This window comes from Amycolatopsis sp. FBCC-B4732, assembly GCF_023008405.1.
Classification (GTDB): Bacteria; Actinomycetota; Actinomycetes; order Mycobacteriales; family Pseudonocardiaceae; genus Amycolatopsis; species Amycolatopsis pretoriensis_A.
Map to the genome: position 1 here is coordinate 8582542 of NZ_CP095376.1, position 452073 is coordinate 9034614.

The window sequence follows — 452073 nt, forward strand, 5'->3', positions numbered from 1 at the left end:
CGCGCCCGGCAGCGGGCCGGGCCAGCTGAAGTACTCGAGCGAGTTCTCGCCGCGGCAGCCGTCGCGGGCGAGCCTGAGCTTCGACGGCGGCCGCGACCCGAGCCGGGGCGCGTACCTGCGCACCGTCGACCGGGCGCCGATGAACAAGCTGAAGTTCGAACGCGGCTACACCGTCGAGGCGTTCTTCCGGCTGCCGGCGGACTTCAAGGACGGCCACCACGGCTGGTGCGGCCTGTTCGCCCGCCAGGGCAGCGGCGCGGCGGCCGGCAAGACCGGCGACGACCCGAAGGAATCGGCCGCCACACTGTCCCTTTCGGACGGTGGGGAGCTGCAGTGGGCGGTGTACCCGCTCAACCAGGACCGGACCGCGACGAACTGGGGCCATGAACTGGCGGTGGAGAAGTGGTGGCACGTCGCCGTGGTCAACGACGGCCGCCGCACGGTCGTGTACGTCGACGGCTGCCCGGTGGTGCGGAACCCCTCGACGCCGGCGATCGGGCTCGCCGACCCGGGCGGCTCGTGGCTGGTCGGCGCCTCGTCCTACGACGGGAAGGTCGACCGGAGTTTCGCCGGGCTACTGGGCGACGTGCGGGTGGTCGACCGGCCGCTGAACCCGCGCGAATTCATGCTGGGCTGAACCCCTTGACAGCGGGTGGACAATAAAAAATCGGCGTGCTCTCCGAAACAACAAGGAGAACCCGCCGAACCTGGAGCCAGTCTAACCGCTGTGAGGGGAAATTGTCAAATCAGGGGTACGACGAGGAATTGCGGGACGAGCGCGCGTACATCGCCGGGCTGTACGCGCGGCTCGACCGCGAACGCGAGCAGGCGCGGGCCCGTTACCGGACCGCGCTGGGGGAAACCGGGATCGCACTGGTGGAACGGGACGCCGATGTGCGCGTCCGGGCCCGGGAAGCCGCCCGGCTGGACGTCGTCGACAACGGCCTTTGCTTCGGCCGGCTGGACGCCCTTTCGGGCGAACGCGGGTACATCGGCCGGATCGGTCTTTTCGACGGCGAAAACGACTACGAACCCCTTCTCCTGGATTGGCGGGCGCCGGCCGCGCGCCCGTTCTACGTCGCCACCGCGGCGTCGCCGGAAAAGATGCACCGCCGCCGCCAGTTCCATTCCCTCGGCCGCCGGGTGACCGGGTTCACCGACGAGGTGTTCGGCCGTCCCGGTGCCGGCGAACGCGGCGACGCGGCGCTCTTGGCCGCCGTCACCGCACCCCGCGGCGAGGGCATGCGGGACATCGTCGCGACGATCCAGGCCGAGCAGGACGAGATCATCCGGCTCGGCCACGCCGGCGTCCTGGTGGTCGAAGGCGGCCCGGGCACCGGGAAGACCGCCGTCGCGCTGCACCGCGTCGCCTACCTGCTCTACACCCGGCGCGAGCGGATGTCGCGCACCGGCGTGCTGGTCGTCGGGCCCAGCCCGCTGTTCCTCGACCACATCGGCCGCGTGCTGCCGTCGCTCGGCGAATCGGACGTCGTCTTCATGACCACCGGCGACCTCGTCCCCGGCTTGCGCGTCACCGCCGAAGACGCGCCGGAGGTGGCGCGGCTCAAGGGATCTTCGAAGATGGCCGGCGTCCTCGCGGCGGCGGTCGCCGACCGGCAGCGGGTGCCGGACGAACCGGTGCCGGTCGAGCTGGCCGACGTCACCGTCGACCTCGACGCGGACGTCGCGGCCGAGGCCCGGCTCGAAGCGCGCCGGTCGGGGCTGCCGCACAACGAAGCCCGCGCGGTGTTCCGCGAGCACGTCGTCACGATCCTCGCCGAGCGTGCGGTCGCGAAGATCGGCGAAGGCTGGCTGACCCCGGAGGACCGCGGGGCGTGGGCCGATCTCCGCGCCGACGTCCGCGAAGAGCTGGCCGGGCACGAAGAGCTCGACGCCACGCTCGGCGCGCTGTGGCCGGAGCTGACGCCGGAGACGCTGCTGGCACCGCTGTACCTGTCGCCGCGGCGGCTCGCGGCCGCCGGTGCCGATCCCGCGTTGTTCCGCGCGGACGGCAGCGCCTGGACGGTGTCGGACGTGCCGCTGCTGGACGAGCTCGTCGACCTGCTCGGCCACGACGAGGCCGCCGACCGCGCGGCCCGGCGGAAGCAGGCGGCGGAGGAGGCCGAGTACTCCGCCGGCGTGCTGGACGTCCTCAAGCTGGACCGCGAGGAAATGGACGAAGACGTCCTGCTGAGCGCCGAGAACCTGCTATTCGGCGAGGACCTGGCCGAGCGGTTCGTCGAGCGCGACACCCGCGACCTCGCCGAACGCGCGGCGGCGGACCGGGACTGGACGTACGGGCACGTCGTCGTCGACGAGGCCCAGGAACTGTCCGAAATGGACTGGCGGGTGCTGATGCGGCGCTGCCCGAGCCGCTCGTTCACGATCGTCGGCGACCTCGCCCAGCGCCGGTCGGCGGCCGGGGCGACGGCGTGGGGCCCGGTGCTCGCGCCCTACGTCGGCGACCGCTGGCAGTACCGCGAACTGACCGTGAACTACCGCACGCCGGCGGAGATCATGACCGTCGCCGGTGCCCTGCTCGCGCGGTTCGCCCCGGACGCGCGGCCGCCGGAATCGGTGCGGGCGAGCGGGGTCCGGCCCTGGTCCAGACAAGTTGCGGACGGCGAACTGCCGGCCGCCATCGGCGAATTCGCCCGCGACGAGGACGGCCGTGCGGGCACGGCCGTGGTGATCGGGCCGCCGGGCGTGCCCGGCGCGGTGACGCCGTCGGCCACCAAGGGCCTGGAGTTCGACGCCGTCCTCGTCGTCGAACCGGAGCGGATCCTCGCCGAAGGCCCGCGCGGCGCGGCCGAGTTGTACGTCGCGCTCACGCGCGCCACGCAGCGCCTCGGCGTGCTGCACCGGGAACCGCTGCCGGCGGTGCTGAGCGGGCTCGCCGAAGCCGGGGCTCCCGCCCGGGCCGGGCACCGGCGGTTCGTCTAGTGCCTCGTGAGTGAGAAACAGTGTTCTGACCCTGTTTCTCACTCACGACCGCTACGCCGTGAGCCGGCCCCACGAGTAGTTCTGCTTGGCCAGCTTGAGGTACACGAACAGTTCGGTCCCGGAAACGCCCGGGATCTGCCGGATCTCCTCGCCGAGCACCTCGAGCATGTGGTCGTCGTCGCGGCAGACGAGCTCGGCCAGCAGGTCGTACCGCCCGGCGCACAACACGACGTAGTGCACGTTCGGCAGTTCGGCGAGTTTGTTCGCCACCTCGCGCGGATCGGCGCCGTCGACGCTGATCCCGACCATCGCCTGCCTCGTCAGATCGACGTTGACCGGATCGGTCACCGCCACGATCTGCATGAGGTCGTCGCGCAACAGCCGCTGCACGCGCTGGCGGACGGCCCCCTCCGAAAGCCCGACCGCCTTCGCGAGCGCGGTGAACGACGCGCGGCCGTCCTGCTGGAGCAGGGCGATCAATGATCTGTCCGTGTTGTCCAGTCCGCGCGCACGTGAATCTTCACCCATGCCGTCCCTCCCTGTGTTTCGGCATGTGATTTGTCAAGTGCGCAGCGTATCGAGACCTGACCAGAAAGCGAGACCCCCGCGCCAGCTTCGCGTGATCCGGCGTGCACGTCGCCGTCTGCCGAGGAATCGGTGGCGGGGGACGAAAATCACGAGGCTTTCCGAGGCGGTTTTGTGCGCCCGCGCACAGCCGCACGCGCTCGGCGCGTCCCGCCGGGTACCGTCTGGCGGCTCTGTCGTCTCGCATTGCCCCAGGAGGACCAACGCATGTCGGAGGCCGTGGCGCTCGGCGTCGCTCCCGCCGTCCCCGGAAAGGGGCTGCGCGGCGGCGCCCTGGGCATGGTGTCGTCGATGGTCATCGGGATGTCGTCGACCGCTCCGGCGTACTCGATCGCGGCGACGCTCGGACTGATCGTCTTGGCCGGTACCGGGTTCAAGGCGGCCGCGTTCGTCCTGCTGTCCTTCGTGCCGGTGCTCTTCGTGGCGCTCGCGTTCCGCGAGCTGAACACCGCGGAACCCGACTGCGGGACCAACTTCACGTGGGCGGCGCGCGCGTTCGGCCCGCACGCGGGGTGGTTCACCGGCTGGGTCGTCACGGTCGCGCAGCTGCTGGTGATGAGCAGCCAGTCCGCGCTCACCGGCCGGTACACGCTGCTGCTGTTCGGCGCGTCCGGCGCGGCGGACAACCGGTGGCTCACGACGGCGATCGGCGCCGGGTGGCTGCTGGCGCTGTGCTGGCTCTGCTACCGCGGGATCGAGGTCTCCGCGCGGGCGCAGTGGATCCTGCTGGGCGTGGAGCTCGTCGTCCTCGTGCTCTTCTCGGTCGTGGCGCTGGTCCGCGTCTTCGCGGGCACGGCCGGACCGCAGGCGTCGGTGCCGCGCCTCGACTGGCTGTGGCCGGGCGGGGTGGGCGCCGGCACGGCGGTTTCGGCGGTGCTGCTCGCCGTGTTCATCTACTGGGGCTGGGAAAGCTCGCTGTCGGTCAACGAAGAGTCGGCGGACCCGCGGCACGCGCCGGGCCGCGCGGCGGTGCTCTCGACGGTGCTGCTGGTGCTGAACTACCTGCTCGTCACGGTCGCCGCGCTGGCCTTCGCGGGCGTCGGGAGCGAGGGCGTCGGGCTGGGCAACGAAGCGAACTCCGAAGACGTCCTCGCGGGGCTCGGCGGCGCGGTGTTCGGCGACGGCACCGCGGGCAAGGTGCTGGGCGTGCTCCTGATCGTCTCGGTGCTGACCAGCGGCGCCGCCACCAGCCAGGCGACGATCATGCCGGCGGCGCGCACGACGTTGTCGATGGCCAGCCACGGCGCGCTGCCCCGCGTCTTCGGGCGCGTGCACCCGCGGTTCCGGACGCCGTCGGTGGCGACCTGGACGTTCGGGCTGGTCTCGCTCGCGGTGTACGTGCTCCTGGCGCTGGTCAGCGACAACGTGCTGGCGGACTCGGTCGACGCGGTCGGGCTGACCATCGCGATCGAGTACACGATGACGGCGCTCGCCTGCGTCTGGGTGTTCCGCCGGACGCTCTTCGCGAGTGCCCGCAACTTCCTGCTGCGCGGGCTGCTGCCGTTCCTCGGCGGGGTGTTCTTCCTGGCCGTGCTGGGGTTCGCGCTGGTCGAGTACGCGCGGCCGGACGCGGGCGAGACGACGGTGTTCGGCATCGGCGGTGTGGCGGTGATCGGCGTGGTGTCGATCACGCTGGGGGTACCGCTGATGTTCGCGGTGCACCGCGCCTGCCGCGACTTCTTCGCCGGGCGCCGCCTGCCACGCGGGGTGGTGCGGCGCGGCGGCGACGTCATCGAACCGGGCTAGAACCAGGTGTCGAGGGCGGTGGCCGGTGAACCTTCGCCGGCCCACGCGATGACCCCGTCCGGCCGGAGCAGCAGCGGCCCGGTGTTCGTGGCGGACACGACGTCCACGCGCGGTTCGGTGACGTGGTCGCTGGTCAGCAGGAGGCCGCGGCCGGTGCGGGTGTGCTCGTGCAGTCTCGATTCGCGGCCGTCGGCATCGACGATTTCGACGTCCGGGCAGTGCTCGCCGGCCGGCTTCGGGGCGGGGTAAGGGAAGTCGTACCGGTCGCGGACGCGACGATCTCCCGCAGCGCGTCGACGTGCGGACCGGGCGCCAGCAACGCCGATTGCGCGTGCGTGTTGCGCAGCACCGCTTCGCCGGCCGGGTGCCGTTCGCGCGTGTACGTGTCGAGGAACGTCTCGGGCTTTTCGCCGCGCAGGACGGCGCCGAGCTTCCAGCCGAGGTTGGCCGCGTCGAGCAGGCCGAGGTTGAGGCCCTGGCCGCCGCTCGGCGAGTGCACGTGGGCGGCGTCGCCGGCGAGGAAGACGCGGTCGCGGCGGTAGCCGGGCACCTGGCGGGCCTGGTCGCCGAACCGCCGTTCCTCGCGGAACTCCTCGACGACGACGTCCGCGCCGGTGATCCGCCGGACGCTCGCGGCGAAGTCGGCCGCGGTGACGGGCTCCGGGTTCGCCGCGGGCTCGGTGATCCCGACCATGCTGCCGCCGTGCAGGAACGCCCCGCCGGGGTAGCGCCCGGCCGGTGGGACTTCGCCGGCGAAGCGCACCTGCCCGGCGATCGTGCGCAGCAGTGCGGGCGTGCCGGGGAACTCGAAGCCGGCCAGCTTGCGGACGGTGCTGCGGCCGACGACGTACTTCGCGCGCCAGGCCTTTTCCGCGGTGCCCGTGACGCCGTCCACATCGGACTCGACCGCGGTGACCCCGTGCCCGCGCAGCACCCGGACACCCGCGGCGTGGCCGGCGAGGACGCGTTCCAGCTCCGGCTGCCAGATGTTGGTCCGCGGGCGGTCTTCGCGCGGGACGATCTTGAAGATGTTCGCGAAGTGGCCGCGGGTGCTGCCGTGGTCGCGGGCGAGGTCCTTGGTGCCTTCGGTTCTTCGGACGGGGTCTTCAGGCGCTCGAGGACCAGGGGCTCGACGCCCGCCAGCTTGAGCTCCGCCGCGAGGAACAGGCTCACCGGACCCGCGCCCACGACGATCACGTCGGCATCCATGCTTTCTCCTTAAGTAGTTAAGGCGTCAAGGAGGAGCATGCAGCTGGAGGTCGCCGACGCCGTCCGCGTCGCGCTGAAGCTGCTGGAAGACGAGGGCCTGGACAAGCTGACCGTGCGGCGGCTGGCCACCGAGCTCGGCGTCAAGGCACCCGCGTTGTACTGGCACTTCAGCGGCAAACGCGCACTGCTCGACCACATGGCGGACGCGATCGTCGCGCCGGTCGTCGCCGGGCTGCCGGCGTCCGGGCCGTGGCTCGCGTGGCTCGAAGAAGCGGGCTTCGCGCTGCACACGGCGTTGCTCGCGCACCGCGACGGCGCCCGCGTCGCGCTCGGCGCGGACCTCCGGGCGGCCCGCGCGCTCGGTGAACTCGCCGAGCGCGCGACCGGTGTCCTGCACGACGCGGGCTTCCCGCTCGGCGAGGCGACCCGCGCGTCCGGGGTGCTGGTGCACTTCGTGCTCGGCCGGGCCGTCGAGGACCAGACGCGGTTGCCGCCGGCGGAGGAGGCCGCGGTGATCGCGTCCGCGGCGTTCCCGTTCCCGCTGATGGCCCGCGGCCTGCGCGAACGGGCCGGGTCGACGGTCGAGGATGACTTCCGGTACGCGCTCGGCGTGCTGCTCGCCGGGCTCGAAGCGGCTAACCGAGGTCGCGGCGGCTGAGGTCCTCCTCGGTCTCGCGGCGCACCAGCAGCGTCGCGACGCCGTTCTTCACCCCGACCAGCGGCGGGCGGCCGACCTGGTTGTAGTTCGACGCCAGCGAGTGGTGGTAGGCGCCGGTGCACGGCACGGCCAGCAGATCGCCCGCGCGCAGGTCGGCGGGCAGCGCGATGCCGTCAGCCAGGACGTCGCCGGCCTCGCAGTGCCGTCCGACGACGGTCATCGGGACGCGCTTCGCGGTGGAGCGCCGGCCGACCAGGCGCGTCGTGTACCGGGCGCCGTAGAGCGACGGGCGCGCGTTGTCGCTCATGCCGCCGTCGACCGCGACGAACGTGCGGCTGCCGCGCTTGACCGCGCACACGCGGTACACCGTGATCCCGGCCGGCCCGACGATCGCCCGGCCCGGCTCGATCGTCAAGCGGGGCAAGGGGAAGTCGTGCGCCGCGCACTCGTAGGCGAGCGCCACGCGCAGGCGCCGCGAGTAGCCGCCGAGGTCGAACGCGGGCTCGCCGCCGACGTACGGGACCGCGTGCCCGCCGCCGAGGTCGAGCTCCCGCAGCGTGACGCCGTGGGCGTCGCGGAACCGGACGAGCACCTCGGCCATCCGCCGCGCGGCGGCTTCGTACCGGTCGACCCGCGAGACCTGCGAACCGATGTGGCAGTGCAGCCCGGCCAGCCGCAACCCGGGCTGCGCCCGCAGTGCTGCCGCGGCGGCGTCGACGTTGTCGGGAACGCCGTCGAGCAGCGAAAACCCGAACTTCTGCCCTTCGGTGCCGGTGCTGATGGCCGCGTGCGCCCCGGCCGCGACGCCCGGCGTCACCCGGATCATCACCTGCTGCCCGCTGTGGGCGAGCGCGCCGAGCTGCTCGATCTCGTCGAGCGAGTCGACCACGATCCGCCGCACGCCGTAGCCGAGCGCGGCCTTCAGGTCTTCGGGCGTCTTCGCGTTGCCGTGCAGCAGCATCCGCTCGGCGGGGAAGCCGACGGACCGGGCGACGGCGATCTCCCCGGCGGAGCAGGTGTCGAGCGACAGCCCCGCTTCGGCGACCCAGCGCAGCACGGCACGCGTGCAGAGCGCCTTGCTCGCGTACGCGACTTCGACGTCCGGGAGCGCTTCGCGGTACTCGCGGGCGGTGTCGCGGACCTGCTGCTCGTCGAGGAGGTAGGCGGGCGTCCCGAAGCGGGCGGCGAGGTGGCTGACTCGCGCGCCGGCGAAGAGGAGCTCGCCGTCTTCGCCGAGTCGGGTGCTTCGCGGCCAGACTCCTGGCTCGAGGTGATCGGCGGCTTCGCAGCCGAGGCTGGGAAGGAGCTCGCTGAGCGTCACGGGTGCCTCCGGGCATCGCGGCGGATCGGACCCCGTCAGGACACCGCCGGCCGCGCCCCCGGGCGTCCCCCGTGAATGCGGTCCTGACGGGTTCCGGTCGCTCGCTTACTCGTCTTTAACGCGCGGGTAACTTCGGCCACAGTGCGCGTGACCTGCGAAGAGGTGATTTTCCGTGCTGGGCGCCGTCACACCGGGCATGGTTACCGACACGATGGACGAGACCGAGTTCGCCGCACTGACCGAGCAGCACCGGCGTGAGCTGCGGGCGCACTGCTACCGGTTCCTGGGCTCCCTGGACGAGGCCGAGGACCTGGTGCAGGAGACGTTCCTGCGCGCGTGGCGCGGCCGTGAGCAGTACGCGGGCCGCGCGAGCGTGCGCGCCTGGCTGTACAGGATCGCCACGAACGCGTGCCTCGACTTCCTCGACCGCACACCGCGCGTGGTTCCTTCGGTGGACCTGCCGGTGGCTTCCGGCTCGCACCTGGCGCCCCGGCCGGCGGCGGCCGTCCCGTGGCTGCAGCCGGCGCCGGACGACCTCCTGGACGTGGCGATCGCGCGGGAGACGGTCGAGCTGGCGTTCCTCGCCGCCGTCCAGTACCTCTCGCCGCGGCAGCGCGCGGTGCTGATCCTCCGCGACGTCGTCGGCTGGTCGGCGAAGGAGACGGCGACCGCGTTGGAGACGACCCCCGCTTCGGTGAACAGCTCGCTTCAGCGGGCGCGGGCCGAGCTGAAGGAGCAACTGCCTTCGCGGCGCACGGAGTGGCGCGTCGAGTCGAGCGGCGAAGAGCGGGCGGTCGTTTCCCGCTACATCGCGGCGATCACGGCGGCGGACGACACGGCCATCGCGGCCGTGCTGAGCGACGACGTCCGGTGCAGCCACCAGCCGGGCGCCGGCGGCCACCCCGGCCCGGACCCGACCTGGTACGGCGGGCTGGCGACGGTCCTCGAGGGCTGGGCCCCGGTGCTGCACGGCACCGCGACGATGGAGCTGCGCATGCTGCCCACCCGCGCGAACGGCGGCCCGGCCGTCGCGACGTACCTGCGTCACGACGGCCGGTTCCGCGCGTTCGGCCTCAACGCGCTGTCGATCGGCGGCGACCGGGTCACCGAGGTGACGACGTTCGTGCCGTCGGTGTTCCCGGCGTTCGGGCTGCCGGACGCGCTCTAGCGGGTCGGCTCTTCGACGTGGTCCTGCGCCGAGCCGCACACGCAGCCGCGGTCGGTTCCCTGACCGGCCGTGGTCGCGGCGCAGTAGCGGCGGGCGATCGCGTCGTGCGTGCCGAGCAGGTGCGGGCAGCTCGGGCACCGGACACCGGCGCGGGGCACCTCGGGTGCCGTCTCCGGGGCGGTCACGCCGCCACCTTCGCCGGCCGCCGCAGCGGCTCACCCGCCTCGTGCAGGTGCTGCAACACGTACCAGTAGGAGCGGGCCCAGCCGCACTGGGCGTAGGAAATCCCTTGCCGGGCGCAGAAGTCCCGGACGATCACCTGCGCGTGCTTGAGGTTCGGCCGGGCCATGCTCGGGAACAGGTGGTGCTCGATCTGGTAGTTCAGCCCGCCGAGGGCGAAGTCCACCACCGGGCCGCCGCGGACGTTGCGCGAGGTCAGCACCTGCTTGCGCAGGAAGTCCAGCTTGTGCCCGGCCGAAACCATCTCCATGCCCTTGTGGTTGGGCGCGAACGAGCAGCCCATGTACAGCCCCCACAGGAACTGGTGCACCAGGATGAAGATGATCCCGGTCAGCGGCGAGAGCACGATGAACACCGCGGCGAGGTAGGCCACCAGGTGCGCGATCAGCAGCGCGGATTCGAGCTTGTGCTGGCGGACGTCCCTGCGCCACACGGCTTTCACGCTCGACACGTGCAGGTTGAGGCCTTCGAGCAGCAGCAGCGGGAAGAACAGGAACGCCTGGTACTTCGCCATCCAGCGCAGGAAGCCGCGCTTGCGGGAGCTCTGCGCCTTGCTGAACGCGAGCGCGGCGATGTCGACGTCCGGGTCTTCGTCTTCGTTGTTGGGGTTGGCGTGGTGGCGCGAGTGCGTCCCGATCCACCAGCCGTAGCTCAGCCCGGTCAGTCCGCCGTGGACGAGCCCGGTCGCGTCGTTCGCCTTGCGGCTGCGGAAGATCTGCTTGTGCCCGGCGTCGTGGCCGATGAACGACAGCTGCGCGAACATCATCGCGAAGAACGCGGCGAGGAAGAGCTGCCACCACGAGTCGCCGAGGAAGGCGAAGGCGACCCAGCCGCCGCCGAACGCGGCGAGGTTGAGCCCGATCCGCACCGCGTAGTACCGCCGCCGCCGTCGGAGCAGCCCGGCGTCCTTGATGAGCCGGGACAGCTCGGCGAAGTCGCTTCCGGCTGTGGCCGGAAGCTCCGGATTTCGGGTGGAAGTCATCGGGATCACCGCTCTGGGTAAGTCGTAAAGGCTTGTCCAGCAACGGTTTCCGGCCCCGACGGGGTCCGGGTCCGGTCCGGGAAAAGGGCACTGGGGCCTCGACACGGTGGATACCGCGTCCTGCCCCCAGCCTCCCACTCCGGCGCCCTGGTGGCAATTCCCCGAAACCTGCCGGATCGGTGTACAGTCAGCCACATCGGGATGAAGGTGACCCACCACACACCCGAGAACTTCCCGCCCGGATCGCTCCGGCCGGGGACAGGAGCCGAGTCCGGGTCGGAAACCCGCTCGTACGCAACCGTGCCGGCTGATCAGCCGGCGAGCAGCCGCCCGTAGCCGCCAAAAGCGACACTCGAGGCGCCCAGATGGGTTGCTACAGCTTGTTTTCTTCCGTCGCGGTTCCGGTCATCAGGTGGCTCGTCGGCGAGCCGGGTTCGGTGTCATCGTGCTCCGGCGCGCCGATGGGCCGCCACCCTTCACGAAAGCCCCCACGACGAGAGCATGCCGAAGAGCTGCTCGCGTTCACCCGCGGTCAGCAACCGGCTCGGCGGCCGGACGTCGGGGCGGCACAGGCCCAGCTGGGCGAGCGCGTCCTTGACCACGCTGACGTTGTTGGCGTTCCCGTTCGCGGCGCGGAGCTCTTCGAAGGGCCGGATCCGTTCCCAGACGGTCATCGCCGCCGGGTAGTCCCCTGTGGACAGTGCGCGGAACATCGCCAGCGACGTCGCCGGGTCGACGTTCACCAGCCCGGACGTGAAGCCGGTGGCCCCGACGGCGAAGTAGCCGGGCGCGGACAGCTCCGCCAGTCCGGCGATCCAAACGAACCGGTCGAACCCCGCGTCGCGCGCCACCGAGCCGAACCGGACCGGGTCCGGCACCGCGTACTTGACGCCGATGACGTTCGGTGCCGTCTCGCCCAGCGCGCGCAGCTGCTCGCCGGCGATCGCGGGGTTGCGGACGTAGAGCACGACGCCGAGTTCCGGCACCGCGCCGGCGATCGCCGCGTGGTAGTCGACCCAGCCGTCACCGGAGATGTACGGGTGCACCGGCTGGTGGATCATGATCATGTCGGCCCCGGCGTCCCGCGCGTGCGCGGCGGCCCGCGTCGCCGAAGCGACGTCGTGGCCGATCCCGGCGAGCACGCTCGCCCGCCCGGCCGTGGCCTCGACGGTCACTTCCAGGCATCGCCGGGCTTCGGCGGCGTCGAGCGCGTAGAACTCGCCGGTGTTCCCGTTCGGCGTCACGACCTCGATGCCGCCGGTGATCAGCCGGTCCACCAGCTTCGCGTACGTCCCGTCGTCGACGGCGCCTTCGGTGTCGAACGGCGTGACCGGGATGGCCACCACGCCCGAGAGTCGTCGCTTCTGCTCCTCGAACGCACTCGCCACTGACATGTCCTATCTGATATACGATGCGGCGTACAACATTAACACGGACCCAGGGAGCAGCCATGCACCGTCGCACCGGCTTCCGATTCCGACGAGTGGTGCTGGCAGCGGGCGTTGCGGCCGCGCTGGCGGCCTGTGGCGCCCCCGGCGGCGACGGCGGCGGCCAGGCCGCGGACCCCCAGGCCGTGCCGGACAAACCGAGCAAGCCGGTCGAGCTGAACATCCTCGACGTCGCGGGGAACCTGCAGCTCACCAAGCAGATGATCGAGAACTTCAAGGCCGCCCACCCCGAAGTGCTCGCGAAGGTCACGTACTCGACCGCGCCCGCCCCGAGCATGGCGGGCAAGCTGAAGGCCGAACAGGACGGCGGCGTCGCTCAGACCCACCTCGTTCTCAGCGGTACCGACGGCCTCTCCGCCGGCATCGCGAACGGCACCCTGGCCAAGGTCCTCCCGGACTTCTCCGGCCGCTTCCCGAACCTGATGCAGAACTACCTCGAGCCGGCGGCCAAGATGCAGGAGCTGGCCAACGGCTACGGCGTCGAGGTCGTCTACTACCCCTCGGGCCCGCTCCTGGAGTTCAACCCCGGCGCGGTGCCCGCCGCTCCGGCGTCCCCGCAGCAGCTGCTCGACTGGGCCAAGGCGCACCCCGAGAAGTTCCAGTACGCGCAGCCGGCCAACTCCGGCCCGGGCCGGACGTTCCTGATGGGCCTGCCCTACCTGCTCGGCGACAAGGACCCGAAGGACCCGGACAAGGGCTGGGACAAGACCTGGGCGTTCCTGCAGGAGCTGGGCAAGTACGTGAAGTACTACCCCTCGGGCACGACCGAGACGATGAAGAACCTCGCCTCGGGCTCGGTCGACATGATCACGTCCACCACCGGCTGGGACATCAACCCGCGCAAGCTCGGCACAGTGCCCAACACGGTCAAGACCGCGATCATGCAGCCGATGCACTGGGTCACCGACGCCCAGTACGCCCTGATGCCGAAGGGCCTTTCGCCCGACCAGGAGTCGGCGATCCTGCAGCTGATCGCGTGGATGCTCAAGCCGGACCAGCAGGCGATCGCCTACGACGACGGCTACTTCTTTCCCGGCCCGGCCGTCAAGGACGTCACCCTCCGGATGGCGCCGCAGAAGAGCCAGGACACGATCAAGCAGTTCGGGCGCCCGGAGTACGAGCAGTGGATCGCGCAGTACCCCAAAGAGACGTCGCTGCCCGCCGACCAGCAGGTCAAGGCGTTCGACAAGTGGAACCAGCTGATCGGCGGCTCGAAGGTCGGCAAGAAGTGACGTTCGAGCAGCTGCGCCTCGACGGGGTCTCCCGCAGCTTCGGCACGGCGAACGCCCTGCGCGACCTCGACCTCGCCATCACCTGCGGCGAGTTCGTGGCCCTGCTCGGCCCGTCCGGCTGCGGCAAGTCGACGGCCCTCAACTGCCTGGCCGGCCTGCTCCCGCTCACCGGCGGCAGCATCTGGCTCGACGACGCCCGCATCGACGGCCGCCCGCCCGAGCAGCGCGGGTTCGGGATGGTGTTCCAGAACTACGCGCTGTTCCCGCACCTGTCCGTCCGCGCCAACGTCGGCTTCGGCCTCAAGATGCGCAAGGTCGCCCGCGCCGAAGCCCGCCGCCGGGTCGACGACGCCCTCCGCCTCGTCCAGCTCACCGAGCACGCGGCGAAGTTCCCGGCGCAGCTTTCCGGCGGTCAGCAACAGCGCGTCGCCATCGCCCGCGCCGTCGTGCTGGAGCCCCCGGTGGTCCTGATGGACGAACCGCTGTCCAACCTGGACGCCAAGCTCCGCCTCGAGATGCGGATGGAGATCCGCCGCCTCCACCAGACGCTCGGGCTGACCACCGTCTACGTCACCCACGACCAGGAGGAGGCCCTGTCGCTGGCCGACCGCCTGGTGGTGCTGCGCGAGGGCACGGTCCAGCAGATCGGCACCCCCGAGGAGGTCTACGCGCAGCCGGTGAACAGCTACGTCGCCTCCTTCATGGGCTACCGCAACCTCCTGGACGTGACGGTCACCGCCGCCGCCGGCCCCTCGGTCACCGTCGAAGGCGACGGCGTCCGCCTGACCGGCGCGAACCGCGATTCGCTCGCGGAAGGCCCCGCGAAGGTCGCGATCCGCCCCGAGGACTTCGTCGTCGGCGACGGCGCGGAGAACGCCCTCGACGTCACGATCGAGATCGTCGAGTACCACGGCCGTGAGCTCTCGGTCTCCGCCCGGCTGCCGACCGGCACGCCGGTCTACTTCCGCACGGACAAGCGCCTCGCCCCCGGCGACACCGCGAAGATCGGCGTCCCGGCCGAGCGGGTCCTGGTGTTCGCACCGTGACCGCCGCGACGGCGGCCCGCCCGGCCTTGCGCCACCGCCTGGCCGAACGCGGCATCGACCGCACCCTGCTCCTGCTGGTGCCCGGCCTGCTCGTCATCGCCTGCCTGTTCCTGTACCCCTTCCTCTACGGCCTCCAGCTGTCCTTCGCCCCACGCCGGGGCGGCGTCTTCGCGAACTACGCCCGGTTCTTCGGCGACCCCTACCTGCGCGACACCATCTGGACGACGCTCGGCATCGCGCTGCCCGCGACGTTCATCAACGTCCTCGCCAGCATCCCGATCGCGTACGTGCTGCGCGGCCGCGTCCGCGGCAAGCGCCTCCTGACGACGATCCTGGTCGTGCCGATCACGCTCGGCACGGTGCTCACCGCGCAGGGCTTGATCATGTACGGCGGCCCGGCGGGCTGGCTGAACAAGGTGCTCACCGTCCTGGGCATCACCGACCAGCCGCTGCCGCTGATCCACAACTACACCGGCGTGCTGCTGTCGCTCGTGATCACCGGCTTCCCGTTCTCCTTCCTGCTGACGTTGTCGTACCTCTCCGGCATCGACCCTTCCCTGGAGAAGGCGGCCGCGACGCTGGGCGCGAACGGCGTCCAGCGCTTCCGGCGCATCACGCTGCCCCTGCTGGCTCCCGGCCTGGCGATCACCTTCTGCTTGTCGTTCGTCATGGCGTTCTCGGTGTTCCCCTCGGCGCAGCTGGCCGGCGACCCGGCGAACGAGACCCGCGTCATCTCGATCGCCGCCTACCACGCCGCGTTCGAGGAGTACGACTACTCGATGGGCTCGGCCGTCGCGATGCTCATGGCGGTGGTCATGCTGATCGTGATCGGCCTGGTCATGGCGTGGCGCGCCACGCTCTACCGCGGAGCGACCGGAGGCAAGGGATGACCGGTTGGGTCGCGCGTCCCGGACGTTGGGTCGTCTGGGCCGTCGTCGCGTTCTTCTTCGTCAACCTCGCCGGCCTGGTGCTCTCGGTGGTCGTCGACTCGTTCGGCACGCAGTGGTTCGGCAGCTGGCTCCCGGCCGGCTTCACCACTCATTGGTACGCCGACGCGTGGCGCGAGTTCGGCCTCTCGGACGTCCTCCTGACGACGGCGGTCGTCGCGCTCGTGGTGATCGCCGTGTCGGTGGCTGTCGGCGTCCCGGCCGCCTACGCGCTGGCCCGCCGGTCGTTCCCCGGCAAGCGCCTGGTGATGCTGCTGTTCGTGCTGCCGATCCTCATCCCGCCGATCACCTACGGCATCCCGCTGGCCACGGTGCTGTACAAGGTCCACCTCGCCGGCACGACCACCGGCGTCATCCTGGCGAACCTGGTGCCGTCCGTGCCGTTCGTCGTGCTGACCATGACGCCGTTCATCGAACAGATCGACCCGAAGATCGAAGCTGCGGCGCGCATGTCCGGCGCGCGGACGACGTCGGTGTTCACCCGCATCCTGGGCCCGCTGCTGCTGCCGGGCATCCTGGCCGCGTCGATCCTGGTGCTGGTGCGCACCGTCGGGATGTTCGAGCTGACGTTCCTCACCGCCGGCCCGGACTCGACGACCCTCGTGGTCGCGCTGTACAACTCCGTGTTCGCCGCGGGCATCCGCGCCAACCAGTCCGTGGACGCGATGGCGACCATCTACACGGCTTCCATGCTCCTGCTCCTCCTCGTCGCGTTGCGGTTCGTGAACCCGACCCAGCTGGTCACCCGGATCCGGGAAGAGACCTGACGGCCGGCGGTGCTCGTTCGCTCATGTGATCCACGTTACCGCGGATAGTCGAACACGTGATCGACACGATGGGGTGAAACAAGGCTTGCGGCTCCCCCGAGGGGAGCTGCCAGGCTGAGGGCATGCGGTATTCGATCGGCGAGCTGGCCAGGCGGACGGGACTGACGATCAAGGCCGTCCGGTTCTATTCGGATCGCGGCCTCGTGCCGCCGTCCGGGCGCAACGCCGCAGGTCAGCGCCGGTACGACGATGCCGCCCTCGCCCGGCTCGGCCTCGTCCGCACCCTGCGCGAGCTGGGCCTCGACCTCGCCACGATCCGCCGGATCGCCGACGGGGAAGTCGCGGTCGCCGACATCGCGGCCCGGCACGCGGCGGCGCTGGACGCGGAGATCCGCGTGCTGCGGCTGCGCCAAGCGGTGCTGACGGCGATCGCCGGCCGCGGATCGACTACGGAGGAGACGAGACTCTTGCACGAACTGGCCCGACTGTCCGAAGTGGAGCGCCGGCACCTGGTCGGCGACTTCCTCGCCGAGGCGCTGGGCGACCGTCCCGAACTGGCCGGGATCGCCAGGACGCTGACCCCGGAACTGCCGGAAGACCCGAGCCCCGAACAGCTCGACGCGTGGATCGCGCTGGCCGAGCTGATGCGGGACGCGGAGTTCCGCGCGGCTCTGCGCCGGCTCGCAGACCGGTACGAAGTCGGCCTGCGCCGCGACCTGGCCGCCGAGGTGCGCGCCGCCGTCACGCCGGCACTGGAAGCGGGGATCGCCCCGCACGCGCCGGAAGCGACGTTGATCGTCGACGGCCTCGGCCGTGACCCGCGTGAGCTGCGGGAGTGGCTCGAAACCGTCAACGATCCACGCCGCGAGCGCTACCTGGAACTGCTCGCCGTGATCAACGGCTGGGCGGCACCGGAAAGCCTGACCCCGGCCCTCGATTGGCTGACGGCGGCGAGCTCTCGCCCCTGAGCCAGGCCAGCGCGTCCCCGGCCGGCTGCGCGTCGAGCCGGCTTCCGTCGCGCATCCGCAGGGACAGCCGTCCGGCGGCCACCTCGTCCGGACCGAGCACGGCCTGGAACGGCACCAGCCGGCCGTCCCGGATGCGCGCGCCGAGGCTGCCTTCGGCCGCGATCTCGGCCCGCAGGTCGCCGCAGCGATCGAGGACTTCCCGCGCGTACGGCACTTCGGCTTCGGACAGCGGGAGCAGCCGCAGCTGGACCGGTGCGAGCCAGGCCGGGAACGCGCCGCCGTGCACTTCGATCAGCTGCGCCACCGCGCGTTCGACACTGCCGATGATGCTCCGGTGCACCATGACCGGCCGGTGTTTCGCCGCGTCCGCGCCGACGTATTCGAGGCCGAACCGCGCGGGCTGGTGGAAATCGACCTGAACGGTGGAGAGGGTCGATTCGCGGCCCGCGCTGTCGGCGATCTGGACGTCGATCTTGGGCCCGTAGAAGGCCGCTTCGCCTTCGGCCTCGTCGTACGCGAGCCCGCTCCGCTCGAGCACGGAACGCAGGATCTCCGAGGCGCGGTCCCAGTTCCCGGCCACGTACTTGCCGCCCTCGCCGGGCAGCGAAAGCCGGTAACGCGCCGGGCTGATGCCGAGCGCGTCGTAGGCCTGCCGGATCAGCGCCAGCGCTGCGCCCGCCTCGGCTTCGACCTGGTCGAGAGCGCAGAAGATGTGCGCGTCGTTGAGCTGGATCGCGCGCACGCGCCCCAGCCCGCCGAGCACACCGGACAGTTCGCTGCGGTACATCCCGCCGAGCTCGGCGATCCGCAGCGGCAGTTCGCGGTAGCTGCGGCCGCGCGAACGGTAGATCAGCGCGTGGTGCGGGCACAGGCTCGGCCGCAGCACGAGCTGCTCGCCGCCGACGTCCATCGGCGGGTACATGTCGTCGCGGTAGTGGTCCCAGTGCCCGGAAATCTCGTACAGCTCGCGTTTGCCGAGCACCGGCGAATGGACATGCCGGTAACCCGCGTGCCGTTCGAGGTCGCGGACGTATTCCTCCAGGCTGTGGCGGATTTCGGCGCCGTCGGGCAGCCAATAGGGCAGGCCCGCGCCGATCAGCGGATCGGAACCGAACAGGCCGAGTTCGCGGCCGAGCTTGCGGTGGTCGTGCATCGTGGACTCCTCGTGAACGGCGAGGCGGAGCACCACAAGACGAAGCCCGGGGCGACCGCCCCGGGCTGGCATGCGTGGATCAGCGCGCCGGGACACTCTCCGGCGTCGTCGTCAAGGCGCGCTTCATGGGATCGACGGTAGCAAGCGGGAGTGCTCCGGGCCTGTTCTTTTCGGTGCACCGTCGCCTCGCGGCCCCGGCCTCAGGAACCGTCGAGGAACAGCGCCAGCTGCTCGACGACGAACGCGTGGTCCTCGGCCTGCGGAAGCCCCGACACGCCCACCGTCCCGACCGGGCCGACGCCACGGACCAGCACCGGGAACACCCCGCCGTGGGCCGCGTACACGTCCGGGTCCAGGCGGCTGTCCTCCTCGAACGAGCCGCCCTTCGCGCGGAACTGGGTGCCGATCAGGAAGGAGCTGTGGCCGTAGCGGTCGACCACCCGGCTCTTGCGGTCGATCCACGCGTCGTTGTCGGCCGACGTGCCCGGGAGTGCCGCGTGGAAGAGGCGCTGGCCGTTGCGGCGGACGGAGATCGTCACCGGCAGGCCGCGGTCGCGCGCGGCCGTCAGCAGCTGCTGGCCGAGGGCGAGCGCGGTCTCGTTGTCGAACTTCGTGAACTGGAGGCGTTCCTCCTGCTCGGCGAGCTGGGCGAGGGCGTCGGCGTCGGTCATGCCGCCATTAAAGCAACACTGTTGTTTAATTGCCAGTGAACTCTGTCAGCGACAGCACGTTTCCGTCGGGATCGCGGAACCACGCGATCCGGCCGCCCGGCGTGGTCCAGATTTTGTCGGTGTCCTGTGGCAGCGTGTCGAACGTCAGGAACTCGACACCGCGGCCACGCAGCTCGGCCACGGTCGCCCGGATGTCGGCGACCGCCCAGCCGGGCACCGTGAACGGCTGCGGCGTGAACTCGGCCACGGCGGTGACGCGCACCATCGTCCGGCCACTCCGGAACACGCACGCGAAGGGGGTTTGCTCGATGAACTCGAGCCCGGCGACATCCGTGTAGAAGGCGCGCGAGCGCTCGAGGTCGCTCGACGGTGCGAAGGCGACCAAATCCGCTGAGTTGAGCATGGCTTCACCTCTCTCGGCGCGAAAGGTACTCCGGTCAGGCCGCTGACCAGGGGACGAGGAGGTGGACATGGGCCGGATCCGGCGGCGCACGGTGCTGGGCGGCGCGGCCGCGGTCACCGTGGCCGGCGCGCTGTCCGCCGCGTGCGCGCCCGCGTCGCGGAAAGGCACGATCGACGACGTCCGCCACGTCGTGGTGCTGATGCAGGAGAACCGGTCGTTCGACCACTACTACGGCACCATGGCGGGCGTACGCGGCTTCGGCGACCGCGCGGCGCTTCGCGACGTCTTCCGCCAGCGGGGTGCCGGCGACCCGGTGCTGCCGTTCCGGATCGACACGTCCGTTGTGGACGGTCAGGACCTCGGCGAGCTGCCGCACGACTGGAACAGCACGCACCGCGCGTGGAACGGCGGCGCGTACGACGGCTGGATCACCGCGAAGAGCCCCATGACGATGGGGTACTTCACGCGTGACGACATCCCGTTCCAGCACGCCTTGGCGAGCGCGTTCACGCTGTGCGACAACTACTTCTGCTCGCTCCAGGGCCCGACGCACCCGAACCGGCTGTTCCACTGGACCGGCACGATCGACCCGGACGGCGTCGCCGGCGGCCCCGCGACGCGCAACGCGCCGGACTACGAGCCCTCGTTCCGCTGGACGACCTACCCCGAACGGCTGGAGTCGGCGGGCGTCTCGTGGCGGATCTACGCGAACGACGAGGAGCGCGGCGTCCCCGAGCACTTCGTCGGCGACTACGGCGACAACCCGCTGTGGCTGTTCCAGAACTACCACGACGCGCTGTACTCGATGGACCCCGTGAAGCGGCGGCTGGCCGAGCGCGCGAACCTGCGCAAGAAGCTCAAGCCCGACTCGGGCCGGGGCCGGGACGTCGACCACGTGCTGGCCGAGTTCCTCGCCGACTGCGCGGCCGGCACGCTGCCCGCGGTGTCCTGGGTCGTGGCGCCGTACGGCTACTGCGAGCACCCCGCCGCCCGGCCGGTCGACGGCGCCGCCTACATCCAGCGGATGCTGAAAGGGTTGTGGGACAAGCCGGACCTCTGGGAATCCACCGTGGTCTTCATCAACTACGACGAAAACGACGGCTTCTTCGACCACGTCGTCCCGCCGGCGCCGCCTCCCGGCACCCCCGGCGAGTACCTGCCGGGAAACCGGCCGGAGCGGGGCGCCGCGTCCGGGGCGCCCGCGCCGATCGGACTGGGGCCGCGGGTGCCGATGACCGTTATCTCACCCTGGAGCCGCGGTGGCTGGGTGAACTCGCAGGTCTTCGACCACACGTCGGTGCTGCGCTTCCTCGAGACGTGGACGGGCGTGCGCGAGCCGAACATCTCGGCGTGGCGTCGCGCCATCTGCGGTGACCTGACCAGCTGTTTCGACTTCCGCACGCACGACACGACGATCCCGCTGCTGCCGGACGCCAGCGCGTTGCGCGCCGAAGCCGACCGGACGCAGGCACGGCTGCCGAAGCCCCGGGTCCGGCCGGGCGCGCTCGTGCAGGAGCCCGGCACGGCCAAGGCGCGCCCGCTGCCGTACCAGCCGGTCGCCTGGGCCGACGTCGAGCCGAGCGCGCTGAAGCTGCACCTGGCCAACCACGGCACGCAGGCGCTGCAGCTGGCCGCGTACGCCTACCACGTGGGCGGCCCGCCGCAGCGTTTCGACGTCCCCCCGAACGGGGAGGTCACCGGCCGGATCCCGCACTCCGGGTCGTACGACATCGCGATCCACGGCCCGAACGGCTTCGTCGTCGAGGCCTCGGGCGGGCCCGGTCTCGATGCCGCCGTCACCTTCGTGAGCACGCCGGCGCTGCGCGTGACGGTGACCAACAGCGGGCCGGCGCCGGTCACGCTGAACGACGTCGTGGTCCCGCCGGGTGCCTCGCGCGACTTCCCCGTGCCGACGCGCGACGGCTGGTACGACGTCGCTTTCGAGGTCCCGGGGTGGCGTCGCCGCTTCGCCGGCCATCTGGAAGACGGCCGCCCGTCGCGGACCGGGCCTTAGCGGAGGGAGTCCAGCGCGAAAGCAGCCAGCATCGCGACGCCGCTCGGCATGGCGTCCTCGTCGAAGACGACGCGGTTGGAGTGGTTCGCCGCCGCTTCGGCCGGGTCGACGCCGGGCGGGCACGCGCCGAGGAACGCGTACGCGCCGGGAACGCGCTGCAGGACGTAGGAAAAGTCCTCGGCGCCCATCAGCGGGTCGGCGAGCAGCTCGACGTTCTCCGGGCCCAGCACGGTCGCGCCGAGCCGCAGCACCTCGGCCGCGATCCGGTCGTCGTTGACGGTCACCGGGTAGCCCGGCTCGACGTCGGCGAGCACGCGGCAGCCGTACGCGGCGCCGACCTGCTCGCACACCTTGGGCAGCTCGGCGCGGACCAGCGCGCGCGTCTGCTCGGACAGCGTGCGGATGGTGCCTTCGAGCTCGGCGGTCTCCGGGATGATGTTCGACGTCGTGCCGGCCTGGATCCGGGTCACCGAGAGCACCGCGGGGTCGAACACGCTCACCCGGCGCGTGATCATCGTGTGCAGCGCGCCGACCATCGCCGCGGCCGCCGGCACCGGGTCGATCGTGTGCTGCGGTGCGGAGCCGTGGCCGCCCTTGCCGGTGACGCGCACGGTGAACGAGTCCGCCGACGCCATCAGCGGGCCGGGCCGCAGCTGCAGCCGCCCGCTGGGCGCGTTGGCGAGAATGTGCACGCCGAACGCGCGCTCGGCCCGCTTCCCGGCGGCGTCCAGCACGCCCTCGTGGATCATGAAGCGGGCGCCGTGGTGGCCCTCCTCGCCCGGCTGGAACATGAACACGACCGAGCCGGCCAGCTGATCCTTCCGCCCGGCGAGCAGCCGCGCCGCGGACGCGAGCATCGCGACGTGCGTGTCGTGCCCGCACGCGTGCATCGACTCGTCGTCCTCCGAGGCGAAGTCGAGCCCGGTCTCCTCGGTCAGCGGCAGCGCGTCCATGTCGCCGCGCAGCAGCACCGCCGGACCGGGCCGCCCGCCCCGCAGGACGGCCGTCAGCGACGTCGTGGCCTTGCCCTCGGTGATCTCCAGCGGCAGGTCGGCCAGCGCGTCCCGGATCGCCGCCTGCGTGTGCGGGAGGTGGAGGCCCTGTTCCGGCCTGCGGTGCACGGCGCGGCGGAGCGCGACCGTGCGGTCTTGCAACGCGCGCGCGTCGTCGAGGAGGCCGGCGAACGGCGTGCCGGGCAGGGTGGGCAGGTCAGTGGGGCCGGTCATGGTCCCGATAGTGCCCCATGCGGCGCTTCGGGCGCACCGTGCGTGCGTTCGGTCGAGCAGCGGAATACGGTGTGCGCATGGCGGTGGAAGAGCCGGTCACGGGGTTCGCGGTGGCCGTGGTCCGGGAAGACGGTCGGTGGCGGTGCAGCGCGCTCGACCCGGGGGCCCTGACCGAACTGGACGCGGCGATCACTGAACTGGGCAAACTACGTTCCACCGGTGCGGCCTTCGGGCTGCTGGCGGTCGATGACGAGTTCTTCGTGATCGTCCGGCCGAGCCCGCGTGGACCGTCGTTGCTGCTTTCGGACGCGGCGGCGGCATTGGACTACGACATCGCGGCGGACGTCCTCGACGTCCTGCGCGTCGATCCACCGGACGAGGAGGACGACTCCGTCTGGCCCGAGGGCGACCTGGGGGTGTTGGCGGACCTCGGGCTGCCGGGGCCGGAGCTGGAGGTCATCGTCGGCGAGGTCGACCTCTACCCGGACGAGCAGCTGCAGATGGTCGCGCAGCGCTGCGGGTTCGGCAGTGAGTTCGCCAAGCTCCTGGACGAGCTCTGAGACGCCCGTCCGACACCGAGGCCGTGGAGGCGGCGCTGGAGGCCGCGCGCGCCCCCGGCGCGGACGTCCCGATCGGGGCGGTCGTGTTCGGCCCCGACGGCCTCCCGTTGGCGGCGGCCCGCAACGCGCGCACGGAGCTCGGCGACCCGACGGCCCACGCGGAGATCCTGGCCCTGCGCGCGGCGGCCGGCGTGGTGGGCGACGGCTGGCGCCTCGAGGGCTGCACCCTGGCGGTGACGCTGGAGCCGTGCACGATGTGCGCGGGCGCCCTGGTGCTGGCGCGCATCTCCCGGCTGGTGTTCGGCGCGTGGGAGCCCAAGACCGGCGCGGTGGGGTCGCTGTGGGACGTCGTCCGTGACCGACGTCTCAACCACCGCCCGGAAGTCCACGGCGGCGTGCTGGTCGACGAGTGCGCGGGTCTGCTGGAGACGTACTTCGCGATGCGGCGCTGACGTTTCTGGGTACTCAGGTTCCATGACGGTGAAGCACAAGATCCAGCAGGCGGTCGGCAGCGCACGTCAGAAGTTCGGCTCGGCGACGGGCAACCGCAAGCTCCAGGCCCAGGGCAGGGCCCAACGCCGCGGCGCCCAGGCCCGCGAGGCGGCCCACGACCTGCGCGCGCGAGCTCGCGGCGCGCTCCGGGAAGCCCAGGTCAGGTGGCGTGCGGGCAATCCGGGCGACCCCTCGTGAGCCGAGGCCGGACCCTCCGGTATTGTTCTCGGCGGTGGCGTGTCCGAGCGGCCGAAGGAGCACGACTCGAAATCGTGTGACGGCTAATCCCCGTCCGTGGGTTCAAATCCCACCGCCACCGCTCTCATCCGGACCCCCGGTCAGCCCAGCTGGCCGGGGGTCTGTCTGTCTCCAGGTGATCGCCCAGGTGAACGGTTTTCAGGCCGTCATCCACGCGTGGTGGCGTAGAGTAGCCGGATCGTCAACGTCAGAACTGGAGCAAGATGAGGATCCTGGAGCTTGATGGAGCCTGGAATGTGCGGGACCTGGGGGGCTTGCCGACCGAATCCGGCGGTCGTACCCGCGAAGGGCTCGTCTGGCGAGGCGACGCTCTGCACAGACTGTCATCGAAGGACCGTGATCTGCTTTTCGGGGAGCTCGGGATCCGTCTGGTGATTGACCTGCGGACGCAGGAAGAACAACTCATTCATCCGCCCGTGGACATTCCCGGGGTCCAGACGGTGAATTTTTCAATTCTACCTGAAGGCAAGATCGGCCGGGAGCCATTTCCCGTTGCTTTTCCGAGTGATCTCGCGCGAGTTTACGTGAAGAACCTCACCGAAGGAACTGCTGCCGTGGCGCGGACCTTCGAGGCGATCGCGGACGAGGTCGCCGCTGGGGCCGGTGCGCTGTTCCACTGCGCGGCCGGTCGTGACCGCACCGGGATCACCGCAGCAATCCTGCTCGACGCCGTCGACGTGGACCGGCGTGAAATCGCTGCCGACTACGTCGCCAGCAACCACCACCTCAGTCAGGTCTCGAAGCGGCTTGCCGAGAATCCGATCTACCACAACGACACACATACTGCCGAGGACGTTCCACCACTGCAGGCTGCGGCCATCGAAAGCTTCCTGGAACTGGTTGACATGGAACTGGGTGGGTCCGTCAACTTCTTGCAGAGTGCCGGCGTTCCGGTCGAAGCGATCAGAAAGTTCACGGCAGACTTCGTTCTCCCAGCCGGTTAGTCCCGGTAGCATCCGGTACTGCAACGCTGGGGTTCAGATGGGTTCAGGGAGGATTTCACAGTGGCTTCCGAGGTTGTGTCGTACGGCGTAGACGGTGAAACGGTGGTCAAGGTCGAGATCGAGCCCACCGCAGGTTTCCGGCCTGCGTCGCCAGGGCAGATCGTCGGTCAAGTTGCACGAGCCGCCGAGCCTGCTATCGAAGCAGCTCGGGTCATCATCGAGAAAATCAAAAAAGCGAAGCCGACCGAGGCGAAGGTAAAATTCGGCGTCAAGGTCAGTGGCGGTTCCGATTGGTTTGTCGCCAAGACGTCGGCCGAGGCGAACTTCGAAATCACGGTGACCTGGAAAGCTGATCCGAATTCCGCGGCATAGGTGCCGTCTAGCTATCGGAAGTCGGGCTTGGTCGGCGACGGCGCATATAGATGCAAGATCATCGCCGATTAGGCCGGATGAGTGTTGTCGGGAGGGGTGGCTGATCGAGAGGTAGCCAACCGGGGATCCCGTGACTACCCTCGAGGTGATCGTCGGCGCATCCTGCTGCTTCACCTAGGCCGAGGGGAACTGATATCGATGATCGACGGCTATTACCTCTCCTCGTACTTCGATGTCGGGCCTTTGAAGAACATGCTCGACGTGAGGCTGCGACATGATCACAGTGTGGCCTTGTGGAGACTCGATGCCGGACAGCTCAGTCTTCAGCGTTACTGGGAATTCGAGCGGATCAGCGGGATCAAGCAGCACCAGCTGGCGATCTACGACAAGGCTGCTTTCGAGAAGCTTATTCGTGACTTGTTGGCTGAAGAGGGGTTGAATCCGAATGATGTCGTCGAAATCTGGGGAACCCCGGGAATCGAGACGAGCAGGGACTACCTAGCGCATTTTGATCAACGCTATTCTTTCCATGGAATCGCGCACGTCATGACGGCCATCTTCCTGCGAGGTTCGACCCTGTGGAATGAGCCGACGGTGGTGATGTCGTTGGATGGTGGCCCGGATACGCTCTTCGAGTCCGACGCCAGGAGGCGTCATTATTATCCTGGTTGCCTGATTGACGGTACCGGAGAAATGCATCTCTTCGATTGCGCTTCGCCCGGGCGGCTCTGGTCATTCGCGAAGACGAAATTTGGTCTACGCGAAGGGACCTTGATGGCGTTGGCGTCGGCGAGTGCTGCGGAGATCGATTTCGACCTCGCGCGATTCGACGGGTTGGACTTCCGCGACATGGCGGCTCGGATCTCCGTACCGCAAGTGCTCAAGCTTTTGATCGAACACGCCGAGGCTGCTGAGCGGCGGGGTGACTGGTTGTCGCTGCCGGACGCCGGTCGTCTCACGATGGTCGAGCACCGGGTCAGTGCGGTGATGAAGCAAGTGGCGGAGCTGTCGCTGCGAATAGTCCGGCGAAACTTGCATGATGTCGAGCGAAATTTCGGCGTCGACCTCAGTGGATTTCGGCTCGGTCTGGCCGGAGGGTTTGCGCTCAACTGCCCTACCAACTCGAGCCTGATCAACGAGTTCTCGTTTTCAGGACATCAGATTCCGCCATGTGCCAGCGATAGTGGCATTGCGCTTGGCGTGGGCTTGGGGGCATTTTTCCCTGGTTTGAAGAGTGGTCAAATAACTGTCGAGCTGGATTCCGCATACTACGGCCAGGGGCCTGGAGATGTGGATGAAGAAATTGCTCTGGTTGCGCCGCTCGTCGATAGCGTCTCGACGCTATCCCCCGACGAGGTCGTTTCGCTGATCGAGGCGGAAGGGGTTATCGCCTGGGTCAATGGTGCTGCTGAGATTGGGCCGCGTGCCCTAGGTAACCGGTCGCTGTTGGCGGATCCGAGATCGAGTGAGGTCAAGGACCGGTTGAATGCCATCAAGAAACGACAGTGGTGGCGCCCTGTGGCGCCCATCGTGCTCGACAGTGAAGGGGCAAAGTATTTCGAGGAGTATCGGTACTCTCCTTTTATGCTGCTGAACTTCGCGGCGACCGAAGTCGCCAAGCGGGAGGTTCCCGGCGTGCTCCACCTCGACGGTACGGCGCGAGTGCAGTCTGTGTCGGAACGTGCTAACCCAGCGCTTTTCACGCTGCTGACCAGGTTTGCGCGGGCTACCGGGGTACCGGTTCTCGGAAATACGTCGCTCAACGACGCGGGAGAGCCGATTGTCAACCGCCTTTCTGAAGCCATTTATTTCGCCGCTGGAAAGGGAATCAGTTCCCTCGTCGTCAACGCCTCCACGGTTGTGCGGTTGCGGGATGCCCGAGCTGGTTACCGCGGTCCGATGAAGCGAGCCGGACGCGACTACTTCACGCCTCCGACTGGTGTCGACCGAGACCACTTGGTGCGGCAAAACAATCCGCATGAGCTCAGTCGGGTCGAGCTTGCGCACTACTACGACAACACCGAAATCTTCGGTGGGTTGAATGTGCGCGACGCCGAACATGCCGACGAAATCAGGCGTAATACAGCAGAATACATGGCAAGGTATCCCGGTGCCTATGACCGAGGGTGAAGGAGGCTGTTGATAATTGAAAGTCTTTCTGGTCAGGCATGCGCAGACCCAGTCGAACCGAGAAGGAAGGTTCTCCGGCCGCACCGATGAGCCGATCGCCGCAGGACAGGCCGCTTCGGCCGAGGCCGCGGCGAAATTCCTGGCAAGTAGAGGCGTTGTGCAGGTCTTCTGCAGTCCTCTTCGCCGGGCACGCGACACCGCCGAACCGCTCATCCGGATCACCGGGAGAAGACTGCAAGTGGTCGAAGGGTTCAACGAAATCCGCATGAGCCCGCTCTGGGACGGCCGGCTGAAAGCAGAAGTGGAAGAGGTCACCCCCGACGCCTACAAGCTGTGGCGTTCGGCGCCGCACCTGGTCGAGTTGTCCGGTCAGGAAACTCTGCACGAGGTGCAGGCGCGTGCTGTCGAAGCGGTCGAGGCTCTTGCCGAGGACCCATCCGGTCCGACTTGTGCGGTGTATACCCACGATGCGGTCATCCGACTCCTGTTGCTGAGAGCTCTTGGTCTCGGAGCCGAGCGCTATCGATCCCTGAAGATCGTCAACTGCGGGATTTCGTCCCTTGAAGTCGAGGGTGGCAGGTGGGCCATCTCGATGGTCAATGCGGAGGCGGGCGGGTGAACCGACAGCCTGCCTTCTACGGCGAGTTCCTCGTGGACGTCCTGCTGGGGAGAGCGCAGACAGCGTCGTACCACCCGGGGGGCGCACCTGCGAATTCGGCGGCGAGCGCGGCGGGTTCGGGAGCGCGGCCGTTGCTGTTTTCGTCGGTCGGTGCCGATCGGCTGGGAAGCTGGCTGCTTTCTTGCGCGGAGGCCGAGGGGATCGATACTCAGGCAATCAAGGTGATGGAGAATGCCGCTACCTCGATCGCTTTTGGCTACCCAGAGCGTGGAACCACCGAAAGGTTCGAATTCATTCGGGATGCTGACCTGCGAATAACTGATGAACAGGTGCTCGCGGTCGATCCTGCGGAAATCGGTGTGCTGGTGTTCGGCTCCCTTTCGCTTGCCGGCGAATCACCGATGGTGTCATCGCTTGCGCTGGTCCAAGACCGTGTCCGTAGTTCCGGCGGGTTGGTGATGTGCGACCTCAACTACCGGAAGTCGCTTTGGGGAAGCGAGCACCAGTTCACCAAGCTTCTCAAGCCCGAAGTTGCGCGCGCCGACATCGTGAAAGCGAACATCGTCGAAGCGGAGCTGATCGTCGGATCGGCGGATTCGGCCGCCGGGCTGGCTGCACGGCTCAGTGATCTCGGGCCGAGGCTGGCCGTGGTCACCGCTGGTTCCGCCGGTTTGGTGGCTTGCGCCGGCGACGTCACCGTCGATTTGAAGGTCACCCGGCAGCTCTCCGGTGATGGTCTGGTCGGCACCGGGGACGCGTTGGTCGGCGTGTTGGCCAGCGCGGTGAGCCGTGATGGCCTCGAGGCGATTACGGCGACCGCCGAGCGACTCACCGCCGTCCTGCGCGAAGGGATGCTCAAAGCGGAGGCGGGAGCGTCGGTCGAAGGGGCGGACTGGCGGCATGTCGCCGACCTTTGAACCGGCGGGCACTTCCGCCCGCGAACACTTCAGCTGAGCTGGACGGCGGGAGTCGTCAGCGGCTCCAGTTCCTCCGCCAGCGAGGACAGCGACGCCACCTTCGCGGAAACCGTCCGCAGCACCGCCGTGCACGCGGTGCTGACGTCGCTCACCACCTCGGCCGAGCGGTCGCCCGTCAGCACCGCGTGCACCGAAGGCGAGACGGCCGTGGCGATCGACGAAACCTCCGACGCCGCCGACTCCGCCAGTTCGTCCAAGCGGGACGCGATCCGGGCGCCCAGTGCGGCCGTCTCGGCGGCCGCGCGGGCGGCGGCGCCGTACTGACCGTCCACTGTGTCCGCCCACGTGCCGAACGTCTCGGCGCTGCCGCCGGTTTCCGCGCGGTCGACGCCGGCGCGGAACTCCTCCTGGGCCGCGGTCACCACCAGCGAACCCTCGTCGACCGTCGACGCCGACGTGCGGATCGCGGCCGGGGCGCAGTCCAGGTGGCGCAGGGCCGCGACCGGGTCCGGGACGCCGATGCGGCCCGCCGCCAGCCGTAGCGAGGACAGCGCTGACGCCGCCGTCGTCAGGGCCGGGTGTTCGAAGACCTCGTTGAGGGAGGTCACGGGGCCACCGCGATCCGCCCCCGGAAGCCGGTGCTCCGGGTGCTCTCCGCCGCCATGCGCAGGCGGCCGGCCAGGTCGGACGTCGCGTCGCCGAGGACGCGGGCGTCGGCCTCGCGCGCGGCCAGCGCGGTCGCCCAGCGGGCTGCCAGCTCGCGGGCCTGGGGCGAAATGCCGAACGGCGTCGAGTCGACGCGGGCTTCGGCGAACCGGCCCGCCGCCTTGTCGTCGGCGGCCGTGGCCTGGTCCAGCCGGTCGGCCGCGTCGCGCAGCCGGTCCGGCCGCTTCGAGGTGAAGGCCCCGGTCACGGAGCGGAGCTCCAGGGTCTCACTGCCGATCCGCGAGCCTCTGCCTTCCGGCATGGGGACCTCCGTCGTCAAGGGCGCTCACCCGATCGTGGAAGATCTTGCCTCATGCGCCCGCGCGGCCCGCATCGCGGTGACCTGCGCCGTTCGGCACGTTCCAACAAGTGGACGTCTTGACCGCGGGGCGGGACGGCGCGGACCATGAGGACATGCCCGCCACCTCGGAACGCAAGACCGTCCGGTGGCCCGACCGCGCCTCGAAGCGGTCGATCGGAGAGGGCGTCGCGGAGCTCCTGCTGCGCCGCGGCCGCCTGGGCTCGCCTCCGGCCTGACGCGAGCCCGGCGTCCGAACACTCCCGAAACCCTTGGAGCACAACCATGTCCGTAGACATTCCTGCCCGGATTCAGCTGCGCGAGGCCGTCACGCCCGACGGCGGCATCGTCGAAGGCCCGCGCGTCCTGCACCGCGTCGAAAGCGAACCGTGCGAACTCTTCCGGATCCGGCCGCTGGGCCGGGTGATCGGCGCGGAGATCGACGGCATCGACCTGCGCGAGCCGGTCACCCCCCAGCTGCGCGAAGAGCTCAACCGCGCCTTGCTCGAGTGGAAGGTGCTCTTCTTCCGCGACCAGGACATCACGTCGGCGCAGCAGCGTGCGTTCGCCGCGAACTGGGGCGAGCTGGAGACCAACCCGTTCATCCCGAAGGGCGACGACGACGCCGTCACGCGCTTCGAGCGCACCGCGGCCATGCCCGGCTACGAGAACATCTGGCACGTCGACGTCACCTGGCGGCCCAGCCCGGCGCTCGGCTCGGTGCTGCGGCTGATCGAGGTGCCGCCGGTCGGCGGGGACACGCTGTGGGCCGACATGGCCGCCGCCTACGACAACCTGCCCGCGGACGTCCGCGCCCGCATCGACGGGCTCACCGCCGTCCACGACTACCTCCCCGGCTTCGACCGGTTCTCCGATCCGGCGCTCCTCGCCCGCTGGCAGGACGAGTTCCCGCCGGTCGAGCACCCGGTGGTCCGGACGCACCCGGAGACCGGGCGGCGCACCCTGTTCGTCAACCAGGCGTTCACCACGCACATCGTCGGCATGGACCGCGACGAGAGCGACCGGCTGCTGCGGTACCTGTTCTTGCAGGCCCACACGCCCGAGTTCCAGGTCCGGTTCAGCTGGCGGCCGAACTCCGTGGCGTTCTGGGACAACCGCGCCACGCAGCACTACGCGGTCAACGACTACCACCCGCACGTCCGGATCGCGGAGCGCGTCGCCATCGCGGGCGACCGGCCGATGGCGACCCTTAGCCTGGGGACATGACCGATGAACCCCAGGCAGTGGTGACCGGTTTCCTGAAGGCCCTGGAAGACCTCGACGTGGACCGTGCGCTGACGTTCGCGGCGAGCGACATCGTGTACCAGAACGTGCCGTTGCCGCCCGCCCGCGGCATCGCGGCGGTCGAGAAACAGCTGCGGCTCATGGCCCGGTTCGGTTCCGGGTTCGAGGCGCGCACGCACCACATCGCCGCGGACGGCAACGTCGTGCTCACCGAACGCACCGACGTGCTGCGCCGCGGCGCGTGGGAAGCGGAGTTCTGGGTGTGCGGCACGTTCGAGGTCGAAGGCGGCCGGATCGTGCTGTGGCGCGACTACTTCGACTGGACGACGGTGCTGGCCGCGAGCGCGAAAGGAGCCGGACGGGTCGCGTTGGCCGGCGCTCGCACGCTCCTCGGCCGCTACAAGGCGAGGCAGGCGATGCGCTAGACCCGGTGCTCGCCGCGGTCGTGGTCCCGAAGGTCCACGACCGCGGCTATCCCCAGCACCAGCACGAACACGCAGCTGAGAACAACCAGCCCCCACATGATCGTTCTCCCTCCCCCACGTTTCCGTGCCGATCGCGAGCTGTCGGGGAGTGGTCTTTGCCACTTTTCCGGCGGCTCACGCAGACCGTACCGCCGCTTCACGCAGGTTGTTCCGGCCCTTGAGCTTCATTTAAGGCAGATGCGCCGGATGGGTGACAGCTGTGCGCCGCGCTGTAACAGACCGCGCGCGATCCGTTACGCACCAACACCCAATCCGGACACCGAGGCGATTCCATCCCGGACGGACACCTTGGTCGAACGCAACGCCGAGACGTCCGCGAAGTACCGCAGCACCTTGCCGGCGTCGTCCCCGGAAAGCGGTTCGCACTCGTTGTCCGCGTTCCGCCGGACCGGGATGAGCTCGAGCCGCGCTTCTTCGCCGAACATGCAACCGGCCAGCAGCCCGTCGACGTGCCGCCCGCGCATCGCCGGCCAGTCGAAGACGAGGGTGCCGAGGCTGTAGAGGATCGGCCGGCCGCGGTGGACCTCGACGGCCTGGATGGTGTGCGGCCCGTGGCCCACGACCAGGTCGGCACCGGCGTCGACGGCGGCGCGCCCGTACGCGACCTGGTACTCGGTCAGCTCGGGCCCCGGCAGGCCCCAGTGCATCGAGACGACGACGTGGGCACTGTCCGCTTTGGCCCGTTCGACGTCGGCGACGAGCCGCTCCAGGTGCTCGGGCACCGGCGTCGTGCGGACGAGCGGCGGGCGGCCCGGGATCTCGGCAACGCGTGGATCGGGCTGGTAGGCCGTGGTCGCAAACGCTTGCGCGCATCCCGGGAAGTCCGGCAGCGCGCTCTGCCCGCGGGAGCGGAGCGAGGTGTACGCGAGGAACGCGACCTTCTCGCCCGGCCGGTCGAGCACCGCGGGCGCGTGCGCGGCGTCGATGCTCGCGCCGGCGCCGCAGTGCGCGATCCCGGCTCGGTCGAGGACCGGGAGGCTCGCCATCGCGGTGAGGTCGTTGGCGCACGAGACGACGTCGATACCGGCCGAAGTCAGCGCTTCGACGGCCTGCGCGTCGACGGGCCCTTCGAGGTTCACGAACCGGAGGTCCGCGCCCTGGAGCAGCGGGCTCAGCCGCTCGAACGCCGTCGCCGGGGTGGCCCGGCCCTGGATGTTGACGTCTCCGCCGAGTACCAGCGTGATCACGAAACCTGCTCTGCCGAACGAGTGACGACGAAAGTAGTTGTTACGAATCGTTGCATCTTTGTCTTCCTCCTCCTCACTTGCCCGGGGGACTATGCCACGACTGTTCAAGCACAAAGGGGACTCAGGGTGACCAAGACCCACAGATCCAAGGCCGCCTGCACGGTGGCCGTCGCGTCGGGCCTGGTGCTCGGCGGCGTGGCCGCGCCGGCCGCGCTCGCCGCACCCAGCGCGGACGCGGTCATCGCCGAGGTCTACGGCGGTGGTGGCAACTCCGGCGCCACGTTGACCAACGACTTCGTCGAGCTCGCCAACCGCGGTGCGGCGGCCACGAGCGTCGACGGCTTCAGCGTCCAGTACCTGCCCGCTTCGGCCAGCCCGTCGAGCACGTGGCAGGTCACGCCGCTGACCGGCAGCGTCGCCCCGGGCGGGCGCTACCTCGTGGCCGAGGGCAAGGGCACCGGCGGCACCGTCGCGCTGCCCACGCCGGACGCGACCGGCACGATCGCGATGTCCGCGACGGCGGGCACGATCGCCCTCGTCTCCGGCACCACCGCGCTGACCTGCAAGACCGCCGCGGACTGCGCGGCCGACGCCCGGGTCAAGGACGTCGTCGGCTTCGGCGCGGCGACCGTGCGCGAAGGCAACCCGACGGCGGCGCCGGCCAACTCGACGTCCGTCGCGCGCGGCGCGTCCCTCGTGGACACCGACGACAACGCCGCCGACTTCACCGTCGGCGACCCGTCCCCGACGAACACCAAGGGCGAAACGACCGGCGGCGGCAACCCGGGCGAACCGGGCACCCCGGCCAAGATCCACGACATCCAGGGCACCACGCGCCTTTCGCCGCTCAAGGACCAGAAGGTCAGCGGCGTCACCGGCGTGGTCACCGCGACCCGGACGTTCGGTTCGTCGCGCGGTTTCTGGCTCACCGACCCGAACCCGGACAGCGACCCGCGCACCAGCGAGGGCCTGTTCGTCTTCACCGGCTCGACCAGCCCGGCCGTCGCGGTCGGCGACGCGGTCACCGCGACCGGCACCGTCCGCGAGTTCTACCCGGACGCGCCGGCGACGTCGAACTACCAGTCGCTCACCGAGCTCGGCAGTGCACAGTGGACGGTCGACTCGCACGGGAACGCCCTGCCGGCGCCGACCGTGCTGAACCCGGACACCGTGCCGACGGCGTACGCGCCGTCGCCCGGCGGGAACATCGAGCCGCTTCCCCTGGAGCCGGCGAAGTACGCGCTCGACTTCTGGGAGTCGCACGAGAGCGAGGTCGTTTCGGTCAGCGACGCCCGCGTCGTCGGCCCGTCGAACTCCTTCAACGAGCTGTACGTGACGTCCAAGCCGGACCAGCACCGGTCCGTCCGCGGCGGCAGCGTCTACCTGGGCTACGACCAGCTCAACAGCGGCGTCCTGAAGGTGTCGTCGCTGATCCCGTTCGACCAGCGGCCGTTCCCGAAGCTCAACGTCGGCGACGTGCTGACCGGCACGACGTCGGGTCCCGTCGAGTACAGCAACTTCGGCGGCTACACGCTGTTCGCCAGTGTGCTCGGGACCGAAAAGGACAACGGGCTGCAGGGCGAGACCACGCGCAAGCAGCGGACGGGCGAGCTCGCGGTCGCGACGTACAACGTCGAGAACCTGGCCCCGGGTGACCCGCAGGCGAAGTACGACCGGCTCGGCGAGGCGATCGTGACGCACCTGGCGACGCCGGACATCGTGAACCTGGAAGAGATCCAGGACAACACGGGCGCGACCGACGACGGCACCGTCGCGGCGGACCAGACGCTCCAGAAGTTCACCGACGCCATCGTCGCCAAGGGCGGCCCGCGCTACCAGTGGCGCTCGATCGACCCGGTGAACGACCAGGACGGCGGCCAGCCGGGCGGCAACATCCGCGTGGCGTTCCTGTTCAACCCGGCGCGCGTGTCCTTTGTGGACCGTCCGGGTGGGACACCGACGACCGCGGTGGGCGTCGTCCGCGAGCACGGGAAGACGCACCTGACGGCGTCGCCGGGCCGCGTCGACCCGGCGAACGAAGCCTGGACGACCAGCCGCAAGCCGCTGGCGGGCGAGTTCGTCTTCAAGGGCCGCACGGTCTTCGTCATCGCCAACCACTTCAACTCCAAGGGCGGCGACCAGCCGACGCACGGCCGCTTCCAGCCGCCGGTGCGCAGTTCCGAGGTGCAGCGCGCGAAGCAGGCGACGGTGCTGCGCGGGTTCGTCGATTCGTTGCTGGCGGCCGATCGCAACGCGAACATCGTGGTGGCGGGCGACCTGAACGACTACCCGTTCTCGCCGGCGGTCCAGACGCTCACCGCCGGTGGCGCGCTGAAGGACCTGATCGCTTCCGTGCCGGAAGCCGAGCGGTACAGCTACGTGTTCGAGGGTCAGTCGCAGGTGCTGGACCACATCCTGGCGTCGAAGGCGCCGCGCGGGGTGGACTACGACGTCGTCCACATCAACGCGGAGTTCGCCGACCAGGCCAGCGACCACGACCCGCAGGTGATCCGGTTCCGGCCGGGCGCGGGCAACGCGGTCCTGGACGCGCTGAACGACCTGCTCGACTACCTGGATCAGATCTTCGCCAAGTAGTTCTCCTTGCAGGAGGCCACCTTCGGGCGCATCGCCCGGAGGTGGCCTTTTGCGTTTTGACACCTTCGGGTGACGAGGAAACCGCATAGGGTTGACCGCCGTCCTAGGTTGGACAGGACCACAGGGGAGGGGTGGCGTGGACGGGTATGCGGTGAAGGCCGACGAGCTGGGCAAGCTCATCGACGACCTCGGCACGGCGGCGGACCGGATGGCCGACGCGAACAAGAAGCTCGGCGGCGGTGGGGCGTTCGGATCGTTGGGGAACGCCGATCTGGGCAAAGCGGGCGTCGATTTCGAAGAGGCATGGGGTTACGGGATCGGTCGGCTCGGCGACGCGGCTTCGGAGATCACTGAACGGCTGAAGCGGGCGAAGCAGAAGTACGAGCAGGTCGAGGCGCAGTTCGGCGGCGAGCTGGCGAAGTTGGGCACGGCGGTGCTGGGTGACGAACCCGGCGGCGGGCCCGGCACCGGGACCCGCGGGCACTACTCCCGGGTCGGGCAGCCATCCGGCGAGGCGCCGATGGGCGACGGCATGGTGGGCGGCGGCGTCACCGGTGGGGTGCCGGGCATCAACGAGCTCGCCGACCGGAAGGACCCTGGCGGGGTGCCTGACGACGGTGTGGTGGGCGGCGGCGCGACCGGCGGCATCACCGGCATCCTGGACGGACTCGACCGATGAGCACGCGTGACTTCCCGGCTCTGGGCTTCGACCCGGCGCCCGGCGACTTCGACGGCGTCACCGACCTGGCGGGCAAGTACCGGGCGGTGAGCGAGGACCTGACCGAGGCCGACGACGCGTTGCGTCAGATCGTCCGGAAGCAGGGCATCTGGCAAGGCGAGGCGAGCGACGCGTTCGCCCGGCGCATCGGTCCGCTGCCGCGGTACCTAGAGGGTGCGGCCCGTTCGATGGGCGACGCCGGCTCCGCGCTCGAAGCCTGGGCCCAGCAGCTGGGTGACCTGCAGAAACGCGCATCGGATCTGGAGGCCCGAGCAGAGACGGCGGCGCAGGCAGCGGAGGCGGCGCGGGCGAACCCGGACCTCGCGCTGGCGAACCGGACGTTCCCCGACCAGCCGTCCTTGCAGATCGCGCAGAAGCTGCTCGACAACGCGGGTCGGCAGCTCCAGTCGGCGATCGACGGCTGCCAGAACATCCAGGACGCGGCGAAGCAGCTCCAGCAGGAGCACACGGAGGCGGCAGGCCGGGTAGCGGAGGCGTTGCGGAAGGCGAAGGAACTGGCTCCGGACGAGCCGGGATTGCTCGACAAGCTGGGTGACGCGGCGGGCGGCGCCCTGTCCGACTTGGCGAACACCATCGCGGACGGCGTGGACGACGCGTGGGACTTCGTGCAGGACCACGCGGAACTGCTGTCGAAGCTCTCGGACGTGATGGGCGACATCGGCAATGGCCTCGGAGTGCTGAGCGACTGGATCCCCGATCCGGCCGGCGAGGTCGTCGGCGCGATCGCCACCGGCGTGGGCTTGGGCGCTCTGGGCGGACATGCGCTTGCGAAGACCGCCGGGGCGGATGTTGCCACCGAGACCCTGACCTTCGATGCCCTCGGAGCGGTCACGTCGCTCGCGGGCATGGTGCCAGGCGTGCCGACTTGGGCCCTCAAGCTGAGTACCTACGGCCTGCCGGCGGAGCAACTCACGGGCGAGGTGGTCGCGGGAGCGACCGGCAAGAGCTTCGAGGGCCCGTGGGGTGACTTCAAGAGCTACTGGGTTCCCAAGGACGCCGGCGAGTGGGCCGTGGCAGGAACGTCGATCGTTGCCGGGCCTGCTCCGTGGGCGGCGGTGGCGTTGGGCAACGCGACCGAGGCCGGTATCCAAGCCGACAACGCGCCCGGGCGGCGCCGCGAGCGCGCGGAAGACGAGGTGTGGAACTGATGCCTCTGCAAATCGACCTGCCGCCCGGCTTCGCCGGGATGCCGGTGGGAACCGACGACAAGATGAATCGCGGCCACGCCTGGACGGTGGCCGAGAACCTGGCGGCCGGCGCCGGAACGAGCATCGAGCAGTTCGGCAGCTACCTGATGGCGCTGGTGCCGACCATGCAGGCCAATGGCATCCGCGTGTTCGGCAAGTTCGCGGTCGGCCGGCGAAAGGGTGATGTCGCTACCCTGACGCTGGGGGTGGTCCAGTGGCCGGAGACCTCGCCGGGCAACCGGGACGCCCTCGTCGCGGCGATGGCCGCCGAGTACCGCACGAGCCACCCGCGGTCAGTCGTTCAACCGGTGCGCCTGCCGATCGGGCCGGCGATCGTCGCGTTCAGCGGGGGCGAGTTCCGCTTTCCCGAAGCGGACGTGCGCACCCAGACCAAGGCCGAGTACCAGATCCCGCTGCCGGACGGCCGGTCCGTGGTGATCCTCTCGGTGGTCGCGGAGTCGGAGGACGCCTGGCCCGCGGTGGCCGAGGCGACGGCGAAGGTCGCGTGGAGTCTCCGCAGCGAGCAGGAGAACGGATGACGGGCGTGGTGGCCGCCGCGGCGACGGACTCTCCGACGTCGCCGGCGGCCTACGTACTCGGCTTCATCGTGCTCGGCGGCCTCTTGGCCGTGGGCGTCACGGTCAACGTCATCCGGTTCAGGAAATCCCGGAAACCCCGGGAACACCAGATGGCGATCCTGGCCGCACGACTCGACGGCCGTCGACAGGTCTACGTCCGGTTCGACGAAGTCGGCTTGGACCAGGGTGATCTCCTTCGGGTGGGGTACAGCCGGGGGTATGGTCTGATCGAACACAAGGTCGGGAAGTACTACGAGTTCGTCTACGCGCCGAACCAGGCTCAGCCGGGGAGGCCGGGGCCGTGGGCGATCTGAATCTCGCGGCACGGTGGGAGACCTGCTCCAGGTCACGTCAGCCGGGGCAGGTGGCATGAGCGGCAATCCGCAGTTGATCGAAGAAATGCGCTGGCAGCTCAGGCAGATCGAAGAGCGCAAAGCCGACAACCAGCGTCTCCTCGCCGGGATCGCGGGGAGCGAGCACACCACCGTCACCTCACCGGATCGGTCCGTCACCGTTCTCGCTGGGCCCGGTGGTGTCGTCAGCGAAGTCCGGCTCGCGCCCGAAGCCATGCGGTTCGACGCAATCACGTTGAGCCGGACCATCACCGCCGCCATCCGGGAAGCGGTCTCCGCCGGGAGGCCGCTCGCCCAGCCACCGGCACCGCAAGCGCCACCGGCGCCGCCACAACGGCCGCGCAGGCAAAACCCGGCTGACGACGACGAGCCCTACGACACCGTCTTCGACGTCTAGGCCGGCGGGGGCTGCTCTCCCCGCTGTTTCGACGCCGCCCGCTTGGCGCGCCAGCCCAACGCCAGGACCGCCTGCACCAGCTCCTGGTAGCTCGGCTTGACCTCCTCGAGGTACCGCTCCAGGTACGCCGCCCGTGCGGTCGTGACCGGACGTGGTTCGTCGCCCGGGTCGAGCCACATCAGGCCCTGGATGTTGTGCAGGGCCATCTTCCACCAGCGGGTCGCGCGTTCGGCCGCGCGGTTCTCGCGCTCGGTGGCCACCTCGATGGCCGTCCGGGCTTCCTCGATCTCCGCGGTCAGGGCCGCTTCGCGGGCGAGTTCCCACTCGCGCAGGTTCTCCGCCGAGCCCCGGGAGAGGGCGATGATCTCCTTGTACCGCATGGCCGCGGTGGCGCCGTCGTCGGTCATTGGGCGTTCTCCGGACGCTGGAACGGGATGATCACTTCAGGGGCGCCGTGGGTCGTGCGGTCGAAGAACAACGCGCGGCCCGGGCGCGGTGACCAGTGCACCACCTGGCCCGCCGCGAACGGGGACAGCTCGTTGCCCTGGACGTCGAGAGCCGCCCACGTGCCGATGTCGTCGGTGCCGCCGAAGCCCAGCGTGTCCTTGAGCCGGGCGATGCTGCGCCACCAGCCGATCGTGTGGATGCCGTGGCCGGGGCCCTGCTTCAGGATCACGCGCAGGTGGTCCAGCCCGCTCTTCAGCTGGCCGACCGCCTTCGTCTCCAGCGCCGGCAGCGCCGCGTCCACCCCGTACAGGAGCAGCACCTTCGCGCCACCGGAGATCGAGCCCGTCATCGATTCCAGGACGCCGGTCAGGTCGTCCACCAGCGAAGCCGCGTGGCCGTCTTCGCGCAGTCGCTCGGTCAGCTCCCACGCGGCCGGGGCGCACGCCTCGATCGGGCAGCTCAGCACGAACTCGACCTCGCCGTTTTCGTACTGCCGGGACAGCGAACGCGCGGACGAGTCCATGATGGACAGTGCCTCCGCGGTGGCCGAGCCGAGCACCGCGACGTTGCGGCCCGGCGCGCGCGGGAGGTCCACGCCGCACGCCGTTTCGGTCACGTCGATCGACTGGCCGAGCAGGGCGCGCGGCTTCGAGTTCGGCTTGAGGTCCAGGTACGCCGGGAACTGTTCCAGGATCGGCTGGTGCGCGCCGTCGAACAGGCGGGGGCGCGGGAAGTGGCCCGCGTACTGCTCCCACAACCGGTGCTGGAGCCGGACGAACACGTTCTTGCTGCTCGCGTCCGGCACGTGGGCCAGCTGGTTGCCGTGTGCGACGCCGGAGTCGTGGTTGATCACCGCGTGCCACTTCGGCGCCGACACCGCCGCGTTGTTCGTCTCGGCGAGCACGCGCCGCGCCTTCGGCATCGCGATCCGCAGCGTGCACTGCTCGAACACCGCCGGCTTGCCCCAGAACGCTTCGATGCCGGCGACGTCCTGGCTGGCCAGCACCAGGTGGATGCCCTGGGACCGGCCGCGCCGTGCGATGTCCTCCAGCAGCTGCGTCGCCGTCGCGGTCACCTGGTCGCGGCCCGCGAACAGGTACTGGAACTCGTCGATCACCGCGACGATCCGCGGCCAGTGCCCGCCGGGGTCGGCTTCGCGGAGGTCGGCGAGGTTCGTGACCTCGTGCTCCTTCGCGGCCGCGGACCGGCGGCGCAGCTCGTCGGCCAGGAAGCGCAGCAGCGCCAGGCCGAACTCGCGGTCGGTGTTGACGTTGACGCCGACGAGCCGCGCGTGCGGCAGCCAGCTCGCGTCCTTGCGCCCCGGCGCCAGCCCGGCGAACGAGACGCCTTCCTTGAAGTCCAGCAGGTACAGCGCCAGCTCGTCCGGGGTGTACCGCGCGGCCATGCCGCCGAGCAGCGCGTACAGGAAGTTGGTCTTGCCCGAGCCGGACGGGCCGCCGATCAGGACGTGCGGGCTCGCGTCGCCGATCACGACCTCGACCGGCTCGCCTTCGAAGAACCCGACCGGGGCACGGAGTTCTCGCGCGGAGCTCTCGTGGCCCAGCTCCGCCGGCAGCAGGTCGTCGAACGAACGCGGGCCGCCCTGCTTGGCGATCAGCGCCTTCGCGATCTTGTCGATGGCGCGGATGACCTGCCCGGACGGCATCGGCGGATCGAGGTCGACGAGGAGGTCGGTGCCGGTCATGCTGCTGATCGCGTGCCGGTCGTCGGTGAGGCTCAGCGTCTCGACCGGCGCGCTCACGGCGGTCGGCACGTCGACCATGATCAGGCAGATCCCGGCGGCCAGCGCGCCGCTCGCGACGCGCTTGAGGTCGCGCGCGCGTTCGGGTTCGAGGGTTTCGCCGTTGCCGTAAAGCACGACGATCCGGAACGGCTCGCCCCGCTGCTCCGTCTTCTGCCGCATCTCCCGCAACGACGTGTACCCGGCGGACATGCTGTTGGCGTGGATCCGGCGGATGTGGCCGGCCAGCTCGTCGAGGAGGTCCTCGAGGCGCCCGGGGTCGTACAGCGAAAGCGCGCTGGTGTGGCTGAGCGGGTAGAGGTCGGGCAGGATCGCGGTCAGCTGCCCGATGTCCCACAGGTGCACGCGCACCGAGCCGGGCTCGAACGTCGAGAGCACGCGGACCAGCAGGTTCTGCACGATCCCGTCGATCGCCGGCCGCGTCTTGGGCGCCGACGAGATCGCCAGGTGCGACTCGTCGAGCAACGGGACGGCGACGTCGAAGGTGCGGGTCGGGTCGTTGCCGGCGGCCGTGGCCGAACCGACGCGCCACAACCCCGGCGACGTCAGGCCGGGGTTGTGCCCGACGGTGCCGAGCCAGTCGCCCGGCGGCAGCCCGGCCGCACCGGGTGCGTTGTGCGCGACCAGGTCCCGCAGCGTCGCGGGCCCCTGGCTCCAGTCGGTGTAGAAAGCGCTTCGCACACTGCCGAGCGCACCGAACACTTCGTGCGCGGCGGGGTGGCGGGACCATTCGTTCTGCTGCTCGGCGCCGGCGTGGTTCATGCCGACGTGGACGATGTCCCGTTCCAGTTCGAGCTTGGCGAGGTCGGCTTCGGCGGCTTGACGCGCCCCGGCCGCCGCGCCCAGCACCAACCCGATCTGATGGCGGACCCGGTCGAGTGCGGTTTCGACGCGGTTGCGTTGCTCGGCTGACTTGTTGGCCATCTGCGTCCCCAAGAAAAAGTGTCCCTAGCAGGATTACAGGCGCGACCGGTATCCGCTCACCAGGTCTTCGGCAGCGGCCAGCCGGACGAGGAGCTGATCCAGCCCCTCGCCCGCCTGGGCGTACTGCGAAGGGAGCCAGGGATCGGCCTTGGCCTGGGCGTCCACGAGCGCCTGCCGGGCTTCCCCGAGCAGGCTCGTGGCCCGCTCGGAGTGGGCGCGCGCATCGGCGAGCCCAGCCACGACCGAGGTCAGCAGCTGGTGGAGTTCGGCGAGCGTCATCCGGCTAGAGACGCGCCGAGTAGGAGTCAGCTGAGGAAATGCTTGCTTGGACGGTGCTCTGCAGACCGTTGATGCCTTGCAGGGCTTCCGCCAGCAGTCCGTGCGCCTGGCTCACTTCGTGCTGGCTGCTGCCCTGCGTCGCTTGTGCGAGCGACTGCTGGGCTTCTTCGAGAGACTGCGCTGCCTGTTGCAGAGCGGCGATGCTCGCGGACGCCTTTTCGTTGGCGAGCGCGATGCCAGCGCGGATCTCTTCGACTCCGGCCATCGGGCCTCTACTCCTCGAAAATCTCTGGTGAAGTGCGGGACGGTTCCATTGAAACAGATCCAACGACTCAGCGTGATCATCTGACTTTGCCGAGTGATCGCGGGTCCGGAATCAGCAAGGCCCCGGACGTGGGACGTCCGGGGCTGGGCCGATCACGGTCTGTGCGGGGGTCGTCCCGGCACCAGTACCGCGCACTGAAGTCGCTGGCCAGCGTCACCCCAGGTCAGAGCGGTTTTCGTACCACTGCTGGCCTTTCTCGACAGGGGGCGGGCGAGGTGGGGCTGAGACTAGCGCGAGCGGAGTAACCCGTTTCGCCCAGCCCTGCCCGTGACTCCACGTGCCCGAGCGGAAAAGCGCAGCACCGAAGAGGTTTCACATTTCGGGCGGCCGAAAATCTCCGGTGAGCAGCGTTGACGGCGCTACGCGGCCAGGGACGGCGGCTGCGGACACCGGCTGCGGACACCGGCGGCCGATCATTTTGACGGCGCGTGCATCGCCGTGGTCGGGCCGCTCGGGCTCAAGTGGAACGGCCCGAAGTCGACGTGAACGCCGAGTAGCCCGACCGCCAAGAGGACGGAAGCGGCGTAGCGCGGTCCGGCTCCCGGTTGGGGGTCGGGGCGGGCTGTGTGGTCATGACTGGTTCACCCTTCTCGCTCGTTCGGTAATCCCGTCGGTCGAGCTGTGCGAGATGGAGGTCGGCGCCGTTGAGCTGCGTGGTGAGTCTCGGCGCATCGGGGATCTTTCGACTGCGGTCACGGTCTCTAGTCCTCGATCTCCGGTCTCCTACGGGCGTGGTTCCAATGAAACGGATCCAACTACCCAGCGTGATCATCCGACTGCGCCTTGACGCCGATCGGAGAGTTACCTGTCGCGCAGCCGGAAATCCCAGACGAGCAGTGCCGGCACGTCCCGCGCCGCCGCGCGGGCCGCGTCCGGCACCAGGGCGGCGAGGCTCCACGGCCAGAGCTCCCACGGGCCCGGCTCGGTCGTCGCGGGGGCCGGGTCTTTCGCCGGCAGGCGAGGTTCTTCGCACCGAAGCGGGGTGAACCCGGCCGCGAGTGCGGCGCGCAGGTAGTCGCCGACGAGGTGGCGGTGCGAGGTGAGGCGGCCGGGCCGGCCGTCGGGGCCGCGCAGCGACGGGATCGAGCCGCGGGCGACGGACTCGGGGTGGACGTCGCACAGGATGGCGTGCCCGCCCGGCCGCAGGACGCGGGCGAACTCCGCGAGCACGGGACCGAGGTCGGCGACGTGGGTCAGCGCGAGGCCGCAGGTGACGAGATCGACCGAGGCGTCGTCGACGGGAAGATCGGTGAGGTCGCCGAGCCGGAAGTCGGCGCCGGGCACCCGTTCCCGGGCACGCGCGAGCATGCCGGGCGAACTGTCCACGCCGACCACCCGATGCCCGCGCGCGGCGAGGATGGCCGAGTAGCGCCCGGTTCCGCAGGCTGCGTCGAGGGCGTCGCCGGGGTGGCCCGCGAGTTCTTCGAGCCACGGCTCGTCGAGGGCGAACGCGGCGTTCGCCGGGTCGTCGTAGGTCGGTGCCCAGAGGTCGTAGCCCGGCACCGTGCCGATCTGTTCGACGTCGACGCCGTTGGCGAGGGATTCGTCGTCGAGGAGGCGGTGGACTTCGGCGAGGCGGGCTTCCGTGAACTCGCGGTCGAACTCGCCGGTGAAGCCGCGCAGCAGGGCGAGGCCTTCGATGCCGATCAAGTAGGCCAGCGGGTGCTCGTACGTCACGAACCCGGACGTTGGGGGTGCGGATCCGGGGCGGGCCACCGGTTTTCGGGGCACCGGGGGCGGAAACGACGAAACGCCGGGCGCGCGGCCCGGCGTTTCGCCTGATCAAACGGCGGAGGATACAGGATTCGAACCTGCGAGGGCGTGAACCCAACACGCTTTCCAAGCGTGCGCCTTAGGCCGCTCGGCCAATCCTCCGCAGGAGACGATACCGGATGCCCTTCCCGCGTCTCGAAGGTGGGTCAGCGCGTGACGTCGGCCACCACGCACGTGATGTTGTCCGGTCCGCCGCCCTCGTTGGCCAGGCGGATCAGCTCCGGGATCGCTTCCGCCGGGTCGGTCGGCGCCGACAGGACTTCTCGCAGCTTCGGTTCGCTGACCGGGCCGCTCAGGCCGTCCGAACAGAGCAGGTAGCGGTCGCCCTCGGCGGCGGGGAACGTCCAGATGTCCGGGTCGCCGGAACCCGCTGTCTGCAACGCCTTCATCAGCAACGAACGCCGGGGGTGGGAGTCCGCGTCCTCGGCCGCGACCCGGCCGTCTTCGACCAATGCCTGCACGAGGGTGTGGTCGCGGGTCAGGCGGCGCAGCTCGCCGTCGCGCAGCAGATACCCCCGGGAGTCGCCGATGTGGGCCGCCGCGAACTCGATGCCGTCGAACATCAGCGCCGTCAACGTCGTGCCCATGCCGGTGGTTTCCGGCTCCTGCGCCGCCACTTCGTGCAGGCGGTCGTCGATCGACTTGACCACGCCGGTCAGCGTCGCGGCCAGGTCGACCCCGGTGAGGTCCACCCGCCGGAGGTCGACGTCGAGCTCGCGCAGCACGTCCACCGCCGTCGCGCTGGCGACCTCGCCGTGCGGCTGACCGCCGATGCCGTCGGCGACGGCGAGCAGGCGGGAACTCGCGTACACCGCGTCTTCGTTGATCCGGCGACGCTGCCCGACGTCCGACCCCGCGGCGTACCGCAGGACGTACCGATCGTGTGTCATGTTCCCCATGTAAGCATTGGTTGACTGAGTTCACAACCATGTCGGCTGAATGGAGCATCCTCCGATAGAGTCCTCGCCATGGACGACGACGCCACGGTCAGCGCGGCCGACATCGCGCGGCTCGCCGGGGTCGGCCGGGCCGCGGTGAGCAACTGGCGCCGCCGGTACCCGGACTTCCCGCAGCCGGTCGGCGGCACGGCGTCGAGCCCGTTGTTCGGCCTGTCCGCCGTCGCCGCCTGGTTCGCCGCCCGCGGCAAGCCGTTCGAGCTGAGCGAGGGCGAACGCGCCTGGCAGCGCCTGCGGGCCCTCGGCGACGACCTCGACCTCGCCGAACGCGTGAGCCGTGCCGGCGTCTTCTTCGCCTTCCAGGCCGGTCTCGTCGACACCTTCGACCGCGAGCTCGACGACCCCGAGCTGCTCACGCTGCTCAGCGAGATGACGCACCGCGCGGGCCCGGTCGAAGCGTTCGAACTGCTGTGCCGCCGGTACTTCGAGGCGCATTCGCGGCGGCTGTCGGCCACGCCGGAGCCGATCGCCGAACTGATGGCGCGGCTCGTCGGCCCGGTCTCGACGATCCTCGACCCCGCCTGCGGCTTCGGCGCGCTCGCGCTGGCCAGCGGCGCGAAAGCCGTGCTGGGGCAGGACAGCGACCCGATGACGGCGTCGATCGCGGGGCTGCGGCTGAAGCTGCGCGGCATCGAGGCCGAGGTCCACCCGGTCGACGCGCTGCGCGAAGACGCCTTCGCCGGCCGGACCGCGGAAGCCGTGCTGTGCGACCCGCCGTTCAACGAACGCGCCTGGGGCCACGACGAACTCGTCGGCGACGAGCGCTGGGAGTACGGCCTCCCGCCGCGCGGCGAACCCGAGCTCGCCTGGGTCCAGCACTGCCTCGCCCACGTCGAACCCGGTGGCGCGGTGGCGATCCTGATGCCGGGCGCGGCGGCCGGGCGGCGCAGCGGCAAGCGCATCCGCGGCAACCTCCTGCGCGCGGGCGCGGTCCGCGCGGTCGTCACGCTGCCGCCGGCCGGGCCCGACCTCTGGCTGCTGCGGCGCCCGGTCCCCGGCGAACGCCCGCCGTCCACCGTGCTGCTCGGCGAGGCGGGCGACGAGCTGTCCACAGTGGACGAAATGTGGCGGGAGTTCCGCGCGCACCCGGAAGCCGGCGTCCGGATCATCGACCTGCTCGACGACGACGTCGACCTGACGCCGGCCCACCGCCGCACCAGCGACGAGGATCCCGGCCAGGCCTTCGAGGCCGTCCGCGGCCGGTTCGCCGAGCTCGTCCCCGAGCTGCCGCCGCTCGAAGCGGCCGACGGTGAGCCCGCGTTCACGACGATCGGCGAGCTGGTCAAGGCCGGGATCGTCGAGGTCCGGCACGCGGCGGCCCGCGCGGACGCCGAGCACCCGCTCGCCGAAGCGGGCGACGTCGTGGCGTCGGTGACCGGGATCGCATACGTCCACAGTGGACCGACCGGACCGGTGGGCGCCGGGCTCACCGTGTACCGCGTCGACCCCGGGCGGCTGGACGCGGACTTCCTGGCCGGCTGCCTGCGCGCGGCCGACCTGCCCGCCGCGTCCGCGTCGACCCGGATCGACAGCAGGCGCGTGCGGGTCCCGCGGGTCCCGATCGCGGTCCAGCGCGAATACGGCCGGGTCTTCCGCGACCTCGCCGCGTTCGACGCCGTTCTGCGGCAGGCGGCCGAAACGGGTCGTGAGCTGGTCCGGCTAGGCTTCGCGGGACTTGTCGAAGGACGGCTCAGGCCGGGCCGTTAGGGGAACGGATGCTGATCGCCGACCGCTACGAGCTCGACGAGCTGCCGCTCGGCCGCGGCGGGATGGGCGCGGTGCACGGCGGGTTCGACCGCAGGCTGGGCCGGCGCGTGGCGATCAAGCTGCTCCGGCTGCCGGGCCGCGACGAAGAGCTGGAAGCCCGGTTCGCGCGCGAGGCGCGGATCCTGGCGACGCTCGACCACCCCGGCGTGCCGACGCTCTACGACTACGGCACCCACGACGACCGGTTGTTCCAGGTCATGCAGTTCGTCGAAGGCGTGACCGTGGCCGACCTGCTCGCCGAGCACGGGCCGCTGCCGGTGCCCTGGGCCGCGGCGATCGCGGCGCAGGCGTGCGCGGTGCTGACCGCCGCCCACGCGCTCGCGGTGTGCCACCGCGACCTCAAGCCGTCCAACCTGATGCTCGGGCCCGACGGCGGCGTGAAGGTGATGGACTTCGGGCTCGCCGTGCTGCGGGAAGCGGACGCGGCGCAGTTCACGCGGGCCGGGCAGCTGCTCGGGACGCCGTCGTACATGGCGCCCGAGCAGATCCAGCGGGGTGGCGCCGAACCGCGCAGCGACCTCTACGCGCTCGGCTGCGTGCTGCACGAGATGCTCACCGGGCGGCGGCTGTTCGACGGGCCCACGGCGTACGCGGTGTTCGAGCGGCAGGTCAAGGAGCTGCCGCCGCCGGTCCGCGGGGTGCCGAAGCAGCTCAACACCCTGCTCGCCGAAGTGCTGGCGAAGGAGCCCGAGGCCCGGCCGTCCGGCGCGGCCGAGCTGTACGAGCGGCTCGGCGGGTTCGTCGGCGGGCTGCCGCCGCTGCCCGGGTTCCTGGTGCCGGCGTCGGTGCCCAGTCCGGGCCGGATGTACGCGCGGATGCTGGGGCGCGTCAGCGGTTGAGGGCCGCCGGGCGCCGGTCGGCCAGCGGCAGGCCGCGGCGCTGGACGCGCAGGTAGGTCGTCGCGTTCTGCACCGCGATGCTGACGCCGAGGGTGAGCGCGATCGACGCAGTGGTCAGCGGGCCCGCGACGCCGAGCGCGGTCCCGAGCGCCACCAGCCCGATCCGGGCCGCGACGGTCAGCGCCCACAGCCCGACCGTGACCAGCGAGCCCCTCTGGAACGTCGTGCCGGCGCGCTCGGTGAGCGTCGTGGTCGTGCTGCGCAGGACGCCCAGCCCGGCGAGCACCACCAGGTCGGCGGCGAGCAGGCCGAACTCGCCGGCGGACGCGCCCGGCAGCGCTTTCAGCGTCAGGTAGGCACCCACCGCCGTGAGGACGAGCGGCAGCGTGACCAGCGACTTGCGGTCGAGCAGCGTGCCGCGGACCTGCCGGTAGACGACCCGGTAGAAGACGAGCACGGCGATGGCGGCGTAGAGCAGGACGTTCGCTGCGGTGGGCATGGCTGGCGGCTCCTCGGTTCGTCGGGTGCTCCCAGCGTCGGCGAACGGCGGCCCGGTTTCGTCGGCGTGGGGGCCGGTCCCGGGTGGATTCCGGCCTCAACCCCCGGGTTGACCCAAATCGTGACCTTCACCGACGAACCTCGACCGGGTGAGCACCGTCTTTACCGATGTCCCAACGCGATGATCGAGACACTGGGGGTACCGGACGTGAAGAGGCTTCTGGCGGGAGCGGCCGCGCTGGCCACCGCCTTCGTGCTGGCTGCCTGTTCCGGTGGCGGGGGTGCGGCCGGCGGGCCGAACGCCGGCGGCGGGGCCGTCGCGGCCGCGGGCACCGGCGGCGGGACGCCGACGACGTCGAGCGCCACCCCGACCCCGACGCCCACCCCGGCGACGTCGAGCGCGACCCCGGCGCCGGCGCCCACGACGTCGAAGCCGGCTCCCGTCACGACCAAGCCGAAGCCCAAGCCGAAGCCGGCGCCCGCGGCGAACCCGGGCGTCCCGTGCGCGGCGGCGGCCGCGGCGCCGGGCACCGCGGCCTGCGTCGACATCTCGGCGCACCAGGCGTGGCTGCTGCAGGGCGGCAAGGTCGTCTACGGGCCGGTGAAGATGCTGCCGGGCCGCAAGGGCAACCCGACCCCGACCGGCACGTTCCACGTGCTGTCGAAGGAAAAGATGCACCTGTCGAAGGAATTCGACAACGCGGAGATGCCGAACTCGGTGTTCTTCTACCCGGGCGACGCCTTCCACACCGGCAGCCTCTCGGTGTACTCGCACGGCTGCATCCACCTGTCGGCCGCCGCGTCCCTGAAGTTCTTCAACACCTTGCACGTCGGTGACGTCGTGCAGGTGGTCCCGTAACGCGTTACTGACCAATACGGACAGTAGGTCACAGTCCGATAAATTCACTCTGACGAGTGCAACTGGCCCCCCTGCTCAGGCGATAAGTGATCGTTTGGGAAGGGGGGCCAAATGGCCTTGCGAAAACTTCGCGCACTCCGTCACGCCTTCGTGGCGGCAGTATTGACCGGGGCGATGCTGCCCGTCGTGGCCACGGGGGTGGCGACGGCGGCGACTGCGCTCCCGCAGGGGTTCGTGCTGCGGGACACCAGCGCCGGACTGGGGCAAGAACCACTCACCGACTTCGGGTACCTGCCGGACAACTCGATGCTGGTCACCGGCAAGAACGGCACGGTCCGCTGGCTGTCGGCCGACGGCTCGGCGGGCCAGTTGCTGGCGAAGCTGCCGGTCCGCACCAACGAGGACCTGGGCCTCGTCGGGCTGGCCGTCGCACCGGACTACGCCACGTCGCACACCATCTACCTGACGCGGTCGATCAACCAGACCAGCGGCTTCGTGATGCGGATGGCGCGGTTCACGGTCACCGTGGACGCGGCGGGCGTGCCGAGCGGGCTGACCGGCGAGCAGACGCTGTTCGAGGTGCCGGGCATCTTCAACGTGCACGGCCTCGACGAGGTCGTCGCCGCCACCGACGGGACGCTCTGGCTGTCCATCGGCGACAACGGTGACTTCCGGCAGGCCGACCCGGGTTCGCTGCGAGCCCAGGACATCAACCAGCCGTACGGGAAGATCCTCCACCTCGCCGCCGACGGCAGCGGGGTGCCGACCAACCCGTACTACGACGCCGCCAACCCGGGCTCCACCGCGAGCAAGGTGTTCGCGCGCGGGTTCCGCAACCCGTTCCGGTTCAGCATCGACCAGAACCTCGGGCTGCCGGTCGCCGGGGACGTCGGCTGGAACGCGTGGGAAGAGGTCGACGTCGTCCAGCGCGGCGCCAACCAGGGCTGGCCGTGCTGGGAAGGCAACCACCCGACGCCGGGCTTCAGCGGCCTCGCGGGCTGCGCCGGCGTGGCGAACCAGCCGCCGATCTTCGAGTACCAGCACGGCAACGGCATCATGCAGGGCAACAGCGTCAGCGGCGGGATCGTCTACAACGGATCCAGCTACCCGGCGGCGTACCGCGGTTCGTACTTCTTCGGCGACTACGTGACGCACAAGATCTGGACGATGCGCTACGACAAGCAGGGCCAGCTCACGCAGGCCCCGGAGAACCCGCCGGTCTTCACCGACATCGGCGGCCCGGTGAAGTTCGCCGCGGCGCCGAACGGCGACATCGTCTACGCGGACATCCTGACCGGCAACCTGCGTCGCCTGAGCTACTCGGCCAGCAACACCGCGCCGGTCGCCAAGGCCACGTCGGTGACCGACCCCGACACCCGCACGGTGACGTTCGACGGCTCCGCTTCGGTCGACTACGACAACGACACGCTGAAGTACGACTGGGCCTTCGGCGACGGCAGCACCCTCACCGACGGTGGCCCGAAGGTGTCGCACCCCTACGCGGCGGGCACCGAGTCGTTCACCGCGAAGCTGACCGTCCGGGACCCGCTGGGTGCCACCGACACGACCAGCATCGCGGTCGCGCCGGGCAACCACACCCCGGTGATCACCCTGACCACGCCGGGTGATTCCGCGACCTTCGCGGTCGACCAGCAGGTTTCGCTGGGCGCCACCGCGACCGACGCCGAAGACGGCACGCTGCCGATCACCTGGACCACGGCGGTGCGGCACTGCCCCAGTGAGGCGACCTGCCACTCGCACCCGGGCGACGGCGGCACCGGGGCGAGCTTCGCGGCGCCGTTCACCGAGCACCCGGACTCCCGCATGGAGTTCACCGCGACGGTGACCGACAGCGCGGGCGTCACCACGTCCAAGACGTACACGGCGTGGCCGCGCCGGCACCGCGTCACGCTGGTCGGCACGCAGCCCGCGGTGCTGAAGATCTCGGTCGCGAACAACGCCAACACGGCGCTCGTCACCGAAGGGGCGTCGTTCGACGTCGTGGCCGAGTCGCTGGCCATCGACGGCGTTTCGACGTTCACCGGCTGGCAGGGCGGCCCGGCCGACAACAAGTGGATCATCACCGTCGGCACGAGCGACATGACGCTGACGGCGAACTACGCCACGCCGATCGACCAGCGCTACAACGCCGACCCGGCGCTGCAGGCGAAGCTCGGCGCGCCGACGGCGCCCGAGGTCACCGACGGCCCGGTCCACTACCGGGTCTACGCGAACGGGCGGCTGTACTGGAGCGCGGTGGGCGGCACGAAGTACGTGACCGGCCCGGTGCTCGACAAGTACGTCGCGTTCGGCGGCCACAGCGTCCTCGGCCCGCCGACGTCGGACACCGCGACCACGCCGGACGGGGTGGCGCAGTACAGCCACTTCGTCAACAACGGCAACGTGGGTTCGATCTACTACACGGCGGCGACGGGCGCGCACGCGCTCTACGGTGAGATCCGCAAGAAGTGGGCGGCGCTGGACTACGAGCGCGGGCTCGGGTACCCGACCACCGACGAGGCCGGGACGCCGGACGGCGTCGGCCGGTACAACCACTTCGTCAAGGGTGGCAACGTCGGCTCGATCTACTACACGGCGGCGGACGGCGCGCACGCGATCTTCGGCGAGATCCGCAAGAAGTGGGCGGAGCTGGGGTACGAGCGCGGGCTCGGGTTCCCGATCACCGACGAAGGCGCGACGCCGGACGGGGTCGGGCGGTACAACCACTTCAGCCTCGGGCACTCGATCTACTACTCGGTGGCGACCGGTGCGCACGCCGTGAAGGGCGAGATCCGGAAGAAGTGGGCGGCGCTCGGGTGGGAGCGGTCCTACCTGCGCTACCCGACGACCGACGAGTACGTGACGAACGGGTTGTACCGCAGCGACTTCCAGGGCGGCTACATCACGTTCACGCTCGCGGGCGGAGCGGTCGACCGTCCTTGGTGAACTGATCGGTGAAAGGCGGGCCGTCCCCGGAACTCCGGGGGCGGCCCGCCTTTTCGGTGTCGCTAGCCGAGCAGCTCCGCGGGCGTGGTTCCGGTCGAGGTCAGGGGAAGGCCGAGTGCGACGCGCTCGGTGAGCCACGGGCTCGGGCGGTAGCGCGGGTCGCCCGTCGTCGAGGCGAGGCCGCGCAGGATGCGCAGCACGACGTCGCCGCCGACGAGGTCGCCCCAGGCCAGGGGGCCGCGGGGGTAGCCGAGGCCGAGGCGGACCGCCGTGTCGATGTCCGCCGGGGTCGCGAGGTGCTGGCCCGCGATGAAGCACGCCGTGTTGACGATCGAGGCCAGCAGGCGCTGGGCGATCGGGGCGGGCCCGTCGCGCACGACGGTCACCGGGTGACCGGTCGCCGCCAGCGCGCCCCAGGCGGCGCGGCCCGCCGCCGGGTCGAGGCCGGGGTGGACCGACATCGTCAGCCGGCGTTCGTAGCCGCCGAGCGGGTCGACGCCGGTGGTCCGGTCCAGCGGCAGCCCGGCGCGGGTGGCAGCGTCCACTGTGGACTCGCCGTAGAGCGGCACGAGCAGGACGGCGTCCGGGTAGGCGTCGGACACCACGTGCACGCCCGCCGTGGAAAGCGTGCGGGCGAGGTGCTCGTCCGCGGTGAACACCGGGCTCGCCGGCTTCGGCGGCGCGGCCGGCTCGTCGGCGACCCGCTGCTTGCCGTCGTCGTAGGAGTAGAAGCCTTCGCCGTTCTTCCGCCCGAACAGCCCGGCGGCGACGCGCGGCCGGGTCAGCCACGACGGCCGCAGCCGCGGGTCGCCGTGGAAGCCGCTCCAGATGCTTTCCAGGACGGCGTGGGAGACGTCGAGGCCGGTGAGGTCGAGCAGCTCGAACGGGCCGAGCTTCAGGCCGAGCACGTCACGGGCGACGCGGTCGACGTCGGCGGGCTCGGCCAGTGCTTCGGCCAGGATCTGCAGCGCCTCGGTGTTCAGGCCGCGGCCGGCGTGGTTGACCAGGAAGCCGGGCGCGTCCTTCGCCAGCACCGGCTCGTGGCCCCAGCCGCGCACCAGCTCGAGCGCCTGGCCGGGCAGCCAGTCGAACGTGCGCGCGCCGGGCACCACCTCGACCAGGCGCATCAGCGGCACCGGGTTGAAGAAGTGCAGCCCGACGAGCCGCCCGGGCTCGGCCAGCCCGGCGGCGATCTCGGTGACCGACAGCGAACTGGTGTTGGTCGCGAACACCGTCTCCTGTGGACAGACGCGCTCGAGGTCGGCGAACAGCGCCCGCTTGGTCTCGAGGTCCTCCCGCACGGCTTCGACGACGAGATCGACCCCGTCGGCCGGGGCGGCGGGCGCGTCGACCGCGACGAGCCGGTCCTTCACCGCCTGCGGGTCTTCGGTCAGCTTGCCCTTGGCGGCCAGCTTGTCGATCATCCCGCCGACGAACTCGATCGCCTGCGCGACGGCCTCGGGCCGGACGTCGGCGAGCTCGACGGTCACCCCCGCGGTCGCGGCGAGCTGGCCGATCCCGCGGCCCATCACCCCGGTCCCGATCACCCGGATCCTGCCGACCTTCCCGGCCCACCCCGTCACGTCGCCCCGCCTTTCCGTTGACCTCTGCGTGACGGTACCGCCTGGAGGCCGGCGAACCCGGCTGCGCGGAGCGCGGATCGTGTCGGCTGGTGGTGGGTGAGCGGAGCCGGGCTAGAGGCCGACGAACTCCGCCATGCGCAGCGCCGAGTGGGCGAAGAAGGCGTCCGCCGGGTCGACGCTGCCGACGTACTGGCCGAACAGGTCGAAGCTGATCGCGCCGAACAGCTGGGTCCAGGCCATCAGCAGCCGGGCCACCGTCTCCGGGCCGGCGACGATCCCGAGGACCTCCGTGAGTGCTTCCGCCTGGGCGCGCAGCTCGGGCGGGACCTCGCCGACCGCCCGCAGTTCGGTGTGCGTGAGCACCTTGACCAGCGCGAGCGCGACGCGGGCCGCCGGGGCGACGGTGTCCTGCGGCGCTTGGTAACCGGGGATCGGCGAGCCGTAGATCAGCGCGTACTCGTGCGGGTGCGCGCGGGCCCACTCGCGGGTCGCGTGCCAGATCGCCAGCCAGCGCTCCCGGGGCTCGCCCTTGCCGGGGTCCGCCTGCTCCGCGGCCTCGCCGATGGCGTTGTAGGCGTCGATGATCAGGTCCGTCAGCAGCCGGTCCCGGCTCGGGAAGTACCGGTACAACGCGGACGACACCATCCCCAGCTCACGCGCCACCGCGCGCAGCGACAGCCCGTGCGCGCCGACGTCGGCGAGCTGGCGGCGGGCTTCGTCCTTGATCTCCTGGGTCAGTTCGGCGCGGGCGCGTTCGCGGGCGGTCCGGGTCGCGGTCATGCGATCAGTGTGCCACGACGAGAGCGGCGCACAAAATCGAGAGCAGTGCTCTTGACAGTGAGCAGTGCTCGGGTGTTCACTGCTCTTAGTCGAGAGCAGTGCTCTCCCAAACTTCCGGAGGACGCCATGACCGCCGCCCGCTACATCGAGCCGAAGAAGTCCACCAACGCCTTCAACGAACTGGTCGCGAAGCTGACCAGGATGGGCGTGAGCGTCTGGGGCAGCCGGGTGCTGACCGTCGTCGGCCGCAAGAGCGGCGAGCCGCGGTCGGTGCCGGTCAACCTGCTGACCGTCGACGGCGTCCGCTACCTCGTCGCCCCGCGCGGCGAGACGCAGTGGGTGCGGAACCTGCGCTTCGCCGGCGAAGGCACGCTGCGCGTCGGGAAGCGCGTCGAGGCGTTCACGTTCCGCGAGCTGGCCGACGACGAGAAGCCGGGCATCCTCCGCGCGTACCTCAAGCGCTGGAAGTTCGAGGTCGGCGTGTTCTTCGACGGCGTCGACGCCAAGGCCTCGGACGAAAAGCTGCGCGAGATCGCGCCGGGCTACCCGATCTTCGAGATCTTCACGAAGTAGGTTTGCGCCGCCGCGTCAGGTTGGCCGCGACCAGGACCACGCCGACCAGGAACGCGGCGAGCCCGATCAGGAACCACAGCTTCTGGCCGGTCATGAAACTGCCGGTGATCACGCCGATGCCCTGCAGCACCCAGACGGCGCCGACCAGCACGAGCACGACCCCGATCGCGAAGGTGATCCAGCGCCTCATCGGCTCAGCTTAGGCCGGTCGCCCGTCCGGCACGAGTTTGTTGCGGTAGGCGTAGACCACGGCGTGCACGCGGTCGGGCAGCCCGAGCTTGCTCAGCACGCGCGACACGTGGGTCTTCACCGTCTCCTCGCCGACGTGCAGCCGCCGCGCGATCTCGGCGTTGCTGCAGGCGTTGGCGAGCAGGAGCAGCACTTCGCGTTCGCGGGACGTCAGCCGGGCCAGCTCGGGTGGTTCGGCGGCCGCGGGTTCGAGCACCGACGTGAACTTCGCGACCAGCCGCCGCGTCACCGACGGGTCGATCAGCGCGTCCCCGCGCGCGGCCACCCGCATCGCCGCGACCAGCTCTTCCGGCGCCAGGCTCTTCAGCAGGAACCCGCTCGCCCCGGCGCGCAGCGCGCGGTAGACGTACTCGTCGGCGTCGTACGTGGTGAGCACCAGGACGCGGGTGTCGTTGCCCGGCGCGGCGAGGATCGCTTCGGTCGCGGCGAGGCCGTCGAGGCGGGGCATCCGGACGTCGAGGACCGCGACGTCCGGGCGCAGGCGCGCGGTTTCGGCGACGGCTTCGCGGCCGTCGGACGCCTCGCCGACGCAGGTGAAGTCGGGCTGGGTGTCGAGCAGCGCGCGCATCCCCGAGCGGAACATCGCGTGGTCGTCGGCCAGCAGGACGCGGATCATGTGCTCTCCACCGGGAAGGTCGTGCGCAGCTGCCAGTGCCCGCCGGCTTCGCCGTAGGAGACCTGGCCGCCGAACAGGGTGACGCGCTGGCGGATTCCCGCCAGGCCGCGGTGCGCGTGCTCGTCGTGCGTGCCGCGGTCCGGGCGCAGGCCGTTCGTCACCGTGAGCACGACTTCGGTGCGGCCGTGGTTCAGCTCCACCTCGACCGGGCCTTCGCCGTGGCGCAGCGCGTTGGTCAGGGCCTCTTGGACGATCCGGTACAGGGCGACGTCGAGCGAGCCCGGCAGTTCGCGGGGCTCGCCGCGCAGGGTCAGCCGGGTGGGGAGGCCGGCCGCGCGGACGGTCTCGACCAGCTCGTCCAGGTTGTCCAGGCCGGGTTGTCCGGCGTGGGTTTCCGCGTGCAGGAGGTCGAGGAGCCGGCGCAGGTCGGCCATCGCCGAACGGCTGGCGGATTCGACGGCGCCGAGGGACTTGCGCACCGGTTCGGCGCCCTCGGGGAGGCCGAGCCGGGCCGCGCCGGCGTGCACGCCGATGGCGCTGACGTGGTGGGAGATGACGTCGTGGAGGTCGCGCGCGATCGTCGTGCGCTCCTCGAGGACGGCCCGCTTGACGGCCTCTTCCTCGTGCTGGCGGCGTTCGTCGGCTTCGCGTTCGAGGTCGGCGATGTAGGCGCGGCGGGCGGTCGTGTACCGGCCGACGAGCCACGGCAGGAGCCCGCTGACGCTGACGCTGATGGCGGTCAGCCGCCAGTCGGCCGCGGTCCGGCCGCCGCCTTCGATGCAGCCGGCGGTGACGCCGAGGAGCAGGGCGAGGAGGGCGAGGACGGCGGGTTTCGGCCGGAGCCAGGCCCCGGCGCGGTAGCCGGCGATGAGGATCCCGGCGTTGTTGCCGACGACGTACCCCTGACAGGTGCAGAGCAGCAGCGGCGCGCCGGCGAACAGGAGCGCGTGCGCGAGCGCGACCCAGCCGGAGTGGCGGGCGGCGCCGGCGAGCGCGGCGTTGACGGCGATGCCGCCGAGCAGCACCGCCCAGCCGCGCCAGCCCGATTCGCCGAGCGAGCCGCGCAGGGTGAACAGGGCGGCGTCGCAGACCACGCAGACGAGCGCGACCAGCAGCGACTGGCGCCTCAGCGACCCCCGGATGTCCGGCACACCCGCCACTTTGCCGCAAGCGGCGGGCGAGTGGGCGGGAACGCCCCGATGCGACGGGAGGGGTACGCGGCATCGGGGCGGACCCTGGCAGGAGGGCCGTCGGCGCCGAAACGCCCCAATGTGGCGTTCGGTGCGTCCAGCGCACCCGATGTGGCGTTCGGTGCGTTGAGCGCACCCAACGCCACATCGGGGCGCTCGGGGTGAGCTGGGCCGGTCAGTTCGTGGGGCGGCCCGAGTACTCGCCGCCGCGGCGCTGGCCAGGCTGGCGCTGGCCTTCGAAGCCCTGGCCCAGCGTTGTCGCCGTCGCCGTCTGGCCCTCGACCTTCGCCACCACCGTCACGTTCGTCGCGCCCTGCTTCACGTCGCCCGTCTTCCGCGTCGACGAGCCGATCGTGTACGTCTGCTTGTAGCCGTCCTTGCTGGTCAGCGTCACCGAAGTCGCGCTCAGCTCGGTGACGTCGCCGGTCTGCAGGCGCTCGGTCGTGTAGCCGCCGTTCGGGTCGGCCACGACGAAGTCGCCGTGCAGGGCGTCGCGCATCGCGGCCGGCCCGCCGCCGAAACCGCCGCCCGGCATGCCCTGGCCGCGGAACTGGCCGTTGCCGCCCGGACCGCCGAAGCCGCCGGGGCCCTGCGCGGTGTTGTCGGCGCTGCTGGTGCCCGCCCAGATCGCCGCGCCGCCGCCGGCCGCGATGACCACCGCGATGCCGGCCGCGATCGCCGTCTTCTTGCCGGACCAGCCCTTCTTCGGCGCGGCGGGGGCCGGGTCGCCCCAGTTGGCGGGGGCCGGTTCGCCCTGGGGTGGCGTGTTCGGCGTCGGCTCGGTCGTCATCGTGTCCTCCGGTGGTGCCCACACTGGTCGGAGACCAGGTTCGCCGCCGAGGCTGTGTTTGAGCTGTGCGGGGCGTCAGCGGGTGCTGTGCCTCGACCGGGCGAACTCTCACAGGGAACGCACAGCGGCCGCACAGCGAACACTGACGGCGAGCCGGGAAGGTGGCACCATGACCGCTATGAACGCCACGTCACCCGGCCCTGGCAAGGCCGACCTGCGCCGGGCCGACGGCAGTCCGGTGCGGGTGCTCGTGGTCGACGACGAATCGACGCTGGCCGAGCTCGTGTCGATGGCCCTGCGGATGGAGGGCTGGGAGGTGCGCAGCGCGGGCGACGGCACGGAGGCCGTCCGGATCGCGCGCGACTTCCGCCCCGACGCCGTCGTCCTCGACGTCATGCTCCCCGACTTCAGCGGGCTGGAAGTGCTGCGGCGCATGCGGTCCGAGGCGCCGAACCTGCCGGTGCTGTTCCTGACGGCGAAGGACGCGGTCGAGGACCGCATCGCCGGGCTCACCGCGGGCGGCGACGACTACGTCACCAAGCCCTTCAGCCTCGAAGAGGTCGCATTGCGGCTGCGCGCGTTGCTGCGCCGCGCGGGTGGCGTCACCGGCGCGAGCGGGTCGCAGCTGGTCGTCGGCGACCTCACCCTCGACGAGGACAGCCGCGAGGTGCACCGCGGCGGCGACCTGGTGCCGCTGACCGCGACCGAGTTCGAGCTGCTGCGCTACCTCATGCGCAACCCCAAGCGCGTGCTGTCGAAGGCCCAGATCCTGGACCGCGTCTGGAGCTACGACTTCGGCGGGCAGGCCAACATCGTCGAGCTCTACATCTCCTACCTGCGCAAGAAGATCGACGCCGACCGCGAGCCGATGATCCACACCATGCGGGGCGCCGGGTATGTCCTCAAGCCAGCGGGCTGAGCGGCGGCGGTTCCGGACGCGGCGGCCGTGGTCGCTGCGGCGGCGGCTGATCGTCCAGCTCGCCGCGCTGCTCGCGCTGGTGTGCCTGGTCGTCGGCGTGGTCACGGAGTTCGCGCTGAGCGAGTTCCTCGTCGGCCAGCAGGACAAGCGGCTGGCCGCGACGAACGACCGCGGCAAGCACAACGGCGAGCCCCCGCCCTGGGTGTACGGCGACACGCCACCGCCCGACCCGCTGCGGGTGCTCGGGCAGGGCGACGGCACCCTCGCGGTCACGGTGAGCGCCGGGCTGGTCCGGGCGAGCGTCCTGGACTTCACCGCCGGCGCGGTCCCCACCGCCACCGGGCAGGGCAAGCGACGGCCACCGCTCAAGCCGATCAGCCGCGACCAGGTGACGACGCTGCTCACGCTGGCGGCCGACGGCAAGCCACACACCGTCGACCTCGGCGGCAGCCTCGGCGAATACCGCGTCCTGTCGACCGCGTCGCCCGGCGGCGAGCGCACGGTCATCGGCCTGCCGCTGAGGGACGTCAACGAAACGCTGTGGCGGCTCGGGTTCATCCTCGGCGGCGTCGCGCTCGCCGGGATCCTGGTCGCGGGCGCGGTCGGCGCGGCGACGATCCGGCGCACGATGAAGCCGCTCGACCGGCTGGCCGCGACCGCGACGCGCGTGTCCGAGCTGCCGCTGGACCGCGGTGAAGTCGCGCTGTCGGAACGGGTCCCGGAACCCGACACCGACCCGAACACCGAGGTCGGCAAGGTCGGCTCGGCGCTGAACCGGATGCTGCAGCACGTCGCGAACGCGCTCACCGCGCGGCACGCGAGCGAGAACCGCGTCCGCCAGTTCGTCGCGGACGCGAGCCACGAGCTCCGCACGCCGCTGGCGGCGATCCGCGGGTACGCCGAGCTCACGCGCCGCAGCGGCGAGCAGGTGCCGCCGGACGTCGCGTTCGCGATGAGCCGCGTCGAGTCGGAGTCGCGCCGGATGACGACGCTGGTCGAGGACCTGCTGCTGCTCGCGCGCCTGGACTCCGGCCGCCAGGTGGTGCACGAGTGGGTGGACCTGTGCCGGCTGGTGGCCGACGCGGTCGCGGACGCGCACGTCGCGGGCCCGGACCACAAGTGGCTGATGGACGTCCCCGGCGAGCCGATCGGCGTGCGCGGCGACGCGGGCCAGCTGCACCAGGTGGTGATCAACGTGCTGGCCAACGCGCGCACGCACACCCCGGCGGGCACGACGGTGACGACCACTTTGTCCACTTCGGACGAGACGGTCCGCCTCCGCGTCGCCGACGACGGCCCCGGCATCCCCCCGGACATCCTCCCGGACGTCTTCGAGCGCTTCGCCCGCGGCGACAATTCGCGATCGCGCGCGGCGGGGAGCACGGGCCTCGGGCTGGCGATCGTGGCCGCGGTGGTCAGCGCGCACGACGGCCGGGTGGCGGTGCAGAGCCGGCCGGGCCGCACGGAGTTCGAGATCACGTTCCCGGCGGCGCCGACGCCCGCGTGACGGGTTTCGTCTCGAACGCATTGAAGGGCGTACCGGTGTCCGAGCGTGTTCTACGAAACACCTCGAGCGAGCCATTCTTCAATGTTGTGGTCTTCCCTGTTCATCCAAGGCGCGGCGCCTCGTGCGGGTGATGGTGGGAAATCGTCGTGAACGTCGACAGTCGGGGCGGATGCACAGCGTACGCACAGCTTCGGCACATCTTCACCACATGCGGCGCCGACACGGTGAAGCCCATGACGACCACGCTGTCGGCGCCCGCGCTCGCCCAGCCCGCTCCCGAAGCCGCGCGTGAAGCCCGGTGGGTCAAGCCGGCCGTGGCCGTGCTGCTGCTCGGCACCGGGGTGCTCTACCTGTGGGACCTGGCGAAAACGGGCTGGGCCAACGACTTCTACGCGATGGCCGCGCAGGCCGGGACGTGGAGCTGGAAGGCCCTGTTCTTCGGCTCGCTCGACCCCGGCAACGTCGTCACCGTCGACAAGCCGCCGTTCTCGCTGTGGGTGATGGGGTTGTCCGGGCGGCTCTTCGGCTTCTCCAGCTGGAGCCTGCTCGTGCCGAACGCGCTCGCCGGCGTCGCCTCGGTCGGCCTGGTCTACCTCGCCGTGCGGCGGCTGTCCGGGCCGGGAGCCGGGTTGCTGGCCGGGGCCGGGCTCGCGCTGACGCCGGTTGCCGCGCTGATGTTCCGCTACGACAACCCCGATGCCTTCCTCGTGCTGCTGCTCGTCGCCGGCGCGTACTGCGTCGTGCGCGCGCTCGAACGCGGGAGCACGGTGTGGCTGCTGCTCGCCGGGGTCGCGATCGGGTTCGGCTTCCTCGACAAGATGCTGCAGGCGTTCCTCGTGCTGCCCGCGTTCGTGCTCGCCTACGCCGTCGCGGCGCCGACGTCGCTGGGCCGCCGGATCTGGCAGCTGGCTGCCGCGGCCGGTGCCGTGCTCGTCTCCGCGGGCTGGTGGATCGCGGTCGTCGCGGTGTGGCCGGCCGCCGACCGGCCCTACATCAGCGGCTCGACCGACAACACCGTGCTGGAACTCGCGTTCGGCTACAACGGCCTCGGCCGGATCTTCGGCGAAGGCCGCGGTGGCGGCGGTGGCGGGGCGGTCACGCCACCCGCCGGGCTGGAACTGCCCGCGGGCGGGCGCGGCTTCGGCGGTGGCTTCGGCGGTGAAACCGGGCTGACGCGGCTGTTCAGCGGCGAGTTCGGCGGCGAAGCGTCGTGGCTGCTGCCCGCCGCGCTCATCGGGCTGGTCGCCGGCCTGTGGTTCACCCGCCGCGCGCCGCGCACCGACCGGACGCGGGCGGCGCTGCTGCTGTGGGGTGGCTGGCTGGTCGTCACCGCGCTGGTGTTCAGCTACATGAGCGGGATCATCCACCCGTACTACACGGTCGCGCTGGCGCCCGGGATCGCCGCCACGTTGGGGATTTCCGCACGGGAGCTGTGGCGCGGCCGGGCGAACTTCGCCGCCCGCGCGGTGCTCGCCGTCCTGCTCGCCGTGACCGCGGTGTGGGGTTTCCTGCTCCTCGCGCGGACGCCGGACTGGCAGCCGTGGGTGCGCTACGCGCTGCTCGTGCTGAGCGCGGCCGCCGTGCTCGCGCTGCTGTTCGGCGCCGACCGGCTCCGGCGGCTCGGCCCGGTCGTGGCCGTGCTCGGCCTGTGCGGCGCGCTGCTCGGGACGTCGGCCTTCACACTGGCCACGGCGGCGACCGCGCACTCGGGCGGGACGCCGTCGTCCGGGCCGGCCGTCGCGAGTGGACGCGGCTTCGGTGGCGGTGCCCGCGGTTTCGGCGGCGGGCAGACCGACACCGCGGTGATCGACCTGCTCAAGGGCACGACGACGAAGTGGGCCGCGGCGCAGAGCGGCGCGATGGAGTCGGCCGGGCTGGCGCTCGCCAGTGGACGGCCGGTGCTCGCGATCGGCGGCTTCAGCGGCAGCGACCCGGCACCGACGCTCGAGCAGTTCCAGCGGTACGTCGCGAGCGGCGACGTCCACTACTACGTCGCGGGCGGGCGCGGTGGCTTCGGGGGCGGCCGGGGGACCGCCGGCGAAATCCAGACCTGGGTCGAGCAGAACTTCGCACCGGTCACCGCCGAGAGCACGACGGTTTACGACCTGACAAAATCTATCAATTGATCGAAATGCGCCACCGTGTTTCGATCGTGTTAACGACCGGGGAATCATTCGCGGATCCGAGATCGATGCGGTATCGGCGTGATCGTACACCTGTTCGGCTCCCGTTCCGGTGGCCGGAAAACGCTGGACGATTGTTCAACGAGGCGAGGTAGCGCTCGGTGATCAACGTCCTGCGGTGTAACGCCGGAGGACTACTGCCCGTGCAACTGCACGCGGCCGACGCCGGTCCACGACCCGATCTTGGCCGGGCGGCCGACAGAAACCTCTCCGAAGGTGATCTTCAACCGGGCTGATGTTGCTGGTTGACAAGGTTGATGGTCACTCGTTCGGATGCACTGTTGGGGCGTTGTGGTGATCGTGTGTCACTCGCTAGGGTGTCCGCCGGGAGAGGGACAAGGGGTGGGCAGGCTTGGCACGCTCAGTGCCGCGTTTCACATCGTGGTGGGTAATCCTTGTCTCGCGTTCTCTCGCTATGACCCGATCAGGTGCGGCTGGAAGAGAGCAGCGATGACCGTGCGCGGTGGCGCAGCTCTGCCCTGTCCGCCCCCGCTTCGTCACGACCTGTAGCCCCGAGCACCGCAATTCCCCCGATAGGTACGGCACCACTCCACTTCCCCCGCACTCTGGAGTTCGTTGTGATTTCCCGTCCTCGACCCCGTCTGCTGACGGTGCTCCTCACCTTGCTCACCCTCGCGGGCGTCACCGCGCTCTCCGGGTGCAGTGACAGTTCCGCTTCGGGCAGCGGCGGCAAGATCACGCTCGGGTTCAGCGCCTGGCCGGGGTGGTTCCCCTGGCAGGTGGCGCAGGAACAGGGCCTGTTCGCCAAGAACGGCGTGAACGTCGACCTCAAGTACTTCGACAACTACACCGACAGCATCAACGCCCTTTCCAGTGGTGCCATCGACGCCAACAGCCAGACCCTCAACGACACGCTGTCCTCGGCGTCCGGCGGCGCCAAGCTGTCGATCGTGCTGGTGAACGACAACTCCACCGGCAACGACAAGATCATCGCGCGGGACGGGATCAACGCGATCGCCGACCTGAAGGGCAAGAAGGTCGCGGTCGAGCAGGGAACGGTGGACCACTACCTGCTGCTGCTCGCGCTGCAGGCGGCGAAGCTGTCCGAAAAGGACATCCAGCTCGTCAACCTGCCGACCGACGCCGCCGCGGCCGCGTTCGTCGCCGGCCAGGTCGACGCGGTGGGTGCGTTCGCGCCGTTCACCTCGAAGGCGCTGGAGCGCCCCGGCAGCCGCGCGATCTCGACGTCGGCGGAGTTCCCCGGCGCCATCCCGGACCACCTCGTCACGTCGCAGAAGCTGGTCAAGGAGCACCCGAAGGACGTCCAGGCGCTGGTCAACACCTGGTTCGAGACGCTGACCTGGATCAAGAACAACAAGGACGCGGCCGTCGGGATCATGGCCAAGCGCGGTGGTGTCTCCGACGCCGACTACAAGTCCTACGACGCCGGCACCACGATCTTCACGCGCCAGCAGAACCTCGACGCGTTCACCCCTGGCGTCACCGCGCAGCACCTCGACTTCCAGGCGAACAAGATCATCGACTTCATCGTGAACACCGGGCTCGCCCAGCAGCGGCCGTCGCTCGACGGGTTGTTCGACGACCAGTTCGTCAAGGCCGCGCCGCAGTGACCGGTCCGACCCAGCGCACCACCTCGGCGAGCCCGGCCGACGAACGGGCCGCCGAGGCACTGGAAGCCGAGCAGCGGCTCGCCGAACAGCAGGAGTCCGGGCGGGGCCGTCCCGACTGGGCGCCGCTGCCCCGCCGGACGGCGCCGAAGCCCGGCTCGGCGCTGTTCTCCTTGCGCAAGCCCATTTCCGCGACCGCCCGCTGGACACTGGCGGTGCTGTCGTTCGCGATCCCGTTCCTCGCGTGGGTCGTGCTCAGCGTCAGCGGCGCCGTCGACTCGACGTTCCTGCCGTCCCCGGCCGCGGTGCTCAAGGCCGGGCTCGACATGGCGGGCAGCGGCGAGCTCTTCGACGACCTCTGGGCGACCACCCAGCGCGTCCTCGAAGGCTTCGGCCTCGCCGTGCTGGTCTCGGTGCCGCTCGGCATCCTGATGGGCACCTTCGCCGCGGGGCAGGCGTTCTTCGAACCGCTGATCGGCCTGCTGCGCTACCTGCCGGCGAGCGCGTTCATCCCGCTGCTGATCATCTGGCTCGGTCTCGGCGAGCCGTCGAAGATCGCCATCCTCTTCATCGGGACGGTCTTCTTCAACACGCTGATGACCGCCGACGTCGTCCGCGGCGTGCCGGCTTCGCTGCTCGACGTCTCCTACACGCTCGGCGCGCGCCGGGGCGAGGTGCTGCGCAAGGTCGTCGTGCCGCACTCGCTGCCGGGCATGATCGACGCGATCCGGGTCAACGCCGCCGCGGCGTGGAACTTCGTGGTCGTCGCCGAGCTGATCAACTCCTCGGCGGGCCTCGGCTACCGGATCGTCCGCGCGCAGCGGTTCCTGCAGACGGACAAGATCTTCGCGGTCCTGGTGGTCATCGGGGTCGCCGGGCTCGTCATCGACGTCCTGCTGCGCCTGCTGCGCACGCAGGTGGGGAAGTGGGCGGCATGACGCTGGAACTGCGGAACGTCGCCAAGGACTACCACGCCGGTGGCCGGGTGACTCGCGCGCTCGACGGCGTGGACCTCGAGGTGCTGCGCGGCGAGTTCGTCTGCGTCGTCGGCGCGAGCGGCTCCGGCAAGTCGACCCTGCTGTCGCTGGTGGCCGGGCTCGACCGGCCGACCGACGGCGAGATCGTGCTCGACGGCGTCCCCGTGACCGGCCCCGGGCCGGACCGCGGGCTCGTCTTCCAGTCCGGCGCGCTCTACCCGTGGCGCAACGTCGAGAAGAACGTCGCGTTCGGACTGGAGCTGCTCGCGCTCGACGCGGCCGAGCGCGCCGAGCGCGTCGACTGGTACCTCGCCGAAACCGGCCTGGCCACCGTGCGCAAGTCGCTGCCGAAACAGCTGTCCGGCGGCCAGAAGCAGCGCGTCGCGATCGCGCGCGCCCTCGCGTGCGAGCCGGATGTGCTGCTGCTGGACGAACCCTTCGGCGCCTTGGACGTCCAGACCAAGGAGGACATGCAGGTGCTGATCCGCCAGGTGTGGGCCGACACGGGCACGACGGTGCTGATGGTCACCCACGACGTCGAGGAAGCGGTGTTCCTCGGCGGCCGGGTGGTCGTGCTCGCCTCCGACCCGGGGCGGATCGCCGCCGACGTCGAGGTGGAGCTGCCCGCCGAGCGCGACCTGGCGGTGAAGCGCGAACCGCGGTTCCTCGCGCTGCGCGCCCGGATCGAGGACCTGGTCCGGGAGCAGCACCGGAGCCACGTGAGCCGGGTGGCCGCGGTCGAGTGAGAACGCAAGACGGGAAGGTGGCGGGATGAAGCACGGCGGGGCGACCGCGGAACGCACGGGCGGCGGGGGTTTTCTCACCCGGCTCGGCATTCGCGGCAAGCTGAACCTGCTGCTCCTGCCACCGCTGGTCGCGGTGGTGCTGGTGTCGGTGCCGTTCGTGCTGACGCAGGCGAGCAGCGCCGTGGCCGCGACGCAGTCGGCGACGGTGGCGCGGCACACCCAGCAGCTCGGCGGCCTGGTCTGGCAGCTGCAGCGCGAGCGGCTGCTGACCGGCGCTTTCGTCGCCACGCCGTCGATGCCCGCCGACCAGATGCTGCAGCAGCAGAAGGCGGTGAACGCGGCCGTCGAGAACGTGCGGTCGTCACTGGGTTCCGACGCGCCGGACGAGCTGGCCGCCGCGCTGACCCGGGTCGGCTCGCTGAACGAGCTCCGGCAGAACGCGCAGCGCCGCGGCGTCGCGCTCGACAGCGTCGCCCGCACCTACCACGCGGTGATCGGCGCGGTGATCGACTCGCTGCGGCTCGTCCCGCAGCTGACCAGTGACGCCGAAGGCACGCGGGAGCTGACCGCGCTGGAGGCGCTGCTGCGCGCGAACGAGGAGAACTCGTTGCGCGGCATGGCGTTGATCGTGACGGCGGTTTCGCCCGAAGCCGGCCGGTCCATCCTGGACGACGCGACCCAGCAGGCGCCGATCTTCACCGACCGGTTCGTCCAGCAGGCCGACGACGAGACCGACCGCTCGCAGTCCGCGCTGGTCGTCAACGTCGAGCAGAGCGAAGCGGGCCGCAAGATCAACGACCTCGCCGCCCAGATCGACAACCCCCGCAGCGAAGCCGGGACCACCCAGTACGTCGCCGACGTCCTGAGCGCGTCGGAATCCCAGGCGGGGCAGCGGAAACTCGTGCAGGAGAAGGTCACTGGCGAAATCGCCGACGCGGCGACCGGCCGCGCCGACGCCGGCACCCGGCTGGCCTGGACGGTCGGCATCGGCGCGGCCGCGCTGTTCCTGCTGGTCGCCTTCCTCGCCGTCGCGGTCGCCCGCTCGATCGCGCAGCCGCTGCGGCGGCTGACCACGGCGGCGACGTCGGTCGCCGACCTCGCCGGCACCGAGCTCGTCCGCGTGACCGACACCGAGGAGGCCGAGGAGCAGGTCCCGCGGCTGGCCACCATCGACGTCGTTTCGAGCGACGAGCTCGGCAAGCTGGCCGCCGCGTTCAACCGGGTCCAGACCACCGCGGCCGAGCTGGTCGAGCGGCAGGCGCTCACCCGGCGCAACACCGGCCTGATGTTCGCGAACGTCGCCAAGCGCACGCAGAACCTCGTCGGCCGCCAGCTGGCGCTGATCGACGAGGTCGAGCGCAACGAGCAGGACACCCGGCTGCTGGCCAGCCTCTACCGGCTCGACCACCTCTCCACCCGCCTCCGCCGGAACGCGGACAACCTGCTCGTGGTGTCCGGTACCCGCGACGAAACCCGTATCGCCGGCCCGATCGAGCTGGCCACGGCCCTGCGCTCGGCGCTCGCGGAGATCGAGGACTACCAGCGGGTCAAGCTCGGCGTCGTCGCCGACATCCTGCTGTCTTCGGCGCTCGGTGCCGACCTGGTGCTGGTGTTCGCCGAGCTGCTGGAGAACGCGACGTCGTTCTCGCCGCCGGGGTCGATGGTCGAAGTGGACACGATGATCCTCAACGACGGCTCGTGCCTGGTGAACGTCGTCGACCACGGCATCGGCATGACCGCGGAGAAGATGGCCGAAGAGAACAAGCGGCTCGTCGAGCGCGAACGCCTCGAGCTGGCACCGACGAGTGTGCTCGGCCTGTTCGTGGTCGGCCGCCTGGCCCGGCGCCACGAACTGGGCGTCGAGCTGCTCGCGACGCCGACCACCGGCGGCGTGACCGCGCGGCTGACCGTCCCGCCGTCGCTGTTCAGCCACCGCACCGGGCTGCTCCCGAAGACCGAGCCGGTGCCGGCGATCCCGGCGCAGGTGGCGCCCACGCCGAAACCGCGTCCCGCGGAAGCCGTCGCGGTGACCTCCGTGTCCACTTTGGATGAGCTGCGGCCGGTGGCTCGCCCGGCCGAACTGCCCGCGCCGGCGATCCCGGCGCTGCTCGGCCACGGCAACGGCTTCCGCTGGTTCAACCAGCTCGAACCGGTGTGGCCGGACGCCGAACCCGCCGACCCGCCCGCGGCGCCCGTCGCCGAGCCGGAGCCCGAGACCCGGGGTGGCCTGCGCCGCCGCGTCCGCGGGGCCCAGCTGCCCGACCCGGGCACGACGGCGGCGGTGGCCGACGACGACAAGCCGCGCCACGACCCGGACGCGACCAAGCTCGCCATGGACGGCTTCCAGAGCGCTTTCGCGAGGGCCGCCGAGGTCAGCGCGATGGACACCGACCCGCCGTCCGCCCCACCGACGGTGGTGACCGCACCCGTCGCCCCCGCACTTTCACGTGAAAGTGCTGACCTGGGCGCTGCACTTTCACGTGAAAGTGCGGCTTTGCTGCCGGGCGATGGCGCGTCGCTGCCGGTGCGCGTTCCCGGGGAGTCGGCGATGCCCGGTGGCGCGGTTCCCGCCGTGGCGCCGGCCGCCGCGGCCCCGCAGTCCCGGGACGGCCTGGTCCGCCGCGTCCCCGGAGCCCAGCTCGCCCCCGGCCTGCGCCAGCAGCCCGCGGGGCGGCCGATCGCCCGAGCCGTCGTCAACCGCAGCAAGCGGGACCCGGCGGCCGAGCGAGCGGCGTTCGACGCGTTCGCCGCCGGCCTCGCCAAGGCGGACGCGGTTACGGCAGACAGCCCGCCCCAAGGCGTGGTCGCCGGTCGTGTGATGGAACGAGGAGAAGAGAGCAGGAAATGAGCATCCCCGCACCTGGCGTCAGTGTCGAAGCCCAGAACTTCAACTGGCTGGTGAGCCGCTTCGCGCAGCACACCGCGGGCGCGATCGCCGCCATCGCGGTCTCGGCCGACGGCTTGCTGATCGCGGTGTCCTCGGAGCTCGAGCGCTCCAACGCCGACCGCCTCGCCGCGATCTCCTCCGCCATGCTCGGCCTCGCGCACGGCGTCTCCGAAAGCCACCCGCTCGGCTCGCCGGACAAGGTGATCATCGAACTGGAGCACGGCTACCTGCTGGTCTGCACCATCAGCATCGGCTGCTCGCTCGGCGTCCTCGCCAACAAGCAGGCCAGCCTCGGCACGATCGCCTACGAGATGGCGATGTTCGCCAACCGCGCCACCGAAGTCCTCACGCCGGGCCTGATCGAGGAGCTCAAGAACACCGTGGGTGCGTGATGGCCGAAGAGCCGGACATCTCGCTGCTGCGGCCGTACCTGATGACCTCGGGGCGGGCGCAGCCGGTGGACCAGACCCTCGAGATCGAGGCGCAGGTCATGACGTCCCGCCTGGGCGCGGCCTCGCACCCGAAGCTCACGTTCGAGCGGCAGGAAATCGTTTCCCTCTGCCGGAGCACGATGTCGGTCGCCGAGGTGGCCGCCATGCTCGGCCTCCACATCGGCGTCGCCCGCGTGCTGGTGGCCGACCTCGCCGAGCTGGGGTACGTCGTCGTCCGGCGCCCGGGCAACCACAACAAGCACGACCTCGGCATGATCGAAAGGGTCATTCGTGGACTCGAAGCCATTCACTGAACCGGCGGCCCGCCCGCCGGCCCCGGTCAAGATCGTCATCGCGGGCGGCTTCGGCGTCGGCAAGACGACCGCGGTCGGCGCCATCTCGGAGATCAAGCCGCTGACGACCGAGGCGGCGATCACCTCGGTGGCGGCTTCGGTGGACCGCACCGGCCACGTCCCGGCCAAGACCACCACGACGGTCGCGCTGGACTTCGGCTGCATCACGATCGACGACGAGGTCAAGCTGTACCTGTTCGGCACCCCCGGCCAGGACCGCTTCGGCTTCATGTGGCAGGACCTGGTCCACGGCGCGCTGGGCGCACTGGTGATCGTGGACACCCGCCGCATGGACGACTGCTACCCGGCGGTCGACTACTTCGAGAAGGCCGGCCTGCCGTTCGTGGTGGGGGTGAACATGTTCAACGGCTCGCTCGGCCACAACCTGGAGGACATCCGCTGGGCCCTCGCGGTCGGCGACGACGTCCCCCTGATCACGTTCGACGCGCGGCAGAAGCTTTCGGTGCGGGACGCGCTGCTCGCGGTGCTGCACAACACGTTCAAGAAGGCCCGAGCCCAGGCGGGCGCGGGGGCGTGAGGGGTTCTCGACAGGTCTGGAGAGCTCCAGGGAGGGGTTCCCGAGACGTACCCGGGACTACCCGACTACACTGATCCACGGACCCCGCGCGGCGTCCACCCTGTGAACCTCCCCAGGGCCGGAAGGCAGCAAGGATAAGCAGGCTCTGACGGGTGCGCGGGGTCCCCTTCTTTTCGGCTCCGGCTCTCGGGGCTTCGCCCCTTCGCCGGGCCTTCACTTCGTCCTTTTGCCCGGGGGCCGAGCCCCCGGACCCCCACGGTGCCTTGTGCGCCGGCTGGGGGGTCTGCCGTGGCATCCCCGCGAGTGAGAGCGGGCGTGAGCGGGGTGTGGCGGGCGCGGGTGAGAGCGGGCTCTAGAACAGGCCCAGGACGTCGTCCGGGGGTTTTGGGGGCGGTGGGGTGTCCGCGTCCGTGATCACCGCTGCTCGGCCTGCCAGTTTGTGCAGCTCCGGGCCGTGGACGCACCTCGCCGGGAACGCCGCCGAGGCCGTTCGGCGCTCGAGCTCCGCTGTCGGCAGTGCCGAAGCCGAGGCCGCGAAGACCAGGTTGCCGAAGCGGCGGCCCTTCAGGACCGCCGGGTCCGCCAGCACCAGGACCTCCGGGAAGACCGCCAGCAGCGTCGCCAGGAAGCGGCGGGCGAACGGCAGGCCCGAGCCGTCCGTGATGTTCGCCAGGTACGTGCCCGGGGGGCGGAGGATGCCGGCGATCGCGCGGGTCGCCTCCAGCGTGGCCAGGCCGCCCGCCAGCTTCGCGCGCTCGAACGCGTCGACCACCACCAGGTCCGCCGTGTCCTCGCGGCGGGTCGCCAGGCCCGTGCGGCCGTCGGTGATCCGGACGCGCAGGCCCGGGAGCCGCAGGCCCAGCTGGGCGCGGACCAGGTCGACCAGCTCGCCGTCGGCGTCGAACACCAGCTGCCGCGAGCCCGGGCGCGTCGCCGCCACGTAACGCGGCAGCGTGCACGCCGCGCCACCGATGTGCAGCGCGTCGACGGGCCCCGGCGGCAGCAGGTCCACCACGTCCCCGAACCGGCGGACGTAGTCGAACTCCAGGTCGGCCGGGTCGTCGAGGTCGACATAGGACTGCGCGACGCCGTCCACCGACAGCAGCCACGCGTTGCCCCGGTCGGCGTCCCGGACCAGCTCCGCGGTCCCGAACTGCACCGGGTACCGCCCGGGCACCGGCCCGGTCTTCCGCGAACGACTCACGAACCCGGAGGTTATCGGAAACATTCCGCCCGGCCCGGCGATAAGTGAGCGGAACGATCATCGATCGAGGGGGTTTTTCTTGCGTGCGAACGCAGTAATCGCCACTGTGGCACTCGCCGCCGTCGCCTGGGCGACGCCGGCCGCCGCGGACGTCCTGCCCGACCGGGCCCAGGCCGTTTCGCTGCTGGAGACCGGCGGACCCGGCGTCAGCCGCGCCGCCGAAGCGGCACTGCTCGGCTCAGCCGCCGACCTGCAGACCTTCCTGACCACCGGCCAGTTCCGGGCGAAGAACGACGACGACCGCGTCCTGGTCAACCAGGCCATGGCGAGCGGCGGCCCGGTCACCAAGCGCGCCGCCCAGCAGGCGCTGGACGGTACCGTCGAGGACATCCGGGCCTTCCTCGCCACCGGGCTGCCCCAGGCGCGGATCGCGGACGACCGGATCGCGGTCGGCCAGGCCATGAACACCGGCGGCCCCACCGTCAACGCCCGGGCCCAGAAGGCCCTCGACGGCACGGCCGCCGACGTCCGCGCCTTCCTCGAGACCGGCCTGCAGCAGGCGCGCGACACCGACGAGCGGATCACCGCCAACCAGGCGCTCGCCGCCGGCGGTCCCGAGGTCCAGGCCGCCGCGCAGGCCGCGCTCGACGGCACCCCGGACGACGTCCGGTACTTCCTCTCGCTGTGGCGCCAGGTCGCCGCGAACGGGGACGCCGAACTCGCCGCGCTCCAGGCGCAGGTCGACTACGGCAAGGCCGCCGCGGCCAACCACAGCGCGATCGGCGTCCGGCTGGCCCGCAGCCGCGCCACCACCATCGCCTCGGACGCGCGCCAGGCGAACACCGACCGGCTCGCCGGCCAGCGGGCCCAGGCCCAGCACGACGCGCAGGTCGCGGCCGGTGCGGCCGCCGACGCCGAGCAGCAGGCCCGCGACGCCGCCGCCCGCGCGGCGCAAGCCAAGGCCGACAACGACCAGCTGCTCACCGCCGCGGCCGACCCGGCGCTGACCGTGCCGAACGGCCGCCGTGCGGCGGCCTACCTGCTGCGAAACGGCAGCCCCGCCGTCAAGAACGCGGCTCACGTCGCGCTGAGCGGTTCCGACGACGACGTCGTCACCTTCGTGCGCAGCGGGCTCGCGGCCGCGCAGGAGACCGACGACCGGGCCGCCGTGGCGGCGATCGCGGCCGACCCGAAGGCGCGCCCCGGGCTGCGGCAGGCCGCCCGTGACGCGCTCGCCGGGCCGTACGCCGGCGTCGCCGCGCTGCTCGCCACCGGCGACTACCCGGGCCGCGACACCGACGACCGCGTCGAGGTCAACCAGATCATGGCGGCCGGTGGCCCGTCGACGAAGCCGGCGGCGCAGAAGGCGCTGGACGGCACCGTCGCCGACGTCCGCGAGTTCCTCGCCCACGGGCAGTACGTCGCGCACCTGATCGACCTGCGCGTCTACGCGACCCGGACGTTGTCCGAGGGCCCCGAGGTCGAGGCCGTCGCGCAGGGCGTCCTCGACGGGCCGGACTCGTTCCTGCAGCCGTACCTGGACGGTGGCCTGGCGAAGGCGCGAGCGCGTGACGCCTTCACCGCGGAGCACGTCGCCAAGGTGAACGCGCTCCTGGCGCAGCTGCCCTGACCGCACGGCGAAGGTTGTCGGACCCTGGCGGTAGTCTCGCGGCGTGGCTCTCGCGCTGTACCGCAAGTACCGTCCGGCGACCTTCGCCGAGGTCGTCGGTCAGGAGCATGTGACCGATCCCCTCCGCACGGCGTTGGCCGCCGGGCGGATCAACCACGCCTACCTCTTCTCCGGCCCGCGCGGCTGCGGCAAGACGTCGAGCGCGCGCATCATGGCGCGCTCGCTGAACTGCGTCGAAGGCCCCACCCCGGACCCGTGCGGGAAGTGCAACTCCTGCAAGGCGCTCGCGCCCGAGGGGTCGGGCAGCGTCGACGTCACGGAGCTGGACGCGGCGAGCCACGGTGGTGTCGACGACGCCCGCGAGCTGCGGGACAAGGCGTTCTACGCGCCGGCCGAGTCGCGCTACCGCGTGTTCATCATCGACGAGGCACACATGGTCACCACGCAAGGCTTCAACGCCCTGCTGAAGATCGTGGAAGAGCCGCCGGAACACGTCATCTTCATCTTCGCCACCACCGAGCCGGACAAGGTGCTCACCACCATCCGCTCGCGCACGCACCACTACCCGTTCCGGCTGATCCCGCCGAGCTCGATGCGCGCGCTGCTGGAGCGCAACATCGCGGCGGAGGGCGTCGAGGTCGAGCCGTCGGTGTACCCGCTGGTCATCCGCGCGGGCGGCGGGTCGGCGCGTGACACGCAGTCGGTGCTCGACCAGCTGCTCGCCGGCGCCGGGCCCGAAGGCGTGTCGTACAGCCGGGCGGTGGCGCTGCTGGGCGTCACCGACGTCGCGCTGATCGACGACATGGTGGACGCGCTGGCGACCGAGGACGCGGCGACGGTGTTCGGCACGGTCGAGAAGCTCGCCGAAGCCGGCCACGACCCGCGCCGGTTCGCCACGGACCTGCTCGACCGGCTGCGCGACCTGGTGCTGCTGCGCGCGGTCCCGGATTCCGCGGGCGGGCTGGTGTCCGCGCCGGAGGAGGAACTGACGCGGATGGTGGCGCAGGCCGAGCGGATCGGCCTGGGAACGCTGTCGCGTTACGCGGATATCGTCCACAATGGACTCCTGGAGATGCGGGGCGCGACTTCTCCGCGGCTCGTGCTGGAGTTGCTGGCCGCCCGGATGCTGCTGCCGTCGGTGACGGACGCGGAGAAGGCGCTGCTGGCCCGCATCGAACGGCTGGAGCGCCGCGCGACGGCTCCGGCCGCCCCGGTCGAGGGTGGCGTCGAGCCGCCGATGCGGGCGACGGCGGAGGGGAAGTTCTCCCGTCCTTCGCAGCGCGCGGCTTCGGCTGGGCCCGCGCCGGTGGCGGAGGCGGCTGAGCCCGCGCCGTCGGCCGCGCCTCCGGCTGCTTCGGCCGGCAGTGCCGCCGCTTCGGCGGGCGCTGGTGCCGTGACTTCGGCTGCCGCAGCTTCGGCGGCTGGCCCTCAGTCCGCGGAGAGCGGCACGTCCGCGTCCGGCACTCCGGCCGCGCCGCCTTCCGACGGCGGCTGGAGCACCCCGCGCACCCCCGGCGGCGGCACGCCGGCCCCCGCCGCGCCCGCTCCTGCGGCACCCGCGCCCGCCGTGGCTGCCGCACCCGCTGCACCCGCGCCTGCGGCGGACGGCGCGATGGACGCCGCCGCGATCCGGAACATCTGGCCGCAGCTCATGACCGCGTTGCGCAAGTTCACCGGCGGGCGCAGCCTCGAAGCGATGCTGACGCAGGCCACAGTGGCGAGCGTCGAGGGACACGCCCTCACGCTCACGCACAAGTCCGAGCCCCTGTCCCGCCGCCTCTCCGATCAGGACAACGCGCGCAAGATCGCCGGCGCGCTGTCCGACGTCCTGGGCGGCGACTGGCAGGTCCGCTGTGTCCACGGCAACGCCCCGGCGGCCCCCGCCGCCCGCGCCCAGCAGGCGGCACCGGCTCCGGAGCGCTCGTTCACCCGCCAGTCCGCGGCAACGGCCGCCCCGCCCGCCGCCGCGGCCCCGGCCCGGCCCGCGACCCCGCCGCCGCCCGTGCGCCCCAAGGTCGCGACGAGCGAACCGGACATCCCGCTGCCCCCGGAACCGGCCGACGAGGACGACGAGGACCTCTACAACGAGGACGCCAGCCCGGCCCCGCCGCCGCCCCCACCGCCGCCGGACCAGGACCCGGACGAGCTGGCCCGCAAGCTCATCTCCGACCACCTCGGCGCCCGCCCGCTGGACTGATCGCCTGACCGCCGTCAGGACGCCCAGGGACCGATCCCGGTGACGCGGTCGGCGGTGATCCGCACGATCACCGCCGTCGGCGGGCCTGGTTGCCGAGCAGGTGCTTCTCGACCCCGAGGCAGCGCTGCGCCTGGCGGTCCAGCAGGTAGTGCGGCAGCCCGCGGGCGTCGACGCCGTCGTGGCGGCTCAGGAAGCCAGGTAAGCCTCGATCGCCGCGGCGATCGACGCGGCGAACTGCTGACGCCCCGCCGCGCTCGTCATCCGGGCCGCTTCCGCCGCGTTGCGCATGTTGCCGCACTCCACCAGGGCGGCCGGGCGGGTGGAGAGGTTCAAGCCGCCCAGGTCCCCGCGGGCCGACAGGCCGTTGCCGCCGATGTAGTTCGCCGTGCTGAAGCCGCCCGTGCGCATCGTGTCGCGCAGGACCTCCGCCAGCCGGAGGGAGGGCGGGCCCTGTGACTCGTTCAACGGCGGGGACGAATACGCGACGTGGAAGCCGTTCGCGCCGGCCGCCGTCGAGCCGTCGGCGTGGATCGAGACGACGGCGTCCGCGTTCGCCTCGTTGCCGATCGCCGCACGGCGGTCGACGCAGGGACCGACGCCCGTGTCGTCCTGTCGCGTGTAGACGACCCGGATCCCCTTGGCCGCCAACGCATCCCCGACCCGGTGGGCGACGTCGAACGTGAACGCGTGCTCCGGGTAGCCCGCGTTGGTCGCGGTGCCGGTGGTGTTGCACGGCTTGGTCTGGCCGCGCCCGGCGGGCACCGGGCGGTTGATCTCCGCCGGGTGGGACGCGTTGCCGCCGTTGTGCCCCGGGTCGAGCACGACGACCTTCCCCGGCGCGGGGGCCACCACCGAAGACGGCGCCGAGGTGGACGGCGGGGGCGGTGGGGTCACCGTCGTCGGCGTCGGCGTGACCGTCCGCGTGGTGACGGGAGCCGGTGCCGGGGCCGCCGGGGTCCCGTCGGAGCAGCCGGTGAGCAGCAGGGCACCGGCCAGCAGGGGTGGGGCAATCGCGCGTCGCACGGCGACCACGGTGCCACAGCCCGGCGCCCCGCGTGGCGCGACTACCCTGGTGGGGACACAGGCGTGCAGAGAGGACCGAGTGCGATCATGGTGCAACCCGGCGGCGGTTTCGACATTTCCCAGCTGATGCAGCAGGCCCAGCAGATGCAGCAGAAGCTCGTCGAGGCCCAGGAGGAGCTCGCCAACACCGAGGTCACCGGCACGGCCGGTGGCGGGCTGGTCACCGCGACCGTCTCCGGTGACAGCCAGCTGAAGAACCTGCAGATCGACCCGAAGGTGGTCGACCCGGACGACGTCGAGACGCTGTCCGACCTGATCGTGGCGGCGGTCCGCGACGCGTCGGCGAGCGCGCAGAAGCTCACCGAGCAGAAGCTCGGCCCGCTGGCCGGCGGCCTCGGTGGCGGTGGCGGCATGCCGGACCTCGGCGCCCTCGGCTTCGGCGGCTGACGAACTTGTACGAAGGTGTCGTCCAGGACCTGATCGACGAGCTCGGGCGGTTGCCCGGGGTCGGGCCGAAGAGCGCCCAGCGGATCGCGTTCCACCTGCTGGCCGCGGACCCGGCGGACATCTCGCGGCTGCAGGACGTCCTCGGCAAGGTCAAGGAAGGCGTGCAGTTCTGCGAGATCTGCGGCAACGTCTCCGAGCAGCCGACCTGCCGCATCTGCCGCGACGAGCGCCGCGACCTCACGGTCATCTGCGTGGTCGAGGAGCCGAAGGACGTCCTGGCCGTCGAGCGCACGCGCGAGTTCAAGGGCCGCTACCACGTCCTGGGCGGCGCGCTCGACCCGTTGTCGGGCATCGGCCCGGAGCAGCTGCGGATGCGCGAGCTGCTCAAGCGGCTCGGCGAGCACGACATCAGCGAGATCATCATCGCGACCGACCCCAACACCGAGGGCGAGGCCACGGCGACGTACCTCGTCCGGATGCTGCGCGACTTCCCCGGCCTGTCGGTGACGAGACTCGCCTCGGGTCTCCCGATGGGCGGCGACCTCGAGTTCGCCGACGAGCTGACGCTGGGCCGCGCGCTTTCGGGCCGCCGGGTGCTCTAGGCCGATCGACGGAAGATCACCCGGAACCCGGTGCCGCGGGTAAAGAATCATTGACCTGCGGCTGATGCGCGCTTAATGTCCATCGCGGCGTCCGGGGAGGGATGCCGTAGCGGCTGCACGGTCCCCTTCGGTGGCACCGTTTTCCCCGGGCGAACGACGTTCGCCGACCGGGGGGATGGACCGCGATGAAGCCGAGATCGTCGTCGAGACGGGGAATCGGGCTCTGGCGGAACACGGCGATCGTCGTGTTCCTCTTTTCGTTGCTGGCGGGGCTCGTCTCGCCACCGGCGCTCGCCGCCGACCCCGACGACCCCCCGGCGGTCCTGACCGACCGGGCCCGGACCGTCGCGGCGTGGCGCACCGGTGGCCCCGGCGTCAAGGAAGCGGCCGTGGCCGCGCTGGCCGGGACCGACGACGCCGTCCGGCAGTTCCTGTCCACCGGCCTCGCGAGCACCACCGCGCAGGACGACCGGGTGCAGGTGGCGCAGCTGCTGGCCACCGCGGGACCGGCGCTGAAGACGGCCGCGCAGGCCGCGCTGTCCGGCACCCCCGAGGAGATCAAGGCCTTCCTCACCACCGGCATCCGCGCGCCGTGGGAACAGGACACGCGGGTCCGGATCGCGCAGCTGATGGCCGTCGGCGGCCCCGGCGTGAAGGAAGCGGCCCAGGCGGCGTTGAACGGCACCGTCGCGGACCTCTCGCGGTTCGTGCTGTCGGGCCACGACACGGCGCTGGCGCACGACGAGCGCGTGCTGGCCGCGCAGATCCTCGCGGTCGGCGGGGCGGAAGTGAAGCGTGCCGCCCAGATCGCGTTGTCCGGCACGCGCGAAGAGCTGCAGGAATTCCTCGAGACCGGCCAGTACGCGGCCCGGGAGCGGGACGGCGAAGTCGCGACCGTGGCCGGCCTCGCGGCGGCGGCCAAGGAGGAAAGCGAGCGCGCGGCGACCGAAACGACGCTCGCGAAGCAGGCGTCGGAGCGGGCGGTCCAGGCCGCCGACCTGGCTCGCCAGGCTGCCGAAACGGCGGCGGCGGAGACGGCCGCGGCCAAGGACGACTCGGTCAAGGCGGCCAACGCGGCGGGCCGGGCGGCCGACGCCGCGACGCGGGCCGCCGCGGCCGCGCGGGAGGCCATCGGCGCGGCCAACGATGCGACGCAGGCAGCCAAGGTCGCGGCCACCGCCGCCCAGCGCGCGGCCGTGGCGGCGGTGCTCGCCGGGCGGGCCGCGGGTGCGGCGCAGCGCGCGGCGGCGGACGCCCGGACCGACGCCGGCAAGGCGGACGACGCGCGCAAGGCGGCCATCGGGGCTCGTCAGGCGGCGGCCAGCGCCCGGCTCGCGGCGGACGCCGCGGTGGCGGTCGGCGACGCGGCCCGGGCGGCGGGCGCGGCGGTGCAGGCGGCGTCCTCGGCCGCCGCGAACGCGCAGAAGGCAGGCAATGCCGCCGACGCGGCCGCCGGTCAGTCCGCCGCGGCCGGGGCGCAGGCCGAGCGGGCCAAGAAGGCCGCGGCCGACGCCAAGCGAGCGGCGTCGCGGGCCACCCGCGCCGCGAACGCGGCCGGTGCGCTGGCCGCCGAAGCCGCTTCGGCCGCGCAGGAAGCGCGGACGGCCGCCCTCAGCGCGGCCACGCACGCCGACGCGGCCGCCGCGGCCGCGGACGAAGCGGCCGCGCACGCCGGGGAAGCCGACAAGGCGGCGACGGAATCGGAAGCGCACGCCCGGGCCGCCAAGGAAGCCGCCGACGCGGCGACGGCAGCGGCCGCGCAGGCGAGCCGGACCCAGGAGGTCGCCCGCCACGCGGAGGCCGAGCGCCTGGCGACGGAGACCGACGAAGCCGTCGAGCTCGCCCAGGCCCTGCGCGCGGAAACCGAGGCGATCCCGGCCGAAGTCCTTTGGGACACCCCGGAAGCCGACCGGATGGACGCCGAGGCGAAGCGCTTGCTCGCCGAAGCCGCGGCACCCGGCGCGCCCCGCGCGACCGTGGTCACCGACGGCCGCAAGATCGCCGTCAAGCAGCTCGCGGCGGCGGGGCCGATCAGCCGGTCCCGCGCCGAAGCGGTGCTCGGCGGCTCCGACGACGACGTCGTCGAGTACATCACCGGCGGCCTGACCGCGGCCGCCTACCAGGACGACCGCGCACGGGTCGGCCACCTCGCCCAGAGCGAGAACACCGCGCTGGCGCAGGCCGCGCTCGCCGCGTTGGGCGGGACCGACGTCCAGGTCAACGAATTCCTGAAGACCCAGCCGTACGAGGGCAAGGAGCACGACGAGCGCACGGCGATCGCGCAGCTGCTCGCCGCGGGCGGCCCGGCCACGAAGGAGGCGGCGCAGGCCGCGCTCAACGGCTCGGCCGCCGACCGGCGGGCGTTCCTGCGCACCGGCCAGTTCTCCGCGGCGAAGAAGGACGACCGCATCGCCGTCGCGCAGGCGCTGGCGACCGGCGGAGCCGAGGTGAAGGCGGCGGCGCAGATCACCCTCGCCGGCCCGGACGACGAGCTGCGCGAGTTCCTGCAGGTCGGCAAGGCCCAGGCCCAGCGCCGCGACCAGGACACCGCGGCGCACGTCGCGGTCGTCGAGCGCTACGTCGCCGAAGCGGCGGCTTCCGCGGCCTCGGCCCGGGAATCGGCGTCGTGGGCGGCCGCGGCGGCGGCAACCGCCCGCCACGCGGCCGACGAGGCAGCGGGGTACGCGGAGCAGGCCCGCCGTTCGGCGACGGAGGCCGGGACGTACGCGGATCAGGCCAAGGTGTCCGCGGCTTCGGCCCAGGCCTCGGCGGAGCAGGCGGCGTTGTCCGCGAAGCAGGCGCGTCAGGCCGCCGCGACGGCGCAGCAGGCCGCGGCCCGAGCCGCGGACTCCGCGGCGAAGGCAGCGCACTCGGCGGCGGTCGCCCGCTCGATGGCCCAGTGGGCCGCGAGCGAGGCCGAAGACGCCCGGAAGGCAGCCGCTGACGCGGGCAAGAGCGCGTCGGAGGCCGCGGACGCCGCGGCCGAAGCGGTCGAGATTTTCTTGCGCACGCACAACAACGAGCAGTTGAACGGACCCCCGCAGCGCTTCCGGGCAGCCCAGTTCGAGAACGGGGTGATGGTGCTGTTCACGGATGGCACCTGCCTGGTCAACGGCCTGGTGCTGCCGTTCGCGGATTACGGGTTGTCGGCGTGCGAAGCGATCGGGCGCAACTTCGACGCGTGGATCACCGAGCACGCCGACGAGTACGACAGTGCGGATGCCGTCGGTGACGAGTTCTCGGACCTGCTGCTGCGGGAGTACTGCAACAACGGCGGTTCGTGCAGCGCGGCGCTGAAGAACCAGCTCAAGTCCCTCACCGGCTTCTTGCTGGTCAAGAAGGAAAACGGCATCGGGAAGCCGTTCGGCAGGTGGTTCGAACGGATGCTGAAACTGCGCGCGGCCGGCGTGGTCGCGGGCAAGGCGCTGATCTCCGGTCGGTCGGCCGGGGCACTGGCGGACTGGACGAGCAAGGCGTTCCAGGTCGGCGCTGAGCAGGCGCGGTTGAACAAGGACTACATCAAGCACATCCTCGAACGACACCACCCGCGGTACTGGGACGGCAGCTTCAAGGCGACCCAGACGTTCTTCGACTCGCGGATGACCATCCCGGACATCGAAGACGCGATTCGCCAAGTGCTCACCCAGAACCAGGCGAAGATCATCGCGAACGGCGGCACCAACGCCAACACGGCCATCGAAGGTGTCGTCAACGGCGTGACCTACAAAGGTACGGTCGCAGGTGGCAAGATCGTCCAATTCTTCCCGAAGTAGCAGGAGGCGCGATGGGGGCGGTAGCGCGGGTGCGGACGGTGCTCGACTTCGGCAAGCGGGACTTCCGCTTCGTCGATGTCCTGGACTGCACCGAGCTACCGCCGAAGCGGGGCGTCGACGATCCGGGTGGTGCGATCCTGTTGACCGTCAACGGGGTCGTACTGCTCGACGAAGACCTGTACTCGTCCATCGAGCTGTTGTGGATCTTCGTCGCTCAGCTCGTCGCCGACTACCGTCAAGACGGGCGTGCCGTGATGTCGTTCCCGGACCAGTCGATCGAGATCTCGCTCGATCCGGTTCCGGGGAAGCAGCTCCGGATCACGGTCGCTGGCGGCGAACTCCGCCGCACTTCGGTCGCGGGCGAAGAGGAGCTGCTTTCGGCCATCACCGTCGGCGGCGTCGAGTTCTTCGAAAAGCTCGCGGAACTGACCGGAAGGAACTTTTCGGCAGCAATAAGGCGGCTCACCGGTACCTGACCGGTGAGCCGCCCGTGAGAATGCGATCAGGCCGGGCCGGAATTGAGTTCCAGGAGCGACGAAGGCCCGTTCTGGGGGTCCGCTCCTTCGCCGACCGAAGTCCACGAGTTCTTTTCGATGTCGACCACCTTCGGGGTGCCCTTCACGAGCATCGTCGCTTTGAGGGAGTGGTCGTCGGCCTTGATGAGGTAGACCTTGGCGAGGTCGAGGCTCAGGTAGCCCTTGTTCGCCGTGACGTGGAAGCAGAACGTCGCGTCGTTCGTGCGGCTCCACACCTCGATGCGGTTCCCGCTGGTGGCGCAGTCGGTGAACAGGATGTGGCCGTCGCCCTTGAGCAGGCGGATCCCGTGCTCGGCGAAGATCTGGTCGGCGCCCGGGTAGTCGTAGTCCTCGACGATGGGCGGGGGTGTGTCGTCGGCGGCCGCGGTGGCCACGGTGGGGCCGGCGACGAGCGCGGCGGCGGTCAGAACGACTGCGCCGAATGCACTATTGACAGATTTCACGAATGTCCTCCCCTGAATTCAGGTACGGATTTTACTTGACCACCTGATAGCCAAAATGTGACATGTGTCACCGGCTGGTGCGGTAAAAAACTGTCTATCTTTCGCGATGAGCCCCGAGGGGCGGGAACTGCTTCGCGAAACTTAAGAGGGGGAACTCTGGTGGATCGCACACGAACAGCGGGAAGAACCGTGATCGGCGGTGTGCTGCTGGTGACCGGGCTGCTCGCCGCCGTTCCTGCGTCGGCGGTGTCGCACAGCTCGGTCGCCGCCGACGGGACCTACGGCTTCACCGCCAAGCTCACCATGGACGGCCGGGCCTGCAGCGGCGTGCTCGTCGCGCCGGACTGGGTCGCCACGGCCGCCAGTTGCTTCCCGGAGAACCCGCAGGGCGGGGCGCCGGCGAAAGCGACCACGGCCGTCGTCGGGCGGACCGACCTCACCGGGTCCGCCGGCCACTCCGCCGCGGTCACCGGGCTGGTGCTCGCCGCCGGGCGCGACCTCGCGCTGGCCCGGCTCGCCGCCCCGATCACCGACGTCGTCCCGATTTCGCTGTCGGCCACGGCGCCCGCGGCGGGGGAAAAGCTGCGGGTCGCCGGGTTCGGCCGCACCGACACCGAGTGGGTGCCCGACAAGCTGCACAGCGCGGTCTTCACCGCCGGGGCGAACACCGCCACCACGGCGAACCTCACCGGGGACGCCGGCGCGGACACCTGCCGCGGTGACGCCGGGGGACCGGCGTTCCGCGAGGTCTCCGGCCGCGCCGAACTGGTCGGCGTCAGCAGCGCTTCCTGGCAGCACGGCTGCTTCGGCGAGACCGAGACCAGGCAGGGCAGCACCGCGGCCCGGACCGACGACGTCGTGTCCTGGATCCGGCAGACCGTGCTCGCGCCCGTGGCGAAGGGCGTCGGGCACACGATCGTCGTGAGCTGGAACGGGTTGCCGGCGGCGGACAACGCCGGCTACGCCGTCTACGGTTCGACGACCGCGGACGTCCCGGTCGACGCGGCCCACCGGCTCACCACGACGTCGTCGCTGTCGTTCACCCAGCCGCAGCTGCCGGCCAAGCAGACGCGGTACTACCGCGTCGTCGCCACCCCGGCGGCCGGCCCGGCCAGCACGCCGACGGCGGTCGTCTCCGCCACGACTCCGCTGTCCAAGGGCACCGACTTCACCGGTGACGGCCTCGAAGACGTCGGCGCGGTGTACGACTTCAAGAACGCGCGGACCGGTCTCTACGTCTGGCCTTCGCTCGGCCCGGGTTCGGCCGAATCCCCGATCCTCGGCACTCCCGCGCTCAAGTGGGACAGCGGGAACGGCGCGGTGAACGCCGCCCAGGCGCGCTGGCTGACCGGTGACTTCAACGGCGACGGCCGCAGCGACTTCGCGATGGTCTACGACTACCTCAACAACAGCTCGACCATCTGGCTCTGGTACGCCAACGCCGCCGGCGGGTTCGACGCGCAGGGCGTCAAGTGGGACAGCGCGAACTTCTCGCCGAGCAAGGCGCGGTTCGTGGCCGGCGACTTCGACGGTGACGGCCGCACCGACATCGGCGCCGCCTACGACAACGGCAACGCCAGCATGTCGTTCCTCACCTGGCACGCCACGGCGACCGGGATCGACGCCCCGGTGACCCAGTGGACCACCGCCGCCGGGGTGTGGAACATCGCCCAGTCGACGTGGGTGGCGGGCGACTTCACCGGGGACGGCCGCGCCGACCTCGCGTCGTTCTACGACTACCGCAACAACTCGGCGAACCTGTTCCTCTGGACCGCGAACGCGGCCGGCAAGTTCGACGACAAGGGCGTGAAGTGGAACGGCCTGACCTTCACCCCGGCCAAGGCGCGGTTCGTGACCGGCGACTTCGACGGTGACGGCCGCATCGACATCGGCGCGGCCTACGACAACGGCAACGCCGACACCACGTTCTCGACCTGGCACGCGACGGGCGACGGGTTCGACGCCCCGGTTACCAAGTGGGACAGCGGTGCGGGGACCTGGTCGTGGGCCAAGTCGCAGTGGACCGCGCCGGACATCGACGGTGACGGCCGGGCCGACGTGATCGCCAGCTACGACTACGGGAACTCGAACACCGGCCTGTTCTACTGGCACACCGCCCAGAACGGCGCCCTCGAGGACCGCGGCGGCAAGTGGAACAGCAACGGGACGTTCAGCGCGGCCCAGGCCGTGTTCCTCTGACCGGCTGAGCCGGAGCGGGCCGTTCACGTTCTCGTGAACGGCCCGCTTTCTCGTTACTGGCCCCAGTTTTCGATGTCGGGGGCGCCCATGTCGGTGTTCCAGTACCAGTGGGTCAGCGTGCCGTTGGTGGAACGGCCGTAGATGTTTTCCTGGTTGTCGGTGGCGAAGCCGGTGGGGTTGGCGCCGAGGTTTCCGCCCCAGTTGTCGTGACGGGGCTGGTTGTCTTCCGGGGTCCAGTACCAGTGGCCGAGCTGGTTGTCGGGGGTGCGGGCGAAGACGTGCTGCTGGTCGTTCCAGACGTAGGCCACGGGGTTGCCCTGGATCGCGGCACCGAGCGGTTCGTCGACGACCTCTTCGTCGGGGGTCCAGTAGAAGTGCTTGAGGGTGCCGTCGGTGCCGCGGGCGAAGACGTGCTGCTGCTCCCCGAACGCGTACCCCGTCGGGTCACCGGCCAGCGTGCTGGAACCCCAGGTGCCGTAGTTCGGGTCGGCGTCGGTCGGGGTCCAGTACCAGTGCGCGAGGTGGCCGTCGGTGGTGCGGCCGAAGACGTGCTGCTGGTCGCCCCAGACGTACGCGACGGGGTCACCCGCGACCGATTGGGTCTGGGTCTCCTCCACCATCCCGGTGTCGGGCGTCCAGTAGAGGTGCTTGAGCTTCCCGTCGGTCCCGCGGGCGAAGATGTGCTGCTGGTCGCCGAACGCGTAGCCGGTGGGGTTGCCCGCGATGTCGTCGGCACCCCACTGCTCGAAGTTGGGGTCGGCGTCCGTCGGGTACCAGTACCAGTGCCCGATGGTGTTGTCGGTCAGCCGCGCGAAGACGTGCTGGGTGTCCCCGGCGACGAACGCGACCGGCTCACCGGCCAGAGCACCGGGGTAGGACTCCGATTCGATCGACTCGCCCGCGTTGTACGAGTGCAGCAGCGAGCCATCCGCACCCCGGGAGAACATGTGCTCCTGGGTCCCGTACCGGTAGGACGCCGACGCCGCGATGCTCTCGTCGCCGAGGGTGGCGCCCGGCGCCGTGCCGGAGTCGAAGCGGTAGAGGTCGTAGGTGTTCATCAGCGAGATGACCTTGTCCGCGTAGCTCGGGTCCGTGGCGTAGTGCCGGCCCACCTCGCGGATGAACGCCGCAGGGTCGTGGCGGTACGGGAGCGCGCTCGAGTAGGTCGAGCTGGTGGTGAGGAGCCGCCCGTAGTCGCGGAACGAGTTCTCCATCGAGTCGTACGAGCGGAAGTACGCGTTGACCGTGTGGCAGGGCGCCGGCACGCACTCGGTGGTCGGGTACGGCGCGCAGCCCTTCGCGAACGGGCCGGGGTTGGTCGGCGACGTGCACTTGAAGCCGAAGTAGTTCCGGTCGTTGACCGAGAGCGTGCTGCGGCCCCAGTTCGACTCCAGGATCGACTGGGCCGCCGTCACCGAGGCCGGGATGTCGAAGTCGTCGCGGACGCGCTGGGCGGCGGGGCCGGCCGCGGCGACGTAGTCGTCCTGGGCGCCGTCCTCGACGGCCGCGGATCTCATCGCGGCCGACCGCTGTTGTTCCTGCGTGGTCGTGCTCGTCCCCGGGTCGCCGGTCGTCGGCTGCCCGGCCGAAGCGGGCGCGACGAGAGCCAGCGTGCTGATCAACGCGCCGAGCCCGCCGACGGTGATCCGGGTGGTGGTGCGGGTCATGGTGTCCTCCAGGTCGTGGCGATGGGCCAAGCCTGGAAGCCCGGTCTCCAAGTCGACTCCAAGCCGCCTGCAAGTCCCGTTGAAGCGGATTTGGGGCGGACTTGAAGCCTGCCGCGACACGGTTTCCCGGCGAGTCCGCCGCACCGAGAACGGCGGAGCGTTCACCCGGGAGGAAAACCCATGACCGTCCAGCGCACCGGTGCCGTCGTCGCCGCCGTGCTCACCTCGCTCGTGCTCGCCGGCACCGCCCCCGCGATCGCCCAGACCCACCCGCTCGGCCCGGCCGCCGCGGCCGCTTACTACGACCCCGCCCACCCCGGCGCGTTACCGCACGAAGGCACCGCCGGCGTGCCGAGCCATCCGCAGGCCGCCCGGGCGATGACCTCGGTCGAAAACGGCCAGATCACGCGCTCCGAAGTGCTGACCAGATCGAGGTCGTGGATCGACGAGCACGTGATGTACAGCCAGTCCGCGTACCACACCAACCAGTACGGCACCTACCGCCAGGACTGCTCCGGGTTCGTTTCGATGGCCTGGAACCTCAGCACGAGCCTGACCACCGCGACCCTGCCGTCGCGGATGGACGCCATCGGCTGGGCGGACCTGCGGCCCGGCGACGCGTTGTGGCGCAACGGCCACATCGCGCTCTTCCTCGCCTGGAACGACGCCGCCAAGACGCAGCCGATCGTCCGCGAGGAGTTCGACTACGGCAACCCGGCGGTCGAGCGGGCGTGGACCACGCAGTCCTACATCCGCACCTTCACCCCGATGCGCTACCGCAACATCGTCGACGACATCGGCCAGCCGGCCCCGATGGGCGACGAGGGCATCGCGGCGTCGGCGTCCTACCGCTACGGCACCCAGGAGCACATGTTCTCGAAGGGCGCCGACGGGTCGCTCTTGCACTCCTACAACGCGGGCGAGTCCATCGAGTCCGAGTCCTACCTCGCGGCGCTCGCGGGTGAGCCGGTCGCCTTCGTCTCGGGCGACACCCAGCACGTCTTCGCGCGCTTGACCGACAACACGATCGGCCACTGGTACTGGTACCCGACGGACGCCGACCCCAATTTCGAGCAGTGGGGCGCGGACGACATCGCGGGCAACCCGACCGGATACACCTTCGGCGACCAGCAGCACATCTTCGCGCGGGGAACCGACGGCAAGCTCAAGCACCTCTACTGGACCCCGGACACGGGCGTGGTCGAGGAAACCCAGACGCAGAGCATCGCCGGCGACCCGGTGGCCTACGTCTGGGGCGACCAGCAGCACGTCTTCGGCCGCACCACCGACGGCCACCTGGCCCACTGGTACTGGACCCCGACCGACGCCGACCCGAACTACGGCACCTGGGGTTCCAGCACGCTGGCCGGTGACCCGACGGGGTACGCGTTCGGGGAGCAGCAGCACGTCTTCGCCCGCGGCACCGACGGCACCCTCAAGCACTTCTACTGGACCCCCGACGAAGAGGTCGTCGACGAACCGCTCGGTGCCGCGATCCAGGGCAACCCCGTGGCCTACGTCTGGAACGACCAGCAGCACGTCTTCGCCCGCACCCCCGACAACCAGCTCGGCCACTGGTACTGGACCCCGGAAGACAACCAGCCCCGTCACGACAACTGGGGCGGAAACCTCGGCGCCAACCCCACCGGCTTCGCCACCGACAACCAGGAAAACATCTACGGCCGTTCCACCAACGGCACGCTGACCCACTGGTACTGGAACACCGACATGGGCGCCCCCGACATCGAAAACTGGGGCCAGTGAACGAAAGGAAGCACGTCATGCGCACGAAGATCGCGCGGCCGCTCGCCGCGCTGGTCCTGGCCGCGGCGACCGTCGCCGCGGTGCACAGTCCCGCCGCCGCCGACACCACCACGACGCTCAGCTTCTCCGCGCACCAGGACGACGACCTCCTGTTCATGAACCCGGACATCGCTTCCGACGTCGAAGCCGGGTACAACGTGTGGGTCACCTACCTCACCGCGGGCGAAATCCCGTGTGAGAGCCACGATCCGTGTGGCATGGACTACGCCGACAACCGGGTGCAGGGCGAGCACGCCGCCTACGCCGAGACGGCCGGGGTGCCCAACTCCTGGACGTACGAGGAAATGTGGTTCGGCGGCCACCCGGTCGCCGTCGACCACCTCGACGGCACGAACGTGCACCTCGTGTTCACCTACATCCACGCGGCCGCCGGGCCCGAGGACAACTGCGGTGACCTGTACCGGATGCTGCACGACGACTCCTACGTCGCCGAGCCGATCGACTACCGGCCGGCGTACACGAAGGACTCCTTCGTCGGCATGCTGCGGTCGATCATCGACTACGTCCAGCCCGACTACCTGCGCACGCAGAGCACCATCGGGCACCGCGAAAAGCGCGGGGACGGCGTGGCCGACAACGTCGACCACGTCGCCGGGGCGATCCTCGCGGCCGACGCGGACGTCGACGGCGCCGGCAACACCTGGATCCGCCGGGACGAGTACCAGGGGTACGTCATCACCGACTACGCGGACAACGTCGGCGGGTACTGGCGGGACCGCAAGCAGTCGATCTGGAACGCCTACAAGCCGTTCGACTACCAGATCAGCCCGTGGTCGTGGGACAACGTGATGGGCAAGCAGTACCGGCCGGAGGGCCGGATCTTCTGGCCGGGGATCCCCTGGGTGCCGCCGGGCGACTTCAACGGCTGCTAGTGCCCAGGCCGGTCGTGAGTGTGAAACAGGGTGCTAACCCTGTTTCACACTCACGACCGGTTCGGCGCGGGGCTCGCCGGCTTCCCGGGCGCCGTAGCGGGCGAACAGGGCCTGCGCCTCGGCGTGGGTGGCGTCGGATTCCGCCCGCCTGCCCAGCGCCCGCTGGGCGGTCGCGAGGTCACGCAGGTTGCGCGCCCGCCACAGCGGGAGGGAAAGCGCGTCGCACCAGGTGAGGGCGAGTTCGAGGTGCCGCCGGGCGGAGTCCGGTTCGCCGCGGACGAGGTCGAGCTCGCCGAGGGTCCGGAGCATCAGCGCCTGGCCGAAGCCGTCCTGCATCTCGCGGCACGTCGCCAGCGCGTCCTCGAGTTCGGCGTGCAGCTCGCCGGTGTCCCGCCTGCCCTGTCTGATGTGGACTTTCACCAGCGCCTGGGTGGCGTAGGCGATCATCAGCCGGTCGCCGACGTCCCGCAGCAGGGCCAATCCCCGCGCGCACGCCAGTTCGGCCTCGACGAGCCGGCCGGCCGCGCGGTGCACGATGCCGGTGGAGCGCAGGACGAGCGCGACGCCGTGGTCGTCCGGCAGCGACCGGTACCGCTCGAGGGCGAGCTCCAGCTCGAGCAGCGCTTCGGGCAGCCGGCCGAGCTCGGTCAGCACCATGCCGCGGCCGTGGTGCCCCCTGGCCTCCGCACGCGGGTCGCCGAGCTCGTTCAGCACGGGGAGCGCTTCCCCGAGCAGCTCCAGCGCTTCGGGGAGCCGGGCCTGCTCGCGCCGGACACTGCTCAGCATCAGCCGTGTGACCGCCTTGCCGCGGACGTCGTCGACGTCGGCGTACGCCTGGAGGGCCTGCGCGTAGTAGTCGGCGGCTTCGTCGAGCCGGTCCTGTTCGCTGCGCAGCCAGCCGAGCCCGGCCAGCAGCAGGCCCTGGCCGGAGAGGTCACCCGCCTGCCGGGCCGCTTCGAGCGCCGCCGTGTGCGTCCGCCACCAGTGGTGGAAGTGGTTCTCCACGGCGAAGGAGGACGAACACAACGCGGTCGCCAGCCGCACGGCCGCGTCGGCCAGCCCGAGTTCGCTGGCGCGCTCGACGATGTGCACGAGTGCCGCCTGTTCGGCGTCGAACCAGGCGAGCGGTTCGCCGAGGGTGTCGGTGCCGACCAGCTCGGGGGTCGCCGCCGGGCTCGGCGCCGCGGGGCGCAGCGCGCGCACCGGCGTGCCGCCCGACGCCCACTCGACCAGCCGGTACCACTCGTCGGCGGCCCGCCGGACCGCGAGCCGCAACTGCTCGGCGTCCTCCTCCGCTTCCGCGCGTTCCCAGCCGAACACCCGGATGAGGTCGTGCAGGCGGTACCGGGTGACGGCCGAGCCGTCGTTGCTGACCACGTCCAGCAGCTGCGCGCGGACAAGACCTTCGACGATGTCTTCGGCGTCGTCCGGCGGCACCGACAGCAGCACGCTCACCAGCCAGGCACCGAAGTCGGGGACGCCCAGCCAGCCGAGCCGGCGCAGCGCGGACCGTTCCGGGTCGTCGAGCCCGCGGTAGGAGAGGGCGAGGCTGCCGCGGACTTCGAGGTCCCCGATCGCCAGCTCGTTCAGGAACTTCCGCTGTTCGCGCAGCCTCGGCACCAGCCGCGACGGCCGCCAGTCCGGCCGCGCGGCGAGGCGGGCGCCGATGATGCGCACGGCCAGCGGCAGGTTGCCGCAGAGGTGCACGAGCGTGCGGGCCGCGTCGGGCTCGGCGGCGATCCGGGTGCCGCCGACGATCCGGGTGAGCAGGGCGAGCCCGGTCTCGTCGTCGAGGACCCGCAGGTCGATGTGCTCGGTCGAGTCCAGCGCGGCCAGCCGCACCCGGCTGGTGAGCACGCACAGGCAGCCGTCCCCGCTGGGCAGCAGCGGCCGCACCTGGCGCTCGTCCGCGGCGTCGTCGAGCACGACGAGCAGCCGCTTCGACGCCGAAAGGACCCGGTACAGCTCGACGCGTTCGTCGAGGCCCACCGGGAGTTCCCCGTCGGGGACGCCCAAGGCGCGCAGGAACCGGCCGAGCACCTCGACCGGATCCACCGGCGACTGCTGGGCGCCGCGCAGAGCGACGTAGAGCTGGCCGTCGGGGAACCGGGCCCGCAGCAGGTGGCTCACGTGCACGGCCAGCGAACTCTTGCCGGAGCCGGGTTTCCCGGAGATCGCCACCCGGCGCGCGGACGGCTTGGTGAGCGTCGCCGTCTCGGTGCGCCGGCCGGTGAAGTCGGTGATGTCCGGGGGAAGCAGGCACGGGCCGCCGGGCGCTTCCGGTTCCTCGTCGGCCTTCGGCACCGCCGGTGCACCCGCCTCCGGCGCGCCCGCGTCGCCGCGCAAGATCCGCTGGTGCAGCGCCCGCAGCTCCGGCCCGGGTTCGACGCCGAGCTCCTCGACGAGCAGTTCGCGGCCGGTCTGGTAGCACCGCAGGGCGTCGGCCTGCCGCCCGGTCGTCCACAACGCGGTCATCAGCTGGCCGCGCAGGCGCTCACGGAGGGGGTGCTCCGCGACCAGCGCCGTGAGTTCGCTGACCAGCCCCGCGCCGCGGCCCAGCGCGAACGCGCAGTCGACGCGCTTCTCCAGCACGTCCAGCCGCTGGTCCGCCAGCCGCGCGGCTTCCGCGGCGGCGAACCGGGACTTGAGGCCGCCGAGGGCCGGGCCCTGCCACTGGCCGAGCGCCTGGTCGTAGCGCTGTTCGGCGGTTTCGTGGTCGCCCGCGCCGGCGGCGGCATCGCCTTCGGCGGCCAGGCGGGCGAACTCCAGCAGGTCGACGGTGCAGCCGGTCAGCTCGATCCGGTAGCCGCTCTGCTCGGTGAGGATCGCGCCCGGGGCGCCGTCGGGCTGCTGGAACGCCCGCCGCAGCGTCGAAACGTAGGTGTGCAGCAACGCGGACGCGCTGTCCGGCGGCGTCTCGTCCCAGATGATCGAGATCAGCCGGTCGGCGTGCAGCACCCGGCCTTCCGCCAGCAGCAGCGCCGCGAGCAGCGTGCGGGGCTTCGGCCCGCCCAGCGGGACATCGGCCCCGGTTCGCCGCGCGGTCACCGCCCCCAACAGCTGAAACCGCATCGAGATCCCCCCAGTCCCGTGAGATCACACGTTCAGGTGACCTCGCTTCGGACCCTAGTCACGCCTGATCACGTGCGGAGGGGAAAACACTCGAACGGCCGAAGCCGCCCGGTTCAGCAGTAGCCGAGCTGCGCCAGCGTGTCCACGATGATCTCGGACGGGTGGTACTTGTCCATCCAGGACTCGCCGCGGCGGTTCTGGTACGTGTCGAGGAAGTTCTGCAGCTTGTCGCCGCGCATCTCGGTCAGCACGACCGTTTCGCCCAGGTGCTGCGGGGTTTCCGTGCGCTCGCGGTGCACCGCGCAGGGGAGGCCGAGGTAGTAGCACTCCGCCGACAGGCCACCCGAGTCGGTGACGACGTATTCCGCGCGCGCGACCAGCGGAAGGAACTTCAGGTAGCGCATCTTCGGCTGGACGATGAACTGGTCGTCGAAGATGTTCCCGATGCCCAGCGCGCGGATCTTCTCGCGCTCCGGCGCACCGGCCATGTACAGGATCGGCATCTTGCGGCTCTGCTCGCGCAGGATCTCCAGCGCCTCGCGGTACTTGTCCGGGCGCGAGACCAGTTCGAAGCGGTGCAGCGTCGCCAGGCCGAACTTCTCCGGCAGGTTCGGCACGTCCAGCGGTTGGTTGATGGCCAGGCGCATCGCGTCGATCGCCGTGTTCGCTTCGGTGTTGACGACGACGCCGCGGGCGTGCCGCAGGTTGTTGACCTCGCGGATGCTCGGCGCGAAGTGCATGTCGACGATCTTCGCCGCGATCTTGCGGTTCAGCTCCTCCGGCAGCGGCGAGAGGATGCTGCCCGACCGCGCGCCCGCCTCGACGTGCCCGACGCGGGACTTGAGGATGCGCTTCCCGATCAGCGAGCCGTACGGCGTGGTGAACGTGTCGCCGTGCACCAGCACCAGCGGGGGACGGCCGTCCTCGTTCAGCGCGGCGCGCAGCTCGTGGCGGCGGCTCCACGCGGTGCGCAGCACCTGCGCGGCCCAGCCCGGCACCTGCGCCGGCGACTCGAGGTTGTGGGCCTTGTCCTCCGGCACCAGCCAGACGTCGGGCGCCGGCATGTCCAGGTCGGCCAGTACGTCCGCGACCTCGTCGACGTGCTGGGCGGTGAACCAGATCTTCGGCCGCATCCCGCGCTCGCGGATCCCGTGGTAGACGGGCGCGATCTTGATCAGTTCCGCGGTGGTGCCGAGAATGAAGGAAATCACCAGAGGAGCCCATTTCCGGTCGGGTGCGGTGGCGTAAGGATACTGGCCGACCCCCCGCGGGGGCCGCCGGGTAGCCTCGGCACGGTGAGTGCGAACCCGCTCCTCCCCTCGCTCAGCGTCGTGATCCCGGTCTACAACGAGCAGGACTGGATCGAACGCAGTGTCGGCGCGCTGCTCGCTTCGGCGTCGGCCGCGAGCTGGCCGATCGAGGTCGTCGTGGTCGACGACGGCAGCACCGACGCCACCCCGTCCCGGCTCGACGACCTGCGTGAACGCCACGGCATCACGGTGCTCAGCCAGGCCAACGGCGGCCGGTTCGAGGCCAGGAGCGCGGGCATCGCCAAGTCCTCCGGCGAGTGGATCGCGCTGCTCGACAGCCGCGTCATCGTCGACGAGCACACCCTCACGTTCCTGCGCGACCAGCTCGTGGACCACCCCGAGCGCGCGGTCTGGAACGGCCACATCAACGTCGCTTCCGAGCACAACCCGTACGCCGGTTTCATGGCCGGGCTGGTGAAGGTGCCGTGGCGCAAGTACTGCGCGAACCCGCGGCTGATGTCGTACGGCATCGAGGAGTTCGACGTCTACCCGAAGGGCACGACCTTCTTCTGCGCCCGCCGCGGTCTCCTCGAAGGCTCGGTGACGGCGTTCGCGTCGCTGTTCGACGACATCCGCTTCGCCAGCGACGACACCCGCATGCTGCGGTGGATCGCCGAGCGCGAGCAGATCTGGCTCGCCCCCGAGCTGTCCGCGACCTACAACGGGCGCGACTCCTTCAAGAAGTTCACGCAGCAGGCGTACTTCCGCGGCACGACGTACGTGGACTCCTACATCGCTTCGCCGGGCCCGGCCCGCAATGCCCTCTTCGGCGCGCTCGCGGCCGGGGTCATCGGCCTGGCCTTCGCCGCGAAGAAGCCGAAGACGACGCTGGCCGCCGGCGTGCTCGGCGCGGTCGCGGCCGGCGAGGTCGTCAAGAAGTGCGGTGCGACCGGCCCCGAGGCCCGCGCGGTCACCAAGCTGCTGCCGGTGTTCGCCGGCGGTTTCGGCGCGGGTGTCCTGCGTGGACTGGCCATGGCCGTGCGGACCAAGCTCCGCCGCCGATGAGCGCCGAGGTGGAAACCCCGGCCGCCGCCCGCAGCGGGCGCACGACGGCGGGCAGCCTCGGCGGCTCGCTGATCGTGTCGATCGGCCTCGGCTACGTCCTCACGGTCGCCTGCCAGCGCCTGTTGTCCCCGCAGGATTACGCGGTCTTCGTCACCTTCTGGGGCCTGGTGATGGGCCTCGGCAGCACGCTCTCGCCGCTGGAGCAGGAGCTCTCTCGCCAGTCCGCGGTGGCCGCGTTGACCGGGGGCAGGGCGGGGCGCCCCGCCCTGCGCGCGGTCGCCGTCGGCATGCTGGTCGCGGCCGCTTTTTCGCTCGCCCTGCTGATCCCGCCGGTCAACGAAAAGCTCTTCGGCGGCGACTGGTCGCTGGCCCTGATCGTGCTGTGCGGCGGCGTCGCGTTCGCCTGCCAGTTCGGCACCCGCGGGCTGCTGATCGGCCAGCACAAGGTCAAGGCGTTCTCGCTGCTCGTGGTGGCCGAGCCGGCCATCCGCGCGCTCGTCCTGGGCGTGCTGTTCGTCTCCGTCGCCTACAACGTCGTCTCGCTGGCGATCGCGGTCGCGGCCGGCTCCTTCGCGTGGCTGCTGTTCGCGCGCCCGGCCCGGCAGCTGCTCGACCCGCACGTCGAGGGCGACGGCTGGGGCGTCACCGGCCGCCGGATGGGCATGCTGCTGGTCGGGGCCGCGCTGACGGCCGCGGTCATCACCGGCTACCCGGCGCTGGTCGGCCTGCTGGCCCCGGGCGGCGACCGCGACCGCGTCGGCGCCCTGTTCGCCGCGCTGGTCATCGCCCGGCTGCCGCTGACCCTGATCGGGCCGGTGCAGTCGCTGGCCGTGCCGTTCGTCGTCCGGCTCTCGGTCACCGAGGAAGGCCGCCACAAGCTCCGCCGCGTGCTCGCCCTCGGCGCCGCCGCGTCGCTGGTGCTGGCCGCGCTCGGCGCGCTGGTCGGGCTGTGGCTCGGGCCGTGGGCCGTCCGGTTCGTCAGCGGGCCGAAGTACGACATCGACGGCTGGTCGGTCGCCGGGCTCGTCTGGTCGTCGGTGCTGCTGGTGCCGATGCAGCTGCTCACGGCCGTGCTCGTGGCCCGCACCCAGGCCCGGCTGGTGCTGGTCACCTGGGCGATCGTCACCGGCACGGCGTCCCTGCTGCTGGTGCTGCTGCCCGGCGAAACCGTGTTCCGCGCGGTCGTCGCGCTGGCCGCCGCGCCGACGCTGGGCCTGGCCGTGGTGCTCGCGTTCGTTCTCCGGAAAGCACCGGAATCGGTTTCGGGGACAACCCCGGGCACCGGTGGAACGTCTTCGTAGCGGCCCAGTAAGGTGCGTTGCGAACCCGCCGGTGGGGACGGGAAACGGCGTGAAACGCCGGTAAGGTTTGGACTGCGAATTCGATGAACGTGCTACTCGTTTTGCTCGCGTTCTGGTTGCCGGGTCTGGTGTTCGGTGCCGCGATCCGGCTGCGCGGCTGGACGCTGGCCGCGGCAGCGCCGATGCTGACCTTCGGCCTCGTCGCCCTCGGCATCCCGGTGCTCGGCCGGTTCGGCATCCGCTGGTCGATGCCGAACGTCGCGCTGTGGACGCTGGTGCTCTCGGCCGTCGGGTTCGCGCTGGCCTTCGCGGTGACGCGGTCCACGCGCCGCCGTCACCCGGACTGGACCGAGCCGGAGCGGCCCGAGCGCAGCCTTCGCGACCACCTGCTGATCGGCCTCGGCGTCCTCGCCGGCCTCGGCATCGGCACCGTCACGTTCCTGCGCGGCATCCGCGACGTCGGCAACGTCCAGCAGGGCTGGGACGCGCCGTTCCACGCGAACCTGGTCCGCTGGATCGCCGAGCACGGCGACGCCCGGCCGTCGACCGTCGGCACGATCGCGAACCTGCCGAACGAAACGCACTACTTCTACCCGGACACCTACCACGCGCTGCTCGCCCTGGTCTTCGGCAAGGGCGGCCTGACGATCATGCCGACGCTGAACCTGGCGGCGCTCGCGGTCGTGCTGACCGTGCCGCTCGGCGTCGCGGCGATGTGCCACGCCTGGCGGATGCCCCCGATCGGGGTGGCCGCGGCGGCCGCGGTGTCGGCCTGCTTCACGGTCTTCCCGTACGACTCGCTGTGGCGCGGCCCGCTGTGGCCGTTCGTCGCCGGCGTCGCGCTCATCCCGGCCATGCTCGCGGTCGCCCGGCACCTGCTGGAGCCCCGCGCGATCGCCGGCCCGGTCGCCATCGGTGTCGGCGTCGCCGGGCTCGCCGGCCTGCACACCAGCGTCGTGTTCGTCGTCATCGTCTACTTCCTGCTGATCCTCGCCGCGGTGGTGTTCCGCTTCGAGGCGATCACCTGGCGCCGGTCGCTGCCGTCGCTGCTCGCGACCGTGGTGCTGGCCGCCGCGCTGGGCATCCCGGTGGTGCTCCCGTCGCTGTACAACGCCGGCGGCGTGACCAGCGCGTACTGGGCGAACGAAGCGACCGTGAGCGGCGCGGTCGGCGAGACGATCACGTTCTCGCCGATGGCCGCGTTCCCGCAGTGGTGGATCGGCGTCCCCGCGATCATCGGCGTCTTCCTGCTGGTCAAGCACCGCCGGATGCTGTGGATGGTCGGCGCGTACGTCGTGCTCGGCGGGTTGTTCGCCGCGACCGTCTCCCTCGAGACCGACCTGGTGCACACGCTGAGCAGCCCGTTCTACAACGACAACTGGCGCGTCGCGGCCCTCGTGCCGCTGGCCGGCTGCGTCGCGTTCGGCGAGTTCGTGCACACCGCGTCCGGCTGGTTCGCCGAAAAGGTGGCCCCGCGCCTGCCGAACCTCAAGCCGGCCACGCTCACCCTGGTCGGCGTCGTGGTGCTCGCGCTGGTCGTCGGCGGCCTGAGCCGCGGCGGCTACATCGGCCGCAACGCCGCCCGCCTGCAGCTCAACTACAGCGGCGGCCCGACGGTCAGCAAGGACGAAGAGGCCGCGTTCACCTGGCTCGCGCAGCACACCGCGCCGGGCGAGCGCGTGCTGAACGACAAGGCCGACGGGTCCGTCTGGATGTACGCGCTGGCCGGCGTGATGCCGACGCAGTGGAACTTCTACGGCGCCGAGTTCGACACCGACGCGGGCTACCTGAGCGTCTTCGCCAACGACGTCGAGAAGTACCCGAAGGTGCGCGAGCTGCTCACCGAACTGAAGGTCCGCTACGCCTTCGTCGGGGCGGGCAAGGTGACCCCGGCGACGCAGAACGACGTCGGTCTCCAGCACCTCGACAGCAGCCCCGGCTTCAAGCTGGTCTACCGCAACGCGGGCGCGAAGATCTACGAGATCGAGGGCCAGCAGGGCGTTGTCACGGCCGGTGCCGCGCCTGGGTCCGGCACCGGTAACGGGCAGTGAAAGGCTAAAGTGATCGCGTGTCCACCACCTCCGTGACCAGCCGCCGGGTGCTGATCGTGATGCCCGCGCTCAACGAATCGGCGAGCGTCGCTTCGGTCATCGCGCAGGTCAAGCGCGCTCTGCCGGACGGCGATCTGCTGGTCGTGGACGACGGCTCGGCGGACGACACCGCCAAGCTGGCGCGCGCGGCCGGGGCCGAAGTGGCCCGGCTCGCGGTGAACCTCGGGGTCGGCGGCGCGATGCGCACCGGCTTCCGGTACGCCGCCGCCCGCGGCTACGACGTCGTCGTGCAGGTGGACGCGGACGGCCAGCACGACCCGGACGAGCTCGACGCGCTGTTGCGCGGCCTGGACGACGCGGACATCGTGATCGGCTCCCGGTTCGCCGGCAAGGGCGCCTACAAGGCCAGCGGGCCGCGCAAGTACGCGATGGTCGTGCTGTCGCTGGTGTTCTCCCGCCTGGCGAAGACCAAGCTCACCGACGTCACGTCGGGGTTCAAGGCGATGGGCCCGAAAGCGATCCGGCTGTTCGCCGGCTACTACCCGGCGGAGTACCTGGGCGACACGGTGGAGTCGCTGGTCATGGCCATCCGGGCCAAGCTGACCATCAAGGAGATCCCGGTCGTCATGCGCGAGCGCGCGGGCGGCACACCCAGCCACTCGCCCGTCAAGTCGGCCGTCTACCTGGGCCGCGCCGGCCTCGCGCTGCTGCTGGCGCTGGTCCGACGCCGCCCGGCCGTCGACTCCTCAGACTCGGCATAAGGAGCTACCGAAGATGGTCGGTTGGCGCATCCTCAGCATCGTCATCGCATGCCTGGTGCTCTTCGTCGTCATCGAGATGATGCGGCGGCGCAAGCTGCGCGAAAAGTACGCGGGTGTGTGGCTGATCGTCTCCATCGGCGTCGTGGTCCTGGCCGTGGTCCCGTCGGCCGCGGATTTCCTGGCCAAGCTGACCGGGGTGGAAACCCCGTCGAACTTCGTCTTCCTCCTGGCCGGCGTCGTGCTGGCGCTCGTGTCGCTGCACCTGTCCACCGAGGTCGGGCACCTCGAGGAAGAGGTCCGCACGTCGGTCGAGGAGATCGCGCTGCTGCGCTGCGAGCTCGAAGACACCCGGCGCGACCTGGAGCGGCGGATCGCCGGGCTGGAGACCCGCGTGTCGGCGCCCGACGACGTCAAAGGGCTCCCGGAGGTCGAGCGCGTCAGCAAGTGACGCGCTGATCGAAGCCCTGCTCGCCGCGCCCGCCCGGCTGGGCGGGGTCCGCGTGCTCGCGATCGACGGGCCGTCGGGTGCCGGGAAGTCCACACTGGCCGCCCGGGTCGTCGAAGGCCTGCGCGCCCGCGGGTGCCGCACCGAGCTGGTCAGCACCGACGCCTTCGCCACCTGGGACGACCCGGTTTCGTGGTGGCCGCGGCTCGTCGACGGCGTCCTGCGTCCCCTGGCCGAAGGCGTTCCGGGCGCTTATCGGTGCACCGACTGGTCTTCCGGCGTTCCCCGCCCGGGTGAGCTCGTCCGGGTGAGCGTGCCGGACGTGCTGGTGCTGGAAGGCGTCTCGAGCGGCCGGGCTTCGGCAAGAACCCTGCTTTCGCACCTCTGCTGGCTCTCCGGCGGCCCGGAAGCCGTGCGGCTGGCCAAAGCCGTCGGACGGGACGGGGAGGCCGCACGGGCCGAATTGGGGCGCTGGCAACGGTTCGAGCGTGGCTGGTTCGCCGTCGACGGCACCCCCGCGGCGGCCGGAACCCGACTTTCGTAGGGAACGAATCGGTCACCCAGCGTGACCAGAGGACCCGGATCGATCCAGCCCGGCATCACGACCGGACCAACATAGGTACCGCCATCTGAGTTAGTGATCCGGCACCGGGTGCATCCGTAACGCACAAACGGTCACATTCTGTCGTGATTTACGGACACATTGCGGTCAAATCGACGTCCACGTAGCGCGATCGTAACCTCACGTGCTTAAGTGCGAGCCGAGTTCCCGCTAGTGTCGGCGAACACACGATCGTCCGTCGAGTTCCTGACCGACCGGACGGTGACTTTGAACCCGAAACATCTCCCAAGGGGTGCCAGATGCAGCAATTGCGGCTGACCCGAACACGCCGCGTGGCCCTGATCGGGCTCGCCGGCGCGCTCGCGGTTTCGCTGTCCGCCTGTGCGGAATCCAAGCGTGAAGAAGGCGCCGGGGGTGGTACCGGGGGCACGATGATCTTCGGTGCGGCCGGCAACCCGAAGCTGTTCGACCCCGCGTTCAACGACGAGGGCGAGACCTTCCGCATCACGCGGCAGATCTTCGACACGCTGATCCAGAACAAGCCGGGCACGGCCGACCTCGAACCCTCGCTCGCCGAGAAGTGGGAGTCGAGCAACGAGGGCAAGACCTGGACGTTCTCCTTGAAGACGGGCGTCAAGTTCTCCGACGGCACCGCGATGGACGCGACGGCGGTCTGCGCGAACTTCGACCGCTGGTTCAACATGAAGGGCGCCGCCGCCCAGAGCCAGATGATCTACTACGGCGACGTCTTCGAGGGCTTCGCCAAGAACGAGGGCGACGCGGCAGGCGACCCGGTCTACAAGAGCTGCGAGGCGAAGGACCCGGCGACCGCGGTCCTCAACCTGAACAAGGCCAAGGGCGCGTTCCCGGCGGCGTTCACGCTCCCGTCGTTCGCGATCCAGAGCCCGACGGCGATCAAGCAGTACAACGGCGACACGGTCACCCAGAGCGGCGACTCGTTCACCTACAGCGAGTACGCGAACAAGCACCCGGTCGGCACCGGCCCGTTCAAGTTCGACAGCTGGGACCAGGGCAAGGGTGAGATCACCCTGGTGCGCAACGACAGCAGCCCGTCCCCGGCGAAGCTCGACAAGCTGATCTTCAAGGTCATCCCGGACGAGAACGCCCGCAAGCAGGCGCTCAAGGCCGGCGACATCAACGGCTACGACTACCCGAACCCGGCGGACTACGGCCTGCTGCGCAACGACGGCGAGCAGGTCCTCATCCGCCCGTCGTTCAACGTGCTGTACCTGGGCATCAACCAGTCCGGCCCGAACGCGGCGAAGCTGAAGGACCCGCGGGTCCGCCAGGCGCTGGCCTACGGCATCAACCGCGAGCAGTTCGTGAAGAGCAAGCTGGCCGAGGGTTCCGAGGTCGCGAGCGAGTTCGTCCCGAAGGTCATCTCGGGCTACACCGACGACGTCACCAAGTACCCGTACGACCAGCAGAAGGCCAAGGACCTGCTGAAGGCGGCGGGCGCCGAGGGCATGACGCTGAAGTTCTACTACCCGACCGAGGTCAGCCGCCCGTACATGCCGAACCCGGCGGACACGTTCACGGCGATCTCCGAGGACCTGAAGAAGATCGGCATCACCATCGAGGCCCACGCCGAGCCGTGGAACGGTGGCTACAAGGACGACGTCCAGAAATTCGGCAAGCAGGACCTGCACCTGCTCGGCTGGACCGGTGACTACAACGACGCCGGCAACTTCGTCGGCACGTTCTTCGGCCGCGAGAAGAAGGAGTTCGGGTTCAACAACCCCGAGCTGTTCTCGGCCCTCGCCGCCGCGGACGCTTCGCCCGCCGGCGACGCGCACGCCAAGGCGTACCAGGAAGTGAACAAGAAGATCATGGACTTCCTCCCGGCGGTCCCGATCGCGTACCCGACGCCGGCCATCGTCGTCGGCCCGAAGGTCAAGGGTCTGGTGGCGAGCCCGCTCACCGATGAGCGCTTCAACACCGTGACCGTGAGCTGACAAACGGATTTCAGCCAAAGGCAAGGGGTGGGTGCTACCGCGCCCACCCCTTGCGCCTGATCCCGGGCTGGCGACAAAGGACTGCACGTGCTCCGTTTTCTCGTGCGTCGGCTGCTACAAGCGATCCCGACGCTCCTCATCCTGTCCATCCTGGTCTTCGCGTGGTTGCGTTCCCTGCCCGGCGGTCCCGCAGCCGCGCTGCTGGGTGACAAGGCAACGCCCGAGAAGATCGCCGACCTCAACCACGTACTCGGGCTCGATCAGCCGATCATCCTGCAGTACTTCGGGTTCCTCGGCCGAGCCTTCACCGGCGACTTCGGCAACTCCCTGGTCTCGACCCAGCCCGTCATGGGCGAGATCACCACGTTCCTGCCGGCGACCATCGAACTCGGCTTCACGGCCATGCTCATCGCGTGCGTCGTCGGCATCCCGGCCGGTTACCTGTCGGCGCGCTACCGCGGCGGGCCGGTCGACAACGGTGTCATCCTGCTCAGCCTGATCGGCGTCGCGGTGCCGGTGTTCTTCCTCGGCTACATGATGCAGGACCTGCTGGCCTCGCCGCTGGGCCTGCCGTCGCAGGGCAGGCAGACGACCGGGCTCGACGCCACGGCCATCACGAACTTCGCCATCCTCGACGGCATCATGACGAGCGAGTGGGACGCCGTCTGGGACGCGATCCGGCACCTGATCCTCCCCGCGTTCGCGCTGGCCACGATCCCGCTCGCGGTGATCACCCGGATCACCCGCGCGTCCGTGCTCGAGGTGCTCAACGAAGACTTCATCCGCACGGCCAACTCGAAGGGCCTCACGCAGCAGGTGGTCCGCCGCCGGCACGTGCTGCGCAACGGCCTGCTCCCGGTGGTCACCACCATCGGCCTGCAGACCGGCGCGCTGCTCGGCGGCGCGGTGCTGACCGAGCGGGTGTTCAACTTCCGCGGCCTCGGGTTCCTGCTGGCCGAAGGCATCGAGCGGCGTGACTACCCGCGGCTGCAGGCGCTGCTGCTGTTCGGGGCCGTGGTCTACGTCCTGGTGAACATGCTGGTCGACATCTCGTACGGGATCATCGACCCGAGGGTGCGTGTGCGATGAACACTCTGCTCAACAAGAAGAAGGAACCGATCGACAAGCTCGCCGCGGCGAGCGGGCGCAGCATCGGCGGCGAAGCGTTCCGGCGCATGCTGCGCAGCCCGGTCGCGATCACCGGTGGCGTCATCACCGGCCTGTTCTTCCTCCTGGCGATCTTCGCGCCGCTGCTCGCACCCAAGGACCCGCTCGACCGGTCGATGCAGGACCAGGTGCAGCTCGGCCGGGGCATCATCCCCGGCTCGATGCCCGGGTACCCGCTCGGCGTCGACGACTTCGGCCGCGACTTCCTGTCCCGGCTGATCGTCGGTGCCCAGCAGACGCTGATCGTCGGCGTGCTCGCCACGCTGATCGGCGTGCTGCTCGGCGTCATCATCGGCGGTCTCGCGGGCGCGTTCGGCGGCTGGGTCGACACCGTCCTCATGCGACTGGTCGACGTCATGCTGTCGTTCCCGTCGCTGCTGCTGGCCATCTCGATCGCGGCGCTGTTCTCGAAGCCGAGCCAGTGGACGGTCATCCTCGCCGTGTCGATGGTCGGTGTGCCGATCTTCGCGCGGCTGCTGCGCGGTTCCATGCTGGCCCAGCGCGACGCCGATCACGTGCTGGCGGCGACGTCGCTGGGTGTGAAGCGCGGGACGATCGTGTTCCGGCACATGCTGCCGAACTCGCTCGGCCCGGTCATCGTGCAGGCGACGCTGACGCTGGCGACCGCCATCCTCGAGGCCGCGGCGCTGTCGTTCCTCGGTCTGGGCGACCCGGACCCGTCGCGGGCGGAGTGGGGGCTGATGCTCGGCAAGGCCGCGCGCCAGTTCCTCGACATCCGCCCCGAGCTCGCGTACTACCCGGCCATCGCGATCATCATCGTCGCGCTCGGGTTCACGCTGCTCGGCGAGTCCCTCCGCGAAGCCCTCGACCCGAAGAACAGGCGGTGAAAACCCATGGCACTCCTTGAAGTCCGCGACCTCACGGTCGATTTCGTCCGGCGCGGCGAGAAGCCGTTCACCGCGGTGAACGGGGTCAGCTTCGACGTCGAACCCGGCCAGACGGTCGGCCTGGTCGGCGAGTCCGGCTGCGGCAAGTCGGTGACGTCGCTGGCGATCATGCGGCTGCTGGCCCGGCGCGGCAACAAGGTCAGCGGCTCGGTGCGCTTCGAAGGCACCGACCTGCTCACGTTGTCCGACCGGGAAATGCGCGACCGCCGCGGCCGCGACCTCGGCATGGTGTTCCAGGACCCGCTGTCCTCGCTGAACCCGGTCATCCCGATCGGGCTGCAGATCACCGAGGTGCTGGAGCGCCACCGCGGGATGTCGCGCAAGGCGGCGTCCGTCGAAGCGGTGGACCTGCTCGACAAGGTCGGCATCCCCGACCCGTCGCGGCGGCTTTCCGAGTACCCGCACCAGCTTTCCGGCGGGATGCGGCAGCGCGCGCTGATCGCGATCGCGCTGGCGTGCCGGCCGCGGCTGCTCATCGCCGACGAGCCGACCACGGCCCTGGACGTCACCATCCAGGCGCAGATCCTGGCGCTGCTGCGGGAACTGGTGCAGGACACCGGTACCGCGCTGATCATGATCACGCACGACCTCGGCGTCGTCGCCGGGCTGTGCGACGAGGTCAACGTGCTCTACGGCGGCAAGATCGTCGAGCGCGCGCAGCGGCACCAGCTGTTCGCCGAACCGCGGCACCCGTACACGCACGGCCTGCTCGCCTCGATCCCGCGCCTCGACGCGGGCCGCGGCGAGAAGCTGGTCCCCATCCGGGGTTCGGTGGCCGACAACATCCCGTGGGACAACGGGTGCGCGTTCGCGCCGCGTTGCCCCAACGCGGTGCCCGCGTGCCGCGAGGTCCAGCCGCAGCTGGTCCCCGACCGCGGCGGGCTGCTGCGCTGTCACAACCCCGTGCGGCCGCCGGTCGCGGCGGGAGGAGGAACCCGATGACCCGTCCTGCTGGTGACGTGCTGCTCGAGGTCACCGACCTCAAGGTGCACTTCCCGATCAAGCGCGGCATCGTGATCGACCGGACGGTCGGGCACGTCTACGCGGTCGACGGCGTCGACCTGGCCATCCGCCGCGGCGAGACCTATGGCCTGGTGGGCGAATCCGGGTGCGGCAAGTCCACGCTGGGCCGCGCGATCCTCCGGCTCAACGAGCCGACCAACGGCCAGGTCGTCTTCGACGGCACCGACGTCGCGGCCCTGAAGGGTGAGGAACTGCGGAAGGCCCGGCGCCGGATGCAGATGATCTTCCAGGACCCGCTGTCCAGTTTGGACCCCCGCCAGTCGGTGGAATCCATTCTGCTGGAAGGGATGCACGCGCACGGGCTCGACCAGGACAAAGAATCAACACAGCGGCGACTCCGATCGCTCCTGGCTTCGGTAGGACTGCCGGAGACGGCGCTGCGGAAGTACCCGCACGAGTTCTCGGGCGGGCAGCGCCAGCGCATCGGCATCGCGCGGGCGCTGGCCGTGGAGCCGGACCTGATCGTCGCCGACGAGCCGGTGTCCGCATTGGACGTTTCGGTGCAGGCCCAGGTGGTGAACCTGCTGGAGGACCTGCAGGACCAGCTCGGGCTGACCTACCTGGTGATCGCGCACGACCTCGCGGTGGTGCGGCACATCTCCGACCGCATCGGCGTGATGTACCTGGGCGCGCTGGTCGAGGAGACCGACGCGGACTCGCTGTACCAGGACCCGCTGCACCCGTACACGCGGGCGCTGCTGTCGGCCATCCCGGTGCCGGACCCGCAGGTCGAGGACACCCGCGAGCAGATCCTGCTCGCCGGTGACCTGCCCTCGCCGGCCAACCCGCCGACGGGCTGCCGGTTCCACACGCGCTGCCCGTGGCGGCAGGCGAGCCTGTGCGACACCGACCGCCCGCAGCTGCGCGAAATCGGCGCCGGGCACCGGGTGGCGTGCCACTACGCGGAGGACATCCGCGACGGGCGCATCCAGCCGCACGAGGTGAAGCCGGAACTGGTGGAGCTCACCGGGGCGCTGAACCCCGACCTGGGCCCGCCGGACGTCGGCACGGCCGCCGAAATCCTCTGAGCGGAGCTTTCACGTGAAAGTGACCCGGAGGTACCCCCTCCACGTCACTTTCACGTGAAAGTGCGCGTCAGGGCTTGAGGTCCAGCGCGGCGCTCATCGTGCCGTCCATGTAGAACGGCGTCGAGTCGTGGACGTGGGCGATCCGCCACTCGCCGTTCTCGCGGCGGAAGCCCGTCGTCGAGCGGAACCAGAGCTCGAACTTCCGGGGCATGCCCTTCGGCGTCGTCGACAGCCGGTTGAGCGAGTGGCTGTAGGCGACGTCGCCCCCGACGACGACTTCGAGGTCGCGGACCTCGTACTCGATCGGGCCGTCGAAGCTCGCGAACCACGCCTTGCGCGACTCGACGTCTTCGCCGTGGTGCGCGAGCGGCGGGGCCAGCGTGTACGCGAGGAGCCCGGGCACGCACTGCGCGGCGAGCGCTTCGGCGTCACGTTCGGTCATCGCCTCGGCGCGGGCGGCCACGAGTTCGCGAATCAGCTTGTCGTCGTGCTCGGTCATGCCATCCTCCTGGAGTGGTGGTGCCTTGCCTGTCGTAGGGACGTAGGCGCCGCCGCGCGGATTTCGACATCCAGCGGGAGGCGTTCGTGAAGTACGTGGTGCTGATCTACGGCAACCCCGAGTCCCGCGCGGCGTGGGCGGGCATGAGCGACGAGCAGCGCGCGGCCGGTCTCGCGCACTACCAGCAGCTCAACGACGACCTCGACGCGTCCGGCGAGCGCGTCGTGTCCGAGCGCCTGGCCTACCCGGAGCTGACGAAGCAGGTCCGCGCCGGCGAAGGCGGCGTCCTGACGACGGACGGCCCGTTCGCCGAGGCCAAGGAGTTCCTCGCCGGCTTCTACCTGCTGGACTGCGAGAGCCTCGAACGCGCGACCGAAATCGCCGGCCGCGTCCCGGAGGCGTCGTTCGGGGTGGTCGAGGTGCGGCCGGTGATGGGGCTCCGGTGATCCCCGACCTCCTGCGCTCGCTGACCCCGCAGGTCGTCACGGCGCTGGTCCGCCGCTACGGCGACTTCGACGCGTGCGAGGACGCGGTCCAGGAGGCGCTGCTGGCGGCGTCTCAGCAGTGGCCGTCGGCGATGCCGGACAACCCGAAGGGCTGGCTGATCACGACGGCGTCCCGCCGCCGCATCGAGCAGCTGCGCAGCGAGACGGCCCGGCAGCGCCGTGAAGCGGCGGTGGCGCTGGCCGAGCCACCGGACCCGGCGCCGGTCGCGGTCGACGACACGTTGACGTTGCTGCTGCTGTGCTGCCACCCGTCACTCTCACGGCCGTCGCAGGTGGCGCTGACGCTGCGCGCGGTCGGCGGCCTGACGACGGCGGAGATCGCGCGGGCGTTCCTGGTCCCGGAGGCCACGATCGGCCAGCGCATCAGCCGCGCGAAGCGCTCCCTGCGCGGCGAGCGGTTCGTCGCTTCGGGCTCGCCGGACCGGGTGCTGGAGGTGCTGTACCTGATCTTCACGGAGGGCCACACAGCCAGCTCCGGCGACGCGGTGAACCGGGTCGAGCTGACCACGGAGGCGATCCGGCTGACCCGGCAGCTGCGCGCGTCGCTGCCGGAGGACGGCGAGGTGACGGGCCTGCTGGCGTTGATGCTCCTGACGGACGCCCGCCGCCCGGCGCGCGTGTCGCCGTCGGGGGAGCTGGTGCCGCTGGCCTCGCAGGACCGGTCGCTGTGGAACCGCGAGTTCATCGCGGAGGGGACCGCCCTGATCACGGGCGCGCTGTCGTCGTCGCCGGTCGGCCCGTACCAGCTCCAGGCGGCGATCGCGGCGGTGCACGACGAGGCGGCGTCGACGGAGACGACGGACTGGGCCCAGATCCTGACGCTGTACGACTTGCTGCGCGTGGTGGCGCCGGGCCCGATGGTGACGGTGAACCGCGTGGTGGCACTGGCGCAGGTGGCGGGTCCCGAGGCAGGGCTGGCGGAGCTGGCGGCGGCGGCATCGGACCCGGCGTTGGCGGCGCACCACCGGGTCGACGCGGTACGGGCGCACTTGCTGGAGCTGTCGGGGGACGTGGCCGGGGCTCGGCAGGCGTACCTGGCGGCGGCCGAACGGACGTTGAGCGTGCCGGAGCAGGGCTACCTGCGGTCCCGGGCGGCCGCACTGGCCGAGGCCTGAGCCTGTCCTCCCCAGGATGTCATGAACGAGTCGTTCACCTCGCCGGACGCGATGAAAGGGTCGTTCATGACGTTCTCGCGGCACCCGGCCGGCCCGCGGGGAGGTTGCGACTTCGTTGGTGCGCCGCAGGCAGTGCCCGCCCGCGGTGCTCGCTCGGCACCGCAGCGCCCGCCCTCGCCGCAGGCAGTGCCCGCCCGCGGTGCCCGCTCGGCACCGCAGCGCCCGCCCCCGCCGGGGTGCCCGCCTGCGGTGCCCGCCCGCCCTCCCCGACCCGGGATGTCATGAACGAGTCGTTCACCTCGCCGGACGCGATGAAAGGGTCGTTCATGACGTTCCCGCGGCACCGGCCGGCCCGCGCGGAGGTTGCGACTTCGCTGGTGCGCCGCAGGCGGTGCCCACTCGGCGGTGCCCACTCGGCGGTGCCCGCTCCGCGGTGCCCGCTCCGCCGTGCCCACTGCAGCGCCCGCCCTCCCCAGGGGGCCATCCCCGTTCCAGCCTATCGCCGCACCCCGACAAAACCCGGCCGCTCCCCGAGTTGTCCACATGGGGGTGAACCCTGTGGACAACCCTGTGGACCGGCGAACCACCCCCATCTGCGGGAGGATCACCCCATGCAGGTCACCGTGCTGGGCGCGACCGGGCGAACCGGCTTCCACGTAGTCCGCCTGCTCGCCGCGCGCGGTCACGCCGTGAAAGCCGGCCTCCGCAGCCGGAAGCGGGCCGAGGTGCTTCGCGGGATCGAGAACGTCAAACCCGTGCTCGCCGACGTCACCGCCGATCCGGCCGATCTCGTCGAGGTCCTCAGGGACTCCGACGTCGTCATCACCACGATCGGGGCCCCCGATCCGGAACCCGAATCGGTGAACCTCGTCGACCGGGACGGGGCCATCACCGCCGTCCGGGCCGCCGAGGAAGCGGGGGTGGCTCGCTTCGTGCAGCTCTCCGCGCAGTTCGCCGACTCACCCGATCAGGGCGATCGGCTCGTCCGGTCGATCCTGCTCGCCAAGCAGATCTCCGACAGCGTCCTGCAGAAGTCGGCGCTGACCTGGACGATCGTCCGGCCCGGGACGCTCTCCGACGGGCCCGCGACCGGGCGGGTCAAGGCGGCCGGGCACCTCGAACCGGGGCGCATCACCAGGCAGGACGTCGCCGCCGTGCTCGTCGGGACGCTGGCCGAGCCGCTCACCGAAAACCGCGGGTTCGACGTCGTTTCCGGGGAATTCCCGGTCGCGCCGGCCCTCGCCGCGCTCGACTGACCCCCGACCTGAGTAGGACCCCCGGCAATACCTGAGTAGGCCGCCCCGAGCGCCCCGCCCCCGGTACCCTTCGGAAAGCAGATTCCGGAGTACCAGGGGGTACGAGCAGTGCACATCGACCAATGGCTGGAGGCGATCCCGCCGCTCTCGGTGTACCTGATCGTCGGCGCGGTGATCATGATCGAGAGCCTCGGCATCCCGCTCCCCGGCGAGATCGTGCTGGTCAGCGCGGCCTTGCTGGCCTCGCAGCACGACACCCTGAGCCCGGTTTGGATCGCGGTGCTGGCCAGTGCCGGCGCCATCATCGGCGACAGCATCGGGTATTTCATCGGGAAGACCGGTGGCCAGCGCCTGTTCGCCTGGGCCGGGCGGAAATTCCCGAAGCACTTCGGCCCGACGCACCTGGCCAACGCCGAACGCATTTTCGACAAACGCGGTGTGTGGGCCGTCTTCCTCGGCCGCTTCATCGCGTTCCTGCGCATCCTCGCCGGCCCGCTCGCCGGGTCGCTGCGCATGCACTACCCGAAGTTCCTGCTGGCGAACGCGGCCGGCGGCATCGTCTGGGCCGGCGGCACCACCGTGCTCGTCTACTACCTCGGCGTCGTGGCCGAACAGTGGCTCGGCCGGTTCTCGAAGTTCGGCCTGGTGGCCGCGGTCGTCATCGGCATCGTCGTCTTCTTCGTCATGAAGAAGCGCCTCGGCCGCACCCACGAGGGTGAAGAAGAGACCCCGAAGCAGGAAGAGACGGCGGCCTAGACCGCCACCAGCTCCGGCTGGGGCTTGCGCGTGAACCGCAGCGAACCCAGCAGCACGCCGGCGATGACGACGGCGGCCGCCCCGATCTCCAGCCCGGTCGGCCGCTCGCCGAGGAAGGCGAACGACGCCGACAGCCCGACCACCGGCACCAGCAGCGAAAACGGCGACACGACGCCGGCCGGGTTGCGCCGCATCAGCGTCGTCCACAGGCCGGAGCCGACGACGGTGCCGATCAGCACGACGTAGGTCAGGCCGCCGAGCGCGGTCAGCCCGGTCGGGGTGCCGAGCGTCGTCAGCGACCGCCACTGCGCGGCCGGGCCTTCCATGACCAGCGAGAGCGCGAACATCGGCAGCGGCGGCACGACCGACATCCACAGCGTGAAGTGCAGCGGGTTGTCCGGCTCGGCCCGGCGCGTGCTCAGGTTGCCGAACGCCCAGCTCAGCGCGCCCAGCAGGGTCAGCACCATCGGCAGCAGGGCGGCGTGCCCGGACTGCTGCCACGCGATCGCGACCATCCCGGCGACCGCCAGCCCGATGCCGGCCAGCTGGTGCGGCGTGACGCGTTCGCGAAGGAAGACGGCGCCGAGCAGCACCGTGAACGGCGCCGACGCCTGCAGCACCAGCGACGCGAGCCCGGTCGGCATCCCGGTGTCCATCGCGATGAACAGGAACGCGAACTGCCCGGTGCCGAAGCCGAGGCCGTAGCCGAGCAGGTACCGCACCTTCACCTTCGGCCACGGCACGAACAGGATCGTCGGCACGGCGATGACGGCGAACCGCAGCGCCCCCGCGAACACCGGCGGGAACTGGCCGAGCGTGGCGTGGATGGCGAGGAAGTTGAGTCCCCAGAGGACGGCGACGAGCACGGCGAGCAGGCGGTCACGAGCGGGCATGCCACCACTGTGACCACGTCGACCGTGAAGGACCAGCGAGAATATCTGCAGGGACTTTGTAGCTGAGCTTCACGAAAAACACGCTGACCTGCACCGCTCTCCGGCGCGGTCGTCCGTCCGCCGCCGACGCCGCTGACGCGGTGTTGACCACGCCGCCCGGCTCCGGTCACGATCTCCGCCGTCGTCGACTGGGGGAGAAACCGATGATGCGAGGAGTCCTGCCGCTGACCGGGTTCGCGGCGCTGACCGCGGCGCTCGACGTCTTCGCCGGCAACCAGCTGGAGCAGCTCCGCCCGGCCACCGTCGCCGCGGTGTCGTTCGGCATCGCCGCGGTGGTCTTCCTGGTGCTCGCGCTGCTGCGGGACGGCGCCGCCACGACGTTCCGCCCGGTCCGGGAGCTGCGCGGAGACGTCGCGATGATCAACGTGACGACCGCCGTCACTTGGCTGTCGATGCTGTTCGCGCTGCGCTACCTCGAACCGGCGGTGGTCAACGTCGTCGGCATCGCGCTCGGCCCGGTGCTGACCCTGATCCTGAACCCCGTGCTGCGCCGGGGTTTTCCGGCCCTGCGCGCGGAGGCGTGGGTCGCGGCCGGGATCGGTGTGCTGATCGGGCTGCTCGTCTGGGGCTCGTTCACCGGCCGCGGCGCGCTCGACCGGACGGCGGGCGAGACGCTCACCGGCGTGGTGCTGGTGCTCCTCACCGGCGTCGGCTCGGTGGCGAACGTGCTCTATTCGAAGCGGCTGAGCGACGCTTCGCTGCCGCCGCGGCGGGTGCTCGCCCTGCGGTTCTTCCTGATCCTGGCCGTGACGTGGGTGCTGGTCGCGGTCGACGACGCACCGGGCGTCCTCGCGGCGCTCGTACCGTCGGCGTCGATCGCGGTGTTCGGGGTCGCGCTGCCGCTGTACCTGCTGCAGGTCGGCATCAAGCGGACCGAGCCGATCACGGCGTCGATCCTGCTGACCCTTTCGCCGCTCTTCGCGTACCTGATGCAGCTCGCCGACCACCGCCTCACGCCGTCCGTGCTCACGTTCGGCTGCGTCGCCGGGATCGTCGCGCTGGTCGGCGCCGGGACGGTCGCCCGGCTGCGGCACGACCGTGAAGCCGCGCCCGCTGAATGCCTGCGGACTTTGTAGCACCGCTTCACATATGCTGGCGCCGTGGACCTGGGACGACTGCGCACGCTGCGGGAGTTCGCCGACCGCGGGAGCGTGACGGCGGCCGCGCGGGCGCTGCACTGCACGCCGTCGGCCGTCTCGCAGCAGCTGCGCGCGTTGCAGGGCGAGGTCGGGCTGCCGCTCACCGAGCCGGCCGGGCGGGGCCTGCGGCTGACCGACGCGGGGCGGGCGCTGGTCGCCCGCGCCGACGAGGTGCTGGCCGCGCTCGAGCGCGCGGAGTCCGAATTGGACACTTACCGCAGCGCGCCGCGCGGGCGGGTGCGCGTCGCGATCTTCCAGTCGGCCGGGCTGATGCTGCTGCCCGGCCTGCTGACCCGCGTCGCCGCGTACGAGGGGCTGGAGGTCGACGTCCGCGACGTCGACATGACGCCGCCGGAGGTGCCCGGCCTGGTCGCGGACTACGACGTCGTCGTGGCGCACCGGGACGAGCACGCGCCGGAGTTCGATTCGGACCGCCTCGACGTCGTGCCGCTGCTGCGCGAGCCGCTCGACGTGGCGCTGCCGGCCGGGCACCGCCTGGCGAGCCGGCGGCGCGTCGACCTGGCGGAGCTGGCCGACGAACGCTGGATCGGCGTCGACCACGGGTTCCCGGTGGACGACGTGCTGCGCTCGCTGACCGTCCGCACCGGCGTGCGGCCGGTCGTCGTCCAGCGGATCAACGACTTCCGGATCACCGAACGGCTGGTGGCGGCCGGCCACGGCATCGCGCTGGTGCCGCGCTACACGATCGACACGCGGCGGGGCAGCGGCCTGGTCAGCCGGCCGCTGGCCGGCATCCGCGCGGCGCGGCTGGTGGAGGCGGTGTGCCGCACGGGCGCGCTGCAGCGCCCGGCGGTGGCCAAGGTGATCGAGGAACTGGCCGCGGAGGTCGCCCAGCTCACCGGCTCGTGAGTGGTCAGGGCGGTTCTAGCCGCCCTGGCCACTCACGACCTGGTGGCCGCGCAGGTAGGCGAGTGCGATGCTCAGTGCGTCCTCCAGTGCCGTGAGGTCGTGCCGGATGTGCGCCAGCAGCAGTCCACCTTGGACGGACGTCATCGCCGCCTGCGCGAGCCGGGCCGGGTCGGCGTCGGGCGCGAGCTCTCCCTTGTCCCGCAACGTGGTCAGCCCGCGCACGAGGTGGGACTCCCACTGCCGGTAGGCCTGGTCGACCAGCGGCGCGAGCTTCGGGTTGTCGCCGACTTCGCCGGCGAGGTTGCCGAGCGGGCAGGCGACCGGCGTGCCCGCTCGGCGGTGGACGTCCAGCAGCTGCTCGGTCCACGACTCGAGGTCGGCCCACGAGCTCAGCGTGAAGATCGCCGGCTGGTTGGCGAGGATCTGCTCGACGTACCGGTCGATCACGGCCTCGACCAGCTGTTCCTTGTTCTTGAAGTAGTGGTACATCTGCGATTTCCCGGCCCCGCTCGCGGCGAGCACCTTGTCGACGCTCGTGCCCGCGACGCCGTCGACGTACATCAGGGCCGCCGCCGCGTCGACGATCGCTTCCCGCGTCCGCTTGCCGCGCGGGGTCGAGGCCGCTGCTTGCGTCTCCATGTACCGAATAGTACAGTTCGGCACATTGTACCGATCAGTACAACAAGCTAGGGGGATCCATGACGCTCGACAACGCACTGACCGGCGTGAACGACCACCTCCGCGGCGTGCTGCCGCCGGAGATCTTCGCCGTCCTCGAAGCGGACCGGCGCCGGGCCGCGACGGACTTCGCCGAGGTCGGCACCAAGATCGACGACTTCACCCTGCCGGCAGCCGATGGTGCGACGACGAGCCTGGGCCGGCTCGTCTCGGACGGGCCGGCGGTGCTCGTGTTCTACCGCGGCCAGTGGTGCCCGTACTGCAACCTGACCCTGCGCACATACCAGCAGGAAGTGCTGCCCGAGCTGGGGAAGTCCGGTGCGAGCCTGGTCGCGATCAGCCCGCAGCGGCCGGACGGCCCGGCGCCGGAGCTGGCGTTCCCGGTGCTGTCGGACGTCGGGAGCACGGTCGCGCGGGGCCTCGGCCTGAGCTACCCGGTGTCCGCCGTCGTGCGCGAGGCCATGGAGACGCTCGGCACCGACCTCGAAGCGGTCAACGGCACCTGGGAGCTGGTCCACCCGGCGGTCGTCGTGGTGGACCGGGACCGGGTGCTGCGGTTCGTCGACGTCCACCCGGACTTCGTCACGCGGACCGAACCGGCGGAGATCCTCGAAGCGGTCAAGTCGCTTTAGCGCCGCGCTTCACGCCGTAGGTGATCACCGAACCCAGGACCAGGGCGACGCCCAGGGAGAGCAGCACGCTGATCCCGGGTTCGGTGATGAGCCGGCCGCCCGCGTAGCCGAGGAAGGCCACGTAGGACGTCCAGAGCGTGACGCCGATGGCCGAAGCGGTGAAGAACTCCGCCATCGGCCACCGGAGCGAGCCGGCGAGCAGCGCGCCGACCGTGCCGCCCACACCGTCTTCGGGGGTCCGGGTGGCGGAGCCCCCGGCCCGGGGCGGAGCCCCGGATGTCATCGCAGCCAGCGGGCGATCACCAGCACGGGACGCGGGGTGGCGCTGCAGCCGCCCGTCGACCCAGCCGATGCCGGCGGCGATCTTCCGCCGCCGGCTCAGCCGGTTCAGCGCCGCCCGGCCACCGAACCGGCCGAGGGCGTAGAGCGCCTGGTCGGACGCCAGGCACCCGGCACTCGCCACGGCGATCACCAGGGCCGGCGAAGTCCCGCCCTGCGCCGCCGCGACGCCGATGCCGAGGAGCGTCACCTCGGTGGGCAGCAGCGATACGACGAACAGCACCAGCAGTACGGCCGTAGTCGCGTCCACAGGAACCCGACAGGCGGCCCACAGGTTCAGCGGTTGGCGCGGTTCACCGCCGACACGACCGCGCGCAGCGACGCCGTCACGATCGACGGGTCGACGCCGATGCCCCAGAACACGCGGTCCGAGATCGCGCACTCGATGTACGACGCCGCGCGTGCGTCGTCACCCGGGGAGAGCGTGTGCTCGCTGTAGTCCAGCAGGCGCAGGTCGAAGCCCACCGTGGACAGCGCGTCGAAGAACGCCGCGATCGGGCCGTTGCCGCTGCCGGTGACCTCGTGCTCGTCACCCTCCACGCGGACCGTCGCGGTGATGTCGTACTCGCCGTCACCGTTGTCGCGGACGTGCTGGCGGACCAGCTCCAGTGGCGTCTTCAGCTCCAGGTACTCGGCCGAGAACGCGTTCCACATCGTCGTCGGGTCGACCTCGCCGCCCGCGGAGTCGGTGTGGCGCTGGATGACCTTCGAGAACTCGATCTGCAGGCGCCGCGGCAGGTCGAGCTGGTGCTCGGCCTTCATGATGTAGGCGACGCCGCCCTTGCCGGACTGCGAGTTCACCCGGATGACGGCCTCGTACGTGCGGCCGACGTCCTTCGGGTCGATCGGCAGGTACGGGACCTCCCACGGGTGCTCCTCGACGGGTACGCCGGCCTTGTCGGCGGCGTCCTTCAGCGCGTCGAGACCCTTGTTGATCGCGTCCTGGTGGCTGCCGGAGAACGCGGTGAACACCAGGTCGCCGCCCCACGGCGAGCGCTCGGGCACCGGCAGCTGGTTGCAGTACTCGACCGTCCGCTTGATCTCGTCCATGTCCGAGAAGTCGATCTGCGGGTCGATGCCCTGGCTGTAGAGGTTCATGCCCAGCGCGACCAGGTCGACGTTGCCGGTGCGCTCGCCGTTGCCGAACAGGCAGCCTTCGATCCGGTCGGCGCCGGCCTGGAAGCCCAGCTCGGCCGCGGCGATGCCGGTGCCGCGGTCGTTGTGCGGGTGCAGCGACAGGATCACCGAGTCGCGGCGGGCCAGGTTGCGGCTCATCCACTCGATCGAGTCGGCGTAGACGTTCGGCGTCGCCATCTCGACGGTCGCCGGCAGGTTCAGGATCACCGGCTTCTCCGGCGTCGGCTGCCAGATCTCGGTGACGGCGTCGCAGACCTCGAGCGCGTAGGACAGCTCGGTGCCGGTGTAGGACTCCGGCGAGTACTGGAACCGGAAGTCGGTGTCGGGTTGCTTGTCGGCCAGCTCGACGACCATTTCGGCGGCCTGCGTCGCGATCTTCTTGATGCCTTCGCGCTCCTCGCGGAAGACCACGCGGCGCTGCAGGATCGACGTCGAGTTGTAGATGTGGACGATCGCCCGCGGCGCGCCTTCGAGGGACTGGAACGTCCGCTCGATCAGCTCCGGGCGGCACTGGGTCAGCACCTGGATGCTGACGTCGTCGGGGATGGCGCCTTCGTCGATGATCTCGCGGACGAAGTCGAAGTCCGTCTGCGACGCGGCCGGGAAGCCGACCTCGATCTCCTTGTAGCCCATGCGGACCAGCAGGTCGAAGAACTTGCGCTTGCGCGCGGGCGACATCGGGTCGATCAGGGCCTGGTTGCCGTCCCGCAGGTCGACGGCGCACCACAGCGGCGCGCGGTCGATGCGCTTTTCGGGCCAGGTGCGGTCGGGCAGGTCGATGTTCTCGACGACGTCGTACCAGGGGCGGTAGCGGTGCACCGGCATAGACGTGCCGCGCTGGGTGTTCCAAGCGGGCTGGTCAGCGGGCGCGGGACGAGAGGGCTTGCGGATCTTGCTCATGGGTTCGGGGGTGTCTCCAGCTCGACGGGTGCGACCGGCACCACGAAGCCCCGCGACGGGGAGCCGGTCCGGTCAGGCCCCGTCGCGGCAGCGAAGCAGGAGAGCACGCGCCACGGCTCCACCATAACCAGGCAACGCCGCCCGAGGGAAGCCGGGCGGCCCCTTCCCGGGGTTACCTGTGGGTAGCAATTGGACGGTCGCCGTGCGAAACTGCGGGCATGGCTGAGCACGCAGAGTCGTCGTCGGAGGAGACCGAGGTCTCGCGCCTGGCTCCCGTCGACTGGCGCAGGACCGGGGGCCGCGCCGCCTCCGCGGTGGCGTCGATCGTCCGCTGGGTAGGACTGGTCTTCGCGGCGTTCCTGGTGATCCACGTGATCTTCACGGTCGGCTCGGCCAACCCGGACAACGGCATCGTCTCGTTCGTGAAGTCCTGGGCGGACGGCCTGGCGCTGGGGTTCAGCGACCTGTTCACGCCGAGTGACGAAAAGCTGCGCGTGCTGGTGAACTACGGCATCGCGGCGATCTTCTGGCTCGTGGTGTCGGGCATCCTCGCGAAGGTGATCCGCCGGGTGGGCGGCGCTTCCTAACGCCGGGCCAGGCCTTCCCAGATCCGGGCCGCCGCGGCCTGCCGCGCGTGGTGCTCGCCGTCGGTGCTGCCGGTCGAGCCGCGCCGCAGCTGCCCGAGCAGGTCCATCGCGGTCGACGACGGCAGTTCGCGCAGCAGTTCGACGACGTCTTCGGCCGGTGAGTAGCAGAGCAGCCGGCCGTCGGCGAAGGCCTGCGGCTGACGGGCCGCCAATTCGCGCAGGTGGTCGAGGCCGAGCTGCGGCAGCACCCGGGCGGCGAGCGGCACGGGCATCTCGTGGAGGAGGCCGCTGATCTCCTCGAGGGGCAGGTACCGGAGCACGGCCGCGGCGTCGGGTGGAGCCAGCTTCGCCAATTCACGGTAGATCCCGGCGTAGCCGTTCTTGCGGATCCGGGCCAGCGGCTGCTTGCCGAGCTCGGCCATCAGGCGAACGGCGGTCCGGGCCGCCTCGGCCGGGCCCGGCCCGGAAGCGGCGGCCGGTCGCGGGGGTGGCTCGGGTGGCGGCCCGCCGGTGAAGATGACGTTCCCGTGCACCGCGCCGATCTGCCCGAAACTGCCCGTCGAGACGCCGGACGCCTCGTTGTGCACCGCTTCCCGCTCGTCCATCGGCCACCTCCTGCCGGTGAAGTCGCGGATCGGCGGACACGGTTACAGCGCCGGCTTGCCCCACTGGTCGGTGAACGCGAACTCCGCCAGCGGCACCCGCACCCGCTCGGCCTTCTCGCGCTCGATCCGCCAGTCCTCCTCCAGCACCTCGGGCGCGGCCGCCGACCCCACCGCGATCGCCACCTTCGGCGCCGCGTCCGGCGGCAGCGAGAAGGCGTCCCGCACCGCATCGGGCGAGAACCCCGCCATCTGGTGCGCGATCAGCCCGAGCTCCACCGCCTGCAGCACGAGGTTCTCCGACGCCAGCCCGAGCCCGTACTCCGCGTACGGGACGTCGCCCTTCTCGTTCGTCGTCACCACCACGCCGATCAGCAGCAGGCCCGCGCGGTGCGCCCACGCCCGGTTGCCCGAGTTCAGCGTGGCCAGGATCGCGTCGAACGCCGGGGTCCCGCGGACGCCCACCAGGTACCGGGCGGGCTGGGTGTTGCCGAACGACGGAGCCCAGCGGGCCGCTTCCAAGAGGGCTCGCACCTGTTCCGTCGTCACGCGAGCCGACTCGTCGTAAGCCCGCGGGCTCCACCGTTCGGCCAGCAGGGTCGCGATCGGGACGCTCGTCACAGCTGGCTTTCGCACGATCTCGACCATACCCAGGCGTGCGCTGCATCACTCGGGAGGAAGGGCTACGCGCATTTCGTTGGTGTTGCGGAAGATTTACTTCCGAGTGACCCACGCAAAGGGTCCGCCCCACGTCAAGAGGGTGGCGGGCCGTCCCAGCCCCGGTAGGCTCCTCTTCAAATCATGGGACGCGGGGGCTCTCCGGTGCCCACCAGGGAGCCGCCCGGCCCGCGAGGAGGTTCGGGCGTGGCCCTCGTGGTCCAGAAGTACGGCGGATCGTCGCTGGAAAGTGCCGACCGGATCAAGCGCGTCGCCGAGCGGATCGTCGCCACCAAGAAGGCGGGGAACGACGTCGTGGTGGTCTGCTCGGCGATGGGTGACACCACCGACGAGCTGCTCGACCTGGCGCAGCAGGTCAACCCGGCGCCGCCGGAGCGGGAGATGGACATGCTGCTCACCGCCGGTGAGCGCATTTCGAACTCGCTGGTCGCGATGGCGATCGCGGCTCAGGGCGCCGAAGCGTGGTCGTTCACCGGTTCGCAGGCCGGCGTCGTCACGACGTCGGTGCACGGCAACGCGCGCATCATCGACGTCACGCCCAGCCGTGTCACCGAAGCCCTCGAGCAGGGTTACGTCGCGCTGGTGGCGGGCTTCCAGGGGGTCGCGCAGGACACCAAGGACATCACCACGCTCGGCCGCGGCGGCTCGGACACCACCGCCGTCGCGCTGGCCGCGGCGCTCAACGCCGACGTCTGCGAGATCTACTCCGATGTGGACGGTGTGTACTCGGCCGACCCGCGGATCGTGCCGGACGCGAAGAAAATCGACGTCATCCCCTACGAGGAGATGCTGGAGCTCGCCGCGAGCGGCTCGAAGATCCTGCACCTGCGTTCGGTCGAGTACGCGCGGCGCTACGGCGTGCCGATCCGAGTCCGCTCTTCCTACAGTGACAAGCCGGGCACGACGGTGACCGGTTCTATCGAGGAGATCCCCGTGGAACAAGCCCTGATCACCGGTGTGGCGCACGACCGCTCCGAAGCCAAGATCACGGTCACCGGCGTGCCGGACCACACCGGTGCCGCGGCCCGGATCTTCCGCGTGATCGCCGACGCCGAAATCGACATCGACATGGTGCTGCAGAACGTGTCCAGCACCGTCTCCGGCCGCACCGACATCACGTTCACGCTGTCGAAGGCCAACGGCGCCAAGGCGGTCAAGGAGCTGGAGAAGGTCAAGGCGGAGATCGGTTTCGAGTCCGTCCTCTACGACGACCACGTCGGCAAGGTCTCGCTGGTCGGCGCCGGGATGCGCTCGCACCCCGGCGTGACGGCGACGTTCTGCGAAGCGCTGGCCAACGCCGGCGTCAACATCGAAATCATCAACACCTCGGAGATCCGCATCTCGGTGCTGATCCGGGACGCGCAGCTCGACGAAGCCGTGCGCGCGATCCACGAGGCGTTCGAACTCGGCGGCGACGAAGAAGCCGTCGTCTACGCGGGGAGTGGTCGCTGATGACCGAGGGACTGCGGGTCGGGGTGGTCGGCGCGACCGGCCAGGTCGGCGCGGTGATGCGCAAGCTGCTGGCGGAGCGGGAGTTCCCGATCGCCGAGCTCCGGTACTTCGCTTCGGCGCGCTCGGCGGGTTCGAAGCTGCCTTGGCGCGACACCGAAATCACGATCGAAGACGCGTCGACGGCGGATCCGTCCGGTTTGGACATCGCGCTGTTCTCGGCGGGCGGCTCGACGTCCAAGGCGCAGGCGCCGCGGTTCGCCGAGGCGGGCGTGACGGTGATCGACAACTCCTCGGCGTTCCGGATGGACCCGGACGTGCCGCTGGTCGTCAGCGAGGTCAACCCGCAGGCGATCAAGGAAGCGCGCAAGGGGATCATCGCCAACCCCAACTGCACCACCATGGCCGCGATGCCGGTGCTGAAGCCGCTGCACGACGAGGCCGGGCTGGTCCGCCTGATCGCGTCGACGTACCAGGCGGTGTCCGGTAGCGGGCTGGCCGGCGTCGACGAGCTGGCGGGCCAGGTCCGCGCGGCGGCCGAGCACGCGTCGCTGCTCACCCACGACGGAGCGGCGATCGACTTCCCGAAGCCGGCGAAGTACGTCCGCCCGATCGCGTTCAACGTCCTGCCGATGGCCGGGTCCATTGTGGACGACGGCGAGTTCGAGACGGACGAAGAGAAGAAGTTCCGCAACGAGAGCCGCAAGATCCTGAGCATCCCGGGCCTGGGCGTCTCGTGCACCTGCGTGCGGGTGCCGGTGTTCTCGGGCCACTCGATCTCGGTGAACGCGGAGTTCGCGCAGCCGCTGACGCCCGAGCGCGCGACCGAGCTGCTGACGCACGCGCCGGGCGTCGAGCTGTCGGAGGTCCCGACCCCCCTGCAGGCGGCGGGCAACGACCCGAGCTACGTCGGCCGCATCCGGGTGGACCAGGGCATCGAGGGCGGCCGCGGCCTGGCGCTGTTCATCTCGAACGACAACCTGCGCAAGGGCGCGGCGCTGAACGCGGTGCAGATCGCGGAGCTGATCGCGCAGCAGTGACCACAGTGGACAGCTGAAACTCACTTGGCGTTTCGCGGTGCTCAGGAGATCCTGGGCACCGCGAAAACATTTCCAGGGGAGGAAATCATGTACACCGCTGTCGACGGCGCCCGCGTCCCGATCCGGATGTGGGCGGATCCCGCGTCGGTCGAAGAGCAGGCCATGCGGCAGCTGCAGAACGTCGCCAACCTGCCGTGGGTGCACGGGCTCGCCGTGATGCCCGACGTGCACTACGGCAAGGGAGCGACCGTCGGCAGCGTCATCGCCATGCGCGACGCCGTCTCGCCCGCCGCCGTCGGGGTGGACATCGGGTGCGGGATGAGCGCCGTGCGGACGTCGCTCGCCGCGAGCGACCTGCCGGACGACCTCGGCAAGCTGCGCCGGCGCGTCGAAAGCGCCGTGCCGGTGGGGTTCGGGCTGCACAAGACGCCCGTCAACCCCGCGAAGGTGCACGGCGTCGGCGGCTGGGACGCGTTCTGGCGGGGCTTCGGCGAGCTGCACACCGGCGTCCAGGAGCTGCACGACCGGGCCGCGCGCCAGATCGGGAGCCTCGGGGGCGGGAACCACTTCATCGAGGTCTGCCTCGACGACGACGGCCGCGTCTGGCTGATGCTGCATTCGGGTTCGCGCAACATCGGCAAGGAGCTCGCGGAGCGGCACATGGCGGTCGCGCGCAAGCTGCCGCACAACGCCGACCTGCCCGACCGCGACCTCGCGGTGTTCGTCGCCGGCACGCCGGAGATGGCGGCCTACCGGCGCGACCTGTTCTGGGCGCAGGACTACGCGGCGCGCAACCGGGCCACGATGGTCGCGCTGGTGAAGCAGGCGCTGAAGGACGTCGTGCCGCAGACGACGTTCGACGACGCCATCTCCTGCCACCACAACTACGTCTCGGAGGAGACGTACGACGGTGTCGAGCTGCTCGTCACCCGGAAGGGCGCGATCCGCGCCGGATCGGGTGACCTCGGGATCATCCCGGGCAGCATGGGGACCGGTTCGTACATCGTCCGCGGGCTCGGGAACGACTCGTCGTTCCAGTCGGCGTCGCACGGCGCCGGCCGCCGGATGTCCCGCACCAAGGCCAAGAAGCTGTTCACGGCCGACGACCTCGCGGCCCAGACGGCCGGCGTCGAGTGCCGCAAGGACTCCGGCGTCGTCGACGAGATCCCGGCCGCGTACAAGGACATCGATTCGGTGATCCGGGCGCAGACGGACCTGGTCGAGGTCGTCGCGCACCTCAAGCAGGTGGTCTGCGTCAAGGGCTGACCGGTACCTTGGCGCCATGACGAGGGGTGGAACGACGGCCGCGTTGCTGGCCGGGGCCGCACTGCTGCTGAGCGGGTGCGCCGAGGTCGGCAACGCGGTCGACCAGGGGTCGAGGACGGCGGACAAGGTGAGCGCCTGCACGGAGGCGCTCGGGCTGGCGGACCTGAACCCGCTGGTCGACCCGGACAAGCTCAAGGCGCGCGCCGCGGACAAGGAGAAGCGGCTGCGCGAACTGGCCGCGAACGTCCAGGACCAGGACGTGAAGAACGCGCTGCTCGGCATGGCGGGCTCGTACGTCGAGGTGCAGAAGGAACGCATCGAGGACGCCGGCGTCGTGGCCCGGTGGGTTCAGCGCAACGTCACGAAGCTCGACGCCCTCCGCGCGGCCTGCGGCTGACCGCGGCGGGCAGGCTAGCTCTCCGCCAGTGCCGGCACCGGCTCCGCGGTCGGGTCCACCGTGCGGGTGTGGCGGCGCAGCAAGCCCGCCGCCGCGATCACCAGACCGCCGAGGCCCGCCGCCGCGAAGCCCCACGCCGGGCTCGAGTGATCGATCGCGAAGCCCACGAACGGGCTGCCCAGGGCCAGGCCGAGCCGGGTCGACGCGTCCTGCAAGCCCATCGCCTCCCCGCGGACCCGGGGCGGCGCGATCCTGCTGACCGTCTCCGTGGTCGCCGCCAGGGTCGGGGCGCACAGCAGGTTCGTCGGGATCAGCACCAGCATCAGCAGCCACCACGGCTGGTCGGCGAGCCCGACCGGCACCACCAGCAGCGCCATCAGCAGCATCAGCACGCCCTGCGGCAACGACCGCTTGACCGCGCCGTGGACGATGCCGCCCAGGATCGATGCCGCGCACATCACCGCGATGACCAGGCCGGTCACGCCGATGTCGCCGTTCGCGCGCAGGGCCGCCAGCGTCGCCAGCTCGGTGCCGACCAGCACGAACAGCGCGCCGCCCGCGATCAGGAGCGTGGCCACCAGCTGCCAGGACAGCCAGGTGCGCAGCTTCGGCCGGACGCCGTCGACGACCGGCTCGAGGTCGTCGCGGATCGGCGGGTCGACCAGCCAGATCAGGAACGCCGTGCCGCCGAACAGGACGCCGAGCGCGCTGAGCGTGAACGTCGGTGAGAGCGCGGTCATCGCCGCGATGCCGGCCGCCGGGCCGATCATGAACGTCGCTTCGATCGAGATCGTGTCCAGCGAGTACGCCGCCCGCCGCTCGGCCACCGGGACGAGCGCGGCCAGCACCTGCCGGGCCAGCGAGCCCGCCGGCACCGAGAGCGCGCCGGCCGGGATCGCGACCACGGCCAGCGCCGCGTACGGCAGGTGCGGTGCGGCGATCCAGAACGCCGTCGTGGCGAGCCCGCAGACCGCGACGACCGGGCGCAGCCCGTACCGGTCCAGGAACCGGCCGAGCAGCGGCGCGCCGAGGGCCATCCCGAGGGTGACGCCGGCGCCGACCAGCCCGGCGGCGCCGTAGCCGCGGCCGAGCCCGGTGACGATGTACAGCGTCATCATCACGCCGTTCATGGTCATCGGCAGCCGCGCCAGGAACATCAGGGCCATGGTCGAGGGGACGCGGGGAACGGCGAGGACCCGGCGGTAGGGCTGCAGCGGCACGTCCCCGATGAGAACCCAACCTGGTACGCGCGTGCAACAAAATTTCGACACTGGTGCTCGATAATTTTGAGAGCTACTCTCATTTGGTAGCACCTATTAAATGGGGGTCGCTATGACTCAGCTTTATCCACGCAGGTGGTGGGCACTCGGTGCGCTCGCGGTGAGCCTGCTGACCGTCGGGCTCGACCTGACTGTGCTCAACGTCGCCGTGCCGACGCTGGCCGTCGACCTCGGCGCCACGACGACGCAGCTGCAGTGGTTCGGCAACGCCTACACGCTGGCGCTCGCCGCCCTCCTGCTCCCGGCGGGCCTGCTCGGCGACCGCTTCGGCCCGAAGAAGCTCCTGCTCGGCGCGCTCGTGCTGTTCGGGCTGGCTTCGCTGGCGTGCGCCTACGCCGGTTCGCCGGGCGCGCTGATCGCCGCCCGGGTCGTGCTCGGCGTCGGCGCCGCGTTCCTCATCCCGCTGTCGCTCTCGCTGCTCAACACCCTCTTCCCGCCCGAAGAGCGCGCGAAGGCGCTGACGACGTGGGTGCTGGCGACGTTCGCCGGCATCCCGCTCGGGCCGCTGCTCGGCGGCTGGCTGCTCGACCACTTCGCGTGGGGCTCGGTCTTCCTCGTCAACGTCCCGCTGACGGCCGTCGGGGTGGCCGCGGTGGTGTTCCTCGTGCCGCTCACGCCGGGGTCGGGCCGGGGCCGCGTCGACCTCGCGGGCATCGCCCTCTCGGCCGCCGGGCTGGTCGCGCTCACCTACGGCTTCGTCCACGCCGGCGAGCACGGCTGGGCCGACCCGGTGACCTACGGCCTGATCGCGCTCGGCGTCGCGCTCGTCGCGGTGTTCTGCCGGACCCAGACGCGGGTGGCCGCGCCGCTCACCGACCTCGCGCTGTTGCGCGAACCCCGGTTCGTCTGGGGCGCGGTGCTCGCCACGGTGGTGTCCTTCGCGCTGATGGGCTTGATGTTCGTGCTGCCGCAGCTGTTCCAGGCCGTGCAGGGCGCCGACGCGCTGCAGACCGGGCTGCGGCTCCTGCCGCTGATCGGCGGGATGCTGGTCTCGGCCAAGATCGCCGAGCGGCTGGTCGCCGCGGTGGGCGTGCGGGTGGTCGTCACCGGCGGGTTCCTGCTGCTCGCGGTGGGCCTGGCCTGGGGTTCGGCGACGGCGCCGTCGGACGGCTACGGCGGCACGGCCGGCTGGGAGGTCGTCATCGGCCTCGGCACCGGGTGCACGCTGCCGCCGCTGATGTCGATGGCGATGGGCGCGCTCACCGAGGGCCGCTCGGGCGCCGGCTCGGCGCTGATCCAGGTGCTGCGCCAGGTCGGCGGCACCATCGGCGTCGCGGTGCTGGGCACGGTGCTCAACGGCGTCTACCGCGACGGCGTCGGGGTGGCGGGCCTGCCCGGGCCGGTGGCCGACGCGGCGCGGGGCAGCGCGTCCGCCGCGATCGCCGTCGCCGGGAAGCTCCACCTGCCGGGGCTCGCCGAGTCCGCGCGGGTCGCGTTCACCGACGGCATGGCGGTGACGCTGTGGGTCTGCGCCGGGCTCGGCGTGGCCGGCGCGCTGCTGGCGGCGCTGTTCCTGCCCGGCCGGGCGGCCGCGGAGGTGCAGCCGCGAGAATCGGGGCATGACGTCGTCGCCATCTGAACCGCAGGGACTGCGCGAACGGAAGAAGGCCAAGACGCGCGCCGCGATCCAGCGGCACGCGTTGCGGCTGTTCCACGAGCGGGGCTACAGCGCGACGACGGTCGACCAGATCGCGGCCGCGGCGGAGATCTCGCCCAGCACCTTCTTCCGGTACTTCCCGACGAAGGAGGCGACGGTGCTGTACGACCCCTTCGACCCGCTGCTCATCGCCGCGGCGCTGGCGCAGCCGGCCGAGCTCAGCCCGATCGGCGCGCTGCGGGCGACCGTGACCACCATCCGCGAGGTGCTCCCCGCCGACGAGTGGGAGCGTGAACGCCAGCGGCAGCGGCTGGTGCTGCGCGAACCCGAGCTGCGCACGGCGGCCATGGACAAGTTCGCCGAGGGGATCGACCTGCTGGCCGGGTTCGCCGCGCAGCGCACCGGCCGCGAGCCGGGCGGCTTCGAGGTCCGCAACTGGGCGGGCGCGGTGGTCGGCGTCGTCCTGGCCGCGTTCCTGGGATCGGCGGCGGATCCCGAGGCGGACACGCTGGCCGTGCTCGACGAAGCCGTTGCCCACCTGGAAGAGGGTTTGCCGCTCTGAATCGGCGAATCGCCTTCGCATCTGCGCGCTGACCTGTGTGGGTGGCGGCGCGAACGTGGGGGGACACCCCGTCTGGAGCAGTCAGGACACGCGGTCCGACGGAGTGATGAAGCCAAAAGATCACCGTTTACACCCGTGTAGGTGCCCCAATCGTTCCATAGTGGACAGTGATCACCGCTGAGTGACGATCGTGCTCGGCAAGGGTGATCTTCAGGGGGAGGGGCAAGCTTTCGACGTTAATCAGATGCGGGCCAGTTCGCCTTTTCCGGATCCGGCACGTAAGGGTTAGAAAACATCTCGAACCGGTGATCGGGTGGCTTATCTCCGATACGGCGGGTATCGATTTAACCCGTCAGGTCTCCCGAGGCCAGGAGGTAAAAAATGAAAGGCAAGATCGGGCGGGTCATCGCCCTGGTAGCCGCCGGCAGTCTGCTCGCGGTCGGAACGGCGGGTATGGCGTCGGCGAGCCCGGACGGGGGCAAGGGTTCCTCCAGCACCCAGGCCCTCGCCGCACAGGTGCTCCAGATGCGTGACGACCTCACCAAGGTGGCCTACGCGGGCAACGTCGGTGCCACGCGCGGCGACCTCGGGCAGTTCAGCCCGGTGCTCGCGGACATCGCGGCCGGCAAGCGCTACACCGTCCAGACCGACACCGAGCAGCTCGCCGGCCTGGCCAAAGGCCGGGCGGACGAGTCCAGCAGGCTCCTGACCGACCCGACGGCGAAGGCGCGCCAGCTGCCGCCGCTGCCGTTGCCCATCCCGTCGCTGCCCGACTTGCCCGGGCCGTTGAAGATCGTCAGCGACCTGGTGAAGGCGCTGCTCGCGGCCGTCACCGGAATCCTCGGCGGCCTGCTCGGCGGGCTGCCCGTACCGCCGCTGCCGGTGCCCCCGCTGCCCGCACCGGCGGGCTGACTCCGGCCACGGGAAACAGGGGGATCCGGAGCCCGGCGCGGACATTTCTCCGCGCCGGGCTCCGGATTCGGTTCAGCCCTTTCCGGCCAATCCCTGTCGCAGCGCGCCCGCGGTTTCGGCCAGTGCTTCGCGAAACCGCGTGCCGACGCCGGTGAAGTTGATGAACCCGTGGATCAGGTCCTCGTGCCGGCGCAATGCCACCTCGACGCCCGCCTCGCGCAGCTTCTCCGCGTACGCCTCGCCTTCGTCGCGCAGCGGGTCGAACCCCGCCGTGACGACCAGTGCCGGCGGCAGGCCGCTCAGGTCGTCCGCGCGCAGCGGGGAAAGCCGCGGGTCGGTCAGGTCGCTGCCCTCCGGCACGTAGTGGCCTTCGAACCACTTCATGTGCACGTCGGTCAGGAACAGGTTCTCGGCGAACAGGTCCTGCGAGCGGTACCGGTGCGCGAAGTCCGTCGCCGGGTAGATCAGCAGCTGGAACGCCGGCGCCGGGCCGCCGCGCTTGACCGCCTGCTGCGCGGTGACGGCGGCGAGGTTGCCGCCCGCGCTGTCCCCGCCGACGGCGATCCGCGCCGGGTCGGCGCCGAGGTCGCCCGCCTTCGCCACGGCGTAGTCGAACGCCGCCAGCGCGTCGTCCGTCGCCGCCGGGAAGGGGAATTCCGGGGCCAGCCGGTACTCGATCGACAGCACCCGCACCCCGGCGTGCTTGGCCAGGAAGCGGCAGGCGTTGTCGTGGCTCGCGCGGGTGCCGATCACCCAGCCGCCGCCGTGGAAGAACACCAGCAGCGGCGACTTCTCGGGCAGCCCGACGGGCGTGTAGAGCGTCGCCGGCAGTCCATCCATGCCCCCGCCGCCACCCTCAACGGAGGAGCTGCGCTCCGCTGATCGATTCCCGTCCAGCGTCGGCACATCCAGCTCGCGCGCTGAGACGGGCTCGACCGGCCGGCCGCTGACCAGGTGCCGGCCCACGTCGAGCAGGGCCCGCGACTGCTCGACCGACCCGCGCACGAGCTCGGCACGGGCGATCTTCTGCAGCCGGAGCAGCAGCTGGGCGTCGAGCGCGAGGTCCTGGCCGTCGATGCGGACGGTCCGGCCCGCCGCCGCGCGCCGGACCGGCGCGGGCAGCCAGAACGCCAGCTGGGACGCGGCCGCCTGGACGCGGACCGGGAGCGGGATCGCCATGGGTTCCTCCTGAGCTTCGGTGCCGCCCCGGACGTTACTTGTCAGTAGGTAACAGGTCCAGGTGTGACCGGGACCTCGGTCCCAGAGTCTGGTCCTCCAGTTAAGTGGAGGGGTTAGCCTGGAAAACGTGACTTCAGCCAGGACGCTCAACGTGCTCGGGATCGGCGGCTCGCTGCGGGAGGGCTCGCAGTCCGAACGCGCGCTGCAGATCGCGCTCGGCGGCGCGGCCGAAGTCGGTGTCCGGACCCGGCTGCTGACCGGCCCGGACCTGGTCCTCCCGTTCTACGACGCCGGCGTGCCGGAGCGCGACGAACGCGCCACGCGGCTCGTCGAAGCCATCCGGGAGGCGGACGGGATCATCGTCGTCTCGCCCGGTTACCACGGCGCGCTGTCCGGCCTGGTCAAGAACGCCTTGGACTACGTCGAAGACCTGCGTGACGACCGCCGCCCATACCTCGACGGCCGCGCGGTCGGCCTCGCCGCCGTCGCGTACGGCTGGCAGGCCGCGGTGACGACGCTGGAGCAGCTGCGCACGATCACGCACGCGCTGCGCGGCTGGGCCACCCCACTGGGTGGTTCGATCAACTCGGCCGAGACCAAGTTCGACGAAGGCGGTGGCGCGTCGGACGAGAAGAGTGTCCGGACGCTTCGCCTGATCGGGCGGCAGGTCGCCGAATTCGCGGTGACGCGCACCGCTTGACGTTTTCACCCGGGTGGGTCCGGGGTAGTCGATGAACGTGACGCCTGCCATGTGCGGGCACTGTTCCGCGGGTGCGGGATGTTGTGCCCAGTGAGACGCTCGATCGAAGAGCATCCAGAGCAGAAGGCGGGCTGAGCATGGGTCAGGCGATCTACACCGCGGTGGCGACGGCTCGCGGCGACGGCCGCAACGGCGAGGTCACGTCGTCGGACGGCGTCATCGACGAATCGCTGGCCATCCCGAAGGAGATGGGCGGCCCGGGCGGGGACAAGACCAACCCCGAACAGCTCTTCGCCGCCGGCTACTCGGCCTGCTTCCACAGCGCCCTGCAGCTGGTCGCCCGCCAGGCCAAGGTCGCGCTGGCCGACTCGACGGTGACCGCGGAGGTGAGCGTGCTCAAGCAGGACGTCGGCTTCGGCCTAGGCGTCGCGCTGAACGTGTCGCTCCCGGGCCTCGAGCAGGCGCAGGCCGACCAGCTGGTCGAGCAGGCCCACCAGGTCTGCCCGTACTCCAACGCGACCCGCGGCAACATCGAGGTCGCGCTCTCCGCCACCGTCTGATCCCCCGTCGTCGAACCAGTCCGAGGAAAGGACCACCAGAGATGAGCAAGTCTCCGATCAAGAGCCCGCTTTCCGAGGCCGACAAGGAGATCACCGGCAACGCCCTGCAGGCGACGCTGGTCGACTTGGTCGACCTGTCCCTCATCGCTAAGCAGGCGCACTGGAACGTCGTCGGCGCGAACTTCCGCAGCGCGCACCTGCAGCTCGACGAGCTGGTCAACACCGCGCGCCAGTACGTCGACGAGGTCGCCGAGCGCGCCAACGCCATCGGCGTCTCGCCGAACGGCAAGGCCAAGACCGTCGTCGAGAGCTCGGGCGCGCCGGACTACCCGGACAACTGGCAGTCCGTCGAGTCCACGGTCGCCGCGGTCGTCGACATCCTCTCGACGCTGATCGAGCGGCTGCGCGCCCGCATCGACGAGACCGACAAGAGCGACCTCGTGACGCAGGACCTGCTGATCGAGATCACCCGCGCGCTCGAAGAGGCGCACTGGATGTGGCAGGCGCAGCAAGCCTGACTTTTTTATCGCCACGAAAGGGCCGTTCCGGACGGAGCGGCCCTTTTTCGTCGGTGGAGGTCAGTACCTTCGGTGGCATGGTGCTGCATCAGGGGAAAACCGACCACCCGGACCGCGCGGGCGGGACGAACCCGCTGTACGCCGGGGCGAACCCGGCGCTGGCCGCGGGGTTCGTCATGCCGCACGACAAGCTGCGCGAGGACTCGCTGCCGCCGGACACGGCGCTGCAGCTGGTGCGCGACGAGCTGATGCTCGACGGCAACGCCCGGCTCAACCTCGCCACGTTCGTCACGACGTGGATGGAGCCGCAGGCGCGCGAGCTGATGGCCGAGTGCGTCGACAAGAACATGATCGACAAGGACGAGTACCCGCAGACGGCCGAGCTGGAGCGGCGCTGCGTGAACATCCTCGCCGACCTGTGGCACGCCCCCGACCCGACGGACGTCATGGGCTGCTCGACGACGGGGTCGTCGGAAGCGTGCATGCTCGCCGGGATGGCGTTGAAGCGGCGCTGGTCCCAGCTCGGGCGCACCGGGAAGCCGAACCTGGTGATGGGCGTGAACGTCCAGGTGTGCTGGGAAAAGTTCTGCGAGTACTGGGAGGTCGAGCCGCGGCTGGTGCCGATGGAGGGGGACCGGTACCACCTCTCGGCCGAGGAGGCCGTGGCGCGCTGCGACGAGAACACGATCGGCGTGGTGGCGATCCTCGGCTCGACGTTCGACGGCAGCTACGAGCCGGTCGCGGAGATCGCCGCGGCGCTGGACGCCCTGCAGGAGCGCGCCGGCTGGGACATCCCGATGCACGTCGACGGCGCTTCGGGGGCGATGATCGCGCCGTTCCTCGACCCCGGGCTGGAGTGGGACTTCCGGCTGCCGCGGGTGGCGTCGATCAACACGTCCGGTCACAAGTACGGGCTGGTGTACCCGGGCGTCGGCTGGGTGCTCTGGCGCGACCGGGCCGCGCTGCCGTCGGAGCTGGTGTTCAACGTCAACTACCTCGGTGGCGACATGCCGACGTTCGCGCTGAACTTCTCGCGCCCGGGCGCCGAGGTGGCGGCGCAGTACTACACGTTCGTCCGGCTCGGCCGGGACGGTTTCCGCGCGGTGCAGCAGGCATCGCGGGACGTGGCGACGCACCTGTCTTCGGGCGTCGAAGCGCTGGGTCCCTTCGAGCTGCTGACCCGCGGCGACCAGCTGCCGGTGTTCGCGTTCACGACCCGCGCGGACGCGGGGTTCGACGTCTTCGACGTGTCACGCCGCCTGCGCGAGCGGGGCTGGCTCGTGCCCGCGTACACGTTCCCGGAGAACCGGACGGACCTGGCGGTGCTGCGGATCGTCGTCCGCAACGGCTTCACGCACGACCTCGCGGACCTGCTGCTGGCCGACCTCGCGCGGGTCCTGCCGGAGCTGGCGAAGGAGGGCGGCCGCCCGAAGGATCCCGCCAAGGCGACCGCCTTCCACCACTAGTGCCAGGACTTGGCGCGGGCGTACTGGTCGGGCCAGCGCACGTCGGCGCCGAGAACGTTCGCCGCGCGGAGCGGCCAGTGCGGGTCGCGCAGCAGGGCGCGGGCGAGGAACACGACGTCGGCCTGGTCGTTCCCGACGATCTCCTCGGCCTGGTGCGGGTCGGTGATCATGCCGACCGCGCCGGTCGGGAGGCCGGCTTCGGAGCGGATGCGCCCGGCGAACGGAACCTGGTACCCGGGCCCGACGGGGATGTCCGGGTGCGGGGTGTTGCCGCCGGACGAGGTGTCGATGAGGTCGATCCCGCGCTCGGCCAGCAGCTTCGCGAGCCGGACGGACTCGTCGACGGTCCAGCCGCCCTCGGTCCAGTCGGTGGCGCTCAGCCGGGCGAAGAGGGGGAGACCGGTCGTCGCCCGCACGGCGTCGGCGATCTCGAGCGCCAGCCGGGTGCGCCCCTCGAAGTCGCCGCCGTAGCGGTCGGTGCGGGAGTTGGACAGCGGCGACAGGAACTGGTGCACGAGGTAGCCGTGGGCGAAGTGCAGCTCGAGCACGTCGAACCCGACGCCCGCCGCCCGGCGGGCCGCCTCGGCGAAGGCCTCGGGGAGCGCGGCAACCTCGTCGGTGGTCAGCTCGCGCGGGGTGGCGTACTCGCCGAAGGCCGTCGCGGACGGTCCGACGGTCGGCCAGCCCCCGTCCTCGGCGGGCACGCTGCCGGGCCCGTCCCACGGCCGCTTGGTCGAACCCTTCCGCCCGGCGTGGGCGAGCTGCATCCCGATGGCGGCGTCCTGCCCGTGCACGAACTCGACGATCCGGCGCCAGGCGTCGGCGTGCTGGTCGCTCCAGATGCCGGTGTCCTGCGGGCTGATCCGCCCTTCGGGGGTGACGGCGGTGGCTTCGGTCATGACGAGCCCCGCACCCCCGGCGGCGAACTGGCCGAGGTGCACGAGGTGCCAGTCACCGGGGAATCCCTCGGTGGCGGAGTACTGGCACATGGGAGAAACCCAGACCCGGTTCGGCAAGGTAAGTCCACGGACGGTGATCGGGCTGAAGAGTCGGCTCACACTTCGATCAACGACACGCGCCCGCGCTCTCTTCCCGAGTGGGCCCGCCGGTGACCCGCGCGACCCGAATCCGGCCCCGGTACGTGCCCGCCGTCTCTTCCCGTCGCCAAGGGCTCTACCGGCGAGTAACGTCGACCACATGGGTGTCGCTGCTGACGAACGCCAGGCCTTGAGCTCCCTCCTCCACGACCTCGGGCCCGACGCGCCCACGTTGTGCGAAGGCTGGACCACGCGGGATCTCGCCGCGCACCTCGTCGTGCGGGAACACCGCCCCGACGCCGCGCCCGGGATCATCGTTCCCGCGCTCGCCGGGCACACGCAAAAGGTGCAGGACCGCTACGCCGCCAAGCCCTGGGGCACCCTCGTCGACCAGGTGCGGAAGGGCCCGTCGAAGTTCTGGCCCACCGCCATCGGCCCCCTCGACGAGCTCACCAACACCGCCGAGTTCCTCGTCCACCACGAGGACGTCCGCCGCGCGCAGCCCGGCTGGGAACCGCGCCCGGCCGACGCCACCAGGGACGCCGCCGCGTGGAAGTCGGCCAAGCAGGCCGCCAAGCTCAACCTGCGCAAGGCGCCCGTGGGGGTCACCCTACGGACCCGCACCGGGCAGGAAGCCGCCGTCAAGACCGGGCCCGATCCCGTCGCCGTGATCGGCGACCCGATCGACCTGCTGCTCTTCGTGTTCGGCCGCGACGCCGTCCGCCTCGAGTTCGAAGGCGACGCGGCCGCCGTCACGAAGCTGCAGGGTGTGAACCGCGGACTCTGAGCGTCACCCAGCGGCCCACCGGCAGCGTGACCACGATCGCGGCCAGCACCAGGTGCACGGCCATGAACGCGACCGCGGCCGGCACGCTCGGCGGGCCGCCGAGGAACACGATCATGTGCGACGCCCACTTCAGCTCGGTCGGCTTCGTGCCCGCCGCCCAGACGTCGTTGAGCGCCCAGAACGTCAGGTCGTTCACGCCCGAGATGACCACCAGGATCGACGCGATCCCGACCTTCAGCACGTTCGCCGTCCGGCCGCCGCCGAGGCGGTACGCGAGCAGTGCGAACAGCACGATGAACGTCGTCACGAACAGCTCGAACTGGTACACCGGCTGGAAGTCCTGGTCGGGCGAGCGCGCGAACCCCTGCACCCGCATCACCAGCTCGGTGTCCAAATAGGACATGTACACGAACACGGCGAACACGATCAAGGCCGGCCCGAAGCGCCCGCGCGGGAACAGCGAAACCGTCAGCACCGCGAAGACGAACGGGCACAGCTTGAACGCCCAGTCGCCGACGTTGTCCAGCGTCTGGTCCGGCGGCAGCACCACCATGATCAGCAGCGCGGTGACCACCGCCGGCACGGCGGCGACCAGCCACAGCCACTGCCGCCGCCGGTACAGGGCGGCGACCAGGCCGGGCGATTCCAAGAGCGTCACAGTTCCTTCTCCACCCAGAACGGTCCGAGGGCCAGCGCGTCGACGTCGGTCTTCAGGTAGCACGCGATCGCGTCGGCCGGGCTGGCCACGATCGGCTCGTTGTTGTCGTTGAACGAGGTGTTGACGACCATCGGCACCCCGGTCAGCTTCTCGAACTCGCCGATCATCCGGTAGTACAGCGGGTTGTCGGTACGGCTCACAGTCTGCACCCGCGCGGTGCCGTCGACGTGCGTGATCGCCGGGACCTCGTCCCGCTTGTCCGGCAGGACGTCGAACACCAGCAGCATCACCGGGGACGGGTAGTCGCTGACGAAGTACTCGCCCGCCCGCTCCTCCAGGCACGAAGGTGCGAACGGCCGGAACGCCTCGCGGTGCTTCACCTTCTCGTTCATCCGCGTCTTGGACTCCGGGTCGCGAGGGTCGGCGACGAGCGAGCGGTTGCCCAGTGCCCGCGGCCCGCACTCCATCCGGCCCTGCACCCAGCCGACGATCTTGCCGTCGGCCACTTTCGCCGCGGTGTGCGCCGCGATGTCGTCGACGCGCTCGTACTCGACGCCGGCGTCCTGCAGCGCCAGCTCCATCTCGGCCTCGGTGTAGTCCGGCCCGGTGTAGGTGTAGCCGTCGCGCGGGCGCGGCTTGCCGTACTTGGCGACCGACACGTCGAGGGCCGCGCCGAGCGCGCACCCGTCGTCCGCCGCCGCGGGCTGGGCGAAGAAGTCCTCGAACGGCGTCTCCAGCAGGATCCGCCCGTTCATGACGCTGTTCAACGCGACCCCGCCGGCGACGCACAGCCGCTTCGAGCCCGTCTCGCGCTGCAGCCACCGCGCCAGGTGCAGGCCCGCTTCTTCGAGCGTCACCTGCAGGGCGTACGCGATGTCGCAGTAGTGCTGGGGAACGGGATTCTCGGCCGTGACGCGGGTTTTCGGCCGCGCGGGACCGAAGGCGTCGGTGAACTTCCGGGACATCACGTGCTTGCCGGTGCGGTGGTGGCCGAACCAGCTCAGGTCCAGCTCGAAGCCGCCGTCGTCGTCGAGGTGGATGAGCTGCTTGAACGCGTCGACGTAGGTGTCCTCGCCCAGCGGCGCGAGGCCCATGATCTTGCCTTCGTCGCGGGTCGGGTAGAAGCCGAGGTAGCCGGTGACGCCCGCGTACATCGCGCCGAGGGAGTGCGGGAACTTGATCCGCCGCAGGTCGACGATCTTGTTCCCGCGCCCGTGCGCGAGGTAGGTCGCCGTGCCGTCGCTGCCGATGCCGTCGAAGGTGAGCACCGCCGACTCGTCCCACGGCGAGATGAAGTAGCCGCTGGCCGCGTGCGCGCGGTGGTGGTCGACGAGGTGGGTCTTGAACTTCGTCGGCCCGGTCCAGCCGGCGGCCTCCTTGACGTCGTTCGCCAGCGTGTAGGACCGCTTGATGTGCGCGAGGACCGCGCCGCCGACGTGGTAGTCGTCGTGTCCCTTGCCACCGCCGGTGAGGAAGGTGTCGACCATGCCCGCGGACTTGCCGCCCTCGTCGCCGTTGGTGTTGCGGAAGACGTCCAGGGTGCCGGGGAAGTACCGCGCGAACACCTTGGCCGCGTGGATGCCTTCCTTCCAGCGCTGCCAGTAGTAGGCCACGTGGTCGACGTCGGCGAGCGTGATCCCGGCCCGCTCCAGGCAGAACTTGATGGCCTCGGCGGGGAAGCCGCCGTCGTGCTTCACGCGGGTGAAGCGCTCCTCCTCGGCGAACGCGATGATCTCGCCGTCGCGCACGAGTGCCGCCGCCGAGTCGTGCACCCGGCTGATGCCCAGTACGTACATGATTTCTCCCAGTGGTTCAGAATCGGCGGACCAGGCGCCGCAGGACTGCCGCCTTCACCGCGAGCGCGAAGACGAGTGCGGCGAACCCGCCGACCGGCCCGAGGACGGGGACGAGCAGTGCCGCCGCGGCGGCGGTGGCGACGAGCGAGACGACGGCGGTGCCGGACGTCAGCGTCAGCACCTTGCTGTTGGTGTTTTCGATGAGGAAGCCCGCGTACAGCCCGGTCGCGTACAGCGCGGTCTCGACGAGCACGAGCAGCCCGAGGACGACGTACGCGTCCTCGGCCGTGAGCGAGGCGCGGGTCCCGGGGATGGCGAGACCCGCGCCGAGCAGGACGACCACCGCGATCCCGGCGCGTTCGACCAGCCGCAGCAGCGCGACCGCCCGCGCCCGCCCGGCCGCCGCGCCCGTGCCGCGCATCCGCCGCGACGCCGCCGGCTGGTGCAGCTTGAGCTGGTAGTACAGCAGCGAGCAGAACGCGCTCGACACCAGCAGCGCCAGGTAGAACGGGCCGCTGTCGGTGGTCCGGCCGGACAGCGCGAGCACCGCGAACACGACCGACGTCGAGATGACGTCGAGCAGCTCGGTCAGGCCGAGCAGGACGGTGCTGCGGCCGAACGCGGGCAGCAGCCGGTGCCCCGGCACCCGGCCCCCGCGCAGCCACGGCCGGGGCAGCAGGGCGACCGAAGCGCCGAGGATGACGAGGATCCCGCCCAGCAGCAACGCCAGGTGCGTCTCGGGTGGCCAGCCCACCGCCCACGTCACGCACGTCACGACGCCGACCACGACCGAGCCGGCGGCGAACGCCAAGGCGTCCAAAGTGGACTTGTCGCGCAGCCGGTGCAGGCCGGACACCGTCATCAGCAGCCCGCCGGAGATCGACCAGGCCGCCGCCGTCAGGTACAGCGCCGCGTCCGACCGCGGGGCCACCACCAGCGCGACGGCGGTCGCGGCCAGCACGGCCAGCACCGGCACCGCGGCCAGCCGGACCGCGAGCGCCGCGACGGCGTCCCGGGTCCGGTGCAGCCGCGGCAGGCTCTTCAACGCCGACTTCTCCGCCGCGGCCGGCACGAAGTTCAGCCAGGTCATCAGGCCGAGCGCGTTCGCGAAACGCCCGTAGTCGCGGGCGCCCCACGCCGTGATCAGGACCAGCCCCATCACCTGCACCGAAAGCCGGAACACGCCCCGGCCGGCGAGCAGGCGCAGCACCACCGCCGGCCGCGGCGGCGCCACGGCCGGGGCGGTGCTGACCGAGGGAGGACCCGTCACGGCAGGGGTACCGCCATGTCCTGGTCGCTCAGCAGGAACTTCAGCGTGCCGCGCACGGCGTTCTCCGCGGACAGCAGTTCCGGCACCGACCCGGCCGTGAGCACGACGTACCCGAGCTTGTGCCCGGCCTGCTCGTAGGGCCGGACGAACGAGCCCTCGTCGGCGAACAGGTGCAGGCCGACCAGCCCGGGCAGCGCGCGCACGTCCGCGACACCGTCCACCCGGGACAGGTGACCGCCGCGGTCGGACGCCAGGATGTGCACCAGCGTCGGCTTCGGCTGGTGCAGGTCCAGCCGCACCTCGTCGCCGGTGGCGGCGGCGATCCCGGCGCCGATCAGGTCGGCGCCGTGGCAGTGCGCGATCGCTTCCGCCAGCCCGTTGCCGCCCATCCGGGCGCCCATCTCGATGAGGTAGAGCCGCCCGTCCCGGCCGAGCACGGCGTCGAGCGTCAGCGGTCCCGTCCGGTAGCCGAGCTCGGTGCAGATCTGGTCGAGGGCTTCGATCAGGCTCAGCTCGACGTCGGCGGGCAGCTCGGCGGGCAGCAGGTGCGACGACGTCACGAAGAACGGCGGCGGCGTGAGCACCCGCTCGGTCACGGCGTGGAAGACGATTCGCCCGTCGACGACCAGCGCCTCGATGGTGAAGTGCGAGCCGTCGAGGTGCTCCTCCACGACCAGGCGGCCGGACGGCGAGAACGCGAGCGACTCGGTGAACGCCCTGGTCAGCCGGCCCGGACCCGGGCAGGAGACGACCCCGCGGCTGCCCGAAGAGTCGACCGGCTTGACCAGCGTCGGGAAGCGCAGCTGCTGGGCGGCGTGGATGAGCTCCGGCCCCGGGCGGCCGTCGACGCTGCGGTAGCTCGGCAGGCCCAGGTGGTCGCACAGCGCGCGGAACACCGACTTGTCCGTCGACGCGGCCACCGCGTACTGCGGCAGCGGGTCCGGCATGCCCCAGTGGCGGGTCAGCCACGCCAGCGCCGGCAGGCCGACGTCGCTGGCCGGGCAGAGCACCCCCGCGAGGTCGCGGCGGCCCTCCAGCGCCGCCGCGATCTGCTCCGGTGCGCGCACGCTGACCTGCAGGAACTCGTCCGCGTACGCCACTGCCGGTGCGCCCGGCCGGACGTCGACGCAGATCGTGCGGAACCCCAGCTCCCGCGCCCGCTCGTAGGTGCTGACCGAACCGTCCGCGCCCCCCAGGATCACCAGGGTTCTCGCGGGGTCCTTCTTCGAACTCGTCACGCCGAAACGCCTTTCCCCAGGTGCACATCGATGAGCCGGGGACCCGCCGGGTCCGCCGGGGTGAAGAGCCGGTCCTCGGCGTCGACGACGACGTTCGCTTCCCGGATGTAGAACTGCCGCGGCCTCGGCTGGCCCGCGCCGACCACGACGAGGTAGCGCACGGTCAGCGACGCCACCAGCAGCAGCACCGCGAGCAGCGCGAACAGCAGCGTGGCCGTGACCCCCGCGCCGAGCAGGCCGAACGCCGCCGCGCCGCCGGCGAGCACCGCGATCCCCGCGGCCAGCAACGCCGTCGCGGACGCCGCGGTCGTGAGCCGCCGGGTGAACCCGACGAAGAGTTCGATGGCGTGCGATGCCAGGAACCCGAAGCCCACTTTGGACTCGCCGCGCTCGCGGGCCCGGTGCGCGACCTGGACGCAGGTGTACCGGCTGGTCAGCCGGGGGACCGTGGCCAGGAAGTACGGCGTGCCGAGCCGCAGGTCGACGATCTTGCGGGCCAGTTCCGCGCGGACCAGCCGAAACGCCGTGGCGCCCGGCGGGATCTCGATCCGCAGGACGCGCCGGCCGAGGAAGTGGAACGCGGCGGTGCCCCACCGTCGCAGCCGCGGGTCCTGGCGGTTGGTGCGGACGCCGAAGACCGCGTCGTTGCCCAGCTCCGCCGCCGCGACGAGCTTCTCCGCTTCGGCGGCGGGGAACTGCTGGTCGGCGTCGACGTGCAGGATCCACGGTTGCGCCGCGTAGCGGTAGCCCGCCGAGAATGCGGCTTCGAAACCGAAGTTCCGAGAAAAGGACAAATACCGCACGCGCGGGTCGGCGGCCGCGAGTGCGCGGATCTTGTCCAGTGTTCCGTCGACGCTCCCGTCATCGACGTAAAACAATTCCAGTGAGTAGTGGCCTAGTTCGTTGGTTATTTCCCGATAGGACGGTTCGACGTTCTCGACTTCGTTGAAGCACGGAATGACTACGGTGAGTCCACTGTGGGCCGGCCCCGGGAAAGGGGTCGTCATCTGTGCTGCTCAGGTACGTGTGTCGAATTCGTGTCCGCGCGGTCACCGACAGTGCGAATGGTGATCATGAATCCCCCAGCCGGATCCGATAAGGCCGCTTGCCGATTGCGGTGTGGCGGGAGTTATAAGCAGACGGATCGGTGAACGGCGACGGTACTTCGGCGAATTCCTCCGTTCAGACCCAGACCAAAGTAGTAACCCATCCGGCATTCGGGGTGACCTGGCGGCCAAGTCCTTCCCCGCGGGCCGGTCGGTGGCGCAGACTCCCCGGCCATGTGGAATCTGGGGGCGGGGGTCGTGTGGCGCGCTGCCTACGCGCGGGCGGTGCGCTCGGCGTTCGCGACGGTGCCGTTCTACCGCGAGCGCTGGGCGCTCGACGGCCGGGAGGACCCGGTCGTGGTGCCCGGGCGCACCGGGACGAACGGCGGCGCGGTACCCCTCGCGGAAGCGGTGCACAAACTGGTCGACCTCGTCCCGCTCGCCGGCGGCGCCCGGCGGCCCGAGCCGGCGCGCGGGCTCGGGCGGGTGCTGCGGACGGCTCGCCGGCCGGACCCCGGCAGCCTGGTCGTGGTGCTCGGACCCGACGACCTGCGGCCGCCGTCGGACCTGCCGAAGGGGGTGCGGGGCTGCGTCGCCGATCCGGACGCGCCGAGCGCCTCGGTGCTGCGCGAAGTCGCGGCCGTGCTGGACCGCGGGCGCCGCGTGCTCGCCGTCGGTGACGACAAGGCGATCGCGGCGTTCGCCGAGGACCACCGCGTCGAGGCCGTGCCGCACCGCGAACTCGATTCGCTGGACGCCGGCCCGTACGGCGTGCTGCACGACCCGGTGCTCGGGTACCTCGGCGCCTTGGGCGACTGCGGGCGGTGGCACCTCGACTGGCCGCACGTCTACGCGCGCCCGACCGCCGCCGGGCTCGCGTTCACGTTGCTGCGCCAGGCTTCCCCGCGGTTCGTCGACGTCGTCCCGGCCGGCGGGGTGCGCGGCGAGATCGCGTTCTGCCCCCGGCACGGCACCCCGGTCGTCCTGGCATGAGGTTCACGTTCCACGACCCCCGCGCCGACCCGGCGCCCGCGGGGTGGGCGGAGTTTTCGCGGGCCGCCCGGCTGCACCCGGTGTGGGACTACGGCGTGATGGGTCTCGAAGCCTGGGGTGCCCGCAACCCGCAGCTGCTGGTCGTCGCGGCCGACGGCGACGCGCTCGTCGCCGCGGTGTCCGTGCTGGTCTGCCGTCCCCGGCTGGCCCCGCGGTTCGCGCCGCGGCCCGGGAAGCGCTTGCTGCGGCCGTTCTGGGCCGAGGTCTGCCAGCCGTGGCTCAGCGGCTACCCCGGGATCGCGTTCGCGCCCGGGGTGCGCGACCACGCGGCGCTGGTGCGGGAGTTCGAGCGGGAGCTGGGCCGCCACCTCGGGCCGGGCCTGCTCGGTGTCGTCCACCGCGCGCTCGGCGAGGAGCTCGCCACCGGCCTCGCCGGCCGCGGCCGGCTCGTCAAGCGCGTGGATCCGGTGGCGGTGCTGGAGAACCGGTTCGAGTCCGAGGAGGACTGGATCGCGTCGCTGTCGAAGTCGCGGCGGGCGGGGCTGCGGCGGCAGCGGCGCCGGCTCGCCGAAGACCCGTCGCTGGTGATCCGCGGCGGCGCGGGGCGCACCGACCTCGACGGCGCCGAGCTGGCCGGGTTGATCCAGGCGCACCGCGAGCGGTACGGGCGGCTGGCGCTGGACACCCGCACGCCGCCGTCGGCGGGGTTCCTCGACCGGTTCGTCCGGCGGCCGGACGTGCACACCCTGACTTACACCGGCACCGGCGGGCAGCTGCTCGCCGTACAGACCATGCTCGACCACCCGGACACCCCCGTCCTGCAGCACTGGGCGGCGCTGCCGCCGGCCGCGGGCGGGAAGAAGTGGCTGTACTTCGACTCCTACGTGCGCGCGGTGCGCTTCACCGCGAAGCGCGGCGCCCGGGAGCTGTCCGCGGGGCGCGGCATGATCGAGCTGAAGCAGGAGCTGGGGTTCCGGCCCCGGCCGGTCTACACGGCCGCCGTGCCGAGGCCGGTGCTGGGCCGGTGAAGACCGTGACCGCGGTGTCGCGGGTGGACGTCCACGACCCCCGCACCGATCCGCCGCCGGAGGGCTGGGCCGCGTTCCGGGCCCGGTGCCTGCCGCCGGTGTGGGACTACGAGCTGCTGCGCCGCGAGGCGTGGCTGGCGAAGAACCCGCCGGTGCTCGCCGTCGTCCGCCAGGGCTCGCTCGTCGTCGGCGCGTTGTCGGTGATGGTGTGCCGGGGCTGGGGCGCCGGCAAGTTCGGCCCGCTCTCCGGTGGCCGGTTCCGGCCGCGCTGGGCCGAGGTCTACCTCCCGCTGCTGAGCGGCTATCCGGCGTGCGTCTTCGACGACGACTTCACCGACCGGCGCACCGCGATCCGCCAGTTCGAACGCGCATTGCGTGAGTACGTCGGCCCCGGCCTGCTCGGCGTCGTCTACCGGGCGATGAACCCGGAGCTGGTGCCCGCGCTGGCGGGCCGGGCCCGGATCAGCCGCGAGATCGACCCGGCCGCCGTGCTCGTCAACCGCTATTCCACTGTGGACGAATGGGCGGCGGCGCTCGCGCCGGACGTCCGCGGGTACCTGGACCCGGACGTCGCCACCGAAGCGGCGGCCGGGCGCACCGACCTCGATCCGCACGAGCTGGCCGTGCTGCTCAATGCCCACCGCGCGCGGCAGGACGACCGCGCGTGGGCCGGCGGCCAGCGTTCCCGCGTCGGCGGGCTGCACCTGGACACCCGCAGCCCGATCGCGCCGGCCTACCTCGACGCGCTCGTCCGGCGTCCGGACGTCGTGACCCGGACCTACCGGGCCGCGGACGGCAAGTTGCTCGGCTTCAACACGATGATCGACCAGGACCGCGGGTGCGCGGTCCACCACTGGGCCGCGCTGCCGAGCGCGGAAGGCGGCCGGAAGGGTCTCTATGTCGACTGCTACGCCCGCTGCGTGGCCCACATGATCGCCTCAGGACGGCCGGAGCTGACCGCCGGCCGCGCGATGCTGCCGGAGAAGGAGGCGCTGGGCTTCGGCACGCGAAGCCTCTTCTCGGTGGCGGTCCCGAGGCCGGTGCTGGGCCGATGACCTGGACCGTCCGGGTGCTCGACCCGCGCACCGATCCCGAACCCGCCGGCTGGGCCGCGTTCCTCGAAGCCCAGCAAGCCCCGCTGACCTGGGACTACGGCTTGCTGTGCACGGAGTCGCGGCCGTCGCGCAGCCCGTACCTGCTCACCGTCGTCAGCGACGGCGACGAGCTCGTCGCCGCGGTGCTCGCGATGGTCTGCCACCCCGGCGGCGCGGCCGAGCCCGGCGCGGTCGGCGGTGTCGCGCGGTGGACGCCGCGCTGGCTGGAGGTCCAGCACGCCTGGCTGTCGTGCTACCCGGCGTGGCTGTTCGCCGAAGCGCTCGACGCCGCCGCGTGCCGCGAAATCCTGCGCCGGTTCGAACGCGCCGCCTGCCGGCGCACCGGGCCGGGCTGCCTCGGCGTGGTCTACCGCGCGGCCACCCCGGACACCGCCGGGCTGGTGGCCGGGCGCGGCCGGCTCGTCCGGGGGATCCAGCCGGCCCTGGTACTGGAAAACACCTTCGGCGACCTCGACGACTGGCTCGCGTCGCTGAGCCGCAACCGCCGCTCGAGCCTGCGCGGCCAGATCCGCAAGATCGCCGCCGACCCCGGGGTGGTCGTCCGCGAGGGCACCGCGCGCGACGACCTCGACCCCGAGGAGCTGGCGGCGATGCTGCGGGCGCACCGCGCGACCAAGGGGCCGGTGAAGTTCGACCAGCGCGGCCCGGTCACCGCCGAGTACCTCGGCGAGCTGGTCCGCCGCCCCGACGTCGTCACCACGACCTACCACGACGCCGAGGGCCGCCTGCTCGCCTTCACCGACCTGCTCGACCACCCGGTGATGCCCCTGCACCAGCACTGGGCCGCGCTGCCGCCCGGTGGCGGCCGGCCGAAACACCTCTACTTCGACGTCGTCGTGCGGGGAGTGCGGCACATGATCGAGAACAACCGGAAGTTCCTGTCGCTGGGCCGCGGGGTCACCGATCTCAAGGCCTCGCTGGGGTTCAGCCCGAGCCCGATGACCGGCGTGGTCGTGCCGAGGCCGGTGACGCGGTGGTGATCGACGTGCTCGACCCGCGCCACGACGCGGAACCGGCGTACTGGGCGGCGTTGCGCGAGCGGGCCGGCCTGCGCGCGGACTGGAGCTGGGCGGTGCTCGCGACCCAGGCCTGGGCCGCGCGGACCCCGCAACCGGTGACGGTGCTGCGCGAGGGCGGCGAGCCGACCGGGGTGGTCAGCGCCGCGTGGGTCACCGGCCGGACGCGGCGGCACCGGTTCGCCGGCACCGGCCGGGGCCGGGTCGGCGGCCTCGACGTCCGCGGGCCCGGCGCGGGTTCGCAGCCGGGCTGGTGGTTCGCCGACGCGGGCGGCGACGGCGGCGTCACGCGCCTGCTCGAGACGTACGTCCCGGCCATGCGGGCCGAACTCGGCCGCGGCCTGCGCGGGCTGCTGGTGCGGCAGGTCGGCGAACCGGGTGTACCCGCCGTCGACGGCCGGTTCCGGCTGGTGCGCCGGACCGAGGACATCGCGGTGCTCGACGTCGCCGCGTTCGGCTCGCGCGACGACTGGATGAACTCCCTGGCCCGCAAGCGGAAGCAGAACCTGCGCAAGATCTTCCGGACCTTCGACGCCGACCCGTCGGTCGAGGTGCGGTTCGTGCCGGGGAAGGACGCCGACCCGGTCGCCGTCGCCGAGGTGCTGCGGCACAACGAGCGCAAGCACCACGACGTGCCGATCGTGCCGTTGCCGCACTTCACCGGCTACTTGGCGGCGCTGCTGCGGCAACCCGACGTCTCGGTGATCTCCTACCACGACACCCGGACCGGGCGGCTGATCGCGCTGGCGACGCTGCTCGACCACCCGGACCTGCCGATCGCCCGGCACTGGGGCGCCCTGCCGCCCTCGGACGGCGGCCGGCCGAACCTGTACTTCCACTTCTACGGCGAGGCGGTGCGCTGGGCGATCGCGAACGGGCGCGCGTCGGTGGTGTTCGGCAAGAAGATGACGGAGATGAAGGCGACCCTCGGCGCGCGGCTCGTCCCGCAGTTCGCGGCGGCCGTCCCGGTCTGGTGTTAGCTTCCCGCCATGCCCATGATCAGCGTTTCCCTGTTCCCCGGCCGCACGCCCGCCCAGAAGAGCGCGTTGGTCCGCGAACTGACCGACGCCTTCGTCCGCACGTGCGGCGGCAAGCCCGAAGGCGTCCAGGTGACGCTGGTGGAGATCGGCGCCGACCACTGGGCCACCGGCGGCGTCCTGCACTCCGAACGCTGAAGCCGCACTTTCACGTGAAAGTGCGGCCTTGGCCCCCGCACTTTCACGTGAAAGTGCGGGGGTTGGGGTCAGCGCAGGTTGAGGGCTCGCAGGGCGAAGTGGACCTCGATCGACGTTTGCTTGATCGTCTCCGCGATCACCAGCGAGCCGTGGCCCGCGTCGTAGCGGTAGAACTCGTGGTGCAGGTCGCGGCCGCCGAGCCGGTTCAGGTAGTTCTCGATCTGGCGGATCGGGCACCGCGGGTCGTTGTCGCCGGCCAGCACGAGCACCGGCGCGGTGACGGCGTCGACGTAGGTGAGCGGCGAGCACTCCCGGTACACCGCCGGCACGTCCTCCGGCGAACCGCCGAACAGCGCGCGGTCGAACGAGCGCAGCTGCTCCATCTCGTCTTCGTACGCGGCGACGTAGTCCGCCACCGGGACCCCGGCGACACCCGCCGCCCACCGCGCCGGCTGCGTGCCGAGTGCGAGCAGGGACAGGTAACCGCCCCAGGAAGCGCCGTTGACGACGCACTTGGCCGGGTCGCTGAGTCCACTTTGGACAGCCCAGTCGTGCACCGAAGCGACGTCTTCCAGCTCGGTCAGCCCCGGCCGGCCTTCGATGGCGTCGCGCCAGGCCGAGCCGTAGCCGGTCGAGCCGCGGTAGTTGACCTCGACCACGGCGAACCCGGCGTCGAGCCAGGTCGCGCGGTAGGCCGAGAAGCGGTCCTCGTCCGCCGCGTGCGGGCCGCCGTGCAGGGAGAACACCGTGGGCAGCGGGCCGTCGGCCGCGTTCGAAGGCCGCGAGACCAGCGCGTGGATCCGGCCGCCGACGCCTTCGACGAACGCGTCGGTCACCGGCTCCGACCCCGGCGCCCGGTCGCCCGGCGGCTCCAGCAGGATCGCGTCGGCGCCGTCGGTGGTCCGCGAGCGCACGGCGCTGGGCTCGGCCGCGCTCGACCACGAGTACTCGACCGTGCCGTCCGGGCGGACGCCCGCGCCGCCGATCCGGCCGGCCGGGGTGTCCACAGAGGACAATTCGGCGGTGTCGAGGTCGTAGCGGTACAAGGAACTGCGGCCCTCGTGGAAGTGCACGACCAGCAGGGCGCGCGCGTCCGGGTACCAGCCCGCGACGACCTCGCCGGGCAGGTCCAGCTCGAGCTCGGTCTCGGTGTCCGCGCGGACGTCCCAGACGAGCAGTTCTTCGCGGCCACGGCGTTCGTGCAGGACGAGCAGCCGCTGGTCGCCGGGCAGCGGCGAGAACTCCAGCGCGGACAGGCCCTTGCCTTCGCCGTCCCACTTCTCGGCGACCACGCCGAAGCCGTCGGTGGCGAGCACCCGCAGCGCGGGGTGGCGCGAATCGCCGTGCTCGGAGTGCGAAATCGCGATCAGGCTCTCGTCGCGGGAGAGCGAGGAGATGCCGGCGTCGTCCGCGTGGCTGTAGAAGCGGTGCGTTTCGCCGCCGACCCGGGCGAACAGCTCGCTGCCGTCGTCGGTCGAGACGCCGACCGCGACGAGCTTCGCGCCGATCTCGAGCCCGGCCGGGTAGCCGTCGTGGACGTCCGGGACACCCTTCTCCGGCTTGCTGCCCTCGGTCGCGGCGAACGGCTCGCGCACCCACGAGCCGAACTCGTCGCCGTCGGTGTCGTCGAACCACCAGATCCACTCGCCGTCCGGGGACGGCGTCGCGTGCAGGGTGCCGTTGGGCCGGTCGGTGACGCGGCGGTGCTCGCCCGTCGCGCGGTTCCAGGCGTAGACCTCCCAGACGCCACTGGAATTGGACACGTAGATGTTGGCGTCGGGCGCGTCGCGGGCCCAGTCGGGCGTGGAGATGCGCGGCGCGTGGAAGCGGGCGCGCCAGCGGTTCTCGGCTTCGGCGTCGTCGAACAGCCGGTCCGGGACCACCGCGGGCGGATATTGGTTCGCTGACTGCGTGCTCACCCCTCGATCCTGCCACCTTCTGGCCGTACTGTGTGCGGGGTGCTGGAGGGTTACGCGCCGGGCTACGGGCGAGACGCGGTTTCGATGATGTCCGCGCGCACGGCTGCCGAGCGCGCGGCGTTCGCCCAGCCCCTGTTCGCCCCGGGCACGTGGGTGGTCGACCTCGGCTGCGGCCCGGGCTCGATCACGCTCGGCCTGGCGGCGGAGTCCCGCGTCACGGGGGTGGACCTCGACGCCGGTCAGGTCGAGCTCGCCCGGGCCGCCGCCCGCCGCGCCGGAAGGTCCACAGTGGACTACCTGGTGGCGTCGGCGTACGACCTGCCGTTCGCTGACGCGAGTGTGGACGTGGCTTTCTCGCACGCCTTGTTCGAGCACTTGGCCGCTCCGCTGGACGCGCTCGCGGAACTGCGTCGCGTGCTTCGCCCCGGCGGTCGCCTGGCGCTGTCCACTTCGGACTGGAGCAAGGCGCGCCTGCGCCCGAAGACGGCGAACGTCGACGCGGCCCTGCGTGGGCACTACCTGCTGCGCCGCCAGGCGGGCGGCAACCCGTTCGCGGGCCGGGTGATCGCCGAGCAGTGCGCGTCGGCGGGGTTCACGGAGATCGTGTCGAGAGCCCGCTACCGCTCGGACATGAGCTACCGGGACCTGGCGAAGTACGTGGAGTCCCGGTTGGAAGCGGCGCTCGAGGGGGAGGGCCGCGACCGCGACCAGCTGGCGAGCGCGGCGCGTTCGGCGTCGGTGTGGACCCGCGGCGGGGACGGCGACTTCAGCCAGTGCTGGGTCGAAGTGACGGCGACCCGCTGAAACCAGAAGAGCCGGTGTCCGAAGACACCGGCTCTTACTCGTCGGGGTGGCGGGATTCGAACCCACGACCTCCTCGACCCGAACGAGGCACGCTACCAAGCTGCGCCACACCCCGAGGTACTGCTTAACGGGTCGTGGAGAAGTCTAGCGGACGGTGTTTCGGGCTTTCCGCGGGGCCAGCTTTCGGGGCTTCGCGGGCTCCGATCCACGCGGGACCAGCGTCAACAGGCTCGCTTCCGGCGGGCAGGCGAACCGGGCCGGCGCCCACGGCGACGTCCCCAGGCCGGCCGAGACGTGCAGCCACATCTGCGCGCCCCACCGCGAAGCACCCCGCGCGCGACTGCGATCCAGGTCACAGTTGGTGACGATGGCACCGTAACCCGGGAGCCGCAGCTGGCCGCCGTGGGTGTGGCCCGCCAGCACGAGGTCGTAACCGTCCGTGGCGAACGTGTCGAGGACCCGCGGCTCCGGCGAGTGCGTCACGCCGATGCGGACGGCGGCGGTGCGGTCGGCCGGGCCAGCGATGTCGGGGTAGCGGTCGCGGCGCAGGTGCGGGTCGTCGACGCCGGCCGCGAACACGGCCTGCCCGCCGACGTCGACGGTGCGGCGGACGTGCGTCAGGTCGGTCCAGCCGTGCTCGACGAAGGCCGCGCGCAGGTCGCGCCAGGGCAGCTGGACGCCGTGGATGCGCTTCTTCTTACCCCGCGGCATCAGGTACCGGGCCGGGTTCTTCGGCTTGGGCGCGTAGTAGTCGTTGCTCCCGAAGACGAACACCCCCGGCCGGTCGAGCAGCGGGCCCAGCGCGCGCAGCACGGACGGCACGGCCGTCCGGTGCGACAGGTTGTCCCCGGTGTTGACGACGAGGTCGGGGTTCAGCTCGTCGAGCGCGGCGACCCAGCGCTGCTTGCTGCGGTGGCCCGGCAGCATGTGCAGGTCCGAGACGTGCAGGACGGTGAACGGCCGCGAGCCCGGCGCGAGCACCGGGAGCTCGGCGGTGCGCAGGGTCCAGTGGCGCCGTTCGATGCCGACGGCGTAACCGAGGGTCGCGACGCCGAGCGCCACCGTCCCCGCGGCGAGGCGCTTCGCGGTCGCCCCCGACGTGCTTGTGTTACTGAGCGTGCTCACGGGCTCCAGGATACGTGCTCAACGGTTGGATGAACTCGCCGCCGTTCTGGGGAACCTGCCGATTAGCATCTGCGTCGGCCCGTACAAGGGTGACCAGCCGGGGGGTTGGGGAGAACGATGGAGCAGTTCGGGCCGTACAAGATCGAAGGCCTGCTCGGCCGAGGGGGAATGGGCGAGGTCCACCGCGCCTACGACACCGCGCACGACCGCGTGGTCGCGCTGAAGCTGCTGTCCGGTCCGAACGCGGGCGACGAAGCCTTCCGCGCGCGGTTCCGGCGCGAGTCGCAGATCGTGGCGCGGCTGCGGGAGCCGCACGTCATCCCGATCCACGCCTACGGCGAGATCGACGGCCGCCTCTACCTCGACATGCGCCTGGTCGAAGGCAAGGACCTCAAGGAACTGCTCGAGGACGGGCCGCTCACGCCCGAGCGGGCCGCCGGGATCGTCGAGCAGGTCGCGGGCGCGCTCGACGCCGCCCACGAAGACGGCCTGGTGCACCGGGACGTCAAGCCGTCCAACGTGCTCGTGACGAGCGCCGATTTCGTGTACCTCGTGGACTTCGGCATCGCGCGGTCGATGACCGCCGAGGGCACGTCGATCACCGGCACCGGCAACGTGATCGGCACGCTCGACTACATGGCGCCCGAACGCTTCGGCGACGCCCCGATCACCGGCCTGGTCGACGTCTACGCGCTCGCGTGCGTGTTCTTCGAGTGCGTCACCGGCCGCCGGCCGTTCTTGGGCGAGGGCGCGGCCGCGCAGATGGGCGCGCACCTGACCGCGCCGCCGCCAGTGCCGTCACAGGTGCGCCCGGGCCTGCCGGCCGCGCTGGACGCCGTGGTGGCGCACGGGATGGCGAAGGAGCCGGCCGCCCGCTACCCGACGGCGAAGGCGTTCGCCGACGCCGTCCGCGCGGCGGTGACCGCGCCGGCGCCGCCGGCCCCGACGTGGCAGAAGACCCTGCCGGGCCCGGTCGGTCCGGTGGGCCCGATGGCCGTGCCGGGTCCGCCGACCCCGCCGCGGCCCACGCTGGCCGCGCCGCCGCCGACGTTCTCCGGCCCGCTGAACCCGCCGTCCGGGCCGGTCCCGATGGCCGCCCCGGTGACCGGGCCGTACGCCGGCCCGCCGACCGGTCCCCACCCGGGCCCGCCGACCGGCCCGCAGCCCGTCCGGTTCACCGGCCCGGCGGGCAAGGTCGGCCCGGCCGCGCCGCCGAAGTCGCAGCGGAACCGCTGGATCGCGTTGTGCGCCGCGCTGGCCGGCGTCGTAGTGGTCGCACTGGTGATCACCTACGTCGTGACCAACGGCGACAAGGGGAACACGGCGAGCCCCGGCCCGATCACCCCGAAGACCGTCGTCTCGACGCCACCGCCCTCGCCCTCGCCGACGCCGGAGAAGAGCCCGGAGACCGCACCGTCCACTTCGGAATCGAAGAGCGCGCCCGACACCAAGCTGTTCGACGCGCTCCCCGCGGTCTACAAGGGGTACACGTGCGTGCCCGCGGCGGCGCCGGCCGGCACGGCAGCGGCGGCGGAGTGCACGGACTCGAACGTCGGCGACGTCAAGATCGGCAACGTGGTGTTCCAGCAGCCGACCGGGGCGAAGTTCGTGCGCTTCCCGGACGCGGCGGCGATGGACGCGTTCTTCCAGGACATCGTGAAGACCCAGGGACTCACCCGCGACGACGCTCACGGCGCGTGCCGGCCGGACACGCACCCGAAGATCTGGGGCACGTACTACCGCGCGGAGGTCCCGAACCCGGTCCCGGGCGAGTTCCTGACCTGCTTCCTCGGCGACCCGGCGCAGCTGGTGTGGACGGAGAAGAAGACCCTCGTGGCGGGGATCCTGCTCTCCACCAAGGTGACCGACAACGACGAGCTGGACAAGCTCTACCAGTGGTGGAACACGGAAGTCCTGTCGGAGATGCCCAAGAACTGAAGAGGGCCCGCGGTTCCCCGCGGGCCCTTCTCCTCGTCCTGGCTACCGGCCGCCGCCCATGTACTTCGGGTCCGGTGGCGGTAGCTCCATCCTCGGCTGGCTCGCGTCCATGATGTTCTTCATCGCGCCGAACCAGGTGCGGGCCGGGGCCTTGCCGCCGAAGATGTTCCCGCCGCCGCCGCAGACCCGGACGTTGCCCGGGCCGGCGTCGCAGATGCCGCCCTGCCCGCCGCCGAACTTGAACGTCATCGCCGCGCCCGCCAGCTGCGGGGTACCGCCGACGAACGCCGCCGAGACGTTGCCCTGCGTCGTGCCGGTCTTGCCGATGATCGGGCGGTCCCAGCCGACGTCGGCGGCGGCCTTGGCCGACGTGCCGCCCGGCTGGTCGTCCTTGCTCATGCCCACGGCGAGGGTGTTCGCCAAGCCCTCGGGCACGGCCTGCTCGCACGGTGCTTCCTTGACCGGCACCGGCTTGCCGTTGCGGTCGGTCACCCCGGCGATCGGGGTCGGCGGGCACCAGACCCCGCCGGAGAGGATCGTCGCGGCGACGTTGCCCATCTCCAGGCCGCTCACCGGGCTGAACCCGAGCGTGAACGCGCCCAAGCCCGGACCGTTCGGCGTGGGGCCGTACGCCTCCGCCTGGCTCTGGCTCTTGCCCTTGACGTTCGGGTCGACCGGGCCGCCGCCGGTGTTGCTCGCCATCGTCTCGCGCAGGCCGAGCCGCTTCGCCATGTCGATGGCGGGACCGGTGCTGCCGAGCTGGTCCTCCAGCGCCACGAACGTGGTGTTCGGGGAGGTCGCCAGCGCCGTCTGGAGGGTCGCGTTGGCGCCCACCCGGCTGTAGTCGCCCGCGTTGCCGACGCAGTACCAGTACGTGGCCGGTTTCCCGGTCGGCGTGGTGCTGCAGCCGCCCTTGCCGGTCGTGAACACGCGCGAGGTGTAGGAGTCCGGCATGTCGACCGGCGAGTAGATCCCCGCGATGCCCTTGTCGAGGACGGCCGCCGACGTGAAGATCTTGAACGTCGACCCGGCGCCACCGGTGTTGTAGACACCCGCGGGCAGCGCGTACGTCGTCTGGCCGGCGTCCTGGTCCTGGCCGTAGTCGCGGTTCGCGGCCAGCGCGACCACCTCGTGCCGGTTCTTGCCCGGTCTGATCAGCGACAGCGTGTTCGCGACGTATTTCTGGGTCTTGTCGACCTGCGCCTCGGCCGAGACCTTCGCCTCGTGGTTCGCGCGCTCGTCCAGCGTGCTCTTGATCGTGTAGCCGCCGGTGTAGAGCTGGTCCTTCGTCATCCCGGACTTGAGCAGGTAGTCCTCGACGTACTGGCAGAAGAAGCCGGACTCCGGGCCCGCGCCGATGCAGTTGGCCGGCGGCTTCGCCGGGAAGTCCGGCACGACGCCCAGCGGCTCGCCCTTGAAGCGGTCGGCGTCGGTCTTCGCCAGCTTCTTGTTCTCCACCATGCGGTCGAGGACGAGGTTGCGGCGCGCGGTCGCCTTGTCCGCGTGCTTCCACGGGTCGTTGTTGATCGGGTTGTTCACCAGCCCGGCCAGCAGCGCGGCCTGCGGCACGGTCAGCTTCTCCGGCGTGGTGTTGAAGTACGCGTGCGCGGCGGCGCCGATGCCGTAGATCTGCCGGGAGAACTCGACGATGTTGAGGTAGCCCGCGAGGATCTGCTGCTTGGAAAGCTTCGTCTCGAGCTGGATCGCGATCCGCGCTTCCTTGAGCTTGCGGGCGATCGACTGCTCCTGGGCCTTCTTCTGGCCGACCGGGTCGTTCCGGTAGACGACGTTGATCAGGTAGTTCTTCGTGTACTGCTGGGTCAGCGTCGACGCGCCCTGCGTGTCCGCGCCGGTGGTGTTGCTGACGGCCGCGCGCAGGGTGCCCTGCCAGTCGACGCCGTGGTGGTCGTAGAACCGCTTGTCCTCGACGGAGACCAGGGCCCACTTCATGGCCTCGTTGATCTGGTCCGGCGTGATCGGCAGCCGGTACTGGTCGTAGAGGGTCGCGATCGGCTTGCCGGTGCTGTCGGTGACGGTCGTCACCAGCGGCGGCGGGATGTCGGCGAGGTCCGACGAAGTCTTCTCCACCGTCTCGCTGGCCTGGTTGGACATGACACCGGCGGCCCCCACGACCGGGAAGAGCATGCCGGCGACGAGCACCCCGGCGAGCAGGCAGAGGCCGATGAGCTTGAACAAACCGTCCGCTTTTCGCACGAGGGCCAGGCTACCCGGAACGACTCAGGCGACGGTGACGCCCTGTCTCCGCAAGTGTGAAATCAGTGACAAAACCGACCCCCTTCGGTGACTTCTGGTAACGGAAGGCATTCTAGGTCTCGACGGGGGGAACCGAGGGCCCCTACAGTCCGTCAACGTCTCACGAAGAAAAGCCGTCGGATGGATCAACGCGAGTGGGAGCTCGCCTGCTCCGTTCGGCGGCACCGGCACCGGGGAGGTGCCCGGGTAACCGACGTGAGCTGAGGGAGACACGCTCGCGGGGGCAAGGAGCGCAGTGCCTTTCCCCGCTGGTGCGTCGATCACCAGGGTAGGGAGCTGGGGGTATGGAAACCAACCAGTCGAGCTGGCGAATCAACGCGTCCTGCCGGGACGCCGATCCGGACGGCCTGTTCGTCCGGGGTGCCGAGCAGAACCGGGCCAAGGCCGTGTGCCTGGGCTGCCCGGTCCGCACGGAATGCCTCGCCGAAGCACTCGACGGCCGCATCAACTTCGGGGTCTGGGGTGGCATGACCGAACGGGAACGGCGGGCGTTGCTGCGCCGCCGCCCCGACGTGGAGAGCTGGGCCGAACTGCTGGAAGCGGCCAAGCGCAACGCACTGGAGCGGGTCGAAGTCGGCTGAGCAGGCCGTCACTTTCGTAGGGAAAGTTCCGTCTCGACCGCTCGAGCGCGCAACTTTCCCTATGAAAGTGACGCGTCAGCCGGCGAGCTTCACGCCGATGTCGCGCAGCCCCTCCAGGTCGTGCACGTCGCCGGCCAGCGCGGGCACCCTCGCCAGCGCCACCTCCGGGTGCGCCCGGGTGAACCGCGCCAGCAGCCGCTCTTCGCGCGCGGCCAGCGCGACGCGGTCCGCGTGCAACCGCAGCACCGCCTCGGCCAGCGGCGCGTTCTGCAGGTTCTCGGCCGCCGCCAGTGCCTCCGCGGCCGAGAGCGACGCCAGTACCGGGTGCGTGCGGTTCGCGATCAGGCCGGCCAGCGGCATCGACTCCGAGGACAGCCGCTCGACGAAGTAGGACGCCTCGCGCAGCGCGTCCGGCTCCGGGGCGGCCACCACCAGGAACGACGTGCCCGACGAGCGCAGCAGCTCCGCCGTCTTGCGGGCGCGCTCGCGGAAGCCGCCGAACATGCTGTCGAACGCCTGCATGAACGCCGAAGCGTCGGTCAGCAGCTGGCCGCCGATGATCGTCGACACCGCTTTCGCGAACATCGAGAACCCGGCGTTGACGACCTTGCGCAGGCCCCAGCCGCCGGCCTTCGCCGGGCCGGTCAGCAGGCGGATCATCCGTCCGTCCAAAGCGGACGACAGCCGGGTCGGGGCGTCCAGGAAGTCCAGCGCGGAGCGGCTCGGCGGGGTGTCCACGATGATCAGGTCCCAGTCGCCGGTCGCCGCGAGCTGGCCCAGCTTCTCCATCGCCATGTACTCCTGCGTGCCGGAGAACGACGTGGAAATGGTCTGGTAGAAGGGGTTCTTCAGCAGCGCCTCGGCGCGTTCCGGCCCGGCGTGCACGCGCACCATGTCGTCGAACGTGCGGCGCATGTCGAGCATCATCGCCCACAGCTCGCCCTTGGGCTCGAACCCGTCGACCTGCACCTGCTTCGGGTGGTTGCCGAGTTCGCGCAAGCCCAGCGCCTGGGCCAGCCGCCGCGCGGGGTCGATGGTCAGCACGACCGTCTGGCGGCCGCGCTCGGCCGCGCGCAGCGCCAGCGCCGCGGCCGTCGTGGTCTTGCCGACACCGCCCGAGCCGCAGCAGACGATCACACGGCTTTCCTGGTCGTCCAGCAACGCGTCGATGTCGACGGTGGTCACAACCGCACCCCCTGCTCGGTCAGGGCCTCGGCCAGCTCGTAGAGGGCCGCGACGTCGATGCCGTCGGTCAGGTCCGGCAGTTCGAGGGTGGGCAGGTCGGCCTCGGCGAGCTGCTCCCGCGCCCGCTGCTCGGCGGCGACCCGCACGGCGTGCTCGACGGTCTCGTCGACCAGCGCTTCCAGCGTCTCCTGCGGCAGCTTCAGCCCGGCCGACGCGAGCCCGTCGCGGACGCGCGAGGCGTCGACGCGGCCGTCCGCGGCGGCGGTCACCGAACGGGCCGGCAACCGGGGCGGTCTGACCCGGTTGACCAGCACCGCGCCGGGGCGCAGGTCGGCGCCGTCCAGCTCGGCGACGGCCTCGACGGTCTCGCGGACCGGCATCTCCTCCAGCAGCGTGGCGAGGTGGATCACGGTCTCGCCGGAGTGCAGCAGCTTGACGACGCCGTCGGCCTGGCCGCGGATCGGGCCGGTCTTCGCGAGGTCGGTCAGTGCCTTGGTGACGTCGAGGAACTTGACGACCCGGCCGGTCGGCGGCGAGTCGACGACGACGGCGTCGTAGGTGTGCCGCCCGTCGGACTCGGTGCGCCCGACGCACTCCTTGACCTTCCCGGTGAGCAGGACGTCCCGCAGGCCCGGCGCGAGGGTGGTGGCGAACTCGATCGCGCCCATCCGCCGCAGCGTCCGGCCGGCGAAGCCCAGGTTGTAGAACATTTCGAAGTACTCGAGCAGCGCGGCTTCGACGTCGATGTGCAGCGCGCGCAGCTCGCCCCCACCGGGGACGGACGCGATGCGCTGCTCGGCGTAGGGCAGCGGCTCGGTGTCGAAGAGCTGGGCGATGCCCTGGCGGCCTTCGACTTCGATGAGCAGCACGCGCCGGCCTTCGCGGGCGAGCGCGAGCCCGAGCGCGGCGGCGAGCGTCGTCTTGCCGGTCCCGCCCTTGCCGGTGACGAAGTGCAGCCGGGCACGGGCAAGCTCGTCGGTCCAGCCGGCATGGGAAGTGGTCACTTCTTCACCCTAAATCAGCTCTCAGCTGGCCAGCAGCATGACGCTGACCGCAGCGGCGACCGCCGCGACCAGTGCCCAGGCCACGGCGCCGGGCAGCACCGTGAGGGTGAGCACGCCCACCACGAGCAGCAGGGTGAAGGTGATCACGCCGCCGATGGCCACCTGCCCCGAGCTCTGCGTCCGATCGCGCACCTTCGCCATCACGACGAGCACCAGGGGGAGTCCGGCCGCCGCGAGCAGCGCCGTCGCGATCACGCGCCAGGTATCCACGGGCCAACGCTAGCGGCGTGAGATGAACCACACTCCGGCGCGTCGCGAGCCGAAACACGGCGGTGGCCCCCGGCGCTCTTGCCCGCTTGGCTACGCTCCCGACCTATGAGCGCCACCAAGTGGGAGTACGCGACCGTCCCTCTGCTGATCCACGCGACGAAGCAGATCCTCGACCAGTGGGGCGAGGACGGCTGGGAACTGGTCACCGTGCTGCCGAACCCGACGGGCGAGCAGCACGTCGCGTACCTCAAGCGTCCGAAGGGCTGATCCGTGAGCTGGAGCGAACGGCTGAAGGAACTCGGCATCGAGCTGCCCGGCGTGGCCGCTCCGCTGGCCGCCTACGTGCCCGCCGTCCAGAGCGGGAAGCACGTCTACACCTCGGGTCAGCTGCCCTTCGTCGACGGCGTGCTCGCCGCGACCGGCAAGGTCGGTGCGGAGATCAGCCCGGAAGAGGCCAAGGGGCACGCCCGCACGTCGGTGCTCAACGCGCTCGCGGCCGTGCACGCACTGGTCGGCATTGACAACGTCGCGCGGATCGTCAAGGTTGTCGGCTTCGTGGCTTCCGCGGAGGGCTTCACCGGCCAGCCCGCGGTCGTCAACGGCGCGTCCGAGCTGCTCGGCGAGGTCTTCGGCGACGCGGGCATCCACGCCCGCTCGGCCGTCGGCGTCGCGGAACTGCCCATCGGCTCGCCGGTGGAGGTCGAACTGATCGTGGAGGTGCAGTGATGGATCCGGACATCGAGCAGTCCACGCACGAACTGCTGCTCCGGCTGGCCGGGCGGCTGCCCGACCAGCTGCTGTGGCGGTTCCGCGACTGGCTCGGCGAGGGCGCCATGGGCACGCTCGCCCGGACCCTGCCGAGGTCTTTGCTTAAGCACAGGATCGATCTCGACCAGACGGAGTACCGGCTGCTCGTGGCCGGTCTCATCCCGCACGGCGCGGACTGGCACCAGGTCAGTTCGACGCTGGGGGTAGACGACGTCACCGAGAACCGGTACACATTCACGTCGAGTGCGCCCGAATGGGTTAACTCGGTCGACTCCGTGTCCGTGTTGATCCACGCAACGTTGCGGGGACGCCCGGACGTGGGGGAAGTGCGGCAGAGCTGGCGACACGTCGGTGTGGTCGGGCAGGGAACCGCCAAGCGCGTCCTGCTGATCACCGCACAGGCGGGGTTGCCGAGGCTGACCGGCGAGCTGCAGCGGGTGCTGCGCGTTCTGGGCGACGAAGAGCCCAGCGTCGAAGTCATCCCGCCGCGCTTCGACCTGCCGGGTTACCACCGGGCCGCGCTGGCCGACTCAGAGCTGGTCTGCGTGGGCGCGGTGACGGGAAGCCGGCTAGTAGCCGCATAACGCTCGCCCGCCAGCGAGCTGGGAGGGAGCAAGGCAATGGTGGAGGTCCACGACGGCCCGCCCATGGACGGGTTCTCGGTGCCCCTGCGCCTGCACAACCTGTTACTGGCCCTGGCGGGCCGGATCGACGACAGCGCACTCACCGAAGCACGGGAGCTGATCGCCCGTGCCCACATCGACGAGGCGGTCGAGCTGACCACCGGCACGCTCATCGCGGGCCGGATCCCGGTCAGCTCCGCCGAACAGCGCGAGCTCGCGCTGGTGCTCGAGATGAGCCGTTCGGACGCGACGCTGGCCAACGATCTGCTGGTCGACGAGGCCGAGCCGGTCAACGCGCACCGGTTCACCGGCGAGAACTCCCCGGAGTTCGGCATCGCCGAGGCGCTCGACCGGACGCTGCAGGTGCTGCCGGACGTCCGGTCGGTGCACGCGGTGTGGCGCAACACGCCGGCCGGCAGCGTGCCGGGCGCGCTGCCGCAGCGCGTGGTGCTGGTCGAGCTGGGACCGGACGGCAACCCGCCCGCCGTCGCGTTCCGCGTCGACACGGCGCTGCGCCGGGCCGGGATCCACTCGGTCGTCGAGGTCAGCGGTCCGGGAGTGGCGCACTCCGAGTACCACCAGGCCGCTTCGGCGGCCGCGTCGCCGGCCTGGGTGACGGGGGGCACGACGTCGAGCACGTCGTCCTTTCGGCCGGAGCCGATCGTCAAGCCGCCGGCCCCGGTGAGCCCGGAGCCGGTCGCGGAGTCGGGCAGCAGGCACAGCATGCGTTCGAGCAGCACCACGACGGCGCCGGTCGAGCCGGTCGCCCCGGTGGTGCCGATCGTTTCGCCGCCGCCACCGGCCCCGGAACCGCCCCGCAAGATCCGGGCCGAACGGTCCGAGACCCGCGCGGAGCGCACCGCCGACCTGACGCCGGCCGAAGTCGCGCAGTTGCGGCAGGCGCTGGCCGAAGACCCGGAGAAGGGCCGCGAGATCGCCGCGGGCAAGCCGTCGATGCACGAAGTCGTCGAGCTGCCGGCGCTGGACCTCGACGACCCGAGCCTGAGCGAGCGCGACCGGGCGCTGCTGCGCGAGCTGCACGCCGAGCTGGCCGAGCGCGAGCGGGCCGAGGCGGCGAAGATGCGGCTCAACGGCGCTTCCCGCTCCGGCGGCGACCAGCGCGGCTGGACCGCCCCCTAGGCTTTGCAGCACAAAGCCGCACTTTCACGTGAAAGTGCGGCTTTTGCTGTGTCCGGGATGCCACAACTGGGCGACGGAACGTCGGGTGGCGGAGGTATGTTGCCCGGGTGGAGCAGCCAAAGGAGTTCGTCTTCGACATCCCGGTCGGCGCCGGGGTAGCCACCCGCGCCAACTCGGACGGCCCGCCGGCGACGCCGAAGGACGCGGCCACCGTGATCCTGGTCCGGGACGGCGCCGACGGCGTCGAGGTCTTCCTGCAGCACCGGGTCAAGGGCATGCCGTTCGCGGGCGGGATGACCGTGTTCCCGGGCGGCGGGGTGGACCAGCGCGACGCCGACGCGTCGGTGGCCTGGGCCGGCCCGGCCCCGTCGTGGTGGGCCTCGCGCTTCGGCTGTGACGAAGCCCTCGCGCGGGCGTTGACCTGCGCGGCGGTGCGCGAGACGTTCGAGGAGTCCGGGGTGCTGCTCGCGGGCAGCTCGGAGACCGTGCTCACCGACGTCGTGCCGTACGCCGCCGCGCGCCAGGCGCTGGAGACGCGGGAGGTGTCGCTGGCCGGGTTCCTCGCCGACGCGGGCCTGACACTGCGCGCGGACCTGCTGCGCCCCTGGGCGCACTGGATCACGCCGGAGCAGGAGCCGCGCCGCTACGACACTCGCTTCTACGTCGCGAAGCTGCCGGAGGGCCAGCAGGCCGACGGGGCGACGTCGGAGGCGTCGAGCTCCGGCTGGCAGCGTCCTGAGGAGGCGATCGCCGACGCGCGCGAAGGCCGCCGCATGCTGATGCCGCCGACGTGGCTGACGCTGAGCGAGCTCGCGCAGTTCGCGACCGCCGAAGACGTGCTGAACGCGCCTCGCGAGATCGTCCGGATCGCACCGACGCTCATCCGCGAGAACGACCACGTCCGCGTCGTGCTGGAGAAGCGATGAGCGCCCCCGCGTACGGCGTGCTGCGCCAGGTCACCGAGACGGCTTCGGTGCTGCTGGAGAACAACCCGTCGTCGATGACGCTCGAAGGCACCAACAGCTGGGTGCTGCGGGCGACGCCGGACACCCCGGCCGTCGTCGTCGACCCGGGGTACCGCGACCTTGAGCACCTCGAGCTGCTGGCCGGCGTCGGCGCGGTGGAGCTGGTGCTCCTCACGCACTTCCACCCCGACCACGCCGAGGGCGCGCCGTGGTTCGCCGAGCGTGTCGGGGCGCCGGTGCGGGCGTTCGACCCTGCGCTGTGCGTCGGCGCGTCGTCCTTTGTGGACGGCGAAGTGATCTCGGCCGGCGGCCTCGACCTGCGTGTCCTGCACACCCCCGGCCACACCGGCGACTCGGTGTCGCTGGTGCTCGACGGCCAGGTGCTGACCGGCGACACCATCCTCGGGCGCGGCACCACGGTGCTGCACGACCTCGGCGACTACCTGCGCTCGCTGCGGAAGCTCATCGAGCTGCCGGCGGGCACGACCGGGCTGCCCGGGCACGGCCCGGAGCTCCCCGATCTGCCGGCTACCGCGCGTGAGTACCTCGCGCACCGGGAACAGCGGCTCGACCAGGTGCGTTCGGCTCTTCGGACGCTGGGGGCGGACGCCACCCCGCGCCAGGTCGTCGAGGTCGTGTACGCCGACGTCGACCGGGCGCTGTGGGCGCCCGCCGAACTGAGCGTGCAGGCGCAGCTGGACTACTTGCGGTCGGAGGAACAGGGATGAGCAACGTCGAGGTCGAGTTCTACTGGCGCCCGGGGTGCGGGTTCTGCGCCGCGCTGGACCGGCCGATGTCGAAGAGCGGCTTCAACGTCCGGAAGATCAACATCTGGGAGGACCCGTCCGCGGCCGCGCGCGTGCGCGAAGTCGCGAACGGGAACGAGACGGTCCCGACCGTCATCGTCGGGTCGACCGCCATGGTCAACCCGTCCTTCGCCGAGGTCGAGGCCGCCGTCAAGGCAGCTTCGGCGGGCTGATCGTGCTGGGCCGCTTTCCGTGCAGGAAGGCGGCCCACACTTCGCGCACCCCGGGTTCCGTTTCGAGGCCCTCCGGGGCGCCGTCGAGCATCGGCGCGGCCCAGACGTCGTGGGTGCCGAAGAGGAACGGGATGTCGATGCAGTGGCAGGCACCGAACCGGTTGCCGGGCGCCTGCCAGTCGAAGCGGTAGGTGACGGCGTCGAGCTTCTCGATCAGCTTTCGCTGGTGAAGAAGCCGTTGGCGGTCTCGATCGCTTCTCGCGGCGCGTCGGGGACGAAGGCGCGCAGCTCTTCTCGCGTCCAGCTGATCAGCGCGGGCCCGCGTGGTGCGGCCTCGATGAGGTCGGCCGCGACGAGGTCGTCGTCGGCGACCAGCTGGAACGGCGGTTGGATCGAGCCCGGCTTCCCGGGCACCGCGAGCTGCGCGGCCAGCACCCGCTCGACCGGCGCGGTCCGGATGTCCTCGCCCGCCAACGCCTCGGCGAACCGCCCGGCGGCCACCGCGGCTTCGTCCGTTGTGGACGGTCGCATCCCAAGTGGCGCACTCTGCAACGCGATCCGCTTGATCAGGCCGTGCGCGCGCGGCGACGACCACAGCGCGAGCGTCGACTGCGCACCCGCGGACTGCCCGCCGAGGGTGATTTCGGCCGGGTTCCCGCCGAACGCGGCGGTGTTGTCCCGCACCCATTCGAGCGCGGCGAGCTGATCGGCGATCCCGAGGTTCGGCGGAATCCCTTCGGCGCTCAGGAAGCCGAGCACGCCCAGGCGGTAGTTGAGCGTGACGACGACGGCGTCGGCCTCGCGCGCCAAGCGCGTGCCGGTGTACCAGACCTGACCGCCCGAACCGCTGGAGAACCCACCGCCGTGGATCCACACCAGCACCGGCCGGCTCCCGGCGGTCGACGGCGTGAAGACGTTGAGGGACAAGCAGTCCTCGCTCTGCGGCAGGGGCATCGGCCCGAGTGCGTGCTCCAGTCGCGACGGCGGCTGCGGCGCCGCGGGACCGGGTTCGAGCGCGTCCCTCACCTCGGTCCACGGCTTCGGCGGTATGGGTGCTTCGAAGCGTTTCGCGGTGGCGTAGGGGATTCCCTTGAACACGCCCTGCGCGCCGCGCACCGGTCCGGTGGTGGTTTCGACGATCATCGTGCCTCCTCGAAGTACAGCGCGGCGCCACCCGCGTCCTCGGCGCGGACGAAGAACCCGCCGGCCCGGGTGGTGGTCGGGACGTGCTCCTCGACCAGCTTCCGCGCTTTCGCCAGGTCGGCAACCGCGACGCCGCGGGCGGCGAAGAACGGGAGTTCTTTCGGGAGTTCGCCGGGCAAAACGGCGTCGAGGTCGCTGACGCCGACGATGCCGGCCAGCGGCCGGCCTTGCGTGATCACGGCGTACCTCTTCTCGAAGGCGGCGACTTCGTCGTCGGGCACGACCAGCAAGATCCCGGCGACCCCGCGGGCGCCGTTGGGGTGGCCGAGGTAGCGCGGCTGGTGGACGTACTCCGGCGTCAGGTGCTCGGCGGTGTGCAGGATGCCTTCGGGTGTCCGGTCCCGGCTGACGTGGACGCTGCGGAAGCGCGCGGTGCGAGTGCCTTCGGGCAGTTCGACGTCCCGTTGCAGCTTCAGCACGCCCGAGTTCGAGAGCCCGGCTTCGCGCAGCCGGCGTTCGGCTTCCTCGGAGTCGTCGACGCCGAAGGAGCAGCCGTGCAGGCCGTCGCCCCGCGCGTCCAGGATGGGCAGGACCCGCCACGGATCGCCGGCGGTTTCGTCGACGATGCCGATCAGTTCGAGGAACGAGTCCCCGAAGTAGGCGCAGCGGTTCGCGGTGCAGCTCGGCACGAGTGCGTCGTCGCCGGGACGGGACGCGAAGTGCGGCGACGGCGGGCTCAGCGTGAAGCCGAGTTCTTCGTAGCGCCGCCAGGTTTCGGCGTACTTCCTGGTCAGGAAGACGGTGTGGTCGATGTTCATGCCGCCGAGCCTGGTCTCCCGCCGGCCTTTTCTCCTTGACCTCGACCGACGGTCGGCGCACGCGCTGCAGCTGGACGGCCGGGCGTCGTTCAGCGCGATCGCGTCGGTGCTGGGCGTCTCGGACCAGACGGTGGCCCGCCGCTACCGGAAGCTGCGCTCGTCCGGGGTGCGGCGCGTGGTCGGCGTCCCGGAGGCGGCCCCGCTCGGCCAGGTCCACTGGCTGATCCGCCTGGGCTGCGTCCCGGACGCGGCCGCCCCGATCGCCGCGGCACTGGCCCGCCGCGACGACACCCAGCGGGTGAGCCTGATGTCCGGCGGCACGGAGATCGTGTGCTTCATCCGCGCCCCGCTACGCGCGGCCTCCTGCTGGGTCAGCTGCCGAAGACACCCCGGGTGGTCTCGATGACGGCCTACCGCCTGCTGGGCCGTTTCGCCGGCGGCCCGGCGGGCTGGTCCGGCCGCTCGAGCGCGCTGTCCCCTTCGGAGGCGGCCGCGCTCCTTCCCTCTGCGACGCCGACGACCTACCGCCCAGAACCCGGCGACCCGGCCCTCCTGGCCGCGCTGGCCCACGACGACCGAGCCGACATGTCGACTTTGTCGGCGGCTTCGGGCCGCTCGGAGTCGACGGTCCGCCGTCGCCTCGAGGCCATGCGCACGTCGGGAGCGCTGTACTTCGACGTAGAGGTGGACGCAGCCCTGCTGGGCTACCCGCTGACGGCAATCCTCTGGCTGACGGTGGCTCCGTCAGCCCTGGAGTCGGTCGGCCAGGCGCTGGCCTCCCACCCCCAGGTCGCCTTCGCGGCGGCCACAACGGGCCCGTCGAACCTGGTGGCGAACGTCGGCTGCCGCGACGACGCGGCCCTGTATTCGTCCTTGGCCGACGACTTGGGCGGGTTGCCAGGCGTACGCCAGGTGGAGACGGCCCCGATGATCAGAACGCTGAAGCGCTTCGGCACGGTGCCGCCGGTGTAGCTCCGACAGTCCGAGCCGCTCGGGTCGCTGACGTCAACGGCTGAGCATCGGCATCAGGTAGTACGTCAGTTCCACCTCCCCGGGTTCTGCCGCCCGCAGGACGCACGCCCGCATCCCCGGCTGGATGGACAGCTCCACCCGCTCCCCGTCGAACGCCTGCAGTGCGTCGAGCAGGTAGCGCGCCTGGAACGCCGGTGACGTCCGGCCGCCGGTGACGTCCGCCTTCAGGGTTTCCTCCGCCTCGCCCGTGTCCTGGCGGGCGCTCGCCAGGCGGACTTGGGCGTCGCCCACCTGCAGCGTGAGGACCCGCCGATCCTCCGCGTACACCCCCACGCGGCGGACGGCCGCCGCGAGCGCGTCCGCCGCCAATGTCACCGTCGTGTCCACCGCGCCCGACTGGATCGAGTCCTCGGACAGGAAACCCGCGTCCAGGACCGCCGTGCCGACCAGGCCGCCCGGCCAGCTGACCCCGAACCGGCCCGGGCCGACGTGCAGGCCGACGCGGCCGCGGGCCTGACGGGCCGCTTCCGACAGCAGGGCCGCCGGGACCAGGACGTCCAGCGCACCCGGCGACAGCAGAGGCAGGCGCGCCACCGCCATCCGGTAGCGGTCCGACGCCGTCAGCGTCAGCCGGTCGCCCGCCGACTGGAGGCGGACGCCCGTGAACAGCGGGAGCGGGTCGTCCTTCGCCGCCGTTCCCGCGACGACCCGCAACGCCGAGGCGAACGCCGCACCGTCCACTTCGGACACCTGGGCGGGCGGGCCGGCGGCCGCCTCGGTGTCCGGGAGGAGCGGGAGCGCGAAGCGGGCGTTGTCCAGCCGCAGGGCCAGGCGGCTGCCTTCGACGACCAAGCGCACCAGCTCGGCGTCGAGCACCTTGAGCGTCTCCACCAGCGGCGCCGCCGGGACGACGACCGAGCCGTCGGTGTGCGTGGTCGCCGGGCAGTCGAACCGGACGGTGAGATCCGGGTCGCTGCCGGCGACCGTCAGCCCCGCCGAACCGGCGCGCAGCCGCAGCCCGGCGCGCGCGGGCAGCAGCCGCGACGCGGCGGAGACAGCCGCCGAGAGGCGGTGGGCAGGAGCGGTGACGTCCATGCCCGCCAAGCTAGCGGCGACCACCGACAAAAACCGCAAACCCGCAGCTCAGGGGTCGTGAGTGAGAAACTGGGTAGAACACGGTTCCCACTCACGACCAGCCGCGGCAGACCTACTGACCGGCGCCGACCAGCGTGGGCGAGGTGACGTCCGCCGGCGGCGAAGCCGGTCGCATCGTCCCGCGCAGCAGCCAGACCCCCACCGCGAGCACCAGCCCGGCCACGCTCGCCGCCAGGAACGCGGCGCCCGGGCCCGCGTGCTCGACCAGGTAGCCGCTCACCGACTGGCCGCCCGCCAACCCGAGCGTCACCGCCGTCAGCACCCAGCCGAACGCTTCGGCCGCGGTCCCGGCCGGGGCGACCAGCTCGATCGCCGCCGAGTGCGCCGTCGACTGCGGCGTGATCAACGCACCCGCGAGCAGCATCATCAGCGCCAGGCCCCACAGCGACGACGGCCACGCGAGCAGCGCCACCAGCGCGCCGAACCCGCCGAGCAGCGCCGGCAGCCGCAGGCCCAGCTGGCGCGGCCACGGCCGCAGGCTGTACGCGACGCCGAACGCGACCGAGCTCAGCGACCAAGCCGACAGCAGCAACCCCCCGAACGAGGGAGAACCGGCCTCGGTGGCCGACGCCGGCACGGCGACCTCGACGAACCCGATCACCACGCCGAAGCCGAGCGCGGCGAGCGCCAGCGTCCGCATGCCCGGGCTCGAGAGCGCGCCCAGCAGGGAGCCGGACGGACCCGGAGCCGGACCCCAGTCCCGGACCGCCGGGCTCAGCGCGAACAGCAGCGCGCCGGTGAACTGCAGCGCGACGCCCAGCACCAGCCCGGTCCCCGCCCACGGCGCCAGCACCAGCAGCCCGGCGACACCCGGGCCGAGGATGAAGAAGACCTCCATGCTGATCGCCTCGTAGGAGAACGCGGCGTTGCGCGCGCCACCCGGCGGGAGCAGCCGCGTCCACAGCGCCCGCGACGCCGACCCGACCATCGGTTCCGACAGCCCGGTGACCGCGCCCAGCGCGACGAGCACGACCGTCGCCGCGTGCGATTCGATCGCCGTCACGAGCGCCGCCATCGAGAGCGCCGACAGCAGCGCGACGACGAGCAGCGGCCGCGTGGGCCCGAACCGGTCGATCAGCCTGCCCTGCACCACGGCGCCGATCGACACCCCGACGAGTGAACCGGCCGAGACGAGCCCGGCGGCGGCGAACGAGCCGGTCTCGCGCTGGACGTAGAGCAGGGCCGAGATGCCGATCATGGCGATCGGCAGGCGGGCGAGCACGGACGCGACGGCGGGCCGCCGGGCCGCGCGGGTCGTCAGCGCGGTGCGGTAGTCGGCGAGGGACGTGCGGCTTTCGTGGTTCGAGGCAGACTGGGACACGCGTGACAGTATGCCGCAGAGTGGTACGTTAGTACCAGTTATTTGGCGGTCAGGTGCGTCACCGGCGACTGCAAGTGGATCATGACTGGTCTCGATCCGGTAACAGTCACGATATTCTCCGTGAACTCGTGCAACGAAACGGCCCGGGTGGCGTCCTTGAGAGTGAATGGCCTTGAATTCGTGGGTATGGGCCGTGATGGTTGAACAACAGCACAGAACCCAGCTCCCTCCGGCATATGGGTCGGGGCCTGGCCCGGAGGGCGGGGAGCGCGGATCGTCGGGGGATGGTCCGCGCGACAACGAAGAGCCGGTGCGCCACGTCGGGGGTGGCGCCCGGCTCTTTGTTTTGGGCCAGCACTGTGTTTCGGGTGCGAAGAAGGCCCCTCACCGAGGTGAGGGGCCTTCGCCGTGAAAAGACTCAGCGAGCGCGGCGGGCCAGACGCTCCGGGTCCAGGATCAGCACGCTCTTGCCTTCGAGCCGCAGCCAGCCGCGGTGGGCGAAGTCGGCGAGGGCCTTGTTGACGGTCTCGCGCGAGGCACCGACGTACTGGGCGATCTCTTCCTGCGTCAGGTCGTGCGTGACCCGCAGCAGGCCCGCCTCCTGGCTGCCGAACCGCTGCGCGAGCTGCAGCAGCGCGCGCGCCACGCGGCCCGGGACGTCGGTGAAGATCAGTTCCGCGACCATGTTGTTCGTCCGGCGCAGGCGGCGCGCGACCACGCGCAGCAGCTGCTCGGCGATCTCCGGGCGGGTCGAGATCCACTGGCGCAGGGCCGGGCGGTCCATGGTGACCGCGCGGACCTCGGTGACCGTGGTCGCGCTCGACGTCCGGGGGCCGGGGTCGAAGATGGACAGCTCGCCGAACATGTCGGACGGGCCGAAGATGCCCAGCAGGTTCTCGCGGCCGTCCGGCGACTTGCGGCCGATCTTCACCTTGCCGGACTGGATGATGTACAGCTTGTCGCCGGGTTCACCCTCGTTGAAGATGACATGGCCGCGGGGGAACTCCACGGATTCCAAGGTCTGGGCCAGCGCCTCCGCCGCTGCCGGCTCCACACCCTGGAAAATGCCCGCACGGGCCAGGGTTTCGTCCACCTCGGGTGCCTCCTCGTCGAGAAACGTTCACGCCCCTCCCTTGGCTGGAGGAGCGTGACGCCGATCACTTGCGCGTCAGTCTAGGGCGTACTCCCGAGATCGCCCGTCGGACGCGCGGCCCGCCGAAACGATCTCGTTCGAACGTGGAGCCTAACTCCGCACGCGACGCGCGCGTAGCCTGGCTGCCCGTCCGCCCAGCCTACGGAGCCGGAACAGCTCGAGGGCCCGGCCGATGCCGTGCCCGTAGAGCGCCCTGACCTCGTTGGGCTGCGCCTGCTCGAGGAACTCTTCGACCTCGTTCTCCTGCACCGCGACGTGCTTGAGCCTGCTTTCGACGCGCTCCATGAAGAGCGCGAAGAACATGATCACGAGGGGGACCAGGATGACGAACCAGACAGTCATGACCGGACCCCGAAACACTCAGTGAAAAGCATCTACTCCAGATCCTCGCTCATGGCGGCCGGAAAACTGCGCCGAGGTGGTGCTCTGGCGTGTCGGTGTCCACCGGTGCACTGACCGGCCCGTCCGACGGCGCCCGTAGGCTATCGGGGTGCCTCCTGCCACCACGAACGCCCCCCGTGAGGGCGCTGGTGAAAGCCGATTGGCTCTGGTGAGACGCGCCAGGCGGATGAAGCGTTGCTTGGACGACGTGTATCCCGGCGCCCACTGTGAGCTCGACTTCACCACGCCACTGGAACTGCTGGTCGCGGTCGTGCTGTCCGCGCAGACCACCGACGTCCGGGTGAACCTGGTCACGCCGGCGCTGTTCGAGCGCTACCGGACCGCCGCCGACTACGCGGGCGCCGACCGCACCGAACTGGAGGAGTACCTCCGGAGCACCGGCTTCTACCGGGCCAAGGCGAACTCCGTGATGGGGCTCGGCGCGGCGCTGGTCGAACGCTTCGACGGCGAGGTGCCCGCCAAGCTCGACGACCTCGTCACCCTGCCCGGCGTCGGCCGCAAGACCGCCAACGTCGTGCTCGGGAACGCCTTCGACGTCCCCGGCATCACCGTCGACACGCACTTCGGCCGGCTGGTCCGGCGCTGGGGCTGGACGGCCGAAGAAGACCCGGTCAAGGTCGAGCACGCGGTCGGCGAGCTGATCCCCCGCAAGGAGTGGACGATGCTCTCCCACCGGGTGATCTTCCACGGCCGCCGCGTCTGCCACGCCAAGAAGCCCGCGTGCGGCGCCTGCCCGCTGGCCAGGGATTGCCCGTCGTACGGCACCGGCCCGACCGGGTTCGAGGAAGCCGCGAAACTGGTCAAGGGCGTCGAAAAAGACCACATCCTGGCCCTGGCGGCGCCCCGGTGACGAGAGTCACCAAGTGGGCGCTGGCCGCCGCGGTGCTGGCCGTGGCGCTGATCGTCGCGCTGCTGCCGCGCGGGGGTGACGACCGTGCCGCGAAGCCGTCCGAGGACCTCGCGCCCGACCGGTCCGCGGCGGCGCTCCAGCCGTGTCCCGCGCCGGGCTCCGCGCCGCCGGTGAAGCAGCTCGAAGGCGTCAAGGCGGACTGCCTCGGCGACGGCGCGAGCGTCGATGTCGGCCAGGCCCTCGCCGGCGCTCCGGTGCTGGTCAACGTGTGGGCGTCGTGGTGCCAGCCGTGCCGGACCGAGCTGCCCGTGCTCCAGGAGTACGCGAAGCAGCCGGGCGCCGTGCGCGTCCTCGGCGTCCAGGTGCAGAGCCCGGCGAAGGACGGCTTGAACCTCCTGGCCCGCCTGGGCGTGCACCTTCCGTCGGTGTTCGACGGGGACGGCGGCAGCGGCCCGGTCCGCGCCGCGCTCAAGGTGCCCTCGGCGCTCCCGGCGTCCTACCTGGTCACCGCCGGTGGCGAGGTCCGGTTCATCGCGAATCCCCGCACCTTCGGGAACACTGACCAGGTGCGCGCGGCAGTCGAGGGGGCATCGTGATCGGACCACTGGTCGAGCCGGAGTCGGTGCCCGAGTGGCTGCGGCCGCTGGTCAAGGTCAGCGGCGACGTCGACGCGAAGACGTTCACCCGGTTCAGCCCGCCCGAAGCCGCGTACACGCGCGCTGCGGCGGTCCTCGTCCTCTTCGGCGAGCGCGAAGCCGACGGCGAACCCGACGTCCTGCTCCAGCGCCGCGCCGACACGCTCGGCTCGCACGCGGGGCAGGTCTCGTTCCCCGGCGGCGGCGCCGAGGAAGGCGACGGCGGCCCGATCGGCACGGCGCTGCGCGAGGCCGAAGAGGAGACCGGGGTCGTCCCGGCCGGCGTCCGGCCGGTCGCGGTGCTGCCGGAGCTGTTCGTTCCGGTCTCCAGCTTCGCGGTGACGCCGGTGCTGGCGCACTGGGCGGAGCCGTCGCCGGTGCACGCGGTGGACCCGGCCGAGACGGCGTCCGTGGCCCGCGTCGCCATCGCCGACCTGGTCGACCCCGCGAACCGGTTCACGGTCAAGAAGGCCGGCGCGCCCTGGAAGGGGCCCGCCTTCGAGGTCAGCGGCCTGTTCGTGTGGGGGTTCACCGCCGGGTTGCTGTCGGTCCTCCTGAGCCTGGGAGGCTGGGAGCGCGAATGGGACCCGGGCGACGTCCGGGACCTCGACGAAGCGCTGGCCGCCTACCGCGCGCGGGTACTGAACGGGGAGTGACGTCGTGAACTGGGTCGATGTGCTGGTGCTGCTGCTCGCGTTGCTGGCGGCGGTGTCCGGCGCGTACCAGGGCGTGCTCATCGCGCTGCCGTCGCTGGTCGGCGTCGTGCTCGGTGCGGTCGTCGGCATCAAGCTGGCGCCGGTGGTGGTCTCGTTCTTCGACGACCCGGTGTGGAAGGTCGCCTTCGCGGTCGCGACCGTCGTCTTCCTCGTCGCCTTCGGCGAGGCGATCGGCGTCTACGTCGGCCGCAAGCTCCGGCAGAAGATCCGGCCGGACAAGCTCTCCGGCGTCGACAAGACGCTCGGCGCGATCGTGCAGGCACTGGTCGTCTTCGTGGTGGCGTGGCTGATCGCGACGCCGCTGACGACCGTGTCCGGCCTGCCGGGGCTGGCCAAGGCCATCAACGGCTCGGTCGTGCTCGGCAAGGTCAACGACACCATGCCGGCCGCCGCCCAGGGCTTCCCGAGCCAGCTGCGCAAGCTGCTCGACGCGTCCGGCTTCCCGTCCATCATGGATCCGTTCGAGAAGGCGCCGACGGCGGACACCTCGCCGCCGGACCCCGCGCTGCAGAGCAGCGCCACCGTCCAGCAGCTGCACGGCAGCGTGGTCAAGATCCGCGGCAGCGCCAGCTCGTGCTCGCGGTCGCTCGAAGGCAGCGGGTTCGTGATCGCGCCGCAGCGGGTGATGACGAACGCCCACGTCGTGGCCGGCACCGACACCGTCGGCATCGAGACGACCCAGGGCGACTACCCGGCGCGCGTCGTCTACTTCGACCCCGAGGTCGACATCGCGGTGCTGGCCGTGCCGCGGCTGCGCGCCGAGCCGCTGCAGTTCGCCGCGGAGACGGCGCGGGCGAGTGACAGCGCGATCGTGCTCGGCTACCCGCTCGACGGCCCGTACCGGGCGACGCCCGCCCGCGTGCGCGGCCGGATCAACCTGCGCGGCCCGGACATCTACGAGGCCAACACCGTCCAGCGGGACGTTTTCACGGTCCGCGCGGAGATCCGCAGCGGCAACTCGGGCGGCCCGATGGTGACGCCGGACGGCAAGGTCATCGGCGTCGTCTTCGGCGCGGCGGTGGAGGCCCCGGAAACGGGCTTCACGCTGACCGCCGAGCAGGTCCGCGCCGAGGTCGACGCGGCACCGTCGCAGACGTCGAACGTCTCGACCGGGTCCTGCGCCGCCTAACGGCCGTACCGCAGGGCGAGGCCGTCCAGGAGCGCCCGCATGCCCGACTCGAAGATGTCGTCGAGCACGAGGTCGTACCCGGTCTCGCCGAGCTCGCGGAGCATCTTCGTGAACACCGGACGGCCGCTGGTCATGGTCCCCATCAGCGGCGCCTGGCGGTCCATCCACTGCTCCTCGGACAGCCCGGACGCGGCCAGCGCGTGCTGCTCGCGTTCGAGGTGGATCGCGAGGCCCTGGACGTGGGTGAAGAACAGCACGTGCAGGTCGCAGAGCGTCGCCGCGTCGACGCCGAGCTCGGCCAGCGCCGCCAGCGCCCATTCGCCGTGCATGCCGAGGTTGCGCAGCGGCAGCGGCCGGGTGAGCGGGGCCAGCTGGGCCAGCCACGGGTGCCGTCGGTAGAGCGACCAGAGCGTGCGGCCGCTCAACGTCAGGCGCTCCCGCCAATCGCCCACCGGGTCGGCGGGGTAGCCGCGTTCGCCGTAGGCGGCGTCGGCCATCAGCAGCACCAGCTCCTCCTTGCCGGTGACGTACCGGTAGGGCGCCATGGCCGCGACGCCGAGGCGGGCCGCGATCCCGCGCATCGAGAGCGCGGCCAGGCCTTCCGCGTCGGCGACGGCGATGGCGGTCCGCACGATCCGGTCCCGGGTCAGGGGCCGGTGGCCACCGGACCGGCGTTCCCGGCCCGCGACGACCGTGCCGGACCGCGGCTCCGCGCGCACCAGCCCTTCCTGACCCAGCAGGGCCAGCGCCTTGGCCGCGGTCGCCATCGCGACGCCGTGCTCGGTCGCGAGCCGCCGCGTCGAAGGCACCCGCGCGCCCGGCGGAAGCTCGCCGCGGGTGATCCGGCCGCGCAGTTCCTCGGCGATGGCCACGTACTTCACCGCTGCCTCCTGACCTAGTACAGCGGGCTGTCTGTGCTAGCACAGATTTGGCCGTACACCTGCGTGAACCCCACTGTGGGACGCACAAGTGTACGACCCTGGAGGGAACATGCGGAACGTCCTGATCTCCGGCGCCGGCGTCGCCGGCGGCACCCTGGCCTGGTTCCTGGCCCGCGACGGCTGGGCGGTGACCGTCCTCGAGCGCGCACCCGGCCCGCGCACCGGCGGCCAGGCGATCGACGTGCGCGGTGTCGCGCTCGACGTCGTCGACGAGATGGGCCTCGGCGACCGGATGCGCGCGCTGCGCACCCGGATGCGGGGGATGACCGTGGTGGACGGCGAGGGCCGGGAGCTGTTCCGGTCCGAGGAGTTCACCTACAGCAGCGGACGGCTCGACAACGCCGACTTCGAGGTGCTGCGCGACGACGTCGTCGCGATCCTGCAGGAGGCGGCCGACGTCGAGTACGTCTTCGGCGACTCGATCACGGCGCTGACCGAGGAGGCGCACGGCGTGCGCGTCGAGTTCGAACACGGCGGCTTCCGGACGTTCGACCTCGTCGTCGGCGCCGACGGCCTGCACTCGGCCGTGCGGCGGCTCGCCTTCGGGCCGGAGGAGCGGTTCGCCCGTCACCTCGGGCAGTACCTGGCGATCTTCCCGGCGCCCAACTTCCTCGGGCTCGAGGACTGGCAGGTCTGGTTCCGCCACGAGCACACCGGCGGCGTCGCGTACCCCGTGCGGGACAACACCGAGCTGCGCGTGACGCTCGGGTTCGGCTCGGAGCCGCTGCCCCGGCTGACCGTCCCGGAGCAGAAGCGGCTGATCGCCGAACGGCTCGGCGGCGTCGGCTGGGAGGTGCCGAAGCTGCTGGAAGCCATGGCCGGCGCCGACGTCTTCTACTTCGACGCGATGGCCCAGATCCACCTCGACCGCTGGTCGGCCGGGCGCGTGGTGCTCGTCGGGGACGCCGGCTACTGCGCGTCGGCGCTGTCCGGGCAGGGGACGAGCCTTGCGCTCGTCGGCGCCTACGTCCTCGCGCAGGAACTGGGCCGGGCCGGCCACGAGGAGGCGTTCGCGGCCTACGAGCGGCGGATGCGGCCGTTCGTCGCGCTCAACCAGGCGCTGGCGACGGAGAACCCGGAGGGCGGTCCTTCGGAGGAGTCGGTCGACCGGGCGAAGAACGCGATCAGTCTCGTTTGAGGAAGTCCACGAGCGCCGCCGACGTGCGGTCCGGGACTTCGAGGTGGGGGAAGTGCCCGACGCCCGGCCAGAGCTCCGGCTCGGCGTGCGGGCCCGCCCAGCGCACCGACGACGTCGCCGTCTCGGGCAGGATGCAGGTGTCGTCGGCGCCGTGCAGCTGCAACGTCGGCGCCGCGATCCGGGCGCCGACGGCGTCGGTGAACCGGCGGCCTTCGCCGCGGAACTGCGCCCGGAACGCCCACCGGTAGTACTCGAGCGCGCTGTGCGCGACGCCGGGCACGAGCATCGCCCGCCGGAACGCGCCCACGCTGTCGGCGAAGTCCGAAGTGGACCGCCAGTCCTGGCCGGCCCAGCCGCCGAAGAGGTCTTCGACGGCTTGGGCGTCGTCCTTCACGAGCCACTTCTCCGGCGCCACGGGAACCTGGAAGCGGAAGAGGTGCCCGGCCGCGCGTCCTTGGCCGCGCCACGGGCGGACCGACGAGCGCAACGCGAGCGGGTGGGCGGCGCCGATCGCCGTCACCGAGGACACCAGCCGCGGGTGGAGCGCCGCGACCGTCCAGGCGAGCAGGCCGCCCCACGCGTGCCCGACGAGGTGCGCGCGGCGCGCCCCGAGCGACTTGATCAGCCCGCCGACGTCGCCGGCAAGCGTCCAGGCGTCGTAGCCGCGGGGTGGCTTGTCCGAGTCGCCGTAACCGCGGAGGTCGACGGCGACCGCCCGGAACCCGGCGTCGGCGAGCGCCCGCAGCTGGTGGTGCCAGGTCCACCAGAACTCGGCGAACCCGTGGAGCAGCACGACGACGGGCCCGTCGCCGAGCTCGGCGACGTGCAGCCGGATGCCGTTCGCGGAGACGTCGCGGTGGGCCCACGGGCCGTCGAGCCGGACACTCGACGGGTCGGGGGAAGCAGGCAACGCCTCAGTCGCGGGTGGTCGTCAAGTCGTCTTCGGGCGCGCGCTGCGGCTTGAGCGCGGCGGCGGTCTCCTTGACGCTGGCGATGGTCCGCTCGGGAGCCTTGAACTTCTTCACCTTGCGGTAACCGAGGAAGCCGGCTCCGGCCGCGACCAGCACCATCAGGAAGAACACGATGCCGAACGCGATCCAGCGGTAGCGCACCCATTCGGCCAGGCCTTCGGCGGCGAAGAAGAACAGGAAGAACGTGCTGTACAGGAAGACCGTCAGCGCGATCAGGAAGTAGACGGCCCCCTTGAGGCCCTTCTTCACCTCGCCGACCAGTTCGGACTTCGCGAGCTCCATCTCGGCCCTGACCAGGGTCGAGATGTGCTGGGTCGCGTCGCCGACCAGCCGGCCGAGCGACTGGTCGCCGGGGACGTCGTTCGCGGAGGACAGCGGGAGGTAAGGCACGGCCCCCACGCCGTCGGGGCCGGTGCGTTCGTGCTTGGGGCTGCTCACCGGGTCATCGTGCCATGTGTCCGGAAACCGGGCGCGGCGGCGTCACACCGTGTCGGGTTTTGGGGGTCCAGGGGGCTCGTCCCCGGCCGGGGACCGGGGCTCGGCCCCGGAAGATTCGGTGTCGGAGATTCGGGCGTGCACTTTGCTACGGCGGAGTAGCAGGGCCGCTGCCAGCAGGGACGCCACGGCGGACGCGATCAACACCGCGGCCTTCGCCAGCTCGCTCGTCTCCTCGGGCAACGCCAGCTCCGCGATCAGCAGGCTGACCGTGAACCCGACCCCGCCGAGCACGGACAACGCGGCGAGGTCGCGCCAGCTCATCCCGCGCGGTTTCTCCGCCGCGCCCAGCTTCACGGCGAGCAAGCTGGCGCCCAGGATGCCGACGAACTTGCCGACGACCAGGCCGACGAGGACGGCGAGCGGCAACGCCGTCGTGAACACCGCGCCCAGCGAGTCGCCGTTGACCGAGATGCCGGCCGCGAACAACGCGAACACCGGCACGGCCACCGCCGCCGACCACGGCTGGAGCCGGTGCTCGAGCCGCAGTGCCGGCGCCTCGGCCTCGCCTTCGTCGGCGCGGACGCGGGTGAGCAGGCCGAGCGCGACGCCGGCGATCGTCGCGTGGATGCCCGCCGAGTGCACCGCGACCCAGGTGAGCAGCGCCAGCGGCACGTAGATCCACGGCGTCCGGACCCGCTTGTGCTGCAGGAACGCGTAGAGCGCGAGCGCCACGACGGCGACAGCCATGGCGACCAGGTCGAAGCCGGTCGTGAACAGCAGGGCGATGACGAGGATCGCGCCGAGGTCGTCCACCACGGCCAGCGACAGCAGGAAGACCCGCGCGCTCGAGGGCAGGTTCGACGCGGTCAGGGCGAGCACGCCGAGCGCGAACGCGATGTCCGTGGCCACCGGGATGGCCCAGGCGCGTTCGATGCCCGGCGTCCCCCAGCCGACGGCCAGCGCGACGAGCGCGGGCACGACCATGCCACCGATCGCGGCCACGACCGGCAGGATCGCCTGCTTGAACCGGGACAGCTCGCCGATGACGAGCTCGCGCTTGAGCTCCAGCCCGGCGACGAAGAAGAACAGGGCGAGGAAGCCGTCCTTGGCCCAGTCCCCGAGCGTCAGGTTCAGGTGCAGGAACTCCGGGCCGACCCGGAACTCGCGCAGGGCGTGGTAGCTGTCCCGCAGCGGCGAGTTGGCCCAGAGCAGGGCGACCGCGGTCGCGCCGAGCAGGATCAGGCCGCCGGTCGTCTCGGTGCGCAGGTAGCGGGCGAAGTCACTGAGCGGGCGGGTCATCGGGGCGGCTCCTGGGGTCGCTGATCACTGTTGCCGACCAGACTTCCCGGCGCACCTTGACGGTATTTTAATTCTTTTTGTCACGGATCGTTATGGCCACCGCCACACGGGGTGGCGGTGGTGGGTCACACGGTGTCCTCATAGCATGCCAAGCGACAACGAAGTCCGAGACAAAGGAAGACAGAGTTGTGAGCACCTCCACCGAGGTCCAGCAGGACACGAGGTTCTTCGGGCACCCACGAGGGCTGGCGAACCTCTTCGGCGTCGAGATGTGGGAGCGCTTCTCCTTCTACGGGATGCTCGGCATCCTCCCCATCTACCTCTACTACCAGGCCGACCAGGGCGGTCTCGGCCTGGCGCAGGAGTCCGCGCTCGGCATCGTCGGCGCGTACGGCGGCCTGGTCTACCTGTCGGCGGTCGTCGGCGCGTGGGTGGCCGACCGGCTGCTCGGCTCCGAACGGACGTTGTTCTACAGCGCCGTCCTGATCATGGTCGGCCACATCAGCCTGGCGCTGCTGCCGGGGCTGACCGGGATCGGCGTCGGCCTGGTGTGCGTCGCGATCGGCAGTGGCGGGCTGAAGTCCAACGCGACGGCGATCGTCGGCACGCTCTACGCCGAAGGCGACGAGCGGCGCGACGCCGGCTTCACGATCTTCTACATGGGCGTCAACCTCGGCGCCTTCGTCGGCCCGCTGCTGACCGGGCTCGCGCAGACCGCGGTCGGCTTCCACCTCGGCTTCGGCCTGGCCGCGATCGGCATGGCGCTGGGCCTGATCCAGTACACGCTCGGCCGCAAGAACCTCGGCGACAAGGCCAAGGAGGTGCCGAACCCGCTGCCGTCGTCGCAGCGCCTGCTGGCGATCGCGGCCGCGGTGCTGCTGGTCGCCGCCATCGTCGTGCTGGTGACGACCGGCGTGGTCAACCCGGGCAACCTCGCCGACGTCGTCGTGTGGGTGGTCGCCGTGATCTCGGTGATCTACTTCCTCGTCATCCTGACCAGCCGCAAGATCAGCGGCGTCGAGCGCAGCCGGGTGTTCTCGTTCATCCCGATGTTCATCGCCAGCGCCGCGTTCTTCTCGCTGTACCAGCAGCAGTTCACGGTCGTCGCGGCCTACACCGACCAGCGGCTGAACCGGAGCCTGTTCGGCTGGGAGATGCCGGTGTCCTGGGTCAACTCGATCAACCCGGTGTTCATCATCGTGTTCGCGCCGATCCTCGCGGCGCTGTGGACGAAGCTCGGCGACCGGCAGCCGTCGACGCCGATGAAGTTCGTGATCGGCACGGTGCTGATGGGGTGCGCGTTCCTGCTGTTCCTGCCGATGGTGGGCAGCGGCAAGAACGCCAGCCCGCTGCTGGCTATGGTCGGCATCCTGTTCGTCTTCACGATCGCCGAGCTGTGCCTGTCACCGGTCGGGCTGTCGCTGTCGACGAAGCTGGCGCCGGAAGCGTTCCGGACGCAGATGGTCGCGCTGAACTTCCTGTCGATCTCCCTGGGCACGGCGATGTCCGGCAAGCTCGCCGAGTACTACACGGTCGACGACGAAGCGCCGTACTTCAGCACGGTCGGCGGCGTCGCGATCGGGGTCGGCGTGCTGCTGTTCCTGGCCATCCCCTTCATCCGCAAGCTGATGAAGGGCGTCCACTAGCTAGCCGACGGTGACCCCGAAGAGCACCCCGACGAAGTAGGTGACGACCATGGTGAGGGCGCCGACCCCGACGTTGCGCAGGATCGCGCGCCCCACCTTGGCGTCCCCGAGCCGCGCGCTGAGCCAGCCGGTCAGCGTGAGGCCGACGACGACCGCGGCCGCGCACGCCCACACCCGCAGCGAGACGCCGGCCCAGGCGATGGAGAGGATCGGCAGCAGCGCGCCGACCGAGAACGCGATGAGCGAGGCCCACGCGGCCTGCCACGGACTGGTCAGGTTGTCGGGGTCGATGCCGAGCTCGGCCTCCGCGTGCGCCTGCAGCGCGTCCTTTTCGGTCAGCTCCCGCGCGACGCGGCTCGCGAGCTCCGGCGAAAGCCCCTTGTTCTCGTAGATCCCGGCGAGCTCGCGCTCCTCGGCCTCCGGCATCGTCTTGAGCTCTTGCTTTTCGAGCCGGAGCAAGGCCTGTTCGGTGTCGCGCTGGGTGCTCACGGAGACGTATTCCCCGCCGGCCATGGAAAAGGCCCCGGCGACGAGCCCGGCGATTCCGGCGGTGAGGATCGCCGTGCTTTCCGTGGTCGCTCCCGCGACCCCGACGACGATCCCGGCGACGGACACGATCCCGTCGTTCGCCCCGAGAACCCCGGCCCGCAGCCAGTTCAGCTTCCCGCCCACGCCCTGGTGCGGTTCGTGGGCGTGCCCCACGGCGTCGCCGTCGATCGTTTCGGTCACCGGACAAGTGAAACACGAACGGGGAATCGTGGCGAGACTTGTTCTTTTTGTCAGGTACGCCTAATTAACGCGTGCCTTGCCTAAGTCGGTCCTGTGTGGACTCTCAGCGATCCTGGGCCATCATGGTCGGATGGACGAGCAGGTTTGGCAGCCGCTGCGTACGGTGGAGGGCCTCCCGATCACCGGCGGCGAAGGCCGGTTCCGGCTGCTGGAGACGGCACCGGGCGGCCTGGCGTACTTGATCCACTACCCGGCGGGCGTGGCCTCACCCCCGCACACGCACGACCACGACTCGATCGTGTACGTCCTGTCGGGCCGCCTGCGCGGCGAGGTGGACGGCGTGGAGGCAGAGCTGGAACCAGGCGATTCGGCGGTGCACCCCCGCGGGGTCGTCCACCAGGTGGAAGCGCTGACGGATTCGATGTGGGTGGAGTTCAAGTCCCCGCTGCCGGAGCGGCCGCCGATCGCCTGACCCGGGCACGACCGGGACCACCCTCCTCGGCCTGGTCAAGCACCTGTGAGCACGAAAAACGCGAGGAGATCACCGGCCGCTACCGGCGCGCCCGGGCGCACTCCGACGCGACCATCACCGCGCTCGCCATCGACTCGCCCGGCCACGTGCCGTGGTGGCCGCGGCCGGATAGCGGAAACGCCCGGCCCCGCGCGAAGCGGACCCGGGCGTCTCCTGGAAAAAAGCTCAGGCGTCCAGCTCGGCGAGGGCCTGCTTGGCCTTCTCGAGCTCGGCCTCCAGCGCCGCGACCTTCGCCGCCTGCGCCTCGCGGGCCTGGTTGATCACCTCGTCGATCGGGCCGGACAGTTCGCTGTGCAGCTCCTTCGCCGCACGCGAGACCGCCGCCGCCGGGATCTCGAGGCCCTTCGCGACCCACTTGGAGCCGTTCTTCAGCTCGGCCTGCCACTCGCCGTCGGCGGTGCCGGTGACCGTCAGGATCAGTTCGACCGTGCGGGTCTTCTTCGCCGTCGACGCCGTCGCCGCGCCCTTGGGGCGGCCGCGCTTGGGCTTGGGGGCCTCTTCCTCGGCCGGCTCGGGCGAGCCTTCCGAAGCGGAGGGGGACGCGGACTCGGTGACGGTCGCCTCGTCGGTGGCAACGGCCGGCGCCTCGGTGGTGGCCGAAGCCGTTTCCTCGTCGTGCGTCAGGACATCCACGGTCATCGTCGTGTCGTCTCCTTGCCCGGGAAGTGGGTGTGGTTCGCGGCACAGTGTAGAACATGCGTTCGACGCGCGCCGCTCGGGGGTTCCATGACAGAGCCCTCCCGGCGCGAAGCCGGAAGGGCTCTGACGGGGAGAACGCTAGCTCACTCCTCGGACTTGCCCGACTTCAGGCCCGACGAGATCAGGTCCATCACCGACGAGTCGGCCAGCGTGGTGACGTCGCCGACCTGCCGGTTCTCCGCGACGTCGCGCAGGAGCCGGCGCATGATCTTGCCCGAGCGCGTCTTCGGCAGCTCCGGCACGACCATGATCTGCCGCGGCTTCGCGATCGGCCCGATCTCCTTCGCGACGTGGTTGCGCAGCGCCTGGATGGCCTCCTCGCCGCCGTCGACCGCGTTGCCGCGCAGGATCACGAACGCCACGATGCCCTGGCCCGTCGTCGGGTCGGTCGCGCCGACGACCGCGGCCTCGGCCACCGTCGGGTGCGAAACCAGCGCCGACTCGACCTCGGTCGTCGAGATGCGGTGGCCGGACACGTTCATCACGTCGTCGACGCGGCCCAGCAGCCAGACGTCACCGTCGTTGTCGTACTTCGCGCCGTCGCCGGCGAAGTAGAAGCCCTGGTCCTTGAAGCGCGACCAGTACGTGTCGCGGAAGCGCTCCTCGTCGCCCCAGACCCCGCGCAACATCGACGGCCACGGCTTGTCGAGCACCAGGTACCCGCCGCCGCCGTGCCCGACCTCGGTGCCGGTGTCGTCGACGACCTTCGCGGAGACGCCCGGCAGCGCCTTCTGCGCCGAACCCGGCTTGGTGGACGTGACGCCCGGCAGCGGCGAGATCATGATCGCGCCGGTCTCGGTCTGCCACCACGTGTCGACGATCGGCGCCTTGCCCGCGCCGATGTTCTCGCGGTACCAGATCCACGCCTCGGGGTTGATCGGCTCGCCGACCGAACCCAGCACGCGCAGCGACGAAAGGTCGTACTTCTCCGGGATTTCCGCGCCCCACTTCATGAAGGTGCGGATCAGCGTCGGCGCCGTGTAGTAGAGGGACACCTTGTACTTCTGGACGATCTCCCAGTGCCGCCCCTCGTGCGGGGTGTTCGGCGTGCCTTCGTAGACGACCTGCGTGACGCGGTTCGCGAGCGGGCCGTAGACGATGTAGCTGTGGCCGGTGATCCAGCCGATGTCGGCGGTGCACCAGTAGACGTCCTCGCCGGCCTTGTGGTCGAAGACGTTGTGGTGCGTGTACGCCGTCTGCGTCAGGTAGCCACCCGACGTGTGGAGAATGCCCTTCGGCTTCCCGGTCGTCCCGGACGTGTAGAGGATGAACAGCGGGTGCTCGCTGTCGAACGCCTCGGGAGTGTGCTCTTCGGACTGTCCGTCGACGAGCTCGTGCCACCACAGGTCGCGGCCGTCGGTCCAGGGGACGTCGCCCTCGAGCTTCTCGCCGGTGCGCTTCACGACGATGACCTTCTCGACGGTTTCGGCGCCTTCGAGCGCTTCGTCGACATTGGCCTTCATCGGCGCGGCCTTGCCGCGGCGGAACTGGCCGTCGGAGGTGATCACGACCTTCGCGGCGGCGTCGTCGACGCGGGCCCGCAGCGCCGTCGGCGAGAAGCCGCCGAAGACGACGTTGTGCAGCGCGCCGATCCGCGCGCACGCGAGCATCGCGAAGATGGCCTCGGGGACCATCTGCAGCTGGATCGCCACGACGTCGCCCGCGTTCACGCCCAGCGACGCGAGTGCGTTGGCGGCCTTGGAAACCTCGGTCTTCAGCTGGGCGTAGGTGATGTCCCGCGTGTCACCCGGCTCGCCGACCCAGTGGATCGCGACCTGCTCGCCGTGCCCGGACTCGACGTGCCGGTCGACGCAGTTGTACGCGACGTTCAGCTTGCCGCCGACGAACCACTTCGCGAACGGCGCATTGGTCCAGTCCAGTACCGTGGTCCACTTCGTGTCCCACGTCAGCCGCTCCGCCTGCTTCGCCCAGAACGCTTCGCGATCGGCGTCCGCCTCGGCGTAGAGATCGGCCTTCGCATTGGCCTGAGCAGCGAAATCGTCGCTGGGCGGGAAGGTGCGGCTCTCGGTGAGCAGGTTGTCCAGGGCTGGGGACTGCTCGGTCATGGTTGCAAGGCCTCCTGTAGTGCGCCGAAACGACGGCTAGCGGCACGCTAGCGACGTTAGTCCGCCTTGTAAAAGGTTGCACCCACGTTGCCCCGCCGTTTCACCGAGGCAGGCGAGCCGCGGTGACTAAGCGTTCGTTCAGCCGGGCCTTGGCGGCCGGCCATTCCGGCGCCACCATCGAATAGGTGACGGTGTCGCGCGACGAGCCGTCCGGCCGGATCCGGTGCGCCCGCAGGATGCCTTCGCGAAGCGCGCCGAGCCGTTCGATGGCGCGTTGCGAGCGCAGGTTCCGGATGTCGGTCTCCCAGGAGACCCGTTGCGCGTCAAGGGTTTCGAACGCGTGCTGGAGCAGCAGCAGCTTCGACTCGGTGTTGAGCCCGGTGCGCTGCCAGTCCGCGCCGATCCACGTGTGCCCGATCGAGAGGATCCGGTGCTGCTCGACGACCTGGTAGTACGACGTCGTCCCGGCGACCCGGCCGGAGGTGACGTCGATCTGCGCGAAGGCCCGCCGCGCGGGGTCGGCGAGGGCCTGCTCGACCATCCGCTGGGCCGCCGGAAGATCCCCCGGCTGACGGATGCTCAGCCAGGCCCAGATGCCCGGGTCGGTGCCCGCTTCGAGGAGGCCCTCGGCGTGCCAGGGCGTCAGCGGCTCCAGGCGGACGTGCTCGCCGGCCAGCGTCGGTTGCGTGTTCCAGTCGCTCACGTGATCACCGTAAGGCCGGTAATGGCTGTCTCGGATAGCCAATTTTCAAGCATCTTCACAGGCCACTTCGGCGTTGCCTATGCTCGGCTGACCACGACGAAGGGCGAGATCGATGGCCGACGAGCGCGAAGAGCTGAGCTGGGAGCTGTTCGGCACCGCGAGCCGTGAACTGGCTCACACCATCGCCGACGACGGCTTCGCGCCGGACCTCATCCTCTCCATCGCACGCGGCGGCCTCTTCGTCGCCGGCGCGCTCGGTTACGCGCTCGACGTGAAGAACCTGCACGTGATGAACGTCGAGTTCTACACCGGCGTCGACCAGCGGCTCGACCTGCCGGTGATGCTGCCGCCGGTGCCCAACGTCGTCGACCTGACGAGCAAGAAGGTGCTGATCGCCGACGATGTCGCCGACACCGGCGCCACCCTCAAGCTCGTCCGCGACTACTGCCTCGACCACGTCGCCGAGGTGCGCTCGGCCGTCGTCTACGAAAAACCGCACTCGACGGTGAAGTGCGAGTACGTCTGGCGGCACACCGACCGCTGGATCAACTTCCCGTGGTCGGTGCTGCCGCCCGTGGTCTCCCGAGAAGGCCAGGTGCTCGATGCCTGATCCGCTCAAGCCCCTCCTCGACCTCGAAGGCGTCGCCGCGGCGGCGAAGTCCGCGCAGGACGCCGTCTTCAAGGTGCACCGCCTGCCCGCCAACCTCCGCGGCGGCGCGGCGACGGCGGCCGAAGCGTCGGTGCGCGCCGCGCGTGCGTCCGCCGGCATCGAGGGCGCGAACCCGGAACTGCCCGCCGACGGCGCGGTCGCCGACCCGGTCCTCGCCGGTGCGCTGCGCGTCGCCGAGACGTTGGAGACGCTCCTCCCGACGTGGCGCCGCGCGCCGCTGCAAGCGTTGGCCCGCCTGCACGTCCTCGCCGCGGCGGACCTCGTCGACGACCTGGACGCGTTGGGGCGCCCGCATTCCGGCGGCGGCCGGCTCGAGCTGCTGGCCCAGCTGGTGACCGGCGCGACGTCGGTCCCGGGCCCGGTGCTCACGGCGGTCGTGCACGGGGAACTGCTGGCGCTCAAGCCGTTCGGCAGCGCGGACGGTGTCGTCGCGCGGGCGGCCGCCCGGCTGACGATGGTCGCGACCGGTCTGGACCCGAAGGCGCTGAGCGTCCCCGAAGTGGCGTTCTTCCGGCGGGTCCCGCGCTACCTCGAAACCGCGGAAGGCTTCGCGAGCGGGAAACCCGAAGCGGTGCGCGAGTGGCTGCTCTTCTGCTGCGAAGCGTTCGAAGCGGGTGCGCGCGAAGCGAAGAGCATTTCGGACGCGGCTTCTTAAGTGGTCAGTTTCGCCGCCCACTTCTCTTCGATCCGCCCGAACCGCCACACCGCGAGCGCGACGACCCACGTCAGCACGAACAGCCCGACGATCCCGAACCCGACGTAGTCCAGGTCCACCGACGCGATCGCGGCCAGCGGTCCCGAGGTGATGTCCAGCTTCTCGGCGAGGATCGACACGAGCTCGATCGTGCCGATGACGAACGCGACGGCGACCGACAACGTCGTCACCGTGATGTTGTAGAAGATCTTGCGCACCGGTTTCGCGAACGCCCAGCCGTAGGCGAAGTTCATGAAGCAGCCGTCCACGGTGTCGAACAGGCTCATCCCGGCGGCGAACAGGATCGGCAGCACGAGGATCGCGTACCAGGGGAGGGCGAACGTGGCGGCGCCGGCGGCGAGCACCAGCAGGCCGATCTCGGTCGCGGTGTCGAAGCCCAGGCCGAACAGCAGGCCGACGGGGTAGATGTGCCACGGCTTCCGCACGGACTTCGTCGCCCCGCGTAGCAGCCGGTTCATGACACCGCGGTTGTCCAGCTGGTGCTCCAGCGCGGCTTCGTCGAACTCGCCGTGGCGCATCCGCTTGAACACCCGCAGGATGCCGATCAGCACGACGAGGTTGAGGATCGCGATCACGTACAGGAACACGCCCGACACCGACGTCCCGATGAGGCCGGTGGCGGTGTGCAACGCCGAGGAGTCGTCCTCGACCTGCCCGGCCAGCGCGCGGACACCGAGGGAGAGCAACAGGCACAGCGCGAAGACGATCGTCGAGTGCCCGAGGGAGAACCAGAAGCCGACCGACAGCGGCCGCTGGCCGTCGGCCATCAGCTTGCGGGTCGTGTTGTCGATCGCGGCGATGTGGTCGGCGTCGAAGGCGTGGCGCATGCCGAGCGTGAAGGCCGTGACGCCGAGGCCGATCCCGAAGACGCCGGACGCGCCCAGCGCGTAGTGCCGGGGTGCGACGAAGACCGCCAGCACCACCCAGCCCACGACGTTGAGCAGCAGGACGAACCCCGCCATCCCGCCGATCGACACCCACTCGCGGCGCGAAAGGCCACGCCGCGAGTCCTCTTCCGTGCCCGTCATCGCCCACCAGCCTTCCTCATCTGTGAGGTTAGACAGGTGAACAGATGAACGGCAATGCGTCTCTGACAGCCGGGGCTACGCCCCGGGCCGGGGGCTCCGCCACCCGGAGCCCCCGAAAAGCCGGGTGTCAGCTGGCGCGCACGCGCACCATGTCGAGCGCCTTGCGAACGTGTCCGCCCGCGGTGTGCAGCGCCTTGGCTGCGCTCGTGACGTCGGTGCCCGAAAGCAGGTGCACCAGCGCCACCTTGAGGTCGCCCCCGGCCTCGGTGAGCGCGTCCGAGCAGTCCGCCATCGTCATGCCGGTGGCTTCCTGCAGGATCCGGATGGTCCGGCCGCGCAGCTTCGCGTTCGTCGCCCGCATGCTGACCATCAGGTTGGAGTAGGTCCGGCCCAGCTTGATCATCGTCGCCGTCGAGAACGAGGTGAGGATCATCTTCTGCGCCGTGCCCGCCTTCATCCGGGTCGACCCGGCGATCGCCTCCGGACCGGTGTCGACGGCGATGAGCACGTCGACGCCCGCCGGCTTGGCGGCCCTCGCGTTGCCCGACACCAGGCCGGTGTGCGCGCCCTGGCGCTGGGCCGCGAGCAGCGCACCCAAGACGTACGGCGTCCTGCCCGACGCCGTCAGCCCCAGCACGAAGTCGCCCGGCTGGACCATGGCGGCCATCTCGGCCGCGCCGGCCCCGTCGTCGTCCTCCGCGTTTTCGACGGCCTGGCGCAGCGCGCGCTCGCCACCGGCGTGGTGCGCGATGAACCAGTCGGCCGGCACGTTGAACGTCGGCACCAGCTCGGCCGCGTCCAGCGTGGCCAGGCGTCCGGACGTTCCCGCACCGACGTAGTGCACCCGGCCACCGGCCCGCAGGGCGTCGACCGCGTAGTCCACCGCACGGGCCACCTGCGGCAGCACCTCGGCCACGGCGCCGGCGACCGTGCGGTCCTCGGCGTTGATCGCACCCAGGATCCCCGCGGTGGACATCAGGTCGATGTCCGTGGTGCGGGGATTGCGGGTCTCGGTCGGCGAATCGACGTGCACCGCCTGCACGGGGACGGTCATCATGCGCCTCACATTTTCTCCGGTCACTACTTGCCGGTTTCCCGCGGACGGCGACGACCGTCCGGCCTGACCCCCAGGCGGTGCGAGCCGACCGCGTCCCTGGTGGCGTCCAGGGCGTTGACCGACGCGTCCATGTGCCGCTGCGCGACGCCGATGAACAGGCAGTCGATGACGGTGAGCTGGGCGATGCGGCTCGCCGTCGCCCCCGAACGGAACGTGGTTTCCCGTGCCGCGGTCGTCAAAACGTAGTCGGCGACCTCGGTGATCGGGGACCGCGGGAAGTTCGTCACGGCGATGGTGATCGCGCCGTGCTCCCGGGCCACCCGCAGCGCCTCGACGGTGTCGGTGGTCGCGCCGGTGTGCGAGACGCCGATCGCGACGTCGCCCGGGCTCAGCACCGCGGCCGAGGTCAGCATGATGTGCGTGTCCGACCACGCGAAGCACACGCGGCCGATGCGGTGCAGCTTCTGCTGCAGGTCCGCGGCGACGAAGGCGCTGGCGCCCACGCCGTAGACGTCCGCGCGGCCGGCGCTCGCGACGACCTCGATCACGCGCTCCAGCGTGGCGACGTCGAGCTGGTCGGCCGTCTCTTCGACCGCGCGTGCGTCGGCGAAGCTGACCTTGCCGATCACGGCGGCCAGGTCGTCCTCCGGGCCGATCTCGCCGCCGAGGTTGCGCGTGGTGCGCGCCTCGGTGCGGGCGGTGTCCGCGGCCAGCGCGATGCGCAGCTGCGGGTACCCGCCGACGCCGACGGCCTTGCAGAAGCGCGTCACCGTCGTCTCACTCGTGTTGGCGGCCAGGGCCACCTCGGTGATGCTGCGTCTCGCGACGTGCGCGGGATCCTCCAGCACGACCTTCGCCACGCGCTGCTCGGCGCGGGCCAGGCCAGGGAGCAACGACCGGATGCGCACCAGCGGGCTGGAGTCCGCGTCCCGTGCGGCCATCTGGACCGATACGGGCTCGGACGGTGCCGTGCCGACTACGGATTCGGTATCATTCACCGTCGGAAAGTTACTAACCGTTGGCATCTGCGACAAGGCTACCCACACCCTTCAGTCCTACCGCAACCCATCCGTGTCTGCGGATCTGGATTTGCGATTAATCACTGACCAGAAAGTCGCCAACCAGGTCGGTCTTGTTAACGAGGTCAAGCTAACGACTTGGCAACTTAGTGTCGCGGTGCAAGCGGCAAGCGGACGGTAAACTCGGGTCGATGGTCGACGTTCGGCGACAGCTCGCTCACCGAGCGCTCAACTGCCAACCCTCCGCGACGAAAGCGGCCGGGTTTCGTTCACCGTCGAGGAGTGATCGGCCGCTCTCGGTGACTTTCACACCGTCGACCGAAACTCCGCGTCCCGTGTAGTTCGGGTCGGTGCTGTAACGCCAGCGGAGGCTGATCGAGGCCGCGTGCGGCAACGGCCCGATGACCTTCCACCAGGCACGGTGGCCGTGTCCGGAGAGCGACGTCACGCTTCCGGAGGGTGCCCCCGGTCCGGATACCGATACGGCGATCGGTTGCCAGTTCACCCCGTCGGTGCTGGCTTGCAGCTGAAGTGGATCAGTCGGGCCTTCGGTGTCCACGAAAGCGTAGAACGAGACGCGAGCTTGATCGCTCTCCGTAGTAAAAGGCCGAGTACTCAGCGTGGCAACGCTCGCATTACCCAGCGTGCTCGCCCAGGCGTCCTTCCCGACCGCCGGCCGCACCGCCATGGCCCTGGCCAGCGACGTCGCCCACACCTGGCGGGCGGTGTTGATCGAGCCCCAGCCGCGGCTCGGGTGCACCCGGTTGGTCAGCAGGATCGCGAAGGAGCGCGACTCCGGGTCGATGACCAGCGTCGTCCCGGTGAAGCCGGTGTGGCCCGCGGTGACCGGCGACGCCAGCGCGCCCATGTACCAGGGCTGGTCGAGCTCGAAGCCCAAGCCGTGCGCGTCGTCCGGGAACTGCTGGTTGTAGTTCGTCAGCATCATCTGCCGCACGGTCTCTTCGCCCAGGATCCGGTGCCCGCGGTAGCTGCCGCCGTTGAGCATCGTCTGGGCGAGGGTGGCCATGTCGCCGGCGGTGCTGAAGACCCCGGCGTGCCCGGCGACGCCGCCGAGCGACCACGCGTTTTCGTCGTGCACGCTGCCGCGCACCATCCCGCGCGGCGGGTTCGCCTCGAACTCCGTCGCGGCGATCCGGTTCAGCTTCGACGCGGGCGGGTTGTACCCGGTGTCGACCATCCCGAGCGGCGCGGTGATCCGGTCGTGGACGACCTTGTCGAGGGTCTGCCCGGTCAGCTTCTCGACGATGAAGCCGAGCGTGAGCAGGTTGATGTCGGAGTAGAGGTACGTCGTGCCCGGCTTGTTCTTCAGCGGGCTGTCGAGCACGGCCTGGCGGCGCGACGGGATGTCCGGGTAGCCGGCCCAGAGCGAGGGGATCGGGTCGGCGTCGAACCCGGAGACGTGCGTGAGCAGCATCTTGACCGTGATGGCCGCTTTGTCGCCGGTGGCGAACTCGGGGAAGAAGCGGGACACCGGGGTGTCGATGGTCAGCTGCCCGCGCTCGACGAGCTGCAGGACGGCGATCGACGTGAACAGCTTCGAAATCGAAGCCATGTCGAAGATCGTGTCGTTCTTCATGGGGACCTGCTGGTCGGCGGGCAGTTCGGTGCCCGCGGCGTCGGCGTACCGCAGCGCGCCGCCGACCGCGTACCGGTCGACGATGACGCCGTCGTGCGCCAGCAGGCCCACCGCGCCGGAGAAGTGCGGGTGCCCGGTGGCGTCCGGCTTGGTCCAGCTCGCCAGGAAGTCCTCGGCCGCCTTCATCGGCGCCGGGTCGAGGCCCACTTGCTGCGGGGGTCCGGCGCGCAGGGTCGTCCACGCCGGGGCGAACCCCTGCTGCGGCCGGTCGAAACGGCCGGCGTCGTGGTGTCCCGTGATGGCGCTGGCTCCCGAATCCGACACGGTCAACGTAGTCAGCGCGACCAGCACTCCGGCGGCCGCGGCGAGGACCTTCCTAGCACGCACGAGCTTCCCCCTCAGCGGTAGAGCAGGTAGTGGCGACGTCTGCGGTCGAACTCGGCGAGCTCGGCCCGCCAGGCCCCGGTGACCTCGTCGACGCCCGCCCCGGCGTCGACCATGGTGCGCAGCCGGTCGGAGCCGGAGAGCTTGTCGATGTAGTTGTCCGGGCGCCACGCGAAGACGCCCGGGTGCAGCGCCTTCGCCGTGACGAGCATGGCGACCGCGGTCCGGATCGCGTCGAAGGCCCGCGGGTCGCTCACGCTCAGCTGCACGCCACCGCAGGTCTGGTTGACGAACTTGCTGAACGTCGGCACGAAGTAGACCTCGCGGAACTTCGCGCCCGGCAGCGCGAGGTCCTCGAGCTTCTCCCGCCAGCGCCAGTCGAGCCCGGGCGCGCCGATGATCTCGAACGGCCGGGTCGTCCCGCGGCCTTCGGAGAACACGGTGCCCTCGAACATCCCGGTGCCCGGGTAGACGAGCGCGGTGTCCGGGGTCGGCATGTTCGGGCTCGGCAGCACCCAGTTCAGCCCGGTCTGCGCGAAGAGCGTGTCGCGCTGCCAGCCGCGGACCTGGACGACTTCGAGGCGATCCAGCTGCACGCCGTCGCCGGGCAGGAACTCCTCGGCGAAGTAGCGCGCCAGCTCGCCGGCGGTCATGCCGTGCTGCTGGACGATCGGCTTCTTGCCGATCCCCGAGGAGAACTTCGGGTCGAGCAGCGGGCCGGCCGCCCGGCCGCCGATCGGGTTCGGCCGGTCGAGCACGACGAAAGCGGCCTTGACCTGCGCCGCGGCCACCATCGCCGTGTAGAGCGACCAGATGTAGGTGTAGAAGCGCGCGCCCACGTCGGCGATGTCGAACACGACGGTGTCGACGCCCGCCTTGGTGAACAGCGAAGCGAGCTTCGTCGCGTCGACGCCGTACGCGTCGTACACCGGGACACCCGTGCGGGGATCGGTGTAGTCGCCTTCGGAGCCGCCGGCCTGCGCGCTGCCGCGGAAGCCGTGCTCGGGCCCGAAGGCCGCGACCGGCTTGACGCCGGCCGCGACCATCGAGTCGACGATGTGGTCGCCGTTGAGCAGCACGCCGGTGGGGTTCGACAGCACCCCGAGCTTGCGGCCCTTGAGCGGCCGCCAGCCCTGCGCGGCCAGCTGCTCCGCACCGGTGAGCACCCGTCCGTGGTTCTGTTCGGCCTGCGCCGGCTGCTCCGGCTGGGCACCCGCGACGGCCGAGCCGCCCGCCAGGACCGGGACGGCGGCCGCGCTCGCGCCCAGGAAGTGGCGCCGGTTGAGCGTCACCAGGTCAGCCCGTGGCCGAACGGGTACTTGACCGTGGTCAGGTCGGCGCCCGCCGGAATGTCGACCGGCAGCTTCCCGACCGGCTTCGTCTCGCCGAGCACCACCTTGGCCAGTGCTTCGAGGGTCGGCGTGATGTAGCCGTAGGTGGCCAGCCACGTCTTGACGGTGCTCGGGTAGCCGGCGTCGTACGGAATCTGCGCGGCGACCGCGACGACCGGTTTCCCGGTGGCCTGGAGGGCGTCGAGCAGCTTGGTCTGCAGCGGGAAGGTGGCGATGTTGTTGGTCAGCACGACGACCAGGTCGGTGTTCTTGGCGTTCGCGACGGCCTGCGCGATCTGCGCGTCCGTCGGGGCCTGGCCGGTCTGGTAGGCGGTCGCGGCCGTGCCGTGCGCGGTCAGCTTCTGGGCGAGGGTCGCGGTGGTCGAGACACCCCAGCCGGTGACGAGCGCGGTCGCGGGCTTCTGCTTGAGCGGCAGCACCCCGGCGTCGTTCGCTACGGCCGTGATGCCGCGGTCGGCGATGTCCTGCGCGGTGGCGAGGCTCGCCGGGATGCCCACGGTCTTCATGACGCGGTTCGTGTCGACGAACGGCGAGAACAGGATGCCGCGCTTGAACTTCAGCTTCAGCACGCGCAGCACGCTCTGGTCGATCCGCTGCATCGGGATGTCGCCGGTCTTCACGGCGGTGAGCACCGAGTTGATGGCGAGGTCGAGGTGCACCGGCATGAGCAGCTGGTCGATGCCGGCCTTCAGCGCGAGCACCGGGATCTCGGCGTCGCTGTGCAGCTGGCGCACGCCCTGCATCTCGAGGGCGTCGGTGACGACGACCCCGTTGTACCCGAGCTCGTTGCGCAGCTTGCCGGTGATGATCGGCTTCGACAGCGTCGCGGGTTCGAGCGACGGGTCGAGGCTGGGAAACTGGATGTGCGCGCTCATGATCGAGTCGACACCGGCCGCGATGGCGGCCTTGAACGGCGGCACGTCGGTGGCCCGCCACTGCGCCTCGGTGCTGTCGATCCGCGGCAGCCCGGTGTGGCTGTCGGTCGGCGCGGCGCCGTGCCCGGGGAAGTGCTTGCTGGTCGCGGCCACGGACTTCTGGAAGCCCTTGAGCTCGGCGGTGACGAAGTCACTGGCCAGCCCGGGCTGCCCGGCGAAGGACCGCACGCCGATGACCGGGTTGGCGGGGTTCGAGTTGACGTCCGAATCGGGTGCGAAGTCCTGGTTGATCCCGACGGCCCGCAGTTCCTGGCCGAGGATGGTGGCGGCCTTGGTGGCCCGCCCGGTGTCCCGCCCGGCGGAGATGGCCATGGCGTTCGGGAACTCGGTGGCCGGCGCCCCCATCCGCGTGACGGTGCCACCCTCCTGGTCGGCGGCGACCTGCAACGGGATGTGCGCCCCGCTGGTGATGGCGGCCTTCTGCAGCCCGTTGGACAGCTTGGCGACCTGGACCGGGTCGTCGAAGTTGTCGCGCGTGTCGTTGTTGAAGTAGATGACACCGCCCAGGTGGTACTTCCGGACCACCTGCGCCGGGGTGTCCACGCCGAAGTCGGTCTGGTTCTTCGGGTTCACCTCGTCGGCCGTCTTGCCGTTCACCCAGGTGATGAACAGCTGCCCGACCTTTTCTTCCAGCGTCAGCCCCCGCAGCGCCTGCGTGGCGGCGGCCTCGGCCTGGGCGTCCACGCTCATCCGCGGCGCGCTCGCCGCGGTCGCGACACCCACACCGGTGAACGCGAGCACCCCCGCGACGGGCAGGGCGAGCGCATGGAACCTCCGATTTCGGGTCGTCACGACCAGCCTCCCAGAAAGTTGCGGACGCCCGGCGGACGTGAGAAGTCCACTCGGAGGCGCCAGTATCGGGAAGCTACTCACCGAATCCGGTGATGTCCATCGACCGACCGCACCAACGGACCGTTCGTACCCGGATCGGTAGGAAAGTCGCCGTTCGCAACGTGCACAGAGGTCCGAACGGGTGGCGTGGCCCGGGCTCGCGTGCCGCGCACGCACCCAACTCGCCAAATAGACGAGGCGGCGCCCGTGGCCAAGGGCCACGGGCGCCGCCTGCAAGCGCGAACTTCTCGGGCGACCAAGCGTGCAACTCTGGTCGTACCTACATGGACTCGGCGTGTGGCGTCCCACTACGCAGTCCCTAGACGACGAGCCTCCCGCGGCGCGCTGCGCGTGGGTACCCGGAGTCCGCGCACGGAGGTTTGCCGGGGTGGAACAGGCTTCTCTTCTACCTGTTCCCTGGCCGACCGAACGTCCGCACCTACTTTCTACGCCGTGAGCCCGGTCACTTCAAGTGCGCGGATGGGTGCACCGGTACAGAGGCTGGATCGGGTGACACAGGCACCCAGCGCGACGGACAATTCGGGGCTGGGCCAAGCAAAGTGGCGGCCGTACGGCCGTGTGGGTGGCGAGGCCCGCCGGCTACCGGGACCGACGGCGACGGCTGAGGCCGTACCAGGTCGCTCCGGCGGCCACCGCGCCGACGCCGAGGGCCACGATCCCCGCCGATCGGGTGGGGATCCGGGTGCGCAGCGACATCGGCCGGTCGAACGCCAGGATCGGCCAGCCGCGGTCGAGCGCCTCGCGCCGCAGGAGCTTGTCCGGGTTGACCGCGTGCGGGTGCCCGACCACCTCGAGCAGCGGGATGTCGGTGCTCGAGTCGGTGTAGGCGAAGCACTCGGCGAGGTCGTAGCCGTGCGTCGCGGCGAGCTGCTTCGCCGCGACGGCCTTGTTCGCCCCGTAGCAGTAGAAGTCGACTTCGCCGGAGTAGCGGCCGTCGACGATCTGCATCCGCGTCGCGACGCTGCGGGTCGCCCCGAGCATTTCGGCGACGGGCGCGACGACCTCCTCGCCGGTCGCCGAAAGCACGATGACGTCGTGGCCGTCCGCGCGGTGGCGCGCGATCAGTTCCGCCGCTTCCGCGTACACGAGCGGGTCGACGACGTCGTGCAGGGTTTCGCGGACGATCGACGAAACCTGGGCGACGTCCCAGCCCGCGCACAGCGCGGAAACCTCGGCGCGCAACCTCTCGGTTTTGTTTTCGTCGGCGCCGGCGAGTGAAAACACAAGCTGCGCGTAGGCGCTTCGCAACGCGGCGCGACGGTTGATCAAACCCTCCCTCAGCAACGGTTTGCTGAACGCCAGCGCGCTCGACGAAGCGATGATCGTCTTGTCCAGGTCGAAGAACGCGGCCACCGCGTGCTCCGGGCCCGGCTTCCGGGTGCGCGACGGCGCACTGCTCGGTTCGGCCACGTGCCCAGGATAAGAGCTTGATCGCGGCGCGTCCCGTTGATCCACCACGGACGCGCCGCGCCGCCGGAAATTCCATGACAGGAAGGCACTTCCGGCGCGCTGTGCCGTTACCGAACTGTGTGCCTCGTCCGGCGCGCGAACCGGCGCCCGGCGGAGTTACAGTGAGGGAGCCCGGTGTCCAACCGGGCCGGTTCAGTCCGACCCCCCGGGGCTGAACCCACGGCGGCCCTCGTCCCTCCCCCCTGGCGAGGGCCGCCCTCTTACTTTCCGCTAACCTCCGCCGATTTTCTTTGGCCCGCGAGGAATCCGCTTTCCGGCCGAGGCGGCTCGTCGGCTGCGGCGGTTCACGCCGCTTTCCACCGCACGTGCGTCACGGGTGGGCGCGATCCTGCCACGGCTCACCGACAAACCGGTTCGCGAGCGGTTCCCCGGGCGGAAGTTGTCCACAGCACCCGGGTTGTCCACAGCCCGCCGCCCGACCCGTTGTGCCCCCGTGCCCCCGCCCGCGACGGTGGAAGCCGGGCCACCCACGGCCCGCACCGACGACGGGGGAGGAACGCATGACGGGGGAACGACCGCTGGTGGTCGCCGCGGACGAAACCGTGCTCGACGAGATACTGCGCGTGGCGGCGGTCGCGGGCTGCGAGCTGGACCGGGCACCGGACCTGACCGCGGCACACGGCCACTGGGCCCGCGCGCCCCTGGTGGTCCTCGACGAAGAAGCCGTGCGCCTGCCGCCGGCCCTGCCCCGGCGCCCCGGGATCCTGCTGGTCTGCAAGGGCAGCCCGGGACCGGAGACGTGGCGCCACGCGTTCCGCGGCGGCGTAGAGCGCGTGATCTCGTTGCCGGACGAGGAGACCGAACTCGCCGGCGCGTTCGCCGACGTCGTCGAAACACCGGCGGAGGAACCCGGCCTGGTGCTCGGTGTCGTCGGCGGCCGAGGAGGTGCGGGCGCGTCCGTCTTCGCGGCGACGCTGGCGCTGGCAGCGGACCGGGAGCCGGGCGGCGCCCTGCTGGTGGACTGCGACCCGCTCGGCGGCGGCCTGGATGTGTTGCTGGGTCTGGAAAAAGCGCCCGGCCCGCGTTGGTCGGACGTACGCCTGACCGGCCGCGTCTCACTGCCATCGCTGGCCGCGACCCTCCCACGGCGAAGACACCGCGGCGGCAGCCTGCCGGTGCTGGCGTGCGGCCCCGAGGGCGAAGGCCCGTCGGTCGAGTCCCTGTCGGCGGTCCTTTCCGCGGGCCGCCGCTCGGGCCGCACGGTGGTGTGCGACCTCCCCCGCACCCTCACCGACGCGGCCGCGGAAGCGGTGGCGGTCGCCGACCTGGTGGTGCTGGTGGTCCCGGTGGAACTCCGCGCCTGCCTGGCGGCGAAGCAGGTCCTGCGCCGCCTGTCGGAGCTGACGGCCCGAACGGGGGTGGTCGCATGTGGACGTTCGAGAGCCGAAGCCCCCCAAGCCCACGCGGCCGGCCTCCTGGGCCCACCCGTACTGGCCTCGATGCCCCCGGAACGCGGCCTCCCAGCCGCAGTGGAGCGCGGCGAGTTCCCGGCCAAATCAACCGGCCCGGTGGCCAAGGCAGCAGCCCGAGTCCTGACCGCAGCCCGCCGCGAAGCCCGAGCGGCCACCCGATGAGCACCCCGACCAGAGTGCGCGACCTCCTCCTGCCCGCTCTTTTGACGCTGGCAACCCGCAGCCCGGCAAGCGCCAAGAACTTCCTCGCACTGCTGCCACCCCCGCCACGACGGGGCACCCGCGTCACGGCCGACGCCACTCCCGCCCAGCTGCCGCCCCGGACACGGCCAGGCACCCGGGTCACGGCCGAAGCCACTCCGACGCGGGCCTTGACGGAGCCCTTCCCGCCACCGACCGGCACCCGCGTCACGGCCAACGCCACTCCCGCCCAGCTGCCGCCCCAGGCACGGCCAGGCACCCGGGTCACGGCCGAAGCCACTCCGACGCGGGCCTTGACGGAGCCCTTCCCGCCACCGACCGGCACCCGCGGCACAGCCCCAGCACCCCAACCCACCCTCCGACCAAGGCGGTGAGCCCATGACGACCGACTTCGTGGACCGCGTCCGCAACCGCCTGGCCGGCGACCGCCGCCAGGCCGACCCGGTCGCCGTCGCCACCGCCGTCCGCGCCGAGGCAGGCGGCGCCCTCGGCCACAACGCCGTCCTCGACGCGGCCCGCCAAGCCCGCGACGAGTTCATCGGCGCCGGCCCACTCGCCCCGCTCCTCGAAGACCCGAACACCACCGACGTGCTCGTGACGAGCCCGGAAGAGGTCTGGACGGACGGCCCCACCGGCCTCACCCGCACCACCGTCCGCTTCACCGACGAAGAAGCCGTCCGCCGCCTGGCCCAGCGCCTCGCCCTCGCGGCGGGCCGCCGCCTCGACGACGCCCAGCCCTATGTGGACGGCTGGCTCCCCGGCGCCGGCCCGCACGGCCGGATCCGCGTCCACGCCGTCCTCCCGCCGATCGCGACGGCCGGCACCTGCCTGTCCCTGCGCGTCCTCCGCCCGGCGACGCACGACCTCACCGCTCTCCGCGCACTGGGCGCGTTCGACGCCGAAGGTGCGAAGCTGCTGCAGACCGTCGTCACCAGGCGGATGGCGTTCCTCGTCACGGGCGGCACCGGAGCGGGCAAGACCACGCTCCTCGCCGCGCTGCTCGGCGCGGTCGACCCGGGCGAGCGGATCGTCTGCGTCGAGGACGCCGGCGAGCTGCAGCCGGCGCACCCGCAGTTCGTCAGCCTCGTCGCCCGTCCGGCCAATGTGGAGGGTGCGGGCGCGGTCGGCCTGCCCGAGCTGGTGCGTCAGGCGCTGCGCATGCGACCCGACCGGCTGGTGGTCGGCGAAGTTCGCGGCGCCGAGGTCGGCGCGTTGCTCACCGCGCTGAACACGGGTCACGACGGCGGCGCGTGCACGGTTCACGCGAACTCCCCGGCGGAGGTCCCGGCCCGCATCGAGGCCCTCGCCGCGCTGGGCGGTCTCGGCCGCGAAGCCGTGCACAGCCAGCTGGTCGCGGCGATCCGCGTGGTCCTGCACATGCGCCGCGAGCTGGGCGGCCGGCGTCGCCTCGCCGAGGTCGGCGTGCTCCGCACCGAACACGGCCGGGCCCGGGTGGTGCCGGTGTGGCGCGCGGGCCGCTGGACGATCGACCGCCACCTGTTCGTGAACTCGGGGGCGATCGCGTGCTGAACCTCCTGCTGTCAAAAGGTTTCCCGCGCGAGCGAAGGAGACGCCGATGATCACGGCGTGGTTCCCATTGTGCGTCGGCGCGGCGCTGGCGTGCTGGCCCGCACCACCGAACCGGCTCCAAGCGGTGATCGAGCCACCGACGACGATCCGCGTTCCCGACGTGTGGCGCGTCGTCCGCTGGCTGTTCCCCACGGCACTCGCGGGTTTGGTGGCCGGAATCGGCGGTGCGATCGCCGCGGGCATGCTGACGCTGGCCTGGCGCCAGGAGTGGCGAGCCCACCGGCGCGCCGGCGCCGAACTCGCGATGGCGGCGCACACCGCGACCGCGTTGCGGACGATGGTGGCCGAGCTGCGTTCCGGCGCCCACCCCGTCACCGCGGCGGAAGCGGCCGCGGACGTCGTCCCGGCGCTGGCGAACGACCTCCGCTCCTTGGCGACGGCGGCCCGGCTCGACAGCGAACCGCGCGCACCAGCCCTGCCCGAGCTGGCCGCGGCCTGGAGTCTGGGCAAGCGCTACGGCTTGCCGATGGCCGACGTCCTCGACGCGACCCGCCGCGACGCCGAAGCGAGCCTGGCGTTCGCCCGCCGGATGCGCGCGAAGCTGGCCGGCCCCCGAGCGAGCGCGGCGGTGCTGACCGGCCTTCCAGCCCTGTGCCTGCTGCTCGGGCAGGCCATGGGCGCGGCCCCGCTGACGGTGCTGACCGGAAGCACCCCCGGCCAGCTGCTCCTGATCGCGGGCAGCGGTCTGCTCTGGGCAGGAACGGCGTGGTGCCGCGCCCTGACCGGACGGACGCGCATCCGATGAACGCGGCCGCACTGGTCCTCGTGGCCTCAGCCCTGCTCATCTGGCCGGACGACACCATGGCGAGGCGCTTCGGCCAACCCCACTCCGTCCGGAAGTGGCCACGCGCGATAGTCCCCATCGCGACAGCGTCGGCCGGGGTATCGACAGCCGTACTGGTCGGCGGAGTGGCCGGGGTGACCCTGGGCGCGATCGTGACCGGCACCGGCTGGTGGGCGATGCACCGCACCCGCCGTCCACGCGCACCCACGACGGACATCGCGACCAGGCTCCGGCTCGCGGGAACGCTCGACCTCCTGGCGGCCTGCCTGCGAGCGGGGCTGCCGGTTCCGTCGGCGCTCGAAGCCGTCGCCGGCACCGCGCCCACCGAAGCGGGTGCGGCGATGCGCTCGACCGCCGGCCTCCTGGCCCTCGGTTCCCGTCCGGAAGAGGCGTGGGAACCGGTGCGCACCGCTCCCGGCCTCGCCGAACTGGCGGGCGCGGCCATCCGGACGTCCCGCTCCGGCGCGGCCTTCGCCGCGGCGGCCGCCGACCTCGCCGGCCGGTTCCGGGACGAGCTGGCCGCGGAAGCGGAGGAACGCGCCGAACGGGCCGGGGTGGCGCTCGCCCTGCCGGTGGGCGTGTGTTTCCTACCGGCCTTCTTCTGCCTGGGCGTGCTGCCGGTCGTCCTCGGCCTGGCCGGCCACCTCGGCCCGCTCTTCTGACCACCAGTACTGAAGGGAAGAACCCATGCGTGCGTTCACCCGCCGCCCCCGCTCGGACGACGGCTCGACGACCGTCGAATACGCGATCGTCACCGTGGCCGTCGCGGCGTTCGCGGCCGTCCTCTACACACTGCTCACCGGAGACTCGGTGGTCTCGTGGCTGACGAACCTGGTCATGAAGGCCCTGACGGTGCCATCGTGACCCGCCGCGACGAAGGCGCGGTGACGGTCGAAGCGGCCCTCGGCCTGGCCGGCCTGACGGTGACGACAGTGCTGCTGGTAGCGGCCCTGACGGCGTTGACGAGCCAACTGCGCTGCACGGACGCCGCCCGCGAGGCGGCAAGGCTCCTCTCGAGAGGCCAACCCGAGCGAGCGGCCGCGGCCGTCCACCAGATCGCCCCAGCGGGCGCGAACCTGGCGATCGAGCAAGCAGGCGACGCGATCACGGTGAAGGTGACGGCCCAACCAGCCGGCAACCTGCTCCCGGCACTCCACCTGAACGCGACGGCCTACGCGGTGGCCGAGCCGGGCACCAGGACCACAGATGACTGACCACCGCCAGGACAGCGGAGCGGCCACCATTTGGTCGGCACTGGCCGTGGCGGCGTTGACGAGCGTGGCCACCCTCGGCATCTGGCTCGGAGCCGCGACGATCGCCCGCCACCGAGCAGAGACAGCAGCTGACCTGGGCGCCCTGGCAGCGGCCTCTCACGCGGCGGAGGGGCCGACGCAGGCCTGCGAACGCGCCAGGTGGGTCACCGACCGGATGGGTGTGAAGCTCCTGACGTGCCGCTGGCAACGCCTGGACGCCCTGATCGAGGTCGAGTCCCCAACAGGAGCCCTCGCCGGCCTACCCGCCCCGGCAGCCCGAGCCCGCGCCGGTCCCACAGGCCAACCACCGTGACCCAGCCCGTCCGAGCGGGTCCGGTCCCACCGACTGACCGCGGTGACCGGCCTGCGCTGGTCCCGCAGGTCAACCACCGTGACCCAGCCTGATCGAGGCGCGTACCGGTCCCACCGGTTGGCCGCGGTGACCGGCCTGCGCTGGCCCCGCAGGTCAAACACCGTGACCCAGCCTGATCGAGGCGCGTACCGGTCCCACCGCTTGGCCGCGGTGACCGGCCTGCGCTGGCCTGCGCCGGTCCCCCAGACCAACCACCGAGCGGGTACCGGTCCCAGCGACTGGCCGCCGGTGACCAGCCTGCGCCGGTCCGCCGGGTGGCCACCGCGACCCGGGCTTGGCCGCTCGAGGCCGTGCCGGTCGCGCCGGCCAGCCACCGTGACCGGCCTGCTCGCGTGAGGTGCGCGCCGGTCCCGTCGGCTGGTCGCCGCGGCGTGGCCGCTCGAGGTCCGCCGGCTGGCCTGGTGGCCAGCGGCTGGCCGACCGCCGCCGCCCCTCCCGCGGCGCACCGCGCGACGGCCGGCCGGACGAGCCGCTCATCGTCACTGGCCGCCGTTGCCGTTCGTCCGCGCCGACCGGTCGGTATGCGGCGATGACCGGCTGTTCCGCCGGACCTCACGATGAGCGGCCCATCGTCACGGGCAGCGGTCGTTGATGCACGGTGAGCGGTCGAACACCCCGCTCACCTGGGCCGAACAGCTGCGCCGCAGCCGCCGCACGCCTGCTCCAGGGCCGTCCTGTCCTGGGGATTCGTACGACGAACGGTCCGCAACCGGTCGCCGTTCGCCGTCCATCCGTGCCGTCGGGTTCGGTCGGGCCGTACGGATCACCGGGCGTTCATCGCCCCGTAACCACCGGTTGTCGCGCGGGGGTTCCGGGCAATGTGCAACTTGCCGTTAAGTGAGATGTGCGACACCACGGCAGGGTTTAAGCGGGTCGCGGAGAACCGGAACCTCTAAGGCAGGAAGACAATGTTGGACGCGAATTGGCCGGACAGCTGGCGCGGCGCCTTCCGCATCGAACTGCGGGCGGAGGCGATCGGACTCGCTTGGCGTGGCTGGCCGGTGCTCCCGGGCGTCAACCCCGCTCCGCTCACCGAGGGCGACGACCTCACCTGGCGCCGTCCGGTGCCGGCGAGTGACGCCTGGCGCGAGCAGATCGGCACCCACGCCCACGACGTCGCCACCTGGTTCTCCGACCGCACCCACAGCCTCCTCGTCGCGACCGGCACCGTGCTCGACGCCATCGAGGTCGACGACGAACTCGGCAAGCGCGCCTGCCGCCTGCTCCGTGCCCTCGGCCACCCGGCGCCGATCATCGCGCTGCCGAACGGCCGCTGGCTCTTCCTGACCACCGTCGCCGACCGCGTGCCGGCCGAGCTGGCCACCCGCGCCGCCATCCAGTGGCACGGCAAGGACAGCTACATCCCGCTGCCGCCGTCGCCGTTCCAGCACGGTGTCGTGCACTGGCGCGTCAAGCCCGAGGTCTGCGGCTGGCAGCTGCCGGACGCCGCCGAGGTGCACGACGTGCTCGTCCGTGCGCTGGCCGGTGTCGAAGCCCCGCAGCTGGTCCAGACCACCGCGGCCTGAACCACCGCGGCCTGAGCCCATCCGAACCACCGCCCGCGGCCGGTCCCAGCCCGGCCGCGGCGGAGCAGGACACAACTCCATGAACCACCAGTGGCCGTTCTAGTTCCCGTGTTGACGCAATGCCCCGAGCACGGTTTCCAGAACAGCCATCGCACCCGCCTTGTCCAGCGGATCGTTGCCGTTCCCGCACTTCGGCGACTGAACGCAGGACGGGCATCCCGTCGGGCACTCGCAGGAGACGATCGCCTCCCGCGTAGCGACCAGCCACGGGACAATCGCGGCATAACCGCGTTCGGCGAATCCCGCACCCCCGGGATGGCCGTCATGCACGAACACCGTCGCCTCCCCGGTGTCTTCGTGCCACGCGGTACTCACCCCGCCGATGTCCCATCGGTCGCACGTAGCGAACAGCGGTAGCAGGCCGATCGCCGCGTGCTCGGCGGCATGCAGGGCACCGGGGACCCGTGCCGGAACCAATCCGGCACTCCCCGGTGCCCTGCCACCCTCGTGAGCGGGCCCCCGACCGCTTGCCAGGGTTTCCTCCCCGGTCCCCACCGGCCCCGCAGATTCGGTCCCCACCCGATGGCCCCCGGTCCCCGCCTCGCCATCGGCCGAAGAGCCGCCGAGCAGCTCGGCGGAAACCGTGTACCAGACCGCCCGCGTGCGCAGGCTCTGCTCCGGCAGGTCGAGCGGCGTGTGGTCCAGTACCTCCCCGGACGGCCGGCGTCGCAGGTACCCGACGACCTGCGACGTCACGGCCACCTCGCCGAGGCAGACGCTCACCCCGCCGAAGTCCTGCTTCTCCTGGGTGCTCAGCACCGAGATGTCCACGACTTCGCGCGGTGTCGTCGTCCAGTCGGGGTTTTCCGCGTGCACCAGCGCCAGCCCGGTCTCCAGGTCCAGTTCGTCGACGACATACGACGACCCCTGGTGCAGGTACACCGCGCCGGGGTGGACGGCGAAACACGCCGAGCCCGGGTCGACCGTCCCCAGCATCCGGCCGGAGTCCGATTCGACGACCGCGATCTGTTCGCCGCCCGTCCCGCGGATCCCGACCTCGGCGTGCGGCCGGTCCCGCGAAGTCCAGTACCAGCCGCTCGACCGGCGCCGCAACAGCTTCTGCTCCGCCAGTTCGGTCAGCACCTCCAGCGCCGCCGCGCCGCCGAACACCTCGAGCTCGGAAAGCGTCAGCGGCAACTCGGCCACGGCGCACGCGAGCTGCGGCGCCAGCACGTACGGGTTCGCTGGGTCGAGCACCGCCGTCTCCACCGGCCGCTCGAGCAGCGCCGCCGGGTGGTGCACCAGGTACGTGTCGAGCGGGTCGTCCCGCGCGACGAACACCACCAGCGCGGAATCACCGGAGCGGCCCGCGCGCCCGGCCTGCTGCCAGAACGAAGCGAGCGTGCCCGGGTAGCCGGCCAGCACGACCGCGTCCAGTCCCGCGATGTCGACGCCCAGCTCCAGCGCGTTCGTCGTCGCGACGCCCAGCAACCGTCCCGACAGCAACGCGGCCTCGAGTGCGCGCCGCTCCTCCGGGAGGTAGCCGGACCGGTACGCCGCAACGGTTTCCGCCAACGCCGGGTCCACTTCGGACAGAATGCGACGCGCGCCCAGCGCGGCCAGCTCCGCGCCCCGCCGCGAGCGGATGAACGCCAGCGACCGCGCCCCTTCGACGACGAGGTCGGCGAGGATCCGCGACGTCTCCGCGCCGGCCGAACGCCGGACCGGTGCGCCGTTTTCCCCGGTCAGCTCCTCCAGCAACGGCGGCTCCCACAGCACCACCGTGCGGGAACCGCGCGGAGAAGCGTCGTCCGTCACGGCGACACACGGCACCCCCGTCAACCTTGAGGCGAACGAAGCAGGCGAAGCCGTTGTCGCCGAAGCGAGCACGAACACCGGCGAAGCGCCGTAGTGCTCGGCCACCCGCCGCAGCCGGCGCAGCAACAAGGCCACGTGCGAGCCGAACACACCGCGGTAGCTGTGGCACTCGTCGACCACCACGCAGTTGAGCCGCCGGAAGAACGACGCCCACCGCCCGTGCGCCGAGAGGATGCCGCGGTGCAGCATGTCCGGGTTCGTGAACACCCAGTTCGCGTGCGCGCGCACCCAGTCGCGCTCGGCCATCGGGGTGTCCCCGTCGAACGCCGCCGCCCGCACGCCGGGAATGTCCAAAGAGGACACCGACCGCAGCTGGTCGGCGCCCAGCGCCTTGGTCGGCGACAGGTAGAGCGCGTTCGCCTTCTCGCCCGCGGCCAGCCGCGACAGCACCGGCAGCTGGTAGGCCAGCGACTTGCCCGACGCCGTGCCGGTCGAAACCACGACGTGCCGACCCTCGTACGCGTGCGAAGCCGCCTCGGCTTGGTGCGCCCAAGGGGCCGAGACACCGCAGTCACGCAGCGCAGCGACGACCGCCGGATCCACCCACGACGGCCACTCTGCGTAACCCGCTTCGCGGCCCGGCAAGTCCGCGACGTGGGTGACCGGGTCCTCGCGCGAAGGGATGCCGGCGGTCACCCGCCCCAGCAGCCGCCGCCCTCGTGAGTCGTCCACCAGGCGAGCTTGGCACAGGGGTCCGACAGTTCTCGCATCCCCAACTGCGCCAACGGATCGGCGAAAGGGTGATCGATCAAGTGAGGAGGCTCACAAGGTAACGGAATGTGCCGTCACCGGGACGGCGTGAAGACGCTGGTTGCGATACCAATACACTCCCGCAATCCACACCCTCTGTGGTGAGCGTCATGTGAGACGTGCATTGCGTCCCGGCTAGCGTGTCGCTCGGTACAGGGTCCATGCCAGCGCCGGCCGTGTCGAACCCTCGGCTTGCCGTCGACGCTGGCGATCGGCGACGTCTCCTGGAGGACGAATGTCACGGCAGTTCCTCGCGGAGGGCGGTTCCATCACGCTCTCCGGAGCTGGCTACACGATTGTCGGTGTAGTCGCCGTGGTCGCGCTTGCCGCACTCGTCATCGGCTACGTCCTGCTCAAGGAGGTGCTGGCCGCAGGCCAGGGCACCGCCAAGATGCAGGACATCGCCAAGGCGGTGCAGGAAGGCGCGGCCGCTTACCTCAAGCGGCAGCGGAACACCCTCGCGATTTTCGGCGTGATCGTGTTCCTCCTGCTCTTCGCACTTCCCGCCGACGACTGGAACGAGAAGATCGGTCGTTCGATCTTCTTCCTGGTCGGTGCGGCGTTCTCGTTCGCGATCGGTTACCTCGGCATGTGGCTGGCCACGCAGGCGAACCTGCGCGTGGCCGCCGCGTCGCGCGAGGAAGGCGGCCGCGAGATCGCGATGCGCGTGGCCTTCCGCACCGGTGGCGTGGTCGGCATGATCACCGTCGGCCTCGGCCTGTTCGGTGCCGCGGTCGTCGTGCTGGTCTACACCGGTCAGGCGCCGAAGGTCCTGGAGGGCTTCGGTTTCGGCGCCGCGTTGATCGCGATGTTCATGCGTGTCGGCGGCGGCATCTTCACCAAGGCTGCCGACGTCGGCGCGGACCTGGTCGGCAAGGTCGAGCAGGGCATCCCGGAGGACGACCCGCGCAACGCCGCGACCATCGCGGACAACGTGGGCGACAACGTCGGTGACTGCGCGGGTATGGCCGCGGACCTCTTCGAGTCCTACGCCGTCATGCTCGTCGCCGCGCTGATCCTGGGCAGCACCGCCTTCGGCGTGCACGGCCTGATCTTCCCGCTGATCGTCCCGGCCATCGGTGTCATCACCGCCGTCATCGGTGTCTACATCACCAAGGCGCGCGCCGGCGAAGGCGGTCTGGTCACGATCAACCGCTCGTTCTACATCTCCGCGGTCATCTCCGCCGTCCTGTCGGCGATCGCGGCGTTCGTGTACCTGCCGAGCAGGTTCTCCGACTTCGGCGCGGGCTTCGAGAAGACTGCGGGCAACCCCGCGGTCATCGCGACCGTCGCGGTGATCATCGGCATCGTGCTCGCCGCGATCATCCTGAAGCTCACCGGCTACTACACCGGCACCGAGTACAAGCCGGTCAAGGACGTCGCGCAGACGTCGGAGACCGGTGGCGCGACGGTGATCCTGTCGGGCATCTCGGTCGGCTTCGAGTCCGCTGTGTACACCGCGTTGGTGATCGGCGCGGCAGTGTTCGGCGCATACCTGGTAGGCGGCGGTGTCGCGCTGTTCGCCGTGGCGCTGGCCGGTACCGGTCTGCTGACCACCGTCGGCGTCATCGTCGCGATGGACACGTTCGGCCCGGTTTCGGACAACGCGCAGGGCATCGCCGAGATGTCGGGCGACGTCGACGAGAAGGCCGCGCAGATCCTCACCGAGCTGGACGCGGTGGGCAACACCACCAAGGCCATCACCAAGGGCATCGCGATCGCGACGGCGGTCCTCGCGGCGACCGCGCTCTTCGGTTCTTACTCGGACGCGATCACCAAGGCCATCGGCGACGGCGCCGACTTCGTCGCCAACATCGTCGGTCCGGCGACCCTGGTCGGCGTGATCATCGGCGCGGCCGTGGTGTTCATGTTCTCGGGTCTCGCCGTCAACGCGGTCTCCCGCGCGGCCGGCGCGGTGGTCTACGAAGTCCGCCGCCAGTTCCGCGACATCCCGGGCATCATGGAGGGCACCACCCGCCCCGAGTACGGCAAGGTTGTCGACATCGTCACGCGCGACTCGCTGCGTGAGCTGACGACGCCGGGTCTGCTGGCGGTCTTCGCCCCGATCGCGGTCGGCTTCGGCCTGGGCACCGGCGCGCTCGCCGGGTACCTGGCCGGCGCGATCGCCTGCGGCACCCTGATGGCGATCTTCCTCGCCAACTCCGGTGGCGCGTGGGACAACGCGAAGAAGCTCGTCGAGGACGGCAACCACGGTGGCAAGGGCTCGTCCGCGCACGAGGCCACCATCATCGGTGACACCGTCGGTGACCCGTTCAAGGACACCGCCGGCCCGGCGATCAACCCGCTGATCAAGGTCATGAACCTGGTCTCGGTCCTGATCGCGCCCGCCGTCGTCCAGTTCTCGATCGGTCCGGACGAGAACGCCGCGGTCCGCATCATCATCTCGCTCGTCGCGGTCGCCGTGATCGTGGCGGCGATCGTGGTCTCGAAGCGCCGGGGAACGGTTCTTTCCGACACCCCGACGGAAATCAAGGCCTGACACGCACTCGTTCCCGGGCCCGGCACGCAGCGTCGCGTGCCGGGCCCGGGGCGTGTCGGGACATCCCACACAGGCTCGGCGACTTGCGAAGCGGCACCGAGTCGGTACCGTCGGCCCTTCCGGGACGTCGTCGAGCAGGAGGTGCACAGGTGCGGCCGCGGTCAACCGTTTTCGCCGCCCTACTGTGCCGTTGGTCATCAATCCGACGGCAGCCACGGCGGAAGACCATTGCGCCGTGCAGATCGGCCGCGGACCGTGTCCGCCTGCTTTCGGCCGGATTGCTGACCGCGACGATCACGATCGGCCTCGCCGGGTGCGGGCAAGCCGCCACGCAGTCCCCGGCGCGGGACCAGGGTCTGTCCGTGACGACCGTGGTGCCGCAGGCCGATCCGGCGGCGAGCTGGGCGGAGGGCTACTGCGCCGCGGTGACCCACCTGGTCCGCGCGCTGGCGGAGTTGCCCACCGTCGACCCGAGCACGCCGCAGCAGGCGTCCCGGACGTCCAGCGACCTGCTCTCGTCTGTGGTCGGCGGGCTGAACCAGAGCCTGGCCGGGCTGAACGCGCTCGGCGCGCCCCCGGTGCCGTCGGGAGACGGCGGCCGCGCGGACGTCATCGGGCAGTTCACCGAGATCCGCGCACAGGCCGAGCAGGCGCGTCAGCGCATCGACGCCGTCCGCGGCGACGCCACGGCGACGAAGGCCGCCTTGGGCGAAGCCAGGGCGACGCTCGACCGCATCGACGCGCTCGACTACCTCAAGGGCCTCAAGGACGCCCCGGCGTTGACGGCGGCGGAGCAGCGCGCCCCGTCCTGCCGCCAGCTGGATCAGCCGCCTGGCTGAAGATCGCGCCGAGGTCTGCCGTTAATCGAACTTGTGTTCTAGTATGGCGCGGTGGATCGGACGATCTCGCTCTTCTCCGCCGAGGCCAGCGGGCCGGGCCTGGGCGACCTGGCCGGCCTGTTGTGCTGCCACGGCCAGATCACCGGCTTCGGGCGCACCGCCGCCCGGCTGTCCGTGGTCGTCGAGGAGCCGTGGCGAGCGCACATCCTGGCGCGCGAGTTCCGCTGCCGCGGCGCGGACGCGCAGGTCTCCAAGGCCGACTGCGGCCGTCCGCAGGTGCGCACGTCGTTCCGGGTCGACCTGCTCCCGCTGGCGTTGCGGTGGCTGCGTGAGGGCTGCGCGGGGCCGGTCGAGGACGACTCGGGCAAGGCGGTGCCGGACGGCTTCCGGCTGAGCGGCGCGATGCTGCGGATGTGGGCGCTGGCCAGTGGCCGCCCCGGTACGCAGGGCTACCTGCTGGGTGTCGACCCGCTCGCGCCGACCATGCACGAGCGGCTGGTCGAGGCGCTGACGCCGTTGGGGGTCGCGGCGAAGCTGACCGGCCCGAAGGCCGAGGTCCCGGCCGTCAAGGTCACCGGGAAACGCCGTTTGGAGGCGCTGCTGGAACTGATCGGGGAGCCGCCGCCGGGCGCCGAAGCGGCGTGGCCGGGCGCGGAGCCGCTGCCGGTCCCGCACCCGGAGGCCGCGACGAGCACGGCCTGACCGGGTGCGGGAGCAGCGTCAGGGCCGGGGCAGCGTGCAGCCGGCCTGGGTGAGGGCGATTTCGTTGGCCGGGGTCAGGCAGGCGGGGATGCCGTAGGTCTCCTGGCCGTAGTTCGTCTTGTAGTGCACGGTGACGTTGCCGGCCTGGTCGACCTCGCACGGGTTGTTGTCCGTGCAGCGCGCGCCGTCCTCGTTGCCGGTGTTGTTCACGCCGATGACCTTGCCGCCGGAGACGATCGGCGAGCCCGATGTGCCGCCGATGGTCTGGCAGGCGGAGGTGTAGCGGATCGAGTCCTTCCAGGTCCAGCTGCCCTCCTTCAGCCGGTAGACGAACCCGTCGACGTTGCAGGAGTAGATGCGCTTCCAGTAGCCGGAGACGACGTCGATCGCCGCGCCCGCCGACGGGTGGGCGTTGGACAGTTCGAGCGGCGAGATCCCGTAGCTGGACTTGATCTGCGCGTAGGTCGTGGTGAGCTGGTAGAGCGACACGTCGGTGTCGGTCATCGTGCCGTAGACGATCTTCTTGGCGCGCAGCGTCGCGGTGTTGCCGCCACTGGCGTTGAGTAGCGTGAACGTCCGGCTGGACGAGCGGTTGGTGATGACCTGCCCGGGAGCCGGGAAGCCGGTCTCGAGGCAGTGGCCGTTGGACATGACGAGCGCGGGTGCGGTGTCCGGCGTCGCCGCCGGCTTCACCACCGAGCCCGAGCAGTTGGAGAGGGCTACCGTGCCGGCGAAGTTCGCCGCGGCCGCGCTCGCCGGAGTGGTCCCCAGTAATACTGTGGCGGTCGCGGCGGTGAGCAGGGCGCCGAGGAGGCGTCGGGTCATGGCGGATCCTTTCGGCTGAGCGGGGAAACCAGTGAAGCGGTCACGTCCCCGCGCCCACCACCGTCGAACGGAGGGTATCCGCACGGTCACGCGCTAGGCTGCGCGGGACGTGGCCGAAATCACGTGGCAGGTACGTTGGGGAAACATCGCCGAGGTCAGCGGCGATGCGCTGGACACGGGAACGGCGGCGTGTTGGGTCACCTCCGCGCCGTCCGGCCCGGGAGAGCGTGCACACTGGCAGGTCGAGACGCGGGCCCGACGCCCCAGGGCAGGGCCTGGTCCCGATCGCGGGACGAGATGAGCGGAGAGCAGGACAGCGTGGCAGGAGCACGGACGAAGAAGAACGGAGCCTCGGCGGACAACGGCGCCGGGCACCGGCGGCTGGTCATCGTCGAGTCGCCGACGAAGGCCCGCAAGATCGCCCCCTACCTGGGCGGCGGTTACGTCGTCGAGTCCTCCGTCGGGCACATCCGCGACCTGCCGCGGGGCGCTGCCGACGTCCCCGCCCAGTACAAGGGTGAGTCCTGGGCACGCCTCGGCGTCGACGTCGACAACGACTTCAAGGCCCTCTACGTGGTGACTCCGGACAAGAAGTCCAAGGTCACCGAGCTCAAGAGCCTGCTCAAGGACGTCGACGAGCTCTACCTCGCGACGGACCCCGACCGCGAGGGCGAAGCCATCGCGTGGCACCTGCTCGAGACGCTGAAGCCGAAGGTCCCGGTCCGCCGGATGGTCTTCCACGAGGTCACCGAGCAGGCCATCCTCGCGGCCGCCGACTCGACCCGTGAGCTGGACGCCGACCTCGTCGACGCCCAGGAGACCCGCCGCATCCTCGACCGCCTGTACGGCTACGAGGTCTCGCCGGTGCTGTGGAAGAAGGTCATGCCGAAGCTTTCGGCGGGCCGCGTGCAGTCCGTGGCGACCCGGATCGTGGTCGAGCGGGAGCGTGAGCGGATGCGCTTCACCTCGGCGTCCTACTGGGACATCTCGGCGACCATGGACGCCGGAGAGGAAGCTTCGCCGCGGAACTTCGCGGCCCGGCTCGTCGCCGTCGACGGCGCGCGCCTGGCCACCGGCCGCGACTTCGGCTCGGACGGGCAGCTCAAGGCGTCGAACAACGAGGTCCGCGTGCTGGTCGAGGCCGACGCGCGGCGTCTGGCCGAAGCGCTGAAGCAGCGTGACTTCAAGGTCTCGAGCGTCGAAGAGAAGCCGTACACGCGGAAGCCGTACGCGCCGTTCATGACCTCGACGCTGCAGCAGGAGGCGGGCCGCAAGATGCGGTTCACCTCGGAGCGCACCATGCGGATCGCGCAGAAGCTGTACGAGAACGGTTACATCACTTATATGCGTACCGACTCCACGACGTTGTCGGAGTCGGCGATCTCGGCCGCGCGCAGCCAGGCCACGCAGCTGTACGGCAAGGAGTACGTCTCGCCGTCGCCGCGCCAGTACACGCGCAAGGTCAAGAACGCGCAGGAAGCGCACGAGGCGATCCGGCCGTCGGGGGAGGTCTTCCGCACGCCGGGCCAGGTCGCGAGCGAGCTGGACACCGACGAGTACCGCCTTTACGAGATGATCTGGCAGCGCACGATCGCGTCGCAGATGGCGGACGCCAAGGGCACCACGATGTCCGTGCGCATCGTCGGCAACGCGACCTCGGGCGAGGAGTGCACCTTCGCGGCTTCGGGCCGCACGATCACGTTCGCGGGCTTCCTGAAGGCGTACGTCGAGGCGGTGGACACCGAGACCGGTGGCGAGGCCGACGACAAGCAGAGCCGCCTGCCGGTGCTGGAGAAGGACCAGGCGCTCACCGCGTCGGACCTGAACCCGGACGGCCACACCACCTCGCCGCCGGCGCGGTACTCGGAGCCGAGCCTGGTCAGCAAGCTGGAAGAGCTGGGCATCGGCCGCCCGTCGACGTACGCGTCGATCATCAAGACCATCCAGGACCGCGGCTACGTCTGGAAGAAGGGCTCCGCGCTCGTCCCGTCGTGGGTCGCGTTCGCCGTGATCGGCCTGATGGAACGGCACTTCGAGCGGCTGGTCGACTACGACTTCACCGCCGGCATGGAGGACGAGCTCGACCGCATCGCGTCGGGCAACGAGCAGCGCGCGCAGTGGCTGTCGAAGTTCTACTTCGGCGGCGACATGGGCGTCGACGGCTCGATCGGCCGCCTGGGCGGGCTGAAGAAGCTGGTCGAGGGCAGCGTCGAGGACATCGACGCGCGGGAGATCAACTCGATCCCGCTGTTCAGCGACGAGAACGGGCACACCGTCGTGGTCCGCGTCGGCCGCTACGGGCCGTACCTGGAGCGCGAGGTCGACGGCAACTCGCAGCGCGCGAACCTGCCCGAGGACCTGCCGCCGGACGAGCTCTCGCGGGAGATCGCGGAGAAGCTGTTCGCGACGCCGCAGGAGGGGCGTTCGCTGGGCACCGACCCGGTGAGCGGCCACGAGATCGTCGCCAAGGAAGGCCGCTTCGGGCCGTACGTCACCGAGCTGCTGCCGGAAGTGGAGATCCCCGAGGACGCCACGGCCGCGCAGAAGAAGGCCGCGAAGGCGAAGGCGCCGAAGCCGCGCACGGGCTCGCTGTTCAAGTCGATGGACATCGAGACCATCGACCTGGACGACGCGCTGAAGCTGCTCTCGCTGCCGCGCGTGGTCGGCAAGGACCCGGAGTCCGGCGAGGAGATCACGGCGCAGAACGGGCGCTACGGGCCGTACCTGAAGAAGGGCACGGACTCGCGGTCGCTCTCGACCGAGGACCAGCTGTTCTCGATCACCGTCGAAGAAGCGCTGAAGATCTACTCGGAGCCGAAGCAGCGTGGCCGGTCGGCGACCGCGAAGCCGCCGCTCAAGGAGCTCGGCGAAGACCCGGTGTCGAAGAAGCCGATGGTGGTCAAGGACGGCCGGTTCGGCCCGTACGTGACCGACGGCGAGTACAACGCGACCCTGCGGAAGGGCGACGAGATCGAGTCGCTGACCGCGGAACGCGCGTCCGAGCTGCTGGCCGAGAAGCGGGCGAAGGGGCCTGCGCCGAAGCGGAAGGCGCCCGCGCGGAAGCCGGCCTCGACCACGGCGAAGACGGTCAAGGCGGGCACGACCAAGAAGGCCACCGCGGCCAAGCGGTCCACCGCGACGAAGACGAAGTAGCACCTCAGGAGCCGTGAAGGCCTCCTCGTCGGCCGTTGTGCCCGGTGAGGGGGCCTTCACGGCGTTCGGCCACACTTTCGGGTGACACCTCGAACGGATGTTCGGGAAATTGTCGGTGGTCCCGGGTTTGCTGGACGCGTGACCACAACACCACGCACCGTGCACACGGTGCTCGCCAAGATCCTCAAGCCCGTCCGCGCCGCGGCCGCGGGCAGTCCCTCCGCGCTGGACCTGCACGACTCGCTCCCCGGCTTCGCCGGTGACGGCGTCTGCGGCGTGGCCGTCGCGTTGTTCGACGAGCCGTGGACGTCGGCCTTCTTCGACGACGGCACGCGGTTCGGCGTCGCCGGTGACGGGCTGCGGCGGTCCGGGCCGTCGTCCGGCTCGATCGCCGAGCTCCTCGGCCTGGCCTTCGCGCGGTTGCCGGTGCGGCCGCCGGTGCCGGGCCGGGGCCTGTACCTGGACGCCGACGAGCGCGGGGTGCTGGAGCCCGAGCAGGAGTGCCTGGTCTTCGACCTGCTGGAGGACCTCCGAAGACCTCGGCTCGGCACGGTCCAGGTGGACATCGCCCGCGGTTCGCGGCGGCCGTGGGAGGCGGTGGCGTTCGTCGACGACGACCGCGGCCGGCGCCTGGCGGTCCTGGGCCGGCGCCGGGGCGGTGGCCGCCGGCTCTGGTGGCTGCCGGGGAGCGTCGACGGCCTGGCCGAGGTCGTCGAAGGGCGGGTGCCGGCGCATGCCTGAGCCGCTCGCCGACCGCTCGCCGACCGATGTCACCCGGTCGAACACCTGTGCGAGAAATTGTCGGTGCCAGGGTGTTCAATCAAGGGGTGAACAAGTCAGTCGCCGTCTTCGACGTCATCGACGAGGTCATCGCCCCGCTGTCGGCCGAGGTGCCGCGGCGGCCGTCGGTGATGGAGTTCTACGACCCCGAGTTCGAGATCCCGCCGGTGCTCGCGGACACCGGACCGCTCCCGGGCCGTCGTCCCTCGCCGCCGTTGAGCCTGGCCGACGAGGTGGAGCAGTACACCCGGTTCGTCGCCGGGATGGCCGCGATCGGTCTCGCCCCGGGCGGCGAGGTCACGGCCGAGGCGGTCGGGCTGTACCGGGCGCTGCGCGGTGGCTTCATCCGCGGCGTGGTCACCGGGGTCTTCCCGGCCCGTGACGAGCCGTGGGAGGTCCGGTTCTTCGGCGACGAGGACTACACCACGGTGCTGCACAAACTGGGCAACCGCGCGCGGCTGCGGTCGGGCTTCCTCAGTGAGCTGCCGGGCTGGGTGTTCGACGGCCTGCCGGACCGGCCGCCGGGGCCGGGGCGGGCCGTGCGGATCGAGACGGACGAGCGCGGCCTGATCCCGGGCGGCTGCGAGCGGGCGGTCGAGCTGATCCGCGAGTGCGCGGCCCGCCCGCGGCTGGGCACGGTGCTGGTGGACCTGGCGGTCCGCAACGCGATCCTGGCGGAATACCCGCACGGAGCGTTCGGGCTGGTCGACAACGACCTCGGCCGTTACCAGTTCAGCGCGGCGGTGGATCGCACCGGCCGCTGGACGGTGACGTGGGGTCCAGCGTCGAGGAGCACCGCCGAGCAGTGGATCGTCGAGGCGGTCCAGAGCCATGCGTGAGCCCGCGGCGAACCCGCCGGCCCGCGGGGAGGCGCTCGAGCCGGCGCTCATGGGCCTCACGGTCCGTGACGCGATCCTGGCGGCGGCCGAGCTGATCAGCGACGTTCCGATCCCTCGTAGCGGAACTGCCGGCGACGAGACCGAAGACGAGACGGAAAAGGAGGTGCAGGGCCATGGTTGAGCGCACGGCGGCGCGCGAGCTGCTGGAGCTCGCCGCCGGGCCGGTGCTGGCGGCGATGCCGGACCGGGAGCCCGTCGACCGGCTCTACAACCCGGACGTCAGCGACCACGAAATCCTCGTCCACGGCCCGGTGTCCGACGACCCCGCGGACCTGATCGACGAGGTCGAACGCCACATGTCCTGGGCGGCCTGGATCGACGGCACGCCCTTCGGGGAGGAAGGGGAGCTCAACGAACTCGGCTTCGAGGTCGTCTCGCTGATGCTGCGCGGTTCGGTGCGGGCGGCGCTGTGCGGCGTCTTCGACGAGGGGCCCGAGATCGCGGACATCCGGTGCTACGCCGACGGCGAGCGGGCGTTCATGATGGGCTCGCTGCCGGGCCGGACGGCGATCCACCTCGCCGACTTCGAAGAGCTGCCGGAGATGCTCATCGCGGAGCTGCCGGAGGTCCCGTTCGGGGCCTCGCCGCGGGCGATCTGGCTGTCGGTGGACGCCGACGGCCTGGTCCACGACGGCCAGGACGCCGACCTCTGGGCGATGCGGGAGCTGCTGGCCCGGCCGCGCTCGGGCACGGCGGTGCTCGACATGCTCGCCTTCGGCGGGCTGTGCGCGGAGTTCCCCGACCACGGTTTCGTCCTCGTCGACACCGACCTGGGCCGCTTCGCGCTGGCGGCCCTGGATCGGGGCGACGGGCGGCGCCAGCTCGTCCTGAGCCCGTTCAGCCGCGGGATGCTCCGCGACTGGTGCCGGAAGATGATCGACCTCGGACAGGAGGAGGTGCCCTGACCGGTACTCCATCCGGGCACGATCGCCGTCCGCGAAACTGGCCATCTTGACACCCAAGGTGTGGCCTGTTCCGCGGGGCCGTTTCAGGGCCTGTGTGATCGGGCTCACTACGATCTGTCACCAACGGCGGTCGACCGGGCCACCGGCGGGCTGGACACTGCAGGGGGTTCGGGTGCGGGCTTGCGCTGCGTGACCGACCCTCCACAGCAGACAGAGCCATTGGGCGGATGCGTTATCCGCCATCGTCGCTACCCTGGAAAGGCGAGGACATTCAGTAGTGAGGTGGTCACCATGAGCGCGAACGGTGAGGCTCCCTTCTTCAATGCCCCCGAGCTCACTCAGCGCGACGGCACTCTGTCCCAAGCACCAGGCGAGACGTTCGCGGACCCGGTCTCCGGACTGGTCACCGCGGCGCCGGAGCCGCGCGCCGCGGCTCCGAACGGCCACGAGCCCGCCGCCTTCCCGGTGGCCGGGCCGGTGCAACCCGACGAAGAGGTCGTGCGCCGGATGGTCGAGGAGACACTCCGCGAGGAGGGCGAAATCGGGGCCAGGGCCCCGGAGGCGATCCCGCCGGCGGGCACCTTGGCGGCGAACGGGGACACCCCGCCGCTCGGGGTGCTGCCACGGCAGCGGAACCGGCAGCGGACGTGGCCGACCAGGCCGCCGCAGCTGCTCCGCCCCGTGCGGCAGGAGGCGCTGCCGGACGAAGACCTCGACGACGTCGACGTCGTGCCGGTCAAGCGGCGAAAGCTGCCGAAGATGCCGGCGGTGTCGATGCCGGCGTTCAACCGGCCGTCGTCGAGCGCGGCGGGCGTGATGCTCGCCGTGGCGTTGCTGATCGTGTTCGGTTTCGTCGCCATCGAGATGGTCTCCAGCCTGGTCAGCAGCGTGACCGGACTGTTCGACTAGCGTTCGCTCGCTGTTCCCCACCCCACTGGCACCTCGGGGTCGTCCGCGAGGCAAGGGCCGATCGGGCTACCCTGGCTTCACGGTCGGGCGACCCCACCAGGGCGTCCGGCACCGCGGTGACTAGTGGGGTGGGCGTATCAGCGAGGGCTTGCGATCGGTGCCCGGGTCCGGCCCGGGTGCGTCGTCGGGTGCCGAGGCGTCCACGATCAACCGGGTCCGGCGGGTACTGGCGATCAAACCGTTCCGGCGGCTGTGGGGCGTCACGTACCTGTGCAGCGTGGCCGACTGGCTGAACATCCTCGCCCTCACCGGCCTGGCCACGAAGCTGACGGACAACTACTTCGCCCAGAACTTCGCGTTCGTCGGCGTGGTGCTGACCGGACTGGCGCCGGGGCTGCTGTTCGCCCCGATCGGCGGCCTGCTCGCGGACCGGTTCGACCGCCGCAAGGTGATGGTGGTCGCCGACCTGCTGCGGTGCGGTTTCCTGCTGTCCATCGCGATCGTCAGCGCGCCCTGGTGGCTGCTCGCCGGGAACTTCCTCGTCGGCTGCGCGTCGAGCATGTGGATCCCCTCGAAAGAGGCCGCGGTCCCCAACCTGCTGCGCCGCCCCGACCAGGTCGAGACGGCCAACCAGCTCGGCATGGTGATGACCTACGGCCTCGCCGTCATCACCGCGGCCGGCGCCAACGCGGCCATCACCGGCGTCAACACGACGTTCCACCTGTTCCCCGGCGACCCGAGCCTCAACATCGCGAAGCTCGTCGTCATCATCACCGGCCTGCTCTACCTGGCCAGCGCGATCCTCATCGCCACCCGGATCCCCGAGCTTTCGCTGCGCAACGTCCACGAGCTGCCGGAGCAGAAGGTCAAGCCGGCCGACGAAGAGAAGTTCGGCATCGGCCAGATGATCGCCGACGGCTTCCGGTTCATCCGCAGCACGCCGCTCGTGCGCGGCCTGCTCGTCGGGGCCTTCGGCGCGTTCGCCGCCGGCGGGGCCGTGATCGGCTCGGCCAAGCCGTACTCCTCGAGCCTGCTGGCCGGCGACTCGGCGTTCAACCTGCTGGTGCTGGCCGTCTTCCTCGGCTTGGCCACCGGCATGGCCTTCGCGCCGAAGCTCGCCCGTCGCCTGGCGCACGACCGGCTGTTCGGCATCTCCATCATCGCCGCGGCGCTCTCGTTGCTGGTGGTGGCGCTGTCGCCGCACCTGGCGGTCGCGCTGATCGCCGTGTGTTCCGTCGGCGTCTGGGCCGGGACGGCGTTCCTCACCGGCGTCACGATCATCGGCTCGCGCGTCGAGGACGCCATCCGCGGCCGGATCAACGCCATCTACCAGCTGATGATGAAGCTGGTCCTGTTCGGCACCACGGTCACCGTGCCGGTGCTGGTCGGGCTCGTGCAGCGGCACACGGTCACCGTCTGGGGCAGCCCGCTCACCATCGACGGCACCCGCCCGGTCATGCTCGGCGGCGCCGCGATCGCGCTGGTCGCCGGCCTCTTCGCCTACCGGCAGATGGACGACAAGCGCACCGAGCCGATCCTGTCCGACCTGCGCAACGCGCTGCGCCGCACCCCGCGCCGCGTCAACGGCTTCCTCATCGCCGTCGAAGGCACCACCGCGATCAACACCGCGATCCAGGCCGTCAACCTGGCCGACTGGATGCGCGGCGGCACCCGCCCGGTCGTGGTCGCCGCCGACCCCGCGCTCGACGACCAGCGGCTCACCGCGCTGGTCTCCGGCGCCTCGCTGACCGGGGCGCGCGCCCAGGCGCTGGCCGCCGCCGCGGTGCGGGCCGACATCGTCGAGCGGCACGTCCAGCCGGCGCTGGACGCCGGTTCTGTGGTCGTGATGGAGCGGTTCGTCGACTCGCCGCTCGCGCACCTGTCCGCTGTCGCGGGCCTGGACAGCGACGAGCTCGAAGGCCTCGCCGACTGGGCGACCGGGCGGCTGCGCCCGGACCTCACCGTGCTGCTCGACTCCGCCCCGAACGGCGTCCCGCGCGACAAGTCGACCGCCATGAACGACCAGTGGCGCGTCCAGCACCTGCTCACCGAGATGGCCGCGGCCGACCCGGACCGGTACGTCGTGATCGACGCCGACGGCACCGACGCCGAGGTCGCCGAGCGCATCCGCACCGCGCTGCGCGCCGTGTTCGTCGGCCGCCTGTCCGCGCTCGCGCCGACGACCGAGAAGCCGGTGACGCTGCCGATGGACATCGACGAACCCCTGCCCGTCGAGACCCCGGAAGAGCCTCGCGTGGAGGCGAAGTGACGACGACCGAACGCATCGGTGTCTGGAACCAGGTGGTCGGCCAGGAAGCCGCGGTCGAAACGCTGACCGCGGCCGCTTCGGCCGCCGCGAAGATCGTCGCCGGCGAGCCCGCCCCGCCCGGGGCGATGACGCACGCGTGGCTGCTCACCGGTCCGCCCGGTTCCGGCCGTTCGGTGGCCGCGCGGACGTTCGCGGCGGCCCTGCAGTGCAGCACCGGTACCGGCTGTGACGCCTGCCCCGGCTGCCACACGACGATGGCGGGCACGCACGCCGACGTCCGGCTCGTGGTGCCGGAAGGCCTGTCGATCTCGGTCGCCGAGATGCGGTCGCTGGTCCAGGCCGCCGCGCGCCGCCCGACCACCGGCAAGTGGCAGGTCGTCGTCATCGAGGACGCCGACCGGCTCACCGAAGGCGCGTCGAACGCCCTGCTGAAGGCCGTCGAGGAGCCGCCGGACCGCACGGTCTTCCTACTCTGCGCGCCGTCCGACCACCCCGAGGACGTCTCGGTGACGATCCGCTCGCGCTGCCGCCTGGTGACGCTGCGGACGCCGCCGCCGGAGGCGATCGCCGACGTCCTGGTGCGCCGCGACCACGTCGACCCGGAGCGGGCGCACTGGGCGGCTTCGGTCTGCGGCGGGCACGTCGGCCGCGCGCGCCGGCTCGCCACCGACGAGGCCGCGCGGCAGCGCCGGGCCACCGTGCTGCGGATCCCGCTGGGCCTGCGCCGGCCCAGTGACGTCTTCACCTGCGCCGACCAGCTGATCAGCGCGGCCGAGGCGGACGCGGGCGAGGCGAGCAAGTCCCGCGACGAGGACGAACGCAACGAACTGCGTACGGCGATGGGCGGCGACGGCATCGGCAAGGGCGTTGCCGGGGCCAAGCGGGCCGCCGAAGCCGCGGTCAAGCAGCTCGAGAAGAAGCAGAAGTCCCGCGCCACCCGGACCCAGCGCGACACGCTCGACCTGGCACTGGTCGACCTCGTCGGCTTCTACCGCGACGTCCTGGTGACGGTGACCCGCTCCGGCGTCACGCTCAACCACCCGGACCACGCCGACCAGATCCGCGAAGCGGCTTCGTCGTGGACGCCGGAATCGACGCTCCGCCGGCTCGAAGCGGTGCTGGAGTGCCGCGAGGCGATCGACCTGAACGTCAAGCCGCGCATCGCCGTCGAGGCGATGGTCACGACGCTTCGCCAGGGCTGAGTAGCTGCGCTGCGGCGAATTGTGAACCCCGGGTCAGTAAGCCTGATGACGACAGTCACCGACTTCGCCTAACATGTCCGCCTCGAGCTGCACCTGAACAGCGATTATCCCCGGGGTAGTGACGTCGAGCGGTCGTGAATACCATCCGCCAGGCGGTTCACAGATTTTGTGTACTCGAAGTACTTGCAACCGGGGAGGCGTCGCGCTAGTCTTCAGTGGCGACCAAAGGATAAGCAAGACGTTGAAGGCCGCGGCGACTCCACGGCAGATAAAGCGATGCCCCGGGTGGCATGCCGAAGCAGAGGCGAACCCGGGGCGTACCAGCTGACAGTAGCACATCTTTGTGCTGCCATAAAGTCGATGGAGGCACAGGATGAGAACCGAGCCGGGTTGGGTCCGTGAGACGCTCTCGTCGCCGCGCTTTGCGCCGTACCTGGCCAAGGCCGGTGGCGACCTGGCGGCGGCGATCGAACTGTACTGGTGGAACGTGGACATCTCGGCCGCGTTCTACGTTCCTCTGCACTGTCTGGAAATGGCGCTGCGCAACGCGCTCCACCGGCAGCTCAGCGAGAGCTTCGGCCGAGACGACTGGTGGTCGGTCGTGCCCCTTCGGAAGAAGGGACCGCAGCTCGTGGCCGACGCCCGGCGGAAATTGACCGAGCGCGGCCGTTCTGGCACGGCCGACAACGTCGTGGCCGAGCTTTCCCTCGGGTTTTGGGTGTCGCTGATCAGCCGCAACTACACCCGGGACCTCTGGGTGCCGTACTTGCACAAGGTGTTCCGTCACTACCCCGGGGGCCGTGGTGCGTTGCACCATGATCTGACTACCGTATTGCTGTTCCGGAACCGGATCATGCACCACGAGCCTATCCACCACCGTCACCTGGAAGCCGATCACCGCACGATCCGCCGCGTGCTGGGTTACCTTTCGCCGGCCATGATCACGCAGCTGGAGTCCTACGACCGCGTCGAGCGGACGTTGAAGCAGCGCCCGGCGCCTCCGGAAGGTGTGGTCGATGAGTGATCTGTCGTTGACGGACATCGCGAACGGTGCCGAAGTCCGGCTGAGCGCGGTCAGCAACTGGCGAGTCCGTCACCCGGATTTCCCGCAGCCGCGTTTGGTGTCCGGGCAGGAGTGTTTCGACCAGGACGAAGTCGTGGGCTGGCTGCGGAAGCGGAAGATCCCGAAGCACCGGCTTAAGCCGGACGAGCTGCCGGGGGCTACCTACGGGGATCGCCTCCGAGTCAATGTCGGCCTGCCTGAAGAGCCGGCTTCCGCGCCCGCGCCGACGTCAGCCGGATCCGGACTGCCGTCCTTCCCGGCGCAGCTGCGGTCGGCCTTGAGCGACCTGCGGGGCGGGAACGATACTGCGTCCGCCCTCGAGTACCTGCTCGGACTCGTATACGTCAGGACATGCCGGGCCGAGGTCTGGCCGCGGATCGCCGCCGCCACCAGTTGGCCCGCGGCGCAGAATGCGCTGGCCACGGTCTCGCTCCCCGCCGCGGGCGCCCAGGCGATACCGGTTTTCCGCACGCTCGCGCAGGCCTCCGAGCCAGCCCTGTTGAGCGCGGCCCAACAGATCGACCGGATCGATTTCGGCGACACTGTCGGCCCGGAGTCGACCGGTGCGCGGATCGCTGACGTGATTCTGGCGGAGCTCGAACGACGCATGGGACGCGGTGGCGGGCAGTTCACCCCGCCGGACGTGGCGAGGGTGCTGGTCGAAGTGCTCGAACCCGGACGGTCCGATCAGGTGTATGACCCCTTCTGCGGCTCCGGCGAGCTGTTGACGGCTGTGGCTGCACACATCGGCCGCGACGCGGCTGTGCTTGACGGATGGCGCGGGCACGGGCAGGCATCGCAGACGTGGTCGTTGCTCACCAGCAAGATGAACCTCGCGCTGCACGGTGTCGCAGCCGACATCGCCGGGCCGGTGAGCGCGTTGGAGGAGGATCGCTTTCCGGACCGCCGCTTCGACCGCATTTTGGCGAACCCGCCGTTCAACGCGCACCTGGATTCGCCCGCGACCCGGAACTGGCGGTTCGGCGAGCCTCCCGCGCACAACGCCAACTTCGCCTGGCTCCAACACGTGGTGGACAAGCTGGCGCCGACGGGCCGGGCCGCGGTGATCATGCCGGCGGGTGCGTCCTCCCAGCAGGGCCGGGAGCAGAAAATACGCGGGAAGATGGTCGAGAGTGGGGTGGTTGAGTGCGTCATCGCAATGCCATCCCAGCTGTTCAAGTTCACCGGGATTCCCACCATGGTGTGGGTGCTCCGAGGCGTTGATGAGAGGCCGGGCCCGCAGCAGGTGTTGTTCATCGACGCGCGGTCACTCGGCGAGCTCGTCGGGCGCGCCGAGCGACGGCTGAGCGAGGACGACACGACTAAGATCCGCGATGAATACCGGCGCTGGCGTGACCGCCGCACATTCGACGAGTTCGAAGGGGTGCCCGGTTTTTCGCGAGCCGTCGGCTTCGAGGTGATCGGCGGCAACGATTTCAGCCTCGTCCCTGGTCGCTACGTCGGGGAAGCACCCGGCCACGTGGACGCCGGCGTCGTCACCCGAGAACTCCACGCTTCGTGGGAGGCCATCCGCGAACTCGAGGAGCGCGCCTGGGACGTCCGGGCCGGGCTCAAGTCAGCGGTGGAGGCACTCGTCGCTGGCTGGCGTCCTGAGCGCGCCGGACAGACTGTCGTACTCGGAACAGTGTGCGACGTGCTCGCAGGGCCGGGCGCGGTGTCGAGGGAGAGGCAGGAACCGGGGTGGACGCCCTTGGTGCTGCCTCGCAACATCAGGGACAACCGGATCACGACCCGGGAGTTGGAGGTCGTCCCTCCTCCGACGGCCGCCCGCATGGATAGGTACCGGTTGAAGGCGGGTGACGTGGTCAGCGCGCGTACCGGCACACTCGGTCGGTTCGGGCTGGTGACCGAAGAGCAGGCAGATTGGCTGCTCGGACCCGGGTGCGTCCGGTTCCGCCCGAACGACCAGGTGAACCCTGAGTTCCTGACTTACTACCTGAGCAGTCCCGCGGTCTTTCGATGGCTCACGGAGCGCGCCACCGGCACCGCTATCAAACACGTCAACGCCGAGACTCTGCGAGCCATGCCGCTCCGGCTCCCGCCCTTGTCGGTGCAGCGCGCGATCGTCGAGACTTTGGAACCCTTCGGAGCCGCGGCCGCACTGCACGGGGAGATCAGCGCGACCGCGGAGCGGCTGCAGGCTCTCGTGCTGCCCGTACTGATGGCACCCGAGGGGGATTGAACGCGAAGAACCCCGCCGGGAAAGCTTCCGGCGGGGTTCCTCTTCACAGCCCTCGTGTCACTCGCGCGGTCGCGGCGACGGCTTGAACGGCTTCTCCTCCACGGCGACGGCCAGCGGACGACGGCGGCCGCCCGGCATCGCGGCCACCATCACGACGCCCAGCAGCAGCATCGCGGTGCCCCACCAGAACAGCGGCACGGTGTCGTACGCGCCCCCGGTGTAGGCGAGGTTCTTGACCGGCCCCTTCGGCGCCTGGCCGCCCGCGGGCGGCGGCGTCGACGTCGCCCCGCAGACCACCCCGCCGGTCGGCGCGTAGGCACGAGCGACCTGCTCGCCGAGCGACAGCTGGGCCAGCGAGGACGGCAGGTTCTTGGCCTGGTCGTCCGGCAGCAGGCCCTTGAGCTTGGTCGTCGGCAGCAGCTGCAGGTCGAACAGGCGCGCCGACGCGCCCAGCTGGAAGCCCTTGAACGGCGTGGTCATGTTCGCGGACTTCTGGTCCAGCCCGGCGATGCTCAGCCGCAGCACGCCGAGGTCGAGCACGGTGCCCGCGGTGCTGCCGACCTGCTGGACGCCCTGGGAGAGCGTGGAGACCAGCCCGCCGACGACCGGGATGTCGTTCAGCTGCCCGAACTGGTCGCTCAGGCCCTTCAGCGGCAGCCCGATCGGAATGTCCTTGGTCGGGTGCGCAGCGTCCAGGGTGTACAGCGTCTTGCCGCCCGCCGCGATGGTCAGCACCGGCGCGGTGTAGTCCACTTTGGACGTCTTGGCGTCACCGGTGGAGGTCACCTTCAGCGTCGGCTGGCTGGCCACCTTGATGCTCAGCGCCAGCGGCGTCCCCTTGAGGATCTCGATGTCCGCGCCCTGCAGCGTCGACGTCGACTGCACGGCCTTGTTCTTCGAGCCCGGGATGTCGACCAGCTTGACCTGGGAGCGCGACGACAGCGTGTTCGGCAGGCTCAGCAGCGAGCCGGTGCCGTTCGCCGCGGTCTGGCCGCCGCCCTGCAGCAGGCCGCCGAGGCTCTGCAGGCCCTTGGTCAGGTCGAACCCGCTCGCGAGCGAGCCCGGGTCGAGCTTCGGCTTGAGCGCGTCCAGTCCGAGGTTCGGCATCGACGGGATGACGTTCAGCAGCGACAGGCTCGCCACCGACGTGCTGGCGTCGGCGATGGTGTCGACGCACGGCCCGAGCGTCGGGCTCCACCGCGCGTGCGCGCTCCCGTTGAGCACCCCGACGTTGAGCAGCGGGTTGGCCGGCCCGTTGAGCCCACCGCTGATCGGCTGCGGGTTGTCCGGCAAGGCGGTCTGCACGACGCTGCCCGGCGTCTGCGGCGCGTTCCCACTCACCGACAGCCCGAACGGCGACGCCTGCGCGATCGACTTCTCGTAGCTCAGATAGGCGTCCGAATTCGCCGACGCGCTGGACAGACCCATGCCGGCCTCGAGCGCCGACTGCTTCGGCAGGGTGTCGCCGAACCCGGGCAGGATTGTCTTCGTCGGCACGGCGTTGGGCAGCAACCGGACGATCCCGAGCGCGGTCCCGGCATCCCCGACGGCCTGCCCCAGCGGCTGCGGCCCGATCGGCGCCGAGATCGGCGCCTGCCCGGAACTCGCCGGCTGCGGAATCGGAGTCGTCGGATAGGTCGGGTCGGCGTTCGCCGGCGCCGCGCTGAACAGCAACAACGCCGCGGCCGCCGGCAGGGCCACCGAACGGGGCAGTCTTCGCCGCATGTGCCAGAGCCTCCAGATAGGTCGACCGGTGAGTGAGACCGGCGTCATAGGGCCCTAACGACGGTCCCCCCGGAAAGTGACGGCACGAGCTTCCGCTACACTTGCTCCCGTCGCCAGCGCGAGCCGGAGACATGCCGCCTTAGCTCAGTCGGCCAGAGCGATTCACTCGTAATGAATAGGTCAGGGGTTCGATTCCCCTAGGCGGCTCGTCCAGGTGGAAGGCCTCTGCCCCTTGAGGGCAGGGGCCTTTTTCTTGGCCTCGCGTGTCTTGTGGGGCTTCGCCCCACGCCCCGTCCGGGGCTCTGCCCCGGCCCCCGTCGTGGTTGCGTTGCCGGGTCCGGCGCCGGAGGGTGCGCGAAACTTTGTTCGGGGGAACCACTCTTACGGGTCAAGGTCGAGATGGCGAAGGCCCCCAGCCACGAGCCGGGGGCCTTCGGACAGCACGAGCTACTTCGGGGCTACCACCTTCACGACCGTTGCCTTGGCGTCGCCGCGGGGGGTTCGGTAGGTGATCTCGTCGCCCGCTTTGGCGCCTACCAGGGCCAGGCCCAGGGGACTGTCTGAGGTGATCGCGTCGGCGTCCTCGCCGGGGACCGTCACCACCTGGAACGTCTCTTCGTCGCCGTCCGAGAAGCGGAGGGTCACCGTTGTGCCGTCCGGGAGCTGGGAGTTGCCGTAGCCGCCGTGTTCCATCTTCGCGGCCAAGTCGGCGATCTGGCGGTCCAGCCGGGCGGCCGCTTCGGCGCGGTCGATCACGTCCGCCTGGTCCGCCGCGTCGCCGGTGCGCTCCTGCTCGCCGGGTTGCGGCGCGAGGGCCTCCCGCTGTGCGCGCAAGTTCGCGATTTCCTTCTCCAGCTGGCTGCGCGCAGCCGGGCTGAGCCCCTTGTCCCCTGAGATCACCATGCGCGCATTGTCCGCTGCGCGGACCGGGGTGGCCAATCCGGTTTTTCACCCGAAGGTCATCCGCGGGACGTCTGCCCTAGGATTCGGGGCTGCCGTCCAGTAAGAAGGTAACGAGAATCACCGTGAGCGCAGTCCCCGGTCGCAGCGACCGGCTCTCTCCCAACCAGCTGGCCAAGCAGGAGCAGATCGTCGAAGCCGCGCGTGTGGTCCTCGCCCGCGACGGCCTCGCCGGGTGCACCGTGCGGGCCATCGCCGACGCCGGACCGCTCACCAAGAGCGCGATCCACTACTACTTCGCCGACATCGACGTCCTCATCGACCGCGCGATGGCCGCCCACATCACCGCCTTCGCGGCGGGGCTGCGCGAGGTCGCCGCGAAGCACGACGACCCCCGCCGGCGGCTCTTCGCCGTCCTCGAGGAGTACCTGCGCGTCTTCGCCGCCAACCCGAACGCCGCCTTCCTGTGGTTCGAGTACTGGATCGCCGCCGGGCGCGCGCAGCACCCGCAGGCCATCGACGTCATGCTCACGTCGCTCACGGAACTGCTCGCCGAGCTCCTCGCGCCGCTCGACGTCGACGACCCTCGGGCCCGCGCCCGGGCGCTGCTGTCGTACCTGCTGGGCACCGTCGTCCAGCAGCGGGTGCGCCCTCGGCCGTTCGCCACGCTGCGTGCCGACATCGAGGCGCTCTGCTTCGCGAACTACGGCCAGTAACACCCAATAGATCCGTAGAGGTACGGATTGTGCGGTACGTCCGGCTCCGGCCAAGGTCGAGGAACCCCCGAGAGCAGGAGACGTGATGCGCACACGAACGTGCATGGCAGCGGCTGCGGCCGTCCTCTTGGTGCTCACCGTCGGCGGCCAGGCCGGTGCCGCCCAGCCCGACGGACCGCAGGTTTACGAGGTCAGCGGCACCGGCACCGCCCAGCAGCGCACCGAGGTCGCGCGGACCGGCGCCGACATCCTCGACGTCGAAGGCGCGACGACGACGATCATCGCCAACCCCGGCGAGGTCGCCCGGCTGCGCGCGCTCGGCTTCGGCGTCAAGGCGGTCGGCAAGGTGAACCGCCCGCAGGGCACCGCGACCGTCGAGGACTTCCCGGCCGGCTACACCGGCTACCACACCTACGCCGAAACGCAGACGGAGCTGCAGAAGGCCGTCGCGAACTACCCGTCGCTCGCGAAGCTGAGCAGCGTCGGCACGTCGTACGAAGGCCGCGCGCTGTCGGCGCTCAAGATCAGCGACAACGTCGGCACCGACGAGAACGAGCCCGAGGTCCTCTTCACCTGCAACCAGCACGCGCGCGAGCACCTCACGACCGAGATGTGCCTGCGCATCGTGCAGCGGCTGACCAGCGGGTACGCCACCGATCCCGCGATCAAGCGGCTCGTCGACGGCGCCGAGATCTGGGTGGTCCCGAGCGTCAACCCGGACGGCTCCGAGTACGACATCTCCGGCGGCACGTTCCACAGCTGGCGCAAGAACCGCCAGGGCCCCGGCACCGACACCAACCGCAACTGGGGCTACAAGTGGGGCTGCTGCGGCGGCTCGTCGGGCTCGACGTCCAGCGAGACCTACCGCGGCACGGCGGCGTTCTCCGCGCCCGAGACCCGGTCGCTGTCGAACTGGGTGAACTCGCGGGTGGTCGGCGGCGTCCAGCAGATCAAGACGCACATCGACTTCCACACCTACTCCGAGCTGGTGCTCTGGCCGTTCGGCTACACCTACGCCGACACCGCGCCGGGCCTGACCGCGGCCGAGGCGCAGAAGTTCCAGTCGCTCGGCAGGCAGATGGCCGCGACCAACGGCTACACGCCGCAGCAGTCCAGCGACCTCTACATCACCGACGGCAGTGTCAACGACTGGATGTGGGCGCAGCACAAGATCTGGAGCTTCACCTTCGAGATGTACCCGAAGGGCAGCAGCCCGGGCTTCTACCCGCGCGACACCCAGATCGTGCCGCAGACGACCCGCAACGACCAGGCCGTGGACATCATCATCAACGCCGCGATCACCGGCTAACCCCCAGCGGCCAGGTACGCGGCGCGCGAATGGCCTCCTTCCCCGTGGACCGGGGAAGGAGGCCACTCGCGGTTTAGGGTGCGGGCATGCCTCTGTTCTCGTTCGAAGGGCTCAGCCCGCAGGTCCACCCGGACGCCTGGATCGCCCCCACCGCCACCCTCATCGGCGACGTCGTCGTCGAGAAGGACGCCTCGATCTGGTTCGGCGCGGTGATCCGCGCCGACTTCGGCCGGATCGTCATCCGGGAGGGCGCCAACATCCAGGACAACTCGGTGATCCACGTCAACGACGGCGTCTGCGAGGTCGGCAAGAACGTCACCGTGGGCCACCAGTGCCTCGTGCACGACTGCACGATCGGGGAGCAGGCGCTGATCGGCAACGGCTCGACGGTGCTCGACAAGGCGAAGATCGGCGCGCGGGCGCTGGTCGCGGCCGGGGCCACCGTCACGCCGGCGACGGAGGTGCCGGACGAGGTCATCGCGATGGGCAGCCCGGCGAAGAAGTTCGTGCCGTTGACCGACTCCGCGCGCATGTGGGTCGAGCACAACGCGGCGATCTACCAGGAGCTGGCCCGCCGGCACCGCGCCGGGACCAAGCCGATCGATTGAGGTTGACCCTCCAGTAACTGGAAACCCTAGCTTCGGGGCATGGCTCCGAAGAAACTCACCCACCAGGTCACCCTCGAGCTCACCGCGGGCAACGCCCCGGTCGTCGACCTCGGCAAGATGCTGGGGCAGACCGGGGTCAACCTCGTCGAGATCAAGAAGGCGTACGACGCTTCGACGGCGGCCCAGCGCGGCGACGTCGTGCCGGTCGTCGTCTCGGTGTTCGAGGACCGCTCGTTCGCGCTGCGGCTCAAGACGCCGCCGACGTCGTTCCTCATCAAGAAGGCGTTGGGGGACAAGGGTTCCGCGCGGCCGGGGCACGAGGTCGCCGGCAAGCTCACGACCGACCAGCTGCGCGGGATCGCCGAGCGCAAGCTGCCGGACCTGAACACCTCCGACGTCGAAGCGGCGATGCGCACGATCGCGGGCACGGCGCGCTCCATGGGCGTCGTGGTCGTGGACTGACGTGCGCAAGCACGCGGTGGTGCCGCCGTTCCACGCGCTGGACCCCGAGCTCGGGGTCGCGGAACGGTTGCTGCGCCAGGGAAATCCGCAGCTGAGCGCGATCGTCGCGCGGCTGCCCGACGAATCCGCGGCCGCCCGCCGCCTCAACGCCGTCCTGGCGGAGGCGGGTGCGCGGCCGCGGCTCGTCGCGACCGGGACGGCGTGGCGGATCGGTTACGTGACGCCGTACGCGGGCACCGGCGAGCTGGCCGCGTACGCGGCCGGGCTGGCCGAACTCGTCGCGGTCGGCGGCTGGCGGCGGCTGAAGCGCTGTGCCACCTGCGCGCGGCCGTTCTGCGACCGGACGTCGGGCTGCACCCGCAAGTGGTGCGCCGAGCACCGCCGGGGCACTGGCTGGGTGGACTAGGCTCTTCCCCGCAGCAGCGACTGGCGCCATCGAGGTGGAGCACCACCGGGAAGCGACGACGAGGCCCGCACCGCGCGCCTGGGTGAAGGCCACTCCAGAGCCGGAGCACGCCATGACCCACCAGCCGAAACTGAACGCGCTCACCGCCGCCGACCCGCAGATCGCCGGGCTGGTCGAGGACGAAGCGAAGCGCCAGCACGACAAGATCCGACTGATCGCCTCGGAGAACTACGTCTCGCAGGCCGTCCTCGAGGCGACCGGCAGCGTGCTCACCAACAAGTACTCCGAGGGCTACGCGGGCAAGCGGTACTACGAGGGCCAGCAGTTCATCGACCAGGTCGAGCAGCTCGCCATCGACCGCGCGAAGGCCGTGTTCGGCGCCGACCACGCGAACGTCCAGCCGTACTCCGGCTCGCCGGCGAACCTCGCGGTCTACCTCGCCTTCGCCGAGCCCGGCGACACCGTGCTGGGCATGGGGCTGCCCGACGGCGGCCACCTCACGCACGGCTGGGGCGTGTCCGCGACCGGCAAGTGGTTCACCCCGGTGCGCTACGGCGTCACCAAGGAGACCGGCCGCGTCGACCTCGACCAGGTCCGCGACCTGGCCCGCGAGCACCGGCCGAAGCTGATCTTCTGCGGTGGCACGGCGATCCCGCGCACGATCGACTTCCCGGCGTTCGCGGAGATCGCCGCGGAGGTCGGCGCGGTGCTCGTCGCCGACATCGCGCACATCGCCGGCCTCGTCGCGGGCGGCGCGCACCCGTCGCCGGTCGGGCACGCGCAGGTCATCACGACGACCACGCACAAGACCCTGCGCGGCCCGCGCGGCGCGATGATCCTGTCCGACGCCGAGCACGCGAAAGCCGTCGACAAGGCGGTGTTCCCCGGCCTGCAGGGCGGCCCGCACGACCACACGACGGCGGCGATCGCGGTCGCGCTCGGCGAGGCGCAGCAGCCGTCGTTCAGCGAGTACGCGCACACGATCGTCGCGAACGCCCGCGCGCTGGCGGACGCCTTGCTGGCGAAGGGCTACGACCTGGTTTCCGGCGGCACGGACAACCACCTGCTGCTGATCGACCTGACGAACAAGGCGGTCGCGGGCAAGCCGGCGGCGAAGGCGCTGGACCGCGCGGGGATCGAGCTGAACTACAACACGGTCCCGTTCGACCCCCGCAAGCCGTTCGACCCGTCCGGCATCCGGCTCGGCACGTCCGCGATCACCACCCGCGGCCTGCGGCCGGAGCACCAGGCCCAGGTGGCGGACTGGATCGACCGCACGATCACCGCCGCGGCCGCGGCCAACGAATCCACTCTGGACGCGATCGCGGCGGAGATCCGCGAGTTCCTGGCGCCGTTCCCGATCCCGGGTTACTCCGCCTGACGCAGGATTTTCGCGGCCGCCGCGTGCAAGGCGGGCGCGGCGGCGAGGAAGCTGCCGGCCGACGGCGTCCATGGGGCGCCGTCGGCGGTGGTGACCACGGCGCCGGCCTCGCGTGCGACCAGCGCCGCGCCGGCGAGGTTGGTCGCGTCGCGGCCGTACTGCCAGAACAGGTCCAGCCGCCCCGCACCGACATCGGCGACCTGCCACGACGTCGGCCCGAGGTTCCGCACGGCGGCGACCTCGGAGAGCACGGCGGTCAGCGACCGCCCGGCGGCTTCGGCGACGCCCGGCTGCTTCACGACGAACGGCGGCTGGCTCGTGGCGGCGACGGCGGCGTCCAGCGCCGTCTTGCGTGACGGCTCGACGCGAATTCCGTTCCGGGTGGCGCCTTCGCCCCTCCGCGCCGCGTAAGTCTCCTTCAACCACGGCGAGTGCAGCACGGCCAGCTCGGGTTCGCCGTCGCGGACCAGCGTGACGGTGACGCAGTACTGCGGCAGGCCCTGGAGCAGCTGGACGGCGCCGTCGAGGGCGTCGACCACCCAGACTTCGCCGCTCGGCAGGTCGCCGAACTCGCCGGCCCACGCCGCTCCCGGCCTGACTTCGGCCAGCGCCGCCTCGAGCGCCGCGGCGAGCGGGTCGTCGATCGCACCGAAGACCTCGGAGAGCTCTTCGAAGGAGGCGGGCGGCCGTTCCGGGGCGCGGACGCCGGCGGCCAGGGTTTCCACGATGTCGATCACGGATTTCAGCATGGGTTCAGAATCGCGCCGGACCGGTTGTTCGAGGTACTCCAGCGCCACCAGATGAGCGAAAATGGACTCCGTGATGCAGCTGATGACCGAAATCGAACAGAGAGTCGTCTCCGCTCTGCAGGTCGACGGCCGCGCCGGGCCCGGCCGGATCGCCGAGGTGCTCGGCCTCTCGCCGCGCACGGTCACCCGTTCCATCGCCCGGCTTCGCGCCGACGGGCGGCTGAAGGTCGTCTGCGTCCCCGATCCCGCGCACGGCCTGCGCGGTGCACTGCTCCTGCGGGTCAAGGTCCTCCGCGGCCGGACGCCGGCGATCGCCGACGCCTTGGCCGCCCGCGACGACGTGCTCTTCGTGGACATCCTCGCGGGCGGCGAGGAGATCAGCGCCGTCGCGCTGGGCGGGCTGGACGGCCGGCTCGTGCACGACGCCCTGCCGTCGACCTCCGCCGTCACCGAGCTGCGGGCGTACTCGGTCCTGCACGTCTTCTCCGACGCGACGCAGTGGCGCACCGGTCTGCTCACCGACGCCGAAGTCTCCGCGCTCACCCCGCCTCCGCCCGGCGAAGACGTGACCCTGGACGACCTCGACCGCCGGCTGCTGGCCCGGCTGGCCGTCGACGCGCGGCTCGGGCCCGGCGAGCTGGCCGCGGAGGCGCCGGAATCGACCGTCCGGCGGCGGATCGACCGGCTCGCCGCCGCCGGGCGGATCCGGACCTACGCGAACGTCGACGTCGCGGCGCTCGGCCTGGGCGTCGACGCCAACGTCTGGCTGACCGTCCCGCCGGGGCGGCTCGACGAGGTCGGGCGGGCCTTGGCGCGGCACCCGATGGTCCACGGCACCCTCGCCACGACCGGCGTCACCAATCTGATGGCCGCCGTCTGGTGCCGGGACCTCGGCGACCTCTACGCCTTCGTGACCGGCCTCGACGTCCCTTCCGCCGAGGTCACGGTCGTTGCGCGGGCCGTCAAGCGGGCCGGGAGACCGGGCTCACAAAAAAGTTGATTGCACCATACAAGCTTCCGGGGAATACTTGGTCGAGACAAGTAGTTGAGCGGTACAAGCAACTACGCGAACCGAGGGAGACCACCATGAGCGACACCTCCACGGCGGAAGGAGCAGCCGCTACGAACGGCAAACTGAGCCACCGCCAGATCCTCACCGTCCTGTCCGGCCTGATGCTCGGCATGTTCCTGGCCGCGCTCGACCAGACCATCGTCTCCAGCTCGATGCGGACCATCGCCGACGAGCTGCACGGCCTGTCGCTGCAGGCCTGGGCCACCACCGCCTACCTGATCACCGCCACGCTCTCCACGCCGCTGTACGGCAAGCTGTCCGACCTCTACGGCCGCAAGCCCATGTACCTGACGGCGATCTCGCTGTTCCTGATCGGCTCGCTGGCCAGTGGCATGGCCACGTCGATGTACGAGCTCGCCGCGTTCCGCGCCTTCCAAGGGCTGGGCGCCGGTGGTCTGATGTCGCTCGCGCTCGCGATCATCACCGACATCACCGCGCCGCGGGAGCGCAGCAAGTACCAGGGCTACTTCATGGCCGTCTTCGGCATCTCGAGCGTCGCCGGGCCGGTCGTCGGCGGGTTCTTCGCCGGCATCGACACCTTCGCGGGCATCACCGGCTGGCGCTGGGTCTTCCTCGTCAACGTCCCGATCGCGCTGGCCGCGCTCGTCGTCGTCACCAAGGTGCTGAACCTCCCGCACACCCGCGTGGACCAGAAGGTCGACTACTGGGGTGCCGTCGCGCTGGCCACCGGCCTGGTGCCGCTGCTGATCGTCGCCGAGCAGGGCCGCGAATGGGGCTGGGGTTCCGCCGCCTCGATCGCCATGTACGTCGTCGGCGGGCTGGGCGTGGCCGCGTTCGTCTGGATCGAACGCCGGATGGGCGACGCCGCCCTGCTGCCGCTGCGGCTGTTCAAGCGGCCGGTGTTCCGGATGGCCACGCTGGTCACCGTCGTGCAGGGCGCCGGGATGTTCGGCGCGATGATGTCGCTGCCGCTCTACCTGCAGATCGTCAAGGGCGCGACGCCGACCCAGGCCGGCCTGCAGATGCTGCCGCTGACGCTCGGCATCATGGTCGCCAGCCTGACCAGCGGCCGCCTGATCGCCAAGACCGGGCGCTACAAGATGTTCGCCGTGGCCGGGATCGGCCTGATGGCGGCGGCGCTGTTCGCGCTCTCGACGATCACCGTCGACAGCTCGCTGGCGCTGGTCATGGTGATCGCCTTCGTGATCGGCCTCGGCCTCGGCGCCTCGATGCAGACGCTGGTGCTGGCCGCGACCAACGACGTCCGCCCGCAGGACATCGGTGTCGCCACCTCGGCGGCGACGTTCTTCCGGCAGATCGGCGGCACGGCGGGCACCGCGGTGTTCCTGTCGATCCTGTTCGGCACGGTCGGCGACCGGATCGCGAACGCCATCCGCTCGGCGATGACGAGCCCGGCCTACGTGTCGGCGCTGGCCCAGAACCCCGCGTTCGCGCAGCAGCTGAAGAGCGGCGGGCTGGACGTCAACGACACGTCGTTCCTGTCCTCGCTCGACCCGACGCTGGCCCGGCCGATCCTGCAGGGCTTCGCCGAGTCGATGAGCACGGTGTTCCTGGTCGGCGGGATCGTGCTGACCGTCGGGTTCGCCCTGGTGTGGTTCCTCAAGGAGAAGCCGCTCTCGGACAAGTCGGCGATGGAGCAGCGCGCGGACGCCGAGGCGGAGGCCGCTCCGGCCCTCGCACTGGCGCACTGACCCGCTGGAACACGAAGAGGCCCCTCGGAATCCGAGGGGCCTCTTCCGCGTGCCGTCAGTGGTCGGCGCCGCCGTTGGCCTTCTCCTTGGCCAGCCGGTCGGTCTCGCGCTCGTACGACCGGGCGATCTCCGCCTCGGCCTCGGTGCGGCCGACCCAGGACGAGCCTTCGACGCTCTTGCCGGGCTCGAGGTCCTTGTAGACCTCGAAGAAGTGCTGGATCTCCAGGCGGTGGAACTCGTTCATGTGGTGGATGTCGCGCAGGTGCTCGAGGCGCGGGTCGTTCGACGGAACGGCGATGACCTTGTCGTCCGGGCCCTTCTCGTCGGTCATCCGGAACATGCCGATCGCGCGGCAGCGGATCAGGCAGCCCGGGAAGGTGGGCTCCTGCACGAGCACCATCACGTCCAGGGGGTCGCCGTCCTGGCCGAGGGTGTCGTCGATGAAGCCGTAGTCGGCCGGGTACTGCGTGGCCGTGAACAGGGTCCGGTCCAGCTTGATGCGGCCGGTCTTGTGGTCGACCTCGTACTTGTTGCGCTCCCCTTTGGGGATTTCGATCGTGACGTCGAACTCCACGGCGTCCTCGCTGCTTCTTTATAGATCCGGGCGTGCCCGCGGCTCGCGGGCGGCAACCTTCATGACTGTCTTGACGTCTCCTAGTGTGGACTACGGCCTGCCGCGGGTCCGCATCGATGTCGGCCACGCGGCATGTGACCTTGGCCCCTTCCGGGGCAGGTGAGAAGGAGTGGTGGGTGCCGGAAAACGACCAGCCGATGTGGCCTTCGTCGGACGAAGACCGCTCGTCGTCGGGCGCGCGGAAGACCACCCCGATGTCGCTGCCCGAGCCGCCGCCGGGCGCGCCGGGGGAGTCCGGCGTGCCGAAGGTCACAAGCAGCGAAGCCCCGAAGGGGTCCTGGTTCGCGCCGAACGTCGCGCCCGAGCCGGTCCCCGGCCTCAACGCGCCGGCCGAGGAGCCGCCACCCCCGCCGCCCCCGGCCAAGCAGGACCTGGCCGACCGGCTCGGCAGCCGCGAGCCGAAGCGGCCGGCCGAGGCGGGCACCGAGTACATCCAGGCCGAGCCGCCGGTCGCCGAGAGCACCCAGTTCATCGAGGTGAAGCAGCCCGAGCGGACGCCGGTCGTGCCGGTCGAGCGCGACGTCTGGCCCGCCGACCAGCCGGAACGCCGCGAGGAACCGCAGCAGCAGTGGCGTGAGGAGCTGCAGCTGTGGCGCGACGAGCAGCAGCGCCGCGAAGAGCAGCTGAAGCGCGCGGACGACCAGCGCCGTGACGAGCCGCAGCGCCCGGAAGAGCCCCAGCAGCCCTGGGCCCAGCGCATCGAGCTGCGGGAGAACCGCGGCGGCGACCGCCCGGCCGAACCGGGTGAGCGCCGGCCCAACCTGCCGCCGGAGCCGCCGCGCGGGGTCGTGCCGTCGGCGTCCGCCGGCTCCCTCGCCCGGCCCCAGCGGATCGAGCCGGACGGGCAGCGGTTCGACGCCGAGGCGACCGTCGGGATCGAGCGGCCCACCCAGTTCCCCGCCGCCTTCCAGCAGCAGCCCCAGCCGCGGAACGAGCCGCCGCGGCCCGAGCAGCGGCCGCCGTCCGAGCCACCGCCCGCCGCCGAAGCGCCGCCCTCAGAGGAGCCGCCGAAGAAGCGGAAGAAGGGCAAGCTGATCGCGCTCGTCGTGGTCGTCCTGCTGGTGCTGGCCGGGGGCGGGGTCGCCGCGGCGATGCCGAAGGTGTCGAACCGGTTGGGCCTGCCGTGGGCGCCCAACGCGCCGAAGGGCGACAGCCCGGACCCGGTCGCCGCCACGCGCCAGCTGCAGGGGCCCGACACCGCCGGGACGGCGCCGACCGCGAACGGCGTCAAGTCCGTGCTGGCCTCGGCGGCCGGCAACGGCGCGCTCGGCCAGCTCACCGGCAGCGTGATCGACCCGGTGAGCGGCACCGTGCTGTGGGACCGCAGCTCCTCGACGCCGGTGACGCCCGCGTCGACGACGAAGGTGCTCACGTCGGCGGCCGCGCTGCTCTCGCTGGACCACAACCTGCGGTTGTCGACGAAGATCGTCCAGGGCGCGGACCCGGGCACGGTCATCCTGGTCGGCGGCGGCGACACGACGATCACCAACCTGCCGCTCGGCACGGACTCGCCGCTGTACCCGGCCGGCGCGCACGTCGACGACCTCGTCGCGCAGGTCAAGAAGGCCGCGCCCGGCGTCAAGAAGGTGCAGGTCGACCTGACCCTGTTCAAGGGCGCGACGACCGCGCCGGGCTGGGAAGCGGGCGACGCGCCGTCGACGTACGCGACCCAGATGGCCCCCGTGATGGCCGACGGCGGCCGGATCAGCCCCAAGGACAACAACTCGCAGCGCACGGCCAACGCGGGCAGCGCGCTGGCCTCGTCGATCGCGTCGAAGGTGGGCGCGTCGGCCGCCGGCCAGGCGACCGCGCCGAAGGACGCGAAGGTGCTCGGCGAGGTCAAGTCGGCCCCGCTGACCGAGCTGGTGTCCGACCTGATGGTGCTGTCCGACGACGTCCTCGCCGAGGCCATCGCCCGTCAGGTGGCGCTGGCGAACGGCGAGGAAGCGAGCTACGCGGGCGGTGCGAAGGCGACCATCAAGGTGCTGAAGGACCACGGGTTCGACGTCTCGGGCGTCGACCTTTCCGACGGCAGTGGCATCTCGTCGCTCAACCGCATCCCGGCGCGGCTGCTGACCCAGCTCCTGGCGGCCGCGGCGGCACCGGAGGGCAAGAACCCGGGCACCGGCAAGCTGCGCCCGGTGCTGGCGGGCCTCCCGGTGGCGGGCGGCTCCGGCACCCTCGCCGACAAGCGGTTCGACACCCCGGCGTCCCAGGCGGGCCGCGGCTGGGTGCGGGCGAAGACGGGCACGCTGACCGGGGTGAACACCCTGGCCGGGCTGGTGCTCGACCAGGACGGCCGGGTGCTCGTGTTCGCGTTCATGTCCAACGGCTCGGACACCGATCCCGGCCGGGACGCCATCGACGTGCTGGCCACCAGCCTCCGCAAGTGCGGGTGCGCCTAGCTGTAGTGACCATGGACGTTGTTGACGGTTGAGCGGCGCGTCGGGTTGATCAGAGCGAAGACCTCCGTGCATGGACGCAGGCTGCTGATCGACCGTGTCACCGCTGGACGCCCGGTTGCCCACGTCGCCGCTGAGCTGGGAATCTCCCGCGCGACCGGCCACAAAAGGATTCGCCGCCGCGCCACCACCGCCCTGGCCGAACTGGGCATCGACCACATCGAACGCGTCATGCCGACAACGCCCTGGCCTACCGCCGCTCCACGCCGGGTGTGACGCCCTCGCCGACCTCGGCGCCCAAGCCCGCTTCACCCGCCGCTACCGAACTCAAACCAACGGAAAAGCCGAACGCTTCAACCGCACCCTCGCCGAAGAAAGGGCCTACGCCCAACCCTTCACCAGCTCACACCACCCCGCCGAAGCACTAGCCGAGTTCCTGCACCGCTACAACCACCACCGAGCCCACACCTCACTCGGCGGAAAGCCACCCAGCACCCGAGTCAACAACCTCACCGGGCAGTGCGCCTAGCGCCGGGCCGCCTCGGCGACCCGTTCGATCTCGGCCCGGCGCGCCTCCCGCGCGACGGCGTCGGGCTCCCGCGCCATGGCTTCCGCGTCGAGCCCGGTCGTGCCGTCGAGCTGCTCGCGCAGGATGTCGGCGTGCCCGGCGTGCCGGTTGATCTCGGTCAGGAAGGTGACGAGGACCTTGAAGAGGGTCACGTCGGGGGACGGCCACCACGGCACGTGGCCCGGCGCGTGGAGGGCGAGCTCGCCGATCGTGGCGTCGGTGTGCGCCCACACCCGCCGGTAGCGGCCGGCGATCTCCGCGCGGGTCTCGTCCTCGGTCGCCCACAGGTCGGTGCCGCGCTCGGGCAGCGCCTCGGGGAACGGCCGGCCGAAGACCTCGCCGAAGTAGCGGGCTTCCCAGGTCGACAGGTGCTTGACCAGGCCGAGCAGGTTGGTCCCGGTCGCGGTCAGCGGGCGGCGGACGTCGTGTTCGCCGAGTCCGTCGAGCTTCGCGAGCAGCGCTTCGCGGATCCAGCGCAGCTCGTCGTGCAGGTACGCCTTGGCGTCGTCGTCGATCACGGACGCCAGCTTGCCGCACCGCGTACCTCTCCGTGTGCGAAGCGTGCGTAGATCGTGGCCGGAAACCGGCCCGGGCCAGGTAGCGTCGGAAGGGTGAGTCAGGAAACCGAGACCCGGCCCATGGTCGACTGGGCGATCGCCGCGCAGACCGGCGCGTTGCTCGTGCGCGGCGGCCCGCAGGTCCCGCGCGAAGAAGCCGAAGCAGCCGTCACCGACCTCCGCGAGCTGACGATGGAGGCCGAGGGGCACGTCCGGCAGCTGACGAACCTGGGCCTCGACCTGCCGCTGCTGCCCGGCGAAGTCGTCGACCGGCCCGGCTGGGTGCGGTCCGCCGCCGCCGGGCTCGGCGCGCTGACCGGGCGCGCGCTGCCGCAGCAGGGCGGCCCGCTCGGGCCGATCCTCGCCGGGGGCGCCGGCGTCCAGACCGGCTTGGTGCTCGCGTTCCTCGCCAGCCGCGTGCTCGGCCAGTACGACCCCTTCGGCGGCCCGGAGCGGGACGGGCAGCTGCTGCTCGTCGCGCCGAACGTCGTCGCCGCCGAACAGGCGATGAACGTGCCGGGCCACGACTTCCGGCTCTGGGTCTGCCTGCACGAATGCACCCACCGGCTGCAGTTCACCGCGGTCCGGTGGCTGCGCGACTACTTCGCCGACGAGGTCGAGCGGCTCGTCGCGGGCCTCGCGGGCGGTGGCAGCGACAGCCTGTCCGACCTGTTCGGCCGGCTGCCCGAGGCGATCAAGCAGGGGCCGAAGCTGAACCTCGCGGAGCTGCTCCAGTCACCGAAGGAGCGCGCGGTGTTCGACCGGCTGCTGGCGCTCTCGACGCTGCTCGAAGGCCACGCCGACTACGTGATGGACGCCGTCGGGCCGCAGGTCGTCCCGAGCGTCGACACGATCCGCGAGCGGTTCACCTCGCGGCGCAAGGGCGGCGGCGTCTTCGACCGGCTGCTGCGCGCGCTGCTCGGCGTCGACGCGAAGATCCGCCAGTACGAAGAAGGCGCGAAGTTCACGAAGCACGTCGTGGACGCCGTCGGCATGGACGGCTTCAACGCCGTCTGGCGCTCGCCGAACACCCTGCCGTCGCGCGCCGAGATCGCCGATCCGGCGGCGTGGGTCCGGCGCCTGCACGGATGACCGGGCCGGCGGTCGCGGCCGTCCGCCGGGCCGTCCGCGCCTTCCTGGACGTCGTCGAGGCGCCACCCGAGATCTGCGTCGCGGTCTCCGGCGGCGCCGACTCCCTCGCGCTGGCCGAAGCCACCGCGTACACCGCGCACCGCGCCGGGCACGTCGTCCGCGCGCTGGTCGTCGACCACGGCCTGCAGGACGGCTCGGCGAAGATCGCGCGGGACGCGGCGGCCGCGGCGAAGGCGCTCGGCGTCGACGAAGCCGAGGTGCGCCGGGTCGACGTGACCGGCGCCGGCGGCCCGGAAGCCGCCGCCCGCAAGGCCCGCTACCGGGCGCTTGCCGGGCACGGGCTCGTCCTGCTCGGCCACACCCTCGACGACCAGGCCGAAACCGTCCTGCTCGGCCTCGGCCGCGGCTCGGGCCCGCGCAGCGTCGCCGGGATGCGGCCGCACGACCCGCCGTGGGGACGGCCGCTGCTGGCCGTCGCGCGCGCCACCACCCGCGCCGCGTGCGCCGAGCTCGGCGTCGAGCCGTGGGACGACCCGCACAACGCCGAACCGCGCTTCACACGCGTCCGGTTGCGCACCGAAGTGCTGCCGCTCCTGGAAGACGTCCTCAACGGCGGGGTGGCGGGCGCGCTGGCCCGCACGGCCGCGCAGCTGCGTGAAGACAATGAGGCGCTGGACACAATGGCGGACGTGATCTTCACCCGCGCGGGCGGCGCCGAAGGGCTGGAAGTCGGACTCATCGAGGCCGAGCCCGCGGCACTGCGGCGGCGGGTTCTTCGCAGGTGGTTGCTGCAATCGGGTGTGCGCGAACTCACCGACGCGCACCTCCGTGCGGTCGACGGGCTGGTCGCCCGGTGGCGTGGTCAGGGTGGTGTCTGGTTGCCCGGCAACTTGGAGGCGCGGCGGGCGCATGGCAGGCTCTGCGTCAGCTCCCAACCCACCACACGAGGGGAATGACCCGTGTACGAGGGCGAAATCGCCTCCGTGCTCGTCACCGAGCAGCAGATCAAGGACAAGATCACGGAACTGTCGGAGCAGATCGCCGCCGACTATCCGGCCAACGGGCAGGGTGAACTCCTGCTGGTGGGTGTCCTGAAGGGTGCGGTCATGTTCATGACCGACTTCGCCCGCGCGCTGCCGCTGCCGACGCAGCTGGAATTCATGGCCGTCTCCTCGTACGGCTCGGCGACGTCGTCGTCCGGTGTCGTGCGGATCCTCAAGGACCTCGACCGCGACATCGCGGGCCGGGACGTCCTGATCGTCGAAGACATCGTCGACTCCGGCCTCACGCTGTCGTGGCTGCTGAAGAACCTCGCCAGCCGCAACCCCGCGTCGCTCGAGGTCGTTTCGCTGCTGCGCAAACCCGAAGCGGTCAAGGTGGACGTGCCGGTCAAGTACATCGGCTTCGACATCCCGAACGAGTTCGTCGTCGGCTACGGCCTCGACTACGCCGAGCGCTACCGGGACCTGCCCTACATCGGGACGCTGGACCCGAAGGTCTACACCGCGTAGTGCACCGGCGGAGTTCACCGACCGTTCACCGCAACTACCGGATTCGCGGAACCCCGGTGGCGAAGTTTGCGTCATAGGCTCTGATCACGTGCGTTAACCTATGCGAAGACCATTCGTGCCCGCGGTGACCGGGTCGGGGGAACGGGAGAGAGTTCTGATGGGGAACAGCAGCGCTGCCGACGCGAACGCCTTCAAGGCCGCGGCCGCGGCGGGCCAGGTCGGGATCGACCCGGACGCCGCGCAGACCGTGCTGAACAAGATCCGCACCGGCAAGGACGCGGTCGAAGCCCTGCTCAGCGGCGCGGGCACGCTCGCCCAGCCGCCGAAGCTCGGCGACAACCCGGTCGGCAACGCGATGGCCGCGAAGTTCGTGCAGCGCGCGGACGGCGGGGGCGACTCGTACGCCGCCGCGCTGCAGAACCTGCTCGACCAGTACTCGGCCGCGGAGGAGGGCATCGTCACGGCGATGTCCCGCTACCACGAGATCGACAACGCCGCCGCCGAACCGTTCCGCAACGCCTGAGTCCGAGGGGGATTTCGCAGTCATGGCTCCGAACCGCAGCGACCAGCCTTCGTCGACCACCGGGGGCTCGACCGACCCGGGCTCCCTCGTCCCGCTCGGGGACAACTCAGCGTCGCAGAACATCGTCGACAACGCCCGCGGCAGCGCCGGCGGCTTCGACATGGGCAGCGACCGCGCGATCGCGAACCCGCCGAACTGGAACGCGCAGGAAAGCCAGCAGCTCTACGCCGGCGCGGTCAACAACAACGACCCCGGCACGGCCGAGGCGACCGGGCACGCCTGGGCGCACCACGGCACCGAGCTGAAGCAGGCGTCCGACCACCTGTACAACGCGATCGCCGAGCTCGGCAACGCGTGGGTCGGCCAGGGTGCCGGCGGTGCGCAGGGCGCGCTGGTGGCCATCGCCAACTCCGGTTCGCAGGCTTCCGAGGCCGCGCACACGATGTCCGACCGGCTCGCCCGGCAGGCCGCGGCGGCCGCCGAGGTCAAGAAGATGCCGGCCCCCAAGGACTACGACCCCAAGCAGTCCATGGCGGCGGCGCTGGCCGGCGGCCCGGCGGCGCTGATCGCCGACCAGAAGGCGCAGGCGGACGCGGCCAACGACGTCAAGGCGCAGCAGGTCGCGTTCTTCAACGCCTACACCAAGTCGATGAGCGAGGTCGACAGCTCGACCCCGAGCTTCGGCCCGGAGTCGCTCGGCATGAAGCCGACGGGCTCGCACAACTCGATCTCGTTCAACGCGGTCAACTCCGTCGGCAGCACCGGCCCGGTCCAGGGGCTCCCCGGCGGCGCGGGTGACGCGATCTTCGCCTCCAGCACCTCCGGTTTCGGCGGCAACGGCGCGTTCGGCGCGCAGCACGCGGCCGGTGTGACCGGGGCGAGCCACGGCGTCCCCGGCGGCTTCGGGGCCGACGCGGCTTCGCTCGGCAGCGACGCACCCGGCGGTTCGGTGCCGGGCACGGGTACCGGTGCCGGCTCCGTGACCGGCGCCGGCCAGGTCGCCCCGGGCGGCGCGGGGGCCGGGGGCACCAGCCCGCTCGGCAAGATCGGCATGGGCCTCGGCATCGGCGGCGTCGCCGGTGGCCTCGGCGCGCTGGCTTCGCGGGCGCTCGGCGCGGGCACCAAGTCCGGCTCGAAGGCCGAGAACGACACGACGCTGGCGTCGGCCGAGGGCCAGAGCGCCGCTTCGGCCCAGGCACCGCAGCAGGGCGTCGTATCGCCCGCGGGCACCATCGGCGGCCAGCAGGCCCCGCCGCCGATGAACCCGGCCGGCATGGGCGGCATGGCCCCGCAGGGTGCCCATGGCGAGCAGGACGAGGAGCACACGCACGCGTCCTTCCTCATCGAGGCGGACCCGGACGAGGCCTTCGGTGCGAACCAGGCGACCCCGCCGCCGGTCATCGGCGCGTGGTCCGAGGACGACGAAGACCGCTGATCCTTTCGGGCCGGGCACGCCGACGGTGTGCCCGGCCCGGTTTCTCCTGGGGGGTGGCTCGATGCCGAACGCTGAGCTGCTCACCCCGGTCGAGGTGGACTTCCTGTGGGAGTCCGCCGGGCTGGGCGAGCTGCCGTACCCGCTGCGCATCCGCTCGCACGGCGAGACCGTCGACGAGCGGTCGCTGCTGCGCCGCCGCACGTTGGAAGGTCTCGTCGCGCGCGGGCTGGCCGACGGCCGCGGGCGGCCCGAACCGCACGTCGAGGACTACTTCGGCGTGCTCGCGGGCGCCGAGCTGAGCCTGGACGCCGTCCAGCTGATCGCCCCGGACGCCGAGCCGCTGCTCGCGATCGCCGGCGTGCTGGGCGGCCAGGGCCTCTTGGCCGTGCAGGACCGCCGCGGCCTGCACCTGAACCCGTGCCCGGCGGACGGCCTGGCCAGCGCGATCGTCTCGCTGCTGCCGGGTGCGCCGCGCGGCACCGAGAAGTCGATCACGGTCCCGCTGGAGCAGCTGGTCGGCGCGCACGGCGTCGACTTCCTGCAGCGGCGGGGCACCGGCGACGAGCGTTCGTCGGCGGACGAGGACCGCAAGGCGCTGGCCCGGCTGCACGCCCAGCCGCGCCTGCGTGGCGGCCAGATCGCGGCCAACGCCCGCTCCCGCGTCGGCGGCCGGACCCGGACCCCGGTGCTGAGCTGGTTCGACACCGAGACGGGCCGCTACTTCACCCAGGCGACGCAGGGCCGCGACGGCCGCGACTGGATCACGATCGCCCCGGCGGACGCGGCGACGCTGCGCCACCGCATCGGCGAGATGCTGGCGACGGCGGCGAACTCGACCGCGCCCGTCTGATCCCTCTTCCGGGCACCAGCGTCACCTCTGCCAAGATCGGGCTCCGGCTTCTTCGAAGGTGCCCCGTCCGACGATCACTTTTTGTCGGTGGTGCGGGCTACGCTGAGCGAGAGTCCGATCCGGGAGAGTAATGATGCAAGAGTTCTTCTCGCCACTGGCGTTCGACTTCCTCTGGGAGTCGGCGCAGGTCGGGGAGCTGCCGTACCCGCTGCGAGTCCGGTCGCACGGCGCGACCGAGGACGAGCGCGTTTCGCTGCGCCACCGCGTCGACGTCGAGCTGAAGGCGCGCGGCATCCGCGAGTCGCGCGGCAGGCTGGCGCCCCCGATCGAAGACGCGCTCCACCTGCTCGCCTTCGCCCCGCTGACCATCGACGCGCTGCACATCCCGCAGTTCGAGGCGCCGACGGTCGGCGTGCTCGCGGCGGCCGACGACACCAAGGGCGTGCTCGCGGTCCAGGACGCCGACGGCATCTGGCTGCGGGACGTCCCACCGGACGCGCTGGTCTCCGCGGTCGTCGACGTGCTGCCCGCCGGCCCCCGCGGCAGCGAGGCGTCGGTCACACTCCCGCTGGACGACGCCCTGCGCACGGCCCCGATCCGGGTGCCCGTGCCGCTGCCGTCGGCGGGTGAGGAAGAAGACAAGCGCCGGGGCAAGGCCCGCCGGACTCCGCTGAGCGAGCGCGTCACCGCCGACCCGCGGGAGGCGTACGGCCGGCTCGCCGGGCAGCCGCGGCAGCGCGGCGGTCAGCTGGCAGCGAACAGCCGTTCGCAGGTCGGGGCCAAGCAGCGGTCCCGCGTCCTGGCCTGGTTCGACACCGCGAGCGGCCGCTACCTGAGCCTCTCCCGCGCAGGTACGGACGGTCGGGAGTGGGTCACGGTGGCCCCCGCCGACCAGAAGACTTTGCGGACCCGGCTGGGCGAGATGGTGAGCAGTGTGTCGGACGGCACGCGATAGCGTGACCACCGAGGACGCGGGGCGGGAACCCGGGCGCGGTATCGCCCGTTGACCTGCGAGAGGCTCACAGGGGATGAACGCGGCAGCGGACGGTACCCTGATGGGACGGGTGTCCAGGCACCACGCGTTTGTCAAGATCGTGATGGCGGGTATCACAGGAGCCGCCCAACCAGGGAGGGTCGAGGCCACCAGGGCCGAGTCGTATGAACCGGAAGAGCGTGCTCAGGAACCCACTGCTGTGGATCGTCGCGGGGTTGCTGGCGTTGTTCGCGTACAACACGATCTTCGACAGTGATCGTGGGTACACCCAGGCACCCATCTCGGTGGCGAACTCCCAGATCTCCTCGAACAACGTCAAGGAAGCCAGCCTCGAGGACAAGGAACAGCAGCTCAAGCTGCTGCTTTCGAAGCCCGTGGACGTGGACGGCCAGCAGGTCACCCAGATCATTTCGCAGTACCCGGCGGATGCCACCCGCCCGATCTACGACTCGTTGATCGCGGCGAAGACCGGCGGCCAGCCGATCAAGTTCACCACCAAGGTGACCCAGCAGGGCGTGCTGACGCAGATCCTCATCTTCGCCATCCCGCTGGCCCTCGTCCTTGGCCTGCTGATGTGGATGATGAACAACGCCCAGGGTGGCGGGAACCGCGTCCTCAACTTCGGCAAGTCCAAGGCCAAGCAGCTGAACAAGGACATGCCCAAGACGACCTTCGGGGACGTCGCGGGTGCCGACGAGGCCGTCGAAGAGCTGTACGAGATCAAGGACTTCCTGCAGAACCCGGCGCGATATCAGGCGCTCGGCGCGAAGATCCCGAAGGGCGTGCTGCTCTACGGGCCGCCCGGTACCGGCAAGACGCTGCTCGCGCGAGCCGTCGCCGGCGAGGCGGGCGTGCCGTTCTACACGATCTCCGGCTCGGACTTCGTCGAGATGTTCGTAGGTGTCGGTGCCTCGCGAGTGCGTGACCTGTTCGAACAGGCCAAGCAGAACGCCCCGTGCATCATCTTCGTCGACGAGATCGACGCGGTCGGCCGCCAGCGCGGCGCCGGCCTCGGCGGCGGGCACGACGAGCGCGAGCAGACGCTGAACCAGCTGCTCGTCGAGATGGACGGCTTCGACGCCCGCGGCGGCATCATCCTGATCGCGGCCACCAACCGGCCGGACATCCTGGACCCGGCGCTGCTGCGCCCGGGCCGGTTCGACCGGCAGATCCCGGTGTCCGCGCCCGACCTGCGCGGCCGCAAGGCGATCCTCGAGGTGCACGCCAAGGGCAAGCCGATCGCGCAGGGCACCGACCTGGGCAGCCTGGCCAAGCGGACCGTCGGCATGTCCGGCGCGGACCTGGCCAACGTGCTGAACGAGGCCGCGCTGCTCACCGCCCGCCAGAACGGGCACGTGATCACCGACGTCGCGCTGGAGGAGTCGGTCGACCGCGTTGTCGGCGGCCCCGCCCGCAAGAGCCGGATCATCTCCGAGAAGGAGAAGAAGATCACGGCCTACCACGAGGGCGGCCACGCGCTCGCCGCGTGGGCGATGCCGGACATCGAACCGGTCTACAAGCTGACCATCCTGCCGCGCGGCCGCACCGGCGGGCACGCCTTGATCGTCCCGGAGGACGACAAGGAGTTGATGACCCGCTCGGAAATGATCGGCCGGCTGGTCTTCGCGATGGGTGGCCGCACGGCGGAGGAGCTCGTCTTCCACGAGCCCACCACCGGTGCGTCCGCGGACATCGAGCAGGCGACGAAGATCGCCCGCGCCATGGTCATGGAGTACGGCATGAGCGCCCGCCTCGGCGCGGTCAAGTACGGCCAGGAGCAGGGCGACCCGTTCCTCGGCCGGTCGGCCGGGCGGCAGGCGGACTACTCGCTCGAGGTGGCGCACGAGATCGACGAGGAGGTGCGCAAGCTCATCGAGACGGCGCACACCGAGGCGTGGCACGTGCTGAACACCTACCGCGACGTCCTCGACGAGCTGGTCATCGAGCTCCTGGAGAAGGAGACGCTGCAGCGCAAGGACCTCGAGCGGATCTTCGCGACCGTCGAGAAGCGCCCGCACATCACCGTCTTCAACGAGTTCGGCGAGCGCACGCCGTCGGACAAGCCGCCGATCAAGACCCCGGGCGAGCTGGCGATGGAGCGCGGCGAGCCGTGGCCGCCGCCGGAGAAGGAGCCGAAGCCGGCCCTGAAGCCGGAGCCGACCCCGGTCGGCACGGCCCCGGGCGCGGGCGACCTGCCCGGCGGCCCGCCGTACCCGTCCCCGACGCCGGCGGACCCGAACGCCAACCCGTACGCCCCACCGCAGCCGGGCGCCTACCCGAACGGCGGCCGTCCCTACGGCGGCCCGAACGGTGGCCCCAACGGCACGGCGCACTGGCCGCAGTCCTACGGCGGCGGCCAGCAGCCCGGTAGCTACCCGGGCGGCCCGGCTGGTGGCCAGAGCGGCCCGCCGAACTACGGTGCCCCTCCGGGCTGGACCCCCGCGACCTCCCCCGGCGGTCAGCCGGGCCAGTCGTGGCGGCCCGGTGGTGAAGAACGCCCTCGTGAGCACGGCTGGTTCGCCGATCAGGCGGGCAACCAGCAGAACGAGGGAGAACGACGTGACGTGGATGGACCGGACAAGCCCCAGTGACGCCGACCGCCCGGTCTTCGACCAAGACCGGGCGGAGAAGGCGATCCGCGAACTCCTCTTGGCGTGCGGCGAAGACCCGGAACGGGATGGCCTGAAGGACACCCCGGCCCGGGTCGCTCGCGCGTACCACGAGATGTTCGCCGGCCTGTACACCGAGCCCGACTCGGTGCTGGACCGCACCTTCGACGAGTCCCACGAAGAGCTGGTGCTGGTCACGGACATCCCGATGTTCAGCCAGTGCGTGCCCAGCAAGCAGACGGTGAACGCCGTCGGCGGCCGGAAGCGCGCGATGGACGTGCGGGTGGGTGACAAGCTCTGGACGCTCGTCGGCGGCAACGTCGAGGAGACCGAGGTCACCGAGGTCAGCTCGCATCAGACGCGCGAGCTCGTCGAAGTGACGACTTCGGTGGGCAGGTTCCAGGTCACCCCGGACCACCCCTTGGCGACTCCCGAGGGGTGGCAGGAAGCCAAGGACGTCGAGGGCTCGTTCATCGAGTGGACGCACGCGCGGAAGCTCTGCCGCGACCGGTGGCGGCCCGCCCTCGGGTACGACTTCGGTTACGTCGTCGGCACCGTGTGCGCGGACGGCACGGTCGCCGACCGGTACGTGTCCCTCGTGGTCAACGACCGCGACTACGCGAAGAAGTTCGCGGAGTGCCTGTACCGGGCGTTCGGGATCGACGCGAAGGTCGAGCCGACATCGCGGCCGTCGGGCTACTTGGGACGCGACCTGCCCGGCTTCCGTGTCCGGGTGGTTTCTTCCTTCTTGGCCGACCTGATGCGGCAGTATGTCGGTGGCGACGCGCACCACATGCGGCAGCGGTTCCCGATGGTCGTCCTCAACGACTTGTCGACCTTCAACGGGTTCCTCGACGGGTACGTCGATGGGGACGGGCATCGCAGCAAGCATTCAGCAGGTCGCATCATCGCGAGTGCCAACACGCCGTTCCTCGAGGATCTGGCGACGGTCATCGGTGCCCGGTTCACTGCCAGCACCGGTGACGCCGCGAGCCGTCTGTACGTCGCCGACAGCTGGTTCCGACGTCACGGATTCCCCCAGGACGACTACGCGACAGATCTGATCGAGTCGGAGTACGTGAAGGTCGAATCGGTCACCCCGGTGACCGCGTCGGGGACCAAGCCCTACACGGTCTACAGCTTCAAATGCGACCCGCATCCGACGTTCCTGATCGCGGGACATCTGACGCACAACTGTGAACACCACCTGGTCCCCTTCCACGGCGTCGCGCACGTCGGGTACATCCCGAACGCCGCCGGGAAGGTGACCGGGCTGTCCAAGCTGGCCCGGCTCGTCGACCTCTACTCGAAGCGCCCGCAGGTGCAGGAGCGGCTGACTTCCCAGGTCGCCGACGCCATCGTGCGGAAGCTCGAGCCGCGCGGGGTGATCGTCGTGATCGAGGCCGAGCACCTCTGCATGGCCATGCGCGGCATCCGCAAGCCCGGCGCCCGCACCACCACCTCGGCGGTGCGGGGGCAGCTGAAGACCTCGCCGTCGTCGCGGGCGGAGGCGCTCGACCTGATCAAGGCGCGCCGGTGAGCGTGGGGCTTCCCGCTCCCGGCCGGTGCGTCGTGATGGGCGTGCTGAACGTGACGCCCGATTCGTTTTCCGACGGTGGCCGCTACCTCGGGCTCGACCAGGCCCTGGAGCACGCCCGCGCGATGTGGGCGCGCGGCGCCGATCTGATCGACGTCGGCGGCGAGTCGACGCGCCCGGGTGCGGCCCGGGTGGACGCCGCAACCGAGCGGGACCGCATCCTGCCGGTGATCCGGACGCTGGCCGGCGAAGGCGTGGCGCTGTCGGTCGACACCACGCGGGCGTCCGTCGCCGCCGCGGCGCTCGAAGCCGGCGCGCACGTGATCAACGACGTCTCGGGTGGCCTGGCCGACCCGGACATGGCCCGGGTCGCGGCTGAAACCGGGGTGCCGTGGGTGCTGATGCACTGGCGCGGGCACAGCAAGGACATGCAGGCGCTGGCGTCCTACCAGGACGTCGTCGCCGACGTCCGGTCCGAGCTGCTGGCCCGGGTGGACGAAGCGCTGGCGGCCGGCGTGGCCGAGAGCGCGATCGTGCTGGATCCCGGGCTCGGGTTCGCGAAGGACGCCGAGCACGACTGGGCGTTGCTGCGCGGCCTGGACTCGGTGCTGTCCCTGGGCTTCCCGGTGCTCGTCGGCGCCTCCCGAAAACGGTTTCTCGGCCGCCTGCTGTCCGAAAAGGACGGAACGCCGAGGTCCCCGGACGGCCGCGAGGACGCGACGGCGGCGATTTCCGCCCTCGCCGCCGCGGCCGGCGCGTGGGGCGTGCGGGTGCACGAGGTCGGAGCTTCGCTGGACGCGGTCGCGGTGGCCGCGGCGTGGGGAAAGGGTTCGCCGGATGTCTGACCGGATCACGCTGACCGGCCTGCGCGTGTTCGGCCGCCACGGCGTGTTCGAGCACGAAAAGCGCGACGGCCAGGAGTTCGTCATCGACGTCACGGCATGGCTCGACCTCGGGCCCGCCGCCGCGTCGGACGACCTGACCAAGACCCTGCACTACGGCGAGCTGGCCGAGCTGGCGGCGGGCATCGTCGCGGGCGAGCCGTACGACCTCATCGAGAGCGTCGCGGGCAAGATCGCCGACGAGGTCATGCGCGACGAGCGCCTGAGCGCGATCGAGGTGACGGTCCACAAGCCCTCGGCCCCGATCCCGCTGACGTTCGACGACGTCGCGGTGACGGTCCGGCGCGCCCGATGACCCGCGCGGTCCTGTCCCTCGGCTCGAACCTCGGCGACCGGCTCGGCTACCTGAAGCTGGCCCTGGCCGCGGTCCGCCCGGCGCTGGTCGCGGTGTCGAGCGTGTACGAAACGAAGGCCTGGGGCGTCGAAGCCCAGCCGGACTTCTTGAACGCGGTCTGCGTGGTCGACGACCCGGCCCGCGACCACTGGGCCTGGCTGCGCACGGGCCAGGCGGCGGAGCAGGCAGCGGGCCGGGTCCGCGAGCTCCGTTGGGGCCCACGAACCCTGGACGTCGACGTGGTCACGGTGGACGGCGTGACGTCCGACGACCCCGAGCTGCTGCTCCCGCACCCGGGAACCCCGGACCGAGCCAGCGTGCTGGTCCCGTGGACGGAGATCGCCCCGGAGGCGGTGCTGCCAGGCCACGGCCCGATCGCGGACCTGCTGGCCGCCCGCCCCCCGGCCGAGGTGGCAACGGTCCGCCGGACAACGCTCGAACTCGCCTGAGCCGCTTAGCCGCCCACCCGCCCGCTGGCCGCCTCGGCAGCGCCAGCCAACTCCTCCCGGGCGCCGCCACGGCCTGCCCGCCGCCTTGTCTGAGCTGGCTAGCTCCGCCCGCCGGGCGCCGCCACGCCTGCCTGCCGCCTTGGCTGAGTTAGCTAACTCCGGCCCCGCCCCCGGGCGCCGTCTCGGCCTTCCCGCTGGCTTGGGTGAGCCGGTCAACTCCGCCCGCCGGATGCCGCGACGGCCTGCCGCCGACTTGGTGGAGCCGGCTGGCTCCTTCCAGCGGGCGCCGCCACGGCTTGCCCGCAGGTCTGGCTGAGCCGGTCAACTGCGCCCGCCGGGCGCCGCGACGGCCTGCCGCCGACTTGGTGGAGCCGGCTGGCTCCTTCCACCGGGCGCCGCCACGGCTTGCCCGCAGGTCTGGCTGAGCCGGTCAACTGCGCCCGCCGGGCGCCGCGACGGCCTGCCGCCGACTTGGTGGAGCCGGCTGGCTCCTTACCACCGGGCGCCGCCACGGCTTGCCCGCAGGTCTGGCTGAGCCGGTCAACTGCGCCCGCCGGGCGCCGCGACGGCCTGCCGTCGGCTTGGCTGAGCCGACTAACTCCGCCCGCCCGGTGCGCTCTCGGGCTGCCTGCCGCCTCGGCGGCGCCGGCCAACTCCGCCCCGCCCGCCTCCATTGAGCCGGCCATTGCCGCCCCGCCCGCCGGGCGCCGCCCCGCCCGCCGGGCGCCGCCCCGCCCGCCGGGCGCCGCCGCGGCCGGCGGCGCGGACGCGCCGAGCAAGTCAAGTCAAGCCCCGCCCGGCCATCGATCGCCGAGCTGCGGTTGGCGGTCGGTGACAGGATGCCGTCAGCCTCGCAGGGCCGCGACCATGAAACGGACCGCCGGCTGGGCCGTGGGGACCGGGGGCCACCCGTTGATCGTCGCGAGCAACTGCCAGTAGCGCTCCGCTCGCGGGTCGCCGCTCGTCTCGAAGCGGTCTGCCATCTCCGTGCGGAACTCCCGTGACGCCGGGTCCTGGTCCGGGCGGGCCGTCGCCGCCGCGATCTCGGACGCAAGCGTTTGCCCCGCCTCTGACGTGGGCGAATCGCCCGCCTCCACTGCCGCTTCCGCGCGGGAAACCCAGCCGGGCCAGTTCTGCTGCCACGCCTGGGCCGGCTGCTCGAACTCGCCCGCCTTGATCTGCTGGGACTGCTGCTCGCTCATGCCCCTGATCAGGGCGCGGAACGACGGGTCCTGCACCAGCTCCGCGAACTCGATCCACGCTTCCAGCTGCTCCGGCGACGGGTCGTCCGGCAGCTCCGGCTTGCCCGCGCGCATCCGCTCGTAGAACTCCTCGTTCACCTCGAGCCCGGCGACCATCTCGTCCCAGAACTCGTCCACCAGCCGCTTGCGCTCCTCGTCCGACATCGACGCGAGACGGTTCATCAGGTTCACTTCCTCCAGTTCGGAATTGCGCTTCGCCACCGCGCGCAGCACCGCCCGGCGCAGCCGCAGCCGCCGGATCTGCTCGTCCAGGGCCTCGACGTGCCGGGTCGCCAGCTCGCCGACCGTCGCCGGCCTCGCCAACGCCGCGGAGACGTCGGCTAGGCCGAGGCCCAGCTCCCGCAGCGTGCGGACCAGCTCCAGGCGGGCCATCGCCGCCGCGTCGTAGAGGCGGTAGCCGGCGTCCGTCCGCTCGGTCGGTGGCAACAGGCCTTCGTCCGAGTAGAAGCGGATGGTCTTGACCGGCAGGCCCGTCCGCTTGGCCAGCTCGCCGATGGTGAATGTCGCGGTGGTGCCCACTAGACGCATGGTGAAGTCTCCAGTCGGGGGAGAGTCAAGACTACTTCGGGGGTTCCGGGTGGCGGAGCCCCCGGCCCGGGGCGCAGCCCCGGCTGTCACAGCTCGGTACGGTTGGGTCATGCACTTCACGCGGTCCCGTGACCTGGTCGTCGCCGGGCTGCTCGGCCTGGCCGTCGGCTACCTGCTGTTCCAGATCGCCTACGGCTCGCTGCCCCAGCTGCCGCTGCTCGCCGGCGTCACCCTCGCCGTCCTGGCCGTGATCGAGGGCGTGCTCGCCTTCTCCATCCGGTCGCGGATCAAGAACGGCCGGGTCGTTGCCGCGATCGGGATCGCCCGATCGGTGGCCTTGGCCAAGGCTTCGTCACTCGCCGGAGCGTTCATGGCCGGTGCCTGGCTGGCCGCGCTCGCCTACCTTTTCCCGCGACGTGACGAACTCGTCGCCGCCGTTCTCGACACCCGGGCGGCGGTCGTCGGCGTCGCCTCCGCCGCGGCCCTGGTAGCAGCGGGTTTGTGGCTCGAACACTGCTGCCGGACCCCGCGCGACCAAGACCGGGAGCGCACCCGCGGGACGACCGGTTAGCGCTGGAATCCCACCGCTCGCTGGACCGAGTAGGTCTCGTTCGGATTACGAGCAGGTACGGTGTCAGTCATGACCGGCGTGGGTGACGACTCGCGCGGCCGCCTTCTGGGCAGGCCGTGGCTAGTCGTCGGATTCGTCCTCGCCATCGGAGCCACCCTCGCACTGGTGCTCAGCGACGATCTTCGTTATCTCCGCCTGGGGATCGTCGCGGCCCTCTGGGCTGCCCTGATCGGCGCTTTCCTCGCCGTGAAGTACCGCAAGCACGCGGCACAGAGCGAGGACGCGGTCGCCGAGGCGCAGGCTGTGTACGAGTTGGAGCTGGAACGCGAGATCGCGGCCCGGCGTGAGTACGAGCTGGAGATGGAGGCGGACAACCGCACCGCCGCCGACTCCCGCGGGCGCGAGGAGCTGGAGGCGCTGCGGGCCGAAGTGTCGGCGCTGCGCGACAGCCTCCAGTCGCTGTTCGGTGGCGAGGTGCTGCTCGAACGCGTCGCGCTGACCGCGCAGGCGACCCGGATGCGCAAGCTGTCCGACGAGAACCGGATGATCCCGGACGGCGCGCCGAAGAAGAGGCCCGCTCAGCTGATGGCCGCGAAGAAGCCGATGCCCGAGGGCGGCGAGCGGCCGACCGAGCTGATCGACCGCGTCCTCGACGAGCGCCGCCGCAAGGCGTCGAACGGCAAGCCCGCGAACGGCAAGGGCCTGGGCAAGGGCTTCGGCGGCAAGGCCGTCCCGAAGACCCCCGCGAACGTCTCGGTGCAGAGCACCCAGCAGATGGCGCGGCCGAAGCCGCTGAGCGATCGCCGCCCGCCGGTGCCGGCCGTCGACCCGGCCTTGAACGCCGCGCAGCGCGAGATGAAGGCCGCCGAGCTGCGGGCCGAGGCCGCGCGCCGCCAGGCCGAGTCGCAGCCGATGCGGCTCCCGAAGCCCGAAGAGGTCGCGAAGCAGCCTGAGCGACGTCCGGAAGCTGCCGCCGAGCCGACGCGACAGGTCCCGCGGCCCGAGCCCAAGACCGAGATCCGGCGGGTGCCGGAGCCGAAGACCGAGATCCGCCGTCCCGAGCCGCCGCCCGCGCGCCGCGCGGAGCTGTCGCGCCCGGCGATGCGGCCCGCCGAGGTGTCCCGCTCGGACATCCCGCGGGTCGAGATGTCGCGCCCCGACATCCCGCGCGTCGAGATGTCCCGGCCGGACATCCCCCGGGTGGAGATGTCGCGCCCGGACATCCCCCGCGTCGAAATGTCGCGTCCCGACATCCCGCGGGTGGAGATGTCCCGGCCGGACATCCCGCGCGTCGAGATGTCGCGGCCGGACCTGCCGCGCGTCAACCCCAAGCCGAACGGTGCCCGGCCCGAGCCGCGCAAGGCGCCCGAGCCGCCGCGTCCGGCGCCGGGCCGCCCCGCGGCGCCGCCACCCAAGCCGTCCGAGATGTCGCGGTCGGACATCCGGCCGGTCAAGGACCTCAGCGCGGCCTTCCAGAACCGCGACGACTTCGCCGAGCGGCAGCGCCCGAACCGGCCGAAGCCGCCCGAGCCGAAGCAGGCCCCGCCGATGAACAGGGACGCCGCCGCGTCGCGCACCGACCTCCCGGTCGTCCCGCCGACGACGCCGGTGCCGAGCACCGGCCCCTCGTCGCGGCAGCAGCCGTCGCGCACGGACCTGCCGCCGGTGGTCCCGCCGACGACCCCGGTCCCGGCCGCCGACGGCCGCCGCCCGTCGCGGCTGGAGCAGTTCTCGCGGGCCGACATGTCGCCGATCCTCGACGAGCCGTCGTCGCGGCACAGCGGTTCGCACCGCGCGCCGGCGGCGGCCGCCCAGGGCGAGGCGCCGATGGCGAACCCGACGCTCCCGGAGTCGGTCCGCAACTTCCAGGGCGGGTCCGGCGGGCGCCGCCGCAAGCCGGACGAGTCGCAGCAGATGCCGCCGGTCCCCGCCCCGGAGCCCACGGGAGGCGGCCGCCGCCGTCGCCCGGACGGCGAGCCCCCGGCGTGGGAGGGCATGGTCGCCGAGCGCGCGTCGATGTCCCGGCGCAACATGGCCCCGGTCGACCCGGCGGACGTCGAGCAGCAGAACGGCAACGGCCACAACGGCAACGGGCGCAACGGCCACCGGTCCGCGGAGCCACAGCCGGGCAGCGGTTCGCACGCGGCCGGCCGCTCGGTGAGCGAGCTGCTGGCGGCGAACGGCGGAACGGGCTCGACCCCGCGCCGCCGCCGACGCGCGGAGGACTGAGCCAGGCTCCAAGCGCCTCAAGGCCACATCGGGGCGCGCAGGCGGAGCAGGAGCGGCACGCCGTGGGGCGAGGTGGCGTTCCGTCTCGTGTCCGGTCTGCGTAGGGTGACCGCCTGTGAGCGGAACCCTCTCGCCCGCGACGGGACTTGATCGCGGACGGCGGCCTCGCCGGATCACCGTGCTGCTGCCGGTGTTCGGACTGATCGTGGTGGCCTTGTGCGGCCTGTTCCTGTTCGGCTTGGCCACCGCGCGGGTCGGGCCGCTCGCCGTCACCATCGGGGTGCTGGCCGCGCTCGTGCCGGTCGCCGGGGTCGTCGCCGGGTTCCTCTGGGTGGACCGGTGGGAGCCCGAGCCCGCGAAGTTCCTGCTGCTCGCCTTCGCCTGGGGCGCCTGCATCGCCACCATCACCGCGCTGCTCATCAACACCACCGCCGAGGCGGTCGGGGACGAGCTGCTCGGGTCCGGCAACGGCAACACGCTCGCCGCGCTCGTCTCGGCCCCCGTCGTCGAGGAGGCCGCCAAGGCGCTCTTCGTCGTGCTCATCGCCTGGCGCCGCTCCAGCGAGTTCGACGGCGTCGTGGACGGGGTCGTCTACGCCGGGTTCAGCGCCGCCGGGTTCGCCTTCACCGAGAACATCTACTACTTCGGCCGCGCGTTCGCCGACTACGGCTTCGGTGACGGGCACAGCCAGGGCGTCATCACGGCGTTCTTCCTGCGTGGCGTGCTCGCGCCGTTCACGCACCCGCTGTTCGCGGTGCTCACCGGCATCGGGATCGGCATCGCCGCGCGGACGACCACCAAGGCGCTCAAGATCATCGCGCCGGTCGCCGGCTACCTGGCCGCCGTCTGCCTGCACGCGCTGTGGAACAGCGCCGCGCTGCTCGGCGGGTCGAAGTTCCTCACCGTCTACTTCCTGATCATGCTGCCGCTGTTCCTCGGCGTGGTCTACCTGGTCGTCCTGCAGCGACGGCGGGAGCAGCGGATCATCGCCACCGCGCTGCCGCACATGGCGTCGGCGCGCTGGATCGCGCCGTCGGAGGTCGATCTGCTGGCCAGCCTGCCCGGCCGCCGGGCTTGGCGGCGGCAGGCGAAGCGCCAGTCCGGGAAGCAAGCCGCGAGGGCCGTCGCCGTCTACCAGGCGAGCGTCACCGAGCTCGCCTTCCTCGACCGGCGTGAGCTGCGCAGCGACGCCGACCGGCAGCGCCAGCGCGAGCTGCTGCGCACGTTGAAGTCCGCTCGCGCGGAGGCGACGCGCCTCGCCGACGAGGCCGCCCGCGGGTGACCCGGTCCGGTGAAGCTGGTCACCCGGGTTCAACGCGGCGCGCTCAATCGAGTTAGTCTCGCGCCGTTCGTCCGGTACCCGGAGCGGGACTGGAACGAGAGCAGAGGGAGTCTGCCAGCCATGAGCGTCCACAGGCGCACGCCATGATGAGGCCCGCCCGCCTCGCGGTCGGCGTCGTGTCCGCCGGCCGGGTGGGCAGTGTGCTCGGCGCCGCGCTGGCCCGGGCGGGGCACACCGTGGTGGCCGCGTCCGGCCTGTCCGCGGCGTCGCTGGCCAGGGCCGAACGCCTCCTCCCCGACGTGCCCATCCTGCCGCCCGACGAGACCGTCGGCCGGGCCGACCTGGTGCTGCTCGCCCTGCCCGACGACGCGCTGGCCGGGATGGTCCGCGGGCTCGTCGCCACGGGGTCGCTGCGGCCGGGGCAGATCGTCGTGCACACCTCCGGCGCGCAGGGCATCGACGTGCTGGCCCCCGCGGCCGAAGCCGGGGCGCTGCCGCTCGCGCTGCACCCGGTGATGACGTTCACCGGCCGCGAGGAGGACCTCGAACGGCTGGCGGCGTGCAGCATCGGCGTCACCGCGGCCGCCGACGACGAGGCGGCTTGGAACGTCGGCGAGGCGCTGGCGGTCGAGATGGGTGCCGAGCCGGTGCGCATCCCCGACTCCGCGCGAGCGCTCTACCACGCTGCGTTGACCCACGGCGCGAACCACCTGATGACGCTGGTCGCCGATTGCACGGAAGTCTTGCGGGAAGCGGGAATCGGGCATTCCGAACGCCTGGTGGCACCACTGCTTTCGGCGGCGTTGGATAATGTGCTCCGACACGGCGACCGCGCGCTCACCGGCCCGGTCGCGCGTGGCGATCTCGGCACCGTCCGCAAGCACCTCGCGGTGCTCGCGGACCGGGCGCCGGACGTGGCGCCGGCCTACCGGGCGCTGGCCAAGCGCACGGCAGCGCGTTCCGCGGCTGCCGGGCTGCTGGACACCGCGGCCGCCAAAGACCTCACCGAACTCCTCGACGATCCCGCCGAAGGGCACCAAGACCAGTGACCACACCGAAATTCAGCCGCGGCACCCTGAACGCGTTCACCTCGCCCGAGCAGATGAACCAGGTCAGCCGGGCCTTGCACGGCGTCAGCCGCAAGCTCGCGCTCGTGCCCACCATGGGCGCGCTGCACGCCGGGCACCGCGAGCTGATCCGCCGCGCGAAGCGGCTGCCGAACACCGTCGTGGCCACCTCGATCTTCGTCAACCCGCTGCAGTTCGGCGAGGGCGAGGACTTCGAGGCGTACCCGCGGCCGCTCGAGGCCGACCTGTCGGTGCTGCGCGAGGACGGCGTCGAAATCGCGTTCACCCCGAGCGCCGACGCCCTGTACGCCGAGGGCGCCACCGTGACCGTGCACCCGGGCCCGCTCGGCGACGAGCTCGAGGGCGTCGTGCGGCCCGGCCACTTCGCCGGCGTGCTGACCGTCGTCGCGAAGCTGTTCAACCTGGTGCGCCCGGACTACGCGTTCTTCGGGGAGAAGGACTACCAGCAGCTGGTGCTGATCAAGCGGATGGTCCGGGACCTGAACATCGACACGCGCGTCATCGGCGTGCCGACCGTGCGGGAGCGCGACGGGCTGGCGCTGTCCTCGCGCAACGTCTACCTGGCGCCCGAGCAGCGTGAAGACGCCATCGTCCTGTCGGCCGCCCTCACCGCGGGGGCGTTCGTCGGCCGGGACGGGGCCGACGCGGTCCTCGAGACCGCGTGGAAGACCCTCGCCGCGCGGCCGGCGGTCGAGGTGGATTACCTGGAGTTGAGGGGAACCGACCTCGGGCCCGCGCCCGTCGATGGTGAAGCACGACTGTTGATCGCTGCCCGGGTGGGGAGTACCCGGCTGATCGACAACGTTCCGGTGCTGCTCGGCAAGGCCGTCGAGCACCCGGAGCGGCTGGACGCAGGGGAATAGGAGTCCACGATGTACCGCACGATGCTCAAGTCGAAGATCCACCGCGTCACCGTGACCCAGGCCGACCTGCACTACGTCGGTTCGGTGACGGTCGACGAAGACCTGATGGAGGCCGCGGACCTGCTGCCGGGCGAACAGGTGTCCATTGTGGACGTCACCAACGGCGCCCGGCTGGAGACCTACGTCATCAAGGGTGAACGCGGCAGCGGCGTGCTCGGCATCAACGGCGCCGCGGCGCACCTGGTGCACCCGGGTGACCTGGTCATTCTCATCTCGTACGGCCAGATGGACAACGCCGAGGCCGCGACGTACGAACCGCGCGTGGTGTTCGTGGACGCGGACAACCGGATCGTCCACCGGCACAGCGACCCCGGCTACGCGCCGGAGGGTTCGGGCCTGCTGTCCGGCACGGTGACGCTGCCGGACGACGAGACGGCGATCTTCCCGGTCGCGGAGACGGCGGACGCCCGCCGCCTCGACGCGTTGCTGCACGCGGAAAGCTGACCCGCTTGCTGCTCACCGTCGACGTCGGCAACACGAACATCGTCCTGGGGCTTTGGTCCGGTCAGTCGCTCGTGGGCGATTGGCGCATGCGCACGGACGCGCGCATGACGGCCGACGAGCTGGCGTTGACGGTGCGCGGCCTGCTGGGTCCGCACGTGGATTCGGTGACGGGCATCAGCGCGCTGTCGACGGTGCCCGCGGTGCTGCGCGAACTGCGCGTGATGCTTTCGCGGTACTACGCCGGCGTGCCGAAGATCGTGGTGGAGCCGGGGGTCCGCACGGGTGTGCCGCTGCTGGTGGACAACCCGAAGGAGGTGGGCGCGGACCGGCTGGCGAACACGCTGGCCGCGCACCACCTCCACAAGGGCACGGCGTGCGTGGTGGTCGACTTCGGCACGTCGACCAACGTGGACGCGATTTCCGCGCGCGGCGAGTTCCTGGGCGGCGCGTTCGCGCCGGGCATCGAGATTTCGGTGGACGCACTGGCGTTGCGCGCTGCGGCGCTGCGGAAGGTCGAGCTGGTGCCGCCGCGGTCGGTGATCGGGAAGAACACCGTGGAGTGCCTGCAGTCGGGCATCCTGTACGGGTTCGCGGGGCAGGTGGACGGCCTGGTGAAGCGGATCGTGCGCGAGCTTTCGCCCGGCGGCGCGGAACCGGTGGCGGTGCTGGCGACGGGCGGGCTGGCACCGCTGGTGCTCGAGGAGTCGGAGACGATCACGGACCACGTGCCGGACCTGACTTTGCTCGGGCTGCGGCTGGTTTACGAGCGGAACATCCGCCCCTGACGCGCGGTTGTCCACAACTCGGGTGGGCTGTGGACAACCGGGCTGCAGTCGGGCTTTCCCGGCTTTTGGCCCGGCCCGGCGCAGCCAGAGGGTTCCGGTGGAAGCCGGCTTCACCGCGTCGGCGCCGAGTCCGGTCGCGATCCCGCGCGAACGTTCGGCCGCGACCTCGCTGCGGACCTGAAGACAGCCGTCAGCCGCGGGTCAGCCTGCGTCGCTCCAGCACGTACCCCAGCGCCGTCACCGCCAGTGCCGGAATCGCCACCTTCCCCTGCGGGAACCGGGCCGTGCCCGGCGGGTCCACGGCCCGAGACCCGGGATACGCCAGCGCCGAGATCTGCGTCAGCCAGTACAACGACGCCAGCGCGGCTCCCGCGTCGAGCCCGGCCCGAGCCGACGACGGCCGCCACAGCTGCCACAAGCTGGTGGCGCCCAGCGCCAGTCCCAGGCTCATCGTCTGCCCGTTGTGGAACTTCGCGTGCGGTCGCCAAGCCGGGTTGTACACGTGGGTCTCGTTCCAGTCGGCGCGGTACGGGCCCACCGCCGTCACCAGTGAGGTCAGCGAGATCAGGGCTCGCCCCAACGATTTCCTGCTCATCCCGCCAGTATCGAACCTCCAGCTTGATCGAGGTCAATGCAGCAGTTTCAGCCCGACCACGCCCGCCACGATCAGCGCCAGGCAGGTGATCCGCGCCGTCGTCGCCGGGTCGCCGAGGGCGAGCATGCCGTACGCCGCCGTGCCGAGCGTGCCGATGCCGACCCAGATCGCGTAACCCGTGCCCAGCGGGATTTCGCGCAGTGCGTACGCCAGGCCGCCCATGCTCAGTGCGAGCGCGAGGGCGAACACCAGCGTGGGAACCGGGCGGGAGAACCCCTTGGACGCGCCGAGCGCGGCCGCCCAGATCGTTTCGAACACGCCGGACAGGACAAGGACGAGCCAAGACATGACGAGCCTTTCGCAGTGTGGGGAACCACTGCGCCGTCTTGTCCGCACCGGGTACGACGCGCTCGTCCGGGGCCGGCCGCGGGTGCGGGGGCCACTTCCGAAGCTAGCACGCCGGAAAGCTAGCGGCGGCGGGCGCGCAGGCCCCACGTGACCAGCGGGAGGTCGAACTCACCATTCGCCGTCGCCGGGTTCGCGGCGAGGAACTCGCGAAGGCGCGTCAGGAGCGCCGACGACTCCGCCGGGTCCGAGACGATCACGAGGGAATAGGTCGCGATCGTTTCCAGGAGGCTCTCCGCGGTCCGCCGTTGCACATGGTGAAACCGTTCGTCGTCGAACGGCTCGAAGGCCGGGTGCGCCACCGCGCGCAAATCGTCGGTCGACGCCGGCTTGCGGGCGCCGTCGCGGCCCAGTTCGGTGAACTCGGCCACCCACGGCACCGATTCGTCTTCGTAGTTCCACATCGGCACCAGCACGCCACCGGGACGCAGCACGCGGCCGATCTCGGTCATCGCCGCCGGTACGTCGAACCAATGGAACGCCTGGCCGACGAATACCGCGTCGACCTCGGCGTCGGGTACCGGGATCCGTTCCGCCCGGCCGGCCAGTGACGTCGCCGACGGCACCCGGCGCGCCAGTTCGGCGCGCATTTCCGGGTCGGGTTCGACCGCGGTGACGTCGAGGCCGAGCTCGGTGAGGCCGAGGGTGAGTTTGCCCGTTCCGGCGCCGAGATCGAGCACCCGCCGCGGGGTTCCGGTGGCGCCGGAAAGGCCCCACTCGATCGCTGCCCGCGGGTAATCGGGCCGGTGCTCGGCGTACGCGGCCGCTCGGCTGCCGAAGGAAGAAGCCCGGCGGGCGCGTGTGGGATCACTCACCGGGCCAGGTTAATGGAGGGAAAGTAAAGGTAATCCGGTTGGCGTAGCGCGCGGCGGGGTTCGTACCCTATGGGCCATGACCGAAAACCCCGCTTCCACCAGCGACCCCGCCGAAGACGAACTGCCGGAGCAGATGCGGGTGCGCCGGGAGAAGCGCGACCGGATCCTCGCCGAAGGCATCGATCCCTACCCGGTCGAGGTACCCCGCACGCACTCGCTCGCCGAAGTGCGCGCGGCGCATTCCGGGTTGCCCGTCGACACCGCCACCGGGCAGCAGGTCGGCGTCACCGGCCGGGTCATGTTCCTGCGCAACACGGGCAAACTGTGCTTCGCCAGCCTCCGCGAGGGCGACGGCACCGAGCTGCAGGCGATGATCAGCCTGGCGAAGGTCGGCGAAGACGCGCTGGCCGCGTGGAAGGCCGACGTCGACCTCGGCGACCACGTGTTCGTGCAGGGTGAGGTCATCACCTCCAAGCGCGGCGAGCTCTCCGTGATGGTCGACGGCTGGCGCCTCACGTCGAAGGCGCTGCGCCCGCTGCCCAACGCGCACAAGGAACTCGCCGAGGAAACGCGGATCCGCCAGCGCTACGTCGACCTCATCATGCGCCCGCGCGCGCGGGACGTCGTGCGCACCCGCGCCGGCGTGGTCCGGTCGCTGCGGGAGTCGTTCCACCGCCGCGGGTTCACCGAGGTCGAGACGCCGATGCTGCAGACGCTGCACGGCGGCGCCGCGGCCCGCCCGTTCGTCACCCGGTCGAACGCCTTCGACATGGAGCTGTTCCTGCGCATCGCGCCGGAGCTCTACCTCAAGCGCTGCGTCGTCGGCGGCATCGAAAAGGTCTTCGAGATCAACCGCAACTTCCGGAACGAGGGCAGCGACTCTTCGCACTCGCCGGAGTTCGCGATGCTCGAGTACTACGAGGCCTACGCGACTTACGACACGAACGCCGTGATGACGCGGGAGCTGATCCAGGAGGCCGCGCAGGCCGTGCTGGACAGCCAGGTCGTCACGTTGCCCGACGGTTCGGAGTACGACCTCTCCGGCGAATGGACCACACTCGGAATGTACGAGTCGTTGTCCGATTCGCTCGGCGAAGAGGTGACGCCGGAGACGCCCGCCGCCAAACTGCACGGATTCGCGCAGGCCAGGGGCCTCGAAGTGGACCCGAAGCTCGGGCACGGGAAGCTCGTCGAGGAACTGTGGGAACACCTCGTCGGAGATCACCTGCACGCACCGACGTTTGTCCGTGATTTTCCGCTGGAGACGTCGCCATTGACGAGGCAGCACCGCTCGCGGGCCGGTGTCGCCGAGAAGTGGGACCTCTACGTGCGCGGATTCGAACTCGCCACCGGATACTCCGAGCTGGTCGATCCGGTCGTCGAACGGGAACGGCTCACCGAACAGTCGCTGCTGGCCGCGCAGGGTGATAGCGAAGCCATGCGGCTGGACGAGGATTTCCTGCGGGCCCTGGAGTACGGAATGCCGCCGAGCGGCGGCGTCGGAATGGGGATCGACCGGCTCCTCATGGCGCTGACCGGTCTGGGTATCCGGGAGACGATCCTCTTCCCGCTCGTGCGACCTGAATAACCCGCCCGTGTGAGGATAGCGGTCGGTTATCGCATAGAGATTTGCGCTGCACTCCCGGAGCGGGTACTAATGTTCTAGACAAAGTCTTCTGTCCCCGGGGCTCGCCCCGTCACCAGATCATTGAGTAAGCCCCGCAGGAGGAAACAGATGGCGCAGAAGGTGCTCGTCTCGCTGGTGGACGACCTGGACGGCAGCGAGGCCGAAGAGACCGTCGAGTTCGGTTTGGACGGCGTCAGCTACCAGATCGATCTCTCCTCGGAAAACGCCGAGGAGCTGCGGGACGCACTCGCCCAGTACGTCGAACACGCGCGGCGCGCGGGTGGCCGCAAGCGCGCCACCGTGCGTCCGGTCTCCGGCAAGGGATCGGCGCGCCCGGCCGCGGTCGACCGCGAGCAGAACCAGGCCATTCGCGCTTGGGCGCGCAAGAACGGTTACGCGGTTTCGGACCGGGGCCGGATCCCCTCCGAGGTCGTCGAGGCCTACCACAAGAAGAACTGAGGAACGTTCACGCCGGTGCGGGTGGTCGCGGGTCGCTGACCAGCGGTGACCCCCGCGCCGGTTCGACGGAATCCCTCGAAGCGGGCTTTCCAGCGGTGGCCGCCGGGCGAATTCGCCCGGCGGCTTTCTTCATGTCCGATCTCTGTCCGGTTCGGGCGCGCGAGCCGTTCGGGCGTAGTCGGCGGGCGACTGGCCGGTCACGGTCCGGAAATCGCGGATGAAGTGCGACTGGTCGCTATAGCCCAGTCGAACCGCCAGTCCGGCGTAATCCGGCTCTCCTTCCGTGACCAACCGCTGCGCAGCGTCGTTGAGCCGGTATATCCGGATCGCCCACTTGGGCGGGCAGCCGACGTGTTCGGCGAACAACCGCTGGATGGACCGGGTGGTTAGTCCAGTATCCGCGCACAGTTGCACCACCCGGGTAATTCCCGGATCACGCGCGATTGATTCCACCGTCTCGGCCGCCTGTCGCGCGGCCGGGGACAGGCGTACCGGATTTGCGATCAGCAAGTTGTCGATCGCACGGACCATTTGTGCGTCGCCGGCCGCCGCGCGCACCGATTCCGCGGCCGGGATCGCCGCCGGCCCGAAAACGTCCGTGAGCGGGACGGATCGGTCGGCGATGTCACTCACCGGGCCGTCGAGGAACGCGCGGAAGCAGCCGGGCCGGAAACGCACGCCCAAGCCCTGCACGCGGCCCGACAAGCGGTGCGAAAAGACGTCGCGCGACGGGCCGTACACGCCGGACGCGCCGGGGAAGAACGTCGCGTGCACCGAGAGGTTGGGCAATACCCGCTGCTCGTGAGGTGGTTCGCCGCGCCGGTCCCAGCGCAGGACCCAGTGGTATTCGACGAAATCCGCCAGCTCCGGGGCGGGCGGGTGTCTCGTCAGCGTGAACATCGTGCGCGCGGTGGCCTCGGCCACGATGCCGCGCGGGATCCGGTGCGCCACGATCACCACGGTAGCTGTCGCGTTCGTCCAAGACGGGGAAGCGGGCACCGGCTTGGCTCTCCGGCATGACTGCCGAGCTGCTGCGGCCCGCCGCGAGCGAATTCCTCCGGGTCGCCACCGCCGTGACCGACTTGACCGCGCCGACGCCGTGCGCCGGGTACGCCGTGCGCGGGCTGCTGAACCACCTCTTGTTCTGGGGCCCGTGGCTGCTGGCCGCGGGACGCCGCGAGGACCCGCCGCCCGGCGGCGCCGAGGCGGAGGCGGAGCTGGTCGGCGAGGACTGGCGTGCGGCGCTGGAGAAGCAGACCGAGACGCTCGTCGACGTCTTCGGCACGCCGTCGGCGTGGATCGGCCTGACGGCGCTGGGGACGACGCGGCTGCCCGCCTCGGTGGTCGGTGACATGGTGCTGGGCGAGTTCGTGCTGCACGGCTGGGACCTGGCCCGGGCGAGCGGCCAGGAGCTCGCTGTCACGCCTGAAGCGGCGACAGCGGTGTACGAGTCCGCGGCGCTGATGGGTGCGCAGGCGCGCTCGATGGGCGTCTACGGGCCCGAGGTCGAGGTGCCGGCGGCCGCGCCGGCGTTCGACCGGGCACTGGGCGCCTCGGGCCGCGACCCGTCCTGGACGCCCTGAGCCCGCGGCGAGCAGGTGCGCGGGCACCCTTCGCACTCCGACTCGGCCGGGAGCAGGTAGGAGAAGCAGCAGCTCTCGCGGCGCCGCGTCCACTCGCGGTGGCCGTCCGGGCCCTCCGCCAGGCGCAACGTCGACGCCGACGTCAGCGGCGGGTAGCGCGCGTCGAGGACCAGTGCCGCGTCGGCGACGCCCGCGCCCTCCGCTTCCGCGGTGCCGCCCTGGCGGCCCGCCCACCACAGCGAGTTCTCCAGCGCGTCGGTCGCCGCCGCCCAGAGCATCCGCTTGCCGAGCCTGCTGACCGGCGCGTACGCCTGGACGAACTGGGCGGCGTGAGCCAGGTAACGCGCTCGCAGGACGGCCGCCAGCGCGCGCTCGTCGCGCACCACGGTGGCCTCCGGGCGGGCGGAACCGGGGTCGGTGGGCAGGCAGTGGAACGCGTCACCCAGCACGGCCATGCCGTCGGGGTGCGGGCGGTCGTCGGCCAGCCGGAACGCCAGCTCCGCCGGCTTCAGCGACGGCACCCGCCGCTCGTGGTGCAGCAGCAGCGCGCCGACGTAGGCCGGCACGTGCAGGTACCACGTCATGACCCAGCTGGCCGTGGTCCGCGGCGGCGTCGCGTCGTGCTCGCGCAGCAGCCAGTCGCCGAGGAGGCCGCGCCACTCGGCGAAGTACGCGGGGGTCTCCAGCAGCTCCGAGCAGCGGATCCAGCCCGCCGGGACGTCCCGGCGCAGCTCGGTGCGCTCCTGGCGGCCGGAGACCCGCCGCAACGATGACGCGAGGCCGTCTCCGACCTCGCGTGCGTCACGGAAGGACCGCTGGTGGTTCAACCGCGGCCCTCCTCGCAGGCGTAGTGGATTAGGCGTGCCTAACCTTACAGGCAGACGGCGGCTGCGCCAATCGGGTGGCGGGGTGATCCGGCACTCCCAGGTTGCGGACTGTTCGCGGTGAGCGGACACCGCGCGGATGGCGGAATCCGGATGGCCCTCCGCACGTTGGGCTTGACGTAAAGGTGCAGGGCAGCACGAAGATGGAAGTGCCCGGGAGATGCCACGTCCGGGTGCGGAAAAGGCCACTGTCAGCCGTAGTGGTACGCCAGCGCGACGACTTGGCTACTAGAGTGGTCTCACGGTGCTGAATCCATCGCGGTGAAAGCACGATGGAAACGGGCCGCCGGCGCAGCAGTCGAGGGAGTGCACATGTTTGAGAGGTTCACCGACCGCGCGAGGCGGGTGGTCGTTCTGGCTCAAGAAGAAGCCAGGATGCTCAACCACAACTACATCGGCACCGAGCACATCCTCCTGGGTCTGATCCACGAGGGTGAGGGTGTCGCCGCCAAGGCGCTGGAGTCGCTGGGCATCGCCCTGGAGGGCGTGCGCCAGCAGGTCGAAGAGATCATCGGCCAGGGCCAGCAGGCGCCGAGCGGGCACATCCCGTTCACGCCGCGCGCCAAGAAGGTGCTGGAGCTGTCGCTGCGCGAAGCGCTGCAGCTCGGCCACAACTACATCGGCACCGAGCACATCCTGCTGGGCCTGATCCGCGAGGGCGAAGGCGTCGCCGCGCAGGTGCTGGTCAAGCTGGGTGCGGACCTCAACCGGGTCCGCCAGCAGGTGCTGCAGCTGCTCTCGGGCTACCAGGGCGGCAAGGAGTCCACCGAAACCGGTTCCGGCCGCGGTGAGGGCACCCCGTCGTCGTCGCTGGTCCTCGACCAGTTCGGCCGCAACATGACCGTGCTCGCCCGCGAGGGCAAGCTCGACCCGGTCATCGGGCGCGGCAAGGAGATCGAGCGGGTCATGCAGGTGCTGTCCCGCCGGACCAAGAACAACCCGGTGCTCATCGGCGAGCCCGGCGTCGGCAAGACCGCCGTCGTCGAAGGCCTCGCGCAGAGCATCGTCAAGGGCGAGGTGCCCGAGACGCTCAAGGACAAGCAGCTCTACACGCTGGACCTGGGCTCCCTGGTCGCCGGCTCCCGCTACCGCGGTGACTTCGAAGAGCGCCTGAAGAAGGTGCTCAAGGAGATCAAGACCCGCGGCGACATCATCCTGTTCATCGACGAGCTGCACACGCTGGTCGGGGCGGGTGCCGCCGAGGGCGCGATCGACGCGGCTTCGATCCTGAAGCCGATGCTCGCCCGCGGTGAGCTGCAGACGATCGGCGCGACCACGCTCGAGGAGTACCGCAAGTACATCGAGAAGGACGCCGCCCTCGAGCGCCGGTTCCAGCCGATCCAGGTCGGCGAGCCGTCGCTGGAGCACACGATCGAGATCCTCAAGGGCCTGCGCGACCGGTACGAGGCGCACCACCGCGTCTCGATCACCGACTCGGCGCTGGTCGCCGCCGCGACCCTGGCGGACCGGTACATCAACGACCGGTTCCTCCCGGACAAGGCGATCGACCTGATCGACGAGGCCGGCGCCCGGATGCGCATCCGCCGGATGACCGCGCCGCCGGACCTGCGCGAGTTCGACGAGAAGATCGCGAACGTCCGCCGCGACAAGGAGTCCGCGATCGACGCGCAGGACTTCGAGCGGGCCGCCCGCCTGCGTGACGAGGAGAAGACCCTCCTCGGCCAGAAGGGCGAGCGGGAGAAGCAGTGGAAGGACGGCGACCTCGACGTCGTCGCCGAGGTCGACGACGAGCAGATCGCGGAGGTGCTGGCCAACTGGACCGGCATCCCGGTGTTCAAGCTGACCGAGGAGGAGACCACCCGGCTGCTGCGCATGGAGGACGAACTCCACAAGCGCATCATCGGCCAGGAGGACGCGGTCAAGGCCGTCTCGCAGGCGATCCGCCGTACGCGTGCCGGTCTGAAGGACCCGAAGCGCCCGTCGGGCTCGTTCATCTTCGCCGGCCCGTCCGGTGTCGGTAAGACCGAGCTGTCGAAGGCGCTGGCGGCGTTCCTGTTCGGCGAGGACGACGCGCTCATCCAGATCGACATGGGCGAGTTCCACGACCGCTACACCGCTTCGCGGCTCTTCGGTGCCCCTCCGGGCTACGTGGGCTACGAAGAGGGCGGCCAGCTGACGGAGAAGGTGCGTCGCAAGCCGTTCTCGGTGGTCCTGTTCGACGAGATCGAGAAGGCGCACCAGGAGATCTACAACACGCTCCTGCAGGTGCTGGAAGACGGCCGCCTGACCGACGGTCAGGGTCGCACGGTCGACTTCAAGAACACGGTCCTCATCTTCACGTCCAACCTGGGCACGTCGGACATCTCGAAGTCCGTCTCCCTCGGGTTCGCCGGTGGCAACGACACCACGAACCGGTACGAGAAGATGAAGCAGAAGGTCAACGAGGAAATGAAGAAGCATTTCCGCCCGGAGTTCCTGAACCGGATCGATGACATCATCGTGTTCCACCAGCTGACGCAGGAACAGATCATCATGATGGTCGACCTGATGATCGGCCGCGTGGAGACGCAGCTGCGCGCCAAGGACATGGAGCTGGAGCTGACCGAGAAGGCCAAGTCCCTCCTGGCCAAGCGCGGCTTCGACCCGGTGCTGGGCGCCCGGCCGCTGCGCCGCACGATCCAGCGCGAGATCGAGGACCAGCTGTCGGAGAAGATCCTGTTCGGCGAGGTCGAGGCGGGCCAGATCATCCTGGTCGACGTCGAAGGCTGGAGCGGCAACCCGGAGGACAAGGACGACCAGGCCAAGTTCACCTTCCGCGGTGAGCGCCGGCCGTCCTCGATCCCGGACGCCCCGCCGGTCAGCATCGGCGCGGGCCACGAGGAGCAGAGCGGCGAAGCCGAAGCCGAGTGATCGGGCTTTAGCTACGACGTAGGAAGGGCGGTTCCCCTTGAGGGGGGAGCCGCCCTTTGTCGTGTCTGGCGCATTCCGGCCATAAGGTCTACATTATAGTTGCTGGATGGAGTGGGAGATCGAGCTGCACGACGAGGTCGACCGGTGGTTCGTGGACCTGTGCCGGACCGACCCGGTCTCTGCGGACCGGGTCGAAGAGGCGATCGACGTGCTCGCTCGGGAAGGTCCCGGTCTCGGGCGGCCGCTGGTCGATCGGGTGCACGGTTCGAGGCTGCACAACCTGAAAGAGCTGCGGCCGGCCTCTGCGGGCGCCAGCGAGATCAGGATCCTGTTCGCGTTCGACCCCGTCCGGCGCGCGGTGCTCCTGGTCGCCGGCGACAAGGCCGGGAACTGGAAGGGTTGGTACGACCGGAACATCCCCGTCGCGGAGCTGCGGTTTCGCGAACACCTGAGTCACGGAGCGGAGGGCTGACGCGATGAGCCGATCCTGGAAGGACGTGAAGGCGGACAAGGCCGCCATCGACCGGGACGCCGGCCGGGACGTCGGGGGTGCTCGGGCCGCCGCGCGCGAAGCCACCGAGGCGTTCGTGCTCGGGTTCCGCCTGGCTCAGCTCCGCGAGGACGCCGGCCTCAGCCAGACCGAGCTCGCCAAGCGCATGGGCGTCAGCCAGCCGAGGATCAGTCAGCTCGAGCAGGGGGACCCCGGGCAGATGGAGCTGGACACCCTGCGGCGCTACATCTCGGCTCTCGGCGGCCGGCTGCGCGTGGTCGCGGACTTCGACGACCACGACGTCACCGTCTCCGCTCCCGCGCCCGAGGCCGCGCCCGAGGCCGGGGCCTGCGCCTGAGCCGCCTCCTGAGCCCGTGAGACGATGCCCGCGGGCCTTGGGAGGGGAATCCGCGTGGATGTGCTGGCGATCGACTTCGGGACTTCCAGCACCGTCGGGGTGCTCTCCGGGGCCGGGCACGGGCCGCGGGCCGTCGAGGTCGATGGGGCCGCCACCATGGCCTCCGCTGTTTTCCTCAACGATGACGGGCTGCTCGTCGTCGGCCGGGAAGCCGAGCGGCGGGCGCGGCTGGATCCCAGCCGGTTCGAAGCCAATCCCAAGCGCCGCATCGACGAAGGCTCGCTGAGGCTCGGCGACACCGATGTCCCGGTCACCGAAGCCTTTGCCGCCGTTCTGCGGCGGATGCGGGAAGAAGCCGAACGGCTCCTGCAGCGGCCCGCCGGGCAGACGCGGATCTCGCACCCCGCCGGGTGGGGGGCCGCGCGGCAGGAGGCCATCAGGACCGCCGCCGGGAAGGCCGGGCTCGCCGATGTGCGGCTCATTCCCGAACCCGTCGCCGCCGCCGCGCACTACGCGAGTCTCGGGCACTCCGGGAACGGGCCGATCGGGGTCTACGACCTCGGGGCCGGGACCTTCGACTGCGCCGTCGTCGGGGTGAACCGCCAGGGGTTCGCCGTGCTCGCCGAGGACGGGCTGCCGGATCTCGGGAGCCTCGACATCGACCAGGCGCTGCTCGTGCACATCGGACGCGCGGTGTCGCACGCCGATCCCGCGCAGTGGCAACGGCTGCTGCGGCCCCAGACCACCGCCGAGCGGCGGGCGCGGCGGGCGCTCCTGCAAGACGTCCGCGACGCCAAGGAAAGCCTCTCCCGGCACGCGCAGACCCACGTCCCCATGCCCGAGCCGTTCGGGGACGTCCTCGTCAGCCGGGACGAGCTCGAGGCGCTCGTGCGGCCCAGCCTGCTGCGCAGCGCCGAACTGCTCGGGACGACGATCCGCCGCGCCGGGCTGAGCCCCGGGCAGCTCGCCGGGATCCACCTCGTCGGCGGCCCGAGCCGGATGCCGTTGCTGGCGGCGCTGCTCGGGCGGCAGCTCGGGGTCACGCCGACCACTCAGGACCGGCCCGAGACGGCCGTCGCCTTCGGGCTGCACCACGTTCCGCTCGACACGTCGGACCTCACGGTGCCCGCGTTCGCGCCGGTCCGGCCGCCGGTGCCGCCGCCGCGGCCCCAGCCGTGGCAGCAGCAAGTGCTCCGGCCACCGCCGCGGTACGCGCCACAACCGGAACCGCCGCGCAAGCGGTGGTGGTCGCGGTGACCGAGTCCACAGTGGAGCTTCACCAGGCTTGCTCGAACCGCATGCCCTTGCCGTAGTAGTCGTCGTCCGGCACCGGTCCGGACGGCGGGGGTGCCGCGACCGGCGCTTCCGACGACCGGTCCTTGAGCACGGTGCTGTCCGCCACGCGGGGAGCAGCGGGCGGCGCGACCGGAACCGGCGCCGGCTCGAACCGCACCCGCCAGCGCAGCCGGTCCATCAGGTAGCCGCCGCTGCCCAGCGGTGCCAGCAGCTGCCCGGTCCGCTTCGCCGACTCGCGCTGCGCGGAAACGTACGTCCGCAGCACGGCGTCCGCGATCTCGGCGGGCGACATCCCCGAGACGGCGTCGCTCAGCCGCAGCCGGGTCAGCACGCCGTCGGTGTTGACCGCCAGGGAAACCGCGCCGTCGTCGGACGTCGCCGTCGCCGACAGCGCGGACAGCTCGGCCAGCAGGGCATCGCGGTCCGGGGTGTCAGCCACCCAGCCTCCCGGCGTGCGTGGCGCCGCTGGACACCTGGCCGTCGGGCGCGATGTCGACGTTCGCGTCGCGGACGTTCTTCTCGGTCTGCCGCGAAGTGTGGTCGGTCTCGAAGTTCGACGGGTCGAAGTTCGAACCCGGGCTGACGTCCGGCGCGTCCGGGATCTTCGGCAGGTCGACGGACTCGTCGCCGATGCGGTCGGCCAACGTCCGAGCCGCGTCCTCGGCGCCGCCGCGGATCTTGCCCGCGCTTTCGGCGAAGCTCTGGTACAGGTCGAACGCGTTGTCGCCGGTGATCTCCGCCTGGTTGGCCACCACGGCGGTGATCGCGCCGCCGGCGGCGTTCCCGGCGATCAGCGCGCCGTTGGCCGCGGTGAACACCGACGCGCCCGCCACCGCGCCCGCGCCGGCGGTCGCCACGGTCAGCAAACCGGTGACCGCGCCCGCGAACGTCGCCGCCAGCACCTTCGACATCGCCGCTTCGCGCTTGCGCTCCTGCGACTTCTGGTAGTCCTCGGCCGTCTGCTTGAACGTCGAGCCGAGGTTGTTCAGGTCCTGCCGGGCCGAAGCGATCGTTTCGCGCGCCGCGACGATGTCGCTCTCCAGCACCGTGATCTTGGTTTCGACCTCGGTGAAGGCGTCGGCGAGCTCGTTGAGGTAGGCCTTGACGGCGTTCGCCGCGGAGCCGCGCCAGACGTCGAGGAACTGCCGGGCGTCGTCGAGCTTCGGCTTCGAGTCGCGCTGCAGCGCCTTCCAGACGGCGTCGTGCTTCATGATCAGGCTCTGCAGGCCCTCGGCCGACTCGTGGTCGATGTCGGCGTCGGAGAACTCGCGGTAGACGCCCGCGGTCTCGTCCTGCATCTGCTTGAACCCGGAGTCGTCGCTGCCCATGCCGAAGATCCAGTCGGTCACCCGCAGGATCTCGAGCGCGTCGAGGGCGTCGTTCGCGCCTTCCTGCAGGTCCTCCGAAATGCCCACGAGCAGTTCCGCGCGGCGGTCGTCGCCGCTCGACATCGGCTGCGCGTCAAGCCCGGAGTCGAAGTAGCCGTCCACGTCAGTTCCCCTCCAGGCCGGCCGCCGCGCGGTTGACGCGCTGCTTCGAGTCCTCGTCGGCCGTTTCGTACAGCTCCGCGACCCGCCGCAGCGCGTGGCTGGTGTCGGCGGTCGTCTGGTGCAGCTGCGCGACCAGCTTCTGGATCTTCACCAGGTGGTCGTCGTAGGCCTTCGCGACGGCCGGCATGCCGAGCGTGCGGCCGAAGGCGTTGGCCACGGGGAGCATCCCGGCGATGCCGCCGAAGAAGCCGTCACCGCCGGAGGAGACGGGGACGTCGGTGCCACGCAGGCCGTTCGACGCGGCTTCCGCGGCGTCGGCCGCGCCCTGCAGAGCACCGGCCGAATCCCGCAGGTCCTGCAGGTCGGTTTCGAATCCGATCATCGGGACATGTAAACACCGTTCGCTCGCCCGGCTGGGGGATTCGACGGCGGTGTGCCCCAGATCACGAACGGGCTGCCGTACCGCCGAACGGGGGAACCTCGTCCGTGCGCGGGGTGCTCGGCGCTCTTACCTGCATGAGCACCGCGACGAAACCCCGGCCGCCGACCGTGCGGAGGCAGCTGCGCGAGGCGAAACGCTTCTCCTGGACCGGGTTCGCCGTCACGGTCGCGGCGTCGCTGCTCGGCACGCTCGTCCCGGCCGCGATCGGCGCCGGCCCGAGCGCGACGCTGGTTTCGACGCTGGTGGTCACCGTGCTGGCGGCAGGCGGGTTCACCGCCAAGGACGGCGCCGCCCGCGGCATCAAGGCGATCGCGATCGTGCTGCTGGCCGCGGGTGCACTGGTGCTGACGGTGACCGGGGTGACCGTGCTGGACCTCGTGCGCGGCAAGCCGGCGACGTTCCCGGTGGTGCCGGACGCGGCCGCGGAGGCCAAGGTCGTCGTGCCGGAGTCGGTCGCCTGCGGCACGACCCCGGTGCGCACCACGACGACGTGCACGGTGGCGGTCCGCAGCGTCGGCGCGAGCGCGTTGCGGGTGAGCGGGATCGAGCTGGACAGCACCGACTTCGCGGTGGACGCGCGCGGCTGCGTGGACCGGGACATCGCCCCGGGCCGCCGGTGCACGCTGGTGGTCAGCTTCACGCCGGCGTGGAGCGGCGACCGGGTGGCGGACCTGACGGTGCACCACAACGTCCCGGGCCCGGCGGCGTTCGTGGAGCTGACCGGCCGCGGCGGTTAGTGCTCCGCGCCCGCGCTGACCACGAGGTCGACGGTCGTCTTCAACGCCGTGTCCGCCAGGACGTCCAGCGCGTCGGCGATCCGGTCCACGCCGAGCGACGGCGCCTGCTTGCCCGAAGCGGCGACCTGCCCGGGGCTGAACGGCACGTGCACGAACCCGCCGCGCACGCCGGGGAACTCCGTGGCCAGCAGGTGCATGAGGCCGTAGAAGACCTGGTTGCACACGTACGTCCCGGCGGTGTGGGACACCGACGCCGGCACGCCGGCCGCGCGGATCGCCGCCACGCAGGCCTTCACCGGCAGCGTCGAGAAGTAGGCCGCCGGGCCGTCCGGGACCACCGGGACGTCGACCGGCTGCGCGCCCGCGTTGTCGGGGATGCGGGCGTCGACCAGGTTGATCGCGACCCGCTCCGGCGTGACGTCGGACCGCCCGCCGGCCTGGCCGACGCACACCACGAGCGACGGCCGGTGCTCCTCGACCGCGGCGCGCAGGGCGGGCAGCGACGCCGCGAACTCGCACGGCAGCTCGACCGCGGCGACGTCGTCCCGGCGGCCGCCGAGCCGCGAAACCGCCTGCCACGAGGGGTTCACCGGCTCGCCGCCGAACGGCGCGAACCCCGTCATCAGCACCTTGGCCATCACGTCCTCCTGAATTGCCATGAGGGGCACCCCCATGGACTTTAAGTCCAGCAGGGTGCCCCTCATGGCGACAGGTCAGGCGGCGGGCTTCAGGCCGCCCGGGTACAGGTACTGGTCGGCGGGCTTGCCGGTGCCGTACACCCACGCGTCGAAGAACCCCTGGAGGTTCTTGTGCGAGACGGCTTCGGTGTACCGCTGGAACTGCTGCATGTTCGCGTTCCCGTCGCGGTGCAGCGACGGCCAGGTCTTCAGGACCCGGGAGAACGCCTGCTCACCGACGTAGTTGCGCAGCGCGTGCAGCATCACCGGGCCCTTCGAGTACACGTACGTGAACTCGTTGCCCTGTCCCATGTCGTAGAGCTTGCCGTTCCAGAACGCCGTCGACGCCTTCTTGACGTCGTCCGCGTACTGCTTGTTCAGGTCGACGCCTTCCTTGCCCTCGTCCCACAGCCACGTGGCGTAGGAGGCGAAGCACTCGTTGAGGCAGACGTCCTTCCAGTGCTCGACCGCCACCGAGTCGCCGTACCACTGGTGGGCGTTCTCGTGGACGATCGTCGGCACCGTGCCGGCCCAGCCCGCGGAGTAGATCGGCCGGCTCATCGTCTCCAGCGAGAAACCGATCTGCTCGTTGAGGAAGATGCCGCCGGCGGCGTCGATCGGGTACTTGCCGAACTTCGACTCGAGGAAGTCGAGGATCTCCGGCAGCCGCGCTTCGGCCTGCTTCGTCGTGTCGGGCACGCCAGGGGCGAACGCGCTGACGACCGGGGTGCCGTCCTTGCGGGTCTGGCGGTCGAAGGTCCACTTGTCGATCGCGACCGTCGTCATGTACGGCACGATCGGCGTCTCTTCGGCCCAGACGTGCGTGGTGCCGCCCGGCGCCTTGAAGGACGGCTTCTCGCGGCCGTTGGCGATCACGCCCCACTCGTCCGGCACGGTGATCGCCAGGTGGAACGTGGCCTTGTCGAGCGGGGTGTCGTTGACCGGGTACCAGGTGGTCGCCGACCGCGGCTCGCCGGCGACGAACGCGCCGCCCGCCTTGGCGTACTGCCAGCCGTTGTCGCCGAGCGCCGGGTCGCTGATCGGCGCGGGCACACCGTGGTAGGCGATCTTGACCTTGAAGTTCTGGCCGCGCCACAGCGCCCGCGCCGGCGTGACGACCAGTTCGTGGTCGCCGGTCCGGCTGAACTTCGCGTCCCGGCCGTCGACCTTCACCGAGTCGACGGTCAGGCCCTTGAAGTCCAGGTCGAACGAGCTGAGCGACTGGGTCGCCCGCGCGGTGATGTCCTGGTTCCCGGTGAGCTGGTGCGACGCCGGGTCGTAGGTGACCTTGAGGTTGTAGTCCGCGACGTTGTAGCCGCCGTTGCCGTCCTGCGGGTAGTAGCTGTCCCCGGCGCCGTCGCTGCCGGGCTTCGCGCCCCAGCCGTCGCCGGCCGCGGCGACGCCGGTGCCCAGGCAGAGGCTCGCGACCACGGCGGCCGCGACCACGACCGGTTTCTTCACCCTCATGAACGCTCCTGTCGGTGTCAGGTGGACCTCGCCCGCAACGTATCGCCACGAACGTGGGCACTGGGGGGCTCGCGTCGCATTTGTCCGGATAATCAGCACTTACGTCGGCCCGTCCGGCCCCGCCCGCCCCGGTGCCGTGCCGCCGTCTGGAAAGCTGGACGCATGCGCGTCGCCCTGCTGGGCCCGCTGCGTGCGGCGGAAGACGACGGCACCCCGATCGACATCGGCGGTGCCCGCCTCCGCATGCTCCTGGCCAGGCTCGCCCTGGACGCCGGGCGCGCGGTGCCGGCGGACGCGCTCGTCGACGGCCTGTGGGGCGGCGAACCGCCGTCCGACGCGGCCAACGCCCTGCAGTCGCTGGTCTCGCGGCTGCGGAAAGCCCTGCCGGTGGCGGTCGAATCCGGGCCGGGCGGCTACCGGCTGGCGGTCTCGCGCGAAGAGGTCGACGCGGAACGGTTCGAACGGCTCGCCGCCGACGGTCGCCGCGAGCTGGCCGCGGGCCGGGACGCCTACGCGGCGGAGCTGCTCGCCGAGGCACTCGGTCTCTGGCACGGCGACGCGCTCGCCGACGTCCTCGACGCGCCTTTCGCCCACGCTCCCGCGCGGCGGCTCACCGGGCTGCGGACCGAGGCCGCCGAGGACCGGTTCGAAGCCCTGATCCGGCTCGGTGAGCACGCCCGGGTCCTGGCCGACCTGACCGCCGCGGCCGAGGCCGACCCGCTGCGCGAACGGCTCGCCGGGCTGCGGATGCGGGCGCTCTGCGCGGCCGGGCGGCAGTCGGAGGCGCTGTCGGTCTACACCGGGATCCGCCGCACGCTGGCCGACCAGCTCGGCGTCGACCCGTCGGCCGAGCTGCAGGAGATCCACGTCGCCGCGCTGCGGGGCGAGCTCGCGCCGCCGGCCCCGGTGGCCGACCGGCTGCCGACCCGGCTGACGACGTTCATCGGCCGCGACGACGAGCTCAAGCTGCTGGCCGAACTGCTCGGCGGCGCCCGGCTGGTCACCTTGACCGGGCCGGGCGGGGCGGGCAAGACGCGGCTGGCCACCGAAGCGGCGTCACGGCACCCGGCGCAGCAGCGCGGCCGCGTGTGGTTCGCCGCGCTGGCCGGCGTGCGCGACCCGGACGACCTCGGCGGCGCGCTGCTGGGCGCGCTGGAGATCCGCGACATCCGCAGCACCGACACCGAGATGCGCCGCCCGCTGGACCCGCTCGACCAAGCCCTCGAGGTGCTCGGCGGCGCGGAAGCGCTGCTGGTGCTGGACAACTGCGAGCACGTCGTGGACGCCGCCGCGAGGCTGGCCGACGAGCTGCTGCAGCGCGCGCCGCGGCTGCGGATCCTGGCCACCAGCCGCGAGCCGCTCGCCATCACCGGGGAAGCGCTGTGCCCGCTCGGCCCGCTGCCGGTGCCCGCCGAACGCGCCGCGCCCGCCGAAGCCGCCGAGCTGGACTCGACGCGGTTGTTCCTCGACCGGGCCGCGGCCGTCCGCCCCGACTTCGTGCTCGACGAGTCCACTGTGGACCAGGTCGGCGAGATCTGCCGGCGGCTCGACGGGATGCCGCTGGCGCTGGAGCTGGCCGCGGCCCGGCTGCGGTCGATGACCGTGGCCCAGATCGCCGGGCGGCTCGGCGACCGGTTCCGGCTGCTCACCTCGGGCAGCCGGACGGCGCTGCCCCGGCAGCGGACGCTGCGCGCGGTGGTCGAATGGAGCTGGGACCTGCTGACCGAGGCCGAGCTGGTGCTGGCCCGGCGGCTTTCGGTGTTCGCCGGCGGGGCCGAGCTGGGTCCGGTGGAAGCCGTCTGCGCGGACGAGCTGCTGCCCGCGGCCGACGTCCCGTACGTGCTCGGCAGCCTGGTCGAAAAGTCCATTGTGGACACCGTGGACGGCGGGTTCGGTGAGCCGCGGTACCGGATGCTGGAGACGTTGCGCGCCTACGCCACCGAGCGGCTGGTCGAGTCGGGCGAGCGCGACCGGACGCGCCGCGCGATGGCCTCCTGCTACGCCGAGCTCGCGCAGCGGCTGGAACCGACGCTGCGCACCGCCGAGCAGCTGCGCGCGATCGACCAGTACGAGGCCGAGAACGCGAACATGATCGACGCCCTGCGCGGTGCGATCGAGATGTCCGATGTGGACAACGCGGTCGCGTTGCTGGACGGGATGTTCTGGTACCTGACCATCCTCGGCCAGGGTCACCGGGTCGGCGGCCTGATCCGCGAGACCCTCGACTTCGGCGACCGGCTGCCGCCCGCGGTCGGGGCGGCCTACCGGGCGCTCTTCTACCTCATGGACGCGATCCCGGTCCGGTCCGAGCAGAGCGAGATCCTCCGGCTGGTCGACGAGTGCGTGCGCACGAACGCGGTGGAGCGGTACCCCGGGCTCGCGGTGGCGCTGCCGATGCTCGCTTTCCTCGGTGGCGACCGCGAAATCGCCATCCGCGAGGTGCGCCGGGCCCAGGCGAGCGGGGACACCTGGACGCGTGCCGGGGGCCACTGGGTGGAGAGCTTCCTCCTCGACGACGCGGGCGACGTCGCGGGCGCGGACCGGGCGCGCGATCTGGCGCACACCGGGTTCGCCGAGGTCGGCGACCGCTGGGGCACCGCGATGACGTTGAGCTTCAAGGCGTACGCGCTGTCCCAGGACGGCGACAGCGCGAAGGCCATCGAGACCTACCAGGAGGGCCTGGCGCTCTCGATCGAGCTGCGGTCGTTCGAAGACGCCGTGCAGCACTGGTGGCGGCTGGCCGTGGAGCGGGCGCGCACCGGCGACTTCGAAGGGGCCTGGCGCGACCAGGAAGCCGCGGAGCGCTACGGCGAGGGCATCACGAACCTGCAGCACCGGGCGATCCTGATGTTCGGGCGGCTCGAACTGCTGCTGCGCACGGGCGAGCTGGTCGAAGCGCGGGCGCTGCTCGACCGCGTCACCGCGATGGGCGGCGACGACTGGTTCCCCGGCGGCATCGGCGACGAGTTCGTGCACGCCTTCGAGGCGCGGATCCTGCTGGCCGAGGGCCGGCCCGACGAGGCGGAACCGCACGCCGTCGTCGCGGTCCGGGCGACGAGCAAGCGCGGTGACATGCCGGACATGGCCGGCGCGGTCGAACTGCTGGCGATGATCCGCGAGCAGCAGGGCGAGCACGAGACGGCGGCCCGGGTGCTCGCTGCCTCCGCCGTCATCCGCGGGCGGCTCGACCTCGGCAGCCCCGAGGTCCGCGCGCTCATCGACGACCTGCGCGCGGTGCTGCCCGACTACGACGCGAAGTACGAAGAAGCCAGGGCCGTGTCCAAAAAGGACACGATCGCCTGGCTCCTGGCCGAACTGGACTGAAACCGGTCGTGAGTGGTCAGGCGGGTGCTGACCCGCCTGACCACTCACGACCTCCCCTGGTGCGGAACACCCCCGTGTCTCCGCGCCCTCACACCCGCCGGCGGTAGGCCCACGTGGCCAGCGGGAAGAACACCACGACGGCACCGGCCATCCAGGCCAGCGCGCCGGCCAGCGGCGCGGCGACGGCGCCGCCGTTCATCAAGCCGCGCAACGCGTTCGCCATCAGGCTGACCGGGCTGATGTCGGCCCACGCCCGCAGCCAGCCCGGCATCGTGGACGTCTGCACGAACACGTTGCTGCCGAACGTCAGCGGCATGATGAAGACGAACATCAGCGCCTGCGCCGAACCCGGCGTCTTCATCAGCATGCCGACGAACACCGAGCCCCAGCAGAAGCAGAGGCCGAACGCCAGCGCGAGCAGGATGGCCACGGCGAACTCGCCGGGGCTGGTCGCGATCCGGTAGCCCATCAGCGTCGCGACGACCATCAGCACCACCAGGCAGACCAGGTAGCGCACGACGTCGGCGAGCACGGCGCCGACCAATGGTGCCGAGCGGGCGATCGGCATGCTGCGGAAGCGGTCGAACACGCCCTTGGTGACGTCGGTGTTGAGCTGCACGCCGACGGTCAGGCAGGCCTGCAGGATGTTCATCACGATGATGCCGGGCACGACCATCTGCAGGTAGGCGTCGGTCGAGCCGGAGAGCGCGCCGCCGAACAGGTAGACGAAGATGACCAGGAAGACGATCGGCATCAACGTGACGTCGGCGAGCTGCTCGGGGTTCTTGCGGATCTTCAGGATGCCGCGCCAGGCCAGCGAAAGCGAGTGCTGGAGTCCCTTGACGGGGGTGATGTGCCGCGGCGGGGCCGGGCGGTCGAGCGCCAGCGTTGTCATGCCAGGCTCCCTTCGAGGTCGCGGGTGGTGTCCTCAGCGGACGGTTCGGCCGCGTGTCCGGTCAGCGCGAGGAACACCTCGTCGAGGCTGGGCAGCCGCAGCGCCAGCTCGTCCGCGGTGATCCCGGCTTCGTCCAGCTTGCGGACCAGGGTGGACAGCAGCACCGGGTCGCTGACCGGCGCGGTGAGCAGCCCGGTCCCGGTGTCGCGGGACGGCCGCACCCCGCTGAGGTCGGCGAGGATCCGGTCGACGGCGTCCATGTCGGACAGCTGCGTCGGGCGCACCTGCAGCGTCTGCCCGCCGACGCGGCGCTTCAGCTCGTCGGCGCGGCCGTCGGCGACGACGCGGCCGTGGTCGAACACGGTGATCTTGTCGGCCAGCTGGTCGGCTTCCTCGAGGTACTGCGTGGTCAGCAGCACCGTGGCGCCCTCGGCGACGAGGCCGCGGACGACGTCCCAGACCTCGTTGCGGGCGTGCGGGTCGAGCCCGGTGGTCGGCTCGTCGAGGTAGAGCACCTCCGGGCCGCCGACCAGGCTCGCGGCCAGGTCGATCCGCCGCCGCATGCCGCCCGAGTACGTCCGGACCGGCCGCTTGGCCGCCTTGGTCAGCTCGAACCGCTCGATCAGCTCGGCGGCCCGCTTCTTGGCGTGCGCGCGGGGCATCCCGTAGAGCCGTCCGATGAGGACCAGGTTCTCGGTGCCGTTCAGGTCCTCGTCGACCGACGCGTACTGCCCGGTCAGGCCGATCAGGCCGCGGACCCGGACCGGGTCCTTGACGACGTCGTAGCCCCCCACGGTGGCTCTCCCGCCGTCGGGTTTCATCAGGGTCGCCAGGATCCGGACGGCGGTCGTCTTGCCGGCGCCGTTCGGCCCCAGCACCCCGACGACCTTGCCGAAGGGGACTTCGAGGTCCACCCCGTCCAGCGCCTTGGTTTCCCCGAAGTGTTTGACCAGGCCCTCGGCCTGGATCGCGTGCGACATGGGCGTCCTCCTTCGCTCGTCGCGGGTTCTGGCACCACTGTGGACGGCGGCGCTGGCAGGCCGCGCACAGCGCGCTGGCAGGCGCTGGCAGCCGCTGGTGGAGATCTTGTGGAGGAGTTGCCGGTGCCCGAGCCGTCCGCGCCGGGGCTGGGCATACTCGGCGGCATGGTGGTTGCGGAAGAGACGCGGTCGCGGCGGAAGAACCCGCTGGTCACGGCCCTGCTGGTGGTACCGGTGGTGCCGTTGGCCGGGCTGGCGGCGCTGCGCCTGATCGGCTACGACGGCGACTGGTACACCCTGATCGCGCTGTCGCTGACGCCGTACGCGGCGGCCGCGGGCGTGCTCGCCGGCGGGCTGGCGCTGGCCTGCCGGCGCTGGTGGGTCGGCGGGGTCGCGCTGGTGCTGGCGATCGCGCTGGCCGTGCTCGTGGTCCCGCGCCTGTCGGCGAGCGAGCAACGCGAAGTGCACGGTAAGACACTGCGCGTGCTCTCGTCGAACCTGCTCTACGGCCAAGCGGACCCGAAGGCGATCGTCGACCTGGTGCGCGAGCAGCGGATCGACGTGCTGAACCTGGTCGAGATGACGCCGCGGGTGGTCGACGGGCTGGCCGCGGCCGGGCTGTTCCAGCTCCTGCCGAACCGGGTGCTGCACCCGGCGCCGGGCGCGTTCGGCTCGGGGATCGTGTCGCGCTTCCCGCTGAAGGAGGTCAACCTGACCGGCGACTCGACGGCCAAGCAACCGGGCGCCCAAGCCGACCTCGGCGACGGCGTGACGGCGGAGATCGTCGCCGTCCACCCGATCTCCCCGGACGTCGACACCCCGCAGTGGGAGCGCGAGATGAAGGACCTTTCCCGCGCGGCGGGCGAGCACGGCCTGCGCATCCTGGCCGGCGACTTCAACGCGACGCTGGACCACGCGGCGTTCCGCACGGTGCTGTCCCGCGGCTACAACGACGCGGCGGAGGAGCACGGCTCGGCGCTGACCCCGACGTGGCCCTCGTCGCTGCCGGTGGTGACGATCGACCACGTCGTGGTCGACAACCGCGCGGCGGTGCAGGACTACCGCGTGTTCGACGTCCCGGGCAGCGACCACCGTGCGGTGTTCGCCGAGGTGCGCCTGCCTTAGGTCAGGAGGGCTCGCGGGTTTCCAGTGCGCCGGCGCCGACGGCCCACGCCGTCAAAGGAGACGGAGGACCTCGGCCATCAGGGCATTTACGCGAGCCCTCGGCGGAAGGTCTTCCATCTCGATGAAGCTGGGTGAGCTGCCGATCTGCCGGTGCAGCACATCGTCCGCCTGTCCCCTGAACTCGGCGAGGAACTTGATGTACTTCTTGTCGCTCCTCGACCAGCTGTGGTTCGCGGCCACCGCATCGAAATTCCGCTGACCGAAAATCGGGGGGATGTGATCGAGGATGGTTCGAAGCAGCGCGTGGCAGGCGTACGGGTTCCGTTGGGCGAAGTTCTGGTTCAGCTCGCTTGTGAGTCGCAAAAGCTTGTCGAGGTCGAATGAACTGGCTTCACTTTTCGCCTTGAGTGATTCGGTGATGCGGCTGCTCACATAGTTGTTGGAGCTGTCAGGCTTCGTGTCGACTTCTGCAGTGGTCGACTCTTGTGCTGCGACTCCGATGAAGTTCGACCCCGCGTAGATCGGTCCCGAGAAATCCAGGTAGCTGATTTCTCGATCGATGGTTTCGGTTACGTGTTCGACGTACTGGCGCAGCTCTGTCATGTCTTCGTAGTCGAGGACGTGCTGGTCGATGGCGATAGCCCAGTTCGACGATTCGGTGGGAATTTCAACCCTGGTGGCGATGTTGAAGGGCTCGTGCTGCAAGATCATCGGAAGAAGAGCGATGAATTCCTCGTCGAGTCCGAAATCGGTCCTGAGTTCGGCGGCGTCGATGCGGGGGTCGATCAGTTTGACAGGGTCATTCGGCGCCTCGTGGATCTTCCTGGCGCACGCTCGCAGGAAGGACATGAAGCCGACGCCCGCATCGCTGTACTCCGGCAGGTGAAGCGTGGCAGCCATGGTCAAGAACACTTCGCTCTGTGGCTGAAGGTTGTGGCGGTCGTACCACACGGTGCTGTAGCTCGGGCCGACTATCTGCCGGGCCCCTGCAATCGGCAGGGTCTTGATGACTTCGGGGCCGCGGTACCCGAGCCGGCGCATTTCCGTTTCGACGTAGCGCCACTTGGGGCGAACTCGTCTGGAGAAGGCCGGCTCGGCGATCACGCGAAGCAGTGCTACTTGTGGCTCGGTCAGGGCTGCTGTCAGATCGGTCACGATCGCTACCTCGGTGGGCTCGGTCAACTAGTGTCCTGAGTCTTAATTTCGTGGCCAGTGTCTAGGATGCTGTGATGCCAAGCCCGAAGCTGCCGCCGCTGATGTTGAGCGATGAGGAACGCGAGACGTTGCTGCGGTGGTCGCGTCGCCGGACCACGGCGCAGGCTTTGGCACTGCGGTCGCGGATCGTGTTGCGCTGCGCGGATGGCGGCTCGAACTCGGAAGTGGGCGACGAGTTCGGGGTGAAGCGTCACACCGTGGCGAAGTGGCGGTCGCGGTTCCTCGCCGACGGGCTGGAAGGCCTCTCGGACGAACCGCGACCGGGCGCGCCGCGCACCGTCACCGACGAACGCGTGGAAGCGGTGATCGTGAAGACCCTGGAGCAGTCCCCACCTGATCAGGACACACACTGGTCGACACGGTCGATGGCCGTAGCCACCGGCATGTCGCAGTCGACGGTGTCACGGATCTGGCGGGCGTTCGGCCTCAAACCGCATCAGGTTCAGACGTGGAAGCTCTCACGAGACCCGCAGTTCGTGGAGAAAGTCAGGGACGTGGTCGGGTTGTATCTCGCCCCGCCGGACAACGCGATCGTGCTGTGCGTCGATGAGAAGTCGCAGATGCAGGCCATCGACCGGACCGCGCCCACGTTGCCGATCATGCCCACCACGCCGGCGCGGATGACCCACGACTATGTGCGCCACGGCACGACGAGCCTGTTCGCCGCGCTGAACCTGGCCACCGGGTCGGTGATCGCCCAGCATCACCGACGGCACAGGCATCAGGAGTTCCTGAAATTCCTCAAGACCATCGATGCCGCGACGCCGGGTGATCTTGAGTTGCACCTGGTCTGCGACAACTACGCCACCCACAAGACTCCGGCGATCAAGAACTGGCTGCTGCAGCATCCACGCTTCCACGTGCACTTCACCCCGACCAGCGCTTCCTGGCTCAACCTGGTCGAACGCTGGTTCGCCGAGCTGACCAACCGCAAGCTCCGCCGATCCGCCCACCGCAGCGTTACCGAACTCGAAGCCGACGTCGAGGCCTGGATCGGCGCCTGGAACGACGACCCCAAACCCTTCGTCTGGACCAAGACCGCCGACCAGATCCTCGACACCCTCGCCGCATACTGCCAACGAATTAACGACTCAAGACACTAGCTTTGCTTCCCGCTCACGAGGGCTTGCAGGGTTTCCAGTGCGCCGGCCGCGATGGAGACGCCGCGGTTGTGGCGGATCTGCGGTTCGCGCGGGTTGATCCGGATCAACGCGCCGGTCGCCGCGCTGGCCAGTTCGCTGTAGCGGCGGACCGTCGGGACCGCCTGGCCCGCGCCCAGCTCCACGACCACGAGGTCGCGCGCGGTGCGCCGCCACGCCGTCAGCTCGTCGAGCTGGGCCTGGCTGCGGTCCGGGACCCAGTCGTAGTCGCCGAACATCAGGATGTTGGGGCGGGCGAGCCCGCCGCAGCGGGGGCACGCCGGGAGGGGCGGCACCGCGCGCATGGTCTCTTCGTCGATGGCGACGTCGAGGCCGGCCGCGGGCCGGATCTCGGAGGTGCACCCGGAAAGGCACTGCAGGTGGTGGATCGAGCCGTGCGCCTCGGCGACGTGCGCGAAACCCGCCGCCTGGAACTGTCCGTCCACATTGGACGTGAAAACCCGGGTGCCGCCGGGCAGCTTCTCGCCGAACTCGAGGAGCAGCCGGAAACCCTCGTGCGGCACGGTTTCGCGGTACAGCGCCAGCCGGTGGCCGTAGAAACCCCAAGCCAGCTCGGGATCGTCGGCGAAGTGCCGCGGGTCGGCGAGCTCTTCGAACCGCAGCCCGAGCCGGGCGTACGGCGGGTACGCGCGCCAAAACCCTTCGCCGCCGCGGAAGTCCGGCAGGCCGGAGTCGACGCCCATGCCGGCGCCGGCGCAGATCAGGAGTGCGCCGGCGCCGTCGAGCAGCTCCGCCGCGCGAGCGAGCTCACTCACCCGGCTTCGAGCCGAGGACGACCTCGAATTCCAGCAGGTTCGCGCCGGTGGAAACGGGCTTGGCGCGCTCGCCGGAGTGCGCCGCCGCGGCCGGGCCGCCCTTCGCCCACGCCTGGTAGGCCTCTTCCGTCTCCCACTTCGTGTACACGAAGTAGCGCGTCTCACCGGAGACCGGGCGCAGCAGCTCGAACCCGAGGAACCCGGGCTGCTGGTCGACCGCGTGCATGCGGGCGCCGAAGCGCTTCTCCAGTTCGGGGCCGGCGCCTTCGGGGACCTCGATAGCGTTGATCTTCACGACACTCATGGCTCCAGCGTAGTTGGCTCCGCGGTGTGACCCGAGCCACTGTTGGTGTCATGGGGAGCACCGAGCGGGACCTGGCCACCGACATCGCCCGGATCGTCCGCGCCACCGCCGACGAGGTGGCGGGCGGCGCGGGCAACGAGCTGATCGACCGCGTGACCGGCCACCTGGAGGCGCCGCTGCCGGAAGTGGTGGTCGTGACGCGCAACTGGCCGATGTGGGAGCACGCCAACATCCAGCGCGGCGTCGACGCCTACCTCGCCGAGCACGGCACGGCCGTCGGCTGGTTCGGCATCGCGGGCGGCCAGCGCACGCACGAGGACCTGATCGGGATGCTCGCCACCGCGCGCAGCAAAGGGATGTACGAGCTGGGCTCGGTGGACTACACCACCACGGCGACCGGCCCGCACGACGCGACCGAAGCCGTCCAGCTGGGGCTGGTCGGCACGAGCGCGCCGGGCGGCGAGCCGGTGCTGGTGGCCATCCGCGGCGCGACCCCGCAGTGGGGCCTCGAGCAGTGCCGGCTGGAGGTCCTCTCGACGTCACGGGCGACCGCCACCGAAGTGCGCGACCGCGTCGAGCGGCTGATGGCCGAGCACGACCTCCTGCGCGGGCAGGTGCTGGCCTTCGGCACCAGCGAGCACCGCGCCAACGAACTCCTCACGTTCCTCCCGCGGCCCGCCCTGACCGACGAGGAGGTCGTGCTGCCGGAGGGCGTGCTCGACGCGATCGAGCGCCACACGGTCGGCATCGCCGAACACGGCGGCCGGCTGCCGGCGGCGGGCCAGCACCTCAAGCGCGGCCTGCTGCTGCACGGCCCGCCCGGCACCGGCAAGACGCACACGGTCCGCTACCTGATGGGCCGCCTCCCGGCCACCACGGTGATCATCCTGACCGGTACGGCGATGCGCTTCGTCGGCAAGGCCGCCGAGCTGGCCCGCCGCCTGCAGCCGAGCGTGGTCGTGCTCGAGGACGTCGACCTGATCGCCCAGGACCGCAGCTACGGCCCGCAGGTGCAGCCGCTGCTGTTCACCCTGCTCGACGCGATGGGCGGCGACGCGGACGTGACGTTCCTGCTGACGACCAACCGGGCGAGCGAGCTGGAGAAAGCGCTTGCGGACCGCCCGGGCCGGGTCGACCTGGCGGTGGAGATCCCGCTGCCGGACGCGGTGGGCCGTGAAGCGCTGCTTCGCTTGTACGGCCGCGGTTTGCGGTTGACGGCGGATCTCGCGCCGATCGTCGAGGCGACGGAAGGGGTGGTCGGGGACGAGGAGCTGACGACGGCGTTGCGGGAGATGCAGGACGCGCGGAGTGCACTGACGCGGTCGTTGCTGGGCAGCTCAGCTGCGCAGTGAGCCGGGGAAGAGGTCGGCGTCCGCGGGGAGTGTCGTGCCGTGGAACCATGCCGTGAAGAACTGGCGCAGGTCCTTGCCGCTCACCTTCGTCGCCATCGCCTCGAAGTCCGGCCACGTCGCGTTCGCGTGGCGGAAGCGGGCGGGCCACTCCTTCAGCAGCCGGCCGAACGCCGGGTCGCCGATTTCGCGGCGCAACGCGTGCAGCGCCAGGATTCCCTTGTTGTAGACACCCTCGAACTCGTGGCCCTGCCCCATCCCGACCAGCTTCTGCGACCAGAAGTCCGTGCTGCCGCGGGTGATTTCGATCGCCGCGCGGTAGCGGTCGTCCAGGCTCTGGCCCTCGCGCTCGGCCCACAGCCACTGCGCGTACGACGCGAAGCACTCGTTCAGGCAGATGTCGGACCAATCGCGCAGCGACACCGAGTCGCCGAACCACTCGTGGGCGTTCTCGTGCACCAGCGTCGGCAGGTCCGCCCACTTCGCGTACGTCGGCCGCGTCTGCGTCTCCAGCGAAAAGTGGACGTCCTCGTTCAGGAAGATGCCGCCCGCCGCCGACTGCGGGTACGGGCCGAACTCGGCGGTCAGGAAACCGAGCACCTCGGGCAGGCGGTCGCCGATCGCGCGGTGGGCCTCGGCGCCCGGGGCGTACGCCGACACCACCGGGGTGCCGTCGGGCAGGGTCGACTTGTCGACGCTGAACTTGCCGATCGCGATCGTCGTCAGGTAGCTCGCCACCGGGTTCGGCTCGGTCCAGGTGCCCGGCGGGCCCTCGCGGCCGTTCGAAATCACCGTCCAGCCGGCCGGGACGTGCGCCGTGAGCGTGAAGGTGGCCTTGTCGCGCGGGGTCTCGTTGACCGGGTACCAGAACGCCGCCGAGTGCGGCTCGCCGACCATGAACGCGCCGCCGTCGGCCGAGCGCTGCCAGCCGTTCTCGCTGCCGCCCTCGTGCGGGGTCTTCGCCGGCTCGCCGCCGTAGGTCACCCGCGTGCGGAACGTCGCGCCCGCGCGGACCGGCGACGACGGCGTGATCACCAGCTCGTGCGCCTTCTCCCGGCTGAAGCGGGCCGGCTGCCCGTCGACCTCGACGCTCCGCACGGTCAGCCCGCGCAGGTCGAGGTCGAAGCGGCTGAGGTCCTGGGTGGCCTTCGCGGTGACCGTCGTGTCGCCGTCGAGGTGGCCGCTCGGCGGGTCGTACGTGACGCCCACCTGGTAGCCGAGTGCGTCGTAGCCGCCGTTGCCGTCATCCGGGTAATACGGATCACCGGCGCCGGCCGCACCCGGGAAGGGGTGCATCGGCGGCGGCTGGGGCACGCCGGGGACGGCGTCACCGCCGCAGGCCGCGGCGAGGATCACCGCGGCGCAGACGGCGAGGGCAGCGAGTCGGCGGCGCATACGAACACCATAGGAGACGAGGCGAAGCGCAGCTTCTCGGTTGAGGTGGTGGCGGAGTGGGGATGGAAAGCGATCACTCGGTCACGTTCCGCACCAGGCCTTTTGTGGTTAGGTGGCCGCGTGCTCTGTTTCGGCGGCACCGGCGTGCCGATCGTTCTGCTCCACGGATTGATGGGCCGCGCGCGAACGTGGCGGCGGGTCGCGGAGTGGCTTCGCCCCTACGGCGCGGTGTACGGCCTCGACGCGCGTGGCCACGGCAGCGCCCCGCGCGTCGGCCCGTGGACGACCGAGCGCTTCACCGACGACGTCGCCGAAGCGCTCCGGACCCTCGACGCGGGCCCGGCCGTGCTCATCGGGCATTCGATGGGCGGCCTGCACGCGTGGACGACCGCCGCGCGCTACCCGGAGCTGGTGCGCGCGGTCGTGTCCGAGGACTTCGCGCCGGACCAGCGCGGCCGGACCGTCGAGACCTGGCGCGGGTACTTCGAGAGCTGGCCCGTGCCGTTCAAGTCGCTCGGCCACGTCCGCGAGTTCTTCGGCGACGCGGGCGAGTACTTCGCCGACTGCGTCGAGGAGCGTGAAGACGGCTACCACCTGGTCGCCGACCTGGAGGACCTCTACGTCATCGCGGCCGAGTGGGGCCGCCGCGACTACTGGGACGTCGTCGACGCCATCCGCTGCCCGCTGCTGCTGGTCGAGGGCGAGCACACGGCGATGCCGCCCGGCCAGCAGGCCGCCGTCGCGGCGCGCGTGCCGGGCGCGAAGCACCTCGTCGTGCCCGGGTCCGCGCACCTACCGCACGACGAGGCCCCGGAGACCTACCGAGGCGCGGTCGAGGCCTTCCTGAGCAGCGTCCTCGCCCGCTGAAGCCCGCACTTTCACGTGAAAGTGCGCACCTGGGGGCCGCACTTTCACGTGAAAGTGCGCTTCAGGTGCGGGACAGGTCTGCCCGCCAAGCGGCGGTCGAGCGGTCGGAGGGGACGATCAGCGGCCAGACGTCGGCGCCGAGGAAGCCGGTTTCGTCCGCCGCCTTCGCCGCGGTGCAGGTGTCCTGCTCGAGGCCGGCCCGGGCGGACAGCGCGGCCACGGCGTCCGTGGTGGACTTCCCGAAGACGCCGTCGGTCGGCACGTCGAAGCCCGACGATCGCAGGAACTGCTGCGCCAGCTGCACCTTCTTGCCGGTCGCGCCCGGCTTGAGCAGCGGCCACTCCGCCTCGGTGCGCGCGACCGAGACGCCGAGGACGCGGCCGACCGCGGTCCGCAGCTCCGGCAGCCGGTCGTAGAGCACCTGGCCGCAGCACTCGGTCGAGTTGAAGTCGCGGTGGCCCTTGATGAACTCGGGCGTGATCGAGTACTGGTGCGCGATGTAGGCGACCAGCCCGACCAGCGAGTTCCACAGCGCCGTCGTGACGTCGACCGTGCTGTAGAGGCCTTCGTTTTCGATGCCGATGCACTCGCTGTTGTGGTTGCCGACGTTGGCGCCCTGGACGTGCTGGGTGCCGCCGCGCAGGATTTCGAGGCTGCGGTGGCGGCCCTCGGTGACGTAGCCGCCGCGGCTGTTCGTGAACTGCTGGCCGGTGTCGATCCAGCCGCGCGTGTCCATGTGGAAGTTCTGGATGTCGCGCGAGATCTGGAGGGCGTGCGCCAGCGAGTAGTCGGTGTTGTTGCCCGGGTCCACCGTGTGGTGCACGACGATGTACGTCGGCCTGTGGTTCTCCACCACGATCGCGCCGCTCGCCGGCCGCGCGCCCCACTCGGACGTCGGGTGGATCGTCGGTGTCGGCACGGCCGCCGCGGCCGTCCCGGTGGTCGTCATCCCCAGTGCGCCGGCCGCGGTCGCGGTCGCCCCCGCTTTGAGCAGGGTCCGGCGGTCAACAGTGACCATGCGGAGAAAGGTAACCCCGCATCGCGCCGATGACAACTATTGACCAACTTTGGTCGTAGTGCGTCAGTGTTCACCCGGTAGTGCGAAGAGACCGTCGCGGGTTTGTTCGAGGAGACCGTCCGTCAGCAGCGAATCCAGGCAGCGGTCGCGCTGCCCGGCGTCGTGCCAGACGAGGTCCAGCCTCGCCTTCTCGACCGGTCCTTCGCTGCCGCGCAGGACGTCCAGCAGCCGCCCGCGGACCTGCCGGTCGGTGCCGGCGAACTTCTGCACGGGCTTGGCCGGGCCGGCGTACTCCGGGCGCCCGGCCAGCTGCCACGCGCATTCGTCGTAGATCGGGCAGTCGGCGCACTTCGGCGAGCGCGCGGTGCAGATCAGCGCGCCGAGCTCCATGATCGCGGCGGAGAACTTCGCGGCGGGCGCGTCCTCGGCCGGCAGCAGCGCCTCGACGTCGTTCATGTCCCGGGTGTTCGACGCGGGCCCGGCGTCCCCGGCCCCGTGCACGGCCCGCGCGACGACCCGCCGCACGTTGGTGTCGACGACGGGCGCCCGCCGCCCGTAGGCGAACGCGGCGACCGCCCGGGCGGTGTAGGCGCCGATCCCGGGCAGCGCGAGCAGGGTGTCCACATCGGACGGGACGACGTCCCCGTGGTCGCGCGCGATCACGCCGGCGGCTTCGTGCAGCCGCAGCGCGCGGCGCGGGTAGCCGAGCTTGCCCCAGGCCCGCACGACTTCGCCCTGCGACGACGCGGCCAGCGCCGAGGGCACCGGCCAGCGCGCCAGCCACTCGTGCCAGATCGGCTGCACCCGGACGACGGGGGTCTGCTGCAGCATGATTTCGCTGACCAGCACACCCCAGGCCGAGCAGTCCGGCTCGCGCCAGGGCAGGTCCCGGCCGTGCGCGGAGAACCAGTCGAGCAGTACGTCAGCGTCCACAGCCACGCCGGGAGGCTACTTCGCCTGCTTCGGCAGCTCGCGAGCGACCTCGGCGGGCGACGGCATCCCGGCGATCTCCTCGGCCAGTGCTCGGGCGGCGTCGCGGCAGGCGGCCGCCTGCCGGGCTTGCTCGGTGACGGCGTCCGCGCTCAGCTCACCGGGCAGGAGACGTACCGCGGCGCCGGCGGCGAGGAGCGCTTCGGCGTTGGCGAACTGGTCGGCGCCCTGGGGCAGGACCAGCTGCGGGACACCGGCGGCGAGCGCGCCGAGGGTGGTGCCGCTGCCGCCGTGGTGCACGACGAGGTCCGCGTGCGGCACGACCTCGGTCTGCTCCACCCACGCCCGGACGGTGACGTTGCCCGGCACCTCGCCGAGGTCCGCCGGCGGCACCCGGCCGGTGGCGACGACCACGTGCTCGCCGAGCGCGGCCAGGCCGCGGATCGCCGTGGTGAGCACCTCCGGGGTGCCGAACGCGGTGCCGAGCGTCAGGAAGATCAGCGGTCCGCCGGCCACGGGCGGCGCCGGCTCCGACAAGGGCACCGGGCGCAGGGCGATCCGCTCGGCGGTCGCGAGGAAGCCCGCGTCCTGCAGCGAAGGCGGGCAGATGTCGACGTGCACGCCACCGGACGGGCGCTCGAACCCGATGCCCTCGGGCACCAGCCTGCCGAAGCCGTGCCAGAGCGCCGGGATCCCGGCGCGCCGCGCGGCGACGCCCGCTTCCGGGACACCCCACCCGTGCACGACCAGGTCCGGCCGCAGCCGCGCCAGGTCCGGCGCCAGGTCTTCGGCGTAGATCTCGTAGAACGCGTCCGCGGGCCGGAAGGGGCCGAGCCCGAGCCGGCGCAGCGGCGCGTGGACGTGCTCGCCGGCGGCGAAGTGGACTTCGTGCCCGACGTCCCGCGCCGCGATCGCGAGCGGGACCATCGGGTACGTGTGGCCGGCCGACGCCAGACCGGCGAAAAGGACCCGCAAGGCCTACTGGACCTCGGTCAGCTTCCCGGTCTTCACGTCGTAGACGAACCCGCGCACGTTCTCCGTGTGCGGCAGGTACGCGCTGCGCCGAACCCGCTCCACGGACGTCCGGACGCTGTTCTCGACGTTGCGGAACGCCTCGACCGACCACGTCGGGCGCAGGCCGGTGTCGGTCTCCAGCTCGTCCTTGAAGTCGTCCTCGGTGACCATCGAGAGGCCGCACTCGGTGTGCTGCACGACCAGCACCTCGCGGGTGCCGAGCTTGCGCTGCGAGAGGGCCAGCGAACGGATCATGTCGTCGGTCACGACGCCGCCCGCGTTGCGGAGGACGTGCGACTCGCCCTGCAGGAGGCCGAACAGCTCGAACACCCGGATCCGGGCGTCCATGCAGGTCAGGATGGCCACCTGGAGCGAGGGCTTGGGGGACGACCGGTCACCGGGCGTCACCTCGCCGAGTTCCTGGTTGCGCTTGAGCAGTACGTCGATCGAGGTCATCGGTCACCTTCCGGCCAGTGGCCCCGCGGCGCGGGCTTGTCCACCCCATTGGACCGGGCGGTGCGCGATCGAGCAATGCAGTACGAGCAATGTCACGGGTTTCTACCCGCCGAACCAGGGCTCCTCGACCGTCCGCGGCGGCCCCGACGTGCGCCCGACGCGCAGTTCGGTGGGCAGCGTGATCACCTTCGGCGCGCTGCGCTCGGCGGAACCGAGCAGCAGGCGCCCGGCCGTCTTGCCCTTCTCGAGCACCGGCTGGTGGACCGTGGTGAGCCCGATCCGCTCGGCTTCGGCGATGCCGTCGAAGCCGGTGACGGTCAGGTCCTGCGGTACGCGCAGCCCCCGCCGTTCGGCCTCGGCCATGGCGCCGAGCGCGAGGATGTCCGAGGTGCAGATCACGGCCGTGATCTGCGGATATGCGTCCAGTAGCTGGCGTGCCGCCGACGCGCCGTCGTCCACCGTGTGGTCGAAGCGCTCGACCACCGGGACGCCGGCCCAGTCGACGCCGGCCGCCGAGAACGCCACGGCCAGGGCTTCCAGGCGGGTGCGCTGGACGTGGAAGTGCGCGCCGCTCTGGCGCGCCGGGGACACGAAGTCGTCGTTGCGCTCGCGGGCCAGCCGCATGCAGATGACGCCGACCTGCCGGTGGCCGAGGCCGACCAGGTGCTCGGCGATCTTGCCGACGGCGGCGGCGTCGTCCGGGCCGACGCGGTCGATGCCCTCGATGCTCGGCTGGTCGATGATCACCGTCGGCACCGGGCGCTCCAGCACGGCGGCCAGGCTCGGGTCGTCGTCGGGCACGGAGTAGACGACGAACCCGTCGACGCCCGCGCGGTGCACCGCGGCGACGTCCTCGCGGCCCGGGCTCGCCGGCACCAGGTGGAGGCCGACACCGGCGTCTTCGCAGGCCAGGGCCAGTCCTTCGAGCACGCCGACGGCGGCGGGGTCGCGGAAGGCGTAGGAGAGGTTCTCGGTGAGCAGCAGCCCGACGGCGCCGGCCCGGCGGGTGCGCAGGGAGCGGGCGACCGGGTCGGGCCCGGGGTAGCCGAGGCGCCGCGCGGTCTCGAGGACCCGGCGGCGCAGTTCGGGGGACAGCTGGTCCGGCCGGTTGTAGGCGTTGGACACCGTGGTCCTGGACACACCGAGCTCCGCCGCGAGCGACGCCAGCGTCGCCTGCCTCCGGGTGCGAATAGGACGTCCCATCAGCAAACCGTAACGGTTCAGATCGAATTCATGAAGAGACACCCCGCGTGGTCGATGTCTCGATCCGCATGCGCGAAGACGCATACACCAAACCGGGATCGGATGGCCAGGAAGTCATCCGGATGGGGTAAGGTGAATCTGACAACGGTTTCCATTAGCGTCTCCAGGAGTTCCGCATGAGTTCCCGCCGCACCAGGAACGTGCTCGCCGCCGCTTCGGCCCTGTCCCTCTTCGCGCTGGCCGCGTGCTCCGGCGGGACATCCGGTTCCGACGGCGGCGCGCAGTCCGGTGGCTCCGAAAAGATCAAGGTCGTCGCCTCGACGGACGTCTGGGGCAGCGTCGTCAGCGCCGTCGGCGGCGACAAGGTCGAGGTCAAGTCGGTCATCCACGACCCGTCGGCCGACCCGCACTCCTACGAGACCACCGCCGACGACGCCCTCGCGGCGAAGGACGCGAAGCTGCTCCTGTCCAACGGCGGCGGGTACGACGAGTTCTTCGACAAGCTCACCGGCCAGGCCGGGGACGCCAAGAAGCTCGTCGCGTACGACATCGCCGCGACCGGCGACGAGAACGAGCACGTCTGGTACGACCTGCCGGGCGTCGGCAAGGTCGCCGACCAGCTCGCGGCGCAGCTCGGCGAGCTCCAGCCGGCGTCGAAGCAGGCGTTCACCGACAACGCGGCCGCGTTCAAGGCGAAGGCCGGCGCGCTGGAGAAGCGCCTCGGCGAGCTGGGTGCGTCGCACCCGGGCACGAAGGTCGTCGTCACCGAGCCGGTCGCGCACTACCTGCTCGAGAGCGCGAAGCTGACCGACGCGACGCCCAAGGCGTTCTCGGACGCGGTGGAGAACGACACCGACGTCCCGGCCGGCGCGGTGAACGAGTACCAGCAGCTCATCGCCACCAAGCAGGTCAAGGCGCTGATCAACAACGCGCAGACGGTCACCCCGCTGACCCAGGACGTCGTCGGGCGGGCGAAGGCCGCCGGGATCGGCGTCGTGGACGTGACCGAGACGCTGCCGCAAGGTGTGACGGACTACATTGGCTGGATGACCGGGGAAGTGGACGCGCTGGCAGGAGCGTTGAAGTAGCCATGTCTCCTGTCTCCGACGACGTACGCCCCGCGGTCCGGGTCCGCGGGGCGGGTCTGGCGTTCGGCCCCCGGACCCTCTGGTCGGGCCTGGACCTGGTCGTCGAGCCGGGCGAGTTCCTCGCCGTCCTCGGCCCGAACGGGTCCGGCAAGAGCAGCCTGCTGAAGGCGCTGCTCGGCATGCAGGACCTCTCGGCGGGCACGGTCGAGATCGCCGGCGGCCGCCCGGGCGGCGCGAACCGCAAGATCGGCTACATCCCGCAGCAGCGCGCGATCGACGAGTCGCTGACGCTGCGCGGCGTCGACCTGGTCGGGCTGGGCCTCGACGGCCACCGCTGGGGCCCCGGCCTGTTCGGCATGGCGGCCCGGCGCCGCCTCGTCGCCGAAGCGATCGACGCGGTGGGCGCGACCCGGTACGCGAAGCAGCCGGTCGGGCGCCTGTCCGGCGGTGAGCAGCAGCGGCTGCGGGTGGCGCAGGCCCTGGTCGGCGACCCCGAGGTGCTGCTCTGCGACGAGCCGCTGCTGTCGCTCGACCTGGCGCACCAGCGCGCGATCAGCGAGCTGATCGACCGCCGCCGGCGCACGGCCGACACCGCGGTGCTGTTCGTCACGCACGAGATCAACCCGGTGCTGCCGTTCGTCGACCGCGTGCTGTACCTGGTCAACGGCTCGTTCCGGATCGGCAAGCCGGACGAGGTCATGACCACGGCCACCCTGTCCGAGCTGTACGGGACCCGCGTCGAGGTGCTGAAGGTGGGCGGGCAGATCCACATCGCGGGCGCGCAGAGCGCGTTGTGCGAGGAGGAGCCGCACCACCACGAACACGACGTCGAAGAGCAAGTGGGCTGAGTCTTGGATCTGTTCGACTTCGGCAAGACCTGGGAGCTGATCACCGAGCTGTCCGGGGTGCAGACCGCACTGGTGGCGGCGGTGATCCTCGGCCTGGTGGCCGGCGTGATGGGCCCCCTGATCGTGATGCGGCGCATGTCGTTCGCGGTGCACGGCACGTCCGAGCTGGCCTTCACCGGCGGCGCGGCGGCCCTGCTGCTCGGCATCGGCGTCGAGTACGGGGCGCTGATCGGCGCGGTGGCGGCGGCCCTGCTGCTGGGCATCCTGGGCGCGCGCGACGCGGACCGCGACTCGGTGATCGGCGTGATCCTGTCGTTCGGCCTCGGCATGGGCGTGCTGTTCCTGTCGTTCTACAAAGGACGGTCCGGGAACAAGTTCGGCATCTTGACCGGGCAGATCATCACGATCGATTCGACGAACCTGACGTTGTTCGTGGTGTCTTCGGTGGTCGTGCTCGCCGTGCTGGCGTTGGTGTACCGGCCGTTGCTGTTCGCTTCGGTGGACCGGAACGTGGCGGTGGCGCGCGGGGTGCCGGTGAAGACGCTGACCGTGGTGTTCGCCCTGCTGGTGGGCGTTTCGACGGCGCTGAGCGTGAAGGTCGTCGGATCGCTGCTGGTGGTCGCGTTGATGGTGACCCCGGCCGCGGCGGCCGCGCGCGTGACGGCGTCGCCGTGGAAGGCCACGGTGCTTTCGGTGGTGTTCGCGGAGGTGGCGGCGATCGGCGGAATCGTGCTGTCCCTGGCCCCGGGCCTGCCGGTGAGCGCGTTCGTGACGGCGATTTCGTTCCTGATCTACGTGGTGTGCCGGGTCATCGCCTGGCAGCGCGACCGCCGGACGAGGGTCCGGGCGGTCGACCCGGCCCCGGACCTCGTCGCGGCTGCCTGAGCTACTGCACCTGGAGCGTGTCGCTGATCGCGATGCTGTCCGAGTTCGGGTACCGATGGCCTGGTAGGCGGCCCGGACCCGGGTCCGGACGCACGGATTTGCAGAAGGTGCAGACACCGGACTTGTAGAAGCCGATGTTGACCTCGCCCGGCACCCAGGTGATGTCGCCGGCGTTTCCGAGTGCGACGGTGAAGTACACCTCGCGCGACACCCGCACCCGCGAACAGGCCGGTGAGCGAAAGAACGACCGCGGTGGCGAACCGTTTCAGGCGGATCGCCGCGGTCACCCGGTCAGCCGAGCATGAGCAGGACCTGCAGCTCCCCGACCACGAACCCGATCACCCCGCCGACGGCGATGAGCTTCCACTCGTCCTGCCGGAACGCGGGCCGCAGCAACCCCTCGAACTCCAGCGGCGTCAACGCCAGCATCCGCTGCTCGATCACCTTCGCGACGTCCATCGCCTCGGTCAGGTAGCCCTCGGCGTACCGGGCCGTGTCGGGCAGCTGCTCCAGCGCCTTCACCGTCGCCGCGTGCTTCATGTCCTTCAGGCGCGTGCCGCCCAGCGTCCGGGACAGGGGCATCTGCTTGTCGACCGCCTCCGACACCAGGTGCTCCACCAACGCCGCCAGGCGGTCGGCGCGCGGGCCACGCAGGACCGCGTCCAGCAGGTTCTGGACCGTCAGGACCTCGGTCGCGATCAGCTCGCCGTACTGGCGCGCCACCTCCGCGCGCCGGCGCTGGAACTTGCCCTGGAAGATCACCCGGCCGACGCGGACCGGCTCGCGGGGGACGAAGATCAGCTTGATCGCCAGCCAGTCGGTGAACAGCCCGATCGCGCCGCCGAAGACCGGCAGCACCCACGGCTCGCGCGTCAGCGCCCACACGATCGTCTGGACCAGGCCCAGCCCGAAGCCGAAGTAGATCCCCATCCGCGCGATGAACGCCATCTCCGGGCGGGACGTCTCGCGGATCAGCCGGACCAGCAGCGCCTTGTCGCGCGTCAGCCGCTGGACCGTCATGTGCTGGACGTCGAGCACCTCGTCGAGGTTCTCGCGGACGTCGTCGAGGAACTCCCGCACCATCCTCGGCGCCGACATCTGGACCTGCTTGATCAGCATTTCCTGGGCGAGCGTCGGCAGGACCTCCCACAGCCGCGGGTGGTGTTCGGCGAGCACCTCGCGCGCGATGTGGTCGACCGCGCGCAGCAGCGGTTGCTCCAGCTCGGTCGTGATGATCACCGGGTCGATCCGGTCGAGCACCTCGCGCAGGTCGAGGAGGTTCTCGGTCAGCAGCTCGGTAGCGACCGCCGCCATCCGGCCGCCGTGCTTCGGGACGACGCCCTGCCAGCCGAGCAGCGGCGGGATCCCGACGAAGTCGAGGGGCCGGAACATCATCTCGATGGCGACGCGCTTGGTGACGTACCCGATCAGCGCCGCGATGAACGGCATCGCCGCGTAGACCGGCCAGTGCGCGGCGAGGTCGTTCAGGACAGCGTCCAATCCGACCTCCTCATGCCGAGAGCGAAACCGTACCGGCTACCCGAGCAGCGCGAGCACCTGCAGCTCGCCGACGAGCCCGCCGATCACCGCGCCGACGGCGATCAGCTTCCACTCGTCCTGCCGGAACGCCGGCCGCAGCAGCTGCTCGAACTCCAGCGCGCTCAGCTTCTTCATCCGGTCGACGATCGTGTTCCGCACGTCGAGCGCGTTGATCGCGTAGTTCTCGGCGTACCGGATCGTCTCCGGGACGCGCTCCGCGGCCTTCGCCGCCGCCGTCTGCTTCATCTCCTGGAACTTCTTCGTCCCGACGGCGATGGCCACGAACGGCTTGACGACGCTGGCCTGCGCGTCGATCGTCTTCTGCACCTCGCGCGTGATCATCGCGAACAGCTTGTCGGACTTCGGCCCGCGCAGCACGGCTTCCAGCAGGTGGGGAATGGTGATGATCTCGCGCGCGATCATGTCGCCGTAGTCGGCGGCGACCTGGTCGCGGCGCTTCTGGAAGATGCCCTGCCAGGTGTAGAGGCCGAGGAACCGGCGCGGCTCGCGCGGCAGGAAGATCATCTTCAGGGCGAGCCAGTCGGTGAGCCAGCCGATGCCGAGGCCGAACAGCGGGAGCACGATCGGCGACTTCGTCAGCGCCCACACCACCAGCTGCACGCAGCCGAGGATGAACCCGAACCAGATCCCCGAGCGCGCGATGAACCGCATCTCCGGCCGCGAGATGTCGCGGATCAGCCGGTTCAGCAGCGCCTTGTCGCGGACGAGGTTCGTCACGACCATGTGCTTGAGGTCGAGGACGTCCTCGATGTTGTCGGCGATCTCCCGCATGATCTTCGTGATCGCCTTCGGCGCCTCGGCCTGGACGCGCTTGAGCAGCAGCTGCTGCGCGCCGTTCGGCAGGACCTCCCACAGCCGGGGCTGGTAGGTCTCCATCACGTCCCGGGTGACGTCCTCGACGACCCGCAGCAGCGGCTGCTCGATCTCCTTCGCCACCTGCGCCGGGTCCAGCCGGGCGAAGATCTCCTTGGGGTCGACGAGGTTCGTCGTCAGCATCTCGGTGGCGGTGGCCGCCATCCGCTCGGCGTTGGCCGGCAGCACGCCCTGCCAGCCGAAGGGTTTGACGCCGACGAACTCGAGGGGCCGGAACATCATCTCGATGGCGACGCGCTTGGTGACGTAGCCGATCAGCGCCGCGATGAACGGCATGGTGACGTACACCTGCCAGTGCGTGCCGAAGTCCACCCGCGCACGCTATCGGCCCGTGATCAGTGCAGCAGGAGCAGCACCTGGAGTTCACCCACCAGCCCACCGATGACCGCGCCGACGGCGATGAGCTTCCATTCGTCCTGCTTGAAGGCCGGCCGCAGGATCCCTTCGAACTCGATCGGCGTCAGCTGCCGCATCTTTTCGACGATCGTGTTCCGGACGTCGAGGGCGTCGGTGGCGTAGCTCTCGACGTGCTTCACCGTTTCGGGGAGGTAGGCGATGACCTTCGCCGCCGCCGCGCGCTTCATCTCCTGGTACTGCCGGCCGCCGATGGTGAGCGCGACCAGCGGCTTGGCGACGCTGGCCTGCCGGTCGACCGTGCGCTGGACCTCGCGCGTGATCATCACGAACAGCTTGTCGGCGCGCGGCCCGGTGAGCACGGCCTCCAGCACGTTCCGCACGGTGAGCACCTCGTCGGCGATCAGCGCGCCGTAGTCGGCGGCGACCTCCTGGCGCCGCTTCTGGAACATGCCCTGCCAGCGGAAGAAGCCGAAGCCGCGCGGCTCACGCGGGTAGAAGATCATCTTGAGGGCGAGCCAGTCCGTGACGAAGCCCGTGACGAAACCGAAGATCGGCATGATCAGCGGCTCCTTCGTCAGCGCCCACGCGACGAACTGGACGAGCCCGATCACGAAGCCGAACCCGATCCCGGACCGCGCGATGAACTTGAACTCGGGCGCGGCGACCTCGCGGATCAGTCGGCAGGTCAGCGACTTGTCGCGGACCATCGCGCTGATCAGCATGTCGTCGACGTCGAGGACGTCGTCGATGTTGGCCGAGACGTCCCGCACGAGCCGTTTGACGACGGCCGGCGCCTGCGCCTGGACCTGCTCGACGAGCAGCCGCTGCGCCCGCGTCGGCAGTAGTTCCCAGAGACGTGGCTGGTAGGTCTCCATGACTTCGCGGGTGACTTCTTCGACGGCCTTGAGCAGCGGCGGTTCGAGCTCTTTGACCATTTCTTCCGGATCGAGCCTGCTGAAGATCTCCTGCGGGTCGACGAGGTTGCGGGTCAGCAGGTCGACGGCGGTGGTGGCCATCCGCCGCGCGTTCGCCGGGATGACGCCCTGCCAGCCGAAGGGTTTGACGCCGACGAACTCCAGAGGCCGGAACATCATCTCGATGGCCACCCGCTTGGTCAGGTAGCCGATCAAGGCGGCGATGAGCGGCATGGTGGCGTAGACGTGCCAGTGCGCGCCGATGTCGGCGAGTATGTCCACAATGGCCTCCTCGCCGTTAACCGCTGGTCAACAAGCTCAGGATGCCAGGTGTCACCGGGGGTTCCAATATCCGTGATGCATCCGTTTGGCGGTACGTGCGGACGGTCCCCGCCTCACTAAGGTGTGCCGATGGTCGCGCCTGAGAAGCCCCAGTCCGCCCCGAAGACCACCCAGTTCGCGGTCGGTGTCCGCGGCTACAACCAGCGCCAGGTCGACGAGCGTCTCGCCGAGCTGACCAAGGAGATGCGCGAGACGTCGCGCAGCCGCGACGAAGCCGTCGCGACGTCCTCGGACCTCACGAAAGCCCTCTCGTACGCGCAGAAGGAGCTGGCCGAGACGAAGGCCGCCCTCGCCCGGATGAGCTCGAGCCCGTCCGGCGCCGGCGCGATGGCCGAGCGCGTCCGCATGATGATGCAGCTCGCGGAGGAGGAGATCGCGGACCTGCGCGCGGCGGCGGAGGCGGACGCGGCATCGACCCGCGACCAGGCGGACAAGTACGCGCACGAGACCCGCCGCACGGCCGACAAGCTGGCGAAGGACGCGGAGGAGGACCGCGCCCGGATGCTGTCGGAGGCGAAGGGCGAGATCGAGAAGCTGAACGCGGCGGCGGGTGCGAAGCGAGTCGAGCAGGCCGCGGCGGCGGAGCGAGCCCGCAAGGAAGCGGACGCGAAGGCCGAAGCCGCGGCGGCGGCCGCGCGGCAGGAGGCCGACCGGGTGGCTTCGGAGGAGCTGGCGCGGAAGAAGAAGGCCTTCGATGACGAGGTCTCGCGGAAGAAGCAGGAGACGGAGTCGGCGTTGACTGCGGCCCGGGCCCAGCAGGCGGAGGCGGACCAGAACCGGAAGCTGGCGTTGGACCTGCGGCAGAAGGTCGCGGAGCGCATCGCGGCTACGGATGTGGCGGTCCAGGAAGCGATGCGGTTGCTGGCGCCGGTGGAGGAGACTCCGTCTGGCGGGGACCGCAAGCCGACCCCGGCTCCTGCTGCGGCTCCTGCTCCTGCTGCGGCTCCGAAGGCTTCCGCCCCGGCCCCGGCCCCGGCCCCGGCTCCGGCGGCGAAGGGCTGAGCTGCGCGCGCGACCCACGAAACTTCGCGACCCGGCCCGGCGTCTCGTCGAGACGCCGGGCCCACCGCTTTTCACGCAGGCTGCTCGCTGCGGCGTGAATCCCCCGGTCGAGCAGGTCGTGATGAGCGGCGACCGCAAGTCCCCTCCGCCGGAAAGCTGAGTGGCATGTTCACGGCCTGGCCCATCGGCTTCGCGCGGGCGGTCCGTCACGGGATGAATCCCCGGTCGGGTGTGCTCCGGCCAATGGCTCGGCCCACGCCGTGGGGCGCATCACCCGGGTGGGGAGGTGGCCGAAGCTCGGGGGTGACTGGCAATCTGCACAGCAGTTGCTTGATCGCCCACGAGACGGGACCTGCGCATGATCCTCGAGACCGAGCGGGCCGCAGTCTGCGCATACGCCCGCCGGATGGTCGGTGACGGCCTCGTGGTCGGTACCTCCGGGAACGTCTCCGTGCGGGCCGGTGACCTCGTCGCCGTCACGCCGACCGGGGTTCCCTACGCGAGCATGACCCCGGGCGACGTCGCCGTCGTCGATCTCGGGGGGCAGGTGGTCGACGGGTCGCTCAAGCCGACCAGTGAACTCCCGATGCACCTGTCCGTCTACTGGGACGTGCGCGATCCCGACGGTGAGCCCGTGACCGCCGTCGTGCACACGCACTCGCCGCACGCCACCGCCGCCTCCACGCTCGTGCGGGAGCTGCCGCCGGTCCACTACATCGTCGCCACCATCGGGCCCTCGGTGCGCGTCGCGCGCTACGCCACCTACGGCACGCCCGAGCTGGCCAGCGCCGTGCTCGAAGCCCTCGACGGGCGGCGCGGGTGCCTCATGGCCAACCACGGCACCCTCACCTACGGCGACGGCCTCGAAGCCGCCTACCACCGGGCGCAGCAGCTCGAGTGGGCGTGCCGCGTGTGGCTGCTCGCGCAGAGCGCCGGCCGGCCGAGCCTGCTCCCGCCGCCCGAGGTGGCGAAGGTGGTCGACCGGCTGCGCGGCTACGGACAGGGCTGACTACGAAGCCAGCGCGTCCACGGCGTGCACCGCGTCCAGCAGCTCGACCACCGTCGGGTCGTCGACCGCCTCCTTGATGCACTGCCACAGCTGGAGGTTCGCCGTCGCCCAGCGCGAATACGTCGCGGCCGCCTCCGGGTTGTAGAAGTAGTAACCCTCGTCGTGGACGTCGCACTGCTCGCCGACGATCTTGTTCGCCAGCTCGCGCAGGCTCAGCCCGTTTTCGCGCAGGTACCGGTGGGCCAGCACCACCGGCGTCACCGGCAGCGCCTTGAACAACGTGTCCGCGTCGCTCAACGCCTGCGCCTCCAGCGAAATGTCGCGGCCGCGCGTGGCCATTTCCGCTTCGTCGACGATCTCGTCGATCCACCGCGAAACGTGCGGCGGCACCCCGCATTCGGCGAGGATTTCCAGGCGCAGGTTCCGGCCCGCGGACGCGGGCGAGTTCCGGAGCACCAGGTAGTTGACGTCGTGCACCAGCGCGGCGACTTCGACCACCGCGGGGTCGGCCCCGTTGTGGCGGGCGAAGCCGCCTGCCTTCGCGCGGACGAAACTGACGTGGTGCCAGCCGTGGAACTGCAGCCGCTCGGCGTACTGGCGGCAAAGCTGGTGGACCCTTCTTTCGACAGCACTGACGACGGCGTCGACGATCACGTGGTCGATCGTGCTTTCCTGCGTGCGCATACACCTCTCCCATCCCGGCCGTGGTGTTCAGACGGGTGGAGTAATGGTAAGCGCCGCTGACGCCGGTGTGTAGCTAGATGCGGTCCGCCAATTCCCCCAATCGGCTCTCGACCGGAACGTGACGATGGCCGATTCCGCGGGCCGGGTCGAAAGAAAGACTAAAACTGCTCACGGGGCGTGATTTGACGAGGAAAGTCATCGTCCCGGCGGCCGCTTCGGGGATCCGGTGGAATTCGTCGGCCAGCATGGTGGCGCAGGAGCCGGCCTGGCACAACGTCCGGCGGCGCAGCCGCGCGGCCGCGATCAGCCCGGTGTCGTGGTCGATCGTCGTTTCGTACCGTTCGTGAAGGTAGTCACCACGGAGAATGGTGGTGCAGAAGTGGTACCTGTGGTTGTGCACCGAATCCGCGTAGCCCTCCCGCCAGTCCTCCTGCGCCTTGTATTCGTGCAGCCAGAAGGAAAACGGGTCGGACGGCGAATCCAGCAGGCACCAGGCGAAGTGCGTGGTCGTTTCTCTGGACGAGCGCAGCACCTTCGCGGCCTGCGCGCCGGACAGCGTGCGCAGCTGGGTCCGCAGCTCTTCGCGCAGGCCGGTCTGCGTGGCCCACGGCCGGAACCAGCCGTCGACCGCGCGCCAGTCCACGGCGAGCGGGAACCCGGCCGTGCGCAGGCGCGTGGCCAGTTCGGTGAGGGGGGACAGGCGGGTGAGCAAGGTCAGCTCCCTAGCTCGGCGACTTCGGAGAACTCCGCGCGGAAGGCGTGGAACTTGGCCTCCAGCTCGCGGAACTGCTCCTCGGACAACGGGGATCCGGTGATCTTTTCGAACAGCGCCAGGAAATCCGTCCGCGTCGTCGCGGACGTGATGCGGAAGTGGCGGCCGGTCCGGGACTGCGAGACGCGCACGAATTCGGCGCGCTCCATGTTGTAGAGGAAGGAACCCTCGGTGAACCGCAGTGACCGCGGGTACAGCTTGGTGGCGCCGCGGACGTCGCTGTAGAGCGACACCCACACGCTGTCGTCGAACAGCTCGAGCCGGTCCAGCGGCGGGTCGGCGACCACGGTGATGTCGACCGACGCGCAGCGGCTGCGCGCCAGGAAGAGGCCGACGAGCCCGATCCGGATCTCTTCGTCGAGCCGGGTCTGGATCTGTTCGTAGTCGACGTCGCCCGCTTCGCGGCGCAACAGGTAGCGGGCACGCCCGCTGATCGAGGTGGCGTCGCGCGGATCGGCGATGACGGCGCGCAGTTCGCGTTCGGTGCGGGAAAGCAAGAGGCGGGCGGCGGCGTGCCGCCCGGAGAAGCCGCGGAAGAAGTACTGCCGGGTGTGGTCGAGGTCGGCCATCAGCCCGCGGTTGAACGCGGGGTCGGGGTCGGTGGTCGCCTCGAACACGTCGGTGGGGAAGAACTCCTTGTTCAGGGCGCGGTATTCGGCACTGAGGTCTTCCAGCGCGCGCCTGCTCTCTTCGATCACCGGGGTCACCAGCGCTTTCTGCGAAGCGCTGGCGGTGATCAGCGTGGTGCCGAACCCCACGATCGCGGAGATCAGGGTGCCGGTGCCCAGCGACGTCACCAGGTTCTTCCCGGTGCCGGGGTCCATCAGGCCGGCGAGCCACAGGCTGAGGCCGGCGACGACGACGAGCACTGTGAGGAGCAAGCTCGTCCTGGTCCAGAAGATCTCCTGCAGTGGGGTACGGCGGCGGGATCCGCCATCCGCGGCCACTTGCTTCACCTCCCTCGAACCACCCGAACGGACGTATGCAAATCGTGTCTGTTCGAGTGCGCGGAGTCACTTTACGCGCCTGACGGGAGGTGCGAAATAAGAAGTTCGGGGGACAGTGCGAGCCGCCGGACGTCACTCTGGGCAATAATTAACCAGATCTCCTGGTTTCCCGAAAACGCCGGGAAGCCAGGGTCAGAGCGTGGCCGGTAGGCCGTTTTCGTACCAGCCGGGGCCGGGGCGGGCGGTCATCAGGAAATCCACGACGACCGGTGCGGGCGCCGGGTGGATCTCCGGGAGATCGCGTTCGCCGCGCGCGGTGTCGACCGGCCAGGCCAGTTTCTCCTCGTCGAGCGAAAACTCCCCGCGCGCGCCCGTGCGGTTGCCGCGGGCGTCGAGACGCGACCACTTGCCGTGCAGGTACACGGCATTCAGCCCGTGCAGCGCGGAGAGCTCCTGGTAGCAGAACCCGGCCGGAATCCCTTGTGCCCGCAGCAAAGCGGCGAGCAGGTGCGCCTTCGCGTGGCAAATCCCGACGCGCTCGCGGAGCACGTCGGAAGCGCGCCAGGTGACGCGCGGGTCCGCGGCGTCGATGACGTGTTCGACGTCGTCCCGCACGAACCGGAAGGTGGCTTCGACGGAACCTTCTCCGGTGGCGCGCAAAGCGTCGGCCCGCGCCCGGATCAGCGGGTGCCGGTGATCGACGACGGCGTCGGCGACGAGGTAGTCGCTGAGCCGATCGGAGGTGGGTGAGGGACCGGGACTCATCCGGCCATCCTGACAGGTGCGGCCATTCGGGCGAGACGTGTTTTCCGTGGCGGACACGCTCCGCACCTGCCGATTACGGAACGTAGAAGTCGGGCGGGAACCCGGTCCAGCACAGTTCGGCGGGCAGGTGGCTCTGGTCGTTGTAGGTCAGCAGCGCGGCGGGGCGGGCGGGCGAGTACCGGATGACGGTGAGGGCGGCGTTGGCGTGGTTGAGCGCGAGCCACCGCCAGGGTGGCGCGTCTTGGGAGGCGCGGACGAGCCAGCCGACGAGGAAGTTGTGCGTGACGAGGACTTCGTACCTCGGTTCGGTCCCGGGCACGGGGCCGGTGAACCTGCGCTCGGCTTCGGCGGCGAGGTCTTCGTCGGCCGGGGGGAGGCTGCGGGCGAAGGCGAGGAGGACGCCGGCCGCGGTTTCGGGGAGTTCCTCGCGCTGGGGTACGTAGGGGACGAAGTCGCCGGCGGCTTCGTTCTCGTTGAGGGGGACGCCGGGGAGCTGGGCGGCGATCAGGTCGGCGGTTTGCGCGGCGCGCGGGAGGGGGCCGTGGTGGATCGCGGTGACCGGGACGTCTCGCAGCCGCCGCCCGAGGAGGACTGCTTGGCGCCGTCCGGCTTCGGTGAGTTCGCCGCTTGGGGTCGCTTCGCCGTGCCGGGTGAGGAACAGGTACCGCGTGGTCAACACGGCCTCAGGCTTTCACGTCCCGATCCTGGGGCCGGGGCGGGTAACGCGTCGCCGCGGCGCGCGACTCCTTGGTGCGCAACCTGCCGTGAGGTGGTGGTCGGAATGCCCGGAGCGGGGCACATCGAGGTGGCGGGTTGGTGTTCCACGTTGATTCGCCGTTCACAGTCGACCTCGACGGGCGGCGGTCGACCCTGCCCGAACGGTCCGAGGGCAGGTACGGGAACGACGACCGTTCGGCTTTGCTGACAGCGCCGGGCGGTCTCCGCTTCCTCCAAGACGGCCTCGAAGAGGACCTCTCCGGGCTGATCACCGAAATCGCGGGGCCGGAGTTCACGGTGTCCGGCATCCGCTTCCGCGCGGCGGGCAGCTTCGAGATCGTGGTCGGCGTCGTGGCGGCTCACGAGGTGCGCAAGAACGCGGTGGAGGTCGTGGGGACCCTGGAGAAGGTCATGGCCATCGGGCGCCGGCTGGTGCGCGGGGTGCTCGACAGCCGGGGTCTGCCATTCGGCCGCGTGGAGACCAGAATGCGGCTCCTCGTCGCCCTGGTCGCTTCGAACTTCTCGGCCGTGGTGGTGGTACTCATCGTCCTGCTGCTGCGCTGATGCCGCGCCTCAGCCCACGGGGATGAGGGTGCCTTCGGGGCCGTGGGTGGGGACGAACTGGGCCTTCAGCCTGATCGGGGCCGGGTGCGGGACCAGGACCATCGAGGCGAACGGGGTGATCGTGTGCTCGTGGCCGCTGTTCGTGTGGAGGTGGGCGCTCACGTGGACGTTGCGATCGGCGGGGATTTCGAACGTCACTGAGCCCCAGGAGACGATGTACTGGCGGCCGTCGATGCTGGCTATCGGGGCGTACGCGCGGACCGTGTGGCCCAGGTGGGGTATCTCCAGGGTGAGGAGGCGGCGGGGGCCGGTGTGGTTGTCGACGTACGGGATCACGCCGGGCACCCTGGCCAGGTCGACGGGGTCGGTCATGGGGTGGATTGTCCCATCGGCGGACGGGAAGCCAGGGACGGTCGCTAGAACTGGTAGTACAAGAACGGGCTGAACGTCCCCGTCGCGATCAGGATGGCCGCGTACAGAAGGCCCACCGTCATCACGCCGATGCGCAACGCCGTCGCCGGGCGGCTGCGGGACGACTCCAGCAGGGGGCCGGTCACCGGGTGGGCCGGCAGGAGGAAGACCGCCAGTGCCGCCAGCAGCAGGACCAGGCGCTGGTTCGTGAACGCCTGCTCCACGCCCGCTCCGATGCCCTCGAAGTCGGGGAGGAGCATGTGGCCGATCATCGACAACGCGTGGCCCAGGTCCGGTGAGCGGAAGAAGACCCAGCCGAACACCACCAGCAGCATCGTCAGGGCTCGGCGCAGGTAGCGCTTCCACGGGACCGCCGGGTCCAGGTCCAGGCCGAAGCGGCGCTCGATCACCAGCAGGGCTCCGTGGTAGCAGCCCCACACCAGGAACGTCCATTGGGCGCCGTGCCAGAAACCCGTCAGGACGAACACTATGCAGAGGTTGCGGTACGTCTGGGCCGCTCCGTTCCGGTTGCCGCCCAGGGGGATGTACACGTAGTCGCGGAACCAGCGGCTCAGGCTCATGTGCCAGCGGCGCCAGAACTCCGTGATCGTCACCGACGAGTACGGCCGCGCGAAGTTCTCCGGCAACCGGAATCCCAGCATGCGGCCGAGGCCGATCGCCATGTCCGAATAACCCGAGAAGTCGAAGAACAGCTGGAGGGTGTAGCCGATCGCGCCCAGCCACGCCGTCGCGAACGTCATCTGGTCCGGGGGGACCTTGAAGCACGCTTCCACCAACGGGCTGAGCGAGTCCGCGATGATCGTCTTCTTGCACAGGCCCAGTGCGAAGCGCGGGAAGCCCGCCGCGATGTCGTCGAGGCGGTGGGACCGCGGCTGGGGGAGCTGGTCGGCGATCTCCCGGTACCGGACGATCGGGCCGGCCACCAGCTGCGGGAACATCGCGATGTACGCGGCGAACGACACCGGGTTGCGCAGGGCCGGGCGCTCGCCGCGGTAGATGTCGACCACGTACGAGATGTGGTGGAACGTGTAGAACGAGATGCCGATCGGGACGACCAGGCTCGCGACCGGCACGCTGCCGCCGAACCAGTGCGCCACCGCCGCGATCTGCTGGGTCGCGAAACCCGCGTACTTCCAGACCAGCAGGACCGCGACGTCCAGCGACACCACCGCGATGAGGATGCGGCGCCGCCGGACGCCCTGGACGTCCCACGGGCTCGGGGCCAGCAGCGGGCCGGCCATGAAGTTCACGACCATGCAGCCCAGCAGCAGGAACACGAAGCCGCCGGCGCCGATCGTGTAGAACAGCAGGCTGCCGACCGCGATGATGCCGTTGCGCCAGCTCCGCGGGCACACCAGCACGGCGATGAGCACCGCCGGCAGGAAGTACCACAAGAAAAGTGGCGATACGAACGACATCGGGTCCCCTCGGTTTTATCCGACGGTGACCTTAACCCGACCGGGTGGTGGGGTCAGACCCGACCGGCGAGACGACGCCGTCGCGCCACCTCGGCGAGCAGCACGCCGGCCGCCACCGAAGCGTTCAGGGACTCCACGCCCGCCGCCATCGGGATCGACACCGTCGCGTCGCACGTCTCGCGGACCAGGCGGGACAGGCCCCGGCCCTCCGAGCCGAGCACGATGACCAGCGGGTCCGCCGCCAGCTCGAGCTCGTCGATGTCGACCGAGCCGTCCGCGTCCAGGCCGACCAGCATCAGGCCCTCGTTCGCCCACGACTTGAGCTGGCGCGTCAGGTTCGTCGCCACCGCGATCGGAAGCTTCGCCGCCGTGCCCGCGCTCGTGCGCCACGCCACCGCCGTCATGCCCGCGCTGCGCCGCTCCGGCAGCAGCACGCCGTGGGCACCGAACGCGGCCGCCGAGCGGATCACCGCGCCCAGGTTCCGCGGGTCGGTGACGCCGTCGAGCGCGACGAACAGGGGCACCTCGCCCGAGTTGCGGGCCACCGCCATCAGGTCGTCCGGGTGGGCGTACTCGAACGGCGGGACCTGCAGGCCCAGGCCCTGGTGCACGGCCCGGTTCGTCTTGCGGTCCAGCTCCTCGCGCGGGATCTCCAGGATCGAGATGCCCTTGTCGCCGGCCAGCCGGACGGCGTCGTTCACGCGGTCGTCGATCTCGATGTTCAGCGCGACGTACAGCGCGGTCGCGGGGACACCCGCGCGCAGCGCCTCGACCACCGGGTTGCGCCCGGCGATCAGCTCCGGCTTGTCGGCCTTCTTCTGCCGGGCCTGGTCGCGCTTGGTCGCCGCGTTGGCCTGGCGGTACGCCTTGTGCCCGGGGCGGTCTTCCGCCTTCGGGGTCGGCCCCTTGCCTTCGAGGGCCTTGCGGCGCTGACCGCCCGAGCCGACGACGGCACCCTTCTTGGTGCCCGTCTTGCGGATCGCGCCCTGGCGCCGCGAATTGCCTGCCATGGTGAAAGTTTCCTTGCGTTGCTCAGTCGGACTTGACTGTCCACTGCGGACCGTTGGGGGTGTCCTCCACCACGATGCCCGCCTGCTGGAGGCGGTCACGGGCGGCGTCCGCGCGGGCGAAGTCCTTCTCGGCCCTGGCCTGCTGGCGCTCGGCCAGCAGCCCTTCGACGAGGGAGCCCAGCGCCTCCTTGGTGGGCGTGTCGGAACCGCCCGCCTCGGACCAGCGCGCGGACAGCGGGTCGAGGCCGAGCACGTCGGTCATCGCGCGGACGGCCGCGGCGAGTTCGAGTGCCTTCGGTGTGTCGCCCGCGTCGAGAGCGGCGTTACCGTCCCGCACCGTGGTGTGCACCACGGCGAACGCCTGCGGGGTGGCGAGGTCGTCGTCGAGCGCGTTCGCGAACTCCGCGGGCAGCGTGCCGGTGGTGACCTCGCCGGACCCGGCCGCGCGGCGCAGGAACGTCTCGATCCGCCGGTAGCCCTGCGCGGCCTCGGAGACCGCGGCGTCGGAGTACTCGATGTTGGACCGGTAGTGCGGCTGCACCAGGTAGTAGCGCAGCTCGACCGCCCGGTAGCGCTCCAGCATCGCCGGGATCGTCACGGTGTTGCCCAGCGACTTCGACATCTTCTCGCCGGACATGGTCACCCACGCGTTGTGCAGCCAGTAGCGGGCGAACGGGTCGCCGACGGCGTTCGACTGGGCGCGCTCGTTTTCGTGGTGCGGGAAGATCAGGTCGATCCCGCCGCCGTGGATGTCGAACTCTGCGCCGAGGTACGCCGTGGCCATGGCCGAGCACTCGAGGTGCCAGCCCGGCCGGCCTTCGCCCCACGGCGTCGGCCACGACGGCTCACCCGGCTTGGCGCTCTTCCACAGTGTGAAGTCGCGCGGGTCCTGCTTGCCGCGGGTCGGCGTCTCGCCCTGCTGGACGTCGTCGAGGCCCTGGCGCGACAGCTCGCCGTAGTGGTCGAACGACTTCACCGAGAAGTAGACGTCGCCCTCGGTCGCGTACGCGTGCCCCTGGTCGATCAGGCGCTGCATCAGCTCGACCATCTGGGTGACGTGCCCGGTCGCGCGCGGGTTGATCGACGGCGGCAGGCAGCCGAGCTGGTCGTAGGCCTGCTCGAAGGCGCGCTCGTGCGTCGCCGCCCACTCCCACCACGGCCGGCCGGCGTCGGCGGCCTTGGTGAGGATCTTGTCGTCGATGTCGGTGACGTTGCGGACCAGCAGCACGTCCAGTCCACTGTGGACGAGCCAGCGGCGCAGGACGTCGTAGTTCAGCGCGCCGCGGACGTGCCCGATGTGCGGCATGCCCTGCACGGTGGCACCACACACGTAGATCGACGCCGTTCCGCTACGGACGGGGTGGAACTCCCGCACGCTCCGGGTCGCTGTGTCGAAAAGGTGTAGGGCCACCCTGAAAGGGTACGGGGTCGGGCGTGAGGGACCTCTCTGCCCCTCAGGCGACGCCGTGCGCGCGCAGCGCCGTGAGCAGGGCGTCCGGCCGTTCGGCCGTCGGCAGCGGGTCGACCAGCGCGAACTCGCAGCCGAGCGCGCGGGCGCCGCCGTCGGCCTCTTCGCTGTCGCCGACCATCAGGGTTTCGGTGGCCGGGACGCCGAGACCCTCGACGGCCTTGCGGAAGATCTCCAGCTCCGGCTTGACCGTTCCGACCTCGAAGGACAGCACGAATTCGTCGACGTAAGCGTCCCACCCGCGGGCGGTGAACGCGGGCCGGATGTCGAAGGCGATGTTGCTCAGCACCCCCACCTTGAGCCCCCGCTCGGACGCCGCTTTCAGCACGGCCTCGGTGTCCGGGTACGGCGTCCACTGGCTGGGATCGATGAGCCGCTCGTACAGCGCGACGGCCTCCTCGCGCCGCGGGACGCCCGACTTCTTGAGCACCTCGAGGTAGACCTTCCGGTGCAGCCCGGGGTCGCGGTCGCGGTGCTGCCAGGCGTGCAGGTGCTCGGCGTCGAGCTCGACGACCTCGCCGACCGGGGCGGTCATCCGGCGCATCAGCTCGGTCTGGGCTTCGAGGTCGAGCGGCGAGCCGGTGTGGCCGGTGATGTCGGCGAGCCAGGACTCGTCCTGTTCCAGCCGGAAAAGCGTGCCGGAGTAGTCGAACAAAACCGCCCTGATCGTCATGGTTTCCAGCCTAACGGGAGGGTCAGGCCGAATGCCCTGTGATGTGTTCGGGCACGACGCGGACCAGCACGCGCACGACCTCCGGCGGCTCGGGCGGGAAGACGTCGCCGGTGTACTTGCGGGCCAGCTCGTCGTTCAGCTCGGGCCCGCCCTCGGCGGTGACCTCGGCGCGGCCGCGGATCTCGACGTAGCTCTCGGGGTCGGCCAGGTCGAAGACGGAGAGCGACACCCGCGGGTCGCGGCGGATGTTGCGTTCCTTCCGCCGGCCCTGGACGGTCACGAAGAGCACGGTGTCGCCGTCCCGCTTGGCCCAGACGACGGAGCTCTGCGGCGAGCCGTCGGCGTTGGTGGTGGCGACGACCGGGTAGTTCCGGCCGTCGAGCAGGGCCTTGGTGGCCTCGTTGAATGTCACACCCATGGTCCGGACCCTATTTCACGTTGCCCGCGATGCGGTCGACTTTCAGCCGCACGACGACGCGTTCGACCTCGGGGCCCTCGGGCGGCGGGTCCTGGGCGAGGTACTTGTGGCTCAGCGTCTTGGGGAGCGCCTTGCCGGGGTCGGGGGTGAGTTCGGCGGTGCCGCGCAGCTGGGTGTGCCGGTACGGGTTTCCGGCGTCGGTGATCGAGACGCCGAGGCGGGGGTCGCGCCGCAGGTTGCGGACCTTGCGCCGGTCCTCGGTCGCGCTGAAGACGAGGTCGCCGTCGTCGAGCCCGACCCAGACGACGGAGGTCTGCGGGCTGCCGTCGGGATCGAGGGTGGCGACGGTGGCGAAGTTCTTGCCATCGATCAGCGCGCGGACGGCGGCCGGGAGGGTGAGGGACATATCACGCCGAACCGGCGCGGGCGGGGGCCTATTCCGGCGCTGGTTCTCGCTGGTTCCTGGTGGGGCGGGCTCGGCCGAGGTCGCGAATGACTCATTCGGGACCCCGGAGGCCGGGAATGAGTCATTCGCGACGGGCGAGGCGGGCCGGGTCGGAACCGAAGGCCGGAGCGGCGGTGCCGGATGCGGCGTGCCGGGTGGGGCGGCGCCGCGGTGCCGGGTGCGGCGGGGCGGGGACGGACTGCGCGAGTGCGCGCCAGCCGGCGCCGGGCGGCGATGGCTGGCCGCGCGGAGCCGAGGGCAGCGGGGCAGGTCGGCGATGGCTGGCCGCGCGGAGCCGAGGGCAGCGGGGCAGGTCGGAGCTGGCCGGCCGCGCGGAGCCGAGGGCGCGCTGGGCCGGGGCCAGGAGGAGTCGGGCCGGCAGAGCCGAGCGTGGGCGGAATCGGTGCGGAGCGGGGCGCTACAGCTAGTCCGCCGCCAGCAGCAGCGCCGTTGCGAAGGCTGCGATGCCCTCGCCGCGGCCCGTCAGGCCCAAGCCGTCCGATGTCGTGCCCGAGACGCTCACCGGGCCGCCCACCGCCTCCGACAGGACCTTCTGCGCTTCCTCGCGTCGCTTGCCCACCCGAGGGGCGTTGCCGACGATCTGGACCGTCGCGTTGGCGACGCGCCAGCCCGCGGCCTCGAGCAGGCCCCTGACCTCGGTGAGCATGTCCGCGCCGTGGGCGCCGTCCATGCGGGGGTCGCCCGTGCCGAAGACCGCGCCCAGGTCGCCGAGGCCCGCTGCGGACAGCAGGGCGTCGCAGAGCGCGTGGGAGGCGACGTCGCCGTCCGAGTGGCCGGCGCAGCCGTCGGCCTCCGGCCAGAGCAGCCCGGCCATCCAGCACTCGCGGCCCGGTTCGATCGGGTGGACGTCGACCCCGTTGCCGATCCTCACAGCGTCTCCTCGTTCTTCGGTGCCGCCGCGATCGCCTCGGCCAGGGAAAGTTCGAAATCGGTCGTGACGCGCATCGCGTCCGGGTGGCCCGGCACGGTCGCCGCGCCCGGGGGGACCGCCGTCGTGAAGCCGGCCGCGAGGAACGCGTCGAGCGTGAAGCCGATCGGCGTCTGGGCCGTGCGCAGGCGGGAACGGTCCTCCGTGCCGACGATCAGCGATGCGTCGTCGGTCACCTTCACCGTGTCGGCCATCGGCAGCACCGGGACGACCACTTCGGCGTCACCGACGGCGTTGATCACGTCACGCACGGTTTGCGCAGGAATGAAGGCACGCAGAGCGTCATGGAGGAGTACAACTGAGTCACGGGGAACTTCGGGCTCGACGACGGCGAAGGCCTGCCGGAGCGAGCCGGGGACGACCCGGCACGAAAGCCCTTCGAGGGCTTCGGAATACGACTTCGCACACCGCTGGGGGGCCGCCACGAGCACCGTAGAAATCTCCGGTACGTCGAGCAGCCCCCGCACGGTGTGCGTGAGTAGCGCCTCACCATGGACCGGCGTGAGAGCGAGCTCCCAGTCGGAGGCATGGTGTGCGACGGTCACGATCACGACGACGTTCATCGGTTCGCGATCGTAGAGGCAGCCACCAGCGGACTGCCTTGGGCTCAGACCGTCGCGGTTTCCAGAACTTCGTCGAGGAGGACCTCAGCCTTGTCCTCGTCGGTGCCCTCCGCGAGCGCGAGCTCGCTGACCAGAATTTGCCGCGCCTTCGCCAGCATGCGCTTCTCGCCGGCTGAAAGTCCGCGGTCCTTCTCTCGCCGCCAGAGGTCGCGCACCACTTCGGCCACCTTGTTCACATCGCCGGAGGCGAGCTTCTCGAGGTTGGCCTTGTACCGACGAGACCAGTTGGTTGGCTCTTCGGTGTGCGGAGCACGCAGAACGTCGAAGACCTTGTCCAGTCCTTCTTGCCCGACGACATCGCGTACGCCTACGATCTCGGCGTTGTCAGCGGGCACGCGAACCGTGAGATCCCCTTGCGCGACCTTGAGGACGAGGTACTTCTTTTCCTCGCCCTTGATCACGCGGGTCTCGATGGCTTCGATGAGTGCGGCACCGTGGTGCGGGTAGACGACGGTCTCTCCGACCTTGAAAACCATGTGTCCTCTGCCCCTTTCGCTGACTCCATCCTAGCACGGGCCGCCAGTGCCCACCTAGCGGGCCGGACTCGTCCTCGCAGGTCAGCGGCCTGAGCGGGGGTTGACAAACGTCGGACCCCCGTGCTCACGCAGGTAGCGGGGAAGCGTTTCGGGGGGCATCGCGAAATCCATTTTGGACGGTTGATCTTGGGCGCAACGCGGACCGGTTCGGTGCCGGAGATCGACCCCGGCTAGTCTTCGCGGGGACGAGGCCGTGAAAAGGGAAGGACTGCGACGTGAGGCTGCAGAATCGTCGCGTGCTCGGCGCGGGCGTGCTGGCGCTCGGTGCCGCGCTCGTGCTCGCCGGGTGCGGGGCCGGCCAGATCACCCAGACCGACACGCAGCAGCCCGCCGTCAACGGCACGCACGCCCAGGTCAAGACCCTTGTCCTGCGCGACGCCGCGGTCCAGTACCCGAAGTCCGGTCCCGGTTACCCGGTGGGCGCGACCCCGGCGCTGACGCTGACGATCGTGAACCAGGGCACCCAGGACGACTCGCTCGTCTCGGTCACGACCGAAGACGGCACCCAGGCCACCATCGGCGGCGCCAAGGACGTCGTCGCGGCGCACTCGCTCGTCATCGGCCCGGACGACGCCGTCGAATCGACCGACGAGGTGCAGACCTCGGCCCCGGCCGCGCCGTCCTCGTCGGGAGCGCCCTCTTCGTCGACGTCGACCGCGACCGGCAGCAGCTCGGCGACCGCGAGCCCGGGCAACCTGACCGCGACCGCCACCTCCGAGGTCCCGTCGTCCGGCCCGGCCGCGACGCCGACCGCGCCGGAGAAGGTCGGCCAGGCCACCGTCACCCTGCCCGCGCTGAAGCAGCCGCTGTGGCCGGGTCAGGTCCTCAAAGTGACCTTCGTCTTCAAGAACGCCGGGCCGGTCACCGTCGAGCTGCCCGTGGCGGCCCCGGCGCACGCCAAGGAGTAGGTCCCCGGTTTTGTCGGTGGTCGCCGCTAGCCTCGCGGGGTGAAGAAAGGGACCACCTACCGCTGCGGGAGCTGCGGGTACGAAGCGGCCAAGTGGCTCGGCCGCTGTCCGGAGTGCCAGGAATGGGGCTCGTTCGAGGAACGCGGGGTGCCGGCCAGGCCGGCCATCCAGCGCGTCGCGGCCGGGGCGCCCAGCGCACCCGCGCGGCCGATCGGCGAAGTCGACGTCGAAGCCGCGCGAGCCCGCAAGACCGGCGTCTCGGAACTCGACCGGGTGCTGGGCGGCGGCCTGGTGCCGGGCGCGGTGGTGCTGCTCGCGGGTGAGCCGGGCGTCGGCAAGTCGACGCTGCTCCTCGAGGTCGCCTACCAGTGGGCGAAGACGGTCGACCGCTCCTTGTACGTCACGGGCGAGGAGTCCGCGGGCCAGGTCCGGTTGCGCGCCGAGCGCACGGGCAACATCCACGACCGGATGTACCTCGCCGCGGAAAGCGACCTTTCGGCCATCCTCGGGCACATCGACGACGTCAAGCCGGGCGTGCTGATCGTCGACTCGGTGCAGACCATGGCTTCGCCGCAGGTCGAAGGCTCGCCAGGGGGCGTGACGCAGGTCCGGGCGGTGACGTCCGGGCTGGTCGCGGTGGCCAAGGAGCGCGGGCTGCCGGTGGTGCTGGTGGGGCACGTCACGAAAGACGGTTCGGTGGCCGGCCCGCGCGTGCTGGAGCACCTGGTGGACGTGGTGCTGCAGTTCGAGGGCGACAAGCATTCGACGCTGCGGATGCTCCGCGGCATCAAGAACCGCTTCGGCGCCTCCGACGAGATCGGCTGCTTCGAGCTGCAGGAAGAAGGCATCGTCGGCGTCCCGGACCCGTCGGGGCTGTTCCTCAGCCACACGGCGGAGCCGGTCGCGGGCACGGCGATCACGGTGTCCATGGAGGGCAAGCGGCCGCTGCTGGGCGAGGTCCAGGCGCTGGTGTCGTCGACGTCGGCACCCCAGCCGCGGCGCGCGGTCAGCGGCCTCGATTCGGCGCGGGTGGCGATGGTCCTCGCGGTGCTGGAGAAGCGCGGCGGGCTGAAGCTGGGCGACAAGGACGTCTACACGGCCACGGTCGGCGGCATGAAGATCACCGAGCCGGGCATCGACCTGGCGGTGGTGCTGGCGCTGACGTCTTCGTTCGGCGACGTCGCTTTGTCGCCACGGCTGGTGTCGGTGGGCGAAGTCGGGCTGGCGGGGGAGATCCGCCGGGTGCCGAGCGTGACCCGGCGGCTCGCGGAGGCGGCGCGGCTGGGCTTCACGCACGCCTTGGTGCCGCCGGATTCGGGGAAGCCGCCGGCGGGGATCCGGGTGCTGGAGGTGGCGAACGTCGCGGACGCGTTGAACGCGGCCAGCCACGCTCGCTGACCCCGGGCTCCGGCGGCCGCCGGGGTTCAACCGGACGTGCGGGTGATCGCGTAGGAGTACACGGTCTCCGGTGCGCCCTGGAACTGCGGCGGGATCGGTGGGGGCAGGCTCGTCGTGGCCATCGGCGGTGGCACCGCCGAGTTCGGGGTGCTCTCGATCGTGCTCGACGACGGCCCACCGTGGTTCGGCGGCAGCTCGGACGTGCTCAGCGGGATCCCGCTCGGCCGGGTGGTCGTCGTCTGCGGGGTGCCCGGGGGGAAGTCCCAGGCCAGCAGCTGCGCCGTCGCCGGGTCGAGGTACAGGTGCTGGCTCGTGTCCTTCGTTTCGAACACCGTGGCCGGGCGGCCGTCCGGGGTGTGGCCCGGCTTCGCGAAGACCCCGCTGACGTCGGTGAGCGCGTCGCGCAGGGCGAAGCGGACGTCCTTGCCGGCCAGGCCCAGTTCCAGCACCATCCGCACCATCGTGAGCGACTCCGTCGGGGTGTGGGCCCGGCCGTCGTCGGTGGAGTCGATCGTGTCGGACTTCAGGCGCTTGGCCAGCGTGGTCCGGTCGGGGACCAGCGAAGCGACCAGTGCCGCGTCGGGGCTCAACCAGTTCCGGAACGGCGTTTTCCAGTTCGGGCTGGTCGTCCCGTCCGGGCGCGGCTCGCCCGGGAACCGGCCGCCCAGGCCGTACTCGTCGGTGGGAGCCTGGTCGATCCGCGCCGCTTCGCCGTCGCGTAGGTCCTTCACCGCGCCCGTCCACATCGTGCGCCGGTGCCAGATCCCCTTCGGGTCCGCCGGGATCCACAGCTCCACCTTGCGCTGGGCGTGGAAGTGCTGCCCGTTCGCCGTTTCCGGTATCCAGCTGAGCTTCTGCGCGTAGCGGAATTCGCCCGGCTCCAGCGGGCGGTCCAGGTCGGTGAGGGTCGCCGCCGGGCGGGCCGGCTCCGGGTCCGACGGCCGCAGCGACGTCACCACCGCCAGGCCGCCCACCAGTGTGACGACCGCCGCGGCCACGGCGAGCCAGCGCCAGGTGCCGGTGCGCCGCGGCGCCGGGGCCTCGGGCGTGCCGGCCGCCGCCATCAGGGACGCGCGCGCGAAGGCCAGCCCGTCCTCGGCGTCGGCGTCGCCGTGCAGGTCGGACAGGGCCGCGTCGAGTTCGGCTTCGGACCAGATCTTCCGGACGTTGTCTTCACGCAAGGTCCTGCACCTCCTCTTCGATCGGGGCGTTCGTCCTGAGCCAGCGTCTGATCCGGTGCAATCGGGAGCGGACCGTACCCGGCGGGATGCCGAGGGCCTCGGCCACCTCCGCCGGTTCCAGCCCGGCCCACGACACGAGCAGCAGCGTGTCGCGGTCGGCCGGGCTCAGCCGGGCCAGCGCCGCGGCCAGCCGCGCCGCCCGGACCTGGGCGTCGACGCGCTCGGCGACGCGGCCGTCGTGGCCCGCGTGGCTCGTTTCGCCGGTGCGGGCCAGCCGCGCCGTGGCCTGCAGCCCGCGCAGCTCGGACCGCACGTGGTGGCGGAGCAGGTTGGTCGCGATGCCGTAGAGCCACGACCGGGCCGTGCCCAGCTCCGGCCGGTAGGTCTCGCGGCGGCGCAACGCCACCAGGAAGGTCTCGGCGACGAGGTCGTTGGCCGGTTCGGGCCCGACCCGGCGGGCGAGGTAGCGGCGCAGCTGCGGGGCGTGGGCGTCGAAGAGCCGCCCGAACGCCGGCCCGGGCTCGGGTCCGCCCAGGTCCGGGCGGTCGTGCCCCCAGAGCTCCGATCCCTCGTGGATCACCTGCATGCCCCCAGTTGCCCGCAGCGCGCGCGAGCGTTCACGGGCGAACCTACCTTCGTCGTGATCCGTTCGGGGTGGGTGAGGGACAAGCGCCCGAGTGGTCGGGATCATCCATTCGTGAGGCGTTGACCTACTGACGCCCTAACTGGGGAAGGATCGTCATGCGCAGATTCCGCCTGGGGTTCGTCACGCTCGTCGCCGCCATGGGGCTCGTCTCGCTGCCCGCGGTCGCCGACGCCAGCACCGAAGCCGTGCTGAACATCCAGTACCAGGTCCAGGAGACCGGCTACTGGTGCGGCCCGGCCGCCACCCGGATCGCGCTGTCCGCGCGCACCGGCAACCTGCCGAGCCAGGCGACGCTCGCCGCCCAGCTCGGCACGACCACCAACGGCACGGACTGGGTCGGCCAGGTCACCGGCGTGCTCAACGCCGACCTCGGCACGAGCTGGTACGAGACGAAGGAGATGCCGAACGACCCGCCGACGCAGGCCCAGCGCGACCTGCTGTGGCGGGACATCGTGCTCGACATAAACAACGGCTACCCGATCGTCGCGAACATCGTCGCGCCCGCGAACAACCACCCGCCGGGCTACCCGAACTACACGATCTACCACTACTTCACCGTGATCGGCTACGACAGCTCCGACATGACGGTCAAGATCGCCGACCCGGCGAGCTTCGGCGGGAACCAGATCTACTGGCTGAGCTTCGACCAGCTCGCGACGCTGATCCCGCCGAAGGGCTACGCCGCCTAGATCCCCAGCAGGCCCCAGTAGACGGCCCAGGGGACGAACAAGACGCCGCCGGCGAGGGGTACGCCGAGCCGTGGGGTCCGGTGCCGCCGCCACGCCACCGCCGTGCCGATGGCGGCGGCCACCGCGCCCAGTGAAAGCAGCTGCAACGCCAGCCACGCCAGTGGGCGGCCGGCGACGACCGGGCCCAGTCCCTTGCCCATGGTGACCTGGATCAGGACGTCCACGACCAGGAAGCCGAGCACGGCGAGCAGCCCGGTCGCCGACAGCCACCGCGCCGAGTTCGCCGCCGGACCCCGCCGGACGAGCGGGTACCAGGCGAACGCGCCGAGCAGGAGCACCAGCACCGCGAGCTGGAGCCAGGTCGGCTCGTACCAGTTCAACGGCGTCACCTGGACGCTCGGCCGGTCCTGCGCGGGCGGCGCGTCGGCGCTCGACGTCGACGGCGGGTGGTTGACCCACGTGCCCACCAGCTCCAGGTAGCCCGGTGCGTAACCGGGCAGCTTGTCGAAGCCGTCGGTCGTGCGCCGCAGCTGGTGCTGGGCGTCCGGGAACACCCGCAGCGTGTACCGGCCCAGGGACACCTGGAAGATCCGGACGGCTTCACCCGGCGGCGTCAGGACGTCCTTCGCGCCCCACAACCCGAGCACCGGCTGGCGCAGGCTCTTCAGCACGGCCACCGGGTCGTGGTGCGCTTCCGGGAACACGCCGCCGCCGGCGAGCTGGCGCATCATCGTCGAAGCCGCCATCCGCACGATCGAGCCGTCCATTCCCAGGCGCCGCAACTGGTTCTCGATCGCCCACGCCTGCTGCCTCGACGGCTCGACGCCGTTCGCCCCCAGTGTCACGACGAACGCGACGTCCGCCGACCGCGAGGCGGCGAGCGGTGCCACCCAGCCCCCTTCGCTCAGCCCCCAGACGCCGACTCGCGCCGGATCGACGTCCGGCCGCCTGCGCAACGCCTCGACGGCGGCGAGCGCGTCGTCCGCCAGCGTCGAGTACGAGCGTTCGAACTGGGAATAGCCTTCGGTGCGCTTGTCGTAGATGAGCGTCGCGATCCCCTGTCGCGCAAAGGCTTCCGCCTGCTCGCGGTAGTCCTCCCGGCTGTGCGCCCCCGAGCCGTGGACCATCACCAGTCCCGGCAGCTTCGACCCGCCGGGTGGTGCGACGACGGTGCCGTGCAAGGTCACCCCGCCGTTTCGAAAGTCACGTCCGCGCCTTCCGCGGCCGAAGCCGGTGGTGCCGCGGCCGTGACGGCCAGGATCACCCCGGCCAGTAGTAGAGCCCCTCTTCGCATGCGAGATCCCCTGTCATGGTCATTCCCCTGGTTCCGGGAACGCGAGCAGGCGCACGAGCACGCGCCGCGCTTCCGGTGACCGGTCGTCCTCGCTTCGCCGGTACCGGCGGAACAGCTCCATGTAGTCGTTCCAGAACCGCTGCAGTTCCTCGGCGGTGAGCCAGGTGCCGCCGCGGGCGTAGAACAGCGCGTCCGGCCAGTCGCCGGGCAGCTCTTCGCGCTTTTCCGCGAACCGGTTCAGCTTCTCGAGGTCTTCCTCGAACCCCTGGCGCTGCATGTCGTCGAACAGCACCCGGGATTCGGCGCTCTGCTCGCTGCGGCGCGGCCAGCGGATGTCCCGCGGCCGCGTCCGCCACCACCGTTCCTTGCCCCGCGCGAGCTCCGGGGCGTCCTCGACGAACCCGAACCGGGCCAGTTCCCGCAGGTGGTAGCTGGTCGCGCCGGTGTTCTCGCCCAAGGCTTTGGCGAGTTTCGTGGCGGTCGCCGGGCCCGCCGACAACACGCTGAGGATCCGGCGGCGCAGCGGGTGCGTGACGGCCTTGAGGGCGTCCGGGTCGAGCTCTTCCGGTGGTGGAGCGCTGGTCATGGCTCCACGGTAGCCGTGCAAAGGAAATTGTGCAAAGAAATCTCTGCAAATCGGCGCAGACGGGTGCCCCGTCCGAGTGTCTACTGTGGACTCACCAGATGGGGTGGTCGCTGAACTTCCTGAGCGTCTGCACGCTCGGCCGCACGTAGAACATGCCCGCCAGGAAACCCACGGTCGCGAAGGCCAGCGTCGAGAACGTCGTGAGCAGGTCCGGCGCCTGGAACTCCGGGGAGTCCGGCCACACCCGGAACACGATCGGCACCGCGAAGGACCCGAGGATCAGCACCAGCGTCAGCGCGTAGGTGAACAGCAGCGCGTGGCGGGCCGACGCCGCGCTCGCGACGACCAGGTAGTCACCCCGCAGGCACCGCCGGGACGAGAGCACCAGCACCGCGATCGCCAGCACGCCCAGCGGGGGCAGCACCGCCGCGGCCTTGCCGAGCAGCGTGGCCGGGAACGCGTGGCCGTGGACGATGCCCTGCAGGAACGTCGTGAGCCCGAACAGCAGGACCATCCCGCCGATCATCGAGGACCCGACGACCACCGACCCCCAGCGCACCCGGTCGGCGAACCGGGGCGGCAGCGGCACGAAGTCGACCTGCCCGAACGTCCCCTGCACCCAGCTCACCTCCGAATGCCGTGAAGGCCACCATAAGGAACTTGTGCTTCCTCAAGGTGGCCTTCACGGAGATTCGGACCGAAAGGGCTAACTCGCCGCCAGCAAGTTGGCGCACCGGATGAGCCCGATGTGGGAATAGGCCTGCGGGTGGTTGCCGAGGGACCGTTCCGCGATCGGGTCGTACTGCTCCGGCAGCAGGCCCGTCGGGCCGGCCGCCGCCACGATCTGGTCGAACAGCTCCTGCGCCTCGGTGCGCCGCCCGGTGAGCAGGTACGCCTCGATCAGCCACGCCGCGCAGATGTGGAAGCCGCCCTCGCCGCCCGGCAGGCCGTCGTCGCGGCGGTAACGGTACACAGTGGACCCACTGCGCAGCTCCGCCTCGATCGCGGTCACCGTGTGCTGGAAGCGCTCGTCGGCCGGGTCGATCAGCCCGGTCAGGCCGACGAACAGCGACGCCGCGTCCAGGTCCGTGCCGTCGTAGGCCGTGGTGAACGCCTGGACCTCGTCGTTCCAGCCGTGCTCGAGGACGTCGTTCTTGATCTCGTCGCGCAGCGTGGGCCACGCGCCCGGCACGCCGCGGCCGTACTGCTCGCCCAGCTTCACCGCGCGGTCGATCGTCACCCAGCACATGACCCGCGAGTAGACCCGGTGGCGCGGCACGTGCCGCTCCTCCCAGATCCCGTGGTCCGGCTCGTTCCAGCGCCGCGTGACGGCTTCCGCCATCGCGCGGACCATCTGCCAGTCCTCGTCGCGCAGGTCACCGCGCGCCGCGGCCAGGGTGCCGACCAGCTCGACGACCGGGCCGAAGACGTCCAGCTGGACCTGGTGGTTCGCCAGGTTTCCGACGCGGACCGGGCGCGAACCGGCGTACCCGGGCAGCGACTCGATCACCGCTTCGGCGCCGATCACGCTGCCCGCCAAGGTGTAGAGCGGGTGCAGCCGCTCCGGGCCGGCCAGCGTCGCGAGCACGCCGTGCAGCCAGCGCAGGTAGCCCTCGGCCTCGTCGATCGAGCCCAGGTGCACGAGCTCCCGCACGGTCATCGCGGCGTCGCGGATCCAGCAGTAGCGGTAGTCCCAGTTGCGGACGCCGCCGATCTCCTCCGGCAGCGACGACGTCGCCGCGGCGAGCACCCCGCCGGTGTCGGTGTTGACCAGGCCGCGCAGCGTCAGCGCCGAGCGCAGCACCAGGTCGGTCTGCACCTTCGGCAGCTGCAGCTTCGACGTCCACTCGCTCCAGTAGCGGCCGGCGCGGTCGCGTCGCTCCACTTCGGACAGTTCGTGCGGGCCGAGGTCCGTGGTGCCGCAGCGCAGCTCCAGCACGACCGGCTGGGTCGGCGTCGGCTGCACCAGCGCGGTCGCGGTGTCGTGCAGGCCGTCGGAGGTGATGGTCCACTCGACGCCCGGCGAATAGAGCACGAACGGCTCCGACGTGCCGAGCACGCGCACGCCGCCGTCGGTGATCTCCAGCTTCACCGGCACGCCGCCGAACTCGGGGCGCGGCGCGAACTTGACGCTCGCCACCGCCTCGCCCGAGATCACCCGGACCAGGTCCGTGCGGTGCTGCGGGCTCTCCGGCTCGAGGTAGTCGGTGACGAGCAGGCGCGACCAGCGCGTCTCGACCGTCATCGTGTTCGGCAGGTAGCGCTGGCCGAGCGGGAGGCCGTTGCGGTGCGGCTTGATGGAGAAGTGGCCGGCCCCCTCGCCGCCGAGCAGGTCGGCGAACACGGCGGGCGCGTCCGGCCCCGGGTGGCACAGCCAGGTCAGCTTCGCGTCCGGCGTGAGCAGCGCGACCGACCGCTCGTTGGCCAGCATCGACAGCCGCTCGATCGGCGGCGCGGACTCGCCGTACAGCCAGTTGCGGCGCTCTTCCAGCATGAACGCCAGCACCAGGGCGACGTCCACGGTGTCCGGCACGCGGTAGCCGGCCAGGGTCTCCCCGTCGCCGACCTTGATGCCCAGGTCCGGGCCGGAGAGGCGGGCGAAGGCCTTCTCGTCGGTGACGTCGTCGCCGAGGAAGATCGCCGCGGTGGCTCCGACCTGGTGGCGCAGGATGTCCAGCGCGCGGCCCTTGTCCGTCTGGACGACCGCGAGCTCGACGACCTCCTTGCCGTCGGTGGTCGACACGCCTTCCCACTTCGACGGTCCGGAGTGGACGGCGGCCAGCACGCGGCGCCCGGCCTCGTGCTCGGCGCGGCGCACGTGCACCGCGATGCTCGCCGGCTTGACCTCCAGCGACACCCCCGGCACGTCCAGCACCAGCTGTTCGAGCTCGGCTTCGAGCCGCCGGTGCAGCTCACGCGCCTTGTCGTCGAGGGCGTGGATGAAGCCGATGTCGAACTCCGAGCCGTGGCTGCCGACGAGGTTCACCTCGGACGGCAGCCGCGACAGCGTGGCGAGGTCGCGCAGCGCGCGGCCGGAGATGACCGCGGTGGTGGTCTCGTGCAGACCGGCGAGCGATCTGAGGGCACCGACGGACTCGGGCAGCGGGCGTGCCTCGTCCGGGTTGAGGGTGATGGGTGCCAGCGTGCCGTCGTAGTCGCACGCGACCAGCAGTCGCGGGGTACGCGCGATCTGGACGATCGCGCGCCGCAACTCGGCGGGCAGGGCCTCGGCAGTCAACACTCCTCCTCAGGAGCTCGTGCATGGTCGTTCGGGTCAGTCGACCGCTTCGGCACCCAGAGCCTGTAGGAAAGAGCGCGCCCAACGATCGACATCGTGCGTGAGGACCTGGCGACGCATGGCGCGCATCCGGCGACGGCCCTCAGCCGGGTCGAGCGTAATGGCAGCCACTAGCGCGTCCTTCACCCCGTCCAGGTCGTGGGGGTTCACGAGGAATGCGCTAGAGAGCTCGGCGGCCGCGCCGGCGAACTCGGACAGCACCAGCGCGCCGCCCAGGTCGTGCCGAGCGGCGACGTACTCCTTGCACACCAGGTTCATGCCGTCACGCAACGGAGTCACGACCATGACGTCCGCGGCGGAGAAGAACGCCGCCAGCTCCGTCCGGTCCACGGACTGGTGCAAGTAGTGCACGACCGGGTGGCCCACGCGGGCGAACTCGCCGTTGATCCGGCCGACCATCTGCTCGATCTCGCCGCGCATCCGCTGGTAGTGCTCGACGCGCTCGCGGCTCGGGGTGGCGAGCTGGACGAACGTGACGTCGTCCGGCTGCAGCCTGCCTTCGTGCAGCAGCTCGTGCAGCGCCTGCAGCCGCAGGTCGATGCCCTTGGTGTAGTCGAGCCGGTCGACGCCGAGGATGACCGTCTTGGGGTTGCCGAGGTCGCGCCGCAGCTGCGCGGCCCGCTCCTGGACGCCCTTCGTGCGGGCGAGGGTGTCGAGCCCGGCGGCGTCGATAGAGATCGGGAACGCGCCCACCCGGACGGTCCGGTCGCCGACCTGCATGGTGCCCGGCCGCGACCGCACGCCGACCGCGCCGCGCGTCGACTCGAGGCCGATCAGCTGACGGCACAGCCACAGGAAGTTCTGCGCGCCGCCGGGGCGGTGGAAGCCGACGAGGTCCGCGCCGGTCAGGCCGCGGATGATCGCCGCGCGCCACGGCATCTGCATGAACAGCTCGACCGGCGGGAACGGGATGTGCAGGAAGAAGCCGATGCGCAGGTCCGGTCTCAACTCGCGCAGCATCGCCGGCACCAGCTGCAGCTGGTAGTCCTGGATCCACACGGTCGCGCCCGGCGCGGCGACCTCGGCGCTGGCCTTCGCGAACCGCTGGTTCACCTTGACGTAGCTGTTCCACCACACGCGGTCGAACACCGGGCGCTCCACGACGTCGTGGTAGAGCGGCCAGAGGGTCGCGTTGGAGAAACCTTCGTAGTAGTCGCGGACTTCGTCGGCGCTCAACGACACCGGGTGGAGCACGAGCCCGTCGTCGTCGAACTCGTCGACGTCGACGTCCGGTACGCCCGGCCAGCCCACCCAGGCGCCCTTGCGCGAACGCAGGAACGGCTCCAGCGCGGAGACGAGCCCGCCCGGGCTGGCCGTCCAGCGGCGTTCGCCGTCCGTCGTCCGTTCCAGGTCCACCGGTAGCCGGTTCGCCACCACGACGAAATCGGCTTGGTTCCCGTGCTCCTTCGGTTCACCCACGTCGACTGCTCCTCGCGTTCTGGGTCGCGGCCCCAGAGTGAAACCCTATCGCGTGAGCGATGAACAGCCGGTGACCGCGGCGTTACTCCAAGCTTCGTTCGGTCGGTTCGAGCGGACCAGCCATGCGTGGTCCGGCGAACCGCCGCTCGAGCCTGCCCAGGCCGGTGCGCACCGGCTGGGCGAGCCATTCCCCGAGTACCACGCCCGCTGCCAGCGCAAGCCCGATTGCGACGGCCGTCATGAGCATCGAGATGTTGCCGCCCGGCTCGACCCCGATCTGGTACAGACCACGGTAGGTCGAGAGGCCGGGAAGCAGCGGAGTGATCCCGGACACGGCGACCACCAGTGGAGTAACGCCGAGTCGCCGCGCGAGCACGCCACCGCAGAACCCGACCAGCGTGGCGGCGATCGCGGACGAGCTCACGCCGTCCAGCCGCGCCACCATGAGCGAGCCGTAGACGGCGGCGCCGATGGCCCCGGCGGCCGCCGCGACCAGCATCGCGCGCATCTTGGAGTAGCTCGCGAGCGCGAAGCAGGCGGCCGCGCCGGCGCCGCCGAGGACGACCATCGGCAGCTGCAGCGCCGTCGACGTCGGCAGCTCGGGCAGCGGCGTGCGCGGCAGGCCGAGCATGACGGCGATGCGCAGGGCCAGCACGACCCCGGTGATCAGGCCGGCCGACATCAGCACGGTTTCCATCGTGCGGCCGGCGGCGGTGACGTTGTAGCCGGTGATGGCGTCCTGCACCGCCGAGACGGTGGACAGCCCGGACAGCAGCACGGTGACCGCGGCCGCGACGACGAGCGTCGGTTTGTCGGTGGTCAGCACGCCGGTGCTGAGGATGATCATCGCCGACAAGGTCGCGAACAGGCCGCCGATCACCTGCTGGAAGAAGAACGGCAGCCCGTAGCGGTTCACGAACCGCCCGATCCGGTCGATGACCCCGCTGATGACGAACGCGACGAGCGCGATGTCGGGCCCGCCGCCGAGCAGCAGCGTCACGAACGCGGCGACGCCACCCCAGGCCAGCGTCGCGGTCCAGCGCGGGTAGGGGTGCGGCGCCGAGGTGATCCGCTCGAGCTCGGTCTGCGCCTGCTCGGCCCCGATGTGCCCGCGCACGATCTTCCGCACGAGCTTCTCGGTCTCGGTCAGCCGCGTGTAGTCGAGGCTCCGGCTCCGCACGACGCGCAGCGCGGTGACGGGCGAGAGGTCGGTCCCGCGGTGGCAGGTGACGGTGATCGACGTGAAGATGACGTCGACCTCGCAGTGCGGCAGCCCGAGCGCCCCGGCGATGGCGAGGATGGTCGCGGTGACGTCGGACGCGCCGGCCCCGCTCGCCATCTGCACCTCCCCGATCCGCAGGGAGAGGTCGAGCACGAAGTTGACGGTGGTCTCGTCGGGCAGCTGCGGCCCCATGGCCTCTTCGGCCTCGACGGCGGGCAGCTCCCCGGTGGGCGCCTCGAGCACGTGCCACGGCCGGTGCTTGAGCAGGTTCGGCCGGTGGACCTTCGCCCGCTGTTCCGCCCGTTGTTCCGGCGGTTCGAGCAGGGGCCATCTGGCCGCCCTGCCCCCGTTGGTGCGCTCGTTGATCTTCATGATCCATCCACCTCCTCGCTCTGCTCCTCCCGGACCATCGACCCCGGTGTGGTGATCGTTGCAGTGGCGTTGACCACGTTCCTCCATAGTGGCCTGGAGCAGGGGATCGTGCCTCTCGGACGGATCTTGCGGACGGGCCGATACACTGGGTGCGGCGCCGCGGCGCCAGGCCGCTATAGCTCAGCTGGTAGAGCATCTGTCTTGTAAACAGAAGGTCAGGGGTTCGAGCCCCCTTGGCGGCTCCGATGTAGCGCTTTCGCCTGCCCGGTTTTCCGCGGCTAACCCCCGGAGAGCAACCGGGACTTCAGCTGCTCGAACTCGACGGGGGTGATCAACCCCCGCTCGAGCAAGCTGGAAGCGTCCTTGAGCTGGTTGATGATGGACGCGGCGCTCGGATCCGGCTCCGCTCGCTCGCCGGAGGCGGCCGGGTTGAGGACTTCGTTGATCCTGCCGAGCACCGCCGACAGGTCGATGCGAAGCCGGCCGGGTTCCGTCCGGGTGTTCAGGAAGAAGAGCTCCGAATCGGTGGTGCGCACGGAGATCTCTCCGGGGCCGGTGATTTGGAAGTTCGTGAACGTGCGGTAGGGGAAGCTGCTCAACGTCCTGAGGCTGCCGACGTTGAGGATCGTCAAGCTGTCATCCGTGAACCGCAGGTCGTAGGCCGAGTTTTCGTTCAGCTGCACGTGCGGCGAGTGGCCACCCAGGTAGATCGAACCGCCCAGTAGCTTTCGTGTCTTCTGGTCGATTTCCAAGCGGCGTTGAAGGTCGTCCGAGTGGAGCTTGAACCTGGTCGAGTTTCGCAGGACGGTGCTTCGGCACCTCTCGAACTCTTGCCGGTCCATGCCCGCGAGGGTTTCCCAGGCCTTGGCCCACCCCTGCTCGCTGACCGGGAAGTAGTCCGAAACGATCGTCTCGAAACCGAGCTTCGAGCGCCGGCCGACCACCAGGCCGGGGCCGCCCTTTTTCGGTGGTCGATCCCTGAAGAAGACGAAGTACTTGCCTTCTGTGCTGCTGTAGTTCAGGAATTGGATCAATTCCGCGATGTCCACGGCCGGGTAAGGGGGAATGGGGCTCGTCGTAACTGTGATCGCCTCCTTCGTCCGGAACTGGGTCGCAAACGGAGGTGGTCGGTGTTACGAGGTGGGCGTGGGCACTCCGCCGAACGGCCGCTACCCCTCCTCCCCGAACCGGCATAGAGTCCCGCCAGGTCCGTTCTGGGGGTCCTTGGGGGAAAACATGGCCGTGTCACGTCCGCTCGCGCTCGTCGTCGCCCTCGTGGCCGCGCTCGTTCCGGGGGTCATCGGAGTCAGCGGGGCCGCCGCGGCCGTCACGTCGCCCGCCTCCTCCTTCACCGCCGTGCAGCCGACGCGGTTCCTCGACACCGTTCGCGGCGTCGGGATCCCGGTCGGGCCGGTCGGCGCGAAGACCACCGTGACCGGCAGTGCCGCCTCGCTCGCGCCCGTCAACACCACCGCCGTCGTCGTCAACCTCTGGGTCGAGGGCCCGACCGCCGACACCGCTGTCACCGCCTTCACGCACGGGCAGGCGCGGCCGGCGCTGCCGAGCCTGCAGGTGCAGGCGGGCAAGCGGCGGTCCAACCAGGTCACCGTGCAGGTCGGGGCCGATCGGACCGTCGACTTCTACAACGAGGCCGGGTCCGCCCACCTCATCGCCAGCATCGTCGGCTACTACACGACCGACGCCGGCTCGCGGTACACGCCGGTCAGTCCCTCGCGGCTGCTGATCGACTGGCTCGGCAACGGCACCACGACGAAGCTGAGCCTGGCCGACGAGGTGCCCGCGACCGCCACCGCCGTGACGTTCGCCTTGACGCTGACCAACCCGTCCGCCGCCACCTACGCCACGGTCTTCCCGCACAGCACGCCGCGGCCGACCATGGCCAACGTCGCCGCCTACCCCGGTGGGCAGGGCACGAACCTGGTCACCGTCAAGATCGGCGCGGACCGGTCGATCGACTTCTACAACCTGGCCGGCCAGGTGGAGTCCTACGCCGACCTCGTCGGCTTCTACGCCACCGACTACGGCGCCTACTTCACCCCGGTCGCCCCGGAGCGGGTGCTGGACACCCGCAGCGGGCTCGGGACGGGGGACGGCAAGCCCAGGAAGATCGGTGCGAACAGCGACATCGCGTACCGGCTGCAGCCGTCGATCCCCTCGAACGCGCTCGCCGTCGCCCTGAACGTGACCGGCTACTCGGCCACCGCGACCACCGCCGTCACGGCGTGGGACAGCGGGAAGAGCAGCCAGCCCGACCCGGGCCTGTCCCTCGCGCCCGGGCAGACCGTCTCGGTGGCAGCCGCGCCCGTCGTGTCCGGAGTCGGCCCGGCGGTCAACGCCTCCTACGACGTCGACCGCTCGGTCTACGTCCACAACCGCGCCGGCACGGTGGACGTCACGGCCGACCTGTCCGGCTACTTCACCCTGCCGCTCGCCGACTGCTTCAACCAGTGCGTCTCGACGTGGGGCAGCTACTCGTGGCACCAGGGCACCGGGTACATCGGGACGCCGAAGACGATGGCCGGGCTGAGCGACGTCGTCGCCGTCGCCGGCTCGATCTCCCACGGGTACGCGCTGCGCATCGACGGGACCGTCCGGAGCTGGGGCCACAACTGGACCGGTGAACTGGGCAACGGCTGGTTCGGCGGGGCCTCCCGCGCGCCGGTCCCGGTCGTCGGGCTCACCTCGGTCACGGCCATCGCCGCCGGCGACGCCGAAGGGTTCGCCCGGCGCTCCGACGGCACCGTCTGGCAGTGGGGGCAGACCGTCGACGCGCCCGTGCAGGTCGCCGGCCTCACCGGCGTCACGGCCATCGCCGCCGCCCGCGACACCGCGTACGCGCTGAAGTCCGACGGCACCGTTTGGGCCTGGGGCAGCAACACCCGCGGTGAGCTGGGCACCGGCTCCACCGCGGCGAGTTCCGCCACGCCGGTGCGCGTTTCCGGCCTGAGCGGCGTCCGGACCATCAGCAGCGGCGACGGCTACAGCGCCTACGCCGTCAAGACCGACGGCACCGTGTGGGCGTGGGGCGACAACACCCACAACGAGCTCGGCACCGGCGTCGCGTGCACGACGTCGAGCTGCCTGTCCCGCACTCCGGTGCCGGTGTCCGGCCTGACCGGGGTCACCGACGTGACCGGCAACTGGTCGGGTGCGTACGCGCTGCGCAGCGACGGCACCGTCGTCGCCTGGGGCGCCAACGACCGCGGCCGGCTCGGCAACGGCGTCAGCTGCGAATTCACCGACACCAGCCCGAGCTGCACGTCGGCGGTGCCGGTCCCGGTGCGCGACCTCACCGGCGTCAAGGCGATCGGGAGCTTCGGTGGCGGCGGGTACGCCGTCAAGACCGACGGGACCGTCTGGGGCTGGGGCGACAACCACGATCTCGAACTGGGGCAGGGCGTCACCGCGTACCCGTGGTGGGCCACGGTCCCGGTGCAGGTGCCCGGGCTCGGCCACGTCAAGGCCGTCGCCGGCGGCCTGGCTCTGGGAGAGTGACCCCATGACGTCGACGCACACGCTGGAAACGCCCGGGGCCGACATCGTCTACGACGTCCACGGCTCGGGCGGACGGCCGCTGCTCATGGTCGGGCAGCCGATGGCCGCCGACGGCTTCGGCTCGCTGGCCTCGTACTTCCCCGACCGCACGGTGGTCACCTACGACCCGCGCGGGATCGGCCGCAGCGTCCGCAAGGACGGCCGCGTCGAGCACGTGCCCGACGTCCAGGCCGGTGACCTCCACGCCGTGATCCAGGCGCTCGGCGCCGGGCCGGTCGACGTGTTCGGCAGCAGCGGGGGTGCGGTCGCCGCGCTCGCGCTGGTGACGGCGCACCCGGACGACGTCGGCACGCTCGTCGCCCACGAGCCGCCGCTGACCGGGATGCTGCCCGACGCGGCCGCGGCCGAGCGGGCCGGGCAGCTGATGCGGGACGCGTACCGGGACGGCGGTTTCGGCGCGGGGATGGCGGCGTTCATGGTGCTGGCGTCGTGGAAGGGCGAGTTCACCGACGACTACTTCGCGCTCCCGCCGGCGGACCCCGCCCAGTTCGGCATGCCCGCCGAGGACGACGGCCGCCGCGACGACCCGCTGCTGTCCGACCGTTCCCTGGCGGTGACGGCTTACCGGCCGGACGTCGACGCGCTGACGGCGGCGCCGACCCGGATCGTCATCGGCGTCGGGGAAGAGTCCATCGAGGAGATGACCGGGCGCGCCGCACTCGCGACGGCCGCGGCGCTGGGCCGGGAAGCGATCGTCTTTCCCAGTCACCACGGCGGTTTCCTGGGCGGCGAACACGGTTACGCGGGGAAGCCCGAGGCGTTCGCGGCGAAGCTGAGCGAGGTGCTGGCGGGCTAGGCCCTGTCCTCAAAGCGGTGGGTGATCTGCTTTGATCCTCGGTCGTGGTGCGCAGGCATGAGCTGACTGATGAGCAGTGGCAGGTCATCCAGCTGTTGCTGCCTGTTTCAGGTGCGAAGGGGCGTCCGCGGGTGGATGACCGGCGGGTGAACAACGGGATGTTGTTCAAGGCCAAAACCGGGGTGGCGTGGCGGGATCTGCCGGAGCGCTATGGGCCGTGGAAGACGGTCCACAACCGGTTCTGGCGCTGGTCACGCACCGGCACCCTATCCGCGCTGGTGGCGAAGGTGCAGGTGCTCGCCGAGGCGATCGACGAACTCGACCGGGAAGTGTCGGTCGATTCCAGCATCGTGCGGGCGCATCAGCACGCCGCGGGCGCCCGCCGCACGACCGCATCTCACACAGGGGGTCAGCGGATCCTGCGGCGGGCACAGCGAGCCAGGTGATCATGCCATCGGCCGGTCCCGCGGCGGACTCACCACCAAGAGCCACCTGGCCTGCGACGGCCACGGACGACCGCTGTCGGTGGTGCTGACCGGCGGCAACGTCAACGACTGCACCCAGTTCACCGCAGTTATGGCGGGTGTCGAGTTCCGTCGGCCGGGGCCGGGGCCGGGCCGTCCGGCGACCCGGCCGAGCCGGGTGTTGGCGGATAAGGGCTACCCCAGCCGGGCCATCCGTTCCTACCTGCGCTGACGGCACATCCCAGCGACGTTCCCCGAACGCCGGGACCAGCAAGCCAACCGGCTACGCCGGGGCCGGGCCGGTGGTCGTCCACCGGCCTTCGACCGTGTCGCCTACAAACGCCGAAACGTTGTCGAGCGCTGCTTCGACCGCCTCAAGCAGTTCCGCGCCATCGCCATCCGCTTCGACAAGACCGCCACCTGCTATCGGAGCATGATCGACCTGGCCACCCTGCTCCTTTGGCTTTGAGGACAGGCCCTAGGCCCCGAGGTGCTCGACCAGCTTCGCGAGCTGGTCGGCGTACCGCCGCACGAATTCGGGGGACGCCGGGTCCGTCCCGGTCAGCCCCTCGGCCACGTGCGGCAGGGTCACCGGGGCCATCGCGGCCGACATCAGCAGGATGGTGAGGCACTCGGGGTCGATCCACTCCGGCAGGCTGCCCGCCTCCTTCAGCGCGGAGATCCGTTCGACCGTCCCGAGCAGACGCCGGGTGCGGGGTTCGTGGTCGGGATCCGACTCGGCGCCTTCGTACTCCAGCCCGGACCACGCCACCAGCCGCATGCCGTCGCGGCCGGTCGTGCCCTCGAGCGCGTGACGCCGGACCTGCTCCGCCAAGGGCATGTCCGGCGAGACCAGCTCGCCTTGCCGCTTGGTCCACTGCTCGGACAGCTCGCGGTACAGGCCTTCCTTGCCGTCGAAGTAGTACGAGATCAGCTGCTGGTTCACCCCGGCGCGCGTCGCGATCGCCGCGATCCGCGCGCCCGCGTAGCCCTTCGCCGCGAACTCCGCGCCCGCCGCCTCGAGGATCAGGCGGCGGGTGCGTTCCGGATCCCGTTGCCGCTCCTGGGGCTTCGGCGAACGGCGCGGCTTCGAGGCGGTCACGCCGCGACTATACGTCAACCGGCTGCTTGACTCTGTTCGCCGAAAGGATGAGGGCGAGGACCAGCACGCCGGCGCTGACCGCGAGCGCGCCCGCCGTCGCCGACGCCGATCCGCCGTCGAGCCGGGCGAAGAACACCGTGCCGGACAACGCGATCCCGGTCGCCGTGCCGAGCTGGACGGTGGTGTTGACGACGCCGGACGCCGCGCCCGCTCGTCCGGGCGGGACTTCCGCCATCGACGCGGCGAACAGCGCGTTGAGCACCGCGCCCATTCCGAGCCCGACGGCGATCACCGGCAGCAGCAGGGCCCAGCCGGGCAACGCGGGATCCGTTACCAGGAAGGCGATCGCGACGAGCCCGGCCAGCAGCACCCCCACGGCACCCGCGGTGAAGGCCCGGCCGAGGCGGGGCGCCAGGCGCATCGCGAGGACGTTGCCCGCGACGATGCCGAGCGTCGACGGCGCGAACGTCAACGCCGCTTCCCACGGCGAAAACCCGAGTCCCAGCTGCAGGTGCAGGGTCAGGACGAAGAACACGCCGGTCGCCGTGGTGACGCAGAACAGCACCGCTTGCCCGCCGGCGAGGTGCCGCAGCAGGTCGGGCGGGACCAGCGGTTCGCCGCCGCGGCGGAACTGGAACCGCTGGTGCAGCGCGAAAACCCCGAACAGCGGGACGGCCGCCACGAGCAGCGCGACCGTCCACATCGGCCAGCCGAGCTCGCGGCCCTGCACCAGCGGGTAGAACAAGGCGCACAAGGCCGCGGTCAGCAGCGCGAGGCCCACCGGGTCCATGCGGTGCCGCCGGAAGCCCGGCCGGTCCGCCATCGTGCCCAGCGCGCCGAGCAGCGCGAGGACGCCGATGGGCACGTTCACCAGGAAGATCGCCCGCCAGCCGGTGCCGAACAGGTCCGCTTCGGTCAGCGCGCCGCCCAGCAGCGGCCCGGCGAGCCCGCCGAGCGGGAACGCCGCCGCGTACCAGGTCATCGCCTTCGGCCGCTCCCGCTCGTCGAATTCCGCGTGGACGAACGACAGGACCTGCGGCACCATCAGCCCGGAGCCGACGCCCTGCACCACCCGCGCGGCGATCAGCACACCGGCGTGCCCGGCGAGGCCCGCGACCAGCGAGGCGGCGGTGAACACGAGCATGCCGCCCACGAACACCTTCTTCGTCCCGTGCCGGTCGCCGAGCCGTCCGCCGGTGATCAGCGTGAGCGCGAACCCGAGCGCGTAACCGGCCGAAATCCACTGCAGCGCGGCCTCGCCGGTGCCGAGCTCGCGCCGGATCGTCGGCAGGGCGACCGCCACGATCTGGTTGTCGATCATGTCCACCAGGACGGCGAGCACGGCGACCGCCAGTGCCCACCACCTGAGTGCGTGCTTGTCCACGTCGTCCCCCGTCCGTCTCGGTGGTACCGATAATCAGGTAGAAGTACGACTGTGTCAACCATCTGTTTGATTAGTGACGAGAGTGGTGAAGCGGCTGATCGGGCGGGTGCGTGCCATGATCGGGCATGGCCACCCTTCGCGACGCCCGCGAGCCGGAGCTCAACAGCGGGATCCTGCCCGGGAACGTGCGCGCCGACGACTGGATCATGCTCATCCTCGCCGCCGGGTCGGTCGGGTTGCTGGGGTTCATGGTGCTGAGCCCGCCGGCGCGGGACGCCGGGCTGGTGATCTTCTACGTCGACTGCGGGATCTGCGGGGTGTTCCTCCTCGAATTCCTGTGGCGGTGGCGGAAACGCCGGTGGGCCAAGAAGTTCCTGGTGCGCAACTGGTACGAGCTGTTCGCGATGATCCCGGTCGCGCACCCCGCGATGGTCGCGCACAAGTTCGTCACCGTCGTGCTGCTGCTGATCCGGATCGGACGGGCCGCGGACCGGGCCGTCGGGGAGCAGTTCACCTACCGGCTCGTCGACAAGCTGTCCGAGCCGATCGTGAAGGCCATCAAGAAACCCGTGACCATCGCGGTGCTCGACGAGGTCGTCAAGGTGCTGGAAACCGGGAACTACCCGGAAAACCTCGCCAAGTCGCTCGGCGCCAACAAGGAGGAGCTGCGCGCGATCATCACCGAGAAGATCGCCGCCGACCCGCAGCTCGGGAAGCTCAAGCGGCTGCCGTTCCACGACGAGATCGTGCGCGCGTGCGTCGACACCTCGTTCCGCGTGCTGCTCGAAGTCCTGCTCGACCCGCGGATCGACGACTTCTTCTCCGCCGTCGTGCGCGACAACCGCGAGCAGATCCGCCAAGCCGTGCAGCTCGGGCTCAACGACCTGGACGACGCCGAGAAGGAGCAGTCCCTGCCCGTGCGCACCCAGCACACGGCCGCGCTCGAATACGACCGCCTGCACCCGAAGTCACGGCCGTAGCCGCACGTACTCCCCGAGCCGGGCGGCCGCGTCGAGCATGGCCAGGCCCCGCTGCGTGAGCTTTTCCCGCCAGCCGGCCAAAGCGCGGGCCAGCGAGTCGGTGCCGCCGGCCGTGCGGACCTGCTCGACCACCGTCGCGATGTGCGCCAGCGGATAGCCGCCGCGGCGCAGGAGGTGGGCCAGTTCGGCGTCGCGGACGTCGGCCGCCCCGAAAACGCGGTAGCCGGTGGCGCGGTTCCGGACCGGGACGAGGATGCCCGCGCGCTCCCACGCCCGAACGGTCGCCGCGGTCACGCCGAGCCGGTGCGCCAGCTCGCCGATGGACCACCCGGTTCCGGCCGGCAGGTCATGGGGGTGCCCCTCCGGCACCAGGTGGTCGACCGCCTGCCGGACCGCGGCGAGGGTTTCGCGGTCGCGCGACAGCAGCGCGTGGCCGCGGTCGACGAGCGTCAGGGCCCGGTCGAGGTCGTCGTCGTGGACGGCGTGCATGATCCCGCCCGCCGTCGCGTGCCCGTACGCCCGGACCAGCGCCAGGAACGCCCGCAGCGCGGCCGCGTGCACCTCCGTGTAAACCCGGTAGCCGCTCTCGGTGCGCGACGCGGGCGGGAGAAAACCGTCCCGCTCGTAGTTGCGGACCGCCTGCGTGGAAAGGCCGTGCTCGCGGGCCAGGTCAGCAGGTCTCAACCGGGTGTTCAAGGATACGATTCAACCACATGGACATCACCGACTGCACGGCCGGCTTGCTCGCGATCGGCGAGCCGACCCACTTCGAACCGGCCTTCGCGCGGATCCGCAACGAGCTCTTCGCGCGGCTCGCCGAGCACGGGTTCCGGTCCATCGTGCTGGAGACCGACCGCGTCGCCGCGCTCGACGGCGGGTTCTCCCACGGCTTCGGTGAGCTGGACGCCAACCAGCAGCTGCTCGCCTGGCTGCGCGAGTACAACGAGACCGCCGACGAGCCGCTGACCTGCCACGGCTTCGACGCCCCGACGGAGATGTTCAGCGCGCCCAGCCCACGCACCTACCTGGAGCACGCCCGCGACTACCTCGGCCTGGACGTCGACATCGCGACCCTGACCGGCGACGACGAACGGTGGAGCCGCGCCGAAGCGATCCTCGACCCGGCCGCGTCACCGGGTGCGACGCCCGAGGCCCGCGAGCTGCGCGTCATCGCGGACGACCTCCTCACGGCCCTCGACGCCCGCGTCGAAACGGCTTCGCGCCGCGCGAGGATCCACGCCGCCGCCGGGCTCGACCTGCTGCGCTACCACGCGGCGTCGGCTCGACCGGGCGACCGGGAGACGAGGATCGCGCGGCTCGCGGGCGCCCGCGCGGTGATCATGGCCCGGAACCTCCTGGACATCCACGCCTCGGAGCCCGGCCGGACCCTGGTGTTCGCGCACAACAGCCACCTGGGGTCCGGCGCGGGCGAGATCGTCGCGTCGCGGCTCGGCGGCCGGTACGCGTTCGTCGCCGGCAGCCTCGGCCACAGCGAGGCCCTCGGTCTCGGCGAGCCGGCCGCGGACACCTACGAAGGCGTGCTGCAACGCGGCACCGACACCTGGCGGCTGACCGCCGAGATCCCGGCCGGGCGCACCCGCGACGACGCCGACCGGCGCTACGCGCCGCTCACCCGGGAACTGCTCGAGCGGGCCGACGCCGTGCTGCACGTCGCCTGAACGCACGGCGGCCCCGCACCCGGGCCGGGATGCGGGGCCGCCGATCACCCGTGCCTACGGGTAGTTCACCACGTTGACCGGCACCGTGCCCGAAGGCGTGACGCCGCCCGCGTCGTTGATCACGTGCGTGATCGTGCCGCGGTAGTTGAGCGAAACCGTCAGCAGGTCGTGGAACCGCACGCCGCTGGTGTTCGGCACCTCGAACGCGTGGTAGCTGGACACCGCCGGGTTCGTGTCGAAGAAGCAGTAACTCCCGAGACCCCAGGCCTCGTGGGAAGTCACGTTCGCCCCGACCTTGTACGCGGCGTACCCGGCGACCCCCGAAGGCGCGTTCCACGACGCCTGGTTCGGGACGTCGTAGGGCATCTCGTTCTGGAAGAAGATCGTCTTCCCGCCCTGGCCGTTCCAGATCACCTGGTACTTCTGGTAGTGCTCGACGAACAGGCCGGTGGCCAGCACGTTCGCGCCGTTCACCACGAGCCCCGTGTCGGCCGTGTTCGTGTTCCAGCCGTACGTGCCCGCGTTGCCGTGGTCGGCGCGCCACGCCCAGATGTGGTCGATGATCGTGTTGGCGCTGTTGACGATCAGGCTGTTCGTCGCCTTGCCGGCGATCGCGCCGCCGATCCGGAAGAACACGTCCTGGACCGTCGTCGGGTTCGAAGCGTGCGACGCCGACGAGCCGGACTGCCCGACCGTGAGCAGCGCCTGCGAGTTCGTCGTGCCCGCGTCGAAGAGCAGGCCCTTGAGCCGCACGCCGTCCACATCGGACACCTGCATCGCGTTGACGCCGTTGTCGGGCACCAGCGTCGGGTAGCCGATGCCGAGGATGGTCGTGTTCGCCTTGGTCACGTTGAGCGTCTGGTTGAGGTGGTAGACGCCCGGCGTGAAGAACAGGTTGCAGCCCGCGGCGAGCGCGTTGTTGATCGACGAGGCCGTGTCACCGGACTTGACGACGTAGAACTGGCTCATCGGCGCCGAAGTGCCGGGCGTGCTGCCGTTCGCCCAGCTCGGGCCGGAAGCGTTGGTGCGCAGGGAAGGCAGGAACACGCGGTACTTGCCGCTGCCGTCGACGTAGAGGTAGGGCACGTCCCGCGAGACCGGGGTCGTGGCCAGCGTGGTCTCCGGCGGGTTCGGGAACGTGTTCGCCGGCGCGCCGCTGGTGCCGGAGAAGACCATGTTCCAGACGCCGCCGGCCCAGCTGCCGAGCTGCGAGTCGCGGGTGTACCACTGCTGCTGCGAAACCGACGCGGCCTGGCCGGCCACCTTGGTGTCGGCGATGTAGCCGCCGCTGGCGAAACCGTAGCTCGCCGGGTACAGCTGCAGCCCGCCGCGGACGTCCATCCGGCGGAACGGCGCGGCCTGCGCGACGGCCCAGCGTTCCTGGCCACCGGACGGGTTGACCGCCATGTTCTCCGCCGAGCGCCAGAAGTTCTGCAGCGCGACGCCGTTGTCGGAGGCGTTGAAGGCGTCGACGGTGACGTCGCCGTTGATCAGGACGTCACCCGGGTTCTGGCCGAGGCCGGCCACCGAGGTGTAGAACCCGACGTTGTCGTGCACGCCCGAGTACGTGCCGGGCTTGAAGAGGTGGGCGACGCGCCGGTCCGCCATCTGCGCGGTCAGCGTGTCCTTCTGGTTGTTGAAGTCGGTGTCGAGCTGCGCCTGGATCGTCGCCGCGGACATGCCCGGGTCGAAGATCCGCACGTTCGGCCCGAAGTTCGGGGTGTCGGACTGCGTGGGGCAGCCGGCCTGGGTGCCGATCGTGTAGGTCGCGCTCGACACCGGGGACGTCGTCGAGCCGGACTTGAGCGCGATCGCGTTGACCGTGCGGGAGTTCGGGACGCTGATCGGTCCGCTGTAGAGCGTCGAGGACGCGGTCGGCGTCGAACCGTCCACCGTGTACCGGATGGTCGCGCCGGCGGTGGCGCTGCTGATCGTCACCGTCTGGGCGGCCGAGTACGTGCCGCCGGGCGGGCTGAACGTCGGCGCCGCGACCGTCGTCGAGCTGCCGCCGACGGTGTAGGAGAAGTGCGGGGTGTCGTACTGCGGCCCGCTCTTCTCGTAGGTGAACCAGTAGTCGAGCGTGTTCCCGGTGCTCAGCCCGCTGACGGTGGTCCGCCAGGTGCCGGAGCCGTTGACCATCCGCACGTTCTGCTGGCCGACGCCCGGGACGCCGGTGTAGTGCACGTCCACGTACACCGCGGGGGTCGTCGGGGTGAAGTTGAGCTGCAGCTGCGTCGAACTCAACTGGGTGACGCTCTGGGTGTAGTCGTCGGCCGCGAAGGCGGCGGGGGCGCTGAGCCCGGCCGCCACCAGCAGTGCCGAGGCGACGAGCGCGAGCCTCGGGCCGCGTCGTCGAAGCTTGTCCAAGGTCCGGTTCACGCCGTGACACCTCCGCCGTTGGGGATCCACGAGGCATTTGTTGTGAGTCACAACAAAGTAGCTCCCGGCTACCGGCACTTTGGTCACGTTTACGTAACACTTGTCTGGACCAATACGCGAACGGGTGAAGCGGTTCGTAGCTCTTTGCCCGATTGACCGCGCGGTGGGCGAATGACTGAACCGAGAAACATCCTTCTGCCGGGTGACCTCGGTCGAGTGACATGCGACGATCCCGTGCCACACCTCGTCCTCTACCGAGGAGTAGGCAATGGCGCCTCCACGGTTGCTCCGATCCCTCGTCGTCCTCTCCCTCGTCGCGGCCCCACTGGTGGTGGCCACCTCGACCGCCGAAGCCGTCCCGCTGCAGAGCGGTGGCGTCGTCGACTTCGGCTGTGCCACCTCGGGCAAGTTCCACTGCCTCGGCAAGTCGATCCGGTCACCGAAGGGCTCCGGCCCACTGCTGAATTCCACCCCGGTCGGCTACGGGCCGGCCGAAATCCAAGCCGCGTACAACCTCGGCGGGCTGCACGCGAACGGCAGGACAGTGGCCATTGTGGACGCTCAGGACGCGCCGACGGCCGAAGCCGACTTGGCCAAGTTCCGTTCCGCGCGCGGGCTTTCGCCGTGCACGACGGCCAACGGCTGCTTCAAGAAGGTCAACCAGAACGGCGCGGCGAGCCCGCTGCCCGCGCCCGACTACGGCTGGGCGATGGAGATCAGCCTCGACCTCGACGCGGTGTCGGCGACCTGCCCGGACTGCAACATCCTCTTGGTGGAAGCGAATTCCCCGGACACCGACCCGCTGATGACGGCGGTCGACACCGCGGCGGCGACGCCGGGCGTGGTGGCGATCTCCAACAGCTACGGCGGCACCGAGGATTCGACGATCCTCGCCGCGGACGCCCACCTGAACCACCCGGGCATCGCGGTCACGGCGTCCTCGGGCGACTCCGGCTACGGCGTCAGCTGGCCGGCTTCGTCGCCGTACGTCACGGCGGTGGGCGGCACGACCCTGAAGAAGTCCACGACGACCGCCCGCGGCTGGACGGAGACGACGTGGAAGGGCAGCGGCTCCGGGTGTTCCGCGCTGGAGGCGAAACCGGCGTGGCAGCACGACACGGGGTGTGCGAAGAGGACGGTCGCGGACGTCTCGGCGGTGGCGGACCCGGCCACCGGGCTCGGCGTCTACGACACGTACAACAGCTGCGGCAGCTCGTCGTTCTGCGACCTGCTGCTGTCACTGGGCCTCGCCCAGGGCGCGGACGGCTGGATCCAGGTCGGCGGCACGAGCTTGTCGTCCCCGGTGATCGCGAGCGTGTACGCGCTGGCGGGGAACTCCGTGACGTCGGGGTCGTACCCGTACGCGCACACCGACGGATTGTACGACGTGACGTCGGGCTCCAACGGCAGTTGCGGCGGGACGTACCTGTGCACGGCGGGCACCGGCTACGACGGGCCGACGGGGTTGGGCACGCCGCACGGGACGTCAGGGTTCTGAGCGCCGGAGCGGCTTTCCGAGCCCCGCGGTCAGTTCGGCGTCGATCCGCGTGCGGAGGTCGCCGAACACGCAGATCGTCTCCTCCCACGGGTGCCCGAAGGTGCCCAGGCGGAGATCGCGGGTTAGGTAGCTGTGGTAGTCCCCGCCCGGGAAGGCGGAGCCGGGCCGGCGTGGTCCGGCTCCGCCGACCCGGGCGGGGTCGAAGCGGTAACCGGCGTGGTGCCAGTCGAGCCAGTACAGCTCTTCGCCGTCCACAACGGACTCGCGGAGTCCCTTGTAGATGGTGGCGAGGAACCGGTCGACGGCGGCGTCCTCGGCGTCGCCGACGTACCAGGTCGCCGAGTTCGCCGGTTCGGTGATCCCGGGGAACTCCCTGGTGTCGGGCCGGAACGCGAACCGCTCGCGGAAGCGGGCCCAGATGTCGTCGTGCTCGGGCTCGGAAAACAGGCGACGGACCGGCCGGGTCCGCGCCGGTTCGCCGGGCGAGGGCCGGTGGTAGCGGGTGACGGTGGTGATCTCGCGCAGCCCGGCCGCCTCGAAGGCTTCGCGCAGCGCACCCGTGGCTTCGGCGAGCAGGAACCGCGCGTCCGGGCTGTTCCAGGCGTGCCCGGCGAGCGTGCCGGCGAACCCCGGGTCGGTCACCCCGCCCACGACCACGAACTCGCCGGCCGCTTCGAGCCAGGCGGCCCGGTCGCCGTCGAGCAGGACTTCGGCCGCCCGGTCCAGGTGGGCCGAGTCGGCGAGGAACTCCGCGAACGGACGGCGGTGCGGGCCGGTGCCGCCGGCCAGCTCGGCGACGCGCTGAAGCGAGAGCCAGTCGGCCTTGACACCGGGGATCGGGGCGGTGTCCGTCCCGATCGGACGGACGAGGACCGCGCGTTCCGGCTCCGCGGTGAACCCCGCCGCGCGCAGCAACTCGGGCAGCGCGTCGCCGTCGTGGCGGTACACCGGCCACACCACCGGCTCGTTCCGGCGGGCGAAGGCCTCGACCTGGCGGGCGACCAGCGCGCCGAGGCCGTCGTCCGGGAGCGGGCCGTGGTCCACCTCGCCGTGGGTGCCGTAGTGGGTGCGCACGACCGCGCCGTCGCGCTCGATCACCGCACCGACCGGTGGGAGCGTGGGCACGCGGCCGCGCAGCTGGGCGTCGAACGAGGTCAGCACACTGTCCATTGTCCACGGACGGGTGACCTTTGCGTGCGAGGTCCCGGTGCGGGGTAAGGATGACTGCATGCTGGACACCGAGCTGCTGTCGCGAGCGCCGTCGAGGGCGCTCGACGTTCTCACCCCGCTCGGGGACGTGCGGTTCGCCGTCCGCGTGGGTGGCTGGGACGTGCCGGCCAGACCGGAGCTGACCTGGGGCCTCGGGTCCGGTGCGCGGCTGTGCCGGTGGCGGCACCGGTCCGTGCGGCTCGACGTGCTTTCCGGGACCACCCGGCCCGAGCAGCCCGGCGTCACCCGCGAAACCGTCATCTTCCGCGTGCTGGCCAGGGAAGCGCTCAGCGAGTTCGTCGTCCAGGCCGAGCTCGCCGATCCGCCGCCGGACGCTGCCGGTGCGGAAGGCGCTTTCACCGTCGGGGCCGCCGACGCCGTGGTGAGCGTCGGCGGCCCCGACGTCGAGGCGCTGCGCCGTTGTTCCCTCGAGGGGCGGCACGTGCCGCCGTACTGGTCGGGGCGGCTGGCCGCCGACGCCGTCGAGCTCGACGGGGCGCGGCTCACCTGGCAGCTGCCCGGCGTCGAGCGCGGGGACTACGCCGAGCTGTGGGCGTCCGTCGCCTGGAGCGAAGCGGACGGGGACCCGGGCCGCGCCGTCGACATCGACCCGGCCCGGGTGCTGCGCGAGCTGACCCGGTGACACCCGGTCCGGATCCGGTGCCCCGGCCCGGTCGTTGCCGATCCGGATCGCGGTGGCGCCCGAGGTCGGCGTCACCGGGGCCGAAGTGGTGTACGGGGTGCTGTTCCCCGCGTCGCTGAGCGGATCACCGGACGTGTCACATCTTCGGGGCGCGGTACGTCAAGGTGGTGACGCACGCGAAAGGACCGCCCCGTGAACGACGATTTCCTGGCTCGGAGCTTCGAGACCCACCGCGACCACCTGCGGGCCGTCGCCTACCGGATGCTGGGCTCGCTGAGCGAAGCCGAGGACGCCGTCCAGGAGTCGTGGCTGCGGTTGAGCCGGAGCGACGGCGCCGCCGTCGAGAACCTGGGCGGCTGGCTGACCACGGTCGTCGGCCGCGTCTGCCTCGACATGCTGCGGTCGCGCAAGGCGCGGCGCGAGGAGCCGTGGGACGCGCTGGTGCCGGACCCGATCGTCAGCCGCGACGACGACGGCCCCGAGCACGAGGTGCTGATGGCGGACTCGGTCGGGCTGGCGCTGCTGGTCGTGCTGGACACGCTCACCCCGGGCGAGCGGCTGGCGTTCGTGCTGCGGGACATGTTCGCGATGCCGTTCGAGGAGATCGCCCCGATCGTCGGCCGGTCCGAAGCGGCGACCCGGCAGCTCGCCAGCCGCGCCCGCCGCCGGGTGCAGGGCGCGCCGGTGGCGCCGGACCCGGACCTGGCCCGCCAGCGCGAAGTGGTCGACGCCTTCCTGGCCGCGGCCCGCGGCGGCGACTTCGACGCACTGGTCTCGGTCCTGGACCCGGAGGTCGTCCTACGCGCCGACCGCGGCGCGGCCCACGGCGGTTCGGACGAGGTCCGCGGCGCGGCGGCGGTGGCCAACCAGGCCCTGACGTTCTCCCGCCTCGGCGCAGGCGGCGGCGTGGTCCGCCGGGCTTTGGTCAACGGCGCGGCGGGCGTGGTGGCGACCCGCGACGGACGGCCGTTCTCGGTGCTCGGCTTCACGGTGGCCGGCGGGCGGATCGTGGAGATCGACATTCTTGCGGACCTCGAGCGGCTGGAGCGCTTGGATCTGGCGGTGCTGGACTGACGGTGGTGTCTTGAATGAGTCGTTCAGGTCTTCGGAGGTCCTGGATGACTCATTCAAGACCTGGGGCGAGCGGGTGCGGTCGGGTGCCGGTGGGGCGCCTCTTGTCGAGATGCCGATGGCCGCCGGGGCACAGGGCCGCTGGGGCATGGGTGTTCCGCCGCCGCCCGCGCTGCCGCTGCGCCGCCCGCACTGCTGCTGTCTGTCGCGCAGCCGCTGCACCACTGCCGCCGCCCGCGCTGCTGCCATGCCGCGCGCCGCCACCGCTGCCCGCGCAGCTGCTGCTGCCGCCACCGCCGCCCGCGTTGGTGCCGCGCCGCCGCTGCTGCTGCGCCGCCGCTGCCGCACCGCTGCGCAGCTGCCGCGCAGCGGCGGCTGCCCGCGCGCTGCTGCTGCCGCTGCGCCGCCGGCGTGCCGCTGCGCGGCCCGTGCCGCTGCGCTCGCGCTGCTGCCGCGCCGCCACCGCCGCATCCGCGCCGCCGCCGCTGCGCCGCTGCCGCGCCGCTGCCGCTGCCGCGCCGCTGCCGCTGCCGCGCCGCTGCCGCTGCCGCGCCGCTGCCGCTGCCGCTGCCGCGCCGCTGCCGCTGCCGCTGCCGCTGCCGCTGCCGCGCCGCTGCCGCTGCCGCGCCGCTGCCGCTGCCGCCCGCGCCGCCGCGGCGCCGCTGCCGCCCGCGCTGCTGCTGCGCCGCCGCCACATCCGCGCCGCCGCCGCGCGCTGCCGCTGCGGCCGCACCGCTGCTGCGCCGCCCGCGCCACCGCAGCTCAGCCGCGGCGCGCCGGTCACAGGTCCGTGACCACCGCGCCGTTCTCGTCGGTCACCAGCGCCACTCCGGCTGCGCCGTCGAAGTGGAGGTAGCGGTGTCTGCCGTTCGCGTGGCGGCGGACCGCGCCCGCCACCACCGCCACCAGCTCGCCGTCCTCGATGGCGTACAGCTCGTCCGGGGTCAGGACTTCGTGGATGCGTGTGCCGTCCGTGACCAGGGTTCGGACGCGGCGGCCCGTGTGGTCGTAGCCGTACAGGGCGTTGACGCCGTCGTCGCCGTGGACGCCTCGGAGGTGGTCGAACGCGTCGCGGATTTCCGTGCCGCACAACGGTTGCGGGTCCGGGGCCGGGCCGAGTTCGCGGGTCCAGGTGGCGCCCGGGCCGCTCACCACGTGGCTGGTGCCGGTCCACGCCTCGCTCACGCCGTTCGCGTAGTGGACCGCCGTGCGGTGGCCGCGCAGGTCGTAGTGCACCGCGTCGACGAAGCCGGGCACGCTCACCAGCCTGCCGACCTCGTCGTACTGGTGGTGGACCGTCAGCCGGCCGTCGCCGGCGTCCGGGTAGACCACCTTCGCCGGGCGGCCGTCCGCGCGGCGCGTCACGTCGAGGCGGTACTCGACGGCCACGTGCGCGGGCCGCCAGCGCTTCTCGGCCGGGTTGCCGAGTGCGTCGTAGCCGAACAGCGTCACGCCCGACTCGTCGGCCACGCGCACCAGCCGCCCGCAGCTGTGCGGGCCGGCGCCGAGCGGGACCGGGAGCCCGCCGTCGTGGTGGGTGAACGTGATGAGCGGGGTGCCGTGCGGGTCGTCGACCAGCACCGCCGCCGGCCGGCCGGCGGCGTCGTGGACGCGGAACACCGTGTGCCCGTCCGGTGTCCGCGTCTCCACCGGGTTGCCCGCCGCGTCCCGCACCAGCACGACGCCGTCGTCGCTCCGCAGTTCCCGCCCGAGCAGGTCGCAAAGGCCACCTTCAAGTTCCTCGCGGGGGCCTTCACGACCGGCGAGCGGGCGGCCGAGCGCGTCGTAGCGGAACTGCTCCGGCGGGGGCGGCCGATCGCCGTCGCGGAACGACCGGCTCGTCCGGCGCAGGAACCCGCGCGCGCAGTACTCGTGGCGCTCGTCGACGACGTCGCCGAGCAGTTCGGCGTGCCGCCGCTCCAGCAGCCGGCCGGCGCCGTCGCGCACCTCGGTCCTCAGCAGCACTTCCGCCTCGCCGGACACCGCGCGCTGCTCGGTCGTGACCCGCGCCGGACCGCGGAGGTCGTAGCGGTACCGGATGGTCGGCAGCTCCGCCGAATCACCCGGCCGGACGACGGTTTCGGGGCGCCCCAACGGGTCGTGGGTCACCGTGGTCACCGCGCCCGCCGGGTCGACGAGCTCGCGCACCCGCGCGGTCCGGACGTCGTGGCGCGTGATCGTCACGTTCCCGAGCGGATCCGTGGCCACCTCGGGGAAGCAGCGGTCGGCCGAATACCGCACTTCGCCGGTGTGCCCGAGCGGGTCGGTCGTGGCGGTGCGCAGCCCGGTGACGGTGTCGAGCCGCCCGTGGAACGTCGTGATCCACCAGCCGTCCTCGCCCGGACGGCGGTGGTAGCCGTGGTGGCGCAGGTCCGGCGGCACCGGGCCGTAGACGTCGGCGACGAGGGCGTCGGTGAGCACCAGCTCCTCCCGCGCGGTGCACAGCCCGTGCGCGCCGGCCCGGCCGTCGGGGTTCTCGTCATAGCGGAACAGCCGGTCGGACAACACCTTCCCGCTACCGTCCACGGTGCGGACCCGCGCGGGCAGTGCCGCGAAGCGGCCGTCGGGGTCGGTCGCGTACGTCGTGCGGGTGTCGCGCACGACGGGCCCGCGGCCGGCCCGCTCGACCGTTTCGACCACCCGGGCCGGGTTCCCGGCGGCGTCGAGGTCGGTCTCGGTCGTGGTGACCGAAACCGGGTCCGGGCGCCGCTCGAACTCGCTCACGACCGAACGCGTCCACTGTGGACGGCGCAGGTGCACCACCCGGCGGTACGGCCGGTCCTGCTCGGGGGAGCCGTCGAGGCCGTAGGTCTCTTCCTTGGCCAGCCGGCCGTCGTCGCCGAACCAGCGCACGGTCCGCAGCGTGGGCGCGTGCTCGTCGCCGAGCTCGTCCTGGACGACCCGGCCGAACACCGGCAGCCGGCAGTCGTGGTAGTCGAACTCGGTCACGCCCACGTGCCCGGTGGCCGTTTCGCGGCGGGAAACGCGCCGGACCACCGGGATCGTTTCCACCGTCGTGTACTCGATTTCGGTGCGCAGCCCGATGCCGTTGTCGATCTCGCTGAGCCGGCCGGTGCGGGGAAGGTCCTCGAACGAGAAGTACGGCACGGTGTCGTCGGCGTCGAGCAGCGAAACGCCACCGCCGGAGCGGGCCTTCGCGGCGAGCTGGACCCGGTGCGGCACCGGGGTTTCCACCTGGGCGTAGGCCAGCCGCAGCACCGGGGCGGCGGCTTCGGCGCCCCGCGCGTCGAACCCGGTCAGCGCCACCGACGTCAGCAGCGAAGCGCCGGTGACGTCGTCGGGGTCGTAGCCGAGGGTCCACCGCCGGACGAGCGGCCGCGGGTCGGTGGGCACCCGCAGGTCGATCCGCGCGCAGCGCAACGCCGTCGTGACGAGGGTGCCGCCGCGGCCCCAGCGCAGCACGTCCGGCCGCGGCTCGTACGCGAAGTCCACTTCGTACGGTCCGTAGCCGACGCGGGCGAGGTAGGCCTGGCCGCTGTGGTGGGCCCAGCCGAACGTCGCCGTCGTGCCCAGCGCGTCCTCGGTCCGGTCGAGGTACCAGCCGTCGCCGCCGGCCGGGCCGAGGAAGTGCCGGGTGCCCGACCGGGTGGTCAGCACGAAGCCGTCGCCCTGGCGGGTGAGCCGGCCCGCCGTCCCGGACCGCGCGTGGCCGTCGGTCTTGCGCACGTGCGGCAGCGGCAGCGCGAACCCGCCGCCGAACGGGCCGTTGGGCGCGCCGGTCGTGTAGCGCAGCGCCAGCGCCGGGGCGCTGCCGCCGGGACCGGGCGGCAGGTCGAGCGGCACCGCGAACCGCCCGCCGCCGGTGGCCGGGTCCGGGGTGAACGTCCCGCCCCCACCCCGGACCGGTGCCGGCGCGGTCGCCTCCCGCGTGCTCGACCGGAGCACAACCATGGTGATCTCCCCGCATGGATCCGTGACTTCCGCAGGGCCAAGTGGGTGAGCCGGGCGCGCCAGATACGTCGTCACCCGTTTGCCGTCGTCGTTACCCATTCGAGATCTCCGTGTCGTATCCCAGTGGCGGCCCACGGGTCTTTCCCGGGTGCCATCAGTGATCAATGGCGGAGGGTGGACCCGATGGTCGTCAAGTTCGTCCGGGACGAGGGCGCGGAAGTTGCGGCGGAGGACGCGAGCACGCTGAACGAGCTCCCGACCCCGCCGAGGCAATTGCTCGACCGGCACGGCGCACGCGTGCTGGACCCGGCGACCGCGGTCGTCGCCGCCGGGCAGCCGGTGCCGCGCACGACGGTGTACCGGCCCGGCACGTTCCTCCTGCCCAACCGGTACCTGCGCGACCCGGAGGCGCTGGCCGCGATCAACCGCGTGCTCGCGCGCATCGGCATCTACGCGACCCCGGCCGACGGCGGCGGTGACGACCAGGGGTACGGCCGCGTCCGGGAGCTCGCCGACGTGCCCGTCCGCGCGCTGCTGCGGGTCCGCGAGGACTCCGACCCGGTCGTCGTCGACTGCTGGAAGGCGCTGCAGCTGCTGCGGGCCGCGGCTTCGGGCGAGAAGCCCGAAATCGACCCCGAAATCGTCAAGGAGATGTCCGTCGAGCACCTGCTCTTCACGTCGCCGGTGTTCGGCGGGGTGCCGTGGGAGACCAGCGGCCTCGGCGGCACGCCCTGGGAGACCAGCGGGTTCGGCGCGGGCAGCTCGTACGGGCGCACCCACGGCGCGAACCGGATCCCGGTGACGCTGGCCGCCGAACCGCCGTACCGCAGCCGCAAGCCCGCGCACCGGCGGCCGGTGATCGCCGTGCTCGACACCGGCATCGGCCCGCACCCGTGGTTCGGGCTGGCCGACCGCTCCGGGCCGCCGTCGCCCGGCTCCGGGCTCGCCGTCGCACCCGACATCCAGGCCGCGATCCTGCAGGCCGAGGTCGACTCCGGGAGCACCCTGCCGACCCAGCTGCTCGCCGACTACTGGGACGCGCCGACGACCGGCCAGCCGCTGATCGGCGACATCGACACCGACACCGGGCACGGCCTGTTCATCGCCGGCATCATCCGGCAGGCCTGCCCCGAAGCCGACACGCTCGCGATCCGCGTCGTGCACAGCGACGGCGTCGCGTACGAGGGCGACGTGCTGCTCGCGCTGCACCTGCTCGCCGACCGCGTCCGGAACGCGCAGGCGGACAACCGGCCCGAGGACCTGGTCGACATCGTCTCGATCTCGATGGGCTACTACGTCGAGGACCCGGCGGACGTCGCGTTCACCGGCCAGTTCGGCTCGGTCATCGCCGAGCTGCTCGGGCTCGGCGTGCTGGTCGTCGCGGCCGCGGGCAACGACGCCACGACCCGCCGCTTCTACCCGGCCGCCTTCGCCGACCAGCCGCTCGGGCCCGGCTGCGGCCCGCAGGTGATCAGCGTCGGCGCGCTCAACCCCGACGTCACCACCAGCAAGGCGCTGTTCTCGAACGAAGGCCCGTGGGTGCGCTGCTGGGCGACCGGCGCCGGCGTCGTCAGCACCTACCCGACCGACGTCCGCGGCACCGCGGCCGCCGACCACCAGGTGCCCGAGCTCGGCCGCAACTCCTTCGACCCCGACGACTACAGCGCCGGCTTCGCGGTCTGGGACGGCACGTCGTTCGCCGCGCCGCTCGCCGCCGCCGAGATCGGCAATGCCCTGCTGCACCACGCCGGAGACCTGGCCACGGTCGACCGCGAAACGGTCGTCAAGCGGGCCTGGTCCGCGCTGGGTTCGCTGTGAACGTGGCCAAAACGGACCACAGCCGGGTGGCGGCACTGTTCGACGCAGCGCGGGAGGGCGACCGCGCGGCGCTGGACGAACTGGTTTCCCTGCTCACGCCCCTGCTCTGGCAGGTGGCGCGCGATCAGGGGTTGGACGCCGACCAGGCGGGCGACGTCGTGCAGACGACGTGGCTGCGCCTGCTCGGCTCGTTCACGGAGATTCGCTCGCCGGTCGCGCTGACCGGCTGGCTGATCACCGTGACCAAACGGGAGGCCTGGCGGACTGGGGAAAAGCGCCAGGTCGAACGGCCGCTTCCGGAGCTGCCGGAGCGGCTGACCGGAGCGGCACCGGCACCCGAGGAGGGGGTGCTGCGTGAAGACCAGCGCGTGCGGCTTTGGCGCGCGGTCGACAACCTGCCCGAACGCTGCCGCAGCCTGCTGCGGATCGTGGCGTTCGTGCACCGGCCGGACTACGCCGAAGTCGGCGCCCGGCTGGGAATGCCGAGGGGGAGTATCGGCCCGACCAGGGGACGTTGCCTCGCGCGCCTGCGCGAGCAGCTACTCGCCAACGGCGAAGGAGATTGGCTGTGACCACCGTCGAACCACCAGGCGCGAACGAGCCGTTGGACGAGCTCGACTTCCGGCTCCTCGCCGGCGTGCGCGAGCTGTGGGAAGACGCCGACCCGATGCCCGCCACGCTGGTGGAGCAGATCCGCTTCGCCATCGCGCTGGAGGACGTCGACCTGGAAGTGATGCGCATCCGCGAGCAGGAGGGCTTCGCCGTCACGCGAAGCGCCGCCGAGCAGGGGCGGCTCATCACTTTCGACAGCGAGAGCCTGACGATCATGGTGAACGTGAGTCCCGAAGCGGCGGGCACGATCCGCTTGGACGGGTGGCTGACCCCGCCCGCCGAGCACCCGATCGAGGTCCGCACGGCGAACGGCCCCTTGACGACCACGTCGGACGCCGAGGGGCGCTTCGCGGTCAACGGGGTGCCGCACGGGATGGTGCAGGTGCTGGTGCGCACGCTCGGCAGGTCGAGGACGGTGAGCACGCCGGCCATCGAACTCTGAGCCCCGCCCGCCCCGTCCGCCCGCCCGCCGGACGTCATGAACGGGTCGTTCACCGCGTCTGGCGTCATGAACGACTCGTTCATGTCGTCAGGGGCGGGGGTCGGCCGGTGTCGGCGAGGAGCCTGGCGTCGCTCGGCCCGGCATGCCCCGTCCCGCACCCGGCCCGCCCGCCGGACGTCATGAACGGGTCGTTCACCGCGTCTGGCGTCATGAACGACTCGTTCATGTCATCCGCGGCCCGGATACCGCGCTGTGACGTGAAAATCTGCCCTCCCGGCGAGAGCTCCCGGATCGCCCAGGGCCGGAGGTACGATCCGGGGCGTCCTTCTCGGCCGAGGGGGACCGCCCCGGCCGGAAGGGCAGCCCGTGGTCGCGTCGCCGAAGGCGGAAGACCGGGTGCGCGACCTGCATCGGCGTGCGGTCGCGGCGACCAACGACGGCCAGCCCGTGGTCGGTGGGCGCCTGATCCGTTCCGCCGCACGGCTTCTGGGGCTGCCCGCGACCGCGCCGCCGCCCGGGTGGCCGGCCTGGCCCGACCTCGCCACGCGCGTGCTCGGCACGTACGCGGCCGTCGAAACCGCGCTGGGCAACAGCGCGCGCGGCCTCGCCCTGCTCGACGAGGCCGACGTCCTCGTCTCCGACGCCGGGCGCGGGATCCTGCGCCAGCAACGCGGTCTGGTGTTCATCCTCATCGGACGGATGGACGAGGCGCTCACCTGCTTCGACGAGGCGATCCCGCTGCTGCGGCAGGCCGGCGAGTTCGTCGTGCTCGCCCGGACGCTGCTCAACCGCGCGATGCTGCACCAGTACGCCGGTCGCGTGCGGCTCGCGCTCGCCGACCTCGACCAGTGCGAGCAGATCGGCGCCGGCCAGCCCGAAGAAGAAGGCCTGGCCAGGATCTTCGCGAAGGCCGCGCACGGCCGCGGGCAGGCTCGGGTGCTGACCGGCGACATCCCGGGCGCGCTGCGCGACTTCGACGCGGCGAGCGGGTTCTACGCCGAGCAGAGCGTCGGGATGCTGCCCGTGCTGGCCGTCGACAAGGCGCGGGCGCTGCTCGCCGCCGGGGTGCCGCAGGAAGCCGCCGCCGAACTGGACGCCGCGCTCGAACAGTTCCCGCGGCTGCGGATGAACCAGGAGCACGCCGAAGCCGAGCTCACGCGCGCGTTGGCCACGCTCGCGAGCGGCGACCCGGCGACCGCGCGCAGCTGGGCCGGGCGCGCGGAACGGCGGTTTCGCCGCCGGGGCAACGAAACCTGGGCCGCGGTCGCGCAGCTGACCGCGCTGCGCGCGGACTTCGCGGCCGGACGGCGGATCGCCCGCGTCGCCGTGGAAGCGACCGCGCTCGCCGGCCGGCTCACCGGGCTGGGCCTGCGCAACGACGCCGAAATCGCGGGGCTGCTGGCCGCACGGGCGCGGATCGCGCTCGGCGACCTCGACGGCGCCCGCGCCGGCATCGCACCCCGCGACCGCCGGACCGCTCCGCTGGAAAACCGGCTCGTCCGGCGGCTCGCGCTGGCCGAACTCGGCGCCGCGACCGGCCACCGGCGCGTGACGTTCGCGAACGCGCGGGCCGGGCTCGCCCAGCTGCAGCGGCACCGCAGCCGCTTCGGCAGCGTCGACCTGCAGACCGCGACGACGTCGCTGGGCAAGGAACTCGCCGACGCCGGTCTCGCCGCCGCGCTCGCCCAGCGGTCGCCGGGGGTGGTGTTCCGCTGGCTCGACCGCTCGCGCGCGCAGGCGTTCCGGTTCCGGCCGGTGCGCCCGCCCGCGCACCCCGAGACCGTGGACGCCGTCGCCGAGCTGCGGTACCTCTCGATGCAGATCCGCGCGGGCGAGCTGTCCGGGAAGCCGGACGCGCAGGCCGTGAAGCGCTGCGCCGCGCTGGAACGCGAAATCCGCGCCAAGGGCTGGCAGGCCGAGGGCACCGACGTGGACCACCCCGAGGCGAAGCTGCGCGAGATCGGCGACGAGCTGGCCGCCACCGGCAGCGCGATGGTCTGCTTCCTCGCCGACCACGGTTCGCTGTGCGCGCAGGTGATCGCCGACCACCGGGTCGCGCTGGTCGAGCTCGGCCCGGCCTCGGCCGTCGCGGAGCCGGTCGCGCGGCTGCACAGCGACCTCGACGCGTTGTGCGGGCGCCAGCTGCCGCCGCAGCTGGACCGGGTCATCCGCCGGTCGGTGCGGACGCAGGTCACCGCGCTGGACGCGATCCTGCTGGCGCCGCTGGCCGCCCGGCTCGGCGACCTCGACGTCGTCGTCGTGCCGACCGGGGCGCTGTCGGCGATCCCGTGGGGGCTGCTGCCGACGGTGCGCGGCCGGCCGGTGACGGTCACGCCGTCGTCGTCGGCCTGGTTCGACGCGGGCCGCCGTCCGCGCCGCGCGGACGGGGCGCCGCTGCTGGTCGCGGGCTCGGACCTGACCCACGCGGACACCGAGATCTCGTCGCTGGCGCCGCTGTACCCGGAGGCGGAGGTGCTGACCGGCCCGGACGCGACGGTCGCGGCGACGCTCAAGGCGTTCGACGGCTGCCGGCTCGCCCACTTCGCCGCGCACGGCCACCACGAGCAGGAGAACGTGCTGTTCTCCCGGCTCAACCTCGCCGACGGGCCGCTGATGGCCTACGACGTCCAGCAGCTCGCGACGGCGCCGGAGCAGGTGGTGCTGTCGTCGTGCGACGTCGGCCAGACCGTGGTCCGCGCGGGTGACGAGGTCCTCGGCTTCACGGCGGCGCTGCTCTACGGCGGCAGCCGCACGGTGGTCTCGAGCGTGGCGCGGGTCGACGACCGGACCGCGGGCGGGGTGATGCTGGCGTTCCACCGCGCACTGGCGGCCGGGACGCCGCCGGCACGGGCGCTGGCGGACGCGGCCACGGCCGAACCGCTGATGCCGTTCGTCTGTTTCGGTCGCAGCTGACTCCCTTTCCGACGTCCGGTGATCTTGAAGGTTGCTTTCGGGTGATCGATCGCATCGCGGCGCATCCCCGAGGGGGCGGTGGGCATCTTTCCCAGTGAGTCCAGTCGATCACGGAACAAGGGAGGATGACCATGAAGCGAGCTGGTACCGCGCTGATCGTCGGGGGTCTGGCGGCCGGTGGGCTGCTGCTGGCCGGCGGGGCGGCGAACGCCATGCCGAGCGACCACCCGTGCGGCGCGTCGGACGTGACCGTGACCGTGGCCCCGGACCCGTCGAACGCGGCCGGGCACGAGGCTTATGTGCTCACCTACACGGCGGCGTCGCCGACCACGAACTGCAAGCTCGAGGGCGCGCCGACCGCGGTGGGCTTCCTCGCCGGCGGGCAGCGGCTGCCGATCGCGGTGACGACGGACGCCTCCGAGGCGGTCCCGGTGAACCTGCGCGACGGGCACCCGGCGGTGTCCCGGATCGTCCAGCGCTCGGCCGCGGCGCCTGCGGCCGCCGAGTTCGTCACGTTCGACCTGCCGACCGGGCCGTACGGCCAGCCGGTGAGCGTCGCGTGGCCGGCGGGGGCGCCGGTGAAGGGCGAGACCGTCCAGGTCACGCCGGTCGGCAACTGACGTCCGGGAGGGGATTTCCGATGAAGCGCATCTTGCTGGGGATCGGCACGGCGGCGGGGGCCTTCGTGCTGGCGGCGTGCGGGACGTCCACGGCGGCCCCGGCGCCCGCAGCAGGCTCCGGGTCCGGGTCCGGCTCCGCGAACGGCGCGGCGGCGGCTCCGGCGGGCGGCGGGGTGGCCGCGGCGTCGACCGCGACGCCCCGGTGCACCACGGCCGACCTGGAGGTCCTGCTGGGCAAGCCGGCCGAGAAGAACGACGCGCCGGGCCAGTACGACCTCCCGCTGACCTACCGGAACACGACGGACCACACGTGCGGTCTGTACGGCGTCCCGGGCGTCGACCTGGCCGGCCCGGACGACCCGGCGTTCGGCCCGGTGTACCACCTGACGCGCGTCGACAACGGCGTGAAGTACAACGAGGTCACCCCGGGGACGACGGCGTCGGCGACGATCACGGTGGTGAAGCCGGCGGACGGCGAGCCGACGTGGACGCCGTCGAGGCTGAACACGATCCCGCCCGGGTCGACGAAGGCGCTGACCGCGGACTGGCCGGCCGGCCTGCCGGTCCTCCGCCAGGACGCGGCGACCCACCCGGGTTCGTACGTGAACGGCATCCTCGCCGACCCGGCCTGACGGCCGTCTCGTCACTCGATCGGGTGATGCCTGGAGCCGCGCGTCATTCCTGGCGTGCGGCTCCCTCTTCCTCACTGCGGCGGTAACCGGCCGGCACGCCCCCCGACTGGCCGGTTACCGCTGCGAGTTCCCTACTCACAGTGGAACCGCACCCTCGGAGACCCGGGACGACCGCGCGGCGGCTTACCTTCGGAAGCTGTGACGGTCGAACAGTGGGAGTCGGTGCGCGCAGCCCTGCCGGACGTCGGCGGCCGGTTCGCGGATCTGGTGGCGAGCGTGCCGGACGCGCACGCGAACTCGCTCGGCGAGTGGTCGATCGCCGAAACGGCGTCGCACGTGGGCATGATCGCGCTGATGTACACGGCGATGATCCGCGGCGACGGCGGCCCGCTCCCGTTGCCGGGCCTCGAAGACCCGATCGATTCGGCGAGCATCGACACGATCGGCCGGATGAACGAGCTCGCCCTCGAGCTCTACCCGGAACGCGACCCGGCCCGCCTGGCCGAGCGCCTGCGCGCGGACATCGCCGAGGTCCTGCTGGTCAGCGCGGACCTCGACCCGGAGAAGCCGGTCTGGTGGCTGGGCGGTTCGCGCGTCCCGGTGGCGGGCGTCCTCGCGCACCTGGTCAACGAGATGCTCCTGCACGGCCTCGACATCGCCCGCGCCCTCCGGCGGCCGTGGCCGATCCCGGCGCGGTACGAGGCGATGTTCCTGGAGCTGTTCCTGTTCGGCATGGTCCGCAACGACATGGGCAGCCTGCTCGACGACGCGACGCCGTCCGCGCGCCGCATCGCGGTCGAATTCCGGTCGGCGTACACGAAGCCGGGCGTACTGGCGCTGCAGCACGGGAAGCTGCGCTTCGAGGAACCGGACGGCACGGCGGACGTCCGCCTGCGCTTCGACCCGGCGGTGCTGGTCCCGATGATGTTCGGCCGGATTTCCCGGCCCAGAGCGGTCTTGACGGGCGGCGTCCGGATCGGCGGGCGGCGGCCGTGGCTGCTCCCGGCGTTCCTGCGGACGGTGCGGATGCCTTAGCGGAGCACGTCGAAGATCAGGTGGGTGGCGTTCGGCGTCTCGGCCACCGCGGTGCGCTTCAGCCGGACGTGCTCGCCGGGCGGGCCGTCGAAGAGCCGGACGCCGTGGCCGAAGAGCAGCGGGATCACGTGCAGGCGGAGCTCGTCGACCAGCCCGGCGCTCAGGAACTGCCGTAGCGTCGTGCCCCCGCCCATGACGACGACGTTGTCCGCGCCGGCCGCGGCTTTCGCCTGCTCCAGCGCGTTCTCGACACCTTCGGTGACGAACGTGAACGTCGTCGGGCCCTTCACGACCGGTTCGTGCGGCCGGTTCGTGACGACGTAGACCGGCTTCTCGAAGGTGCCGTCGTCGCCCCAGGTGTCGACGCCGACTTCGAACATCGTCCGGCCGAGCACGAACGCGCCGGTGCCTTCGAACAGCTTCGCCGCGACTTCGCCGTCGGCGTCGGTGCCCTCGAACAGCCACTCGTGCAGCAGGCCGCCGTCCTCGCCGAGCCGGTGTTCGGCACTGGATCCCGGCCCGGCCACGATCCCGTCGGCCGACACGCTGATTTCCGCGATGACTCTCCCCATGGGCGGTCACCCTGCCAGCGGATCAGGTGGAAGACCAGCCGTCGCCCCACTCGGCGTCGCGGGCCGCGCGGTACCTCGGGCCCTGCTTCTTCGAGACCGCGACACCCGGCTTCAAGCCGTCGCCGGTGCACAGGTCGAGCGCGACCCAGCCCTTGTGCTTCTTCGGGTGCCGGATGATCCGCGCGTCCGGGCGCTCCGGCGTGAACCGCGCCGCGACGACGTACGCGAACTTCTCGTCCTCGAACCCGAGTGTCGCGGCCTTCAACCGCCGGTGCAGGCCCGACCGCGGGAGGCGCGCGGCGAAGTGGCACCAGTCCTTGCCGGGCTCGATCGGGCAGGCGGCGTCGTGCGGGCAGGGCGCGACGACGTGCAGCCCGAGGTCGATCAGCTCGGCGCGGGCGGCGCGGATCCGCTCGTAGCCCGCCGGGGTGCCCGGCTCGATCAGCGCGACCGCTTCCGCCTTCGCCGCCAGCCAGCGCACGACGTCCGGGCGGGTGGCTCCCGGGAGTTCGCCCAGCACGTAGGAGAGCGTGACGAGGTCCGCTTCCGGCGCCGGGGCGGCCGGGTCGACGAACCCACGCCGCCACTCCGCGTTCCGGACCGGCGCCTGGAGCGCGTTCGCGGCCAGCCGCTTCCCGAGCCCGATCGCGCCGGCGACCTGCTCCACGACGGCGCACTTCGCCAGCGACGGCCACACGGCCGCGGCCGCCCACACCGCCGCCCCGGTACCCCCGCCGACGTCGACCTGCGTACGCGGCTCGAAGCCCGGAGCGCGCGAAGCGGCTTCGGCGAGCACAGCGTGTACGGCGGCGTAGGTGGCCGGCATCCGGTAGCCGGCGTACGCGGCGACGTCGACTTCAGAGGCCAGGATCGGCGAGGTCGCCGCGTCACCTTGGCGGTAGCGCGCGCTGAGCCGGTCGACGGACTGGCTCAGCCGGCCCACGGGGTGCCTGGCCAGCTCTTCGTCGAGCGCGGAGGAGAGATCGTCGGGGAGTACCGCCACGACGGCAGGTTAGCCGGGCTCTCACCAGGGTTTGGCGTCGCGGTCGCGCGCCCAGCGCCAGGCGAGCGCCGGGCCCCGCCGGAGCAGCTGCCCGGCTCGCCGCAGCGGGCGCGGGCGCCGCGGCTCGTCTTCGGTGGCCCGCCAGATCTTCGCCGCGCGCGGGTACCGCCGCCGGACGTTGCCCAGGGACGTGTCCCACACCGGGAAGCCGGGCTTGGGCGGCCGGTCGCCCCCGGCCGGGAGCCGGACGATGTAGCGGCGCTGTCCTTTGCGATCCATGTGCCCACCCCTCGGCGGGAACCGTCCCCGCGTCCGAATCATCCCCCGAGGCGACCCTGAGCTGCTAGTTTTCCGGCGCCAAAACTTTTTTGCCGGAGCTGTCGATCCGGGGCCGTGCCGTTCGACGCGTGGGCAAGACCGACCGAGAGGAGACCGCGATGCGGTTCATGGTGATCGTCAAGCAGAACGAAGAGTCCGAGGCGGGCAAGGGCCCGAGTGCGGAACTGCTCGCCGAAATGGGCAAGTTCAACGAGGAGATGGTCAAGGCCGGCATCCTGCTCGCCGGTGAAGGCCTCACGCCGAGCTCGCAGGGGGCGCGCGTGGTGTTCTCCGGCAGCGAGGACCCCAAGGTCGTCGACGGCCCGTTCGCCGAGACCAAGGAGCTCGTCGGCGGCTTCTGGATCCTGCAGTGCCGCGACCGCGAAGAGTGCATCGAGTGGATCAAGCGGATGCCCAACCCCGACGGCCAGGCCGGCGAGGTCGAGATCCGGCGCGTCGCCGAGGCGTCCGACTTCGAGAACATGACGCCCGAGGTCGAGGAGCTGGAAGGGCGGCTGCGCGCGCAGAGCGCCCAGGAGTCGTGATGCGGTTCCTCGTGATGGTCAAGGCCACCGCCGACACCGAGGCGGCCGGGTACCAGCCCACGGCCGAGGAACTGACCGAAATGACGAAGTTCAACGCCCGGCTGCTGGACGAAGGCCGGATCGAGCTGGCCGAGGGGCTCACCTCCAGCGCCGAGGGCGTCCGCGTCCTCTTCGCGGGGGACGCCGAGCCGAAGGTCATCGACGGGCCGTTCGCGGAGACGAAGGAGCTGATCGCCGGGTTCTGGGTGCTGAACGGCGAGTCGCTCGAAGACGTCGTCGCGCTGATGAAGCAGGCGCCCAACCCGAATCCCGAGGTGAAGAGCGGCGTGATGGAGATCCGCCCGATCGCCGAGTAGTGGGTTGCACCGCGGCCGATCACCCTGTCTGATGGCCGGGTGACGGTTGCGGACACCCGGAGCACGGTCGAAACGGTCTGGCGCATCGAGTCGCCGCGGCTCATCGCGGGGCTGGCCCGGATGGCCCGTGGCGACGTCGGTCTCGCCGAAGAGCTGGCGCAGGACGCGCTGGTCGCGGCGCTGGAGCAGTGGCCGGGGTCCGGCGTGCCGCGCAACCCCGGCGCGTGGCTGATGACCATCGCCAAGCGCCGCGCGGTCGACCAGTTCCGCCGCAACGAGCGGTACGCGGAGAAGCTCGAAGAGGTCGGCCGCGGCCAGCAGCTCGGCGAGGGCGTGCTGCCGGACTTCGACGCGGCCCTCGACGACCACATCGAGGACGACGTCCTCCGGCTGCTGTTCGTCGCCTGCCACCCGGTGCTGAACACGCAGGCAAGGGTCGCGCTGACGTTGCGCATGCTCGGCGGCCTGACGACCGACGAGATCGCGCGCGCGTTCCTGGTCCGCGAATCGACGATCGCCCAGCGGATCGTCCGCGCGAAGAAGGCGCTGGCGGCGGCGAAGGTCCCGTTCGAGGTCCCGGAGGGCGACGAGCGCGTCGCCCGCCTGTCGTCCGTGCTCGAGGTCCTCTACCTGGTGTTCAACGAGGGCTACTCGGCCACCCGCGGCGACGACTGGATGCGCCCGGCGCTGTGCGAGGAGGCGATGCGCCTCGGCCGCGTGCTCGCCGCGCTCATGCCGGGCGAGTCCGAGGTCCACGGCCTGGTCGCGCTGATGGAGCTGCAGGCGTCCCGCGCGAAGGCCCGCACCAAGCCCGACGGCGAGCCGGTGCTGCTGCTCGACCAGGACCGTTCCCGCTGGGACCGGTTCCTGATCCAGCACGGCCTGGCGGCGCTGGCCCTGTCGGAGCAGATCGCCGAAGGGGCGTACGGGCCGTACTCCGCGCAGGCGGCGATCGCGGCCTGCCACGCCCGCGCCCGGACCCCGGAGGCGACGGACTGGGCGCGGATCGCGGCGTTGTACGAAGGCCTCGGCAAGCTCCAGCCGTCGCCGGTGATCGAGCTGAACCGCGGGGTCGCGGTGGCGATGGCGCACGGGCCGGAAGCGGGACTGGCGGTGGTGGACGCGGTCGCGGCGGACGAGGCGCTGAAGGACTACCACCTGCTGCCGAGCGTCCGCGGCGACCTGCTGGAGAAGCTCGGCCGGCTGGAAGAGGCGGAGGGCGAGTTCCGCCGGGCGGCGGAGATGACGGAGAACGCCCGCGAGCGCGAGCTGCTCCTCAACCGCGCGAAGGCCGTCGGCGCTTAGCGGCGCTCGCCTCGCTGCTGCCGGGCTTCCGGGACGTACGCAGTGCGTTGGTCGCGGGCTACATGTGGTTCTGTGCCGGGTGGTTGCTGGTGGGGCACTACCACCCTCCGGCGGCTGACCGTGGACGACCTCGACGAGCGGCCGCGCGGTCCGCTATCGGTCTTCCGGCCGGTGACCAGTCGCGTGGTAGCGCGGGTGCGCAGCCGGATCCGGTCGGACTACCGGCAGCTCCAGGAGAAGACCACTTCCGATAACACGCCGCGCGGTGAAGACCGCCACGAAGTCGATCGTCTCACCATCGATGCGCTGCGCGAAGTGCTGCATATGTCGCCACGGTTGATCACCGCGAAGCCCGAATTGCATCGAAGCAGTCGTATCGGGAGTGGTCGGCGTCGCTGACATCTACCTTTTCGGCCAGGCGCGCGCTTTGTTCCGGGAGGCGCACAGCATGATCGGGCACAGCGTCGCGGACGGCACGATCAGCTCCGCGGCGATGGGTGACCGGACCTAGCGGCCCCGCCACGAAAGCGGCGACAACGTCAACGCCGCTTCCGCGATCTTCTTCGCCGTTGCCGTCTTCAGCCCCTTCGTCGCCGACGCGATCCACTCGTCCACCGGGCGCACGCCGATATCGCGGTACTCCAGGGCCTGCAGCAGCATCTCCAGCTTGTCCGCGTCCTTCGCGCACAACGCTTCCGCCGTCGCACGGCTCTCGTACTCGTCCACCGCCTCGCGCACCAGCTCGCGCGACTTCTTCGGCAGCGCGGCCGTCTGGTCGGCGGTGATCTCGCGCGGTTCCGGCTTGCGCAGGTACTCCACCGCCGTCAGCGGGAGGTCGCCCGTGCGCGTCTCCTGCGTGTCGTGCCACAGCGCGAGGAACGCCGCCCGCTCCGGGGACGCGCCTTCTTCCGCCGCGAGCAGCGCCGCCAGCTGGGCCGCGCGGAGGCTGTGCTCGCCGACCGACTCGGGGTCGCGCACACCCGCGTGCCACCAGCCCGACCGCCGGATCCGCTTCAGGAGGCCGAGCTCGTACCCGAACGAGGCCAGCGCTTCAGAGGTCATGCCGCCCAGCCTAGGGCGACGGGATCATCGCCGTCAGGATCGTCGCCTGCAGGAGGGAGATCACGCCGACCACGGCCGTCAGCAGCAGGGACCAGAGGAACGTCTGCCGCAGCAGCGAGCCCTCCTTGCCGCTCTGGCCGATCGCCGTCGCGCCGATCGACAGGTTCTGCGGGGAGATCATCTTGCCCATCACGCCGCCGGACGTGTTGGTCGCGCCGGCCAGGATCGGGTTCAGGTTCAGCTGCTGCGCCGAGATCACCTGCATCGGGCCGAACAGGCTGTTCGTCGACGCGTCCGAGCCGGTCAGGAACACGCCCAGCCAGCCGATGTAGGCGGAGAACAGCGGGAAGACCGCGCCGGTCGTCGCCAGGGCCAGGCCCAGCGTCTGCGTCGCGCCCGAGTAGTTCATCACGAACGCGATGGCCAGGATCATGAAGATCGTCGCGAGCGCCCAGCGCATCTGGACCAGCGTCCGCCGGTACGTCTCGAGCAGCAGCTTCGGCCGCGCGCCCATCGCGAAGCCGGCGATGACCGCCGCGATCAGCGCCACCGTGCCGGGTGAGAACAGGAAGTCCACCGTGAACGTCGCCGCGTAGGGCGCGTTCTTCGCCGTGATCGGCGGGTGCTGGATGACGTGGTTGTGCAGGCCCGGCCAGGCGAAGATCCAGTCCGCCTTGTGCAGCAGCTTCGTCAGGTCCAGCCAGGTGGGCAGGTTCTTGAAGATCGTGCCGATCCGCGACAGGAAGATCGCGAGGATCAGGATGATGTAGGGCATCCACGCGTGGAGCGCGCGCCGGTCGGATTTTTCGGCGGTCGAGACAGCGCTTTCTTCACCTTCGAACCGCCACACCGCCGCGGGCTGCCAGAACCGCGTCAGCACCCAGAGCGCGGCCATCGCGGTGAGCGCGGCGAGGACGTCGACGAGGCTGGCGCTGATGTAGTTGGACGCGACGAACTGCATGGCGGCGAAAGCGAACCCGGCGGTCAGCACGGCCGGCCACACCTCGAGCATGCGCTTCCAGCCGGCCAGGACGACGACGAGGAACGCCGGGATGATCAGCGCCAGCACCGGAACCTGCCGCCCGACCATGGCCGAGAACAGCTCGGTGGCCTGGTCCTGCTTGAGGTGCATGATCGGCGCGGTCAGCCTGCCGAGCACGATCAGCGGGTTGCCGAGCCCGCCGAACGCGACCGGCGCGGTGTTCGCGAGCAACGCCAGCACAACGGCCTTCACCGGCGGAAACCCGAGCGCGGCCATCATCGCCGCGGTGATCGCGATCGGCGACCCACCACCCGCGACGCCTTCGAGGAGCGCGCCGAAGGCGAACGCGATCAGAAGGGCCTGGAGCCGCCGGTCTTCGCTGAACCCGGCGAGCACCCGCTTGATCGAGTCGAACCGGCCGGTCGCCACCGTGACGTTGTGGAAGTACACGGCGTGGAACGCGATCCAGGCCACCGACCAGATCCCGAACAGCACACCCATCGCGGCGGAGTCGAACGCCAGTGCGGCCGGCATCCGGTACAGCAGAAGGGCGACGCCGAGCGCGGTGACCAGCGCGAGCGCGGCCGAGAGGTGCGCGGAGAAGCGGACGACGCCGAGCGCGACGAGCAGCACGACGATCGGCAGCGCGGCGAGCAGCGCGGACACCCACAGCCCACCCGCCGGCTGGTAGTCCTGGATCCAGGTCACGGTCGGCTCCTTCGCCGGGTGCGGGGACAGCGGGGTGGGGATCGGTGGCCGAGCGCCGGAGGTTGGGTCGGGCGGCTGCGGGTTGGCCGAGCAGGGGTGGCGTTCGGGCGGGCGGCCGCGGGTGGGGCCGGCCGTGGGCTGGTGGGGTTGGGGCCGCGGCCGTGGTGGTGCGGGCCATGCGGCTGTGGGTTGGCCGAGTCGCGGGGTTGGGGCCGGGTGGCTGTGGGTTGGCCGAGGCGCGGGATTGGGGTCGGGTGGCTGCGGCCGCGGCGTTGCGGGCCGGGTGGCTGTGGGCTGGCCGAGTCGCGGGATTGGGGTCGGGTGGCTGAGGCCGTGGAGTTGCGGGTTGGCCGAGTCGTCGGGGTCGGGATCGGGTGGCTGCGGGTGAGGCGGTGTCGTGGGCCGGGCGGCTGCGGGTTGGCCGAGCCGTGGCGGGCCGCGCGGGTCGGGGTGGGCCGCGAGACGGGGCCGGGCGCCGCGACCGCGAGTGGGTCAGGCGGGGCGGCTCCGGACGAAACCCAACCTCAGCGACAGCGCCGCAGCCGTGCCGGCCACCGATGCGCCCAGCTCGTCCAAGCGCCGCAGCACCCGCGGTGCCGGTCCCGCGATGCTGATCGCCGCGATCGGCCTGCCGGAGTGGTCGCGGACCGCGGCCGCCACGCACCCGACGTCCGGCTCGTTCTCCACCTCGTCGATCGCCCAGCCGCGCCGGCTCGTGCGCGCGAGCTCGTCCAGGAGCCGGTGGGGGTCGATGATCGTCTTCAGCGTCAGCGAATCCAGCTTCATCCGGCGGACGCGCTCGGCGCGGTCGACCTCCGGCAGCGCGGCGAGCCACGCCTTCCCGAGCGACGTCGCGTGCTGCGGGCGGCGCGTGCCGAGGCGGCAGGCGAGCGTCACCGCGCTGGCGCTGCGTTCGGTGGCGACGTAGACCATCGTGTCGTTGTCCGGCACCGCTAGGTACGTCGTCTCACCCGAGCGCTCCGCGAGCGACGCGAGGTAGCGCGGCGCGCACCGGTGCAGGTCGGTCGCCGCCATCGCGCGGGCGCCGAGCTCGACCAGCCGCGTCCCCAGCCGCACGCGGCCGGTGATCTGGTCGGCTTCGAGGTATTCGAGGTTCTTCAAGGTGCCGACGATCCGGTACGCGGCACTGCGGGAAAGCCCCAGTTGCCGCGCGATCGCATTGGTGGAAATCTCCTGGTGCCGGCCCACGTGCTCCAGCACCGCGAGTCCGCGTTCGAGAGTTCCGCTGTTCTCCAGCCCGCGCTCCGGTCCCACGTTGCCCTCCGTTGGACGTTCCCGGTTTCCGCTCAGCGGCAAGGCTTTCCGCTGGGTGGGTTTGGACGGTAACACCTCCGATGTATGTACGGAAGATCTTGAAACGCTTCAGGATAAACGCAGTTACTTGTGCACGCTAATTGGTACAACCTCCGATGGTTAAGTTTCCTACCTATGGCGGTTGCGGGCCTCTGAACAGGCCGGATCGACAACTTCGACAACGTTGTCGTTCAGGTCCGTGAATGCGCATTCACGAGCCTGAACCGCGCCGGTCGGCGGGGAAAAGTCACGAACGCCCGGAAAGGTCGACGGCCGCCCGGACGTCGGCCATGGCCTGCCGCGCGGATTCGCCGAAGTCGCCGCCGGCGCTCCAGTGTTCGTGGGCGAGCTTCATCGCGAGCGCGCCCAGTTCCGCGGCGACGCACGCCGTCAGCTCCGGGACGCCACGCCGTCTCAGCGCGTCGGCCAGCGTCGCCGTGAGGGTCAGGCCCTTCAGGGCTTCGCGCTCCCGCAGTTCCGGGTTGGCGTCGATCACCGCCCGCCGGAGCGCGCCGAACTCGCGGCGCTCCGGCGTGAAGACCTCGCGGCCGACCGCGGCCACGGCGTCCGTCACCACGTCGAGCGGGCTGGCGGTTTCCGGTGCCGCGGCGACCGCTCCGGCGAGCAGGCCGGCCAGCGTGCCGCCGCCGAAGAGCACTTCGCGCTTGTCCTGGAAGTGCCGGAAGAAGGTGCTCTTCGTCAATCCGGCGCGCTCGGCGATGTCGATCACCGTCGTGTCCTCGTAGCCGCGCTCGGCGAACAGTTCCAGCGCGGCTTTGCTCAGCCGCTCCGGGGCGTTCGGTTGCCAGCGGGCCATGGGACCACTTTACGGCACTTGGTCCCGTCATCGGTGTACGGTGATGGGACCAAGTCTCATCACTGCCGCTGGAGGTCCCCGTGAGCCGAGCCGTCGTCTACGAAGAGTTCGGTGGTCCCGAAGTCCTGGAGCTGCGCGAGGTGCCGGAACCGCACGCCGGCCCGGGCGAAGTGCGCGTCCGCGTCACCGCGGCCGGGCTGAACCCGATGGACTGGGGCCTCGCCGCCCGGCCCGAAGCCGCGGCGCAGTTCGGCATCACGCTGCCGTCGGGCTTCGGGTACGACTTCGCCGGCGTGGTCGACGAGGTCGGGCCCGGCGCCACCGGGTTCGCCCTCGGCGACCGCGTCCACGGCGGCGCGCTCGGCCGGGCCGTCGCCGACTTCGTCGTCATCGAGGTGCCCGGTTCGCTCTTCCCGACGCCGGACGGGATCGGCGACGAAGTGGCGAGCACGCTCCCGGTGGCCGGCTCCTCGGCGGCCGCGGCGCTGGCGGCGATCGGGCTGCGGTCCGGCGACACCGTCCTGATCGGCGGGGCCGCCGGCGGCGTCGGCATCTTCGCCGTCCAGCTCGCGAAGCTCGCCGGTGCCCGGGTGATCGGGACGGCGTCGGAGAGCACGTTCGGCTTCCTGCGCGAGCTCGGCGCCGAGCCGGTCACCTACGGCCCCGGGCTGGCGGACCGCGTCCGGGCGCTCGGCGTGACCGCGGCGACGGACCTGTTCGGCACCGAGACGGCCGAGGCCGCGCTGGCCATCGGCGTCCCGCCCGAGCGGATCTCCACGATCGCCGCCGGCCCCACCCCGCCCGGCGGCGTGCGGGCGACCGGGGGCGCCGACGCGGAACCGGGCGAGCTCGCGAGGATCACCACGGCGATCGTCGACGGGCAGCTCACCGTGCCGATCGCCGCGGTCTTCCCGGTCGAGAAGATCCGCGACGCCGTCGCCCTGCAGGCCGGCCGGCACGTGCACGGCAAGGTCGTCGTCACGCTCTGACGCGAGACGCGGGCCACGGACTCAGGAAACTCACAGCGCCCGCGGGGCACCATCCGCACCGATGACCGTCCGAAACCCCTTCCGCACCCGTGCGTCCGTGGCCGCCGGCCGGCTGACCGCTTGGCTGTCCCGCAGTTCGGGGCTCGGCCGCGGCGGCATGATCGGCGGCCGCGTCACGCTCGCCCTCGACCCGCGGGCACTGGGCCGGCTCGGCCGGGAGCGGACCGTCGTGGTGGTCACCGGCACGAACGGCAAGACGACGACGTCGCTCATGCTCACCCGCGCGCTCGAAGCGCTGGCCGAGGTCGCCGCCAACACGGACGGCTCGAACATGCCCGACGGCGTCCTCGCCGCGCTGGCCGCCCGCCCGGACGCGCCGTACGCGGTCCTCGAAGTCGACGAGGCCCACGTGCCGTGGGTGGCGGAGCAGCTCCAGCCCGCCGTGCTCGTGCTGCTGAACCTCAGCCGCGACCAGCTCGACCGCGTCGGCGAGGTCCGCGCCACCGAACGCGACCTGCGGGCGGCGCTGGCGGAGCTGCCGGGCACGGTGGTCGTCGCGAACTGCGACGACGTCCTCGTGACGTCCGCCGCGACGGCGGCCGCGCGGCCGGTGTGGGTGAGCACCGGGCGGCGCTGGACCGGCGACTCGACGGCGTGCCCGCGCTGCGACGGCCTGGTCGGGTTCCGCGGCAAGGACTGGAGCTGCGGCTGCGGGCTGGCTCGTCCGGAACCCGGCTGGACCCTCGACGGCGACCTCGTCCGCACGCCCGGCGGCCGCGAGGTCGACCTCGACCTGCGGCTGCCGGGGGACGCGAACCGGGCGAACGCGGCGCTCGCGCTGGCCGCGGCGCACCGGCTCGGCGTGCCGCCGCACACCGCGGCCGCCCGGCTGCGGACGATCACCGACATCGGCGGCCGCTACCGCACGATCCGCCGTTCGCGGCACTCCGTGCGGCTGATGCTGGCGAAGAACCCGGCCGGCTGGGTCGAAACGCTGCGCGTGCTGGACGAGGACACGCCGGTGATCGTCGCGGTGAACGCGCAGGAAGCGGACGGGCGCGACCTGTCCTGGCTGTGGGACGTGCACTTCGAGCGGCTGCGCGGGCGTCAGGTGGTGGTCACCGGCGAGCGCGGCGCCGACCTCGCCGTCAGGCTCTGCTACGCCGAAGTCGCGCACTGGATCGAGCCGGACCCGGTGGCCGCGATCGACGGCCTCCCGCCCGGCGCCGTCGAGCTGGTCGCCAACTACACGGCGTTCCGCGACCTGGTCGGGCGGCTGCCCGGTGGCTGAGTCGGTCGTCCACATCGGACTGTTGCTGCCGGAGGTGCTCGGCACCTACGGCGACACCGGCAACGCGCAGGTGCTCTGCCGCCGGCTGCGGTGGCGCGGGTTCGACGCCGAGGTCGTCCCGGTCGGGCTGGGCGAGCCGGTACCGTCCACTTTGGACCTGTACCTGCTCGGCGGCGGCGAGGACGGCGCCCAGGCGCTGGCCGCCGCGCACCTGCGCAGGCACTGGCGGACGCGCTCGAGCGGCGCGGTGGTCTTCGGCGTCTGCGCGGGCCTGCAGGTGCTCGGCACCCGCTTCCGCGGCCTCGACGGCGTCGAGCACGACGGCCTCGGCCTCCTCGACGTCACCACGGAACCCGGCGAGCGGCGCGCGGTGGCGGAGCTGGTGGCGTCGTCGTCGGGGCTGCTGCCCGAGCCGCTCACGGGCTTCGAGAACCACCTGGGCGTGAGCAAGCTCGGCGCGGACAGCGAGCCGCTCGGCACGGTGCTGCGCGGCACGGGCAACGGCGACGGGACCGAGGGCGCGGTGACGGACCGGGTGGTGGGGACGTACCTGCACGGCCCGGCCCTGGCCCGCAACCCGGCGCTGGCGGACCTGCTGCTGAGCTGGGTGGCGGGGCACCCGATGCCCCCGCTGGAGCTCCCGGAGGTCGACCGCCTGCGCACGGAACGCCTGACAGCCACCCGCCGACGCCGATGACCGCGGTGCCCCCAGTCCCGCTCACGACCGGCGGCGACCCGCGGTGGACGTGACCGCGGGGGAACCGCGGGTGGCCGCCCTTCGCGGTTACGCTGCGTTGGTGAAGCTGGGCAGGGTGATCGCCGCGACCGGGGTTCGGATGCGGACCACCGCGGTGGCGGTGCTCGCGCTCGCGCTGGCCATCGCGGCCGCCGGGGTGGTCGTCGTGCTGCTGCTGGAGGAGTCGCTCGACCGCAGCGTCACCGAGAGTGCGCGCAGCACCGGCCGCCAGGTCGCCATCCAGCTCGTCCGCGAAGGCGCGCGCGACCTCAGCGCGAGCGACGTCGCCAGCACCGGGGACACCGAAGCCGTCACCCAGGTCCTCGACGCGCGGGGCGTGCCGATCGCGAGCGACCCCGCCATCGTCGGGCACCCGCCGCTGACCGCCGCCCGGCCGGTCGTCGGGCGCGAGACCATCGAGACGCTGCCGCTCGGGCTCAACGGCGACAGCGACGACTACCGCGTCGTCTCGCAGGAGGTGAACGGGCCGGGCGGGCCGTTCACCGTCATCTCCGCGCGGTCGCTGGAGCCGGTGACCGAGGCGTCCACGCGCCTCACGTTGCTGCTCGGCCTGATCGCCGTGCCGCTGCTCGCGATCTCCGGCCTCGCCGTCTACCGCGCGGTCGGCTCGGCGCTGCGGCCGGTCGAGCGGATGCGCCGGACCGTCGCGGAGATCTCGACGCGCGACCTCGCCGCGCGCGTGCCGCTGCCGCCCGGCGGGGACGAGGTGCACCGGCTGGCCGTCACGCTCAACGAAATGCTCGGGCGGCTGGCGTCCGCTCAGGCCGCGCAACGCCGGTTCGTCGCCGACGCCAGTCACGAGCTGCGGTCGCCGCTGTCGACGATCAGCACCGCGCTCGACGTCTCCGGGCGGCACCCGGAGAGCACCGGCGACCTGGTGCCGGTGATCGCCCGCGAAACCGCGCGGCTGCGCGAGCTCGTCGACGACCTGCTCATGCTCGCCCGCACCGACGACGCCACCGACCGGCCGCAGCGCACCGAGGTCGACCTCGACGACATCGTCCGCGCCGAAGCCGAGCGGGTCCGCGGCGAAGGCGCGCTCGACGTCGAGGTCCGCGCCGGGCCGGCGAAGGTGCACGGCAGCGAGGCCCAGCTGCGCCGCGCGGTGCGGAACCTGGTCGACAACGCCCGCGGGCACGCGCGGTCGCGCATCCGCGTCAGCAGCTCGGTGCGCGGCGACCTCGCCGTCGTCGAGGTGAGCGACGACGGGCCCGGCGTCGGGGAAGCCGACCGGGAACGGATCTTCGAGCGGTTCGTCCGCCTCGACGCGTCGCGGCAGCGCGGGCACGGCGGCACCGGGCTGGGCCTGCCGATCGTGGCCGGCATCGCGGCCCGCCACGGCGGCCGGGCGCGCTACGCCGACCCCGGCGAACCGGGTGCGCGGTTCGTCATCGAGCTGCCGGTGATCGCCGTGCCGAAGGAGGAGTAGTGCGCCTGCTGATCGTGGAGGACGAGCGCGAGTTCGCGGAGACGCTGCGGCGCGGGCTGGTCGCCGAAGGCTTCACCACCGACGTCGCCCACACCGGCCGGGAAGGGCTCTGGCGGGCGACCGAGCACGTGTACGACGTCGTCGTGCTGGACATCATGCTGCCCGAGCTGTCCGGCTACGAGGTGCTCAAACGCTTGCGGGCGGCGGAAAACTGGACGCCGGTGCTGATGCTCACGGCCAAGGACGGCGAGTACGACGAAGCCGACGCGTTCGACCTCGGCGCCGACGACTACCTGTCGAAGCCGTTTTCCTTCGTCGTGCTCATCGCGCGGCTGCGGGCGTTGCTGCGCCGTGGCGCGCCGGCCCGCCCGGCCGTGCTGGAGGCGGGCGACCTGCGGCTCGACCCGTCCGCGCGCACCGTCCACAGGGGACAGCAGCGGATCGAGCTGACCGCGCGGGAGTTCGGGCTGCTGGAGTTCCTGTTGCGGCGCCCGGGAACCGCGCTGACGAAGAACGAGATCCTCAACCACGTCTGGGACGCCCACTACGACGGCGACGAGAACGTCGTCGAGGTCTACATCGGCTACCTGCGGCGCAAGATCGACACGCCGTTCGGCACCCGCACCATCGAGACGGTCCGGGGCGTCGGGTACCGGCTCGTGGACGTTACTCGATCGTAACCTCGCGGGCCGATTCCGCGCATTGGTTCCGCTGGGTGTCCCGGCGCTGCGCCATTTGTCCTTGCGAGTTGCCGCATCCCGCCCATTCGTTCGCGCGAACCGGTGAAAAATACCGTCCCGCAACGCTTCTCCTGGGAGTTGTGCCCGTTGCTACGGTGGGCACCCGACCGCGACCCAGGAAAGCGATGAGTGAATCGCCAGAGCCGTTCCTTGCGTCAAACAACAATATTTCGGAGTGCGCCGGGAAATCCGTTTCCCGGTTGCGCGCCGCTGATGCGCCGACGGCGGCTGGTCCGTGCTCGTGGACGTCGTCGAACTGGCCCGGATCCCGGATTCCACCAGTGTGATGGCCACCTACCGGGTGGACATCGACGGGACGGGTGAGCTCGGCGCGTGCGAGTGGCTGCGGCGCTTAACCCGTGGCGCCACCGATTTGTGAAAGGAGAGGTGACACGATTGGCCGCTTCGTCCGATTCGCTGGCGGACGTTCTGGAACGCGTACTCGACAAGGGGGTGGTGATAGCCGGCGACATCGGGGTCAGTGTCGTCGACGTCGAATTGCCGACCCTGCGGATCCGGCTCTTCTTCGCGCCCAACGCCGCCCGCGCCGAACTCGGGAAAACCGGCACCGAGCCGTTGCTGCCCGAAAGGGAAGAACCGCGGTGAGCACCTCGAACTGGCTGTGCGCGTACGCGATCACGCGCAACCGCCCCGCGCTGGACATCGGGGGATCGCCGCGGTTGATCGGCTACCGCGACCTCGGGGTCGTCGTCGCCGAGGCGGCCCTGGCGCGCTTCGACCGCATCGACACGCTCGACCCGGTCGACGGCGCGCTCGCCGAACCGGCCCGCGAGCACGACGCCGTGGTGCGCGCGGTGTTCCGTCACGAACCCGTGCTGCCCCTGCGGTTCGGCACCGTCCTGGACGGCGAGGCGGCGGCCGTCCGGCTCCTCGAAGCCGGCTACGAGCAGGCACGCACCTGCCTCGACGAGGTCGACGGGCACCGCGAGTGGGGTGTCCGTGTCCGGCACGCCGAGCCCGCCGCGTCCAGCCGCCCGGACGCCACGGGCCTGACCGGGACGCGGTACCTGGTCCGGCGCCGCGAACGGCTCAAGGCGATCCAGCGGGGCCGCGAGGAGGTGCTGGCGGCCACCGGCCGGCTCGGGAAGGCGCTGCGCCGCCACGCCTCCGACAGCATCGGGCGCGCGCGGCCGCACGGGGTGCTGGCCAACACGGCCTACCTCGTGGAAACCGGCCGGGAAGCGGCGTTCCACGCGGAGTTCGAGTGGTTCGCCCGCGAGCTGCGCGCGGTGGGCGCGACGGTCGAGACGTCCGGGCCGTGGCCGCCGTACTCGTTCACCGACGTCGAGCTGGGGGCCGCGGGTGGCTGACGCGGAAGTCGTGCGCCTGAGCGCGGAATCGCCCGCCGAAGCCGTCGCCGACCTGCTCGACCGGGTCGTCCACCGCGGCGCGGTCGTCACCGGGGACGTGATCATCTCACTCGCCGGTATCGACCTGATCCGCCTCGACCTGCGGCTGCTGCTCGGGCTCGAGGAGGCGCCGGGATGAACGAACCCCGCCGACGCCGGGCGCGGGCTGGGGCGCCTCGTCGTCACCGTGCTCGACATCCTCCGCGAAGTGCTCGAACGCCAAGCGCTCCGGCGCCTCGACAGCCTCACCCCCGCCCAGGTCGAAGACCTCGGGCAGGCCCTGATCGACCTGGAGCTCCGGTTCGCGGAGATCCGGGCCCTCTTCGACGAAAGGACCTAAGTGACCAGACCGGGACAGACCGGCGGCGGCCTCGCCGACACGCTGGACATCCTGCTGGACAAGGGACTCGTGATCGACGCGTCGGTGCGGGTGTCGGTGATCGGGATCGAGCTGCTGGCCATCGAGGCCCGGATCGCGATCGCCGGCGTCGACACCTGCATCCGCTACCTCGAAGCGATGCGGCGCCTGCAGAGCACACCTGTGCCGGGGCAGGTCTCGCGAGGACTCGGCCAGACGACCGGGCTGATCCCGCCGCCGACGCCGGCCGTCGCGGTGCCCGTCGACCCGGCCGTCCCCGCCGACCAGCCGTGACGCTGCAGCTCTACGGCGTCGTGCGCGCCGGGCACCCGCGGGCGCCGCGCACGGTCCGCTGGGACGATCTCGCCATGGTCGTCGGCGAACCCGAACCCGACCCGGCGGCGCACCTCGCGGTGGTGTCCGCGCTCGTCGAGGGCGGCCCGGTGCTGCCGGTCCGGTTCGGCACCGTGGCCGAGGACGAAGAGGCCGTCCGCGCCGAGGTGCTCGCCCCGGCCGCCGACGAATACCGCGCCGACCTCGACCGGCTCGACGGCCTGGCCGAGGTGCACGTCTGCCTGCGGTTCACCGAACCCGGGTCGCCGTGGCGTTCGGCGCGTTCGGACGGGCTGCTGTCGGAGGTCGCCGAGCGGGCGCGCGACTCGGTGGCGCTGCCGGCGGGGGAGTCCGCCGACGAGCGGTGGGCGTTCCTCGTCGGGCTGGGCGACCTGCTGGTCGTGCGGGACACCGTCGCCGGGCTCGGGCCGGGCGGCGGTGTCCAGGCCGACTGGCTCGGGCCGCTGCCGGCGTACAGCTTCCTCGATCGGCGGACGTGCTCCCGCTGGAGCTGGTGATCGAGGGCGGAACAGCTGTTGAACACTCTTTTCGGTACTGGTCGTGACCGCCCGCCATCGGCGATCCTGACGCCGTGACCACCAGTGAGCTCGCCGCCATCGGCGGGCCCGGCTCCGGGCCGGGCCGGTTCAGCGCGCCGTCGGGCATCGCGGTCGACGCGCGCGGCCGGCTGTGGGTGGCCGACACCGGCAACGACCGCGTGCAGGCCTTCACCCGCACCGGTGCTCTCGTGCGCGTCATCGCCGGGCGGCTCAAGGCGCCGGAGGGGATCGCGGTCGACGCCGCGGGCAACGTCTACGTCGCCGACACCGGCAACCGCCGGGTCGTGCAGTACACGTGGTGGGGCGGTTTCGTGCGCGGGTTCGGCGACTTCGCCCGGCCCCGCGCGGTCGCGGTGGACCCGGCCGGTCGGCTGCTGGTCGACGACGGCGGGCGCGTCGCGCGGTTCGACACCCGGACCGGCGCGGCGCTGCCCGACGCCGCGGACTGGGTCAGCTCACCGCGTGACAGCGCCGGCGACGGCGCGGGCGGCGTCTGGGTCGTCGACACCGGCAACCACCGGATCGTCCACTTCGGAGCGCCGGCCTAGCTCTTCGAGATCGCGGCCGTCGCGCGGACCACGGCGGTGCAGCGGTTCTCGACGTAGGCGAGCCCGCCGTCCTCGGCGATGCGGCGCGCTTCGGCCGAGACGATGCCCTGCTGCAGCCACAGCGCCTTCGCGCCGATCTCGACGGCCTCCCGCGCGATGCCCGGTGCTTCGGGCGACGGGCGGAAGACGTCGACCAGGTCGACCGGCTCCGGGATGTCCTTCAGCGACCGGTAGACCTTTTCCCCGAGCAGCTCGGTCGCGCTCGGGTGCACCGGGATGATCCGGAAGCCGTGGGCCTGCAGGACCGCCGGGACACCGTGGGCGGCCTTGGCCGGGTCGCGGCTCAGGCCGACGACGGCGATGGTCTTCGCGCCGGCGAGGATTTCCTCTGCTTTCATACCGGGAGAACGCGCGACGGGCGTCAAAGCTTCCAGAGCCGCAGGCCGCGCACGCGGTAGACCGGCCAGAGCACGTGCCACGGCTTCCGGTGGGCGAAGGTCGCGGCGCACGTCAGGATGTTGCGGGCGGACGTCGTCGCCACCTCGTGGCGGTCCGGCCAGGACTCGCCCTTGGCGCCGACGGCGATCCGGAACACCGTCAGCAGGCCGCGGCCCTGCAGGTCGTACTTCGCGCCGGTGTCCCCGGAGTCCGGCGCGAGTTCGGCGATCTCGGCCCCGAAGGCGCGGGCCGCCTGCGGCGCCACCTCCGCGGGTACGGCGCCGACGCTGCGCGTGATCGCCTTGCCGTGCAGCCGCCGCGCGTACCGGTACACCAGCGAGCGCTCCCACCACGGCAGCAGGCGGTGGTGCGCCAGCAGCGCGGCGCACTCGCCGTGCCCGATGGCGAAGATGCTGGTCAGCTCGTCGTAGCTGCCGTTCGTGGCCGGCTCGTTCAGGTGCAGCCGCACCTCGAACCGGGTGCGCGCGGTGAGCTCGTCGAGCTGCTCACGGCGGTCGAGCCGCGCCTTCGCGCGGGACAGGGACCAGTCGGACATCGGACCTCCAGCCGTCGCGCACAGGCTAAACGGCGCGCGACGCCGGGAACACGCTTTCAGCCGATCTTCTCGCCGTACATCTCGCCGAGCGGGTCGGAGATCAGCTCGACGCGCGCACCGTCCGGATCGGACAGGTAGATCGAGGTTTCGCTCTCCAGCAGGTACTGCACGCCGGCCTCGTCGAGCTTGTCCTTGATCGCGCTCCACCGATCGGGCGTGACGGACAGGGCCAGGTGGTGCAGTCCACCGAGGACTTCCGCGTACGGGCCGAGGTCCAGGCCGGGCAGGTCGAAGAAGGCGACCGCGTTGCCGTTGCCGACGTCGAAGAAGAAGTGGCTCGAGCCGGGGTAGTCGCGGTTCTCGATCAGCTCGGTGAGCGGGAAGCCGAGGACGTCCTGGTAGAACTCGATGGTCCGCTCGACGTCGCTGGAGATCAGCGCGGTGTGGTGGATGCCGCGCCCGTTCGTCGCCGGGCGGTCGGCGGCCGGGCGCAGGTGGCGCTCGCGCAGCTCGTCGCGGACCTCGGCGAGCTTGGTGACCTCGGCCTGGGTCGGTGCCATGTCCCTCACGTCCCTTCCTGGTGGTTGTCCCCGAAGCTACGCCCGATTTATCTCGCGCGCAAGAGGTTGTCTGGCGAGAGTTCCGCTGGGTGGAACACCGCGGCTTGTGCGGGAGGTGCGCGGCGGGCAGAGTCCGGGGCGTGGACGTCAGCAAGGTGCAGGAGGCCGCCGCCGTACTGGCGCGGGCCTACGCGACGCGCGAACCGGTCGAGCCGCTGATCAAGCTGTTCCCGGAGGCGACCGTCGAGGACGCGTACCGGATCCAGCAGGAGCAGGTGCGGCACTGGACGTCGGGCGGCGACGCGGTCCGCGGGCACAAGGTCGGCCTCGCCTCGGCGGCGATGCAGCGGCAGATGGGCGTCGACCAGCCCGACTACGGGCACCTCACCGGGAGCATGTTCCACCTGGAGCACCAGCCGATCCCGACGTCGGCGTTCCTGCAGCCGCGCATCGAGCCGGAGATCGCGTTCGTGCTCGGCTCGGCGCTGCGCGGCCCCGGCGTGACGGTGGCGGACGCGGTGCGCGCGGTGGACTTCGTGCTGCCGTCGCTGGAGATCGTCGACTCCCGCATCCGCGACTGGAAGATCTCGCTCTTCGACACGATCGCCGACAACGCCTCCTCCGGCGGCGTGGTGCTGGGCAGCAGCCCGACGGCGCTGGGTGCCGCGGACCTGCGGCTGGCCGGCTGCGTCCTGTACCAGAACGGTTCGGTGGCGGCGACCGGCGCGGGTGGCGCGGTGCTCGGGTCGCCGTTGAACTCGCTGGTGTGGCTGGCGAACACGGTCGGCCCGCTGGGCGTCACGCTGGAGCCGGGGCACGTCGTGCTGCCGGGCTCGATGACCCGGGCGATCCCGGTGTTTCCGGGCGACACGATCGTCGCGACCATCGCCGGCCTCGGCAGCGTCACCGCGGTCTTCTCGGAGGAATCATGAACGTGCGCGAAGCGGCCGCGGCGCTGCTGGGGACGGTCGCGGAGCGCTCGCCGCTCTCGGAGGAGTGGCCGGGCCTCGACGTCGACACGGCGTACGCGATCCAGGACGAGGCCCTGCGCCAGCGCCGCGCCCGCGGCGAAACGCTGATCGGCGTGAAGCTGGGCCTGACGTCGCGGGCGAAGCAGGAGCGGATGGGCATCGATTCGCCGCTGCTGGCTTGGCTCACCGATGCGATGGTGTTGCCCGCGGGCGTGCCGGTGCCTTCGCTGATCCACCCGCGTGCCGAGCCGGAGCTGGTCTTCGTGCTGGGTCGCCGGCTGGCCGGTCCCGGCGTGACGGCGGCGACGGCGCTGGCCGCGGTCGATCGCGTGTACGGCGGTGTCGAGGTGATCGACAGCCGGTACGCGGACTACCGCTTCACGCTCCCGGACGCGGTGGCGGACAACGGTTCTTCGGCGTACTTCAGCGTGGGTCCGGTGGGGGTTCCGCCTGCTTCGCTGGATCTGTCGTTGGAGGCGACCCTGCTGGAGGTCGACGGCCAGATCGTCGACACGGCCACGGGCGCGGCGGTCCAGGGCCACCCGGCGGAGGCCCTCGCGCTGGCCGCGAACTCGCTGGCGGCCCGGGGATTGGCGTTGGAGCCGGGGTGGCTGGTGCTGACCGGCGGGATGACGGACGCGGTCCCGCTTCGGCGGGGATCTCGCGTGGCGGCGCACTTCTCGCACCTGGGTTCGGTCACGCTGTCGGCTTGAGGTCACGGGCAGTGGGCTTCGCGTTTGAAGAGACCCTTGGTGCACGGTGAGGTGATGCCGTCCGCCGGGATGACGTAGTGATCCGACACGCCGAGCCCGTCGAGGCCGGTGTACCCGATCAGCCCGGGAGCGGCCTCCGGGTCGACGATGACTCCGTGCCGTCCGTCGTAGCGGATTCCAAGGTCCAGGAAGACGTTGGCCAGCTTGGCCGCTTGGGTGCCGGTGGGGCCGAAGAAGTCGCGGTAGGCGAGGAAGCCGGAGGTCGACACCTGCTCTCCGGTCCGCAGTTCCGCCTTCGAGCTGACGCCCAAGGTGGGACCTTCGTAGGTCACGAGCCCGAAGTTTTCGACACACTTCCCGTCGCCGGCGTCGAGGTAGCCCGCGACCCGATCGTCGTCGAGCTGGACCGGCTGGAAGCGGTAGCTGACCTTGTAGGCGAAGTTCGGCGTGGAGTTGGCGACCTTGATCGTCAACGGGATGTAGAGGTCCAGCTGGGGGTGGACCTCGCAGCCGGTCGGGAGCGGCCCGGGTGCCTGACCGGCCGGGATCGGCGCGCCCAAGGTGAGTTCGACGTCCTCGGTGAAGCCGTCCCCTTTGCCGTCGCGCGCCTTGAACTTGTACGTCGCCGCGGCGCCGTACTCGGTCTTGGCCGGCGGTGCGGTGGGCGGTGCGGCGACGACGCTGCTGGTGGTGGGCGGGTTCTCGGGGGAGGTCCGTGGCGTCTCCCCACATGCCGACAAGCTCAGCACGGCCGAAAGCGCGGCGACCACCACCAGGCGAGCACGCATGATGTTCCCTTCGACGAGGACCGTGTTCCGAGCGCCAGAGTCGGGACCTCACGCGTGGTGGTTACGGCGGGCACCGGGCCGGAATGAAACCGTGACTGGGCCTGGGGGCGGTCACGCCGGCCGGGTGAGCGCGATTCGCTCGATGCCGCGGATGACGCGGGGCCAGACGGCTCGCGGGAGGTCGTGGCCCATTCCCGGGACGATGTCGAGGGCGGCGCCGGGGATGGCGCGGGCCGTGGCTCGGCCGCCCGAGACGTGGACCAACGGGTCGCGGGCGCCGTGCACCACCAGGGCCGGGAGCTTCGCTCGGCGCAGCCCGGGGGCGCGGTCGCGGTCGGCCATGATCGCCGCCAGCTGGCGGAGGGCGCCGCCTGGGGGGAGGCCGCGGTCGTACGTGCGCTCGGCTCGGGTGCGCATTCGGGCTTCGTCGAACGGGTAGGCCGGTGAGCCGATCAGACGGAACGTGCGCATCAGCGTCTCGACGTAGCTTTCGCGGTCCTTCGGGGGTGTGGTGAGCAGCATCGGCAGGGCGCGGGCGCTCGGCCGGCCGACGAACCGGCCGCCGGTGCTGGACATGATCGACGTCAGCGACAGCACCCGCGAAGGGTGGCGGATGGCCAGGGTCTGGGCGATCATCCCGCCCATCGAGGCGCCGACGACGTGGGCGGCCGGGATGCCCAGCTCCGTGAGCAGGCCCGCGGCGTCGTCGGCCATGTCGGCCAGCGTGTACGGGGACCGGCGGAGCAGGTACGCCTGCGCGAGGTCGGCCCGGCCGTGGAGGCGGGTCGAGCGTCCGGCGTCGCGGTTGTCGAAGCGGATCACGTGGAAGCCCCGGGCGGCCAGGGTTTCGCAGAACTCCTCGTCCCACCAGATCATCGGGGCGGCCAAGCCCATGATGAGCAGGAGGGGCCGGCCTGCCGGGTCGCCGAAGGATTCGTGGCAGAGCTCGATGCCGTTGACGCGGGCCAGCTGCTCGGTCATCGGGCCTCCGCCGTTTCGGTGCCGTTGCGGTACGCGCGGGCCTGGATCTCGTACAGCTCGTGGTAGACGCCGCCCGCGCGGATCAGGTCGGCGTGCGTGCCCTCCTCGATCAGTCTGCCCTTCTCCAGGACCAGGATGCGGTCCGCCGAGCGGATGTTGGCCAGGCGGTGGGTGACCAGGACCGTGGTGCGGCGGCCCCGGTGCGACGTGCTCGCGTGCTGGAGCCCGGCGAACACCCGGGCTTCGGCGCGGGCGTCGAGCGCCGCCGTCGGTTCGTCGGCCACCAGGACCGAGGCGTCGCGGTAGATGCCGCGGGCGATGCCCATGCGCTGCCACTGGCCGCCGGACAGGTCGTGGCCTTCGTCGAACTTCTTGGACAGCATCGTGTTCTCGCCCGCGGGCAGGGAGGCGATCACCTCGTCCGCGCCCGAGTAGTCGACCGCTTCGCGCCACGCGCGGCGATCGGGGTCCGCGCGGCCGAGGCGGCCGACCGTGATGTTGTTCGCCGCCGTCATCGGCCATTCCGCCGGTTCCTGGGCGATCACCGCGATGTTCGCGTGCACCGACGCCGGGTCGGCCCCGGCCAGGTCGACGTCGTCCCAGTGGACGGTGCCCTCGTCCGGCGGGTACAGCCCGGTGAGGAGCTTGCCCAGCGTGGTCTTGCCCGAGCCGTTCTCGCCGACCAGCGCGACCACCTCGCCGCGCCGGATGGTCAGCGAGATGTCCCGCAGGGCCGGGGTTTCGCGGCCCGGGTAGGTGAACGTGACGCCCGCCAGCCGGATCTCGCCCGGGTCGGCCGGTGCGGTCAGCGACGTCTCCGGTGGCCGCCGTTTCACCGATTCGACGAGCAGCTGGTTGTAGAACCCGATGTAGAACGAGTCCTCGTACAGCGAATTGACCGCGCGCATGGTGTTGGACAGCGCCGTCGACGCCGTGCGCATCGCCAGCACCGCCGTGCCGGCCAGCGCCAGCTCCATCCCGCCGGTGTAGAGCAGCCAGCCGAGGACCAGGTACGCCGCCGCCGTGCCCAGCCCGGCCGCCGCCCGGCCGGTGGTGCGCACCAGGTTGCTGCGGTGCGCCAGCCGGATCTCTTCGCGCGCGAGGCTGCGCGAGATGCGCCGGTACTCGCCGAGCAGCGGCTCCTGCAGCGTCAGCGCGTGCCGTTCGAGGGCCATCGTCCGCCAGGTGGCGACCTCCTCGACGACCGACTTGCGGATGTTGCGCCCGACCGTGTCGAGGAAGTGCCGGTAGTTCAGCTTCGCCACGCGCGCGGCGGCCCAGCCGTCGGCCGCCGCGGCGAGCAGGAGCACCGGCGCGAGCCACGGGTTCAGCAGCCCGGCCGTGAGCATCGCCGCCGCGAGCGAGATCACCGACGACGTCAGGTCGGCCAGCCGGCGCAGGCTCGTCTCGATGGCCCGGACGCCGAACCGCGCGCCTTGGCGCGCCAGCTCGCGGAAGTCCGCGTCCTCGAACGCGATCAGCCCGACGCGCACCACCGACGCCGTCACCGCGTCGTCCGCCGCCGCGGTGACGCGCGGCCGCAGCGCACCCTCGACGGCGGCGACCGCCGCGTCCAGCGCCGCGCGCGCCGCGTACGACCCCGTGACGACCGCGAGCGCGGGCAGCGACTGCAGCACCCGGTCCGGTGTCGGGCCCTGTTCGAGCAGCGCGGTGAAGACGTTCGCGGTGGCGAGCAGCCCGAACGCCGTGACGCAGCCCGAAACGACGTGCACGAACGCGGCCAGCAGCGTCAGCCTCGGCGAAGTCCGCCACGCCAGCCGCAGCACGACGGAGATCGCGGCCGGCAGCGCGCGCACGGCTTGGCCGAAACCCGCGTTGGCCACGCGCTCGTCGACGCGGGCCCACTCGGGCATCTTGACGTTCTCGACCCCGATCAGCGGGGGCGAGTCCGTCGGCTGCGGTTCGGTGTTTCCGGGCACGTGTTCATCTGTACTCCGGGGGTCCGACAATTCCGGGAGTCCGCTGCGTGCGAGCCCGGGTGCGGTCGGTGAGCGGGGCTGGGCCGTTCGGGTGAAAGTAATCGTTTTCCCTGGGCCTTTGGCGCCATTGGGGGACACACTCGCTGCACAGCTCGAAAGTGCGCAACACCGAATAACTAATCGTTGTTGTGAAATAGCGCGCCGCGGGACCGTCCAGGGTCGACAGGTCCGTGGATGCGCTGGCACAGACCGGAAACGGGTGACGTCCTCGTGCCAGGGGGGAGGGGCGTCACCCGTTTCCGCCTACTCTTCGACGCGGCTGTAGTGCGCACGCAGGAATGGGCTGAAATCGCGGTCTTCGCCCATCTTGACGTCGATTTCGTGCGTCAAGGTGTCCCCGGCCGGGGTGAGCCGGTGGCGGGCCACCCCGCGGGCGGTCTTCTTCTCCAGGGTCAGCGTGGTGCCGGACCAGCTGCCGCGGGCGGGCGAGTCGGGTGGGAAGCCGTAGCTGTCGAAGCCGTACCAAAGCGTCTCACCGGTGCCCGGGTCGGCGGTGAAGACGTTGTGCCCGAGGAATTCGGATCCGTCGTCGCGGCGCTGGCGGTAGTGCTGGATCAGCGCGAACCCGTTGAGGGCCAAGCGGTATCCGCACTCGGCGTGCGCGGTCGAGGCGGGTGCCCACGGTGCCGCGGCGAGCTCTTCGGTGCCGGTCCAGTCGCCGACGAAGGCTTTCAGCGCGTCGTGGGCGGGGCCGAGGGTGGGCATGTCCATGGTCGTCTCCATTTCGACAGGTGCCTGTCGTTGTGCGAGACTAGCACGCATGCGGTCTCCCAGAGCTGAGACGTTCACCCGCGTGATCGACGCGGTTTTCGCGTGCAACGGCGGCTTCCTCGTGGCGGGCGACGCGCTCACCGGGCCGGTCGGCCTGACGGCGGCGCAGTGGCAGGTGCTCGGCTTCCTGGAGGACGGCCCGGCGACGGCCGCGGACGTCGCCCGGCGGCGGGGGCTGCGCCGGCAGAGCGTGCAGGAGACGGTGAACCGCCTGCTGCGCAACGGAATGCTCGACCGGCTGCCGAACCCGGCGGACGCGCGGGCGCCGCTGTTGACGTTGACGCGCCGGGCGAAGGACGCGATGCGGGAGCTGGGCCGCGCGCAGGTCGAGTGGGCGGAGGGACTGGCGGCGGAGGTGTCGCAGGAAGACCTGGAGACGACGCTGCGCACGTTGCGGCGCCTGCGGGAGCTGGCGGCCCAGCCGCGGTTGCCGTGACCGGAGGGATGGCGGGCCGCGGCTGGGGGGTGAGTTGGACCGGACGGCCGCCGAGGGGGAGCAGGTCAGTCCGGCTTGATGCCCAGCATCGTCAGGAACGTGCGGAAGCCGGTGGACATGTCGACCTCCGCCGGGTCCAGCAGCCACTGCAACTGCAGGCCGTCGAGGACCGCGATGGCGATCGGGGCCAGCTGTTCCGGCGTCGTGCCCGGCGGGAGCTCGTCGCGGTGGCGTTCCAGCATCTGCGTCATGCCTGCCCGGACGCGCGTGTAGCGGTCGTGGAAGTACTCGCGCGCCGGGTGGTCCTCGGTGACGCTGTCCGCCGACAGCACCGTGTACGTCTGGACGATGCCCGGGCGCGTGGCGTTGTAGTCGACCAGGTCGGCCAGCTGGTTGACCGTCATCGCCGACTCGTCGCCCGGCGGGGCGTGGCCGAAGTGGAGCAGGTCCCACTCGTCGCGGGTCTCCAGCACGGCCGTGAGCAGGTCTTCCTTCGTCGGGAAGTAGTGCATCAGCCCCTGTTGGGTCAGGCCGACGCGCTCGGCGACCGCGGCCAGCGAGGTGCCGCGGTAGCCGCGTTCGGCGATCACCTCGAAGGCCGCTCGGACGATGCTCGCGCGGCGGTCGGCTCCCCTGGCCCGGGTCATGATCCCGAGCCTACGGGACGAGCTGTCACGGAACCATAACTTTCACTACTCACCGCCAGGTAGAGTGTGCTCATGAGCTTCGACGTCGACGCGCTGCTGGCCGGGCTCGACCTGGACGCCAAGGCGAGCCTGCTCTCCGGGCAGGACGTCTGGAGCCTGCCCGCCCTGCCGGACATCGGCCTGGACTCCCTCGTCCTCTCCGACGGCCCGGTCGGCGTCCGCGGGGTCCGCTGGAGCCAGGACGACCCCTCCGTGACGCTCCCCAGCCCGACCGCGCTCGCCGCGAGCTGGGACCCGCGGCTCGCCGTGCGCGCCGGCCGCCTGCTCGCGCAGGAAGCCCGCCGCAAGGGCGTGCACGTGCTGCTCGCCCCGACGGTCAACCTCCAGCGCTCACCGCTGGGCGGCCGCCACTTCGAGTGCTACTCGGAAGATCCCCTCCTCACCGGGATGATCGGCGCCGGCTACGTCACCGGCGTGCAGGACGGCGGAGTCGGCGTGACGGTCAAGCACTTCGTCGCCAACGACTTCGAGACCGAGCGCTTCACCGCCGACGTCCACGTCGCCGAACGCGCGCTGCGCGAGCTCTACCTCGCACCCTTCGAACTCATCGTGAAGCGCGCGAAGCCGTGGGGGATCATGGCCGCCTACAACAGCGTCAACGGCACCACGATGACCCAGCACGCCGAACTGCTCGACGGCGTGCTGCGTGGCGAATGGGGTTTCGACGGCTTCGTCGTTTCCGACTGGCTGGCCGCGCGCGACACCGTCGCCTCCGCCAACGGCGGCCTCGACGTCGCGATGCCCGGCCCCCGGACGGTTTTCGGCGCGCGGCTCGCGGAAGCCGTGCGCGGCGGCGAAGTCGACGAGAGCGTCGTCGACGACATGGTCCGCCGCGTGCTCCTGCTCGCCCACCGGACCGGCGCGCTCGAAGGCAGCCCGGCCGCCCGGCGGTCCGAAATGGACGGTGACGCGATCGCGCGCGAGGTCGCGCACCGGTCTTTCGTGTTGCTCAGCAACGAAACCGGTGTGCTGCCGCTCAAGCAGCCGCGGAGCATCGCCCTCATCGGCGCGCTGGCCGAGGACCCGAAGATCCTCGGCGGCGGCAGTGCCACCGTGTTCCCCGATCACGTCGTCTCCCCTCTGGACGGCCTCCGCAAGGCCGTTCCCCCGGGCACCGACTTGGCGTTCGCCACCGGTGCCGATCCGCGAACGACGCTACCGCCGGCCACCGACAATTTCCGGCTCCGCGCCCTCGCCCAAGCCGCGGATGGCACCCGATTGGCTGAATTCCCGCTCAGGGAAGCCAAAATCGCGTGGATCGGCGAACTGCCGGACGGGCTCGACCTGAACACGCTCGCGTCGGTCGAGATCTCCGGCACCTACCTGCCGGAGCGCAGCGGCACGCACACCTTCGCCGTCACCGGGCCCGGCGACCTCCGCCTCGCCGTCGCCGGCCAGACCCTCTTCGACGGCGTGAACCTGCCGCCCGGCGGGGACGTCTTCACCTCGATCATGCAGGTCAACGAGCAGCGCCGCGAGATCGACCTGACCGCGGGCGAACTCGTCGACGTCAGCCTGACGTACTGGATCCCGTCCGAGATGGCGGAGTTCGCCCGGGGCAGCTTCGCCTGGGTGACCTTCGCGCTCGGCCACCGCGGCCCGGTGCCCGACCCGGACGCCGCGCTCGAGGAAGCCGTTGCGCTGGCGGGGAAGTCGGACGTCGCGGTCGTCGTGGTCGGCACCACCGCCGAGGTCGAGAGCGAGGGCTTCGACCGGGCTTCGCTGTCCCTGCCGGGCCGCCAGGACGAGCTGGTCGCCCGGGTCGCCGCGGTCAACCCGAACACCGTGGTCGTCGTCAACGCCGGCGCCCCGGTCGAGCTGCCGTGGCGCGCCGACGTCGCCGCGGTGCTGCTCACCTGGTTCCCCGGCCAGGCCGGCGGCGACGCGCTCGCCGACGTCCTCTTCGGCATCGAGGAACCCGGCGGCCGCCTGCCGACGACGTGGCCGGCGAAGCTCGAAGACGCGCCGGTCACCGACGTGACCCCGCGGGAAGGCGTCCTCGAATACGGCGAAGGCGTCCACATCGGCTACAGCGCCTGGGCCCGCGGCGACGAACAGCCCGCCTACTGGTTCGGCCACGGCCAGGGCTACACGACCTGGGCGTACGAGGAGCTCGACGGCTACCCGGACGAAGAAGGCGGGGCCCGCGTCCGGGTCCGCGTGCGCAACACGGGGAAGCGGCGGGGCCGCGAGGTCGTCCAGCTCTACCTGGCCCCGACCGAGCGCGGCGACCGGCCGCACCGCTGGCTCGCGGGGTTCGCGAGCGTCGAGGCGGGGCCCGGCGAATCCGTCGAGACCGACGTCGTCATCCCGCCGAGGTCCGCCGAGGTCTGGCGGGACGGCTGGCAGCACATCGCGGGCGAGTACGTCTTGGAGGCGTCGCACTCCTACGCCGAACCGCGGCTGAGCACGCGGATCGTCCTCCAGAAAATCCGTTGATCACCTCCGAGAGGAACCCCTATGCTGCGCACAGCACCCTTGAGCAGCGAAAGGAGGTGGGTCCGGTGATCACGCAGACGATCATGCGCTCCCACCCCGGAACGAGGGTGCCGGGTCGGTAGACCGGGAGCGCAACCTCCTGGAAGGACCCTCATGACCGAACTGGTCGTGCGCCCGCTCGAAGCGGGCGAAGAAATGCTCTTCACCTCCCTGCCCGACCGCGGCCTCGTCGGCCGCACGCTGCTCGGCAACGACTTCGTCGAGATGGCGAAGCAGGGCGAATACCGGCCCGAGTGGACCTGGGTCGCGCTGCGCGACGACGTCGTCGTGGCGCGAGCCGCCTGGTGGGCCAAGCCCGGCGACGAGGAACCGATCGCGCTGGACTGGTTCGACTTCACCGACTTCGACGCGGGCGTCCACCTGCTCAAGACGGCGCCGCTGCGCGCGGAGTACGCGCTGACCACGCCGCCTTCGTGGCAGGACGACCCGGACGTCGCCCACGAGGTGACCGTGCGCGTCGAGGCGGCCGAACAGGCGGGCTACCGCAAGCTCGTCGAGCGCTACCGGTTCTGCTGGACGCCGGAAAACGGTCTCCCCGAAAAGACCGGCCGGCTCGAGTTCCGGCCCGAGCCGGACGACGACGTCATCCTCGAGGTCTTCAAGCGCGTGCACGTCGGCAGCCTCGACGCGCACGTCCGGAAGACGGTCGAGGAGCACGGGCTCGACGCCGCGGCCCAGGAAGATCTCGACATCATGAAGTGGATGCCGGCCCCGCGGGACTGGTGGCGGGTGGCGTACACGCCCGAAGGTGAGCTCGTCGGGCTCAGCCTGCCGACCCGCAACGTCTACGACCCGGTGATCGGCTACATCGCCGTCGTGCCCGAACACCGTGGAAACGGCTACGCGTACGACCTGCTGGTCGAGGCCACGCACGAGCTCGTCGGGCACGGTGCCGACCGGATCGTCGCGGGCACCGACGTCGGCAACGTCCCGATGGCCAAGGCCTTCGCGAAGGCCGGCTACCCGGTGACGCAGCACCGCATCGACCTGGCCTGAGACGGAGCTTTCATAGGGAAAGTGCCGTCTCGGCACTTTCCCTATGAAAGTGGCGGCGGTACGCTCGCTAGAGCGATCTATCAAATCGGCTACAGGGGGCCCGGATGGACGTTCTGCGGGAGAAGGGGCTGACGCCGCTTCGCGTGATCCTCGGCTTTTCGCTGGTCAGCACGACAATCCACTACGCGCACAACGCCATCCGCGTCGCGGACTACCCGCAACTGCCGGGTGTTCCGGCGATGGTCGCGGGGATCGTCGTCGCCTTCGCTTGGGTGTTGTTCACGGTGTTCGGCTGGCTCGGCTACCGCGCGTACCGAGAGGGGCGGTACCCGCGGGCGCTGGCGTTCCTGCTGGTCTATTCGCTGGCCGGGATGATCACGCTGGGCCACTTCCTGACGGGCGTACCGCAGATCCCCGCGTTCTACTTCGCGACGATCTTCACGGATGCCGCAGCGGGGCTCGCGTTGTGGGTCTTCCTGACGTGGGCGTGGTCGGCGCTCAACCGGGTGACCTCGCGAGATCAAGTTTCTACACAATATTGACGTTCGTCGTAACTATGTAGACACTCGGACGAGTGACCACCACCACACCGGTGACCTTCGACCGCCGTCCGGACGAGTACCGCCACTGGCGCCTCCGCCTCGACGGGGAGGTGGCCTGGCTGGAGCTGGACGTCGACGAACAGGGCGGGCTCGTCCCGGGGTACGAGCTCAAGCTCAACTCGTACGACCTCGGCGTGGACATCGAGCTGTACGACGCCACCCAGCGGCTGCGGTTCGAGCACCCCGAGGTTCGCGTGGTGGTGGTGACGAGCGCGAAGGACAAGGTCTTCTGCGCCGGCGCGAACATCCGGATGCTCGCCGCGTCCGAGCACCACTGGAAGGTGAACTTCTGCAAGTTCACCAACGAGACCCGCAACGGCATGGAGGACGCCACCGCGCACTCCGGCCAGACGTACGTGGCCGCGGTCAACGGCACCTGCGCCGGCGGTGGCTACGAAATCGCGCTGGCCTGCGAAAAGATCCTCCTGATCGACGACAACTCCTCGACCGTCGCGCTGCCGGAGGTGCCGCTGCTCGGCGTGCTGCCCGGCACCGGCGGGCTGACCCGCGTGGTCGACAAGCGACGGGTGCGCAAGGACCTCGCCGACGTCTTCGCCACGCGCCCGGACGGCGTCAAGGGCAAGACCGCGGTCGACTGGCGGCTGGTCGACGAACTCGTGCCGCGCCAAGGGTTCCGCGAAGCCGTGGAGCAGCGGGCCCGGGAAATCGCGCGCGAATCCGACCGGACCGGCGAAGGCGGCATCGAGCTGACCCCGCTGGAACATCGCTATGTCGACATAGAAGTGGCGAAGGACCAGGTCACGATCACCGTCAAGGGCCCCGAAAACGACCCCGGTGACCTGCACGAAGAGGGCGCGAACGGCTGGTTCCTCGCCATGACCCGCGAGCTGGACGACGCCATCCTGCGGCTGCGCACCAACGAGGTCGAAGCCGGTACGTGGATCCTCAAGACCGTCGGCGACCCGGAGAAGGTGCTCGCGCACGAACGGGCCGTCCTCGGCGCGAAGGACTGGCTGGGCAACGAGATCACGCACTACTTCAAGCGCACGCTCAAGCGCCTCGACGTCACCAGCCGCACGCTGATCGCGCTGATCGAGCCCGGCAGCTGCTTCGCCGGCTCCCTGCTGGAACTCGCGCTCGCCGCCGACCGCCAGTACCTCCTCGACGGTCCGCCGATCGACGACGAAGACTCCGACGAACGCGCCACGATCAGGCTCAGCGAAGCCAACTTCGGCCCGTTCCCGATGGGCAACGGCCTGACCCGCCTGCAGACGCGCTTCTACGGCGACGAAGACCACCTCGCCTGGCTCGCGCGCGAGAGGGACCACGTGCTGAGCGCGGCCGAAGCCGTCGAGCTCGGCCTGGTCACCGACGCCCCGGACGACCTCGACTGGGAGGACGAGATCCGGATCGCGCTCGAAGGCCGGGCGTCGCTGTCCCCGGACGCCCTCACCGGGATGGAGGCCAACCACCGGTTCGTCGGTCCCGAGACCATCGAGACCAAGATCTTCGGCCGGCTGGCGGCTTGGCAGAACTGGATTTTCACCCGGCCGAACGCATCCGGGCCCGAAGGCGCGCTGCGCCGATACGGTACGGGGCAGAAGGCCGTCTTCGACAGGAAGCGGGTCTAGCGCAGATGCCCGAGAAGATCGACTACGACGCCAAGATCCCCAACAACGTCAACCTCTCCGAGGACCGGCGCCTGCAGCGCGCGCTGGAGGGCTGGCAGCCGAAGTTCATGCACTGGTGGGGCGAGATGGGCCCGACGCTGGAGACCCAGGGCGTCTACCTGCGCACCGCCGTCAGCGTCGGCCGCGAGGGCTGGGCGCACTTCGACCACGTCAACGTGCCCGACTACCGCTGGGGCATCTTCCTCGCCGAGCGCGACCCGGACCGGCGGATCGCGTTCGGGGAGCACCAGGGCGAGCCGGTCTGGCAGCAGGTGCCCGGCGAGTACCGCGCCGACCTGCAGCGGCTGATCGTCATCCAGGGCGACACCGAACCGGCGTCGGTCGAGCAGCAGAAGCTCCTCGGGCTCACCGCGCCGAGCCTCTACGACCTGCGCAACCTCTTCCAGGTCAACGTCGAAGAGGGCAGGCACCTGTGGGCGATGGTCTACCTGCTGCACGCCTACTTCGGCCGCGAAGGCCGTGACGAGGCCGAAGGGCTGCTGCTGCGCAACTCCGGCAGCCCGGACGCGCCCCGCATCCTCGGCGCGTTCAACGAGGAAACCGCCGACTGGCTGGCGTTCTACATGTTCACCTACTTCACCGACCGCGACGGGAAGTACCAGCTCGGCACGCTCAAGGAGTCCTCCTTCGACCCGCTCTCGCGCACCTGCGAGTTCATGCTGAAGGAAGAGGCGCACCACATGATGGTCGGCACCACCGGCGTCGACCGCGTGGTGACCCGCAGCGCCGAGCTGATCCGCGAGCACGACACGCTCGACATCGGCCCGCACGGCGGCATCCCGCTGGACCTGATCCAGAAGTACATCAACTTCCACTACACCGTTTCGCTCGACCTCTTCGGCAGCGAGACCTCGACGAACGCGGCGAACTACTACACCGCCGGGCTCAAGGGCCGCTGGCAGGAGACCCGCCGCAAGGACGACCACAAGCTCACCGACGACGCCCGCAGGCTGGAGAAACCCGCAGGCGACGGCACCTGGACGTCGGAGGAGCTGCAGGCGATCCTGCTGCTCAACCTCGACCTGCGCAGCGAGTACGTCGCCGACTGCCAGACCGGCGTCAAGCGCTGGAACAAGATCCTCGCGGACGCCGGGATCGACTTCGCGTTCCGCCTGCCGCACCCTGGCTTCAACCGCGAAGTCGGCATAAACTCCGGCCACCACGTCACTCCCGGCGGCACCATCGTCGACGAGGCGACCTGGGAAGCCGGCAAACGGAAGTGGCTGCCCACCACCGAGGACCTGACGTTCGTCCGCTCGCTGATGCACCCGGTGTACGAGCGGGGGAAGATCGCGAGCTGGGTCGCGCCGCCGCGGCAGGGCATCAACGGGAAGCCCTTCGACTACGAATACGTCCACCTCACGTAGGAGGCCTGGTGGCGACAGCGTTCAACGCCGCGGAGTACCTGCTCCACGCCGGGCACCCGGACGCGACCGCGGTGGTGTCACCCCGCCGTTCGCTGACCTACGCCGAGCTGGCGGCGGAGTCCCGCCGGGTCGCCGCCGGGCTCGTCGGGCTCGGCGTGCGGCCCGAAGAGCGGGTCATGTTCTGCATGGTCGACGACGTCGAGCTGCTGACCGGCATCCTCGGCGCGATGCTGGCCGGCGCGGTCGCCGTGCCGGTGTCGACGATGGTCACCGGGCTCGAGCTGGGCAAGGTGCTGGCCGACTCGCGGGCGCGCGTGCTGGGCGTGTCCGGCGAGTTCGCCGAGCAGGCCGCCACCGCGCTCGGCTTCGCCCCCGAGGTCACCGACGTGCTGCTCGACCGGTCCGACGCCGACGGGTTCGGCGTCCGGACGCACGAGTGGTCGTCGCTGGGCGGGACGTTCCGAAGTGGACGGACGTGGGAAGACTCGCCCGCGTTGTGGCTGTACACGTCGGGGACGACGGGGCAGCCGAAGGGCGCGATGCACCGGCACGCGAGCATCCGCGCGGTCTGCGAGACCTACGCGCGTTCGGTGCTGGCGACCACGCCGGCGGACCGGTTCCTGTCCGTGCCGAAGCTCTTCTTCGCCTACGGGCTGGGGAATTCCTGCTTCTTCCCGCTCGGCGCGGGCGGCACGGTGTTGCTCGAGCCTTCCCGGCCGACGCCCGCGTTGTTCGCCCGGCGCGCTCGCGAGGAGCAGCCGTCGCTCTTCTTCGCCGTGCCGACGTTCTACGCGGCCCTGCTCGCCGGCGACGTCCCGGACGACTCGTTCGCTTCGGTGCGGCACGCGGTTTCGGCCGGGGAACCGCTGCCCGCGTCGCTGTTCGAACGCTTCCGCGCGCGCTTCGGGCTGGAGATCCTCGACGGCATCGGGTCGACCGAGGCTCTGCACATCTTCCTGTCGAACCGGCCTGGCTCGGTGCGGCCGGGCAGCACCGGCGTCGCCGTACCCGGGTACTCCGTGCAGATCCGCGACGAAGCGGGCGCGGTGGTCGACGGGCACGGGCAGCCGGGCGAACTGTTCGTCGCCGGGCCGTCGACGGCGACCGGGTACTGGGCCCGCTACGACGCGACGAAGCTCGTCTTCCAGGGCGAATGGCTGCGGACCGGCGACAGCTACGTCCGCAACGAGGACGGCACGTACACCTGCCTCGGCCGGTTCGGGGACATGCTGAAGGCGGGCGGGATCTGGGTGTCACCGTCCGAAGTGGAGGAACGGCTGCGGCAGCACCCGGCGGTGGCGGAGGTCGCCGTCGTCGCCGCGCCGGACGCCGACGGCCTCGACAAGCCGGTCGCGTGCGTGGTGGCCGCGCCCGGCTTCGCGGTGGACCAGGCGGAACTGATCGACTTCTGCCGCGAGGGGCTCGCGGCGTTCAAGCGGCCGCGCGGGGTGGTCGAGCTGGCCGAACTGCCGAAGACGGCGACCGGAAAGATCCGCCGCAACGTGATCCGCGAGCAGGTCCGCGACGTCCTGCGGGTGGTGCCCAGTCCGTGATCGACGGGTACTTCGTGGTGGACGCGCACGTCCACACGCCGCGGCTGCCGACGCTGAAACCCGCCTGGCTGCAGTGGGCGCACGACTTCGCGGGCTCGTACCCGTGGCGGTCGGTGTACGACGCCGAAGGGACGGTGATCCCGGCGGCGATGGACGAATTGATGGACTCCGAAGGCGTCGACCGGGTGCTGCTGTTCTGCGAGTACAGCCCACGCGCGACCGGGATTCAGCCCATCGAGGACAACCTGCCGCTGGTCGAGCACAACCCGGCCCGGTTCCGGCTGGTGGCCAACGTCAACCCGTACCTGCACCACCCCGCGGTGGCCGAGGTCGAGCGGCAGCTGGACCTGGGCGCGGTGGCGCTGAAGATCCACCCGGTGCACGGCGCGTTTTCGCCGGCGGATAAGGAGCTGTACCCGGTTTACCAGCGGTGCGCCGAGCGCGGGGTGCCGGTGATCTTCCACTCCGGGACGTCGAGCTTCCCGGGTTCCCGCGCCAGTTTCGGGAACCCGGAGCTGCTGTCCGATGTGGTCGAGGACTTCCCTTCGCTGCAGTTCGTCTTCGCCCACGGCGGCCGCGGGTGGTGGTACGACGTGGCCGCGTTCCTGGCGCTGGCCCGCGACAACGTCTGGCTCGACCTCGCCGGGCTACCGCCGAAGAAGCTGACGGAGTACTACCAGCGCTTCGACTTCACGCGGCTGGCCGGGAAGTTCGTCTTCGGGACGGACTGGCCCGGCGTGCCGTCGGTGGCGAAGAACGTGCGCACGCTGATCGGGCTCGGTCTTCCGGAGGACGTGCTGACCGGGGTCCTGTCGGGCAACGCGGTCAAGCTGATGCCGGGCCTAGCCTAGAACCTGGTGCAGGCACAGCACGTTGCCCTCGGAGTCGTTGAACCACGCGGCCCGCTCGGTGCCCAGCTCCGCGATGTGGGCCACGGTCTTCAGGCCCTCCAGCTCGAAGTCCTGGAAGCGCACGCCGCGGCTCTCCAGGGTCTCGATCTCGCCTTCGAGGTCGGCGACTTCGAAGCTCAGCGCCGTGTTCTCGCTCTGCGCACCCGCCGGCATGGCGCGGAGGCCGATCGAGCCCGCGCCCGCCTCGAAGTACAGCGTTCCGTCTTCGCCCTTCCCCAGCTGCTTCAAGCCCAGGGAGTCCGCGTAGAAGTGGCCGGCGCGTTCGCTGTCGGTCACCGGGAGCATCGTCGTGATCGTCGATTCGGTCAGCATCCGTCCATGGTGCGCCGTCGCGCGCACCGCCGTGACCTCGACTTTTTCAACGATCGGTGTTGAACGCGCGCAGTGTCCGCATCGCTTCCGCGAGTGCCGGGGCGTCGTCACCGAGCGGGGTCAGCACGATGCGCCGCAGGATGTCGGCCGCGGCCTCGCGGGCCTTGCCCGCCACTTCGAGGCCGTGCTCGGTCAGGGACGCGAAGGTGACGCGGCGGTCGTCCGGGCTCGGGATCCGGCAGATCAGGTCCGCCGCCACCAGGCGGTCGGCCACCTTCGTGAACCCGCCGCTGGACAGCGCGGCTTCGGTCGCCAGCTTCGTCATCGGCATCCGGTGCTCGGGCGAGCGGACCAGCCGCAGCAGGATGTCGAACGACGCCGGCGCGAGCCCGAACCGGTCGGCGATCTCGCCCATGAGCTTGTCCTGCGTGGCGAGGTAGCCCTCGATGACCAGGCCCCACCAGGTGACGATCTCGTCGTCGTCGGTCGCTTCCACGGTCGCCACCTTACCTCGCCGGAATATATCTTGCGCGCGAGAGGTTATCGGGATACCTTGAGCCGAGGAGGCAACCATGTCGATCAAGACGTCCGGCCTGCACCACGTGACGGCCATCGGCGGCGACCCGCAGCGCAACGCGGACTTCTACCTGCGCACCCTGGGCCTGCGGCTGGTCAAGACGACGGTCAACTTCGACGACCCGGGCACCTACCACCTCTACTACGGCGACAGCTCGGGCAAGCCCGGCTCGCTGATGACGTTCTTCCCGTGGCCCGACGCGCCGAGCGGCCGCCACGGCACCGGCCAGGCGACGACCACGTCGTTCTCCGTGCCCGAAGCCTCGATCGGCTGGTGGAAGCAGCACCTGGGCGCCCAGAACGTCGAGACCGGCGAGGTTCGCAACGCCGACGGCGAGGAGACGCTGACCTTCCGCGACCCCGACGGCCTGAAGCTCGCCCTGGTCGCGCACCCGCAGGGCGATCCGCGCGACCCGTGGGACACCGAGCTCGTCCCCGCCGAGCACGCCGTCCGCGGCCTGCACTCGGTGACGCTCTCGGTGAACCAGGAGGACGCCACCGCGGGCATGCTCACCGACGGCCTCGGGCTCAGCTTCGCCAATCAGGAAAGCAATCGCCTGCGCTTCGCCGCCGGTGAAGGCGGGCCGGGCGCGCTGGTCGACGTCCTCGTGACGCCGGACGCGCCGCGCGGGCTGGTCGCCGCGGGCACCGTCCACCACGTGGCCTGGCGCGCCCCCGACGAAGAAACCCAGAAGACCTGGCGCGAAGAGCTGGTGGAACAGGGCGTGCACGTGACGTCCATTTTGGACCGCCAGTACTTCCGCTCGATCTACTTCCGCGAACCGGGCGGGACGCTGCTGGAGGTCGCCACCGACGAGCCGGGCTTCGCGATCGACGAGCCGTTGCTGGAGCTCGGCCGCGCGCTCAAGCTGCCGCCGTGGCTGGAGCCGCGCCGCGAAGAGATCCAGCACATGCTGCCCAAGCTGAACCTCCCCGCCGAAAACAACCCGGAGCTGTGATGACGCTGCGGCACAAGTACGTCGAAGGCGCCCCGGACGCGCCGGTGCTGCTCCTGCTGCACGGCACCGGCGGCGACCCGGACGACCTGCTCGGCCTGGCGCGCGAGCTCAGCCCGCGCTCCGCCGTGCTGGCCCCGGCCGGCACGGTGTCGGAGCACGGCGCCGCGCGCTGGTTCCGGCGGCTGGCCGAGGGCGTGTTCGACCACGAAGACGTCGTCAAGCGCGCGAATGAACTCGCCGACTTCGTGCTCGAAGCCGGGGCGGAGTACGGCTTCGGCGACCGGCGCGTGGTCGCGGTCGGCTTTTCGAACGGGGCCAACATCGCGGCGGCGGTCGTCCTGCTGCGGCCGGAAGTCGTGCGGGAGGCCGCGTTGTTCGCGTCGATGTCGCCGGTCCCGGAACCGCCGGACCTCGACCTCAGCGGCTCGCGCGTCTTCCTGGCCAACGGCGAACGCGACCCGATGGCGCCGCTGGCGTCGACCGAGGAGCTGATCCGGCTGCTGCGCGAGCGCGGTGCCGACGTCGTCACCCAGCGCCACGCCGGCGGCCACCAGATCACTGTGGACGGTGTCCGCGCGGCGGCCGGGTGGCTCGAGCGCTAGCGCTTTGTACGGAGTGTGTACCGGTCCGCCCTACGATCGGGCGATGACTAACGAGGCACTACAGCGTGCCGGCAAACTGCTGGACGCGGCCATCCTCGCCGACGGGCACAACGACCTGCCGTGGGAGCTGCGTGAGCACGGCGGGCCGAACCCGGTCGAGGCGGCCGCGTCGCTCGACCTGACCGTCCGGCAGCCGGCCCTGCACACCGACTTCCCGAAGCTCGCCGACGGGAAGCTCGGGATGCAGTTCTGGTCGGTCTACGTGCCGTGCGAGTTCGAAGGCCACAGTGCCGTGACCGCCGTCCTCGAGCAGATCGAGGTCGTGCACCAGCTCGCCGAGCGCTACCCCGACCGGCTCCGGCTGGTCGACACCGCGGACGAAGCCGAAGCCGCGTTCGCCGACGGCCGGATCGCGTCGCTGCTCGGCGCCGAGGGCGGGCACAGCATCGCCGAGTCGCTCGGCGTGCTGCGCATCCTGCGCCGGCTTGGCGTCCGCTACATGACGCTGACGCACAACTTCAACACCACCTGGGCCGACTCGGGCACCGACGAACCGGCCCACGGCGGCCTCACCGAGTTCGGCCGCGACGTCGTGCGCGAGATGAACAAGATCGGGATGATGGTCGACCTCTCCCACGTCGCGCCGTCGACGATGCGGGCGGCGATGGAGGTCAGCTCGGTCCCGGTGATCTTCAGCCACTCCTCGTGCACCGCGGTCAACGACCACCCGCGCAACATCCCCGACGACGTCCTGGCGAAGCTGCCCGGCAACGGCGGCGTCGCGATGGTCACCTTCGTGCCGGCGTTCATCTCGCCGAAGGTCGCCGCGTGGGACCAGGAGCTGAAGGCCGCGATGGAAGCCGCGGGCCGGGAGTACCGGAACCTGACCCAGCGCGGCGAGTTCGTGAAGGAGTGGGACGGCCCGGCCAAGCCGAAGGCCACCGTCGACGACGTCGTCGCGCACGTCGAGCACGCCCGCGAGGTGGCCGGCGTCGACCACATCGGCCTCGGCGGCGACTACGACGGCGTCGGCTCGCTGCCGGAGGGGCTGGAGGACACGTCCAAGTACCCGGTGTTGTTCGCCGCGCTGCTCGAGCGGGGGTGGAGTGAAGAAGACTGCGTGAAACTGGCCGGCAAGAACACCCTCCGCGTCCTGCGCGAGGTGGACGGCTTCGCCCGTTAGGGGGTTTGAGGCGGCGCTTCCCGCGTGCCGGACGGACACTGAGCACATGACGCACGCGCGCGGGGGCGCGGCCGACCGCCCCACCGGTCCCACCCACCACGACCTGCCCGGGAGCGAGGTGCCCGAAGGGGCCCTCGAGCCCGCCGAACTGCGCGCCGGCGACGTCCGGCCCGGCGCCGAGGAGGTCGCGCCGGTGCGCCCGGCGCCGTCGAGGCCCGCGAGCCCGAAGATCAAGCGCACCCGGGTCAGCGGCACCTGGGTCGCGGTGATCGCCGGCCTGGCCGTGCTGATCGTGCTGCTGATCTTCATCCTGCAGAACCTGGACTCGGTGACCGTGCACTTCTTCGGCGCCGAGGGCAGCCTGCCGCTGGCCATCGCGATGCTGTTTTCGGCCATCGGCGGCGCGGCGCTGGTCGCGCTGATCGGCGGCGCCCGGATCATGCAGCTGCGAAAGCAGGCCCGCCGCCGCTGACGCGCACTTTCACGTGAAAGTGCGGCCCCCAGGTGCGCACTTTCACGTGAAAGTGCGCGTCAGGTGATGATGGATGTCATCGTCAGTATCTGGGCGCAAACGTTTTCGTCGCCGGTTGTGCGGACGCGGCCGGTGTCGGCGGGGGTGCGGGTGCAGAGCCGCCAGAACGTGTCCAGGTCCGTCGTCACGGTGGCCAGCGGGGTGCGGGACGGCGGTGCGCCGCGGTCGAGGACCCAGCCGTCGCGCTCGCGGCGGGCGTGCCACTTGCCGGCGCCGGTGACCGTGTAACCGACCTGCTTGCCGACGCGGGCCTCGACGTCCCGCAGCGTGTGCGGCAGCGCGCGGACGAACGTGTCGGCGATCGGCTCGGCGTACTCGGCCTCCAGCGGCGTGTGTTCCAGCGCCTCGCGGATCTGCACGTGGTGGACCCAGAACTCCGAGTAGTCGCGGGCCGCGTCCAGCCAGCGCGGCGCCGGCTCGGCACCCGCCCAGCTCACCGGCTCACCGAGGACTTCGAGGTCGAGCTTCGCCCAGTACTCGGTGGTCTGGCCCATGAACTCGTACATCATCGTGAGCAGGACGTCCGTCGAGAGCCGGCGGCAGGCGACGACCCACTCCTCGTTGATCCGGTCGACGAAGCGGGGGAAGGACTCACCCGCGCGGGGGCTTTCCGCGGTGTGCCCGTCGCGGCTCCGGGACAGCCGGCCGACCTTGTCTCCCAGCAGGTGGGCGGCGATGTCCTTGACCGTCCAGCCCGCGCACGGGGTCGGGCGCTCCCAGTCTTCCTCGGTCAGCGCGCCGAGCAGCGTCATCAGCGCCTGCTCTTCCTTCGAGAAGTACGGGAGGACGTCGATCGGCGGGCCCCAGCGCGTCGGACTCATGTGGGCATCCAAACACCTCCATTCGGCCTACCCACAGGTAGCATCAGCCCGTACGCAGAGGGGAGTGGCTTCGTGAACGCAGAGCGACCGAACGGCCGGGGCACCGGCGACGAGGTGGCCGACCTGGCCCGTCGCGCCGGTCAGCTGGCCGGCTGGGCCGCGCGCACCGGGTTCGCGCTCGGCCGCAAGCTCCCCGGCGTCGAGACCGCCGAACGCGGGGTCCGGCAGGTGGAGCGGCAGCTGCTGACCGAGCTGCGCCGCCGGCTCGACGAGGTCGACGACCCGTACCACGCGGCGCTGACGGCGGCGTCGGCGATGAACCGCCCCTCGGTGCCCGGGACGGTCGAGGCCACCGTGACGATCGTGCCCGCGCGCGACAACGCCGCCGAGCCGCTGCGCGCCGCGATGGCCGAGCTGCTCAACCACTCCATCGGCTTCGGCCGCGAGCGCGCCCGCGAGTACTTCTACGCGATCATCCTGCGCCAGCTGACCCCGGACGAGGCCCGCATCCTTTCCGCGTTGTCGGACGGCTCGCCGTTCCCCGCGGTCGACGTCGTCGAGCGCACCGGCATCGGCGGCACCGGCCGGGTCGCGCTGCGCAACGCGTCGACGGTCGGCAAGGCGGCCGGGGTGTCGCTGCCCGACCAGGTCCCCGGCTACGTGACGCGGCTGATCGGGCTGGGCCTGGTCGACCTCGACGAAGAGGTGCCGTCGCTGGAGACGCAGTACGAGATCCTGCTGACCGACGAGACCGTGCGCGACGCCGAGAAGCACGTCAAGCGCGCGAAGTTCGTCCGGCGGACGATCCACATCTCGCGCCTCGGCGCGCAGTTCTGGCAAGCCTGCGACCCGAGTCTCGGGTAGCGCATGGGGGCCTTCCTCAGCGGCATCGTCGCCGACTTCGCGCAGCACTGGCCCCTCTACGTCTCGATCCCGGTCGTCGCCGCGCTGATCGGCTACGGCACCAAGCTCGTCGCGATCCGGATGATGTTCCAGCCGGTGGAGTTCATCGGCGTCAAGCCGTTCCTCGGCTGGCAGGGCATCGTGCCCAAGCGCGCCGCGCGGATGGCGAGCATCGCCTGCGACACGATGACCGAGCAGCTGATCAAACCGGCCGAGGTCGTCGCGCGGCTGGACGCGTCCCGCATCGCCCAGGAGATCGAGAAACCGCTGCTCGCGGGCGTCGAGGACATCGTCCGCGAGGTGGCGGGGCACTACCAGCCGGGCCTGTGGGAGTCCCTGCCGGTGCGCGTGCAGCGCCTGGTGATCGAGCGCGTCCAGCACGAGTCACCGCGGATGGTCGCGGCGGTGCTCGACCTGATCAAGTCCGATGTGGACAGTGTGTTCGACCTCAAGGGCATGGTGGTCACCAGCCTGGTCAAGGACAAGCGCCTGCTCAACCGCATCTTCCAGGAGGCGGGCGCGAAGGAGTTCAAGTTCATCGCGCGCTCGGGCCTGGTCTTCGGCGGCGCGATCGGCGTGATCCAGATGGTGGCGTGGGTGCTGTTCAAGTTCCCGCCGATCATGCCGATCTTCGGCTTGTTCACCGGCTGGTTCACGGACTGGCTCGCCCTGCGGATGATCTTCTACCCGATCGAGCCGCGCCGGTATTTCGGAGTCCAGTGGCAGGGCCTGTTCCTGAAGCGGCGGGCGGAAGTCGCGGAGGCGTACGGGTCGCTGATCGCGAAGGAGATCATCACCCCGCACAACGTCATCGAGGCCATCCTGCACGGCCCGCTGTCGGACCGGGTGCTGGCCCTGATCCAGCGCCAGCTCGACCGCGAACTCGGGAGCGTCGCGAAGCCGCTGCTGGTGTTCGCGGTGGGGAGCCGCAAGTACCAGGACGTGAAGCTGGCGATCGCTTCGCAGATCATGTCCCGGCTGCCGGAGACGATGCGCTACATCGAGGACTACGCGACGGACGCGATGGACATCCGCAACGTGCTGGTGTCGAAGATGAAGCAGCTGTCCCCGAAGGAGTTCGAGCGCCTCCTGCGCCCGGCTTTCGAGCAGGACGAGTGGATCCTGATCGCGACGGGTGCCGTGCTGGGCTTCGCGGTCGGTGAGGCGCAGGTGCTGGTGCTGGAGCACCTGGCCGCCTGATTCCACCCGAACGGCCGTACACCCGGACGTATCCCGGTGCTCACCTCGAGCCTCTACTCTGCGTCAGGACCACGACCGGGCGGGGGAGCCCATGACTGCCGAACCTTGGCCGCAGGAGATCCGGCTGGCGGTGACCATGGTCGGGGGCTCCAGCCTCGCGATCTGGATGGGCGGGGTCGCCACCGAGACCTCGCAGCTGCTCCGGGAATCGCGCAGGGACGCCGAACCCGGGCGGTACCGCAAGCTGCTCGACGTCCTGCGCGCGACCGTTTCACTCGACGTCCTGACCGGGACCAGCGCCGGCGGGGTCAACGCCGCCTGCCTGGGCCTCGCGGAAGCTTTCCGTTCCACGCCCGGGGTTCTGCGCGACACCTGGATCACCACCGCCTCGCTGGAGAACCTGATCCGGGACGCGCGCGAGCCGGCGCCGCGGTCGGTGCTCGACGGGGACCGCGTGCTGCTCGGTGACCTCGAAGCGGTGCTGCGCGAGATCACCGCGAACGGCGTGCCGCCCGCCGAGGAGCCGGACGTCACCGTGCTGCTCACCGGCACGATGATCGACGGGGAGACCACCCGGTTCGACGACGCGCTCGGGAACCTGGTACGGGACACCGAACACCGGATGCTCTTCCGGTTCTGCGGTCCACTGTGGACGAACGGGGTGGAGGCGCCGCTCGCGCTGGCGGCGCGCTCCACCGCGTCCTTCCCCGGCGCGTTCGAACTCTCGCGGCTGCCGATCGGCACCGCGGGCACCGACCGGCTGCACCCCGACATGACGCCCTACACCGAGCTGACCCGCTCGCACTGGCTGACCGACGGCGGGGTGCTGCTGAACAAGCCGTTGCGGCCGGCGCTGCGCGAGATCTTCGAACGCCCGTCGCAGACGGACGTCCGGCGGCTGCTGCTCTACGTCGTGCCGACCGGCGAACGGGACGCCGACGCCGTCGCGTGCGACCCGGCGAACCCGCCGCTGCTGTCGAACGCGCTGGCCAAGGTCGTCAACACCGTGATGAGCCAGTCGATCAGCGCCGAGCTGGACGACCTGACCCGGCACAACGACGCCGTGCTGCGCGCCAGGGACACCCGGGTTTCGCTGGCCGCGCTGGGGTTGCGCGGCGGGCCCGGCTGCCTGGTCGACGCGCGGATCGCCACCGCCTACCTCGAGCGGCGGACCGCCGAAGACGCCGCCGAGCTGGTCCGGGTCGCCGCGCGGCGGTACGCGCTGTCCGAAGCGGACACCCCCGACCGCGACTGGGCGTCCGGGATGTCGCGGCAGCTGCGCGCGATCGCCGTCGCCGGGCTGAGCAGCGGCGTTCCGGCCGGGCCGCCGGCCGAGCGCCTCGCGGTCGCCGATCTGGTCGGGTACCGGACGACCGCGCTCGACGACGCCGTCGCGACCGGGTTGCAGCTGGTCAACGCCGGGTTCCGGCTCCAGCCGGACGCCGCGCGCGCGAAAGAGCTCAACGACGCTCGCGCCCAGCTGCACGCCGCTCGCGCGACCGCCGGGCGCGGGGTGCGGCTCGGGCAGTGGGTGGCCGCGCACACCGGGCCCGGCGCGAGCAGCACCCTCGAGGTGTGGATCCGCGAGCTGGCCGAGGAGTGGGCCGGGCTGGGCCGCTCGGCCGCCGTCGCCGAGGCCTGGCCGAAGGTGGTCGCGGGCTTGCGCGCGGCCGCGCCGACGCTGCGGGAGCTGACCGCCGCCGGGGACGACGCCGGCACGGTGACCACCCTGCTGGACTGGCTCGAGCTGCGGCCCGACGTGGCCGACGACGTGGTCCAGGCCCGGCTGGTGGCACTGCACGTGGCCACGCGCGGGCTGCTCGCGCAGGCGCCGTCGGTCGACCAGCGGGTCGACCTGGTGCAGGTCAGCGCCGATTCTCGGACGTTACTGGACATGACGCGCAGCCGGTCCGGGGACAAGCTGACCGGGATGCAGGCGAGCTGCTTCGGCGCGTTCTACAAGGCGTCGTGGCGGGCCAGCGACTGGATGTGGGGCCGCGTCGACGGTGCCGGCTGGCTCGTCCAAAGCCTGCTCGACCCGGGCCGCCTCGAGACGCTGCGGGACGTCCTCGGGCGGGAGCGGTTCCGCGACGAGCTCGTCGCCGCGTTCGGCCCGGACTGGCGCCCGCCCGGCGAGCAGGACCGCTGCACGCCGGCCGAAGCGGCGCAGCTGCGCGACCAGCTGACCGCCGAGCTGGCGTTCCTCGGCCTCGACGCCGACCTGAAGCCGGCCGAGTTCGGCGCCGAACGGCCGGTCAGCCTGCCGGTCACGGCGATGGTGCTGGCCCGGCCGCGGCAGGCCGAGATCGCGGCGGAGGAGCTGCCGGTCGTCACGCTCACCTCGCGCTGCGACGCCGACGACCGCCGGGACATCGGCGACGCACTGGCGAAGGAGCGGGCCCCGCTCGACGTCGGCGGCGCGCAGGCGCAGTTCCAGGCCTGCCGCGTCTCGGCGGAGCGGCTCGCCGGCGAACAGGGCACCGCGCGGCTCACCCGCACGCTGGTCGCGCTCGGCGCGGCGACGGTGAACGCGGGGACGGTCGCGTTCCGCCTGCCCGGTGGCTGGCCGCGCACGGTCGCGGGCATCCTGCGCACGGTGGCCAGGAGCACGGCGAAGGTCTCGCAGGGCGCGTCCCGGCTCGGCACCGCGGGCTCGCTCGCCGCCGGCGTCCTCGCGCTGCTGGCCGGCCTGGTGCTCGGCAACGACGGCGGCGCGGTGCTGCAGTGGATCGGCCTCCCGGTGCTGGCCGGCGCGGTCGTCTACCTGGCGACGGCGCTGCTCACGATGGGCCACCTCGCGCGGAAGCTGTTCGCCCTGCTCGGGGTGCTGGTGGTGGCGGCGCTGCTGCTGGCCGCGTTCCTGCCCCCGCTGGCCCAGCCGTTCTTCGGCTGGCTCGGCAGCGTCGTCGCGGGCTGGCGGCGCGGGGAGGGCGCGGTGTGGTGGCTGGTGGTGTCGGGTCTGCTGGTCCTGCCCGCGGTGGTGATGCCGCTGAGCGGGATCGTGCGACGGCTGCCGCACCGGCGGGCGGCGCGGCAGCTGCCGGTGGCCGCGTCGAGCGGGCGGCACAGCGGGGGCGACCGGCGCCGCCGCCTGACCGTTCGCGGTCGCGCGGACACCTGATCCGGCCCGTCGCCTTGCGATCACCCGGCTTTGGGTTCATGGTGCGACTAGGTCGCCGGCACGCACCGGCGGCCCAGGCGCGCGTGTGCCCCGGGACCGTCCACTTCAAACATGTTTGTGGGACTCCTCACCGGGTACCCCGCGTCGTCGCAGGTCATACGGGGGTCGTGAGCTGCGTCGCTGGCGAGGCGAAAATTCTCTGTTACGTTTCCTGAGTATGTCCGTAACGCACTTGATCGAATCCCCGACCAAGGCGGACGGCGCGAAGCTGTGGCGAATCGCGCGCGATTCCGCCAAGCTCGATCTCAACTCGCCGTACGCATACATGCTGTGGTGCCGCGATTTCGCCGAGTCCTCGGTGGTCGCGCGTGAAGACGGCGAGGCGGTCGGATTCGTCATCGCCTACCGCAGGCCGGACGAGCCCGAGGCCGCGCTCGTCTGGCAGGTCGCGGTCGACGCGTCCCAGCGCGGAAAGGGCCTGGCCGGGGCCCTGCTCGACGCGCTCTACACGAGTCTCGTCGCGGACGGCGTGCGTTACCTCGAGACCACCATCACCCCGGACAACGAGGCGTCCATCCGGCTCTTCGCGTCGTTCGCGAAGCGGTGGAACGCCGCGGTGGAAACCAGTGTGCTGTTCGCCGGGGAGGATTTCCCCGAAGCCGGGCACCTGGCCGAAGAGCTTTACCGCATCGGTCCGCTCACGCCACGCAAAGATCCGGGCGAGTAGGAGAAAAGAAACGTCATGAGCATCTTCGAAGAGCTCGAATCCGAAGTACGCAGCTACAGCCGCGGCTGGCCGGTCGTGTTCGACCGCGCGCAGGGCAGCCACCTCTACGACGAGAACGGCAAGGCCTACCTGGACTTCTTCGCCGGGGCCGGCGCGCTGAACTACGGGCACAACAACCCGCGGCTCAAGCAGGCGCTGATCGACTACATCCAGCGCGACGGCGTCACCCACGCGCTGGACATGTTCACCGTGGCCAAGCGGGACTTCCTGCAGACCTTCCGCGACAAGATCCTCGACCCGCGGAACATGAACTACAAGGTCGTGTTCCCGGGCCCGGGTGGCGCGAACGCCGTCGAGGCCGCGCTGAAGCTGGCGCGCAAGGTGACCGGCAAGGAATCGGTCATCAACTTCACCAACGCCTTCCACGGCATGACGCTGGGCGCGTTGTCGGTCACCGGCAACTCGATGAAGCGCGGTGCCGCGGGCATCCCGCTGGTGCACGCCACCCCGATGCCCTACGACGCCTACTTCGACGGCGCGATGCCGGACTTCCTGTACTTCGAGAAGCTCCTCGAAGACTCCGGCAGCGGGCTCAACGAGCCGGCCGCGGTGATCGTCGAGGGCGTGCAGGGCGAGGGCGGCATCAACGCCGCGCGCCTGGAGTGGCTGAAGGGTCTCGACGACCTCTGCAAGCGCCACAACATCCTGCTGATCCTCGACGACGTCCAGATGGGCTGCGGCCGCACCGGGCCGTTCTTCAGCTTCGAGGACGCCGGGATCTCCCCGGACATCGTCTGCCTGTCGAAGTCCATCGGCGGCTACGGCATCCCGATGGCGCTGACGCTGATCAAGCCGGAGCTCGACGTCTGGGAGCCGGGCGAGCACAACGGCACCTTCCGCGGCATCAGCCCCGCGTTCGTCACCGCGACCGAGGCGATCAACGCCTACTGGAGCGACGACGAGCTCGAGAAGTCCACCAAGGCGAAGGGTGAGCGCATCGCCGCCGCGTTCTCGGGCATCGTCGAGGCGTACCCGGACGCGAACCTGGTCGCCAAGGGCCGCGGCCTCGCGCGCGGCCTGGGGTTCGAGAACGGAGACCTCGCCGGCCGCGTCTGCGCGGAAGCGTTTGCGCGCGGCCTGCTGATGGAAACCTCCGGTCCCGACGGCGAAGTCATGAAGCTCCTGCCGCCGCTGACCCTGACCGACGACGAACTGACCCAGGGCCTGTCGATCATCGACGAGTCCATCAAGGCCGTTCTCAAGAAGTAGAGGAGCCACGCCCGTGCTCGTTCGCACGCTCGACGAAATCACCGACACCGACGCCGACATCAAGACCGAGAACTGGCGCAGCAAGCGGATCATCCTCGCCAAGGAGGGTGTCGGCTTCTCGGTGCACGAGACCACGCTGTACGCGGGAACGGTGAACGACTTCTGGTACGCCAACCACATCGAGGCGGTGTTCATCACCTCCGGTGAAGGCGAGATCGAAGACCTGGCCACCGGCAAGGTGTACGAGCTCAAGCCGGGAACGCTGTACCTGCTCAACGACCACGACAAGCACCAGGTCCGGCCGAAGACCGAGATCAAGTGCGTCTGCGTGTTCAACCCCCCGGTGACCGGCCGCGAGGTGCACGACGAAAACGGTGTGTACCCGCTGATCACCGAGGACGCGTAAAACACCGGAGAGGAAACTGGAGGCGAAGCCCGTGACGCTGATGGACACCCGGGTCGACGACACCTACCCGACCCGGATCACCGGTACTCCGGCGCACCTGCCGCGCGCGCACCCCACGGTGTGGGGTACCGAAGCCGACGGCCCGATCGACGCCGCCACGCTGGCGAACCACGAGACCAACGGCTACACCGTGGTCGAGGACATGCTCTCCGTCGGGGAGGTCCAGGCGTACTGGCAGGAGCTGGTCCGGCTGTCTTCCGACGCGGAGCTCGCCAGGGACGAGCGCGTGATCACCGAAGCGAAGACCGGTGAAGTCCGGTCGATCTTCGACGTCCACGAGATCTCCGCCCTGATCGCCGAACTGGTGCGCGACCCGCGCGTGCTGGACCGGGCCCGGCAGCTGCTCGGCTCCGAGGTGTACATCCACCAGAGCCGCGTCAACTACATGCCGGGGTTCAAGGGCACGGGCTTCTACTGGCACTCGGACTTCGAAACCTGGCACGCGGAGGACGGCATGCCGTCCCCGCGCGCGGTCAGCTGCTCCATCGCGCTGACCGACAACTACCCGTTCAACGGCGGCCTGATGATCATGCCGGGCTCGCACCGGACGTTCGTCCAGTGCGCCGGCGAGACGCCGGAGGCGAACTACAAGGCCTCGCTCAAGGACCAGCGGGTGGGCGTGCCGAACGAGGACGACATCACCCGGATGGCGGCCGAGCATGGCATCGACCAGTTCACCGGCCAGGCGGGCTCGGCCCTGTGGTTCGACTCGAACATCATGCACGGCTCCGGGAACAACATCACCCCGTACCCGCGCTCGAACATCTTCCTGGTGTTCAACAGCGTGGAGAACGCGTTGCAGGAGCCGTTCGCGGCGAGCGCCCCGAGGCCGGCCTTCATCGCCGGCCGCGACTCGACGCCGATCTCGCGGTAGCAGTGTCGTACCGGGGCTTCGCCACCCGGATCCCCCGAAAAGCGTGGGGCCCGCCGGTGACCGGCCCGGTGCGCTTTGTTACCGTGTCGCCACCGCGCGGGCGTGTGGTCCGCGCAACAGACGTCTTCGACGGCGAACGGCGGCGGGTGCTTCGCTCGGGGTGAGCACACCCGCCCGATCGCCGGCGAAGACGACGGGCGGACCGCGCCCCCTGGCGGCCCGGCCGGAGGTTTCACACGACCCCGTACCAACGGATCGGGACCGTTGGTACGGGGTCGTTCCACGTCCGGGGGATGTCGCAGGACGTGGACACCCGCGCTGCGGAATCCGCAGAACCGCCAAAACTCCTGGTACCGGACCTGCTCGACGACCTGCCACCACGGTAGGTTGATTTCCGCGGCAAGGCGGAACCCGGGGAGGTGGGCGCGAGCATGGCCCCGATCCGGTTCCGGCTGCTCGGGCCCGTGCAGCTCCTCCACGGCGACCAGCCCGTCCCGATCGGCGGCCCCGGTGTCCGCGGCCTGCTCGCGCTGCTGGCCCTCAAGCCCGGGAAGGTCGTCGGGCTCGACGACATCATCGACGCGCTCTGGGGCCACGACCCGCCCGCGACGGTGCGCACGATCATCCACGGCAACGTCTCGCACCTGCGGCGGATCCTGCGGGAGCTCGACGGCCCCAGCATCCTCACCACCCCGCCGGGCTACCGGCTCGACGTCGACCCCGACCGGATCGACGTGCACCGCGCGCACGCGCTGCTGGACCGGGCTTCGGTGGCCACCCCCGAGGTCGCGGCCGGGCTGCTGGCCGAGGCGCTCGCGCTGTGGCAGGGGCCCGCGCTCGGCGGCGTGCCCGACTCGCTGCGGGCCCCCGAGCTGGAGGACCTCCGCCGCGCCGTGCACGGCGCCCGCGTCGACGCCGACCTCGAACTCGGCCGCCACGCCGAGCTGATCGTCGAGCTCAGCCCCATCGTGCGGGCCCACCCGCTGGCCGAGCGGACGGCGGGGCAGCTGATGCGGGCGCTCTACCACGCCGGCCGCCGCGGGGACGCGCTCGAGCTGTACCGGACCGTCTCGCGCGCCACCCTCGGCACCATGGGCGTCGAGCCCGGCACCGAGCTGCGCTGGCTGCACACGCGGGTGCTCAACGACGACCTCCCCGCACTTTCACGTGAAAGTGCGGACTCCAGGTGGGCACTTTCACGTGAAAGTGCGGACGCCGCGAAGCCGATTTCGCAGCTGCCCGCCGCCGTTCCGAGCCTGGCCGGGCGCGGGGAAGAGCTGGCCTGGCTCGACGGCCTGGTCTCCCGCGCCGAGGCGGGCGAGACCACGATCGCCGTGGTCACCGGCACCGCCGGCGTCGGCAAGAGCACGCTCGTCGTGTGGTGGGCGCACCGCGCCGCGCGGAAGTTCCCGGACGGGGTCCTGTTCGCGTCGCTGCGCGGCTTCGACCCGCACCACCCGCCGCTGGAGCCCGCCGAGCTGCTCACCCAGTTCCTGCTCGGCCTCGGCGTCGAAACCGCGAAGATCCCCGAGCTGCTCCACGAACGCGTCGCGCTGTACCGGTCGCTGATCGCCGGGCGGCGGATGCTGGTGCTGCTCGACGACGCCCGCACCGCCGAGCAGGTGCGCCCGCTGCTGCCGCCGAGCGCGCGGACGATGACGGTGGTGACCAGCCGTTCGCGCCTCGACGGGCTCGCCGTGTCGAACGCGGCCCGGCAGCGCGTGCTCGGCACGCTCGCGCCCGAGGACGCCGTGCAGCTGATCGAGGAGCTCGCCGGGCCGGCGAGTCTCAACCACGCCCTCGCGCGGCTCTGCGGCTACCTGCCGCTCGCGCTGCGGATCGCGGGCGCGCGGCTTTCGGCGAGCGCGCAGCGGACCGCCGAGGAGCTGGTCGACGAGCTCGGCAACGAGCGGACGCGGCTGGCGGCCCTGCAGGTCGAGGGCGCCGACGACGGCGTGCGCGCCGCGTTCGACGTCTCCTTCCGCGGCCTGCCCGGCGAGATCGCCGAGACGTTACTGCAGCTGGGAACGGTGCCCGGGGTGCTGGTCGGGCCGCACGTGATGGCCGCGGTCGCGCAGATCCCGGTGCCCGAAGCCCGGCGGCGGCTGCGCGCGCTGGCCGCGCACAACCTCATCGCCGAGACCGCGCGGGACGTCTTCGTCCCGCACGACCTCGTCTGGCTCTACCTGCGGGAGCTCGTGGAGCAGGAGCTGGGCGAGAAGGAGCGCGAAGAAGCGCTCGGCTGGACGGTCCGCTACTACCAGGCCGCCGCCGACCGGGCGCGGCGCCGGCTGGGGCCGGTCGCGGACCCGCTCGACTTCACCGGGGTGCTCGCCGACGACGCGATGCCCCCGCTGACCGGCTTCGCCGAGGCGCACGACTGGTTCGCGGCGGAGTGGCCGAACCTCCTCGCGGTCCTCGACGCCGCGGCCGCCGCGGGCCGCCACGACGACGTCTGGCGGCTGGCGCGGCTCGGGCACAGCTACCGCGTCGCCTGCCCGCTGCTGGACGAGTGGACGCGGATGGCCGACCTCGGCGTCGCCGCCGCCGAAGCCGCGGGCGACGTCGCCGGGCAGTGCTGGCTGCGGCTCGCGCGGTCCGAAATCGCGTTGGTCTTCGAGCTGCCGGGGTTCGGCCTAGCGGACGCCGAGCGGGCGGCGGAGCTGGCCACCGGCCTCGCCGACGAGTGGCTGACGACGTCGGCCGACCTGCACCTCGGCCGCGCGCTCAGCCGGCTCGGCGAGCACGAGCGGGCCATCGAGCGGCTCGGCAAGGCCGTCGCGGAGGCCGGCGACGTCACGCTGCGCGGGCAGGCGCTCAGCAGCTGCGCGCAGGCGGAGAAGCGGGCGGGCCTGCTCGCCGAGGCCATCGCCCACCAGCTCGCCGGGCTGCGCATCGACCGCGAACTCGGCGACGACGACCGGGTCGTCGTCTCGCTCGACAAGCTGGCCGACCTCAGCCTGCGGGTGGGCGACCTCGAGGCGGCCGAGCGGTACGTCTGGGAGGCGATCGACCTCGCGATCAGCCGCGAGTTCGTCGCGCGCGAGGGTTCGCTGCGGCTGACGCTGGGCCGCGTGCTGCGCGCCGGTGGCGACCTCGACGGCGCGCGCGAACAACTCGCGCTGTCGGTGCGCCTTTGCCGATTCGGCCAGAAGCAGGCCGCCCCACGAGCGGCAGGCGACCGGTGCTATGGCCCGATTCGGCCGTGACTGTGGCCGGATCGGCAAACAACGGCACTGTCGAGCGGGTGCACCCGAAGCTCGACGGCGAGGTGCGCACCGAACTCGCCGAACTGCAGTGAAGATTCGCCCGCGCTTTCGAACTGCGACAACTCGGTGTCGGCTCGGCGCATTCATGGCGATGATTCGGTTGCGAACGGGTCACGGCCGGGTTCGCACCGTGAATCCTTAGTGGATTCTTAGTGGGCGCGGGCGGCGTCCGCGTAGGTTCGGCGGTGCCGGCTGAGCCCTAGGGGAGGGGCAGGCTGAGACGCCGGCGCCGGGCCCCGCGCGGGAAACCGCGGCGGGGCCGGGAGCCGCCAGGAGCGGCTCGTGGCGACCCGGCCGGCCGAGGTGGGGGTAGGCCGGCCGGTCGCCAGGCAGGGGTCAGCCCACGTTGGCGGTGCACAGCGCGATGGTCGTCCCGCTGTTTTCCGCGACCTTCTTGCCGTCGACCAGAATGGCGCACTTGATGTCGTTGCTCGCGCTCGAATTGCTGGTGTCCGCGGTGAGCGTCAACAAGTACGAACCATTGTTGTAGGAAGCCTCGCCCTGCCACGCGTCGGTGCTCGCCGGCGCGTTTTCGGTGCGCTGGTCGCTGAGGCTGCCGTAGCGGACGGTCGCGCCGCCCGCCGAGGTGACCTCGAAGACCACCGCGTGCTTGTCGCCCGCGACCGCGGGCAGGTGCAGCCCGGTCTCGCCGCCGCCGAGGAAGGTCGAGTAGAGCAGCACGCCCGCCGTCGACAGCAGTGCCGCGACCGAAACGACGGTGGCGGTGATCGCGACCCCGCGGTCGCCCGTGGTGCCCTTCTTGACCTGGACCAGCCCGGCGATCGCGAGGATCAGCCCGAGCCCGGCCAGTGGCCACGCCACGAACCCGATGTCGGGGACGAACGCGACACCGAGTGCCGCCAGGCCGAGCAGCAGGCCGACGATCGCCAGGATGTTGCGCCCTGGTTTGGCGTTCGCTTGACGACGCTCCGTGGCCGTCACCGGCGGCGCGGGTCTGCCGTGGCGCGCGGTGGTCGGCGGGTACTGCGGGTCGGTCATCATGCGGGCCCCTTCGGGTGGGAGTGCGACGACGTTAACCCATAAGAGTGCCCGCGAACGAAATTGTTACATTCTGGAAAAAGTCATTGTCCCACCATTTTGCCGTGAGTATCGGTATTTCCTGACATCACGCGCAGGGTGTGGCGATGTGATCAATGCGAAGAATATCGGTGTTCCCACTGTTTTCGTGGCCGTACGGCCTACGACGACCGTCGGTTCCGGTGTTCAAGACGAAAGTCGCGAGCTGGACTTTTCAGTCGAAAAGGCTCACTTCGGGGGTGATTTCGAGGAGCTCGAACACGGGACGCCCGCGGCGGCCGTCGATCGTCGTCGTGCGCACGACGCGCAACCGGGCGGTCACCGGGCGGTCGAGGTTCTCCTTGATCTCGTCGAGCAGATCCGGCGCCACCGCGCCCTGGATCGTCCCGCCGGACTCGCGGTCGAGGTAGAAGATGCGCCGCCGGGTGCGGACGCCGTCGAGCCGCCCGCGCACCGTCTCGTAGCCGACCGCCTCGCGGGATTCGCGGAGGCTGCCCTGGAGGATCCGGGCCTGCTCGGTGGTCATGCTGCGGGTGACCTGCTCGCCCGCGGTCGGGGTCAGGGCCATCCCGATGCCGGCGTTCTTCGCGACGGCGTTGACGATGTCGCTCACCGCGTTGCGGACGGTGTCGCGCTGCAGCAGCACGGCGTCGAGCGCGCCGTCGTCCGAGCCGTTGGCCGGCAGGAAGTCACACAGTTCCTTGACGGCCCGCTCGGAAAGCGTCTCGATGCCGTCGACGATGAGCGCGTCGTCCGGCGCGGGCTCGGGGAAGCCGAAGAAGATCGCGTTGCCCGCCTGGCCGCGCTGGATCAGCGGCGCCTTGTCGCGGTCGGCCTGCTGGACCTGGGTGACCTCGCCGGACGGGTTCCGGATGATGTGCCCGATCTTCGCGGTCGCGTCCTGCAGCGCCCGGCTGATGTCGGAGAAGGTGTAGGCGTCGATGCTCTGCTCACCGATGACCGAGACGTGCAGCAGCGGCGAGCGGGACGTCCGCTCGAACTTGGCGTTGGCCGCCATCGCCGAGGCGCGCGCGAGGTCGTCGAGCCACGTGCCGCCGGGGATCTCGTCGGCGATGCGCCGGAACTCGTTCCTCACCAGATCATCTCCGGGTAGCCCCTGCCGCCTTCGGCCCAGACCTCGGCCCAGGTGTCCTCGTCGCCGGGGCGGCACAGGAAGCCGTCCAGCATGCCGCCGACCGGCTGCACCTGGTCGAGGTACATGGCGGGCTGCCCGACGATGACGCCGCGCAGCGTGAGCAGGCCGTAGAGCGCCGAGCGGCCGGCGTCGTCGAGCCGCTTCAGCGCGCCCCACTCGTCCGGGATGAGGACGACGTCGAGGCTGCGCGGCGGGTGCGCGGTGCGGATGATCAGCTCGCCGCCGATCCAGGCGCGGCCGGACGGCATGATCCGGCGGGCCACGCCGAGGTAGCTGTTGAGCGCGCTGAAGAGGATCTCGCGTTCGTTCTGGTGCGGGGCGTCGAAGACCAGGCGCTCGTAGACGTCGGCTAGGTCGCCCGCGTGGCGGCCCGGCGGCAGGACCTGTTGCGCAGTCCAATGGGGGAGCGCCACGCCACTCCCTCCTCAGCCTCGCTCACAGTGCGTAGCCGAATTTACCAGGATGGGTGTCAGCCACCGCGCCCAGGCTGCTGCGGCCACCGCGGGGCGGCCTCCTCGCTCTCGGGCCAGGCCGGTTCTTCCTCGGTCGGCCAGTCCTCGGCCTCGGCCCCGCGCTGCGGTGGCAGCGGCAGGTGCCCTTCGCGGTGGCCGACGGGCTCGGGCTCGTCGTCGGCCTCGTGGTGCTCCTGGGGCGGCCCCTGCGTCCAGGCGGCCGGGATGAACTGCGTCTGCTCGGCGGCGAGCGGTTCGTCGTACCGCGGCTCGGGTTCCGGCTCGTACGGCGCTTCGGCGGCTTCCGGTGCTTCGGCGCGCTTCGGGATCCGCAGGACGAGCCACGAGGTGAGCGCGCCGAGCGCGAAGGCGATGATCAGCCACAGCCAGATCTGCCCGAACAGCCACAACATCGGCACCACCCCTTCAGATGACCGTGATTTCGACCCGCCGGTCCTCTTCGCCGCCGTCGGCCGGCCGGGTGTCGCCGAGGCCCCGGTAGGTCACGCGCTTGGTCGTGAGGCCGTTGGTGGTGAGGATCCGGGCGACGGCCCGGGCCCGGTCCCGGGACAGCTTCAGCGCGGCGCTCTCGCCACCGGGCCCGCGCCCGACGTGCCCGGTGACGCGGTAGCGGAAGGTCTCCGGCGACTTGGCGAGCGCGACGGCGATGCCGCGGGCGGCCTGTTCCCCTTCGGGCGTGAGCCGAGCGGTGTCCGGCACGAAGGTCACGGGCGCCTCGGCGAGCATCCGGTCGATCTCGGCCTGGACCCCGGCCTTGTCGGTCGGCGGCGGCGCGGTGGTCGTCGTGGTGGGCGGCGGCGGGGTGCTGCTGCTGGGGGCCGCGCTCGGCGGGGGTGCTTGGCTCGTGCTCGGGGCGACCGGCACGACGTCGCCCTCGAACTTGGCGGCGCGGACCCCGTCGACCCCTTGGACGACTTCCAGCGCGCGGAGTGCTTGGCCGGGCGGGAACCCGGTGAGGGTGGCGTCCCGGCCGTCGAAGCTGACGCTCCCGGCGGGCAACCCGGCGGCGGCGAGCGCGGCTTGCGAGCGAGAGGTGAGATCACGCTGGACGCTCCCGGCCTGAGCCCAGGTCACGATCCCCGCGAGCAGCGCCGTGACCAGCACCGCGATCGGGACCAGCAGGATCCAGCGACGCCGACCGGACATAAGGGGAGGGTAGGCCCGGTGCGGCGGGTTGGCGAGTCGGCTGGGGCGGTCCGTCCACAAGTTGTCCCCAGGCAAGTCGACATGTGGACAACTTCGGCGTTCGTGATCGAGCGAGCACTTTCCGTCGGGGGCGGCGGATAGGCTGACGACGGGGTGGCCCCCAGGGAGGGCGGGTTGTGCTGGGGCGGGTTGTGCTGGGGCGGGCTGTGCTGGCCGAGACCCGGGCGAGCCCCGCGCGACGCTAGAGAGGTCCCGAACGACTCATTCGGGACCCCAGGCGCCCCCAATCAGTCATTCGCGACTCCCGGGCCACCCCGAAAACCCGCCCAGGAAGCCTGGCCCGCCCCCGCGGGCAAACCGAGAACCGCTCAGCTGGCCCGCTGAGCGTTGTCCGGCACCTCGAGCACGTCCATCTGGGGCAGCGGCGTCAGCGGAGCCAACGGCGTCAACGGCGCGAGCTGCGGCCGCTTCGGTGACAGCCCGTCCCCCATCGACTCGCCGCGCAGCTGGCGGCGGATCCACGGGAGCAGGTGCACCTTCGTCCACGTCAGGTCCGAGCGCCGCGAGTCGATCCAGCGGCTCGGGACCGCCTCCGCCGGCCACGGCTCTCGCCAATCACCCTCCACGGGGATGCCCAGGACCTCCGCGGACTTCAGCGCGATGCGGCGGTGGGCGTCCGGGGAGAAGTGGAGGCGGTCGTCGCTCCAGGCTCGGCGGTCGTGCAGCGGGGCCATCGCCCACAGGTCGACCATGCGGGCGCCGTGGCGCTCGGCGATGGCCCACAGGTGGGTGTTGTAGATCGCCACCTTGCCGCGCAGGACCGACATCACCGACAGGACCTTCGTGTCCGGGCCGTTGAACATCAGCACCGGGATGCCCGCCTCGCGCAGCTTGGCGACGCCTTCTTCCAGGCGCTCCGCCACCGCGTCGACGTCCGCGCCCGGCACGATGATGTCGTTGCCGCCGGCGCAGAGGGTGACCAGGTCGGGCTTCAGTTCCAGGGCGATCGGGAGCTGCTCGTCCATGATCTCGTCGAGCATCTTGCCCCGCAGCGACAGGTTCGCGTACCGGAAGTCCGCCCGGCCCGCCGCCAGGATCTCCGCGAGCCGGTCGGCCCAGCCGCGGAACGAGCCGTCCGGCAAGGCGTCGTTGAGGCCCTCGGTGAAGCTGTCTCCTAGGGCTACATAGCTGTCGATTCCGTACACGTTGGGTCCCCTTCCCCATCCCTGCGACCGACTCCCCGACATGTAGTTGTACACCACAACTAACCATCGGGGTCCAACCCCCGCGCCACCCCGGCCGTTCAGCCCGGGGTAACAGTGTCTTATCTTGTCGGCCTTCTCCGCTCCCTTATTACGCAGTCTTCACCTTCGGCATGCCGTGAAACAGCACACCAAGAGGCAAACCCGGCACTCGATGTGGCGAAGATCTCCCTGCTTGCGGCGTCCCGGGGGCTTTCCGGCAGGCTGGAAAGGTGTCCGGAGAACCCCGTGAGTCGCTCGCGCAGATCCTCGGCGGCCGCCGGGGTGCGCTCGACGCCAGCGTCCCGCCCGCCGGTTTCGTCGTGGGCTGGCTCGTGGCCGGGCAGTCCGTCGCCTGGGGTGCCGGGGCCGCCATCGCGGTCGCCCTCGCGCTCGGGGTCTACCGGGTCGTCCGGGGCGGCAAGATCCGCGCGCTCGTGGTCAGCCTGGCCGCCGTCGTCGCGGCCGCGCTGATCGCCCTGCACACCGGACGCGCGCAGGACTTCTTCCTGCTGCAGCTGATGTCCAATGTGGCCAGCGCCCTGCTGTGGGCGGCCAGCATCGTGGTGCGCTGGCCGCTGCTCGGCGTCGTCGTCGGGCTGCTGCTCGGGCAGAAGGCGCGCTGGCGCCGGGACGCGGTGCTGCTCAAGGCGTATTCACGGGCCAGCTGGGTGTGGGTGCTCCAGTACGTGCTGCGCGTGGTCGTCTACGGCCTGCTGTGGTGGGCCGGCCAGGTCGTCGCGCTCGGCGTGGCCCGCACGGTGCTCTCGTGGCCGCTGGTCGCGCTGACCGTCGCGGTGAGCGGGTGGGTGCTCTACCGGGCATTGCCACCGGAGCACCCCGGCCTGCGCCTGACGCCGGAGACCAGCTCGGACGACGTACCCAGGGCATAAGGCGGCCCCCGGCGAGGGGGGAGGGTCCGGGGGCCACTGCCTACGGTACCCGGCCGACCCGGGTTCAGTCGACGTTTTCGCGGTTTCGGCCCGCGTTTCGCTCAATCCGCTGGTGGAGCGGGTCTCGGCGCGCCTTCGCCGAAGGCGTCCACGGCGGCCAGCCACGCCGCACCGAGCACGCCATCGGAGCTGGTCAGCACCTCGAGGCCGGACAACCCGCGGCGGACGAGCGCGCCGACCGGGCTGTCCCCGGTGAGCACCGAGCCGACGAGCACGACCGGAGTCGACTCGCCGGGCTCGCGCGCGGCGAGGGCGTTCGCGACGAGCAACTCGGCCGCGCGGCCGACGATCTCCCGGGCCGCGGGCTCGCCGGCGTCGTGCGCCGCGCTCACCAACGGCGCGAAGCGGGCGAGCCGCACCGGCGCCTCGGCGTTGGCGGCCGTGATGAGCGCGCGCGACGCGGCGAGCCGCCCGGCGTCGGTCCGGACGTCCAAACCGGACGGTCCGAGCGCGGTGGCGAGCACCGCCGACGGCAATCCTTCGAGGGGAAGGCCGCGGCCCAGAGCCTCCAAAGTGGAACGGACGGCTTCGCGGCCGAGCCAGAACGCCGAACCCTCGTCGCCGAGCAGCCAGCCGTAGCCGCCCGCGGTGCCGGCGAGGCGCCGCTTGCGGATCCGGCCCGCGATCGAACCGGTGCCGGCGACCAGGACCGTCCCGTCGGGGGCCGACGTCGCCGACGCGTACGCCACTTCGGCGTCGGCGACCGTCCGCACCACGCCGGTGAGCCCGATCCGCGCCCACGCCGCTTCGAACACTGACGCCACCGCCGGGTCGCTCAGCTTGCTGACCCCGGCCATGCCGACGACGCACGCCCGCACGGTGCCGGGGTCGCGGTCGCCGAGCGCCGCGGTGATCGCACCGGCGATCCGGCCCGCGGCGACCTCCGGCGCGTGCGCGTTGGGGTTGGCGCCTTCGCCGCGCCCGGTGCCGAGCACGACGCCGGCGGCGTCGACCAGTGCGGCCCTGGTCGACGTGCCGCCGGCGTCGACGCCGATCGCGGAGGTCACCGGGTCTTGGTCACCTTGAGCAGGCCGCGCGGGTTGTCCGGGTCGCCGCCGCGCGCCAGCGAGAGGCCCAGCGCGATCTGCTGGATCGGCAGGATCTCCAGGATCGGCGCCAGCTCTTCGACGGTCTGCGGGACGTCGATCCGCAGCGCCGCGGGGGTGTCCGCGGACGCCGAACCGACCGCGACGACGTCCGCGCCGCGCTTGCCGACCGCGTCGACGACGTCGCGCATGGCTTCGGCGCCGTGCCCGGCGCTGGTCACCGCCAGCACCGCGGTCTGGTCGTCGACCGCCGCCACCGGGCCGTGCAGCAGGTCGGCCCCGCTGTACGCGCGCGCCGCGAGGTAGCTCGTCTCGGCGAGCTTGAGCGACCCCTCCAGCGCGGTCGCGTAAGAGTAGCCGCGGGCGGCGGTGAGGACCCGGTTCACGAACCGGTACCGGTCGACCGCCCGCTGCACGCCCTCGGTGGCGCCCTCGAGGGTCTGCTGCGCGAGTTCGCCGATCTTCTCGGCGTCCGCCGCCTTGCCGCCGCGCACCGCGTCGACGAGCAGATAGAGCGCCATCAGCGTCGCGGAGTACGTCTTGGTCGCCGCGACCGCCTGCTCGACACCGGCGCCGATGTCGATGCCGAGTTCGGACGCCGCCCGCAGCGGCGAGTCCGGGGTGTTGGTCACGGAAACGGTCAGCGCGCCCTGGCGCCTCGCCGTTTCGGTGACCTCGATCAGGTCAGGCGACCCACCGCTTTGGCTGACGGTGACGAACAGCACGTCCCGCAAATCGGGTCGCGCGCCGTACAGCGTCGCCGTGGACGGGGAAACCAGACCGGCCGGAAGGCCGAGGAGTACCTCGATCAGGTACTTCGCGTACAACGCTGCGTGGTCACTCGATCCACGCGCGGCGAGCAAAGCGAACCGCGGGGGCCGTTGTGAGATCTTTTCCGCCACTTCGGCGATTTCCGACTGACGCTGCACCAGACCGGCCAGGACGTCCGGCTGCTGGGCGATCTCCGCGGCCATGTGCTCGCCGGGCCGTTGTTGGGTCATCATTTTCCTCTCCACCTCCGGCATTATGTACCGGACTCAGGCGGCGTCGGTCAGGTCTAGACCAATGTTAGTGGGGCGGGCCGTCGGTGGAAAAGGGTACGTTTCATACGGGGACGTGGCGTGTGATGAGGGAAGGCATAGGGAGTCGGGCATGTTGGAGACCACCACCACGGGCGAGGCGGGCACCGTCGCCGGGATGCGCGGGCAGCGCGAGCCCAAGTATTGGGCATTGAAACAGCACCTCCTCGACCTTTTGGACGTCCTCCCGCCGGGGTCGCCGATCCCGACCGAACGCGCGCTCGCGGGGGAGTTCACGGTCTCCCGCACCACCGTGCGCCAGGCGCTGGCGGACCTGACCGCCGAGGGCCGCCTGCACCGTGTGCAGGGAAAAGGCACCTTCGCGGCCGAGCCGAAGCTCGCGCAGCGGCTGCAGTTGTCGTCCTACACCGAGGACATGCGCAAGCAGGGCCTGAAGCCGTCTTCGAAGCTCCTCGAAGTCGAAGAGCTGCCGGTGGAGGGTGACCTCGCGAAGCTCCTCGGAATCCGCACCGGTGCGAAAATCCTTCGCCTTCGACGTCTTCGACTCGCGGACTCCCAGCCGATGGCGCTGGAGACGACCCACCTCCCGCTCGGCCGTTTCCGCGGACTGCGCAAGCACGTCTCCGCGGGCGGTTCGTTGTACGCCGTTCTGCGCGAGCACTACGGGGTCGAACTCGAACGCGCCGAAGAGACGATCGAGACGTCGCTCGCCGGGCCGCAGGAAGCGGAAATGCTCGGCGCGGACGTCGGCATGCCGGTGCTGATGCTGACCCGGCACTCGTTCGCCACGGACGGCAAGCCGGTCGAGTTCGCCCGCTCGGTCTACCGCGGCGACCGGTACAAGTTCGTCACGACGCTGCTGCCGTAGGGCCCGGTTGACGGGGGGATCACCGGCGCGGTGGAGTGAGCACGTGACTGCCACCGAAGACACCGGGATCCGGTGGGGGACGCACGCCGCGCGCGGCGTCCTCGCCACCACCATCCTCGGGTCGGGCATGGCGATGCTCGACGGCACCATCGTCAACGTCGCCCTGCCCCGCATCGGCACCGAGCTCAACGCCTCGGTCGCCGGGCTCCAATGGATCCTCGACGGGTACCTGCTGGCGCTCGCCGCGCTCATCCTCGTCGCCGGTTCGCTCGGCGACCGGTACGGGCGGCGCCGCACGTACCTCGTCGGCGTCGTCTGGTTCGGCGTCGCCTCGGGGCTGTGCGCCGCCGCGCAGTCCACCGAGATGCTCGTCGCGACCCGGATCCTGCAGGGCATCGGCGGCGCGCTGCTGACGCCGGGTTCGCTCGCGATCCTCCAGTCGTCCTTCGCGCACGACGCCCGCGCCCGCGCGATCGGCGCCTGGTCGGGGCTCGGCGGCATCGCGGCCGCCGCCGGCCCGCTGCTCGGCGGGTTCCTCGTGCAGGTCTGGTCGTGGCGGCTGGCGTTCCTCATCAACGTGCCCATCGCCATCGCCGTGGTCCTGATGGCGCGGAAGTTCGTCCCCGAATCGCGGGACCCGGAGGCCACCGGCCACCCCGACTTCGGGGCGGCCGCGCTCGGCGCCGTCGGCCTCGCCGGGGTGACCGGCGCGCTGGTGGAGGCGCCGGGACGCGGGATCGGCGACCCGATCGTGCTGATCGCGGGCCTGCTCGGGATCGCGGGGCTGGCCGCGTTCGTCCTCCTCCAGCACCGCTCGGCGGAACCGCTCGTGCCGCCGTCGCTGTTCCGCGACCGGACGTTCACGCTCTCGAACGCGCTGACGTTCGTCGTCTACGCGGCGCTCGGCGGGGTGATGATGCTGCTGGTCATGCAGCTGCAGGTGTCGCTCGGCTATTCGCCGACCGCGGCCGGGCTGGCGGGGCTGCCGCTCACGGTCGTCATGCTGCTGCTGTCGGGGCGCTCCGGCGCGCTCGCGCAGCGCATCGGCCCGCGCACGCAGCTGGTCGTCGGCCCGATCGTCGTCGGCGTCGGCATGCTGCTGATGCTGCGCATCGCGCCCGGGGCATCCTACTTCGGCACGGTGCTGCCCGCGGTCGTGGTGTTCGGGCTCGGCCTGGCGACGGTGGTGGCCCCGGTGACCGCGACGGTGCTCGCCGCGGCCCCGGACCGCTTCGCCGGCGTCGCCTCCGGCGTCAACAACGCGATCGCCCGCTCCGGCGGGCTCTTGGCGGTGGCGGTGCTGCCCGCGGCGGCCGGGCTGACCGGCGAGGCGTACGCCGACCCGGTGGCGCTCACGGCGGGCTGGCGGACGGCGCTGGTCATCTGCGCGGCGCTGGCCATCGCGGGCGGGCTGATCGCGCTGGGCATCCACAACGGCGTCCTGGAGCCACCGGCTTCGCCGTCGCCGCCCAAGCCCGACGACGAGTGCCCCCACCTGGGCGAGTGCTACCACTGCGGCGTCGAGGGCCCGCCGACGCACGTCCGCGGCGGCGGGACCCCGGTCGCCGGTTCCTAGCCCGCGAGGATCTCCGCGAACATCGCCGGGTCGGCGTTGCCGCCGGAGACCAGGACGACCGTCTTGCCGGCCGGCAGCTCGCCGGCGTGGAAGAGGTACGCGGCCGTCGTCACCGCGCCGCTGGGCTCGGCGACCAGGCGGGCCTGGCGGGCCAGGACGCGCACGGCCTCGCGGATCTCGTCCTCGGAGACCGTGATCATCTGGTCCACGACCTCGCGCAGGTGGGCGAAGGTCAGCTTGGACGGCTGCGAGCGCAGGCCGTCGGCGATCGTGCGGGCGCGGTCGGCCTGCGGCCAGCGGACCAGCTCACCGCGCCGGAGGCTGTCGGTGGCGTCCGCGGCCAGTGCCGGCTCGACGCCGATCACGCGCGCCCGCGGGCAGCGGGCCTTCAGCGCGGTGCCGACGCCGGCCGCCAGCCCGCCACCGCTGACCGGGACGAGCACGACATCGACGTCCGGCAGGTCTTCGGCGATCTCCAGGCCCGCGGTGCCCTGCCCGGCGATGATGGCCGCGTCGTCGAAGGGCGGGACGAGGGTCAGCCCGCGTTCGGCGGCCAGTTCACGCGCTTTCCCCTCGTGCTCGCCGATCGGCACCTCGATCACCTCGGCGCCGTACGCGAGGGTGGCCTCGACCTTGATCCGCGGCGCGACGTCCGGCACGACGATCACCGCGGGTACGCCGTAGCGCTGCGCGGCGTACGCGACCGCCTGCGCGTGGTTGCCGCTCGAGTACGCGACGACACCGCGTTCGCGCGCTTCGTCGTCGAGGGCCCCGATCGCGTTGAACGCACCGCGCACCTTGAACGCGCCGATCGGTTGCAGGCTTTCGGGTTTGAGCCACAGGGTGCCGCGGGGATCCCACGTCTGGACCAACAGGGGCGTGCGCACGGCGACACCTTCGACGCGCTTCGCGGCGGCCTCGATGTCGGAGATAGTCACCAGTTCCATGTGCCGAGTATGTCAAGAAATCGTTCGGATGAGAGTGTCTACTGTGGACAGACGGAGTGGTCCTCCTCACGCCGCGGCAACGCGGGGAGTTCCTCGCGCGCCTTAACCGTTGGACAAGGGGAGAACACGGACTACTCGGATCGGGATCATGACGAAGGAGAACGAAGCGGCTTCCGAAGGAAAGACGGAGGAAAAGCCGGGCCTGCGGATCGTGCAGGTGCTGGCGGCGGCGCTCGCGGCGGTGACCGCCGCGCTGCTGGGCTCGACGCTCGGCGTGGCGGGCACGGTGGTCGGCGCGGGCGTGGCGAGCGTGGTGTCGACGGTCGGCGGCGAGCTGTACTTGCGCTCGCTGCAACGCACGCGCGAGGCGGCGGCGAAGGCCCGCGTGCTGGCGACGTCGGGGATCCGGCGGCGGGGACCCGCGCCGGACGTGCCGGCCGAGGTGGAAATTCCGATTACCGACCAGCCGACGGTGCAGCTGGAGAAGCCCGCCGAGGACGGGCCCTCGCGGCTGCGGAAACTGCGCTGGCCCTTGATCATCGGCACCAGCGTGGCGGCGTTCGCGGTGGCGATCCTGGCGATCGTCGGCCTCGAGTCGGCAACGGGCGCCCGGATCGGCGGCGGCACGGGCACGAGCATCGGCAAGATCTTCGGCGGCGGTGGCGGCCACACCGACACCACACCGTCGACGACGCCGACCACCGGGACCAGCGACACCCAGGTGTCCCCGACGGAGACGACCACGACCCCGCCGGAAACGTCGACGGCCCCGACGACCTCGTCGGAGACGCCGACGACCACGCCGAGCACGTCGACGCAACAGCCGTCGACCTCGGCCCCGGCCACGACGGCCCCGCCCACCAGCCAGGGCGCGGCGACCACGCCGACGCCGTGACGGTGGTCAGGCCAGGTGGGTGCGGAGGGCTCGGGCAGCTTCGGTGGTCGCGCGGCCGACGTTGCGGGAGGCCCTCGCGTCGAGTACCGAAGGCAGTCGGTCGTCGTTGACCCGGCCACGACGGCCCCGCCCACCAGCCAGGGCGCGGCGGCCACGCCGACGCCGTGACGGTGGTCAGGCCAGGTGGGAGCGAAGGGCGCGAGTGGCTGACGACGATGCGGGACGCCCTCGCGTCGAGCCCCGAGTGACTGTGGTCAGACCAGGTGGGAGCGGAGCGCTCGGGCGGCCTCGGCGGGGTCCTCGGCCTCGGTGATCGCGCGGACGACGACGATGCGGGACGCCCCCGCGTCCAGCACCGAAGGCAGCCGGTCGCCGTCGATGCCGCCGATTGCGAACCACGGGCGTTCCGGGGCCCAGCCGGCCACCGCGCGCACCAGGTCCAGGCCCGGTGCGTCGCGGCCCGGCTTGGTCGGCGTCGGCCAGCAGGGGCCCGTGCAGAAGTAATCCACGCCGGGCTCCGCCGACGCCGACAGCGCCTGGTCGAGGGAGTGGGTCGAGCGGCCGATCACGACGGCGTCGCCGAGGATGCGGCGGGCCAGCGGGACCGGGATGTCGTCCTGGCCCAGGTGGAGCACGTCCGCGCCGACCGCCAGCGCCACGTCCGCGCGGTCGTTCACCGACAGCAGCGCGCCGTGGCGCTCGCACGCCTCCGCCAGCACCTCCAGCGCCGCGATTTCGGCCGCGGCCTCCAGCGGCGCGCCGCCGGTCTTGTCTCGCAGCTGGATGACGTCGACGCCGCCGGCGAGGGCCGCGTCGGCGAACGCGGCCAAGTCGCCGCGGGAGGTGCGGGCGTCCGTGCACAGGTACAGGCGCGCGGCGTCGAGGCGGGCGCGGATCTTGTCACCGGAGAGGGCGGGCATAGCGGCGACCGTACCCCGGGAGTTAGGGTGGACGGGTCCGCACGGGAGCCCGAGGCACGGGCTGAGAGGGAGCTGCCGCTCCGACCGTGGAACCTGATCCGGGTCATGCCGGCGCAGGGAGCGTGATCCCATGACGAACCTGGCAGTGGTGGGCGGCGGCGTGATCGGCCTGTCCGCGGCGTGGCGGGCCGCGAAGGCGGGCCACGACGTCACCGTGCACGATCCCGAGCCCGCCCGCGGCGGCGCGTCCTGGCTGGCCGGTGGCATGCTCGCCCCGGTCACCGAGGCCTGGCCCGGCGAAGAAGACGTGCTCAGCCTCGGTGAAGCGTCGCTGAAACGCTGGCCGGGCTTCGCGAGCGACCTGGGACAAGAGGGCGTCGACCCCGGTCTCGCCGGGCACGGGACGCTCGTCGTCGCGTTCGACAGCGCCGACGCCGGGCACCTCGACATCCTCGCCGGCTACCTGCACTCGATCGGCCGCGCGGCCGAGCGCCTCACCGGGCGGGAGACGAGGCGGCTCGAACCCGGCGTCGGGTCCGTCCGAAGTGGACTCCACGTGCCCGGCGACCTGGCCGTGGACAACCGGAAACTGCTCAACGCGCTCTACGCGGCGTGCGTCAACCACGACGTCCGGTTCGTGCGCGAGCGCGTCGAGGGCCTGCCGGACGCCGAAGCCGTCGTGCTCGCCGCGGGCGCGTGGACCGGGCGGCTGCACCCGCAGCTGGCCGGCGCCGTCCGGCCGCTCAAGGGCGAGATCCTGCGGCTGAAGCCCCGCCGCGGCTGCCTGCCGCCGCCCGCGCACACCGTGCGGGCGGTCGTCGAGGGCCGGCCGATCTACCTCGTCCCGCGCGGCGACCAGGAGCTCGTCCTCGGCGCCACGCAGTACGAAGCGGGCTTCGACCGGGCCGTCACCGCGCGGGGCGTGCGCGAGCTGCTCGAAGGCGCCGAACGCGTCTTCCCCGCGATCACCGAGTACGAGCTGGTCGAGACCGCCGCCGGCCTGCGCGCCGCCAGCCGGGACGTGCTGCCCTACATCGGTGTCCTGGACGACGGCGTCTTCGCCGCCACCGGGCACCACCGCAACGGCCTGCTGATGGCCCCCGTGACCGCGGCCGCCGTGGTCGCCTGGCTCGAGGGGGAGGAGCCGCCCCAAGGCGTCGAAGCGGCTTCGCCCGCCCGGCTGCAGAAGAAGGAGCACGTGTGATGGAGATCAAGCTCAACGGCCAGTGGACGGAGTTCCCGGACGGCGCGACCGTCGCCGACGTCCTCGACGCGTCCGGCGGCCCGCGGCCCGGGATCGCCGTCGCGGTCGACGGCGTCGTCGTCCGCCGGGGCGACTGGGCGGCCACCGTCGTGCCCAAGGGCGCGGGCGTCGACGTGCTCACCGCCGTCCAGGGAGGCTGAAGTGGACGAAGAACCGCTGGTCATCGGCACCGCCAAGCTGTCGTCCCGGCTGATCATCGGCACCGGCGGCGCGGCCAACCTGGCCGTGCTCGAACGCGCGCTGGTCGCCTCCGGCACCGAGCTGACCACCGTCGCGATGCGCCGCGCCGACGCCGAGGGCGGCTCCGGCGTCCTCGAACTGCTGAAGAAGCTCGGCATCGAGCTGCTGCCGAACACCGCGGGCTGCCGGACGGCCGCCGAAGCCGTGCTCACCGCGCAGCTCGCGCGGGAAGCGCTGGAGACCGATCTCATCAAGCTCGAAGTGCACGCCGACGACCGGACGCTGCTCCCGGACCCGTTCGAGACCCTCGACGCGGCCGAACGGCTGGCCGCCGACGGGTTCACGGTGTTCGCCTACACGAACGACGACCCGGTGCTCGCGCTGCGCCTGGAAGAGGCGGGCTGCGCCGCGGTGATGCCGCTGGGCGCGCCGATCGGCACCGGCCTCGGCATCCGGAATCCGCACAACATCGAGCTGATCGTTTCGCGGGCGGGCGTGCCGGTGATCCTGGACGCCGGAATCGGCACGGCCTCGGACGCGACGCTGGCGATGGAGCTCGGCTGCGACGCCGTCCTGCTGTCCACCGCCGTCACCCGTGCGGCCGATCCGGAGCGGATGGCTTCGGCGATGCGTGCGGCCGTCGTCGCCGGTCACCTGGCCCGCGCGGCGGGGCGGGTGCCGCAGCGCTTCTGGGCGAAAGCGTCGAGTCCACCTCGGTGAACCAGGTGGCTTCACGCCGAACGCGCACCGCGAGCCCGTAAGGTGGACGGCACTTTCCGGCGCACCCGCGGCGGGGCAGGGCAGAAGGAGCCAGCCGTGACGAGCACATCGGTCCAGGACGTCTCGGGCAGGTTGTACCTGGCCGTCGGCAGGCTGTCGCGGTCGCTGCGGCAGGCGGGTGTGCCGGGACCGGGCCACGGTGCCATCTCGGCGCTGGCGACGCTCGTGAACTCCGGCCAGCTCCGTCTCGGCGACCTCGCGGCCAAGGAGGGCGTCGCCGCGGCGACGATGTCGCGGATCATCGCGTCCCTGGTCGAGGCCGGCTACGTCAGCCGCGAGTCCGACCCGGTCGACCGCCGGGCGTGGCTGGCGAAGGCGACCGAGGAGGGCGAGCGGCTCGTCTCCGGCGTCCGGTCGACCCGCGTCCAGGAGCTGAACCGGCGCCTCGACCGGCTCTCGCCCGAGCACCGCGAAGCCTTGACGACGGCGATCCCGGCGCTCGAGGCCCTGATCGCGGACGACTGAGCTAGTCCGCGAGCCGGCGCGTGATCCGGTCGAACAGCTCCGTCAGCGGCTCGCCGACGTCCCGGCCGAACTCGGTCAGCCCGTAGGTGACCTGCGGCGGCGTGGTCGGCTCGACCCGCCGCCAGACCAGGCCGTCCTGGACCAGCGCGCGCAGCGACTGGGCCAGCATCTTTTCGCTGATGCCCTGGATGCTCTCGCGCAGCTCGAAGAACCTGAGGTCGGTGCGCCGCAGGGAGATCAGCACCCAGATGCCCCACCGGCTGGTGACGTGGTCGACGACGTCGCGCGCGGCGCAGTCGGTGTGAAACACCTCATACCGCGCCTCGGCGCCGGCCGGGGTGAGCTGTGGGCCTCCGGTCATGTCATGAGCTTACCCAGAGGTATGTACTTACCAGAAGTTAGCTCGGCTCCTAGCGTCCCCCGAACACAGCGGGAATCGGACGAAGGAGCTGTTCATGATCGTGGTGACCGGGGCTACCGGGAACGTGGGCCGGCCGTTGGTGCGGGCGCTGGCCGGAGCGGGACAGCAGGTGACGGCGGTGTCGCGGCACGCCGCGGACGTGCCGGACGGCGTCCGGCACGTGGTGGCCGACCTGGCGGAGCCCGCCGCTCTCGAGCCCGTGCTGGCCGGGGCGAAGGCGTTGTTCCTGCTGCTGTCCGGCGACCTGCACGCCGTCGGGGCGAATCCTGCCGATGTCGTCGAGCGGGCCGCGCGCGCCGGGGTCGGCCGGATCGTCCTGCTGTCCACCCTGGGGGTGGTGACCAGGCCCTTCGGCACGACGCGGGTCGCGATGCGCGAGCTGGAGGACGCGGTGCGGGCGGCCGGGCCGGACTGGGCCGTCCTGCGGCCGGGCGGCTTCGCGTCGAACGCCCTGTGGTGGGCCGAAAGTGTCCGCACCCAGCGGACAGTCGCCGCACCCTTCGGCGACACGGGGGTGCCGGTCATCGACCCGGCGGACATCGCCGACGTCGCCGCGGCCTGCTTGCTGGACGAGGTGCACACCGGCGGCGTGTACGAGCTGACCGGGCCGGAAGCGATCACGCCGCGGCAGCAGACGGCGGCCATCGCCGCCGCGCTGGGCGCGCCGGTGCGCTTCCACGAGCAGACCCGCGAGGAGGCCAAGGCGGGCATGACGCGGACCATGCCGGCCGAGCTCGCCGACGACACCCTGGACATCCTCGGCTCGCCGAGCCCGGCCGAGGTGCGCGTCAGCCCCGACGTCGAGCGGGTACTCGGCCGGGCTCCCCGCACCTTCGCCGACTGGGCCGCGCGCACCGTCGCCGCGTTCCGCTAAGCGGCCTTCTGCCGCAGCTCGGCGAGCTCCGCACGCAGGGCGCGGAGCTCGTCGAGGATCTCCTGGTTCGCCGCCGCCTGGGTTTCGGCCTGCTTCGCCTCCTCCTCGCGGATGTCCTGGCGCAGCTCGTCCTCCATCCCGCTGACCACGACGGCGATGAAGAGGTTCAGCACCGCGAAGCTGGACACCAGGATGTAGACGACGAAGAAGATCCAGGCCATCGGCGCCTGTTCCATGATCGTCTTGGCGATGTCGGGCCAGGCCTCGCCGGTCATCACCTGGAACAGGGTGAACAGCGACGTGCCGAGGTCGCCGAAGTCGCCGGGGTCGATGGCGCCGAACAGCTTCGTCGCCATCACCCCGGCCACGAAGATGATTAGCGCGAGCAACGCGGCGATCGAGGCCATGCCGGGGATGGCGGCGAGCAGCCCGGAGACGACCTTCCGCATCGACGGCACGACGGAGATCAGCCGCAGCACCCGGAGCACGCGCAAGGACCGCAGCACCGCGAACGGCCCGGTCGCCGGGATCACCGCGATGCCGACCACCAGCAGGTCGAAGACGTTCCAGTTGTCGCGGAAGAAGCCGCCGCGGTAGGCGTAGAACTTCGCCAGCAGCTCGGTGACGAAGATGCCGAGCGCGATGTGGTCGAGCACGTGCAGGAGCCCGGCGTACCCGGCCATGATCGACGTCGACGTCTCCATCCCGAGCGTGACCGCGTTGAACACGATGACGGCGATGATGAAGTTCTGGAAGCGGCGGTCTTCGAGGACCTTCGCCACCCGCTCGCGTCCGGTCAAGGCCGCCCCCCGCTTGGGTCAAGGATCAGTAAATCCGTTCGGCGGCCAAGATATCTTGCGACGAGAGAGGCGAAGCGCATGGGTGAAGGCCCCGAAATCCCGCTGTCCCGGCTGCGCGAAGTGACCGAACTCCTGCCGGCGCAAGCGGAACGCGCCGGTGGCCCGGTCACGACCTGTGCTGGGAGCCGGTCGAGCACACGATCGGGCGGCGGACCTCAGCGCTCCTCGGGAGCCAGCCGCCAGAAGGCCGACACCGGTCCGACCTTGGCACCCATCGGGTACGCGTGCTCGACCGCCTGCGAAACGAACCACTTGCCGTACCGCGCGGCCTCGACCACCGACATGCCCTTCGCGAGCCCGGCCGTCAGCGCCGACGCCATCGTGTCGCCCGCGCCGTGCGTGTGCGGGGTCGAGTAGCGCTTGCCCGGCAGCTCCACGAACGTCGAGCCGTCGAACAGCAGGTCCACGCACTCCGGGTCCGACTGCAGGTGGCCGCTCTTCACCAGGACGTACCGCGGGCCCATCCGGTGCAGCACGACCGCCGCGGTGTGCATGCCTTCGCGGTCGGTCACCGTCATGCCGGTCAGGAGCCGGACTTCGTCGAGGTTCGGGGTCAGCACCGTCGCGCGCGGCAGCAGCTCGTCGCGCAGCGCGTGCAGGCCGGCCTCGTCGAACAGCGGCTGGCCGTGCATCGACGCCGCCACCGGGTCGACCACGAACGGGATCCGGGCGTCCCGGCCGATCTCCGCGTTGTCGCACGCGACCGCGACCGCCTCGATGATCCCGGCCGACGCCAGCATGCCCGTCTTGGCCGCGCCGACGCCCATGTCCGCCGCCACGGCCTCGATCTGCCCGGCCACGATGTGCGGCGGCAGGTCGGCGCGGTCGTGCACGCCGAGGGTGTTCTGGACGGTGACGGCGGTGACCGCGACCAGGCCGTGCACGCCGCAGGTCAGGAACGTGCGCAGGTCCGCCTGCAGCCCGGCGGCGCCGCCGGAGTCCGACCCGGCGATGGTCAACGCGGTCGGAAGGCTCGTTGGCATGGTGTTTTCCCGACTTCTGGTCTAGGCCAATCGGCCGCTTTTCCTTCATCAAGAGTCAACCACGGTGGCACATTGTGTGGGCTACTCACCAGTTCACGGGGCGAAGGAGCCTGGATGAAGCTCTCCTCGGTGGTACTCCTCACGGCTGCGCTCGTGCTCTCCGGAGCGACCGCGGCCCACGCGGACAGCCCGAAGCTTTCCCACGTCACGACCGTCGGCGTGCACAACACCTACGACCCGGCGGCCTACGGCTACCTCGCCCAGGCGCTCGACGCCGGCTCGTCGCTGATCGAGCTCGACGTCTGGCCGGACTTCTTCACCCACGAGTGGAAGGTCAGCCACTCGAACCCGCTGGGGAACAACAACAACTGCGTCGCGGCCACCTCGGCGTCGCAGCTCTACAGCGGCGGCAAGAACAAGAACCTCGAGTACTGCCTCGACGACATCCGGATCTGGCTCGCGGCCCACCCCGGGCACGCGCCGCTCACGCTCAAGCTCGAAATGAAGACCGGCTTCTCGGACAACACCGGCATGGGCCCGGACGAGCTGGACGCGACGTTTCGCTCGCACCTCGGCAGCGTCGCCTTCCGCCCGGCCGAGCTGCTGGGCGGCTACGGCACGCTCGACGACGCGGCCAAGGCGGACAACTGGCCGTCGGTGGACGCGTTGCGGGGCCGGGTGATCACCGAGATCATCCCGGGCACGGTCGAGGAGGGGAACCCGACCGACACGCTGAAGACCGACGTCGAATACGCGCGGTACCTGGTCGGGCTCAAGAACGCCGGCAAGCTCGGCGAGGCGAACATCTTCCCGACCGTGCACGGCGCGGCCGGCGGTGACCCGCGGGACAAGTACACCGCCGACCTCAAGCCGTGGTTCGTGGTGTTCGACGGCGACGCGAACGCGTGGGTCACGCAGACCGGGCCGTGGTGGTACGACGCGAACCACTACTACGTCGTGATGACCGACGCGCAGAACGTCGCGCCGGCCATCGACGCCCACAACCCGACGGTCGAGCAGGCCAACCAGCGCGTCGCCGACCTGGCGAAGCAGCACGCGTCGGTCGTCACCGCGGACTGGACCGGGCTCACGACGGTGCTGCCGCAGGTGGTCGCCCGGGGTTAGAGGGTCAGCACGAGCTTCCCGGACACCCGCCCGGATTCGCCGAGCTCGTGCGCCTTGGCGACGTCTTCCAGCGGGAAGGTCTGTTCGACGCGGACCTTCAGCTGGCCGGCCTCGATGAGCTCGACGAGGCCGGTCAGCCCGCCGCGGTCCGGCTCGACGAGGATCCGGCTCGTGCGGACTTCCCGTGCCGCGGCAGCCTTTTCGACGCGGTCCGCGACGCCGCTGGGGACGCCGATCAGCAGGCCACCCGCCTTGATCGCGGGGAGCCAGCGCAGGTCGCTGTCCTCGCCGACGAGTCCGAAGTAGACGTCCACATCGGACGCCGTGGCGTTCTCGTCGTGGTAGTCGATCGGTTCGTCGACGCCGAGTTCGCGCAGCAGGTCGTGCTTGCCGGCGCTGGCCGTGCCGATGACGTGCGCGCCGCGCGCCTTGGCGATCTGCACGGCGAGGTGCCCGACCCCACCGGCGGCGGCGTCGACGAACACCCGCTGTCCTTTCCGGACGTCCGCGACGTCGACCAGGCCCTGCCAGGCGGTCAGCCCGGCCAGCGGCAGCGCGGCGGCCTCGGCGAACGACAGCCCGGCGGGCTTGCGCACGAAGTGCCGCGACGGCGCGGTGACGTACTCCGCGTACGCGTTGCCCGGGCGCGGGAACCACGGCATGCCGAGGACTTCGTCGCCTTCCCGGACGCCGGTGGCGCCGAAACCGGCCGCTTCGACGACGCCGGCGACGTCCCACCCGACGGTGAACGGCGGCTCGCCGAGGAACCCGCCGCCGGCCCGCACCTTCCAGTCGACGGGGTTGATCCCGGCGGCCCGCACCCGCACCAGGACCTCCGTCGGCCCGGGTTCCGGGCGCGGTGCTTCGGTGACGCGGAGCACCTCCGGCCCGCCGAGGGTCTCCTGGGTCACGATGCGCATTGCTCCACTCCTTCGGTTCGAGGTCGCCTCCTATACTCGGACGGGTAGGCACTTTTCGCTAGAAGGCACTTATCCGTAAAGTAGGTACCTGATGGAAACCACCTGTGAACAGGACGGACCCTGGGACGTCTACCTCCGGAGCTGTCCCTGCCGGGACGTGCTGGACCTGCTGGCCAACAAGTGGACGGCCCTGGTGCTGGGCGCGCTGTCCCGCGGCCCGCACCGCTTCGGCGAGCTGCGCCGGGCCGTGGACGGCATCAGCCAGAAGATGCTGACCCAGAACCTCCGCCAGCTCGAGCGCGACGGCTTCCTGACCCGCACGGTGTACCCGACGACGCCGCCGACGGTGGAGTACGCGCTGACGGAGATGGGCGCGGAGGTGGGCGCGCACCTGGTCGCGCTGAGCACGTGGTCGCAGGCGAACTTCGACCGCATCCGTTCGTCGCGCGAGGAGTACGACGGCCGGGAGCTGCAGCCGGTCCGCTGACGGCCGCCCGGTAACGGCCGTCGCCGGTCCCGCGACTCCAGGGAGGCCCGGGTGGCGAACCCCGTCGTGGAAGGTGGCCGGACATGACCGATTGGTTGTCCCGGTGGAGGATGGACGACTGGAGGCACTTAACCGATGAACCTCCTTACGTGATCTCGTCGGGCGCCGAGCCGTCGCCGGACGACGCGGCGGACGACGATTCCCCGGGCGATGGTGACCAGCACCCGGCCGACTACCCCGGATGATCCCCGGCACGTGGCTCGCGGCCGTGCTGTTCCTGCTCGTCGTCGCGCCCGGGTTGTTCTTCGACCTGCTGGGCGCGCGCCGCCGGGTGGCGGTGGCCGAATCGGCGTTCCGCGAGATCGGCCGGGTCGCGCTGGGCAGCTTGGGGTTCACCCTGGTCACCGTCGTGCTCCTGCAGACGGCGCAGTGGCTCTTCCCCCGGCTGTTCTTCGACCCCAGGGCCCTGATCCTCGGCGGGAACGCCTACCTGGCGGACCACTACGGCGCGGTGGTGCTGACGCTCGTCGTGGCGGCCGCGACCTCCCACGCGCTGGCGTTCGGGCTGCACAAGTGGCTGGCCCGGCGCCACGGGGAGACGATCCGCGTCATCAGCCTCTGGGGCAAGGCCTTCCGGCACGGCGTGCCGGCCGGGCACGCGGTGTTCGCCCGGGTCCGGCTGGCCGGCGGGCTGGTGTACACCGGGCAGGTCGAGAACTTCACGGCCGATCTGCCGATGGGTGATCGCGAACTGCTGCTCACCAAACCCCTGGCCGCCAAGCCGGACGCCGACAGCCCGCTCCGGCCGCTGCCGGACTCCTACCGCCGGGTCATCATCCCCGGGGACCGGATCGAGGTGATCAGCGTGGAGTACCGGCCGGTGCCGCCGGGCGCCGTCACCGCGAAGAAGCGGCTTCAGCGATCCAGCACCCAGAACGGCGACACCGGGCCCACGCCCGCGCCCAGCGGGTAGGACTCCGCGACGCAGCGCTCGATGAACTTCTTCCCCGCCGCCACCGCGTCCGGGACCGAAGCGCCCTTCGCCAGGGACGCCGTGATCGCCGACGCCAGGGTGTCGCCGCCGCCGTGGGTGTTCTCCGTGAGGTACCTCGGCCCGCTCAGTTCCCGGAACTCGCGGCCGTCGGAAAGCAGGTCCACGCAGTCCTCCGTGCCCTGCATGTGGCCGCCCTTGACCAGGACCCAGCGGGAGCCGAACTCCAGCAACGCCTCCGCCGCCGCGCGCTGGGTGGCCGCGTCCACGACCGAGACCCCGGTCAGGAGGCGGACTTCGTCCAGGTTCGGCGTGATCAGCGTGGCGCGGGGGAACAACTCGGTGCGGATCGCCTCCAGCGCGTCTTCGCGCAGGAGGGCGTGCCCCGTCATCGACGCCGCCACCGGGTCGACGACCAGGGGGAAGTCCATCCCGAGTTCGTCCAGGGTCTTCGCCACCGAGCGGATGATCTCCGCGGTGGCGAGCATGCCCGTCTTCGCCGCGTCGACGCCCATGTCGGACGCCACCGCCTTGATCTGCGCCGTCACCACGTCGGCCGGGATCTCGGTGAAACCCTGCACGCCCAGCGAGTTCTGCACGGTGACCGCCGTCAAAGCGACCAGCCCGTGCACGCCGTTGGCGAAGAACGTGCGCAGGTCGGCCTGGATGCCCGCACCACCGCCGGAGTCCGATCCGGCGATGGTGAGGGCGGTGGGCGGTGTCACTGCTGCACCACGGGCAGGTAGACCTTGTTGCCCTGCTCGCCGAACTCCGCCGACTTCTCCGCCATGCCGGCCTCGATGGCCTCCACAGTGGACAGACCGTGCTCTTCGGCGTACTTGCGGACGTCCTGCGTGATCCGCATCGAGCAGAACTTCGGGCCGCACATCGAGCAGAAGTGCGCGGTCTTGGCCGGCTCGGCGGGCAGCGTCTCGTCGTGGAACGAGCGTGCGGTGTCGGGGTCGAGCGAGAGGTTGAACTGGTCGTGCCAGCGGAACTCGAAGCGCGCCTTCGACAGCTCGTCGTCCCACTCCTGCGCGTACGGGTGCCCCTTGGCGAGGTCCGCGGCGTGCGCGGCGATCTTGTACGTGATCACGCCGGTCTTGACGTCGTCGCGGTTCGGCAGGCCGAGGTGCTCCTTCGGCGTGACGTAGCAGAGCATCGCCGTGCCGTACCAGCCGATCTGGGCCGCGCCGATGGCCGAGGTGATGTGGTCGTACCCCGGCGCGATGTCCGTCGCGAGTGGACCGAGCGTGTAGAACGGCGCCTCGCCGCAGAGCTTCTCTTCGAGCTCCACGTTTTCCTTGATCTTGTGCATCGGCACGTGGCCGGGGCCTTCGATCATCACCTGGACGTCGTGCGAGCGCGCGATGTGCGTCAGCTCGCCGAGGGTTTCCAGCTCGGCGAACTGCGCGCGGTCGTTGGCGTCGGCGATCGAGCCCGGGCGCAGGCCGTCGCCCAGGGAGAACGTGACGTCGTATTGGCGCAGGAGCTCGCAGAGCTCCTCGAAGTGCGTGTACAAAAAGGACTCTTGGTGGTGCGCGAGGCACCACGCGGCCATGATCGAGCCGCCGCGGCTGACGATGCCGGTGACGCGCCGCGCGGTCAGCGGGATGTAGCGCAGCAGCACGCCGGCGTGCACGGTGACGTAGTCGACGCCCTGTTCGCACTGCTCGACGATCGTGTCGCGGTACACCTCCCACGACAGCTTTTCGGGCTCCCCGTTGACCTTTTCGAGCGCCTGGTAGATCGGCACGGTACCGACCGGGACCGGCGAGTTGCGGATGATCCACTCCCGCGTCTCGTGGATCCGCTTGCCGGTGGAGAGGTCCATGATCGTGTCGGCGCCCCAGCGGGTCGCCCACACCATCTTGTCGACCTCTTCCTCGACCGACGACCAGACGGCCGAGTTGCCCATGTTGGCGTTGATCTTCACCAGGAAGTTCTTGCCGATGATCATCGGCTCGGACTCGGGGTGCTTCCGGTTGGCCGGGATCACCGCGCGGCCGCTCGCGACCTCGGCGCGCACGAACTCGGGGGAAACCCGTTCCCGCGCGGCGATGTACTCCATCTCGCGGGTGATCACGCCCTGCTTGGCCCAGCCGAGCTGGGTGTTGTGCTCACGCCCGTCGGCCCAGCCGGCACGCAGCCGGTGCAGTCCACTGTGGACGTCGATCGACGCTTCCGGGTCCGTGTACGGGCCGGAAGTGTCGTAGACGTCGAAGTGTTCGCCGTTGGAGAGGTCGATCCGGCGCGCGGGAACGCGCAGTCCGGATTCCGTCTGGTGGAAGACTTTGTGCGAGCCGGTGATCGGACCCGTGGTGACGGAGACGTCCTTGTTTTCCAGCGTCGTCAACGACTTTCACTCCCTACGCCGGCATTACCCGGTCAGGTTCATGCGGTCGGTGACGCCTGCGAAACGCAAGTCACCCTCTCAGCCCGCCATGGCGCGAGCTCCCGCGTTGGTGTTGTGCCACCGACCATGCCACGCCGGGGCACGATACTCAAGTCACCCGGCCAACTCGGCCGGAGTGGCGTAGACGTCGACCATGGCTCCGTTGCGCAGCACGGTGATCGGCAGTGCGGTGCCGATCACTTCCGCGAAGAGCCGGCGCTGGATGCCCTGGGCGTCCGACACCCGGGTGCGCCCGACGGTCAGCACGAGGTCGCCCGCCTTGAGGCCGGCCTGGTCCGCGGGCCCGCCGGAAACGACTTCGCGCACCCGCAGCCCGGCGCTCTGCCCGGTGCGCCCGGCGACGTCGTCCGGCAGCGGCGCGGGCACGCCGACGATGCCGAGGTACGCGCGCCGCACCCGGCCTTCGACGACGAGCGTGTCGATGATCCGCCGCGTCGTCGCGTTGATCGGCACCGCGAGCCCGAGCCCGACGCCGGCGACGGCGGTGTTGACGCCGACGACCCGGCCGGCCGAATCGGCGAGCGCGCCGCCGGAGTTGCCGGGGTTGAGCGCCGCGTCGGTCTGGATGACGTCTTCGATCACGCGGGTGGTGCGCCCCTGTCGCACCGGCAGCGCCCGGCCGAGCGCGCTGACCACCCCGGCGGTGACCGTCCCGGCGAACCCGAGCGGGTTCCCCACGGCGACGACGAGCTGCCCGACGACCAGCCGGTCGGCGTCCCCGAGCGTGGCGGCCGGCGGCGTCTCCCCGCGCGCCCGCAGGACGGCGAGGTCGGACAGCGGATCGGCGCCGACGACGTCGAAGGGCACCTCGCTGCCGTCGGCGAAGGTGGCGACCCCGCGCCGGTGGTCGCTGACGACGTGGGCGTTGGTGAGCAGGTGGCCGTCCTCGGCGAAGACGACCGCGGACCCGCTCCCGCGCTCGAGCTGCACCCCGGCGACGTGCGGGGTCACGGTCCTGGCGACCGTGCTCACCGCGCGCGAGTAGGCGTCCATCGCGTCGTCCACGTTTCCACCTCGATTACACCGTTGCACCTACAACAAGTGTGCGCTTTCGAGGCCGTGAAGTCCGTTCGCTGGTCGTGAACCGCCGACCGGACCAGTGACGGTCAGTGGTTCACCGGATCGGACCACGCGCCGGTGAAGATCCGGCGGGCAGACTCCCCAAGCGCTTCTGTAACGGTGCAGAAGCGATCTTCTGTGGGGTTGATATGCGCAAACTCATGTTCGGCGCCCTCGCCGGGCTGCTGGTCACCGGTCTGATCCCGGGGATCGCGGCGGCCCAGGGGGATGCTCCCGGCGCCCCGGGCGCCCATCCCAGCTGGCTGCCCGCGAACAAGACCGGCTTCGGCACCGCTCACGACCGCTCGAGCAACGTCTGGTTCACCCTCCAGGGCGGGCAGCTGTCCGAGGTCTACTACCCGGACCTGTCGACGCCCAGCGTCCGCTCGCTGAACTTCGTCGTCACCGACGGCCGCAGCTTCGCCGACCTCGACCACGCGGCGAAGTCGCAGCAGGTCCGGCGGACCGACGACGACAGCCTGACCTACGAGCAGACCATCACCGACGACCAGCACCGCTGGCGCCTCCGCAAGACCTACGTCACCGACCCGGCCGCCACGACCGTGCTGGTGGACGTCGACTTCCAGTCGCTCACCGGGCGGCCCTACCAGCTCTACGCGATCGCCGACCCGGACCTCACCAACGACGGCTCCGACGACTCGGCCGCGCGCAAGGGCGACGTGCTCACCGCGCAGGATGCCGCGAACGCCGCCGCGCTCACCGCGAAGCCCGCGTTCACGAAGACCAGCGTCGGCTACGCCGGCAATTCCGACGGCACCACGCAGCTCACGAAGACCTTCAAGCTGAAGAGCTACGACACCGCCGCGAAGGGCAACGTCGTGCTGACCGGGCAGACGAGCGCCGACGGGCTCCGGAACCGGCACGTCACCCTCGCGCTCGGCATGGGCGCGAAGGCGCCGGACGCGCTCGGCAGCGCGCAGGCGTCGCAGCGCCGCGGCGTCCGCGACGTCACGCGCGCGTACGACCGCGGCTGGGAGCAGTACCTGCGCGGGGTGAGCAAGCCGCCGTCGTCGCTGAAGACCGACGCCGAGCGCGACCTCTACAAGGCGTCGATGCTGACGCTGGCCGCGAGCGAGGACAAGCACCACCCGGGCGCCTTCATCGCGTCGCCGAGCATGCCCTGGCGGTTCGGGAACAACGACCCGGAGTGGTCGCCGTCCGGGACCTACCACCTGGTCTGGCCGCGTGACCTCTACCAGATCGCGACCGGGCTGGCCGCCGGCGGCGACCAGGGGGCCGCGAACCGCGCGGTGAGCTACATGTTCGGCACGCAGCAGCAGGCCGACGGGCACATGCCGCAGAACAGCCGGGTCGACGGCGTGCCGTACTGGACGTCGATCCAGCTCGACGAAACCGCTTTCCCGATCGTGCTGGCCCAGCAGCTCGGCCGCAACGACCTGTGGCCCGGCGTCCGGAAGGCCGCCGACTTCATCATCGGCTACGCCGGCCCGAACGGGCAGCCGGCGCCGTACACGCAGCAGGAGCGCTGGGAGGAGCAGGACGGCTGGTCCCCGTCGACCATCGCGTCGGTGATCGCCGGACTGGTCTGCGCCGCGGATCTGGCTTCGCACAACGGAGCTCCGGCCGACGCCGCCCGCTACCTCGCCGCGGCCGACAAGTTCAAGGCCGACCTGCCGAAGCAGACGATCACCACGAACGGGCCGCTGTCGAAGGACCCGTACTTCGTCCGGCTGACCAAGGACGCCGACGCCAACGCGGGGACGACGTACAACCTCGGCAACTCGAGCGTCACGATGGACCAGCGCGCGGTCACCGACGCGGGCTTCCTCGACCTCGTCCGGCTCGGCGTCTACCGGGCCGACGACCCGGTGATCGAGAACAGCATTCGCGTCACCGACAAGGACATCGCGTTCACGACGCCCACCGGGCAGTTCTGGCACCGGTACACGAAGGACGGCTACGGCGAGCAGGCCGACGGTTCGCCGTGGGACTACACGTTCCCGGCCGGGAGCCGCACCACGTTCGGGCGGCTGTGGCCGCTGCTCGCCGGCGAGCGCGGCGAGTACGAGCTGACGCTCGGCGACCCGGCGTCGGCCGCGCGGCGGCTGCGTGACCTCGGCCGGGTGAGCAGCTCGGCGGAGACCATGCCGGAGCAGGTGTGGGACGAGAACCCGCCGTCGGGGCAGACCGGGTTCCCGGTCGGCACGCCCAACGCGTCGGCGACCCCGCTGGCCTGGACGCACGCGCAGTACGTCCGGCTCGCCCAGGACGTCAAGGCGGGCTCGGTGCTGGAGACGCCGAAGGTGGTGCGCTGCCACTTCCTCGGCTGCTGAACCGGCGAAGGGCCCCTCGGAACCGAGGGGCCCTTCGCGGTCTCAGATGACGGCGCCGTCGTCCTCGGGGGTCTTCGGGGGCAGCCACTTGTTGCCCGGGACGCCCCACTTGTTGTGCTTGAGCATCTTCTTCGCCGCGCGGGCGTGCCGCCCGACCAGGCGGTCGAGGTAGATGTAGCCGTCGAGGTGGTCGGTCTCGTGCTGCAGGCAGCGCGCGAAGTAGCCGGTGCCCTCGACCTCGATCGGGTTGCCCTCGATGTCGGAGCCGGTCACCTTCGCCCACTTCGCGCGGCCCGTCGGGTACGACTCGCCGGGCGCCGAGAGGCAGCCCTCCCAGTCGTCGTCCGGGTCCGGCATGGTCTCCGGGATCTCCGACGTTTCGAGCTTCGGGTTGACGACGACGCCCTTGTGCCGCACGCCCTCGTCGTCCGGGCAGTCGTAGACGAACACCCGCAGGTCGAGGCCGATCTGGTTGGCCGCGAGACCGACGCCTTCGGCGGCGTACATCGTCTCGAACATGTCGTCGACGAGCGTGCTCAGCTTGCCGTCGAACTCGGTGATCTCCCGAGTCGGCTGGTGCAGCACGGGTTCGCCGGCGATAACGATGGGGTGGATGGTCACGGCGAGCCAGTTTAGTCGGACCCCTCTGGTAGACCTGCATCAGACCGTGACGCGCCGGGGTCGATGCCCACGTCGGCGGCCGCTTCCGTGGTTGAATGGCGCCCGCGGAAGAGCTAGGTCTGATTCGCCATACGCCCGATTGAGAGGGACTCGGATGGACGCCGCGGAGTCGATGGCTGAGCCGCAGCCGTCGCCGCCGAAGCCCGTGCCCGGCCTGACCGAACGCGAGGTCGAGATCCTCGCCTTCGAACGTCAGTGGTGGCGACACGCCGGGGCGAAGGAGAACGCCATCCGCGAACGCTTCGATTTGTCCGCCACGCGCTACTACCAGCTGCTCAACAAGCTGCTGGAGAAGCCGGAGGCGATCGAGGCGGACCCGATGCTGGTGAAGCGGCTGCGCAAGACGCGCGCCGCCCGGCAGCGCAAGCGAGGCGCCCGGCGACTGGGGATCGAGCTGAAATGAGTGTGTTTTCGGGTATGTCCCGGCCGATGAAAGCCGCGGGCGTCGCGTTGATCGGCGTGGCCATCGTGGCCGCCGTCGTCGGCGGGATCTCCGCGTTGAGTGGTGACGGTTCCAACGAAGCCGGGCCGAGCGGCACGTCGTCGGCGAACCCGCCGGGTACCTCGGGCGGGACGTCGGCACCGCCGGCCACGTCGTCGACGGCCACCCCGCCGTCGACGTCGGCGAACCCCACGTCCCCGGCGCCGCCGACCACCCCGCCGCCCGGCGGCCAGCCCACGCAGGGCCAGCCGGGGCAGGGCCAGCCGGGGCAGCCGGGTGGTGACCAGCAGGCGTCCAACAAGTGGGTCACCGTCCGGGTGTTCAACAACTCGACGATCAAGGGCCTCGCCGCCCGTGCGAAGGACGACTTCGCCGGCGCGGGCTGGAACGTCACCGAGGTCAGCAACTATTCGCAGGGCGTCATCCCGGCGACCACGGCGTACTTCCGCCCGGGCACCGACGAGGAAGCGGCGGCCAAGCAGCTCGCCCAGGAGTTCGGCTTCAAGGCCGAGCCCCGCTTCGCGGGGATACAGGATGCGACGCCGGGCGTGATCGTCATCGTGACGAACAACTACGAGTCGGGCCACAAGGGCAGCTGACCCGCTCACTTTGCGCCACAAAGCGGCACTTTCATGACGAAAGTGCCGCTTTGTGGCGCAAAGTGAGCGGTCAGTCCGCGACCTGGGTTTTCGCGTAGGCCTCGAGTGCCGCGAGCTGGGCCGGGTCGAGGCTGGGCCGGACCGTCTTGCGGGCCGCGTCCAGGTGCGCCGCCGTCACTTCGCGGGCCTCCAGCGACTCGCGCATCGCGGTCAGGGCCGCTTCGCGGATCAGCGCGGCGCAGTCGGCCGCGGAGTAACCGTCCAGAGTGGACGCCACCTCGGCGAGGTCCACATCGGAGGCCAGCGGCGTGTTCTTCGAGCTGGCGGCGAGGATCGCGGCGCGGGATTCGCTGTCCGGCGGCGGGACGTAGACGCGGCGCTCCAGCCGGCCCGGCCGCAGCAGCGCCGGGTCGACCAGCTCGGGCCGGTTCGTCGCGCCCAGCACGACGACTTCGCGCATCGGCTCGACGCCGTCGAGCTCGGTGAGCAGCGCCGCGACCACGCGGTCGGCGACGCCGGAGTCCGACGACTGGCCGCGGCGCGGGGCCAGCGCGTCGATCTCGTCCAGGAAGATCAGCGACGGCGCGGCCTCGGCGGCCCGGCGGAACAGCTCCCGCACCGCGCGTTCGGACTCGCCGACCCACTTGTCCATCAGCTCGGCGCCCTTGACCGCGAAGACGTTCAGCGCGCCGGTGCCCGCGAGCGCCCGCACGAGGAACGTCTTGCCGCCGCCGGGCGGCCCGTAGAGCAGCACGCCACGCGGCGGTTCGACGCCGAGGCGCGCGAACGAGTCCGGGTACCGCAGCGGCCACAGCACGGCTTCGGTGAGGGACTGCTTGACGTCGACCATGTTCCCGACGTCGTCCAGCGTCAGCCCGCCGGTGGCCAGGTTGTCCGAAGTGGACATCGACACCGGGCGGACGGTGGCCAGCGCGTCCAGCAGGTCCTGCTGCGAGATCCGCGGCTCGTCGGTGTCGCGCTGGCGCAGCGCGGCCCGCAGCGCCGCGTCCCGGCGCAGGGCGATCAGGTCCGCGGCGACGAACCCCGGCGTCCGCTCGGCGAGGACGCCGCAGTCGATGCCGGTGTCGAGCGGGACGTCGCGCAGCAGCACGTTCAGCAGCTCGCGCCGGGTCTTCGCGTCCGGCAGGGCCAGGCCGAGCTCGCGGTCGAGCAGGTCGGCGGCGCGCAGCCGCGGGTCGGCGGACTCCGCGCGGGCGGTGGTCGCGACGACGGCGAACCGCCCGCGCCGCAGCGCCGTCCGCAGCTCTTCCAGCACGACCGTGGCGACCGGCGGCGGGGAAGCGGCGGGCAGCAGCGCGTCGACGTCGGTGAGCAGCAGCACCGCGGGTCCGTCGGCGGAGCGGACCGCCTCGCGCAGGCGCGCGACGGCGACGTTCGGGTCCAGCACGGCGAGGTTCGGCGCGGCCAGCGGCACCACGCGGATGTCCGCCTCGCTCGCGACCGACCGGACGAGCGTCGCCTTGCCGACGCCTTCGGGCCCGGACAGCAGGACGCCGAGGTGGGCGGGCGCGCCGAGCCGCGCGAGCAGCTCGGGCCGGTGGAAGGCCAGGTCGAACCACTCGCCGAGCTTGCGCGCGGCGGCTTCGGCGCCGATCAGGTCCGCGAGCGGGACGGCCGGCTCGACGACCTCCTCGACGCTGACTTCGTCTTCGACGATCTCGGCGTCGATCCACTCCTCGGCCGCGGTGACGGCGGAGGTGCGCACCAGAGCGGTCGCCGTCCGGGGCGCGGCGGGCTCGGCGGCCGGCCGCGCGCCGTCGCGCCAGACGACCACTGTGGACGGTCCGACCGCGACGGTGCCGGCGGGCTCGGTCGCGGTGACGGTGAGCAGCTCGTTGGTCCAGGTCGCGCCGATCGCCCGCGACAGCTGGCCGCGCAGCCCGGCGGGGTCGGACCCCGGCGTCGGCGCGAGGTCCTGCGGCAGCAGCGAAACGGCGTCGCCGACGGTGAGCACCTTGCCGATGAGCGCGAGCCGCAGCATGTGCGGGCTGACCGAGACGCTGGCCAGCCGCGACCCGGCCACGGTCACGGTCCGCGCCGCGGCGACCTCGGCCGGCGCGACGACGACCTCCGAGCCCTCGGTGACCCCGAGGTTCGACATGGTGACGTCATCGGTGAGCAGCACCCCGGGCACCCCGGCCGCATCGGCGGGCGCGGCGAGCGCGGCACTGACCCGCGCGCCGGTGAGGTGCACGGCGTCCCAGGCCCGCAGGCCCAGCGCATCGAGGACTTCGGGGTGCAACCGCACGACGCCACGGCGGGTGTCCAGCGCGGACGGGGTGTGCCGGACGGTCAGCGTGATCTGGGGGTGGCTCACGCCGTTCACCCTAGCGAGCCGGTGCGCTCCCAGGCGTCGAAGTAGGCGATGTCCCGCACGGCCGGGCGAGCGGCGGGCCGGAAGTCGCGCTGGGTCGGGTACGCGACGGCGAGCAGGCTGATCTTCGTGACGTCGTCGGGGATGCCGAGCAGCGCGGCGACGTCGGATTCGTGGTCCTGCAGGTGGTAGCCGCAGCTGGAACTGCCGAGACCGCGAGCGCGCAGGGCGAGCTGGAAGCTCCGGACGGCGGGGTGGGCGGAGCCGAAGTCGGCGGTCTTCAGGGCCCGTTCCTCGACGAGGTGGCCGTACTCCGCTGCCCGCGGCCGGCGCCTGCTGGGCGACGCGGAGGCAGTCGTCCAGCACCTCCTGGGGCACTTCGCGGTCGAGGTCGAGCTTGCGGCGGACCGATCGGGTGGTGGTGAGCACGGTTTCGCCGCGGCCGGCGTCGAGGCGATGTCGCTCTACAACCACGTCGAGAACAAGGGTGACCTGCTGGACGGGCTCACCGCGCGGGTCTTCGAGCGCTCGCCGCGGGGCAGCACGCGAGCTTCACCGGGGTTCGCCGAGGAAGCCGCGGCCCGCAGCTACCGGTCGCTGCTGGGGATGCTGTTCGGTTCGGTGCTCACGGGGACGGCGGGGACCGGCGCCGCGCAGGCGGAGCGGGCCGAGCCGGTGGGCGCGTGGTTCCGGCGGGTGGTGACGGCCGCGGAGCTGCCGAGCCTGCACCGCGTCCGGCCCGCGCTGGAATCGGGTGACTGCGTGCAGGACTTCGGCTACCAGCTTGACCGGCTGGTCGGTGGGCTGCGGCCGACGCCGTGAAGGCCACGGCTACTTGCGGCGCAGGCCGATCTGGCGCCAGGACCGGCGCCGCTGGCCGTTGCCGTTCTCCGACGTGCTGCGCGGTACGCGGACCGTCTCGCCCGTGCGGGGGAGCCGGACCGCGCGCATCGCCGCTCCCGCGACCCGGCGGCGCAGCGGGGGACGCAGCCCCAGCCGGCGTGGGGAGCGGGCGCGGCGGATCGCGCGGCGCTCGCGCGGCGGGACCATCCACGCTTCCGGGTGCGCCGCCAGCCAGCGGTGCCGGTAGACCGAGTACGGGATGTGCGCCAGGTACAGGATCATCGCCACGAGCAGCGCGACCAGCGGGAACTGGATGATCGCCGCGGCCAGCAGGGCCACCCCGAGCAGCAGGGGGGCGATCGCCTTGGCCGGGGCCTTGACCGTCTTCAGCGACAGCGTCGGGATGCGGCTGATCAGCAGGGCCGCGATGGCGATCGTCCACGCCCACACGACGTACTGCGAAGACCACCATCCCCCGCCCCACTGCAGGTACGCCACCAGCGGCAGCATCGCCAGCAGGCCGCCCGCCGGGGCCGGGACGCCGACGAAGAACTCGCTCGCGTACGCCGGCTGCTCGGTGTCGTCCAGCAGCGTGTTGAACCGGGCCAGCCGCAGGATCATGCAGACGGCGAAGATCAGCGACGCGACCCAGCCGATCCGGTCCGCGCCGGTCTGCCAGACGTAGATCACCAGCGCCGGGGCCACGCCGAACGAGATGCCGTCGGACAGCGAGTCCAGCTCCGCGCCCATCTTCGACGTCGCGTCGAGGAGGCGGGCGATCCGGCCGTCCAGGCTGTCGAGCACCGCGGCGATGCCGATCGAGGCGATCGCCATCGCGTAGTTCTTCGTCAGCGCGAACTGCACGGCCGAGAGGCCCGCGCACAGCGCCAGCACCGTGATGGCGTTCGGCAGCAGCCGGACACCGGGGGTGGTCACGCGGACCATCGATCAGCCTTTCGCAAGCGCGGCAGGGAGTTCGGCGATCACGGTCTCGCCGCCGACCGTGCGCTGGCCCTTGCTGACCAGCACGGTCGAGCCCGGCGGGAGGTAGAGGTCGACCCGCGAGCCGAAGCGGATGATGCCGTACGTCGCGGCGGCGCCGACCTTGTCGCCCTCGCGGATCTCGCAGAGGATGCGGCGCGCGACCAGCCCGGCGATCTGCACGACGACGAGCTCGTGGCCGTCTTCGGTGCGCATCAGCACGGAGTTGCGTTCGTTGTCGTCGCTCGCCTTGTCCAGGTCGGCGGACAGGAACTTGCCCGGCCGGTAGGCGACGCGCTCGATCACGCCGTTCGCCGGCACGCGCTGGACGTGCACGTCGAACACCGAGAGGAACACCGACACACGCATCCGCGGCTCGGCGGGCAGGCCCAGCTCGGCGGGCGGGACGGCTTCCTCGATCAGCGACACGAGACCGTCGGCCGAGGCCAGCGCGACGCCGTCACGCGGCGGCGGGACCCGCTTCGGCTCGCGGAAGAACGCGGCCATCGCCACGGTCGTGAGCGCGCCGAGGACGCCGAGGCGCTTGGAGAACCGGCGGGCGACCAGCGTCGCGACCGCGCCGCCCGCCACGAACGGGCGACCGGCCGGGTGCATCGGCGGCAGCGTCTCGCGGGCCAGCTGGAGGGCGTGGGCGACGGGATTGCCGGCGGATTCCGGCCGGGTGCCGCTCATGGTCGGGTCCCCTGGTTTCGTGTCGGAAGATCGGGTCGGCGCCGGGGTCCGGCCGCCGCGTACGGGCGCCCCCACGCTACCGCTGCCCCAGGTGAGCGTGTCCGAGTCCCCCTCGGTGGCTCCTCCGCGAGGGGGTCACCGCGAAGGGTGGGAGCGACCACATCCCGGTAACGGAAGGTCGATTTCACCGATGACTCTGGGTAGTTGATGCCGTTCGGGGCGCTGCCGCGCGGCCCCGTGGACCCAGTGAGGAGGGGATGATGACCGACCACCGCGATCCGGCCGACGTCCGCCTCGCCGAGCTGTTCGGCGCGTGGCGCGCGGAGATCGACGAAGTGCCGCTGCCGTCCTTGGTGGCCCCCATGCACGCCGTCGACGTCGTCATCGAAGCGAAGAGAAATGGGGGCCGGGTGCATCCGCCCCCCGACGGCGCATGCACCCGGCCACCGGGCAATGCGCGTGACGAAGCAGTCTAGCGGCTGAGGGCCGGACGATCACGATTCGTCCGGCAAAAGTTACCAACGGTCACTCGGACGACGGCCGAGCCCGTTCACGAGCCGCAGGATCGCCAGCAGGACGACGGCGCCGAGGACGGCCACGCCGAAGCTGGGGAAGTCGAAGTCGAACGTCTTCGCCTGGCCCGTCGCGAGCCGGTAGACCAGCCCGCCGAGCGCCGCGCCGACCACGCCGACGAGCACGCTGACCAGGCAACCCTGCCGGCGCCGCTCCCGGCCGCCGACGACCAGGTTCGCGGCCCAGCCGACGATCGCGCCGAAGATGACCCATGCGACGAAACCCATGGCGCGAGCTTACGCGAGCGGATGCACAAGAGCTATTGCACAAGAACTCTTGTACAACTACTCTTGTGCGTCATGACCGAAGACATCCGGGAGATCCGGGATTCGAAGGTGCTGGCGGCCATGTCGCACCAGCTGCGCCGCCGGCTCCTGGAACTGCTCCACCTCGACGGCCCGGCGACCGCGTCGATGCTGGCCGCGAAGACCGGCCAGGCGGTCGGCAACGTGAGCCACCACATGAAGGTCCTGGCCGCGGCAAAGCTCGTCGAGGTGGCCCCGGAACTGGCCCGTGACCAGCGAGAACGGTGGTGGAAGCGCAGCGCGAAGACACTGCGGTGGGCCGCGGCCGACTTCCCCGGCGACCCGGTCGCCGAAGCCGCCGAGGTCCTCGTGCTCGACCACCAGACCGCGGTCGCCCGCGAGTGGATCGCGAGCCGCGAGTCCTACCCCGAGCAGTGGCGCGGGGCGCCGTTCAGCATCGACACCTGGGTGCGGCTGTCGAAGGAGGAGCTCGACGAGCTCAACGAGCGGATCTTCCTGCTGATCGGCGAGTTCGAGAACCGCACCGAACCCGGCGACGGCGTCGAGCGCCGTCCGGTCTTCTTCGCCGCGCGGGCGTCGCTGGGCAAGCCGTGAAGGGGCTCTGGGGGAACAGGGACTTCCGGCTGCTCTGGACCGGCGAAACGACCAGCATGCTCGGCAGCATGGTCGCGAGCACGGCGTTGCCGCTGGTCGCGGTGGTCACGCTGCAGGCGAGCACGTTTCAGGTCGCGCTCCTGACCGCGGTCGCCTGGCTGCCGTGGCTCGTGGTGGGCCTGCCCGCCGGTGCCTGGGTCGACCGGCTGCCGAAGCGCCCGGTCATGCTGCTCTGCAACACGGTGTCGATGGCGGTGTTCGGCAGCGTCCCGCTCGCGGCCGGCTTCGGCGCGCTGACCATGCCGTACCTGCTCGCGGCCGCGCTGCTCGGCGGCATCGCGAAGGTCTTCTTCACCCTCGCCTACCGGGCCTACCTCCCGGCGCTGGTCGGGCCCGGCGAGCTCCTCGGCGCCAACGCCAAGCTGCAGGGCAGCGAATCCGCGACGCAGGTCGCCGGTCCGGGCGTGGCCGGGCTGCTGGCGCAGGCGTTCGGCCCGGTCAGCGGGATCCTCGCGGACGCGGTCAGCTTCGGTGTCTCCGTGCTGTGCGTGCGGGCGATCAAGGTGCGCGAGACCGTCGTCCCGCCCGTCCGGACGCCGCTGCGCAGCCAGATCGCCGAAGGGCTGCGGTTCGTCGTCCACGACCGGTACCTGCGGTCGCTGATGACCTTCGGCGCCGTCTCGAACCTCGCCCTCACCGGCTACCAGGCCATCCAGATCGTGTACCTGTCCCGCACGCTCGGCGCCGCACCCGGCCTGGTCGGGCTGGTGCTGGCGGTGGCCGCCTCCGGCGGGGTGCTCGGCGCGGTACTGGCCGGACGGCTCGCCGCCCGCTTCGGCGCCGCGCGCGCGTGGCTGCTGTGCGAGGTCGTCGCGGCCCCGATGCTGCTGTTCGGGCCGTTGAGCGGCCCCGGCTGGGCCTGGCGCTGTTCGTGCTCGCCGAGTTCGGCGTCTGCGCCGGGGTCGTCGCCGGGAACGTGCTGACCACGACGTTCCGCCAGCAGTACACCCCGCCCGGGCTGTTCAGCCGGGTCAACTCCAGCACGTCGATCGTCAACTACGGGACGATCCCGCTGGCCGGGGTGCTCGGCGGCGTGCTGGGCGAGACGATCGGCATCCGCGAGACGCTCTGGTGCGCCGCGGCGATGTCGATCGTCGCGTTGCCGTTGCTGGCGCCCTACGGGAAGCTGCGCGACTTCCCGGTCAGAGCAGCAGCACGTCCACCTCTTGACCTTCCGCTGCCGACGTGACGTCTTCCGGCAGCACGATCAGGCAGTTGGCCTGCGTGAACGCGGCCAGCAGGTGCGAGCCCGGCCCGCCGCGCGGCCCGACGACGCCGGTGACCTCGCGGTCGGACGGCGTGAACACGCCCCGGCGGTACTGGCGGCGGCCGGCGGGCGAGGACATCTCCTCGGTCAGCCGGGCCCGCACGCGCCGCCGCGAAACGTCGGTGTGGCCCATGGCCGTCAGCAGCGCCGGGCGCAGGAACGCCTCGAACGACACCAGCACGCTGACCGGGTTGCCGGGCAGCGTCACCACCGGCACGCCCTGCCAGCGCCCGCAGCCCTGCGGCCCGCCCGGCTGCATCGCGATCTTCGCGAACTCGACGCCCTGGCCGGTCAGCGCGTCCTTCACCACTTCGTAGGCGCCCGCGCTGACCCCGCCGGACGTCACCAGCAGGTCGGCGTCGGCCAGCTTCGGCTCGATGACCTTGCGGAACTCCTCGACGTCGTCGACGACGCTGCGGACGACGTCGGCCTCGCAGCCGAGTTCGCGGATCGCCGCGGCGAGCATCACGCTGTTGGACTCGTAGATCTGGCCGTGGCGCAGCGGGGCGGGCGCGTCGATCAGCTCGGTGCCGGTCGAGGCGATCAACACCCGCAACGGCCGGTGCACCCGGAGCTCGGCCAGCCCGACGGCGGCCGCGAGGCCGAGCTGCGAGTGGCCGAGCACGGTCCCGGCGTGCAGCGCGACGCTGCCGGCGACGACGTCTTCACCGGTCCGCCGGATGTGCGCGCCTTCGCGGGCGGGCGCCGAGATCGTCACGGTTTCCGTGCCGCCGTCGGTGTCCTCGACCATCACGACGGCGTCCGCGCCGGGCGGCAGCGGGGCGCCGGTCATGATCCGGTGCGCGGTGCCCGGTTCGAGGGTTCCGACGTCGACCCGGCCCGCCGGGATGTCGTCGGCCACCGGCAGGGTCACCGGCGCCGTGGCGACGTCGGCGGCGCGGACCGCGTAGCCGTCCATGGCGGAGTTGTCGAAGGGCGGCAGGGAGACGCCGGCCCGCACGTCCTCGGCCAGCACGAGGCCGGCCGCGGCGGCGAGGGGCAGCGTGGCCGCGGGGGCGGTGCCGAGGAGCTCGGCGACGCGGTCGCGGTAGTCGTCGACGGAGATCACCGGACCATCCTCCCCGCCTTCGGGGGTCGTGCAAGACTCTGCCCCGTCACGAGCACGCCGATGGGGAGCAAGCATGCAGGTTCAGGTCCGTCAACAGCCTTCGTTCGCCGTCGCCCGGCTGATGCTGGCGCCCGGGGAGCCGTGCCAGGTGGAATCCGGCGCGATGATGGCCACCAGCTACGGCGTGCAGGTCCAGTCGCAGGCGCAGGGCGGGATCATGAAGGGCCTGGGGCGCGCGTTCCTCGGCGGCGAGTCCTTCTTCATCTCCACCTTCACCGCGCCGCAGAACGGCGGCTGGGTCGACGTCGCGGCCAACCTGCCCGGCGACATCCAGGTGGTCCCCCTCGACGGCCGCACCGGCTGGGCCGTCACCCGCGGCTGCTGGCTCGCGTCGTCGCACGGCGTGCAGACCGAGACCAAGTGGGGCGGGATGAAGAACCTGATGGGCGGCGAGGGCGGCTTCCTGACCCACGCCACCGGCCAGGGCCAGCTGCTCGTCTCCTGCTACGGCGCGGTCGAGACCATCACGCTGCAGCAGGGCGAGATGGTGACCATCGACACCGGGCACGTCGTCGCGTACGCCGACACCGTGCAGTACCAGATCCGGAAGGTCGCGACGGGCATCATCCAGTCCATGAAGAGCGGCGAAGGCCTGGTGTTCGACTTCGTCGGCCCCGGCCAGATCATGACGCAGACGCGCAACCCGTCCGCACTGGTCAGCTGGATCATCTCGCACGTCCCGTCCCGCTGATGCGCGTCCAGACCCGGCACACGCCCGGTTTCGGCGTCGCCCGCGTCCTGCTGGACCCGGGCGAGGCCGTGCAGGCGTCGCCCGAAACGTTGCTCGCCAGCCGGTTCGGGGTCACCGAGACGCCGGTGGGCCGGGGCGGCGTCCGCGCGAGCAAGGCGACGACGGTGGTCTACACCGCGCCGTCCGACGGCGGCTGGATCGACTTCGCGCCGCTGCGCCCCGGCGACGTCTACCCGCTGGAAGTCGGCGGCGGCACGGGCTGGTCGGTGCACCGCGACGCGGTGCTGGTGCGGCCCTCGACGGTCCGGCACGACCCGAACTGGACGCCGTTGCAGCAGCTCTTCGGCGCCGACTCGGGGTTCCTCGAGCACTACAGCGGAACCGGGCCGCTCGTGCTCGCCGCGCCCGGCCCGGTCGACGCGTTCGAACTCGGCAAGGGCGAGCTGGTCACGGTCCGGCCGGACTACCTGCTGGCCTACCCGGACAGCGTCCAGTGCCGGTTGCGCGCGCTCGACCCGGGCGGCCCGCAGTCGCTGCGCACGGGCGAAGGGCTCGCCGTCGACTTCGCGGGTCCGGGGACCGTGCTCGTGCACGCGCGGAACAGACGCCTTTCGGGCACGTGATCTTCGGACGAATTGCCCATTGCCGAGGGGAATAATTCCGGTAGCGTGATTGGCACTTCCGCCGCTGGCCTCCGCTCGGGCCAGCGGATCCTTTGTGCTGAGGGAGGGCGCCGTGGCTGTCGGCACCGTCAAATGGTTCAACTCGGAAAAGGGCTACGGCTTCATCGAATCGACGGAGGGCCCGGACGTCTTCGTCCACTATTCGGCCATCCAGTCCGAAGGATTCCGCACTTTGGACGAAGGCGATCGCGTCGAGTTCGAAGTGCAGTCGGGCCGTGACGGTCGTAGCCAGGCAGCCGACGTGCGGAAGGTTTCTTAGCCACTTCCGGGTCCGGGGGCGGGCCCCCGGGCGGGGTCCGGGGGTTGCACCCCCGGGTTGGCACAGCGACTCGCTCACCTGATCGGCGAACCCCCGGGAAGCGCTGAACCTGGGGCGTTAGGCTGCGGGCGTGACAGGCGATGTGTCGGGGGACCTCACCGGTCGCCGGCTGGGCAACTACCGCATCGACGGGGTGCTCGGCAAGGGCGGCATGAGCGTCACCTACAAGGCCACGGACGTGCGTCTCGGCCGCAAGGTGGCGCTGAAGGTCATCGGTGACCACCTCGGGGCCGACGCCGAGTTCCGCGAGCGGTTCGTCGACGAGGCGCGCAACACCTCCGCGATCGACCACGCCAATGTCGTGCCGCTGTACGACTTCGGCGAGCTCGAAGGCATGTTGTACATCGCCATGCGGATGGTCGACGGCGGTGACCTCGCCGGCCTGATCGCCGGCGGCCCGATCGCGCCCGCGCGCACCCTGACGATGCTCGACCAGGTCGCCGACGCCCTCGACACCTTGCACAACCGTGGTCTGGTCCACCTGGACGTCAAGCCGGCGAACGTGCTCGTGACGAAGAAGGAGACCTCGCGCGAGCACGTGTACGTCGCCGACTTCGGCCTGACGCGCCGCGGCGCGACCGGCCACCGCACGCGCGGCGGCGACTTCCTCGGCTCGCCGACGTACGCGGCGCCGGAGCACCTGCGCGGCGAGCCGCTGGACGGGCGCACCGACCAGTACGCGCTGACGTGCGTCCTCTACGCGTGCCTCACCGGCAGCCCGCCGTTCAAGGGCGACGTGCCGACGGTGATCAAGGGGCACCTCAACGGCGAACCGCCCGCGATCTCGCGCGCCGTCGCGCTGCCGCCGTCGATCGACGAGGTCATCCGCAAGGGGATGGCGAAGAGCCCGGCCGACCGCTACCCGAGCTGCGTCGAGATGGTCGCGGCCGCCCGCCGCGCGCTCGGCCCGCTGGCTACCTCCGACACCCCGCCGGGCCCGCCCGGGTCCCATTCGGGCGGAATCCCCGCGCCGCACCGTGCTGGTCAGGTACAACAGGGGCCGCACCAGAACAGCGCACCGCAGGGAGAGGGGGCCCCCGTGCACCCGTACGGAGGACAGCAGCAGCCCGGCTACGGCCAGCAGCCCGGGCCGCAGGGGCCACCCCAGGGCATGCCGCCGCAGGGCCCGCAGCAGCCGGGCATGCCGCCGCAGGGCCCGCCGCCCGGGTACGGCTACCCCCAGCAGGGCCCGCCGGGGATGCCGCCGCAGGGCATGCCCCCGCAGGGTTACGGCTACCCGCAGCAGCCGGGCATGCCCCCGCAAGGCCCGCCGCCCGGCTACGGCCAGGACCCGATGCGCCTGCGCCCGCCGATGCCCGCGGGCGGCGCGGGCGCGTTCCACCAGCCGAAGAGCAGCGGCGGCAAGAAGTGGATCTTCATCGTCCTCGGGCTGGTCGTGGTGGCCGGCCTGGTGGTGGGCGCGATCTTCCTGTTCGGCGGCGACGACAACGGCGGCGGTGGCGGCCAGACGACGGCCCCGAACATCCCGGTCGGCCCGGGCGGGGACTCGCAGAGCAACCCGACGTCCTCGCTGAACGCGCCCCCGACGTCGATCAGCATCAAGCCGAGCAACTGAGCGCGGCCCGGACGCCGTGAACGGGTCGTTCACGGCTTCGGTGGCTCGCGAGATCGTGCGGCGCTGAGCAGGTCTTCTTGCACTCTCCCCCCGAGAGTGCTAAACACGGTGTTGGCACTCGACGCCGTCGAGTGCCAAAGGTCGGGACGGTGAGGCTGACCCCCACCCGGGTCCAGTCGTCCGTCGCGGGCACCGAGCCTGGCCGAGGAAAGAGTCCTGCTGCCGCCGCTGCAAGAACCACAGCGCGGCGGTGGCGCCCAATACCGGAGGACCACACCGCAATGGCCAAACTGATCGCGTTCGACGAGGACGCCCGCCGCGGTCTTGAGCGCGGCTTGAACACCCTCGCCGAAGCCGTCAAGGTGACCCTCGGCCCGCGGGGCCGGAACGTCGTGCTCGAGAAGAAGTGGGGCGCGCCGACCATCACCAACGACGGTGTCTCCATCGCCAAGGAGATCGAGCTCGAAGACCCGTGGGAGAAGATCGGGGCCGAGCTCGTCAAGGAGGTCGCCAAGAAGACGGACGACGTCGCGGGTGACGGCACCACCACCGCCACCGTGCTCGCGCAGGCCCTCGTCAAGGAAGGCCTCCGCAACGTCGCCGCCGGCGCCGACCCCATCAGCCTGAAGCGCGGCATCGAGGCGGCCGTCGAGGCCATCACCGAGCAGCTGCACAAGGCCGCCGTCCAGATCGAGACCAAGGAGCAGATCGCTGCTACCGCCTCGATCTCGGCCGCTGACCGCACCATCGGCGAGCTGATCGCCGAGGCGCTGGACAAGGTCGGCAAGGAAGGCGTCGTCACCGTCGAGGAGAGCAACACCTTCGGTCTCGAGCTCGAGCTCACCGAGGGCATGCGCTTCGACAAGGGCTACATCTCCGGTTACTTCGTGACCGACCCGGAGCGTCAGGAAGCCGAGCTCGAGGACCCGTACATCCTCCTCTTCGGCTCCAAGATCTCCACCGTCAAGGACGTCCTGCCGCTGCTGGAGAAGGTCATCCAGTCCGGCAAGCCGCTGCTGATCATCGCCGAGGACGTCGAGGGCGAGGCCCTGGCCACCCTCATCGTCAACAAGATGCGCGGCACCTTCAAGTCCGTCGCCGTCAAGGCCCCGGGCTTCGGTGACCGCCGCAAGGCGATCCTGCAGGACATCGCGATCCTGACCGGTGGCCAGGTCATCTCCGAGGACGTCGGCCTCAAGCTGGAGAACGCGGACCTGTCCCTGCTGGGCAAGGCCCGCAAGGCCGTCATCACCAAGGACGAGACGACCATCGTCGAGGGTGCGGGCGACGCCGACCAGATCCAGGGTCGCGTCAACCAGATCCGCGCCGAGATCGAGAACTCGGACTCGGACTACGACCGCGAGAAGCTGCAGGAGCGGCTCGCGAAGCTGGCCGGCGGCGTGGCCGTCATCAAGGCCGGCGCCGCGACCGAGGTCGAGCTCAAGGAGCGCAAGCACCGCATCGAGGACGCGGTGCGCAACGCGAAGGCCGCCGTGGAAGAGGGCATCGTCGCCGGTGGTGGCGTGGCCCTGATCCAGGCCGCCGAAGCCGCGTTCGCGGGCCTGAAGCTCGAGGGCGACGAGGCCACTGGCGCCAACATCGTCAAGGTGGCCGTCGAGGCCCCGCTCAAGCAGATCGCGATCAACGCCGGCCTCGAAGGCGGCGTCGTGGTGGAGAAGGTCAAGGGCCTGCCGCAGGGTCACGGCCTCAACGCCGCCACGGGTGTCTACGAGGACCTGCTCGCCGCCGGCGTGCCGGACCCGACGAAGGTCACCCGCTCCGCGCTGCAGAACGCCGCTTCCATCGCGGCGCTGTTCCTGACCACCGAGGCCGTCGTGGCGGACAAGCCGGAGAAGGCTTCGGCCGCTCCCGCCGACCCGTCCGGTGGCATGGGTGGCATGGACTTCTGAGTCCGGTCGCTTGACTGGGAAAGCCCGGTCCGCTTCGGCGGGCCGGGCTTTTCTCATGGCTTGGTGAAGAACCAGATGGCGTAGGCACCCAAGATGACGACGCCGAGCGCGAGCACGCCGAGGCCCCCGAGCCAGGCGGTGCTCGCTTCTTCCGCTTCCAGCGCGACGACGATCGCGCCGATCCCGGTCAGCAGGATCCAGATCGCCAGCCCGGCGGCGGTGTAGAGCACGGTCTTGGTGACCGTCGTGCTGCCGGTGTCGTTGAACGCGAGTGCGAAGAACGCGGCGAAGGCGGTCAGTCCCAGCCCGGCGAGCAGGTACAGCCCACCGAGGATCCCGACGACGACCTTCGCGGCCGTTCTGCTCCCTTGATCCACGAGCGCGAACCCTAACCCCTCGAACGGGATTCGCGCGGGCCTTTTGCGCTGCTCGGCTTACGGTGCTCGGCCGAACAGCGCACCCCCGGCGGGCCCCGGTTCCCCCTGCGAACCGGCGCCCGCCACGATCAGGAGTCCTCTTCCGGCGTCAGGATGGCGGCGGCGACGTAGATCGGGATCGCGATGCCGACCGACAGGAACACGGCGGCGACCAGGCCGATGCGCAGGACGTTGGCGTCGATGCCGAGGTAGGTGGACCAGCCACCGCAGACGCCCGTGAGCATCTTGTCGGAGCGGCTGCGGCGGAGCTTCTTGGCGGGGGTGTACACGCTGTTCGTCATGGCTCAATACTGGCTTCCGGGCCACCCTGACCACATCAGGAACGGCCCGGACCCCGACCCTGAACTTCGCCCTCGGGGAAAACCAGGTGCTCACCGGGGTGCGTTTTCCGGCCGTGCAGCACGACACCCCGGAGTTCGCCGGTCAGGACGACCGCGACGAGAGGGGCCCGTGCGCGGAACCGGCCGAGTACGTCAGCGGGGGTGTCCGGTCGGGGTCCGGTGATCTGGACCTGATCGGCTACTCGCTGCGCAAGTGGATGCGCCTGGCCCGCACCGGGAATCTGCGCGCGAACGCCGCGAGGATCGTGTCCCGCCTGGCGGGGCCGAGGTTCGCGGGCTACCTGCGGACCCGATCGCCGAACCCTGGCTGACCTGGCTGCGCGACCTGCGGCGCGGCAAGCACACCCCGGACGAGGCCATGGCGGCCGCCGCCGAGCTGGAGGATCGGCTCGACCGGCTGGCGCGGGGTGCGTCGCCGCTGCCGGAGCAGCCCGATCGCGAGTGGGCCGACCGGTGGCTCGTGCGGGCCTACGACAGCGCGCGCACCCGGGCCAGGCGGGCTTCCCACGCGGCCTGGACGTCGGCGGGGGCCGGGTAGGCGTCCGTGGGCTCCGGTGCCTGGCGCAGCACCGGCAGGAAACCGTCCACAGGGGACAGTGAGTCGGCGGAGACGTCCCCCGTCAGCAAGGAAATCGTGCCGAGTCCACAAGCGAATTCGAGTTCCGGGAGCGCGCCCGCCAGTGCGAGTCCCGCCGCCAGGCCGACGCTCGTCTCCACCGCCGACGACACCACGCACGGCAGCCCGCACGCCTCCGCGACCTCGAGCGCCCGGCGGACGCCCCCGAGGGGGGCGACCTTCAGCACCGCGATG

General features: G+C 71.2%; 441 protein-coding genes, 5 tRNA genes, 1 other RNA gene, 8 pseudogenes and 3 riboswitches (2 of these 458 cut by a window edge). Of the genes and pseudogenes, 269 read left to right on the forward strand and 186 right to left on the reverse strand.

The annotated features are described in order from the left end of the window. On the forward strand, positions 1-637 hold the 3' portion of the coding sequence (locus MUY14_RS38730) for a LamG-like jellyroll fold domain-containing protein (protein ID WP_247017000.1). It extends 1181 nt beyond the left edge of the window; only the last 637 of its 1818 coding nucleotides appear in the window; its start codon lies off the left edge, out of view; its stop codon occupies positions 635-637. A 101-nt stretch (positions 638-738) separates the two neighbouring features. Further along, the gene (gene helR, locus MUY14_RS38735; protein WP_281506210.1) at positions 739-2943 is read left to right on the forward strand and encodes an RNA polymerase recycling motor ATPase HelR; all 2205 of its coding nucleotides are present in this window, start codon (positions 739-741) and stop codon (positions 2941-2943) included. A gap of 51 nt (positions 2944-2994) precedes the next feature. Here helR and MUY14_RS38740 read toward each other — a convergent pair whose 3' ends face one another. Then, complete coding sequence (locus MUY14_RS38740; RefSeq protein ID WP_247017004.1) at positions 2995-3471, reverse strand: Lrp/AsnC family transcriptional regulator; 477 nt, start codon at positions 3469-3471, stop codon at positions 2995-2997. A gap of 264 nt (positions 3472-3735) precedes the next feature. Here MUY14_RS38740 and MUY14_RS38745 point away from each other — a divergent pair, with 264 nt between their 5' ends. After that, positions 3736-5274, forward strand: coding sequence for an APC family permease (locus MUY14_RS38745; protein WP_247017006.1), 1539 nt, complete (start codon positions 3736-3738; stop codon positions 5272-5274). Here the strand turns inward: MUY14_RS38745 and MUY14_RS47400 are convergent. The 3 genes and pseudogenes from MUY14_RS47400 to MUY14_RS38755 form a co-directional block, all read right to left on the reverse strand. Further along, the gene (locus MUY14_RS47400) at positions 5271-5477 is read right to left on the reverse strand and encodes a hypothetical protein (RefSeq protein ID WP_396126877.1); all 207 of its coding nucleotides are present in this window, start codon (positions 5475-5477) and stop codon (positions 5271-5273) included. The two genes, MUY14_RS38745 and MUY14_RS47400, sit on opposite strands and share 4 nt — an antisense overlap. Then, positions 5408-6208 carry an FAD-dependent monooxygenase gene (locus tag MUY14_RS38750; protein WP_247017008.1) on the reverse strand — a complete coding sequence of 267 codons (801 nt, stop codon included), beginning with the start codon at positions 6206-6208 and terminating at the stop codon, positions 5408-5410. Before MUY14_RS38750 ends, MUY14_RS47400 begins: the two co-directional genes overlap by 70 nt. Positions 6209-6393: 185 nt before the next feature. Beyond that, positions 6394-6483, reverse strand: a pseudogene (locus tag MUY14_RS38755) (FAD-dependent monooxygenase); the annotation flags it as partial. Between the two features lie 37 nt (positions 6484-6520). Between MUY14_RS38755 and MUY14_RS38760 the strand changes: the two are divergent. Then, positions 6521-7141: a TetR/AcrR family transcriptional regulator C-terminal domain-containing protein gene (locus MUY14_RS38760; RefSeq protein ID WP_247017010.1), complete on the forward strand. Its 621-nt coding sequence runs from the start codon at positions 6521-6523 to the stop codon at positions 7139-7141. On the opposite strand, the gene lysA is transcribed toward MUY14_RS38760, so the two are convergent. Beyond that, a complete protein-coding gene (gene lysA / locus MUY14_RS38765; protein WP_247017012.1) occupies positions 7119-8462 on the reverse strand; it encodes a diaminopimelate decarboxylase in 1344 nt (447 codons plus the stop codon). The genes MUY14_RS38760 and lysA overlap by 23 nt on opposite strands. Positions 8463-8673: 211 nt before the next feature. On the opposite strand from lysA, the gene MUY14_RS38770 reads away from it, so the two are divergent. Beyond that, complete coding sequence (locus tag MUY14_RS38770) at positions 8674-9630, forward strand: RNA polymerase subunit sigma-70 (RefSeq protein WP_247017015.1); 957 nt, start codon at positions 8674-8676, stop codon at positions 9628-9630. Here the strand turns inward: MUY14_RS38770 and MUY14_RS38775 are convergent. The 3 genes from MUY14_RS38775 to MUY14_RS38785 form a co-directional block, all read right to left on the reverse strand. Next, a complete protein-coding gene (locus tag MUY14_RS38775; protein WP_247017017.1) occupies positions 9627-9815 on the reverse strand; it encodes an RGCVC family protein in 189 nt (62 codons plus the stop codon). The genes MUY14_RS38770 and MUY14_RS38775 overlap by 4 nt on opposite strands. Further along, the gene (locus MUY14_RS38780) at positions 9812-10852 is read right to left on the reverse strand and encodes an acyl-CoA desaturase (RefSeq protein ID WP_247017019.1); all 1041 of its coding nucleotides are present in this window, start codon (positions 10850-10852) and stop codon (positions 9812-9814) included. Before MUY14_RS38780 ends, MUY14_RS38775 begins: the two co-directional genes overlap by 4 nt. Before the next feature lie 476 nt (positions 10853-11328). After that, entirely contained in the window at positions 11329-12246 is a 918-nt protein-coding gene (locus MUY14_RS38785) for a dihydrodipicolinate synthase family protein (RefSeq protein ID WP_247017021.1), read from the reverse strand. 56 nt (positions 12247-12302) lie between these two features. Here MUY14_RS38785 and MUY14_RS38790 point away from each other — a divergent pair, with 56 nt between their 5' ends. The 5 genes from MUY14_RS38790 (at position 12303) to MUY14_RS38810 (ending at position 17260) form a co-directional block, all read left to right on the forward strand. Next, entirely contained in the window at positions 12303-13532 is a 1230-nt protein-coding gene (locus MUY14_RS38790; RefSeq protein WP_247017023.1) for an extracellular solute-binding protein, read from the forward strand. After that, positions 13529-14578 (forward strand): ABC transporter ATP-binding protein, encoded by a 1050-nt coding sequence (locus MUY14_RS38795; protein ID WP_247017025.1) that lies wholly within the window; start codon positions 13529-13531, stop codon positions 14576-14578. Before MUY14_RS38790 ends, MUY14_RS38795 begins: the two co-directional genes overlap by 4 nt. Next, positions 14575-15468: an ABC transporter permease gene (locus tag MUY14_RS38800; protein ID WP_247017027.1), complete on the forward strand. Its 894-nt coding sequence runs from the start codon at positions 14575-14577 to the stop codon at positions 15466-15468. The genes MUY14_RS38795 and MUY14_RS38800 overlap by 4 nt, the downstream gene beginning before the upstream one ends. Next, positions 15465-16292: an ABC transporter permease gene (locus tag MUY14_RS38805; protein ID WP_247017029.1), complete on the forward strand. Its 828-nt coding sequence runs from the start codon at positions 15465-15467 to the stop codon at positions 16290-16292. Before MUY14_RS38800 ends, MUY14_RS38805 begins: the two co-directional genes overlap by 4 nt. A 122-nt stretch (positions 16293-16414) precedes the next feature. Continuing rightward, positions 16415-17260 carry a MerR family transcriptional regulator gene (locus tag MUY14_RS38810; RefSeq protein ID WP_247017031.1) on the forward strand — a complete coding sequence of 282 codons (846 nt, stop codon included), beginning with the start codon at positions 16415-16417 and terminating at the stop codon, positions 17258-17260. Here the strand turns inward: MUY14_RS38810 and thrS are convergent. From thrS to MUY14_RS38825, 3 genes are all read right to left on the reverse strand, one after another. Continuing rightward, positions 17187-18485, reverse strand: coding sequence for a threonine--tRNA ligase (gene thrS / locus MUY14_RS38815; protein ID WP_281506211.1), 1299 nt, complete (start codon positions 18483-18485; stop codon positions 17187-17189). The two genes, MUY14_RS38810 and thrS, sit on opposite strands and share 74 nt — an antisense overlap. Positions 18486-18613: 128 nt before the next feature. Then, positions 18614-19084, reverse strand: a complete 471-nt coding sequence (locus MUY14_RS38820; protein WP_247017035.1) for a heme-degrading domain-containing protein — start codon at positions 19082-19084, stop codon at positions 18614-18616. 25 nt (positions 19085-19109) lie between these two features. Then, positions 19110-19487, reverse strand: a complete 378-nt coding sequence (locus MUY14_RS38825) for a VOC family protein (protein ID WP_247017037.1) — start codon at positions 19485-19487, stop codon at positions 19110-19112. Positions 19488-19554: 67 nt separating this feature from the next. Between MUY14_RS38825 and MUY14_RS38830 the strand changes: the two genes are divergently transcribed. Further along, positions 19555-21501 carry a phosphocholine-specific phospholipase C gene (locus MUY14_RS38830; RefSeq protein ID WP_247017039.1) on the forward strand — a complete coding sequence of 649 codons (1947 nt, stop codon included), beginning with the start codon at positions 19555-19557 and terminating at the stop codon, positions 21499-21501. On the opposite strand, the gene MUY14_RS38835 is transcribed toward MUY14_RS38830, so the two are convergent. After that, positions 21498-22727 carry a M20 family metallopeptidase gene (locus tag MUY14_RS38835; protein ID WP_247017041.1) on the reverse strand — a complete coding sequence of 410 codons (1230 nt, stop codon included), beginning with the start codon at positions 22725-22727 and terminating at the stop codon, positions 21498-21500. The two genes, MUY14_RS38830 and MUY14_RS38835, sit on opposite strands and share 4 nt — an antisense overlap. Before the next feature lie 77 nt (positions 22728-22804). On the opposite strand from MUY14_RS38835, the gene MUY14_RS38840 reads away from it, so the two are divergent. The 9 genes from MUY14_RS38840 to MUY14_RS38880 all read left to right on the forward strand — a co-directional run bounded on the left by MUY14_RS38840 (position 22805) and on the right by MUY14_RS38880 (position 29019). Next, on the forward strand, positions 22805-23287 hold the full coding sequence (locus MUY14_RS38840; RefSeq protein WP_247017043.1) for a tRNA adenosine deaminase-associated protein: 483 nt from the start codon (positions 22805-22807) through the stop codon (positions 23285-23287). Positions 23288-23310: 23 nt separating this feature from the next. Beyond that, positions 23311-23739, forward strand: a complete 429-nt coding sequence (locus tag MUY14_RS38845) for a nucleoside deaminase (protein ID WP_247017045.1) — start codon at positions 23311-23313, stop codon at positions 23737-23739. Between the two features lie 22 nt (positions 23740-23761). Beyond that, positions 23762-23977 carry a CsbD family protein gene (locus MUY14_RS38850; RefSeq protein ID WP_247017047.1) on the forward strand — a complete coding sequence of 72 codons (216 nt, stop codon included), beginning with the start codon at positions 23762-23764 and terminating at the stop codon, positions 23975-23977. 33 nt (positions 23978-24010) lie between these two features. Further along, positions 24011-24098 (forward strand) — tRNA-Ser (locus MUY14_RS38855). 142 nt (positions 24099-24240) lie between these two features. Further along, positions 24241-24981 carry a tyrosine-protein phosphatase gene (locus MUY14_RS38860; protein ID WP_247017049.1) on the forward strand — a complete coding sequence of 247 codons (741 nt, stop codon included), beginning with the start codon at positions 24241-24243 and terminating at the stop codon, positions 24979-24981. A 60-nt stretch (positions 24982-25041) separates the two neighbouring features. Further along, complete coding sequence (locus tag MUY14_RS38865) at positions 25042-25353, forward strand: CU044_2847 family protein (protein WP_247017051.1); 312 nt, start codon at positions 25042-25044, stop codon at positions 25351-25353. 198 nt (positions 25354-25551) lie between these two features. Beyond that, on the forward strand, positions 25552-27483 hold the full coding sequence (locus tag MUY14_RS38870; RefSeq protein ID WP_247017053.1) for a nodulation protein NodU: 1932 nt from the start codon (positions 25552-25554) through the stop codon (positions 27481-27483). Positions 27484-27499: 16 nt separating this feature from the next. Continuing rightward, a complete protein-coding gene (locus MUY14_RS38875) occupies positions 27500-28102 on the forward strand; it encodes a histidine phosphatase family protein (protein WP_247017055.1) in 603 nt (200 codons plus the stop codon). Further along, positions 28099-29019 carry a PfkB family carbohydrate kinase gene (locus MUY14_RS38880; protein ID WP_247017057.1) on the forward strand — a complete coding sequence of 307 codons (921 nt, stop codon included), beginning with the start codon at positions 28099-28101 and terminating at the stop codon, positions 29017-29019. Before MUY14_RS38875 ends, MUY14_RS38880 begins: the two co-directional genes overlap by 4 nt. A gap of 29 nt (positions 29020-29048) precedes the next feature. Here the strand turns inward: MUY14_RS38880 and MUY14_RS38885 are convergent, their stop codons facing one another. Continuing rightward, positions 29049-29627 carry a hypothetical protein gene (locus MUY14_RS38885; protein WP_247017059.1) on the reverse strand — a complete coding sequence of 193 codons (579 nt, stop codon included), beginning with the start codon at positions 29625-29627 and terminating at the stop codon, positions 29049-29051. After that, complete coding sequence (locus MUY14_RS38890; RefSeq protein WP_247017061.1) at positions 29624-29986, reverse strand: hypothetical protein; 363 nt, start codon at positions 29984-29986, stop codon at positions 29624-29626. The genes MUY14_RS38885 and MUY14_RS38890 overlap by 4 nt, the downstream gene beginning before the upstream one ends. 107 nt (positions 29987-30093) lie before the next feature. Here MUY14_RS38890 and MUY14_RS38895 point away from each other — a divergent pair, with 107 nt between their 5' ends. The 3 genes from MUY14_RS38895 to MUY14_RS38905 are packed head-to-tail and all read left to right on the forward strand — an operon-like array spanning position 30094 to position 31692. Then, positions 30094-30261 (forward strand): hypothetical protein, encoded by a 168-nt coding sequence (locus MUY14_RS38895; RefSeq protein WP_247017063.1) that lies wholly within the window; start codon positions 30094-30096, stop codon positions 30259-30261. A gap of 46 nt (positions 30262-30307) precedes the next feature. Beyond that, a complete protein-coding gene (locus MUY14_RS38900; protein WP_247017065.1) occupies positions 30308-31249 on the forward strand; it encodes a TauD/TfdA family dioxygenase in 942 nt (313 codons plus the stop codon). Further along, on the forward strand, positions 31246-31692 hold the full coding sequence (locus MUY14_RS38905) for a limonene-1,2-epoxide hydrolase family protein (RefSeq protein ID WP_247017067.1): 447 nt from the start codon (positions 31246-31248) through the stop codon (positions 31690-31692). Before MUY14_RS38900 ends, MUY14_RS38905 begins: the two co-directional genes overlap by 4 nt. A gap of 293 nt (positions 31693-31985) precedes the next feature. Here the strand turns inward: MUY14_RS38905 and MUY14_RS38910 are convergent, their stop codons facing one another. After that, positions 31986-32939, reverse strand: a complete 954-nt coding sequence (locus MUY14_RS38910) for a CapA family protein (RefSeq protein WP_247017069.1) — start codon at positions 32937-32939, stop codon at positions 31986-31988. A gap of 126 nt (positions 32940-33065) precedes the next feature. Here MUY14_RS38910 and MUY14_RS38915 point away from each other — a divergent pair, with 126 nt between their 5' ends. The 6 genes from MUY14_RS38915 (at position 33066) to MUY14_RS38940 (ending at position 38788) form a co-directional block, all read left to right on the forward strand. Then, the gene (locus tag MUY14_RS38915; protein WP_247017071.1) at positions 33066-35534 is read left to right on the forward strand and encodes an endonuclease/exonuclease/phosphatase family protein; all 2469 of its coding nucleotides are present in this window, start codon (positions 33066-33068) and stop codon (positions 35532-35534) included. A gap of 136 nt (positions 35535-35670) precedes the next feature. After that, on the forward strand, positions 35671-36213 hold the full coding sequence (locus MUY14_RS38920; RefSeq protein WP_247017073.1) for a hypothetical protein: 543 nt from the start codon (positions 35671-35673) through the stop codon (positions 36211-36213). Beyond that, positions 36210-37421 carry a WXG100 family type VII secretion target gene (locus tag MUY14_RS38925; protein ID WP_247017075.1) on the forward strand — a complete coding sequence of 404 codons (1212 nt, stop codon included), beginning with the start codon at positions 36210-36212 and terminating at the stop codon, positions 37419-37421. Before MUY14_RS38920 ends, MUY14_RS38925 begins: the two co-directional genes overlap by 4 nt. After that, positions 37421-37999: a hypothetical protein gene (locus tag MUY14_RS38930; protein ID WP_247017077.1), complete on the forward strand. Its 579-nt coding sequence runs from the start codon at positions 37421-37423 to the stop codon at positions 37997-37999. The genes MUY14_RS38925 and MUY14_RS38930 overlap by 1 nt, the downstream gene beginning before the upstream one ends. Then, entirely contained in the window at positions 37996-38352 is a 357-nt protein-coding gene (locus tag MUY14_RS38935) for a hypothetical protein (protein WP_247017079.1), read from the forward strand. Before MUY14_RS38930 ends, MUY14_RS38935 begins: the two co-directional genes overlap by 4 nt. 55 nt (positions 38353-38407) lie before the next feature. Further along, the gene (locus tag MUY14_RS38940; RefSeq protein WP_247017081.1) at positions 38408-38788 is read left to right on the forward strand and encodes a YbaB/EbfC family nucleoid-associated protein; all 381 of its coding nucleotides are present in this window, start codon (positions 38408-38410) and stop codon (positions 38786-38788) included. Here MUY14_RS38940 and MUY14_RS38945 read toward each other — a convergent pair. From MUY14_RS38945 to MUY14_RS38975, 7 genes are all read right to left on the reverse strand, one after another. Further along, entirely contained in the window at positions 38785-39195 is a 411-nt protein-coding gene (locus tag MUY14_RS38945) for a hypothetical protein (RefSeq protein ID WP_247017083.1), read from the reverse strand. The two genes, MUY14_RS38940 and MUY14_RS38945, sit on opposite strands and share 4 nt — an antisense overlap. Then, a complete protein-coding gene (locus tag MUY14_RS38950; protein WP_247017085.1) occupies positions 39192-41921 on the reverse strand; it encodes an FtsK/SpoIIIE domain-containing protein in 2730 nt (909 codons plus the stop codon). Before MUY14_RS38950 ends, MUY14_RS38945 begins: the two co-directional genes overlap by 4 nt. Positions 41922-41954: 33 nt before the next feature. Continuing rightward, positions 41955-42200 carry a hypothetical protein gene (locus MUY14_RS38955; RefSeq protein ID WP_247017087.1) on the reverse strand — a complete coding sequence of 82 codons (246 nt, stop codon included), beginning with the start codon at positions 42198-42200 and terminating at the stop codon, positions 41955-41957. Positions 42201-42204: 4 nt separating this feature from the next. Further along, positions 42205-42465 (reverse strand): hypothetical protein, encoded by a 261-nt coding sequence (locus tag MUY14_RS38960; protein ID WP_003056176.1) that lies wholly within the window; start codon positions 42463-42465, stop codon positions 42205-42207. Between the two features lie 861 nt (positions 42466-43326). After that, positions 43327-44202 (reverse strand): class I SAM-dependent methyltransferase, encoded by an 876-nt coding sequence (locus MUY14_RS38965; RefSeq protein WP_247017089.1) that lies wholly within the window; start codon positions 44200-44202, stop codon positions 43327-43329. Positions 44203-44315: 113 nt separating this feature from the next. After that, a tRNA-Ser gene (locus MUY14_RS38970) sits at positions 44316-44400 on the reverse strand. 44 nt (positions 44401-44444) lie between these two features. Continuing rightward, a complete protein-coding gene (locus MUY14_RS38975; protein ID WP_247017091.1) occupies positions 44445-45188 on the reverse strand; it encodes a PP2C family serine/threonine-protein phosphatase in 744 nt (247 codons plus the stop codon). A 78-nt stretch (positions 45189-45266) separates the two neighbouring features. Here MUY14_RS38975 and MUY14_RS38980 point away from each other — a divergent pair, with 78 nt between their 5' ends. Both MUY14_RS38980 and MUY14_RS38985 read left to right on the forward strand, forming a co-directional pair. Next, positions 45267-46961 (forward strand): class I SAM-dependent DNA methyltransferase, encoded by a 1695-nt coding sequence (locus MUY14_RS38980; protein WP_247017093.1) that lies wholly within the window; start codon positions 45267-45269, stop codon positions 46959-46961. Between the two features lie 8 nt (positions 46962-46969). Next, a complete protein-coding gene (locus MUY14_RS38985) occupies positions 46970-47860 on the forward strand; it encodes a serine/threonine-protein kinase (protein WP_247017095.1) in 891 nt (296 codons plus the stop codon). On the opposite strand, the gene MUY14_RS38990 is transcribed toward MUY14_RS38985, so the two are convergent. Beyond that, positions 47850-48359 carry a hypothetical protein gene (locus MUY14_RS38990; protein WP_247017097.1) on the reverse strand — a complete coding sequence of 170 codons (510 nt, stop codon included), beginning with the start codon at positions 48357-48359 and terminating at the stop codon, positions 47850-47852. The two genes, MUY14_RS38985 and MUY14_RS38990, sit on opposite strands and share 11 nt — an antisense overlap. Positions 48360-48566: 207 nt before the next feature. On the opposite strand from MUY14_RS38990, the gene MUY14_RS38995 reads away from it, so the two are divergent. Then, complete coding sequence (locus tag MUY14_RS38995; RefSeq protein WP_247017099.1) at positions 48567-49217, forward strand: L,D-transpeptidase; 651 nt, start codon at positions 48567-48569, stop codon at positions 49215-49217. A 111-nt stretch (positions 49218-49328) separates the two neighbouring features. After that, a complete protein-coding gene (locus tag MUY14_RS39000) occupies positions 49329-52163 on the forward strand; it encodes a PQQ-dependent sugar dehydrogenase (protein ID WP_247017101.1) in 2835 nt (944 codons plus the stop codon). Positions 52164-52225: 62 nt separating this feature from the next. On the opposite strand, the gene MUY14_RS39005 is transcribed toward MUY14_RS39000, so the two are convergent. Together MUY14_RS39005 and MUY14_RS39010 are read right to left on the reverse strand one after the other, a co-directional pair. Beyond that, the gene (locus MUY14_RS39005) at positions 52226-53746 is read right to left on the reverse strand and encodes a 3-hydroxyacyl-CoA dehydrogenase (protein WP_247017103.1); all 1521 of its coding nucleotides are present in this window, start codon (positions 53744-53746) and stop codon (positions 52226-52228) included. A gap of 111 nt (positions 53747-53857) precedes the next feature. After that, the gene (locus MUY14_RS39010) at positions 53858-54526 is read right to left on the reverse strand and encodes a TetR/AcrR family transcriptional regulator (RefSeq protein ID WP_247017105.1); all 669 of its coding nucleotides are present in this window, start codon (positions 54524-54526) and stop codon (positions 53858-53860) included. A 126-nt stretch (positions 54527-54652) separates the two neighbouring features. Between MUY14_RS39010 and MUY14_RS39015 the strand changes: the two genes are divergently transcribed. Continuing rightward, complete coding sequence (locus tag MUY14_RS39015) at positions 54653-55099, forward strand: nitroreductase family deazaflavin-dependent oxidoreductase (protein WP_247017107.1); 447 nt, start codon at positions 54653-54655, stop codon at positions 55097-55099. Here MUY14_RS39015 and MUY14_RS39020 read toward each other — a convergent pair. The 4 genes from MUY14_RS39020 to MUY14_RS39035 all read right to left on the reverse strand — a co-directional run bounded on the left by MUY14_RS39020 (position 55089) and on the right by MUY14_RS39035 (position 57944). Next, entirely contained in the window at positions 55089-55289 is a 201-nt protein-coding gene (locus MUY14_RS39020; protein ID WP_247017109.1) for a hypothetical protein, read from the reverse strand. The two genes, MUY14_RS39015 and MUY14_RS39020, sit on opposite strands and share 11 nt — an antisense overlap. A 9-nt stretch (positions 55290-55298) precedes the next feature. Then, entirely contained in the window at positions 55299-55964 is a 666-nt protein-coding gene (locus MUY14_RS39025; protein WP_247017111.1) for a response regulator transcription factor, read from the reverse strand. Then, on the reverse strand, positions 55961-57115 hold the full coding sequence (locus MUY14_RS39030; protein WP_247017113.1) for a sensor histidine kinase: 1155 nt from the start codon (positions 57113-57115) through the stop codon (positions 55961-55963). The genes MUY14_RS39025 and MUY14_RS39030 overlap by 4 nt, the downstream gene beginning before the upstream one ends. A gap of 214 nt (positions 57116-57329) precedes the next feature. After that, the gene (locus MUY14_RS39035) at positions 57330-57944 is read right to left on the reverse strand and encodes a hypothetical protein (RefSeq protein WP_247017115.1); all 615 of its coding nucleotides are present in this window, start codon (positions 57942-57944) and stop codon (positions 57330-57332) included. A gap of 169 nt (positions 57945-58113) precedes the next feature. On the opposite strand from MUY14_RS39035, the gene MUY14_RS39040 reads away from it, so the two are divergent. From MUY14_RS39040 to ffs, 11 genes are all read left to right on the forward strand, one after another. Next, positions 58114-58863 carry a response regulator transcription factor gene (locus MUY14_RS39040; RefSeq protein WP_281506212.1) on the forward strand — a complete coding sequence of 250 codons (750 nt, stop codon included), beginning with the start codon at positions 58114-58116 and terminating at the stop codon, positions 58861-58863. After that, positions 58841-60370, forward strand: a complete 1530-nt coding sequence (locus MUY14_RS39045; RefSeq protein WP_247017117.1) for a cell wall metabolism sensor histidine kinase WalK — start codon at positions 58841-58843, stop codon at positions 60368-60370. Before MUY14_RS39040 ends, MUY14_RS39045 begins: the two co-directional genes overlap by 23 nt. Positions 60371-60603: 233 nt before the next feature. Continuing rightward, positions 60604-62496, forward strand: coding sequence for a glycosyltransferase family 39 protein (locus MUY14_RS39050; protein ID WP_247017119.1), 1893 nt, complete (start codon positions 60604-60606; stop codon positions 62494-62496). Between the two features lie 635 nt (positions 62497-63131). Then, positions 63132-64145: an ABC transporter substrate-binding protein gene (locus MUY14_RS39055; RefSeq protein WP_315863239.1), complete on the forward strand. Its 1014-nt coding sequence runs from the start codon at positions 63132-63134 to the stop codon at positions 64143-64145. Further along, the gene (locus tag MUY14_RS39060) at positions 64142-65080 is read left to right on the forward strand and encodes an ABC transporter permease (RefSeq protein ID WP_247017123.1); all 939 of its coding nucleotides are present in this window, start codon (positions 64142-64144) and stop codon (positions 65078-65080) included. Before MUY14_RS39055 ends, MUY14_RS39060 begins: the two co-directional genes overlap by 4 nt. Next, positions 65077-65865: an ABC transporter ATP-binding protein gene (locus tag MUY14_RS39065; RefSeq protein WP_247017125.1), complete on the forward strand. Its 789-nt coding sequence runs from the start codon at positions 65077-65079 to the stop codon at positions 65863-65865. The genes MUY14_RS39060 and MUY14_RS39065 overlap by 4 nt, the downstream gene beginning before the upstream one ends. A 25-nt stretch (positions 65866-65890) precedes the next feature. Then, positions 65891-68713, forward strand: coding sequence for a nitrate- and nitrite sensing domain-containing protein (locus MUY14_RS39070; RefSeq protein WP_247017127.1), 2823 nt, complete (start codon positions 65891-65893; stop codon positions 68711-68713). Then, a complete protein-coding gene (locus MUY14_RS39075; protein WP_086861817.1) occupies positions 68710-69144 on the forward strand; it encodes a roadblock/LC7 domain-containing protein in 435 nt (144 codons plus the stop codon). Before MUY14_RS39070 ends, MUY14_RS39075 begins: the two co-directional genes overlap by 4 nt. Then, positions 69144-69497 (forward strand): DUF742 domain-containing protein, encoded by a 354-nt coding sequence (locus tag MUY14_RS39080; RefSeq protein ID WP_247025460.1) that lies wholly within the window; start codon positions 69144-69146, stop codon positions 69495-69497. Before MUY14_RS39075 ends, MUY14_RS39080 begins: the two co-directional genes overlap by 1 nt. Beyond that, on the forward strand, positions 69475-70074 hold the full coding sequence (locus MUY14_RS39085) for an ATP/GTP-binding protein (RefSeq protein WP_247017129.1): 600 nt from the start codon (positions 69475-69477) through the stop codon (positions 70072-70074). The genes MUY14_RS39080 and MUY14_RS39085 overlap by 23 nt, the downstream gene beginning before the upstream one ends. Positions 70075-70150: 76 nt before the next feature. Continuing rightward, positions 70151-70245: signal recognition particle sRNA small type (ffs, locus tag MUY14_RS39090), an RNA gene on the forward strand. A 181-nt stretch (positions 70246-70426) separates the two neighbouring features. Here ffs and MUY14_RS39095 read toward each other — a convergent pair. Next, positions 70427-71302, reverse strand: a complete 876-nt coding sequence (locus MUY14_RS39095) for a spermidine synthase (RefSeq protein WP_247017131.1) — start codon at positions 71300-71302, stop codon at positions 70427-70429. Positions 71303-71357: 55 nt separating this feature from the next. On the opposite strand from MUY14_RS39095, the gene MUY14_RS39100 reads away from it, so the two are divergent. Next, complete coding sequence (locus MUY14_RS39100; RefSeq protein ID WP_247017133.1) at positions 71358-72908, forward strand: ALF repeat-containing protein; 1551 nt, start codon at positions 71358-71360, stop codon at positions 72906-72908. A gap of 43 nt (positions 72909-72951) precedes the next feature. Beyond that, entirely contained in the window at positions 72952-75105 is a 2154-nt protein-coding gene (locus MUY14_RS39105) for a DNA polymerase III subunit gamma and tau (RefSeq protein WP_247017135.1), read from the forward strand. 186 nt (positions 75106-75291) lie between these two features. Here the strand turns inward: MUY14_RS39105 and MUY14_RS39110 are convergent, their stop codons facing one another. Further along, the gene (locus MUY14_RS39110) at positions 75292-76137 is read right to left on the reverse strand and encodes an N-acetylmuramoyl-L-alanine amidase (protein WP_247017137.1); all 846 of its coding nucleotides are present in this window, start codon (positions 76135-76137) and stop codon (positions 75292-75294) included. Positions 76138-76215: 78 nt separating this feature from the next. On the opposite strand from MUY14_RS39110, the gene MUY14_RS39115 reads away from it, so the two are divergent. The 4 genes from MUY14_RS39115 (at position 76216) to MUY14_RS39140 (ending at position 81426) form a co-directional block, all read left to right on the forward strand. Beyond that, positions 76216-76575: a YbaB/EbfC family nucleoid-associated protein gene (locus MUY14_RS39115; RefSeq protein WP_247017138.1), complete on the forward strand. Its 360-nt coding sequence runs from the start codon at positions 76216-76218 to the stop codon at positions 76573-76575. A gap of 5 nt (positions 76576-76580) precedes the next feature. Beyond that, positions 76581-77177 (forward strand): recombination mediator RecR, encoded by a 597-nt coding sequence (recR, locus tag MUY14_RS39120; RefSeq protein ID WP_247017140.1) that lies wholly within the window; start codon positions 76581-76583, stop codon positions 77175-77177. A 185-nt stretch (positions 77178-77362) separates the two neighbouring features. Continuing rightward, a complete protein-coding gene (locus MUY14_RS47035) occupies positions 77363-80950 on the forward strand; it encodes a chemotaxis protein (RefSeq protein ID WP_281506213.1) in 3588 nt (1195 codons plus the stop codon). 11 nt (positions 80951-80961) lie between these two features. Next, the gene (locus tag MUY14_RS39140) at positions 80962-81426 is read left to right on the forward strand and encodes a hypothetical protein (protein WP_247017142.1); all 465 of its coding nucleotides are present in this window, start codon (positions 80962-80964) and stop codon (positions 81424-81426) included. 26 nt (positions 81427-81452) lie between these two features. On the opposite strand, the gene MUY14_RS39145 is transcribed toward MUY14_RS39140, so the two are convergent. Further along, positions 81453-81929, reverse strand: coding sequence for a hypothetical protein (locus tag MUY14_RS39145; RefSeq protein WP_247017145.1), 477 nt, complete (start codon positions 81927-81929; stop codon positions 81453-81455). Between the two features lie 189 nt (positions 81930-82118). On the opposite strand from MUY14_RS39145, the gene MUY14_RS39150 reads away from it, so the two are divergent. Beyond that, on the forward strand, positions 82119-84128 hold the full coding sequence (locus MUY14_RS39150; protein ID WP_247017147.1) for a trypsin-like serine protease: 2010 nt from the start codon (positions 82119-82121) through the stop codon (positions 84126-84128). A 53-nt stretch (positions 84129-84181) separates the two neighbouring features. On the opposite strand, the gene MUY14_RS39155 is transcribed toward MUY14_RS39150, so the two are convergent. After that, positions 84182-85795 (reverse strand): glucosaminidase domain-containing protein, encoded by a 1614-nt coding sequence (locus tag MUY14_RS39155; RefSeq protein ID WP_247017149.1) that lies wholly within the window; start codon positions 85793-85795, stop codon positions 84182-84184. A gap of 180 nt (positions 85796-85975) precedes the next feature. Between MUY14_RS39155 and MUY14_RS39160 the strand changes: the two genes are divergently transcribed. Beyond that, the gene (locus tag MUY14_RS39160; RefSeq protein ID WP_247017151.1) at positions 85976-87559 is read left to right on the forward strand and encodes a DUF346 domain-containing protein; all 1584 of its coding nucleotides are present in this window, start codon (positions 85976-85978) and stop codon (positions 87557-87559) included. Between the two features lie 17 nt (positions 87560-87576). Further along, positions 87577-88491, forward strand: coding sequence for a PIG-L family deacetylase (locus MUY14_RS39165; protein WP_247017153.1), 915 nt, complete (start codon positions 87577-87579; stop codon positions 88489-88491). 33 nt (positions 88492-88524) lie between these two features. Here MUY14_RS39165 and MUY14_RS39170 read toward each other — a convergent pair whose 3' ends face one another. Further along, positions 88525-91563 carry an AfsR/SARP family transcriptional regulator gene (locus MUY14_RS39170; RefSeq protein WP_247017155.1) on the reverse strand — a complete coding sequence of 1013 codons (3039 nt, stop codon included), beginning with the start codon at positions 91561-91563 and terminating at the stop codon, positions 88525-88527. A 113-nt stretch (positions 91564-91676) separates the two neighbouring features. Then, positions 91677-92774, reverse strand: a complete 1098-nt coding sequence (locus MUY14_RS39175) for a UDP-N-acetylglucosamine 2-epimerase (protein WP_247017157.1) — start codon at positions 92772-92774, stop codon at positions 91677-91679. Positions 92775-92858: 84 nt separating this feature from the next. Here MUY14_RS39175 and MUY14_RS39180 point away from each other — a divergent pair, with 84 nt between their 5' ends. The 11 genes from MUY14_RS39180 (at position 92859) to MUY14_RS39230 (ending at position 105100) form a co-directional block, all read left to right on the forward strand. Beyond that, positions 92859-93878, forward strand: a complete 1020-nt coding sequence (locus MUY14_RS39180) for a glycosyltransferase family A protein (protein ID WP_247017159.1) — start codon at positions 92859-92861, stop codon at positions 93876-93878. Continuing rightward, positions 93875-95179 carry a lipopolysaccharide biosynthesis protein gene (locus MUY14_RS39185; RefSeq protein ID WP_247017161.1) on the forward strand — a complete coding sequence of 435 codons (1305 nt, stop codon included), beginning with the start codon at positions 93875-93877 and terminating at the stop codon, positions 95177-95179. Before MUY14_RS39180 ends, MUY14_RS39185 begins: the two co-directional genes overlap by 4 nt. A gap of 83 nt (positions 95180-95262) precedes the next feature. Next, on the forward strand, positions 95263-97230 hold the full coding sequence (locus tag MUY14_RS39190) for a DUF6541 family protein (protein ID WP_247017163.1): 1968 nt from the start codon (positions 95263-95265) through the stop codon (positions 97228-97230). A gap of 59 nt (positions 97231-97289) precedes the next feature. Next, the gene (locus tag MUY14_RS39195) at positions 97290-97991 is read left to right on the forward strand and encodes a glycosyltransferase family 2 protein (protein WP_247025462.1); all 702 of its coding nucleotides are present in this window, start codon (positions 97290-97292) and stop codon (positions 97989-97991) included. Positions 97992-98004: 13 nt separating this feature from the next. Continuing rightward, positions 98005-98439: a DUF2304 domain-containing protein gene (locus MUY14_RS39200; RefSeq protein WP_247017165.1), complete on the forward strand. Its 435-nt coding sequence runs from the start codon at positions 98005-98007 to the stop codon at positions 98437-98439. Positions 98440-98491: 52 nt separating this feature from the next. Next, a complete protein-coding gene (locus MUY14_RS39205) occupies positions 98492-98980 on the forward strand; it encodes a uridine kinase (protein WP_247017167.1) in 489 nt (162 codons plus the stop codon). A gap of 317 nt (positions 98981-99297) precedes the next feature. Beyond that, complete coding sequence (locus MUY14_RS39210) at positions 99298-100974, forward strand: ABC transporter substrate-binding protein (RefSeq protein WP_247017170.1); 1677 nt, start codon at positions 99298-99300, stop codon at positions 100972-100974. Between the two features lie 87 nt (positions 100975-101061). After that, positions 101062-102063 carry an ABC transporter permease gene (locus tag MUY14_RS39215; RefSeq protein WP_247017172.1) on the forward strand — a complete coding sequence of 334 codons (1002 nt, stop codon included), beginning with the start codon at positions 101062-101064 and terminating at the stop codon, positions 102061-102063. After that, entirely contained in the window at positions 102060-102989 is a 930-nt protein-coding gene (locus tag MUY14_RS39220; RefSeq protein WP_247017174.1) for an ABC transporter permease, read from the forward strand. The genes MUY14_RS39215 and MUY14_RS39220 overlap by 4 nt, the downstream gene beginning before the upstream one ends. A 6-nt stretch (positions 102990-102995) precedes the next feature. Beyond that, complete coding sequence (locus MUY14_RS39225; protein ID WP_247017176.1) at positions 102996-103991, forward strand: ABC transporter ATP-binding protein; 996 nt, start codon at positions 102996-102998, stop codon at positions 103989-103991. Then, on the forward strand, positions 103988-105100 hold the full coding sequence (locus MUY14_RS39230) for an ABC transporter ATP-binding protein (protein ID WP_247017178.1): 1113 nt from the start codon (positions 103988-103990) through the stop codon (positions 105098-105100). The genes MUY14_RS39225 and MUY14_RS39230 overlap by 4 nt, the downstream gene beginning before the upstream one ends. 67 nt (positions 105101-105167) lie before the next feature. Here the strand turns inward: MUY14_RS39230 and MUY14_RS39235 are convergent, their stop codons facing one another. Continuing rightward, a complete protein-coding gene (locus MUY14_RS39235) occupies positions 105168-105599 on the reverse strand; it encodes a nuclear transport factor 2 family protein (protein WP_247017180.1) in 432 nt (143 codons plus the stop codon). A gap of 86 nt (positions 105600-105685) precedes the next feature. Here MUY14_RS39235 and MUY14_RS39240 point away from each other — a divergent pair, with 86 nt between their 5' ends. From MUY14_RS39240 to MUY14_RS39255, 4 genes are all read left to right on the forward strand, one after another. Continuing rightward, positions 105686-106045: a YciI family protein gene (locus MUY14_RS39240; protein ID WP_247017182.1), complete on the forward strand. Its 360-nt coding sequence runs from the start codon at positions 105686-105688 to the stop codon at positions 106043-106045. Next, positions 106042-107220, forward strand: coding sequence for an RNA polymerase sigma factor (locus MUY14_RS39245; RefSeq protein ID WP_247017184.1), 1179 nt, complete (start codon positions 106042-106044; stop codon positions 107218-107220). The genes MUY14_RS39240 and MUY14_RS39245 overlap by 4 nt, the downstream gene beginning before the upstream one ends. A gap of 611 nt (positions 107221-107831) precedes the next feature. Then, positions 107832-108476: an SDR family oxidoreductase gene (locus MUY14_RS39250; RefSeq protein WP_247017186.1), complete on the forward strand. Its 645-nt coding sequence runs from the start codon at positions 107832-107834 to the stop codon at positions 108474-108476. 108 nt (positions 108477-108584) lie between these two features. Beyond that, positions 108585-109232 carry a DedA family protein gene (locus MUY14_RS39255; protein WP_247017188.1) on the forward strand — a complete coding sequence of 216 codons (648 nt, stop codon included), beginning with the start codon at positions 108585-108587 and terminating at the stop codon, positions 109230-109232. Here MUY14_RS39255 and MUY14_RS39260 read toward each other — a convergent pair. Next, positions 109229-110125 (reverse strand): EamA family transporter, encoded by an 897-nt coding sequence (locus tag MUY14_RS39260; protein WP_247017190.1) that lies wholly within the window; start codon positions 110123-110125, stop codon positions 109229-109231. The genes MUY14_RS39255 and MUY14_RS39260 overlap by 4 nt on opposite strands. A gap of 203 nt (positions 110126-110328) precedes the next feature. Between MUY14_RS39260 and MUY14_RS39265 the strand changes: the two genes are divergently transcribed. Together MUY14_RS39265 and MUY14_RS39270 are read left to right on the forward strand one after the other, a co-directional pair. Next, positions 110329-111261: an EamA family transporter gene (locus MUY14_RS39265; protein ID WP_247017192.1), complete on the forward strand. Its 933-nt coding sequence runs from the start codon at positions 110329-110331 to the stop codon at positions 111259-111261. Between the two features lie 24 nt (positions 111262-111285). Beyond that, a complete protein-coding gene (locus MUY14_RS39270) occupies positions 111286-112194 on the forward strand; it encodes a LysR family transcriptional regulator (RefSeq protein ID WP_247017194.1) in 909 nt (302 codons plus the stop codon). Positions 112195-112209: 15 nt separating this feature from the next. Here the strand turns inward: MUY14_RS39270 and MUY14_RS39275 are convergent, their stop codons facing one another. Beyond that, positions 112210-112833 carry a TetR/AcrR family transcriptional regulator gene (locus MUY14_RS39275; RefSeq protein ID WP_247017196.1) on the reverse strand — a complete coding sequence of 208 codons (624 nt, stop codon included), beginning with the start codon at positions 112831-112833 and terminating at the stop codon, positions 112210-112212. A gap of 59 nt (positions 112834-112892) precedes the next feature. Between MUY14_RS39275 and MUY14_RS39280 the strand changes: the two genes are divergently transcribed. After that, a complete protein-coding gene (locus tag MUY14_RS39280) occupies positions 112893-113504 on the forward strand; it encodes a peroxiredoxin-like family protein (RefSeq protein ID WP_247017198.1) in 612 nt (203 codons plus the stop codon). Here MUY14_RS39280 and MUY14_RS39285 read toward each other — a convergent pair. Next, positions 113491-114066, reverse strand: coding sequence for a DedA family protein (locus tag MUY14_RS39285; protein ID WP_315863240.1), 576 nt, complete (start codon positions 114064-114066; stop codon positions 113491-113493). The genes MUY14_RS39280 and MUY14_RS39285 overlap by 14 nt on opposite strands. Positions 114067-114119: 53 nt before the next feature. Next, entirely contained in the window at positions 114120-115880 is a 1761-nt protein-coding gene (gene leuA / locus MUY14_RS39290; protein ID WP_247017202.1) for a 2-isopropylmalate synthase, read from the reverse strand. A gap of 218 nt (positions 115881-116098) precedes the next feature. Between leuA and MUY14_RS39295 the strand changes: the two genes are divergently transcribed. Further along, positions 116099-116467: a hypothetical protein gene (locus tag MUY14_RS39295; protein ID WP_247017204.1), complete on the forward strand. Its 369-nt coding sequence runs from the start codon at positions 116099-116101 to the stop codon at positions 116465-116467. Here MUY14_RS39295 and MUY14_RS39300 read toward each other — a convergent pair. Then, positions 116464-117072 carry a hypothetical protein gene (locus MUY14_RS39300; protein WP_247017206.1) on the reverse strand — a complete coding sequence of 203 codons (609 nt, stop codon included), beginning with the start codon at positions 117070-117072 and terminating at the stop codon, positions 116464-116466. The genes MUY14_RS39295 and MUY14_RS39300 overlap by 4 nt on opposite strands. A 42-nt stretch (positions 117073-117114) precedes the next feature. Then, positions 117115-117705 carry a nitroreductase family protein gene (locus MUY14_RS39305; RefSeq protein WP_247017208.1) on the reverse strand — a complete coding sequence of 197 codons (591 nt, stop codon included), beginning with the start codon at positions 117703-117705 and terminating at the stop codon, positions 117115-117117. 228 nt (positions 117706-117933) lie between these two features. On the opposite strand from MUY14_RS39305, the gene MUY14_RS39310 reads away from it, so the two are divergent. The 4 genes from MUY14_RS39310 (at position 117934) to MUY14_RS39325 (ending at position 121899) form a co-directional block, all read left to right on the forward strand. Further along, the gene (locus MUY14_RS39310) at positions 117934-119199 is read left to right on the forward strand and encodes an aspartate kinase (protein WP_247017210.1); all 1266 of its coding nucleotides are present in this window, start codon (positions 117934-117936) and stop codon (positions 119197-119199) included. Continuing rightward, on the forward strand, positions 119199-120236 hold the full coding sequence (locus MUY14_RS39315) for an aspartate-semialdehyde dehydrogenase (protein ID WP_247017212.1): 1038 nt from the start codon (positions 119199-119201) through the stop codon (positions 120234-120236). The genes MUY14_RS39310 and MUY14_RS39315 overlap by 1 nt, the downstream gene beginning before the upstream one ends. 87 nt (positions 120237-120323) lie before the next feature. Next, on the forward strand, positions 120324-121502 hold the full coding sequence (locus tag MUY14_RS39320) for an RtcB family protein (protein ID WP_247017214.1): 1179 nt from the start codon (positions 120324-120326) through the stop codon (positions 121500-121502). Positions 121503-121518: 16 nt separating this feature from the next. Next, a complete protein-coding gene (locus MUY14_RS39325) occupies positions 121519-121899 on the forward strand; it encodes a hypothetical protein (protein WP_247017216.1) in 381 nt (126 codons plus the stop codon). A gap of 14 nt (positions 121900-121913) precedes the next feature. Here the strand turns inward: MUY14_RS39325 and MUY14_RS39330 are convergent, their stop codons facing one another. Next, a complete protein-coding gene (locus MUY14_RS39330; protein WP_247025463.1) occupies positions 121914-123065 on the reverse strand; it encodes an MFS transporter in 1152 nt (383 codons plus the stop codon). A gap of 214 nt (positions 123066-123279) precedes the next feature. Between MUY14_RS39330 and MUY14_RS39335 the strand changes: the two genes are divergently transcribed. From MUY14_RS39335 to MUY14_RS39345, 3 genes are all read left to right on the forward strand, one after another. After that, positions 123280-124758, forward strand: coding sequence for a DHA2 family efflux MFS transporter permease subunit (locus MUY14_RS39335; RefSeq protein WP_247017218.1), 1479 nt, complete (start codon positions 123280-123282; stop codon positions 124756-124758). After that, complete coding sequence (locus tag MUY14_RS39340) at positions 124739-125338, forward strand: TetR family transcriptional regulator (protein ID WP_247017220.1); 600 nt, start codon at positions 124739-124741, stop codon at positions 125336-125338. Before MUY14_RS39335 ends, MUY14_RS39340 begins: the two co-directional genes overlap by 20 nt. A 381-nt stretch (positions 125339-125719) precedes the next feature. Further along, entirely contained in the window at positions 125720-126250 is a 531-nt protein-coding gene (locus tag MUY14_RS39345; RefSeq protein ID WP_247017222.1) for a hypothetical protein, read from the forward strand. A 72-nt stretch (positions 126251-126322) separates the two neighbouring features. Here MUY14_RS39345 and MUY14_RS39350 read toward each other — a convergent pair whose 3' ends face one another. Then, positions 126323-127429: an alpha/beta hydrolase gene (locus MUY14_RS39350; protein ID WP_247017224.1), complete on the reverse strand. Its 1107-nt coding sequence runs from the start codon at positions 127427-127429 to the stop codon at positions 126323-126325. Between the two features lie 151 nt (positions 127430-127580). Here MUY14_RS39350 and MUY14_RS39355 point away from each other — a divergent pair, with 151 nt between their 5' ends. The 4 genes from MUY14_RS39355 to MUY14_RS39370 all read left to right on the forward strand — a co-directional run bounded on the left by MUY14_RS39355 (position 127581) and on the right by MUY14_RS39370 (position 130673). Then, positions 127581-128129, forward strand: a complete 549-nt coding sequence (locus tag MUY14_RS39355; protein ID WP_370973042.1) for an NADPH-dependent FMN reductase — start codon at positions 127581-127583, stop codon at positions 128127-128129. A 137-nt stretch (positions 128130-128266) separates the two neighbouring features. Then, the gene (locus MUY14_RS39360; protein WP_247017228.1) at positions 128267-128689 is read left to right on the forward strand and encodes an organic hydroperoxide resistance protein; all 423 of its coding nucleotides are present in this window, start codon (positions 128267-128269) and stop codon (positions 128687-128689) included. A 41-nt stretch (positions 128690-128730) separates the two neighbouring features. After that, positions 128731-129207, forward strand: a complete 477-nt coding sequence (locus MUY14_RS39365; protein WP_247017231.1) for a Dps family protein — start codon at positions 128731-128733, stop codon at positions 129205-129207. A gap of 77 nt (positions 129208-129284) precedes the next feature. Next, complete coding sequence (locus MUY14_RS39370; protein WP_247017233.1) at positions 129285-130673, forward strand: glutamate decarboxylase; 1389 nt, start codon at positions 129285-129287, stop codon at positions 130671-130673. Here the strand turns inward: MUY14_RS39370 and MUY14_RS39375 are convergent. Next, entirely contained in the window at positions 130670-131731 is a 1062-nt protein-coding gene (locus tag MUY14_RS39375; protein ID WP_396126618.1) for an NADH:flavin oxidoreductase/NADH oxidase, read from the reverse strand. The two genes, MUY14_RS39370 and MUY14_RS39375, sit on opposite strands and share 4 nt — an antisense overlap. A 139-nt stretch (positions 131732-131870) precedes the next feature. Here MUY14_RS39375 and MUY14_RS39380 point away from each other — a divergent pair, with 139 nt between their 5' ends. Continuing rightward, positions 131871-132497: a TIGR03085 family metal-binding protein gene (locus tag MUY14_RS39380; protein WP_247017237.1), complete on the forward strand. Its 627-nt coding sequence runs from the start codon at positions 131871-131873 to the stop codon at positions 132495-132497. Here the strand turns inward: MUY14_RS39380 and MUY14_RS39385 are convergent. The 5 genes from MUY14_RS39385 to MUY14_RS39405 are packed head-to-tail and all read right to left on the reverse strand — an operon-like array spanning position 132463 to position 138466. Next, complete coding sequence (locus MUY14_RS39385; protein WP_247017240.1) at positions 132463-133155, reverse strand: hypothetical protein; 693 nt, start codon at positions 133153-133155, stop codon at positions 132463-132465. The genes MUY14_RS39380 and MUY14_RS39385 overlap by 35 nt on opposite strands. Next, positions 133152-134951: a carbamoyltransferase C-terminal domain-containing protein gene (locus MUY14_RS39390; RefSeq protein ID WP_247017241.1), complete on the reverse strand. Its 1800-nt coding sequence runs from the start codon at positions 134949-134951 to the stop codon at positions 133152-133154. Before MUY14_RS39390 ends, MUY14_RS39385 begins: the two co-directional genes overlap by 4 nt. A gap of 16 nt (positions 134952-134967) precedes the next feature. Then, complete coding sequence (locus MUY14_RS39395; RefSeq protein ID WP_247017244.1) at positions 134968-136221, reverse strand: hypothetical protein; 1254 nt, start codon at positions 136219-136221, stop codon at positions 134968-134970. After that, positions 136218-137459, reverse strand: a complete 1242-nt coding sequence (locus tag MUY14_RS39400; RefSeq protein WP_247017246.1) for an ATP-grasp domain-containing protein — start codon at positions 137457-137459, stop codon at positions 136218-136220. Before MUY14_RS39400 ends, MUY14_RS39395 begins: the two co-directional genes overlap by 4 nt. After that, entirely contained in the window at positions 137456-138466 is a 1011-nt protein-coding gene (locus MUY14_RS39405; protein WP_247017248.1) for a glycosyltransferase family 2 protein, read from the reverse strand. Before MUY14_RS39405 ends, MUY14_RS39400 begins: the two co-directional genes overlap by 4 nt. A 324-nt stretch (positions 138467-138790) precedes the next feature. Between MUY14_RS39405 and MUY14_RS39410 the strand changes: the two genes are divergently transcribed. The 6 genes from MUY14_RS39410 to MUY14_RS39435 are packed head-to-tail and all read left to right on the forward strand — an operon-like array spanning position 138791 to position 143832. Further along, positions 138791-139498, forward strand: coding sequence for a hypothetical protein (locus tag MUY14_RS39410; protein WP_247025464.1), 708 nt, complete (start codon positions 138791-138793; stop codon positions 139496-139498). Beyond that, the gene (locus MUY14_RS39415) at positions 139495-140526 is read left to right on the forward strand and encodes a GNAT family N-acetyltransferase (RefSeq protein WP_247017250.1); all 1032 of its coding nucleotides are present in this window, start codon (positions 139495-139497) and stop codon (positions 140524-140526) included. Before MUY14_RS39410 ends, MUY14_RS39415 begins: the two co-directional genes overlap by 4 nt. 23 nt (positions 140527-140549) lie before the next feature. After that, positions 140550-141581 (forward strand): hypothetical protein, encoded by a 1032-nt coding sequence (locus tag MUY14_RS39420; protein ID WP_396126878.1) that lies wholly within the window; start codon positions 140550-140552, stop codon positions 141579-141581. Then, positions 141578-142621, forward strand: a complete 1044-nt coding sequence (locus tag MUY14_RS39425) for a GNAT family N-acetyltransferase (protein ID WP_247017255.1) — start codon at positions 141578-141580, stop codon at positions 142619-142621. The genes MUY14_RS39420 and MUY14_RS39425 overlap by 4 nt, the downstream gene beginning before the upstream one ends. Next, entirely contained in the window at positions 142615-143637 is a 1023-nt protein-coding gene (locus tag MUY14_RS39430) for a GNAT family N-acetyltransferase (protein ID WP_247017257.1), read from the forward strand. The genes MUY14_RS39425 and MUY14_RS39430 overlap by 7 nt, the downstream gene beginning before the upstream one ends. A gap of 9 nt (positions 143638-143646) precedes the next feature. Continuing rightward, positions 143647-143832, forward strand: a complete 186-nt coding sequence (locus MUY14_RS39435; protein WP_247017259.1) for a tautomerase family protein — start codon at positions 143647-143649, stop codon at positions 143830-143832. A 68-nt stretch (positions 143833-143900) separates the two neighbouring features. Here MUY14_RS39435 and MUY14_RS39440 read toward each other — a convergent pair whose 3' ends face one another. Continuing rightward, positions 143901-145751 carry a prolyl oligopeptidase family serine peptidase gene (locus MUY14_RS39440; protein ID WP_247017261.1) on the reverse strand — a complete coding sequence of 617 codons (1851 nt, stop codon included), beginning with the start codon at positions 145749-145751 and terminating at the stop codon, positions 143901-143903. Positions 145752-145790: 39 nt separating this feature from the next. Between MUY14_RS39440 and MUY14_RS39445 the strand changes: the two genes are divergently transcribed. Further along, positions 145791-146555, forward strand: a complete 765-nt coding sequence (locus tag MUY14_RS39445; RefSeq protein WP_247017263.1) for a class I SAM-dependent methyltransferase — start codon at positions 145791-145793, stop codon at positions 146553-146555. A 41-nt stretch (positions 146556-146596) separates the two neighbouring features. Here the strand turns inward: MUY14_RS39445 and MUY14_RS39450 are convergent. Together MUY14_RS39450 and MUY14_RS39455 are read right to left on the reverse strand one after the other, a co-directional pair. Then, positions 146597-146670, reverse strand: a tRNA-Pro gene (locus MUY14_RS39450). A gap of 29 nt (positions 146671-146699) precedes the next feature. After that, complete coding sequence (locus tag MUY14_RS39455) at positions 146700-147680, reverse strand: metallophosphoesterase (RefSeq protein WP_247017265.1); 981 nt, start codon at positions 147678-147680, stop codon at positions 146700-146702. 117 nt (positions 147681-147797) lie between these two features. Between MUY14_RS39455 and MUY14_RS39460 the strand changes: the two genes are divergently transcribed. Beyond that, entirely contained in the window at positions 147798-149618 is a 1821-nt protein-coding gene (locus tag MUY14_RS39460) for a serine/threonine-protein kinase (protein ID WP_247017267.1), read from the forward strand. A gap of 42 nt (positions 149619-149660) precedes the next feature. Here the strand turns inward: MUY14_RS39460 and MUY14_RS39465 are convergent, their stop codons facing one another. Then, complete coding sequence (locus MUY14_RS39465) at positions 149661-151832, reverse strand: transglycosylase domain-containing protein (protein ID WP_247017269.1); 2172 nt, start codon at positions 151830-151832, stop codon at positions 149661-149663. A 344-nt stretch (positions 151833-152176) separates the two neighbouring features. Here MUY14_RS39465 and MUY14_RS39470 point away from each other — a divergent pair, with 344 nt between their 5' ends. Continuing rightward, positions 152177-152473 (forward strand): WhiB family transcriptional regulator, encoded by a 297-nt coding sequence (locus MUY14_RS39470; protein ID WP_247017272.1) that lies wholly within the window; start codon positions 152177-152179, stop codon positions 152471-152473. A gap of 75 nt (positions 152474-152548) precedes the next feature. On the opposite strand, the gene MUY14_RS39475 is transcribed toward MUY14_RS39470, so the two are convergent. Genes MUY14_RS39475 through MUY14_RS39485 form a run of 3 tightly spaced genes read right to left on the reverse strand, consistent with a single transcriptional unit; the run spans position 152549 to position 154932 of the window. After that, on the reverse strand, positions 152549-153658 hold the full coding sequence (locus MUY14_RS39475; protein ID WP_247017274.1) for an ArsA family ATPase: 1110 nt from the start codon (positions 153656-153658) through the stop codon (positions 152549-152551). Beyond that, on the reverse strand, positions 153655-154662 hold the full coding sequence (locus MUY14_RS39480) for an ArsA-related P-loop ATPase (protein ID WP_247017276.1): 1008 nt from the start codon (positions 154660-154662) through the stop codon (positions 153655-153657). Before MUY14_RS39480 ends, MUY14_RS39475 begins: the two co-directional genes overlap by 4 nt. A gap of 21 nt (positions 154663-154683) precedes the next feature. After that, entirely contained in the window at positions 154684-154932 is a 249-nt protein-coding gene (locus MUY14_RS39485) for a hypothetical protein (RefSeq protein WP_247017278.1), read from the reverse strand. Between the two features lie 105 nt (positions 154933-155037). Between MUY14_RS39485 and MUY14_RS39490 the strand changes: the two genes are divergently transcribed. The 7 genes from MUY14_RS39490 to MUY14_RS39520 all read left to right on the forward strand — a co-directional run bounded on the left by MUY14_RS39490 (position 155038) and on the right by MUY14_RS39520 (position 159407). Continuing rightward, a complete protein-coding gene (locus tag MUY14_RS39490) occupies positions 155038-155199 on the forward strand; it encodes a DUF4177 domain-containing protein (protein ID WP_086679227.1) in 162 nt (53 codons plus the stop codon). Between the two features lie 3 nt (positions 155200-155202). After that, complete coding sequence (locus tag MUY14_RS39495; protein ID WP_247017280.1) at positions 155203-155658, forward strand: RidA family protein; 456 nt, start codon at positions 155203-155205, stop codon at positions 155656-155658. Beyond that, entirely contained in the window at positions 155658-156284 is a 627-nt protein-coding gene (locus MUY14_RS39500; RefSeq protein ID WP_247017282.1) for a hypothetical protein, read from the forward strand. The genes MUY14_RS39495 and MUY14_RS39500 overlap by 1 nt, the downstream gene beginning before the upstream one ends. Positions 156285-156320: 36 nt before the next feature. Further along, the gene (locus MUY14_RS39505; protein WP_247017284.1) at positions 156321-157463 is read left to right on the forward strand and encodes a hypothetical protein; all 1143 of its coding nucleotides are present in this window, start codon (positions 156321-156323) and stop codon (positions 157461-157463) included. Between the two features lie 107 nt (positions 157464-157570). Then, a complete protein-coding gene (locus MUY14_RS39510; protein WP_247017286.1) occupies positions 157571-158389 on the forward strand; it encodes an NUDIX domain-containing protein in 819 nt (272 codons plus the stop codon). Continuing rightward, entirely contained in the window at positions 158386-159156 is a 771-nt protein-coding gene (locus MUY14_RS39515) for an MBL fold metallo-hydrolase (protein WP_247017288.1), read from the forward strand. Before MUY14_RS39510 ends, MUY14_RS39515 begins: the two co-directional genes overlap by 4 nt. Further along, positions 159153-159407 (forward strand): glutaredoxin domain-containing protein, encoded by a 255-nt coding sequence (locus tag MUY14_RS39520; RefSeq protein ID WP_247017290.1) that lies wholly within the window; start codon positions 159153-159155, stop codon positions 159405-159407. Before MUY14_RS39515 ends, MUY14_RS39520 begins: the two co-directional genes overlap by 4 nt. A gap of 213 nt (positions 159408-159620) precedes the next feature. Here MUY14_RS39520 and MUY14_RS39525 read toward each other — a convergent pair whose 3' ends face one another. Together MUY14_RS39525 and MUY14_RS39530 are read right to left on the reverse strand one after the other, a co-directional pair. After that, positions 159621-160550 (reverse strand): carboxylesterase family protein, encoded by a 930-nt coding sequence (locus tag MUY14_RS39525; RefSeq protein WP_247017292.1) that lies wholly within the window; start codon positions 160548-160550, stop codon positions 159621-159623. Then, positions 160547-161368, reverse strand: a complete 822-nt coding sequence (locus tag MUY14_RS39530) for a VOC family protein (protein ID WP_247017294.1) — start codon at positions 161366-161368, stop codon at positions 160547-160549. Before MUY14_RS39530 ends, MUY14_RS39525 begins: the two co-directional genes overlap by 4 nt. Between MUY14_RS39530 and MUY14_RS39535 the strand changes: the two genes are divergently transcribed. Together MUY14_RS39535 and MUY14_RS39540 are read left to right on the forward strand one after the other, a co-directional pair. Next, entirely contained in the window at positions 161361-161774 is a 414-nt protein-coding gene (locus MUY14_RS39535) for an Lrp/AsnC family transcriptional regulator (protein WP_247017296.1), read from the forward strand. The two genes, MUY14_RS39530 and MUY14_RS39535, sit on opposite strands and share 8 nt — an antisense overlap. Then, positions 161771-162340 carry an Lrp/AsnC family transcriptional regulator gene (locus MUY14_RS39540; protein ID WP_247017298.1) on the forward strand — a complete coding sequence of 190 codons (570 nt, stop codon included), beginning with the start codon at positions 161771-161773 and terminating at the stop codon, positions 162338-162340. The genes MUY14_RS39535 and MUY14_RS39540 overlap by 4 nt, the downstream gene beginning before the upstream one ends. A 33-nt stretch (positions 162341-162373) precedes the next feature. Here MUY14_RS39540 and MUY14_RS39545 read toward each other — a convergent pair whose 3' ends face one another. The 4 genes from MUY14_RS39545 to MUY14_RS39560 form a co-directional block, all read right to left on the reverse strand. Continuing rightward, positions 162374-163435: a DNA polymerase III subunit beta gene (locus MUY14_RS39545; RefSeq protein ID WP_247017300.1), complete on the reverse strand. Its 1062-nt coding sequence runs from the start codon at positions 163433-163435 to the stop codon at positions 162374-162376. Between the two features lie 112 nt (positions 163436-163547). After that, complete coding sequence (locus tag MUY14_RS39550) at positions 163548-164816, reverse strand: MFS transporter (protein WP_247017302.1); 1269 nt, start codon at positions 164814-164816, stop codon at positions 163548-163550. 418 nt (positions 164817-165234) lie between these two features. Then, positions 165235-165909, reverse strand: coding sequence for a Crp/Fnr family transcriptional regulator (locus MUY14_RS39555; protein WP_003081747.1), 675 nt, complete (start codon positions 165907-165909; stop codon positions 165235-165237). A gap of 150 nt (positions 165910-166059) precedes the next feature. Next, the gene (locus MUY14_RS39560; protein WP_013230551.1) at positions 166060-166311 is read right to left on the reverse strand and encodes a hypothetical protein; all 252 of its coding nucleotides are present in this window, start codon (positions 166309-166311) and stop codon (positions 166060-166062) included. A gap of 226 nt (positions 166312-166537) precedes the next feature. Between MUY14_RS39560 and nth the strand changes: the two genes are divergently transcribed. From nth to MUY14_RS39580, 4 genes are read left to right on the forward strand one after another with little or no spacing between them, the layout of a single operon-like run. Beyond that, complete coding sequence (gene nth / locus MUY14_RS39565; protein WP_247017304.1) at positions 166538-167221, forward strand: endonuclease III; 684 nt, start codon at positions 166538-166540, stop codon at positions 167219-167221. Further along, positions 167218-167817 carry a TlpA disulfide reductase family protein gene (locus tag MUY14_RS39570; protein WP_247017306.1) on the forward strand — a complete coding sequence of 200 codons (600 nt, stop codon included), beginning with the start codon at positions 167218-167220 and terminating at the stop codon, positions 167815-167817. Before nth ends, MUY14_RS39570 begins: the two co-directional genes overlap by 4 nt. Continuing rightward, positions 167814-168512, forward strand: coding sequence for a CoA pyrophosphatase (locus MUY14_RS39575; RefSeq protein ID WP_247017308.1), 699 nt, complete (start codon positions 167814-167816; stop codon positions 168510-168512). Before MUY14_RS39570 ends, MUY14_RS39575 begins: the two co-directional genes overlap by 4 nt. Before the next feature lie 4 nt (positions 168513-168516). Next, on the forward strand, positions 168517-169701 hold the full coding sequence (locus MUY14_RS39580; protein ID WP_247017310.1) for a MarP family serine protease: 1185 nt from the start codon (positions 168517-168519) through the stop codon (positions 169699-169701). Here MUY14_RS39580 and MUY14_RS39585 read toward each other — a convergent pair. Beyond that, positions 169698-170582, reverse strand: a complete 885-nt coding sequence (locus MUY14_RS39585) for a TetR/AcrR family transcriptional regulator (protein ID WP_247017311.1) — start codon at positions 170580-170582, stop codon at positions 169698-169700. The two genes, MUY14_RS39580 and MUY14_RS39585, sit on opposite strands and share 4 nt — an antisense overlap. Positions 170583-170691: 109 nt before the next feature. On the opposite strand from MUY14_RS39585, the gene MUY14_RS39590 reads away from it, so the two are divergent. Continuing rightward, on the forward strand, positions 170692-171780 hold the full coding sequence (locus MUY14_RS39590; RefSeq protein WP_247017313.1) for an FAD-dependent monooxygenase: 1089 nt from the start codon (positions 170692-170694) through the stop codon (positions 171778-171780). Here MUY14_RS39590 and MUY14_RS39595 read toward each other — a convergent pair. The 3 genes from MUY14_RS39595 to nhaA are packed head-to-tail and all read right to left on the reverse strand — an operon-like array spanning position 171767 to position 174488. After that, entirely contained in the window at positions 171767-172690 is a 924-nt protein-coding gene (locus tag MUY14_RS39595) for an alpha/beta fold hydrolase (RefSeq protein WP_247017315.1), read from the reverse strand. The genes MUY14_RS39590 and MUY14_RS39595 overlap by 14 nt on opposite strands. Positions 172691-172694: 4 nt before the next feature. Next, complete coding sequence (locus MUY14_RS39600; protein WP_247017317.1) at positions 172695-173189, reverse strand: phage holin family protein; 495 nt, start codon at positions 173187-173189, stop codon at positions 172695-172697. A 42-nt stretch (positions 173190-173231) separates the two neighbouring features. After that, the gene (nhaA, locus tag MUY14_RS39605; RefSeq protein ID WP_247017319.1) at positions 173232-174488 is read right to left on the reverse strand and encodes a Na+/H+ antiporter NhaA; all 1257 of its coding nucleotides are present in this window, start codon (positions 174486-174488) and stop codon (positions 173232-173234) included. A gap of 188 nt (positions 174489-174676) precedes the next feature. Here nhaA and MUY14_RS39610 point away from each other — a divergent pair, with 188 nt between their 5' ends. Beyond that, positions 174677-176134, forward strand: a complete 1458-nt coding sequence (locus MUY14_RS39610; RefSeq protein ID WP_247017321.1) for a peptide MFS transporter — start codon at positions 174677-174679, stop codon at positions 176132-176134. Here MUY14_RS39610 and MUY14_RS39615 read toward each other — a convergent pair whose 3' ends face one another. After that, positions 176135-176863, reverse strand: coding sequence for a VIT family protein (locus MUY14_RS39615; RefSeq protein ID WP_247017323.1), 729 nt, complete (start codon positions 176861-176863; stop codon positions 176135-176137). Between the two features lie 130 nt (positions 176864-176993). Here MUY14_RS39615 and MUY14_RS39620 point away from each other — a divergent pair, with 130 nt between their 5' ends. Further along, entirely contained in the window at positions 176994-177335 is a 342-nt protein-coding gene (locus MUY14_RS39620; protein ID WP_247017325.1) for a cupin domain-containing protein, read from the forward strand. A gap of 225 nt (positions 177336-177560) precedes the next feature. On the opposite strand, the gene MUY14_RS39625 is transcribed toward MUY14_RS39620, so the two are convergent. The 3 genes from MUY14_RS39625 to MUY14_RS39635 all read right to left on the reverse strand — a co-directional run bounded on the left by MUY14_RS39625 (position 177561) and on the right by MUY14_RS39635 (position 180863). Next, positions 177561-178034: a DUF6319 family protein gene (locus tag MUY14_RS39625; RefSeq protein ID WP_247017327.1), complete on the reverse strand. Its 474-nt coding sequence runs from the start codon at positions 178032-178034 to the stop codon at positions 177561-177563. Between the two features lie 143 nt (positions 178035-178177). Continuing rightward, the gene (gene acs, locus MUY14_RS39630) at positions 178178-180160 is read right to left on the reverse strand and encodes an acetate--CoA ligase (RefSeq protein ID WP_247017329.1); all 1983 of its coding nucleotides are present in this window, start codon (positions 180158-180160) and stop codon (positions 178178-178180) included. A 100-nt stretch (positions 180161-180260) separates the two neighbouring features. Beyond that, on the reverse strand, positions 180261-180863 hold the full coding sequence (locus tag MUY14_RS39635) for a GNAT family N-acetyltransferase (protein WP_247017331.1): 603 nt from the start codon (positions 180861-180863) through the stop codon (positions 180261-180263). Between the two features lie 112 nt (positions 180864-180975). Between MUY14_RS39635 and MUY14_RS39640 the strand changes: the two genes are divergently transcribed. Next, positions 180976-181473, forward strand: coding sequence for a phosphoribosyltransferase (locus tag MUY14_RS39640; protein WP_247017333.1), 498 nt, complete (start codon positions 180976-180978; stop codon positions 181471-181473). Further along, the gene (locus MUY14_RS39645) at positions 181466-182188 is read left to right on the forward strand and encodes an oxidoreductase (RefSeq protein WP_247017335.1); all 723 of its coding nucleotides are present in this window, start codon (positions 181466-181468) and stop codon (positions 182186-182188) included. Before MUY14_RS39640 ends, MUY14_RS39645 begins: the two co-directional genes overlap by 8 nt. On the opposite strand, the gene MUY14_RS39650 is transcribed toward MUY14_RS39645, so the two are convergent. From MUY14_RS39650 to MUY14_RS39680, 7 genes are all read right to left on the reverse strand, one after another. Next, positions 182185-183276: a HoxN/HupN/NixA family nickel/cobalt transporter gene (locus tag MUY14_RS39650; RefSeq protein ID WP_247017337.1), complete on the reverse strand. Its 1092-nt coding sequence runs from the start codon at positions 183274-183276 to the stop codon at positions 182185-182187. The two genes, MUY14_RS39645 and MUY14_RS39650, sit on opposite strands and share 4 nt — an antisense overlap. 127 nt (positions 183277-183403) lie before the next feature. Continuing rightward, positions 183404-184333, reverse strand: coding sequence for an N-acetylmuramic acid 6-phosphate etherase (locus tag MUY14_RS39655; RefSeq protein ID WP_247017339.1), 930 nt, complete (start codon positions 184331-184333; stop codon positions 183404-183406). Between the two features lie 23 nt (positions 184334-184356). Further along, positions 184357-185274, reverse strand: coding sequence for a MurR/RpiR family transcriptional regulator (locus MUY14_RS39660; RefSeq protein WP_247025465.1), 918 nt, complete (start codon positions 185272-185274; stop codon positions 184357-184359). A 295-nt stretch (positions 185275-185569) separates the two neighbouring features. Next, the gene (locus MUY14_RS39665; RefSeq protein WP_247025466.1) at positions 185570-187300 is read right to left on the reverse strand and encodes a serine hydrolase; all 1731 of its coding nucleotides are present in this window, start codon (positions 187298-187300) and stop codon (positions 185570-185572) included. A gap of 47 nt (positions 187301-187347) precedes the next feature. Then, positions 187348-188625, reverse strand: coding sequence for an exo-beta-N-acetylmuramidase NamZ domain-containing protein (locus tag MUY14_RS39670; RefSeq protein ID WP_247017341.1), 1278 nt, complete (start codon positions 188623-188625; stop codon positions 187348-187350). After that, on the reverse strand, positions 188622-190310 hold the full coding sequence (locus MUY14_RS39675) for a glycoside hydrolase family 3 protein (RefSeq protein ID WP_396126879.1): 1689 nt from the start codon (positions 190308-190310) through the stop codon (positions 188622-188624). Before MUY14_RS39675 ends, MUY14_RS39670 begins: the two co-directional genes overlap by 4 nt. A gap of 741 nt (positions 190311-191051) precedes the next feature. Next, complete coding sequence (locus MUY14_RS39680; protein WP_247017343.1) at positions 191052-191882, reverse strand: HAD family phosphatase; 831 nt, start codon at positions 191880-191882, stop codon at positions 191052-191054. Positions 191883-192442: 560 nt separating this feature from the next. On the opposite strand from MUY14_RS39680, the gene ssd reads away from it, so the two are divergent. From ssd to MUY14_RS39720, 8 genes are all read left to right on the forward strand, one after another. Beyond that, positions 192443-193516, forward strand: coding sequence for a septum site-determining protein Ssd (gene ssd, locus MUY14_RS39685; RefSeq protein WP_247017345.1), 1074 nt, complete (start codon positions 192443-192445; stop codon positions 193514-193516). A 417-nt stretch (positions 193517-193933) separates the two neighbouring features. After that, positions 193934-195085: a TadA family conjugal transfer-associated ATPase gene (locus MUY14_RS39690; RefSeq protein WP_247017347.1), complete on the forward strand. Its 1152-nt coding sequence runs from the start codon at positions 193934-193936 to the stop codon at positions 195083-195085. A 46-nt stretch (positions 195086-195131) separates the two neighbouring features. After that, on the forward strand, positions 195132-195890 hold the full coding sequence (locus tag MUY14_RS39695; protein WP_247017349.1) for a type II secretion system F family protein: 759 nt from the start codon (positions 195132-195134) through the stop codon (positions 195888-195890). Then, positions 195887-196591 carry a type II secretion system F family protein gene (locus MUY14_RS39700; RefSeq protein ID WP_247017351.1) on the forward strand — a complete coding sequence of 235 codons (705 nt, stop codon included), beginning with the start codon at positions 195887-195889 and terminating at the stop codon, positions 196589-196591. The genes MUY14_RS39695 and MUY14_RS39700 overlap by 4 nt, the downstream gene beginning before the upstream one ends. 25 nt (positions 196592-196616) lie before the next feature. Beyond that, entirely contained in the window at positions 196617-196793 is a 177-nt protein-coding gene (locus tag MUY14_RS39705) for a DUF4244 domain-containing protein (RefSeq protein ID WP_247017353.1), read from the forward strand. A 20-nt stretch (positions 196794-196813) separates the two neighbouring features. Then, on the forward strand, positions 196814-197143 hold the full coding sequence (locus MUY14_RS39710; RefSeq protein ID WP_247025468.1) for a TadE family type IV pilus minor pilin: 330 nt from the start codon (positions 196814-196816) through the stop codon (positions 197141-197143). Further along, a complete protein-coding gene (locus MUY14_RS39715) occupies positions 197136-197495 on the forward strand; it encodes an Rv3654c family TadE-like protein (protein WP_247017355.1) in 360 nt (119 codons plus the stop codon). The genes MUY14_RS39710 and MUY14_RS39715 overlap by 8 nt, the downstream gene beginning before the upstream one ends. A gap of 968 nt (positions 197496-198463) precedes the next feature. Further along, a complete protein-coding gene (locus tag MUY14_RS39720; RefSeq protein ID WP_247017357.1) occupies positions 198464-199081 on the forward strand; it encodes a bifunctional DNA primase/polymerase in 618 nt (205 codons plus the stop codon). Between the two features lie 99 nt (positions 199082-199180). Here MUY14_RS39720 and MUY14_RS39725 read toward each other — a convergent pair whose 3' ends face one another. After that, entirely contained in the window at positions 199181-201595 is a 2415-nt protein-coding gene (locus tag MUY14_RS39725) for a DEAD/DEAH box helicase (protein ID WP_247025469.1), read from the reverse strand. Positions 201596-201944: 349 nt separating this feature from the next. On the opposite strand from MUY14_RS39725, the gene MUY14_RS39730 reads away from it, so the two are divergent. The 3 genes from MUY14_RS39730 (at position 201945) to MUY14_RS39740 (ending at position 205750) form a co-directional block, all read left to right on the forward strand. After that, on the forward strand, positions 201945-204209 hold the full coding sequence (locus tag MUY14_RS39730; protein WP_247017359.1) for a sodium-translocating pyrophosphatase: 2265 nt from the start codon (positions 201945-201947) through the stop codon (positions 204207-204209). 362 nt (positions 204210-204571) lie between these two features. Next, a complete protein-coding gene (locus tag MUY14_RS39735; RefSeq protein WP_247017361.1) occupies positions 204572-205048 on the forward strand; it encodes a hypothetical protein in 477 nt (158 codons plus the stop codon). 51 nt (positions 205049-205099) lie between these two features. Beyond that, positions 205100-205750 (forward strand): hypothetical protein, encoded by a 651-nt coding sequence (locus MUY14_RS39740; protein ID WP_247017363.1) that lies wholly within the window; start codon positions 205100-205102, stop codon positions 205748-205750. Between the two features lie 18 nt (positions 205751-205768). Here the strand turns inward: MUY14_RS39740 and MUY14_RS39745 are convergent, their stop codons facing one another. Then, a complete protein-coding gene (locus tag MUY14_RS39745; protein WP_247017365.1) occupies positions 205769-206575 on the reverse strand; it encodes a serine protease in 807 nt (268 codons plus the stop codon). Positions 206576-206872: 297 nt separating this feature from the next. Between MUY14_RS39745 and topA the strand changes: the two genes are divergently transcribed. The 10 genes from topA to MUY14_RS39795 all read left to right on the forward strand — a co-directional run bounded on the left by topA (position 206873) and on the right by MUY14_RS39795 (position 219958). Continuing rightward, complete coding sequence (topA, locus tag MUY14_RS39750) at positions 206873-209728, forward strand: type I DNA topoisomerase (protein ID WP_247017367.1); 2856 nt, start codon at positions 206873-206875, stop codon at positions 209726-209728. A 138-nt stretch (positions 209729-209866) separates the two neighbouring features. Continuing rightward, positions 209867-210469 carry a hypothetical protein gene (locus MUY14_RS39755; RefSeq protein WP_247017369.1) on the forward strand — a complete coding sequence of 201 codons (603 nt, stop codon included), beginning with the start codon at positions 209867-209869 and terminating at the stop codon, positions 210467-210469. An 86-nt stretch (positions 210470-210555) separates the two neighbouring features. After that, on the forward strand, positions 210556-211347 hold the full coding sequence (locus MUY14_RS39760) for an ESX secretion-associated protein EspG (protein ID WP_247017371.1): 792 nt from the start codon (positions 210556-210558) through the stop codon (positions 211345-211347). Further along, positions 211340-211528: a hypothetical protein gene (locus MUY14_RS39765; protein ID WP_247017373.1), complete on the forward strand. Its 189-nt coding sequence runs from the start codon at positions 211340-211342 to the stop codon at positions 211526-211528. The genes MUY14_RS39760 and MUY14_RS39765 overlap by 8 nt, the downstream gene beginning before the upstream one ends. Then, positions 211521-212312: a hypothetical protein gene (locus MUY14_RS39770; protein WP_247017375.1), complete on the forward strand. Its 792-nt coding sequence runs from the start codon at positions 211521-211523 to the stop codon at positions 212310-212312. Before MUY14_RS39765 ends, MUY14_RS39770 begins: the two co-directional genes overlap by 8 nt. Before the next feature lie 291 nt (positions 212313-212603). After that, the gene (locus MUY14_RS39775) at positions 212604-213221 is read left to right on the forward strand and encodes a hypothetical protein (RefSeq protein ID WP_247017377.1); all 618 of its coding nucleotides are present in this window, start codon (positions 212604-212606) and stop codon (positions 213219-213221) included. A 148-nt stretch (positions 213222-213369) separates the two neighbouring features. Next, positions 213370-215490 (forward strand): dTMP kinase, encoded by a 2121-nt coding sequence (locus tag MUY14_RS39780; protein WP_247017379.1) that lies wholly within the window; start codon positions 213370-213372, stop codon positions 215488-215490. After that, positions 215487-216692 (forward strand): DNA polymerase III subunit delta', encoded by a 1206-nt coding sequence (locus MUY14_RS39785; RefSeq protein WP_247017381.1) that lies wholly within the window; start codon positions 215487-215489, stop codon positions 216690-216692. Before MUY14_RS39780 ends, MUY14_RS39785 begins: the two co-directional genes overlap by 4 nt. Before the next feature lie 373 nt (positions 216693-217065). Further along, positions 217066-217716, forward strand: coding sequence for a hypothetical protein (locus MUY14_RS39790; protein WP_247017383.1), 651 nt, complete (start codon positions 217066-217068; stop codon positions 217714-217716). Beyond that, positions 217709-219958: an N-6 DNA methylase gene (locus MUY14_RS39795; protein WP_247017385.1), complete on the forward strand. Its 2250-nt coding sequence runs from the start codon at positions 217709-217711 to the stop codon at positions 219956-219958. Before MUY14_RS39790 ends, MUY14_RS39795 begins: the two co-directional genes overlap by 8 nt. Before the next feature lie 57 nt (positions 219959-220015). On the opposite strand, the gene MUY14_RS39800 is transcribed toward MUY14_RS39795, so the two are convergent. Next, complete coding sequence (locus tag MUY14_RS39800) at positions 220016-221683, reverse strand: hypothetical protein (protein WP_247017387.1); 1668 nt, start codon at positions 221681-221683, stop codon at positions 220016-220018. A 133-nt stretch (positions 221684-221816) separates the two neighbouring features. Between MUY14_RS39800 and MUY14_RS39805 the strand changes: the two genes are divergently transcribed. Continuing rightward, a tRNA-Thr gene (locus MUY14_RS39805) sits at positions 221817-221890 on the forward strand. Positions 221891-222130: 240 nt separating this feature from the next. Here the strand turns inward: MUY14_RS39805 and MUY14_RS39810 are convergent. After that, positions 222131-222586, reverse strand: coding sequence for a GreA/GreB family elongation factor (locus MUY14_RS39810; protein ID WP_247017389.1), 456 nt, complete (start codon positions 222584-222586; stop codon positions 222131-222133). Between the two features lie 122 nt (positions 222587-222708). Between MUY14_RS39810 and MUY14_RS39815 the strand changes: the two genes are divergently transcribed. The 6 genes from MUY14_RS39815 (at position 222709) to glyA (ending at position 227465) form a co-directional block, all read left to right on the forward strand. Further along, positions 222709-223299: a TetR/AcrR family transcriptional regulator gene (locus MUY14_RS39815; RefSeq protein WP_247017391.1), complete on the forward strand. Its 591-nt coding sequence runs from the start codon at positions 222709-222711 to the stop codon at positions 223297-223299. A 103-nt stretch (positions 223300-223402) separates the two neighbouring features. Further along, positions 223403-224608, forward strand: coding sequence for a M14 family metallopeptidase (locus MUY14_RS39820; protein ID WP_247025470.1), 1206 nt, complete (start codon positions 223403-223405; stop codon positions 224606-224608). A gap of 86 nt (positions 224609-224694) precedes the next feature. Next, on the forward strand, positions 224695-225216 hold the full coding sequence (locus MUY14_RS39825; RefSeq protein WP_247017393.1) for a gamma carbonic anhydrase family protein: 522 nt from the start codon (positions 224695-224697) through the stop codon (positions 225214-225216). Between the two features lie 39 nt (positions 225217-225255). Then, positions 225256-225678, forward strand: coding sequence for an uL11 family ribosomal protein (locus MUY14_RS39830; protein ID WP_247017405.1), 423 nt, complete (start codon positions 225256-225258; stop codon positions 225676-225678). A gap of 1 nt (position 225679) precedes the next feature. Next, positions 225680-226084 (forward strand): hypothetical protein, encoded by a 405-nt coding sequence (locus MUY14_RS39835; protein ID WP_247017407.1) that lies wholly within the window; start codon positions 225680-225682, stop codon positions 226082-226084. 112 nt (positions 226085-226196) lie between these two features. After that, entirely contained in the window at positions 226197-227465 is a 1269-nt protein-coding gene (gene glyA / locus MUY14_RS39840) for a serine hydroxymethyltransferase (protein WP_247017409.1), read from the forward strand. Here glyA and MUY14_RS39845 read toward each other — a convergent pair. Next, positions 227453-228214, reverse strand: coding sequence for an inositol monophosphatase family protein (locus tag MUY14_RS39845; RefSeq protein WP_247017411.1), 762 nt, complete (start codon positions 228212-228214; stop codon positions 227453-227455). The genes glyA and MUY14_RS39845 overlap by 13 nt on opposite strands. An 82-nt stretch (positions 228215-228296) precedes the next feature. On the opposite strand from MUY14_RS39845, the gene MUY14_RS39850 reads away from it, so the two are divergent. Together MUY14_RS39850 and MUY14_RS39855 are read left to right on the forward strand one after the other, a co-directional pair. After that, positions 228297-229214, forward strand: coding sequence for an Lrp/AsnC family transcriptional regulator (locus MUY14_RS39850; protein ID WP_247017413.1), 918 nt, complete (start codon positions 228297-228299; stop codon positions 229212-229214). Positions 229215-229300: 86 nt separating this feature from the next. Then, positions 229301-230959, forward strand: coding sequence for an MDR family MFS transporter (locus MUY14_RS39855; RefSeq protein WP_247017415.1), 1659 nt, complete (start codon positions 229301-229303; stop codon positions 230957-230959). A gap of 55 nt (positions 230960-231014) precedes the next feature. Here the strand turns inward: MUY14_RS39855 and MUY14_RS39860 are convergent, their stop codons facing one another. Then, the gene (locus MUY14_RS39860) at positions 231015-231533 is read right to left on the reverse strand and encodes an inorganic diphosphatase (protein ID WP_247017417.1); all 519 of its coding nucleotides are present in this window, start codon (positions 231531-231533) and stop codon (positions 231015-231017) included. Between the two features lie 176 nt (positions 231534-231709). Between MUY14_RS39860 and dacB the strand changes: the two genes are divergently transcribed. From dacB to MUY14_RS39875, 3 genes and pseudogenes are all read left to right on the forward strand, one after another. Next, positions 231710-233998 carry a D-alanyl-D-alanine carboxypeptidase/D-alanyl-D-alanine-endopeptidase gene (gene dacB / locus MUY14_RS39865; RefSeq protein ID WP_247017419.1) on the forward strand — a complete coding sequence of 763 codons (2289 nt, stop codon included), beginning with the start codon at positions 231710-231712 and terminating at the stop codon, positions 233996-233998. Between the two features lie 21 nt (positions 233999-234019). Further along, positions 234020-234271, forward strand: a complete 252-nt coding sequence (locus tag MUY14_RS39870) for a hypothetical protein (protein ID WP_396126890.1) — start codon at positions 234020-234022, stop codon at positions 234269-234271. Positions 234272-234299: 28 nt separating this feature from the next. After that, positions 234300-234524 (forward strand): annotated as a pseudogene (locus tag MUY14_RS39875) (integrase core domain-containing protein); the annotation flags it as partial. Here MUY14_RS39875 and MUY14_RS39880 read toward each other — a convergent pair. Then, positions 234521-235081, reverse strand: coding sequence for a DinB family protein (locus MUY14_RS39880; protein ID WP_247017421.1), 561 nt, complete (start codon positions 235079-235081; stop codon positions 234521-234523). The pseudogene MUY14_RS39875 and the gene MUY14_RS39880 sit on opposite strands and share 4 nt — an antisense overlap. A gap of 120 nt (positions 235082-235201) precedes the next feature. Here MUY14_RS39880 and MUY14_RS39885 point away from each other — a divergent pair, with 120 nt between their 5' ends. From MUY14_RS39885 to folK, 13 genes and pseudogenes are all read left to right on the forward strand, one after another. Then, on the forward strand, positions 235202-236212 hold the full coding sequence (locus MUY14_RS39885; RefSeq protein ID WP_247025472.1) for a zinc-dependent metalloprotease: 1011 nt from the start codon (positions 235202-235204) through the stop codon (positions 236210-236212). Next, positions 236209-237168 carry a tRNA lysidine(34) synthetase TilS gene (tilS, locus tag MUY14_RS39890; RefSeq protein ID WP_247017423.1) on the forward strand — a complete coding sequence of 320 codons (960 nt, stop codon included), beginning with the start codon at positions 236209-236211 and terminating at the stop codon, positions 237166-237168. The genes MUY14_RS39885 and tilS overlap by 4 nt, the downstream gene beginning before the upstream one ends. Before the next feature lie 3 nt (positions 237169-237171). Beyond that, positions 237172-237723, forward strand: a complete 552-nt coding sequence (gene hpt / locus MUY14_RS39895; protein ID WP_191312585.1) for a hypoxanthine phosphoribosyltransferase — start codon at positions 237172-237174, stop codon at positions 237721-237723. Between the two features lie 157 nt (positions 237724-237880). Further along, positions 237881-238246: a hypothetical protein gene (locus MUY14_RS39900; protein WP_247017425.1), complete on the forward strand. Its 366-nt coding sequence runs from the start codon at positions 237881-237883 to the stop codon at positions 238244-238246. A 22-nt stretch (positions 238247-238268) separates the two neighbouring features. Then, the gene (locus MUY14_RS39905) at positions 238269-239681 is read left to right on the forward strand and encodes a hypothetical protein (protein WP_247017428.1); all 1413 of its coding nucleotides are present in this window, start codon (positions 238269-238271) and stop codon (positions 239679-239681) included. 61 nt (positions 239682-239742) lie between these two features. Beyond that, positions 239743-240531 (forward strand): ESX secretion-associated protein EspG, encoded by a 789-nt coding sequence (locus MUY14_RS39910; protein WP_247017430.1) that lies wholly within the window; start codon positions 239743-239745, stop codon positions 240529-240531. Between the two features lie 130 nt (positions 240532-240661). Next, positions 240662-241486 carry an ESX secretion-associated protein EspG gene (locus tag MUY14_RS39915; RefSeq protein ID WP_247017432.1) on the forward strand — a complete coding sequence of 275 codons (825 nt, stop codon included), beginning with the start codon at positions 240662-240664 and terminating at the stop codon, positions 241484-241486. A 203-nt stretch (positions 241487-241689) separates the two neighbouring features. After that, positions 241690-244116 (forward strand): ATP-dependent zinc metalloprotease FtsH, encoded by a 2427-nt coding sequence (gene ftsH, locus MUY14_RS39920; protein ID WP_247017435.1) that lies wholly within the window; start codon positions 241690-241692, stop codon positions 244114-244116. Continuing rightward, a pseudogene (locus MUY14_RS39925) lies at positions 244094-244345 on the forward strand (GTP cyclohydrolase I); the annotation flags it as partial. The gene ftsH and the pseudogene MUY14_RS39925, both read left to right, overlap by 23 nt. A gap of 984 nt (positions 244346-245329) precedes the next feature. Beyond that, positions 245330-245674: pseudogene (gene folE / locus MUY14_RS39930) on the forward strand (GTP cyclohydrolase I); the annotation flags it as partial. 35 nt (positions 245675-245709) lie between these two features. Further along, positions 245710-246516, forward strand: a complete 807-nt coding sequence (folP, locus tag MUY14_RS39935; RefSeq protein ID WP_247025473.1) for a dihydropteroate synthase — start codon at positions 245710-245712, stop codon at positions 246514-246516. Beyond that, on the forward strand, positions 246509-246868 hold the full coding sequence (gene folB, locus MUY14_RS39940) for a dihydroneopterin aldolase (RefSeq protein ID WP_247017437.1): 360 nt from the start codon (positions 246509-246511) through the stop codon (positions 246866-246868). The genes folP and folB overlap by 8 nt, the downstream gene beginning before the upstream one ends. Further along, complete coding sequence (gene folK, locus MUY14_RS39945) at positions 246865-247356, forward strand: 2-amino-4-hydroxy-6-hydroxymethyldihydropteridine diphosphokinase (protein WP_247017439.1); 492 nt, start codon at positions 246865-246867, stop codon at positions 247354-247356. The genes folB and folK overlap by 4 nt, the downstream gene beginning before the upstream one ends. An 845-nt stretch (positions 247357-248201) precedes the next feature. Here folK and MUY14_RS39950 read toward each other — a convergent pair. Next, positions 248202-249137 (reverse strand): MerR family transcriptional regulator, encoded by a 936-nt coding sequence (locus MUY14_RS39950; protein ID WP_247017441.1) that lies wholly within the window; start codon positions 249135-249137, stop codon positions 248202-248204. A 118-nt stretch (positions 249138-249255) separates the two neighbouring features. On the opposite strand from MUY14_RS39950, the gene MUY14_RS39955 reads away from it, so the two are divergent. From MUY14_RS39955 to MUY14_RS39985, 7 genes are all read left to right on the forward strand, one after another. Then, entirely contained in the window at positions 249256-249717 is a 462-nt protein-coding gene (locus MUY14_RS39955) for a DUF3180 domain-containing protein (protein ID WP_247017443.1), read from the forward strand. Positions 249718-249786: 69 nt separating this feature from the next. After that, on the forward strand, positions 249787-251946 hold the full coding sequence (locus tag MUY14_RS39960; protein ID WP_247017445.1) for a DUF6779 domain-containing protein: 2160 nt from the start codon (positions 249787-249789) through the stop codon (positions 251944-251946). A gap of 178 nt (positions 251947-252124) precedes the next feature. Further along, positions 252125-253228: a PrsW family intramembrane metalloprotease gene (locus MUY14_RS39965; RefSeq protein ID WP_247025475.1), complete on the forward strand. Its 1104-nt coding sequence runs from the start codon at positions 252125-252127 to the stop codon at positions 253226-253228. 89 nt (positions 253229-253317) lie between these two features. Then, positions 253318-254277: a Rossmann-like and DUF2520 domain-containing protein gene (locus MUY14_RS39970; protein ID WP_396126880.1), complete on the forward strand. Its 960-nt coding sequence runs from the start codon at positions 253318-253320 to the stop codon at positions 254275-254277. Beyond that, a complete protein-coding gene (gene panC / locus MUY14_RS39975; RefSeq protein WP_247017449.1) occupies positions 254274-255179 on the forward strand; it encodes a pantoate--beta-alanine ligase in 906 nt (301 codons plus the stop codon). Before MUY14_RS39970 ends, panC begins: the two co-directional genes overlap by 4 nt. Before the next feature lie 9 nt (positions 255180-255188). Next, positions 255189-255683 (forward strand): aspartate 1-decarboxylase, encoded by a 495-nt coding sequence (gene panD, locus MUY14_RS39980; RefSeq protein WP_247017451.1) that lies wholly within the window; start codon positions 255189-255191, stop codon positions 255681-255683. A 5-nt stretch (positions 255684-255688) separates the two neighbouring features. Continuing rightward, positions 255689-256468 (forward strand): type III pantothenate kinase, encoded by a 780-nt coding sequence (locus MUY14_RS39985; protein ID WP_247017453.1) that lies wholly within the window; start codon positions 255689-255691, stop codon positions 256466-256468. 190 nt (positions 256469-256658) lie between these two features. Here MUY14_RS39985 and MUY14_RS39990 read toward each other — a convergent pair whose 3' ends face one another. The 3 genes from MUY14_RS39990 to MUY14_RS40000 form a co-directional block, all read right to left on the reverse strand. Then, positions 256659-257063 (reverse strand): DUF6640 family protein, encoded by a 405-nt coding sequence (locus MUY14_RS39990; RefSeq protein ID WP_247017456.1) that lies wholly within the window; start codon positions 257061-257063, stop codon positions 256659-256661. Between the two features lie 33 nt (positions 257064-257096). Continuing rightward, positions 257097-257411 (reverse strand): multidrug efflux SMR transporter, encoded by a 315-nt coding sequence (locus MUY14_RS39995; RefSeq protein WP_247017458.1) that lies wholly within the window; start codon positions 257409-257411, stop codon positions 257097-257099. 27 nt (positions 257412-257438) lie between these two features. Continuing rightward, positions 257439-257509: riboswitch (guanidine-III (ykkC-III) riboswitch) on the reverse strand. Between the two features lie 21 nt (positions 257510-257530). Continuing rightward, entirely contained in the window at positions 257531-258283 is a 753-nt protein-coding gene (locus MUY14_RS40000; protein ID WP_247017460.1) for a class I SAM-dependent methyltransferase, read from the reverse strand. 76 nt (positions 258284-258359) lie between these two features. Between MUY14_RS40000 and lysS the strand changes: the two genes are divergently transcribed. Further along, complete coding sequence (gene lysS, locus MUY14_RS40005; RefSeq protein WP_247017461.1) at positions 258360-259871, forward strand: lysine--tRNA ligase; 1512 nt, start codon at positions 258360-258362, stop codon at positions 259869-259871. A 147-nt stretch (positions 259872-260018) separates the two neighbouring features. Further along, positions 260019-260369 carry an Lsr2 family protein gene (locus tag MUY14_RS40010; protein WP_247017463.1) on the forward strand — a complete coding sequence of 117 codons (351 nt, stop codon included), beginning with the start codon at positions 260019-260021 and terminating at the stop codon, positions 260367-260369. Positions 260370-260498: 129 nt separating this feature from the next. Here the strand turns inward: MUY14_RS40010 and MUY14_RS40015 are convergent, their stop codons facing one another. Then, positions 260499-261323: a DUF6597 domain-containing transcriptional factor gene (locus MUY14_RS40015; RefSeq protein WP_396126881.1), complete on the reverse strand. Its 825-nt coding sequence runs from the start codon at positions 261321-261323 to the stop codon at positions 260499-260501. Between the two features lie 62 nt (positions 261324-261385). Here MUY14_RS40015 and MUY14_RS40020 point away from each other — a divergent pair, with 62 nt between their 5' ends. Continuing rightward, positions 261386-261952 carry a TIGR03086 family metal-binding protein gene (locus MUY14_RS40020; RefSeq protein WP_247017467.1) on the forward strand — a complete coding sequence of 189 codons (567 nt, stop codon included), beginning with the start codon at positions 261386-261388 and terminating at the stop codon, positions 261950-261952. Here MUY14_RS40020 and MUY14_RS40025 read toward each other — a convergent pair. Next, the gene (locus MUY14_RS40025; RefSeq protein ID WP_247017469.1) at positions 261862-262779 is read right to left on the reverse strand and encodes a (2Fe-2S)-binding protein; all 918 of its coding nucleotides are present in this window, start codon (positions 262777-262779) and stop codon (positions 261862-261864) included. The two genes, MUY14_RS40020 and MUY14_RS40025, sit on opposite strands and share 91 nt — an antisense overlap. Before the next feature lie 369 nt (positions 262780-263148). Here MUY14_RS40025 and MUY14_RS40030 point away from each other — a divergent pair, with 369 nt between their 5' ends. The 4 genes and pseudogenes from MUY14_RS40030 to MUY14_RS40045 form a co-directional block, all read left to right on the forward strand. After that, positions 263149-265707, forward strand: a complete 2559-nt coding sequence (locus tag MUY14_RS40030) for an ATP-dependent Clp protease ATP-binding subunit (RefSeq protein WP_247017471.1) — start codon at positions 263149-263151, stop codon at positions 265705-265707. Positions 265708-265813: 106 nt separating this feature from the next. Beyond that, the gene (locus MUY14_RS40035; protein WP_247017473.1) at positions 265814-266179 is read left to right on the forward strand and encodes a type II toxin-antitoxin system RelE/ParE family toxin; all 366 of its coding nucleotides are present in this window, start codon (positions 265814-265816) and stop codon (positions 266177-266179) included. A gap of 4 nt (positions 266180-266183) precedes the next feature. Further along, positions 266184-266555, forward strand: a complete 372-nt coding sequence (locus MUY14_RS40040) for a helix-turn-helix domain-containing protein (protein ID WP_247017475.1) — start codon at positions 266184-266186, stop codon at positions 266553-266555. A gap of 54 nt (positions 266556-266609) precedes the next feature. Next, a pseudogene (locus MUY14_RS40045) lies at positions 266610-267800 on the forward strand (Hsp70 family protein); the annotation flags it as partial. 31 nt (positions 267801-267831) lie between these two features. Here the strand turns inward: MUY14_RS40045 and MUY14_RS40050 are convergent. From MUY14_RS40050 to MUY14_RS40060, 3 genes are read right to left on the reverse strand one after another with little or no spacing between them, the layout of a single operon-like run. Then, positions 267832-268290: a YbaB/EbfC family nucleoid-associated protein gene (locus MUY14_RS40050; RefSeq protein WP_247017477.1), complete on the reverse strand. Its 459-nt coding sequence runs from the start codon at positions 268288-268290 to the stop codon at positions 267832-267834. Next, positions 268283-269341, reverse strand: a complete 1059-nt coding sequence (locus MUY14_RS40055; RefSeq protein WP_247017479.1) for a hypothetical protein — start codon at positions 269339-269341, stop codon at positions 268283-268285. The genes MUY14_RS40050 and MUY14_RS40055 overlap by 8 nt, the downstream gene beginning before the upstream one ends. 1 nt (position 269342) lies before the next feature. Then, positions 269343-269723 carry a hypothetical protein gene (locus MUY14_RS40060; protein WP_247017481.1) on the reverse strand — a complete coding sequence of 127 codons (381 nt, stop codon included), beginning with the start codon at positions 269721-269723 and terminating at the stop codon, positions 269343-269345. Positions 269724-269857: 134 nt separating this feature from the next. Here MUY14_RS40060 and MUY14_RS40065 point away from each other — a divergent pair, with 134 nt between their 5' ends. Further along, positions 269858-270520 (forward strand): hypothetical protein, encoded by a 663-nt coding sequence (locus MUY14_RS40065; RefSeq protein WP_247017483.1) that lies wholly within the window; start codon positions 269858-269860, stop codon positions 270518-270520. Here MUY14_RS40065 and pcp read toward each other — a convergent pair. Then, a complete protein-coding gene (gene pcp / locus MUY14_RS40070) occupies positions 270517-271158 on the reverse strand; it encodes a pyroglutamyl-peptidase I (RefSeq protein ID WP_247025477.1) in 642 nt (213 codons plus the stop codon). The genes MUY14_RS40065 and pcp overlap by 4 nt on opposite strands. Before the next feature lie 75 nt (positions 271159-271233). Continuing rightward, complete coding sequence (locus tag MUY14_RS40075; RefSeq protein ID WP_247017485.1) at positions 271234-272664, reverse strand: M1 family metallopeptidase; 1431 nt, start codon at positions 272662-272664, stop codon at positions 271234-271236. 162 nt (positions 272665-272826) lie between these two features. Here MUY14_RS40075 and MUY14_RS40080 point away from each other — a divergent pair, with 162 nt between their 5' ends. Next, positions 272827-275988: a BTAD domain-containing putative transcriptional regulator gene (locus tag MUY14_RS40080; protein WP_247017487.1), complete on the forward strand. Its 3162-nt coding sequence runs from the start codon at positions 272827-272829 to the stop codon at positions 275986-275988. 88 nt (positions 275989-276076) lie between these two features. Here the strand turns inward: MUY14_RS40080 and MUY14_RS40085 are convergent, their stop codons facing one another. Further along, positions 276077-276883 (reverse strand): ABC transporter permease, encoded by an 807-nt coding sequence (locus MUY14_RS40085; RefSeq protein WP_247017489.1) that lies wholly within the window; start codon positions 276881-276883, stop codon positions 276077-276079. Beyond that, entirely contained in the window at positions 276880-277863 is a 984-nt protein-coding gene (locus tag MUY14_RS40090; protein ID WP_247017491.1) for an ATP-binding cassette domain-containing protein, read from the reverse strand. The genes MUY14_RS40085 and MUY14_RS40090 overlap by 4 nt, the downstream gene beginning before the upstream one ends. A gap of 165 nt (positions 277864-278028) precedes the next feature. Here MUY14_RS40090 and MUY14_RS40095 point away from each other — a divergent pair, with 165 nt between their 5' ends. Then, positions 278029-278988 carry an endonuclease/exonuclease/phosphatase family protein gene (locus tag MUY14_RS40095; RefSeq protein ID WP_247017493.1) on the forward strand — a complete coding sequence of 320 codons (960 nt, stop codon included), beginning with the start codon at positions 278029-278031 and terminating at the stop codon, positions 278986-278988. A gap of 51 nt (positions 278989-279039) precedes the next feature. On the opposite strand, the gene MUY14_RS40100 is transcribed toward MUY14_RS40095, so the two are convergent. Continuing rightward, the gene (locus tag MUY14_RS40100; RefSeq protein WP_247017495.1) at positions 279040-280170 is read right to left on the reverse strand and encodes a hypothetical protein; all 1131 of its coding nucleotides are present in this window, start codon (positions 280168-280170) and stop codon (positions 279040-279042) included. A 47-nt stretch (positions 280171-280217) separates the two neighbouring features. On the opposite strand from MUY14_RS40100, the gene MUY14_RS40105 reads away from it, so the two are divergent. Further along, complete coding sequence (locus MUY14_RS40105; protein WP_247017498.1) at positions 280218-281306, forward strand: IS630 family transposase; 1089 nt, start codon at positions 280218-280220, stop codon at positions 281304-281306. Here the strand turns inward: MUY14_RS40105 and MUY14_RS40110 are convergent. Beyond that, a complete protein-coding gene (locus MUY14_RS40110; protein WP_247017500.1) occupies positions 281303-282118 on the reverse strand; it encodes a Sir2 family NAD-dependent protein deacetylase in 816 nt (271 codons plus the stop codon). The genes MUY14_RS40105 and MUY14_RS40110 overlap by 4 nt on opposite strands. Continuing rightward, a complete protein-coding gene (locus tag MUY14_RS40115) occupies positions 282111-282422 on the reverse strand; it encodes an antibiotic biosynthesis monooxygenase (RefSeq protein WP_247017502.1) in 312 nt (103 codons plus the stop codon). Before MUY14_RS40115 ends, MUY14_RS40110 begins: the two co-directional genes overlap by 8 nt. A 50-nt stretch (positions 282423-282472) precedes the next feature. Here MUY14_RS40115 and MUY14_RS40120 point away from each other — a divergent pair, with 50 nt between their 5' ends. Beyond that, complete coding sequence (locus MUY14_RS40120) at positions 282473-283774, forward strand: ATP-binding protein (RefSeq protein WP_247017504.1); 1302 nt, start codon at positions 282473-282475, stop codon at positions 283772-283774. Here the strand turns inward: MUY14_RS40120 and MUY14_RS40125 are convergent. Continuing rightward, positions 283760-285166, reverse strand: a complete 1407-nt coding sequence (locus tag MUY14_RS40125) for a M1 family metallopeptidase (protein ID WP_247017506.1) — start codon at positions 285164-285166, stop codon at positions 283760-283762. The two genes, MUY14_RS40120 and MUY14_RS40125, sit on opposite strands and share 15 nt — an antisense overlap. A 120-nt stretch (positions 285167-285286) precedes the next feature. On the opposite strand from MUY14_RS40125, the gene MUY14_RS40130 reads away from it, so the two are divergent. Beyond that, entirely contained in the window at positions 285287-286033 is a 747-nt protein-coding gene (locus MUY14_RS40130) for an alpha/beta fold hydrolase (RefSeq protein WP_247017508.1), read from the forward strand. A 61-nt stretch (positions 286034-286094) separates the two neighbouring features. Here the strand turns inward: MUY14_RS40130 and MUY14_RS40135 are convergent, their stop codons facing one another. From MUY14_RS40135 to MUY14_RS40155, 5 genes are all read right to left on the reverse strand, one after another. Next, positions 286095-287051, reverse strand: a complete 957-nt coding sequence (locus MUY14_RS40135; protein WP_247017510.1) for an N-acetylmuramoyl-L-alanine amidase — start codon at positions 287049-287051, stop codon at positions 286095-286097. 63 nt (positions 287052-287114) lie between these two features. Beyond that, on the reverse strand, positions 287115-287990 hold the full coding sequence (locus MUY14_RS40140; RefSeq protein ID WP_247017512.1) for an A/G-specific adenine glycosylase: 876 nt from the start codon (positions 287988-287990) through the stop codon (positions 287115-287117). Between the two features lie 9 nt (positions 287991-287999). Then, complete coding sequence (locus MUY14_RS40145) at positions 288000-288956, reverse strand: glycosyltransferase (protein ID WP_247017514.1); 957 nt, start codon at positions 288954-288956, stop codon at positions 288000-288002. A gap of 3 nt (positions 288957-288959) precedes the next feature. Continuing rightward, positions 288960-289451: a carbonic anhydrase gene (locus MUY14_RS40150; RefSeq protein ID WP_247017516.1), complete on the reverse strand. Its 492-nt coding sequence runs from the start codon at positions 289449-289451 to the stop codon at positions 288960-288962. 102 nt (positions 289452-289553) lie between these two features. Continuing rightward, on the reverse strand, positions 289554-290654 hold the full coding sequence (locus MUY14_RS40155; RefSeq protein WP_247017518.1) for a LacI family DNA-binding transcriptional regulator: 1101 nt from the start codon (positions 290652-290654) through the stop codon (positions 289554-289556). A gap of 176 nt (positions 290655-290830) precedes the next feature. Between MUY14_RS40155 and MUY14_RS40160 the strand changes: the two genes are divergently transcribed. The 3 genes from MUY14_RS40160 to MUY14_RS40170 are packed head-to-tail and all read left to right on the forward strand — an operon-like array spanning position 290831 to position 293475. Next, on the forward strand, positions 290831-291742 hold the full coding sequence (locus tag MUY14_RS40160) for a metal ABC transporter solute-binding protein, Zn/Mn family (protein WP_247017520.1): 912 nt from the start codon (positions 290831-290833) through the stop codon (positions 291740-291742). A 2-nt stretch (positions 291743-291744) separates the two neighbouring features. Further along, positions 291745-292590: a metal ABC transporter ATP-binding protein gene (locus tag MUY14_RS40165; protein WP_247017523.1), complete on the forward strand. Its 846-nt coding sequence runs from the start codon at positions 291745-291747 to the stop codon at positions 292588-292590. A 3-nt stretch (positions 292591-292593) separates the two neighbouring features. After that, positions 292594-293475: a metal ABC transporter permease gene (locus MUY14_RS40170; RefSeq protein ID WP_247017525.1), complete on the forward strand. Its 882-nt coding sequence runs from the start codon at positions 292594-292596 to the stop codon at positions 293473-293475. Position 293476: 1 nt separating this feature from the next. On the opposite strand, the gene MUY14_RS40175 is transcribed toward MUY14_RS40170, so the two are convergent. The 4 genes from MUY14_RS40175 to MUY14_RS40190 all read right to left on the reverse strand — a co-directional run bounded on the left by MUY14_RS40175 (position 293477) and on the right by MUY14_RS40190 (position 297413). Next, the gene (locus tag MUY14_RS40175) at positions 293477-293674 is read right to left on the reverse strand and encodes a hypothetical protein (RefSeq protein WP_247017527.1); all 198 of its coding nucleotides are present in this window, start codon (positions 293672-293674) and stop codon (positions 293477-293479) included. A 92-nt stretch (positions 293675-293766) separates the two neighbouring features. Then, positions 293767-294975 (reverse strand): DUF445 domain-containing protein, encoded by a 1209-nt coding sequence (locus MUY14_RS40180; protein ID WP_247017529.1) that lies wholly within the window; start codon positions 294973-294975, stop codon positions 293767-293769. Positions 294976-295011: 36 nt separating this feature from the next. Further along, positions 295012-296184, reverse strand: a complete 1173-nt coding sequence (locus tag MUY14_RS40185; RefSeq protein ID WP_247025479.1) for a DUF445 domain-containing protein — start codon at positions 296182-296184, stop codon at positions 295012-295014. Between the two features lie 59 nt (positions 296185-296243). After that, positions 296244-297413 (reverse strand): DUF445 domain-containing protein, encoded by a 1170-nt coding sequence (locus tag MUY14_RS40190; RefSeq protein WP_247025480.1) that lies wholly within the window; start codon positions 297411-297413, stop codon positions 296244-296246. Between the two features lie 177 nt (positions 297414-297590). On the opposite strand from MUY14_RS40190, the gene MUY14_RS40195 reads away from it, so the two are divergent. Together MUY14_RS40195 and MUY14_RS40200 are read left to right on the forward strand one after the other, a co-directional pair. Next, positions 297591-298523 carry a hypothetical protein gene (locus tag MUY14_RS40195; RefSeq protein ID WP_247017531.1) on the forward strand — a complete coding sequence of 311 codons (933 nt, stop codon included), beginning with the start codon at positions 297591-297593 and terminating at the stop codon, positions 298521-298523. A 358-nt stretch (positions 298524-298881) separates the two neighbouring features. After that, positions 298882-299532, forward strand: a complete 651-nt coding sequence (locus MUY14_RS40200; protein WP_247017533.1) for a class II aldolase/adducin family protein — start codon at positions 298882-298884, stop codon at positions 299530-299532. Here MUY14_RS40200 and MUY14_RS40205 read toward each other — a convergent pair whose 3' ends face one another. The 5 genes from MUY14_RS40205 to MUY14_RS40225 form a co-directional block, all read right to left on the reverse strand. Then, positions 299533-300216, reverse strand: coding sequence for an HD family phosphohydrolase (locus MUY14_RS40205; RefSeq protein WP_247017535.1), 684 nt, complete (start codon positions 300214-300216; stop codon positions 299533-299535). Positions 300217-300289: 73 nt separating this feature from the next. Further along, positions 300290-300928 (reverse strand): hypothetical protein, encoded by a 639-nt coding sequence (locus tag MUY14_RS40210; protein WP_247017537.1) that lies wholly within the window; start codon positions 300926-300928, stop codon positions 300290-300292. Positions 300929-300930: 2 nt separating this feature from the next. Continuing rightward, the gene (locus MUY14_RS40215) at positions 300931-301869 is read right to left on the reverse strand and encodes a hypothetical protein (protein ID WP_247017539.1); all 939 of its coding nucleotides are present in this window, start codon (positions 301867-301869) and stop codon (positions 300931-300933) included. Positions 301870-302127: 258 nt separating this feature from the next. After that, positions 302128-302700 (reverse strand): transglutaminase domain-containing protein, encoded by a 573-nt coding sequence (locus MUY14_RS40220; protein ID WP_247017541.1) that lies wholly within the window; start codon positions 302698-302700, stop codon positions 302128-302130. 73 nt (positions 302701-302773) lie between these two features. Next, positions 302774-303379 (reverse strand): histidine phosphatase family protein, encoded by a 606-nt coding sequence (locus MUY14_RS40225; protein ID WP_247017543.1) that lies wholly within the window; start codon positions 303377-303379, stop codon positions 302774-302776. A 134-nt stretch (positions 303380-303513) separates the two neighbouring features. Here MUY14_RS40225 and MUY14_RS40230 point away from each other — a divergent pair, with 134 nt between their 5' ends. Beyond that, positions 303514-303981, forward strand: coding sequence for a hypothetical protein (locus MUY14_RS40230; protein ID WP_247017545.1), 468 nt, complete (start codon positions 303514-303516; stop codon positions 303979-303981). A gap of 9 nt (positions 303982-303990) precedes the next feature. Here the strand turns inward: MUY14_RS40230 and MUY14_RS40235 are convergent, their stop codons facing one another. From MUY14_RS40235 to MUY14_RS40280, 10 genes are all read right to left on the reverse strand, one after another. Continuing rightward, positions 303991-304353, reverse strand: a complete 363-nt coding sequence (locus MUY14_RS40235) for a hypothetical protein (protein ID WP_247017547.1) — start codon at positions 304351-304353, stop codon at positions 303991-303993. Between the two features lie 44 nt (positions 304354-304397). After that, positions 304398-305831 carry an MBOAT family protein gene (locus tag MUY14_RS40240; RefSeq protein ID WP_247017549.1) on the reverse strand — a complete coding sequence of 478 codons (1434 nt, stop codon included), beginning with the start codon at positions 305829-305831 and terminating at the stop codon, positions 304398-304400. 53 nt (positions 305832-305884) lie between these two features. Then, positions 305885-306841, reverse strand: coding sequence for a 23S rRNA (guanosine(2251)-2'-O)-methyltransferase RlmB (rlmB, locus tag MUY14_RS40245; protein ID WP_247017551.1), 957 nt, complete (start codon positions 306839-306841; stop codon positions 305885-305887). 22 nt (positions 306842-306863) lie between these two features. Continuing rightward, complete coding sequence (gene cysS / locus MUY14_RS40250; RefSeq protein ID WP_247017553.1) at positions 306864-308252, reverse strand: cysteine--tRNA ligase; 1389 nt, start codon at positions 308250-308252, stop codon at positions 306864-306866. Between the two features lie 43 nt (positions 308253-308295). Further along, entirely contained in the window at positions 308296-308982 is a 687-nt protein-coding gene (locus MUY14_RS40255; RefSeq protein ID WP_247017555.1) for an HAD family hydrolase, read from the reverse strand. A gap of 22 nt (positions 308983-309004) precedes the next feature. Beyond that, complete coding sequence (locus MUY14_RS40260) at positions 309005-309400, reverse strand: PPOX class F420-dependent oxidoreductase (protein WP_247017557.1); 396 nt, start codon at positions 309398-309400, stop codon at positions 309005-309007. A 10-nt stretch (positions 309401-309410) separates the two neighbouring features. Next, positions 309411-309806 (reverse strand): PPOX class F420-dependent oxidoreductase, encoded by a 396-nt coding sequence (locus MUY14_RS40265; protein ID WP_247017559.1) that lies wholly within the window; start codon positions 309804-309806, stop codon positions 309411-309413. Between the two features lie 463 nt (positions 309807-310269). Continuing rightward, a complete protein-coding gene (gene ispF / locus MUY14_RS40270) occupies positions 310270-310737 on the reverse strand; it encodes a 2-C-methyl-D-erythritol 2,4-cyclodiphosphate synthase (protein ID WP_247017561.1) in 468 nt (155 codons plus the stop codon). Further along, the gene (locus tag MUY14_RS40275; RefSeq protein WP_247017563.1) at positions 310734-311357 is read right to left on the reverse strand and encodes a 2-C-methyl-D-erythritol 4-phosphate cytidylyltransferase; all 624 of its coding nucleotides are present in this window, start codon (positions 311355-311357) and stop codon (positions 310734-310736) included. The genes ispF and MUY14_RS40275 overlap by 4 nt, the downstream gene beginning before the upstream one ends. A 44-nt stretch (positions 311358-311401) precedes the next feature. Then, positions 311402-311893 (reverse strand): CarD family transcriptional regulator, encoded by a 492-nt coding sequence (locus MUY14_RS40280; protein ID WP_004559016.1) that lies wholly within the window; start codon positions 311891-311893, stop codon positions 311402-311404. 275 nt (positions 311894-312168) lie between these two features. Here MUY14_RS40280 and MUY14_RS40285 point away from each other — a divergent pair, with 275 nt between their 5' ends. Continuing rightward, a complete protein-coding gene (locus MUY14_RS40285; protein ID WP_247017565.1) occupies positions 312169-312861 on the forward strand; it encodes a hypothetical protein in 693 nt (230 codons plus the stop codon). A gap of 39 nt (positions 312862-312900) precedes the next feature. Further along, positions 312901-314259 carry a DNA repair protein RadA gene (gene radA, locus MUY14_RS40290; RefSeq protein ID WP_247017567.1) on the forward strand — a complete coding sequence of 453 codons (1359 nt, stop codon included), beginning with the start codon at positions 312901-312903 and terminating at the stop codon, positions 314257-314259. A 26-nt stretch (positions 314260-314285) separates the two neighbouring features. Here the strand turns inward: radA and MUY14_RS40295 are convergent, their stop codons facing one another. Both MUY14_RS40295 and MUY14_RS40300 read right to left on the reverse strand, forming a co-directional pair. Further along, positions 314286-315440, reverse strand: coding sequence for a hypothetical protein (locus MUY14_RS40295; RefSeq protein WP_247017569.1), 1155 nt, complete (start codon positions 315438-315440; stop codon positions 314286-314288). Continuing rightward, positions 315433-316026 (reverse strand): RNA polymerase sigma factor, encoded by a 594-nt coding sequence (locus tag MUY14_RS40300; protein WP_247017571.1) that lies wholly within the window; start codon positions 316024-316026, stop codon positions 315433-315435. Before MUY14_RS40300 ends, MUY14_RS40295 begins: the two co-directional genes overlap by 8 nt. Positions 316027-316181: 155 nt before the next feature. On the opposite strand from MUY14_RS40300, the gene MUY14_RS40305 reads away from it, so the two are divergent. Beyond that, entirely contained in the window at positions 316182-316775 is a 594-nt protein-coding gene (locus tag MUY14_RS40305) for a C39 family peptidase (RefSeq protein WP_247017573.1), read from the forward strand. Here the strand turns inward: MUY14_RS40305 and MUY14_RS40310 are convergent. The 6 genes from MUY14_RS40310 to MUY14_RS40335 all read right to left on the reverse strand — a co-directional run bounded on the left by MUY14_RS40310 (position 316772) and on the right by MUY14_RS40335 (position 324966). Continuing rightward, positions 316772-317962: a S9 family peptidase gene (locus MUY14_RS40310; RefSeq protein ID WP_247017575.1), complete on the reverse strand. Its 1191-nt coding sequence runs from the start codon at positions 317960-317962 to the stop codon at positions 316772-316774. The two genes, MUY14_RS40305 and MUY14_RS40310, sit on opposite strands and share 4 nt — an antisense overlap. Positions 317963-318088: 126 nt before the next feature. Beyond that, a complete protein-coding gene (locus MUY14_RS40315; RefSeq protein ID WP_247017577.1) occupies positions 318089-318655 on the reverse strand; it encodes a helix-turn-helix transcriptional regulator in 567 nt (188 codons plus the stop codon). 91 nt (positions 318656-318746) lie between these two features. Continuing rightward, on the reverse strand, positions 318747-319274 hold the full coding sequence (locus MUY14_RS40320; RefSeq protein ID WP_247017579.1) for a hypothetical protein: 528 nt from the start codon (positions 319272-319274) through the stop codon (positions 318747-318749). A gap of 87 nt (positions 319275-319361) precedes the next feature. Then, positions 319362-321893, reverse strand: a complete 2532-nt coding sequence (gene otsB / locus MUY14_RS40325; RefSeq protein ID WP_247017581.1) for a trehalose-phosphatase — start codon at positions 321891-321893, stop codon at positions 319362-319364. Positions 321894-321929: 36 nt separating this feature from the next. After that, positions 321930-323372, reverse strand: a complete 1443-nt coding sequence (locus tag MUY14_RS40330; protein ID WP_247017583.1) for a trehalose-6-phosphate synthase — start codon at positions 323370-323372, stop codon at positions 321930-321932. Between the two features lie 82 nt (positions 323373-323454). Continuing rightward, positions 323455-324966, reverse strand: a complete 1512-nt coding sequence (locus MUY14_RS40335) for a threonine/serine exporter ThrE family protein (protein WP_247017585.1) — start codon at positions 324964-324966, stop codon at positions 323455-323457. A 169-nt stretch (positions 324967-325135) separates the two neighbouring features. Between MUY14_RS40335 and MUY14_RS40340 the strand changes: the two genes are divergently transcribed. Beyond that, positions 325136-325208, forward strand: a tRNA-Thr gene (locus MUY14_RS40340). A 36-nt stretch (positions 325209-325244) separates the two neighbouring features. Here the strand turns inward: MUY14_RS40340 and MUY14_RS40345 are convergent. After that, positions 325245-326015, reverse strand: coding sequence for an SHOCT domain-containing protein (locus MUY14_RS40345; protein WP_247017587.1), 771 nt, complete (start codon positions 326013-326015; stop codon positions 325245-325247). Positions 326016-326202: 187 nt separating this feature from the next. On the opposite strand from MUY14_RS40345, the gene MUY14_RS40350 reads away from it, so the two are divergent. From MUY14_RS40350 to MUY14_RS40360, 3 genes and pseudogenes are all read left to right on the forward strand, one after another. Then, positions 326203-328482: a hypothetical protein gene (locus MUY14_RS40350; RefSeq protein ID WP_247017589.1), complete on the forward strand. Its 2280-nt coding sequence runs from the start codon at positions 326203-326205 to the stop codon at positions 328480-328482. A 4-nt stretch (positions 328483-328486) separates the two neighbouring features. Beyond that, complete coding sequence (locus MUY14_RS40355; RefSeq protein ID WP_247017591.1) at positions 328487-329338, forward strand: alpha/beta fold hydrolase; 852 nt, start codon at positions 328487-328489, stop codon at positions 329336-329338. 44 nt (positions 329339-329382) lie between these two features. Beyond that, positions 329383-330271 (forward strand): annotated as a pseudogene (locus tag MUY14_RS40360) (IS5 family transposase). Between the two features lie 9 nt (positions 330272-330280). Here MUY14_RS40360 and MUY14_RS40365 read toward each other — a convergent pair. Together MUY14_RS40365 and MUY14_RS40370 are read right to left on the reverse strand one after the other, a co-directional pair. After that, positions 330281-330904 carry a TetR/AcrR family transcriptional regulator gene (locus MUY14_RS40365; protein ID WP_247017593.1) on the reverse strand — a complete coding sequence of 208 codons (624 nt, stop codon included), beginning with the start codon at positions 330902-330904 and terminating at the stop codon, positions 330281-330283. A 7-nt stretch (positions 330905-330911) separates the two neighbouring features. After that, positions 330912-332288 carry an MFS transporter gene (locus MUY14_RS40370; RefSeq protein WP_247017595.1) on the reverse strand — a complete coding sequence of 459 codons (1377 nt, stop codon included), beginning with the start codon at positions 332286-332288 and terminating at the stop codon, positions 330912-330914. A 125-nt stretch (positions 332289-332413) separates the two neighbouring features. Here MUY14_RS40370 and MUY14_RS40375 point away from each other — a divergent pair, with 125 nt between their 5' ends. Further along, positions 332414-333268 carry an ion transporter gene (locus MUY14_RS40375; protein WP_247017598.1) on the forward strand — a complete coding sequence of 285 codons (855 nt, stop codon included), beginning with the start codon at positions 332414-332416 and terminating at the stop codon, positions 333266-333268. Here MUY14_RS40375 and MUY14_RS40380 read toward each other — a convergent pair. Continuing rightward, complete coding sequence (locus MUY14_RS40380) at positions 333257-333964, reverse strand: TioE family transcriptional regulator (protein WP_247017600.1); 708 nt, start codon at positions 333962-333964, stop codon at positions 333257-333259. The genes MUY14_RS40375 and MUY14_RS40380 overlap by 12 nt on opposite strands. Positions 333965-333981: 17 nt before the next feature. Between MUY14_RS40380 and MUY14_RS40385 the strand changes: the two genes are divergently transcribed. Further along, positions 333982-334947 carry an erythromycin esterase family protein gene (locus MUY14_RS40385; RefSeq protein ID WP_247017601.1) on the forward strand — a complete coding sequence of 322 codons (966 nt, stop codon included), beginning with the start codon at positions 333982-333984 and terminating at the stop codon, positions 334945-334947. 54 nt (positions 334948-335001) lie between these two features. Here the strand turns inward: MUY14_RS40385 and MUY14_RS40390 are convergent, their stop codons facing one another. After that, positions 335002-337326: a chitobiase/beta-hexosaminidase C-terminal domain-containing protein gene (locus tag MUY14_RS40390; protein WP_247017603.1), complete on the reverse strand. Its 2325-nt coding sequence runs from the start codon at positions 337324-337326 to the stop codon at positions 335002-335004. A 268-nt stretch (positions 337327-337594) separates the two neighbouring features. Here MUY14_RS40390 and MUY14_RS40395 point away from each other — a divergent pair, with 268 nt between their 5' ends. Continuing rightward, positions 337595-338824 (forward strand): S53 family peptidase, encoded by a 1230-nt coding sequence (locus MUY14_RS40395; RefSeq protein WP_247017605.1) that lies wholly within the window; start codon positions 337595-337597, stop codon positions 338822-338824. Here the strand turns inward: MUY14_RS40395 and MUY14_RS40400 are convergent. Beyond that, entirely contained in the window at positions 338813-339985 is a 1173-nt protein-coding gene (locus MUY14_RS40400) for a DUF2716 domain-containing protein (RefSeq protein WP_247017607.1), read from the reverse strand. The genes MUY14_RS40395 and MUY14_RS40400 overlap by 12 nt on opposite strands. A gap of 67 nt (positions 339986-340052) precedes the next feature. Between MUY14_RS40400 and MUY14_RS40405 the strand changes: the two genes are divergently transcribed. The 3 genes from MUY14_RS40405 to MUY14_RS40415 all read left to right on the forward strand — a co-directional run bounded on the left by MUY14_RS40405 (position 340053) and on the right by MUY14_RS40415 (position 342541). Further along, on the forward strand, positions 340053-340676 hold the full coding sequence (locus tag MUY14_RS40405) for a hypothetical protein (protein WP_247017609.1): 624 nt from the start codon (positions 340053-340055) through the stop codon (positions 340674-340676). 192 nt (positions 340677-340868) lie between these two features. After that, on the forward strand, positions 340869-341750 hold the full coding sequence (locus tag MUY14_RS40410) for a sigma-70 family RNA polymerase sigma factor (protein WP_247017611.1): 882 nt from the start codon (positions 340869-340871) through the stop codon (positions 341748-341750). Positions 341751-341899: 149 nt separating this feature from the next. After that, positions 341900-342541: a hypothetical protein gene (locus tag MUY14_RS40415; protein WP_247017613.1), complete on the forward strand. Its 642-nt coding sequence runs from the start codon at positions 341900-341902 to the stop codon at positions 342539-342541. Here MUY14_RS40415 and MUY14_RS40420 read toward each other — a convergent pair. Next, entirely contained in the window at positions 342528-345659 is a 3132-nt protein-coding gene (locus tag MUY14_RS40420) for an RHS repeat domain-containing protein (RefSeq protein ID WP_247017615.1), read from the reverse strand. The two genes, MUY14_RS40415 and MUY14_RS40420, sit on opposite strands and share 14 nt — an antisense overlap. A gap of 183 nt (positions 345660-345842) precedes the next feature. On the opposite strand from MUY14_RS40420, the gene MUY14_RS40425 reads away from it, so the two are divergent. From MUY14_RS40425 to MUY14_RS40455, 7 genes are all read left to right on the forward strand, one after another. After that, complete coding sequence (locus MUY14_RS40425; protein WP_247017617.1) at positions 345843-347477, forward strand: S8 family serine peptidase; 1635 nt, start codon at positions 345843-345845, stop codon at positions 347475-347477. Continuing rightward, a complete protein-coding gene (locus MUY14_RS40430) occupies positions 347474-348049 on the forward strand; it encodes a sigma-70 family RNA polymerase sigma factor (RefSeq protein ID WP_315863241.1) in 576 nt (191 codons plus the stop codon). The genes MUY14_RS40425 and MUY14_RS40430 overlap by 4 nt, the downstream gene beginning before the upstream one ends. After that, the gene (locus MUY14_RS40435) at positions 348046-348531 is read left to right on the forward strand and encodes a hypothetical protein (protein ID WP_247017621.1); all 486 of its coding nucleotides are present in this window, start codon (positions 348046-348048) and stop codon (positions 348529-348531) included. The genes MUY14_RS40430 and MUY14_RS40435 overlap by 4 nt, the downstream gene beginning before the upstream one ends. A gap of 366 nt (positions 348532-348897) precedes the next feature. After that, on the forward strand, positions 348898-351444 hold the full coding sequence (locus MUY14_RS40440) for a CHAT domain-containing tetratricopeptide repeat protein (RefSeq protein ID WP_247017623.1): 2547 nt from the start codon (positions 348898-348900) through the stop codon (positions 351442-351444). A gap of 131 nt (positions 351445-351575) precedes the next feature. Continuing rightward, entirely contained in the window at positions 351576-352064 is a 489-nt protein-coding gene (locus MUY14_RS40445; protein WP_247017625.1) for a DUF4232 domain-containing protein, read from the forward strand. Between the two features lie 20 nt (positions 352065-352084). Further along, the gene (locus MUY14_RS40450) at positions 352085-352696 is read left to right on the forward strand and encodes a DUF4232 domain-containing protein (protein WP_247017627.1); all 612 of its coding nucleotides are present in this window, start codon (positions 352085-352087) and stop codon (positions 352694-352696) included. Positions 352697-352894: 198 nt separating this feature from the next. Then, complete coding sequence (locus tag MUY14_RS40455; protein WP_247017630.1) at positions 352895-353731, forward strand: maleylpyruvate isomerase N-terminal domain-containing protein; 837 nt, start codon at positions 352895-352897, stop codon at positions 353729-353731. On the opposite strand, the gene MUY14_RS40460 is transcribed toward MUY14_RS40455, so the two are convergent. Genes MUY14_RS40460 through MUY14_RS40470 form a run of 3 tightly spaced genes read right to left on the reverse strand, consistent with a single transcriptional unit; the run spans position 353728 to position 355585 of the window. Beyond that, a complete protein-coding gene (locus MUY14_RS40460; protein WP_247017632.1) occupies positions 353728-354303 on the reverse strand; it encodes a dihydrofolate reductase family protein in 576 nt (191 codons plus the stop codon). The two genes, MUY14_RS40455 and MUY14_RS40460, sit on opposite strands and share 4 nt — an antisense overlap. Before the next feature lie 22 nt (positions 354304-354325). Continuing rightward, positions 354326-355306, reverse strand: a complete 981-nt coding sequence (locus MUY14_RS40465; RefSeq protein WP_247017634.1) for a small ribosomal subunit Rsm22 family protein — start codon at positions 355304-355306, stop codon at positions 354326-354328. 21 nt (positions 355307-355327) lie between these two features. After that, positions 355328-355585, reverse strand: a complete 258-nt coding sequence (locus tag MUY14_RS40470; RefSeq protein ID WP_247017636.1) for a hypothetical protein — start codon at positions 355583-355585, stop codon at positions 355328-355330. Between the two features lie 158 nt (positions 355586-355743). Here MUY14_RS40470 and MUY14_RS40475 point away from each other — a divergent pair, with 158 nt between their 5' ends. From MUY14_RS40475 to MUY14_RS47040, 5 genes are all read left to right on the forward strand, one after another. Continuing rightward, positions 355744-356169 carry a YciI family protein gene (locus MUY14_RS40475; RefSeq protein ID WP_247025482.1) on the forward strand — a complete coding sequence of 142 codons (426 nt, stop codon included), beginning with the start codon at positions 355744-355746 and terminating at the stop codon, positions 356167-356169. Further along, positions 356169-356525, forward strand: a complete 357-nt coding sequence (locus MUY14_RS40480) for a YciI family protein (protein WP_247017637.1) — start codon at positions 356169-356171, stop codon at positions 356523-356525. The genes MUY14_RS40475 and MUY14_RS40480 overlap by 1 nt, the downstream gene beginning before the upstream one ends. Positions 356526-356564: 39 nt before the next feature. Continuing rightward, positions 356565-357830: an RNA polymerase sigma factor gene (locus MUY14_RS40485; protein WP_247017640.1), complete on the forward strand. Its 1266-nt coding sequence runs from the start codon at positions 356565-356567 to the stop codon at positions 357828-357830. Positions 357831-357950: 120 nt separating this feature from the next. After that, complete coding sequence (locus MUY14_RS40490; protein WP_247017642.1) at positions 357951-358229, forward strand: hypothetical protein; 279 nt, start codon at positions 357951-357953, stop codon at positions 358227-358229. Beyond that, the gene (locus MUY14_RS47040; protein WP_281506216.1) at positions 358213-358341 is read left to right on the forward strand and encodes a hypothetical protein; all 129 of its coding nucleotides are present in this window, start codon (positions 358213-358215) and stop codon (positions 358339-358341) included. Before MUY14_RS40490 ends, MUY14_RS47040 begins: the two co-directional genes overlap by 17 nt. Here the strand turns inward: MUY14_RS47040 and MUY14_RS40495 are convergent. The 4 genes from MUY14_RS40495 to MUY14_RS40510 form a co-directional block, all read right to left on the reverse strand. Beyond that, entirely contained in the window at positions 358338-358892 is a 555-nt protein-coding gene (locus MUY14_RS40495; RefSeq protein WP_247017644.1) for an HD family hydrolase, read from the reverse strand. The two genes, MUY14_RS47040 and MUY14_RS40495, sit on opposite strands and share 4 nt — an antisense overlap. Before the next feature lie 10 nt (positions 358893-358902). After that, complete coding sequence (locus MUY14_RS40500; RefSeq protein ID WP_247017646.1) at positions 358903-360582, reverse strand: L-lactate permease; 1680 nt, start codon at positions 360580-360582, stop codon at positions 358903-358905. Positions 360583-361074: 492 nt separating this feature from the next. Continuing rightward, entirely contained in the window at positions 361075-361857 is a 783-nt protein-coding gene (locus MUY14_RS40505; protein ID WP_086860412.1) for an IclR family transcriptional regulator, read from the reverse strand. Between the two features lie 286 nt (positions 361858-362143). Further along, entirely contained in the window at positions 362144-362713 is a 570-nt protein-coding gene (locus MUY14_RS40510; RefSeq protein ID WP_247017648.1) for a TetR/AcrR family transcriptional regulator, read from the reverse strand. 80 nt (positions 362714-362793) lie between these two features. Between MUY14_RS40510 and MUY14_RS40515 the strand changes: the two genes are divergently transcribed. The 13 genes and pseudogenes from MUY14_RS40515 (at position 362794) to MUY14_RS40575 (ending at position 371088) form a co-directional block, all read left to right on the forward strand. Further along, on the forward strand, positions 362794-363702 hold the full coding sequence (locus MUY14_RS40515) for an NADP-dependent oxidoreductase (protein WP_247017650.1): 909 nt from the start codon (positions 362794-362796) through the stop codon (positions 363700-363702). Between the two features lie 61 nt (positions 363703-363763). After that, the gene (locus tag MUY14_RS40520) at positions 363764-364993 is read left to right on the forward strand and encodes a MurT ligase domain-containing protein (RefSeq protein WP_247017652.1); all 1230 of its coding nucleotides are present in this window, start codon (positions 363764-363766) and stop codon (positions 364991-364993) included. After that, positions 364986-365690: a type 1 glutamine amidotransferase gene (locus MUY14_RS40525; protein WP_247017654.1), complete on the forward strand. Its 705-nt coding sequence runs from the start codon at positions 364986-364988 to the stop codon at positions 365688-365690. The genes MUY14_RS40520 and MUY14_RS40525 overlap by 8 nt, the downstream gene beginning before the upstream one ends. Before the next feature lie 100 nt (positions 365691-365790). After that, a complete protein-coding gene (locus MUY14_RS40530; protein WP_247017656.1) occupies positions 365791-367179 on the forward strand; it encodes a cell wall metabolism sensor histidine kinase WalK in 1389 nt (462 codons plus the stop codon). Next, positions 367179-367859, forward strand: a complete 681-nt coding sequence (locus MUY14_RS40535; protein WP_247017658.1) for a response regulator transcription factor — start codon at positions 367179-367181, stop codon at positions 367857-367859. Before MUY14_RS40530 ends, MUY14_RS40535 begins: the two co-directional genes overlap by 1 nt. A gap of 301 nt (positions 367860-368160) precedes the next feature. Further along, complete coding sequence (gvpO, locus tag MUY14_RS40540) at positions 368161-368298, forward strand: gas vesicle protein GvpO (RefSeq protein ID WP_247017660.1); 138 nt, start codon at positions 368161-368163, stop codon at positions 368296-368298. An 8-nt stretch (positions 368299-368306) separates the two neighbouring features. Then, a complete protein-coding gene (locus tag MUY14_RS40545) occupies positions 368307-368525 on the forward strand; it encodes a gas vesicle protein (protein WP_247017662.1) in 219 nt (72 codons plus the stop codon). Further along, positions 368522-369250: a GvpL/GvpF family gas vesicle protein gene (locus MUY14_RS40550; protein ID WP_247017664.1), complete on the forward strand. Its 729-nt coding sequence runs from the start codon at positions 368522-368524 to the stop codon at positions 369248-369250. Before MUY14_RS40545 ends, MUY14_RS40550 begins: the two co-directional genes overlap by 4 nt. Beyond that, the gene (gene gvpJ / locus MUY14_RS40555; RefSeq protein WP_247017666.1) at positions 369243-369428 is read left to right on the forward strand and encodes a gas vesicle protein GvpJ; all 186 of its coding nucleotides are present in this window, start codon (positions 369243-369245) and stop codon (positions 369426-369428) included. Before MUY14_RS40550 ends, gvpJ (MUY14_RS40555) begins: the two co-directional genes overlap by 8 nt. Positions 369429-369443: 15 nt before the next feature. Then, positions 369444-369629 (forward strand): annotated as a pseudogene (gene gvpK, locus MUY14_RS40560) (gas vesicle protein GvpK); the annotation flags it as partial. Then, positions 369630-369941: a gas vesicle protein GvpJ gene (gvpJ, locus tag MUY14_RS40565; RefSeq protein WP_247017670.1), complete on the forward strand. Its 312-nt coding sequence runs from the start codon at positions 369630-369632 to the stop codon at positions 369939-369941. Further along, complete coding sequence (locus MUY14_RS40570) at positions 369938-370498, forward strand: GvpL/GvpF family gas vesicle protein (RefSeq protein ID WP_247017672.1); 561 nt, start codon at positions 369938-369940, stop codon at positions 370496-370498. The genes gvpJ (MUY14_RS40565) and MUY14_RS40570 overlap by 4 nt, the downstream gene beginning before the upstream one ends. Before the next feature lie 74 nt (positions 370499-370572). Further along, positions 370573-371088 (forward strand): NHL repeat-containing protein, encoded by a 516-nt coding sequence (locus MUY14_RS40575; RefSeq protein ID WP_247017674.1) that lies wholly within the window; start codon positions 370573-370575, stop codon positions 371086-371088. Here MUY14_RS40575 and MUY14_RS40580 read toward each other — a convergent pair. Genes MUY14_RS40580 through MUY14_RS40590 form a run of 3 tightly spaced genes read right to left on the reverse strand, consistent with a single transcriptional unit; the run spans position 371085 to position 372642 of the window. Further along, positions 371085-371486: a CoA-binding protein gene (locus MUY14_RS40580; protein WP_247017676.1), complete on the reverse strand. Its 402-nt coding sequence runs from the start codon at positions 371484-371486 to the stop codon at positions 371085-371087. The genes MUY14_RS40575 and MUY14_RS40580 overlap by 4 nt on opposite strands. Before the next feature lie 23 nt (positions 371487-371509). Next, a complete protein-coding gene (locus MUY14_RS40585) occupies positions 371510-372082 on the reverse strand; it encodes a hypothetical protein (RefSeq protein WP_247017678.1) in 573 nt (190 codons plus the stop codon). A 56-nt stretch (positions 372083-372138) separates the two neighbouring features. Then, positions 372139-372642 carry a VOC family protein gene (locus MUY14_RS40590; protein WP_247017680.1) on the reverse strand — a complete coding sequence of 168 codons (504 nt, stop codon included), beginning with the start codon at positions 372640-372642 and terminating at the stop codon, positions 372139-372141. 140 nt (positions 372643-372782) lie between these two features. Here MUY14_RS40590 and MUY14_RS40595 point away from each other — a divergent pair, with 140 nt between their 5' ends. Together MUY14_RS40595 and MUY14_RS40600 are read left to right on the forward strand one after the other, a co-directional pair. Continuing rightward, positions 372783-373574, forward strand: a complete 792-nt coding sequence (locus MUY14_RS40595) for a 2-keto-4-pentenoate hydratase (RefSeq protein WP_247017682.1) — start codon at positions 372783-372785, stop codon at positions 373572-373574. Beyond that, entirely contained in the window at positions 373571-374326 is a 756-nt protein-coding gene (locus MUY14_RS40600) for a 2-keto-4-pentenoate hydratase (RefSeq protein WP_247017684.1), read from the forward strand. Before MUY14_RS40595 ends, MUY14_RS40600 begins: the two co-directional genes overlap by 4 nt. Positions 374327-374328: 2 nt before the next feature. Here the strand turns inward: MUY14_RS40600 and MUY14_RS40605 are convergent, their stop codons facing one another. The 4 genes from MUY14_RS40605 to MUY14_RS40620 all read right to left on the reverse strand — a co-directional run bounded on the left by MUY14_RS40605 (position 374329) and on the right by MUY14_RS40620 (position 378806). Next, positions 374329-375114 carry a hypothetical protein gene (locus MUY14_RS40605; RefSeq protein ID WP_247017686.1) on the reverse strand — a complete coding sequence of 262 codons (786 nt, stop codon included), beginning with the start codon at positions 375112-375114 and terminating at the stop codon, positions 374329-374331. Positions 375115-375225: 111 nt separating this feature from the next. Continuing rightward, the gene (locus MUY14_RS40610) at positions 375226-376095 is read right to left on the reverse strand and encodes an alpha/beta fold hydrolase (RefSeq protein ID WP_247017688.1); all 870 of its coding nucleotides are present in this window, start codon (positions 376093-376095) and stop codon (positions 375226-375228) included. Beyond that, positions 376092-377969 (reverse strand): ABC transporter ATP-binding protein, encoded by a 1878-nt coding sequence (locus MUY14_RS40615; RefSeq protein ID WP_315863303.1) that lies wholly within the window; start codon positions 377967-377969, stop codon positions 376092-376094. Before MUY14_RS40615 ends, MUY14_RS40610 begins: the two co-directional genes overlap by 4 nt. Positions 377970-378338: 369 nt before the next feature. Then, a complete protein-coding gene (locus tag MUY14_RS40620; RefSeq protein WP_247017692.1) occupies positions 378339-378806 on the reverse strand; it encodes a DUF1579 family protein in 468 nt (155 codons plus the stop codon). A gap of 49 nt (positions 378807-378855) precedes the next feature. On the opposite strand from MUY14_RS40620, the gene MUY14_RS40625 reads away from it, so the two are divergent. After that, positions 378856-379302: a MarR family winged helix-turn-helix transcriptional regulator gene (locus MUY14_RS40625; protein WP_247017694.1), complete on the forward strand. Its 447-nt coding sequence runs from the start codon at positions 378856-378858 to the stop codon at positions 379300-379302. 65 nt (positions 379303-379367) lie between these two features. Here the strand turns inward: MUY14_RS40625 and MUY14_RS40630 are convergent, their stop codons facing one another. Beyond that, a complete protein-coding gene (locus MUY14_RS40630) occupies positions 379368-379949 on the reverse strand; it encodes a TetR/AcrR family transcriptional regulator (protein WP_247017696.1) in 582 nt (193 codons plus the stop codon). 72 nt (positions 379950-380021) lie between these two features. Between MUY14_RS40630 and MUY14_RS40635 the strand changes: the two genes are divergently transcribed. From MUY14_RS40635 to MUY14_RS40665, 7 genes are all read left to right on the forward strand, one after another. After that, positions 380022-382448, forward strand: a complete 2427-nt coding sequence (locus MUY14_RS40635; protein ID WP_247017698.1) for a glycoside hydrolase family 3 C-terminal domain-containing protein — start codon at positions 380022-380024, stop codon at positions 382446-382448. Positions 382449-382601: 153 nt separating this feature from the next. Next, entirely contained in the window at positions 382602-383504 is a 903-nt protein-coding gene (locus tag MUY14_RS40640; RefSeq protein ID WP_247017700.1) for a GNAT family N-acetyltransferase, read from the forward strand. Between the two features lie 104 nt (positions 383505-383608). Next, on the forward strand, positions 383609-384046 hold the full coding sequence (locus MUY14_RS40645) for a hypothetical protein (protein ID WP_247017701.1): 438 nt from the start codon (positions 383609-383611) through the stop codon (positions 384044-384046). 32 nt (positions 384047-384078) lie between these two features. Continuing rightward, positions 384079-385698, forward strand: a complete 1620-nt coding sequence (gene boxC, locus MUY14_RS40650; RefSeq protein ID WP_247017704.1) for a 2,3-epoxybenzoyl-CoA dihydrolase — start codon at positions 384079-384081, stop codon at positions 385696-385698. Positions 385699-385703: 5 nt separating this feature from the next. Further along, the gene (gene boxB / locus MUY14_RS40655; protein WP_247017706.1) at positions 385704-387125 is read left to right on the forward strand and encodes a benzoyl-CoA 2,3-epoxidase subunit BoxB; all 1422 of its coding nucleotides are present in this window, start codon (positions 385704-385706) and stop codon (positions 387123-387125) included. Positions 387126-387133: 8 nt separating this feature from the next. Further along, positions 387134-388678 carry a benzoate-CoA ligase family protein gene (locus tag MUY14_RS40660; RefSeq protein WP_247017707.1) on the forward strand — a complete coding sequence of 515 codons (1545 nt, stop codon included), beginning with the start codon at positions 387134-387136 and terminating at the stop codon, positions 388676-388678. Next, positions 388675-389529, forward strand: a complete 855-nt coding sequence (locus MUY14_RS40665) for an amidohydrolase family protein (protein WP_247017709.1) — start codon at positions 388675-388677, stop codon at positions 389527-389529. The genes MUY14_RS40660 and MUY14_RS40665 overlap by 4 nt, the downstream gene beginning before the upstream one ends. Here MUY14_RS40665 and MUY14_RS40670 read toward each other — a convergent pair. After that, entirely contained in the window at positions 389521-389901 is a 381-nt protein-coding gene (locus tag MUY14_RS40670) for a VOC family protein (protein ID WP_247017711.1), read from the reverse strand. The two genes, MUY14_RS40665 and MUY14_RS40670, sit on opposite strands and share 9 nt — an antisense overlap. 46 nt (positions 389902-389947) lie before the next feature. After that, on the reverse strand, positions 389948-390397 hold the full coding sequence (locus MUY14_RS40675; protein ID WP_247017713.1) for a MarR family winged helix-turn-helix transcriptional regulator: 450 nt from the start codon (positions 390395-390397) through the stop codon (positions 389948-389950). Positions 390398-390473: 76 nt separating this feature from the next. Between MUY14_RS40675 and MUY14_RS40680 the strand changes: the two genes are divergently transcribed. Genes MUY14_RS40680 through MUY14_RS40695 form a run of 4 tightly spaced genes read left to right on the forward strand, consistent with a single transcriptional unit; the run spans position 390474 to position 393693 of the window. Next, positions 390474-391436, forward strand: coding sequence for a ring-cleaving dioxygenase (locus tag MUY14_RS40680; protein WP_247017715.1), 963 nt, complete (start codon positions 390474-390476; stop codon positions 391434-391436). Next, positions 391436-392038: an alpha/beta hydrolase gene (locus tag MUY14_RS40685; RefSeq protein ID WP_247017717.1), complete on the forward strand. Its 603-nt coding sequence runs from the start codon at positions 391436-391438 to the stop codon at positions 392036-392038. Before MUY14_RS40680 ends, MUY14_RS40685 begins: the two co-directional genes overlap by 1 nt. Before the next feature lie 43 nt (positions 392039-392081). Next, complete coding sequence (locus MUY14_RS40690) at positions 392082-393221, forward strand: dipeptidase (protein ID WP_247017719.1); 1140 nt, start codon at positions 392082-392084, stop codon at positions 393219-393221. Between the two features lie 46 nt (positions 393222-393267). Beyond that, positions 393268-393693, forward strand: a complete 426-nt coding sequence (locus MUY14_RS40695) for a lipopolysaccharide assembly LapA domain-containing protein (protein WP_247017721.1) — start codon at positions 393268-393270, stop codon at positions 393691-393693. A 59-nt stretch (positions 393694-393752) separates the two neighbouring features. Here the strand turns inward: MUY14_RS40695 and MUY14_RS40700 are convergent, their stop codons facing one another. Next, positions 393753-394574 (reverse strand): maleylpyruvate isomerase family mycothiol-dependent enzyme, encoded by an 822-nt coding sequence (locus MUY14_RS40700; protein WP_247017723.1) that lies wholly within the window; start codon positions 394572-394574, stop codon positions 393753-393755. A gap of 72 nt (positions 394575-394646) precedes the next feature. On the opposite strand from MUY14_RS40700, the gene MUY14_RS40705 reads away from it, so the two are divergent. The 8 genes from MUY14_RS40705 to MUY14_RS40740 all read left to right on the forward strand — a co-directional run bounded on the left by MUY14_RS40705 (position 394647) and on the right by MUY14_RS40740 (position 406343). Continuing rightward, positions 394647-395438 carry an Abi-alpha family protein gene (locus tag MUY14_RS40705; protein WP_247017725.1) on the forward strand — a complete coding sequence of 264 codons (792 nt, stop codon included), beginning with the start codon at positions 394647-394649 and terminating at the stop codon, positions 395436-395438. Between the two features lie 3 nt (positions 395439-395441). Continuing rightward, positions 395442-396677 carry a DUF445 domain-containing protein gene (locus MUY14_RS40710; protein ID WP_247017727.1) on the forward strand — a complete coding sequence of 412 codons (1236 nt, stop codon included), beginning with the start codon at positions 395442-395444 and terminating at the stop codon, positions 396675-396677. A gap of 91 nt (positions 396678-396768) precedes the next feature. Next, positions 396769-399798: a patatin-like protein gene (locus tag MUY14_RS40715; RefSeq protein WP_247017729.1), complete on the forward strand. Its 3030-nt coding sequence runs from the start codon at positions 396769-396771 to the stop codon at positions 399796-399798. A 217-nt stretch (positions 399799-400015) separates the two neighbouring features. Next, positions 400016-400525, forward strand: coding sequence for a diaminobutyrate acetyltransferase (ectA, locus tag MUY14_RS40720; RefSeq protein ID WP_247017731.1), 510 nt, complete (start codon positions 400016-400018; stop codon positions 400523-400525). Positions 400526-400540: 15 nt separating this feature from the next. Beyond that, positions 400541-401794, forward strand: coding sequence for a diaminobutyrate--2-oxoglutarate transaminase (gene ectB / locus MUY14_RS40725; RefSeq protein WP_247017733.1), 1254 nt, complete (start codon positions 400541-400543; stop codon positions 401792-401794). Positions 401795-401807: 13 nt separating this feature from the next. Next, positions 401808-402200, forward strand: coding sequence for an ectoine synthase (locus tag MUY14_RS40730; protein ID WP_003071625.1), 393 nt, complete (start codon positions 401808-401810; stop codon positions 402198-402200). Between the two features lie 31 nt (positions 402201-402231). Further along, positions 402232-403134, forward strand: coding sequence for an ectoine hydroxylase (thpD, locus tag MUY14_RS40735; RefSeq protein ID WP_247017735.1), 903 nt, complete (start codon positions 402232-402234; stop codon positions 403132-403134). 431 nt (positions 403135-403565) lie between these two features. Further along, entirely contained in the window at positions 403566-406343 is a 2778-nt protein-coding gene (locus MUY14_RS40740; protein ID WP_247017737.1) for a BTAD domain-containing putative transcriptional regulator, read from the forward strand. Between the two features lie 396 nt (positions 406344-406739). Here the strand turns inward: MUY14_RS40740 and MUY14_RS40745 are convergent, their stop codons facing one another. The 6 genes from MUY14_RS40745 to MUY14_RS40770 form a co-directional block, all read right to left on the reverse strand. Next, entirely contained in the window at positions 406740-407405 is a 666-nt protein-coding gene (locus MUY14_RS40745) for a DUF4190 domain-containing protein (RefSeq protein WP_247017739.1), read from the reverse strand. Between the two features lie 250 nt (positions 407406-407655). After that, on the reverse strand, positions 407656-408537 hold the full coding sequence (locus MUY14_RS40750; RefSeq protein WP_247017741.1) for a hypothetical protein: 882 nt from the start codon (positions 408535-408537) through the stop codon (positions 407656-407658). Beyond that, a complete protein-coding gene (locus MUY14_RS40755; RefSeq protein WP_247017743.1) occupies positions 408534-409010 on the reverse strand; it encodes a DUF6932 family protein in 477 nt (158 codons plus the stop codon). The genes MUY14_RS40750 and MUY14_RS40755 overlap by 4 nt, the downstream gene beginning before the upstream one ends. A 56-nt stretch (positions 409011-409066) precedes the next feature. After that, positions 409067-409462: a hypothetical protein gene (locus MUY14_RS40760; RefSeq protein WP_247017745.1), complete on the reverse strand. Its 396-nt coding sequence runs from the start codon at positions 409460-409462 to the stop codon at positions 409067-409069. 13 nt (positions 409463-409475) lie between these two features. Continuing rightward, positions 409476-410216, reverse strand: a complete 741-nt coding sequence (locus MUY14_RS40765) for an OmpA family protein (protein ID WP_247017747.1) — start codon at positions 410214-410216, stop codon at positions 409476-409478. A 368-nt stretch (positions 410217-410584) separates the two neighbouring features. After that, positions 410585-411421 carry an SGNH/GDSL hydrolase family protein gene (locus MUY14_RS40770; protein ID WP_247017749.1) on the reverse strand — a complete coding sequence of 279 codons (837 nt, stop codon included), beginning with the start codon at positions 411419-411421 and terminating at the stop codon, positions 410585-410587. A gap of 269 nt (positions 411422-411690) precedes the next feature. On the opposite strand from MUY14_RS40770, the gene MUY14_RS40775 reads away from it, so the two are divergent. Continuing rightward, positions 411691-412350, forward strand: coding sequence for a DUF3159 domain-containing protein (locus tag MUY14_RS40775; protein WP_247017751.1), 660 nt, complete (start codon positions 411691-411693; stop codon positions 412348-412350). Positions 412351-412451: 101 nt separating this feature from the next. On the opposite strand, the gene MUY14_RS40780 is transcribed toward MUY14_RS40775, so the two are convergent. Beyond that, complete coding sequence (locus MUY14_RS40780; protein ID WP_247017753.1) at positions 412452-413417, reverse strand: N-acetylglucosamine kinase; 966 nt, start codon at positions 413415-413417, stop codon at positions 412452-412454. Beyond that, positions 413414-414460 carry an SIS domain-containing protein gene (locus MUY14_RS40785; RefSeq protein ID WP_247017756.1) on the reverse strand — a complete coding sequence of 349 codons (1047 nt, stop codon included), beginning with the start codon at positions 414458-414460 and terminating at the stop codon, positions 413414-413416. The genes MUY14_RS40780 and MUY14_RS40785 overlap by 4 nt, the downstream gene beginning before the upstream one ends. Before the next feature lie 148 nt (positions 414461-414608). Between MUY14_RS40785 and MUY14_RS40790 the strand changes: the two genes are divergently transcribed. Beyond that, complete coding sequence (locus MUY14_RS40790; RefSeq protein WP_247017758.1) at positions 414609-415364, forward strand: GntR family transcriptional regulator; 756 nt, start codon at positions 414609-414611, stop codon at positions 415362-415364. 43 nt (positions 415365-415407) lie between these two features. Then, positions 415408-416940 (forward strand): MFS transporter, encoded by a 1533-nt coding sequence (locus MUY14_RS40795; protein WP_247017760.1) that lies wholly within the window; start codon positions 415408-415410, stop codon positions 416938-416940. Here the strand turns inward: MUY14_RS40795 and MUY14_RS40800 are convergent. Then, the gene (locus MUY14_RS40800) at positions 416937-417887 is read right to left on the reverse strand and encodes a threonine/serine dehydratase (protein ID WP_247017762.1); all 951 of its coding nucleotides are present in this window, start codon (positions 417885-417887) and stop codon (positions 416937-416939) included. The two genes, MUY14_RS40795 and MUY14_RS40800, sit on opposite strands and share 4 nt — an antisense overlap. Positions 417888-418035: 148 nt before the next feature. Here MUY14_RS40800 and MUY14_RS40805 point away from each other — a divergent pair, with 148 nt between their 5' ends. After that, positions 418036-418782, forward strand: coding sequence for a hypothetical protein (locus tag MUY14_RS40805; protein WP_247017765.1), 747 nt, complete (start codon positions 418036-418038; stop codon positions 418780-418782). Positions 418783-419036: 254 nt separating this feature from the next. Here the strand turns inward: MUY14_RS40805 and thiE are convergent, their stop codons facing one another. Continuing rightward, a complete protein-coding gene (gene thiE, locus MUY14_RS40810; RefSeq protein ID WP_247017768.1) occupies positions 419037-419702 on the reverse strand; it encodes a thiamine phosphate synthase in 666 nt (221 codons plus the stop codon). Between the two features lie 31 nt (positions 419703-419733). Next, positions 419734-419839, forward strand: a riboswitch (TPP riboswitch). Here thiE and thiO point away from each other — a divergent pair. From thiO to MUY14_RS40830, 4 genes are all read left to right on the forward strand, one after another. Then, positions 419833-420906, forward strand: a complete 1074-nt coding sequence (gene thiO / locus MUY14_RS40815; protein WP_247017770.1) for a glycine oxidase ThiO — start codon at positions 419833-419835, stop codon at positions 420904-420906. Its footprint overlaps the riboswitch before it by 7 nt. Beyond that, positions 420906-421106: a sulfur carrier protein ThiS gene (thiS, locus tag MUY14_RS40820; protein WP_247017772.1), complete on the forward strand. Its 201-nt coding sequence runs from the start codon at positions 420906-420908 to the stop codon at positions 421104-421106. The genes thiO and thiS overlap by 1 nt, the downstream gene beginning before the upstream one ends. 1 nt (position 421107) lies before the next feature. Next, positions 421108-421866 (forward strand): thiazole synthase, encoded by a 759-nt coding sequence (locus MUY14_RS40825; RefSeq protein WP_247017774.1) that lies wholly within the window; start codon positions 421108-421110, stop codon positions 421864-421866. A 96-nt stretch (positions 421867-421962) separates the two neighbouring features. Further along, positions 421963-422391, forward strand: coding sequence for a MarR family winged helix-turn-helix transcriptional regulator (locus tag MUY14_RS40830; protein ID WP_247017776.1), 429 nt, complete (start codon positions 421963-421965; stop codon positions 422389-422391). Between the two features lies 1 nt (position 422392). On the opposite strand, the gene MUY14_RS40835 is transcribed toward MUY14_RS40830, so the two are convergent. After that, on the reverse strand, positions 422393-422752 hold the full coding sequence (locus MUY14_RS40835) for a helix-turn-helix domain-containing protein (RefSeq protein ID WP_247017778.1): 360 nt from the start codon (positions 422750-422752) through the stop codon (positions 422393-422395). Between the two features lie 94 nt (positions 422753-422846). On the opposite strand from MUY14_RS40835, the gene MUY14_RS40840 reads away from it, so the two are divergent. Then, entirely contained in the window at positions 422847-423686 is an 840-nt protein-coding gene (locus MUY14_RS40840) for an SDR family oxidoreductase (RefSeq protein WP_247017780.1), read from the forward strand. Here MUY14_RS40840 and MUY14_RS40845 read toward each other — a convergent pair. Together MUY14_RS40845 and thiD (MUY14_RS40850) are read right to left on the reverse strand one after the other, a co-directional pair. Then, positions 423683-424486, reverse strand: a complete 804-nt coding sequence (locus tag MUY14_RS40845) for an ion transporter (protein WP_247017782.1) — start codon at positions 424484-424486, stop codon at positions 423683-423685. The genes MUY14_RS40840 and MUY14_RS40845 overlap by 4 nt on opposite strands. Positions 424487-424701: 215 nt before the next feature. Beyond that, positions 424702-425529, reverse strand: coding sequence for a bifunctional hydroxymethylpyrimidine kinase/phosphomethylpyrimidine kinase (gene thiD / locus MUY14_RS40850; protein ID WP_247017784.1), 828 nt, complete (start codon positions 425527-425529; stop codon positions 424702-424704). 114 nt (positions 425530-425643) lie between these two features. Between thiD (MUY14_RS40850) and MUY14_RS40855 the strand changes: the two genes are divergently transcribed. Continuing rightward, positions 425644-426654: a phosphatidylinositol-specific phospholipase C domain-containing protein gene (locus MUY14_RS40855; protein ID WP_247017786.1), complete on the forward strand. Its 1011-nt coding sequence runs from the start codon at positions 425644-425646 to the stop codon at positions 426652-426654. On the opposite strand, the gene MUY14_RS40860 is transcribed toward MUY14_RS40855, so the two are convergent. Next, the gene (locus tag MUY14_RS40860; protein WP_247017788.1) at positions 426651-427574 is read right to left on the reverse strand and encodes an NADP-dependent oxidoreductase; all 924 of its coding nucleotides are present in this window, start codon (positions 427572-427574) and stop codon (positions 426651-426653) included. The two genes, MUY14_RS40855 and MUY14_RS40860, sit on opposite strands and share 4 nt — an antisense overlap. Positions 427575-427665: 91 nt before the next feature. On the opposite strand from MUY14_RS40860, the gene MUY14_RS40865 reads away from it, so the two are divergent. Both MUY14_RS40865 and MUY14_RS40870 read left to right on the forward strand, forming a co-directional pair. Beyond that, positions 427666-428061, forward strand: a complete 396-nt coding sequence (locus tag MUY14_RS40865; RefSeq protein ID WP_247017790.1) for a helix-turn-helix domain-containing protein — start codon at positions 427666-427668, stop codon at positions 428059-428061. Positions 428062-428302: 241 nt separating this feature from the next. Continuing rightward, positions 428303-429034, forward strand: a complete 732-nt coding sequence (locus tag MUY14_RS40870) for a DUF6338 family protein (RefSeq protein WP_247017793.1) — start codon at positions 428303-428305, stop codon at positions 429032-429034. On the opposite strand, the gene thiD (MUY14_RS40875) is transcribed toward MUY14_RS40870, so the two are convergent. The 3 genes from thiD (MUY14_RS40875) to MUY14_RS40885 all read right to left on the reverse strand — a co-directional run bounded on the left by thiD (MUY14_RS40875) (position 428977) and on the right by MUY14_RS40885 (position 432473). Further along, positions 428977-429777 (reverse strand): bifunctional hydroxymethylpyrimidine kinase/phosphomethylpyrimidine kinase, encoded by an 801-nt coding sequence (gene thiD, locus MUY14_RS40875; protein ID WP_247017795.1) that lies wholly within the window; start codon positions 429775-429777, stop codon positions 428977-428979. The two genes, MUY14_RS40870 and thiD (MUY14_RS40875), sit on opposite strands and share 58 nt — an antisense overlap. Beyond that, positions 429774-431408 (reverse strand): phosphomethylpyrimidine synthase ThiC, encoded by a 1635-nt coding sequence (gene thiC / locus MUY14_RS40880; RefSeq protein WP_281506218.1) that lies wholly within the window; start codon positions 431406-431408, stop codon positions 429774-429776. Before thiC ends, thiD (MUY14_RS40875) begins: the two co-directional genes overlap by 4 nt. Next, positions 431402-431523, reverse strand: a riboswitch (TPP riboswitch). Its footprint overlaps the gene before it by 7 nt. A gap of 38 nt (positions 431524-431561) precedes the next feature. Then, on the reverse strand, positions 431562-432473 hold the full coding sequence (locus MUY14_RS40885) for a S1C family serine protease (protein ID WP_247017797.1): 912 nt from the start codon (positions 432471-432473) through the stop codon (positions 431562-431564). A gap of 203 nt (positions 432474-432676) precedes the next feature. Here MUY14_RS40885 and MUY14_RS40890 point away from each other — a divergent pair, with 203 nt between their 5' ends. Continuing rightward, complete coding sequence (locus MUY14_RS40890; RefSeq protein WP_247017799.1) at positions 432677-434842, forward strand: glycoside hydrolase family 15 protein; 2166 nt, start codon at positions 432677-432679, stop codon at positions 434840-434842. Between the two features lie 42 nt (positions 434843-434884). On the opposite strand, the gene MUY14_RS40895 is transcribed toward MUY14_RS40890, so the two are convergent. Continuing rightward, positions 434885-435463: a peptide deformylase gene (locus MUY14_RS40895; protein WP_247017800.1), complete on the reverse strand. Its 579-nt coding sequence runs from the start codon at positions 435461-435463 to the stop codon at positions 434885-434887. 154 nt (positions 435464-435617) lie between these two features. Between MUY14_RS40895 and MUY14_RS40900 the strand changes: the two genes are divergently transcribed. Beyond that, on the forward strand, positions 435618-435926 hold the full coding sequence (locus MUY14_RS40900) for a DUF3263 domain-containing protein (protein WP_003101701.1): 309 nt from the start codon (positions 435618-435620) through the stop codon (positions 435924-435926). Beyond that, positions 435923-436564, forward strand: a complete 642-nt coding sequence (locus MUY14_RS40905; RefSeq protein WP_247017802.1) for a LytR C-terminal domain-containing protein — start codon at positions 435923-435925, stop codon at positions 436562-436564. The genes MUY14_RS40900 and MUY14_RS40905 overlap by 4 nt, the downstream gene beginning before the upstream one ends. 70 nt (positions 436565-436634) lie before the next feature. On the opposite strand, the gene MUY14_RS40910 is transcribed toward MUY14_RS40905, so the two are convergent. After that, positions 436635-438902, reverse strand: a complete 2268-nt coding sequence (locus MUY14_RS40910; RefSeq protein ID WP_247017804.1) for an AAA family ATPase — start codon at positions 438900-438902, stop codon at positions 436635-436637. A gap of 5 nt (positions 438903-438907) precedes the next feature. Next, the gene (locus tag MUY14_RS47405) at positions 438908-439357 is read right to left on the reverse strand and encodes a nitroreductase family protein (RefSeq protein ID WP_396126882.1); all 450 of its coding nucleotides are present in this window, start codon (positions 439355-439357) and stop codon (positions 438908-438910) included. Between MUY14_RS47405 and MUY14_RS40920 the strand changes: the two genes are divergently transcribed. Then, a complete protein-coding gene (locus MUY14_RS40920) occupies positions 439356-439721 on the forward strand; it encodes a hypothetical protein (protein WP_247017806.1) in 366 nt (121 codons plus the stop codon). The two genes, MUY14_RS47405 and MUY14_RS40920, sit on opposite strands and share 2 nt — an antisense overlap. A gap of 9 nt (positions 439722-439730) precedes the next feature. Here the strand turns inward: MUY14_RS40920 and pssA are convergent, their stop codons facing one another. Continuing rightward, positions 439731-440687: a CDP-diacylglycerol--serine O-phosphatidyltransferase gene (gene pssA, locus MUY14_RS40925; protein WP_247017808.1), complete on the reverse strand. Its 957-nt coding sequence runs from the start codon at positions 440685-440687 to the stop codon at positions 439731-439733. Positions 440688-440690: 3 nt separating this feature from the next. After that, positions 440691-441416, reverse strand: coding sequence for a phosphatidylserine decarboxylase (locus MUY14_RS40930; protein WP_247017810.1), 726 nt, complete (start codon positions 441414-441416; stop codon positions 440691-440693). 257 nt (positions 441417-441673) lie between these two features. Here MUY14_RS40930 and MUY14_RS40935 point away from each other — a divergent pair, with 257 nt between their 5' ends. Beyond that, positions 441674-441892, forward strand: a complete 219-nt coding sequence (locus MUY14_RS40935) for a hypothetical protein (RefSeq protein ID WP_247017813.1) — start codon at positions 441674-441676, stop codon at positions 441890-441892. 39 nt (positions 441893-441931) lie between these two features. Here MUY14_RS40935 and MUY14_RS40940 read toward each other — a convergent pair whose 3' ends face one another. Then, positions 441932-442216: a GlsB/YeaQ/YmgE family stress response membrane protein gene (locus MUY14_RS40940; protein ID WP_247017815.1), complete on the reverse strand. Its 285-nt coding sequence runs from the start codon at positions 442214-442216 to the stop codon at positions 441932-441934. A gap of 72 nt (positions 442217-442288) precedes the next feature. On the opposite strand from MUY14_RS40940, the gene MUY14_RS40945 reads away from it, so the two are divergent. Further along, positions 442289-442849 (forward strand): helix-turn-helix domain-containing protein, encoded by a 561-nt coding sequence (locus MUY14_RS40945; RefSeq protein WP_247017817.1) that lies wholly within the window; start codon positions 442289-442291, stop codon positions 442847-442849. Continuing rightward, positions 442846-444098, forward strand: a pseudogene (locus MUY14_RS40950) (MFS transporter). Before MUY14_RS40945 ends, MUY14_RS40950 begins: the two are co-directional and overlap by 4 nt. Here the strand turns inward: MUY14_RS40950 and glp are convergent. Continuing rightward, positions 444052-445245 (reverse strand): gephyrin-like molybdotransferase Glp, encoded by a 1194-nt coding sequence (gene glp / locus MUY14_RS40955; protein ID WP_247017819.1) that lies wholly within the window; start codon positions 445243-445245, stop codon positions 444052-444054. The pseudogene MUY14_RS40950 and the gene glp overlap by 47 nt on opposite strands. Before the next feature lie 73 nt (positions 445246-445318). On the opposite strand from glp, the gene MUY14_RS40960 reads away from it, so the two are divergent. From MUY14_RS40960 to groL, 5 genes are all read left to right on the forward strand, one after another. After that, positions 445319-445996, forward strand: a complete 678-nt coding sequence (locus tag MUY14_RS40960; RefSeq protein ID WP_160700589.1) for a TIGR00266 family protein — start codon at positions 445319-445321, stop codon at positions 445994-445996. After that, a complete protein-coding gene (locus MUY14_RS40965) occupies positions 445996-446619 on the forward strand; it encodes an AIM24 family protein (protein WP_247017821.1) in 624 nt (207 codons plus the stop codon). Before MUY14_RS40960 ends, MUY14_RS40965 begins: the two co-directional genes overlap by 1 nt. Before the next feature lie 112 nt (positions 446620-446731). Then, positions 446732-446938: a cold-shock protein gene (locus tag MUY14_RS40970; RefSeq protein WP_003085446.1), complete on the forward strand. Its 207-nt coding sequence runs from the start codon at positions 446732-446734 to the stop codon at positions 446936-446938. Between the two features lie 130 nt (positions 446939-447068). Then, positions 447069-448574, forward strand: a complete 1506-nt coding sequence (locus MUY14_RS40975; protein ID WP_247017823.1) for a serine/threonine-protein kinase — start codon at positions 447069-447071, stop codon at positions 448572-448574. A 281-nt stretch (positions 448575-448855) separates the two neighbouring features. Beyond that, the gene (groL, locus tag MUY14_RS40980; protein ID WP_043776303.1) at positions 448856-450484 is read left to right on the forward strand and encodes a chaperonin GroEL; all 1629 of its coding nucleotides are present in this window, start codon (positions 448856-448858) and stop codon (positions 450482-450484) included. Positions 450485-450537: 53 nt separating this feature from the next. Here the strand turns inward: groL and MUY14_RS40985 are convergent, their stop codons facing one another. Continuing rightward, positions 450538-450861 carry a hypothetical protein gene (locus MUY14_RS40985; protein WP_247017825.1) on the reverse strand — a complete coding sequence of 108 codons (324 nt, stop codon included), beginning with the start codon at positions 450859-450861 and terminating at the stop codon, positions 450538-450540. A gap of 128 nt (positions 450862-450989) precedes the next feature. Continuing rightward, a complete protein-coding gene (locus MUY14_RS40990) occupies positions 450990-451202 on the reverse strand; it encodes a PspC domain-containing protein (protein ID WP_247017827.1) in 213 nt (70 codons plus the stop codon). A gap of 86 nt (positions 451203-451288) precedes the next feature. Here MUY14_RS40990 and MUY14_RS40995 point away from each other — a divergent pair, with 86 nt between their 5' ends. Next, a complete protein-coding gene (locus MUY14_RS40995; RefSeq protein WP_247017829.1) occupies positions 451289-451573 on the forward strand; it encodes a nucleotidyltransferase domain-containing protein in 285 nt (94 codons plus the stop codon). Between the two features lie 157 nt (positions 451574-451730). Here MUY14_RS40995 and MUY14_RS41000 read toward each other — a convergent pair whose 3' ends face one another. Continuing rightward, positions 451731-452073: the end of an o-succinylbenzoate synthase gene (locus tag MUY14_RS41000; RefSeq protein WP_247017831.1), read on the reverse strand. The gene runs 587 nt beyond the window's last position; the window shows 343 of its 930 coding nt (coding positions 588-930); its start codon lies beyond the right edge, outside the window; it ends in the stop codon at positions 451731-451733.

Coding starts and splice junctions, on each gene's coding strand:
- MUY14_RS38740 (WP_247017004.1), bottom strand. CDS start 3,471: ATGGGTGAAGATTCACGTGCGCGCGGACTGGACAACACGGACAGATCA.
- MUY14_RS38745 (WP_247017006.1), top strand. CDS start 3,736: ATGTCGGAGGCCGTGGCGCTCGGCGTCGCTCCCGCCGTCCCCGGAAAG.
- MUY14_RS38760 (WP_247017010.1), top strand. CDS start 6,521: ATGCAGCTGGAGGTCGCCGACGCCGTCCGCGTCGCGCTGAAGCTGCTG.
- MUY14_RS38770 (WP_247017015.1), top strand. CDS start 8,674: ATGGACGAGACCGAGTTCGCCGCACTGACCGAGCAGCACCGGCGTGAG.
- MUY14_RS38780 (WP_247017019.1), bottom strand. CDS start 10,852: ATGACTTCCACCCGAAATCCGGAGCTTCCGGCCACAGCCGGAAGCGAC.
- MUY14_RS38785 (WP_247017021.1), bottom strand. CDS start 12,246: ATGTCAGTGGCGAGTGCGTTCGAGGAGCAGAAGCGACGACTCTCGGGC.
- MUY14_RS38790 (WP_247017023.1), top strand. CDS start 12,303: ATGCACCGTCGCACCGGCTTCCGATTCCGACGAGTGGTGCTGGCAGCG.
- MUY14_RS38805 (WP_247017029.1), top strand. CDS start 15,465: ATGACCGGTTGGGTCGCGCGTCCCGGACGTTGGGTCGTCTGGGCCGTC.
- MUY14_RS38810 (WP_247017031.1), top strand. CDS start 16,415: ATGCGGTATTCGATCGGCGAGCTGGCCAGGCGGACGGGACTGACGATC.
- thrS (WP_281506211.1), bottom strand. CDS start 18,485: ATGCCAGCCCGGGGCGGTCGCCCCGGGCTTCGTCTTGTGGTGCTCCGC.
- MUY14_RS38820 (WP_247017035.1), bottom strand. CDS start 19,084: ATGACCGACGCCGACGCCCTCGCCCAGCTCGCCGAGCAGGAGGAACGC.
- MUY14_RS38825 (WP_247017037.1), bottom strand. CDS start 19,487: ATGCTCAACTCAGCGGATTTGGTCGCCTTCGCACCGTCGAGCGACCTC.
- MUY14_RS38830 (WP_247017039.1), top strand. CDS start 19,555: ATGGGCCGGATCCGGCGGCGCACGGTGCTGGGCGGCGCGGCCGCGGTC.
- MUY14_RS38835 (WP_247017041.1), bottom strand. CDS start 22,727: ATGACCGGCCCCACTGACCTGCCCACCCTGCCCGGCACGCCGTTCGCC.
- MUY14_RS38840 (WP_247017043.1), top strand. CDS start 22,805: ATGGCGGTGGAAGAGCCGGTCACGGGGTTCGCGGTGGCCGTGGTCCGG.
- MUY14_RS38850 (WP_247017047.1), top strand. CDS start 23,762: ATGACGGTGAAGCACAAGATCCAGCAGGCGGTCGGCAGCGCACGTCAG.
- MUY14_RS38860 (WP_247017049.1), top strand. CDS start 24,241: ATGAGGATCCTGGAGCTTGATGGAGCCTGGAATGTGCGGGACCTGGGG.
- MUY14_RS38870 (WP_247017053.1), top strand. CDS start 25,552: ATGATCGACGGCTATTACCTCTCCTCGTACTTCGATGTCGGGCCTTTG.
- MUY14_RS38890 (WP_247017061.1), bottom strand. CDS start 29,986: ATGCCGGAAGGCAGAGGCTCGCGGATCGGCAGTGAGACCCTGGAGCTC.
- MUY14_RS38900 (WP_247017065.1), top strand. CDS start 30,308: ATGTCCGTAGACATTCCTGCCCGGATTCAGCTGCGCGAGGCCGTCACG.
- MUY14_RS38905 (WP_247017067.1), top strand. CDS start 31,246: ATGACCGATGAACCCCAGGCAGTGGTGACCGGTTTCCTGAAGGCCCTG.
- MUY14_RS38925 (WP_247017075.1), top strand. CDS start 36,210: ATGAGCACGCGTGACTTCCCGGCTCTGGGCTTCGACCCGGCGCCCGGC.
- MUY14_RS38930 (WP_247017077.1), top strand. CDS start 37,421: ATGCCTCTGCAAATCGACCTGCCGCCCGGCTTCGCCGGGATGCCGGTG.
- MUY14_RS38935 (WP_247017079.1), top strand. CDS start 37,996: ATGACGGGCGTGGTGGCCGCCGCGGCGACGGACTCTCCGACGTCGCCG.
- MUY14_RS38940 (WP_247017081.1), top strand. CDS start 38,408: ATGAGCGGCAATCCGCAGTTGATCGAAGAAATGCGCTGGCAGCTCAGG.
- MUY14_RS38945 (WP_247017083.1), bottom strand. CDS start 39,195: ATGACCGACGACGGCGCCACCGCGGCCATGCGGTACAAGGAGATCATC.
- MUY14_RS38950 (WP_247017085.1), bottom strand. CDS start 41,921: ATGGCCAACAAGTCAGCCGAGCAACGCAACCGCGTCGAAACCGCACTC.
- MUY14_RS38955 (WP_247017087.1), bottom strand. CDS start 42,200: ATGACGCTCGCCGAACTCCACCAGCTGCTGACCTCGGTCGTGGCTGGG.
- MUY14_RS38960 (WP_003056176.1), bottom strand. CDS start 42,465: ATGGCCGGAGTCGAAGAGATCCGCGCTGGCATCGCGCTCGCCAACGAA.
- MUY14_RS38975 (WP_247017091.1), bottom strand. CDS start 45,188: ATGACACACGATCGGTACGTCCTGCGGTACGCCGCGGGGTCGGACGTC.
- MUY14_RS38980 (WP_247017093.1), top strand. CDS start 45,267: ATGGACGACGACGCCACGGTCAGCGCGGCCGACATCGCGCGGCTCGCC.
- MUY14_RS38985 (WP_247017095.1), top strand. CDS start 46,970: ATGCTGATCGCCGACCGCTACGAGCTCGACGAGCTGCCGCTCGGCCGC.
- MUY14_RS38990 (WP_247017097.1), bottom strand. CDS start 48,359: ATGCCCACCGCAGCGAACGTCCTGCTCTACGCCGCCATCGCCGTGCTC.
- MUY14_RS39000 (WP_247017101.1), top strand. CDS start 49,329: ATGGCCTTGCGAAAACTTCGCGCACTCCGTCACGCCTTCGTGGCGGCA.
- MUY14_RS39010 (WP_247017105.1), bottom strand. CDS start 54,526: ATGACCGCGACCCGGACCGCCCGCGAACGCGCCCGCGCCGAACTGACC.
- MUY14_RS39015 (WP_247017107.1), top strand. CDS start 54,653: ATGACCGCCGCCCGCTACATCGAGCCGAAGAAGTCCACCAACGCCTTC.
- MUY14_RS39020 (WP_247017109.1), bottom strand. CDS start 55,289: ATGAGGCGCTGGATCACCTTCGCGATCGGGGTCGTGCTCGTGCTGGTC.
- MUY14_RS39025 (WP_247017111.1), bottom strand. CDS start 55,964: ATGATCCGCGTCCTGCTGGCCGACGACCACGCGATGTTCCGCTCGGGG.
- MUY14_RS39035 (WP_247017115.1), bottom strand. CDS start 57,944: ATGACGACCGAGCCGACGCCGAACACGCCACCCCAGGGCGAACCGGCC.
- MUY14_RS39040 (WP_281506212.1), top strand. CDS start 58,114: ATGACCGCTATGAACGCCACGTCACCCGGCCCTGGCAAGGCCGACCTG.
- MUY14_RS39045 (WP_247017117.1), top strand. CDS start 58,841: ATGTCCTCAAGCCAGCGGGCTGAGCGGCGGCGGTTCCGGACGCGGCGG.
- MUY14_RS39050 (WP_247017119.1), top strand. CDS start 60,604: ATGACGACCACGCTGTCGGCGCCCGCGCTCGCCCAGCCCGCTCCCGAA.
- MUY14_RS39065 (WP_247017125.1), top strand. CDS start 65,077: ATGACGCTGGAACTGCGGAACGTCGCCAAGGACTACCACGCCGGTGGC.
- MUY14_RS39070 (WP_247017127.1), top strand. CDS start 65,891: ATGAAGCACGGCGGGGCGACCGCGGAACGCACGGGCGGCGGGGGTTTT.
- MUY14_RS39075 (WP_086861817.1), top strand. CDS start 68,710: ATGAGCATCCCCGCACCTGGCGTCAGTGTCGAAGCCCAGAACTTCAAC.
- MUY14_RS39080 (WP_247025460.1), top strand. CDS start 69,144: ATGGCCGAAGAGCCGGACATCTCGCTGCTGCGGCCGTACCTGATGACC.
- MUY14_RS39095 (WP_247017131.1), bottom strand. CDS start 71,302: ATGTTTCCGATAACCTCCGGGTTCGTGAGTCGTTCGCGGAAGACCGGG.
- MUY14_RS39115 (WP_247017138.1), top strand. CDS start 76,216: ATGGTGCAACCCGGCGGCGGTTTCGACATTTCCCAGCTGATGCAGCAG.
- MUY14_RS47035 (WP_281506213.1), top strand. CDS start 77,363: ATGAAGCCGAGATCGTCGTCGAGACGGGGAATCGGGCTCTGGCGGAAC.
- MUY14_RS39140 (WP_247017142.1), top strand. CDS start 80,962: ATGGGGGCGGTAGCGCGGGTGCGGACGGTGCTCGACTTCGGCAAGCGG.
- MUY14_RS39155 (WP_247017149.1), bottom strand. CDS start 85,795: ATGACCCGCACCACCACCCGGATCACCGTCGGCGGGCTCGGCGCGTTG.
- MUY14_RS39160 (WP_247017151.1), top strand. CDS start 85,976: ATGACCGTCCAGCGCACCGGTGCCGTCGTCGCCGCCGTGCTCACCTCG.
- MUY14_RS39165 (WP_247017153.1), top strand. CDS start 87,577: ATGCGCACGAAGATCGCGCGGCCGCTCGCCGCGCTGGTCCTGGCCGCG.
- MUY14_RS39170 (WP_247017155.1), bottom strand. CDS start 91,563: ATGCGGTTTCAGCTGTTGGGGGCGGTGACCGCGCGGCGAACCGGGGCC.
- MUY14_RS39185 (WP_247017161.1), top strand. CDS start 93,875: ATGAGCGCCGAGGTGGAAACCCCGGCCGCCGCCCGCAGCGGGCGCACG.
- MUY14_RS39190 (WP_247017163.1), top strand. CDS start 95,263: ATGAACGTGCTACTCGTTTTGCTCGCGTTCTGGTTGCCGGGTCTGGTG.
- MUY14_RS39195 (WP_247025462.1), top strand. CDS start 97,290: ATGCCCGCGCTCAACGAATCGGCGAGCGTCGCTTCGGTCATCGCGCAG.
- MUY14_RS39200 (WP_247017165.1), top strand. CDS start 98,005: ATGGTCGGTTGGCGCATCCTCAGCATCGTCATCGCATGCCTGGTGCTC.
- MUY14_RS39210 (WP_247017170.1), top strand. CDS start 99,298: ATGCAGCAATTGCGGCTGACCCGAACACGCCGCGTGGCCCTGATCGGG.
- MUY14_RS39220 (WP_247017174.1), top strand. CDS start 102,060: ATGAACACTCTGCTCAACAAGAAGAAGGAACCGATCGACAAGCTCGCC.
- MUY14_RS39225 (WP_247017176.1), top strand. CDS start 102,996: ATGGCACTCCTTGAAGTCCGCGACCTCACGGTCGATTTCGTCCGGCGC.
- MUY14_RS39230 (WP_247017178.1), top strand. CDS start 103,988: ATGACCCGTCCTGCTGGTGACGTGCTGCTCGAGGTCACCGACCTCAAG.
- MUY14_RS39235 (WP_247017180.1), bottom strand. CDS start 105,599: ATGACCGAGCACGACGACAAGCTGATTCGCGAACTCGTGGCCGCCCGC.
- MUY14_RS39250 (WP_247017186.1), top strand. CDS start 107,832: ATGCAGGTCACCGTGCTGGGCGCGACCGGGCGAACCGGCTTCCACGTA.
- MUY14_RS39260 (WP_247017190.1), bottom strand. CDS start 110,125: ATGCCCGCTCGTGACCGCCTGCTCGCCGTGCTCGTCGCCGTCCTCTGG.
- MUY14_RS39265 (WP_247017192.1), top strand. CDS start 110,329: ATGATGCGAGGAGTCCTGCCGCTGACCGGGTTCGCGGCGCTGACCGCG.
- MUY14_RS39275 (WP_247017196.1), bottom strand. CDS start 112,833: ATGGAGACGCAAGCAGCGGCCTCGACCCCGCGCGGCAAGCGGACGCGG.
- MUY14_RS39280 (WP_247017198.1), top strand. CDS start 112,893: ATGACGCTCGACAACGCACTGACCGGCGTGAACGACCACCTCCGCGGC.
- leuA (WP_247017202.1), bottom strand. CDS start 115,880: ATGAGCAAGATCCGCAAGCCCTCTCGTCCCGCGCCCGCTGACCAGCCC.
- MUY14_RS39295 (WP_247017204.1), top strand. CDS start 116,099: ATGGCTGAGCACGCAGAGTCGTCGTCGGAGGAGACCGAGGTCTCGCGC.
- MUY14_RS39300 (WP_247017206.1), bottom strand. CDS start 117,072: ATGGACGAGCGGGAAGCGGTGCACAACGAGGCGTCCGGCGTCTCGACG.
- MUY14_RS39315 (WP_247017212.1), top strand. CDS start 119,199: ATGACCGAGGGACTGCGGGTCGGGGTGGTCGGCGCGACCGGCCAGGTC.
- MUY14_RS39320 (WP_247017214.1), top strand. CDS start 120,324: ATGTACACCGCTGTCGACGGCGCCCGCGTCCCGATCCGGATGTGGGCG.
- MUY14_RS39325 (WP_247017216.1), top strand. CDS start 121,519: ATGACGAGGGGTGGAACGACGGCCGCGTTGCTGGCCGGGGCCGCACTG.
- MUY14_RS39330 (WP_247025463.1), bottom strand. CDS start 123,065: ATGGCCCTGATGTTCCTGGCGCGGCTGCCGATGACCATGAACGGCGTG.
- MUY14_RS39340 (WP_247017220.1), top strand. CDS start 124,739: ATGACGTCGTCGCCATCTGAACCGCAGGGACTGCGCGAACGGAAGAAG.
- MUY14_RS39345 (WP_247017222.1), top strand. CDS start 125,720: ATGAAAGGCAAGATCGGGCGGGTCATCGCCCTGGTAGCCGCCGGCAGT.
- MUY14_RS39350 (WP_247017224.1), bottom strand. CDS start 127,429: ATGGCGATCCCGCTCCCGGTCCGCGTCCAGGCGGCCGCGTCCCAGCTG.
- MUY14_RS39360 (WP_247017228.1), top strand. CDS start 128,267: ATGGGTCAGGCGATCTACACCGCGGTGGCGACGGCTCGCGGCGACGGC.
- MUY14_RS39365 (WP_247017231.1), top strand. CDS start 128,731: ATGAGCAAGTCTCCGATCAAGAGCCCGCTTTCCGAGGCCGACAAGGAG.
- MUY14_RS39370 (WP_247017233.1), top strand. CDS start 129,285: ATGGTGCTGCATCAGGGGAAAACCGACCACCCGGACCGCGCGGGCGGG.
- MUY14_RS39380 (WP_247017237.1), top strand. CDS start 131,871: ATGGGTGTCGCTGCTGACGAACGCCAGGCCTTGAGCTCCCTCCTCCAC.
- MUY14_RS39390 (WP_247017241.1), bottom strand. CDS start 134,951: ATGTACGTACTGGGCATCAGCCGGGTGCACGACTCGGCGGCGGCACTC.
- MUY14_RS39405 (WP_247017248.1), bottom strand. CDS start 138,466: ATGACGACCCCTTTCCCGGGGCCGGCCCACAGTGGACTCACCGTAGTC.
- MUY14_RS39415 (WP_247017250.1), top strand. CDS start 139,495: ATGAGGTTCACGTTCCACGACCCCCGCGCCGACCCGGCGCCCGCGGGG.
- MUY14_RS39425 (WP_247017255.1), top strand. CDS start 141,578: ATGACCTGGACCGTCCGGGTGCTCGACCCGCGCACCGATCCCGAACCC.
- MUY14_RS39435 (WP_247017259.1), top strand. CDS start 143,647: ATGCCCATGATCAGCGTTTCCCTGTTCCCCGGCCGCACGCCCGCCCAG.
- MUY14_RS39460 (WP_247017267.1), top strand. CDS start 147,798: ATGGAGCAGTTCGGGCCGTACAAGATCGAAGGCCTGCTCGGCCGAGGG.
- MUY14_RS39470 (WP_247017272.1), top strand. CDS start 152,177: ATGGAAACCAACCAGTCGAGCTGGCGAATCAACGCGTCCTGCCGGGAC.
- MUY14_RS39490 (WP_086679227.1), top strand. CDS start 155,038: ATGAGCGCCACCAAGTGGGAGTACGCGACCGTCCCTCTGCTGATCCAC.
- MUY14_RS39500 (WP_247017282.1), top strand. CDS start 155,658: ATGGATCCGGACATCGAGCAGTCCACGCACGAACTGCTGCTCCGGCTG.
- MUY14_RS39505 (WP_247017284.1), top strand. CDS start 156,321: ATGGTGGAGGTCCACGACGGCCCGCCCATGGACGGGTTCTCGGTGCCC.
- MUY14_RS39515 (WP_247017288.1), top strand. CDS start 158,386: ATGAGCGCCCCCGCGTACGGCGTGCTGCGCCAGGTCACCGAGACGGCT.
- MUY14_RS39520 (WP_247017290.1), top strand. CDS start 159,153: ATGAGCAACGTCGAGGTCGAGTTCTACTGGCGCCCGGGGTGCGGGTTC.
- MUY14_RS39525 (WP_247017292.1), bottom strand. CDS start 160,550: ATGATCGTCGAAACCACCACCGGACCGGTGCGCGGCGCGCAGGGCGTG.
- MUY14_RS39535 (WP_247017296.1), top strand. CDS start 161,361: ATGTTCATGCCGCCGAGCCTGGTCTCCCGCCGGCCTTTTCTCCTTGAC.
- MUY14_RS39530 (WP_247017294.1), bottom strand. CDS start 161,368: ATGAACATCGACCACACCGTCTTCCTGACCAGGAAGTACGCCGAAACC.
- MUY14_RS39540 (WP_247017298.1), top strand. CDS start 161,771: ATGACGGCCTACCGCCTGCTGGGCCGTTTCGCCGGCGGCCCGGCGGGC.
- MUY14_RS39545 (WP_247017300.1), bottom strand. CDS start 163,435: ATGGACGTCACCGCTCCTGCCCACCGCCTCTCGGCGGCTGTCTCCGCC.
- MUY14_RS39560 (WP_013230551.1), bottom strand. CDS start 166,311: ATGACTGTCTGGTTCGTCATCCTGGTCCCCCTCGTGATCATGTTCTTC.
- nth (WP_247017304.1), top strand. CDS start 166,538: ATGAAGCGTTGCTTGGACGACGTGTATCCCGGCGCCCACTGTGAGCTC.
- MUY14_RS39590 (WP_247017313.1), top strand. CDS start 170,692: ATGCGGAACGTCCTGATCTCCGGCGCCGGCGTCGCCGGCGGCACCCTG.
- nhaA (WP_247017319.1), bottom strand. CDS start 174,488: ATGACCCGCCCGCTCAGTGACTTCGCCCGCTACCTGCGCACCGAGACG.
- MUY14_RS39620 (WP_247017325.1), top strand. CDS start 176,994: ATGGACGAGCAGGTTTGGCAGCCGCTGCGTACGGTGGAGGGCCTCCCG.
- MUY14_RS39625 (WP_247017327.1), bottom strand. CDS start 178,034: ATGACCGTGGATGTCCTGACGCACGACGAGGAAACGGCTTCGGCCACC.
- acs (WP_247017329.1), bottom strand. CDS start 180,160: ATGACCGAGCAGTCCCCAGCCCTGGACAACCTGCTCACCGAGAGCCGC.
- MUY14_RS39640 (WP_247017333.1), top strand. CDS start 180,976: ATGGCCGACGAGCGCGAAGAGCTGAGCTGGGAGCTGTTCGGCACCGCG.
- MUY14_RS39645 (WP_247017335.1), top strand. CDS start 181,466: ATGCCTGATCCGCTCAAGCCCCTCCTCGACCTCGAAGGCGTCGCCGCG.
- MUY14_RS39650 (WP_247017337.1), bottom strand. CDS start 183,276: ATGACGGGCACGGAAGAGGACTCGCGGCGTGGCCTTTCGCGCCGCGAG.
- MUY14_RS39655 (WP_247017339.1), bottom strand. CDS start 184,333: ATGATGACCGTCCCCGTGCAGGCGGTGCACGTCGATTCGCCGACCGAG.
- MUY14_RS39660 (WP_247025465.1), bottom strand. CDS start 185,274: ATGGCCGCACGGGACGCGGACTCCAGCCCGCTGGTGCGCATCCGGTCG.
- MUY14_RS39675 (WP_396126879.1), bottom strand. CDS start 190,310: ATGAGCGTGGACGCCCAGGCCGAGGCCGCCGCCACGCAGGCGCTGCGG.
- ssd (WP_247017345.1), top strand. CDS start 192,443: ATGACGGGGGAACGACCGCTGGTGGTCGCCGCGGACGAAACCGTGCTC.
- MUY14_RS39690 (WP_247017347.1), top strand. CDS start 193,934: ATGACGACCGACTTCGTGGACCGCGTCCGCAACCGCCTGGCCGGCGAC.
- MUY14_RS39695 (WP_247017349.1), top strand. CDS start 195,132: ATGATCACGGCGTGGTTCCCATTGTGCGTCGGCGCGGCGCTGGCGTGC.
- MUY14_RS39700 (WP_247017351.1), top strand. CDS start 195,887: ATGAACGCGGCCGCACTGGTCCTCGTGGCCTCAGCCCTGCTCATCTGG.
- MUY14_RS39705 (WP_247017353.1), top strand. CDS start 196,617: ATGCGTGCGTTCACCCGCCGCCCCCGCTCGGACGACGGCTCGACGACC.
- MUY14_RS39715 (WP_247017355.1), top strand. CDS start 197,136: ATGACTGACCACCGCCAGGACAGCGGAGCGGCCACCATTTGGTCGGCA.
- MUY14_RS39720 (WP_247017357.1), top strand. CDS start 198,464: ATGTTGGACGCGAATTGGCCGGACAGCTGGCGCGGCGCCTTCCGCATC.
- MUY14_RS39730 (WP_247017359.1), top strand. CDS start 201,945: ATGTCACGGCAGTTCCTCGCGGAGGGCGGTTCCATCACGCTCTCCGGA.
- MUY14_RS39745 (WP_247017365.1), bottom strand. CDS start 206,575: ATGACCCGACGCCTCCTCGGCGCCCTGCTCACCGCCGCGACCGCCACA.
- topA (WP_247017367.1), top strand. CDS start 206,873: ATGAGCGGAGAGCAGGACAGCGTGGCAGGAGCACGGACGAAGAAGAAC.
- MUY14_RS39765 (WP_247017373.1), top strand. CDS start 211,340: ATGCGTGAGCCCGCGGCGAACCCGCCGGCCCGCGGGGAGGCGCTCGAG.
- MUY14_RS39770 (WP_247017375.1), top strand. CDS start 211,521: ATGGTTGAGCGCACGGCGGCGCGCGAGCTGCTGGAGCTCGCCGCCGGG.
- MUY14_RS39775 (WP_247017377.1), top strand. CDS start 212,604: ATGAGCGCGAACGGTGAGGCTCCCTTCTTCAATGCCCCCGAGCTCACT.
- MUY14_RS39790 (WP_247017383.1), top strand. CDS start 217,066: ATGAGAACCGAGCCGGGTTGGGTCCGTGAGACGCTCTCGTCGCCGCGC.
- MUY14_RS39795 (WP_247017385.1), top strand. CDS start 217,709: ATGAGTGATCTGTCGTTGACGGACATCGCGAACGGTGCCGAAGTCCGG.
- MUY14_RS39800 (WP_247017387.1), bottom strand. CDS start 221,683: ATGCGGCGAAGACTGCCCCGTTCGGTGGCCCTGCCGGCGGCCGCGGCG.
- MUY14_RS39810 (WP_247017389.1), bottom strand. CDS start 222,586: ATGGTGATCTCAGGGGACAAGGGGCTCAGCCCGGCTGCGCGCAGCCAG.
- MUY14_RS39820 (WP_247025470.1), top strand. CDS start 223,403: ATGGCAGCGGCTGCGGCCGTCCTCTTGGTGCTCACCGTCGGCGGCCAG.
- MUY14_RS39825 (WP_247017393.1), top strand. CDS start 224,695: ATGCCTCTGTTCTCGTTCGAAGGGCTCAGCCCGCAGGTCCACCCGGAC.
- MUY14_RS39830 (WP_247017405.1), top strand. CDS start 225,256: ATGGCTCCGAAGAAACTCACCCACCAGGTCACCCTCGAGCTCACCGCG.
- glyA (WP_247017409.1), top strand. CDS start 226,197: ATGACCCACCAGCCGAAACTGAACGCGCTCACCGCCGCCGACCCGCAG.
- MUY14_RS39845 (WP_247017411.1), bottom strand. CDS start 228,214: ATGCTGAAATCCGTGATCGACATCGTGGAAACCCTGGCCGCCGGCGTC.
- MUY14_RS39850 (WP_247017413.1), top strand. CDS start 228,297: ATGACCGAAATCGAACAGAGAGTCGTCTCCGCTCTGCAGGTCGACGGC.
- MUY14_RS39855 (WP_247017415.1), top strand. CDS start 229,301: ATGAGCGACACCTCCACGGCGGAAGGAGCAGCCGCTACGAACGGCAAA.
- MUY14_RS39885 (WP_247025472.1), top strand. CDS start 235,202: ATGGTCGACTGGGCGATCGCCGCGCAGACCGGCGCGTTGCTCGTGCGC.
- tilS (WP_247017423.1), top strand. CDS start 236,209: ATGACCGGGCCGGCGGTCGCGGCCGTCCGCCGGGCCGTCCGCGCCTTC.
- MUY14_RS39900 (WP_247017425.1), top strand. CDS start 237,881: ATGGGGAACAGCAGCGCTGCCGACGCGAACGCCTTCAAGGCCGCGGCC.
- MUY14_RS39905 (WP_247017428.1), top strand. CDS start 238,269: ATGGCTCCGAACCGCAGCGACCAGCCTTCGTCGACCACCGGGGGCTCG.
- MUY14_RS39910 (WP_247017430.1), top strand. CDS start 239,743: ATGCCGAACGCTGAGCTGCTCACCCCGGTCGAGGTGGACTTCCTGTGG.
- MUY14_RS39915 (WP_247017432.1), top strand. CDS start 240,662: ATGATGCAAGAGTTCTTCTCGCCACTGGCGTTCGACTTCCTCTGGGAG.
- ftsH (WP_247017435.1), top strand. CDS start 241,690: ATGAACCGGAAGAGCGTGCTCAGGAACCCACTGCTGTGGATCGTCGCG.
- folP (WP_247025473.1), top strand. CDS start 245,710: ATGGGCGTGCTGAACGTGACGCCCGATTCGTTTTCCGACGGTGGCCGC.
- folB (WP_247017437.1), top strand. CDS start 246,509: ATGTCTGACCGGATCACGCTGACCGGCCTGCGCGTGTTCGGCCGCCAC.
- folK (WP_247017439.1), top strand. CDS start 246,865: ATGACCCGCGCGGTCCTGTCCCTCGGCTCGAACCTCGGCGACCGGCTC.
- MUY14_RS39955 (WP_247017443.1), top strand. CDS start 249,256: ATGCACTTCACGCGGTCCCGTGACCTGGTCGTCGCCGGGCTGCTCGGC.
- MUY14_RS39960 (WP_247017445.1), top strand. CDS start 249,787: ATGACCGGCGTGGGTGACGACTCGCGCGGCCGCCTTCTGGGCAGGCCG.
- panD (WP_247017451.1), top strand. CDS start 255,189: ATGTACCGCACGATGCTCAAGTCGAAGATCCACCGCGTCACCGTGACC.
- MUY14_RS39990 (WP_247017456.1), bottom strand. CDS start 257,063: ATGAGCAGGAAATCGTTGGGGCGAGCCCTGATCTCGCTGACCTCACTG.
- MUY14_RS39995 (WP_247017458.1), bottom strand. CDS start 257,411: ATGTCTTGGCTCGTCCTTGTCCTGTCCGGCGTGTTCGAAACGATCTGG.
- lysS (WP_247017461.1), top strand. CDS start 258,360: ATGACCGAAAACCCCGCTTCCACCAGCGACCCCGCCGAAGACGAACTG.
- MUY14_RS40010 (WP_247017463.1), top strand. CDS start 260,019: ATGGCGCAGAAGGTGCTCGTCTCGCTGGTGGACGACCTGGACGGCAGC.
- MUY14_RS40020 (WP_247017467.1), top strand. CDS start 261,386: ATGACTGCCGAGCTGCTGCGGCCCGCCGCGAGCGAATTCCTCCGGGTC.
- MUY14_RS40030 (WP_247017471.1), top strand. CDS start 263,149: ATGTTTGAGAGGTTCACCGACCGCGCGAGGCGGGTGGTCGTTCTGGCT.
- MUY14_RS40035 (WP_247017473.1), top strand. CDS start 265,814: ATGGAGTGGGAGATCGAGCTGCACGACGAGGTCGACCGGTGGTTCGTG.
- MUY14_RS40040 (WP_247017475.1), top strand. CDS start 266,184: ATGAGCCGATCCTGGAAGGACGTGAAGGCGGACAAGGCCGCCATCGAC.
- MUY14_RS40060 (WP_247017481.1), bottom strand. CDS start 269,723: ATGATCGGATTCGAAACCGACCTGCAGGACCTGCGGGATTCGGCCGGT.
- MUY14_RS40065 (WP_247017483.1), top strand. CDS start 269,858: ATGAGCACCGCGACGAAACCCCGGCCGCCGACCGTGCGGAGGCAGCTG.
- pcp (WP_247025477.1), bottom strand. CDS start 271,158: ATGGCCAAGGTGCTGATGACGGGGTTCGCGCCGTTCGGCGGCGAGCCG.
- MUY14_RS40075 (WP_247017485.1), bottom strand. CDS start 272,664: ATGAGGGTGAAGAAACCGGTCGTGGTCGCGGCCGCCGTGGTCGCGAGC.
- MUY14_RS40080 (WP_247017487.1), top strand. CDS start 272,827: ATGCGCGTCGCCCTGCTGGGCCCGCTGCGTGCGGCGGAAGACGACGGC.
- MUY14_RS40085 (WP_247017489.1), bottom strand. CDS start 276,883: ATGACAACGCTGGCGCTCGACCGCCCGGCCCCGCCGCGGCACATCACC.
- MUY14_RS40090 (WP_247017491.1), bottom strand. CDS start 277,863: ATGTCGCACGCGATCCAGGCCGAGGGCCTGGTCAAACACTTCGGGGAA.
- MUY14_RS40095 (WP_247017493.1), top strand. CDS start 278,029: ATGGTGGTTGCGGAAGAGACGCGGTCGCGGCGGAAGAACCCGCTGGTC.
- MUY14_RS40105 (WP_247017498.1), top strand. CDS start 280,218: ATGCCAAGCCCGAAGCTGCCGCCGCTGATGTTGAGCGATGAGGAACGC.
- MUY14_RS40115 (WP_247017502.1), bottom strand. CDS start 282,422: ATGAGTGTCGTGAAGATCAACGCTATCGAGGTCCCCGAAGGCGCCGGC.
- MUY14_RS40120 (WP_247017504.1), top strand. CDS start 282,473: ATGGGGAGCACCGAGCGGGACCTGGCCACCGACATCGCCCGGATCGTC.
- MUY14_RS40125 (WP_247017506.1), bottom strand. CDS start 285,166: ATGCGCCGCCGACTCGCTGCCCTCGCCGTCTGCGCCGCGGTGATCCTC.
- MUY14_RS40135 (WP_247017510.1), bottom strand. CDS start 287,051: ATGGTCACTGTTGACCGCCGGACCCTGCTCAAAGCGGGGGCGACCGCG.
- MUY14_RS40150 (WP_247017516.1), bottom strand. CDS start 289,451: ATGACCTCGATCGACGTACTGCTCAAGCGCAACCAGGAACTCGGCGAG.
- MUY14_RS40155 (WP_247017518.1), bottom strand. CDS start 290,654: ATGGGACGTCCTATTCGCACCCGGAGGCAGGCGACGCTGGCGTCGCTC.
- MUY14_RS40160 (WP_247017520.1), top strand. CDS start 290,831: ATGAGTTCCCGCCGCACCAGGAACGTGCTCGCCGCCGCTTCGGCCCTG.
- MUY14_RS40165 (WP_247017523.1), top strand. CDS start 291,745: ATGTCTCCTGTCTCCGACGACGTACGCCCCGCGGTCCGGGTCCGCGGG.
- MUY14_RS40185 (WP_247025479.1), bottom strand. CDS start 296,184: ATGCCGTTCATCGCGGCGCTGATCGGCTACGTCACCAAGCGCGTCGCC.
- MUY14_RS40190 (WP_247025480.1), bottom strand. CDS start 297,413: ATGCCGCTCATCGCCGCCTTGATCGGCTACCTGACCAAGCGGGTGGCC.
- MUY14_RS40195 (WP_247017531.1), top strand. CDS start 297,591: ATGGTCGCGCCTGAGAAGCCCCAGTCCGCCCCGAAGACCACCCAGTTC.
- MUY14_RS40200 (WP_247017533.1), top strand. CDS start 298,882: ATGATCCTCGAGACCGAGCGGGCCGCAGTCTGCGCATACGCCCGCCGG.
- MUY14_RS40205 (WP_247017535.1), bottom strand. CDS start 300,216: ATGCGCACGCAGGAAAGCACGATCGACCACGTGATCGTCGACGCCGTC.
- MUY14_RS40220 (WP_247017541.1), bottom strand. CDS start 302,700: ATGAGTCCCGGTCCCTCACCCACCTCCGATCGGCTCAGCGACTACCTC.
- MUY14_RS40235 (WP_247017547.1), bottom strand. CDS start 304,353: ATGACCGACCCCGTCGACCTGGCCAGGGTGCCCGGCGTGATCCCGTAC.
- MUY14_RS40240 (WP_247017549.1), bottom strand. CDS start 305,831: ATGTCGTTCGTATCGCCACTTTTCTTGTGGTACTTCCTGCCGGCGGTG.
- rlmB (WP_247017551.1), bottom strand. CDS start 306,841: ATGGCAGGCAATTCGCGGCGCCAGGGCGCGATCCGCAAGACGGGCACC.
- MUY14_RS40255 (WP_247017555.1), bottom strand. CDS start 308,982: ATGACGATCAGGGCGGTTTTGTTCGACTACTCCGGCACGCTTTTCCGG.
- MUY14_RS40260 (WP_247017557.1), bottom strand. CDS start 309,400: ATGGGTGTGACATTCAACGAGGCCACCAAGGCCCTGCTCGACGGCCGG.
- MUY14_RS40265 (WP_247017559.1), bottom strand. CDS start 309,806: ATGTCCCTCACCCTCCCGGCCGCCGTCCGCGCGCTGATCGATGGCAAG.
- MUY14_RS40275 (WP_247017563.1), bottom strand. CDS start 311,357: ATGAACGTCGTCGTGATCGTGACCGTCGCACACCATGCCTCCGACTGG.
- MUY14_RS40280 (WP_004559016.1), bottom strand. CDS start 311,893: ATGGTTTTCAAGGTCGGAGAGACCGTCGTCTACCCGCACCACGGTGCC.
- MUY14_RS40300 (WP_247017571.1), bottom strand. CDS start 316,026: ATGCAGGTGATCCACGAGGGATCGGAGCTCTGGGGGCACGACCGCCCG.
- MUY14_RS40305 (WP_247017573.1), top strand. CDS start 316,182: ATGCGCAGATTCCGCCTGGGGTTCGTCACGCTCGTCGCCGCCATGGGG.
- MUY14_RS40315 (WP_247017577.1), bottom strand. CDS start 318,655: ATGACCAGCGCTCCACCACCGGAAGAGCTCGACCCGGACGCCCTCAAG.
- MUY14_RS40335 (WP_247017585.1), bottom strand. CDS start 324,966: ATGAAGATCAACGAGCGCACCAACGGGGGCAGGGCGGCCAGATGGCCC.
- MUY14_RS40350 (WP_247017589.1), top strand. CDS start 326,203: ATGGCCGTGTCACGTCCGCTCGCGCTCGTCGTCGCCCTCGTGGCCGCG.
- MUY14_RS40355 (WP_247017591.1), top strand. CDS start 328,487: ATGACGTCGACGCACACGCTGGAAACGCCCGGGGCCGACATCGTCTAC.
- MUY14_RS40375 (WP_247017598.1), top strand. CDS start 332,414: ATGGCCACCCTTCGCGACGCCCGCGAGCCGGAGCTCAACAGCGGGATC.
- MUY14_RS40385 (WP_247017601.1), top strand. CDS start 333,982: ATGGACATCACCGACTGCACGGCCGGCTTGCTCGCGATCGGCGAGCCG.
- MUY14_RS40395 (WP_247017605.1), top strand. CDS start 337,595: ATGGCGCCTCCACGGTTGCTCCGATCCCTCGTCGTCCTCTCCCTCGTC.
- MUY14_RS40405 (WP_247017609.1), top strand. CDS start 340,053: ATGCTGGACACCGAGCTGCTGTCGCGAGCGCCGTCGAGGGCGCTCGAC.
- MUY14_RS40420 (WP_247017615.1), bottom strand. CDS start 345,659: ATGGTTGTGCTCCGGTCGAGCACGCGGGAGGCGACCGCGCCGGCACCG.
- MUY14_RS40425 (WP_247017617.1), top strand. CDS start 345,843: ATGGTCGTCAAGTTCGTCCGGGACGAGGGCGCGGAAGTTGCGGCGGAG.
- MUY14_RS40445 (WP_247017625.1), top strand. CDS start 351,576: ATGAAGCGAGCTGGTACCGCGCTGATCGTCGGGGGTCTGGCGGCCGGT.
- MUY14_RS40450 (WP_247017627.1), top strand. CDS start 352,085: ATGAAGCGCATCTTGCTGGGGATCGGCACGGCGGCGGGGGCCTTCGTG.
- MUY14_RS40460 (WP_247017632.1), bottom strand. CDS start 354,303: ATGGGGAGAGTCATCGCGGAAATCAGCGTGTCGGCCGACGGGATCGTG.
- MUY14_RS40470 (WP_247017636.1), bottom strand. CDS start 355,585: ATGGATCGCAAAGGACAGCGCCGCTACATCGTCCGGCTCCCGGCCGGG.
- MUY14_RS40475 (WP_247025482.1), top strand. CDS start 355,744: ATGCGGTTCATGGTGATCGTCAAGCAGAACGAAGAGTCCGAGGCGGGC.
- MUY14_RS40480 (WP_247017637.1), top strand. CDS start 356,169: ATGCGGTTCCTCGTGATGGTCAAGGCCACCGCCGACACCGAGGCGGCC.
- MUY14_RS40495 (WP_247017644.1), bottom strand. CDS start 358,892: ATGACCTCTGAAGCGCTGGCCTCGTTCGGGTACGAGCTCGGCCTCCTG.
- MUY14_RS40510 (WP_247017648.1), bottom strand. CDS start 362,713: ATGGCCCGCTGGCAACCGAACGCCCCGGAGCGGCTGAGCAAAGCCGCG.
- MUY14_RS40520 (WP_247017652.1), top strand. CDS start 363,764: ATGACCGTCCGAAACCCCTTCCGCACCCGTGCGTCCGTGGCCGCCGGC.
- MUY14_RS40580 (WP_247017676.1), bottom strand. CDS start 371,486: ATGAAAGCAGAGGAAATCCTCGCCGGCGCGAAGACCATCGCCGTCGTC.
- MUY14_RS40585 (WP_247017678.1), bottom strand. CDS start 372,082: ATGTCCGACTGGTCCCTGTCCCGCGCGAAGGCGCGGCTCGACCGCCGT.
- MUY14_RS40590 (WP_247017680.1), bottom strand. CDS start 372,642: ATGGCACCGACCCAGGCCGAGGTCACCAAGCTCGCCGAGGTCCGCGAC.
- MUY14_RS40600 (WP_247017684.1), top strand. CDS start 373,571: ATGAACGTGCGCGAAGCGGCCGCGGCGCTGCTGGGGACGGTCGCGGAG.
- MUY14_RS40605 (WP_247017686.1), bottom strand. CDS start 375,114: ATGCGTGCTCGCCTGGTGGTGGTCGCCGCGCTTTCGGCCGTGCTGAGC.
- MUY14_RS40610 (WP_247017688.1), bottom strand. CDS start 376,095: ATGACCGAGCAGCTGGCCCGCGTCAACGGCATCGAGCTCTGCCACGAA.
- MUY14_RS40615 (WP_315863303.1), bottom strand. CDS start 377,969: ATGCCCGAGTGGGCCCGCGTCGACGAGCGCGTGGCCAACGCGGGTTTC.
- MUY14_RS40620 (WP_247017692.1), bottom strand. CDS start 378,806: ATGGACATGCCCACCCTCGGCCCCGCCCACGACGCGCTGAAAGCCTTC.
- MUY14_RS40625 (WP_247017694.1), top strand. CDS start 378,856: ATGCGGTCTCCCAGAGCTGAGACGTTCACCCGCGTGATCGACGCGGTT.
- MUY14_RS40630 (WP_247017696.1), bottom strand. CDS start 379,949: ATGACCCGGGCCAGGGGAGCCGACCGCCGCGCGAGCATCGTCCGAGCG.
- MUY14_RS40635 (WP_247017698.1), top strand. CDS start 380,022: ATGAGCTTCGACGTCGACGCGCTGCTGGCCGGGCTCGACCTGGACGCC.
- MUY14_RS40640 (WP_247017700.1), top strand. CDS start 382,602: ATGACCGAACTGGTCGTGCGCCCGCTCGAAGCGGGCGAAGAAATGCTC.
- MUY14_RS40645 (WP_247017701.1), top strand. CDS start 383,609: ATGGACGTTCTGCGGGAGAAGGGGCTGACGCCGCTTCGCGTGATCCTC.
- boxB (WP_247017706.1), top strand. CDS start 385,704: ATGCCCGAGAAGATCGACTACGACGCCAAGATCCCCAACAACGTCAAC.
- MUY14_RS40670 (WP_247017711.1), bottom strand. CDS start 389,901: ATGCTGACCGAATCGACGATCACGACGATGCTCCCGGTGACCGACAGC.
- MUY14_RS40680 (WP_247017715.1), top strand. CDS start 390,474: ATGTCGATCAAGACGTCCGGCCTGCACCACGTGACGGCCATCGGCGGC.
- MUY14_RS40685 (WP_247017717.1), top strand. CDS start 391,436: ATGACGCTGCGGCACAAGTACGTCGAAGGCGCCCCGGACGCGCCGGTG.
- MUY14_RS40690 (WP_247017719.1), top strand. CDS start 392,082: ATGACTAACGAGGCACTACAGCGTGCCGGCAAACTGCTGGACGCGGCC.
- MUY14_RS40695 (WP_247017721.1), top strand. CDS start 393,268: ATGACGCACGCGCGCGGGGGCGCGGCCGACCGCCCCACCGGTCCCACC.
- MUY14_RS40700 (WP_247017723.1), bottom strand. CDS start 394,574: ATGAGTCCGACGCGCTGGGGCCCGCCGATCGACGTCCTCCCGTACTTC.
- MUY14_RS40710 (WP_247017727.1), top strand. CDS start 395,442: ATGGGGGCCTTCCTCAGCGGCATCGTCGCCGACTTCGCGCAGCACTGG.
- MUY14_RS40715 (WP_247017729.1), top strand. CDS start 396,769: ATGACTGCCGAACCTTGGCCGCAGGAGATCCGGCTGGCGGTGACCATG.
- ectA (WP_247017731.1), top strand. CDS start 400,016: ATGTCCGTAACGCACTTGATCGAATCCCCGACCAAGGCGGACGGCGCG.
- ectB (WP_247017733.1), top strand. CDS start 400,541: ATGAGCATCTTCGAAGAGCTCGAATCCGAAGTACGCAGCTACAGCCGC.
- MUY14_RS40740 (WP_247017737.1), top strand. CDS start 403,566: ATGGCCCCGATCCGGTTCCGGCTGCTCGGGCCCGTGCAGCTCCTCCAC.
- MUY14_RS40745 (WP_247017739.1), bottom strand. CDS start 407,405: ATGATGACCGACCCGCAGTACCCGCCGACCACCGCGCGCCACGGCAGA.
- MUY14_RS40760 (WP_247017745.1), bottom strand. CDS start 409,462: ATGTTGTGGCTGTTCGGGCAGATCTGGCTGTGGCTGATCATCGCCTTC.
- MUY14_RS40765 (WP_247017747.1), bottom strand. CDS start 410,216: ATGTCCGGTCGGCGTCGCTGGATCCTGCTGGTCCCGATCGCGGTGCTG.
- MUY14_RS40785 (WP_247017756.1), bottom strand. CDS start 414,460: ATGATGACCCAACAACGGCCCGGCGAGCACATGGCCGCGGAGATCGCC.
- MUY14_RS40790 (WP_247017758.1), top strand. CDS start 414,609: ATGTTGGAGACCACCACCACGGGCGAGGCGGGCACCGTCGCCGGGATG.
- MUY14_RS40800 (WP_247017762.1), bottom strand. CDS start 417,887: ATGGAACTGGTGACTATCTCCGACATCGAGGCCGCCGCGAAGCGCGTC.
- MUY14_RS40805 (WP_247017765.1), top strand. CDS start 418,036: ATGACGAAGGAGAACGAAGCGGCTTCCGAAGGAAAGACGGAGGAAAAG.
- thiE (WP_247017768.1), bottom strand. CDS start 419,702: ATGCCCGCCCTCTCCGGTGACAAGATCCGCGCCCGCCTCGACGCCGCG.
- thiO (WP_247017770.1), top strand. CDS start 419,833: ATGACGAACCTGGCAGTGGTGGGCGGCGGCGTGATCGGCCTGTCCGCG.
- thiS (WP_247017772.1), top strand. CDS start 420,906: ATGGAGATCAAGCTCAACGGCCAGTGGACGGAGTTCCCGGACGGCGCG.
- MUY14_RS40835 (WP_247017778.1), bottom strand. CDS start 422,752: ATGACCGGAGGCCCACAGCTCACCCCGGCCGGCGCCGAGGCGCGGTAT.
- MUY14_RS40840 (WP_247017780.1), top strand. CDS start 422,847: ATGATCGTGGTGACCGGGGCTACCGGGAACGTGGGCCGGCCGTTGGTG.
- thiD (WP_247017784.1), bottom strand. CDS start 425,529: ATGCCAACGAGCCTTCCGACCGCGTTGACCATCGCCGGGTCGGACTCC.
- MUY14_RS40855 (WP_247017786.1), top strand. CDS start 425,644: ATGAAGCTCTCCTCGGTGGTACTCCTCACGGCTGCGCTCGTGCTCTCC.
- MUY14_RS40860 (WP_247017788.1), bottom strand. CDS start 427,574: ATGCGCATCGTGACCCAGGAGACCCTCGGCGGGCCGGAGGTGCTCCGC.
- MUY14_RS40865 (WP_247017790.1), top strand. CDS start 427,666: ATGGAAACCACCTGTGAACAGGACGGACCCTGGGACGTCTACCTCCGG.
- MUY14_RS40870 (WP_247017793.1), top strand. CDS start 428,303: ATGATCCCCGGCACGTGGCTCGCGGCCGTGCTGTTCCTGCTCGTCGTC.
- MUY14_RS40890 (WP_247017799.1), top strand. CDS start 432,677: ATGCGCAAACTCATGTTCGGCGCCCTCGCCGGGCTGCTGGTCACCGGT.
- MUY14_RS40900 (WP_003101701.1), top strand. CDS start 435,618: ATGGACGCCGCGGAGTCGATGGCTGAGCCGCAGCCGTCGCCGCCGAAG.
- MUY14_RS40905 (WP_247017802.1), top strand. CDS start 435,923: ATGAGTGTGTTTTCGGGTATGTCCCGGCCGATGAAAGCCGCGGGCGTC.
- MUY14_RS40920 (WP_247017806.1), top strand. CDS start 439,356: ATGTCGCTCTACAACCACGTCGAGAACAAGGGTGACCTGCTGGACGGG.
- pssA (WP_247017808.1), bottom strand. CDS start 440,687: ATGGTCCGCGTGACCACCCCCGGTGTCCGGCTGCTGCCGAACGCCATC.
- MUY14_RS40930 (WP_247017810.1), bottom strand. CDS start 441,416: ATGAGCGGCACCCGGCCGGAATCCGCCGGCAATCCCGTCGCCCACGCC.
- MUY14_RS40935 (WP_247017813.1), top strand. CDS start 441,674: ATGATGACCGACCACCGCGATCCGGCCGACGTCCGCCTCGCCGAGCTG.
- MUY14_RS40940 (WP_247017815.1), bottom strand. CDS start 442,216: ATGGGTTTCGTCGCATGGGTCATCTTCGGCGCGATCGTCGGCTGGGCC.
- MUY14_RS40945 (WP_247017817.1), top strand. CDS start 442,289: ATGACCGAAGACATCCGGGAGATCCGGGATTCGAAGGTGCTGGCGGCC.
- MUY14_RS40960 (WP_160700589.1), top strand. CDS start 445,319: ATGCAGGTTCAGGTCCGTCAACAGCCTTCGTTCGCCGTCGCCCGGCTG.
- MUY14_RS40965 (WP_247017821.1), top strand. CDS start 445,996: ATGCGCGTCCAGACCCGGCACACGCCCGGTTTCGGCGTCGCCCGCGTC.
- groL (WP_043776303.1), top strand. CDS start 448,856: ATGGCCAAACTGATCGCGTTCGACGAGGACGCCCGCCGCGGTCTTGAG.
- MUY14_RS40990 (WP_247017827.1), bottom strand. CDS start 451,202: ATGACGAACAGCGTGTACACCCCCGCCAAGAAGCTCCGCCGCAGCCGC.